The sequence below is a fragment of the Clostridium fermenticellae genome, from assembly GCF_003600355.1.
GTDB lineage: Bacteria > Bacillota > Clostridia > Clostridiales > Clostridiaceae > Clostridium_AV > Clostridium_AV fermenticellae.
Genome location: NZ_CP032416.1, coordinates 1902361 through 2363733 on the forward strand (window position 1 = coordinate 1902361; position 461373 = coordinate 2363733).

Sequence of the window (461373 nt, forward strand, 5' to 3'; positions counted from 1 at the left end):
ATATTATAGATGTTACAGTATCTACCAATAAGTACTAGACCTACTACAAATATGCATATGATGTTTCTCAATGTTTTAACTTTATTTTTTACTCGTTTCTGCTTTAACTTTTTTCTTTTTAGTATTTTTTCTTTATTATTTTCTAAATAATCTTTATTATAATCTGGTATTTCTTCTGGCTTTAAAACAGTGTTTCCATGTATGGTATCAGTATCTTTATTCACCACTATCACTCTATTCACCTCTTATAAATTTTAGAACTAGATTCTTTGAGCCACTCTAAGTTTTGCACTTTTACTTCTTGAATTACTTTCTTTTTCATCATTTGATGGTTCAATTGGTTTCTTAGTAATAATTTTAATCAAAGGCTTTTTCCCACATACACATATCGGAAAATCAGGTGGACAAGTACATGGATTTTCTAATTCTTTAAATTTAACTTTTACCTTCCTATCCTCTAAAGAATGAAATGTTATAATACTAAGTCTTCCGCCTTTATTTAGAAACTTGACACTATCACTAATTGCTTTATTTAATATATCAAGTTCTTTATTGACCTCTATTCTTATAGCTTGAAATGTCTTCTTCGCCGGATGTCCTTTTGTCTGAAATTTCTTAGGTATTGATTTTTTTATAATCTCTACCAATTCTCCCGTAGTCTTTATAGATTCTTTTTCTCTCTTCTCTATTATCCTTTGAGTTATTCTCCTTGCGAACTTTTCTTCACCATAATCTTTAATAACATCAAAGAGCCTTTTTTCACTATATGTATTTATTACATCATATGCAGAAAATTTATTATCTCTATTCATCCTCATATCTAATGGAGCATCCTTCATATAACTGAATCCCCTATCACCTTCATCAAGCTGATAAGAGGATACTCCTAAGTCCATCATAATTCCATCAATCTTTTCTATATCAAGTCTATTTAATATTTCATCTATATTGTAAAAGTTATCATGAACATATGTAATATTATTAAATTGCCTTAATCTTTCTGATGCTGCTTTTAATGCACAGGTATCTTGATCTATTCCTATAAGTTTTCCATCTTCTGAAAGCCTTTTAGCTATTTCATATGAATGACCTCCTCCTCCAATAGTACAATCAACGTATATACCATTTTTATTTATATTAAGTGATTCTATAGTTTCTTCCAACAATACTGGTACATGTTTAAATTTCATAATTTCCTCCCAAACTATATTCCAAGCTTACTCATCTGTTCTGCTAATTCATCAAAATCTATATTAGAATCATTATATTGCTTCCATTTTTCCTTGCTCCATATTTCAACCCTGCTTGATACACCTATACTTACTACTTCTTTTTTAATAACTGCATAATCAAGTAAATTTTGTGGTATTACTATTCTGCTCTGTTTATCCATTTCAAGTTCATTCGCTCCTGAAAAAAAGAATCTTACAAATGCTCTCGCATTTTTATTAGTAAGAGGAAGAGTTTTTAACTTGAGTTCTAAATTTTCCCACTCATTCAAGGTATAAGCATACAAGCATCCATCTAATCCTTTGGTTAATATAAATTTGCTTCCAAGTCCCTCTCTGAATTTAACCGGAACTATCATTCTCTTTTTACTGTCTAGTGCATGCTCATATTCTCCTATAAACATATTTAAAACTCCTATTGTTATTTTGCTCCACTTTACTCCACTTTTAACCACTAGATTTACATATTCTATTTTAACATAAAAATTCCTTCTTTATGTTAATACTTTTTAAAATTTTATTTAAGCATATTAAATTATCGTATCTTGTCGATAAAGTTTTAGTATATAATTTACAATTGTTATATATTTTTAGAATATATCGTATATTGAAATTACTAGTCGCCTAGAGTATAATTTAATAGAACTTTTAATAAATTTTGCTTTAATTTTGCAAAAGAAAGGAATGTACATATATGAAACTTGGAATAGTAGGATTACCTAATGTAGGTAAAAGTACTTTATTTAACGCTATAACCAAAGCAGGAGCCGAATCTGCAAACTATCCATTTTGCACAATAGAGCCAAATGTTGGGGTAGTAAGCGTGCCAGATAATAGATTAGATGTATTAGAAAAAATGTATAATCCGAAAAAGAAGATATATACATCAATAGAATTTTACGACATAGCTGGTTTGGTTAAAGGAGCAAGCAAAGGTGAAGGCCTTGGAAATAAGTTTTTATCACACATAAGAGAAGTTGAAGCGATAGTACATGTGGTTAGATGCTTTGAAGATCCAAACATAGTCCATGTTGATGGTTCAATAGATCCTATTCGTGACATTGAAACTATAAATCTTGAACTTATATTCTCGGATATCGAAGTAATGGACAGAAAAATTGAAAAAATAGCCAAACTCGCCCACGGTGGAATCAAGGAAGCAAAATTTGAATACGAATTAATGTTAAAAATCAAAAAACATTTAGAAGATGGTAAACCCGTAAGAACACTTGATCTTAGTGAGGACGAAGATGAACTCGTAAAAGGATATTTCTTACTCACAACCAAGCCTGTATTATATGTAGCCAATATATCAGAAGACGACTTAATATCAGGAAATACTGAAAATGATTTCGTAAAGAGAGTAAGAGAATTTGCAAAAATAGAAAATTCTGAAGTAATTGTCATCTCCGCAAAAATAGAAGAAGAACTTTCTTCGCTAGATGATGATGAAAAACAAGAAATGCTTGAAGACTATGGGCTTAAAGAAGCCGGTCTCAATAAACTTATAAATTCAAGTTATAAACTTCTAGGTCTTATGAGCTTCATCACTGTTGGATCAGATGAGGTAAGAGCTTGGACTATTAAGAAAGGTACTAAAGCGCCAAAAGCAGCTGGTAAAGTACATACTGATATAGAAAAAGGCTTTATTCGCGCAGAAATAATATCATATGATAAATTAATAGAATGTGGATCTGAAGCAGCAGCAAAAGAAAAGGGATTTTATAGGCTTGAAGGCAAAGATTATATAATGCAGGATGGAGACATTTCACACTTTAGATTTAATGTGTAATTTCTAGTTTAACCAAGAGTCAAATATATATAATATTTGACTCTGATTTATTTTCAAACCAAATTACCGCACCAAATTACAATTATGTCCTTAATTTCTAACCGTTCCCTGTTTTTTCGAATATTTCTTAAGTTCCTTCTTGCTTTCGCGAATTACAGTATCGTAATCTCTGTCCATAAGAACTTCAACTGCATCTTTTAAATTTGACATAGTATAGATATGAAATCTTCCTCTGGCTATTTCTCTTTCAACATCACTTTTCAAAACCAAATTATCTATATTTGATTCAGGAATCAAAACTCCTTTCCCATCAATACCTCGTAAAACTTTACATATATTGAAGAATCCCTCTATTTTTTGATTTACTCCTCCTATAGCTTGAATTTCACCGAGCTGATTTATAGATCCTGTAACAGCTATATTTTGGTTTATTCCAAATTTGTTCAATGCAGAAATTATAGATATTATTTCTGCAACAGAAGCACTATCTCCATCAACTTTTCCATAAACCTGTTCAAAACTAAGATGGAAATCTACAGGTATCTTTTCATATCCACCTATAAGAAAATTAAGATATCCTTTCAATATATTTATGGCCTTACTATGAATATCTCCACTTAAATTTGCATCTCTCTGGACATCAATTATATTTCCATCTCCCTTGTAACATGAACATGTTATTCTTATAGGTCTTCCAAAGGTTACATAACCTGTATCGATTATAGAAAGACCATTGATCTGACCTGCTACCTTGCCTTCAACATTTATTAATATCTTTTTCTCCTTATAGTTTTCATATACCTGTTCTTCTATTAATTCATTCTTGTATGCTACATCTATTATATCCTTTCTCTCTATTTTTTCTCTATTACTTTTAAATGATCTATTGTTTGCAAGTATGAGCAAATTCCCTATTTCACAACCACTCATATAAATCTTGTTTCTATCTTCCGCCTTTCTGGATAAATACTTAGCAAGTTCCTTTATAGCTCCATCCGTAAGTGTATTAATATTATTATCCTTACATATATTATAAGTTTTAGCTATGAAACATTTTTTGGTTTCATCATCTATATTTAAAACCTTTCTTCTCTCGGCTCTTATTTTAAATATTTTTCTAAAATCCTCATCATATGAATAAAGTAAATCATAGGTTCTATAATCACCTATTAATATTACAGTTTCATTAAAACTTATTGACTCAGGCTTTAACCCATTTAAGGACAATAATTCAAGATAACCTCTATTGTAATTTAAGTCCACCTTCCCACTTAAAAAGGTTTTTTTCAAATAATAATAGGCATTTACATTATTTAAGAGACTACTTGCTCTTATAATAAGACATCCTCCATTAGCCTTTAAGAATGACCCTGCTTTTATTAAATTCACATTTGTAATATAAGTTCCATTTTTATTTTCATATTCTATACTTCCTATCAGATTACCTATACTTGGATCATCTTCAAATATTACAGGTGGAAAGCTTGTTTGACTATTATCAACAAGTATGTTTATCACATATTTGCCTATAATCTTATTTATAATTTCCTTGTCGTCATCATAACTTATCGAATATATATTTTTTATATTTTCCTCTATATCACTGCACATGTCATTTAAATATTCTATAACATCATATTCTTCAACAAATTCATTATTATAATTTGATTTTATATCTATAGTTTTATCCTTATAATACTTATTTAATATATTCTTTATCTTATCAATTTCAGATACTTCCATTTCCTTTAATTCATTTAATATATTGTGTGCACTATCTTTTAATTTGCTTATTTTGTCAAGTATATATTCTTTTTCATCTTTCTCAAGTGCACTATATTCTTTTTCACTCATCATAGATCCATCTTCTTTTACAGGAACAAAAGTAAATCCAGTCACAGTTGATTTCATCACAAATCCATAGGCTTTAGAGATTTTTAAAAGCTCATCTATAAGATCATTTTTTCTTTTATCAAGTTTATCAAGTATATCTTCCTTTTCTTTTACCGAAGTATTATTGTAGAATTCATAAGTACTATCAAAATACAAATTCTTTATATCTTCAACTGTCTTTTCTAATACTTTTCCTTTACCGCCCGGCAGTGATAAAACTTTAGGATGTTTCTCGTCTTTACATATGACATAACATATATCTTTAGGTTTACCCTTATGCTTCAAATTGTCTTTTACAAACTTCTTAATTTTATTAAGATCACCTTCAGAGAATTCATCTATAAGATAAACATTATACCCATCCTTATCTATTTCTAACGCTGTTTTTATCTTTTTATATACATCGTAATACTCAGGAGTATCATTAATCCGTCCTCTAATATTTATATTATCAAATTTGAAATCATAAATAACTTTTCGAGGATCTAATTCTCTACTCATATATCATCCTCCTTTCACTGCTTACTATAATAATATTCGTAAAAACAATTTTTAGGAACAATTTTTTAAATATACTTGCAGTCTGGAACATAATTTTATAGAGTATCTATTAATAAATTTCGGGAAAGATATTTATTAATATTGATAAATTAATAAATGCTAAAATTTACTTAAACAATCTATATTGGTTAACATATTTTAAAAAAACTAATACTATGCTATAATATACTTAAATTTTCTTCATGGAAAATATGCTAAAATCACAGCATTTCTTATAAATATTAACGAAAAGGAGTTATACACATGAGTTTTAAAGAAAAAATTTCGCAATATTATACTAAATCCTATTTAAAAAAATACGGGGATAGACTTACTCAGGTTCAAGGTACTGTTGTATCCGTAAAAATAACCAGAAAAACTATCTTGTGGATATTCAATAAATTAAATGTAACCTTACTCGTAAGACCTGAGAGAAGCAAAACCATAGTTAAGTGTTCTTATGTACGAAAAAAGTGGTTTAAAAAACCAAACTTTATTACTATAAATCAGGGTAACCTAGTATTAGCTCAAGGTCTTAAAGGAAAAAGAGGAAAAGAGAATAGAGAACAAATTGAACTTATAAACGTAAGAAATATGACAACTAAAAAGGATCTAGTTCCTATGGAAGGAAAACAACCAAAGGTTAGAAGAATCCAACAAAGAATAAAATAATATAAAATAAAGGTTTGATATAAAAAATCAAACCTTTATTTTATATTGTGACCTCATAACTATTTAAAATAAAGATATAAGCTGTTTATAAGGGCAATTATTCCAGAGAAAAATATTACTATAACCCATTGTCCAATATTTAAAGGACTTGTATGGAATACTCCCTGCATAAATGGTATATATAGTACACACATAATCATTGTTATAGATACAAGAACAGCTCCTATTAAATATTTATTTGTAAACAAATTAATTTCAAATAATGAGTGCCTTTCAGATCTGCATTCAAATACATGAATAAGCTGTGACATTATAAGTGTACATAGTGCAAGAGTTCTACACACATCTAAATCATATCTATAAAATTTTCCACTTATAAAGGCTAAAATAGTGCATATTCCTATTAAAGAACCTCTTATTATTATTTTTTCGCTCAAACCTCTTGCAAATATTCCCTCACTTTTGGGTCTTGGCTTACTCTCCATTATATTTCCATCAGCTGGGTCGACTCCAAGTGCCATTGCTGGAAGTCCATCAGTTGCAAGATTAACTAACAATATTTGTATAGGAAGAAGAGGTGTATCCAAATACATAAGAGAAGCTAAGAACATAGTCAATACCTCTCCAAGATTACACGAAAGAAGATATCTTATAAATTTTCTTATATTATCATAGATTGTTCTTCCTTCTTCTACTGCAGAAACTATAGTGGAAAAATTGTCATCCAAAAGTATCATAGATGATGCTTCTTTAGTGACATCTGTACCAGAAATGCCCATAGCGACTCCAATGTCAGCTTCCTTTACTGCCGGTGCGTCATTAACACCATCACCAGTCATTGCAACAATCTTACCTTTTGATTTAAGTATTTTTACAATTCTAAGCTTATGTCCAGGATTTACACGTGCAAACACAGAAATATGTTCTATTTTATTTGAAAGTTGCTTATCTGTTAAATCATCAAGTTCAGACCCTGTTATGACCTGAGTTGTATCACTGCATATGTCAAGTTCTTTAGCTATTGCAAAAGCAGTATTCTTATGATCTCCTGTTATCATTATAGGCTTTATACCAGCCATTTTACATTTAAGTACAGCATCTTTTGCTTCACGCCTAGGAGGATCTATTATACCTGCGATACCCAAAAATATCAAATTTTCCTCCATACTTTTTCCTTTAACAATCCCCTTTTCCTTATATGCTCCAGCTATACACCTGAGTGCTTTAAATGACATATTTTCTAATGCCTTACTTACATTTTCCCTATACTCAGAAGTAAGCAATTTAACCTCTCCATTATCCAAAATGTATTTACATTTCATAATTACTCTTTCAGGTGCACCTTTAACATAGCAAATATCTTTATTATTCTCTCTTACTATTACTGACATCATTTTTCTATCTGAATCAAACGGATTGTCATATATCCTTCTAGATTTCTCAAGAAAACTTTTTAATAACTTATTATCCTTAAAATAAGCTTTTATAAGTGCTGTTTCAGTGGGATCTCCAAATAGTCCTTTTGAAATATCTTTCTGATTAAAATCGTAATCACAATCATTGCAATAAACAAATGCTTTTTTAAGTAGGGCATTTTCAGGAACTCTTTCTTTATCTGTATAATATATATTTCTATTAAAATACATAGCTTTCACCGTCATTTTGTTTTCAGTAAGTGTTCCTGTTTTATCACTGCATATTATAGATGTACACCCAAGAGTTTCTACCGCCGGGAGCTTTCTAACTAAAGCATTTCTCTTTAACATTCTTGATACTCCGAGTGCCAGGGCAACTGTCACTATTGCTGTAAGTCCTTCTGGAATAGCTGCAACAGCTAAACTCACTCCAAGCAGAAACATCTGATACTTGTCTTCTCCTCTCCATATTCCAGTCAAGGTTACAATAACACATATGGCTATACATATTACGACAAGTATTTTTCCAAGTGAAGCCAGCTTTTCTTTTAGAGGGGACCTTTCATTTTCTATACTATCTAACATACCAGCTATTTTTCCCATTTCAGTTTTCATACCTGTTTGCACTATTCTTCCCTTTGCTTTACCTGTAAGTGCTATAGTACCCATATAAACAAGATTATCCTTAGCTCCCGAATTTTTATTTACCCCAACAGACTCACCAGTTAAAATCGATTCATCTACCATAAAATTGCTGTCCTCTATAAGCATGCAATCTGCTGGCACTCTATCACCACTTTCAACTATAACTAAATCACCAATGACAAGCTCTTCAGTATTTATTACTTTTACAAAGCCATCTCTAATAACTTTTGCTGTTGGAGATGACATCTTTTTTAATGCCTCAAGTGATCTCTCTGTTCTGTATTCCTGTACAAATCCAAGTATAGCATTCATAATCACAATTATAAGTATAGTTATACAATCTGCTTTTTCTCCCATAAAACCAGATATAATAGTTGCAGCAATAAGTACCCAAGTTATGAAATCATTAAACTGTGAAATGAATATTTTAATTGGAGATATTTTTTTCTTTTTTTGTAGTGTATTTGATCCATATTTTTGTAATCTTCTCTCAGCTTCCTTTTGACTAAGTCCACTACGAATTTCTTTTTCGTTTATCAATTCTATCCCTCCAAAAAATCATAGATTAAAACTCACAATCTAATGTAAATATATGATTATCAAATACATTATTATGATTAAAACTATAATTCATAAATTATGCGGCTGAAGAATAAAAATTGATAATACAAGTTTATTATAGGGTTTATAAATGAAAAGTTAATCTATCCACCGGGAGATGCTGCCAAAATCCGGTACTATGAATGCAAGCTTAGATTTACTAGAAATTTTTTACGTGACGTATTTTGGAAATCCCGGCCGGAGCATAAGTTAAGCTTTCAGTTACAAACCCCATACTATTTATTTTTAATCACCTTATAGTGTTAATTTAAAATCACAATCATTAATTTCATTAACTTCTCTTACACCTGCGGATAGCTTGTATAAATAGTCTCTATTTAAAATAATAAGTGAATTTTTATTTTTCCTTATATAATTTTTGCTTATAAAGTTATTCATTATATTATATAAATTTTTCCTACTTACAGATAAAATTTTACAAAGATTATACATGCTTTTGAACTTGAATATACCGTTTTCAGAATTTTTTAAGATGTAAAAAGCAAATGTTTCTTCTTGTTTAAACATGTCCTTCATTATTAATTTCTTGTACATATAATATATTCTTCTACTAGTCTTAAATAAGAAGATTTTTAAAAACTCAGGGTCTTTTTCCAGCTTTTTAAAAGTATCTTTGCCTATTTTTAATAATGTAACATCACTTATAGCAATAATATCGCAAAATAAATTTTGTTCATACATATAACTAATTTTTCCCACGAATTCATTTTTAGAAAGTTCATCTACTAAAAAACTTTTTCCAAATTTAGTTACACATTCTACTTTAACATTTCCATCCAATATAAAAAAAATTTCTTCAAGATTTTCACTAGAATGGGTTATATATTGTCGTCTTTTATAATTCACAATAGATATTTCATTTATATAATCCTTTATATAATCATATATAAAAATGTTTTTTATTTTATCTAACTCCATATACAAATCACCTTTTAAAAATATATGTTTATATTAAAATAAATAACTAGTAATCTAAAAACGCAATTACTTAGTTATTTATTTCTTAATATAAACTCCTATTCTTAATATAACACATTTTATTCTTAATATGACATATCTTATTCTTCAATATATTCCTTTGCTTCTTCTTCACCCTTTAATACTCTAAGTATTCCTAAAGCTAAAGATTCCATTTCATTTTCACCAGGCATAATTTCAACCGGTGCAATGAATTCAACACGCTTTTTAATCCATCTGGTTATCATATCAGAATATGCTATGCCCCCTGTAATAACAATAACATCTACCTTACCTTCTACTACTGTTGAAAGTTCTCCTATTCCTTTAGCAATTTGATATGCCATAGCTTCATAAACAAGTTTTGCTCTTTCATCCCCATTTTTAATCATTTTTTCAACTTCTCTAGCATCAACAGTGTTAAGATAAGCTTTTAATCCACCATTTCCTCTTAGTTTTTTCTTCATAGTCTTTTTATCATATTTCCCTGAATAGCAAAGATCTATAAGTGCATTGCAAGGAACTCTTCCAGCCCTTTCAGGTGAAAATGGTCCTTCATCATCTGCCATTATATCTACCATTTGTCCTTTTCTATGGACATTTACTGATATTCCTCCACCTAAGTGAGCCACAATAAAGTTCATATCTGAATATTTTTTGCCATATTTTTTTGCAACCTTCATTGCCATAGCTCTAGTATTTAATGCATGACTGGTGCTTGTTCTTGGTATATCCGGCATACCCGATATACGGGCAATATCTTTTAATTCATCCACTCTGACAGAATCATATATATAAGCTGATACTCCAATAGAATTTGCTATTTCATAAGCAATTAATGCTCCCAAATTTGAAGCATGCCCTACTATTGGATTATTTTTTAGTCTATCCACCATTGTCTCATTAACTTTATAAGCTCCAGATTTTACCTTTGGTACCATTCCACCTCTTCCAACAACCGCATCTAATTCTTTAACTTCATACCCATTATTCTTTAAAAATGAAAGAACAATATCTTTTCTCATATCAAATTGATCTGCAACATTATCATATCTTTCAATTTCTTCAACTAGATGGTCCAATGTTTTGCAAAACACTTCTTTTTCATCCTTATATAATGCTATTTTTGTAGAAGTAGATCCCGGATTAATTGCTAATATCTTATAACTCATTTACTAAGCCTCCTATTTCTGAGACCTTCCAATTTCAAGTCCTTTTTCAAAGGCTTGTTTGTTTAATGGAAGTAATTTTGGTTTTCTGCTAAGTTTATGTTCAACTGTTTTCCAAACAATTTCAGGAGAAATAATCTCAGTAAATCCTACATATACACCAAGCATAATAACATTAAGAACTTTTGCATTCCCAAGTTCAAGAGCAAGCTCTGTTACAGGCGCAGAAATGATTTTAATATCTTTCCTTATAATTTCTTTCTTAACAATTGAACTGTTAATAAAAAGTCTGCCGCCTTCTTTTAATGTATCAAGAAATTTATCTAATGATGGTTCATTCATAATAATCAAATCATCCATAATGTCACCTAAAGGTGCTCCTATCATTTCGTCCGAAATAACAACGAAGCAGTTTGCTGTACCACCACGCTGCTCAGCTCCATATGATGGGAAGAAAGTAACATTTTTATCCGTAGAATCACAGGTTGCAGATGCTAAAAATTTTCCAAGTGTCATAACACCCTGTCCGCCAAATCCGGCAACACACAAGTTTGTTTCCATATCCTTTAACCTCCTTATTATTTATCTCTTATTACCCCTAATGGATATTCTGGAATCATTTTTTTATCAATAAATTCAAGTGCATCCAGTGGTTCAAGTCCCCAGTTTGTTGGGCAGCTTGTTATGATTTCAACCATTGAAAATCCTTTACCATTTAACTGATTCTCAAAAGCTTTTCTGATTGCATTTTTAGTCTTAATTACATTTCCCGGAGTATTACAGCTTGTACGTTCTAAATATGCTGGAGCTGTAAGCTGATTTAATATTTCGCACATATGCATTGGATAGCCATGTTCTTCAGCTATACGTCCTTTAGGAGCTGTACTTGCTTTCATACCCATTAATGTAGTAGGTGCCATCTGACCTCCTGTCATACCATAAATACCATTGTTTATGAAAATGACAGTAATATTTTCACCACGATTTGCCGCTGAAACTGATTCAGCAAGTCCGATAGAAGCAAAATCGCCATCTCCCTGATACGTATAAACCAATGTATCTGAATTTGCTCTTTTAATACCTGTTGCAACTGCACAAGCACGTCCATGAGGAGCAGTTATAGTGTCATATGCAATGTAATCCATATGAAGTCCACAACATCCGATACCAAGAACACAGGCAGCTTTTTGAGCAAGATTCATTTCTTCTAAAACTTCACCTATTAATTTAATAACTGTACTATGCATACATCCCGGGCAGAAACCGGAAACTTTATCTTCTTGAATTGTTTTTGTTCTTGCATAAACTTCTTCCATCTTCTATCCCCTCCTAGTTTTTATCCATTTTTTAATAGTTTTAATAACAGCTTCACGGCTCATAATGTTGCCGCCTGAACACAGACATGTATCAATTGGGCAGCGCTCTTTAACGCCTTTTTCCACATCATGTAAAAACTGAGCTGGAATAGACATTTCAACATCAATAACAACTTTACACACATCATAATTGATATTATCAAATGTCTTATATGGAAAAGGATTTACAGTAATTGGTCTTATTAATCCAACTTTGATACCCTCTCTGCGAAGAATATCAACAACTGATTTTGATACACGAGCTGAAATACCATAAGCTGCAATAACAATCTCTGCGTCTTCTACCATATATTCTTCTACTTGTACATCTTTTTCCCATGAATCATATAAAGCAGCAGCTTCTTCATTTACACTCTGCATTTTACTTGTTAACCATTGACCTGGTTGAATCCATGATCTATTCTTATAGTCTAATTTATGACCTATACAAGCCCAGTCTTTGTTAGCTTCTTTTAAAGCAGTAACCTCTTCATCCGTTTTCATTTCAGGCAGCACAACTGGTTCCATCATTGTTCCAATAACACCATCACAAAGAATTAAAACAGGGTTTTTGTCTCTTTGTGCATAATCAAATGCTTTGTACGTTAAATCAACAGCCTCCTGAACTGTAGATGGAGCAAATACTAACATTTCAAATCCACCATTACCTGAAGCTTTTGTTGCTTGAAGATAATCCTGCTGGGCTGGTTGAATGGAGCCTACACCAGGACCTCCACGTGATATATTGGCATACACCATTGGTATACGTGCTGATGCACAATATGAAATTCCTTCACTTTTTAGTGATATACCACAACTCGATGATGATGTCATCGCTCTTGTTCCTGTTGAAGCAGCACCATAAACCATGTTTACAGAAGCAACTTCGCTTTCACCTTGTACGAAATTTCCTCCCACTTCAGGAAATCTTCTTGAAAAATATTCTGGAATTTCATTCTGTGGTGTAATAGGATATCCGGCGAAAAATCTACAGCCGGCTCTAACAGCTGCTTCTGCAATAGCTTCGCAGCCTTTCATAAATACTCTAGACATTTTTCTTTTCCTCCTTTTAATTATTTATACACTTCAATTGCTGCATCCGGACACATTCTTGCACACATACAGCATCCGATACAAGCATCCATATTAACCGGTACTACATACTCATAGCCCTTTGAATTTACTTCATGTCCTACAGAAAGTACGCCCCTAGGGCAAAACTTAATACAATATTGACAACTCTTACAGCTTTCTGATCTAATTTCTACCTTTGCCATTTTTATAAAACTCTCCTTTCATAGTTAATCAATCCTTTTTAATCAAAAACTTATCACAAATTATTGGTTCCATGGATATGTCAGATATAAATGAATAGGCATCAAGGGAACATCTGTTTTAGCTTTTACGTTCTCATATAACGCATCACTAACACAGGTAAAATCTATATTCATCAGTGATCCAAGCATTTCAACCGTTTTTAAATTTCCTTCTAATACTTCTTCTGCTGTCGTGGAAATCCCATTGTTAGGATTACTTATTATGTGCACTTTATCTAGTTTAATATGAGATATTTGAAGTATTGATGAGAGTGTTTCATCAATATGGTTTAAATTATCTGACCAAGGCCTGTATACATTCAGCACATAATACACAATTGTATTATCCTGATTTACTTTAGGAGCAAATCCCCCTATAGCACGTGCACCTATGTCATTCCCACCAATATCCATAATTACATAGCAATTTTCATCCTTTAGTAAAAGGTTGACGCCGCCTACAACCGTTGGCGCATCAAAAAACTGTTCTTCATGGTGAAATATAATACCAATTTCCTCAAGCTCTGTTTTTACATCTCTGGATCTAAACAATGGTTTGGTCATATCCATGTCAAAAAAATGTACTGGTTTCTCATTAAGACGAGCAAGGGATTTTGCAAAATTTATTGCAATCTCACTTTTGCCGCTTCCAGCCTCACCAACAAAAATAAAATTTGATTTATTTATTATGAATCTTTTATAATCACCATTCATAAGCGGCCTCCTTTAATTATTTTCCTCATTCCACTTTACACAATTCATTACCTGGCAGCTGATGCAGATAGTACTAGTGATAGATATTTTTCTTCAGCTGAAGATCCTCTAGAAGTCAAAACAATAGGAACTTTAGCTCCAACTATAAGGCCAGCCATCTTCCCACCTGCAGAGCAAATTAGAGCTTTTCCAAGTATATTTCCAGCAGTAATGTTTGGAAAAATTAAAACATCTGCATCACCTACTACAGGACTACTGTATCCTTTTATTTCTGCTGACTCTTTACTCATAGTCAAGTCATAAGATATAGGCCCCTCGACAATACAATTTTTTATTTCTCCTTTTTGATTCATTTCTTTTAATAGACCTGCATCAACAGATTCAGGCATTTTAGGATTAACCTTTTCAACAGCTGCTAAAACTGCAACTTTTGGTTTTTCATATCCCATATCTATGAGCGTACTAACAGCATTTTCAATAATTTGCTTTTTCTCATCCACATTTGGATACATCATCATTCCACCATCGGTAGTTACTAGTAATTTGTGATAATTAGGTATTTCATTAATAACAAAATGGGACATAACCTTCCCCGTTCTAAGTCCGTTTTCTTTATTTACCACTGCCTTTAAAAGATCGGCAGTTTGAATTTTACCCTTCATTATAAAATCTGCTTTATTGCTATTAACAAGTTCTACTGCTTTTGCTGCCGCTGCAGCACCATTCTCTGCATCAATAATAAAACTATCATCTAAATCTTCTTTTAAATCATTTAATATTTCATTTATTTTTGTTTTATTTCCTATCAATACAGGTTCTGCTATATTATCGCCTCTAGCTTTAAATACAGCTTGCAAAGTATGTTTATCCTGTCCTGACACTACTGCTACTATTTTTTTTGATCCTGAGTTTTGAACTTTTCTAATCAATTCTTCAAAATTTTTAAATATCATTTTACCCCTCCTTATATAGCCAATAATTTATATAAGCAATTTTCATGCCAAAATAAGAAAGCAGGCCTAAAGCCTGCTTTTGTGTAAATGTTTTTATTTTATTGTTTCAGTAAATTAACTTCATGTTTCATTTTGTTTACGTTATCTATATTAAGATTTTACTTTTCTCCATAATGCCGTTCTACTTATACCTAGTTTTTTTGCAATTTCATTCTTTGACATTCCGCTATTCTCCAGCATTTGTATTACCTTCTCTTCCACAAATTTATTAATTTGTTTTAAATCCAATACATTTTCATCGCTAACTAATTCACTATTATTTTCTAAAATTTCATTTTCATCCAAATCTACTTCATGGAAAATCAAGTACCTTTGAACAATATTTCTTAACTCCCTTACATTTCCCGGCCATGAATAATTCATTATCTTTTTTTCAATTTTACTCTCAAGTTTAAAATCGCAAGCTTTTTTTGATAATGTCGTGAGATAATGCATGAATAGAGGAATTATATCTTCCTTCCTTTCTCTAAGGGGTGATATGTGCAATTCTAAAGTACTCAATCTATAAAATAAATCACTTCTAAATGTCCCATTTTTAATTTTTCCTTCTAAATTTTCATTAGCAGCTGCAATAATTCTTACATCCAGGGGAATAACATAATCTGATCCTATTCTCATAACTTCTTTTTCTTCCAAAACACGCAAAAGTTTTGCTTGAAGATTTAAAGACATGCTATTTATTTCATCTAAAAATATAGTTCCTCCATGGGCAAGTTCAAACAATCCTGGTTTTCCACCTTTTCTTGCACCTGTAAATGCTCCTTCTTCATAACCAAATAATTCACTTTCCAGAAGACTTTCAGAAATTGCCGCACAGTTAATGGCCACAAAAGGTTCCTTTTTTCTGCTGCTTATATTATGAATACTCTGGGCAAACATTTCTTTACCTGTACCGCTTTCACCATAAATCATGACAGTACTGTCATCTAACCCTATTTTAATAGCCTTTGATACTGTATTTTTCATTATTGGATCATTTGCAATGATGTTTTCAAATTTATACCTAGCAACAAGACCTTTTTTATTTAATTCATATCTTATCTTTTTTTCTAGATTTTGAAGCTTAGTGATATCCTGAAAAGAGCAAAGAACGCCATGAGTTTGTCCATCTATCTTTAACACAGATGTATTAGCTGTAATAACTATGTCAGGCAAGTTTTGTATTTTATTATATTGATTAACCCCACTATTTAAAACACCCATCATAAAAATAAGTTCAGGGCAGACTGTTTCAATACTTTTTTCCATAACATCGGTCCTAGACTTCTTTAATAATTCCCGTGCTCTTTCATTGTATAATATAATTTTTCCACTTTTGTCTATAGCAATAACTGCATCATGTACACCGTCTAAAATCGTATTTAACACTTCATTTCTATAATTTTGTTCATACAAGCTATCCACCAGCTGCTTTGCATGTTCAATCGCATCACAAATGGATTCATTACTTGCACCTATAGAAACATTATCTATCCCTAAATTTTCAGCGTAAATACAAGGAATACCACCACCAACTATTACAACCTCATCTCTTATTTCCTTATATTTATTAATTATGCACTCTATGTTATCCTTATCCTCAAATTTTTCAATTATAATATTCTCGCGAATAACATCCTTCCAATCATCATAACTAAAATACTCTAAATCAGATATAACAATAACTATATCTTTTTTATACTTGCTGGCTCTTTTTACTGCATACAAAATATCCAGCGTACTTATTTTTAAATTTATAACTGGCACATTAACCGTACCTACAGTATGCCGATATCCTCCGCTTCTTGCTATAATAGCATTTGCTCCTCTGCTTTCAAGTATTTTTCCCTGTGATTTCATATTATCAGGATCTAATATCTCTATGATTATTTCTCCTTGTTCAACTTCTTTTCTAAATAAATGTACAACAATATCCTTCAATTTTTCATCCGAAGCAATAAATCCTATTTTTTTTATCATACATATTCTCCCTAAAAATTAAAACTGAAAGTTCCTTTACACTTCTCAGCTTATTGAATTATTTTTTTATCATTATAATCAGTAAATTTTGAAACTTCAACACACCTACACCTACATACCATATCCCCATTAGCATGGATATTCCTATTTGAATGGGTAAAGTTCCCCAATTCATATTTAGCGGAGACATAAGCAATAAAGTTATTGCCCATCCAGATAACCATGCTGGCAGGAATATTATTTTTTTCAATTTAGTACTAGCAATAATTACTGCTAGTCCTCCCAAAATAAATAAAGCACAGAATAACTTAATATTTTCATTTAACTTTACCATATTAATTATTTTAAGTGCTATACACCCCCATAAATCTCCTAGTAAAAAACCTATAGATATTCTAACACCATCTTCTATTTTATTCCCATTTGCAACAAAAATTCCAGCACAAATCAATGCTACAGCACCTGTAGTAATCCCAAAATAAGGGCTTATTACTGCCCATATTGAAGGCAACAGTGCTATTCCTAAAGCTAATGTTAAAATACTTGATTTTCTTTTGTTCATAAAGTACATCTCCCCTTAAAGTCCAATAGTCTAATAGGCTGTTACACTAGTTATCGTAACAGCCTATTAGACTAAAATTTTTAAATGACACTAAACCTTTTATGTGAATTCACAGTATTTTTCAATATTTAACTTTTATCTCTCCGGAATTGTTCCTGTAATAAAGTTATTATAACTTTCCAGATGCCTTCTATACTTATCAGATTTTTTCATATCTGCAATTGTAGATATAGTTTTTCCAATATCATCTCCATGCTTGAATTTTCCAGATAAAGTGTCATGCGCATGTTCTAATTGTTTTTCTTGAAATTCAAATTTCACTTTGCCATCTACAATTTTAATGTCACCCTCTATGCCACATAATTCGCAAATAGCATGTGTAGACCCTTCATCTAAGAAAAAGTTTCTAGAATGACAATGTGGGCAAACGCCTTCTTCTCCTTGATAAGAAGCATTTGCAATATCTTTTGCTGCATTTGCAATATTGATTCCTATTTGATGAACTCTTGCAACTCTTTCATCATCTATAATAATATCAGAAGACCATGGAAATGTTTCATTATTAATAACCTTCCACATTGGAGTTAAAGCCTGCATTGCTGCTCCACACTGAAACTTTGTAGTCCAATCAGAACCACCAATTCCCATGTATGAAATAACTTTATCCTTTAATATTCTTGGATCTGGGGCTTTTCCACCTCTTTCCTTGGCAATTTTAGCTGCTATTACATTGTTTCCCCTATCCATTCTTGGTCCAAAACGATCTGTAATTGTTTGAAAAATTCCAGGCACACCTTTTTCAAAGATTGGAAGTGCCACAACTATTCCATCTGCATCTAACATTTTGTCAAGCAGCCAATCAAAATCATCTTTTAAAACACACATATTCCCTTTTCCCGACATAAGTGCTTGGACACAAGCTGTACATCCAATACAGTGTTTAATATCCAAATCCATAAGACGGATAAATCCAACTTCTGCCCCTGCCTCTTTTGCACCCATAAGGGCTTCTCTGCACATAGCATCATTATTACCGTTCTTTGTTCCTCCTGAAATACCTAAAACTTTCATTTTTAACCTCCAATATTTGATCAGTATAAAAATTTTTTATATATTCATATTTTTAATTACATACAATATAATTTTCATTGTAAGTTACTTTTAACGCATAGGAATAAATCCACGGTACTGAGTATAATTATCACTTTCAGCAATATCCGTTAAGAATAAACTTGAAATTTCAAATTTAGGTTTTAAATAAGGGAATTCATCATATTTAGCCCAGGATGGTTTTTTTATCTCCCTTGCTTTTTCTACTGCAGCTCTATGCCAGCCTGAAGGACAATTAAACCACATTTCAACTATCCTTTGATATGGACAGTCGTTAATGTTTTGTATAATCTTACTTGTTAAAATTCTTGTTACATCTGGAGAATCTTGAAACTTTGGTATAACTTCTTTATAAAACCACTTGTCCCCTTCTTCCATAGGTACACCATCTGGATATTTCATTACAAACTGCCAACGATAATTAGGTCCATCTTCCATACTTCTTCCTTCACCCTTTAAATCTTCTTCCCAAGAAATAGGTACAAAAGCCCAGATAAATGGAGGCATACCATTATCGCCACCTGTTGATCTTGCAGCATCTCCTGATTCCACTTTCTCTGTTTCCTTACCTTCAAGGATTGCCACTTCATTATCATCTGGAACATTGCCCTGCCATTTTAATACATCAACCGGGAAATATTCAGTCATAGTTTTATTTTTAAATTCAGGTGTCAATGGATTAACTAGCCAGTAATGCTCTGTTAACTGCATCCTGTGAGTTCCAAATCTTTCTCCATCTGGCGGTGTTGGCAGCGCAGGATAAAATGCATATTTAGTTACATATGGTCCAAACTGTGAAATACTATCTGGTATATGATGATAGTAAAGCCAATGCTTTAACATATGTCTGTAGTCTTCTTTTACAACATCTACATAAATAAGGCTTCTCATAGGCTTAAATTCAATTGACATTTATAGTTCCCTCTTTCAGTTATTAATTTATTTTTAATCGTTTACTTTTTATAATGTTAATTAAGGCATAACATTTATAATAATATGATATAGAAATTATCTAATCCTACTACTATAAATACCATTTCATTAACAAACTTCTATTTTAGCAAACATCAAATTAAACAGTGCATCGTAATATATATAATCCATCCATATATGTGTCTATATATATATATCCACGGTCATCAACCAAAACATCTTCTGTTATTGCAACTCTTGCTCCAGGTACTAAGTTCCCTTCTGCATTATTGAATAAGTCCTTCTTTGGATCTGGCGGAAGGAAATATGCTATTTCTTTTGGTACATAAGGGTCACTTACATCGTAAATGCGAAGTCCGGCATTAAAATGACAGCAGTAAACTCTGTCGTCACGTTTCTCATAAATATCTTGACCAAATGCATCAAATATATTGTGAGGTCCGAAAGGAACACGAACTCCTTCAACAATATTGAAGTTTGTGCCATGAGTATATCCTTCAGGCACTTCAGGATATGGGAAAATTGAAATAAGACTTGGATTACTCACATCTGTAATTTCTACTATACCGAGCATATTCATAGGTTGAGTTACAATTTTCTTAAATAATCCTTCTGTTGTTTCATTGCTGAAATATCTTGATCTTTCTCCTTCTGATGTAACCACTACATAAGGTCTATCTCCTAATGGTAAAACAGAATGAATTGGTGCTCCTGCCGATCCTCCTCCAAATGGTGGATTAAGTGGAAGGCAGTTTAACATTTTAGGATTTGTTTTATCTTTTACATCTAGCATAATAAATCCCTTATTTGCATACGCCATGTAAACAATATCATCTTTAACAACACATGCATGAAGGAATGGTGAAGATAATGCTTCTGCTGATCCATAACGCGCACTGCCTAATGATATTTTATTGTTCAGAAATTGTTCATCAGCCCACCATCTTCCAACTTCTACAGGGTTTTTAGGATCTTGAATATCTACTATTCTTAAAATAAATCCATTAAATCCTTCTGCACTTCCAGTTACGTATACATATCTTCCGCCATTGTAGAAGAATCTGTGTACTCCGGCACCACCTTTACATTCAAACTTGGATAATAAAATTGGATTTTCAGGATCCATCTTTACATCCCAGATCATTATTCCTCCCCAGAATGGTAAACCAATCTCTGTTCCATGTAATTCCTTCATTGTTCCACCATGTGCTGTAACCATGATTCCATCAGCAATTTGAATCTTCGGTGTACCCTGACCATCATGTAAATCCTCTGATAACCATGGACCTTCCAACCACTTAACATTTCTTGGATGTGCTGGATCAGTAACATCAATTATATTCCATCCATTGTGTCTAAATGAAGCTGTATAAATATAGTATTTGTTGCCAGACCTTTGCATAGCCATTTGAAATCCTGGTTTTCCATTCATATCATCATAACCTATAAATTCAATGTTCTTACATAACATTTCGTTTCTTGTATTCATAAAGTGCCTCCAATTTTATAAATTTTGCAAATCTTATAAGATATATCTTGCAAGATTTATCTTTACTAAAATAATATCAGATATAAAAGCATAAGTACAATGCCTAAAATATAAAATAATCCATATCAAAACTGATATGGATTCAGGTTTTCTTAACTGCTATTATTTCCAACTGCTTTTCATTTTCTTGATTGCCAATCCAAGTGCTGCTTTCTGGATTGCATTCGGTTTTTCCTGTACTGCTGCTTCTAAAACATTTTGGAACTCCACCATTAGATGCCATTTATGTCCTTCAATAATTTCTTTCGGAGCAGCTTCTGGTACAAACACACCCAATTTTACTTTAATTCCATCCGAACTTTGCTTGAACTGGTGCATTCCCACAATCTTGGTGTCTGTTCCGTCAGACATCAGTTTCGTAATACAACCAACGATTTTCTATTTGAAATGGAGGTCATAATGAGTAAAACAGAAGATATACGAATTCAAAAATCAAAGAATGCCATTCAGAAGGCTTTTATAAAACTGATGAAAAAAGAAGGTTTTTCAAAAATTACGGTAAAAGAACTGATTGCGGATGCAAAAGTAAACCGCAGTACCTTTTACGCACACTATCTTGATAAATATGATCTCCTTGAGCAATTAGAGCAGAAGCTATTAAACTCTATATCGGAGAATATGCATAAGGCTCCTGTAGAACAGATTCTTAACCATAAGATTGATAACACAACACTCTCCAATTATCTAAGTAATATGCTTAAGTATATGTATAAAAATGGAGAGATCTTTATGATGCTGTATGGCAACGATGGAGATACTACCTTCCATAATAAATTAAATCAGTTGGTTCTTGAGATTTACAAAGAGAAACAGCTGTCAGATAATTTTTCTATTCCAGTGGATTATGCTATGTCTGCAATTATTGGAACAATTACAAGTCTCATAGATACCTGGATAAGAAAAGGATTTGTGGAAAGTCCAGAAAATTTTACTGAAATTGTTATGAAAGTATCCTCTGCATTGCAAAGTCATCTTATAAAATAATAAACTGATTAATTCCATTTGATTTTCCTGCAACCATTTCTAATCCATATCAAAACTAATATGGATTATTTTATATTGCGTATAAACTCATTAACTAACATACGCACAACTTCGCTTTTATTATTTTTATTCCATGCCATGCTCACTTCATGATTAGAATCCAGTAGAACATATTTAAAGTATGGTGCATTTATTATATTTTTCCCCCATGTATCAAAAAATGTTACACCCAATCCATTTTCCACAGATGCAAATATGGATTCCATATTGGGCAATAACTTTAAATGCGGTACAAATCCATATGACTTACAATAATTACGAATTTCTAATTCCGCATTATGTGCCTCCTGATTATCTATAACATAGAAAGTCTCATCCTTAAAATCATATGGCGTTAAATTTTGTTTTTTAGGCAGCTTTTGAAATTTAGAATACAAAATCAATTTTTGGATCTTAACTACTTTTTGTTTATTAATATCCTTAATACCATCCAAAGAATTATCTAAAGTTAATATTACATCCAAATTATTAGTATTCAGTGCTTTTATGAGTTCATTTATTTCTAAAGATTCTACCGAAACTGAAATATCAGGAAACTCCTTTGAGAATTTTTCTAAAATATTAGGTAAAAATGATGAAATACTCCATCCTACAATGTATCCTAATCTTATAGTACCTTGCTTTTTACAATTTAAAGAATGGGCTTTTTCCATTGTATTTTCAAATTCTAACTGAAATCTGCGAAAAAAATCATAGCATACCTCTCCCGCTGCAGTTAATTTAATATGCTTATTTGTCCTATTAAACAAAGGTATTCCAAGTTCTTTTTCAAAGGCTGACATATACCTGCTTATAGCGGGTTGTGTTATGTATAAATTATTAGCTGCCTTTGTAAAACTTTCTTCATAGGCAATCTCCAAAAAACATTTAACTTGAGTATCATTCACTATATCACCCCATAAAATTACTTAAGATAATTCAGTAAAATCTCTGTTGCTTCTTTATATTCTTGTTCCATAAATGTCATGGCACTATTAACATCTTTTTTAAGTACAGAATTATATATTTTAACGTGATTTTCAATACTAGTAGAACCTTCTTTTTCTTTACGGTATGCACTTCTTAGCATACTTTGCTGTCCCTTTATTAATTTTGACATATCGATAAGTCTAGAATTTTCTGCATATTTATAAAAAACTCTTGAAAATTGTTCTATACTTTCTGCACGCTTTATTTCATTGTCAGACTCTCTGAAACATTTAATATTATATAATAATTCCTCTGCCATCTCATCAATTTTACCCTTTTCCATGGAATACCTTATAGCGGCACAATCCAGCGTTGAGGCAACTTCTTGAATTTCAATAATATCCCTTTCTCCTATACTAATTACATTAGCTCCTATATTGTTCTTATATTCAATAAGACCTTCTTTCTGTAATCTATTTAAGGCTTCTCTTATTGGTGTACTGCTCACTCCAAATTTATCCTGAAGTTCATTAACATTTAATCTCATCCCCCAGGGAATTACTTGTTCAATAATATCATCTCTAATTTGAACATATATCTGGTCCACAAGAGACCGTTTTACCAAAGCTCCCATTTTATTCTCCACCTCAGATCTATATATAATTATAGTATTATCCATATTATATCTTATAAGATATAATATAAGTAATGCTTAAAGTTAAAAGTTTGTGTCAAGTTCTAGTGGATAATTTATTTTTTAGGTTTTCTTATCTTTTCTATATAATATATACACGACAACCATTGAAATAACTATTAAAATGGATATTACTTCCATTATTTATATTCGTTTCATAGCCTGTAATTCCAAGTTTAAGTTATATGTAAGCTGACATTTCCAAAATGTAGGCACATTAAAAAATTTTTTAGTAAGTCTTGGTGAAGTATTTTTGAAAATCTTAGTAAATTTTATATGTTTGAGCCTGCGAGTTTATAAAATCTGCTTAGATTTTTATAAATACGAACTTAGACTTACTAGAAATTTTTTAAGTGACGAATTTTAAAAATGTCAGCTGGAGTATAACTTAAGCTTTCATCTATAAAATCAAAAAGGTGTATTATCACCTATATAGCAAGCTATATTATTGTTCAGGTATAACTGCTGAAGATGTTCCATCCTATCATTTGTCATATCTCCATGCTTGCTGTACTCGTATTCTTTGCCCAATTGATTCCACTTTGTCTCCCCCAATCTGTGAAACTTCAAAAGATTGATTTCATATAGAGAATTTTTATTCATAAATTCAATTAGCTTGTATGCATTCTCATCACTGTCATTATATCCTGATATAGTAGGTTGTCTTAAAACAAGCCTTCCATTCCAATTGAATTTTTTAAGTGCTTCAATATTGGAAAGTATTAAATCATTATAGACTCCAGTTCCCTGTTTATGTTTTTCTCTGTCCATATTTTTTACATCAATAAATGCAAAATCAATATATTTTAATACCTCTAAAAATACTTCCTGCTCCGCATATCCACTGGTTTCAATTGCTTTATGGATCTGGTACTTGTAACATTTTTTTAATACTTCAATCAAAAACTTATGATGCATTAAAGGGTCTCCTCCTGTAAAGGTTACTCCTCCATCAGAACCCCAATTATTAAAATCACGTCTTAAAATCATCATAAGTTCATCCACAGTATATTCCTTAACACACTGTTTCAAAGCATTATTAGGACAAATATCAACGCAGTCAAAAGTATCACACTTTCCACAAATATCTAAGGATACTCTTAACCTTCCATCTTCATTAAATTTAATTGAATCATGCGGACATACATTTATACATGCACGGCAGCCACTTTTCCACTTGCATACATTCTCTGCAACCATAATATGTTTTCTTTTAATCCAGCTTTCAGGATTGGCACACCATTTACAGTTAAGGGGACACCCTGAAAAAAATACACTGGTTCTGCAACCCGGTCCATCGTGTACAGAAAAGCTTTGTATATCAAATATTAAACCTTTTTCCTTCATATCATTACCTTTCATTACCTTATTCTGCTTTATATCCAGGACATGCAGATGCACCACAAGTAGCGTACGCCCAGTTTTCTTTTTCTAAGCCTGTACATGTTCCTAATCCGTATTTATCTGCATTGCAGAAATTTTTGCAGTTTCCACATTTTTCAGCCAGCTTAAAATTAGGGCAAGCATCGCTTCCTTCACCATCAATAGGAACCATTCCCTTTGTTAATGCACAAAGACCCTTTTCACAATCTAGATTTATATAATTTTTACAATCATAGTGACGCATTGCTATTACCTCCATTAATATTTTTAGTATGATTTATTATTTATCATATTCAGTTCTATAAATAACTTCATCTTGAATAGGCTTACCGATTTCACACCAATATTGAGTAAATCCAGCTACACGTACCATAAGTTCTCTGTATTTATCCGGTGTATGCTGGGCATCTCTCAAGGTTTTAGAATCAACAACATTAAACTGAACATGAAATCCGCCTTTTCTCATATAAGCACGTACAAGATCAAGAAGTTTTCTTGTTCCACTGATACCTTTAACTGCAGATGGATGTAATTTTAAATTCATCTGTGCATTTTGGTGCATTGAATGATCATAAACTGTCGCAGATTCAAATATAGCATATATACCATTCTTATCTGTTCCTGCCGCTGCAGATACAGAACCATCTGAATATGTTGTTCCTGCAAGTCTTCCATCCGCTGTAGCCAATGTTACAAACCCCTGAGGTCCATGTGTTGATACTGAAATCTGACACAAATATAGAGGCTTTCCATAATATGAATGAAATTTATGTATCATATCATACATATAATAATGATATGCTTTAAAAATTTCATCTGCATACTTATCAGCATTACCATACTTTGGTGCATTTACACATGCTGCAAATATTTTTTCATATTTAGTGCTTTTATCTGTGCTTTCTCTGAAATCAGGTGAGAATACTCCTGTTTCATATGCAGTCTTAAATCCAAAATTATTGAGCATTGAATCTGTCATTTCTTCAATTGTAAATTTCTTATCGTCAAAAACATTCTTTTTAATAGATGTAAGTGAATTTACAAAAGTAATAGTACCACAGGATTCAAAATTAATACATGAATTGTATCTTGCTCCCATAGTACCAATGTGTTTACCTTTTTTGAAACAATCAGGTTTTAACAGGGAATTAACCACCGGCATATTGTATTTTCTCCAAATATCCATTTGAATATTGTTACACTTATTTACAACATTCGTAGTAAGTTCCATGTACTCTTTCCATTGGTCTATTACTATTTCATAGGAATCAAGTTTCTTATTGTGTGGTGGATATACCTGTTTTCCCGTTCTCTTATCCAAACCGTTTGTTAATACAAGTTCAAGTACTTTAGGCATACCAATAAAATGAACACCTGTACCACATGTAGGAGATGCACCTCCAGGAATCATTGTTACCTTTCCATTATATTCAAGCGGCAGGAAACATCCAGGTGCAGATTCCAGACATCCTCCAAGACACCATGCCCTTGCATCATGAATATCCATTCCCTCCGGTCCATAGTTTCTCATCATAAAATTCATACCTGTCTGGTTATTCATCCATGCAGGGTATCCAAGACCAAGTTTTGTACAAGAAGCTGCTTTCATAAGAAAATCTTCTGGTGTTTTTTCATCATATAGTATACTTAATGTAGGCTGGGGAGTTTTGTTTCTCATACCTGCTTCAATAATTAAATATTCTAGTTTAGTAACTGCTGAAAGACCATCGTAATTTTGCCCGCCTAATGAAAGGTTATTAAATGTATTGCCAGAAAGAACTCCACCAGATACACCAGCTGATGCAAAACATTCGATACAAGTAATTTTAATTCTGTATAACTCAAGAAGCTCAATTACTTCTTCATCTGTCATAATACCATCCTCAATATCTTTTTCATAGAATGGCTCTAGTACTTGTCCAAGTCTTCCAATCGAAAGTCCGGATTGAGGATCTTCATTAACAACACCTAAATGGCAGCAAAGTGTCATCTGAAGTGCTTCCCAGAAATTTGCAGGCTTTTTGTGAGCAATATTTCCCATAACTTCTTCAATCTTTTCGTAGTTAGCTTTAATTTCTGAATCAGTTTCAATAGATGCTAAATATTTTGCTCTCTTTGAATAATTTTCACACCATGCACTTAAACCTTTAGTAATTTCCTTCATTGCAGCATAGTAATAACCTCTGCCCATACCAAAATCACCATCATCACCGGCTTCACCCATAACTTCAGCAATTTTTTCATCACACAATTTTATAATTCCATCGAAACCATATTGCAAAGGCATATAATAGTTAATTACTTCACGTCCCTGTGGAATTGCAAAAGAATCGAACATACAGATAACACTTTCCATGATATTTTTAAATTGACCATATCCTGGTGTCATCTTCGAATACTTATCACTTAATTCTTCTACTGAAATCCCTTTCCAGGGCTTTGATGTTTTAACTAGTGCAGGAATTTCCTCTTTCCTCATACCAAATTTTTTAGCAATAGAAATAACGTTTCCATAACTTTCAGTAACATTACCTCCGCCAGCTCCAACAACACTTACTGAATCAGCTTCATTTTCTTCTGGAGCATCAACTTCATTCATTAAAGCTTCTGCCTGGACATTAAAAAAACTTGAACAAACCCAGGGAAATGGAAATGCACCTCTAACATTCTTTGTCTTGTTCATAACAAGTTTCTCATAAGGTAAAATTGTAGGTGTCATGTGTGATAATGAAGCAGCTACAGCTTTAGCTCTTCTTACTTCAATCACTTCGCCATCATTTTCCCACCAAGTTCTGTTATACCAATATGCAGCTTCCATATCTGCAGTAACCTTTAAAGTATAATAGATATCCATAAGCTTTTGAGTACTTTTCTTTGCCTCTGGAATATCTGCTTCTGAAAGATTATTTACATTTGCCATGTCAATTCCACGGCTTTTTAAAACATCTTCAAGTTTACTTTCAGTAACATTCATCAAAACAACACTCTCCTTTATCTATCTTTCTTGAATCTATAAAGTTATTATATTATTTATTTTCGATCACCTGATAGTGTAAATTACACTATTTATAGGGTTTGTAAATGAAACCTTAAATTATACGTAAGCTGGCATTTCCAATATGTAGGCATATTAAAAAATTTTTTAGTAAGCCTTAGTGAAGTATTTTTGAAAATCTTAGTAGATTTTATATGTTTGAGCCTGCGAGTTTATAAAATCTGCTTAGATTTTTATAAATACGAACTTAGACTTATTAGAAATTTTTTAGGTGACGAATTTTGGAAATGTCAACTGGAGTATAACTTAAGCTTTCATTTACAAACCCTATAATTTAAAATCACAGTCATCAATTTTATTTGCTTCTCTCATCTATAAGTTCTCAATGAAACTAGATAAAACTATATCTACTTTAAAATATATTGATAAAGTGATATTATTGGATATAATAGAAATGTATACATATAAATTTAAATGTAAAAACTTTTAACCCAGGAGGAGACATATAAATGAAAGATGTTATATATATAACAGGACATAGAAATCCAGATACAGATTCAATTTGTTCTGCTATATCTTATTCGGAACTAAAAAACAAATTGGGAATGAATGCAATCCCTATTCGCCTCGGAGATATAAACAGAGAAACCCAATTTGCACTCGACTACTTTAAGGTTAATCCGCCAAAATTAGTCAAAACAGTAAAATCACAAGTAGCTGACCTGGATTTTGATAGTGTATCTCCTATTTGTCCGGATACATCATTAAAAACTGCATGGTCAATAATTAAAAAAAACAATGTAAAAACACTTCCGGTTGTAGATGATGAAGACAGACTAATAGGACTTGCATCTCAATCAAACATAACTTCATGCTATATGGATATTTGGGATAATAATGTTATTGAAAAAAGTGGTACTAAACTTGAAAACATTATAGATACACTTTCTGCTAAATGCATCTACGCACCAAATGATAATGTTAAATTCACCGGTAAAGTGGTAGTTGCTGCCATGAGACCTGAAAGTGCAAAGGAAGTCATAGAAGAAGGCGATATAATAATCTGCGGCGACAGAAATGATGCACAAAATGTTGCAATTAATTCAAAAGCTTCCCTTATAATAATTGCCGGCAATCATAAGGTAGATGAAGAAGTGCTTAAAAAGTGTAAAACAACTAACTCTACTGTAATTGTTACACCATATGATACCTTCACTGCTTCTAGACTTATAACTCAAAGCATACCGGTAAGTTACATAATGACCAAAAAAGACTTGTTAGTATTTAAAACAGATGATTTTACTGAAGATGTAAGACAGGCGATGCTTAAAACAAGATATAGAAGTTATCCAGTAGTAGATTCACAAAATAAAATTGTGGGAAGTATATCAAGATATCATTTAATATCCCAAAAAAAGAAAAAGGTCATACTGGTTGACCATAATGAGAAAAGTCAATCGGTTCATGGACTAGATGATGCCGAAATACTTGAAGTTATAGATCACCATAGAATAGCTGATATCCAAACTTCTTCTCCTATATTCTTCAGAAATGAAGCTGTAGGTTGTACTGCTACAATAATTGCTTCCATGTTCTTTGAAAATGGTATAAGGCCTTCTAAAAAAGTTGCTGGTTTACTGAGTGCTGCAATTATTTCAGATACATTGTTATTCAAATCTCCTACTTCAACAAATACTGATAAACACATGCTTAAGAGATTAGCAAACATAGCAGATATAGATCCTGAAACTTTTGCAAAGCAAATGTTCAAAGCTGGTTCATCTCTGGAAGGTAAAACACCTGATGAAATCTTAAATCAGGATTTTAAAGAATTTATGCTAAGTGGAACAAAGATTGGAGTTTCACAAATCTCAACTATGGATACTGAAGGATTTGAAACAATAAGGCACGATATTATGGAACTTATGGAAAACAGATGCTCTAATGAAAAATTTGATTTAATGCTCTTAATGCTCACAAACATTCTTGACGGAGGTTCAGAATTGATTGCAGCAGGCAAAAAAACAGATATAGTTGAAAAAGCATTTAATATAAATTTAAAAAATAACAGCGCATATGTTCCTGGTATACTATCTAGAAAAAAACAAGTTATACCACCACTGACAAATACTCTCGCAAAATAAAAAACTGCCTAAAGGCAGTTTTTTTAATCTTCTATATCACTCGCATCTACTGTTCTCATCTTGATATTATCCATATCACATGCATTTTTCATGCCGCACATAGGCCTGTTATTATAACAATTCATCATTTGCATTTGCATCATCATAGGACACATAGTCATAGTCTGATGCATCATAGGACATCCCATCATTTCCATATCTTCTTCATACATCATACTATTATTGTACATGCTATTTGACATCTGTTGTTGACTGCCACCCATCATAGGGCACATCATCATCCCTTTAGTTTTCATATTATGCATCATAGGACATGTTTTGGAATTATTTTTGTCCCTTCTCATAAAATATAAGCCTCCTAAAATAAAACTATAACAATATAATTATATGCCTATATTTTAAAATTATTATTTACATTTCATATTATTATCTTGATTTCATATTATTAACAAGCTGCCACATCTCATCTGCTGTTTGAACTCCCTTTGAAGCAATCTCAAAAGCTCTCTGTGCCACAATCAAATCTGTCATTTCAGTAGACATATCTACATTTGAGCCCTCTAGTGCCCCTTGCTGTATCTTCGCATTTGATGTAAGTATTTGAGCTCCATCCACTGGTTTATATAGATTGTCTCCTATTGACCTGAAGGCAGTCTGTCCTACAGGCACATATAAGTTTATTTTTCCATATAGAATTGACCTATTATCTTCATTCAAATATATACTTCCATCAGGCGAAACATTAAAATTTTCTGGTGTAAGAAAAGTACCGGAGTTTTTAAGTTCAGAACCTTCTTCTGTCATAACAATGTCAAGCTTATTACCATTTTTATCTACTATAGTCCCTGTACTATCTATATTAAAACTTCCTGCTCTTTCATAAGCTTTTGTTCCATCTGACAGGGTCACCCTAAAGTATCCATCACCTTCTATTGCCAGATCGGTACTAATACCAGTTGCTTGAATAGTACCTTCAGATGTATCTCTTATCCATTCAGTGCTTTTAACACCTGTACCATTTATTGGTTCCTTAGGATTATTCCCATTGTTTGGATATCCTGTTCTATTAAGTGTTTCATATACTAGGTCTTCAAAACCAACCGTCTCTCTTTTATATCCTGCTGTTGTAGAGTTTGCAATATTGTTAGATATAGCATCAAGCTTATCCTGCTCTGCATTCATAGCACTTTGACTATTCCATAAAATTCTAAGCATTAGAAACCCTCCAAAAAATTAAACTTTAAATTATTTTACACTTCCAACTTGATTCACAACTTTATCTAAAGTCTCGTCTATAGACTGAACTACTTTTTGATTTGTTTCAAAAGTCCTCATAGTAGTGAGCATATTTACTATTTCATTTACAGTATTAACATTAGACCTTTCAAGACTATTTTGCTTAACTGTCACATTAGCGGTATGTGCATTATTTCCTTCAAACAGATTATCTCCAATTTTCTGTAGATTATTGTAATCATCAAAATCTACTGTGGCAAACTTATCCTGTCCAACAACATTCCCATTATGATCTGAAATAGTGATATTCCCCCCGGGATCACATGAGATTTCATTATTTCCAACAAATAATCTTTGATTTTGCTCACATGAAACATAATCACCACTATCTGTAACCAAATATCCTTGTGGATTTACATGAAAATGTCCATCCCTGGTATAATAATTTTGTCCATTTCTATTTACTGTAAAGAATCCCCTTCCATCTATTGCGAAATCAGTAGATATACCCGTTGACTGTATAGTCCCTGAAGTATAATCTGTATTTACAGAATCAATTTCACTGCCGTTATTCAAGGTTCCAATTATATTTCTTATATTTTTGCCGCCAACAACCTTATCATAATTTTGTATAACCATATCATCAAAACTTCGTACGGCTAAATCATCTTTTTTAAATCCAACTGTATTAACATTAGCTAAATTATTGGTTATAATATCCTGTTTAGCCTCCTGAGTAATCATTCCAGAAACAGCCGTGTAAATACCTCTTATCATTTGCTCACTCCCTTATCATTTATAACTTTAACTTCCTGTGGGTATATCATCCCCATACCTCTAGCTTTATCTTCAATCTGAGCTCTGCTCATTTGATAACTTACCTTAGTTCCAAGCATTACAAATGTGGCTGCAACAATTCCTATTCCAATCCCTATAAGAAGCTTTCTATCACTAAAAAAATCTATAAGCAGCATTATTTTACGTATAATTCTTTTACTAATAATACTTCCCCCTTATTCATATCTAATTTTTTGCATATATCATCAATAGAAATACCTGAATCCAGAAGTTCTTTTATTTCATTTACATTTACTCCATTTGAAACTTTGTTATGAACTTTTCCTTCATATATCTTAGACAGTTTTTCTCCATTATTTTTATTTTTTCTAGAAACATTATTTATTATTTCGTAATCTTTTCCTTCATACTTTATGGGTCTTGCCTTTAAATCTTCTATTTCTTTTTGAAGTTCTAATATTGTATTAGAAAATTCTTCTCTCAGCTTTGTAATTTCTACCTCATAATCTTTGACATTGTTCTGTTTGTCACTTAAAATACCGTCAAAAGATTTCTTATCATTTTTAACAGCCCTTACATTAAAAACTATTAAAAAAACACCAAGCACTATAAGTATAATAGCATTCATGTTGACGCTCCTTTAAAATCAATTACTCTAGATATATTTTAATTTTTCCATCATTTTTCTAAGATGAAGAATAGATCTGCTGTGAAGCTGACATACCCTGGATTCTGATACACTCAAAACTTTTCCTATTTCTTTAAGAGTTAACCCTTCATAATAATAAAGTGATAACACAAGCTTATCCTTTTCACATAGCATGTCTAGAGCTTTAGTAAGATACTCTATTTTTTCCTTTTCTTCTATTATTTTTTCAGGACTTGGGCTATTATCATCTTGAATTGTTCTCATAAGAGGAATATCGTCTTTTTCTGAGAAAATCAAATCCTCCAGTGATACAATGGATATATAATTTATATAATTTTCAATTTGCACCATGTCCTTTAGAGATATATTTAATTCACTAGCTATCTCCATATCGGATGGTTCTCTTCCTAGTATTTTTTGTAATTTCTCAATCGCAGAATTGTATCTGTTTAGCTTGTCCATAGCTCCTTTAGATATAGGACTATTTCTTCTTATTTCATCTATCATTGACCCTTTTATTCTTATAGACGCATATGTAGAAAATTTCATTCCCCTACTTTCATCAAATTTATTTATTGCATCCATAAGACCTATCATTCCATAGCTTACTAGATCTTCATATTCTATATATTTAGTCTTTCCTATTATGACTCTTGAAGCAATATATTTAACTAAAGGTATATACTTTTTTACCAGTTCTCCTCTTATATCTAAATCTCCTGCTAATACCATATAAACCTATTCCTCCCTTGCCCCATTTTTCATCTGATCTCTCTTAATATTAAATAATATAGGTATTATTTCTTCTATTTCCATCAAATTCTACCCCTTATGAAAAAATATTAAACAGTTTCCTAAACAGTCCCTGCACAGTTGTACCTTTCTTATTTCCACTATGCCCCATAATCTTATTAGCTATATTTTCTAGATCAAGTGATACCTTAGCATATGGGTATTTTACTAAAAATGGCTGCTGCATCCTGACTGATTGAGAAACTTTCTTGTCATCACTCATATTTCCCAGGTAATTTAACTTAATGTTTAGGAATCTCCTAACTACACTGCTAAACTTATCATAAGTGTGCTTTCCATCCTCCTCATTTGCAGCTCTATTCACAACAAGTTCAATGTCGTCCTTGAGTTTAAAATAATTTACCGCTTTAAGCAGGCTATATGCATCCGTAAGCGATGTCGGTTCAGGTGTGGTAACAACTATAAGTTCTTCGCAGCAAGCTATGAAGGCAAGTACACTTCTATTAATTCCAGCACCTGTATCTATTATTATATAGTCTACATCCTCCAAAATTGACAGCTTATCTATAAACTTTGTTCTCTGCTCGTGCGTTACCTCTTCAAATTTAGATACATCGTTACCTGCCGGAAGTAATTTCACACCAAATTGAGTCTCAGTAACAACCTCTTCTATCTTTTTATCATTAAATATTACATCATATACATTATATTTAGGTAAAAATCCCATAATAACATCATCATTGCCCATCCCCATATCAGCATCAAATATCAGTACTTTATTGCCATTTCTCTGAAGATATATTGATAAGCTTACAACAAAATTACTTTTACCAACTCCACCTTTTCCTGACGTTACAGTTATAATTCTAGGTAACTGAGTTTTCTTTGAAATAGCTTTATTTTTTTTCTCTGTCTTTTTTTTTACAAGTTCTCTCAATCTATCAGCTTGATCCATCATAGCGTATCCTCTCTCAATATTAAACTTGCTAATTCACTTGAATTCATTAATCTTATATCATCCGGTACATTTTGGCCTGTAGTTACAAAACTTATTGGTTTTAAAGTTTTATTGCATATATTTAATATCGATCCATATGTAGATGTCTCATCTAGCTTAGTTATTATTACACTGTCATAGTTCAAACATCTGTATCCATCTGCTATTATATCAATGTCTCTGCTTTTAGTAGTACAACTTACCACAAGATGTACACTACTCACATTTACCTTTTTCATAAAAGCCCTAAGTTCGGATATCTGCATTACATTTTTGCTGCTTCTTCCTGTAGTATCTATTAAAATAACATCACAATCCTTCATACTTTCTACAGCGGTTTCCATTTCTTTTATTGTAAAAACAACCCTAAATGGTATATTCATAATATCAGCGTATGTCTTAAGTTGTTCAACTGCCCCTATCCTATATGTATCAATAGTTAACAATCCAACCCTTTTCTTCTCAACTAATGCCAGCCTTCCAGCCATTTTTGCAATTGTAGTTGTCTTTCCAACTCCTGTAGGACCTACTAATATAACAATATCCTTCAATTCTCTGTCTGTAACAGTTATATTATTTTTGATTACCTCCTTTAATTTATCTTTTTGAGTCCTATCATCCTTAATTGTCTTAACTTTATTCAATATATCCTCTGCTATATTTTCATCAATATCAGCATTTTCTAAATTTACCTGAAGTTCACTTTTTGAATCTTTAAGTGATCTATGCATCATTTCATCGAGCATTTCCTTCATTTCACGCATCTCTGATATAAGATTCTCATTATTCTTATTTATAATATCATTACTATATATACCTTTATTGACTCCAATCGGACCCGTATTAATATTATTTCTTTTAACCTGATAAGATGTATCTTTAGAAACTTCATTTTGATCAATTGTTTTATTTATAACTCTTTTTATAGCATTGATACTATTTTGAACATTAATATTATCATCCGCTTTATTTTGTAAACCGCTATTGTCATTTATTGCTACGGTGACTTCAACTCCCTTTTTTGAAAACAGTCCAAGGAATCCCCCTTTCCTCCTGACCCTTCTTTGACTTATTATAATCGCATCATTCCCAAGTTCATATTTTATTTTATTAAGAACTTCCCCCATGCTAGCAGCTACATATCTTTTTACTATCATTTATATCGCAACCACCCCTTCAGTTTTTATTTTCACATCATTTGGTATCTCATTAAGCGACAGTACATTAATTGCCGGGAAAACCATTTCTATAAGTTTTCTAAAAGCAGGTCTTATTTTAGGTGATACCATAACTATAGGTTGGTTTTCATAAAAATACGACGAATCAAGCATACTTTTTAAAGAGCTCAATATCTTAGAAGTAGTATCTGGATCTATTGCTGGAAAAGATCCCTGCATAGACTTTTGTATGTTATTTGCAACAAGATCTTCTATTTTAGGATCTAAAGTAATTACTGTTATTTTCCCATCTTCATCTATAAGCGGATTACATATACTCCTTCCAAGTGCAAACCTAACATATTCAGTTAAAGTCTCTATATCCTTTGTCATTCTTGAATTATCTGCAAGTGATTCCATTATTGTAACCATATCCTTTATAGGTACTCTCTCTCTTAATAGGTTTTGGAGTACTTTTTGGAGTTCACCTATAGTCATAAGATCCGGTATAAGTTCTTCGACAACTGTACTGTATTTTTCCTTAACCGAATCAACTAATAATTTAACTTCCTGTCTTCCAAGCAACTCATATGAATGATTCTTTATTGTTTCAGTCAAATGCGTTACCATAACCGTTGTTGGATCAACAACCGTAAGCCCTTTTATTTCAGCTTCTTCTCTTTGATCATTATTTATCCATACAGCAGGAAGTCCAAAGGATGGTTCTGCAGTTTTAATACCCTGTATTTCAAATTCGCTGCTTGTAGGATCCATGCAAAGAAGCATATTAGGCATAAGTTCTCCTTTTGCAATTACTGTCCCTCTTATCTTTATAACATATTCATTAGTCTTAAGCTGAAGATTATCTCTTATTCTAATAGGCTGTACAATTATACCCATTTCTATCGCACATTGACGTCTTACAGAAGTTATTCTTTGAAGTAAATCTCCCCCTGAAGCTTCATCTGCTAACGGAATAAGTCCATAACCAATTTCAATCTCCATAGGTTCAACTGATATTAAATTCATAACATTTTCAGGTTCCTTGCTTTCAGTCTCTGTTATTTGCTGCTGTTCAATTTCAACCTGCTGTATCTGTTGTTCTTTTGCGTCTTTATACAATAAATATGCCGCTATAGCACAGCATACAGCCAGAAAGAAAAATGACATATGTGGAAGTCCCGGTATTATAGATAAAAAAAGTAGCACCGCTGAAGTTATAGCTATAACCTTAGGAAAACCTGTAAGCTGCCTTACCGCCATATTACCAAAATTTTCGTTGCTTCCAGAACGTGTAACAAGTATACCTGATGCTGTAGATATCAAAAGTGCAGGAAGCTGACTCACAAGACCATCACCTATTGTAAGTTTTGTATAAGTTTGTGCAGCAGTTGAGATATCCATACTTTTCATTAAAACTCCAACAATGATACCTGCTATTATATTTATAGTAGTAATTATCACAGATGCTATTACATCTCCCTTTACAAACTTTGATGCACCATCCATGGCACCATAAAAGTCTGCCTCCTGCTGAAGGTTTAATCTTCTTTTCCTTGCACCTCGTTCATCAATCAAACCAGAGTTCAAATCTGCATCTATACTCATTTGTTTACCAGGCATAGCATCAAGAGTAAATCTTGCAGATACCTCTGAAACTCTTGTTGCACCGCTTGTTATTACTACAAACTGTATTATTATTATTATTAAGAATATTATTATTCCAACAACATAGTTTCCTCCAACAACAAAACTTCCAAATGCATTTATTACCTCTCCGGCATATGCATCTCTTAATACTAATCTTGTAGATGATACATTTAAAGACAGTCTAAAAAGAGTAGTAATTAATAATAACGTTGGAAATATTGAAAATTGAAGCACTTCTGTTGTAAACATGGTCAAAAGTATTATAACTACCGACATTGTAATATTAAATGCCAAAAATATGTCCAGAAGCTTTGCCGGTATTGGTATTATAATCATTAAAACTACCAGTATAACCACAAAAGCCATTATTATATCTGCATTGTCTTTTATGTTAAATTTCCTCTTACTTGCCAAAATACCACCCCTAGGTTAATCAAATAAAAATTATCTTTTTGTGCTGTAAACTAGTGCTATAATCTCAGCTACAGACTGGTACATTTCCATTGGTATCGCTCTATTCAATTCTACTTCTGAATATATAAGCCTTGCCAAAGGTTTATTTTCAACTATAGGTACATCATTTTCCTTAGCAATCTCTTTTATTTTAAGAGCAATAAGATCTGCTCCCTTTGCTACAACTACTGGTGCACTATTTTTACCTTTTTCATATTTTAAAGCTACTGAAATATGAGTAGGATTTGTTACAACAACTGTTGCTTTAGGTACTTCCTGCATCATTCTTCTTGTTGCCATCTCTCTCTGTTTTTGTTTTATCTTACCTTTTATTTGAGGATCTCCTTCATCTTGCTTAAATTCTTCTTTCACTTCCTGCTTGGACATTTTTAAATCCTTATTATATTGATATCTCTGAAACACATAATCAATTATAGATATAATAACCATACATAATGTTATTCTAAAGAATATACTTACAGTTAGTTTTCCAATTGCCTCTAATATAAACGGAGGATTAAGGTTCCCAAGTGTCAATATATATGTATAATTCTCTTTAACAAATTTAAAACCTATAATTCCAACAACTAAAACTATAGCTATGTCTTTAATTAGCTCCATAAAGGATCTCATTGAAAACATTCTTTTAAAACCATTTATAGGATTTAATTTTGAAAAGTCTGGTTTTAAAGGTTCTGTTGTAAATAAAGCTCCTGTTTGAATAAAATTTACAAGTATCCCCATAAGCATAATTGGCAACGTAATTGGCAAAAAAACTGCCGCAATTCTGATCACCATGATCAAGGTGACCTCCTTTACACTGTTATAGCTTAAACTCTGATTTAAATAATTGTTTAAAAAGGCAATCATAGTTGCTTTTAAGCTGCTTCCAGCATAAGACCCAAAGGCCAGTAATGTTATTGTACAAGCAAGAAGCGTAAATGCCAAACTAAGTTCTTTACTTTTAGCTATCTGTCCCTTTTTTCTTGATTCACTTTTCTTATGAGGAGTTGCTTCCTCTGTCTTGTCATCAGTAGCAAATATTAAAATAAGCGGTATGGTTTTGTAGAATCCTTTTATCGCATCCTGAACTTCATAAAAAGAATTCTGAATTATATGTGCAATTATTGGAAGAGCTAAACATATAGAAGCAAATCCAACTAATATCTTTATCGGAAGTCCAAGAATCATTACATTCAATTGTGGAACAGTTCTTGCTATGAGTCCCATAGTTAAATCTGTCATAAAAAGTATTAAAACAATTGGTATTGCTATCCTGAGCCCTATATTAAAAAACTCTATGAAAGCTTTTATTATAAATGTTATAGAATTTTGTGTCAGCACAAACTGCCCTAGTTTTACAACATCAAAACTGCTTATAAGTGCTTTGATAAGCATATGGTGTCCATCAACTGCAAAGAAAATAACCATACTAAACCAATAAAGTAAATGCTCTATCAGTGTAGTATTACTGTTTGATGTTGGATCATACTGTGACATCATGGCAAAACCTATCTGCATGTCCATAAGGTTTCCTGCAAACCTTGCAGCTATAAAGCAGAAATTAACTATAGTTCCTAAAGTAAATCCAATTGCCGCTTCATTTACACAATTCATAATAAATGGTATACTGCTGTTTATATTGTTTATCCCGGTATAATTTATACCTGGTATCAAAATATATGCCATTATAAGTGAAATTCCAACCTTAACTATATTAGGTACTCCATTTGGAAAAAATATTGGAACCACTATGAAAAAGCAAAATAACCTTATGCTTATCAAAACAAGTGCTGTGAAATATACTGTATCAATCAAAATGTTCACCTATTCCTTATCATATCATTGTGTTATATGTGCTATGTATCCAAAAATTCTCTCTGTAAAAGCAACAATCTGATGCAGCATCCAACTTCCTGTTATAATTCCAACAAAAGCTATCGCAATGAGTTTTGGTACAAAAGTAAGTGTCTGCTCCTGTATTTGCGTCGTTGCCTGAAATATACTTATGATAAGACCAACTAATATTGAAACTATCAGTATTGGAGCAGATACCATAAGACCTGTTTGCACTGCATCCTTTATGATACTCATTATCATGTTTTCGCTCATTTTATACCACCTCACTGAAAACTTACAATTAAAGATTTTACAAGTAAATACCATCCATCTACCATTACAAATAATAACAGTTTAAATGGCAGTGATATCATGGATGGAGGCAACATAAACATACCCATTGACATAAGAACACTCGCCACAACCAAATCTATTATCATAAAAGGTATGTATAACAAAAATCCTATCTGAAATGCCGTTTTAAGTTCACTTATCATATATGCTGGAACAACTACATACAGCGGAGCATTATCTTTAGTAACCTTATAGTTTAATTTTGCCTGATCTACAAATAATTTAAAATCCTTTTTATATGTACTTTTGAGCATAAACTCTCTTAAGGGCTTTGCCCCGGCATCTATTGCTTGTTCTTCCGTTATTTTATTATTCAAATATGGCTGTATAGCATTTGTATTAATTTTGTTATATACCGGTAGCATTATAAAAATTGTCAAAAAAAGTGCAAGCCCTATAAGCACTTGATTGGGTGGTGACTGTTGTGTTCCAATTGCATTTCTTAAAAATCCAAAAACAACTATAATTCTAACAAAACTCGTCATCATCATAATAAATGACGGCAGAAGTGTAAGAATTGTAAGTACTATAAGAAGTTTTATATTTGATACATACTGCTGTGGTGTACCAGAATTATCAATTGACATATTTACATTAGGAACAGTCAAGTTTTGTGGTGCAGCATGTACATTAGTCACAGTAATTAATGATACACACAGTACTGCTAAAATTGCTATAAAAATTTTGCTTCTTCTTCTATTCATTCTTATCTTCCTTTTTTAATATAGTAAGTTTACCTTTTAAAAAACTTTTCATCCCTGTTTTATTTAGAAAATCTTCCAAACTGCTGTACTGTGGTATAAGTTTTTCATCTTCAAGTCTTAATACTTCCTCTTCATTTAATTCTGAAACAATCTTTATTTCATTATTTGTAGAAGACATAACATATATCTTTTCTCCTAATCTAACCACAAGTAAACTATTCGTCTTTGATACATTGGTTCTCTCCAAAATCTTTATATATTTACCATTTTGCATACTTTGCAGTTTATTTCCGCCAAACTTTAACGATATATATATGAGAAGAAGTATAAATGGCAAGAAAATAATTATTTTTAAAAGCATCCACAAAAACTGCAAATCCATAGACATTCTCCATCCTTTAATTTATTGAACTAAAACATTGCTGAAATAAATATTATTTATCTGACCTTTTTGAAGCAGCGGATTTATCCTCTGTATAAGCTCAACTTTAACTGTTTCTAATCCTTTAGCTGATGATATATCAGCAGCTTTTTTTGTCCTTAAAACATTTATAACTGTATCCATTATTATAGGTTGTTTTTCCTCTAACTCTGAGTCAAGCTTTTTAGAATCATAACCAAGATAAATATTAACCTTTAAGTATCTGCTGGAATCAGTATCAGCCAAATTAACCAATATATCATCTTTACTTAATTCATAAGTTTTACTTGACACAATCTGCTGTGTTATAGTTTGTGTAGTCTGTCCAGCTTGTACAGCTTGAGTCTGCTGAAGCTGTTGTTGTTTCGCAGATACACCTTCAGACCCCAATTTATCTTTCAAAAATAGGGAATACCCGAGGTAAACTCCAACGCATACAATAATAATCAGCACTAAAACCAATATTATTAACTTTCGTTTTCCTTTTTTTTCTACCTTATTCTCCATAGTTTTTATATCTCCTTAATAAAAATCAATCTATTTTATAACCTAAAATAAATTTAAGTTTTATATTCAAAGCTTTAATCACTTAGTATACTGAATAAATATTTTCCTCTTATACTCTATAACTCTATTTACTATTTCTTCAATTGTTTCCTTTACTAAATATTTTCTACCATTTGTAAGTACTATTAAACTTTCAGGAATTTGCTCCAATTTTTCTATGTGATCTGCATTTAAAAGAAATTCTTTATTATCAAGTCCAGTAACTCTTATCATGGCAATCCTCCAATTAAAATTAGTAATTGAAAACTCAGGATAATTATTCCCAAATTTTCAATTACACATACATTATTTAACTATCTCTTTAAATTTACTAGAGTTTCAAGTATTGAGTCATCTGTTGTTATAATCTTTCCATTAGCTTCAAACGCTCTGCTTGCAACTATCATATCTGTAAACTGGGTGGCTAAATCAACATTTGATGCTTCAAGTTTATTAGATAATATGCTTCCATACTCACCGCTGTTTATATTAGCTGCATCCGCACCTTCTCTATTCCTAAGAATAGCATTTCCCGAGCTTGCAGAAATACTGTAAGTATTATTTCCCATCTTTGAAAGACCTTTTTCATTACTAAAGGACACCTCTGCAAGTTGACCTAATACTACACTTTTTGAATTACAAGTTGCCGTTATCAAACCAGTATTTCCTATTGATACCTGAGTAACAGGATATTTTTCACCATCTATACTAAGATAATCTGGTATAACCATAGGCACTAAGGCATCTCCACTTATTTCAGCTGTTCCATCATTTGTAACATCAACTGTATGCTGAGTATTAGTATCTGTAGAATAAGTTATAACAGCATTAGTATTAGGATAGCCATAAACTCTGAGTCCGGATGCCGTATGCAAATTTCCCTGTGGATCAAGTTTAAATGATCCATCTCTCGTATAAGTTACATCAACTGAATTTGGTGTTATTAAATGAGTAGCTTCATCCTCCTGTCCTATTGTTCCAGCATCTGTGCTTGAACTATCTTCGGGTAATTGACCTGTGCCAACTACAAAATAACCTTTTCCATCTATCATACAATCGAGTGGATTGTTAGTTGGCTGCATATCTCCTGTTGTAGTATCAGTGTCTATACTTGAAACCTGCACACCCATACCTATCTGCTGGGGATTTATTCCTCCAGTTGAACTGCTTGCACCACTGCCGCTGGCCACTGTCTGGCTCATAACATCTTCATATGTAACGCTCTGACTTTTAAATGCAGTAGTTGATGAATTTGCTATATTATTTCCTACGACATCCAGTTTTTTTTGATTGGCATGAAGTCCGCTAATTGCTGAATACATTGATGGTAACATTATTTATCCCTCCATATTTTAAAATTATGTTTATAAAATGTTCTGCTTCTATCGCTCCACAGAACCGGGCATCCAAAACTTAGTCCTGCCCTTATAAAATAACTGCACTATCAATATTTGTAAACACATTTTCTCCGTTATCTTTACTGTTAACGGCTGTTATTATAGTTCTATTTTTTATAGAAGTTACAAGTGCAGTATCCTTGTATAATATCAAAGCTTGTTTGCAGCCTTTTGCTTCAGCTTTATTAATTCCTTCATTAATACTTTTCATATCACTTTCATTGAAATTTATATTTCTTTCTCTAAGTCTTAAAGCTGCATGATTTGATATCACAAATCCATCTTTCTCCCTTACTTTTTTGTTTAATATTTCATCAAATGAAGTACGCTTGGATTCTTTTGTTTGAGTGTTGATTTCCTTATTATAAGGTTCGAAATTCCATGTAATATGGACCTTTCCATCAATAACTCTATATCCCATAAAGATCACTCACTCTTCCCTGGGTTCAATTTAGATTATGAATCACTTACTGATGTTATATCATCAATTGAAAATTCTTTGGTTTCGCCCGTACTCATTTGTACATTGACTTTTATACCGTCTGATTCTTTCGATATACTCTTTATTGTTCCAGTATAATTATTATTATTGTCATCAGTGTCACTTAAAGTAACCATTTTCCCGATGAGTGCAGCTGCATTCAAAAGATCCATATTGGTACCTGATGTACCAGTATCATCTTTCCTTCCAACTGCCTGTACATTATCTAATGTAAATGTTCTAACATCGTTTTGAAGGTTTCCATCACTATCTTTTATCTGACCCACAATTACATCAAGATCAATTTCATCGCCGTTTTTTATTATATCCATTACTTTACCAGCATAATAATTTCCATTCTGATCTAATTTGTTTAAAACTACTATATTTCCAATAAGAGAGTTTGCGCTTGACATCTTTAACGTAGTATTTAAATTAGCCATCTGCTGAAGTTCTGAAAATTGTGCCATCTGAGATACATATTCAGTACCATCTTTTGCATTAGTCGGGTCCTGATTTTGAAGTTCTGCAGCAAGTATTTTTAAAAATAAATTTTCATCCTTACTTGTGCTGCTTGAATTGGATGACAATTGACTTAATCTATCATTTATAGTTGTAGTATTATCCGCAGCAGTCACCGCTGTCATAATATACACCTCCTTAAAAACTTACTTATGCAAGCATATTGACATTATTTTGAGCCGGAGTAAAATTGTCAATTTCTTTTTCTTCATTTACTCCTGCCAGCTTATTTTGTGAATTTCTCCTGTTTTCACTTTGATTATTATCATTTTTTCTATTCTCTGAACCATCTTTAAAAAATGTTGTATCTTCGTATACACCAAGTGAAATATTTTGTATCTTTATATCATTATTTTGGAGTTTACTTGTTATATCTAAAATATTTGAATTTAATAAATTATAAGCATCCTTTGTATTTGCTGTTATATTTGCTTTCATCTGTCCGGCTTCCATAGTAAGTTTGATAGTAACTTCTCCTAGTTCTCTAGGATTTATCTTTACAGTTAAATTTTTGACGTCATTTGATTCCATATAATTCAAAGTTTTTATTATATCATTGTTCAGATCAGTTTTATTTATTACTATATTTTGAGAAACAGAATCAGTATTTAGATTATTAACCGTATTGTTAAACTGTGTCATAAAATCAGCAGCCTTAGATATACTGCTGCTATTTTTATCATCTTTAGATGCAAGTGAAGTTAAAAAACTATCATCTTTACTTTGGGCAGTATAGCTCAAATTTTCTTTTTTATTGTCGCTTGAATTATTTGAATTATTTGAATCAAGCATGTCAGATGTACTGTAATTAGCAGATAAAATATTATTTGAATTATGATCTTCTTTTATCATGGAAATTAAATTATTTAAAACATCTGTATTATTTACCTTCTGGTTTTTGATATCTTCTGCAGCATCATTTAATAATGAAACCAATTCCTGCTTAACCTTAGGAAGTATCGATGCAAAATCTGCCTCGTTTAATTTACCATTTAAAGAATTCAATATTTTATCTTCAACATTCTTCGTGACCAAAAGCTTAAATACAGGATCATCATTAGAAGTATTAGTCTGTATGGATTTTTCGATATTATTTTTAAGATTGTCAAGCAATTTAGCAATCTTATCATCATCCTGAGTTCCACCAGACAATTCTTTTACAATATTATTAATTTGAGTTTTTAAACTGTTAACTATATTATCTGAAATATCCTGTATGCCAGTTTGATTTTCCTGTGGCATAAATAGCGTTAAAAGCTTACCAAGTGTAGAAGTATCTGTAAGTCCCTGAGTCAATAACTTTTGAAGATTATCTGAATCTAAAAGTTTCTTTTCTATTAGATTCTTTAAGTCATCCAGTGATTTTACATTATCTATTTCTTCATCAGTTGCACCTATACTTTTAAGTTCCGTTTTAATTTTTTCTGGTAGTTCTATTTTTTTATCGTCATCTGGATTACTTGAGCTCGAATTCTTATTATTATCTACTTTATTTACAGAATGTTTATCATCATTTGAAGTGACATTTTCAGTCTTTGAAGTCTGATCACTTAACTTAGACATAAAACTATCAAAACTCTTATCAGATGTTGAACAACTGCTAGAAGCTTTTAAACTACCATGCGATGCCTTGTTAACTGCAGCATTAACTTGAGAAGTAACGTTTGAAACATATGCACTCATTATTTCACCTCCTTTCAAGATTTCTTATATATCCATAGAGTGCGAATTCATCATTCATATTCTGCTCTATTATCTTCTGTTTAAGATCAAAGGCTGCCTGTTTTTTTTCCTTTAATACTTCAACAGTCTTCCTTTCAACTTGTCTTTTTTTTAAATCTTTTCTCTTCTCATTAAGATTTTTCTCTTTTTCTGCAAGCACTTCATTCGTACTATTTATCATATATGTAATATTGTTCAAATATAGATGTTTTATTTTCATATCCACTGAGGTCTCGCTGTTATCTAATTTTCTGTATTTTTCATAACTTTCCTTAAGAGAATTTAGCCTGTTTTGAACCTCTAGCTTTTCAAGTTGAGCTTCCTTAAACGTCCTCTTACTCTGTTCTTCCATGTCGAGCCTTATATCTAAAAGCTTCTGCAATTTAAATTTGTATCCTTTCATAAGCTGCCTCCAAAAAAATGAATTCAAAATCAACTGTTAAAAATATTTATCAAGCTCTTGACACTTTCATCAAATAAAAAATGTTCATTAACATCCTGTCTTAAATACTTTATAATCTTGTCATAGTATTGAATTGCCGTATCTAATTTTTTATTGCTTCCTTTAACATAGGCACCTATATTTATCAAATCCTCTGAATTCTTATATGTCGCTAAAAGATCCCTTGCAAGCGAAGCCGCACTTTTGTGTTCACTGCTTGCGACTTCTGACATAAGTCTGCTTATACTGTTTAGTACATCTATAGCCGGATAATGATTCTTGCCAGCTAAATCCCTCGATAACACAATATGTCCATCAAGTATACCTCTAACTGCATCAGCTATAGGCTCATTAAAATCATCACCATCAACCAGCACCGTATAAAATGCTGTTATCGATCCTTTATCAGACATGCCTGACCTTTCCATTAATCGTGGAAGTTTGGCAAATACAGATGGTGTGTATCCTTTAGTCGCAGGCGGTTCGCCAATTGCAAGTCCAACTTCTCTCTGAGCCATCGCAAATCTGGTAACTGAATCCATCATAAGTATCACTTTTTTACCCTTGTCCCTAAAATATTCTGCGATAGCTGTTGCCGTAAAGGCTCCTGTAAGCCTGACAAGTGCTGGTTTATCAGATGTTGCACATACAATTACAGTTTTTTTCATTCCTTCTTTTCCTATATCTTTTTCTATAAAATCCTTAACTTCTCTTCCTCTTTCACCTATAAGTGCTATTACATTTACATCTGCTTCAGCATATTTTGCTATCATTCCAAGGGTTGTACTTTTACCAACACCACTTCCCGCAAATATTCCAATTCTTTGTCCTTCACCACATGTCAAAAATCCATCTATCGCTCTAACACCAGTTGGTATGACATTCTGTATTCTTCGCCTTTTCATTGGATTCGGCGGTTCAGCATCCATTTCATAAAGCTCGCCATATTCTATCTCTTCATCGCTATCGAATGGATTTCCAAGTCCATCCAATACCTTGCCAAAGAGTTCGTCAGAGCATCTCACACTTAATGGCTTACCTTGAGGCACTACTCTGCAGCCAGGGGATATACCAATAAGTTCACCAAGCGGCATCAATATAACCTGATTTTCTTTAAATCCAACAACCTGACATGGAATAGGATCATTTTTTTCATTATATACTGTACATACTTCACCAACAAAAGACTTTATTCCATCCACTTCAATTGTAAGACCTATTACCTGCTTTACTATTCCTTCAGAGTATAAAAAATTTATTTTACCTATTCCACTGCTTATCCTGTCAAAATCTATATTAATCATAAATAAACCTTCTAATCCTCATTTTTAAAAAGTTCCTTTATCTTTTTAAAAGCAATGTCAACCCCGAATTTCATTTTTCCATTGTCTCTTTCTATAATCACAGTTCCATCTTCCATAGAATCATCCGGTACTATAAATACATCACCCTTAAAAGGAATTTGTTCTTTTAAGAAATCAACTTTATCTTTAAATTCACTGCAATACATGCTTTTTGCCTTAATTACAAATACTTTAGTATTTTTAACTTCGGATAATGCCTCAAAAACTACATTATTTAATGAATCCTTATCTTTAACTTCTCTCTTTAAAACATTCTCTATGCAATCCATTATAAGATTTTTTATTATAGACTCCTTCTCTTTAAGATAAGTATCTTTTTGCTCAATAACAGTTTTAATCATATTGTCCGTATTATTCTTAATAATTTCAGCTTCTTTTAGAGCCTTATCCAAATTTTTTTTATATCCTTCCTCATAAGCCTTATTGTATGCATCATCATAGCCTTTTTTCTGTCCATCAGCATAGGCTTTATTATAAGCATCTTTTTTTATACTATCCAGATCATTATATGCACTTGAAAGTATTTCATCTCTCTTCTTTCTGGCGCCTTCAATAATTGTATTTGCCAGATTATCATAGCTTTCTATTATAGCCTTCGAATTACCATCTGCTAATTTATTTTGCTGTGATTTTACCTTTTCATGAAATTCAGTAATTATATTTTTGCATCCATCACTTACAACATTTGAACCATTAATAATATTATACGATGATCGCATCCTCGCCACCTCTTGATATTACTATCTCTCCAGCCTCATCAAGTCTTCTTATTATACCAACAATCTTCTGCTGGGATTTTTCAACATCCATAAGTCTAACAGGACCTAAGAATTCTATATCCTCCTTGAGTGCTGCAGTTGCTCTCTTAGATTGATTTCTATATATACAATTTGCAACTTCTTCAGAAGAACCTTTAAGTGCAAGTGAAAGTTCTTTATTATCAACTTCTCTAAGAACTCTTTGAATTGAAACATCATCAAGTGTAACAATATCTTCGAATACAAACATCGATTCTTTTACTTTCTCTGCTAATTCTGCATCTTCTTTTTCCAGTCCCTCTGTAATATTTTTTTCTGTAGTTCTATCAACTTGATTTAGTATGTCTACAATAGTTTGAACTCCACCAATAATCTTATTATCAGATTTAACAACAGATGAAAGCTTATCATCAAGCACCTTTTCAATTTCCTTTACAACATTAGGTGATGTACTACTCATTGTCGCTATCCTATATGCGACCTCAGACTGAACATCTTCTGGAAGTGCAGACAATATCTGTCCAGATTTATCTGACTGAAGATAACACAATATAAGAGCAATAGCTTGAGGATGCTCATTTGAAATTAAATTTAAGAGCTGGTGGGCATCCGCCTTTCTAGCTATAGCAAATGGTCTAAATTGCTGGGTAGCCTCAGTTACCTTATCTAATATTTCCATTGCCTTTTGACTTCCAAGCGCCTTTGATAATACATTTTTAGCATAATCCAGGCCGCCTTCTACCAAATAATCCTTTGCCCTATTCATCTGTATAAATTCTTCAAGAATTCCTTGTTTCTCTTCTGATCCAACAGAATTTATATTAGCTATTTCATATGTTATTTTTTGGATTTCAGCATCTGGAAGTTTTTTTATTATATTTGCTGCTGTTTCAGGTCCAAGAGTTATAAACAATATGGCTGCTTTTTGAACTCCTGTCATTTTCTGATTCTCTTTCAACATACAATAATCACCTCTCATCCTCTGCGAGCCATGATTTTATTACATCTACCACCTGATCAGGCTTATCTTTTGCATATTTCCTTATTTCATTTTCAAGATGAGTTTGTTCATTTTCTTCCTCAAATTCAACAGGTTTAAACTTAGGTTGTTCATTAGTATCCATATCATCATCGCCTATAATTGTATCAATTGACTGAGTAGATCCAAATTCATCATCAAAGGCCTCTTCCTCTTCTCTTCTGTTCTTTCTCATCCATAAGAATATGCCAACAGCTGCTGCTATAACAATAGCTGCTATAATTCCAATTATAGTATACAGTTTATTTTTCTTAGCCTGTTCTGTTGCTTTATTCATTTCATCTAAATCTTTTCTTGCTTTATCTTTCAATGTCGTATCAAAAGGTATACCTTCAACACTTATGGTATCTCCTCTATTATCGTCATATCCAATAGCCGAAACAGCAAGATTCTTTATTGACGTTTTGGTAGCATCATCAACATTTCCATCTAATGCCACAGATGCAGTTAGTCTTTTTACAGCACCTGGTGCCTTTATTGTCTTCTGTTCAACTTTAGAAACATCATAATTTTTAGTAGTTTCTTCACTTGTAGATAAATTATTGCCGTTACTAGAAGCTGTAGAATTAGTCATATTATTATCTACTGGACTATTCGAAGTCCCAGAATTATCGCCAGAATTAGAAGTGCTTTTTTTGTCATTTTCACTTACAATAACACTTTTAGGATCATAGGTCGTTGAATCCTGCTGTACATCATCAAAATCCAATTCAGTATTGACAGTAACCTTAACCTTATCTTTTCCATATACAGTTTCAAGCATACTTTGAAGTCTTTTCTGTAAATTCTCTTCATACTGTTTCTGTAATTGCTGCTGTTTATCTGCAGATGTAGTTGACTGCTCTCCATTATTTTTATCAGTATATAAATCGTCAGAAAGCAAATTCATGTTATCATCCATTACCTGTATATTTTTAGCCGGTACATTTTTAACTGCCCCTGAAACAAGTGCTATTACAGATTTAACTTGATCCTTAGTTAGGCTTTGTCCCGGTTTTAATTTAAGTGTTACAGATGCGCTTCCAGGATCCGTATCTTTTTCAAAAGCAGTATCATCTGGAATAACTAGATGAACTCTGGCATCCTGCACTTCTGAAAATCCCTTTATCGTCCTTTCAAGTTCTCCCTGAAGGGCTCTTTGATAAGTTATTTTCATCTGTTCATCAGTCGTTCCAAAGCTGCTTTTATCAAGCAATTCAAAGCCTTGACTTCCATTTGTAATTTGAACCTCAGATAAAACCTGCATTCTTACCTTATCAACTTGATCCTTTGGAACCAGTATGGAATTTCCCTGAACCTTAGCATCAACCTTATCCGATTGAAGCTGCTTGTATACATTAGCAGAATCCGTAGAATTCAAGTTTGAAAACAAAACCGCATATTTAGTAGTCCCTAAAGATATACCTGCAAATATTACTGCTGCTATTATCCCCGCAAATATCACTCCAAAAGCTATCTTCTTTCTCTTACTTAGCTCTTTCCATTTTGCTATTAAATTCTTAAAAAATTGTGATAGCTTACCCATTTAAACTAGTCTCTCCTTACCTAAACTATAACTGTGTTCTATTTATCTCCTGATATGCATCCAATAACTTATTCCTAACCTGGACTGCTAATTCTAAAGACATCTCTGCCTCCTCAGTATCAAGCATTACTTTATGTATATCAACATCATCCCCGTCAATAAAACTTTGAGTTGTATTATCAGCATCAAGCTGCTTACTATTTACTTCATCCAACTTTTCTTTTAAAAAGTCCCCAAATCCAACCTGATCTTTAGTACTGTCCTGCGTTTTATCTTTAGATGTTGATACAATACTATCAAAAACTTTACTATCAGGTGTAAATTCATTCACAATCATATCTTAAAACCTACCTTCCAATTTCAAGTGCCTTTGAAAACATACTTTTTTCTGAATCTATTGCAGTTACATTAGCTTCATATGTCCTGGTTGCAACCATCATATCTGCCATTTCGTTTAATACATTAACATTAGGTTTAGAAACATATCCATCTGAATCTGCATCCGGGTTCGAAGGATCATAAACCCTTTTAAGCGGAGAATTATCATCAACTATGCCAACAGCTTTTACTCCCATTAATTCATTTTTATATGTATCAGTATTTTTATCCAATTCTTGATTCAAATTTTCCTGGAATACAGCTATTTTTCTCCTGTAAGGTTTTCCATCAGCTCCCCTTGTAGTATCCACATTAGCTATATTAGATGCTATTGTATCCATACTGAGTCTCTCAGCTGAGAGTCCACTAGCACTTATCCTAAGTGTATCAAAAGATTTAAGCAACTAAAGCACACCCTTTCTTTATATTATTGTTTACTTTCCATCTATAACATATTTTTCCTGAGAAATTCTAGCATTTACTTGTGTTATAAGTGCATTGTACATAAGAGCATTTGCAGCTTGATTTACTTCTTCATTTTCTATATCCACATTATTTCCGTCTTCCTTAATACTTGTACTGCCATCTGTTTTAACTTCTATATCGCCATTACCATTATTTAATGACATATGTTTTTCATCTGTTTTTTTCAAATCAATTTTATTTTCACTTTTTTGTAAATTTTCTTCAAATGTAACATATTTCCGCTTATACCCTTTAGTATTTACATTTGCAATATTATTTGCAGATACTTCACTTCTTTCAGACGCTGCATCAAGACCTTCTTTTAGTAAATTATACACTTGTTGATCTTTTGTCAAATTACTTATATTCAATTTATCATCTCCTATAATATTGTATTAGACCATATTATCATATGTAATCATAAAATAATTTTAATATAATTTTATTTCAAATTAAACTTCATATATTACATGAATATTTTAACACAAAATTTTACTAATAGGTACTTTTTTTTTGTATTTTATAAATATATAACTAAAAACTGAAAATTTTAGTATTTTAAGTATAAAAATATACTATTAATATAATATTTTACTATGTAATAAAATAATTCCATTTATTATGATTTAATCTCCACATATTTGTCCCTATTATTGTACAATAAGTCTACATGATTTTCCATCAATTTTAGGTTAATATTTCTAAATTATTTTTCATATCAAAATTGGTATAAAAAATAAGCAGTATGATTTGACAAATGTCAAACAATACTGCTTATTTTTATATAAATTATGTTACTCTATTTACTTTTAACATTTTGCAATATAGTAAGAGCATCCTGAGGAAGTTTATCTGCCTGTGCTATTATAGCTATATTGGCCTGTACAATTACATTCTGAGTCGAATAATCTATTATTTCCTTTGCTATATCTGAATCACATAAACCACTCTGCTCTTCTTGAATCTGATCTGCAAAATCTGCGGAATTTTCATTACATACATTAAATCTATTTTCAATCGAGCCATATCCACTCCTAATTGATATGACAGAATCCAATGCTTTATTCACAACACTTAATGCATTGTCACAATTTCCACCACTAGTTAAATCAAGTGTTCCGCCATTCCTTAAATCATCAAGTGTATATCCGCTATCCTTTCCAAGTTTATTTAATGAAAGATCATACATAGGTATATCTACAGTTTCATCTGGATTAGCTCCTATACTCATTAATATGGTTTTAACATCAGGATCATCAACATCATTACCAGATTTTAATAGATTTTTTCCATTAAAATCTGTATAATCTACAATATTGTCTATACCTTCCATTAACTGTCCTATCTCTTTCTGCGAATTCTGAATATCTGTTGAATTAACAGTTCCATTATTACATTGAATGATCAGAGTTTTAACTCTTTGGAGCATATCAGTTATGCTATTAAGACCACCTTCTGCAGTCTGCAGCATGCTAATACCATCCTGTGCATTTTGTGACGCTGTTTGAAGACCTCTTATCTGTATTTTCATTCTCTCGCTGTCACACAAGCCACTTGGATCATCTGCAGCTGTATTTATAGTAACTCCACTTGATACCCTTCCAAGCGATATCTGCTGTTTTTGAAGTGCACTGGAATATGACATATATGCCCTTAAAGCGGACATATTAGGAATTAGTTGCATAATATCACCTCCATAACCTTAATTTTCATTTGTAAGTTTTACTGTTAAATCGTCATTAGAACCCGAAACATTTAAAATTCCTTTTGCAATCACTGTACTTCCATCCTGGCCGTAAAAATACACATTTGCTGTATTCCCCGGTATAACAGCTACATTAGTCTTTCCGATGTCAAGTATACCTGCACTTCCGTCAACTTTAAATTTCTTAATCTCTGGAAGATTTATACTGCTAATAGTTATCTGTTTTAATTTAGGAAGTATAGATGACGTAAGAACTTTTGCACTTGCTGTATAATTTCCACCTGATACATCTATAACTTTAAAATTCATTACAGCAGTTTTTTTATGGGTTCTTCCTTTTTGTGATTTAGCATCTTTATCTATAATTATCTGGTACTCATGTCCAACCTCATACCCCTGTGACGGAGCATTTACTTTGACTACGCTCTCATCAGAATCAAGAACAGGAATTATGCTCAAATTGGAATTATCCGTTAAGTCCTTCATATGAATACTATTTTTCACAGAACTTATATCAACCCTTGCATTAAATTTTATATTCCAGGCTTTATTCGTATTTGATATAGTTTTATCATTAAATTTATTTATATCACTTATGCCATATGCAAATACCGTACATGGCAGGACTAAGGCAGCCACTGCAGATGCTACTATACTGAACTTCATACGTGAAATCAATCTTTTCAATTTTTATTCCTCCAATAATAAAATTTACATTACCCTGAAATTAACCTTTATGTACAGGAAACCATAAAGGTTAATTTTAATATATAAATATTATTAGTTAGTTACTTTTATAGGTTGTGATACTGTCTTAACATCAATACTATTATTAGTATTTAATGTCGTATTATCTCCAGATGGAAGCCAGATTCCTATATTACAATTATTTATAATATTCCAGGAATCCCTTGATACACCACCAACATTAGATGATGAAAAACCTGATGAAAGTTTTATCGCATATCCATCATTATTTAGATAATTTGTAAATGTATTTCCTTGTATTATAACATTTCCACTGGCATTTAATGCACCTAATTCATTTGTCTGTCCACTGTTGCCTGTAAATGTATTATTTTTTATGGATCCATTATTAGCAACAATATTTTGTATTATTTTATTAGAAGGCAAAAATCTGCAATTTTTAACATCAATATTTCCTCCTGCTTGACTTATTATACTGCTGCCATTTATAGAATCAAATGATACATTATCAGCTGTAAACATACCAGATGAAACAGTTATGAAATCACCAACACTTGATGAACCATTTCCTCTAACAGTCATATTCTTAAGAGATAAATTACTAATGTTCGATCCAACACTTGCTAAATTTCCAGAAATATTAAGCACGGAACTTGTATCTTGTCCAACTATAGCCAATGTACCTGAACCTGGCAAAGAATTCAAATAATAATTTCCACCTATACCAATAAGTTTTATAACTTTAATTCCCGCATTAACAGCATTATTCAATTGAGTAGAATCATTTACAGTTATAACCTTCTGATTGGATATATTAACATTTAAATTTCCCTGCAGATAACTTCCATCAGTAGAGGTAGCAATTACAGTTACAACACCATTTTCATAACCTGTCAAAATTGCATGTGTACTATCTAACTGTTTTATTGAAGCTTTACTAGTAGACTGTCCATTTGAATCTGTAACTCTCCACGTTACAGGTATCGACGACTTAAGTTCTATAGTATTATCACTGCAGTAATTGCCTTCTGAGTCCGAATAAGGAGTTCCATTACTATCTACATTAAGATTTCCATTAGTTATAGCAACATTCGTATAATCACCACTCATATCTGTAACCATAACCTGCTCAGTTTCCAAACTTGCAAGTGTAGCCTGTGTAGCCTTAATTCTCACACGAACCGGTATGTTTTGAGGGAATGTTCCTATATACGTATTATTATCAGAACAAGTATTCCAGGTTGAGCCACCATCTATAGAATATTCTTCCCTGCTTGTAGTCCCTCTTATCATTTTATTCGTCTCATCAAACGTAACTCCATATGGTGCAGATATTCTAGGATTTACAACAAACACTGCCGGCTGACTTGCAGGATTCCCTTTTTGCCTTATAAATATCTTTAATCCATTTCCTCCAAATTTCAGATCCTTTTCTTTAACTGTAATCCATCCTATACTTTTATCTCCATTTATAGTCAAAACACCAGTACTTGAATTCCAGGTACCGTACTTAGAATCTATACTCGAAATATCGATCCAGTTTGCATCATCCTCACCTGCAGCTGATGCATCTGTTTTACTCCCCACATAAATTTGATCATTTGAACTCAATGTTAATTGTATTCCCGAAATAGTTATCAAACTTTCATCACTGGTAGAATCAGTAGAATACTCCAATTTTGTATTTGCAAGTGTAGAACCCAATATAGATGGAGCTGTTCCCCTTTCAGGTCCAAAAGGTGCATAATAAGGAGTTCCTTCTGCTTTACCCGGTTCTGTTACTGTAATTTTAACACTTCCAGAATATGTTCCAAAATCAAGTCCTCCTATAACCGTTCCTCCAGTTTGATCTATTGTAGCTGTTTTAGCAACCTTGCTTGAATCTTTTACATCATATACTTTTACTACATCCCCACTGTCAAGTGTACTATTATTTATAGTAACAGTATCATTTTTACCTACTTCATTATATGCTGTTGTATTTCCACTATTTAATTGAGATGTTGATGCTATCGCAAAATCTACCGTTACCTTATTTCCATATCCAACCAGAGTACCGCTATACGTATATATACCATTTTTTGCCTTATAGTTTGTTATATCCCAATTTACTGGTATTTGTAATATAGAACCATCGCTCATAGTAACAGAAACCTTAGCCGGAAGATATCTTAAAACATCTATTTTGTCTATAGTCTTTTTTGAATCACTGGCATCGGTATAAACTGTAGGTATCGTACTAATACTTTTTATCTTCAAATTACTTTTAGGCTTTGTTATGGCTGTTGCTTTAGGAACTGTGCTGCTGCTATTTAAATCATCTCCGGAAATCATATAAAGCTTTCCGCTCTTCGTATAGTATACATCGTCTTTAGTTCCATTATATGAATATACAAATATTCCATCAACACTGTCATTTGAAATTTTTTGTGCCACACCACCATTTGATCCTACTTTATAAAGCTTTCCGCCATCTACTAAGCTTTTATAGTACATTGTATTATTCGATATATTTATATTGGAAACTTTATCGGTCACTAGTCCACTCGAAGTTTGTATACTGATCTTTATTGGATTGTATGGATCACCGGATCTGTACACATATCCATCACTACTCGAATAATACGCAACAGAAGAATTTATAGATACATTTATATAAGAAGCAGGATTGCTCTTATCCAAATTGTCCACTTTCACATTATTTCCATATGTATCTATTTGATATAAATTTCTGCTATTCGACACATTACTGTAAAACAAATTATTATTAACCCCAAGTTCAAGATAAGAAGCCTCGTCATCACCAAGTTTAGTCGAATTTCCAGCTGAATCCAATGAATAAATTCTATTTCTATCTGAACCGTTTATATAATACAGTTTGTCACCTATAACATTTAAATAAGTTCCTTTATTATCACTTATCTTCTGTCTCTCTGTTCCATCAATTTTTACCTTATATATTTTAGCACCATCTGAATAATTGCAATAATATATCCAATCACCATACACCGTTATATATCCAGATGAATCATTATTTATAGCATAGTTCTCGGTACCATATGAATTCTTCTTATATATCTTATTTCCATCTGCTGTATTCACATAGTAGATATAATTGCTGTCACAATCGAGCATACCACCATTGCTCATATTTCCAAGTACCATCCATCTTGACATTATAGGACTTATAGGATTTATCACACTGCTAAATTTCACCGTTTTAACTGTAAACTCCGTTATTGCTGTTCCATCAGAATTGGTAAGTTCACTAGATGTAAGCATTGCCGTTGCTATTTTAGTTTTCATATCACTTGAATATATATATATTGGTATGCCTGTACCTATATTTTCCACATTAATCATATAACTTGTATTATTACTAAATTGGAGTTTATTGCTGCTGCTTCCTACACTATAGTAAGCGGCTCCTGGAACTCCAACTATCTTGTCTATTTTAAAATTATATAAATACAAATTCCCTGCTATAGCTTTAGAACTTAGTTCAAGTGTAATGAACTGAGATGTATTTATTGGCGAATTAGGGTCTGAAACCTCAGAACTCATCTTATATTCTCCATTTTGAGTAACCCAATAATCAGAAAGAGACTCATTTACACCAGAATAATAGTTTATTCTGTCGCCGCATCTATTTATTAATTCCTGTTCATTTATAGTACCTTCACCAAATACATCATTAATTTTTGGTCCGTCTCCTCCTGTACTGTCGACATAGTACATGTTCTTATAATTATTTGACACATAATTTATAAAATCACTATTTGTAAATAAAGTTTCTATATTACTTATATCATATGCCCTGTTCCCTATGACAAGTACCTGCTTTCCAGATGGAAAAGCATGCGCTGTCATAGGGATGCCTAATGCTAATACTACTGACAATACAAGTAATTTTGTCCTCTTCATTTTTTTATTTACCCCCCTCATTAAATTGTCTATATAAATTAATATTTATGGCTCTACGGTCAAGGTGAAAGTAACTGGAGTATTATACCATTTTACCGTTCCCTTAATTTTGTATGTTTGACCGGCACTTATTGTAATATATGGTTTATCCCAGTTAACCACACTTATATTTTTTGTAGTAACTCCATCCTTCATTACAGCTTTTAACGTTGAAGGCAGCGAATATGATCTATTATAGTAATCAGAGGCACTGATCGTCACATTCAATGAATCCTCAGAAATACCGGCAATCATAGGTCTGACATTTGCTTTTAATTCAAATCTATCATCCGTAGCTGCAGACGTTCCTATAAATGTAATAAGGCTTACTCTACTGGTTTCAACACTATCTGTTGAAATATTAGCTGCATCTATATTACTGGTTGTCCATGTAACCGGCACATTTTTTCCTGTTGATGGATCTGTTACATTTTTAGGAAGATTATATGAATTGTCACCTTCCATTATATCAATATCAGGTAATTCCACCAAAGTTCCACCTGCCTGACCTGGATTATCAGGTGTCGTCGGATCTCCCGGGGTTGGATCCTCTGCATTGCCAGTTATAATAATCGCTTTTATATCCTGGTCATAATCCGAAACTCTTCCAGTAAGTTCATACACTCCTGGATATCCAGGATAATCAGTTTTACTATTCATATTCCAGATTATAGGTACCTGCTTTATAGTACCATCACTCATCTTAGCTGGAACATTAGTATAATATACTGATGAATAAAAATCACTAAAATTCTGCAGTTTAAGTTTTATACCCGGTATTGACTCTATTTGAGGAGGAACCGTTACCGTAAGCGTTAATTTTACTTTTTTAGAATAATGATCAACAGTTCCCTGAAATACGTAGACACCGGGTTTATTTCCCTGCTGAACACCATATTCCCAAATAACAGGGATTCTGCTTATCGTTCCATCTGACATTTTTGCACTAACTGTCTCAGGAAGTGAATAATCGCTCTCGCTTTGCGATGTTGCTGTTATATCATCTATTTTTGTAGGAAGTGGTTTTACAATTAATGTCATAGTCACATCCTGATCCATACCATCCACTTTACCATTCAATGTGTATATTCCAGGCTTAGAAGTATTTATCTTGGATACATTCCATGTTACCGGCACCTCTTTTATACTTCCATCACTAGCCGTTACAACTATTGTCGGTCTTAAATTGTATTTATCACCCTGCCATATAGTATCAGTTATACTGTCTGTACTAGACACACTTATTGGTAAATACGCAATATTCTCCTGAGTATTATAATCTATAGAGCCAAGCCCTCCAAGTATTTTTAAATTATCTACTATACTTGATCTTAAAAAGTTTTGAACTGTCTGTGGAATGTAGTCACCTACAAACAATACTGGAGACTTAGTTTTAGGTGCTATTGCTGCCGCAACAAGTGAGTCTGGAAAGTCTTTTGCAGAAGCTACATAAAGTGTACCCGTACTTATCTCATTTTGAAAAGCATTTATCACTCCCGTATTTCTGCTATATACATCGCCATCTCCAATTCTCTTTGCACTATAGAAGCTTCCTATAATACTGCTGCTTATTTCTGAACTTCCACCTATTACATAGGTTTGATCAACTTTAGAATTGCTCTTTAAATATTTTTGAACAACACCAGGTATATAGCTTCTCTCAGTCAATACTATTGGCATTCCTTTAAGTGCTGCAATTGGCGCTATAGACATACCGTCTTGAAATTCATCTCCATTTACCACGGCAATTTCTTTTGATTTTCCAAGTGCATTTGCCACTGCTATACTTGTTTCATATCTATCTGCTCCTCCAATTCTTGTAACTTTTATTCCTCTTGCAGACAATGCATCTTGTATACTCTGTGATACAACCCCTTTTCCTCCTATTATATATACAGTTTTTACCTTAAGTCTTCCAAGTTCAGAGGAAGTATAAGGATTTAATACGTCCCTATTTGTAAGAAGAATAGGTGCATCATACTTCTTGGCCAATGGTGCAGCTGATAGAGCATCCGGAAAGTTATCACCACTTACTATAACAGCATAGTCACTTCCACTTTTCCATCCATCCTCACACACCTTAGCTGCTGTTTCATACCTATCCATACCATCGTATCTTGTTATTACAGGGGATGCATAAACTTTATTTAGGCTAATTACAGATGCTAAAACAACTCCAAGAACTATCGCCGATAATTTCTTGCTCTTCAAAACATATGTAAATTTCCTGCCTTTCATTAGGTAAAAATTCTCCTTTCATTTTTTAAGCTACTCTTATTATCGTAGAACCGTCACTATAATTTAATAACTATGGGAAAATAAAATTACGAGATACATCATAAACCCTTAAATTTAAAATATCTTTTTATCATAAGGCTCTATTTTGACATAAGTTTCGAACATTTTGAGTGCCTGCTCTTCAGTTATTTGCTTGTTCACAAGTTTTCGATGCAAAATATATAAGTTCGCATTCATATCAGGATCTGTTGATTTAGTTTCCTTCATCTTTTCTCTTATCCTGTCCTCCAATGATTTACTATTTATGCCAACTTCATATTGGAGCATTTTCAGCAGTTTTTCAGCTTCTTTTCTTATACCTTTATCTTGAGAAATAACTTTTATTGAACTCAATCCAGATATAATACTATTTATACTTCCTTTACTTATTAGTATTTTTTCATCATTATCCAATCTCTCATCCCACCTTAATATAATACTATCATAATATAGGTTTTATGGATGAAAGATTAACTTATCCTTCAGCCTACACATAAGTTAATCTTAAATTTGCAACCCTATACTATTATTTACTTTATTTTAACAATGTATTTATTTAACTGTCAATTGTATCTAAATAAATTTAAATATAATCCCACTCTATGTAAAAGTTTGTAAAAAGCTTTCCTTTAATATGTTTATTTATTAATTATAGGGACATAATTAATAAAAAATATATTAGGAGGTCAATAAATTGAATAAAGTAATGCTTATAGGGAGACTTACCAGAGATGCTGAATTACTTCAACTCAGAGACAGTAAACGAGGTGCCGTAAAATTTACACTTGCAGTAGATAGAGATTTTAAAAAAAAGGATGGTACTAAAGATGCTGATTTCATAAAAGTCGCCTATTGGAGCGACCATTCTAGTAAATTGTGTCCATATCTTACAAAGGGTAAACTTATAGGAATAAGCGGTAAAATAACGACTGGAAATTATATAAACAAAGATGGAGATAAAAAGTATTTTTCTTTAATTCAAGCTGACAATATAAAGTTTCTGGAAAGCAAAAAAGATTCAAATGCAGTATAGGTAACGGCATAAATATAGAACGTACCTGGATTTGCAAAATTCAGGTATGTTCTCTTATATTCCTCTCAAAAACTTTTCCAATTTACTAAACTCATCAAAATATACTTCTTGAATTCTAAGAACTATATCTTTAGCAATTGTTTCATCGTACATATGAGAAGTTCTATTTCTATCGAGCATCATCTCAATCCATACATCTCCATTAGATATGACATCATGCTTAAAAGCTGATTTTATAGTACTTCTTGGTGCTAAAGCTTCATCTATTATTCCCTGATCTTCTAAATACAACTTCATAACTTTCCAGCTTTGCTCAAAGGTAAACTCAAATCTTTGAATAATACCATCTATTATTATATCATCTGAAATATCTTTTTCTAATGCTTCGCCTAGTCTATTTAATGCATTTGTAAAATCATGTATTCTTTCATTTAATCTTTTCATTATATATGACAATCCCTTCTTTTAATATATTATTTATTAATCCATCTTTGCTAAGTTCATTCATCGATAATATATCAAAACTCAAACAAGTGTCCAACTCATTAACATCCATACTTATCTTTGCCAAAATCAAATTGGTTATATTTTTTCCAAATATGCATAAATCCACATCTGAATTGTATCTGTTATTTCCTCTGGCACGTGATCCAAATAATAAAACTTTTTCAATTTCCACATATTTTTTAAAAATCACTTCCAATTCACTTTTCAATTTATCATCTATCAATTTAATCACCCTCATTAAATTAGTATATTAAAATCACAAATTTCAATTATAAGATATCAAGCATATACTCTGAAAATTCCTTCAAATCGCATAAGTGTTTTTCAATTATTTCTTCAACTATACTCAAGTTTACAGTCTGATAATCATGAACAGCTATATTTCTAAATCCAACCATAGATTTTAAATTTTCAGGATCATTTTTACATTCTTCATTTATTCTCTTTATACATCTTTCTATCACAGATATTTTGTTTAGTATTACATCATTCATATATGTGACCTCTTTTCTTTATACTCTTAAGTATTACTTCTCTCTCCTCATTAAGAACTGCATACTCCTTAAAAGAGTACATTTCAAAGTAAGCTCTCCTTTTATCATCACTACAATATATACATTCACCTTTAGCTATTACCTGAACTTTGAATACAGTAGAGGAACTCTTTAAGTCAATTAAATCAACATCTCTTTTTAATATATCCGCAAGTCTCTAAGCAAGCATAAATACATCATATTCTGTATGTTTAATATCACTAACAAATGCAATATCTATATCACTATCTTCTCTAAAAATTCCATTTACACCTGAACCAAATAAGTATATTATAATTGGTTTTACATTTTCAAGGAGAAATTCAGTTATTTTATTCACTTTATTTTCATCTATATTCATAAAATACCCCCTCACATATATTATTTTACCATAACTCTTTCATATTTAAACATGAAAATAAAACATGCAGCCATAACTGCATGTTTTTATAAACATTTAAAAATATTTTATTTTGCAATTTTAAAATTAGCTATATTTTCCATATTTCTGGCTGTAACCACCTGAACTGTAGCTAAATCCTTCTTCATATCTTCAACTTTCCCTGATAAGTGATTAATATCATTACTTAGTTTATCATGTTCAGCTTTATTGGTATTAGCTTTATCTTCAAGTATTCTCAGTATAACACCATGCTCTTTTTGCTGTGTCTTAATAAGTCCAACATCTACCTTTAAAGTTTCAATATCGCTTTTTAAACCACTAACATCGCTTTTTAAACCACTAACATCGCTTTTTAAACTACTAACATCGCTTTTTAAACTACTAACATTGCTTTTTAAACTACTAACATTGCTTTTTAAACTACTAACATCGCTTTTTAAACTACTAACATCGCTTTTTATGTCGCCTAATTTTTCATCAAGCAGTTCACCTAATGCCTTCAATAATTCTCTATCCATTTTACACCGCCTATGTATTTACTATTTATTAAAATTCTATCATCCAACCAGTAAAAATTCAATATGTAAATTATTACATTTCGATCCGTAAAATGCTTATTTAGAATCATTTAAGTTTTAATACATAAATTTTACAAACTTATGCCATTGAATCAAAATTCTGACCAATATTATAATCTACAGATTGACTCATCATCTGAGTCATTTCCTGACCGACCTGCTCCTGAGCATTTATAGCCATTTTTGCAACTGAGATTCCAACACTGTTCATAAGTGAACTCTGACTCATTGCAACGGATAAAGCTGGTATATCCATAAATATCACTCCTTTCAACGTAAATTAAACTGAAATAGATATAATTTTACCACTATATTTATATTCATTGCCCGAATCATCATAATGATCCCCATACAAACTATAATATACACTGTCCACTATATCATGTGAGGCACTAATAATCTTTTCTGCCTGATATTTATCCAATTCCTTAAGTTCAAGCAATTTTTTCACTGATGACTTTACTAGCATATCCTGATATATAGCATTATTCACAAGACCAACCATCTGACCTTTTATATCATCTCCAAGTTTGTCTAATGGCTTTATAAGATCATTTTCTATTTTATAAGTACTTTTAAGTATGTCATCTATATCAAGTTTTCCCTCAATATGAAAACCGAAAACATCATCCTTTATATTTTTCTTATTAGGATCAAGACTTATATTAAAATTCTTAAGACTAATTGTAATACCCGTTTTATATCCAGTTTCAACATTTATTGTCTTTCCCTTAAAAATACTCTTATCTCCAAAAATATCATTAATTACGCTATTCATATTTTTTATTATTTCATCAGCCTGTTTTTTTATGTCTTGTTTTTCGTCAAGTTCAGTAGTTTTATCATTATATTTAGAAGATAAATCTTTAAGTTTATTTGATAAAGTTTTTAAGGAGTCAACAGCCTTTTTTTCTTCTGTAAGAAAAGACATACCCGCTTGAGTTTCACTCTCAGACTTCCTTGCACTACTTAACTGTGCCCTCATCTTATCTATCATAAGTCTATCAGACATAGAATTATCTTTATTTAAAAGACTTTTCCCCACTTTAGCTATATCTGATGTATTCTTTTTAGTAATTTTATACCCTGATAAAAAACTGCTCTTAAAATTCAATCTGGAAATGTTCATACACAATCCTCCTCTAACTTATGCCAATTTATTAATAGATTTATTTTTAACTTCATTAGATTCGGCATCTTCATTGGCGATATTATCATTTTTTGAAGCATCTTTAAGTTCATTTTTATCTTGACTGCCACTTAATGTATCATTGACACTATGAATAAGTTTTCCGACTTTAGCCTCGAGCCCTAAAGCTCTCCCTTTATATTCAGAAGCTTGCTTTCTTTCAATATCAGCCATCCTGTAATTTCTTATGCCATCATCAATCTCAGCATATGAATTTAATTCTCTTGCTCTTCCAGTTAACCCTTTTTTTATAGAATTAACTTCCCCGACCTGTTTATATACAGAAGACATACTCAAAAATAGACTGTCTTTTGAAATTTCGCTATTCTTGCCCGCATTACTACTTACTTTTGACGTATTAGCTTCACTATTTTTATCACTTGCATCACTAATTTGAATTTGTTCTATTTGACTCTCTATATTTTGGATTTGTTCCTGAAGAGGTTTTATAAGTTCCTGTTTAGTTTTAGCATCCTGTTTACTATTCTTTATGCTTTCTATTTGTTTCTGAACCTGAGACTCCTGTTGTCTTAAAAATTTTATCTGCTGCTCACTGGATTCGTCTCTTTTAAGATATTCAATTCTATTTACAGAATTAGATGAAATCGAATTTATCACAGTATTTCCCTCCAAATAACTATTTACATAATCTATTCATGTTATCGTAAATATTGGAGAAATATTTAGCTAAGTTTATTACTTATAAAGTTGAAAGAAATCATTTATCCTATAAAGATTAAAATGATTCTTCAAGCAAACTCTATTATAATTACCTTAGTAATTTAGTCCCTTTTATCCACTTTTCAGTTTCCTCAATTCCCTGCTCTAGAGTATATTGTGGTTTCCAATCAATTAAACTCTCAGCTTTAGAATAATCACATTTAAGCTTCATTATTTCACTTTGTGGATGAATATGCTTTACATGATTTATTTTAATTCTTTCTCTAGTAATAATTTTTGCTAATTCATTTATTGTAACGTCCCTTCCCGTTCCCGCATTAACTACCTGTCCATTAACCTTATCAGAATACCCAGACATTACAACAAATCTTGCACAATCTTTGACATAAAGAAGATCTCTTGTTTGCTCACCAGATCCATATATATTAATATCTCTGCCATACAATGAATTATTTATAAATATGGCAACAACTCCACCTTCCCCTCCAGTTTTCTGAAAAGGCCCATAGGTATTAAACGGCCTTATTACAACAGTTGGAAGTTTATATGCGTTGTAATATGAAAGAACCATATTCTCGGCAGCAATTTTACTTCCGCCATAGGGTGACACTGGTTTTGTAGGATGAGATTCTGAAATTCCCTTATCTCCTGATATATCATAAACCATACAAGTACTCATAAATACAACTTTACAAGGATACGTGTCTTCTTTAGGATCTAGAACCCAGCTGTTTCCATCCATTCTTCCATTTTTACCAAACATCTGTAACTTGGCTCTTTCAAGTACATTAAAAGTACCTACTGTATCATTAAAAAAAGTAGTTTTGGGATCATCTATACTGTCCTGAACATTTATTGATGCAGCTAAATGATATATTATATCAAATTTATCTTTAAATATCTCATCTAATTTACTTTCATCCCGTATGTCTCCACCTATAAATTTAAAGCCAGGACTATTTTTAAACTCCTCTATATTTTCCATTCTGCCATTAGACAAATTATCAAACACAGTAACCTTATGCCCATCATCTAATAATCTTTTTACGGTCCATCTTCCTATAAAGCCTGCTCCTCCTGTTACGAGCATATTCATAAGCAATCAGCTCCTTAACTAATATCGTGTAAATAAATATTTAATTTTTAAAATTACTATTTATAAAATCCGCTATCCTCTTAGTACCAAATCCGTCTATAAGTTTTTGGCCCACAGCAGATTCCTCTTTTCTCAATGTATAATTGTTACAAAGACAATTTAATTTATCAATAAACACATTTTTACTCAATTTATTATACCATAACAAACTTTCCGATATATTCATATTGCCAAGTTTCCTAGCTACATCAACTTGATTATCCGCTGTTATTACACTAAGTGATGGTACTCCACTGGCCAAAAGTTCATACATGCTGCTTCCTGCCGCAGATACAGCTATATCACATTTTTTCATTATTTCTGCCATATTGGCATTAAAATAGAATTCTATATTAGACTCGTGGATGCTTTCAAAATAGTTGATATTTTGAAAAGAAGGTCCTATAACTACGTGAAAGCTAAAATTCAAATTTTTTATCCATTTCAATAGTATTTTAGTAAAATTAACGATATCTGAGCCACCCATTGTTATCATTATATCTTTAGCCTGCTCATTTATACGCTTTTCTGGTAAATTTCTAAACTCTTCTCTTATCATAAGATATTTTAATCCAAGTAATTTATACTTTTGACGGTAATTAAATCCTCTTGCATTTATATTCTGATTTATAAGCAGATCTACAGGATAATCAAAAGAATTTATATCGTCTATATAAACTGTATGTTTTACTATATTCTTAGTTTGTATAAAATATCTTTCATTCACATCATAACTGTCTGTTATAAGCAATTCTGTATTTACATTAGACAATACCTCTAAAATACTTTCTTTAAATGTAAATACCTTGAATTTATTCTCCTGTATTTTAATTATTCCACCTTTATTATCTATAGTATCCTTACATAAATAATAAACCTTATTCTTTAAAGATAATTCTTTTGCCAGTACAAGGGTTCTCATAATATGACCCATTCCTACTTTACTTCCACCTTCCGCCCTAATAGCTATATTCAAAATGAACACCTTCTCCTTACATCCTGCACAACAATAATTTTACACAAGTCCTTCATTTAATAATAAATTCCTTATTTTCTTCTTCGTTATAGGCATAATATCAGACGAATTATAACTTCCTACTTCAGCCCTATTTTTTACCTGATAATATTTATTTAGTTCACCAACATAAGTGTTAGGTATAACTGCATACATATTTCCAAGATCATAGGCAATTTCTGATTCTTCATAAGTCATAAGTTCTTCAAACTTTCTCTCCCCTGCCCTTAATCCTATATTTTTTATTTTTACACTATTTATATCAATGTCAAATTTTCTGCAGGTTTCTTCTATAATGACCTCAGTTAAATCAATTAATCTTATAACAGGCATTTTTAATACAAAAGCCTCTCCACCATGAGATTTTTCAGCTGCACCCATTATAAGAGAAACAGACTGGAAAAGTGTCATCATAAATCTTGTCATATCTTTATCTGTAACAGTTACACATCTTTTTTCAAGTATTTGTTTCTTGAATAATGGAATAACCGATCCACGAGAACCCATCACATTTCCAAACCTGACAGCAACAAATCTTGTTCTGGCATTTCCTTTGCTAAAATTAGCTGCCTGTACTAATTTTTCAGCTAAAAGTTTTGTAGCCCCATAGGTATTAGTAGGATTTATAGCTTTATCAGAACTGGTAAAAAGGACACTATCTACATTATTATATACAGCTGCCTTTATGACATTTTCCATACCCTGTATATTTGTTTTAATAGCTTCTTCCGGATTATATTCACAGGAAGGTACATGTTTCATAGCAGCCAGATTAAATACTACATCAACATCATTCATAGCCCTTTCCACTCTATCGTAATCCCTTACATCTCCTATTAGATATCTAAAAGTTTTATTATCATTAATTTCTTTATCCATAATGAACTGTTTATATTCATCTCTGCTAAAAATCCTTATAACATTAGGTTTTTCATCAATTAACTTTTTTACAAGACCTCTTCCTATAGTTCCCGTTCCACCTATTATAAGAATATTTTTATCTGTATAGTATCCCATATTATGTACCCTTCCTTTGTTTCAAAACTAAATTAAGTATAATACAATATTCGTGTATTATACTTAATAGTTTAACAATAAACCTCTACTATGTTCTTTTCCCTATTACATATATCAACATTAACTTCATCTTTTCAAGTCACAGTTACCTTATTAAATCCCAATTTAAAGGAGTTCCTTTTAATATATCTCTATTAGCCTTTTTACCAATAACATCATTATAGTATCTAGTATGCATACCAAAACCTGGTCTTATAGAACGTATATTGTCTTCAGTAAACATTTCTCCCTCTTTGACATCTTTAACTATAAATAGTGAACGTGAAAACTCCCTGCTCTTTTTCATTTTTTCTGTTAATTCATAGGAGACCTGTCCTAAAGCCTTTTCTGTTTCCCTTATAGATTTAACCATAGCTTTAAATTCATCAGGTTCCAGTGAAAAAGCTGCATCAGGTCCTCCGTCTGCCCTGCATAGTGTAAAATGCTTCTCAACTATTTTTGCCCCGAGTGCTACTGCTGCTATAGGAACTGAAATACCTAAAGTATGATCTGACAAACCAGTTATTGCATCAAAATTTTCTGACAAATTAGGTATTGTTCTTAGATTTACATCTTCAAGTGGTGAAGGATAGGCACTTGTACATTTTAAAATTGCTATTTCACTGTTCCCCATTCCTTTACAAGCATTTACTGCTTCTTCTATATCACTTAAAGTAGCTATTCCTGTAGCCAAAATTACAGGTTTTCCTTTAGATGCTATGTACTCAATTAATGGAATATCTGTTATCTCAAAAGAAGCAACTTTGTATGCAGGTACATTCATATTTTCAAGAAAATCTACTGCTGTTTTATCAAATGGAGATGAAAAACAAACAAGTCCTTCTTCCTCCGCTATTTTTTTTAGTTTAGGCTGCCACTCCCATGGTGTATATGCTTCTTTATAAAGATCGTGGAGTGTTCTACCATCCCACAAAGTTCCCTGCTTTATCTGAAAATACTCATTATTACAATCTATAGTAATTGTATCTGCTGTATAAGTCTGCAGTTTAACTGCATCTGCACCAGCTTTTTTTGCTTCTTTTATAAGTTTTACTGCATTATCGAAATTTCCATTATGATTTCCTGAAATTTCTGCAACAATGAATGCAGGATTATTTTTACTAACTATTTTTTTATCGATTTTTAGCTTTACTAACACTATATCACAACCTTATTTTAAAGTAATTTATAATACTCATAAAAGTTATCATGAATTTTTGCATTATATTTTAACTTTTCAAAAACCCTTTGAGATATATAATTATCCAATTTTACGTAACCAACTAATTTATTAACATCAACTTTACTATTACCTACATTTTTTTCCAATAAATTAAGCATTTCAATTGCTAGATGTTTTCCTCTATACTTTTTATCAATGCTGTAACTAATAACAGCAGTTTTATTTTCTATTTCAATTCTTACTTGACCTAATGAAACATTTTTAGAACATAATATAAAGATAGAACACCTATCAAAATTCATCATTTTATTAAACCATTTTACATGATTCTCATATAATATTCCTTTTTGATTAAAAGAATTTTGCCTTACTATCTTATCATTTGCCCAATTAAATAATAAATCACAGTCCTCTAAAACTGCTTTTCTTAAATACAAATTCATTTTTATCACCATTTATCTATACTTCTTTTTGTGATATATCTTCGTTTATTTTTAAAAGTTTCGGATATTTTTTATATAAATTTAATATGTCATTCATATCAAATTGATTTCCTTTTTTAAAATATAACTTATCATAAATACTACTAATTAATTGAAAATCTTCTATTGTATCCAATGTCCATCTAAAACTAGAATAATCTATATCATTTTTATATTGTGCTAACCTGAAAATTCTAGAATTACCCCATATATAAGGCGTAACATGCTCTTTATCCCTTAAATTTTCCGCTTCATTAAAAGCTTTTTCTAATGCTTTAAAACTAAATACCTCTGTATCCAATCCTCTAGGATATGTCCTATCTATGGTATTACTTACATAGTCATATTTAGCATTATTATCTAAATAATATTGTATGATTTTTTCAGTAATTTCACTGTCGATAAGCGGACAGTCACTGGTAACTCTTACAACAACATCTGCATTATTTTCTTTAGCGGCATAATAATATCTGGATAGTACATTCTCTTCCGATCCCCTAAAATAAGTAATATTCAATTTTTTTGCTTCTTCAACTATAGCATTATCTTTTTCAAGTTTTGTAGTTGCAATCACTATTTTATCTATATTTTCTACCCTTTTCAATCTATCTACATCATGTTCTAAAACTATCTTACCACAAACTTTTTTAAGGACTTTCTCCGGTAATCTTGTAGATCCTGTTCTTGCCTGCATTATGCACACTACATTAAAATTATCAATAGCCATCAAAATCTTTTACTTCCCTTCCAGTTAGATAATTTGATATAGGTAGTTCCCTTTATCTCTGCTCCACTACTGCAATTCATAAATCTAACTTGTGGATTTTCTTCTATCTTTCTTTCTATAGAATATTTAAAATTTATATATTCCCATCTCGTATTTAAAAATTTCCCATCTACACCTTTGACTTTTTTGTATAATTTTGAATTATCTTCTACTACATCTTCCACATTATAAATCTCTTTGTAACTGCTTGTGTGTGTTCTATTATCTAAAAAAGCAAGATCCTGTCCTACGAGAACTATCTCTTTTGCACCACCTTTTACAGCTATATCAATTAATGACACAGAAACGGTCTTAGCCGTATTTATAATAATATCATTATATTTATTTTCTTCATTAAAAAAAATATATTTAGGTCCATTATAGTTTGCCACCACCCACCTAGAAGCCGTACATAAAAAACAAAGCGGCACATTCAAATTATTATATCCCACAAACTGTTTTTTTACTATCTCACCACAGTCAGTTATACATATCATATTCGGGGTGATTCCACTCTCAATAAGAGTTTTTAAAGCACTTCCGGCACAAAATATTTTCACATGTCCATTTAAAGACTGCAATTCTTTGAGATTCAAATCCAGCGACGGACCTGATAAAACTATAATAATGGACTCTCCTCTAAAAATATAATCACTATAAAATTTTCTCATTGAAAATGAGTCTTCCTTTAAATTATTGATATAATTTAACTTCATTATATCTTTTAATTCATGTATTTTATTTTTCGAAACAACAAAGTTTTGAAATATGATCTTAATATTTTGGTATTTATCTGGTAATACCTTCAAGCACGGTGAATACACTAAAATATCATTGACATCTTTTAATTCTGCTAGCTTTTTTATATTTTCAATTCCTACATTTAATTTTAACCGTCTGTCTTTTACTATTTCTTTATAGCATCCAAGTTTTTTACCTATATCAAATATTTCTGTGTCCACATCAAATACATATAACTTTGAATCAATCGGCATATCTAATAATATTTCTTTTATATGATATCCTAGTCCAAGTCCATATACTATAACTTCATCTTTATTATTAAAAGTTTCTATATTCTCATCCGCAAATTTTTTAGCTTCCCTCTCAGGGTAAAATTTACTATGAAGATATAAATTTGCCACCTTAATAATTGGTTTATTATCTTTGCTATACTCAATTCTTATATTTCTATTTTTCATTGCATTAAACACTTTCCTTAACAATTTCATGTATATCATCAAGAATAGGTATTACTTCATACTCAAACAGATCCCCTACTAATATATAATCCTCATTTTCTATGGCTTCCGCAACTTCTTTAAGCTTCTGATTAAATTCATCTAGTTCAATTTCTTTTTTGTAAAGATCCTTAGTAAGAACAACTGCCTGTGCCGTCCACTGCATTCCATCAATTATAAGAGGCATCAATTTAAGTGCTTCGTTTTCCTTTCCTCCCTGGAATTTATCAACGGCAGAATTTATACCACTTTTTAAATTATACATATAACTGCATAAAGTATTTAAAAGTTCTATTTTATCATTATTCAATCAACTCACCCCATTAGTTCAATTCGAAAATCACTTCATCCAGAAGTACAATAGTAACATCTATAGCCTTTACCATACTAGAATAAAGCAATTTGTATTTATTAGATATCTTAATCCCCTTTTTATTATCAGTATCATTAGAATTCAAAATAAATTCCTTCTTATACATTACATCCAATACTATTGGTGATAATAGATTATTTATTAGAACAAACTCATCAACATTTTTATGAATAAATTTATCTAGTTTATCTAGCTTATTCATAACTTTTGTAATCTTAACCTTTTTATTTTTTATATAATAAAGCGAAAAATCCTCAATAACTTTTTTGTTTTTTTCTATGTATATCTTTATATCTCCAAGACTATCCCTATTTTTTTGAATATTTTCTTTAATATCCCGAACATTAAATACATCTTTAACTGAAGCAAACATATTTCCTATTTTATTTGACTTATCAAAATTTTTATTTCTATAAAGTGAGCTAGAATCTTTTAATAACATTACTTTTGTACCAATTATATTTGCACCACCTTCAGTACTGTTTATAAAATTAATGTCTGAATTCATCTTTATAAACTGTTCAAGATTCTGTTTAAAAAGATCAAACACACTATCTGTCTTAACTTTTCCTCCAAAAACATCATCAACAAAAAAATAATCCCTTCCATCCAATTTTTTTTCTTCATCTCCAAAACTTGCAGAACTAGCATGAAATTTATCATCTGTATATGCTAAATCCTGACCGATGAATATAATATTTTTACATCCTAAATAAGCTGCAAAAGAAGTACATACATGTGCTACCGATCCTCCCTGATACAATGAGTCTACTTTTTTACAAATAGCTTTAGAAAAACTAGCTTCATGTAAAAATAGTATTTTAGGTCCTTTATAACTTTCTATTACTTTGTAACTGGAGGATTCATGAAATACAATTGGTATATTTATATCACTACAATTTTTTATAAATTCATAGTTAATATCAAGAGCATCCAAAAGACAGATAAAATCAGGTATTATATTCTTCTTTAATAGTCCCTCTAAATTTCTCAATCCACATATTATTATAAAATTCTTTTGAATTTTATATAGATAATCTATATTTTTTTCAAGAGAAGGACCAGCCGACACAATTATAGCCGATTTTCCATTAAATTTATTTTTGAAATTATTTACAGGAAGTGATTCTGCAATGCGTGGAATATTTTTAACCTGTGAATAAAAAAGGGCATTTGAAATCGCCTTAGTAGTATTAAATTCTATAATCAAATTATTTTTTATAGTCTTAACACAACCAAATATATTAGAGTATTCTTCAAAAAAGCACCTGTCATAAGATGGATATACAGCCATTACAATATTATATAATTTTTCGAAATCAATAAACCCATTTAGAATATCTTTTATGTCACTGTCAACATTAATTAAATAAATCCTTTCATTATCAATAAAATTTTTATTTTTATTTTCTAAAAATAGTTTTATTATCTCTAATCTGGGTTCTATAATTAAAAGCATATTTTCACCTCTGAGCATTTCAGATAACTTTTCCAGATATTCTCCTGAACCCAGTCCAAAAATAATTATAAAACTTTTATCATCCATAGATTTTATTTGAGACACAATATTATCTATATCTCTGCCAACATTATATTTACTTCCTAAATAAATTGGCTTTCCATCTTTAATCATTTTTATAATGATTTTATTATCTTTACTCGTCTCAAGTAAAAACTTCTCACTATTATTACAATCTGGATTGTATTCTTTTGCAAAATTTAATGTTCTGCTAGTTATATAGTTCATATATTTTCTCCTAAATACTATAAAATAAAGAGCAGACAAGCTGCTCTTTATTTTTATGAATATGATTATCTTAACAACTGAAGTACCTGCTGTGGCTGCTGATTTGCCTGAGCAAGCATAGCCTGAGCTGCCTGGGATAAAATATTTTCCTTTGAATAATCTGACATTTCTGATGCCATATCAACATCTCTAATTCTTGACTCTGCTGTAGTCAAGTTTTCTGATGCAACTCCTAAATTGTTTATTGTATGTTCAAGCCTGTTTTGATAAGCACCAAGATGAGCTCTTTCTCCTGATACTGAATTTATAGCATTATCTATAGTAGTAATCATAGCACTTATTTCTGATGCTTTCTTTCCACTTATTACAACCTTGCTTGAATCTACACTCAAAGCTTTAGCATTCATAGTTGCTACTGTAAGTGTAATAACCTGGTTTGAGTTAGCTCCAATCTGGAATACCATACCCTTTGCAGAACCAGTTAAAAGATTTTTAGTATTAAACTGGGTAGTACTTGCTATTCTGTTTATTTCGTTTTGAAGCTGTGTAACTTCCTTTTGAATTTGACCCCTATCAACTGTTACATTAGTATCATTTGCCGCCTGTACAGTAAGTTGTCTCATTCTTTGAAGGATTGCACTCGTTTCATTTAAAGCACCTTCAGCTGTTTGAATAAGTGATATTCCATCTTGTGAATTAGTAGATGCCTGATTAAGACCATTTATCTGACCTCTCATTTTTTCGGATATTGCTAGTCCTGCTGCATCATCTGATGCACTATTAATCCTAAGACCAGAAGACAATTTCTGCATTGCCTTCGATGCATTATTTGAATTGATATTCATGTTTCTTAAAGCATTGTTTGCCATTAAATTGTGGTTAATTATCATAATATTTTCCTCCTTGATTTTAAAACTGGACATCCTTGTCCAAATTTTGATGTATATTTATTAACTTTACATATATTTTATCGTAACATTATTTCAAATCTTTATACTCTTTTATATTTTTTTACTAAAAATTTTTGGTGAGTTTCCTAAGCGTGAATAGGCATTGGCAGCTGTTTTATTCCTTGATACATCGTTAAGTTTTGTTCTTATCATATGAAGCTCATCTTTTATGAGTTTATCTGCCTTATATTCAATCTTTTCTATATTTAATCTGTTATATATATTCCTGACTTCTTCTTTTTTATCTGTCATTGATATAATTTTATTAACTAAAACCTGCCTGCATTTTATCTTATCTTCTACAGAATCAATTTTTTTATTTTCTATTAATTCTATAATATCACCTGTACAAATTTTATATTGGATTAAAATATCCTCAAGCTCTTTGTCCATATTTAATTCCCCCAATAAAATACCTGTCTAACTACTGAAAAAAGAAGATAAAGCAGACTGCTGTGCATTCAACTGCTCCATAGCTGTCTCCAGTTGTGTAAACTGATTGTAATACTTAGTTTGATCATCATTCATCCTTGTCGTTAGATCATTTATAATTATCTGCTGCTGATATATTTGATCTGGAAGTGTTCCAGAACCACCTCCACCATATATACTATAATCCTCCTGCACATTGGCATACTTTGTAAGTATAGAATTATTGTAACTGCTTCCAACTATTCCAACATTATTATTAAAAGTGTCACTTATTCTTTCAAATATACCCGATTGTTTAAATTTATCCGTTGCATCTGTACTGTCAGATGTAGTTGTAAAAAGTTTCATGACTTCATCTAAATGATTGGTAATAGCATCTGTAAACTTTGTTTCATCCGTTATACTGATTTTACCACCTTGAGTATAATCTGAAGACGTACTAATTCCTATGGCATTTGATCCAATATCTCCAAAGTAGAGGGTTGATGCTTTATTTCCATCGGCATCTTCAACCGGAGTATAAAATGCATTAGTCAAATCGTTTAGAAGATTTTGTAGGTTATCATCATTTCTTAAAATACCTTGTTTGGCTTTAGTTTCCCAATTGGTTATATCCGTATCACTCATAGTGCTTTTTTGGGTATCCGTAAGTGGTTTGTAATCATAATCCTTTTTTTCATTCAACTTATCTTGTATTTCACCTATTACATTGTTATATTTATCTATAAAACTTGTAATAATATCTTTTATTTTAGAAGTATCCTGACTAATTGATACACTTACAGGAATGTCACTTGTTGTAAAGCTATCATCCGGAACAGATTTTCCAACATTATCAGAGGATATGTAGTCCATTGTAGAATTTACATCAGACAATGTATATTGAACTCCATTAGCAACAAAATTGTTTGAACTGTTTTCTCCGACTATATAACTGCTTGAATCTGGTTCTTTTATAGCAAACAGCGCATCCTGCTCACCTATTCCAGATACTCCGCTTGCAGAATCTACATTTATATTAAATTTGGAAAGAAGATCTTTTGCTGTTGTATCTGTATCTGACACATTTCCAATTTTCAAACTCGACGATGCTCCTGTGTCCGCCGTCTGAATTGAAAATGTTCCTGTGAGGTCATTTAATTTAGCCGTTACCGCCCCGTTAGTCTGAGTTTTTATTGCAGATGCCAGATCATTAATAGTAGATGAATCTGTTATATTAAGATCAATCTGAACGGGATCTTTTCCGTCATATGATAATTTTAATGAATACTTTCCAGTGCTTAACCCTAGATCAGTTAACTTTGTTGAGTTAGATGCATCTTTATTATCTGATGTTTTAACCTTTGATGTTCCTTCTATTGAAGATGCCGCAGCAAGCTGCTTTACTAGGATCTTGTAATTTCCTGCTGCTGCCGTAGAATTAGCTTTGGCATCTACAACCATAGTATCGGTACTAACTGCTGCCATATTATCATAATTATTTGAGGACAACAAACAATTGGCTGAATTAGTTATATCAAAATATGAATTCTGTAAATCCTTTATATCACTTATAATACTTTGATAAGCTTCTTGTTTCCATTGTATCAGCTGCTGCTGCTGCTTTGCCGAATCAACTTTAGTCTGATCTGATGTAAGCATCTTTTTAACCATTGCATCTATATCCAGTCCTGTATTGAGTCCCGTTATTCTGAGCATATTTCCTCCACCAGATCCAGTTCCAATTGTACTACTAGTACTGCTTGTACTACTTGACATAGTTATCTCCTCCTAACCTATTTATTTTTTTTAGAAATTTTATATGCCTCACTCCACATATCTCTTACATTTTCTATAAAAGGTATGACTTCATCCATTATTTTTTCATCCTTTTTCATATTAGCATCCATGAGCCTTCTCACTATAAAGTCATATAGACTCATAAGCTGCTTTCCCCAATTGGATGCCTTAGAAATATCTAAGGAAGCCATAAGCTCATAAAATATATTTTCGGTCTTAATTATATTTTCATGGGCCCTTTTTATATCATTATCGATTATGGCCTGTCTCCCTATTTTAGAAAATTTAACTGCACCATCCACAAGCATAAGTAAAAGCTGTTCTTTTGAAGCATAATTTACACTGTTAGATTTATAAACATTATATGCATTTTGAGAATACATAAAATCAACTCCTGTATATCATTTATTTTTTTACATCCAAGATATTTCCTCTAAAATCGGTCTTGAGTTCAGTATCCTTATCTTCTTTATAAGCTGGCACATTTAAATCATCTGTCTTAACAGCTGAAACTAAAATAATTTTTTTCTTTTTTGTGTCATCTTTATTTTGATATTTTTTCAGTTCTCCGTAAAAATCCTGTGGATTACTTTCTTTTTTGTTTTTAGCATCCTTATTTATTACAACTCCAGATTTAATATGAACTTTTCCAGTACTCGTAGTCTTTTGTATTCTTTCACGCAGTTCGCGATCAACCTTGTCAAGTCTAAAATCCATAAAAACACCTCCGGGATACTAATAAATTTTGTTTTTATATAGCCTTTCACACCTTTTTATCTACAAACATGCCTGCCATCTCACAAAACTTATCAACCATATCTATTATGCTCTTTGGCGGAAGTTCTTTAATAACGTCCTCAGTATTGTCATCAATTACTTTAACCACTATATCTTTAAATTTTCCGTAGACTTCGTATTTTAAATGAGTTGATTTATCCTCAAGCAATTTGTTAAACTTGTCCAACGCCCTTTTTATATCCGTTTCTGAAACTCTTTTATTACTTGACTTGACATTATTCTCCGCCTTTTCACAAGAAGCAATAACCTTAGCTGTAGTTTTATCACTATTAAAAATCTCTGCCTTCTGTCTTCCCTGACTTACAACATTAACTTCCATGCTAACACCTCATTTTTAATTATATATCTCTTTTATCTATCTTCTTTAATAAAGAAATATCCGATGAAACTGCACTCTTATTTTCAGATTCAATTTCCTTATAAAGTTCCTTTCTCAAGATCGTTATATCCTTTGGTGCAGATATGGAAAGTTTTACCGATCCATCGTCTATTTTCGTGACTGTAATTTCCACATCTTCACCTATCAAAATCGATTGTCCCTTTTTTCTGCTTATAACTAACACAATACTTCAGCTCCCTTCAGTGTATTAAAGGTTTAGGCTAGAATTTAAAAATTCTCTACTACCTGACAATAGGATATTTTATTAAATAATCTGGATTATCCAATATTATTTGTTCCCCCAAACACTTTTTTATATTTATGATTATAGGAGCTTTTAGATTTATTGTAATACCTTCTACTTTTGAATTTAATGTAACTGTTGTCAGTACTACAACTTCATTTTTATTCTCAATTTTTAATTCTTTCATCTTTTTGTCATCAAGTTCAAATTCATAATCCTTCACGATATAAAAAGGGGATATAACAATTAATCCTATACTTTTGTCTTCTACAGAATGGAGTACACTAAAATCTTCATTTCCCTCCACTTTAAAAAGTATAAATTTCTTTAATTTTTCAAACCCTGGAATACCTTTTTTAAAATAAATAATTTCATCTTCTTTATAATCCACTACTCCATGATATTTTGTTCTTAATTTCATAATTTTACCATTCCTTTAACTATGATAAATAATCCATAAGTGTTGGTTGAATTATCTTAGCACTTGTCTGGAGAGATGCAAGGTATACTGTCTGAGCAGTAGCATACTGCATAATTACCTTAGTCATGTCTACTTTTTGGGTTTTTGAAAGTATATCAGTCATATCTGTACTAAAATCTGAATTTTGTGTTTGTGCAGCAGTCATTCTATTTTCTGTAGAACCAACATTTGAACGTACCTTCAGAATTTGTGTTATAGCTTTATCAAGATCATTTAAATCATCTCCTGAAATTGCCTTTTGTGCAGCATCAGAATTTAATGCACCTGTGTCATCCTTTCCATCAAGATTATTCACTATCCTTTTAAACAAATCTATTATATTATCTGTAGATCCACTTCCATAATTTATGACATCAGATGCTGAAACATTGTACTGTACTAAAACTCCTTGTGATATTTCCGTTTGCCTTTTAGAATCTATCTGACTTAACTCTATATTCGGAATCTCTTTTGAAGCTGCAGATGTAAGATCGCTCGTAACCGTGGAATTCTTTAAGAAAACTGTATCATTAGTTAATGTGTCGAATCTTATCTTACCATCTGAAGTCTTCTGTGCCAGTACTTTCCCTTTCAAATCAGAATTAGCTGAAATTTTATTATTTATATCTTTTACAACATCATCTACATCTGCACCACTAGCAAATGAAGACAATGTTATCTTTGAATCTTCAGTTGCACCATTTACATTAAATACAATGCCCTTGCCTGACCAGTTGGATGCAGTAAATCCATCTGACACAACCGGTGGCAAATCCTTAATCGTTTGGTTGTCACTTGAATTATAAGAAAGGACAGTATTCTTTACAAGTGAAAAGGTATAAGTGTCATTTACCTTGGTATTCAAATTCGGACTAAACTTTAAATCCAATCCATCTATCTTAACATAGTTTGTTGAAACAAATGTTGGAGTAATACTTGTCCATGTTTTCCCTCCATCAGTAGATTTGACGCAATTTACACCTTCTATATTGCCATTTCCCTTTGCATCAATAGATGACACTCCTATTTCATACATAGTATCTGAAGCTTCCGTAGAATCCCCCGAGATAGTTACATCACTTCCGTCTGGATTAGATTTAGTCGTAATATACTCACTTTGGGCTCCTGTAGGTTTTGAAGACCCTTTAGTACCTCCAAAAATAAACTCCCCCTGTGAATTTGAATTAAGTATTCCAGATAAACTGCTTATATACTGATTTATCTCGTCCTTAATTTTTGAAAGATCATCAGATTTTAGCACTCCGTTGCCAGCTTTAACTAAGTCATCTCTTATTTTAGAATATATATCTCCTATTTGACTAAGCGCGGTATCTGTAGACTGCATCCAATTACTAGTATTAGTTATATTTTTGCCATACTGTGTATTTGCATTTATAGATGACTGCATCTGCATAGTTATAGATACATCAAAAGGTGCATCTGATGGTCTTGAAAAATTATTCTGCGTTGTTATCTGCTGCTGAATATTCTTAAGATTATTCAAATTGGCCTGCATATCATTTAAATAATTGTCAGAAATCATCTTATTTGTGATTCTCATTTAAATTCCTCCCTATTTCTTAAGTCCATTTATAACAACATTAAGAAGTTCATCAACTGTTGCTATGATCTTTCCATTTGCCTGATAACAATGTTGAAATTGCACCAAATTTGCCATTTCTTCATCTAATGAAACTCCTGATATAGAATTTCTGACTTCTAAGGCACTATTCAGTATATTTGTGTTGCTTGTTATATTGTCTTTTATGCCTAACTCATCCGAGCCTATCGTTGAAACAATTTTCCTGAAATTAGTATCAAATGTCATATCTGTTGTATTTCCTTTTATCGTATAAATAGGTGCTGATCCTATTGTCGAATCTTCTTCAAATATATTATTACTTAAAAATGCAGCTTTATCTGTTGTATTTTCTATAGAAGTTATACCTATTCTTTGATCCCGGAGCATTTCGATTGCTACAGCCCTCGTTCCATCATTTTCTGCACTAATTCTATTTCCGTCAGAATCATATTGTGCTGCCGACTTTATCAAATTAGGGTTATCTAATATTGCTTCATTTATCGTTATATTGGCAGCAGTTATTCCCTTTTCAGCATCACTGACACTCGATGCATCTGTGTAATTTGACTCCATTAGTGAATTTACAAAAAAATTATTAATGTTTGTACTTGTGTCAGCTAAAGCATCCGGGCTCTGACTTATTATGGCATTCACAGCAAATGCAAGAGCTTTTGCTTCCTGATCCAATTGACTCTGGTATTTATCTATATACTGCTGTGCCTGTACATATCCATTCATATCCCCAGACGGCGGCTGAAAAATAGCCAGATCCTCAAATTTAACCGATGCACTTCCATCTGATGCTATGGTTCCTTGAACAATACCCTGCGATTTAACCGATTTATCAACCTTTAAAGCAGTACCAGACGAATCGGCCCATATTACTCTTGCTGTATTTAATTGTTTATATTTGTCTTCTGTGCTAACATAATCATCATCACCGGGTTTACCTGTATCCTCAATGTCTACAGTTATTGTTACCTTATTGCTTTCAGAAGACTTATCTCCATTTTTATAATAAGTGACAGTATATTTTCCAGCTTCTCCTGCCTGCTGCCCATCAGCAGGCTTAATATCATTTATATAAGAAAATCTATACCCACCATCCGGATCACTTGAATCAACAAGATTTATACTTGTTCCATCAGCCGATAGCGGGGGAATACCATTATTATTAGTTACTTCACTGCTATCGCTTTCATTTGATGTAGTTAAATCTATACCTTCATTTTTTCTGCTTACTATATTTATTCCAAATTGAGAACTTAAATTATCTATCAAATTGTCCCTTTGATCCATTAAATCATTAGGCGTCTGTCCTGATGATTCAAGTTTCTCTATTTGTTGGTTTAACGAATTTATTTTATCAAGTACACTATTAACATTTGTAATCAAAGTTTCCTGTATCTTATCTTGTGCATCTTCCTTCAATTGGGCAAGTTTATTAGACATCTCATTTAAATTATCAGTAAGGGCACGTGCTGCTTTTGCAACCCCGGACTTAGAATCATATTCTCCTCCATGCGTACCTAGGGTATTCCATGCATCAAAAAACTGGCCAAGTAAATACGAAAATCCAGACTTATCATCAGTTGGTTCATTTATTATATCCTCAACCTGACTTAAAAACGTACTGGCTGCACTATATTTTTCAACTGTACTGTTGCTAGATCTTACAGAATAATCATTAAAAGAATCCCTTATTCTATTTATGTCAACTACATCAACACCCGTTCCCATTTGTCCTGGATACGCTGTAGCAGGCCTTGATGCTTGAAATTCGGCCCTCTGCCTTGTATATCCGGAAGTATTTGCATTAGCTATATTATGTGAAGTTACATTTATTGCATCCTGCTGGGCAAATAACCCGCTTTTTCCTACATCTAAAATTCCAAATAACCCTGCCATACTCTATTTACGCCTCCCATATGAATTGTAAGTTCTTGGCTTCCTATTAGGATTCAGTACATTTAACATTTGTGTAGTATAATTGAGTCCCTGTCTTATTAGTACTTCATTTGTATCTTTCTGCAAATTTAACTTATGAATTAAATTTTGTATGTTTTCAAAGTTTTCTTTTAAAACTTCATTATCAGATTCTAAAATCAAAGCAGTCATTGACTTTCCATTTACAAGCTTTCTTCTCTCAACTTCGCACTTTGCAACACTTCTCGCACAATTCTCTATCTTCTCCCTAACCGCATCTAGTGCAAAAACATTCTTTTTTGTTATATAATTAAACTGCTCACAGAGTGATTTAAAAAGTTCATCTAATGCACTGTATTCTTCAAGCATTATAGAGTTCAATTGTTCCAAATACATATTCTACCTCCACATTTAAAGTTTACGTGATTTTGCTTCCTTTATGCCCTGCATCATCTTCTGTGCAATTTTACGTGAATCTGGTCTATATGTTCCATTTTCTATCTTATCCTTAAGTTCTTTTATCTTATCTGTATTATCAACATACTTATCATCAAGTGAATAGGTGCTCAAGTTTTTTCCCAAACGTGATATTTGTATACTGTCATTTTGTTTAGCATCCTGTTTTTTGTCAACATTTCTTTTATTTACATTATACAAATTTACAATATTACTTGAACTAATTCCATTTACTTTCATACATATATACACTCCTAACCTATACTTTGAAAACTTTATATTAAGCTGTTACTATTAATATTATCGATTATACATTAGCAATATTTATACCCCTAAAATTGCTATTTTTACCTCAATGTACCCGATTTTTACTACTTTAATATATGTATAAATCTGTTTTAATTTTATAATAAAAAACAACCGAAATTGTAATTTTCGGCCGTTTATTTACCAAGAGATTTAATTCTCTCTTCTCCTGTAACAATACCTGAAATTCTAACTCCAAAATTTTCATCAACAACTACAACTTCGCCGTAGGCTACCTTTTTGCCATTAACTAAAATTTCAACAGGTTCCTCTGCCAGCTTATCAAGTTCTATCAATGACCCTGTTCCAAAGTTTAAAATATCCTTAATACTCTTTTTGGCTCTTCCAAGTACTACAGAAATTTCAAGTGGCACATCTAGTATAAGATCTATATTTTGAGGAACTGTTTCCCTATGCGAAGTATTATCTAAAGGTTGAAATGCTGCCTCACGTACTTCAACTTTTGGCTGCATCTTCTCACTACTTTGAGTTTGAGATTGTACTCCGCTTGACGCCGGCATTACAGGAGTCTCAATTGATTTTGGACTTAAATTAATATCTTGAGGTATCGAATCTTTATTTTCTGCCTTTGGCTGCTGCTCTTGCTTTACTTCAGCCTTAGCTTGAGCACTTTTATCAATGCTGCCAGCTTCAACAGGTCCCTCTTCACCCATCATTATAGATATTATTTTCTTTGCAGTACCCATTGGCAGTAACTGCATTATGTGACTATCAACTAAGTCACCTATATTAAGTGAAAACGAAACTTTTACAATTTGCTCATCATCAGATATTCCCTCTGCTAATGGTTCCGTTAAATTGTTCCATATTTTAGAGGAAGGAGGGGATATATTTACTTCTCTCATAAACATCGTAGCCATCGAAGTTGCCGCTGAACCTATCATTTGATTCATAGCTTCAGATACAGCGCTAAGTTCTATTTCTGATAATTCATCAATATCGTCAGCTACTTTTCCATCTCCACCCATCATAAGGTTAGAAATTACTGCTGCATCTCTAACATCCATTACAAGCAGATTCTCACCTACTATTCCACTTGTATATTTGACTTCAAGTGCAACATTTGGAGTATGAAATCCTCCTTTCAATTCATTTAACGTAGTAGCACTTACTACAGGAGTTGTTATATTTACCTGCTGATTTATTATTGTAGAAAGTGCAGTCGATGCAGATCCCATGGATATATTTCCAATTTCTCCCAAAAGATCCCTTTCCATATCAGTTATTTCCTCTGTACTTCCACTTTGAGTATCTTTAGACTGTTTTTCACTACTATTATCTTCTGATATATTTTTTTCATCCTTAGTTGTTTTCGCTTCTTCTGAATTATTATCCTTTTCTTTTGATACAGGCTGTGTGTCTCCTCCTCCATTCAAAAGTGCATCTATTTCTTCCTGTGAAAGAAACCCATTACTCATAATTTTCCACATCCTTATCTATAATATCTAGTATTTGAACTCCCATATTTTTTCCTAATGTTCCTGGTTTTCCATAACAATATGCCTCATTCTCAACTTTTAATTTTATAGGGCTATTAATCTTTTCATCCAGCTTTAATACATCGCCAATTCTGAGTTTCAAAAACTGGTCAACAGTAATAGCCGTTCTGCCGAGATCGGCCGTCACGTTCATATTTACTATATTAAGCCTTTCTCTCAATTTACTTCTTGATTCCTGAAGCAATGATTCATTGCTATCCTGAAACCAATATTGTACAACCAACTTATCAAGTACTTTCTCAATACTTAAATAAGGTATGCAGATATTTATAAAAGTACTGCTTTTCCCCATTTCAACTGAGAATGTAATAAGTGCAACCGGCTCAGTTGGTGCCAATGTCTGATTAAGTGCTGGATTTGTTTCTAATCCTTCTATTTCTGGTTCAACTTCAAGCACATCTTCCCATGCCAACTTTAAATTTTCTATAAGACCTGAGTTTATGACTTTTACTATGTTTTTATCTATATCAGTAAACTCTCTCATCTTATACTTTCCATTTCCTCTTCCGCCAAGCAATACATCTATCATTTCAAAAACAAACTCTGGATTCGTCTCAAATAATACAGAACCACTTAATGGCGGCATTTTAAATACTGTAAGGATAGTAGGATTGGGCACAGAATGGATGAATTCTTCATAAGTTATCTGCTGTACAGATTCTATCTTAACCTTAACATTACTCCTAACCTGGGCAGTTAAATAATTTGAAATTATCCTGGCATAGTTATCATGAATGAGTTCCAAAGTTCTTATGTGATCCTTCGAGAACTTTTGAGGACTTCTAAAATCATATGGTTTAACTTTTTGCTTTTCTTCTTCTTTAGGAATCTCATCTGGTGTAAGCTCTCCAGCAGACAAAGCAGCTAAAAGGGTATCTATCTCACTCTGTGATAATACATCTGGCATTTTTTTCCCCTCATTTCTTGAACAGCTTTCTAATTTGGAAGAAGCTTGTCTATATCTATTAGAGTAATTATTCTATCCTTAAAATTTATAACCCCTTCAATATATGCTTTGGTTGTATCAGTTATATTTTCTAATACATTTTCATCTATATCTAAAACTTCATCAACTTGGTCAACTATTATTCCTACAGATTCATCATCTATATCTAATATTATTATACTGTTCTGCTTTTGTTCGCTTTTTGGAATATCTAAAAGGAGATTTACATCCAGAAGAGATATTATACTTCCTCTAAGATTTATAAGCCCTTTTATATAATCCGGTGCCTTTGGTACCTTAGTTATTTCCATAACATCATTTATAGCATGGACCTTCGACGTTTTTACTGCAAATTGTTCATTATTTAATTTAAATATAACTACTTGCACTTAAAATACCTCCATCATAATAAATTTCCAAATAAGCAGGAATTGAAACTAAATGCTGAGCATATGATAGTTTTACAATTCCTTCAAAATAAATTTATCCTAAAACTTTTTTTATAGCTTCTAAAACTCTATCAGGTTGGAATGGTTTAACAATAAAATCTCTTGCTCCTGCTTTTATGGCATCCATAACCATAGTCTGCTGCCCCATAGCAGAACACATTACTATCTTAGCCTCTGGATCAAAAGCTTTTATAGCTTTAACTGCTTCTATACCATCCATATCCGGCATAGTTATATCCATAGTAACTATATCCGGTTTTTCCTTTTTGTATAATTCTACAGCCTTGGCTCCATTATTTGCCTCACCTATAACTTCAAATCCATTCTTTTCTAATATATCCTTTATCATCATTCTCATAAAAGCAGCATCATCAACAATTAATATCTTTGCCATTTTTTTCCCTCCAAAATTATTTACTCATAGTGTTTTATTGTAAGCCCAATGCGTTCAACATTTTTTCAAGTGATCCAGGCATTGGTATATAATAGAAATGTCCATTTATCGCAGCATTATCTTGTTCGAATATCGTTTCTATATCAAGTACATAGTCATCAAACTGACCTGATTCTATAAAGGTCGTAGACAATATTGCGCCTAACATATCATAAGTTACAGCAGGAACCGAAGGTGTTATACTTAAACCTGTAAATTTAGCTATAGCATTCATATAAGAACTTGATATTATATTTCCTATTTCGCATATAACGGAATTTCCCATTTCACTTAAGTAATCTTCCCTCTTACCTATAAGAAGTTCTACTAAATTTAAAGCAATATCTTTCTCAAATATGAAAAGTATATTTCCTGGAGTATCTCCTAAAACTCTAACTATTACACCTACAGCTATTTCGTCTCCTCCTATGCTTGAAAAAATATCATCAAAAGGTACGACATTTACAGAAGGAACTGTCATATCCACCTTTTTATTTATAAGCTGTGATAATGCAGTTGCAGCATTACCTGTGCCTATATTCCCTATTTCTCTTAATGCATCCAATTGCATTGGGGTAAGATCCTGATAGGTCATTTTATTTACCTCCTTATACCAAAGCAGCAACATCTAATATTAGAGTTACAAGTCCATCTCCAAGTATCGTTGCTCCTATATATTCCTTTAAAGCTTGAAGTGTTTTTCCAAGAGGTTTTATTACTATTTCTTTTTGACCAAATAATCCATCTACCATAAGCCCAATAGTTTTTTCTCCAACCTTTACTATTACAATATAGTTTTTGTGAGAATCTACTTTTTGTATATTAAGTTTGTTACTAAGTCGTATAAGTGGTATAACTTTCTCATTATATATTATAACTTCTTTATTATTCATTTTCTTTACTAAATCTTCAGTATAATCTATGACTCTGTCTATATAACCTAAAGATATTGCCATAGTTTCCTCTCCGACTTTTACAAGTAATGCCTGAATTATTTGAAGTGTTAACGGAAGCCTTATTATAAATGAAGATCCTTTTCCTTTTTCACTAATCACATCCAGAGTTCCACCTAGTGCAGATATTTTAGTTTTAACTACATCCATACCGACTCCTCTTCCAGATATATCTGTGACTTCCTCATTTGTACTAAAGCCTTGCATAAATATAAGGTTTTTTATATCAGCTTCTGACATTCCATCCGTATTTACACCAATACTTTCAGCCTTTGCCTTTACCTTATCAACATCTATTCCTCCACCATCATCTTCAACCTTTATGACAGCCTTTGTTCCTTCTTGATATGCAATAAGTTTTATCTTTCCAATTGGATCCTTTCCTTCAGCAATTCTTTCATCTTTACTGTTTTCTATACCATGATCTGCTGCATTTCGTATTAAATGTATCAAAGGATCTCCTATTTCATCTATTACAGTTCTATCAAGCTCTGTGTCAGCTCCCTGAATTACAAGTTCCATTTCCTTATCAAGTTCAACTGAAAGATCTCTGACCATTCTTGGGAACCTGTTAAAGACAGTATCTAAAGGCAACATTCTTATCTTCATAACCAAATCTTGAAGGTCAGAAGTAGCTCTTGCAACCTGTTCTAATGTTTCATTTAATTCATTTAGTTTATAATTTGTACTTATTTGTTCAAGTCTAGTCCTATGAATAACCAGCTCTGATACCATATTCATAAACTTGTCCAATCTTTCCAAATCAACTCTTACAGATTGATGTACCTTTTTATGTCCCTCTTTCTGAGGCTTGTTAGTTTTTTGAGCCGGCTTTGCATCCTTTTTTGGTACATTTTTTTTACTTTCTTTTATAATTGTTTTCTCTTTCAATTTTATATCATTTGAATTTTCTTCAATCTTTCTTATCTGCTCATTCTTTATATCCACATCTTCAATTTCTACACTTTTTACTTCAGATATATTTACCAGAATATTATATATATCATTTGACTCTCTTGTACTTAATAAAACTAAGTCTATTTCAAAATCAAAGTTTTCATTTTCTATTTCATCCGTTCCTGGTACAGATTTAATTATTTCTCCACATTCCTCAAGATCTTTAAATATCAAAAAGGCTCTGGCAGATTTTAAAAGTGTTCCCTCATCTAAAATTATTTTTATCTGATATGAATTAAATCCCTTATCTCGTGCCTGTTTCACAACATTTATATCATATTCATTTAATTGTATAAAGGAACTAGTCTCACTTTTCATATCAGTAGCCGCTATTTCCTCCTTTAAAGTACCGGCCTGATTTTCATTTTTGGAACTGTTATTTGCTTCAGCTCCAGATGATATTTTTTCAAGACTTTCTATTATATCATCAATAGGAACCTTTTCATCTACTCCTTCTGATATATTATCAACCATTTGCTCTAAGGTATCTAAACATTTAAATAAAACAGTGACAACATCCTGAGTAACTTTAAGTTTTCCCTCTCTGAATTCAGAAAGAACATCTTCCATTTTATGAGTGAGTTCTGCCATTTCAGTATAACCCATGGTGGCTGCCATTCCCTTTATAGTATGAGCAACTCTAAATATTTCATTTAATTTATCTATATCATCTGGCTCTTGTTCAAGCTGAAGTAATGAATCATTAAGTATTTGTAAATTATCCATAGATTCTTCCAAAAACAAGGCCATATACTGTGATGTATCCATTTATATTCCCTCCTCATATCTTCTTATATATAAACGTAGAAGCCTTTTCGAAACCATAATCCCTGTAATTATATATGCTCTCAGTAGCCCCCACAAATAGTAGTCCATCTTTTTTAAGCGACTGACTGAATTTTTTATATATCAAATCCTTTATGTCCTGATTAAAATATATTACCACATTTCTACAAACAATTAAATCGAAGTTTTTATCATAATTATCAAGTATTAAGTCATGTTTTTTAAACGTAACCATATCCTTTATTTTGTCATTCACAATATATTTATCGTCAATTATTTTAAAATACTTACTTAAATATTGTTTATTTACATTTTTTATTTCAGATTGAACATATTCACCCTTTTTTGCTTTCTCTAAAATTGTAAGATCTATATCTGTAGCTAATATTCTATGTCTTGAAGATGGTGAAAGTTCGTCTAAATACATGGCAATTGAATATGGTTCTGCTCCTATCGAACAGGCTGCGCTCCATATATTAAGTGAATTATTTGAAGATAGCAGATCACTTTTTAATTTTTCTTTTAATGTTTCAAATATTTCTGGATTTCTGAAGAATTCTGAAACATTTATAGTTATAAAATCTAAAAACTTCTGTCTCTGAAAATTGTCTTTCTTTAAAAGTACTATATACTCATCTATAGAATTTACCCCAACTCTTGACATTAAACTTCTTATTCTTCTATGTAACTGATTTGATTTATAAGCAGATAAATTTATACCAAATTCTCCTAGAACCCATTGTTCAAAATACTCCATATCCATAAAACTTCTACCTCCCAGAAACTGCCTTTGCTATTTCGCAAGCAACATCTTGTATTGGCAGTACTATGTCAACTTTTCCTGTTTCATATGCCGCTCTTGGCATACCATATATAATGCAGGTAGATCTATCCTCTGCTACAGTTATACCATCATTTTTTTTGATTTCTACAGTACCCTGGGCTCCATCTTTTCCCATGCCTGTCAATACTATACTTAATATGTTTGATCCGTAAACCTTTGAAGCTGATATGAATAATTTATCGACAGCTGGCCTTACTCCCCATATTGCCGGTTCAGTGTTTAAATGTATTCTACTATCATTTTCCACTTCCATATGAAAACCGCCTGGAGCTATATAAACTACATTTTTTTGTATATACATCCTATCTTGAGCTTCAATAACCTCTATCTTGCTATTACTATTTAACCTCTCTGCAAAAGCTTTGGTAAAACCCGCCGGCATATGCTGTACTACAAACACAGGCACACCTAAATTATCGGGCAAATCCGTTATAACTGTATACAAGGCCTTAGGCCCTCCAGTAGATGCTCCTATAACTACAGCATCAATTTTCTTTGATCTAAAATTGTTTCCTTTTTTTATATCGTTATTTTTTTTAATATCTAAAGTATGATTAAAAATATGAGATTTTTCCATGACTTTAACTTTATTTTCCTTTACTCCCTGCATCTTTATGAAAGCCGATCTTATTTTTCTCACCAATTCAATTTTAATATTATTTATATCAAGAGATATGGTTCCTGACGGTTTTTCTACAAAATCAAAAGCCCCAGCTGCCAAGCAGTCTATTGTAATATGTGCTCCATCATGTGACATACTACTTAAAACTATTACAGGTATGTTAATATTTCTTTTCTTCATCTCTTTTAAAGTAGTAACTCCATCCATCTTTGGCATCTCTACATCCATTGTTATTGCATCTGGTGTATTCTTTGACAATTTAGTCAAAAGTTCTTCTCCATTTCTAGCTGTATCTATAACTTCCATATCCGCTTCCTCATTTATCATATCCGATATAAGTTTTCTCATTAAAGCGGAATCATCTACTACAATAACTCTTAATTTATTCAAAGCATTATCACCTCAATTTATTTAATAAAATCAAAACCCTACTAAATCTCTTTAATTTCCATGCCAACTGTCTTTACATGTACATTTCCATTTTCTGTACTAAAAATCATGGTTCTGCCTTTGTTTCCTCCGATATCTTCTCCTATAATCATAATTGAATTTTTCTTTAAAGCATTCTTTACGGCTATACTGTTCCTATTTCCGACATCCATTATCATACTTTTGTCGGAAAAATTGAACATTGATGCTCCTCCAGCTATTTTAGCTTTTAGATTTCCCTTATGTGCTCCTAACTTTTCTAGTTTTTCTATTAGCATCGGTACTGCCAAATCTGCAAATTTCAAAGGATTAGTGATTTTATTAAATTGTGTACTGTCAGGAAGCATTATATGAGCAAGTCCACCCAAACTCTGCTTCCTATCATACAAAGCTATACCTATACACGAACCAAGACCAACCGTTATTATCTTATCTGGAGAAACTGCAGTATTCATATCTGCAATCCCAACCCTTATCTCTTTTACATTCATAGTATGCACCCTTCATTCATATTTAAATAAAGTTCTTCATGAACTCTTAAATGAGTTCTTTTTCTTCTTCAGTTAGTATTGTGCTCAAATTTAAAAGTATAATTATCCTATTTTCCAGCTTTATTAATCCTTTTAAATATCTCTTTGAAATTCCTGCTACTATATCTGGTGGATTCTCAATATTGTTTGCACTTACATTCTTAACCTCTGATACTAAATCCACTATTATTCCTATTTTATCTTCATTCTGCTTTACAACTATAATTTTTGCTTCCCTACTATTTAAACTATTTTGCAAGTTAAATCTTTTATCTAATGACATTACTGATATTATATTTCCCTGATAATTTATAACCCCGTCTACAAAATCAGGGGAATCAGGTAGTTTAGTTGGCTCTTCATATTCGAGTATCCTCTCAACTTCCATAATGTCTGTGGCATAATACTGATTATCTATAGAAAAAATCAATACCTTTAAATCATTATTTCCCATTTATTTATTCCTCCTTAATGCCAACACATGCAATTCCCTTTTGATATATTCTCATTATATAACAAATGTTGTAATTTTGTCATAGTTTTTTTGGTAAAATGTCATATATTATATTATATAGGCATTTTATAGCACAAACTTTTCTACCTGCATATCTCCTTTTCTATCTAAATAGACATGTACATTTTTGCTTGGTGTATCTAACATATACTCTTTTGTCCCAACTATAAACATAGTATTTTGATATGCCTCATCCGCCCATATATTGCCTTGTTTATCAACCTGCAGTTTTGTCGTAACCCCGGCCAGGCTCCCAACAATTCTACATCTTATTTCTCTTTTAGCCTTTAAAGTTCCACCTCTTGCAATACTCCTATCCTGCATAAACTCTATTGTCCCATTAGCATCAATATTAGAAATATACTCACCTCTGCCAACTATAACTATATCACCAGAGCTATTAATATTTGAATCCTGACAATATGATATACTTATATTAACTGGTATGGAAAGAGATTCACGCATCAATTTAGTTTTTTCATTTATACATTCTATAATCGTATTCAATTCATCAAAGTTCTTTATGCTTATAGGTGATATGCCAATCAACTTACTTTTTAATATTTCCATTAAATCATCTATCTCCAAACATCCTTCATTAAGTTTTAGATTTGTTATTATACTTAGACATATTCTAGGTATTTTTCTAAACTTATTTTCAATCAATATTTTTACTACCTGTCCATAATTCACATTTTTGCCAAGCAGATCATACTTATTTATTTCATTAGCCGCTGATGCAAGAGATTCTAAAAGCTCACCCAATCCTGTTAAGTCATTAATACACTTTATCCTATTTACATCCTCCCCACCTGAAAATATCCTGGAGGCTATTACATTTCCTTTTATATCTATATTACCTTTTGCATTTATATTGGCTCTATCAACATCCTTCTCTATTAAAAGAGAATTACCACAGTCAACTGACATCCCTTCCTTAACAGAACCATATATATTTATATCTCCTATAAATTTTATATTTCCTGTTTTCAAATCAACATCTGATCTCACCTCATGCAATTGGTAAACACAAAATACCTTACCAGTTACACACGGTTTGCCGTCTATTGCAGATATAACAGCATTGTCCTTTATATAACACCCTGTCTTTACAATTAATTTCGATACTTTTCTATTCTTACTCTTTATCAATTTACCAGTTATATCCTTGCCATCTTTGCCATCTTTGCCATCATGCTTTACTGCTATAATATCACCTTTTTTAACAGCTTCTACTGAACCTATACTCTTGAAATCTATATTTCCAAGCTTATCCTCCTCCAGCTTTTTATTAAAATTAGCAGTTTTAAACTTTATTTCTATATAATCATCTACAGGATCTACTTTATATATTCCCTCTGCCAGAAGACAGTTATTAGATTCACCATCAGCAAGTTTCTTTAAATTCTCATGTATTATTCCATAATTTATATTTTGTTTAGCAAGTTCTTGTTTTATTTCTGTCAAAGTGTATTTAGGAGGCTCTATTTTAGACTTTATCTCTATATCAGGATTAAGAGTATTTAAACAGTCACTATCCTTTAATCTGTATATTATTTGAGGTTTGTATATGATACTGCCATAGGCTTTCATATTATTTTTCGACATCGAAATATCCAGCTTGCGAAAGGCTTCTTTTCTCTTAATTTGTACTTTTATATCATTTTTCTCATAAACAGGTACCTTTCCTGTAACTTCAGAACCATCTACCGTTATTTTCACATTATTTGTTACTATTATATATGCCGGGGTACCACCATCTTTAGGATCATGTACAATTATCCTTCCTTCTATAACCCCTGCAGATCCATCATTGGGATTTAAATTTGGTTCTGATTTAATTTTTTTCACACTCTCAGGCTTATAAGCTATACTTCCTTCTTCTTTTGAGACGTCATCATTTACTTCAACTTCAATACACTTCTTTTTAAAAAATTTCTTATCATTATCAATTATTTTAAACTTTAGTTCATCTCTATCTTTATTTAAATCTTTGCAAGCATCTTCAATGCATTTACTTACTGTAATCCCCTTATAAATCCTTTTCATATACATATATCACCCCTTAAATTTTAATAAACAGTGAATATTAAAGCAGAGCTTAAGCCTTAGCTAAATCATTATAAACTTCTTTATCGTATAACTTCATTATCTGAAGTACTATCCTATTTTTTGAAGATCCAAATTCACTTTTTTCAACTTTAGCTATTGGCAAAACTTTAGGAGAAGTACCAGATATAAAGAGTGCATCCATAGATTCAATTTCAGTATAATTTACTTTTTTTTCTACAACATTAATATTGGCCTTTCTACACAATTCAATTATGGTTTGCCTCGTTGTGCCTGGTAATACTGATTGAACAGGTGCGGTTATAACGTTATCTTCCTTAATCATAAAAATATTTGATTTACTTCCCTCTGTTATGTCACCATTTCTATCTAAAAGTATGGCTTCAAAGGCATTCTTTGCTCTAATTTCTTTATTTACAAGTTGCCTGAAATTAATATTCAAGATTTTTGCATTCGGGGTCTCTCTTTCACCATGATAAAATATAGTATTAACTCCATATTCATAATTTTCTTTAGAGGGATAACTGTGTTCTACAAAATAAACTGCTGAAATATTTAATTTTCTGCTTATGCTGTCAAAGTTAAAAATTAATTTAACATTACTAGAATAAATTCCATTCGAATTTATAAGTTTTTCTATCATTTCTTTTATATCCTGATTGGAAAATTTAATAGTAACACCTGTAATTTTAGCTGAATTTCTAAGTCTATCCATATGTTTGTTAAAGAATAAAGGTTTACCATCTATAATTCGTATAACCTCATATAATACTTTACCTGTTCTCAAAATTTCTTTATCGAAGTTCTTGCTTTCTTTTATATCACCATTATATATATAATAATCATTTATACACTCACTCATAAATATCCTCCTTTTTCATTGTTTTATTATTCTAGGTATCACAATTTAACAATTTACGCATTATTTCCAGTTTAATATTTTAATCTTGTCATATGGTTTTCTATAATTTATAAGATAAGGGTTGCCTACTAATTTAAATAATGGCATATCTGACAAAGAATCCGAAAACATATATGAATTTTTAAAATCAACCTCAATATTTTCTTCCCTTAAAACTCTCATAAGTCTTTTAACTTTTTCTTCTCCTTTACAATTTTCGCCTACTATTTTCTTCCTGTAAATGCCATTTTCACACGTAAATTTTGTACCTATAACCTTATCGACTTCTTCTACTTTATATAATTCGTTTAGATAAAATTCAGCTGAAGCTGATATTAAATATATTTTACACCCTCTTTTTTTTAGTTTCTTCATCGTTTCAATCGCATCTTTATAAAAAATTTTACTCAGTTTCTTTTCGTAAAATTCTTCAACTAATTTTTTCATTCTCACTTCTTCTATTCCATCTATAAATGCTATGAAATTTTCCTTTGCTTTTGCAGCATTGAATACCTTAAATACATAGAAAAATACAGATACAAGGCTCTTTGGAAAATGTATTATAATTTTTGGGTTTTTTCTAAGCATAAATAAATAAAATTCCATGAGAGTCTCTCTTTTAGTTAATGTATAGTCAACATCAAATATCGCCAATCTTTCCAAAAGTAACCACCCCTAAAATATTATTAAAAGAAAAGCCGATGCCATGAAAGCAACGACTTTTTCATATATTATTTATCTGAAGTCAATTCCTCGTAATAAGCAGATGCCTCTTCAAACTCATCATCTTCAGGTATAACAAGCTCTCCTTCATCGCCTTCTCCAACTATTTTAAATAAGTAAACTGATTCATTTTCAGGGTTTTGAACTACAGCATACTCATTTTCCTTATATTGAAATCCATCTACAACTTCACATGGAACGATATTGCCGTTTTCATCCTCTAAGTCAACTACTAAAGCTTCATGATCACCGCATCCACAATCACAGCCGCATTCATCATTATGTTCATGATTATGTTCCTCACATCCGCAATCTGGATCACCACAATCACATGTAGCATTTTCATTTAAATTCTCTTTATCCATTACAAGACCTCCTTATATATGTTATGTTCTAATTTTACCCTTAATTCGCATATATTAAAAGTATTTTGTAGAAATTATTTTTATGTATTTAAATATATTGTTTAAAAAAGAGGAATGCTTTGCATTCCTCTTTCTTAAACTAATTATTCTGCTGCAAGTTTTTTGTATCCTGCAAGTCTTGCTTCAGCATCTTTTTGAGTTTTCTCAAATAATGCTTCTGCCTGATCCGGGAACTGTTTAGCAAGTGAAGAATATCTTACTTCACCCATTAAGAAATCTTTGAAGTTTCCAGTTGGTTCTTTTGAATCAAGTACAAATGGGTTCTTTCCTGATTCCTTTAATTCTGGGTTATATCTATATAATGCCCAATATCCGCAATCTACAGCTTTTTTAGTTTCTAACTGACTGCATCCCATACCTGCTTTTAATCCATGATTTATACATGGAGCATAGCCGATAATTAATGATGGTCCTTTATAAGCTTCTGCTTCTTTCAAAGCTTTTAATGTCTGATTCTTGTCAGCTCCTATTGCTATCTGTGCTACATATACATATCCATAACTCATAGCCATCATACCAAGATCTTTTTTCTTAGTACGTTTACCACTTGATGCAAATTTTGCTATAGCAGCAGCTGGAGTTGATTTTGATGACTGTCCACCAGTATTTGAATAAACTTCTGTATCAAATACAATAACATTTACATCTTCGCCTGATGCAAGAACATGATCTAATCCACCATATCCTATATCATAAGCCCAACCGTCTCCACCAAATATCCAGTGTGATCTCTTAACTAAGAAATCCTTATTAGTGTAGATATCTTCAATATTCTTATCATTAGCTTTTTCCTTCTCAAGTAAAGTTATAAGATTATTTGCCCTTTCTCTTGAGTCTTTACCTTCATCTACATTCTCTGTCCAATCAGTTAAAGCACTCTTCAATTCAGCACTTACTTTACCTGATTCAACTGCTTCTTTAGCTTCGCCAACTAATCTGTCTCTTATTTGTTTAACTCCTAAGAACATACCTAATCCGAACTCAGCATTGTCCTCAAATAATGAGTTAGCCCATGATGGTCCATGACCTTCATGATTTGTAGTATATGGCATTGATGGTGCTGAAGCTCCCCAGATTGATGAACATCCAGTAGCATTAGCTATCATCATTCTGTCACCAAATAATTGAGTAACAGTCTTAGCATATGGAGTTTCTCCACAGCCTGCACAAGCACCTGAGAACTCTAATAAAGGTTTCTCAAACTGACTTCCTTTTACGCTGTATTTATTCATTGGATTTGCTTTTGGTGATACATTCATAGCATAATCCCATGCTTCAACCTTATTCAATTGAGTATCAAGAGGTTTCATAACAAGAGCTTTTTCTTTAGCTGGACATACTTGAGCACAGTTTCCGCATCCTGTACAATCAAGAGGTGAAACAGCTATAGCAAATTTCAATCCTTTAGCTCCTGCTGCATCCTTAGCTGCAAATCCTTCTGGTGCAGCTTTAAGTTCTTCTTCAGTTAAAAGAACCGGTCTTACTGATGCATGAGGACATACAAATGAGCATTGATTACATTGGATACACTTATCCATCTGCCATTCAGGAACATTTATAGCTATTCCTCTCTTCTCATAAGCAGCTGTACCTGCAGGAAATGTACCATCTTCCATTCCAACAAAAGCACTTACAGGAAGTTTGTCTCCATCTTGTCTATTCATTGGTTCAAGAATATTCTTTACAAATTCAGTAGTCTCTTTTGAAGATTTTACTTCTGAATTTTTTGCAGTTTTCCATGAATCAGGAACATTTATTTTAACAATAGCACCAACACCTTGATCTATTGCAGCGTTGTTCATATCAACAACTTTTTGACCTTTTTTACCATAGTTAGTTACAACGGCATCTTTTAAGTATTTAACAGCATCTTCTACTGGAATAATATTTGCAATCTTAAAGAATGCAGCCTGGCAAATCATATTTACTCTTCCGCCAAGGCCTATAGCCTGAGCTATTTTAACAGCATCTAAAGTATAGAATTCAATATTGTTATTAGCAATATATTGTTTCATTGATGCCGGCAAGTTTTCTTCTATTTCTTCTGGACTCCAGACAGTGTTAAGTAAGAACTTACCACCTTTCTTTAATCCTTCTAATACATTATATTTATGGACATATGATTGATTGTGGCAAGCTATAAAATCAGCTTTGTTTATTAAATAAGGTGATTTTATTGGTTTCTTACCAAATCTTAAATGAGAAACTGTTATTCCTCCAGATTTCTTTGAATCATATGCAAAGTATCCTTGAGCATACATATCTGTATGATCTCCAATGATCTTTATAGCACTCTTGTTTGCACCAACAGTACCATCTGATCCTAATCCCCAGAACTTACAAGCTGTAGTTCCTTCTGGTGTTGTATCTATATCTTCACCAACTGGAAGTGAAGTATTTGTTACATCATCAACTATAGCAACTGTAAATCCATTCTTTGGATTATCTGATTTTAAGTTTTCAAATATCGGTAAAATATGAGCTGGAACAGTATCCTTTGATCCTAATCCATATCTTCCTCCAACTATTATTGGTTGTTTCTCTTTTCCATAGAATGCATTCTTAACATCCAAGTATAAAGGTTCACCAGCTGATCCTGGCTCTTTAGTTCTATCAAGAACAGCAATTTTCTTAACTGTCTTTGGTATATACTTAAAGAAGTGCTCTAATGAGAACGGTCTATACAAGTGAACTGTAAGTAAACCTACCTTTTCACCTTTTGCTGATAAATAATCTATTGTTTCTTCTATAACATCACATACGGAACCCATAGCTATAATTATTCTGTCAGCATCTGGTGCTCCATAGTAATTAAACAAATGATATTCTCTTCCAGTGATTTTAGTTATTTCATGCATATAATTTTCAACGATTTCTGGAAGTTCATCATAGAATTTATTACTTACTTCTCTCTCCTGGAAATATATATCAGGGTTTTGAGCTGTTCCTCTAGTTACTGGATGATCTGGATTTAAAGCTCTTCTTCTAAATGCATTTACAGCATCCATATCAACTAATTTAGCTAAATCATCGTAATCCATTACTTCTACTTTTTGAATTTCATGTGAAGTTCTGAATCCATCAAAGAAATTAATAAAAGGAACTCTTCCTTTTATTGCTGCTAAATGTGCTACTGCAGATAAGTCCATAACCTGTTGTACTGAACTTTCAGCAAGAAGAGCACATCCTGTCTGTCTTGCAGCCATTACATCTTGATGATCTCCAAATATATTAAGAGAATTAGCAGCTAAAGCTCTTGCTGATACATGGAATACTCCTGGTAAAAGTTCTCCAGCTATTTTATAAAGGTTTGGTATCATTAATAAGAAGCCCTGGGAAGCAGTATATGTAGTAGTAAGTGCTCCTGCTTGTAATGAACCATGTACTGCACCTGCGGCACCTGCTTCTGACTGCATTTCCATAACTTTTACAGTTTGTCCAAAAATATTTTTTCTTCCTTGGGATACCCATTCATCAACGTGTTCTGCCATTGGTGACGAAGGAGTTATTGGGTAAATAGCTGCAACATCAGTAAAAGCATAAGAAATATGTGCTGCTGCAGTATTTCCGTCCATAGTCTTCATTTTTCTCATAAAAATTTCCCTTCTTTCTGTATATTTAAGAAAATTTATAAATAAGATTATGCAATATTTGCATAATTCTTATAGTCATTAATGCAAATGTCTGTACTATTCTTTATAATCATCTGTACTATTTTTATATTTAACATGAAATGCAAAATAATAATACACATATATACTTAGACTCAGACATCAAAAATATACTTTTTATTTTCAATTACTAACTGTATTAATAAATTTATCTTACAGTTTTACTATACAACAAAATTCGTTAGATGTAAAACTTAATTTTGAAAGTTATATAAAATATATGTTAATTCCTCAAAATTTTATGATAAAATTGCTGTAATTTAGAAAATGCAGTGGAAAACTACATCCAACTATTACTATTATATCGTATACATCCTATACTAAATTTATAATAAAAACAATATTTTTTCAATCACCAGGCATCTTAAAATCAAATTTAAAACCTATTTGTCATTATATAAGTCTTAAATTTAAAGTTTAACGTTTTATATCTAACTTTATTAACTTTATAAATCAAGTGGAATATTTGGCTATAAGTTCTACAATTTTGTCGACCCCATTTTTAATTGAACTTGATTCCATATTTTTAACATACTTAGCCCTATTTTTTCGAAGTTCTTCTAATTTTTGTACAAGCAATTCGCCATTTAATTCTTCCTCTTGAATAACTATACTGTATCCACTTTTCTCAAAAGATTTTGCATTCAAAATTTGATCTCCTCTACTAGATTTTTTAGAAAGTGGTATTAAGAGATTGGGCTTTTTTAATGCAAGCAGTTCAAATATTACATTTGCTCCAGCTCTAGATACAACTAAATCAGCTGAATTCATTATATGTGGCAATTCATCATTTACATATTCAAATTGCACATAACCATTTTTACTATTTAAACTATTGTCAACATTATCCTTCCCACATATATGAATAATATTATACTTTTTTATTAGATTATCAATATTTTCTCTTACAGTATCATTTATAAATTTAGATCCCAGACTTCCGCCAATTACAAGAAGTACTGGCTTTTTGTCATTAAATCCACATATTCTTTTACCTATTATACTACTTCCATTTATAAGTTCTTCTCTTACAGGTGTACCTGTTAAAACAGCTTTATTATCTTTTATATACTTTTGAGATTCTGGAAAAGTAACACAAACCTTAGTACAATACGGAGCTGACAGCTTATTTGCAAGTCCTGGCGTAATATCAGATTCATGAGCAATAACCGGAATTTTATTAAAGTTTGCCCCAATCACAACAGGTACAGATACAAATCCTCCCTTAGAAAATACTATATTAGGTTTTTCTTTTTTCATGATAATTATTGATTGTACAACACCTTTTATGACTTTAAATGGATCCGTAAAATTTTTTATGTCAAAATATCTTCTGAGCTTTCCACTGGATATAATATGATATTTGATATGTTGTTTTTCAATTATCTTCCTCTCTATACCATCTTCAGTACCTATGTACTGAACTTCGTATCCCATTTTTTTTAATTTAGGGATTAACGCCAAATTTGGTGTCACATGTCCAGCTGATCCACCACCCGTCATTATTATCTTTTTCAATTACTGCACCCCTTTTAATAATTAATAGCACATAGTCTAATTTCTAATAGAACTATCGTATAAAATTTTAGTGAGCATTTATTAAATAAAATACCATTCTTCCTAAATATAATACTACTTTTTTTAAAATAAACAATACAAGATTCAATAGTAAAATAATTATAAAAAAAGAATACATGTGCTGTATTCTTCTTAATTTACATCAGAGAATTCTATATTTATTCTGTCAGAAATATCCTCTGCTACAATAACACAATTATTATTTTTACCTGTTTGTAAATCCACTTTTTTAAATTTAACTATAAATTCCGTTCCTTTTCCATATTTACTCTTAACCTTGATCTTAGCTCCCATCAATTCAGCTAACTTTTTCACCAGTGCAAGTCCTATACCTGTACCTTCCGCTCTCCTTGATAAAGAACTATTGATCTGTGCAAATCTATCGAAAATATATTTTATTTTATCATCCTGTATTCCAATTCCATAATCTTTGACACTTAAACAGAAAAAATTTTCATCCACTTTCAACGACACAAGAACTTTTTTGCCTTCAGGTGTAAATTTTATTGCATTTGACAACAAATTCAAAAGTATTTTCTCGTACTTGTCCTTGTCTATTCTTACATTACATTCTTCTTCATTCGTATCAAATATCAATTGAATATTCTTACCAGATGCATATTTATTTACAGCATCCACTATAGTTTCACTAAAATAAATAACATCAAAATTTGAATTGTTAAGAGTTAAATAACCAGCTTCCGACTTAGATATATCGAGAATATTATTAGTAAGTTTTAACAATCTACTGCAATTTTGATTTATTCTAAAAAGTGTCTTTTCCATATTTGATGTTATTTCATTTTTATACACATCATAAGCCAATTGGATTGAAGAATATATTATAGTAAGAGGTGTTCTAAGTTCGTGAGATATTACCGTAAAAAACTCATCCTTCAATTTTGTTATCTTTTCAAGTTCAATATTATGATTAACTTCTTCAGTTATGTCAGAAGCATGTATATATACATTGATGCTTTTATCTTTATTCCTATATGGTACAAATTTTATCTTGTAATATCTTTTGTTTCCATTTTTGTCCTTTACACTGTATGGGTTCACAGTATACTTTTTATAACTTCTAACCACTTCTTGAATAATTTCATATAAATTATAATTTATATGTTTAGGATTCCTACTGTCAAAAATTGAAGGATCATTCAAACCGGATTGACACCTAATTATCTGCTCATACTTTTTATTTGTCAATTTATACCTCATAACAGGATAGTCTATTACAGCTATTGGTACTTCAAGTGTATTAACTACATTTTTTACAAACTCAGCCTGTTTTTCAGAATTTATCTCATGAATTTTCTCTTCAGTAACATCTTTTATTGTAAGAATTGTATATGCTAATTCATCACTCTTAATTATAGGATTGCTGTTAAGTTCGATATATTTATCTTTTAAAGAATGTTTGTTCTTTAACTTAAAAACAGTGTTTTTCATAATTTTTTTGTTTTTAAGGCAATCTTTATATAGCTTTATAGCCTCATCCTGACTATCTTGCCCAGAATTCTCAAGACAAATATAATACTTCTCAAGCAAATTTTTTTTATTTATCAACTCTAAAACTGATAAATTTAAAATATTGGATACAGCCTTATTACATAAACTTATTTTTTGGTTAAAATCAAAAACAACTATACCTTCTGATATATTATTTATAACATCTTTAAGATACATTAAATGTTCTTTTTCCTTATCTCTTAATATCTCTATAACATTACACTTAGCATTTAATTCTGTGGACAGCTCTAAAAATTTCTTTCTTTCATCCTCTGATTTTACATTCATGAAGTAGTCTTTTGTAACATCTACTCCCATCATTAAAGCACCTTCTAATTCATCATTTTGAATAAGAGGAAAACTTGATACTGATATATAATATTCTGTATCATGTATTTTAAATTTTATAATAGAATTTTTAATTTCCTTACGACTGTTTAAGCATTTATAAAGGGGAAAATCCTTCACTGTAATTTTTCTTCCATACTGATCCATAATATTAAATTCTTCTATAAAATCGTTTCTATTTTTAATCTTCCCACAACTACTTTTATTAAGTATCTTTTTGACTCTTTCATTAACATATATTATGTTTCCAGATGGATCTGTAATACATACAAAATACGGAAGCACTTCTATCAAGTGCTTGCTCAACTCTCCCCATTCCATATTTTTATCCAAATAATCTTTCATTTATACTTTCTCCTATTCTTATTTAGTTAAAATATAAATAAACTCGTTAAACAAAACCGACAGACTTTGATATCATAATGCTGATTTCCTCAATTCCTTTATCTGTAATTGAAGGTATTCCTTTCCCATATATTCATTTATATTTACATAAAATACTATGTCGATTTTTATTGAAGATAGGTATTCATAAATTGACACATTATTCTGTTTAGTTCCAAATATTAATCTCTTTAATTCATCCAAGCCTTGAAACATAACTGCATTAAAATACAATCTTCCCTGTTTCAATGTAAATTTTAAGAACCTGCCATTCTTATCTAAGAAGGCTACTTTTATTATACTAATTCCTTTTTCCGCAAATACTGGCTTGGGGTTTCCCTTTCCAAATGGCTCAAGATTTCTTATATTTTCTGCGAATTTTAACGATATTTTTTTAAATGGTAAACTGCAGTCTATAATTATTTTAGGTATAATATCTTCATCTGTAAGACTGCAATTATCATTTAATCTTTTCATAAGAGGTTTTATATTCGGCTCAGCTAGCGACAATCCAGCCGCCATTGGATGTCCTCCAAATTTTTCTAATAAATTTTTACATTTAAGTAATTCCTCAAACATATTGTAGCCTTCTATAGATCTGCCTGACCCCTTTATACTAGTTTTCCCCCGGGTAAGTATAATTGTGGGTAAATTGTATCTTTCTCTTATCCTTCCAGCTACTATTCCGGCAATACTCTCATGAAGTTCTGGTATATAAATCACAAGTACTTTATTATCTTGAATTGAGAATTTTTCTATATAGTTCACTGCCTCTTCTACTCCATGATTTGTCATTTCCTGTCTTTTTTTATTTAAAGTATATAACTTAAGTGCTAACTTTTCCGCTTCACTCTGATCATTCGTAAAAAGTAACCTTAAAGAAATAGATGCATCTTCTAATCTTCCAGCAGCGTTAAAGCATGGCCCTATTATAAATCCTATTATATACGAATTCATAACTTTATCGCTAACTCCAGTAATCTTCTTTAATGCCTTTAATCCTAAGTTATTAGTCGTATTAAGCAAATTTAATCCATATTTTACAATAAATCTATTTTCATCGACTAAATCCACCACATCACAAATAGTAGCAATTGCGACATATTCAATAAATTTATTTGCTTCAATTTTATTTTTTGTTATGCGATCATAAAGCAATTGTACAAATTTAAAAACTATTCCAGCACCACATAAAGATTTAAAAGGATACTCACAATTTAATTGTTTTGGATTTACAACTGCATCAGCATTTGGCACAATATATTTTCTATTTTGATATTCATCCTCTATAAATGGTATATCATGGTGATCTGTTACAATCACTATCATTCCAAGTTTCTTAGCATATTTTATCTGCTCACTTGCGGCAATGCCATTATCACATGTCATTATAACATCATATCCATCTTTATATGCTCTATCAACCATACTTATATTTATACCATATCCATCAGTTATTCTATCTGGTATATAATAATTAACATTTGCTTTAAATTCTTTTAATGCACTGCACAAGACAAATGCACTCATTATTCCATCCACATCATAATCACCAATTATAAGTATTTTTAATTTTTTATTTATACTATCAATTATTATATCAACAGCTCTATCAATATCTTTCATTTTAATGGGGTCATGCAGATTTTCAAATGATGGTTTTAAAAAACACTTCATACCTTTTAAAGTATAAATTTCTCTGTTTAATAATGTTTTTACTATTATTTCATCTTCTCCTATTAAATTGCAAATTTTATCCATGTCGCATTTTTTATTTTTTATCATCCACCTACTCATAATTTCCTCTTTCAATCTATGAATAATTTACTATGGACTTTAAATTAATTCAATAATAAATTAAACAATTATTATATTAAATAGATACATTATAATCCAAAATTGATATACTTTCTACATAATAAATATTATTTTACAATAAATAATATAGGGTTTACAAGTCTACGCCTAAAACCCTATGTATTTTTCATTTAATTATTTGTATAAATGGATTATCTAAAATTTTATTTATTGTATCTATGATACCTTTAGATGATATCTTATTAAGATCCTTAACCTCATCATATACAAACTCAGCAGAGTTATACATCAACTCTGCGCATGTCAAATCCTTACAAAGTTGTATTGCCCTTTCAAGTCTTAACTGTTTTTTTATCTTTATTCTATTATTCAGATAATTTATTTTATCTACATTAAAAAATGAATAATCATTTCTCACTTGATCTATTTTTAAGTTTGTTAAATTTAAAACCTTTTCTACATTTTCTTTTGAGGTTCCCATAGTTATAGTAAAAAATTTAACACCTCTGTCATAATTAATTCTACTTGTAACATCATATGCAAGCCCATAGTTTGTCCTTATTTCATCAAATAATATACTGCTCAATCCATCTCCAAAAGCAGTATTAAATAACATTAAATTTTTAAATTCTTCTATATTAAGTTTATCTATTGAAAATATATACTGTATCTTAGCACCTTCTAGCAGTGCCATTTTTTCGACAATAATATTCGATGTATTTTTCTCACAGATATCCATATCCAATCCACTAAAATTCTTCTTCCAATTTCCCATGTATTTATCAACTATACAAAATATCTCTTCAAGTTTCAAAGAGGAGCAAACACTTATAACACAATTATGTGGACTGTAATATTCATCATAAAAGTCTTTTATTTCATCTAAGGATATTGAACTTACACTATTTTTACTCCCAATTATTGGAAATTTAATTCTCTTTTTTGAAAAAGCATTATATAAAGCTTTGTCCTCACAATATTGATAAGTATTTTCCCTCCATTCTTTTAATTCTTGCAATATAACATTCATTTCCTCATAAAATCCCTTACGTGGAAAAACGGGATTCATAAGCATATCTGAATACACTTCAAATGCATTCTCAAAATTACTTGATAGTGATGTACCGTAATATACAGCATAAGAAAAATTAGTCATTGCATTTTCAAATCCAAATATGCTGTCACACAATCTATTTATTTCTTTTTCATTCCTTTTTTTACTACCTTTTGATATCATATGTTCCACTGCATGTGCCGTTCCAAGACTAAATCTTTTATTTTCTTCTAAAGCTCCTGCATTAAATCCTATACAAAAAGAGGTCAATTCACCTGGCCTGTGCGTATATATTAAAATTATTCTATTATTCAAAACAATTTTCTCCAAAATTACACCTCTATCCTTATATCTAATATTCAATTATACACTAAAAAGAGAGGATATTCCTCCCTCTCTATTTATCTATTATATAAGGTATTGTAACTAAAGCTATATTTCTTCTTCTAATGAGCATAGTTTTAATAAATAATGCTGTTTGGTTATGAAGTATATTTCCCCACCATTTCTTAACTACAAACTGTGGTATCACCACAGTTATTGTATCATTTATTCCCGCAGAATACTCTTCTGATTCTATAAACTTTACTAGTGGTTCAAGTATACTTCTATAAGGTGATTTCTTTACAACTATAGGTACCCCAAGATTGTACTGATCCCACTTTTTTAAAAGTCTGTTAGTTACATCATCATCTACTGAAACATGAAATACTATTATATTATCAGATATGGTTCTAGCATAATTGAATGCCTTTAAAAATGATTTATTCAAAGTATCTATTGGTACAATTACATATCTCTTCTGCATGGATATGTCTATATTTTTTGGTCTTTGATCTACACTAAGCTTTAACTCACACGCTACCTCCATATAATGATGCTTTATCTTTAACATCAAAATAACTATCATAGGTATAAGTAAAAAAATCATCCATGCTCCAAGCATAAATTTTGTTACACCAAGTAATATTACTGTAAAAAAGGTTACTATTACACCAAAACCATTTATAAGCGCTTTATGCCTCCACCCAATAGTTCTTTCCCTAACCCATTTTACAAACATTCCTGACTGTGACAATGTAAATGATATAAAAACGCCAACTGCATACATGGAAAGAAGTATATGATCATCTCCTTTGGAAATCAGTACCAATAAAGATGAGAGCATAGCTAGAACTATTATACCATTTGAAAAACTAAGCCTTTTACCCCTTTTTGAAAACTGCCTTGGGACGAAGCCATCTTTTGCCATAAGAGCCAATAACAAAGGCAGTCCTGTAAAAGCAGTATTAGCTGCCATAATTAATATCACTGCAGTTGTAGTCTGAATAACATAAAACATCAGGCTCTTATGGCCAAAAACTTGTGCGGCAATTTGAGCAACAACTGTTACATCTGCATTGGGAACCGTATGATATATAGTTGCCAGATATGCTATTCCTCCAAACATTATAAATATAATAAGTGCCAGTAATTCAAGAACTACCTTAGCATTCTTTTGAGATGGCTTCCTAAAACTTGGAATTCCATTGCTTACAGCCTCTACTCCTGTTAAAGCTGTACATCCTGATGCAAATGCCCGTAAAAACAAAAATAAACCTATACTACCAGTAGCTTTTGGAACCGCATAAATTGGCTCAGGAATGTGAACACCTAAGTGTGCCTTAGTAATACCAGTTATCATCATAATAACCACAGAAATTACAAATAGATACGTTGGAACTCCGAAGATTTTGGATGATTCACTTACTCCTCTCAAATTTCCAATCGTTATAAAAACTATAAGAAATATACTTATAGCAACCTTATAAGATAAAAGCCAAGGAATTGCTGATGTTATAGCAGCTGTCCCGGCACAACTACTAACAGCAACCGTAAGTATATAGTCTATTGAAAGCGCAGAACCAGCTATAAGTCCAGATATTGTCCCTAAATTATCCCTGGCAACTACATAGGCACCTCCACCATTCGGATAACTATCTATAGTCTGTCTATAAGAAAACACCAAAAGAAATAATAATGCTACTATACACATCGATGCATAGAACATATACTTATATGCCATTACACCTAAAACTGGTATAAGTACAATCAATATTTCTTCTCCAGCGTAAGCAACCGATGATATAGCATCACTAGACATAATTGGAAGACCCCAGAACACATTAAATTTCTGATTTTTTAATTGTTCCGTCTTTAAACTTTCTCCAATAATTAATTTTTCTAATTTAATCTTCATCATTCACACCTCTAAAGATAATAATAAATTTTATCTTTAATTGTGAATGATTATATATCATTAGACTTTTTTAACATAACCCATTTAAATCTATTTGTCAGTTGTTTCTTATTTAAAAGTTTATCTTAATAATAATTATCCGCTATTATATTCCTTTTATTCAACTTTTCTAATCATAGCTTTAAAATAGATATATTCTGAATCTTTTATTTATTTTATAGTTAAAAGTTAGTCTATACCTCTGGAGATACTGCCAAATATAATCATGTAAAAATTTTTAAATAATATCTTCAACAAAATCTATTAACATATCCTTTTTCACAGAATCAGAGACACCTTTCCCTTCCAAATTTTCTAATACTTTAAGTGAAAAATATGCTGCCGTAGCAGGTCCTCTGCTAGTTATTATATTTCCATCCTGTACTACTAATTCATTTTCTATATAAGTTCGAGCATTAAGCTTTTCCTTAAAACCCGGGTACGAAGTAGCTTTCATATTACCCAATATTCCAGCTTTTTCAAACACTATTGGTCCGGCACATATTGCACCTAAAATCTTATTCTCATTATTAAATTTCTTTATGAGATTTATAACTCTGTCATTATTCTTTAAATTTTCAGCTCCAGGCATACCTCCAGGTACTATGAGTGCATCATATTCACTTTCATCTATATCACATAATGACATATCACTTTTTACAATCACATCATGTGCCCCACTTATACACTTATTATCATCTGCGGAACAAATAACTGATCTAACTCCTCCTCTCCTTAGTACATCAACTACTGTCAATGCTTCAATTTCCTCAAATCCATCTGCAAATAATACCAATGCTTTTTTCAATCTAATCACACTCCTATCACTATTTTATATATTTAATATACCACTACTCATAAATTACATATATTGCGTATTAAGCATTGATCATAGATATATGGTGCTATAAGTCCAGTTTGTCCTTATAAGTTATATACTTAAATCAATAAATGCTTGATATACTAATAAAAGTATATAAATAATTATATAACTTATGTAAACTTGATAAATATGATTTCTTCTTTAAGGGTTTATGGCGATAGCCATATTGATTTATACTATAATTGCAGTTTTAGACATCCGTTAAGATAACTAAAATTTTAGATAAAGGAAGGCTGTAAGCCTTCAAACCCGTTAGGGTGTTCTGTTTTTCTTATGAAGGGTAGGTTATTTTAATTTTAAATATATTTAATCTTTTACCGGGAAAGATTTCGTTATTTATTATAACTTCTGTAGTTTTGAAATATCCCTCCGGGATTAATGCTGTGTATACAGGGACTACGTCCGTAAAACCTTTATAAAGAGAATACAATCATGGGAATTATAATGTAAGTTGCGAATACTATACAAGAAAATGAGTGAGATTATATATGATTTAGGTTTAAATGGAGTAAAGGACTTTTAAATCAATATGGCTATCGCCATAAACCCTTAAAGGCGAAATTATATTCAGAAAGTTTATCAAATTTACATAAAGTTATAAAATCACTTATATACTTTTATTGGTATGTTAAGTATTTGATGTAAACATAAGTAGAATTCTTACGTAGTAGGATACTGTAAGGCCGAAGACACATCTAAAACTTTTCTATAAATTTTGACAAAGTGCTGTGGAAAACCTTAAAGTCCCGGATATCATTTAAAATATGATCTTATTCAGATTTTTTTAATTACTTCAATATATGTTTAAAATTGTAATTATAGTATAAATTACAAAGGCTAATCGCCCTAGAACCCTTGAAGGTGATATTTCACTTATTAAGCATATAACCTGGTTTAAATATATAGCTTATAAGGACAAACTTAACTCACACCGCAGAGGTATACCTGGAAACTGAAGGCACATCTAAAAAGTTTTTTACATCTCTTGTCGAAGTCTTTTAGAAAAATTTTAGTAGATTATATATGTTTGAGCAAAGCGAGTTTGTATAATCTGTTTAAATTTTTAAAAGACAAGCTTAGAGATGTTAAAACTTTTTTAGAGTGCCAAAGTTTGTGAGTATACCTCTGCGATGTGAGTTGAGTTTGTCCTTATAACCATATATCTATGATCAATGCTTAATACGCAATATATGCATACTATGCATATTCTTTGCCATTTTCAGTTTCTTCTTTTAGTTTAATTTGTTTAGCTCTTTTATTATTGCATACAAAAGTTATAGCTGAACTTATAATGATTAAAATAATGCCAATAATAGTATTTATAGCAATGTATTCTTTTAATATTAACAACGCCAAAATAGGAGCTAAAGCAGGTTTAATATAAAATACCAATGAGGCCGTGGCAGCAGTTGTTTTTTCCATGGCCAAAAAATAGAATGTATATCCAAGTCCAGTTACAAATACTCCGACATATATCAAGCTTGGCAAACTTTGAAGCGTAATACCTTTTAAAATTGGTATATCTGAAAACATCTTTAGTCCATGACTTGAAAGAAAATTAGAAACAAAACCTATTTTTGTTATAAGCATTATTATTAACATTTCACAACTTCCCATTATAAAACTAAATGAACTTTGAGCTATTCCACCATACTCTTTGCTTTTTTTCTTGCCAGTTACTCCATATAAAGCAAAAGTCGCAGCTGCTAAAATTGCAAATACTACACTATATATATTGTTTGTCATATTCATTGGATTCATTATACATAACATGCCTAATATGCTTATCACTAGAGACACAATGGTAGATTTATATATTTTTTCATTTATTATAAAATAAGCAAGTAAAACTACAAATACAGGATTACAGCTAAATAATATTGCAACTATTGATGCTTTTCCATACTGTACAGCGAGTTGAAAAAATACCATACTTATTACAACACAAATGAATCCTTGAAACGCAAAAAATTTTATATCTTCTTTTTTAAAACCATTTTTAGTATTTTTAAGCGCAAGTGGCAGCAATATCAGCCCTCCTATTAAAAATCTTAAGAAAGTTAGTTGTATAGGATTGAACTGATTTGAGATCAATTTCAATGCTATTTCCATAGTACTAAATAAAATTGTTGATAAAAAAATATCTATATATCCGCTTTTCATCACGAGTCCCCCATTTGACTTAAATTTTTAATTCATATATCATTATACATAAAGTAGAGTAATAATAAAAATACCTAATAAATATGATTTTATATAAAAAAAATATATTCGTTTCAGGGAGTGATAGTTTTTTGGATATAAGACAGCTTAAATATTTTCTTGCAGTAATTAAAGAAGGACAAATAACTGCTGCCGCAAAAACACTGCACATATCTCAACCACCCTTAAGTCATCAAATAAAATTGCTTGAAGATGAATTGAATGTACAATTATTCGAAAGAGGAAGTAGAAACATAAAGTTAACTCATGCTGGAAACATATTACGTATTCGTGCAGAACAGATAATTAATTTAATCGAATCCACATCAAAAGAATTAAAAGATTTAGGTGATGGACTACATGGAACTCTAAACATAGGTACAGTTGCCTCATTAGGTGCAACAATTTTACCACAGCATATTCATACTTTTAATCAAAAGTATCCAAATATCAATTTTCGAATATTCGAAGGTGATAGTTTTAAGGTAATGAAATTACTAAATGATAATATTGTAGAAATAGGTATACTAAGAACCCCTTTTAATTCTAGTATTTATGAATATATGCTTCAACCGGGTAATATTTCAAGTGACCCTATGATAGCTGTAGGTAATTCAAAATGGTCATGGGAGGATATAAAAGATTTAAACTCAATATCCCTTTTAAATATAAAAGATACTCCACTTATAATACATCAAAGATATGAAAAAAGAATATTGGATTCATGCAGACGCTTTGGATTTAAGCCAAATATATTTTGTACGAGTGACGATATAAGGTCTATGCTTACATGGGCCTGTAATGGACTCGGTGTAGCAATTGTTCCTAAATCAACAATCTGTCTTGTTAAAACAAGAGATCTAAAATTTAAAGAGATAAATGACCCATTACTTGAAACTAAAGTGGCACTTATATGGCTTAAAAGTCATTATTTATCAACCATTGCACATCACTTTATAGATAATTTTAAATCATATAATGAGTGGTATAACTACTAAATCTATAATAAAACAAAAGATTCTGAAGTAATATATACTACAGAACCTTATATTCATGTTATTACGAATTCAATTAGTTATCTCGCCCAATTCATTGAACGCTTCACTGCTTCATGCCACCCCTTAATAAGTTCTTCTCTCTTACTATTATCTATAGTAGGTTCAAAACTTTTCGACAATGCCCAGTTTTGTGATACTTCATCTCTATCCTTCCAATATCCCACTGCTATTCCAGCAAGATATGCAGCACCTAACGCAGTTGTCTCTATTACTTCTGGTCTATCAACTTGAACATTTAATATATCTGATTGGAACTGCATCAAGAAATTATTAGCACAAGCTCCTCCATCAACCTTAAGTGCCTGAAGGTCTATTCCTGAATCTTCACGCATAGCTTTAAGTACATCATAAGTCTGATAAGCAAGTGATTCTACCGTGGCCCTTATGAAATGCTCTTTTTTTGCCCCCCTTGTAAGACCTACAATTGTTCCTCTAGCATACTGATCCCAATATGGTGCCCCAATTCCAACGAAAGCAGGAACTAAATATACACCATTTGTATCTTCTACTGCCGTACAATATTTTTCTGATTCCGGAGCTGATTTTATCATTCTAAGTTCATCTCTGAGCCACTGTATAGCTGCTCCCCCTATAAATATACTTCCCTCTAATGCATATTCAACCTTGCCATCTATTCCGACTGCTATTGTAGTCAATAATCCATTCCTTGATTCTACTGCCTTTTCACCAGTATTCATAAGAAGAAAGCATCCGGTACCATAAGTATTTTTAGCAGTTCCGGGTTTGAAACACGTCTGTCCAAATAAAGCTGCTTGTTGATCGCCTGCATCACCTGCTATAGGAATTTTTGTTCCAAATAAACTCTCATCAGTTTCTCCATATATACAACTTGAAGGTTTTATGTCTGGAAGCATACTTTCTGGTATGTCAAACAAATCTAACAATTCCTTATCCCACTTCAATTCATGTATATTGAAAAGCATTGTTCTCGAAGCATTAGTATAATCAGTTACAAATACTTTTCCTTTTGTAAGATTCCATATAAGCCATGTATCTATATTACCAAAGGCAAGATTTCCTCTTTCAGCTTCCCTTCTCGCTCCAGGTACGTTGTCTAAAATCCATTTTACCTTCGTACTTGAAGAGTAAGCATCCAGTACAAGCCCCGTCTTTTTCCTTATCATGTCACCTATACCTTTTTCTTTAAGTTCATCACAGTAATCAGCAGTTCTTCTGCACTGCCATACTATTGCATTGTATATAGGAAGACCTGTTCTCTTATCCCAGACCACTGTAGTCTCCCTTTGATTAGTAATGCCAATGCCTAAAATATCCTTAGCATCTATACCTGCTTGTAACAAAGCCTCAGAAGCAACAGAAAATTGGGTAGCCCATATTTCCATAGGATTATGTTCAACCCATCCTGCTTCCGGATAAATTTGTTTAAATTCTCTTTGAGACACACTTACAGATAGTCCTCTCTCATTAAAAATTATACATCTCGAACTAGTTGTCCCCTGATCTAATGTCATAATGTATTTTGCCATGTTTACCATCTCCCCTTATAAATTAGTAACGTTTTCATTTGGATCTGAACGGAAAAGTCAATAAATTGACTTTTCACTTTACTGCATATTCCACAAAGTCCTTTCCGTAGTTGATATCGCTAGTGCACCTGCCGATAATGAGTCTATGACATCTTTTTTTGTCTTTATGAGTCCTCCTGCAATTATATAAGTACTTATTTCTTTTTCCATATTACTTATTATTTTACTTGCAACTCCAGGCATTACCTCTACCGCATTTGGACTAGTCTCATGAATGTTTTTTATTCCTGTCTTTAACGAAAGAGAATCTATTATAAATATTCTCTGAATGGTATACATGCCTAAATTATGTCCATATTTAATATTGGACGCTTTCGTGCTTATTATACCATCTGGATTAGCATTTTCCTTTACATATTTAATTCCTGCTGAATCCCCTCTTAGGCCTTCAATTAAATCAACATGGACAAACACTGTTTTATTTTTTTCCTTAAGTTTATTGCAAATATGACCTATATTCAGAATATCTCCATATAATACAAATATAACTATAGCATCACTTTTTAGAACATTTTTTAGATCATCATCATTCCTAATAGCCGCTATTATGGGGTTTTCAAGCAAAATATCCTTCAATTTTATCATTTAAAAGGACTCCTTTTCATTATTATCTTGAATTATATTACCAGAGTATGAACCTCCGAATTATGTAAAAAGCATATGATTAGTAGCCGCCTACGGTTAAATCAAAATAAAAAACCATATGCAAAAAAATCTCTTATACATAAAAGACTTTCAACGCATATGGCTTCTCCCAATCTCTGCCAAATAAATATATAATAAATATATAATAAATATATAATAAATATAATAACGTAATTATATAATACACATTAGAATTTTGCAATAATCTATTAGATGATCTGGTGGTTACTTAATTTAGAATATCATTGCAAAAAGTAATGCTCCTGCAATTCCTCCTATTATTGGTCCAAAAACCGGAATCCAAGCATAAGCCCAATCTGAATCTCCTTTTCCTGATATAGGAAATATTGCATGTGCAATCCTAGGTGATAAATCTCTTGCTGGATTCATTGCATATCCTGTAGGTCCACCAAGTGCAGCACCTAAAATAAAGATGATTGCACTTACAACCACAATTGCCCCCATACCATCAGCTACTTTGACTGTACCTACTGTAGCCAGACTGAATACAAGAACAGCTGTAGCCAAAAACTCTGTCAAAAAGTTAGCTGGATAATTTCTTATTGCCGGTATAGTACAAAATATACTGAGCTTTGCAGATTTATCTTCCGTTTCTGCCCAATGAGGAAGATAAGCGAGCCAAACAAGAGTTGCTCCAACCACACCTCCAAGCATTTGAGCTACAACATAACCAGGAACCTGGGCTGCCGGAAACTTACCAATAACAGCAAATGCTATAGTTAATGCAGGATTAAAATGATTGCTAAAATCCTGAAATAAAAATGCAGGAACTCCAACTGCAAAAGCCCAACCAATGGTTACAACTATCCATCCTGAGTTTTGACCTTTACTTTTGGCAAGAGTACAGTTAGCACAGACACCATCTCCTAAAAATACAAGCATTGCAGTACCCACAAATTCTGCCAAATAATGCGACATAATATAACCTCCCATTTCAATTATAAATGAATAAAAAATATATAATTTGTAACCGGTTACACTTAAAACAAATAAAAAAGCCATATGCTAAAATAAATCTTTTTTTCAAAAGACTTTTAAAAGCATATGGCTACTCGTAATCTCTGCCAAAATATATATTCGATATACATAAATATTATAACTAATTAACATTCTAAAAGTCAATAATAAATTTTTCAATAATTTTAAAACACATACAAGAAACAATTAATTAATTTTAACTATGTATTTACATTTTACACTATATTTATACTTATAATCTGATCCTTCGTATCAATTAAGAAGAGCTTTTTACCTTTTCCAGCTCTATTTTGAACTCTAATATCGCTAATATTTACAGTAATTTTTTGACTTTTTTTTAATTTTAATAATAATTTTCTATTTAAATCTCTCTCACTTAAAAGTGATACAAAAATAACTTCATCATCTTCATTTAAATTTATGCCAGTAACTCCTGATGCAATTTTACCCATAGGATTTACATTATTTGTTTCAAACTCTATGCACATCATTTTTTGGGTAATTAATATTACTTTTTCATTATTCCCATTTGATATATAGACTCCAATTAATTTGTCATCATCTCTTTTAAATTTATAAGCTGTACTCAAATCATAATTTCCATTAAATTCACACAGTGATGTTTTCTTTATCATTCCATATTTTGTGAAAAAGTAAATATATTCTTCATCACTAAATTTATTTATTGAAAAAATATTTAAAATATTATCTTTCTTTAGTCCATTAAATATATTTTTAATGTCTATACCATCCTCAATATTTTGCAGCATGCGTGCATTTATAGAATATACTTCTCCATCTTTTGTAAATATTAATATCCTGCTCGATGAATCAGTACAAAGTTTAATACTATTCTTTGTTAACTTTTTATCTCTTCTAGATTTTAGAATTCCATTCCTATCAATTATAATTTCAAAACTTTTATTTTCACATTCATTTACAAATTTCATAAAATTGACTTCATCATTATTAGATAGATTAAACATTTGAAATGGCATTATATTTCTATCCATTTCACATATATCAGGTATTTCAATAGTAAAATTTAATCCATTTTTAGTCTTTATATATATATATCTTTTGCTTTCTTCAAATATATGCACATTTAAAAGTTCTTCATTGTTTTTCAATTTTAGTGCCATTATTTTAGTATATGTTGTATCAAATCTTTCAAGAGATGTCTTTTTTATACCACCCTTATTTGTGAAAAAAACAAATTGAAATTGATCATGAAAGTCATTGATACTGTATACGGCTATTATTCTTTCTTGATCAAGATCTATTCCCTTTATTATATTATCTATCTTTTCACCTTTATCCTTCCATTTAAATTCAGGCACATTTACCCCTCTGACTTTATATAGATTTCCTTTATTAGTAAAAAATATTAGAGAATGTTTTGTATTAGATTTTATTAAAAATTTGCTAAAATCACCCTCTCTATATTCAATGTCGGAAACACTAGGATTAGAACGATTGTATGATCTTAATGAAACTCTTTTTATGAATCCATCATTTGAAAGTGTTACCACAATATCTTCGTCAACTATAATATCCTCCACTTCAATCTTAGCTTCACTATCATTTTCAATTATTGAAGTTCTTCTGCTATCTCCATATTTATTTTTAATTTCCAAAAGTTCTTTTTTTATAAGTTTAAATAATTCCCTATCACTACTCAATATTTTTTGCAATTTATTTATCTTCCTGCAAAGCTCATTATATTCCTTTTCAAATGTTTTTATCTCAAGACCTGTAAGTCTATAAAGCATAAGTTCTAGTATTGACTCTGACTGTATACCTGTAAATCCAAATTTATCTATAAGATTTTTCTGTGCATCTTTTTTAGATTTAGACGATCTTATTGTAATTATAACCTCATCCATTATACCAATTGCTTTTATAAACCCTTCTACTATATGGAATCTCTTTTTAGCTATATTTAATTCGGTCGTAGTTCTTCTCATTACAACATCTTTTTGATAATCTACATAATGTCTTAATATAGTTTTAAGTCCCATAGTCTGTGGTTTTCCATCCGCGAGCGCAACCATATTAAATGAGATATTGCACTGCAGATCAGTTTTTTTGAAAAGATACTTTAGGACTTTATCAGCAGTTCCCATATCTACAGACTTCTTAAACTCTATAACAGCTCTTATTCCAGTTCTATCTGACTCGTCTCTTATATCAGAAATAACCTCCAATACTTTAGAATGTTTTTTATCAGCTGTCATATCAGAAATAGTCTGAAGTAATTTTGCTTTGCTTCTCCTATATGGGAATTCAGTAATTACTATTCCAAGTCTACCATTATCAAGTCTTTGTATATTAGTTTTAGCCCTTAGTGTTACCTTTCCCTCTCCACTTTCATATGCAGACAAAAGTGAATTTTTCCCTATTAAAATTCCACCTGTAGGAAGATCCGGTCCTTTAACATAATTCATTAATCCACAAGTATCTATATCGGGTTTATCAATTATAGCAACACATGCATCTATGACTTCATTTAAATTATGTGGTGGTATATTAGTTGCAAGTCCAACTGCTATACCAAATGATCCATTTACAAGTATATTAGGATATCTCGACGGAAGTACCTCTGGTTCCTTTTCAGATCCAGAATAGTTATCAACCATATCGACTACATCTTTATCTATATCCCTTATCATTTCCATTGAAATATTTGTAAGTCTGGCTTCCGTGTAACGCATTGCAGCTGCACAATCGCCATCCTGGCTTCCCCAATTGCCGTGTCCATCTATAAGCGGCATTCTTGTTGTAAAATTCTGTGCAAGAATTACCATTGAATCGTAAACAGATGAATCTCCATGAGGATGATATTTACCCAAAATATCTCCAACTATTCTTGCAGATTTATAATAAGGTCTATCTGGAAATGCTTTAAGCATATAAGCTCCATAAATTATCCTCCTATGCACAGGTTTTAAACCATCCCTTACATCAGGGATAGCTCTTTCCTTTGCAACATCTACTGCATATGGAAGATAATTATCAGGCATAGCCTCTTCTAAAGGTATTTGAACTATATTTTTATCAACTGGTATATTTATCTTTTTTGTCACAGATTATCCTCCTTTTAAAATTCCGCATATTTATACATATAATTTTTTCTAGGGGCAACAACTTCACCCATTAAAAGCGATACCATTTTCTCAGCTTTTGCCGCATCATCTATTGTTATTTTGTCAAGTGTTCTCGTTTCAGGATTAAGTGTAGTTTCCCATAATTGATCAGGATTCATTTCACCAAGTCCTTTATATCTTTGAATCAGAACTCCCCTTCCAATTTCATTTTTGGCCTTTTTAAGTCCTTCTTCATCATACGCATATTTTACAATATTTTTACCTTTATTTTCTTTATAGACCTTGTATAAAGGCGGCTGGGCTATATATAAATGTCCATTCATTATAAGCTGTCTCATATATCTATATATGTATGTCATCCACAGGGTTCTTATATGAAATCCGTCAACATCTGCATCAGACATTATAATTATCTTATCATATTTCAAATCATCCTCATTATAATTTTCAAGTATACCCGTACCTATAGCCGTATTAAACATTTTTAATTCTTCACTTCCAAGCACGTTTTCAAGATTTTGTTTCTCTGTATTCATAATTTTTCCCTTAGATGGCATTATAGTTTGAAATCTTCTATCTCTTGCCTGTTTAGCTGATCCACCAGCTGAATCTCCTTCGACAACGATAAATTCACACACGGATGAATCTTTTATAGTACAAACCGCAATTTTACCTGCAAGCGGTGCAGTACCTCTTCCTATTTTTTTCTTTTCAGCATCATTTATTTTTTTTATTTTTTCCCTTCTCGCAGCAGCATACAGGGCATTATTTATAATCAACGTTGCCATATCCTTATTGTCTTCTATCCATTCAAAAAACTTAGTATAACTCAAATCATTCATCATAGTATAAGCTTCTGCATTCCCAAGTTTTGTCTTGGTTTGTCCTTCGAAAATCGGATCAGTTATTTTTATTCTAATTACAGCTGTCATTCCTTCTCTTAAGTCATCTCCATCGAATTCTTTAGACTTCTCCTTTAAAAGATTCAATTTTTTGGCCCATTCTTTAAATGCTCTTGTCATTCCAGTTTTAAAACCACTTTCATGTGTTCCCGATTCTGTTGTTGGAATATTATTCACATAACTTGCTATATATTCTGAAGTGGATTCTGTGAATTGCGCACATATTTCACCATACATATTTATTCCATTTACTTCTCTTTCACCATCAAATAGTATAGGATCAGAATGCAGGACAGTTTTGCTTTCATTTAGATATCTTATAAAATCCAGCAATCCATTTTCTGAATGATAATATTTTTCTACAGTTTCCTCTCCCCTGTTATCTACTAGTTTTAAACTTATTCCTTTATTTTGGAATGCAAGTTCTTGAAGTCTTTCATCTATAATATCTATCTTAAATTCAATATTTGAAAATACATTTCTGTCCGGCATAAATGTTACTTTCGTACCAGTTTCACTGGAGTCTCCTACAACTTTCAAATGATCAACTGGAGTTCCCGGCATTGTTCTCTTTAATCCTTTATCATATCTATACTCAAATCTTTGACTGTATATATGTCCATTCTGTTTTACTTCAACCTCAAGCCAACTTGACAACGCATTTACAACAGCAGCACCAACACCATGAAGTCCTCCAGAGGTTTTATACACATCATTATTAAACTTTCCTCCAGTATGTAACTCAGTAAATACCATTTCAACACCTGATTTTTTCTTTACAGGATGTATCCCCGTTGGTATTCCTCTTCCATTGTCCTTAATGCTAGCACTTCCATCTTTATTTAAAATCACCACAGCTGTATCTCCAAATCCATTAGAAATTTCATCTATGGCATTGTCTAAAATTTCCCATATACAGTGATGTAATCCCTTACTACCCGTGGAACCTATATACATGCCTGGTCTTACTCTAACAGGTTCTAATTTTTCAAGAGAAGTTAAGGCATTAACATCATAAACAGATGTTTTATTATTCCATTGTTCCATAATTTACCTCCTAGTCTGTCAAAAAAACTTGCCAATTTTTCATTTGTCATTAATATTATTGATTATAGCAAAAATAATATATGAAAACAAACGTTCTGTTAAATTTACAATTTATTAATCTTGTTGTCATCTTATTGTCACTAAATCATTATATTATCATAATGTAATGCATTTATACAGAGGTGATATTAGTGGATATTTCCAAATTAATTAATAACAAGGTATCAGATCATATTATACACGGCATAGATTTGCTATTTTTTGCAATAGTAATCTCAATAAAAGTTATAGTATATGCAACCCAAATATCCCCTGATTATCTATATATCAAGGTCTTTTATCCAATAGTTGCTTCAATTCTAATTTTGGTAAGTTTTGCAGCACTTTTTAAAGGTAAAAAGCGAATGAAATTTTTATATATTATGGATATAATTGTGAGCATAATTTTAGTAGCAGACATTATGTACTATAGATATTTTAAGGATATTTTGACTGTATCTGAGATAGGAAATGCCAGACTTTTGGGCGGCGTATCTTCAAGTGTTGGAAGTTTATTTAATATAAAGGATATCTTATATTTTGTCGACATTATAGTTCTGTCATTCTTTATAAGAAAATTTAATAAAAAAACTCCATCCTATACTCCTACACTTTTAAAAAGATTTTTAACTTTTATTTTTATATTTATAATAGGATTTTGCATTGATGTAAAATCAGTTTATGCTGTTTCTCAAGAACAGCCGACACTATTAAGTTCTATGAGTAATAGAATATATTTGACTAAACTGATTGGTAATTTAAACTTTCATGCAATAGACGCTTATAATTTTGTAAGTACAAAGGCGAAAAATTTGGAACCTTTGTCAGATGAAAGGAAAACTGAAATAACCAATTTTTTGAAAAGCAACAATCAATATACTACAACAGATTTAAAAGGCTCGATGGAAGGCAAAAATGTTATCATGATACAGGTTGAGGCTCTTCAACAATTTGTCATAAATCAAAAAATTAATGGGCAGGAAATAACCCCTAATTTAAATAGATGGTTAGGTAAATCCTTGTATTTTGATAATTATTTTTATCAGGTAGCTGGAGGTACTACAGCGGACGCAGAATTTATGTCTAATAATTCCTTATATCCTTCAATATCTGGAGCAGCTTATTATAATTACAGTGGTGATACATTATCATCTCTGGCCAAGGAATTAAAAGATAAAAATTATTATACTGCTGCTTTACACGGAAATACAGAAGGTTTTTGGAACAGAAATGTAATGTACAGAACTGAAAGTTTTGATAAATTCTACGGAAAAAGCAGTCTTAACTCCAATGAAATAGTAGGGCTTGGAATAAGTGACAGGTCATTCTTGAATCAATCAATTGAAAAGCTAAAAAGCTTTAAGCAACCATATTATTCATTCATAATAACACTTAGCAGTCACTATCCATATGATGACGTAAAACATTACGGTAATTTTAATGTTGGTGAATATGAAGGTACATTAATGGGAAATTACCTTAAAGCAATACATTATACTGATGAACAACTTGGTACCTTTTTAGATAAATTGGACAACGACGGAATAACTAAAAATTCTGTAATTGTATTGTATGGAGATCATTTTGCTATACCGAAGACTAACGCGGATCAATTATTTAAATTTGAAGGTACTACAAATACAAATGATTTAAATTGGATTAATTATCAAAAAGTACCACTTATGATCCATTTTCCAGATGATAAAAACAGTGGTGTAAATCATACTTATTCAGGTCAGATGGATTTATACCCAACACTTGCTAATTTATTGAACTTGCCAAAAAACTATATGTTGGGACAAGATATGCTTAATACTTCTGCAAATAATAAGAAAGTAATATTCAGAGATGGTTCATTTACAGATGGTAAAACATACTATTGTTCTTCTACAAATACTTATTATGATATACAAACAGGTAAAACTATACAAGAAACGCCTGAGTTAAAAAATAAAAAAGTAGAATATTCTAATGAACTCACTTATTCTGACGATATATTAAATCACAATTTATTAAAGACTTTAGAAAACAAATAACTAGCTGAAAGTTAAGGATAACTTTTATATTGATTTAAAAAGCATAAAGAGGAGTATACCACCGCAGGTGTATTTACTTTTTATGCTTTTTAATTTATCAAAAAACTCATAGAATATTAATTTTTTAATACTAATCAAAAAAATATTAAAATTATTCTCCTTAATTAAAATAAAACATTTAGAAATCTAAAAACACTACGATAAATTATGTAAATATTTATATTTCAAGGTTAATCAATGTGTATGAGGTGAATAAATATGTCATTTAAAAAAAAGTCATTGCCAATAAATGAACTGGTGCCAGGAATGATATCAGCAAGCAATATTACATTTGAAGGTCGGATACTTATCGCTAAGAATGTATGTATAACAGAACAGGTTATAGAAAAATTAAAGAAAAATTATATTGTTGATAGTGTGTACATATACATCAATAATCCTTCTATACAAGATAATAGTTATGAAACAGATATCACTGAAAAAAAGCAGTCTTACAAACAATTTAAAAGGCTAAAAGGCAAATCAACACAGGAACTTGAAAATACCTTCAATGAATTTTCTTCAAACTTAAAAGATATCTTCGATGATATTTCAAATTTGAAAGTTCCTAAAATAGATTCCATAAGAATATTTTCAAAACGAATACAGAGAGAAATAAAATCAACCGGTATAGTTATTAAAAATATAGTTTTCTTCGGAAGCAAAGGTGATCCTATATATAGACACAGCATAAATGTATCGGCAATAAGCTATATACTTGGTAAATGGTTAAATTTCAGTGAAAAAGAATTAAACTTATTAACATATTCTGCAATATTTCATGATTTCGGCAAAATACAATTAAGTAATGAACTAATCAACAAATACCCAAACCTTGTATCTTCAGAACATGAAATTTATAAATCTCATGTTGTTTTAGGATATAATTTTGTAAAGCAAATTCCATACCTCAATTTTTCTGTAAGCTATGGTGTACTTATGCATCATGAAAATATGGATGGCTCTGGATACCCTCTTGGAATAAAAGAGGATAAAATTCATAAATTTGCAAAAGTAATCGCTATTGCAGATTTATTTGACAATATCAGTTCAAATAGGTACATAAAAAAGCCCAATGGTCCATTTGAAACATTAAAATTCATTCAACAAGAAGGCCTTGGAAAATTAAATTGTGAATACTGTAATGTATTTTTAAACCATATAATAAATTACTATATGGGTGAAAATGTAATCTTAAATGATAACAAATCATTTAAAATCCTTAAGATTGATATAAATAACTTAACCAGACCACTTCTTTTTGGAGACAATGGATTCCTTGATTTAAAAAATGAAAAGAATTTATATGTTAAAAAACTAGTACTATAGGGTTTATAAATAAAAGCTTAATCTATCTCCCTTAGATTAAATTAACTTTAAAATTATAAACCCTATAGTATGGTATTTTATGATTTTATTAGTCGTGAAATTATACTTATTATAAAAGTAAACAGTGATAAGAAAATTGTGAATATCATAATACCTGTAATCAGTAAATTATATTTAATAATACTAAATTCAGGTACATATTTTGATATTCCAAATATATTAAACATCAGAAATACAATAAATATAACTGCAACTCCATTGTATGACTGTTTAATATCGGCAGAGCTCAATGATATATGTGATGATACGCAAATTGATATAAATAAAAATATATAGAAGTATATATTTCGAAAATTTTCAGGAGAAAAAATAACCTTTAAAAGTCCAAAATAAGAGGCAAGCATTAGTTCAACAGCATGTCTATTTATTACTGTTACATGTAAACTTGTTTTTAAAATATATAAAAGGTCACCATATGCTGCCGGCATCATATACTTCATTAATATAATTATAAAAATTGCACCACCAAATATCGGTGCCGTTCCTATGAAAAAATTTCCAACTTGCTGGTATATATTATTTTTATTATAGCTGTGATTTACATATCCCATAACACCATTTGCATCTGGTCTTTGAAGCAACTTAATATCCATAATTTTATGTCCAAATATCAAAGCAAAAATTGCATGACTTAATTCATGTACTGGAACTCCAATAAAACCGGTTAACATTACTGCATTGCTTCCAAAGCTCATCTGAAAATTCTTCAAAGCTGAATTTCTTAAAATTCCAAGTATTAAGCCGGCTATAATTATTACACCAACTAAATTTATAGTTTCTATAAAAGATTTTAAAAATAACTGAATTAAAAAACTCATATAATATTTCTCCTCCATATATATTTAAAATTACAACCAAAGGGAAAATGTACTAATATCTATGTTAATAAGTTTAACATTTATGAAACCTGGATTCAAAGTAAATGCATAATCATTAAATTTATTGAATTTAACAAACACTCTTTGTAAATACTAAATATGTTACAAATTATTTATAGAGGAGGAATTTTTCTATGGAAAAAAAATTAAAAACCATGGATGGAAATCACGCAGCTGCCGAAGCTTCTTATGCTTTTACAGATGTTGCAGCTATTTATCCAATAACCCCATCTACTCCAATGGCCGAACTCGTAGATGATATGTCTGCACATGGCAAAAAGAATATATTTGGTCAAAGTGTTAAACTAGTCGAAATGCAGTCCGAAGGTGGTGCAGCTGGAGCAGTTCATGGTTCATTAGCTGCCGGGGCACTAACTACTACATACACAGCTTCTCAAGGATTGCTCCTTATGATACCAAATATGTATAAAATAGCAGGTGAATTGCTTCCTGGAGTATTTCATGTAACTGCCCGTGCTATTGCAACTCATGCTCTGTCAATATTTGGTGACCATCAAGATGTTATGGCAACAAGACAAACAGGATTCGCTTTGTTAGCATCATCCAATGTACAAGAAGTAATGGATATGACAAATATTGCTCATCTTTCAGCAATCAAACTAAGCATTCCATTTTTACATTTCTTCGACGGCTTTAGGACATCACACGAATACCAAAAAATAGAACTAATTGACTATGAGGATGTTGCAAAGTTAGTTGATTATAATGCAGTACAAAAATTCAGAGATAGGGCTTTGAATCCAGAACATCCATCAATAAGAGGAACTGCACAAAATCCTGATATATATTTTCAGGAGAGAGAAGCTTCAAATAAATTCTTCTCAAAAGTACCTGATATTGTTGAAAACTATATGAGGGAAATAGAAAAAATCACCGGAAGAGTATACCATCCATTTGATTATTATGGAGATCCCAATGCAGAATATATAACTGTAGCAATGGGTTCTGTATGCGATACTATAGAAGAAACTGTGGATTACTTGAGACAGCATAGTAAAAAGGTCGGAGTTATGAAGGTACACCTGTACAGACCATTTTCCTCAGATTATTTCTTTAAATATATGCCTAAATCTGTGAAAAAAATCGCGGTTTTAGATAGAACAAAAGAACCAGGATCAACAGGTGAACCTCTTTATCTTGATGTTGTCAATTCATTTTACAATAATTCAAATAAACCTGTCATAGTCGGTGGACGATATGGGTTAGGTTCAAAGGATACAACGCCTTCCCAAATTCTAGCTGTGTTTAAAAATCTTGAAGCATTTACTCCTAAAAATGGATTTACAATTGGAATAATAGACGACGTTACAAATACATCTTTAGCTGAAGAAGAAATAATAGATACAACACCTGAAGGAACTATTAGATGTAAATTTTACGGTCTAGGTTCTGATGGTACAGTTGGTGCAAACAAAACAGCAGTCAAAATAATAGGTGATAAAACAGATTTGTACTGTCAAGCTTATTTTTCATATGACAGTAAAAAATCTGGTGGAAGTACAGTCTCTCACCTGAGATTTGGAAGCAAGCCAATAAAATCTCCTTATTTAGTATATGAATCAGATTACACTGCCTGCCATAACAAATCATTCATATATAATATAGATATTTTAAAAGGTTTAAAGAAAAATGGTACCTTTGTTTTAAATTGCCCCTGGAATGAAAATGAACTAGAGGATAATTTACCTTCAAAGATGAAAAGATATATTGCTCAAAACAATATACAGTTTTATACAGTAGATGCAGTATCTATAGCTCAAAAAGTCGGATTAGGCTCTAGAATAAATATGGTAATGCAAGCAATATTTTTCAAGCTCGCAAACATACTTCCACAAGATCAAGCAATTAATTATTTAAAGGAGTCTGTGGAACATACCTATGGCAAAAAAGGTAAAAATATAGTTGATGCAAACAAAGCAGCAATAGACGCTGGAGTGAATGCCTCACACAAGGTTGCTATACCAGATTCCTGGAAGGATGCAAAAGATGCGCCGGTTCCTGAAGAAGATATTCCTGATTTTATAAGGAGAATTGAAAGACCTATTGCAAGGCAAGAAGGTGATTCACTTCCAGTCAGTGCCTTTAATGGATTAGAGGATGGCACTTATCCACCTGGAGTAACAGCTTATGAAAAGCGTGGTATAGCAGTATTTGTACCTGAATGGCAGATTGATAAATGTATTCAATGCAATCAATGTTCATATGTGTGCCCTCATTCAGTTATAAGGCCATGTCTACTAAATAACGATGAGGTCAAAAATGCCCCTAAAAACTTTTTAACAAAAAAAGCAGTCGGAAAAGGAATGGAAAATCTGGAATATCGTATTCAAATAAGTCCTCTTGATTGTACTGGATGTGGAAACTGTGCCAATATATGTCCTGCTCCTGGTAAAGCACTTGTAATGAAACCGGCACAGAAACAGATTGAAAATCAGTCGAAAAATTTCGAATATGTATCAAAAATTTCTCCTAAACAAAACTTAATGGATATCCATACAGTTAAGGGGAGCCAATTTTCTAAGCCACTGCTCGAATTTAATGGTGCATGCCCGGGTTGCGGTGAAACACCTTATATAAAACTCTTGACTCAACTTTATGGAGATAGGATGATGATAGCCAACGCAACAGGTTGTTCATCAATTTGGGGAGCCTCAGCACCGGCAATCGCTTATACCACAAACTGCTTTGGTAAGGGTCCTTCATGGGGAAATTCATTATTTGAAGATAATGCCGAATACGGTTATGGAATGTTTCTTGCAGTAACTCAGATAAGAGAAAAACTTGCTGATTTAATTAAGCAGGCAATATCAACAAATATAAATCCTAATCTTAAAAAAGCTTTTAAAGAATGGCTTGATGGATATAATAATACTGATATTTCAAAGAAATCATCTGAAAAAATACTTGAACTCATTATAAATGAAAACTATAAGGAAAATAATACCTTACATGAAATACTTCTAAGAAAAGATTACCTGATCAAAAAATCACACTGGTTAATTGGTGGTGATGGCTGGGCATATGATATAGGCTTTGGAGGATTAGATCAAGTTTTATCATTAGGCGATGATGTTAATATATTAGTAATGGATACTGAAGTTTATTCAAATACCGGTGGACAGTCATCTAAATCAACTCCTACTGGTGCAGTTGCAAAGCTTGCTGCACGCGGTAAGAAAACACGCAAAAAAGATTTGGGTCTTATGGCCATGACTTATGGATATGTTTACGTTACTCAAATATCACTAGGTGCAAACATGAATCATGCAATTAAAGCAATTACTGAAGCTGAATCTTATAACGGTCCTTCTTTAGTAATAGCCTATGCTCCCTGCATAAGTCATGGTATTAAAACTGGTATGGGAACCAGCATTGCTGAAGAGAAAAAAGCCGTTGAATCAGGTTATTGGCATTTATATAGATTTAATCCTATTTTAAAAAAACAGGGAGAAAATCCATTTATATTGGATTCCAAAGAACCTACAAGTTCATATATGGATTTCATAAATGGCGAACTACGCTATTCATCACTTAAAAATATTTTTCCTGAAGTCGCCGAAAGTGCCCTTAAACAATCTGAAATTAACGCCCATGAAAGATACGACATATATAAGAAACTATCTTCTATCAAATATTAACAAAATAAAAAGTCTAACCTCTTTGTGGTTAGGCTTTCTATCTTTAATACTATTTTTCATTGGAATCAACGAAATCCTTGGCATTTTCAACATCAAGTTCACTAGGAATAGATACCTTTGAGTCGGGTTCCTGCTTATAAACATCACCCAAAGGAGCAGTATCATGCTTTTCTATTGGTTTCTTTTTAAAGTTATTTCTAATATTATCTTCCTTCATATATATTCCTCCCTTCGTAATTATTATTTCTAATTTTAAAAAATATATGAAAAATTATTATTGAATGTGATCACAATATATTGACATACCTATATTAAAGTGATATGTTTATATTTAAAATGACGAATATTGATAGCGCTGAATCTTTTGAACGGGAGAACCACATTTGGGGTGAGTCTTATCCAAATATGAGATAAGTAGGGTTATTTTTCTTCGACCCGAATCCGTCAGCTAATCTCGTAAGCGTTGAAGAGAAGTTTTTAAGTATACTTTTACTGATTCATTAAATTTTAAATGAATTGGACATTCAATAAACTGCAGTTACTTCTCTGCAGTTTATTATTTTTTGTAATAATTATAGAACTTATATTTTACTAATTTTAGGAGGAAAACAAATCGTGAATTCTGCTAAATGTAAATTAAATAATAATTACTATGCCAGGATAGACAAAGTAAAAATATATATTGATTATGTTAACAGCCGTGTCAAAATAATTAACTTTTATAAAATATCTGTACAGGCTCTAAAAAGAATAATACACTTTACCTCAAAACAGCATCTAAGTAAAGTTGTATGCAATTGTAACTCTCAATCTTTTCAAAATTTTTGTGATGCAGGATTTATTCCAGAAGGTAAAATAGACTCATATTTTAGAGGAGAAGATGCATTATGTATGTCATATTTTATAAGCAGCAATAGAAAAATATGTAAAAATAGTAATATTGAAAATTTGTTCTTAACTAAAAGTTTAAATATGAAAGATAAGTTTAAGTTTAACAACAACTTAAAATATCATATAAGAGATGCAAAAGAAAGCGATATAAGCGAATTAATATCATTGTTTTCTGAGGTATTTTTCGCATATCCAACTTCTATATATAATAGAGACTACTTAATACAAAATATGAGCAAAAATGTTTTATGCAAGGTTGCTGTATTCAATGATAAGATAATAAGTGCAGCTTCTGCCTACCTTGACTATGAAAATTTAAATGCAGAAATTGCCGATTGTGCTACCTACCCTCATTATAGGGACAAAGGTATTATATCAAATATAATTTATCTTTTAGAAAAAGATATTAGAGACAAAGATTTTATAAGCTTATATAGTATGTCTAAATCCACAAGTCAGGGTATGAATATTGCATTAAGTAAGCAAGGATACAATTATAGAGGTACATTAGTAAACAACTGCAATTTATGTGGTGATTTTGAAAGTATGAATATTTGGGCTAAAGATATCTAGAGGAAATGTTATAATTTAACGTATTTAAAAAATAGTGTAGGGCTCATGAAAGCCCTATATTCTATTTCCAGCGGATATCTGCCTTTTTTCTCGGCACAGTTCTTAAATATTTAACTCCAGGATATCCAATTATCATAAAAGTTACAACCTTTCTTCCTTTCTTAACTCCAAGGAATTTACCTATTCTCTCATCCATTTGAGCAGCTGCAGCAGAAAAGCCACTAAACAGCGTTCCAAGTCCCATAGCATCAATCATAAGTTCCATATTTGAAGATGCTAGAGCCCCATTTACTTCTTCTCTCGCTGTAACTACTATTACTAATGGAGCATTAAAAAATAATCTATCATTTTTAGGATTTTCCTCACACTGTTTATACATATTAATCCACATTTTAGCATATCTTTGATGAAGTACATTTTGCTCATTTGGATCTTTAAGTATTTTTTCTCCGGCTTGATTTAAACTATTGAGTATTAATCCCCTTAACTCCTGTATTTTGTCCTTTACAACTATATAAGATACATCCTGCATATTACTTCCAGTCTGAGTAAATCTTCCAGCCTCTATAATTTTTAAAATTTTTTCATCTTCTATTTTTTTATCTTCAAATTGTCTTATAGTTCTTCTAAACTTAATAAAATTCAAGAGTATATCAGGATCAACAAAAAAATCCTCTTTATTATATTCTTTCACATCCTCCATATTGTATTCATCCGTTGACACTGCATTTTTAGGACACACAGCTATGCAATGTCCACACTTTATGCAAGTTACATTATTAATTTCAGCTTTTCCATCTACAATTTCTATATCACTGACAAAACAATCCTCAGAACATTTCCCACATCCTATACACTTTTCAATATCCACATTCATCATAAAAACTACACTCCCTTTATCACTATGTTAAAATATACGTACCATTATATTTTAACATAATTAGTCTAATCAAATTACAATTAGGTGTTTTAAATCAATCCTCTATTTTAAATACTCTAAACCTATATGCATTCATAGCTACCTTGCATAATTTCTCCATAAGTTTGTAATTAGCATATGCTCCAACTATTGCGCCAAACCCCGGAATTAGTTGAAGTGTTTTAGCAATGTCTATATAATCTCTATATTCCTGTTGAAATGTTCTCCAATCAAAACTATCCTTATCTTTAGGAAGATTATTCGAGTAAGACTCCCAATTTGAAATTATATTATAGATCTCATTTCTCCTTTTTTGACTCGAAAAAGCTATCTGAAATACATATAATATATATAATCTTTCCTTATAATTTTTTGCATTAAATCCATAAATTCCAGCTGCGTCAAATAAAAAATTCATTTTCAAACTTAAAAGTACAGGAAAATCAGCCATTCCAATTAACATCCCAGCTGCACCAGTACCGGCTCCACTTGCTGATGCAAGATTTCTGTAAGTTTTCATTTTTTCTATTACAAGTTTTTCACGCTCCTGCAGGCACATATTATAAATTGGTTTTATTGAAGAACTATATTTGCACCCATCTATAACCGCTTTTATCATGTTTTCTACAGCTTTTGATACCAAAGCCTGCACTTTTTCGGGAATAAAGCTGTTCATTTTATCTTCTATATTTTTAGCAAATATATTTCCAGGGTCTGGTTTAGCCTGCATTTCTTTTTTCCACTTAATAAGTTCTCTTAATGCTTTATCTTCATATAAATTCATATAATCTACTCCTAAATATTTTCATATTTATACATTACGGTATACAAACATAAAAAGCAATATGTTTTATACTTTGATGTGCTTAATGATTTAATCACCTTTTCTACATAATGACTGTTGCTTTTGACTCAATCTATTGAAAAAATAAATAGTCATTTTACTACAAATTAATCCTAAAATAATTCCAGCTAAAACATCTGTAGGATAATGAACATATAGATACAATCTCGAAAAAGCTATTAACGCCGCCAAACCAAAAAACTCAACTGCATAATTTTTAAGATATTTTGCTAATATTCCTGCTGCTGCAAATGAAGATGCAGCGTGTCCTGATGGAAATGAATATGATAAAGGTTTTGAAATTAAAAGCTTAACTGCTGGTATATCTGCTGATGGTCTTATGCGCTGAACTACATGTTTTAATATTCCTTCTCCTAAAACCGTACTTAATATTAACGCTACTAAAACCATAAAACCTACGTTTCTATATTTTTTATTAATTATTAGTAAGATAGAAATCACAATCCATACCGCTCCTAAGTTGCCTAAAGAAGTTACTATGATCATAACTTTATCCATCATATGTCCATACATATGATTCTTTATGTATAAAAGGATAAAAATATCAAAATTTTGTATTAAGGCCATCATCTTCACTATCATCTCCATTTTTTTCTTAACACTCATTTAATCAAATTTTCATTCTAAATAAAAGATTAAAATAATAACAAAGAACATATCACAAACAGATATTATTTGAGCAATAACAAAAGTACCCATGTCATCTGTTGTAGATTTCCGCTTTTTTTCATTAAAATACATAATTAATGTCATAAATAAAACTATCAAGCTAAAAATCAAGACAAAAAATCCGGTATTTCTAATAGAAGACCAAACACCATTTTCTATTCCATATTTTATAAAATAATATATAAAGCAGGAAAACATACAAATATAATACCTAATATTAAATAAAATATAAGTTCCATAATGAAAGCAAATGTTTGGAATATTCTCACTCTTTTACTACCTTAAATTTATGATTTTTTCTTTTGTAATGACTCATAGTTAAATTGTACTACTCCTGAAATTTTGTTCATAATGTTAAATTGTTCCTTTTTCAAAACTTTTAAGGTATACAAAAAGACTGCATACGCTAAGATTTCACTTAAGATAACATGTGCAGTCCTTTTAATCAATTTTTATTCAGTTAATATGTCTAGTTTTCTACTTATTCATAGCCTCTTCAATTGCAACTGCCACTGCAACGGAAGCTCCGACCATCGGGTTGTTACCCATTCCGATAAGTCCCATCATTTCGACATGAGCCGGGACTGATGATGATCCTGCAAATTGAGCATCCGAATGCATCCTTCCCATAGTATCTGTCATACCATAAGATGCTGGACCCGCTGCCATATTATCTGGATGAAGAGTTCTTCCAGTTCCGCCACCCGATGCAACTGAAAAATATTTCTTACCCATCTGAACACATTCTTTCTTATATGTTCCTGCAACCGGGTGCTGAAATCTCGTTGGATTAGTCGAGTTACCAGTTATTGATACATCAACACCTTCATGGTGCATTATTGCAACTCCCTCTCTGACATCATCGGCACCATAGCATTTAACTTTTGATCTATCACCTTTCGAGTATGGTATTTCCTTAATTATAGTAAGTTTACCGGTATAATAATCAAATTTCGTCTGAACATAAGTGAAACCATTTATTCTCGATATTATATAAGCGGCATCCTTTCCAAGACCATTTAATATAACCTTAAGATGTGTTTTTCTTACCTTATTTGCAGCTTCAGCTATTTTTATTGCGCCTTCTGCAGCTGCAAAAGACTCATGTCCTGCTAGAAATGCAAAACATTTAGTTTCCTCCCTAAGAAGCATAGCTGCAAGGTTTCCGTGTCCAAGTCCTACCTTTCTATCATCTGCAACTGAACCAGGTATACAAAATGACTGCAGACCCTCTCCAAGTGCTTCAGCTGCATCAGCTGCCTTTATGCATCCCTTTTTTATAGCTATTGCTGCTCCGACAGTGTAAGCCCAGCAAGCATTTTCAAAACATATTGGTTGGGTCGATTTTACTATGTTATAAACATCTACTCCCTTTTCATCACAAACAGTTTTAGCTTCTTCTACAGAATTCATACCATACTCTTTAAGTACTGGTATAATCTGATCTATTCTTCTCTCATAACTTTCAAATAATGCCATTTTATTATCCTCCCTATGTACTATTCTTGTCTTGGATCTATAACTTTGCAGGCTTCGTCAAATCTACCGTACTGACCTGTGGCTTTTTCCATAGCTTCATTAGCATCCATACCTTTTTTAATCATTTCCATCATTTTGCCAAGACTTACAAACTTATATCCTATAACCTCATCATTTTCATCTAAGGCAATTTTAGTAACATAACCTTCTGTCATCTCAAGATATCTTGTTCCCTTAGCTTTTGTTCCATACATAGTACCAATCTGGCTTCTGAGTCCCTTTCCTAAATCCTCAAGTCCAGCACCTATTGGAAGTCCACCTTCTGAAAAAGCTGTTTGAGTTCTGCCATATACTATCTGTAAAAATAACTCTCTCATAGCTGTATTTATTGCATCACAAACCAGGTCTGTGTTTAATGCTTCCAATATTGTTTTCCCCGGTAATATTTCTGATGCCATAGCTGCCGAGTGAGTCATTCCCGAACATCCTATTGTTTCAACTAGAGCCTCTTGTATGATACCATCTTTAACATTTAAAGTTAATTTGCATGCACCCTGCTGTGGAGCACACCAACCTATACCATGAGTCAAACCTGAGATATCCTTTATTTCTTTAGCTTGTACCCATTTTCCTTCTTCTGGAATTGGAGCCGGTCCATGGTCTGGTCCCTTAGCTACACAACACATTCTTTCAACTTCTGCCGAATAAATCATACTTTATTCTCCCTTCTGATCATTTAATTATTAACTATAAAAATAAAGTAATTTGTAATCTTCATGGGATTATTTTAACCCGCTGGGATATTTTTAGTCCCACTATAAGAACATCCTCTTATTACTTACATTTTAACAAACATAAGTATATATAACAATACATTTTGACATATTAAAATAAAACTTTTTAAAAGGACAATTGCAGCATTAGAATATAATACTTGCTAGAATAATGAATGAAAATTGTAAGTACATATTTTCGATATTGTTAAGGCTTGCATTTTAGTATATACTTGTGTATATACATTAAAAATATGTAATTTTAATTTAGAGGTGTAATATGGATAATAACATTTTAGTAAATGAAATAAATAGGTTAAAGAAAGAAAAAAATGCTTGTATATTAGCACATAATTATCAAGTACCCGAAGTTCAGGATATAGCAGACATTGTAGGTGACTCTTTTACACTTAGCCGTGCTGCTGCAAAAATGGATAATGAAGTTATTGTATTTTGTGGTGTTAAATTTATGGCAGAAAGTGCAAAAATACTTTCTCCAAACAAAAGAGTTTTACTGCCTTCAAAATATGCAGGATGTCCTTTAGCGGAGTGTATAGATAAAGACGAGCTAATTATGGAAAAGCAAAAGTACCCTGATGCGGCCGTAGTATGTTATATAAATTCTTCAACTGAGGTTAAAGCTATAAGTGATATATGCTGTACTTCTTCCAACGCAGTTAAAGTTATAGAAAGTATAAATAAAAATAAGATACTATTTGTGCCAGACGAAAATCTCGCAAGTTTCATAGCTGAAAAAGTTACAGATAAGGAAATCATACCATGGGAAGGAGGTCACTGTATAACTCATGCCAGGATAACCATAGGAGATGTCAAAAAAGCAAAAAGCGATCATCCTAAAGCTGAAATGTTGGTGCACCCTGAAGTTTCAAAAGTAATAAGAGACAATGCTGACTTTGTAGGAAGTACATCACAGATAATTAACTATGCAAAAAATTCCCAAAATAGTGAATTTATCATAGGTACTGAAATGGGAGTGCTGCACAAAATGAAAAATGATAACCCTAAAAAGAAATTTCATTTATTAAGTTCAAAACTTGTATGTCAGAACATGAAAATGACTACACTTAAAGAAGTTCATAGTTCTCTTTTAAATACGGAACATGAAATATTTGTTCCCGAGGAAATTAGATTAAAAGCGCTTAACTCTCTTGAGAAAATGCTTGAGATTAGATAAATTAATGATGGTTGGTGGTATAAAGTGAAGAGAAGATATCTAATAAATTACAATGATTTCTGTGACACCAAAAATTTTGATGTAGTTATAATTGGAGCAGGAATAGGTGGCATCTATACAGCTTTGATGCTTCCCAAAAATTTAAAAATAGCTATTCTAAGTAAAAAGAACATATATGATTGTGACTCATATCTTGCCCAAGGAGGAATAGCAGCAAGCATAGATGATGATAACAGAAAGCTGCATGTAGATGATACTATGAATGCAGGCTGCTATGTAAATAATATCGATGCAGTAAACACACTTGTGTATGAATCTAGCGATGCTATAGACAGTCTTATAGATCTTGGAGTTAATTTTGATAAAGATGAAAATGGCAATTTTTACAGATCATTTGAAGGAAATCATTCTATCCCTAGAATCTTGCACGTACATGGTGATTCTACTGGAAAAGGCATAATGGAGATTTTGATAAAAAGAGCTAAAATTGCTCCAAATATAGTGATAATGTCAAATATATTTGCTTTAGATATTGTAGACAGCAAAAATATTTATACCGGAATAACTGCATTTTACAATGATAAACTCATCTATCTAAAATCAAAATGCTGCATTATCGCATCAGGTGGAATAGGTCAATTATTTTCAAAAACTACAAATGCAGACATACTTACAGGTGATGGAATTGCAATGGCAATAAGAGCAGATGTAAATTTAGCTGATATGGAGTACATTCAATTTCACCCTACTGCCTTATATTCTAAAGAAAATAATTTTAAAAAAATGTTTCTCATATCTGAAGCAGTAAGAGGCGAAGGTGCCATACTTAGAAATAAATCCGGCAGCAGATTTATGGAGGAGTATGACAAGAGGATGGAACTTGCACCTAGAGATATTGTAGCAAGAGCTATCAGTGATCAAATGAAAAAAAACTACTCAGATTATGTTTATTTGGATGCAACTATGTATGATAAAAATTTTTTAAAAAATCGATTCAATAAAATTTATACAGAGTGTGAAAATAATAATATAGAAATCTATAAGGACTATATACCCGTGACTCCTGCCCAGCATTATTTTATGGGTGGAATTAAAGTCGACTTGTTTGGAAGAACAAGCATGAAAAATCTATATGCTGTTGGAGAGTGTTCCTGTACTGGAGTTCATGGAGCAAACAGACTTGCAAGTAACTCCCTAATGGAAGCTGTTGTATTTGGAAAACAAATTGCCAATGATATTAAATACAGAATTAAAGATATAAAAAATATACATGAACACGTTAGTGGGAATATTAATTTTGAATTTGAAGAAGGAAATTTTAGTCTTTTAAAGTTAAAAAACGATTTAAAAGTAATTATGGAAAATAATGTTGGTATAGTCAGAACAGTTGAAAATGTTAAATTTGCATCAAGAGTTGTGAGAGAAGTTCTATCTAAACTTGAAAATATGAATTTTAGAAATGTAGAAGGAGTAGAAGTTTATAATATGTATGAGGTTTCTAAAAACATTATTGATGCTGTTTTAGAATCTGATTCTTCGCTCGGAAGCAATTACATTGAAGACTACTCTAAAAACAAATTAGTTTTGAGGTGATGTTGATTGAATTATTTGATAGTAGATAAATTAATTAAAAATGCGCTTATGGAAGATATCAATTATGGTGATATAACCACAGATACTTTATTTTCTGGTAACGAAATTTCAAAGGGGAGACTTATTGCAAAAGAATCTGGTGTAATTGCCGGAATTAATGTTGCAAAAAGTGTTTTTGAAACTTTAGATAAGAGCATAGAGTTTAAAGTACTTATAAACGATGGTCTAAATATTCAAAAAGGTAACATTATTGCAGAATTAGAGGGGCCATCCAAATCAATATTAAAAGCAGAAAGAGTTGCCTTGAACATACTTCAAAGGATGTCTGGAATTGCAACTAAAACGAGTAAAATTGTAAATTTAGTAAAGGATTATGATATTAAAATAGTGGACACTCGAAAAACTCTTCCTGGTTTTAGAATGTTAGATAAGTATTCTGTAACAGTTGGGGGAGGTTACAATCACAGATTGAATTTATCTGATTTTGTAATGATTAAGGACAACCATATACAGGCAGTTGGTTCTATAACTGAAGCTGTTAAAAGAATAAATGACAAAGTTAGCTTTACAACTAAAGTTGAAGTCGAAGTTGAAAACTTAGACCAGCTAAGAGAAGCAATGAAAACTAAAGTTGATGTAATCATGCTTGATAATATGGATATTGAAACTATGAAAGAAGCAGTAAAACTTGCTCACGGGAAATTTATTTTAGAAGCTTCAGGAAATATTACAGAAGAAAATATAAGAAACATTGCCGCAACCGGCGTTGATATAATATCACTTGGAGCTCTTACCCACTCTGTAAATGCACTTGACATAAGTTTAAAATTTTAGACACTAAAATGTGCTATGTTAATTAAAAACTTATTGATTAACATAGCATATATGTCTTTCTGTCATTCATGGAGTGACAAACTTTTAAAGATTAACCTTCTCATAAAATTAATCATAATATAATACTGTAATTAATTTTATGGAGAAATTATAAGTATATGAAACATTTATCCTATTCCAGGGAAAGAGCGGTTAATTATGCTATTAACTTCGCTGCAATTCCAAATCCCAATTTTAAATACTTTATACCATATGGTGATAATGGAGGTGATTGTACCAATTTTACATCCCAGTGTTTAAATGCTGGTGGTGCTCCAATGATATTTTCCGGTAATAATCAATGGTGGTATTACAATAAAAACTCCAAAAATAATTCACTTGACAAATGGTCCGTTTCATGGGCAGTCGCAAATTCACTTTATTGGTACCTAAAAAATAATTATGTAAAAAATTTATATGGAATTAAAGGAAAAGAAGTTTCTGATATCAAAACCCTTGAGATTGGTGATATAATATTTTTTAAAGATTCACAAGGAAATATATCTCATTCTGCTATCATAACTTCTTTTGACGATTATGGTATTCCGCTTATAGCCCAGCATACACCAAACGTTTTAAATATCCCTTATATGAAAAAGTGGGCAGTGGAAACATTTTTTATAAAAATTATTCTTTAGATACCGTATACAATATATAAGAGTTAATTAATTTTAAATTGACTTATCTCATCTTTAAGTTCCTCTGCTAAAGTTTTAAGCTGCTCCGAATGTCTTGTAAATTCCTGCATAGTTGCAGATATTTCTTCGCTGGATGCAGTAACTTCTTCGGAAGCCGAGGCTGTTTCTTCAGATATGGATGAGATATCTTCAATTTCAGCTAATGTAGATTGTTTATTATCATTCACATCAATAATGGATTTCTTTACAGAATCAACTCTACCTATCATTATTTCAATTGATTTAAGTATCTCATTAAATATCTCCTGGGTTTTATTTACTGCCTTATACTGTTCATTTACCGCTATTTCAGTTGAATTAATGGCATCTACAGCTGTTTCAGATTTTTTCTGTATAGCTGCTATAATATCCTTTATTTCCTTTGCAGAGTTTTGAGACTGCTCGGCAAGAACTCTTATTTCTTCTGCTACTACAGCAAATCCTTTTCCTGCTTCACCGGCACGTGCAGATTCTATACCCGCATTCAGAGATAATAAATTCGTTTGTTCCGTTATATCAGTTATCGTTTCTGATATAACATTTATTTGTTTAGCACTTTCGTTCATATCAAAAATTACTTTATTGACTGCATTAGTGGATTCTTTGGTTCCATTGGATTTTTCTATCAAAGTGTCTATCATAGAAAGACCTGTTGATCCAAGTTCTTTGGTATCCCTTGAAATTTTATCAATTTCGTTTGAATTATTACTTATCTCATCCAGTTTATTTGACAGTGAATTCATTTCAGCTGCACCTGTCTGGGCATTCTCCGCCTGCTTAGTTGCACCCATAGAAACTTCTTCTATAGCTTTTGATACTTCAGTTACAGATGAGGTTACTTCGCCGGACATATTTGCCAGGCTTAAAGAAGTTTGCAATACTGTTTCTGAAGATTTTGTGACATTGTTCATAAGATCAGATACATTTTTAAGCATAGTATTAAATGATTCAGACAGATCTTTAAATTCATCTTTTGTTGAAGCAGTTACTGATACTGTCAAATCTCCCTTTGAAGCTTTGGAGAATGCTTTTTTAAAGTTATTTATATTATCAGATATACCTTTACTTAATGTAAAAGATAAAGCTGCTGCAGCCAGTGCCATTATTAATATCATTAATAAAGTTATCTGCAATATGGACTTTGTATCTTTGGAAAGTTCACTATCATTTAAAGTGGCGATTACTTTCCACCCGGTTAATTTATTTGTTGTAAATGCTCCAAACTTTTTTACGCCATTATAAGTATAATTGACAAATCCGCTGTCCTCTGATTTTGCCTTACTCCAGAAAGTCAATTTTGAGGATATATTAGTATTAATAAGATTTTTTTCTGGACTGGCTATTGCTTTACCCGTAGAATCAACAAGAAAAACAGATCCTGAATTGCCAACTTTTTTTGATGAAATTTCTTGCGATAACGTTTTTAGAGAACAGTCTAGTGCCAGAACACCTACAACCTGTCCATCTTTTTCTACCGTCTGTGAAAGCGTAATTATATTATTTTTTGTTGCAGCATCTATGTATGGCGGACTTATAATAACTTTACCTTTATTTTTTAATGCGTCTTTATACCAGTCTCGTGTAGTTGCATCAAATCCATCTGGGTGTGCATAAGGATATGATCCAAATTTGTGAGAGGCAGTTCCGTAATAAACTTGAAAAGTATCTTTGTCGCTTTCTTTCATATTTTTTAATGCATAAGACAAGGCATCATTGTCATTACTAGTATCATAATTTATAATACCGGGATTTGCAGCCGATATGGAAACTAATTTTGAAAAAATATCTAAGTAATTGGACAAACCATCATCTATTTCATCAATTGTTTGGGTAGTTGTAAGTATTAATTTCTGATTAAGTATTGATTTTGACTTAGAGTATGATATAAATCCGGATATTAGTAATGGGATTACACAAATTAGTATTAAACTTATGACTAATTTAGTACGAATACTATTTAATTTAGAATTTTTAAAATCCATTTTAATTTACTCCCCCTGTTATTTCTTAATATACCATTATAATAAATCATAAATTTACACAAATCAACATATTTTAGCAATTTTATAAAAATATCTAATATTAAATAATAAAGCATATTAAATATTAGAAAATTATAAATAGATTTGATGAAGTTATTCCAGCTTCCTTGACAAAAGGTTACAAAACGCTTATTATTTATCCTAGAAGTCATATGACTGACGGATGTGGAGTACCACAAGGGAGTATGACAGAAAAAGCCGACCGTCTGGGCAACCGCCTGGATAGTTGGCTTTTTTACACTATATAACAGGAAGAAGGAATTTCGTCAGCTATCATTTGATTTCGTATCACATTACAAATAATAAAAATGGCAGAGTAGATAATTGTGGGTTATGTGCCCGAGAAACGGGGAGTTGATCTCGGGACGGAAACATTTCGTTAACATAAACCAATACGAAAGTTACCGTACAATTATCGCATCCCGCTGCTGCATATAGGAAATTCCTCCTTTATGTGGCATTGAATCTTGCCATATTCAAGGAGGTTTTTACATGTTAAAAAGCAACACTTATTCAATCTTCACGCCAAAATACTGGATTGCAGCTTGTTCCGAGTTTCGAAACCTGCGCTCACTTGTTTTCGCTGGATTGACCATAGCTCTCAGTACAATCCTGAGCTCGCTTTATATCCCGGTGGGTATAAATCTTCGCATTACCACCGTTTTTTTAGCGCTTGCTCTCGGATCTATGATTTTCGGCCCTGTTATCGGTTTATCCGCTGGATTGGCATATGATTTAATCGGCTACTTGCTTATTCCTACCACTGTTTTTTTCCCGGGGTATACTTTATCATCCATGCTTGAATTCTTTATTTACGGGATATTTCTCTACAGGTGCAAAATTTCAGTATTACGGGTATTTCTTTGCAAGTTTATCATTGATTTTGGCATTCACGTCGGATTAGGATGTATTTGGAGCAGTATGCTATTTGGAAAAGGATATTACTACTTTTTTATAAAGAGTCTGATAAAGAATACAATCATGCTCCCAATTGAAGTAATAATGCTTATTGTACTGCTGCAGATCTTCCTTCCTGTCCTTGCGCATCAAGGCATCATTCCAGAGCAAAAAAATAAATACATACCGCTGGTTTAATCTTTTCGTTTCTATATGGTTTCGAAGGAAGAACCTTTTTAAGCAAAGAAGACCTTGAAATTTTCTCTATGACTTGATGAAATTGTGGCAGCTGCTTTGAGCCTTGTTAAACTTCTAAGCTAAACCTCTGGGGTTATTAATTTCTGCTTGACTAACTTAAACTCATATGATATTATATATACGTTCCTTGCCGAAGTGGTGGAATTGGCAGACGCAACGGACTCAAAATCCGTCGTTGGTAACAACATGCGGGTTCAAGTCCCGCCTTCGGCACCAAGTTATATCAACGGTTAAAGGCTCTTTGGATGAATAATCCAAAGAGTCTTTTTCATGCATTTGCTAACATTTTGCTAACATACAAATTAGGCCTTATAAGCATTAAATAATATAAAAAATAAAATTTCTCGTGTTTCAAATTCTTAGGAGCTATTATTTTTATATCTTTTAGTTTCAAAAATTCACAGTTTCCATAAGCCTATGAGCCACGCTATATATTAGAACTAACTTGTCACTTTCTATATCGCAAAATACTTTTTTACTTCAAATCTTTTAGAGTGAGCTTTCCAATTAATTCTTATTCCAGCTTTAAATAATACATTATTAGATATTAATCAAAATGAAACCATATAGTAGCTTTAACTCTTCGCTCACTCAGAATAAAAGCTACTATATAGTCGATTAAATATATTGGGCTGCTCCACCCCAAACACAGGTAGCAAATCTCTGCGGGTCTTATAATAGGCTCTCTCTGGTCGCAAAGAAACTTTGAACAAGCTACTATTTTTCTCTCCACTCGCGCTGCAGCTCTGCAAGCCTTAAGTATTCCTTTAGGGTCCTAAGCTGCACTCCTTACGTTCAAAAAAATAGCTAGTTCAAAGTAAAAAAATAGTAAGTTTCTCATCTCTCCAAGAATTTCTCCACATAGATTATTAGGTATTTCTCTTATTACTTCACCCTTCAATACAAAACATTCATGCACTTACTTTTACTTCAATAATTTAATGTATATTTTTGAATACATATTTTGCTTATTTATTCTATTTATTTTTATCCCTAAAATATAAACATCATTATCATATACTATAATAATCATACTGATTCTATATATATCACAACTGCTTAACATCTCTATATTTTTTATGTTTATAGTTTAAAGTGCTTCTGTATTAAATCTAAAAAAAGTGCCTGTTTGCATGAAACTGCGTGGTATTCCTCTTGGGTCTTACTTCTACGCTCAAAGTTTATGTTATTAATAAATTTTCATAAACGTCCACCGCAGCCCTTTAGGGTATACAACCCCAGGGGAATCCACTTTATTCAAGCCCTTATCAGGACATGAACAAAGCTGCTGGAAATTACTATATCAACCTCAATTCAAAATTCATCACTACATAAACCGCATCCTTTTTTAAATGTCAATGCAGCAGAGCTGCGAAGAATGAACACTTTGACATTTAAAATTTTGTGGTGTATTTCTTTTACATGATGATGTGATAGATAGGAAGTAGTTAATAGGCTTTCTTAGCCCTATTGTTCATATACGGATTACTTTATAATTCACAAATATTCTGAACTGAGTATTGTTTTATATCTAATAGGTTTAACATTGGATGCTCCATGATATAATTATCTTTTCATATACTATAAAAGCAAAAATTTCTACTATAACTATTTCTTATATTTATTAACCGTTATTATATAATTTATTAAATTAAAAAAAGGCCAGCACAAGCTGACCTTATTAATATTTACTTTAATTATTCAATTTCTGTGTTCTTTTTATAGTTAAAATATTTTCTGCCCCATGCCAAAGTTATATTAACAAGGGCTATCATTACTGGCACCTCAATAAGTGGAACTATGACTGCAGTAAACGCCTCTTTTGATTCAATTCCAAATACTGCAATAGCAACAGCTATGGCAAGTTCAAAATTATTACTAGCTGCAGTGAAAGAAAGAGTTACTGTTCTGTGATAATCTATTGCTTGACTTATGGCTTATAAAGAAAGATAAAGGATTAAGATAAATTTATCTTATATCATTGTAAAAAATAAAAGCTATCCATTATCTGATGACTTTTATTTTTCCAATCTTACAAATCTACTAATTTAGTTAAATTCCTTAATTCTTATTCTAGAGGGTGATATCCATACATTTCTATTCTTTTTCAGCTTCAATTATAAAAGAAGCTACATAGTCCTCAATGTTTGTATTTGGTGCCCATGATTTAATAATTTGTCTACTGTTATCTTTAGGTATCATTCGTATATCTTTAAATCCTACCTTCTCCAACATATTTTTTAAATCATCAACGTATTCAGCTCCTCCCATACAACCAGATATCATAGCCCAATCCTGTTTTATATTTTCCGGTACTTTAGCTGTAGCAACAACATCTGATATTGATAATCTTCCACCGGATTTTAAAACCCTATAGGCCTCCCTAAATACTTGCTCCTTATCTAAAGATAAGTTAATTACACAGTTTGATATAATAATATCAATTGATGCATCATTAACAGGTAAGTGTTCAATTTCACCTAACCTAAATTCTACATTAGTATACTTACTTTTTTCAGCATTTTTTCTTGATAGTTGAACCATCTCTGGTGTCATATCTACTCCAATTACGTATCCACTTTTTCCTACCTGCCTTCTTGCCAGAAAGCAATCAAATCCTCCCCCACTTCCAAGGTCAAGAACTACTTCTCCTTCTTTAAGTTCTGCAATAGCAATAGGGTTTCCACACCCTAATCCCATATTAGCTTCCTCTGGTACATTGGCAAGATCACTTTCTGTGTAGCCAATTTTACTTGATACCTCCTCAATATACTTTGGATTATAATCTAAAGTATTTTCATTGCCTCCACAACAACCTGATCCACATCCACAACCTTTTGAACCATTTAAAGCAATCTCCCGCATACCTTTTACGTATATGACCTCTTATTTCTTCTTTTTTATTTAACATAGATATACCTCCTTAAAATTTACGAATTGTATTTTTCATATATAAAGACGAAAACAATATAGAATTGGTCGCAAAAAAATCTACAACTTTTTGTTGTAGATTTTAATATCATCTGCAATTATATGAACATATATATTCTTTGTTCTTTTTATAATCTATAATATTTCCATAAGTATCAAGCTTAAATTCACAGCATTCCATCAGTACTTCTTTTAATTTAATTCTAGCTCTTTGAATTCTTGTTTTTGATTCCGACAATGATATATTCAACTTTTCAGCTATTTCTTTATGTTTCATTCTATTAAATTCATATAGCTTTAAAGGTTCTTTATACTTATCAGGTAACTCATCTAGCATAGATTTGATACATTCAGAAATCTCTTTATTCATATTTTCAGTGTCATCTTCAATTCCGTGTACATCTTCTAGTTCATCCAGTTCTAGTGTGCTTTGCTTTCCTCTTCTGTAAAAATCAATTATAGCATTATTGGTAGTTCTATAAAGCCATGCTTTAAGCTTACTTGGATCTTCTAATTGCTCAATGCTCTTATAAACCTTTATGAAAACCTCTTGAAGTATATCTTCTGCAGCATATTCATCTTTCACTTTTGTCTTAATAAAATATAACAGTTCAATTCTGAAGTTCTTCCAAATTGATATTATGTTTTCCTCCATAAATTGCAACAACCTTTCTTACAGCATTTTATGAGCACATAAATAAATTATTTAGACAATTATCTAATTTGTGCTTTATAATTTTTATGTCCTCCTGATATATTATAAACCTTCTTAAATCCTTTATTAATTAATATATTCTTTACTGCATTTCCAGTTACTCCTTCTAAACTAGTAACATACTTTAGGTTCTATTTTTCTTGTTTTAAACCAAAATACTTTCTTCCCCATCTTAAAGCTACATTTACAAGTGCGATCATAACAGGTACTTCAATTAACGGCCCTATAACTGCAGTAAATGCCTCTTGAGACTGAATACCAAAGACTGCTACTGCAACTGCAATAGCAAGTTCAAAGTTATTGCTTGCTGCCGTAAAGGATAAACTAACTGTTCTATGATAATCTATTCCTGACTTATAGCTTATAAAGAAAGAAACAGAGAACATTATTAAAAAGTATATAACTAAAGGGATTGCAATTCTTACTACATCCATTGGAAGCTCAATTATATACTTACCTTTAAACATAAACATGATTATAATAGTGAATAGTAAAGCTATTAATGCTAATGGGCTAATCTTTGGTACGAATTTTTTGGTATACCACTCAGTTCCCATTTTAGGCTCTAGTATCAACCTTGTGAGCATGCCTCCAACAAATGGTATTCCAAGATAAACAGCTACTGACGTTGCTACCTCTCCCATAGAAACATGTACAGCCATACCTTCCAATCCTATAAGTTTTGGTAATACTGTGATAAACACATATGCAAATACTGAAAAGAATATAACCTGGAATATAGAATTAAAGGCAACAAGTGCAGCTGCATACTCGTTATCTCCATCCGCTAAACTATTCCATACAATAACCATTGCAATACACCTTGCCAGTCCAATTAATATTAGCCCTACCATGAAATGAGGGTAGTTTCTCAAGAATAACACTGCAAGGGCAAACATTAATACTGGTCCTATAATCCAATTCTGTATCAATGATAATGCTAAGACTCTAGGACTTTTAAATACTTTTCCTATCTCCTTATAATTTACCTTAGCAAGTGGTGGGTACATCATTACAATAAGACCTATAGCTATAGGAATAGATGTTGTACCTATTGACAACTTTGACAATGAATCGGATATTCCTGGCAAAGCCCATCCTAAAAATATTCCTAAACCCATTGCAATAAAAATCCATAATGTTAAATAACGATCAAGCCATGATAACCCTGATGATTTACTACTCATAAAAAACCTCCTATTTATTTTTAACCATTAATAAAAATTCACTACAAAAGGTTTTTTAGTTCAATTTTGTAGTGAATTTATTTTTTAATTAATCAAATCTAATAATCTTTCGCCTTTTACTTCTTCTGGTTTCCATTCAATAACTGCAAAATTTCCATCAGAAATCTCATTTACCTTATTTATCCAGGTTATCTCATTACTTGCTTTAGCCTTAAGAATTACATTTCTGGTATTCGTTGCTAATAAGCTAGAATTTATAGCCCACCATTTACTATTGATTCCTGCCCTATTTAAATCCTCTTCTAATCTCATAGCTTCATATACAGGTGTAGTTTCAGCTAAAGTTACAATAATAGTTTCTGTTTCATTAGAATTCCTAAGTCTAGGTAAAAGCATTTTAACTGATTCAGGTATATCACCCTGTGAACGCTGTATCTCTCTGTGATAACTTTGAGTAGAGTCAAGAAGTAAAAGTGTATGGCCTGTTGGTGCTGTGTCTATGACAACTACTTCATTTTTTGATCTCTCAACTATTTCTGCAAAAGCCCTAAACACAGCAATTTCTTGAGTACAAGGAGATCTTAAATCTTCTTCTAAATAAGCTATATCTTCCTCACCCATGTTTTCGTCAACTTTACTTAAAACTTCTTTCTTATACTTTTCTAATTCTTTCTTTTCATCAATATGGCTCAATGTAATACCATAGCTTTCGTCTAAAACAAAATTCAAGTGAGCTGCAGGATCTGTAGTAGTCAAATGTACCTTTTTACCTTTTCTAGCAAGGCCTAAAGCAATAGCTGCTGCTATAGTAGTTTTACCAACTCCACCTTTTCCCATCGTAAAGATTACTTTTTTGTCTGTATTATACAAATCATTAATAATATCTTTTAAATTTAGGAATTTCTCAGTATTTAAAGCTTCATTATTATATTTAATGTTATCTTCCTTTAAGAAAGCTCTTACATTTTCAAGCCCTGTTACATTATAGGGTCTTAGTGGAATTTCGTAAGTTTCTAATACCTTTAAATTTTCTGGGATATTCTTTAAAGCGTTATGCTGCTTAGTATAAATTGCAGCTGAAAGATTATCATCATGACTTTTTAAAACTCCATTAATAACTAATATCTGATTATTTACTCCTATATCTTGTAATTCTTTTGATGCTCTTTCTGCTTCCTTTAAAGGTGAGCTTTCCGGTCTTGATACAAGTATTAGGAGAGTTTTATCTTTATCTGATAAAGTTTTTACAGCATTTTTATAAACTTCTTTTTTACTTTCAAGTCCTGCCAATTGTCCTAAACAGGATGCTCCATGAGTACTTTCACTTATAAAATTACTCCATGCTGATGGAAGCTGCAGCATTCTTAATGTGTGTCCTGTTGGAGCCGTATCAAATATAATATGATCAAACTCCTGCTCAGCTTTTTCATCAGTTATAAAACTAGAAAATTCATTAAAAGCTGCTATTTCCACAGTACAAGAACCAGAAAGCTGTTCTTCCATATTTTTTATTACTACCTCTGGAAGTTTTCCTCTATATGGCCCAACAACACTCTCTCTATATTCTCTAGCAGCTTCTTCAGGGTCAAAATTAGCTACCACTAAATTAGGTACTTCTTTAATTGCAACTCCCTTATTATTTAATTCTGTGTTAAAAACATCCTGTAGATTTGAAGCTGGGTCTGTGCTTATAAGCATGATTTTCTTGCCTTGGTCTGCTAAATTTACTGCGGTAGCACAAGCCGTTGATGTCTTTCCTACGCCGCCTTTACCTGTAAAGAACAGATATTTAGTTAATTCTATATTATCTAGATTAAAAGTCTTTACCATAGTTATCCCTCTTTTCTTAAGTTAACAACATCCACCTTTGCATCCGCAATCTTTAGATTTAAGCTCAATCTTAATACCTGTTTTTAAATAATCTTCTGGTATTTCAAGAAACTTACAAAACTCTTCATTAGTTGGATATGACTTTGTCTTTACTACAACATCATCAACTATAGTAACTGGTAATACATCTACTCCATCTTTGTTCAATATTTCATTGATAACTTTGTTATCAACAAAAGCCTGCGGGTTGCTTGTTAAGTTATATCTTTCAACTGTAATTCCTTTTTTCTTTAGACTATTTAATACTGTAGATACTCTTAATAATTGTGGATCAACTACTGGTCCACATACACCTGTTGGGCAACACATAGCAGGATCAAAAATAATCATTTTTTTCATAGCTTATATCTCCTTTATTAAATTAATTTTTTAATTTATATTTTTATTCCTTAAAATAATTTAGGTAATTAGACTTAACTATCTAAATTAATTTCATCATTTTCAATTCTTCTTGCCAAATCTTTTACTTTTTCTTTAATAGCCTTTGCTGTTTTAATAAATTCTTCATCGCTTTTGCCTGACGGATCATCCAATCCCCAATCTTCCACGTGTTTTGCAGGTAAAAAGGGACAAACTACATTGCAACCCATTTTTATAACTATATCTACCTTTGGTATATCTTCAAGTAATTTAGACTTTTGTCTTTCATTCATATCCACTTTATATAAATCCTTAATTATTCTTACTGCATCCTGATTTATCTGTGGTCTTAACTCTGTTCCTGCTGAATAAGATTCAAAAACATCAGAAGCAAATAATTTTCCTAGTGCCTCTGCCATCTGAGACCTACAAGAATTATGAACACATATAAATGCTACTTTAGGTTTCATATGATTATCCTCCGTAATATATTTATTTTAAATTAATATCAAGACAAACTTTACCTTCTTTTATATCTTCACACCCTAGATTACTGCTTCTATATTTTTTTAACCTCTCGTAATCTATGTCGCATTGTTTTAATTTAATAGCCTCTTCCTCTATTATTTCTTTTAAGAAAGGAAATTCCTTAACTGTATCTTCATTTATTTTGTAACATACGTATTTAGCAACCTTATAGTACTCAAGGATCCTTGCACTAGTTAACTTATTTAAGTGCCTTGATGCATTTGATTGGTTGATATCAAGCAACAGCTCTATCTCACAAACACATAACCCTCCATCCTTTAGTATATTTAGGATTCTTATACGTGTTTCATCTGCTAATGCCTTCATCACTTGTATTAAATCCAAAATGTTCACCCCTTCATATTATCATATTCGATTATAATCATATGATACACTATAATATTATATTCTTCAACCTATTTCCTGTAACTTAGCATAAATTTAACATTAGGTTTTTTTAAGAACGATGTTGAATATTCATGATACAATAATTAAGACGCATTTGTAACTTATTGTTCATTAATAAATAAAAGATGAATTTAAAATAAACTGGTTTATAAAATCCGTCGTTGGTAACTCATTTAGATTATGCACAAGCTGTTGCTCCAAATTGGCAAGGCGTTTTTGTCCATTATACCGGCCGCATCTTCACGATTGAGATAATTGACGTCATCATAGATGATCACCCGGTCGCCATCCTTTATTTTTGCACCGATATGAATCATTTCCTGCAGCACATGTTTCTGCCTCTCAAATTCGATATATTTAAGTTGTCTGACGGAGTAAGGTTCGCCATCAATGAATGCCTGAATTGTAACCGTTATTCATATTTTTTTCCTTCCATAATAACCAATCAAACACCAGCTCGGTCATCTTCACGTCCAATATAGTTGTACTCGTAGATCATATTGCCAGTGCTCTCTGTAATTTCGTGGCCGATTGTGAGCTGAATACTGCCTTCGGCAAAGAACCTAATATATGTGGGTTGAATATCAGCAGCATCGTACTGTTCCTTTGTTCCGCCAACAACCTTTTCCATATCACTCAAACCTGCAGTTTTTGCACGTTTTAAAGCTTCTTTCTGGTTGGCTGGCGCACTACCATATGTGTCACGTGTTTCCAAAATTTCATTCCAGGTAACACTGAATACAGCTTTGCGATTTCCGTTGTCAAATACATACTGGCTAGTTTTTGGGAATTTTTTTCCAACAGACATAGATTCCAGTTCGCTTTTCAACTGAAGGTTTCCGTTGGTCTTGAAGAGAATTTCGCCAGTATCATTATCTGCAACAATGAAGAAGGGAATCCTTGTAAAATTGAACTGTTCAGAGCAGACAAAGTCATAGATATATACGACATATTTTTCCGTGTACATACGACCCCACAGCCAATGATGAAAAGCCGAAAAAGGAGAAATATTCATCCACTGATGATCGTGATAACCTTGGCCATGTACCTCTACAATTTTACCATCATAAGTGAGTGTTCCTGTTACTTCACATTTCGGTAAACATAAATCGGTGTAAAAGAATTCATTATTGTCTCCAAGAGCAATTTCTGATGTTCCCTGTCTAAAAGGATCGGTAAGAGCGTGGTAATGCAGGTCACAGGCCAACATCTGCGTTCCTTCAACGTGAATGTCATAGTCTTTAAAATCACCAGTACACCAATCTGATCCAAAATGAACATCACACTTTTCTCTGCTCATGGAGCTCTCTTCCCAGGAAGCGAACGCAAACTCCTGCGCTGTCTTTCCATCAGGTTTTGTGATATCCAGATTCAAATTAGGCTGAAATCCTTTCTGCGCCATGCCCTGAGCAGTTTTAGAACGGAAGGCGACAATGACTTTACTTCCATCATCAAAGTTGGCATCGAAATACCACACTTCATTGTTCCCAACATCGTCTGTATTCCGAATTCCATCCTCCCATACTTCTACACGACTTGGATTTATTCCAAGTTTCTTGAAATCTTCCACAGTATCCATTAATCTTGCTTTTGCCATATTAACGATCTCCTTTCAAATGAGTAGATATAAAATAATTGACATTCGCTACTGAATGGCTATAATTTATACTATATCGAAAATAGTGTCAAGATACAAAAATAGAATATCAGCAAAATAATTGACAGTTCCCCAAGCTTAGCTACGGAATAGGACAAAATAGTGTATAGAGAGGAGAAAACATATGAAAAAACGAAGACGAGATTTGCGAACACAAAAAACATATGAAGCTCTTATATCCGCATTTCAGGAATTGCTGCAAGAGAAAAGCTTTGAAAAGATCACCGTGCGCGAACTGTGCGATCGGGCGCGTACGAGAACAGCAACATTTTATAATCACTTTTCAGATAAATATGATTTCTTCTCATTTATGATTCGTGATATGAGACGTGAGTATTCCGAAAGGGCCAATCTCCAAAGTACGCCGGAACACCCAGAGAATTATTATATAGAACTTCTTAAAATTGGATTTGACTTCATGGATACCAACCAAAAAATAATAGAGAATTTTGAGTCAGATAATCTTCTGATGATTATGATAAACAGTACTTCTGGCAATATGGTAAAAGATATCAGAAATCATTTAGAAGAGGACATGAAAAATGGAATTCATTTTCCGATTGATCCTGATATACTGACGCAGATTTTTATAGGTGCCATGGTACAGTGTTCTCGATGGTGGTTTGAACATAGGAAAACTGTTTCAAAGGAAAAGGTGTTTGAACAGTTGAAAGAAATGATTCAAAAAATATATGCAGTTAAATGATAGAACGATGGTTTGTATTTTGAAATATCCGTTAATGATCTAACTTTCCAGTTTAATAATCTGGCCTTATATACTGCTACAGGCACCCGTAAAGCAAAAAAATTTTTTAGTATAAATGCTGGATTGTATAATATTTTTGTATATCGAAAGACGTGACCTGCCAAGTTATATCAGTGGTTAAAGTCTCTTTGAATTAATGTTCTGATAAAAGCATTTTTTACAATATCTAGAGCAAGAAAAGCAATACAAAATTCTATACTTAGCAATATAATATTATATATACTAATAATTTAGTTATTAAAATATTTTTTGCTAATATTTTAATAACTAAATTCATAATTATAGTTGTTAGGAGAATTTTTTAAAATGAATAAATTAATAGTAACTAAATTTGGGGGAAGCTCACTTTCTAATGATATACAATTTAAGAAAGTAAAAGATATAATTTTAAAAGATAAAAATAGACAATATATAGTAGTTTCTGCCCCGGGCAAAGCTTTTGAAGGAGATTATAAAGTTACTGATCTTTTATATAAATGTTATTCATGCACTAATAACAAAGACTTATTTGAAAATTATTTTAACATGATAGAAAAAAAATATATTTCCATATGTGAAAACTTAAAAATAGACATCGATATAAAAAAACTTTTAAGTGAAATAAGAAATAATTTTTTTAATGGTGCATCAAAAGATTATATATTAAGCCGCGGAGAATATTTAAATGGTTTAATATTTGCAAAATTCATAAACTTTAAATTTATAGATCCTGCAGAGATTATTAAATTCAGAGAAAATGGCACTTTGGATAAAAACATGACTAAAATTCTCATATCAAAAAAACTTTCTCATATAACAGAAGCTATAATACCAGGATTTTATGGATCAACTAAAGATGGTTCAATTAAAACATTCCCAAGAGGAGGTTCAGACATAACCGGTTCCATAATATCAAGTGTTATGAATGCTTCATTATATGAAAACTGGACCGATGTATCTGGAGTACTATTGGCAAATCCACATATCATCGACAATCCTAAGGTCATAAAATATATGACATACTCGGAAATAAAACAACTTTCTCACATGGGTGCTGAAGTTCTTAACGAAGATTCAATTGCTCCAGTAAAGAAGAAGGGAATACCAATAAGTATAAAAAATACTAATAGACCTTACGATATTGGTACTATTATTTCTGACAATTTAGATAATGAGGATAATGAGAATATCATTGCTGGAATATCTGCTAAAAGAAATTACTCAATTATAACATTGAGTAAATCATATACCAGCAAAAATGATTTAAATATCATATTTTCAATTTTTGATGATTACAATATTAATATAGAGTATTTATCCTTTGATTATGATTCCGTATCATTAATAGTACCGGATTTAATATTAAACACATGCGAAGGCTACTTCATAAATGGAATAAAGACCCGAATTGATCCTACATCTATATGTATAAAACACGATATATCTTTAGTTGGAATAGTAATAAGAGATGTTAATAAATACAACGATATCCTTTATACATCTCTTAAAAATTTATCCTATCAAAATATAGATATCGAAATAATTATACAGTCATCATCATCATATAAATCTAATATTATTCTAGGGATAAAAGATTTTAATTCATCCAGGGCAATTAAATCTCTTTATAAATCAATTAACAATATAAATTCAAATAGTAATATAAACACAAAATATAAAACAGTAAATATAAATTTTTAAAATCATATTAAGCATGAGCAGCTTAGATTTTTAATACAAAGCTGCTCATAATAATTTTTATGATATAATATAATTGAAATATAAATTGTCATAACACATAGGAGGAAATATTATTATGAAACAATTGAAGAGCAATTGTAAAGTCGCACTTATACAAGCATCACCTGTCCTATTTAATAAAAATGCAACTATCGATAAAGTAGTTAATGAAATTTTGGAGGCCGGACGTAATGACGCTGATCTAATTGTTTTTCCAGAATCATTCATTCCATGTTATCCATATGGAATGACATTTGGTTTTACTGTGGGCAGTCGAACTGAAGAAGGAAGAAAGGATTGGAAAGTTTATTATGATAATTCTGTAATTGTACCAAGTACTGATACAGAACGAATTGCTAAGGCAGCTTTACAGGCACATGCATATGTAAGTATTGGTATAACAGAAAACGATATCAATAATTGTACCCTTTATTGTACTAATCTCATCTTCTCACCAGATGGAAACCTCGTAAGTAAGCATCGTAAATTAAAGCCAACTGGCGCGGAACGTTTTATCTGGGGTGATGGTCATGAAGGTGCTTTTCCTATAATTGATACTCCATGGGGCAATATGGGAAGTCTAATATGCTGGGAAAACTATATGCCTTTAGCACGTGCAGCTCTTTACATGAAAGGAGTTACCTTATATCTTGCTCCCAACACAAATAACAATGAAGAATGGCAGACTACAATACGTCATATCGCAATAGAAGGTCATTGCTATGTAATTAATGTGAATCAATATGTAACAAAAGATATGTATCCTGACACATTTCACTGTCAAAATGAAATATCAACACTACCATATAATGTTCTTACAGGAGGAAGTTGTATTGTTGACCCATTTGGACATTATGTAAATGAACCTGTATGGAACAAAGAACAAATTATTTATACAGATATCGATATGGGACAGGTTCCCTCAAGTCGTATGGAATTTGATGGGACAGGACATTATTCACGTCCAGACATTCTAGAACTTATCATTCACGAAAACTAAGTCAATACATGAAAACTTTAGTAAATAAAGTATAATACCGTATTGTACAAAGAAAACTTAAGAAAAAGTTATAAACCCTATAGAGAACGTACCTAGATTTGTGTAAATCAAATCTATAGGGTTTGTAATTCCAAGCTTAAGTTATACGTAAGCTGACATTTCCAAAATGTAGGCACATTAAAAAATTTTTTAGTAAGCCTTAGTAAAGTATTTTTGAAAATCTTAGTGGATTTTATATGTTTGAGCCTGCGAGTTTATAAAATCTGCTTAGATTTTTATAAATACGAACTTAGACTTACTAGAAATTTTTTAGGTGACGAATTTTGGAAATATCAGCCGGGGTATAACTTAAGCTTGGAATTACAAACCCCACAGGTACGTTCTTATATTACACTACATTTTAAATTCCTGTACCAATTCATTTAATTTTTGGGCAATTTCCGCTTGATTCTGAGCAGTATCTGCTAGTTGGACTATAGCTTTTGTTGTCTCATCTACGCTGGATTTTATAGTCTCAGAGCTTTCGCTTGACTTTTGATCTGAATCCGATAAATTTTGCACAGCCAAACTAACTTGATCTACAGTAGCCGCAAGTTCTTCTGACATAGACGCTATATTTTCCGACATATTATTTACAAATTCAGAATCATCATGATAATAATTTGCCACATCCATAAATTCTTTAAATTGGGATCCAACATCTTCATTTATAAATTTAAGTATCTCATTTCCATTTTGAGATATACTTTTAAAAGCATCATGTACCTTAGCAATCGTTGATTGAATATCCTCTACTGCTTGTGATGATTGCTCAGCAAGTTTTTTTACTTCTTCTGCAACAACTGCGAATCCTTTTCCCTGGTCTCCGGCCCTTGCAGCTTCTATTGCAGCATTTAATGCAAGCAAGTTTGTCTGTTCAGATATATTAGCTATAGTATCCGCCATTATTCCTATCTTATCTACTACTTTTCCATCCTCTATGGCCTTAACCATATGTTTTTGTTTCTCTGCATATATATTTTCTGTCTTTTCCAGTGCCAACTTTGCCTTTTTTGTTACATCTGTGGCCCTTGTTTCGGATTTACTAGCATTGTTATTTCCATCTACTGCTTTTTGCGATAATTCATTTATACTGGAATTTATTTCCTCAACAGAGGCGGTTATCTCTTCAGATGCTGCACTTTTTTCCTGTATTCCAGCTGATATATCTGATACTGCACTATCTATTTCTTCAGCCTTTGACGATACTTCTTCTACCATTGCAGAAAATTCCTCACTCGACGAACTCATATTCTCAGAATTTGACATTATACCTCTGACAAGTTTTCTTAAATTTTCTTGTACCTTAAAAAGCTCCTGTGAAGTTTTTCCAAACTCATCGGCCCCTTTTATTTCTAATTCATATGATAAATCAAATTTTTCCAGATATTTAGCCTGCCCTATCATTTTATTTAATGATCGACTTATATATCTTGATAAAAGCAATCCAATTACAATAGATAATCCAACTCCAAGTATAGTTAGTATAATTACAATTATAATATTATATAAAAATAAATTATGATTTTGTAAATTTTCCTCTTTAGCAATACTAATATTTTCATCAATTAATTTATTGAGAATAGAGAACATACCGTCCTCTACGTTTCTTAATTGTAAATATTTTTTATTTACTGCATCAAAATCACCGCTGTCAACATAATTAATTATGCCTTCCCTTATACTTGTATAAGTATTACATTGAGTGACAAATGAATTCCATAACTGTTCCTCTGAATTATTCCTGGACAATTCCTTAAATTCTTTAATTATTTTTAAATTTTCATTTTCATTTATTTTTATACTGCTTTTCAATTCTTTATTGGAACTTATATTTTTAACATATACTAACTGTAATAAATCACTTTTTACTTGAGTTAAATTATTCTCTATATGCATAAGCATATAAACACTTTGAAGTCTATTGCTGTACATTTGCTCAGAATTTTCTGCTTCGGTTTTCAATGATAACATTCCTATAATTCCAGTAATAACTAATATTAATGCTATACTAATAAATGATAATAATAATTTTGTTTTTACTCTCATTTTTTTAAAAATTTCCACTAATATTCTCTCCTTATATAATATTTTATAATTAAATTTAATAATATTTATAAAATGTAGCTTTATTTGTATATTTGCAAATACTTTTGACTTATTTTTTCATCTGCTTTATAATTTGTTATACAATATAAATATTTTGTATAAAAAACCAATAGATTAATCTCTATTTAGCTATTATTTTCTAAATAAATACATATTTTTTTATTCTAATTATATATAAAAAGAATTTGATATTTTTTATATAATAGTTGGTTGTTCTAGAATATTATGTTATAATTTATTGTACAAAATATTTATATTGTACCATTATTGTAGAAAGAGGAACATATATGAAAAGAGCAAATGATAAGAAAATTAAATATCTTACCCAAAATGAAACACAACGATTATTTAATACTATTATACATATAAATAGTAAGCATTCATCTAGGGATTTGGCACTCTTTAGAGTTGCATACAGATGTGGTTTAAGAGCTTCTGAAATAGCTTTAATTAAATACGATGATTATAACATTAAAAAAGGAGAAATTTATTGTAAAAGACTCAAAGGAAGCTGCAACAATACTATACGACTTGATATAAAAACAAAAGATGCATTAAATAAATATATAAAAGAAAACAATATATCATCTGGTAGTATATTTAAAAGTCAAAAAGGCAATCCTATATCAAGACAAACACTTGACTACTTAATGAAAAAGTACTGTTTTTATGCAAAAATCAGTGATAAAAGTAAATACCATTTTCATACGATAAAACATACAACTGCAGTACATCTTGCTGAGTCTGACATGGATATAAAAGAACTTCAATGGTGGCTTGGACATAGATCTGTCACAAATACCGAAATATACTTTCAATTTACAACCAGGCAGCAGGAAAAAATGTATTCCAAACTTGAGTCTAGAAGTGAAATGGTTTAAATTTATTATAATATTATATTTTTAGTATTAAAATGCAATGTTGTGGTTATACTATGTATTAGACATATGTCACTTTCCCCAAATTTAAAATTTATAAAATCTATGGTAGAGAATTACCCCAATATTTAAAAATATTGGGGTAATTCTTTTTATTTATAGATAATTAAAAAATAAATATTATAATATAAAAAAATTTATTCAATTTATTGAAAAAAATATTATTTTTAAAAGGGAAATGTTTTTTTCAATAAAAAACAATTCTAAATCAGTTGATGAAAAAGCTATAGAATTAAATTCTTCTGCCGAGTCAGTGGAAACTTCTGCCGGTGAAATCGCTAGTGCAGTCCAGGATGTTGCTACTGGAACAGAAAATCAGTCAAACAGCTCAATAAGTATCAGTCGTACATTTGAACAATTTAGCAAATTCATTACTAAAATCACTAAAGATATAATCAAAGTTCAAGAAAAAACCAAATCAATAAATGATGTGGCAAATAAAAGTACTTCAAACATGGGTGAACTTGTGAAATCAGTAGAAACTATTGAAAATAACTCTAAAAACTTTGGTTTAAAAATAGATACACTAGGAAATAACGTAAATAAAGTAAATGAAATAATTAATTTGATAGATAGTGTTGCAGAACAAACCAATCTACTAGCATTAAATGCTGCAATAGAAGCGGCAAGAGCAGGTGAAGCCGGAAACGGATTTGCAGTTGTTGCGGATGAAATAAGAAAACTTTCTGAACAAACAAAAAATTCTTCAAATGAGATCACTCAAATTCTAAACAATATAACAAATGATACTAAAACTATTTTAGATAGCAATGAATCCATGAATTCAGAATTAAATAATCAATTAGATAAAATAAATCAAACCTTGCTCTCTTTTAAAGAAATAATAGCATCAATAGAAGATATTATTCCCGAAATAAATAACATAACTTCTTCTACTGAACAAATAAATAAATATAAGGATTCAGTATTAACTAATATAGAAACTACTTCATCAATTTCCCAGCAAACATCAACCTCATCAGAGGAAATAGCCGCTTCATCAGAGGAAATGAGTTCGACTGCCCAAGCAGTTTTTTCCACTGTTCAAATATTAAAGGAAATGTCTAATGATATGCTTGATGAGGTAAACAAATTTAAACTTAAATAATATAGAATAATCAAAAGCTGCCACTAATTTTAATCGGCAGCTTTTTACATCGTCCTAGCTTAAACCATACTTGAAAATCCTTCACCTAATACTTCATTTACTTCATTTACAGTTATAAACGCTTTATCATCTATTTTGACTATATATTCTTTTAACCTTAGAAATTGCTTTCTATCAAGTACAGTCGTTATAACTTCATTTTCATCATTTTTATAAGCCCCTTTTGCAGAATATATAGTTGCACTTCTATCTAATTCCTTCATAATATAATTTTTTATTTCTTCTCCCTTTGAACTTATTATGGCAACATGCTTATAAGTATTTAAACTTATAATAACCCTATCAATAATTGTAGAATTTAAGATTATCCCGAGTATTGCATACATACCCTTATCTACACCAAATACTATAGTTGCAAAAATTGCAACAGTAATATCAGGAATAAGTACGCATTTTCCTATGCTTATCTTTGTATACTTATTTATTATCTTAGCTATTATATCAGTTCCCCCCGTAGATGCATTTTTATTAAATACAATTCCCATTCCAGCACCACATATTAATATACCAAATATAAGCTGCATTAAAGTATCATTGCTAAATGATTTTACATTAGGATACATATTCTGCATTATCCATATAATTATAGATATTGAAAAACTACAGAATATTGTTTTTCCACCAAAAACTGGACCTATCACTATAATACCCAATGTAAAGAAAAATATCTCAAAACCCATCATAATCATTCCTATAGGTATATTATGGAAAATACTATTTATAATTATAGCCGCACCACTTATCCCTCCAGCTGCTATATTACAAGGTTTTAAGAAAAAATATGTTCCAAACGCAACTAGAAAGGATGCAACTAACAGCATAGGTATATCTTTTATGTTTTCTTTCAAATAAAATCCCTCCCTATTTTTTATTATTTATATTTTTTATTATTAAATACCCTAAAAATTCTTTCTAACAACAACTTATTCTATAAAATATCATCATATAGTTGTTTTAGAATCAGATTATATTATAATATAATTTAGCAGTATTTTAAAGAAAAGGAGATGTTATCTTTGATTGATTATGATATCAATGAAATAAATGAACTTTTAAATTATATCTATGAAAGTCCAACATCATTTCATGTAGTAAAAAATGCTATTACACTCTTAAAAAAATTTAAATTCAAAGAACTTAGAGAAAGTGATAAATGGAATTTAGAGAAATACGGTAAATATTTTATTGTAAAAAATAACTCCGCACTTATAGCATTTACTGTTGGAACCGGTTCACCTAAAAATGATGGTTTTAAAATAATAGGTGCTCACACCGATTCACCAGGATTTAAAATAAAGCCAAATTCTGATATTAAAGTTGAAAATTCATATATAAAATTAAACACAGAAGTATATGGAGGCCCTATACTAAACACATGGATGGACAGACCACTATCTATCGCAGGAAGAGTAGTATTAAAAAGTGAAAATATCCTTTCTCCTGATATAAAATTAATAAATATCAGAAGACCACTTTTAATTATTCCAAATCTGGCAATACACATGAACAGAGATGTAAATCTCGGTATCAAATTAAATAGGCAAATACACACACTTCCATTATTAGCACTTGCAGATGAAAAATTCAAAGATACAAATTACCTTACTAAAATTATAAGCGATGAACTAAGTATATCTCAAGATGATATCCTTGATTTTGATTTATTTTTATATGAATTTGAAAAAGGAACAACTTTGGGTGCAGGCAATGAATTTATATCTTCTGGAAGACTAGATGATTTAAGCATGGTATACTCCGGGATAAAGGCACTTTGTAGTAGTACTGTAAAATCAAACACAAATGTTATGGTATGTTTTGATAATGAAGAAGTTGGAAGTACAACAAAACAAGGTGCTAACTCTCCAATGCTTTTATCTACTCTAGAGAGAATAAATTTTAACCTCGGAGGAGGCATGGATGAATTTTATAGGGCTATATCAAAATCTTTTATGATATCGTGTGACTTAGGTCATGCACTTCATCCAAATTATCCGGAAAAGTCAGATCCCGTAAATAGACCTGTTATAAACAAAGGACCCATTATAAAAATGGCTGCCAGCCAAAGCTACTCAACAGATGCCGTATCAAGTGCAATATATAAAAATATATGCAGTAAAGCTAAAATACCATTTCAAATATTTGTAAACCGTTCAGATGAAAGAGGTGGCTCTACGATAGGACCCATATCCTCCAGTCATATAAATCTTAACACAGTAGATATGGGACTTGCAATACTATCAATGCATTCAATAAGAGAACTTGCTGGCGTAAAGGATTATATATATGCAATGAAATCCTTCAAAGAATTCTATAACCTATAATGACTTACCCATAGTAAGACTGAACAATAATATCGCAAGTACAAATAATGTTATCTTTACATACAGATAATCATTCTCTTTAAGAAATACAAATATTGAAACAGCAACACGGACTACAGGTGTTAAAATCAAAATATATAAACCAGTGAGCATTATTCCATAAGCTTTAAATGATATAAAGCCCTTAAATATATCGGGAATAGTAGTCGGATAATAATTTCCTGAATATCCACTATTCCCGGTCACTAAAAATTTAAAAAGCCCTACAATAATGATTGCAGCACTTAAAACCACACCTACTCTCAATGATTTTCCTATAATGAGTTCAACTTCTTCTTTCTCTTTTTCAATATTGTTTTCATCTGCTACTTCTTTTTTTATATTTTTACAGTTCATTATCTACCCACCAATCCTTTATAAATCATTTGAAGTGAAATATATATTATAACTGGTATAAATATCTTTCTTATAGTTTTACTCTTGAGTCTCTGCATCAGCCTTCCTCCTAAAGTTGAGCCAATGAGTACTCCAAGTGCCACTGGAGCTGCTATTTTAGGATCTATGTTTCCTCTGGAGAGATAGACTCCGGCACTTGCTGCAGCAGTAACTCCCATCATAAAATTGCTTGTTGCGCTTGATACCTTAAGCGGCAGTTTCATAAATACATCAAGTGCCATTACCTTAAAACTTCCGCTCCCTATTCCTAAAAGTCCGGAAGCCACACCCGCGCAATACATAACAATGAATCCACCAGGTATATTTGACACATTATATGATATAGTTTTATTCAATGATTTATCATAATATTCTCCCTCAAGAGCTAGTTTCTTAGCTAAAGGATCCGACTCAACTCCATTGGGTAATTCATCCTTGCGTTTTTTTACCATTGCAACAGCTGAATAAAAAAGTAATGCTCCAAATATTGCATAAAGATAATCAGGATTTATTATTCCGCCTAAAAATGCACCAGAAATAGCTCCTATTGTAGTTGCAATTTCAAGAAACATTCCCACTCTTACATTAGTTATTTTATCTCTTATGTATCCTACTGCCGAACCACTTGAGGTTGCTATTACAGATATTAAGCTGGCACCTATGGCATACTTAATATCAATTCCAAAAAGTAGTGTCAAAACTGGAGTAACAATCATCCCTCCACCAAGTCCAAGCACTGCTCCAAATACTCCGGCAAAGATTGCGACCAAAAAAATTTTTATTGACATTAGTACCATCTTTATTCCCCCAGGTTATTATCTTACGTTTTTCAACAAAATTCTCCTATTAATATTGTACATTTAACATTATAATATACAAACTTTCATATTAATAATACATATTACATTTTACACCAAAATCATATAGTACAACAGGGAAATCAAATATTTATTCCAGAAGTTTAGCACTTAAAGATTTTTAAGGATGATAGTCCTTTGAATTGTAAGATTTCATGAATATTCACAGTAGAATTAATAAATTCCAATTTCTACTGAAACCTATATAGAAAAAATTTACACAAAGCATTTATTTTTGCTTAGTTGACGAATACCTTTACATGATCTATAATATTCATGTAAAGGTAGAGGATGGAGAAACCTTATAATAAAAGTTTTTCCGTCCTTTTCTTTTTTTATGTAAATATATATTTAATTTTATATTGTATGGCGCCAATACAGTGTAAAAAACAAATTTCAAAATATGCATTAACTAAACTTTATATGAAAGGTGGTATTTTTATATGTTAAATTTTTTGAAACCTTCTCCACATATTGAAAGGCTTCCTGAAGAAAAAATAGATTCAACATACAAAAAATATAGGATTCAGGTATTTTTAAGTATAATTATTTAAACACGTATTAAATAATAAATATCTATGGTTCATAGCAATTGCAAATATATTTGTATACGTTGTCAGATATGGGATTCTTAACTGGTCGCCTATATATTTAAAAGAAGTTGCACATTTAAGTAATTCTGGTGCTGCAATAGGTTTTTCAATATATGAATATGCTGCAATTCCAGGAACAATATTAGTTGGATGGCTAAGTGATAAAGTGTTTCATGGAAGAAGAGCTCCTATGGGAATTATATGTATGATAGGTGATATACTAGCTATTCTTGTTTACTCACATACTACAAACATAACATTATTATTCATTTCACTTGCTGTAATGGGAGCCTTGATATACGGACCAGTTATGCTAATTGGTGTAAGTGCTTTAGATTTGGTTCCCAAAAAAGCATCGGGAACCGCAGCTGGATTTACTGGATTATTTGGATATCTAGGAGGAGAAGTTTGCGCTGAAGCTGTAATGGGTTTCGTTGTAGATAAATTTAAATGGAGTGGCGGATTCAATCTTCTTATTATATGTTCAATACTTTCTATAATATTTTTGGCATTTACATGGAATGTACATGACAGATCAAGAGATTCAGTTAAAGCTTAATAGCTTTTTATAAAAAATGGGCAGAGATATAAAATCTGCCCATTTTTATTTTATAAATTATCCTGATCAGTTAAAATTTGAGGTCCGTCTTTTGTTATAGCTATTGTATGCTCATACTGAGCTGACAGGCTCCCATCTAATGTACGTGCTGTCCATTCATTCTTATCTATAGTAACTCTATAATCACCTATATTTATCATAGGCTCTATTGTTATTACCATTCCTTCTCTAAGTTTTATGCCTCTACCTGGTTTACCATAGTGAGGTACAACTATATCATCATGCATCTTTTGTCCTATGCCATGGCCTGTATAATCTCTTACAACTGAATATCCGAGCGATTCAGCATAAGTCTGTATTTCATAACCTATGTCACCTATTCTGTTACCAACAATTGCCTTTTTTATTCCTCTATAAAGACATTCCTTTGTAACTTTCATGAGATCACTAGCTTCTTTTGATATATTTCCAACTTCATATGACCATGCAGAATCAGCAAGCCATCCATTGAGATTTACAACCATATCAATAGTTACAATATCTCCATTTTTTAAAGGTTTTTTAGTAGGAAATCCATGACACACTTCATCATTTACAGATGCACAAGTCGCATATGGGAAACCCATATAACCTTTTTCTTCTGGTGTTGCATTATGCTCTTTAAGGTATTCTTCTACGAATTTATCTATATCCATAGTAGTTATACCAGGTTTTATCATCTTTTTAATCTCTTTATGGCATGATGCTAATATTTTTCCGGCTTCTGCCATATATCCTATTTCTTTTTTAGTTTTTATATCTATCATTATTTGATCCCTCTATCTTGAATATTATCGTATATATCATTCAAAGTAATTTTAACATACATTAATTTCATATTCAATTATATATGTAGTATAGGGTTCGTAATTCCAAGGCAAATGTAGTAGGAAAAATATATAAATAATTAGTTTTCATACACTTTTGAAAATAATCCTCTTAATTCATTAGCTTCTATACTTTCCTTATTGCCTGATAAAACATTTATCATAGTAAAAATATCTTCGTCTAAATTTTCCCTTTTTCCATTTCCTTTTAAATAGTAATTGCAAACCGTAGATATAAGCCTATCTTCACAACTAATACGTCCCATATAGAAATTACTGTCATAAAATACAAAATCGTTATTTACTATCCGATAATAAGCTCTAACAGCAACATCAAACGCTATTAAAAATTCATTATAGCTGCACTTGCTGTACAACTTATCCAATAGTTTTTCACATTTTTCATACTTATTAATCCTCAAAATAAATACACCTCCCAAAAAACTTCTATTCATTTTAGATTATATTTCTTATATTATTTATAAAACTTTTTTCTCTTTTAAATATAACATATTTGTATGGGGTTTGTAATTCCAAGCTTAAGTTATACATAAGCTGACATTTCCAAAATGTAGGCACATTAAAAAATTTTTTAGTAAGTCCTGGTGAAGTATTTTTGAAAATCTTAGTAGATTTTATATGTTTGAGCCTACGAGTTTATAAGATCTGCTTAGATTTTTATAAATACGAACTTAGACTTACTAGAAATTTTTTAGGTGACGAATTTTGGAAGTGTCAGCTGGAGTATAAACTTAAGCTTTCATTTATAAACCCTATAATAAAATTTACTTTCATTTTTTAAATATTCCCTAATAGTTTATATTAATTCTATCAGTTACTATATAAATCACAATTAAACATAAAAAATAGGGCAATACATCCTATAGACTGTATGTCCTATTTTTTTACATTATTTAATTTTAATAACTAAACAATCAATTAGACAAAATGGAATATACTCTGCATAAAAATTAAAAAGAAACACGTTCCAGCTTTAAGTAAAGTAACTGCAAAAATATCCTTATAAGATTGTTTATGTGTTAATCCTGCAATACCTAATAGTGTAATAACTGCTCCATTATGAGGCAATGTGTCCATACCACCTGATGCCATAGCTGCTACACGGTGTAATAATTCAGGACTTATTCCAGATGCCTGAGCCCAAGACAAATAATGTTTGCCAAACATATCAAGTACAATACTCATACCTCCCGATGCTGAGCCAGTAGTTCCTGCCAAAACGTTTACACTAACTGCCTCAGACAAAAGTGGACTTCCATGTGGATTGATATTTATCAAGGCATGAGCTATAGACTGAAAGCCTGGAAGTGTTTTTATAACATTTCCGAAACCAACTTCTGATGAAGTATTCATAACTGCTAATAAAGACCCTATTGCACCCGCATTTATTGCCTTAGCTATATTACCCTTTATACGGATAGGATTTATTACAAATGCAAGAATGATACCAACAATAAGTGCAATAATAAGTGCCCAGTTATTCATTGTACCAACAACTCCAGCCTTATCCATTGCATAAGGTTTTTGAGTTACCCAAGAAGCTATATTCCAGTGCGGAAACACAAGTTTTTGCAAAATCAAAGTTACAACAAGTACTGAAACTAATGGAATTGCTGATAAAATAGGATTTGGCAGACTGCCTTCCTCAACAATTACAGGTTCATTAGTGTGTCCTTCACCATACCCTTCTCCTGCTGCTTGAGCTTTACGTTTACGAAACTCTAAATAAGTTATCCCCAATACTAAAATAATAATAGTACCTAAAATTCCAAAAACCGGAGCAGCATAAAGGTCCGTATTAAAAAATTTCATTGGTATTGTATTTTGAATTTGTGGTGTTCCCGGGATAGCATCCATAGTAAATGAAAAAGCTCCTAAAGCAATAGTTGCAGGAAGAAGCCTTTTTGGTATATCTGCCTCTCTAAATATAGATGCTGCAAATGGATACACAGCAAAAGCAACAACGAAAAGACTTACACCACCATAAGTAAGAATTGCTGATGACAATACAACTGATAATATTGCATTCCTCTTTCCTAACTTTCCTACAATTGCCTTAGCAATGGATTTTGCTGCACCTGATTCTTCCATTGCCTTACCAAATACAGCTCCCAATAAGAAGAAAGGGAAATATACCTTTGCATAAGAAGCTAAATTAGGTAAGAATATCTCTGTATATGTTGGTAAAAGTGCCATTCCAGAAAATAAAGCAGCTAATAGTGCGAAAACAGGGGCAAAAAATATAACTGAAAATCCCTTATAAGCCATAAACATTAATAACGCCAAGCTTAGAAAAATTCCAAAAACTGCCATAAATAAAAACCTCCATCGATTTATTCATCATTATAGTAGAAATTATCTAACTAATCTTTATACCTACAAGTTCATCTTTAAAAATATTTTCATCCATCATCTTCAATTTTTCTGATATTATAGGTTTAAAATCCATATGAGCCAATATATCTTTTTCTAAATCAACTTCTGGAGCAATTTCTTCCAGAATCAGACCATCCTTAGTAAGTCTAAACACAGCCCTCTCAGTAATATAAAGTACAGGCTGTCCTATATCTGTCGCATATTCTCCACTAAAGGTAATTTGTTCAACAGAATCCAAAAATTTATTGAATCTTCCTTCTTTCTCTATAGATAACATGCCGTCTCCAACTTTGACCTTTAATCCACCAGCGGTAAAGGTTCCACAATATACTACTTTTTTAGCATTTTGTGTGATATTAATAAATCCTCCACATCCTGCAATTCTAGGTCCAAATTTACTGACATTTACATTTCCAACTTTGTCACATTGAGCTAGACCTAAGAAAGCTACATCTAGTCCGCCTCCATCATAAAAATCGAACTGACTTGCTTGATCCAATATACTTTCAGGATTAGTTGAGGCTCCAAAGCTTAATCCTCCTGCTGGCACACCACCTATTCCTCCTGCTTCTACAGTTAAAGTCATCTCATTTCCAATTCCCTCTTCATTTGCAACTATAGCTACTCCTTCAGGCATACCAATTCCTAAATTAGTAATAGCATTAGGCACAAGTTCCATAGCGGCTCTTCTTGCTATTACCTTCCTTTCATCGAGAGGTATTGAAGCAATTGAATCTACTGGCATTTTAACTTCTCCGGAATAAGCCGGATTATATAATTCCCCAAAGGTCTGCATATGATTTTGTGGTTCTGCCACAACTATAGCATCGACATATGCGCCTGGAATTTTAACTTTTCTTGGATCCAGGGAACCTTTTGATACAATTTTCTCAACTTGTAAAATAACTATTCCTCCAGAACTCTTAGCTGCCTGAGCCATTGCAGTTCCATCAAGTGTTGCAGCTTCCTTTTCCAGGGTTGCATTTCCACTCTCATCAGCATAGGTTGCTCTTAGAATCACAATATCTATAGGAAATGCTTTATATAGCAGATAATCCTTACCTTCTATAGTCACAACCTTTACAATATCCTGTTTAGTAACCTCATTAAGTTTTCCTCCCTCAATTCTCGGGTCTACAAAAGTTTTTAATCCAACATGTGTAAGTGTACCTGGTTTTCCGGCTGCTATATCTCTATACAAATGTGATATAACTCCTTGAGGTAAATTGTACGCTTCAATTTTATTATCCAGTGCTAATTTTTGAAGCTTTGGTGTTAGTGCCCAGTGACCACCTATTACTTTACTTACCAATCCTTCATGTCCGAAGTAATTTAATCCCCTATCCTGACTATCACCTTGCCCGGCAGCATAAACCAATGTTAAATTTTTAGGAGTCTTTTTTTCTAAATATCTTTTTTCTACCTCTAAAGTAAGTTCTTCTGGATGACCACATCCTAGGAACCCTCCTACTGCTACAGTACTTCCCTCTTTTATCAAATCTACTGCTTCTTCTTTAGAAATAACCTTTGATTTCATACTTTTTATCCCCCTTCATGTGATCTTAATTTTTTATCATTATATAGAGCAATAATTATGCCAAATCGATAAATTTTAAAAAAATTCTAGTAATTCCAAAAGCCTTGTGATTTCAAGCCTTTAGCAGTATATTTTTTTTCTGTAAAAATTCCTATAAAAATAAAATATAAGTACTGTATATTTAATACACAGTACTTATATTCTATCCTTAACAATCCTGATATTACTTGATTCTTTATAGTGTCTATATAATTTACATGTCAATTCTTTTCACAGTATATTTTGAAAAGATATATCATTCTTTAATATGATTTTTATAATTTATATTAAATTGTTTTTTTCAATTTTCTAATCTATATTCCTCTAATTTCTTGTATAATCCAGCCCTACTTATTCCAAGCATCTGCGCTGTTCTATTTTTATTCCATTTAGTTTTTTCCAGACATTCTGAAATTACTTCTTTTTCAACTTCTCCAATTATATCTTTTAAATATTTTTTATCACTTGCGTATCGTTTAATTTTACATTTTGTTAATTTCTTAGGAAGGTGTTCCAGTTTTATTACCAAATCCGAATCCAGTAAGTTTACTGCTCTTTCAATAACATTTTCAAGTTCCCTGATATTTCCTGGCCAATCATAATTCATCAAACATTGCAGCACCTCTTTAGATATTCCTTCGACATATATTCCTAATCTTTTTGCAACCTTGATTCTCAAAGAATTTGCTAATATAGGAATGTCTTCTTTTCTCTCTCTTAAAGGCGGTAAAACGATTTTCATAACATTAAGTCTATAATATAAATCCTCTCTAAATTTACCCTTTTTAATTTCATCCTCAAGATTTTTATTAGTAGCAGCTATAATTCTAACATCAATTTCTTTTAAAATATTTCCTCCTACTCTTTCAACTTCCCTTTCCTGAATTGTTCTTAAAATTTTAACCTACATATTAATAGGCATATCACCTATTTCATCTAAAAATATGGTTCCCCCATTTGCCATCTCAAATTTACCTATTTTGCCGCCTCTTTTTGCTCCAGTAAAAGCTCCTTCTTCATAACCAAATAATTCTCCCTCCAATAATTCTGATGGTATAGCAGCACAATTAACTTTAATAAAAGGTCCCAGCCATCTTTTACTTGAATTGTGTATTGCGTGAGCAAATAATTCTTTTCCTGTGCCGCTTTCACCCATTATCAAAACATTTGAACTAGTTTTTGCTACCTTTTGACTTAATTTTTTTAATTCAATTATCTTATCTGATTCTCCTATGATATTTTTTATAGAGTATTTTGCTTTCCTCTCCTTTCCTAATTGGTTTTTATATAATTTTACTTCCTTTTTTAAATTATCTATTTTTTTACTCAACATATAAAAATCACTAATATCTTTAAATATAACTTTACCTACTGCACCAATAACCTTGCCATCCCTTTTTACTGGTACACGCATAGCGATCATCTTATTGCCTTTTATATCCTGTATATCTCCTATTTCTAAATTTCCAGTTTGCAGTATTTTATACATCCTTGTATTTTCTATTACATCTTCTACAAACTTTCCTTCAACTTTTTTGCATCCAAGAAATTCTTTATATGATTCACTCATCATTGTTATGATACCGTTTTCATCAACTACAACTATACATTCATTTAAAGTCTTGAGCATTGTATCCAAAATATCTATATGCACTCTATCATCAGTCAATTTTTTCTGCATTTTTTTATGATCAGTTATATCTTTAAAAATAGCTATTGCTCCTTCTATTTTATTATTTACAATTATAGGCATTTTGCTGACCATAAATTCTCTCTCATTTAATAAAAATTTTTTTGATACTTCAAAATTACCTATATCTAGAATTCTAACTAGCTTTGCCTCTGGAACAAACTTTTTCACACACTTACCAATATTTTTTCGGAAATTGATTCCAAAATAACATTCGGCCTTTCGGTTTGCAAAAACCAGGCTACCAGCCTTATTGGTTACAACTACAGCCTCATTAATATTTTCATTTAGTAATTTAAAACATTCTTGTAAAAACATAAAGCATCCTCCCTTTATTAAACTGAATTTTAAATAAAATACTTGAATTCATATATATCATATAAATCTATAGGATCAAATTCTAATACAAACTATACTATTGCTTACTTATTTCCTATAAAGGTCATAAAAAACCGCTGTATTAATATTTTTTTATACTAATACAGCAGCTTCTTACATTGTATATATTTAAAAAGGGAAATCTTTATTGGGTGCTAATTATTATTCATAGCCTTTATCTGTGCTATCATCTCAGGTATTACTTTAGTGTAATCACCAACTATAGCAAGGTCTGCAGCCTGCATTATTGCAGCTGAATCATCCTTGTTTATAGCAACTATATAATCACTGTCCTGCATTCCTGCAAGATGCTGTATTGCTCCGGATATTCCACAGGCTATATATAGATCAGGTCTTACAGTTTTTCCTGTTTGTCCTACCTGATATGCCTTATCTATCCAGCCATTATCTACTGCCGCACGTGAGGCTGATATTGTTCCGCCCAGTACGTCTGCAAGTTCTTTAAGCATGTCAAAGCCTTCAGGTCCGCCAAGTCCTCTTCCGCCCGATACAAGAACCTTTGCATCTCCTATATCTGCAATATTTTTAGCCGATTTTACTACTTCCTGTATTTTTGTTCTTATATCTTCTTCTTTAACATCTATATCTACTTTCTCTATTTTTCCTTTTCTTGATGTATCCTTATCAAGTTTTTCAAATACACCGGGTCTTACTGTTGACATCTGGGGTCTGTTGTCCGTGCAGGCTATTGTTGCCATCAGGTTTCCTCCAAATGCAGGTCTTGTCATAAGAAGGTTCTTTCCTTCTCCGTCTATATCAAGTCCCGTACAATCTGCTGTAAGTCCTGTTGAAAGTCTTGCAGATACCCTGGGTCCGAGATCCCTTCCTATAAATGTTGCACCAACTAAAAGTATCTCCGGTTTTCTTGCATTAACAAGTTCATGTATAACATTTGCATATGCGTCTGTCGTATACTGTTTCAAGTTTGGATTGTCTACACATATAACATTGTCTGCACCGTAAGATACCAATTCTTCTGCCAGATGTTCCACTCCGCTTCCAAGAAGAATGGCAGTTACTTCCTCTCCTAATTTATCTGCCAGTTCCTTTCCTTTTCCTGCTAATTCAAGGGCTACTTTCTGAAGCTTGCCGTCCCTTTGTTCAGCAAATACCCATACACCTTTATAATCTGCTATACTCATGTTTAAATCCCTCCTATAAATTTAGATGAAATGTTTTTCTTTAAGTTTTGCGACTCCATATGCAGCTGCTTCTTTGAATGGTTTATCTACAATTTCTCCCTTTCCTTTTGCTGCTTTTGGCCAGGATTTCTTAACCTTTGTAGGTGAACCTTTGAGTCCAAGAAGGGATTTATCTACATCAATATCATCTGCCGTCCATAATTTTACTTCCCTCTTGTAAGCATCAAATATCTTTGACATATACATATATCTCGGTTCATTCAATTCTTTTATTGCAGTCAAAAGAACCGGTGTCTTTACTTTTATCATCTCATATCCATCTTCAAGTGATTTCTTTACAGTAAGTTCGTTCCCGTCTACCTTTACATCCTCTACATATGTTACCTGAGGAATTCCGAGGTGCTCTGCTATTTCAGGTCCTACCTGTGCGGTATCTCCATCTATAGCCTGTCTGCCTGCAAATACTATGTCATAGTCAAGTTTTCTGAGTGCACCTGCAAGTGCATTTGATGTTGCTAAAGTATCTGCTCCTGCAAATGCCCTGTCGGAGATCAATATTGCCTCATCTGCACCCATTGCGAGAGCCTCTCTTAAAGCCCTGTCGGCCTGTGGAGGTCCCATGCTTATTACTGTTACTTTTGCCCCCTGACTTTCTTTTAACTCAATAGCACCTTCAAGTGCATTTTTATCATCGGGGTTTATTATAGATGGAACTCCTTCTCTTATAAGTGTCCCGGTCTTTGGATCTATCTTAACTTCGTTGGTATCAGGTACCTGTTTTAAGCAAACTACTATATTCATATGTTTAACCCTCCTATTTCTTTAACAAATTGCCCGAGATAACCATCTTTTGAACTTCTGATGTTCCTTCATATATTTCTGTTATCTTGGCATCTCTCATCATTCTCTCGAGCGGATAATCCTTGGTGTATCCATAGCCACCAAGAATCTGCACTGCCTTGGTTGTTACAGCCATTGCAGTTTCTGCCGCAAACAATTTTGCCTGTGCTGCATCTACTGTAAATGGAAGTCCTTCCTGCTTTCTCCATGCTGCTTTGTATACAAGATATTTTGCTGCCTCTACTTTAGTGTCCATTTCAGCTACATACCACTGCAGTCCCTGGAATGCTGCTATAGGTCTACCAAATTGCTTTCTTTCCTTCATATAGTTTATAGCATATTCAAGTGCCCCTTCTGCTATTCCAAGAGCCTGTGCGGCTATTCCTATTCTGCCGCCGTCAAGTGTTGTCATCGCAACTTTAAAACCTTTTCCTTCTTTTCCTAAAAGGTTTTCTTCCGGTACTTTTAAATCTTCAAATATAAGTTCTGTTGTTGAAGATCCCCTGATCCCCATCTTGTCTTCTACTTTTCCTATTGTGAAACCGGGCATTCCCCTTTCAATTACAAATGCTGATATTCCCCTTGTGCCCTTGCTCCTGTCTGTCATTGCAAAAGTTACAAAAGTGTCTGCATATCCTCCATTTGTTATAAATATCTTGGAGCCATTTAATATGTAACTGTCTCCTTCTTTCCTTGCCGTTGTCTGCTGTGCTGCAGAATCTGTTCCTGCATTAGGCTCAGTTAATGCAAATGCACCTATTTTCTTTCCGCTCAATAGATCCGGGAGGAATTTTTTCTTCTGCTCCTCTGTTCCGAAGTTATATATTGGCCAGCAGCATAGTGATGTATGTGCTGAAAACGCCGTTGAAGTAGTTGTGCATGCTTTTGCAAGTTCCTCTACTATCAGTATATAACTTAAATAATCGGCACCGGCTCCGCCTAATTCTTCAGGATAAGGCATACCCAGCATCTCATATTTTGCCATTTTTCTCATTGTTTCTATCGGGTATTTTTCTTCTGCGTCAACTTCTTTTGCAAGTGGCTCTACCTCATTTTTTACAAATTCAGCTGCCATCTGTTTTATTAATTCTTGCTCCTTCGTTAATGCAAATTTCATAATTAATCCTCCTTTTAATTTAAATCAATATTTAATGTACTTTTCTATTAATGACTTTACATGATTAAAATTATTATCTTAATTCTTTTTAGGCGGCATAACTAATGCTTCTCCATCAATAACAACCTTACCATCCTGATTAGTGCATACTGTTTTCAATTTGACTCTGTTTTTCTCTACATTTATCCCTATAACCTCTACTTCTGCCTTTATCGTATCTCCAATGTGAACCGGTTTTGTAAATTTCACCTGCTGTCCCATATATATAGTTCCTGGTCCTGGAAGATGCATTCCCAGACAAGTTGAAATAAGTCCTGTTACCAATATTCCATGTGCTATTCTGCCTTTGAACATTGTCTTTTCTGATACAACCTGATTTATGTGAGCTGGATTTAAATCTCCAGTAATTCCAGCAAACATATACACATCTGTTTCAGATATAGTCTTTTCAACAGAAACCTTATCACCTAATTTTATTTCATTAATACTTAACCCCTGCATAACTTATCCTCCCTGTATAATTTAATAAATATGACTTATATAAAAATTCTAATAAAGAATTAATGGTCCCCGGCTTTTTTTAAGTCCACAGCCTTGATCCTTTTATATTATTCTTTTAGCAAACGTTTACTTGGTGTAATCATAAAATCCCCTACCGGTTTTTCTTCCAAGGTATTTTGCCCTAACCATTTTTCTCAATAATGGATGAGGCCTGTATTTTGAATCTCCAAATTCTGAATACAATACTTCCATAATAGCCAGGCAAATATCATTACCTATTAAATCTGCTAAGGCCAAGGGTCCTATTGGATGATTTGCGCCTAATTGTATTGCTAAATCAATATCCTTGGCAGTAGCAACATTATCTGATAAAATTCCAACTGCTTCATTTATCATAGGTATTAGTATTCTATTAACGACAAAGCCAGGAGCTTCTTCGACTTCTACTGGATTCTTTTTTAACCTTTTAGCAATATCAATTATTGTTTTCTTTGTTTCTTCAGATGTAACAATTCCTTTTATTACCTCTACCAATTTCATCATTTGAACAGGATTAAAAAAATGCATTCCTATTACTTTATCCGGCCTATTTGTGACACTTGCTATATCTGTTATTGATAATGATGATGTATTAGTTGCAAGTATGGCTTCTTTCTTGCATATTGTATCTAATTCCTTAAATACCTTTTTCTTAATTTCCATATTCTCAATAGCAGCTTCTATAACTAAGTCTGCTTCTTTTGCCAAACTCATATCTGTTGTAATTGTTATCCTATTTATAATCTCGTCTTTTTCATTTTCTGATAATTTTCCTTTTTGAATGCTTTTTGTAAAGCTTTCAGTTATCATCTTAAGACCTCTTTGAACAAATCTTTCTTCTATATCTCTCATCGTTACTTTATATCCTGATTGAGCAAAAGTCTGAGCAATCCCTGATCCCATAGTTCCTGCGCCTAAAACAAATATTCTCATATTTTTATTCCTCCATGTAAAATTTGTTCATAGTATTACATCATCTATTAATTGAATTTTATACGGCTAATATTTTAGACTATTTATTATTAAAGTTTGCTTTTCTTTTTTCCAAAAATGCAGACATTCCTTCTCTTTGATCTTCTGTTGCAAAACATAAACCAAACAAATCTTTTTCAATTGACATTCCTGTTCCTATATCAGTTTCTGATCCTCTATTTATAGATGTTTTAGCATATTTTATTGCTAACTGAGCTTTTGAAGCAATATTTTTTGCTAAATCTAAAGCTTCCGGCATTAAATTGTCATGCTCTACAACTGTATTTACCAATCCTAATTTTTCTGCTTCGTCAGCACCAACCACATTAGTAGTAAATATCAATTCTTTAGCTTTTCCAATTCCAACTAAACGTGAAAGTCTTTGAGTTCCAGCAAAGCCAGGAGTAATTCCAAGTCCTACTTCTGGTTGTCCAAATTTTGCTTTTTCTGAAGCTATTCTTATATCGCAGCTCATAGCCAGTTCGCAGCCTCCACCAAGTGCAAATCCATTTACGGCAGCAATAACTGGTTTTTCCATAAGCTCTATTTTTCTAAATACCTTTAATCCCAATTCTGCAAATTTCCTGCCTTCTTCTGGTGTCTTATCCTTCATTTCTGATATATCTGCACCAGCTACAAAAGCCTTTCCTTTACCAGTTATTATTAGTACATAAATATCTTTGTCTTCAACAATTTCATCTAACACTTTATCAAGTTCATTTAATACATCACTATTTAAAGCATTAAGTACATGAGATCTATTAAAACTTAAGATAGCAATATGATCCTTCTTATCTAAAATAATGTTTTCATACTCCATAATTATCCCTCCTCACTTCTATCTATTAGCAATAAGCATACCAAACTCACTTTAATCCTTATAAATCCACAAGATCTTTGTTACGACAGATAAAATGTCTAAATATTTAGCGAATTTATATTGTATACTATTTTTACACTCTCTAAAAAAAGTCATGCTTTTACTTTGTATAGTATAGAAAATTAAAAATTGTCTATATATTTTACATGTATAAGTTATTAACATCTATCTCAGTTATATTTGCTCAATTGAATATTATCAATTACAGTTTATAATAGAATTATAGTTTAATAAAAAGGAGATTTTTATGAAAATAAACATTAGACAGGTAACAATAGATGATTTGGATAGAATCGCAGAAATTGAAGAAATATGTTTTCCAAAAGCAGAGGCAGCTTTAAAAGAATCTATCAGGTCCCGCATAGAAGCATTTTCCAACTGCTTTTTTGCAGCAGAAGTAAATAATGAGATTATAGGCTTTATAAATGGATGTAAAATAAATGGCACTGAAATTTATGATGAGCTCTATGAAAATTCTAAATTACATATTAAGAACGGGAAATATCAAACTATATTTGGACTTGATGTTATACCTGAATACCGTAAAAGGGGAATAGCAGCAAAACTTATGAATTATATGATAGAAAAGGCAAAAGAAGATAACTGCAGAGGACTAATTTTAACCTGCAAATATAAATTGATTCATTATTACGAAAAATTCGGATATATAAATAAAGGTATATCTAAATCAGTACACGGTGGAGCTGTATGGTACGACATGATATTAAAATTTTAATGAATAAAGGGGATAGGGAATGATTACAAGAAGCAGTGGTATTTTGATGCATATTACATCCTTACCTAATCCATATGGTATTGGAACCTTTGGCAAAGAAGCTTATGAGTTTGTGGATTTTTTAGCAAAAGCAGGACAAAGCTACTGGCAGATACTGCCGATAGGACCAACAGGATATGGAGATTCTCCTTACCAGTCCTTTTCAACCTTTGCAGGAAATCCATATTTTATAGATTTAGATTTGCTTAGAGAGCAGGAATTACTTAAAAAAGAAGATTATGAAAACGTAGATTTTGGTAATAGCCCTGAAAGAGTAGACTATAAAAAAATATTTAACAATAAATTACCTATTCTAAGAATTGCTTTTAAAAATAGTAAGAAAAAATATAAAAATGAGATAGAAGAATTCAAAGCTGAAAATAAAGCCTGGCTTGAAGATTATGCTTTATACATGGCTGTAAAATCAAATTTTGCTTTAAAGTCATGGCAGGAATGGGATGAAGATATTAAGTTAAGAAATAAAAAGGCATTAAATTATTATAAACAAGCATTGAAAGAGGAAATAGAGTATTGGATATTTTTACAATATATATTCTTTTATCAATGGACTAAATTAAAAAAGTATGCAAATGATAATGGTATAAAAATTATTGGTGATATCCCAATTTATGTAGCTGAAGACAGTGCGGATATCTGGGCGAATGCAGAGGTATTTATGCTTGATAAAGAAAAAAGACCAATTGCTGTTTCTGGATGCCCACCTGATGACTTTTCGGTTTCGGGACAATTATGGGGAAATCCTATATATAACTGGGGCTACTTAGAAAAAACAAATTATAAATGGTGGATTGAAAGGATCAAGAGGAATATTGCTTTGTATGATGTAACAAGAATAGATCATTTTAGGGGATTTAAGTCCTTCTGGCAGGTTCCTTACGGTGAATCAACAGCAGTAAATGGCAAATGGGTAAAAGGACCGGGAATAAATCTGTTTAATGCGATAAAAAAAGCTCTTGGCGAAGTAGATATAATTGCAGAAGATCTAGGATATTTAACTAAGGAAGTTATAGCTTTCAGGAATGCAGCTGGCTATCCAGGAATGAAAGTATTGGAATTTGCTTTTGATACAAGAGAAGAGAGTATATATTTACCTCACAATTATGAAAGAAATTGTATAGTTTATACAGGAACCCATGACAATGATACTGTTATGGGATGGTTTAAAAATGCTGAAAAGAACGATATTGAATTTGCAAAAAGATATTTAAAATTAGACAAAAAAGAAGGCTACAATTGGGGATTTATAAGAGGGGCATTAAGTTCAGTGGCAAAGTTATCTATAGCACAAATTCAAGATTACTTAGGGCTTGGAAGTGAAGCCAGAATGAATATACCATCTACCTTAGGAGAAAACTGGATTTGGAGAGTGAAGAAGGAATATTTAAATGAAAATTTGGCAGAAAAAATCAATAATATTACAAAATTATACGGAAGATAAAAAAGTCTATAGGGTTTACAAGTAGAAGCTTAACTTATGCGCAGACCGGGATTTCTAAAATTAAGGCACATTAAAAAATTTTGTAGTAAGTCTTAGCGAAGCGTTCTTAAAAATCTTAGTAGATTATATATGTTTGAGTGAAGCAAGTTTATATAATCTGCTTAGATTTTTTAAGCGCAAGCTTAGACTTACTAGAAATTTTTTACGTGACGTATTTTGGAAATCCCGGTCGGAGCATAAGTTAAGTTATCATTTACAAACCCTATAATCTAACTTTTTAATTTCAACACAATCATTAGAAAAATAACTTAATATCATCCTCAACAGTTCCTATGCCTGCAATTCCAAAGTTATCTACTAACACCTTTGCAATATTAGGTGAAAGAAATGCAGGAAGAGTTGGTCCAAGATGAATATTTTTTACACCCAAATATAACAATGCCAGTAATACTATGACTGCTTTTTGCTCATACCATGCTATATTATACACTATAGGCAATTTATTTATATCATCCAATCCAAATATTTCTTTAAGTTTTAATGCAATGACTGCTAAGGAATATGAATCATTACATTGTCCAGCATCAAGTACACGAGGAATACCATTTATATCTCCCAAATTTAATTTATTGTACTTGTATTTTGCACATCCTGCTGTAAGAATAACAGTATCCTTTGGAATTGCCTTTGCAAACTCTGTATAATAATTTCTTGATTTTGCCCTGCCATCACAACCTGCCATAACAACAAATTTCTTTATTGCACCGCTCTTAACTGCTTCAACAACTTTATCAGCTAAAGCAAAAACTTGATTATGAGCAAAACCTCCAACTATTTCACCTTTTTCAATTTCTTTTGGTGGAAGACATTTTTTAGCATGTTCAATAATTGTAGAAAAGTCCTTTTCCTCACCAGATTTACCATCGATATGTTTACATCCCGGAAAACCAGTTGCACCTGTTGTATATATTCTGTCTTTATAACTATCTTTTGGTGGAACAATACAATTTGAAGTCATTAAAATAGGGCCATTAAAGCTTTCAAATTCTTCTTTTTGTTTCCACCATGCATTGCCATAATTTCCTGCAAAGTGTTTATATTTCTTAAATGCTGGATAATAGTGTGCTGGCAGCATTTCAGAGTGAGTATACACATCTACACCTGTTCCCTCTGTCTGCTTAAGAAGCATTTCCATATCTCTTAAATCGTGGCCTGATATTAAAATTCCTGGATTACTGCGAACTCCTATATTAACCTTAGTTATTTCAGGATTACCATATGCAGAAGTATTTGCCTTATCGAGCAATGCCATTCCATCTACACCATATTTACCTGTTTCAAGTGTCAATTTAACAAGATCATCAATACTTAAAGAATCATCTAAAGTTTTCGCAAGTGCGCTCTGCAAAAAAGCATCTACCTCTGCATTATCTTGTCCAAGAACATTTGCGTGTTTACTGTAAGCAGAAAGTCCCTTTAAACCATAAATAATTAATTCCCTCAAACTCCTTATATCTTCATCTTTTGTCGAAAGTACACCAACCATTTTTGATTTACTCTTGAATTCTTCTATATTGCTGCCCTCCCATAGAGCTGCATCTGAAAGATTTTCCTTATTATTCAACATATCTATTAGATTACTCTTTACTTCCAATGTTTTAGAAATACGAGAAACTATACTATGTTCATCAAAATTTGCATTAGTTATTGTTGTAAACAAGTTTGTAGTTATCATATGATTTATATTTTTACTTACTTCTTTTCCTTCTTTTCTCAAACGTGTTGTAACTTCAGAAATTCCTTTGGTAACATAGATAAGTAGATCCTGCATTGCAGCAATTTCCGGTGTTTTTCCACACACGCCTCTTTGTGTACATCCAGAACATCCTGCTGTTTCCTGACATTGATAGCAAAACATTTTATTTTCCATATTGATTCCCTCCATTTTTTTCTTTATCTTTATGATATCTCAATATTAACATTTAAATGGTAGGGAATCAGTAACTTATGTTACATTTTTATTTTTTAATTACTTTGTTAAATAAAAATAATTACAATTATAAACACAATATAAAATATAAAATTAAAATACAATCTCTTATAATCCAAACAGTTTTTTCTAAGAGTTATCCATAGTGAAAAAATTGCTGTAAATGTTATAATTGCCGAAGCTATAAGATACTTATCGAGAAGCCACGGTGTAAACATAATGCCAAGTGCACTTGGAACTGTAGCCTGTATCATCATAGAACCACTAATATTTAAAAGAGCCAGCTCTTCCTTTCCCTGTCTTACCCATATAACAGCATTCAATGTTTCTGGTAATTCTGTTGCTACAGGACTTAACAATAGCGAAACCATATGTGGAGACATTCCAAGTGAATTACTTAAAATACCTAAATTATGTACAAATATTTGTGAACCTATAAAAATAAGTATAAGAGCTCCTATAGTCTGATATAAGATCAATGATTTTTTGGGTCTTACATCCTTAGGAAAAATTTTAAGAGGTTCCAGTTCTTCAGAAACTTCTATATTTTTTCCACTTATTTCTTTGTAGAAATAAATACCATAAGCTACTAAAAATAAAATTCCAAGCCAGGGCTTTATTGCAAAAGCCACAAGTCCCAGCGCAATTTTAAACACGAAAATACACATAAACCAAATTTGATCTCTAGATAATTTTTTACTATCAAATCTAATACACTGTCCTGATTTTCTTCTATTACTAAATACAAAAATGCTTATTCCGACAGTAGCATAAGCAATTGTACTCAATACAAGTGGCCCACCTAAAGCTGCCCCTATACCAATATCTTTTTGATTTGAATTTGTTCCAAAAACTACAGCCATGAAAGTTACAATGCTTTCAGGCAATGCTGTACCAAAAGCAGCTAAAACTGAACCTACTGCACTTTGAGATATACCAAAAGCCTTTCCAACCCATTCAATTCCATTTACAAAAAATTCGCAACTAAAATATATTAAAATCGCTGCCAGGATCATAATTATAATTGTTGATATTATCATTTTTCTCTCTCCTTAAACAAAAAAATAAAAAGACCTTAAGCATATTTGTGTATGCCAAAAGTCTCGTTTCACTTTATGTGGATATTGCCAGGTATGTAACCACTATGTTGACAATATCTATCAAACTACTCCCCTTTGTAACTATATAACCACATTTTTTCATTATTGACAGTATACTAAAATCATTTTTTTATGTCAATGACAAACTAATTTTTTTGATATCAATCATTTATATACCTCCATTTAATAAAATGAGAAGCTTTTTTATTAAAGTTTTATATTCGCAGTAATCTTGTCCACTAATCTTACAAATTCTTCTTGCTCTTCATTACTATCAAGAGAATCTATAATTTTCTCGAAAATCATTCTTTTATATTGTTCATGCTGATTTTGAACTTTCCTCCCCTTTTCAGTAAGTTCAACTCCATATGAACGTCTATCTCTATTCGAAATAATTCTTTTTATGTAATCTCTTTTCTCAAGCCTATCAATCATGCTAGTCATTGAACTTTTAGGGACACTCAAAAAATCGCATATTTCCCTCAATATAATATCAGGTTTGTCATATACAATAGCTATTATTCCTATTTCGCGTGGAGTTAATTCTTTAAGTTCTTCAAATTGATCTGGAAGTGTAGTGTAATTCCCTATTTTAAACATTTTGTTCCAAGATTTCGTTAATAGTCCAACATATTTATCATCTTTGTCATCCATTATATACCCTTACCCCCATGACTTATTTTATATTATAATTATTACAGGTATAATTAACTTATTTTATTATATAATTAAACTACATCGATTACAAACTAAAATTAACATGAAGTTATACTTATTGTACTAAAAATGCATATATTGCGTATTAAGCATTGATCATAGATATATGGGGCTATAAGAACAAACTAGCCTTATACGTAAGGGTGCAATAACAAAACTCAGCACGTTAAAAAGTTTTAACAGTTCTAAGCTTGTATTTTGGAAATTTAAGCAGATTATATAAACTCGTAAAACTCAGACATATATAATCTACTAAAATTTCCTAAAATACTTCGCTAAGAACTGTAAAAAAACTTTTTAAATGTGCTTTCATTTTGTTATTGCACCCCCACGTATAAGTCCAGTTTGTCCTTATAAGTTATATACTTAAATCAATAAATGCTTTATATACTAATAAAAGTATATAAATAATTATATAACTTTATGTAAACTTGATAAATATGATTTCTCCTTTAAGGATTTATGGCGATAGCCATATTGATTTATACTATAATTGCAGTTTTAGACATCTGTTAAGATAACTAAAAAAGTCTGAATAACCTGTAATTCAAATAGTATATTCAGAACTTTAAGATCTTTTTGAGCATAAAAGATATTTAACTAAAATTTTAGATAAATGAAATGATTCCAGGACGGTTAGTCCTATTGAATTATTTAAATTTAAATGTGAGTTTTACTATATACCCGGGAAGTTAATGTCCTAATAATTAAATTAGTACAGTCACTACTATAAACTTAAAGAAGGAAGGCTGTAAGCCTTCAAGCCCGTTAGGGCGTTCTGTTTTTCTTGTGAAGGGCAGGCTATTTTAATTTTAGATATATTTAATCTTCTACCGGGAAAAATTTCGTTATTTATTATAACTTCTGTAGTTTTAAAATATCCCTCCGGGATTAATACTATGTATACAAGGACTACGTCCGTAAAATCTTTATAAAGAGAATACAATCATGGAAATTATAATGTAAGTTGGCGAATACTATACAAGAAAATGAGTGAGATTATATATGATTTAGGTTTAAATGGAGTAAAGGACTTTTAAATCAATATGGCTATCGCCATAAACCCTTAAAGGCGAAATTATATTCAGAAAGTTTATCAAATTTACATAAAGTTATAAAATCACTTATATATTTTTATTGGTATGTTAAGTATTTGATGTAAACATAAGTAGAATTCTTACGTAGTAGGATACTGTAAGGCCGAAGACACATCTAAAACTTTTCTATAAATTTTGACAAAGTGCTGTGAAAAACCTTAAAGTCCCGGATATCATTTAAAATATGATCTTATTCAGGCTTTTTTAATTACTTCAATATATGTTTAAGATTGTAATTATAGTATAAATTACAAGGGCTAATCGCCCTAGAACCCTTGAAGGTGATATTTCGCTTATTAAGCATATAACCTGGTTTAAATATATAGCTTATAAGGACAAACTCAACTCACACCGCAGAGGTATACTCACAAACTCCGGCACCCTAAAAAAGTTTTAACATCTCTAAGCTTGTCTTTTAAAAATTTAAACAGATTATATAAACTCGCTTTGCTCAAACATATATAATCTACTAAAATTTTTCTAAAAGACTTCGCCAAGAGATGTAAAAAACTTTTTAGATGTGCCTTCAGTTTCCAAGTATACCTCTGCGATGTGAGTTGAGTTTGTCCTTATAACCATATATCTATGATCAATGCTTAATACGCAATATATGCAATTTGTATGTTATAATTATAATATCAACTTACTTAAAGAGATAATTGTAAAGTTAGATTGGAAGTGAAAACATATCAAACATTCACAGCAAATTATGCCATTTAAATTTAAAGAATTAATTTACAGAGGAGCAGTTATATATGAAACAAAATTACGCAAAAATAGTAGTACAGGGTTCTCCAATAACAAAATCAAACTTCAAACTTTCAAATGCAAAAGGAAGGGCTATTCTTCCATACAATTCTGGTAAATATCATGATAGATATGCAATATATGAAGAAGAAATAGCATATGAAGCAAGATCTCAAAATCCAGGTTTGACATTAAAAGAATCCTTAATTGCATTATTAAAGGTATATTACAAAAGCCAAAAGAGACATCCTGATACAACAAATATAACAAAAAGTATATTTGATGGTATAGAAAAAAGCGGTCTAATCATAAATGATGCTCAAATAAGAAGATTAATAATAGAGGAATTTTATGATAAGGAAAACCCACGATTTGAACTAGAATTATTCTGTGAAAGTGACTATGAAATGAACTTTAAAATATGCAGAAAAGAATTGAGCAGTAAACCAATTAACTACTCTCCTCCATCAAACAAAAAATTTGCGAAATACAAAGCAAACAACATAAAGAGCCAACCAGACCAAAATAAAATGTGCTGTAATATATGCGGAAAGCCTATAAATAATAATGATATAATTACTGCAAACAAAGGTTCACTTATCATATGTAAGGAATGCTTTAAAAATTTATTTTAAAAAGGATATCTCACGTAATCTGGGACATCCTTTTCTCTTACTCACAGTTTTCAAACTATTTTGCTACAATGTTTTTTGTAGCTATAATATTAACACCCGTACCAAGTATATCCTTAACTATTACATCACCTATTTTAACTGGTGCCTCAACTTTAATGTCTTTTAATGCCTTTACACAATCAAATATTTTTGCCTTTGGAATATCATGTTCAGTCTTAACTGGTACAACATCTATTGCTCCGTTTTTTACACTCACAGATGAAGTTACTATTCTAGTAGGATTTACACATTCCTTTTTACCATACTCTTCTCCTCTTTTACAGGTATTACCTGTAACTTCTATAACCTTTTTTCCATCTAATTTAACCTGAAGCTGGCATCCCATAGGACATCCTATACAAACTAAATCTCTTATATCCATAAAAATTACTCTCCTTCAACTTTAATGATTATTTTTTTACAGTCACTGTACTTATCAAAAACTGCTTTTGTAAGCTTAACATTTTCCATCTCACCTGGTGTAAGAATTCTTTTCTTTATATGCATTTCTCTCTTATCGCCAAAATAAACGCTGATAAAATTATCTCTATAAACACTTCCAACTCTAAATCTAACATCTAAAACTTTTTCTATGTTTTCTGGATTTACATATTTAGGTACCGTATATCTTACACCATCTGTGGCTATAATTTCTATTTTTTCACCATTAAATCTCTTACCATTTACATACTTAGCTGCATTTTTCCCGGCGTTATAACTTTCAAGTGTAACATTATCAACAAGATCATGTACATGAAGAACATTACCACATGCAAATATACCTTCAATATTAGTTTCAAGACTTTCATCTACCTCTGGTCCACTCGTTACATTAGATAATTTCACATTTGCCTTCCTTGAAAGTTCATTTTCAGGTAAAAGGCCTACTGAAAGAAGTATTGTATCGCATTTTATATATTCTTCTGTATCAGCTATAGGTTTTCTATCTTCACCAACTTTAGCAATTGTTACACCTTCAACCCTGCTTTTTCCCTTTATATTCGTTATTGTATGACTTAATTTAAGTGGTATATTAAAATCATCCAGACATTGAACTATATTCCTTTTTAACCCACTTGAATATGGCATAAGTTCAACTACAGCCTTAACCTTAGCACCCTCTAATGTCATTCTCCTTGCCATTATAAGCCCGATATCCCCGGACCCAAGTATTACAACTTCTTTTCCGGGCATATAACCTTCAACATTTACGAATTTTTGAGCTGTTCCGGCAGTATATATACCAGCACACCTACTGCCAGGTATATTTATTGCTCCTCTTGGTCTTTCTCTGCAGCCCATTGCTAGAATTATTGACCTTGCCTTTATCTCTATAATTCCATCTTCTTCATTAACAGCTGTAATTTCTTTTTTATCATTTATATTAAGAACCATTGTATTTAACTTATATGGGATCTTTAAATCAATCGCTTTATCTATGAATCTTTGTGCATATTCAGGACCTGTTAATTCTTCCTTGAACGTATGAAGTCCAAATCCATTATGAATACACTGATTTAAAATTCCACCTAATTGATCTTCTCTTTCCAATATCAAAATATCATCTATGCCTTCCTCTTTAGCCGAGATGGCTGCTGCGAGTCCCGCAGGGCCTCCTCCTATTACAACTATATCATATGATTGCATTTTTAACCCTCCATATAAAATCGGTTTTTAATAGTTCATAACTATAAACTAAATATCCTCTTTATTTTTACCACATAGTATATTAGAATTCTTGCCATATTTAGTTATACTTCTAGGATCGACTTTAAGTTCTCTAGACAAAATATCAACTAACCTCGTTGAACAAAAACCACACTGACATCTACCCATTCCAGCTCTAGTTCTTCTCTTTATACCATCTAAATTTCTAGCGCCTAATGGCCTCTGTATTGAATTTACAATTTCACCTTCTGTAACAGTTTCACATCTACACACTATTTTACCATATCTATGATCTTGTGCTATAAGTTTCTTTCTATCTTCATTTGTCATTTTCCTAAATTTTGGTATTCCCTTTCTTATAGGATTAAACTTATCATTTTTTTCAGGGTGTAATTTAAGGACAACAATTTCTTCAATCATTTTAGCTATTGCAGGTGAACTTGACAGTCCTGGTGATTCAATTCCTGCTGCATTTATAAAGTTTTCAGCATCTTTTGCTTCTCCAATTATAAAATCCCCGGATATTGGATGGGCTCTTAACCCCGAGAATGAAGTTATAACCTGTCTTACAGGTATTGACTTTACACTAAAGGAGGCTTTACTAAGTATCTCATTTATTCCCTCACTGGTTGTATTTAAATCATCCTTATCATCTACATCTACCGCATTCGGTCCAACCAAAAGATTTCCGTCAATAGTTGGTGTAATTAGAACGCCTTTTCCCATTTTAGTTGGAAGCTGAAATATAGTCTTTGCTACAGTATTTCCAACAGCCTTGTCAAAAAGACAGTATTCTCCCTTCCTCGGTATTATCTTTATTTTATTTTTACTTACCATATTATTTATCTCATCTGCATAAACTCCAGCAGTATTTATTACAAATTTAGTTTCTATTGTTCCTTTGTTGGTAATCACAGTATACTTTCCATCTTTCTTATCTATTGAATTAACTTTAGAATCAAATTTAAATTCAGCGCCATTAGTAAAAGCATTCTCTGCTAATGCAATTGTCATTTCATATGGACAAACTATACCTCCAGTCGGAGCAAATAGAGCTCCTACAACACTTTCAGATAGATTTGGCTCCATAGACCTTACTTTGTCACCATCCAATATCTCAAGATCAGGTACACCATTCTTCCTGCCTTGTTCTTTTAATTTACGGAGCTTACCTAAATCCTTCTCATCAAAGCACAATACGAATGATCCATTTCTTTTAAAAGGAAAATCAAGTTCTTTTGAAAGTTTATCAAACATTGCGTTTCCCTCTGCATTCAACTTACCTTTTAAAGTACCAGGTTTAGCATCAAATCCTGCATGCACTATAGCGCTATTGGCTTTGGTTGTACCACTTGCTACATCAGCTTCTTTTTCTATAACACATATTCTAAGCTTATATTTTGATAGTTCTCTAGCTATTGCAGAACCTATTACACCAGATCCTATAATTGTTACATCAAACATTTAAATACCCCCTCAAAACAAATAAAAAAAGAGCCAATTTTAAGATATAACATACCTCAAAATTGGCTCTCTTATACTCTGCCTTAAAACATATCTTTATTAAATTACTTATAGTATAGCACATAAAAAATAAGTCTTCAATATGCATATAATAAAATACTTAATATATTTATACATTGTTCTGCAGTTTACAAGCTTTTATGACATGCTTTACGAGGACAGACGTTGTTACAGATCCAACCCCTGATGGAACTGGAGTTATCATCGAAGCTTTATTGAAACACCTATCAGTATTTACATCACCGCATAATTTTCCATTACTACAAATATTTATACCAACATCTATTACAATTGCACCCTCTTTAATATAACTCTCATCAATCATATTGGCTTTTCCAACTCCAACTATAACTATATCGGCCTTCGAAGAAAACATAGAAATATCCCTGGTTTGCGAATGACATATTGTAACTGTTGCATTTTCATTTAAAAGCAGTATCGATATTGGTTTTCCAACAAGCATTGACCTGCCTATTATAACGACATTCTTTCCAGCTATATCTACATTATAATACTTTAATATTTCCATTACTGCTGACGGTGTACATGGTACAAAACCGGTATTATCATTTTCCATTAACTTTGCGACATTAATAGGACTCAGGCAATCAATATCCTTTTCCGGAGATATTATGTACTTTATATTATCTTCACTTAACTGCTTAGGAAGAGGTCTAAACACAAGTATACCATTTACTGATTTATCATCGTTTAACTTTTTTATTTCTGCTATAAACTCTTCTTCAGATATACTACCGGGAAATTTCTTTACTTCCATTTCTATTCCCACTTTAGAACATCTTTTAAATGCCCCTCTCTCATAGGATAGATCACTTTCATTTTCTCCAACCCTAACTGCCACAAGCTTTGGAATTATATTTCTTTCTTTTAATTCTTTAACCTCTAGAATTATACCTTCACTTATGGAATCTGCAACTGGCTTTCCTTTAATAATAGCCCCCATTACAAAAAATCTCCTTTACATATAGAAATTTATTTTGAAAGTATAGTGCATACTTTTTCGTAAATCATATCTGCCTTTGCTGTTCCTTCTTTAACAAGCAAATTGACTTTTCTTTTTATCTTAGAAGTATAATCACTATCCTTAATTGAATTTATATTTATAATTACACTTAAATGAGCACCCAATAATGCCGATCTTAGTGATTGAACTCCGACCCCAATATCACTTACAATCATCTTAGAACAATGATCTACAAAGTATTCATGTACTTCGAGAGCCTCCAAGCATTTTTCCATTATTTCAATTGGCGCTGTGCATGCATTTTTCAAGCATTTCTGCATGACATTTTCCCTAAATTTCTTTTCTTCCTCAGTTAATTTTGGAAGCCCAAATGCCTTTATAAAAGGTAAAAAATTTTCTGCATCCTTATCCATAAGCTCTAAAAATTGAGTTTGTATTGCTCGGGATTTATTAAGCATATATTCAATTTCATCTCTATATTCTGTGAACTTCTTGTTGCAAATTGTAAGATTTGCAACCATACCTGAAAGAGCTGTTCCGACTGACCCAAGAAGCGCTGAAGCTCCACCGCCTCCTGGTGTAGGCGATTTTGAGGATAATTTTTCTATAAACTCACAAAATGTATTTTCTGCTAATTTCAAAGTGCAGTCCCCCTCATAATATTAAAATAGCCCACTTATAACTCCATTTTCATCGACATCTATTTTTTCAGCAGCTGGTGTCTTTGAAAGTCCCGGCATTTTCATTATAGAACCAGTTATTGCTACTACAAATCCTGCTCCCGCTGAAATAGTCACTTGATTCACAGTTATAGTAAATCCAGTAGGTCTCCCTAAGATATTCTTATCATCAGTGAGAGAATACTGTGTTTTTGCTATGCATACTGGTGTATTTCCAAATCCTAACCTTTCAAGTTCATCTATCTCCTTACCGGCCTTAGTTGTAAATATTACATCATCAGCACCGTATATTTTTTGAGCTATAGTCCTTATTTTCTCTCTGATAGGAAGTTTTTCGTCATAGGCATATTCAAAATTATTTTCTTCCTCTTCTATTAGTCTTAAAATCTCTTTTGCAACCTCTATACCACCTTTTCCGCCTTCTGCCCATACATTAGAAATCCTGACATTAACTCCTAATTCATTGCATTTTTTTTGCATTAATTCAATTTCTTTATCAGTATCAGTTGGAAACTTATTTATAGCAACTACAACAGGAAGCTTAAATACTTTAGTTATATTCTCAACATGCTTTAGTAAATTTGGGAGTCCTTTTTCAAGTGCATCCAGATTCTCAACATTTAATTCATTCTTTTTAATTCCGCCATTGTATTTAAGTGCTCTAACTGTTGCTACTATGATTACTGCATCTGGTTTGAGTTTTGACATTCTGCATTTTATATCAAGAAACTTTTCCGCTCCAAGATCAGCACCAAATCCGGCTTCAGTAACTACATAATCACCAAAGTGCTTAGCCATTCTAGTTGCCATAAGCGAATTACATCCATGTGCTATATTTGCAAATGGACCACCATGAACAAATGCTGGCGTTCCTTCTAGAGTCTGAACCAAATTAGGTTTTAAAGCATCCTTTAAAATGGCCGCCATTGCACCTTCAGCCTTTAAATCATGTGCGGTTACCGGTTCACCATTTCTAGTATACCCTATTACTATTTTTGCAAGTCTTTCTTTTAAATCATTTATATCTGAGGACAGGCAAAATATAGCCATTATTTCAGATGCAACAGTTATATCAAATCCATCTTCTCTTGGCATGCCATTTGCCTTTCCGCCAAGCCCATCCGTTACAAACCTAAGCTGTCTGTCGTTCATATCAACGCATCTTCTCCAGGTTATCCTTCTTGGATCTATGTTCAGACTATTGCCTTGATAAATATGGTTATCTATCATTGCCGCAAGTAAATTATTTGCAGCACCTATTGCATGTATATCACCAGTAAAATGAAGATTTATATCTTCCATCGGAACTACTTGTGAATATCCGCCTCCTGCTGCTCCTCCTTTTATACCAAAAACAGGTCCCATAGATGGCTCTCTTAAAGCAACCACTACCGATTTACCAAGCCTTGATAATGCATCAGCCACACCTATTGATGTGGTTGTTTTTCCTTCTCCTGCTGGTGTTGGATTAATTGCAGTACACAATATCAATTTTCCATCTTTTCCTTTATTTTTCTTTAATAGATTATAATCCACTTTAGCTTTATATTTTCCATAAAGTTCAATGTCATCTTCAGATATTCCGAGTTTTGAAGCAATATCTTTTATAGGTCTCATTTCACATTCTTGAGCTATTTCTATATCTGATTTAAATTTCATATCACTACCTCCTCTATAGTTAAATAGTCATAATAAATTTTATTTACACCTATTGTTCATAGTGCCAAAATTTTTCTTTAATAAATGTATAATTCAAGAATTATTATAACATTTTAAATATAAATTTAGTAGTTCTCAACATATTTTATATATAATTAAAATATCTATTCGTCAAAAAATTATTATTTTTTCATATAATTGAAAAATTTTTTTATTTTTTAGAAGGATTTTTAAAATAAATGAAGAATAAGTGATATAATAAAATAAATCTTCAATATAATGAATATTATTTTAAAAATTTATTTCAAAAAAATGAAAGGGTGATAAAAATGTCAGAAAATATTAAAAGCAAAAAAAAATTAACACTAATACCACTATCGCTTATGGTTTTAACTTCCGTTTTTATGTTTCCAAATGTTCCACGAGCATTTTTATTAATGGGTTATGCCGCAATTCCATGGTATATACTTGCCGCAATCACTTTTCTAATTCCTTTTGCCTTCATGGTTGGAGAATATGGAGCAGCATTTAAAAAAGAAAAAGGCGGAATATATTCATGGATGAAAAAAATTGTAGGTCCAAAATATGCATTTATCACAATATTCATGTGGTATATAGGTTGGCTTGTATGGATAATACTAACATGTAATTCAATATGGATTCATTTTTCTACTATAATATTTGGTACAGATACAACATCAGGTTGGTCAATACTGGGTATGAATTCGACACATACATTAGGATTACTGTCTATAATATTCGCAATACTTTTAACCTTAATATCAACTAAAGGACTAGATAAAATAATCAAAATAACATCCGTTGGTGGAATTTCCGTTGGATTTATAAATCTAGTGGCATATATAGGTGCAATAATAATATTTATAGCAGGCAAAGGTCATATGGATCAACCTCTTAATATGAACACACTGTTACATTCACCAAATCCAGCATATGGATCTGCTGTATCAATACTATCCTTCATATCATTTGCAATACTGGCATATGCTGGTATTGAGGTTGTAGCAGGTGTAGTTGATGACACTGAAAACTCTGAAAAAACCTTCCCAAAGGGCGTTTTAATGGGTTCTATAATCATAGCTGTTGGATATATCCTTGGTATATTTGCATGTGGTATATTTACTAACTGGCAGGGTGTATTATCCGGCAAAGATATAAACATGGTAAATGTAACAATAATAATGATGAATAATATGGGATACCAACTTGCTACAGCTATTGGCTTAAGCCATACGACTGCATTAGTCTTTAGTTCATGGATAGGAAGACTCGTTGGACTGTCAATGTTTTTGACATACTTCGGAGCACTTATTTCTTATTCATATTCTCCATTGAAACAACTTATAGAAGGTACTCCTAAAGAACTTTGGCCAGGAAAATTATCCGAAATAAAAGATGGTCTTCCTAAAAATGCTATGTGGGTTCAATGTATCTTAATAGTGTTCTTTATGTTAATAGTAAGTTTAGGTGGGCAAGGCGCTAGTAAATTTTTTGATAAATTAGTTCTTATGACAAATGTTGCAACGACACTTCCTTATATATTTATGTCAAGTGTATTCTATAAATTTAAAAAGAATACCAGCATTGAAAAACCTTTTGTAATATATAAAAGTCATACAAGTTCATTAATATGGACTATATTAGTCACCTTTACAGTTGTATTTGCAAATGTAACTGTAATAATAAAACCTGCTCTAACCGGTGACATAGTATCATCTATATGGATGATTGCAGGACCACTTATATTTTCAATAATCTCAATTCTCATGTACGCAAGATATGAAAAAATTATAAGTACACAAAAACATATATAAAGTAAATTTTAAAGCCATCTAAAGTAGATTATATTTAGATGGCTTTAAATTTATTAAAAAGTTTTTACAAGTCGAGCGCTGTATATATTTACTTAAACATAAGTTAAACTGCAAACTAAGAACAATATAATTAATCAATTGGCACAAATTAATGTTTAATTTTAGCGGATTATGTAGTATTATTTTATTGTACTCATAATTAATTATAGTTAAATAACATATTTAGAGTGGTGATACTATGCAATTAGGTGGAAAAATCAGACAACTGAGAAAACAACAGAAAATTAGTATTGAACAATTAGCAAAGACATGTAATTTAAGTACAGGTCTTATAAGCCAAATGGAAAGAGGGATAAACATTCCATCTGTAATATCTTTATGGAAAGTAGCAAAAGCCCTTAATGTACCAATGAATTATTTTTTCGACGACTATAAAGATGACCTTCCAATTATACGAAAAAGTGAAAGAAAAAAAATAATAATTCCAAATTCAAATGTCACATATGAATTATTAAGTCCAAATTTAAATAAAAAAATGGAGCTATTATTAATAAAACTTGAACCCGGTAAATGCAGTTCAGATGATCTTATAAGCCATGAGGGTGAAGAATGTGGTTATATGATTCAGGGAACTATAAAAATAAAATATGGAAACAAAGAATATATACTCAATGAGGGAGATAGCATATATTATGACAGCACAGTTGCACACAGATTTGTAAATATTGGAGAAGTCGAAGCAATATCAATATGGACAATGACCCCACCAAGTTTTTAATTGAATTTATTTTATATACAATTGATTTAATTACAAAAAATATTTAAAAGGCTTGACATACAAATTTTCCTGTCATATAATAGTCATTGTCAGTAACCGGCTAAGTAGTATGTGTTAATGATATTATATAGGGGTATAGCTCAATTGGTAGAGTAGCGGTCTCCAAAACCGTTGGTTGTAGGTTCGAGACCTACTACCCCTGCCAGATATCAATGCTTTCACGATTTCGTGAAAGCATTTTTTATATGAAATAACACAACTGTAACACAACCCAGAAAAAAATATATAAACACAAATAAAAAAAGTGCCCTAAAACTATAGGGCAAATAAATGATTAATTCTATCAACTACGGTGTAATAGAATGGCCATTATATTAAAATTATACAAGTTTATAAACCTTTATATATCAACAGTCTCCAGATATAGCTTGTCCTTCTAATAAACCTAAATGCATTACTTTTCTCCCCCGGTTGTGTTAGGGTTGTGTTACAGATTTGAGTATAAATCTGTATAATTTTCTGAAATATAGTTACATAATTCATTCCACTATATGGGATTACATATAAGATAATTGGATAAGTTTTTCTGCTTCATCTCTGAAATATTTTTTTAACTTACCTATATTTTTCATAATGTGCTCACTTCTCACATCTTATAGAATCACTCCACACCCAGATAAAAAACTTGACTATATCTTCATAAATTATTTAGATTACGACATAAAAATACCATAAAATTCAATTACATGAATAATACGGTATTGGATAACTCATTTGATTATGCTTTATAACATTTTTATATAATATTTATTTTAGTTATGATAAATTTGTTTTAATCTTAATAATCATTGTAATCCTCAGCATAGCTCCTCATTTCTTGTTCTATTTCAGCTTCTATATCTCTAATATTTGCTAACATACCATCTACACAATCTAAAAATGTAAATAGCTCATCAAAACATAATCTGATATTTTTTATATCATATTTAGCTTCTTTTTTAAAATGAATTACTAAGTTTTTATCTACTGGATATCTAAACTTGTCTGAACTCATATCTATTTTATGTAACTGATTTACATAAATTTCAACATCCTCCATTGTTGTGTCATCTTTAGGGGCATTTGAATTTCTATCAATTTCATTTTTAATTGAGTTCCACACTTTTAAGATACTGTACTTTTTTCTTCGAATGATTCCAAATGCTTTATCATAGCTAAGTTTACAATCCTCGAATAAAATACGTTTTAAAGAAAGCTCAATTCCATTTCTATATAAATAACACATAGGCAAAAACAATTCATCTTTTAGAGAATCATTTTCAGATATACTCTTACCTAAATAGTCTGCAGCCTCCATATAACCTTTGATATAAGGATAAAAGTCACAACTACTAGATTTCCATCCAATCACACTCTGTTCGTAGTAATCCCCTCCTGATAAAAGCAATATTGGAGCATATCCTTGATATACAGATTTTATACTATTATTTAAAATATCATATAAGATTGAATAAGCAGTATTCATGTTCTTTTTTAATGCTCTCAAATTAACATGCGTCTGCTTGGTAAAAAAAGCTGCCATTTTATTACTAAATGGATATCTAAACATATCAGATTGACTATCGACATCCGAAATATCAGACAAATAATCATCTAACCATCTTATTTCTTCTCTACTCGTATCTAAACTATTTTCCATTGCTTGACTTGTTATAACATCAAAAATCCTCTTCAAATTATGTCCAGTAGTTTTAACAAAAGTTATTTTATCATTCTTATCAATTATATATTTAAAAGCTATAGATTTTAATAATAGTTCTAGGCTATGTCTATATAAAAAAACAATAGGGAAGAACCAACTATCATTTTTGCCATTATTTCTAGATGACATAGTATCATCTATTAATTGGTTAGCAACTAAATTAAATTTAAAGGAATATAAATAAAATTCTTGTTGTAAATCATCAGTATTCTTTAGCCTTACAATACACGTGCTAGTTTCTGTAATGGCTTCAAAATCAGCACTGCTCCTTATCCATTTTAATTCATATCTCATAATTATCCTCCTCAATGCTTAAATATTTTTTAACTACTTTGTTAATTCTAGTTTTTATTTATCTCTACTTAATATAAAAATTATATTACTTTTTTTATTTTTCATAATAGCATTAAGGGATTCTAGGCGTTCTATTGAAGCTATGTCTATTTTTTATACCGTATTGTTCAATTTTCAAAAAACATCGTTCGTATTTTCATTTTCAACAATTGAGTTGTGTCGCTTATTTTTAATATTGTTTAATCAATTTTTAGATAAGTATTACCTTCCAGAAACTGAAGCACTGGCCAAGCTTTAACTCTTCGCACACTCAGACAAAAAGCTTGACCAGTGTCTTTAACTTTTATGGGATGCTCCGCCCCAATCCCAGGAGGCAATGCTCTATGGTCTTATAATAGGCTTGGATTCCCTCGCAAGGAAGCTTTGGACAAGCACTTTCTTTTTGACTTAATTAACGTATCAATAATCACTTAAAGTAAAACATCTGTTATATACAAAACTTAACCCTGCAGCGTTCAAAACAAAGGCTAGTCCAAAGGCAAATTACATAAATTCCTTTGCACAATGCTTTAAATAAATACCGCTTCTACATGTTTATAAAATGAATTTTTATATTTTCACAAAATAAAAATACCATAAACATATATCTATAAATTTAAAATATAATGCTATAACTTTTCCCTTATCACTAATAAGAATTGTTATATATATAAAAGTTACTGTAGACACACTTCTAATTGCACTTATGTGTTCTTGAAATAATAAACCGCTGTATATTTTCTTCAAGCACCAGCACTTTTTTAGTCCTCGTCAGCCTTATGATAGTTAGATTCCTGCAAAAAAAATAAATGGAAGGCTTCCTGCGGATAAAGTGCTTCCTTAATAACTCATAAAAAGTTCCTATTTAAACTGTACTTCCGATGTATTCCTATAGGGTCTTCCCTTTACGCACAAAGTATTTATTTAAATTGAATTTTTCACACACGGTTGGCGCCTTTGACAAGCCCAGGGCTAGTCCACCTTATACATGCCCTTTGCAGGGCAGGCATAAGGACGGCTTGGGTATATAAATTAATTCATTTATCTAAAGTCTCTTTTTTAACAATTTCAAACATATAAAAATAAATATTTCCTATTTTCTTTAGATAATTTATTAACATTATCTAATATATATGAGTAGTTATAAATATGCCAAATGTATATAGCAGTTACAAAACTTATAGTATCAAAGTACAGATGTTTCTAAATTGCTTTTCAATTTTCTATGACTAACTTTAAATGCTCCATCTTTTTCATAAAAATCTGAAATCCAATTCTTACTTTTAAACTCGTCCAATAACTTTTTATTTATTTCAGTAATTTCAAATTTAGGCCTGCCTGTAGTAAATATCTTCTCATACTCTTTAGAACCGATAATTTTAATATATCTCTCACACTCTGATTTTGAAAACTTATTTATATTAGCTGTTAAAAGAATAAGTTTATCTTCAGTTGATATATCTTCCACTGAAATTAAAAATTCAAATAAATTATTTGATAACTCAACATCATTTCCAACAATAGTATCTATGTACTTCTTAGATAACTCTCTCAAAACTTCTTTTATCATGTCACTTTGATTTTCATAATTATCTATTAGAGGTAATAATTCTGATGTATCAAAATTATGCTGTAATATATATTCTTTTACATTATCTGAATAATTTTTAGATATAATCGATATAGGTTCCTCAGTATGTGAAATTAAATTAGTTTTAAAACTATTATCTATACTTAAATCTAAAATACAAAGTAATTCATCATTAGAAATAGGCTCTTTTTCGATTACATCTTTTATATACTCAGAAATGTTGTACTCTATAAAATATATAAATTGAGATTGATAAGTGGTACGCATAAATCTAACATTTTCAGCAGTCATTTTAATGGTTCCTAATTCTATTAAAATTCTTATTTTTTGCTCTTGTATTTCTTGAACATTAAAATTATCATACGTATACCCTAATTCATCAATAATATTTCTATACTTATCATCAATAAGACTGTTACAAATAATTACATCATCAAACAATGATGATGCTGATTTTTCGCCAAACTTTGAGTCAATTTCATTTAATGACAACTTAAGTTCTCTATTACTACCATTAATAAAATTAATCAGAATATCATTTAATCCCTTACTACTTTTGAAATAGTACTGTAAAATATTAATTTCAGAATACTTTATCAATCCTTTTTGTAAAAATAAATCCCAGAAGTTTATATCTTTAATATCCTGTAGTAATTCTAACTGTGTTTGCAAAAACTCTACATATTTTGCTCTCTTAGGAATTTCAATATTCTTATTATTTATAAGTTCTCGTACCGCTTTTGGAATGTCCGTTATAGTATCACCACAATTTTCAAGTATTATTGTCATGTACTGGTCAACATTTTCATTTACATATTCAAATAATTTTGATTCTGGATCTCCTACAATAAGTGAATAATTTTTATATTGAATATCATCTTTATTTTGAATATTAAAAATATGCTCCAACATCAACGAGATATTTTCAAAGGTAAATTGATACAACTTGTGCTGATAAATAGCTTCAAATAAATCCTTATCTGATTCTTCATAATCTATACATTTAAACTTAATGTTTAATCTTGAGAACTCATCTATAAGTTTTTCGACTTTAGGAGTTTTAATTTTCAAAAATTTTGGATCAGAAGCTATAGTTTTAGATAGAAAATTATCATTGTTGATATTATCTACAATTTCATTGTCACAATAATAGAGCGTTATCAAAATATATTCTTTTTTCTGCTCATAAGAAAATTCATTCCGATTTATGATTTCAGATAAAAAAGACGTCCAATATCTATTTATTGAATCCACGTATAAAATTAAACTAGGTGCATTACTAAAGTACTCTTGCATAAACATAAAATATTTTTCTTTTTTTAATTGTTCAATAAAAATAATCAAATATTTGCTATTATCATTTTGCAGATCTAATATATAAGCAAACAAAGAAAAATTTAAAGTTTCTATTTCCTGAAAATCTACTTCTCTCAATCTTGAAAGTACCAATTTAGGATTATTGATTTTATATGTCCATTCTTTTGCTTTCTTATCAGTGATACTACGTAAAAATTTTTTATCATTTGTTGTAAGGCTATTAGGATAAAAATAAGTCATATAATCTTCATAAGTTTCATCAATATAACCATTCCATATTAGATACTTTATCAAATCAAAATACTGACTCGATTTCATTTCTTTAAAATAATTTTTTTCTCCAAGAAAATTTTTATAACAAACATTAAAAACTGTATAAACATTTTCTCTTGTAATAAGTTCTCTAATTTTTTTATTATTTAATTCTGATTTTTTTTACTCTAACTCTGTAATTTGTTTTGTTAAATCATCAACCTTATTGTTTCTAATCATATCAACTATTTCTTTTCGTTTAATATATTCGGGATTACTAGTATCTAAAACGCCATAATAATTTTTTTTAGTATAAATGAGATTTAATTCATCAACATTTTTCAAATGTTCCTTTTTACATAAATCATTTTTTTCTTTAAGTGCTTGAGTTTTCGTATCAATGCTATTAATATTATCTTTAATAATTTCTTTCTGACTATTAAACAATGTAGATACAAATCCAACATTTATCTGAGTATCACTAAAATCACGAGGAAATATATTTTTATAAGCAATAATTGCAAGAAGTTTATTATAATCTTGCTCTGTTGTCCCAATTCTGTTATAATACACCATAAATTCATTATATATATTTTTTAAAATTCTCATATCATCAATATATAGCGAAACTCCTTGTAAAAAATGCTTATCAAACTTTTCAAGAACTCCACCATTTTCAAAATGGGAAATAAACTGGTCATAAGAGTTTGAACTATCTATTACAGGTACAACTGGTATAATAAAATCAAAAAATTTAGTTCGATCTTTAGATACAAAAATATCATCTCTAATCAAGTAAAAAAAACGTAATGGATTTTCATCTTCCTTTGTACGGTTTAAGTTTATGAGACCATTTATCTCTCGTAAACGCTGAAAAACTTGATTTATATTATATCTATCCATATCTTCAAATACAATAACATCAGCATTTGCATTATCAAAAAGGTATAGAACTTCGTTTAAGTATTTATCAAAGTAAGATTCATCACTTTTTTCAAATATTTCTATTTCATTTCCTTGAAATTTAAGGCGCTTAAAAATACTTTTATTTTTTTGTGTCTTTATTAAGTTATAGAGTGCATCGCATGTTATTATAAATATTATCAATCCACTAAATAGCAAGCTAATACTCTTTGTTGTTATCTCCAGAAAACTTAAAAATTTAAATTGTATTAAACTACTGACAAAATTACACCATTTATCGAAAAAACAAATATGAAGAGCAAAAATTATAAAGATTATACCTTTTAAGGTTATCCGAAAAATACTTTCTTCTGATATTTTTTGTTTAACTCTAAAGTTCGTTTGTGGTATTTTAGACACATCTATCTGATGTAATAATTGGTTAAGTATTTTTCCCTCTAATATTGATTCTTTGATGTTAGAAGTATTACTATCTTTTTTAACATCTGTTTCAGTATCATTTGAGCTACTATTATTGTTTTTATCTTCAATACTTTGCTGTTCAGTAGTTTCAAAATTTGCAAGTGAAATATGTAAAAAACTCAATTCTTTATGTTTATCTTTATATGACTCAATAACACTGCTTTTTCCAGCACTATAAGCGCCAGAGACAGCAACATTTCTAATATCATTATTTTCAAATACAAAATTCAATGCATCATTATATATTCTCAGATCTACATCTTTAACTGGAGTAAGTTTTTCAAAATGTATCTGACTCATTTCCGTCCCCCATTAATTAAAGTAACTATAACATACATTAATTTCATTATGTTAAGGTCCTATATAAAATTTAATAAATTTTTAAATATCACATATACATTAATATTGTTCTAATACTTAAAACATCGGAACAATATTTCATTGTATTGCAACAATGAATTTAATATAACACATCTGTACAATAAGATTATATATCTTAATTATACCACGTAAATCCATATTATTACCTATACTTACAAAATAAGCATTATTCTATACAAATACAAAGACAATTTATCTAGGGTGGACTTGCCTTGCTGCGAAACCTTATATGGACATGTCTTTTCAATGCTTGTACATGAAAGGTTTCTGCAGGGAGCATGTCTCACCCCTCTGCACTCTGCCGGGTACCCAAATAAAGGGCTAGTTAAAATCGTGTATTTCTTTGCTTTTAGAAGGTCCGGATAAAGGAGGAACTTATAAAAGCTTAGAAATACTAGATAGGAACCTGTCCTTTTTGGGATGGCAGTTAAAGTGCCCAAATATATAAAATGTGAATTATATGTAATACCAATTTTACTTGAGTAAGAGTTTAGCTTCTTTTATAACCCAGAACCTATATCTAGTTTAGTTGAACTTAATAAATCAGGATTTATTTTTTATCATATGATATTTTAATAATTTGTAAGATTGGTGTTATATATTATTATAAGAGCGGAATTTACTTTATTATGATGTGATTTACTGAATAGAATATTATGTTTGCCTTTGGACTAGCTATTTTTTTGAACGTAGTGAAAAATAATAGCTAGTCCAAAGCTTCCTTGCGACTGAAAGAAGCCCATTATAGGACTTCGAAGGATTACTGCCTGGGTTTTAGGGGCGGAGCATCCCATTAAATTTTCGTCTATGGCCTAGCTTTTATTCTGAGTATGCGAAGAGTTAAAGCTTGGCCATAGCTTCGTAATATAACTTAGTCTCTACGCTCCCAATCAAATTTCTACTTCTAAATAAAATATCAAAAGGGCGAATATCTAAAGATTCCTTCTTTCTATTTCGAGCAACTTTATATTATTTTCAAGTAAAATAACTTCAGTGTTAAGTAAATTTGTACTTATTATCAGCTAATAACAACTTTTTATAATAAATGGCATTAAAACTAGCATTTATCTTATATATAATAATATATTTGCTTTCAAGTAATCAGTCTCTTGTGTTAAGTAAAAGTTACTTTGTTTCAAGTAGATTGAAGATATTGTCAATAACACCCTACCTATCACTATAGACTTCATAAAGATCTATTATATCGTCTAGAAAACCAAACATTCTTTTAGCTTTGTCGCTTAGTTCATATTCTTCCGGTGCATTATTAGATACTGCAACTTCACGGTTATTGTCTGATTCTGCACGCTTATAATCTATTAATTCTTCAAGCTTTATATTAAAAGTTGCAATAATCTTATCTACATGTTTTTTGAGATTTGTATTATTATCTATTTCGCCTTTAATTAATTTATCAATAGTTGGTCTTGATATATCCGCTAATTTTGAAACTGATGATTTAGTATAGCCATTATCTCTAATAAATTGAAGGAGATTAGCACCTATTTTATATCTATTGTCATAAATATATGATATCAATTGCTTTTCAGTATATTTTTTTATTAATTTCATACTATTACCTCCCATGACTTACATGTCAGCATTGTAAAAAAGATACATATGTAAAAATAGCCTTTACATATGTATCTTTTTTATTCTTTATAACCTACAAAATTATGATACTAAGCTATATTATTATCAAAAATATTACTTGCCTGTTTCATTACAATTTTAATTGTATTTTCAAGATCTTCTGAATCCTTTATACCATTTCTCTTAAGCAGCCTTTTTACTGTTGACCTTATACTTGCCTGAACATCTTCTCTGTTTGTCCAATCAACAGCATTTTGAGTTTTCTCTCTTATTATCCTAACTAAGTTCTTTGCTATCTCTTTTGTCTTTTCATCCTGCAAAATAGCTTCATGGCCTTGTTTTACAATATCATAAAATGCTATTTCTTCATCCGTCATATCCATCTGTGCTGCTCTTTTATCTTCCTTTTGCATTTCCTTTGCCATATCCACTAAGTTTTTAATAATTTCAGCTGAAGTTAGTGCCCTATTGTGATACTGATTTATCATGTTTTCAAGCATATCCTTAAATGATTTATATTTAACTTCATTTTTCTTTTGCTTAACTTTTATTTCATCATTTAATAACTTTCTCAAAAGCTCAATTTGAAGATTTTCATTTTCCCTGCCGCTCATTTTATCCAAAAACTCTTCATTTAAAATTGATAAATCGGGATTTTTTAGGCCAGCCTCTGCAAATATATCTATAGGTTTTTCTGCTGCTCCTACACCTTCTGATACTATTTGTTTTATTGCCGTATCCAGTTCTTCCATAGTTTGACCTTTTGGTGGCGTATATTTAACCACATTATTTCTAACAGCAAGCATAAATGCTATATCACTTCTAAAAGCATTGCTTCTTTCATCATGAGCAACTAGTGCATATGCCTTTTTTAATTCTGCACTATGTTTCAAGAATCTCATTTTCACTTCTTCTGAATAGTTTATTATATCCATACCTTTTTTTAGTAAATTTAGTTTCTTATCTGGCTCCTGGTTTTCCCAGTTGGATATTAATAACTTGTGAAAAAATGCTTTACAAATATCATGCTTTTCTTTCATTAACCTAAGTGCTTTATCTATTGGAAAAGCAGCGGCCTCATTTCCACCTGTACTTTGTGTATAATGCTCTAAAGCCTTCTTTAAATCCTCAGCTATTCCTATAAAATCTACTACTAATCCTGCTGGTTTATCTTTAAATACCCTATTTACTCTAGCAATAGTCTGCATTAGGTTGTGACCTTTCATTGGCTTGTCTATATACATAGTATGGACCGGAGGAGCATCAAAGCCAGTTAACCACATATCTCTAACAATAACTAATTTTAAAGGATCATCAGGGTCTTTCATCCTTCCTTCTATTTCTTTCATCTGTGTTTTACTTAAAAGATGCGGTGCAAAATTTTCAGGATCTTTTGATACGTTGCCAGACATTATTATTTTTATAGCACCCTTATCTATATCATCAGAGTGCCACGCGGGTCTTAATTTTATTATTTTATCATATAAATCAACGCAAATCCTTCTACTCATGCAAACTATCATGCCTTTTCCATCTAGGGTTTCCAGTCTCTTTTCAAAATGATCTACAATCTCTTTTGCTATTATATCCAATCTTTCAGAAGTGCCTACTAATGCTTCCAGAGCTGCCCATTTAGATTTTAATTTATTTTTTGTGTTCTCTTCTTCATTTTCAGTTACTTCTTCAAAATTCATATCAATATCGTTGTTTTCAAGTTTTAATTTAACTACCTTGGACTCATAAAAAATTGGCACAGTAGCATTATCCAAAACTGCCTGTTTCATATCATAAACAGAAATATAATCGCCAAACACTTGAAGTGTTGATTTATCCTCAAAATCTATTGGCGTACCTGTGAAACCAATATAACTAGCACTTGGAAGTCCCTGTCTTATATTTTTAGCAAAACCGTCTAAAAAATCATAATTGCTTCTATGTGCCTCATCACACATAACAATTATATTGCTTCTATCTGACAATAGTGGATACTCGCTGCCCCTTGTTATAGCTTTCTTCATCTTCCTATTTACATCTAATCCTTCTATATTTTCTTTATCCGTTTGGAACTTCTGAATAGTTGTAAATATAATTCCACCAGCTGCAAGAGTATGTATTTTTTCTTTTAAATCTTCTACACTATCTGCCTGTACAGGATAAGGTATCAGATCATTTGCATTGCAGAAAGTTTCGTATAATTGATCGTCAAGATCATTTCTATCAGTTATAACTACTATAGTTGGATTATTTAATGCTTTTTCCCTAATAACCTTTCCTGTATAAAAGACCATAGACAAGCTTTTACCTGACCCTTGAGTATGCCAGTAAGTTCCTATCTTTCTATCTCCATTTTCACCTGCAGCTCTTAAAGTTTCTCTAATAGCATCACTTACACCATAATACTGATGGTACATAGCTATTTTCTTTACAATTATTTTTTTCTTTTCTTTCTTATCTGAAACTATTCTCTTTTTCTTCTTTTTATTTTTGACTACAGCACTTCCATTTTCAAAAGTAATAAAGTTTCTTATAATATCAAGCAATCTTTCTTTATCAAACATACCTTTTATAAGTACTTCCAGCTCTGTTTTTTCTTTTTCTATGTTTCCAGTATCAATACATTTCCATGCAGAATATCTTTCAAAATTTGCAGTTAAGGTACCTGCCTTTGCCTCTGTAGAATCAGAAACAACACATATTTCATTATAATAAAATATATCTGGTATATTTTTTTTATAAAGATTAATCTGCCTGTAAGCTCCTTCTATAGTTGCATTTTCATCCAGCGGATTTTTAAGTTCAAACAAACCTATAGGTAATCCATTAACATATACAAGGATATCTGGAATTCTAGGAGTATTAGGTCCCTTTATAGTTACTTGATTGCAGACAATAAAAGAGTTATTTTCTGGCTTGATATAGTCAAATACATTAACTATATCCCCCACTTCTTCTCCGCTTTTATCATTATAGGTAACCTTTACACCTTCTCTAATTAATTTATGGATATCCTTATTATTATTTTCTATTGTAGGATAGTTAAAAGTTTTTAAGGCTTCATAAGCTTCTTGTATACATTCACTTTTAACATTAGGATTAATTTTCTTTAAACTATCCATTAGAACTTTATTTAAAACTACTTCTGTAGTATCTTTTCTATCTTCAGCAGATATTTTGCTGCCGTGAATATAATCATAACCCAAGTCTTTAAACCACTTAATAGCTGCTTGTTCCACTAGAGATTCAAACTGAGAGTTAATAGCCATTTTTGCCACTCCTTATCACTTTATGTTTATATATTATAACTTTACCATACTTTTCTAAGGAAGTATGACTTTTATCTATTGTTTCTAATCCACTTTTCTATTTTTGAAGTATCATTACATAATTAACTATAATATTCAACAACTAATTTATTATCTTCCTGTATTCTAACTTTAATCACGTGCAAAATATACATTAATACCATCAATGCTCTTAAAATCTTTATCATCTGATGGCAACTTTATCACTCCTAAATATCTTTACTCTTCAGAATTTTTTATTACTTCCAATATTTTCTTTTCAATTTCTTTATTAGGCTTGTATTTTTCTACTGCATTCTTATATGAACTTTCATAAGTACTTTGTCCTAAAGGTGAAAGGTTAATTAATGATATTTTTTCATTGTATTTGTCTGGACCAAATGCTGAAATAATATATCCTGTACTAAAATTAAAGAATAAAGTTGTAAATTTAGTTATTCCAGAAAAATCCAATACCATCTTATCATCATTAGAAAAACATTCTTCAATTTTTTTTCTTAATATAAGTGCTTTTTCTTGAGAAAATGCATTTTTAATAAATTCATTTACAATAATAGTTTTCACTCTTATACCTCCTGATTATTCTCCTACTATGTATATATGATTCCAACTTGTTTCATAAATTTAAAAATTGGATTATTAGTTTCATTTTGAAACTTAAATTTCACATATTTATTTTTTATTTTTGCATAAACACACAATGTTCCTATAATTACTGCTACTGCTGCATTTATAAATTTTGATTCAGTAAAATTTAAAACTAATTTTTCATAATCTCCTAATAAAAAATCATTCTGTATTTTTATTAACTTTGAAATATCAATAGGATTAATATTATAATTAATTTCTACAACTAATTTTTTATCAATAGCAGGCACCTTCATTTCTTTAAAAAATTACTTTATTCACTAAATTTTAATATCTCTCCAAACAATTACTATATAAAAATTCAAATATATTATTAGCTTCTCTTGTGTTATAGAATTCAACCATTAGAATATTAAACTGCAATCTATTCTTTGCTTTTATATTAAATATTCCTTGGCCATTTGATATTAAAATCATATTAGATACCAGCCTAGAAGTCCTTTTGTTGCCATCATAATAAAATTGATTTAAAGCTCCCCATAAAAATATCTCAAAAGCTAATTCAGTTTTACTTTTACACCTTTCAATTAATTGAGGTAATTCATTTTTAAATATACTTTCCAATTCTTCAGCTTTAGGTGGAATAAAATCTGTTCCTCCTATTCTAACCTGGCCATTTCTGAATGCACCGCTAATTAAAGCTTCATCCTTAGCAACAATTTCGTTAAATTTATTAAATATTGTATAAAGTGAAGAAACATCTATATATGTATCATTTTTATAAATTAAATCAAATAAATAATTCCACGCATTCCTAATGTTAAAGATCTGCTGCTCATCACTTACTTTATGACCACCTATAGTGATTCCATCAAGTAACGTTTCTACTTCAGGGTAAGTAAATGGATTTCCTTCTAAACTGGCCATATTGAATACAACATCTGGTAATAGTTTCTTCACTAAAAATATCAATTTTTTTGTATCTAATGCAGGAACTATGTCCCCATAAGACTTGTTTCTACTAAATAACATGACATACCACTCCCCATAAATTATTTTTTTCTATTCCTATTTAATTCATATATATTCCACTAATGTTTATTTATAGCAAGTTGCACCTTTCCAGTATTGCTATTAATCATTTAATCTTATTTTTCCTGAAATTAGTTTTGGTAGTAATGTATCTCTTGTTTCATTCAATTCTTCATTTTGGTTAATATTAATTAACATCTTTCTAAATATTGAATCTACCTTATTATAAAAATCCTCTATATATTTTTCTGAAGGTACTACAATCTTTATCTTAGAAAATGCTGTTTTATTAATAATAGGAACTGCACTCCCTGATGCCATATTTTTAAAGTCATCTTTCATATTCTTTAAACATATGTACACATAAGGATAATACTTATAATTATTTAATGTTAATGTATTAATTTGCTGATTAGTAAAACCTTCATCATCATTCAGATACACTTCACCTAAATCTGATCCTATACATGAAACCCCTATACTGTATTTATAATGCATATTTTTTTTCATCTTTTCATAACCTTCATTTGATAATCCTCTTTCACTCTTGGTTATAAAAATATTTCCATTAATATCTTTTGGTGTTATGAACTTATATTCTTTTCCAAAATGCTCTGGATTGTTCTTTGACGGTGTTTTCCCAGTTACGATATTTCCTAACTTAGAAAGCTCTAGTATCTTCCACCCCTTAGGTATCATTCCCAATTCGCTTTCTTCAAAACCGACCTCTTTAAAAGGTTCAAAGTCAACAAACCAGGATTTAAAAATAGCCTGTGCCATTTCTTCTAAAGTTTTATTCATTTCATTGTTGAGTTCAATTTTGTCATCAAAGGATGAAAGTATTGACACAATTTTGTTTTGCTCAAATTTATTTGGTAAATAAATTTCAATATTTTTAACATTATATATTGGTAACTTTCCTTGTGCTGATCCAACTATTCCCTTATTTATTTCATTTTGTCCGTAAATTGAGTTAAGGTAATAAAACAAATACTTACTACTAATTTGATTATTACAAACTATCTTTACCGCATTTTCTGTTAAGTTAGAACCATCCCATCTTTTATCAACATAAAAAACCATACCTATTGTATTTCCTACTATAGCCACGCAAACATCATCTTTATTTACAATATACCTTGAAATTTTCTTATACACATTTTCTGCAATGTACATAATATTATCTTCATTTATCCTATTGCCATATATATCAACTAATCTTATGTATGGATGGATAGTTTTTTTATTTAACAGCGTAGCTCCTTTAGGTAATCTTTTACCTCCCCTCACCTCGCAAATATCACCTATCTTATATTTAATCCAACTATTCTCCATACCCAAGTTCCTCCAAGTTCTTCTTTATAACTTCATCCAACTTTAAACTTTCCTTCATCTGAGCATAAAGTTTTTCCGTTAACTCTGTCATTTTTTCTTCAAAAGGAATTCCATCATCCTCTGCTTCTTCAATACCAACATATCTTCCAGGTGCTAGTACATAGTCATTTTCAGCTATGGTGTCTCTATCTACTTCTGCACAGAAACCTTGTATATCTTCATAATCCTTACCTTTTCTCCAGTTATGATATATATCTGCTATCTTTTTAATATCCTCATCCGTTAGTTTTCTTAAAACCCTATCAAGCATTGTCCCCATTTTTCTCGCATCTATAAATAACACTTTATTTGTAGTTCTTCCTTTTCTCATAAACCAAAGGCAAGCTGGAATCTGTGTCGTAAAGAATAATTGAGGAGGCAGCGCCACCATACAATCTACTACATTTCCCTTATCTATCATACCTTTTCTTATTTCAAGATTTGCACTTTGTGATGTAGTCATGGAACCATTGGCAAGTACTATACCAGCTGCACCTTCACTGTCTAAATGATATAAAAAATTTTGCAGCCAGGTATAGTTTGCATCATTTTCCGGTGCTAGTCCATAGACCCACCTAGCGTCACCTTTTGTCCTATCTGCTCCCCACAACTTATCATTAAAAGGTGGATTTGCTAAAACATACTGTGCCCTTAAATCCTTAAATTGATCATCTATATATGTATTTCCATACCTAATATCACCGCTTAATCCTCTAATTGCAAGGTTCATTTTGCAAAGTTTAAGTGTGGTAGGATTTGATTCCTGTCCATAAATAGAAATGTTTTTTCTCTGGCCTTTATGTGCCTGAAGAAATTTCATGCTCTGAACAAACATACCACCTGAACCACAACAGCCATCGTAGACCCTACCATTTAAAGGTTCTATCATTTCTACAAGTAGTCTAACAACAGAATCAGGTGTAAAGAATTCTCCGCCGCCTTTTCCTTCCTGCTGTGCAAATTTTCCTAAGAAATATTCATACACCCTTCCTAAAATGTCCATTTCATCATTTTTATTGTACAATTCAATACTTCCTATAGTTTTAACAATTTCTCCCAAAGTATGTGAATCAAGTGGAGCTCTTGTGTATACCTTATTAAGTACACCTTTTAATTGCTTTGGATTTTCTTTTTCTATAAGTTCCATGGCATTATCTATTATTTTACCAATATCAGATTGAGTTGCATTTTTTAGTATATAACTAAATCTTGCTTCCTCTGGAACATAAAAAATATTTTGAGATGTATATTCATCTTTATCTTCTGATATTTCAATTCTTTCCTCTTCATCAGTACAATAATACTCATGATTGTTAGGATCTTTAACCATTTCCCCTAATTCTTTATGCCTATCTTCGAATGAATCAGAAATGTATTTTAAAAATATAAGTCCTAAAACAATGTGCTTATATTCTGCACTTTCCATATTATTTCTTAATCTATCGCACGTTGACCATAGTTTTGCTGCAAAGTCCAATGAACCATCATTTGTTTGTGCCACTTTAATTTCCTCCTATTTTTAAGTCAATCTCTTAAATATATTTATATTTTATCATATTTTTTACTTTTCTTACTCAGATGAATTACCTTTTTAGTCAACAAAGTTAAATAACTTCAATTATAAAATCCATGAGAGATACGACCTGTTCCTGGATAACTGAAGTCTGCCCATTTGCATCTATATATTTAAATGTTTACTTTAAATAGACAAGTATATTTAAAAACATTATAATTTATTTATGGTTGCTAAATTGAAAGGGTTAGTGTTATGTGTATTAAAAAGCTTAAAGATAATACGAATGAAGTTCAAGTTGTAGGAAACCTTGAACAAAAGTATATAAATATGGCTAATTCAAATGTACCTTCTGGAGAGGTTAGAATGAACCCAGGTGCTATTAAACATATAAAAAAGAAACATCCTGATGATTTTAAAAAATATTTTCAAAACATTCCTGAGATAATTGAAAGCCCTGATTATGTAGGACAAAATCCTAAAAAAAAAGATAGTATAGAGTTAGTTAAAGTTATAGATGGAGATGTGTTAGTAGCAGTAAAATTAGATCCATCCGGCCATCTTTATTTTTCCAGTATGTATTTGTTAGCACCTTCAAAAGTTCCTAAAAGATTGAAAAGTGGAAGATTGAAAAAAGTTAATCCATAAAATTGATATTGATAATTTATTTTTTATTGTGTATAATAAATTTGAAACAAGTTGAATATATTATTATAAAGGATTGTATGAGGATCGGAAAGGTTCCCGACACGCTGCCTTTAAAAAGGTAGTTACCAGGTATGCAGGATATGCCGCCCTGCCATCAATCCGAGAGATATAAAGAAAGCCTATAGAAAACTCTGTAGGCTTTTGTTGATTTTAATTTTAAAATAATTATGGTAAATATGACACCAACCTTCTTTATTTATCTAAACAGCTTATTCCACGTATTAATTCCAACAATACCATCAACTGCAAGTCCGCTGTCTCTCTATACCCAATATTCCATTAATTAATCATTTTTTAAAAAATTTATAACTTCATTTGCTAATTTTCTATAATCGAACCCATACAACAATTGTTCATTAAGTTCATTAGGAGCACCGTTGAGTTCATTCCATTTACCACATTTTTTGTATTCGGTAGCTAGTTGAGAAGAACGTCCCCCTACTGAACCAACTAAAAAAACAGGTATATCACTTGCTCTTGCAATTTTAATTTCACTATCAATTCCTTGTAAATTAGCATCTTTTTTTATTTTTCCACCCATACATATTAATGCTTTTACATTTTCTCTATTAATCATTTTATTTCTCATCAATGCTAAACTTTCTTCCCTATCTTCTTTACTATTTCCAGTTCCAACCTTTTCAGTTTCATAAACAGTTGCATTTCTCATTATCTCAAATAAATTATATCTTTCTTTAAAAAATTTAGAAATATACATTTTAATAGCTTTTTTATAATCTTCTGGTCTCACTTTTTGGCCAATCTCAAAAATTATATTTTGAAATGTTGGATGTGAACCAAATACCAGCGTTAATCCACTTTTCAATATTTCTTTAGAAAATAAATTTACAGCGTCTGTTAAAGACTGTTTATATATTTCTTCACACTCTGAGAAATCACCAGATATAACAATTTCCTCATCATATTTAACTTTAACTTTATTCATATATTCTCTCCACCTATAATAAAAATCCTCACAATTTTCTTCAATTATTTTATTATTATTTTGATCTTGCAATCTTTTATAATTTATATTATTTGATAAAATTATAGCCGAATCATATAAATTATAATTTTTATATTTTTTATTATCTAAAAAATTATTTAATTTAATTATATCATTACTACTATACCTTTTTCCAAAGTATTGAACATACTGTTTAATTTCTCGTTGTGGATAAAAATAACCCTTTCTAGAAGCACTTAAGCAGTATATCATTCTATCAAAACTTTCCTCAGTAAATTTAATATGTTGGTTCTGACAAAAATCTTTAAATGTATTTATTTGATCATATATATTATATGAATATTCCATAACAAGATGAAAACTTTGAGACAGAATATCATCAATAATCTTTGTAAGCTTATCTTCTTTATTAAAATCTTCACTATTACATGAAATATTGGGTTTATCTCCTGGCTTAACGGGTAACGTATCTATATTTGCATCATCTATCTGAATCCAAATTATAGGTATATTATTTAATAGAGCAAATCTCAATTCTTTTTCTATCCATTCAGATTTAGCAGACTGAGGTGTATGTAAAAAAATTAGTACGTCACTTCTTCCTAAAGCACTTTTAATAACTTCTTGTGTTTCTTCTCCAACTTCAACATCTGTAACATCTCTAAACGTTTTATCATTTTTAGCCTGAATTTTTAATTTATCACATAATCTTGCAGTTAAATCTTCCCCATCCAATCTTCTATGACTAACAAATAATAAAAAATCTTCATTACATAATGTTGGTGATATATAAGAAATAATTTTTCTAGAAAACAATAATGCTATTGACTTTATATTATCATTTCCCAAATTTCTTGCTTTCAATTCATTATACACTTTAAAGTTTCTTACCCTTAATTTATCCCATACCTCAAAGCTTTGTTTATTTTTTATTAAATCCAATGGTTCTCTGCAATCCTTATCTATAGCAATTGTCCATATTTTTGCATTATTTGCATTTGCTTTGGCTATTAACTCAGTTAACTGTGCGTCATAACTATTTTCTTTATTATTAAACATTATAATCAAAGTATTATTAGAAACTTTATTTATGGCCACAGGTATTTGCCTTATATTTTTTATAACTACATAATCAACTACATAATTATCCATTTCAGACTTACATGTTTCAAAAAATATTTTTGCATGTTCACAGTTATAGACAGTAAGTTCTGGTGAAATAAAACATATATTCATACTTTCCTCCTTAACAAAATTTTATCAAAGCCGTTTATTTTGTGGTAAATGACAACTTCGCTGGTACTACACATAATAACATTTTATAATGTATCAAAAACGTCCATGAGAACATGAACGCTTTTTTCAAAATTACATAAAGGAATAAATTAAAAATCACCTTTGTCTCTTTAAATCATATTTGTCTGTATTATCACTTTTATCATATGCATTATTAATGTATTCTTCTGGGTCATCAAGAAAACTTTTCTCTTCCACATATGTAATATAAGAACCATCCATAAAATCATATGTCTGACAATCATCACAATGCCAAATCGGTGGTTTTGAATTACAATGATTTTTGTAAATTATAGGATACAAATGTTCATTTTTATACATTAAAGTAGAGAAACCATGACAATTGGTTCCATGAATTTCTAACCAATCGTAACCACCGTCATATTTCATAATTACGCCTACAACACCGTTAGTTTGGGATGTTCTATTTTTTCGTGTAATTTGTTTAAGAGAATATTCTATTTCCCAATCAATCCATTTACTTTTTTTCATATTCGGCGATAATATTACAATAGTAACTGATGTATCATACATCATATCCTTTAGCACACGTTTAATATTATCAGTAGTTGTATCTGTTAAATCTGGTGAATCACTTGTTTCTCCTTGATAATAAGTAGCAGCATCACCCAATGCTGTAATAATATCATCTCTTAATGTAGTCGCCTCACTGTACTTGTAAGAAATAAAAGTTTTATGTTCCATTATTAATTCACTTCCTTTTATAATAAATTAATAAATAATGCGATGAACCAAAATAACAATTGATATCAGCATAGGCATACCATATAATAGAATTAAAGTTTTTGAGAGTATAAAATTAAATAAGCAATCATTTTTACTGTTTGCATCTATCCACATATCTTTATTATAAGGATCTAAATCATATAGGTTATCTTGATTGTCCTTTAATCTTTCTTTAATTACCCAAGAGTATTTCCAACGATATAGTATTTCAGTTTTGAGAAAGAAACCATCTAATCCCCAAAACACAGCAGTTATAACAAAAATGAACAAACCTATAAGTTCAATTCTACAGTGTTGTGCAAAAAATAAAGTGAGCATAACTGTTATAAGTGTTATGTACCATCCTTTCAACAAAAATGAATTATTAGCCATACGTGTAATGCAAGCTTGAATTAAATCAATTTCCTTATGAATTATCTCCGTTGATATCTTGTCCAAATATATTACACCTCCAATAAAATTACAAACTTTATTAAACTAACAATGAATATAAATTATCAAGTATATCCTTACTTTTTTTACCATTATTTATTTTTTTCCAATTGCAAAAGCCATTATAATTAATAGCATATAAATGGTCTAAGTTTACATCATATTTAATTCTTAAATTTGCTTGTTTAGCAAAATCATAGTATTTTTTTTCAAGTACACTCTCATTAATAATACGGCTTGGCTTAGTTTCTCTTATCAACCTAGTTGTAACAAGCTCTGAATATATCCATGGAGACATAGTCTCATTTTTAATAACATCTTTAGTGTATATTGAATTAGGTGTATTAAGAAAAAATATACATTCTGTTCTATCTATCATTTCTGTTAATGCTGTTGAAAGCATCATATGGACATGACTTGTAGAAAAGTTCCTACTATCATAATTATAATAAGCTCCATCATCAGTTTTACAATAAGCATTATCTATTTCCTTTAGTAAATTATTAGAATATTTCCAAACACATGAATCAATAAACGAAGTTAATCCAAACTCTTGTTTAAGCCATCCAGCCAACTTAATTGCTAAATCTTCATCATCATGAGAGTGAGATATAAAAATATCTGCATCAATATCTTTAAACCAATCATTCTTTATTTTACTACCATCAAGTATTCCATCTTTTCCAACGTATTCATCAAGTTCTTTTTCTACTATATTTTTGTTATTTTCATGGTTACCATTACCTGTATCATAGTATTCCTTCTTGTTAAATATAGCATCATCTATTACATTAAATCCTTTATACATAACTTTTCATCTCCTTTAAAGTACTAATTAAATTATATTTTTCTAAGCATCTTCCCTGTTTGTCCAATTAACTGATTTTTATTTTTTTATCTTATTATTCTAACTAAGTTCTTAAACCATATCTTTGGTCTTTTTCATCTTGTAAAATAGCCTGATATCTTTATTTACATAATACTACACAATTTAACATTTACTCTAATTGTAGATTTTTCTATCATATTGATTAACTTCAATATATAATTAATTATACCAAAATTTAATTATATATTGCAAAATATAGTATAAAAATATAAAATATTGTTAAAGTATTACATATTGTTTTGTACCTTATCATAATCTATATTTTTTAGGGGGAATATTAATGGGACATAAAATATTTATATCTTATAAATATGCAGACGATGATGTATATCCAATAGAATCAGATTCTAATGAAACAACTACAGTTAGAAATTATGTAGATGAACTTCAAAAAAAGTTAGGAGATTCTAACGAAATAAACAAGGGAGAATCTGATGGGGAAGATTTATCACAATTAAACAAAGATACGATATGGAATAAATTAAGAAATAGAATTTATGACAGTACTATTACGATGGTTTTAATTTCTAAAAATATGAAGGAAGCATTTAAATTAGAAAAATATCAGTGGATTCCAAGAGAAATTTCATATTCACTTAAAGAAACATCACGCATAGACAAAAACGGTAATCCTATTACAAGCAAAACAAACGCTATGCTTGCTATAATAATTCCAGACTATAACAATTCTTATCAATATTATACCTATACAAATGACTGTTGTGAATCTCATTGTAGGACTTTATTAAACAATACATTATTCTCAATTCTTGGAAACAACATGTTCAATATAAAACAACCAGATACAAAAGATTGTGAAAATAATTCAACTATTTATTATGGAGATAGTAGCTATATACCAAGTGTAAAATGGGATGACTTTATTGATAATATGGATGAATATATTGATAAAGCATACGAAATCCAAGATAATATTGATAATTATAATATTTATAAAGAAATTGAATAGCTTATAGTTATAGTTACAATAACTAAATTTGATGATCAAAAATTTATTTCTTCCTGTATGGCTCGGAAGAACTCTTTTCATAATAAATCTACTTGGAAGTACAGGAGATTTATATATGCCGCTGTATCTTCTTATATACGATAAGAATGCAAAAATTATAGATAAACCCTACGATTTTGATGTGATAGTATAAAAAAGGTTGGCATCATTTTTATGATACCAACCTTCTTTATACTGGTATTAATTTATCCAAACAACCTATTCCATGTATTAACTCCAACAATACCATCAACTGCAAGCCCGCAGTCCCTCTGAAAACTCTCTACAGCCTCCAGGGTGCCCCCTCCAAAGAATCCATCAGCACCGCATCTTCCAACGTTATAACCTCTGCTCATAAGCTTTTCTTGAACAGCCTTTACATTGTTATCCTCCAAATTAGAATTCATTCTTATAAGGTATCCAGGATAAATTAATTTACCACCGTTTCCTGCAGCTTCACCTCTTATCCTGTCCAGGGGAAAATTCTCTCCAGGACAATCTGTAGAATAAAGCTCTCTATGGCCATATATTTTACTTATTCCATATTTGCTTAACATGGAGCGGGTTAATTCTAATAATGCACTGTACTATGTTTGCCCCATAACCTCAATATTGAAATCACCCTCAGCACATATCCCTATAGATTTAGAATTATATCCTGGACAGTGGGCACCTACGGCCTTCTCATTCCTTCCCGTATATACAGTACCGTTCTTCCTCACAAGATAGTGATAACCGCAGCCGCACCATCCATTTTCAAGATGCCACCTGTGGATATCCTCTATACTGCACACTTTTGCACCTGCATGGTGGAGCACGACTACTTCTGGATTATTGCCCCAGCTTAAACTGCTTCTAAAGCTCAAATTAGAATTTATTATGTTCAAAATGCCACCTCCTAAATTTAAAGGTCCTGCACATCTGCAGGACCTTTATGCTCTATTTCATTTCAAATTCTTTTGAGTCTGTTGTTACAACCTTAGCATCCTTCTTGCCAACTAATGCACCGTTCTTAGTAACAAATATTTTCTTTGCAATTATAAGATCCATGAGAGATGCGACCTGTTCCTGGGTAACTGAAGGCTGTCCATTTGCATCTTCTTTTACGTTGTCTACACTCAAGGAAAAATATTTACCTTCTTCCTCGGTAGTAAACCTCATATTAAGTCTGTTTGCCATTTAAACTCCTCCTTTCCTGATTTTTGCCTACTAACTAGGCGTTAGTAATTACAGTGTTGTCCACTTTTTGAATCTCATTTACAGGATAAGTCAGTATGTCACCTATAGCTTTTACTACATCATATACATCCTGATCTGCTGCATCCATTGCAATCTTGCCAAGTGTAACTTTCTTAAGTATCTCTTTACCCTGTTTGTTAAGCCCTGTCTTTTCTACAATAGAAAGCGTACTTGAAAGCTTTGTTGACTTTGCTGCCATAGCAATTCGCCCCTTTCTTTAACTTTTACTTATATATATGCCCTTCAAAAAATTAGTGCAGAAAAAAAGAAATAGGCTTTTACCTATTTCTTCTCCTGATTTTTTATAACGGCTGATATATCTTCTCTTAAATCTTCAATAGATTTGACTAAAAGGTCAATCTTATTTTCAAATCTTATGAGCAAATATATACTAACTGCTATTGGGAACCCCACGGTGCTGATTAAACTAACCAGCTGGTCATACATAAATATCACCCTCCCTCTGCCATTATAAAAATATATATGCTATTTCAGACATTTTTTCAGTTTATTTAGGGCAGATTTTTTTATTTCTATAGCATGTCTATATTTTATGTTAAGTATCTCAGCGGTTTCCTTAAGTGTCCTGCCTTCCATGTACACGGATTTAATTATTTTTATCTCTATATCCTGTAATTTGTTAAGTGAAAGTCTTATTTTTTCTGCTTCATCATAGGCAATAACTTCATCCTCAAGGGTAAAGTCATAGGGCTGAATAGACAGTATACCGCTGTCCTGGATTTCTCTAAAATGTTTTATCTGGCCTTTCAAAAGGGCATTGAAGTTATTTACTATGGAGTTTGTGCAGTAGGTTGTAAAGGAGCCTTTTCCCATTTTGTAGAGTTTTACTGCTTTTATTATAGAAAGGTATCCGTGCTGTACTAGGTCCTCAAAGTCATAGGAAGGGATCTTGTATTTACATGCTTTTTTTATTATGAAGCAGCTGAATTTTGCAATGATAGAATCCATGGAGTCTTTGTCGCCGGATTTAGCTTTTCTAACAAGCTCTTCTATGGTAACCACCGCCTTTTTATTTGATTATACAGGTAAAAGGGTGGTGATTGACCATTTTTTGACATAATGGAAAATATTAATTTAAAGGTTTATATTCAATAATGCTATCCGGTATCTTCCCTGGTCTTGGATTTGTTTTTTCATCAGAATATCCAAGTATAACAATCCCAACCAGTTCTTGCAGCATCCAATATTTTATTAAGAATGTCTATTGGTGTTTCTTTAGATTTATACTTTCGTGTACTCCTTCTATTGTAAATTGCTTTTATGCTCATTTATTTCACCTCATTAAATTGGAAATTATCTTCATATTAATGTTGCTTATTCATATATTCTTTTTTTGTTTTATCAATTGTTTTTCCCCCAATTCCAATATTTTCATCAGGCAATTCTTTAATCGTAGTAAGGAAAAATTCACTTGGAATATGCATTATTTCTGATGAAACTTCTGTTAATTTTCTAATTAATTCTTCTTTTTGTTCTTTAGTTAATTTTCCACCTTCTAATGTTATATATGGCATTTACATCACTCCTAAGTATATTAAATTTTATTATTAAAATAACTTCATTATATCACCTAACAGATAAATTGAAATTTATAGAAGTGTTCTGTTCATATTTTTTCAAATCTAAAGAAATAATCACCTTCGCTAGCTGGCATTCCACCTACAGTCTCTGGAATATTTGGATCTCGGTGGAGTGGATTATAAAACTCAACAATGTGAAAACCACGTTTATTGACATAGAAATGAATGTTTCTTTTTTCAAAATACGGTGTACATGTTTCCCATACCTTTGTTTCAGGGTGCAAATTTTCTATTGCCTTCCAAAGTGCCTGTCCAACGCCAGTTCCTTGACAACCAACTTTAACAAAAAGAAAATCCAAATGATTATGATATGTTTCGTTATCAACAGTTATGACTGTTCCACCGGAAACCTCACCGTTAACAATTGCCTGATACGCTTCAGCACCATTGGCATTGAGTGAATCATCTATGTCCTTTTCTGGTAAAATTAATTCATCGGATGGCCCGCATTCCGTTTCGTATCCATATTGAAATGCCTCTTGCATGTCTCGCTTAAACATTGCAATGTTTTCTGCTTTAAGTGGAACCAATGTAAGTTTCATATTCATCACCTCATAAAGTACTATTTATGCTACTTAACCTTAAATTGGAATTTGTTTATTTGATTATAATAATTAAACTATAGACTAACAATAGATATTTTTACATATTATTCTAAAATAATTTGTTCTATTTGCTTAGTTAAACTTCTTAGAATTTCATAGAGTTCCGCTTTTGTAGTTAGATAGTCTTTTCCAAAGGCTTTATTTGTTAATCCTTTTAGTATATCATCTGAAATGATCTCAGTCTCTCTTATATACTGACCCAAACCATAATGAGCGAGACAGTTACGAAATTTTCTATCAAATAAACAGTCATCTATATAAAAATCAGTATTCTTTTGAGTATTCACCTCTTTAATGAAATCACAAAGATAATAATACTGTAAATATGCATATTTAAATTTTTGAGGAATCTCATCTATAAAATAATTTTCAATAAACTCTATTGCATAATTAATACTGCAAAGTATAGAGAAAAGCAGAAATCCAAAATCGTCGTTCATCTTAAGCGGTGAGTTTCTATAAAAATGGTAATCTTTGTATTTAACAATAATATTATCATTATATCTATATATGGGAAACTCCTTACAACCCAAATAAGCTGATAACTTTCCAGCAACTATACTCATATCTCTTATCCATGGCCCCACACCTTCATTGCCTAATAATTTTATAGGAGTATACATTGAACATAAAATTGTATTACCACAAAACTCACCATTACACAAATCAGTACCTACATTGTAATATCCAAAAATCTTTTCACGTAAGCTACGTATGTTATAAAAGTAATTTTCACTTTCTGTGAACCTTTTAAAAAGCAGAGTAGCATAATCTTTATAACTTTTTTCAAAAAGCTTGTGGCCCTGTCTTAATTGCGTATAAAATACTTTCTCAGTTGGATTAAAGCAAGGAGAATTTAATCCAACTTTTTTGCACCACTGTTCTGCACCTTCTGTAAAAAGTCCGATATAAGGTAGGCTCATACAAATATAATTACTACTAATATTTTGAGCATTTTTTGAAATATCAGTTAATGTATATAAAAACCTTGCGTCTGCTTGAATTAATTCATAAGCAGTTTTCTGTACTTTATTCAAATCATTTCTCCTTTCATTTCTCCTATAAACAAATTACTATTTACATTACTCAGCCTTAAATTGGAAGTTGACAATCACTTCTTCTCAAAAGTTTAATGAAAATATATGTCAGAATCAATTATTCACATGTTATCTCTGCAATTAGTATAGCATGATCTGGATTTCCTGAATCATCACCTTTATATTTATCTTCGTCTTTGCATCCTTTATACTCTTCGTTGCTTAAGAAGTCCCATAAATAGTCTATCTTGTCTATTGTCACACCTTTAGTAATAACAAAATCAATAGGTCCTTTAGTATCATCTTCAAAGACAAAACTCCACTTTGTTAGGGATGTCCAATCATTATAATTCATTTTAAATTTAGGTCCATCTATTTTATAATTTTGTGGTAGTGACCAGTTTTTATCTTTACTTGCCCACGTATACCAAACATTAAGATCACCTAACACAACAACATTTTCAGCATCAAGACTGCCTAAATATGTACTCAGTTGATTAAGTTGAGCTTTTTTATTATCAATTCTAATACGAATTCCTATAATGGTTAAAAGCATTCCTTTGTATTCAATATCAATTTGAAGGAAATTAGCAGATAGTTGTTGAATAGGTAATTCCTTAATTGCAATTATTCTTATTTCTTTTCTTATTGCAATAAGAACTTCATTTCCTTCCGGATTAGTGCTCGTGAAAATATTATATTCGAATAATTTGTATGCAAAATCATCTAACCAATTAAGAGTCTTGCTAAATTCAGTAATTATAGCAACCTCTGGCTTTAATTCATTTATCTCGTCACCAACCCACACTGGAATAGAACCTTGTGCATTCCAATTAGATCTTTGATTAATATTCCACTCAATAATTTTCATAACTGTTGTCACCTCATCAAATTCTGATTTGTACATTTCATTGTTTATAAATTTTCTTCATAATTTAATACTAATCAACTCGATAAATTACTATTTGTATGATCATTCTTATATACTAGATCAGTCTCTATCACCATAATAGCACCATTTTATACAAAAATGAATCAAAAAGTATAAATTATCCATCACCCCATCCAAGCAGCTTCCTCTCAAGCTCCTTAAAATCATACTGCCTACACTTTTCCCTATGTTCAGTATTCCTGGACTCCCATATACTCTTATACCTCTTAACATCATTGGCAGTCTTCAAACCTTTCTTTCTCCAGCTCTGCAGTATTCTATCCACGTAGTTTATATTCCTGGCATTGTACTTTAAAGCCTCCTCAACCGCAAGGATAATCACATCACAGTCTATAACACCGCTCCACATGCGTAGTTTATCCCTCTCAGCTTCCCCTGCAGAGTGTATGTTCTCCTCAAAAAATGCTAGCACAGTACTGTAGGTGTTAAAAGCTGTCTCTTCACCTGCACTCTTATTACTCCTTACTTCCTGCTTATTATTTATTATTTTTTGCTTATTACTTCCTTACTTACAAGCTCCTTGTAAACCCCTTCCAGGGGGCTTGTAAGGGGCTCTTTTAAATCCTTAACAGCTTCATTTTCAGAATCAGCAGGATCCTTTATTTCTATTCCCTCAAAAATACTTTCAATATCCAGTTCTTCATTAAGACACCGTTTATAAAATAGTGAAACAAATTCTTTGTTTTTAACATTTTTAAGTTCTCTATTGACACATTTTACAGCATTTAAATTATTGGGTTTATTGTATTTAGTCCAGTTTAGAATCATTATTTCTTTTGTTTCATCCAGGTAAAATATCTTTTTATATTCCTGAAATCTGAGAAGCAGTTTGTCCACTGTTTCTCTATTGTAACCAGTTTGGGTTTCTATAATTCGCTTAGGGAGCTCATAAATACCACACTGGGTAGTGTTTGAGTTAGTCATCAAGTATATGTAAAAGAATTTTTCCTCGGGAGTTAAATCTAAAACAAATCCGTCATTCCAGAAATCAGTATGGAGCTGCCTGTACTTAGCCATTATAATAACCTCCTAAAAATTAATAATGCCCCTTCTACCCATTAAATTTGTATTTGGCTGTATTGTTTTCAATCCAGTTAATCAATTCATCTTTAATTATTATTGTCCTCCTGGATTTAAGCATAATTATAGTAAAGTTTTCCCTGTAAATAATTTCGTTAGCAGTACTTCTTTCTATCCTAAGTACCTGTGCCATTTCTTTTACAGTTATAAGCGGTGGAAGTTCATTGAGCCTTTCTTTAATCATATAGATCCCCCCATATTATAAGATAAAAGTAACTATCACAAAAAAATGTCCTCTATCGTAGTATTAAAAAATCTAGCAAGTTTGCCGGCCTCTCCAATAGTGAAATTCCTGCTTCCTATTTCTTTACGGCTGTATGCAGATATACTCATGTGCAGCATATATGCAAGTTCCCTTTCAGTTACATTATTTTTAATTCTAAGAGACTTAAGTTTATAATTTACCCCCATACTCATCACCTAAAAATTATTAAACACTATTTTAATGTGATTATGTCGAGTGACATAATATAACATTATTTCTATATTTATGATTTCATTGTAAGATATTTCTGTATTATTTTCGATATTCTGACTAAAAACATTTCATCTGTCACATATAAACTATAAAGAAACATACCTATCAAAATCTCTCACCTAAATGTCCTAAAAACCATTCATCAACTTTATTTCTTATGATAAGTGCTTTCCTGCCGCAGAAAACCACAGGGAAATCTCTACAGTGTATTAACTCATATGCTTTGTTATGACCTATACAGTATTCCTCCATAAACTGGGATACTGTCATCACTTTTTTCTTATCATGTCTCATCATGTCGGCTGTTTTATACTCTTCCATTTCAATCCCTCCAGCCATAATAAATATTATTTAAAGAACAGTTCCTTCACATCTTCCCCTAAAAGTTCTGCAATCCTTTTCATCAGATCTCTCCTAGGTTCAACTTCGCCTTTTTCTATTTTTCCTAAATACTGAGGTGTTATACCAAGTTGTTTTGAAAGTATTACCTGCTTTATACCCTTTTCAACCCTTTTAGCCTTTAATTTGTACAACATATAATCATCCGCTCCCCCTTTTAATGATAATATCTTTTTACTAATTTATTGATTTTAAAATTTAATTCTATCACTACTTTGATGATTGACAATAATTTTATGAATAACTTATTTACAAATTTAATGATTTTATGATATACTATGTTCATAGGAGGATTATAAAATGGAATTTAAAGATAGACTTAAACAGCTCCGTGAGTCTAAAGGTTTAACTCAAAAGGAACTAGCAGATGAATTAAATAAACTCAATACAGACTTAAGTAGTAATTCTAAAATATATACACAGACTATATCTTACTGGGAGAACGGCAGGGACCCATCAATTAGAATGCTTATAAAAATAGCACAGTATTTTGACGTTCCAACAGATTATTTGCTTGGTAAAACTGACTCTGTAAGTATAGATGAAATTAACTTTGAATATTTTTCTAAATATCTTTCAAAGCAAAACATTGAAAAGCTTATAAAAAATTACCCTGACAATATGAAAAAGGCAGTGTATTTTTTGCTATCAAATTATACTTCTGATATTTTCACAAATTTTAATAATGAAAAAAAGCAGTATGAAATAAACCTGGATTTTCTGTATCTCATAACTAAAGCTGTAGATATACTGAAAAGTTTTTATGATGAAATGGAGAATAAAGTTTTATGCTATAACACAGAAAGTTCCCTTCAGAACGTTAAATACATAGATTCTATATCCATGGATACACTTAAAGATATAAATAAACTTAAAGCTCTTACAAAAATAGGTCTTGATTCAATAGTGGATAAACTTGAAGATCTCGTTTTGTTATGCAATGACCCATCTACTCTAAAACTTAAAGATGAAATTTTAGAGTATACAAGTACAAATGACCTTAATAAAAACTATTTTTCAAAACACTTAAAGAAAGCTTTTACAGATTTAGTTAATGATGTACTAAATACATCAAAATACGCAGGTGACAATCACAAATAATTCTCTATTACATGTGGTTGTAGGTTCGAGACCTACTACCCCTGCCAGATATCAATGCTTTCACGATTTCGTGAAAGCATTTTTTATTACCCATATAAAGATATTCCAACTCAGTAAATAAGTTGGAATATCTAAATATATTATTTATAAAATATACTATAATTAATTACAGCTCTCTACTGCTAAAGCAGTGAGTGTTGCATTCGTTATAGTTACTCCAGCATCAGCTGTTATTGTAGTTGGTGCTAACTCTACTGAATAGGTACAGCATTTCTGACAGCACCCAACATCACATAGTTGAAAACTAAAGGATGTGGATTCAACAACCCCAACAGCAAGTGAAAAAGTAAATGTTGATCCTATTTGCTGTGGTGTTCCTCCATCACAAGATTTAAATACATTGAAATTTAATGTAACAGCTGCTGCAACTGGAATATTAATTTGAGAAGTAAAAACCAAACGTGTCTGAGGAGTACATAAATTAGCCATATCTAAAGTAGTACTAACTACTGGTATAGGTGCTGTAAGATCACCTATAGCTATAATTGGAAGCGGACCTGCTCCACCAGTTCCACATCCTAAAATAACCTTACTAGGTTCCTTATGACAGCATTCTGGCTTTTGATAGCATCTATTATTATCTGTTATACATTTTCTAAGATCATAATCATCATGACAAGTTAATGAATTCATATTATATTGTAACCTCCTTTGTTAATGTGGCTTATACAATATAATATGATTTAATAATTTAATTGTGAGAGGTATTTCATAATAAATAATGATACTTCTGAAAATCTAAATTTCATTGTCATGAATTGAGATAGTTATATCTATAGGGTTTGTAATTCCAGGTTTAAGTTATACGTAAGCCTCGAATTACAAACCCTATAACTAAGTAATCACAAGTCTTTATTATATTTACTTTTTATCTGATTGTATACTGCTGTAAAAATTCTTAAAACTATTCAAATTATATTTAACACAATCATCATAGGAACTTTGGCCATCATAAATCATCATATTTAATGTCTTCATATTATATTTTTTTATAATATCTTCATTATCTTTTAATGCACTGCTGCTGTTATACAAAAAAACTATATTATCCGAACTTTTAATTCTAGAATCCAATTCACTTTTATCGCTTATATCCTTATTCATATCTATCGTATTGAGCCCACTATTCCTTGTAAAATAATTTAGTCCATCTTCACTTGTCAAGAAAGTATATCCACTTAAACTATCAGTTATACTATTTAATTGCTTCTTATAGTCATCAATATTTTTCAAAGTAGCTGCAAAATTTTTTTCATAAATATCCCTATTTTTAGGGTCTCTATCTTCTATGGAATTTTTTATATTCATAAGTACTACCCTGTAGTTATCCATATTCATTAAATAATATGGATTATTTCTAATTACAGTATCATTTACCTTGACTTCTTTGTCATATGAAATAATTTTGACTCCTCTTGATACATTTATAGGACTAACATTACTTTTATTTAATTTATCAACAAAACTATCAATCCATGGTTCAAAGCCGACTCCCATATAAATAAGTAAATCGTTTTTAGCAATATTATTTAAACTGTCATTCGTAAATTTAAAATTCAACTCATCAGATCTATTTTTAAATATATAACTTATGTTGTGTCTATCTTTTACTATATCTTTAACTGTATAATATAATAACTTATCAGTAGTTACTATATTAAGTTCCGTATCTTTTCTCATTTCCATTTGAGTTACATTATCTTTAGCATTCATTTTATCACTTTGAGTTCTGTATTCACATCCAGTAAATATTAATATATATATCATGAGGAATATTGAAATAGTCTTTTTCAAATTATCCACCTCTTACTATAAAAATATAAATATACAAACTATATTTTACATAATATAACTTTGTAATGCAAATATATAATTTTTATATACATTATAAAACAATAATATCATCTTATTCAGAACATATTGCAGAACAACTTCATATATATTTTACATAAATTATAATTATGCTAAAATATAATAAGAGTTTTAGAAATATCATATGAGGTGACTTTTATGGAGTTTATTACAAAATCAGTAACAGAAACTGTAGAACTTGGAATTAAATTAGGAAACTTACTTAACCAGGGTGATATTATATGTTTAAATGGTGACCTTGGCACAGGTAAAACACATTTTACAAAAGGATTAGCAAAAGGGCTTAACATAACTGACGAAATAACAAGTCCTACATTTAATATAGTAAACGAATATGAAGGAAGATTAAAATTATATCATTTTGATGTTTATAGAGTAAATGATCCCGATGAAATAGAGGCGATAGGTTTTGATGAATACATTTTTAGCGATGCAGTAAGCATAATAGAATGGTCAAGTTTTATACGAGAATTAATTCCGGACGAACACATAAGCATAGAAATAAAAAAGATACCTGAGGATAATATAAACTTCAGAAAAATAATAATAAAATATAATGGCAGTAGATATAATTATATAAAGGAGCTAAATTAAATATGAAAATTTTAAGTTTGGATTCAGCCACGGAATCAGCTACATGTGCAATAATTACCGATGATAAACTTTTAGGTGAGATAACCTTTAACTATAAAAAACAGCATTCGGTAATACTAATGCCAATAATAGATAATTTATTAAAGAATTTAAATTTAGATATAAATGAAATAGACGGTTTTGTTGTTTCAAAAGGTCCCGGTTCATTTACAGGCCTCAGAATAGGAATATCAACAATAAAAGGCTTATCTCATGGTACAGGAAAACCATTTATAAGTGTCTCTTCTTTAGATGCACTTGCTTACAATATGGCTTATACAGATGGAATCATATGTCCTATAATGGATGCATTAAGGGGAAATGTTTATACAGCTCTATTTACTTTTTCAAATGGAAATCTAGAAAAAATAAGTGATTACATGATAATTTCTGTTGAGAAATTAATGTCATTAATAAAAAAATATAATTCTCCAGTATGTTTCATAGGAGACGCAACATATAAATATAAAAAAATAATTATTCAAGAAATGGAGGATGTCCTCTTTGCTCCAAATAATCTTAATGTTGTAAAAGCATCTGCCCTTGGTGAAATAGGTTTAAAACTTTTAAAGTCAGGTTCAAGTGATGACTTATATACTTTTTCTCCACTTTACATAAGAAAGTCTCAGGCAGAAAGAGAATATGAAAAAAAGTTAGAGTCTAAAGTAAATGAATAGTAATATTGAAATACTCTCCTTTAAAAGAGAACATATTGAAAGCATACTTATAATAGACTCTTTAAGTTTTCCAACACCCTGGAGCAGGAAGTCATTTGAAAGCGAAATAGAAAACAACTCATTTTCGAGATATTTGGTTGCAAAAAAAGGTAGTGATATAATAGGCTATGCAGGAATGTGGATAATCTTAGATGAGGCCCATATAACAAATATAGCAGTACACCCAAATTACAGAGGTATTGGTGCAGGAAATATGCTTTTAAAGTCACTTATAGAACTTTGCAAGATAGAATCAGTCAACTGCATGACTTTAGAAGTCAGGAAATCTAATATCATTGCACAAAACCTTTATTATAAGTATGGTTTTATTGAGGAGGGCATAAGAAAAGGATACTACAGAGATAATAAAGAGGATGCCTTAATAATGTGGAAACGCAACATCATGGCATAAAAATAAACAGTTAATTTACACTATTATAATAGTATAAATTTAACTGCTTATTTACTACACACCATTTCATATGAGCACAACTTTTTTATTAAAACTTATACAATAAGAAAAACTGACATATGCTTTTAAAAACACATATCAGTAGATACATTTTGAATACTTACATTATATACTGCTTATATTATACAAATAGTAACCATCTTATCTTTATTTCAATAATTCCTAACTATATTTATTCGAAGAGGTAAATCAAATTCAGTATCTGTATAGTGATAACATTTTATTTATCTTGCCTTAGGGTATCAAGCAACATATTTCATTATAAATTCAGGTATTTTTTCATCTCCATTTATATTTATATAGAAATCCACTTCATTTTCTTCAGATAGTTTTTCTATTAAATAAAATAAATGTGCCGCATCCTGAAGACTACCCTGTACAATATTAAACAATCCATCAATAAAAATTGTATCAATATCGTAGTCTTCTGAAAGTATGCCGCACAAGAATCCATAAAAAGTTTCCTGATTTGTTAAATTAAATTCAGATGTGGTAATAAACCTAATCCTCCTATCAAGTTCCAAAAGTGGTCTTTTATCATCATCTATATAGACGATATTTCCCTCACTTTTAGAAATAATTTTATTGGCCATATCAATCAGTATTTTTGTCTTTCCTGAACCCCTTTTATTGCAATTTACATGAATCATTTTTAATCACCTCTTAATTATATTTAGGTTATATCTATAAATAAATTATATAATATTCAGAATACTTTTTCAATATGATTACCATATTATTTTCTAATTTTGGGAATTCATTATTAAATCTTTTAAAGACTATTTAAATTTATTCACTCCAGGGTATATAACCTTAAATTCATTTTCTTTAAAAGAATTTACAAAATATACTCTTCCCTTATTTCTAAATGCCTTTCTCATTCTTTTAAATCCATTATTTGAATTTAAGAATACATCCTTATTATCAAGAGTTATCATCTTTTCATATATCCATACATTTCGTTTTAAATAGTCAACAGAATTTAAACTTTTATTTTTTATTAACACACCGGGACTCTTTATAACAATACTTCTATAATCTACTTCCACTTCTATCACCTTATCATAAATAGTATAATCTCTATAAAGCACAGCATTTTTTATTCCTTCATTAACTGCGCTAAGCGGATATGAATGTGGAAGTATCTTGCTTAGTGCTAAATCACTTTTATAAAGTATAGATAATAAATCTCCTTGAATTATAATATCAATATCGTTATTGAATTTACTTACAATCTTAACCATATTGTATGGTATATATATATTATTTATTTTTGAAAATACAAGAAGTCCTCCAAGAGTAACCATATATCTATTATATTCCCTATCCTTATATATTATAGACGCATTTTCCATAAGATTAATTTCATTTTTATCATTTATACTGATTGTCTGAGAATTAAAATATTTATATACAAGCTTCATATCCAAACATGACATATCACTTCTCGAAATCGGGCATAATTCTGGTTCTAAATTAAAATTATCCTGTAATGCGGAAACTATTTCTTGTTTTCTCATAGTATCTGTTGTTGAACCTCTCCTTATATAAAATGCCCCATTGTCTCTCATTTGATATGGTTTTTGTGGACCATCATAAATATTTATAATAGCTACATTCTTATCATTGTACTTTATAAATTCCAAATATACTGGTATTGGTGGATCTATTCTAGAGCTTATTATCTGCTGTACTTTTTCTTCACCAAGTTCTAAATTATCAATGCCAACTATATCTTTAGTCTTATCTTCTACTCCTATTATTAAGTATCCCCTTCCCCCTCTTGAATTTGCAATTGCACAAACATCTTTGGCCAATTCTTTTCTTCCACTATCTGTTTCCATATCTATGTGCCTCTTAAAATCAAGTTTTGGTCCCTCAGATTTCTTTAATAAATTTAAAAATTTCTTTCTATCCATAAAAAACAACTCCAATTGATCTGTACTAAATTATAATTATTGTACTACCAAAAGCATATATTTAAAACAGTCTATTGATAAATTTCTACCTCGTTATATTATATGAAGTACCCTAAATTAATATTGTTTTTTTCTTTTAATGTGCTATAATATGTTTAAGAGTTAACACTCTTTTAATAATTTACCAAGGGTAATTTTTTCAAGGCACTAATCTCCTTAACCATGGGAGTTGGTTTTCAAGAATAAATTAATCCTATGATTTAAGGAGGTTTATTTAATAATGGCAGACAAGACTATAGTATGCAAAGACTGTGGAAAAGAATTCGTATTTACTGAAGGTGAGCAAGAATTCTATAAAGAAAAGGGATTTGAAAATGATCCTGTAAGATGTCCTGATTGTAGAAAGAAAAGAAAAACTGAAAAGAATAGAATGAGAAACAGATAATTATTGAGAAAATCAGAGAGGTTAATTGTTTGACCTCTCTTATTTATTTCTTATAATATTTGCTTTTTTTAATACTCTCGATAGAGGTACTGCAATTATTGTCCCTGCTACCACTTGAAGAATATCGCCAGGTATGTGCGTCATCGTTAGCACAAATGCTGTTTTTAAATTTACATTCATTGTAAAATGAGCTATATATGAACCGGATATATAATAAGCAACTACCATCCATATACCAGCCATCAAAAATCCAAATATATTATTATATATATTTTTTCCATCATATTCTTTTCTATAAGCAATAGATGATGCAATATAAGCCATTATTCCTTTTATAAAAAACGAAAATGGTGCCCATATTGCATATGGTGAAAGTAAATCAAATAATCCCATTCCGATTCCTGATGATAAAAATGCTTTTTTTCTGCCTAAAATTATAGCACTAACAAAAACCATTGAATCGCCCAAATGTACAACGCCCCTCACAAGAACACCACTTGGTATGTTTATGACAGCTGTTGCAATATAAGTTAATGCTGCCATAAGGGATACCTGTACTATATCTCTTATTTTAATACTACTGTACGTTAAATTCCTGTTCTCCATACCTTTTATAACCTCCAAACACATATTTGTAATCTATGATCCTATTATATTAAAATTTAATTTATTTGCAAATGTAGCGATACAATATTGTTTGGATTATAGATTTTTAATATTTTTCTTCAATATAGATAAAACTAAACATATTATTAATGCTTAATTCCAGGAGGCGATATTATGTCATTTTTTAAATGGCTTGCAGGTTTTATATTACTGTCACTTATAATAGGATTAATTTTTAAAGCTGGAGGAAATCTGATTAATCTGTTGTTATTAATAGCTGCATTAATTTTCATAATTGATTTTAATTTTAATAGATGGAAAACTACACGATAAACTTTAAAAGTACGGAAAAATCCGTACTTTTTTCACATAACAGATTTTATAACATATATTTTAAATATAACCTTTATTTTGACATATTAATTTTAAACATAAAATATAAAATTATTTTATATTTCCATATAATTTTTATATACTTAAACCAAGCCTATATGATATAATTTATTTTGTATAAAAAGAAGGGGGATAGATATGTTAACTCTAAGTAAAAATTCATCTATGAAAGTATCCATGACCATTCTATCTAAGATTTGGAACTTAATCGATAATTACTATTATATCCCGATAGGGTTATATTGTCTATATAAGGCTGTAAAAATAGCATTACATTCAAATGCCGGAGCTGACTACAAAGCATACATGTTTATATTGGCATTTGCAGCTTTGACAGCTTATTCTGATCTCCGAAAAGATGTGAAATGGATTCCATTTTTAGTTTTGACTGTACCCTTTATGCTCTTTGTGTCATATGCATGCGTACATGGTTATTCATTCTGGGGAAAAATATTAAGCTGGCAAATAAGTAAAAAAATAGTTGTAGATTTAAACCCTATATTTCAGCAAATACCTTTTAATGACGGCAGTATTTTTAGAATATACAAACCAGAAACCCTTACCTGGATATTAAGAATGATATACAATAATGGTTTTGTTATTCCTCTACTCATTCCATTATATAGGGCAGTTATATGTAAGGATTTTAAAAAAGCAATTAGATATGCCTTATCAGGGCATTTATTACAAATATTTTTAATATCTCCTTTTTATTTGACATTCCACTTGCAGGAGGTTTGGTATGTACTTGGTCAACCTGATGGTTTAGCAAGACATTTAGGTCCTCAAGCTGCAGCTGGTGTTACACTTAATTGTTTTCCTTCTATGCATACATCCATAGCATTTGCAATGTTTCTTGTTGTTATGCGTGAAAAAAACAAATTATTTAAGTATGTATGGGGTCTATTTTGTTTAAGCGTAATATTCTCAACCTTATATTTAGAGATCCATTGGGTATTAGACGTTATTGGAGGATTAATTCTAGCTTACGTAACAGTTAAATTGGTTGATATAATATTGGACAAAGGTAAGGCTATTATAAGCAGACCTCTTAACAATATTTATTATAAAAATAAAGTCACATCATCCACTGTAATAAAAAATTATTACCTTGATACACTTTAAAAATAGAAAAATATAATATAGGGTTTGTAATTTAAAGGTTAATTTAACCTACGGGAGATGCTGTCAAAATATAGGTACATTAAATGCTTTTATTGTACCGAATTTTGGCAGCACCTCCCGGGGGATAGATTAACTTTTCATTTATAAACCCTATATACGAGTTTAAACCTTTTTTATTTTCATGTTATCTTTTTATTAAATTATTCCGATTTCCCAATATCAGAGAGTGTAAGCCCTTTATTATGCTCAAGCGCCCAGCCTATCGCCCATTCACTCTGAAATATCAGTATATCTCTATCACTTAAATCTTTAACGAGTTTAGTATCACTAGTTGTAACTATATTATCAATACTATCATTCAAATCTTCTACCCATCTTATATACCTATAGGAAAGCCCCTCTATTTTTACATCAACATTATATTCATGCTTCATCCTGTATTCAAGGACTTCAAACTGGAGAACTCCTACAACACCTACAATTATTTCTTCTATACCTATATTAAGTTCTTTAAAAACCTGAATAGCACCTTCCTCAGAAATTTCTGTTATTCCCTTTATAAATTGTTTTCTCTTCATTGTGTCTATTGTCTTTACTCTTGCAAAGTGCTCTGGCGCAAATACCGGTATTCCTTCAAATTTAAATTTTTTAGGGCCTGTGCATAATGTGTCGCCTATTCTAAAAATTCCTGGATCAAAAACACCTATTATGTCTCCTGCATAAGCTTCCTCTACTATTTCTCTATCCTGCGCCAAAAATTGTTGTGGCTGTGCGAGTTTCACCTTGTTCTTACCCTGAACATGGAAAACCTCCATACCCTTCTTAAACTTTCCTGAGCATATTCTCATAAAAGCAATCCTGTCTCTGTGAGCAGGATTCATATTAGCCTGTATTTTAAATACAAATGCTGAAAAATTATTATCATATACTTCAATTTCACCCTGATCTGTCTGTCTTGCTAGAGGTGGTGTTGTAAGTTTTAAAAATTTTTCTAGGAATGGCTCTACTCCAAAATTAGTTAATGCACTTCCAAAAAACACAGGTGTTAAAGAAGCATTCCTGACCTTTTTTATATCAAACTCATCTCCAGCTACATCTAAAAGTTCTATATCTTCTTTCAATTTGTCATGAAGGGAATCGCCAAGTAAATCCTTAAATACATCATCCTCTACATTACCCTCTATTGATTCAACTTCAGTTTGCCCATGATTTCCTCCGTTAAACAATTCAACCAAATTTTTATTTCTATCATATACACCTTTAAATCCTGATCCTGAACCTATAGGCCAGTTCATTGGATATGATTTTATTTCCAAAGTATTCTCTATATCTTCAAGTAATTCAAACGGATCCTTACTTTCTCTATCCATCTTATTTATAAATGTAAAAATAGGTATGCCTCTTAAACTGCATACATGGAATAATTTTTTAGTCTGTTCCTCTACTCCCTTTGCAGCATCGATTACCATGACAGCACTATCAGCTGCCATTAGTGTCCTATATGTATCTTCACTAAAATCCTGATGTCCTGGTGTGTCCAATATATTTATACAAAACCCATTATAATTAAATTGCATAACAGAAGACGTAACTGAAATTCCCCTCTGTTTTTCTATCTCCATCCAATCAGATACAGCATGCTTTGATGATTTTCTTGCCTTAACAGAACCTGCGAGTCTTATAGCGCCCCCGTATAAAAGCAACTTCTCGGTCAAAGTTGTTTTACCTGCATCCGGATGAGATATTATAGCAAAAGTTCTTCTTCTATCAATTTCCTTAATTAAATCTGCCACTATTATCTCTCCTTTTTAATTTATTAACTGCTCTAAAATCTATTCATACAATTATATTAAATTAGCATTATAACATACTTATAGTGTATAAATCCAAACAAATTTGATTATATCATCATATATTTATCATTTCAATTAATATTCTATTTTATAATTCAAAATTAATGTATATTTCTTAAATTTAAATGATACAAATGATATAATACTGTTATACTTAGATTGTATTTTCATATTAGGAGGTATTTGATGTATAAACTATTAGCACTTGATATGGACGGAACTCTATTAAGAAAAGATAAAACTATATCTGAAGAAAATCTAAGAGCCATTCAAAAAGCTAAATTAAATAACGTAAAAATTGCTTTAGCTACAGGCAGACCCATGATGGGTATTAAAAAATATTTAAACGAATTAGGTTTAATCACTGAAGATGATTATGCTATAACTTTTAACGGTGCTGTAATACAAAATACAAAAACGAACGAAATTATAGACCAAAACCTAATCACTTTAAATGATGTTAAATATTTATACCCCTTAAGCAAAAAATTAAATGTAATAATGCACGTTTGGTCGCCTGATACATGTATAACTGAAGAATTGAATCCATACGTAAAACTAGAACATCGTCTAAATGGAACTGGTATAAAATTAATTAAACCAGACGAAATAAATACTTCTACACCCATAGTCAAAGTAATGTTTGTCAAAGAAGAATCTCGTTTACTCGAAGCTATGAAACACCTGCCAGAAGAAGTTTATGAAAAATACACTGTATTTAGAAGTTCTCCTTTTTTTCTGGAATTTTTAAATAAGAACGCAAATAAAGGACATGGTGTACAAGTATTATCTCAAAAATTAAATATAAAAAGAAATGAGATTATTTGTATAGGTGACGCAGGTAATGACATACATATGATAAAATATGCCGGCCTCGGAGTTGCAATGGCAAATGGTTTCGATGATACTAAAAGAGCTGCTGATTATATAACAAAATCCAATGAAGAAGATGGGGTTGCTTACATAATAAATAAATTCATATTAAATTGTGAATGATCACAATCATAAATTATTTGATAAAAGGAGCATCCTCAACGAAGCTGCTCCTTTTCAAATTATGCCTTTGGTATGAATCCTATCTTTTTCTGCATTTTTCTCAGTACTTTATTTGAAACATAATAAGCTTTTTCTGCACCCGATTTATATATATTCTCCAAATACTTTTTATCACTTAAGAAGCTTTGTACTTTTTGCTGTATAGGTTCAAGTTCACCTACTATAGCATCTGCAACATCTTCTTTAAATTGTGAATATCCTTTTCCTTTATATTTTTCAACTATTTCTTCTGGTTTAAGTCCATTTATAGCTCCTAATATAGTAATCAAATTCTTTATTCCTGGTTGTTCATCTGTGTAATTTACAACACCAATGCTATCTGTAACACATCTATTTATCTTTCTTCTGATTACTTCTGGTTGATCCATTATAAGTATATAGCTATTAGGGTTATCTGATGACTTAGACATTTTTTTAGTTGGCTCTTGTAAATCCATTATTTTTGCTCCATCTTCTGGTATATAACCTTCTGGTATAACAAATGTAGGACTATATAAATTATTAAATCTTTGTGCAATATTTCTTGCCATTTCAAGATGCTGCGTCTGATCCTTTCCAACAGGAACTAAATCAGCATTATAAAGTAATATATCTGCTGCCATTAGAATCGGATAATCTAAAAGTCCAACGCTAACAGCTTCTCCATATCTTTTAGACTTATCTTTAAACTGTGTCATTCTGGATGCCTCTCCAATATATGTGAAGCAATTTAAAAGCCATGCCGCTTCAGAATGTGTTGATACATGGGATTGAATGAATAATGTTGTTTTCTTTGGATCTATTCCTGCTGCTAAATATATTGCCAGTACCTCTAAGGTTCTTCTTCTTAAATCCTTAGGTTCCTGCCTAACAGTTATTGCGTGCAAATCAACTACACAAAAATAGCATTCATATTTATTTTCATCCTGAAGTTTTACCCAATTTTTTAGTGCTCCCAAATAATTACCTAATGTTAAATTTCCAGATGGTTGTATTCCACTGAATATTACCTTCTTTTTTTCTTCCATAACGCTACCTCCAAAGTATTTTATCTTATAAAAAAAGCCCTATGATTTTAAAATCATAGGGCGTATTACCGCTTTGCCACCTAAGTTCAAAAGTACTATAAACGCACTTCAGACTCATTAAAGATACACTAGATATCCTGCTTTTATAACGTAAAGCCAACGTCAAAAATTACTATCTAATTCATCCTGAACCTCATGAACCCATTCAACCAAATCATAACTACTACAGTTACACCATCTGCAGTTCTCTAAAAGCCTGTTTTAAGGTTTACTTGCTTTCAATCAAAGGACATCTTTTTTTATTATAGTATTACTAAATAAAAAAATTGTCAATACTTTATTTTCTCCATAAACCGTGTACATTGCAGTATTCTCTTGCACATAACACTTCTGAATCCACCTTGAATATCGCCTCAGGTTTTTCATTTGGTCTTAAATATTTTCTACAAATTTTGTTTGGTGTATGAACTTCAATCCATTCAATGTAATGGCCGTCTTCCATTGAATGTTCTTGTTCTCCTACTTTTACATATACCCCGTCTTGAATTTTCTCTATAACAGGAACATGTTTTTCATGTGATGCATCAACTGTGTTTTCATCCATAAGTTTCATTTCTCTTCCACAACATATTAAAGTACCTTTCCCTTGGTGAACGACTTCAATTACATTTCCGCATACTTCACATTTGTATATCTGCTTTATCTCTGTCAACTACAATCCCTCCTTATTTTTAAAATTAACTTCAACTACATGCTCTCCATCTTCAAAAAATGGTATTATATCACCCTTGATTAATTTTCCATCAACTATAATAGACTCTTCCTGACTTCTTTTAGCAGTTATAATATATCTACATTCCCCTCTTATGTAATCTATACTATAACTTTTCCATTCATCCGGTACACATGGATTTACAGTGAAACCATCTTTGCCTTTAAAATTAAAACCTAGTATTCCCTGTATTCCGGTTCTATACATCCAACCTGCTGCCCCAGTATACCACGTCCAGCCACCTCTTCCAACATGAGGATCAACTGCATATACATCCGCAGCCATAACATAAGGTTCAACCTTGTAAGTTTGGCAGTCTAAATACGAAATTGAATGATTTATCGGATTTATCATATTAAATATTCTCCATGCCTTGTTATTATATCCCATTTCAATTAATGCAAGCACTACCCAAACAGCTGCATGTGTATACTGTCCTCCATTCTCTCTCACTCCCGGAATATAACCTTTTATATATCCAGGATTAAGTGAAGATTTGTCAAATGCAGGGGTTAAGAGCTTTACTATTCCTTTATTGTAATCCACAAGATTTTTCTCAAGCGCATCCATTGCCTCTACTGCCCTTGATTTCTTGGCTGCCTTTGATATAACTGCCCATGACTGTGAAATTGAGTCTATTTTACATTCATCATTTTTAACAGATCCAAGAGGAGTTCCATCATCAAAATATGCCCTTCTATACCAGCTCCCATCCCACGCATTTTTTTCTAAATTCTCTTTTATAAATTGTTTTGTTTCAGTGTACCTTTTTACATGGTAGTCATCTTTTTTTGAACCACTTATCGGAATGAATCCATCAAGTATACTATATAAGAACCATGCAAGCCATACACTCTCCCCTTTTCCTTTATTGCCAACACAATTCATACCATCATTCCAATCTCCGGATCCCATAAGCGGTATATTGTGTTTCCCAAATTTAAGTGATCTGTCTATTGCTTTTATACAGTGTTCATATATGCTGCCAACTTTATCAGACACTTTTGATATATTATATCTTTCATCTTCACCATTTTTAAGTGGTTCATCTTCCAGATAGCTTGAGTTCTCGTCTAAAATACTATAATCACCAGTATTTTTTAAATAATCTATAATTACATATGGAAGCCACAGCAAATCATCTGAAAATCTCGTTCTTATACCACTCTCAACTATTGGATGCCACCAATGCTGTACATCTCCATCTACATATTGTCTTGAAGCACTGTATATTATGTGATCTCTAGTGATTTTAGAATCTGCATATTCTACTGCCATTACATCCTGAAGTTGATCCCTAAATCCATATGCTCCTCCGGATTGATAAAATGCTGTCCTTGACCAATATCTACAAACTATTACTTGATACAATAACCATCCATTTAGCATTATGTCCATAGATTTATCGGGTGTTTTAACTTTTATATTACCTAAAAGCCTCTTCCAATAATTAATTGAGTCATTTAATACCTTTGAACTTTGCACAGGATAAGAATATTTATTAATAATATCTTCTATTTTAGCAAAATCAGAGTTTTGACCAAGGATTATCAATATTTCCTTTTCTTCATCTGGCCCTAAATCAATTTTTACATTTTGGCACATGCAAGGATCCATACCTGCACCAATATGATTTGAGAAGTTTTTATACATTAATCCATTAGGTTTTTCTATACTCCCACCTCTTCCAATGAATTCTTTTCTATCACCTGTATACGAGAGCTCACTACCACTATATATCTTGGAATAACATATTAAATTTCCAAAATGTTCACTATACGGATTTCTAGCATACATATAATTTTGATCATTATTAAAACCAGTATAAATATATTGTGCTGTGCTTTCATGAGTTACTCCAAGTACAAGTTTAGCATAATATGTTACAGATAATTTTCTCTTTTCATCAGAATAATTTTTAAGCTTAACTTTAAATAATTTTACACTTTCATCCATATCTACAAATGAAGTCATACTGCCTAAAATTCCATAAGCCTTATGCCTGAAATTTGAATACCCAAAACCATGTTCAATTAAGTATTCCCCATTGTCATTTATAGGTTTGGAAGATATGCTCCAAAGCTTTCCAGTATTTTCATCTCTTATATAAACTGCTTCTGCTTCATCATCAACCACAGGATCATTCGACCATGCCGTGAGCTTATTTTCTCTGCTGTTTTTATTCCATGTATATGAAACTCCACTTTCAGAAATATGAAAACCAAACTCTTTGTTTGAGATTACATTTATCCATGGAGCTGGTGTTGTTTCTCCATTTTTAAGCAATATAATATATGAATTATTTTCTCTTTCGAATCCTCCTATACCATTAAAACAATCAAGCTCAGGAATTTTAAATTTTGAATCCGGGTATTTATATTTTTTTAAATCGTACTTAATCGGCTCTAATTCTATTTTTTCATCTATTTCTTTAAGTTTCATCTGAGAAATTACAGATTCATTACCACAATCAAGCACAATTCTCGCTATACCAAACATAAACTCAATATCATCTTCCTGCATTGTAGATCTATTATACAGAAAAATTCCTCCATCTTTATTTTTATTATTTCCTGTACAATTTGAGTTTATAACACTCACAATATAGTCTTGAAGCTCCTGAAGATATGAACTGCTTTTTAAATTCAAAATAAGTAAGTCCACCTTAAGACCCTTTACTTTCCAATATTCGTGTGCTTTCAAAATTCTTTTAAGCATATTTATATCTTTGTAATCAGTTATTATAGCAATAACTATTGGAAAATCTCCTGAGATACCATATTTCCAGAGTGAAGATTGCCCTTTTTTAATATTTTCTATATACTTTTCTCTATCAGCCATAAGTGCGCTTAGAAACAATATTCTGGAAGCTACAATTTGATATATATTAGCTTGAGCAGATTTTATTCCAAGATAATTGAGTTCAAGTTGAATTCTAGGCCATGCCAATTCAAATTCTCTATTTACATTCTTTATATCATGATATTTTTTAGCCAATTCAATTACCTGTTCCCTAGAATCGGCCATTCCAGTAGTAAATGCCAATTTAAATGTCTGACCTTTTTCTACCATAATTCTAACTCTCATACTTATTATAGGATCTATTACAGATCCAACTCCCAATTTTAACTCAAAATCACTATCCATGGAAACCGGATTAGTAAGATTTCTTCCTCTTCCTATAAAATTTGCTCTACTAGTTTCATATTGTATGTGCCCTACATATTCTCCATCCAATGCAACTGTTTGCATCATCCAGTGCTGCTGTCCATCGTTTACTCTTAATCTTCTATTTGCAATTATGCACCCAAAATCTGAATTATACTCAGTCTGTATAAACAAATTTCCAAAAGCAGGGTGGACTAAATCTGCATTATATGGTGACATTGTTATTTCACAATAACTGGTTATTTCAATTTCCCTTAAGTGTTCGCTCTGATTTGTTATTGATATGTTTCTAATTTCAGCATTATCTTCACTGGATACAATAACATCCGTATGAGTTACTATATTCCCATCCTTTCTTTCAAATTCAGCCTTGTCGAGTGAAAATCTTACCTTATAATTTTCACCCTCATATTTACATGGTTCATAGGTTGAAGACCAATATTCATTGGAATTTATATTCTTTATATATATGAACATCCCCTTATTATCATTTGTAACATCCTCTCTCCACCTATATATCATTATGTCATCTTTTTTTGCATATCCACTTCCTCTATTTGTAACCATGACAGAAAAATCTCCATTAGACATAATATGAGTTTCAGGTATTTCAGTTAATGCTGTATCAAAATTTCTAACTATATTTTGATTTTCAATTCTAACTTCAGAAGAATCATCCGCTTTCTCTTTTTTATTATATATAATTGTTTTCGGAACTTTTTCTTGTAACAATAATTCTGTGGCCTTTACCCTTGGGAGCTCATGAAATCTAATCTGAAGTATATTATCATTCAAAACATTGTCAAATGCCATCAAACTCATTCCCTGATGATGAACCATGAAACATTTCACAATAGCTTTATTTTTATCCTTTGGAATTCTACTCTTTGTATAATCTACTGATTCATAAAAACCATACCTTCCCTCCATACCTGCCTTTCTAAGTTTTTCAATGTTACTAAAAGAATCCTTTAAATCGAGTTGAAGTGCCATTGCAGAGGAATATGGTGAAATTACAATATCATCCATAAGTCCTCTCTTCAAACCCATGCCTGGAACACCGAAGGCTTTATATTGATAATTCAAATCTACATCAAAATCATAAAATGCGGCTTCAGAAATACCCCATGGTATGTTTTTTCTATAGCAGTATCTCTTCTGACCCTCTATCACAGATTTATAGGTTTCATCCATAAGTGTATCAGGATAATTTTTCATAATAAGCAGCGGCATAAAATATTCAAACATAGTACCACTCCATGATACTAAAGCTTTACTCTTTCCAACCGTAGTGAGTGATCTATTAAGCCTAAACCAATGTGCCTGATTGACATCTCCTTTTGCTATTGAAACAAAACTTGCCTGCCTTGCCTCAGATGCCATAAGATCATAATAAGATTTATCTATACTTCCAATTTCACAATTATACCCTATACTAAACAATTGTTTTTTTTCATCATATAACAATCCAAAGTCAGTTTCTTTTGAGATATTCAAAAGCTTTGATTGAATATTCTTTATACTGTATACTAAATTTTTTATTTCATTTTTACTGTTTTCTATCAATTCCTTAAATATTCCAGCATTTCTTTTTTGTATGTTAAAGTCTGGTGACTCTATTTGATATTTTAGCTTCAAATCATCTATCTTGTCACATAATTTATTTATTGGCTCTTTTAATATGATTTTATTAATTTGAACTTTAAAATCGTAAAATTCATCACACTTATTTGAAAAAATATCCATCCAAGGAAATATAATTTGTATTTGATTTATATGTTTACTTATGGCAATTTTTACTTTATTATTCCAATACAGTTTCTCACCCTGTAAATTTTTTTGAATATACAAACATTTACTCCAAATATCAAGAAGCTCACATTTCCATAAATTCAAGTCGAATTCAGAATTTTTAAGCTTATCTATACTATTTAAATAGAAATCTTTTAAATCTAATTTTTTTTCTATCTCATAATCAGCCAATACAAGAGTGTCTATTAACCCGGAGACTAAATTATCGCTTATTATAGGCATATTTAGATAATCACTTAATGCTTGATACACAAGCCATACATATCCAATTAAATTTCCGCTGTCAACTGTAGATACATATCTGGGATACAAAGGATTCTTCGTTTTAGTATCATACCAATTTAGAAAGTGGCCATCAAATCTTTCCAGACCCTCCATACTTTTTATTATCTTGTTAAGCCTTTCTTTTAATTCCACTATTCCAATATAACCCATATCATAAGCTACAACATTAGAAGTCAATCCCATTCCAATATTAGTTGGAGAGGTTCTGTGTGCCACACCATTATTTGGTACCTCTTGATAATTATCTGGTGCAAGCCAATTATTTTCGCAATTTACAAAATCCTCAAAATATGCCCATGTTTTTCTACTTAATCTTCTAAGAACTTTAACTTCATAATCCGTGAGTTCACTCGATTTTTTAACTTGATCCTTGCTTATTTTATAAGCTATCCATGGACTCAAGAGCCATAAAATTACTGAAGGCATAAGCAAAATTCCTGTATCAATTGAATCTTTAAATGCTGCTGCAGCAATTATCAAACCTATTAAACTTGCAGCTATCATATTTCTTATATAATCTGATAAGTCTTTTCCTGTACTTGCCTCTGCATCAGCAGAAGTCTGCCATTCAAGCAAATTCTTTCTACTTATCAAAAGCCTATATAATGTTCTAAATACTGCATCAAGCATTAGATAAGCTTGATAAGGTAAAAAACAAAATATCAAAAATACCTGCTCAACAGCATTTTTTGAGCTGTTTATTTTACCAGTAAGTGCTATTCCTGTATTAGGTGATACAACACTTTCAGAAACATCAAATAATATAGGACATAATACTGAAATAAATGCTATAACAAGCCACTTATCAGGATTTTTAAAAATAAATAAACTCAATACAACAAGTATTATTATTGATGGTGCTATAAGGCTTCTTCTTAAATTATCAAATATTTTCCACCTTGATAGCAAATTCAATGAACCTTTCTTGAAAAGCCATGGGATTAGCTGCCAGTCTCCCCTAACCCACCTGTGCATCCTTTTACAGCTTGAAATATAATATGCAGGATATCCATCTATAAGTTCAACATCTGTAAGCAAAGCGGCTCTAACATATGACCCTTCAAGCAAATCATGGCTTAATACAGTATTTTCAGGTATTTCATCTTTTAGAATACTAGAAAATACATCTATATCATAGATTCCCTTTCCTGTAAAAATACCCTCTGAAAATAAATCTTCGTATACATCCGATATAGCATTTGTATATAAGTCCATACCAGTTTCACCTGAAAATATTTTTGAGAATATAGTCTTGTTGGCACTTAAGTTTGAAATGCTTACTCTAGGCTGCATAAGAGCATGACCTCTTAATACTTTTTTAGTTTTCATATTAACATAAGGTCGGTTTAATATATGAGCCATTGCGCCCACTAATTTTTTTGCACTATCTCTTGGAAGTTCCGTATCAGCATCCAATGTTATTATATATTTTAACTTGTTCAGGTTATTTATATCACCACTTACAACATCATAACTTGTATTCTTGCTTCCCTTTACAAGTTCGTTAAATTCCATTACCTTGCCACGTTTTCTTTCCCAGCCAAGCCATATTCCTTCCTTTTTATTATATTGTCTATATCGGTTAAAAAAGTAAAATATATCTCTATTGTCATGTGAATACTTGTTGTTTAAATTTTTAACAAGCTCAAGTGCCAAGTTTACTATGCCTTCATCACTTTTTTGATGTTCTTCCCTGCTGTCCTTAAAATCCCCGAGGATTCCAAAATATATATTGCTTCCACCATTGGCTAGATAATAAACTTCCATCTGCTCGAATAGTTCTCTTACTTTTTTTTCATTATTTAATAATGTTGGTATTATAACCATAGTACTAAATTCTTTAGGTATACCTTCTTCAAAATTCATTTTAGGTACGAATCTCGGTTCTACCAATTTGCTTACACTCCAGTTAAATATAGATATTATCATTTCACTAACTGGAATTAACACTGCTATGAAAGCTAATATATATTTCCACAATACAGGTTTAAAATCATAATTATATATTAAAGTTACTATTGCAGAAGAAACAAATAATGTACTTAAAATCATGAATACTACATAAGTTACATGACTTACATCTATAAAGTTAGTACTTATAAATTTCAATTTATTTTTATTAAGTCCTATTTTTTTACTTAAAAGATTTATTCCATCATCTACTATAAAATATCCAACATGTTTTTGATATTCATTAATTTCAACTTTGTCCGAGTATTCTTTCGCACACTCAATAGCTTTTTTAGCAATAAAAGACTCTGGAAAGTTAACATACCTGGATATTTTCTCTATAACATGCCTATAATAATCCCTGGACTTAAAATCCATATTTTGATATATATGTGACGGATCCCCTCTTAAAATATTTTCTACATAACTTAATTCTTCAAAACTATATTTCCAATTCAATGATCCAATCTCTCTCATACTTGTTATTGAATTTCCTATAGATAATTGATAACTAAGTTGTTTTTGATGTTCCACCAGGACAATTCTATTTGTGTCAGTTTCAAGTGCATCTAGCTTTTCATCTATCCACTTATATACAAACTGACTCTCAACCTCATTATCTCTCATTGTCTTTAAAATTCTCTCAACAAGATGAGGGGTTAATTTAATATTTAAAGATGATATTTTTTGTAATTCCTCTTTTTCATTATTGCTATTAACCGCTTTAATTATATCTTCTGCTATTCTTTCAGCTTTTTCCCTTTCAGTTTGTGCAAACACAATTCTCTGAGTTATCTTACTTATATTTTGAATAAGGGCTATTTTAATCATAGTTGGAAGAGCCCAAAGTTCTCCACTTGTCAAAACACTATTTTTTTGGTATGCCTTTATAAATGTTTTTATAACATCTTCATCTATCTTCCCATCAGTATATGAGATCATTTCGACCGCTATGTAATAAATTCTTGGATATCCTTTCATAATTCCTTTACTTATAACAGGAATATCCTTATAACATTCCCTCGGCATATTCTTTTTTATATTTGCATACTCTCTCTGTATTAAATATAAATTATCCAAAATCCATTCACCACACTGAAGTACATCCTTCTTATTTCTAAATTTTTCATCTATATAATCATTACCATTAAGTATTTTTTTGTAACTTTCGTCTAGATTCTTTATTAATTTATGTTTACAACTGTTCTTTATCGCAATATCAAGGTGAGCAGATATCTCAATCGCATGCTTTTTTAACTCTTCCTTACTTGCATTCATGCTAGGCATATCTTCAATTATATCGCTTCCACTGTTATTATATTCAGACCTCCTTGATATCAAATATAGAAACAATAAAATTACACATGTGGCTAAAATATAATAAATCACAAAAACCATCCTTTCACACAAAAAAGAATTTCCGATTTATTTATTATCTCCATAAAATCCGTTAATATTATAAAAAAATACTGTGGATATTTTTTAATCCACAGTATTTTTTATACTACAAAAGAATTTCATTTTCTATCAATTGTTCAAAGCTCTGTCGCCTGCAAATAAGTTTACTTTTTCCACCCTTAACCATAACCACTGCAGGCTTAGGTATTTTATTATAGTTATTACTCATAGAATAACCATATGCTCCCGTTGTAAATACAGCAAGTATATCACCACTTTCAGGCTTTGAAATTAAAATATCATTAAGTAATATATCTCCAGATTCACAGCACTTTCCAGCAACAGCTATTTTCTCTTTATACTCACTGTCAACATTATTTGCGATTACACATTCATATTCTGCATTATATAATGATGGCCTTATATTATCGGTCATTCCTCCATCAACAGATACATACTTTCTAACATTTTCTATTTCTTTTATTGAACCAACTGTATATAAGGTAGTACCTGCATTCCCTATAATTGATCTCCCAGGTTCTATAACGAGAGTAGGCAGTTTTATGTCCAATTTTTTTGAAATACTTATCGCCTTAACGAGTATACTTTTGCAAAACTCTTCTATCTTTTTAGGTTTATCTTCTTTAGTATAATAGATTCCAAATCCTCCTCCAAGATCAAGTTCATTTATGTCATAGTTTAACTCATCTTTAATCTTTCTAATAAATGAAAGCATAATTTCAACTTCTTTTTCATACGGTTCAATTTCAAATATTTGTGATCCAATATGGCAATGAAGTCCTTCTATCTTTATATTAGGAAGTTTCAAGGCTTTTTTAACTGCCTTAATTGCATCTCCGTTTGGAAGAGTAAAACCAAATTTTGAATCAATCTGTCCTGTCTTTATATAATCATGAGTATGAGCCTCTATTCCTGGAGTTATTCTTAAAAGTATACTTTGAATTACATTATTTTCTGCTGCAATAGAATTTATATTTTCAAGTTCATAAAAATTATCAACTACAAATCTTCCCACTCTGGAATTTACTCCCATTTCTACTTCTTCTATAGTCTTATTATTTCCATGAAAATATATTTTTTTTGGAGGAAATCCGCTTTTAAGTGCAGTATATAATTCTCCTCCAGAAACAACATCCAAATTTAATCCTTCTTCATTTATTATCTGACACATAGCCGTAGTCAAAAACGCCTTCCCGGCATATGCTACTTTATTTCCACGTTCATCTACTTTAAAAGAATTATAATATTTTTTGCATTGGCTTCTTACAAGAGCCTCGTCAATTACATAAAGTGGAGTTTTAAATTCCTTTGCAAGCTCCCGGGTGCTTACCCCTCCAATGAGTAATGTATTGTCATTTACCTCCATAGTGCCAACTAACTTCATTACACTCTCCTCCTAATATTACAGATTGAATTCCTTAGCTACAATATTTATTGCTTTAATCTTATCTCCCTGTTTTATAGCGCATGTAATTCTTATCTCCGATGTAGTTATCATTTTAACTTCTATATTATTCTGACTTAAAAGCTTAAGCATTTTAGCTGCAACTCCGGATGTAGTTTTCATTCCTATACCAACTACAGAAAATTTAGTTACATCTTCATCTATAGCTATATTAGACTTGTCACTACAAAATTGATTTATAATATCAAGTCCCTCCTTCAAATCGGTTTTTGGTATAGTAAATGATAGATTAACTTTACCATCTATTGGTGCAGTTTGACTTATCATGTCTATATTTATCCTCTTTCCTGCAACCCTCTCAAATAAATCTGATATTAAATTTATATCATTTTTTATCTCCTTTATTGTTATAGCAACATCCTCATCACTTGTAGCAAGTCCTGTTATAGGTTTACTCTCCATATTCACTTTATTCAACCCCCTAATTATAGTTCCTTTTACATTACTATTACTTAAACCAACATAAATTGGTATATTATACTTCTGTCCGAGTTCTATAGATCTAGAATGCATTACCTGTGCTCCCAGACTAGAAAGTTCAAGCATTTCTTCATAATCTATTTCTCCAAGCTTTTTAGCATTTTTATATTTTCTAGGATCAACACTATATATCCCGTCAACATCAGTATATATTTCACATATACCATTCAGTTTTACAGCTATGGCAACAGCCGTAGTGTCTGATCCTCCTCTTCCAAGAGTTGTTATGTTTCCTTCTTTATTTATACCCTGAAAACCCGCTATAATTACTATTTTTCCTTCTTTTAAGCTGCTTTTTATATTCTTTCCATCTATATCCTTGATAAGAGCTTTACCATACTCACCAAATGTTTCTATCCCTATCTGATATGCTGTATAACTTACAGCATCATATCCCTTATCCTTGATTGCCATAGCAAGAAGACTCGCCGAAACCATTTCTCCTGTGGATAGAAGTGCATCCAATTCCCTTTTATCTGAATTTTGAGTAATATTACCGGCAAGCGATATCAAATTATCTGTAGTATCTCCCATTGCCGATACTACTACAACCACATCATTTCCAGCCTCCTTTTTCTTTATTACAGTTTCCGCAACATTCTTAATTTTTTCAACATTCTTAACAGAACTTCCTCCATATTTTTGAACAACAACAGCCATAGTATTTACACTCCCTTAATCAGTTTCTTACAAAGAAACATACCTTTAAATAATTTAGTTAAATATAAAAATAAATACAGCAAAGGGACACCTTTGCTGCATATAAGTATTCTCTGCAACCATACAAGTGTACCTTTGTAGCTCTCCACTAGCAAAAACATATAATGACTACAAACAAAAATGTTTTTAGTGACAGCTTTATATATATTCTATATAAAGCCAGAAGATAATTTTGCCAAATTACTTTCTTCGGCCGCAATTCCTTTTTTTATTTATCATCATCCGCCAACTAAAATAAATACTTATAATTGCAGCACCTCTACCCTAAGGTAAGTTTCTTTATACTTTTTATTAAATTGTTCTTAGTGTATCATAAATATTAATGCGTTGCAAGTTATTTTTTTATAAATATATTATTAGCATGCAATAATGTTCAATGCATTACCTCAAGAGATGTTCTCAAGATTAATTCATAGAAATAACCTCGAAATTCGATTTTATATTTTACCTGTAATTTTTAAGACAACCTGTGCAATTAAAGTTGCAAATATAAAAGTTCCTGTATAAACTGTAAGAGCTACGATCACTATTTTCCAGCTTAGTTCCTTGAAAAGTTTCAAATCCTTGCCAAGAGAAAGGCCGGCAAAAGCCAAAACTGGTGTTGTAAGCGCCAGCATATTTATTTTGTCCAAATACTGTTTGTCCAAATAGGCACCATAAGGATTAAGAGGACATGTTACTAAAACAGCCACTATGGATACCCAAAATACTATTGGAAGGTTAATTGGAATGATCTTCTTTATTATAATCCCAGCTAAAGTAATACAAACCAATATTAACATTCCAATAAATCCAACCTTTAAAGGTACTTTATCATTTATACTGTTCCCAATGAGTGCAATTATTCCAACTCCAAATAAAATAGCAGCTTCCCGAGTCAATTTCTTCATTTTAACTTTCCCCTTCCCTTTTTCTATTTTTTCCAATCCTAGGCTGCAGCCAGTCATAGAATTTATTTGCAACTGGCAGGGAAATAAATAATGTAAAATATATTCCTATTATAGTAGTAAGTAAATTGGAAGCTGCTGAAAAACTTGCTATCTCTTTAGCTTCTGATGGAAATACCGCCGCAATAGCACCTGAAGCCGCTGCCATCATACTTCCAGATCCAACTCCCGATCCCATGGCAAGAGCCAGAGGATTAAATATCTTAAGAGATCCCATATATCCTGCAAGAAGTCCGATATAAGCCGCACCAAACAATGTTCCACAAATATATATTCCCATAACTCCATGTCCTTCCGGAGAATCCATACCATATTTTTCCGAAATTATAGCTATATTGGGCTCACGATCGATTGAGAAAGTAGCTCCTACAGCTTCACGCCCAAGTCCAAGCAAAATAGCTATTGGAAGTCCCAGAATAACAGTTCCGAAAAAATGTCCAAGTTCCTGGAAACAAAGCGCCCAGCCTGATTCAATGAGAGCAACTATAGAAGGCCCCATGGTAGTACCTATTTTAGCTACAAAAAGTATTACCGCAATTCCCATAATTTCGTTAGATAGGCTCATCTCTTTGTTAGAGATCAGCTTTAATTTCGGAAGGCTTATAATAACACCCATTATTAAGGCAAATAACATTGGTAAAAATATAAGATATCCAGGTCCAAGCTTAATTTTTTTCTCTCCTATGAATTCACATATTACGACTAGTAGAAAAGCCAGTAAAAAAATTTTAAGATATTTTTTCAGCATCTTTCTCCTCCTATTACTTTATTAAATCCACTCAGAATTTTTAAATATTCCTTTTTAGACAATTGAGGTCTAAATTTTTCAATTACATATCTGGCTTTTTCTGCATTATCAGTCAGTAGATCTATTACAAGCATTGCAAATAATTTAGCGGGAAGCACACAGGCTGAATAGTAATCCTCAACATTGAAGTCTTTTTCATGAAGACTACCACTGATTCCACCTACGTAAGGGTGTATACTCGGAAGTATCTGGGATACATCTCCCATATCAGTAGAAGCAAAAAAATGTCCTCCATCGAGTATACTGCCTTTAGGTAAAATTTTACTGCAATTATGTCTATATATATCATTTAATTCCTGTGAACATTCAAGCGGAAGATATCCCGGTATTGTTCTTATAATAGTTTTAGCACCTACTGCATCTCCTCCAGCCTTAAGGGCCCTATCAACTTTTTCACTTGTATTTACCATAGCATCTATGGTCCTTGCACGAACGTAACTTTCAATTCTGACATCATCAGGAATGCTGTTTACTACATCTCCACCTTTTGTAATAATAGAATGAAATCTTACATAATCTTCATCTTTAAAGGTTTCTCTCAAGGCATTTACACCTATAAGTCCAATCATTGCAGCATTTAATGCATTTACACCCTGCTCCGGTGCTTCAGCTGCATGAGCTGCTTTTCCTATGTACTGTATAGTCTTTGCCAGGAATCCATTACTGGATTTTCCAATTAATATCGCAGGATCCGGACAATTCTTCAGGGAATGCATCATCACAGCTATATCCACATCATCAAATTCGCCTTGATATATGAGTTCCTGTTTGCCCCCAAAGAAATGAATTTTTCCCTGCTGTATAAGTTTCTGTCTGTAATCAAATTCAATACATTCTTCCGAAGGTACTGCCATAAAGGTCACATTTCCATTTAATCTGTCAGAAATTCCAGACAATTTCAGACCTATAGCTGAACCAATTAAAGCTCCGAGTTGAAGGTGATGTCCACAGGTATGAGCTGCCCCTGTTTCAGGATCTGTATTCTTATTTCCCCTGCATATGACAGCATCCATCTCCCCAAGGATAGCTATATTTATACCATTATGTCCATCCTTCAATTTTGCCTTTACTCCAGTAACAGCTAATCCATCTCTGTATTTCAAGCCTATGTCATCAAAAATATTTTTCATCTTTTCAGACGTCTTCTTTTCTTTAAATCCTAATTCCGGTTCTTTTTCCACAGATTTTGAAAAGCTTATTATCTTTTCGGAATTGTCATCAATAGCTTTACATACCTTCTGCTTCAATTTTTCAATTTCCTTAGCATCCATATAAAATACCCCCCTATTGCATCAAAAAAATATATGACTCAAGATTAGCCATAAACAATATTAAGCATATCTATTCATACTTATTTATGAATGGCATGCTCTTTATATTTACACATTAATACTATATGGGATATTTATTAAAATATTACTTTTGATGTGTTTTAAATCTTAGTGATACTACATTTAAAGATGAGATTGCGCCCATGCTGAACGCACATAAAAAAACCTATAAGGTAGACCTTACAGGTTTATAATTTACAAAAATTATACTATTTTCTAAATCCTCTGTTCTGTTGTTTTCTTGCTTTTCTACATTCAGGACATCTTTTAGGTTCATTTTCAAAACCTTTTTCTTTGTAGAATTCCTGTTCACCTTCTGTGAATACAAATTCTTTCCCACAATCTTTACAAACTAAAGTTCTATCTGCCATTTTAACATTCCTCCTTTTCAATAAATTTAAGATTTAAAAATTGACTCACATTACGCTCCTAAAAAGAAGAAATGTTACTCATACATTAAATCTTTCCATACCAACAATATAATAATCAATTATTAGTTTTAGTATACCATACTTGCAAAATACAGGCAATACTTAATTTAATTAATAACCCTTCTTTTTACTCTGAAACCTTTTCCTGTTCCTATACTTCTACCTATCGACTGTATTTTATATGTAATACATCCCTTGCAGTGTGAGGGTGTATCACCAGTACATATTTTTCCAGGATAAAGCGCATATAATTTTCTATATTCACCTTCTGTTACATTTGGCATGACTACATTTGCACCACTTTGAAGCCCGATTATTCTTCCATTTGGATTTAGTGCCTCCATGGCAGTAGTTGCCGGGATATTAGCATCTGGTATTAAAAGTCTTGTAAGGGCCATAACCTTCAAACTCATTATAAAGTTTCCCTCAACCTTGCAATCTTTTAATGGGGTATCTTTATTTGGTATAAATGGTCCAAGTCCAATCATATCCGATCCTATGTCTTTAAAGAATAAAATATCATCTGCCAGGGACTCAACCGTTTGATCCGGCAACCCAACAAGACATCCTGTCCCAAGTTCATATCCGAGTTTTTTTAAATTTTTAAGACACTCTTTTCTATTTTCATGACTCATACCAGGATCCATGTTTTCATACAATCCCTTATCAGTTGTTTCAATTCGCATTAAATATCTATCTGCTCCGGCATCTCTGTATGCTTTATATTCTTCATATGTCTTTTCTCCAATGCTCAAAGTGACAGCCACATCCATCTTTTTTATATTTGATATTATATATCTTAGTTTATCTATAGTATAATATTCATCTTCTCCTGACTGCATAACTATAGTCTTATATCCATATTCAACTGCCTTAGATGCAAACTTTATGATTCTTTCTGGTGTTAGCCTGTACCTTTTTATATTTTTATTCGATGATCTCAGACCACAATACAGACAGTTTCTCTTGCATATATTAGAAAATTCTATAATTCCCCTTAGGTGAACTTCATCTCCAACATATTTCTTTCTTACTCTGTCTGCAGCTTTAAATAATTCATCATTGCAATATTCATCTTCAAGTATCATAACTAACTCATCTTTATCAAGATCATGTTTTCTCTCCGCCTTTTTTATTAGACTTAATATAGAATCATTCATCTGCCATAAATTCCTTTCCCTTTTTAAAAGTTTTTTATCAAAAATTCAGTTTTTATAATTATATACGTGCAATTCATGAAGTGCTCTAGTAGCCATTACATACTTCAATTTTTTATCATCTTTATAGTTTGAGTAATCATTTATAAGAATAACTGAATCAAATTCAAGTCCCTTTGCAAAATATGATGGAATTATAACTTCACCACTGGAATACAGTATATCCTCACTACTAAATATAGTTATATGATATTTACTTTTTATACGATTTCCAAGCTTCATAGTCTGCTTAATGTCTTTACAAATTACAGCTATGCTTGCATAACCTTTAACCTTTAAACTCTTAATATCTGAAATTATCTCATCTACAAGCTCATCTTCACTTAATACGTCCTTTTCTAACACATTTTCTCCATTCCTAACAAAAGGTACTTCACCACTATAATCTATAAATTTGTTTGCATACTCCATTATCTGCTGTGTAGACCTGTAACTTTTTAATAAGTTAAATTGTTCCATATCAAACCCATTAAAAACGTATGTTAAATTAGACATAGGTATCTCACCTTCAACAGGCAAAATTCTCTGATTGCTATCTCCAACTATGGTAAATGACTTACAATTAGTAAGTTCTTTTATAACAGTAAATTGAAGCATGGAATAATCCTGAGCCTCATCTATAACCACATGTCTTATATTCTGTTTAAATTTTATACCTTCTAATTTTATCTTTAGATATATTATAGGTGCTAAATCATCATATATCAATTCATTAAATGAAAAGTTATCTTTATTAAATCTTTTATATATATCTACAACATCTTCGTTTTCAAGCCATGATAATTTTTGTTTTATAAGCATAACTTCTCTTATAACATCCCGTATGGCATTTTTCCTTTTGAACATGAGATTACTTAGTTCATTGTTTAGTTCCTCTTCAGACATTTTACTCTTTTTTTTCTTATATCTTGCTTCTATGGCTCTCACAAGCCTGTCTCTCTCATCTCTGATTTTAGAAAAAATAATGATTTTCACCTTTTTATTTCTTCTAAATAAAGGCATATATTTGAAGTAATTATCAAACATCTCTTTAATTTCATACTCACTAACTATAATTTTATCATAAAACTTAACATCTTCTATGTTAAAATATTCATAATCAAGCTTATCTACTAATGAATCCAATTTTTGTATATAGTTAAGTGATCCTTTAAAAATTATAGAATCACGCATTCTTTTATCATTTTCCAATACTTTTTCCATATAATCTTGAAAATTCATAGTCTTTTCTTTTAAATTTATAATATCTAATGCAAAATCCTCAAACGTAGTTTGTCTAACACCAACTTCGCCTAAACTTGGAAGTACAGTTGATATATAATCCATAAATATACTATTTGGGCCTATTATTAAAACTTTATCCTGAAGTTTATCTCTGAAATTATATAATAAATAAGCAACTCTATGGAGAGCTATTGTAGTTTTGCCAGTTCCTGCAGCTCCATTTACAACTACAACTTTATTCTTGGACTGCCTTATTATTTTGTCCTGCTCAGCCTGAATTGTCATAACTATATCTTTTAATTTGTCACCTGCATTTTGGCTTAAAACCATTTGAAGTATCTCATCTTTAACATCCATGCTTGAATCAAACATTCCAACAAGCTTTGAATTTTTAATTATAAACTGTCTTTTAGATATAATATCAGCCTTTATCATTCCCATAGGAGCATTATATGAAATCTCTCCAAGTTTACCGGCATAAAATATAGAACTTATAGGTGCCCTCCAATCAACAATTACAGGTTCCTCTTCTCCTTCTTTATTTAAGCCAAATCTACCTATATATATAGTGCTTTTTCCAAATTTATCCACAAAATTAGCTTTTCCAAAATATGGTGTTTTGTTGAGAATAGTAAGCTCTCTAAGCTTCCTATCCATTATTTTAAATGCTTCCTCTTTGGCAAAAGCCTCATGATCAAAATATTCTGTTATTTTATCTTCATCATCTTCGTATTCCTCAAGATTTTTTTTCCTCAAATCAAGTATATATTGAGCTATTTTCTTTCTTTTCTCAATAAACTCGAGCATCTGATTTTCTATCTCATGAAATACATAATTAAGTCTTTTATTCTCAATATCAAACTGAATCTTTTTATTTAGTTTACTATCATTCATAATATATACCTCATTACACATTTTGACCTAATTGAATAATATTATTCAACAATCTCATTATCTTTATTTACATTCACAAGAGCCATAAATTCTTCTCCCATAAGAGTTTCTTTATCTATCAATATTTCCGATACCTTAGTTAATAATTCTCTATTTTCATTAAGTATTTTATTTGCTCTAATATGTGCATCCCTTATTATTTTTAACGTTTCCTCATCTATAGCCGTCGATGTTTCCTGACTACAATTTTGGACAGGCCTTCCATCTAAATATTTATCCTGAACAGATTCAAGTCCCATCATATCAAATCTATCTGTCATTCCATATATTGTAACCATGCTTCTGGCAGTTTGCGTAGCCTTTTCTATATCATTTGAAGCTCCAGTAGAAATACTATTAAATTCAACCTCTTCAGCTGCTCTTCCACCAAGCATCACACATATCTGATCAAGCATTTCATCCTTACTATTAAGATATTTTTCTGTTGGAAGCTGTCTTGTATATCCTAAAGCACCCATAGTAGTTGGTACTATAGTTATCTTGTGAACAGGATCTGTATGTTTTAAAAGTGCAGCTATAAGCGCATGACCAACTTCATGAAAAGCAACTTCTCTCTTCTCTCTCTTAGAAAGTATCCTATCTTTTTTCTCTTTTCCAGCAATAATCACCTCAACTGCTTCTTCAAGATCTTCCTGTATTACTTCAGTTCTATTTTTCTTAACAGCTCTTAATGCAGCTTCATTTATAATGTTGGCAAGATCAGCCCCTACAGCTCCTGGCGTTGACTTTGCAATATCCAATAAATTTATGTCGTGGGATATTTTAACTCCCCTTGTGTGTACCTTAAGTATCTCTTCTCTTCCCTTTAAATCAGGTCTATCAACTATTACCCTTCTATCAAATCTTCCTGGTCTCAAAAGAGCCTTGTCAAGTACTTCAGGCCTATTTGTAGCAGCTAATATTACAACACCTTTTGATGAATCAAATCCATCCATTTCAGAAAGCAGCTGATTTAAAGTTTGTTCTCTCTCATCGTTAGTAGACATATTATTATCTCTGCTCTTACCAATTGCATCTATTTCATCTATAAATACTATGCAGGGAGCTTTTTGCTGCGCCTGCTCAAACAAATCTCTGACTCTGGAGGCACCCATTCCCACAAACATTTCCACAAATGCAGATCCTGTTATAGAGAAAAATGGTACCTTAGCTTCACCTGCTACAGCTTTAGCAAGCAGGGTTTTTCCCGTTCCCGGAGGTCCAACAAGTAGTGCTCCCTTTGGGAGTTTAGCACCTATATCAGTATATCTTGTTGGATTATGTAAGAAGTCAACTATTTCAACTAAAGATTCCTTTGCCTCTTCTTGACCTGCAACATCATTAAAAGTAACTCCGGTCTCACTTTCTGCATATATTTTAGCTGTATTTTTGCCAAATGACATTACTCCATTCCCTATTTTTTTATCAAGTCTTCCAAGGAGAAGCTTACCTAAAAGCAGAAAAATTGCAACCGGCAGGACCCAATTTATAAGAAAGCTCCTAATAGGACTGTTTTCCTGTGGAATTCCTCCATATTTTACTTTAGCTGAAGTCAACCTTTTCACAAGATCAGGATCATAAATTCTCTCTGTGTATAATGTCTTCTGTTTCTGACCGGAAACAGCTTTAGGTATTACAACAAGCTTATCTCTTGATATTTGAACTTCTTCTATTTTGTTCTGGTTTATATAGTTTATAAAATCACTGTACTTTATATGTTCCGTTTTCAAATTAACAACATAATCATTTAAAACAAATACTACAATAGCAACAACAACTGCATAATATATTGCATACTTTATCTTATTGCCATTAAACTTTTTATCATTAAACATTCTTAGCAGCCTCCAACATACATTTTTCTGTATTTTACTACTTCTATTCTAATATAACAATATATATTTTTCAAAACATATATATTATACAAAAAGAAATTAAAGAATAAGCCCAAAAACTTATTCTTTAATTTAAAATTTCTATTTTGCTAATTCATAGATGGCATTTGCATAAATTTTAGCATTTAAAATTAAATCTTCTAATTTAACATATTCGTTAGTTTGATGATCGAGATCTGGTTCTCCAGGTAAAATAGGTCCGAAGCCAACAATATTTGCCATTTCCTTTGCATAAGTTCCTCCACCTATTGCAAGTAATTTTGCCTCTAAACCTGTTTGCTCAGTATATACTCTTTGCAGTGATTTTATAAGTGGATGATCTTTAGGAAAATATAATGGTTTTTGATGCATCATATTTTTAATTTCTATCTGTGTTCCCTTAAGCCTATTTTCAATTTCATTCATTACTTTGTCGTAATCATATGTTACAGGATATCTAACATTTACACTTATAGTTACTCTGTCCTTATCCATCGATATTTTCCCTACATTAAATGTAAGTTTACCAGATTCCTCATCTTTAATTCCTATTCCAAATGATTCACCAGAAGTTTCAAAGCCAACATGTTTATTAAAAAATTCTATATATTCTCCTATATCTGATTTTTCAATCGGAAGTGTTCCTAAAAGTTTGAACATCTGCATTATCGAATTTTTCCCAAGTTCAGGTAAACTGCCATGTGCTGCCAAACCTCTGGACTTGATAACTATAGAATCTCCATCAACCTCATATTCTATATCATAGCTATTTTCACTTATAAACTTACCTATAGCATTCTTTAATGCCTCAAGTTCTTTTGAACTAATTCTACATTCACAATAATCCGGGACCATATTAGGTCTGTCTCCGCCATTTATATACTCTATATTGACAGCACTATTATTAACTTTAAGTTCCTTATCAAAATCAAATATAGTTATACCTTTTTCAGCATGAACAATTGGATACTCTGCATCCGGAGTAAATCCAGCTACTGGATCCTTTTCCCTTTTATTGTAATATTCCATTTCATGGCAGCCTGTTTCCTCATTAGTTCCAAAAATTATTCTAACTCTTTTTGAAAGTTTAATATCTAAATCTTTGATTGCCTTTAATCCATAAAGAGCAGCTACAATCGGTGATTTATCATCCATTGTTCCTCTTCCATACATTTTTCCATCATGTATTTCAGCTGCATATGGAGGATATTTCCACCCATTTCCTTCAGGCACTACATCAAGATGTCCAAGGACAGCAACATAGTCTTCTCCCTCACCATATTCTGCATATCCTATATAGCCATTCATATTTACAGTTTTAAAACCTAGTTTTTGTGATATGTCAAGTGCCTTTTCAAGTGCCGTATTTACTTCTTCCCCAAATGGTTTGCCATCTTTAGGTTCACCCTCAACACTTCTTATTTTGACAAGTTCTCTTGTTGATTCTATTATGTCATCCTTAAACTCATCAACCTTTTTACTTATACTGCTCATAATATCACCCTCCCTATTTATTAAAAGTATATTTAGTATGCTCTTCCCCAGTATACCATTTTATCAGCTTTCTTTCCACAACATACACATGTATCTGATATGTTTTCCTGCTCAAATGGAATACATCTTGAACTCGCTCCCGTAATTTCCTTTATTTTAGATTCACATTCAGCATCTCCACACCACATTGCTTTTACAAATCCGGTTTTATTCTCAACTGCATCCTTAAATTCATCCATATTTACCGCCGTACTAGTTTTTTCTTCCATTACCTTCTTAGCAGCATTAAACATTGACTCATGTATATTATCAAGCAATTCTGTTACTTTCGATTCAATTTCATCCATAGGTACAATAATCTTTTCTCTGGTGTCTCTTCTTACAAGAACGACCTGATTCTTTTCAATATCTTTAGGTCCAACCTCAAGGCGCACTGGAACACCCTTCATTTCATATTCACTAAATTTCCATCCAGGCATCTTATCTGAGTCATCAACTTTAACCCTAACTATCTTAGAAAGCCTTTCTTTAAGTTCGGCCGCTTTATCAAGTACACCGGCTTTATGTTGTGCAACTGGAACTATAATAACCTGTATAGGTGCTATTCTTGGAGGTACTTTTAATCCATCATTGTCACCATGTACCATTATAATGGCACCAATCAAACGTGTTGTTATTCCCCAGGACGTTTGATGTACATATTGAAGTTTTCCTTCTCTATCTAAGAATTGCATACCAAATGCTTTCGCAAAGTTCTGTCCAAGATAATGTGATGTTCCCGCTTGAAGAGCCTTACCATCATGCATTAAAGCTTCTATAGTATATGTTGCATCTCCGCCTGCAAATTTCTCACTTTCCGTTTTTCTTCCTTTTATAACCGGTATTGCAAGTAAGTTTTCAACCACATCCGTATATACATTTAGCATCCTTATAGTTTCTTCTTCTGCTTCTTTTTTAGTCTCATGTATAGTATGACCTTCATTCCATAAAAATTCTGCAGTCCTCAAAAATGGTCTTGTAGTTTTTTCCCATCTTACAACCGAGCACCATTGATTATATAATTTAGGTAAATCCTTATATGATTGAACTATCTTAGCATAATGTTCACAAAATAAAGTTTCAGAAGTAGGTCTGACACACAATTTTTCTGTTAATTCTTCATCTCCGCCTTGCGTTACCCATGCAACTTCAGGCGCAAATCCTTCAACATGATCCTTTTCTTTTTGAAGTAAACTTTCAGGTATAAACATTGGCATATATACATTATGGTGACCAGTTTCTTTAAATCTCTTATCAAGTCCTGCCTGAATATTTTCCCACATAGCATATGCATATGGACGTATTATCATGCATCCTCTTACGCTTGAATAATCTGCTAACTCTGCCTTTTTTACAATATCTGTATACCATTGTGCAAAGTCTTCATCCATTGATGTTATCTGCTCTACTAACTTCTTTTCATTTGACATGTAACCAGCTCCTTATAATTGATTTTTAAATATAAAAAAAGCCCTGAATCCCTAGCATAGGGACCAAGACTATATTTACGGCGGTACCACCCTTATTAACATACAAAAAGTATATTCTCTCATAATTTAACGATCAAAAGACCGCTGTATCCTACTATTATTCAGTACAGAACTCCAAGGTAGGTTCAAAACTGACTTTTTAGGAATTTCCACCAAACTTCCCTCTCTTTAAAAAAGAAACAATCTCTACTAATCCTCTTCTTTGAATTTAAACTTTTTAAAATATACTCTATGATAAATCATACAAAATCAGTTGTCAATAGTTTAATAGATAATTTATATATACTTATTACTATAATACATTGTATTATATAATTACATATGATATATTTTTTATTACGAGGTGAACTTAATTATGACATCAAATAACAGAATAACCCATTCTGGAATCAATAAAATAGACGATTATGTTGAAAGGTTTTCATTGAAAATGCTTATACCTGAAAATGAACGCCAAAATTTCAAATTAGAATTAAAATCTAATGTAATATTTAGTGTTGAAAAACTTCTTTCTGAAGGAGTTGATGAAGAACTCGCATTAAAAACCACATTCGACAATTTTGGTAATACTGATTATATAGAAAACAGTACAAATAATGATATCTCAAATGTCAAGCAGATGAATTCTTCTGCCAAGCTTATAGGCAAATTAATTTCGATTACATTATGCATACTGCTCATAGGTATGTTAATTCAAAAAAATAGATATATGCCAATAGTTGCTATTATAACTATAGTATTCTGCGCCCTATTTATGTATAAAGATAAAAAAATAAAATTTTAATTAAACCTTTTTACACAATATAAATATAAGATTGAAAGTAGGAATTGCACATGTTTATAAACTTTTTTAGTGGAATACTAATAGGTCTCATAACAGGGATGCCACTTGGTCCTATAGGTGCTATATGTCTTAAAAATACTATTAAATTTGGACGTAAATATGGACTTATTTCAGGTTTTGGATCAGCAGTTACAGATAGTATATATGCTGGACTTGCCGCACTTGGTTTTATTTTTATAGAAAGATTTATTCTTATACACCAATTTTATCTTAAAGTACTCGGAGGATCTATACTTATAATTTTCGGTTTTTTCACATTTTTGAGTGAAAAAAAATGTGAAGCTTCTTATACAGTAGAAGATGAGACAGACACAGAAAATATTACCTGCAGTATTTCACCATCTAAAGCTTTTTCCTCAACATTTATAATTGCAATAGCAAATCCTGCAACTATCTTTTCATTCATTGTTGTTTTCACCGGACTACATATGGCAAAAATGCAGGATACTGTAATGGATAAATTAATTATGGTTATCGGTGTATTCACCGGCAGTATGCTGTGGTGGTTAATACTTATCACAGCTGCTGGAAAATTTGCTGATAAATTAGATAAAAAAATGCAAGTATTATAAGCAGATGTTTGAGTTCACTAATAGTTTTTTCAGGAATATTTATATTTTTAGGCGCATTTAATATATTTTCAATGAGAAGATCGTCTATTTTGCATCCACAGTTGTTTGAAATATTCTTCAATATAAAAAATAAGATACCTTTTCACCTAAAATAAGATAAAATCTACATAGTTTAAATCTATCCAATTAAACCTTAGACTTTGGAATAAAATATCAACATATGAACAAAATAATTTTATAATGTAAGTTTAATGCCGCAATACTTAATGTTGAAAGTAGGAAAATTCTATGGTTAAAAATTTATTCACAGGAATACTTATAGGTTTAATAACCGGTATGCCTTTTGGGCCTATTGGTGCAGTTTGTCTTAAAAATACACTATCTTTTGGTTCCAGATATGGATTTCTTTCCGGTCTTGGATCAGCAGTTGCAGATACAATATATGCATCATTTGCAGCACTAAGTTTTATAATAATAGAAAAGTTCATAGTTTTACATCAATTTTACTTTCATATAGTGGGAGGAGTCATACTGTTTTGCTATGGTATATACAATTTACTAAATGGACAAACAAATGCCTCCAAAGATAAGAAGCTTCCTGTTTTAAATAGTAAATCTCTATTTAAAGCATTTAGTTCAACATTCCTCATAGCACTTGCAAATCCTGCAACAATTTTTTCTTTCATAGTCGTATTTACAGGTTTGCACATGACACGTATACAAAGCAATATTGATAATAAGATTGCTTTAATTATCGGAGTATTTATTGGAAGCATGATATGGTGGCTAATATTAGTTTTTACAGCTGGTAAATTCCATCATAAATTAAATCATAAGAATTCAAATGTTATATTAAAAATTCTAAGTTATGTTATCATATTTTCAGGAATAATTGTATTCCTTAGTGCATTCAATAGAATCACAATAAGAAAAGCTCCTATACTACATTCTAAGTTATTTGAGATATTCTTTAATATAAAATCAAAAATACCATTTCATAGACTAAGATAAAAGAATAAATTCTATATAGGGTTTATAATTTTAAAGTTAATTTAACTTTTGGGAGATGCTGACAAAATATCGGACTTTAGAATTACTAAAAGCATTTATAGTACCGGATTTTGGCATCATCTCCCGGGGGATGGATTAACTTCTCATTTATAAACCCTATATAGTTTCAATTCCTTCAAATTGCATATTATAATATTCAGCATATAGTCCATTTTTATTTAAAAGTTCTGAATGATTTCCTCTTTCTCTTATCCCATCATTATCAATTACTATTATTTCATCAGCATTTCTTATAGTACTTAACCTATGCGCAATAACTATTGTAGTTCTATTCTTCGATAATTTTTCAAGTGAATTCTGTATAAATCTCTCACTCTCATTATCAAGTGCAGAAGTTGCCTCATCTAATATTAATATAGGAGGATTTTTCAAAAATACCCTTGAAATAGACAATCTCTGCTTTTGTCCACCTGAAAGTCTAGTTCCACGTTCTCCTATATAAGTATCATATCCATCATCAAGTGTCATTATATAATCATGTATATTAGCCTCTTTTGCAGCTCTTATTATCTCTTCATCAGAAGCATCCGGTTTACCATATTTTATATTGTCTTTTACTGTACCAGAGAACATATAAACATCCTGTTGAACGATACCTATTAAATTTCTAAGCGAATGTACTTTTATATTTCTTATATCTTCTCCATCTATAGTTATGGAACCTTTAGTTACATCATAAAACCTAGGTAAAAGAGAACATATTGTTGTTTTTCCTGCACCTGATGGTCCAACAAGAGCAATATTTTCTCCCGCTTCTATTTTTATATTTATATCTTTTAACACATCTTGCTTTCCATCATAACTAAAAGATACATCTTTATATTCTATATCTCCAGTTATATGTTTAAGTTCCTTTGCATCTTTCCTATCAACTATTTCAGGACATGTCTCAACTACCTCCATAAATCTTCTAAATCCAGCATAACCTTTCTGAAATTGTTCTGCAAAATTAATTAATATATCTATAGGATTTATAAATATATTTATGTATAATGCATATATGGCAAGGTCCGTAACTCTTAAGGAACCATTAACTATAAATATAGCACCTGAAACTATTATAGAAACATAAAGTATTCCCTCAAAGAAAGCATTTCCGGCGATAAATTCACCCATTATTTTATAACTATTGACTCTTGAATCCAAATATTCTCTATTGCTCTTATCAAATTTCTTTTCTTCTAATCTTTCATTTGCAAATGATTTTACTGTTCTTATTCCTACAAGACTATCCTGAACTGCAGAATTTATGTTTGCCATTTTTCTTCTATTATCCAAAAATATAGCTCCCATTTTTTTATTTTTAAATATAGAAAATACAACCATGATCATAGTAATCACAAGTAATATGAATGTCATTTTGACATTTATAAAAAGAAGTATGATAAATGAGCCTATAATCTTAATCGCAGATATAAATACATTTTCAGGACCATGATGTGCAAGTTCAGATATATCAAATAGATCAGATATAATTTTTGACATCATTTGTCCAGTATTATTTTCATCATAATATGAAAAAGAAAGTTTTTGTAAATGTTCAAATAGATCGCTTCTCATCTTATTTTCCATTCTGGCACCCATTATATGACCCCAAGAAGCTATAAAATACTGGCAAAAATACTTAATAATATATAAGATAACCAAAGCTATTCCTATGTAAAATATTCCATGAATTATAACATCTCTGCTTTTCGTGAAAAAATATTTCGACAAATAACTTAGAATCAGTGGAAAAGATAGATCTATAATTGATACCATAAGTGCACAAAACATATCAGTAAAGAATAAAAATTTATATGGTTTATAATATTTTAGAAATTTTTTTAACATAGTCGTATTTAACACCACCTGTCCACAAAATAAAAATAAGAGTTTAAAATAAAACTCCCAAAAATAAATAAAATATATATTCTATTTAAATAGTGTAAGACTGATTATAACACAAGCAGTACATAAATATCAAACTGTAAAAAAATAAAGAGGTCAAGAATTATCTTAACCCTTTTATATAAATACTAATTACTAGAATTTTCATTATAGAATATTCTACCTATTAATGCGGCAACTACGAAAACAATCAGAAAAGCAACAACCTCCATTCTATGAGAAAAGCATGCTGCTATTATCATAAAAACGCATCCTGCAATAGATATTACTGGAGCTACAAATCTTTTAAATACACCTAAGTCAGTTTCCTTTTTCATCATCATAATAAATATAGGAATATACATAGCATAAATAGTAACTATGGGTAACTCGGATGAATCAAACGAGAAAAATCCAAACCACGGTTTAGTTAAATTAGCACCATAAAAATATAATAACCAAAGAGCACATAATAAAAGTCCAAATATAGATGAATTAGTCGGCATATTTGTGACCTTATCAATTTGTTTAAATATATCAGGTCTAGGTCCAAGATTCCTTGCTGCCAGTGAATAGATACCACGACTACACCCAAGCATTAATCCATTCAAAGTTCCAATACATGAAATAACAACAAATACAAATAGAATTGTACCTCCTGCCGCCGAGAATATATTCTGAAATGCTAACTTGGCTCCTGATTCTCCACCAGCCATCATGACTTTATTTGTTACTGCTCCAGCTAGTCCCACATAATACAAAATATAAATTATCATAATCATAAACGTTCCGCTAACAAGTGCTAATGGAAGATTCTTTTTAGCATCCTTTAATTCTGCATTAATACTTGTAGCAATTATCCATCCCTCATACGCAAAGGCTGTTGCAACAACAGCTGTAAATAGTGCATTTGACGTATCAACTTGCTTTACCACCGTTGTAAAATTATATCCAATCATACCATTCGAAATTCCTACTATTGTTCCGATAACGGCCATTAAGGCAAGTGGAATAAGTTTTATGATGGTTGTACTAACTTGAAATTTACCTGCTAGTATTGGCGAAAGTGAGTTTATCGCAAAACTTCCTATCAAATATACGCCTGCAATTGTCATACACTCTCCACCTGTGATTGAAAATCCAAGCAATACACAGGTATACCTGGCTGAAACCCATGCTAGTACAGAAGTCATTGTTGGATAATAAATAAGTGCCATGAACCAACCTACATAATATGCATACTTTTTACCCATAGTAGCTTGTGCATAATCTACTACACCATTTACATATTGGTATCTAGTTGCCATAACTGCGAATGTATATGCACATGAAATCATAATAATACCGCCTATAATCCATGCTAATATTCCAAGTGTAAGATTGCCTCCTGTTGCATTTAAAACCTTTTCTGCCTTAAAAAAAACGCCACTGCCTATAACAATTCCAATAACCATAGCTGTAGCAGTAATTAACCCATATTTTCTTTCTAATTTTGTTTCCATTTTACCTCTTCCCCCTCTCTGCTTTAATGAAATTATAAAATAATACCATTTTAATTGCATATCTATCAATAACATGCATGTTAATATATTAAGTTTCATTGTACCACAGAAATTAATTTTTACCAATACATCATTTTAAGATTATGTTTTCAACATTTACCATAAAAAAATGGATTCATGTAAAATTACTATTTAGCAACTTTACATGAATCTAAATTAAGTGGTATCCTCAAAACTACCTTTGCACCACCAGTTTCTTTAGAATTTGATAATTCTATAACTCCACCATGCAACTTTATAAATGAATTTGTAATAGAAAGACCCATACCATAGTGATCTTTCGAATTTCTACTCTTATCCCCTCTATAAAATTGTTCTGTTGCAGACTCAATATCTTCATCTGAAAATCCAATTCCACTGTCTTTAATTACAAATTCCAGGGATTTACCATGCCTACAAATTTTAAAAATCAGTCTACCACAGTTTGGTGAATAATCAATTGCATTTGAAATAACATTCATAATACTTCTATATAAAAGTTCCTCATCAGCATAGAATAAACCTGGTACATTCTCAACTTTATTTATCAGCCTAAGCTTTTTTTCAGCAGCCAAAGCCTCTTCCTTATCTATAATTTTTCTAAAAAATACTTCGCTTTTTATCTCATTAGGTTTAAATATAAACATACTCTCCGATTTTGTCATACCTATAAGAAGTTTCAAGTATTTCTGAATCTCATCTACATTTTTCAATATATAATCATCATATCGTATGCTATCTACTTTACTTATGCTTTCTCTACTCAATTCTGCATTTCCCTTTATTACAGTAAGTGGCGTCTTTATGTCGTGGGCCAGTGCAGAAATTTGATTTTTTTTAAATTCTTCCATGTTCCACTGCTTCTCAAGAGAATTTTTAAGTTCACATTTCATATCATTAAGAGAATTAATAACCTCCTCGATCTCACGTATATTGGAATGTTTAGATGTGAATTCAAGATTTTTGTCCCTTACTTTATTAGATATCTCCATTAAAATTTTCATTTCTTTTGAAATATATTTCGCAAATACAGCTGATAATAATAATATTTCTCCTATCAGAAGCACTATAAGCAAAATTACTGCAATTAATTCGATATTTGGAAAACAATTTTGTAAAAATGATGTACGAAACCTTGGCTTTAAAGAATATCTGACAATACAAATATCATTTTTTCTATAAAATACTTTATAGTAATTATCATAAAGTACATTATCTTGATTATTTTTTATAACATTCCAGGCTTCCTTTGACTGTTCAACTGTAAAATTCCCATATAATATTTTTCCCTTTTTACTATATACCCCATAGCCACAGCCATCAGGTATTATATTTTGATTTACCTTATCTGCATTTACAATCATGCTGCGATTTTCTTCAAGTTTTTGCTCCAAATAATTGGCAGGTAATATAACCTTACTCTGAATCATCGTCTCAAATAAAAAAGCATATACTACTACAGTTAAAATAGTCACAAAACCAAAACACAGAATATACCTGGTAAATACACCCTTTAAACTTTTACTACCTTTTAAAACCACCTGTATCCAATCCCCCAGACTGTTTCAATTGGAGAGCAATTTACTTCTGCAAATTTTGCCCTTATATTTTTTATATGCTCAACAATAACTGAACTATCACTTTCTCCATCAAATCCAAATATAGTTTCATAGATCTTTTCCTTCGAAAATACCTGTCCATGGTTTAAAGCAAGAAATTCACTAATTTCATACTCACTTTTCGTAAGAAGGACCTGCTCATCTCTTACAAATACCTGTTTTGCAGAAATTCTAAATTTCACTCCGGATACAATAAAACTATTGTGTTTTTCCCTGTGTTCACGCCTAAGATGTGCCGCTACTCTAGATCGCAATTCATTTATACCAAAAGGCTTTGTAATATAATCATCTCCACCCATACTAAGTCCCTTTACGATATCTTCTTCCATAGATTTTGCCGTCAAAAACAAAATAGGACAGTCTACAAGTTCACGAAGTCTTTTGCAAAGAGTAAAACCATCTACATCCGGCATCATCACATCAAGTAGTATTAAATCATAATCAACACATCTTTCAATTGGAAAATGTGAGAAATCACTAACAGCTGTTACTCTATACCCTTCCTTCGAAAGTGCCACTTTTATAATTTGAAGTATATCTTCTTCATCATCAACTGCAAGTATATCTGCCATATAATATCACTTCCTTCTAATTTTCACTTCTCCCCTCAAAATACTTATACCATAATAAACTAATTAAGAATAGTACTGTAGTTGCAATAACACAAATATATATTGCTGTGCTAAACTCATTCACATATAATTTCTGAAATTTACCCGATATTATATTAGTATTATTTAATATAATATAATCCTGAATAATTCTTCCTCCAAAGCTGCACGGAAGCCATCTACCAACCAAATCTCCAAGGCCAGTAACCATAAGTGCTGCAACTAAGCTCTCTGCTATTCCAAGTCCTATGGACGCCCCTGCTCCAAAACGAAAACTACACAATATATGTAATATATATAAAAATATCTGGCTAAATAATAAAATCAAAATTATCTTTCCATAAAAATAGGCACCAAATACACTTTTATGAGACAGAATACTTAATCCCAATCCAAAAATACCGACAGCAATAACAACAGAAAAAAATGCCATTAAAAGCATCATGCATATCTTGCTTAAGAAACCTAAAAGCTTGTGTTTTAACATCAAAAGTTCCTGAAAATTTCCAGCATCAACTTCCTGTTCTACAACCATGCCGCATACTATACCAATTATTAGTGGAAATCCTATTGATAAAACCTGTGTATATAAAACTAATTTAGAAACATTATTTACTGTTGCAGTTGAAGATGCATAATATGCCACAAATAATAATGAAATCAATATTGGAACAATAATGTGTATCCATGCTATTGCAGTATGACGTACTTTATAAAAATCAGATCTTATTAATCTAATGAATGTGAACATATTACCTTGCCTCCTGATTTTCATACCACTTTGCAGTAAAAAATGAAAACATGACAAATAAAACAGCTGTAATTATAATACCAGGTAATATAACACTGTACGACAATAATTCCGGTCTAAAGGTCTGACTTTCTTGAACAGCCCTAAGTCCATTTGGCAAAACTTTTATAATTGGGATCATAAGTCTTGAAGGAACTGCGTATGGTACCATCCATAGTGTATTATAGATGGCAAGCAGTACTCCTAAAATTAAATATCCGACAAGATTAATTAATACTGTGGAAAACATTCTTATCTTGCTTCCTAAAAACATACACAATGGCACCTGCCATAAAAATGTTATTATTAAAACTATACTTGCAAACACTGCATTTATTATTGAAATCGCTCCAAGTTTACCTATTCCTAAAATATTTCCTATGAATATACAACCAAATAAATGAATCATAACTGCAAATGTAGTCATGCATACACATACAAGTATTTTTGCTACCCAAACCTTTCTTAAATTTACTGGAAGGGAAAGCACCGCCATATTTTTCATCTTTTTATCTTTAGCAGCAACTGATGTACATAATATAGATATCATTCCCGGAAGAAGCATTACATACCACCAATTATAACTGTCAATTTCAAAATATTGTGATGTTAACATAAATGAAAGAAACATAGAAAAAAGTGGTGCAATAAAAACAAGTTTACCTATAAAAGTGTGCTTAACCTTCAAATATTCTGATTTAAAATAAGTTCCCAATATTATTCCTCCTCTCTTCTATATTTTTTTGCAACTTGTGTAAACAGTTTCTCAAGGTCTTCTCCTTTTTTCATGTTTCCTTGATATACCATAATACCATCTGAAATAATTCCGATTTCATCTACTATCTGTTCAACTTCACTTAATATATGACTTGACAGTATAACAGTAATTCCTTGTTTTGGAAAGGATTTAATTAGTTCACGGAGTTTTTGTATACCAAAAGGATCTAATCCATTAGTAGGTTCATCTAGTATTAAAAGCTTTGGATTATTTAAAAGAGCAATTGCAATACCAAGTCTTTGCTTCATTCCCATCGAGAACTGATATGCTCTCTTTTTACCAGTGTTTTTTAAATCAACCATTTCAAGTACTTCGTCAATCCTTTTATCAGGCAAACCCAAAACTATTGTGCGTACCTTCAAATTTTCCCTTGCAGTAAGGTTTCCATAAAGTGGTGCCTCCTCAATTAAAGCTCCAACATTTTTCAAATCATTTCTGCTCCAATTATGCCCTTCAAAGAAAATTTCTCCACTGCTCTTTAAAAGCATTCCAGTTATTATCTTTAATGTTGTAGATTTTCCAGCTCCATTAGGTCCTAACAGTCCATAAATAGAATTTTTTCTAACCTTAAGTGATATATTATTAACCACCATTTGTCCTTTAAATTTTTTACAAAGATCCTTAGTCTCTAAAATCAAACAATCCATTATAGTCACTCTCCTTATCTGACTATATAATAGTTTATAATTATAAAGTTTTTATAAGGAAAAAAGATAAAGTTTTTAGCTTCATCTTTTACAAAGTCTATATAATAAGATTTAAACCCCTAAGTACGAAAATAAAAATAATTGCACTAATTTATACTAGTACAATTATCTTATAATCTATTTTTTACTCGTAAAATACACTTTTTTATAAAATTATAAATATCCAATAGTTCGTAATATTTTTAAACCTATGAATCTGCACATTCCTTACAAATACCATAATAAACAATACTCTCACTATCAATTTTAAAATCATACTTATTTTCAATAAGCTCTCTTCCCGCATTTAGCTTTTCTAAAATTTCACTATCATAAGCTCCAATTATTCTTCCACATTTTTTACAAACCATGTGAGGATGATCTAACTTTTTATCCGGAATTGTCAATTCATATCTTGCATAAATTTCACCAGTTTCAATTTTCTTCAGTACACCAATTTTTTCAAACGCAATTATAGATCTATATACTGTAGAAATACCAATTTCATTGCAATAAGCTTTTGAAAAATTATAAACTTCTTCAACATTCATATGTTTATAATTTTTTTCAAAAAAAGCATTTAATACTGCATTTCTTTGATTTGTAAGTTTAAGACCATTCTCTTGAATTATGAATTTTATTTTTTCCTGAATTTCTTTTGGTATCATATTAAAACTTCCTTTAAAAAACTTAAACCTATGCTAAAAGTTATCCTCAATTCCATGATGGTATCCATGAAATCTATGGCACTCATGATAGCCATGATAACCATGGAATCCGAATTGTAAATCGCCAATATCATATGAATTAAAAGTGTGAGATAATTTTTCAATAATCGCAAGCATATTTTTTATTTCTTCTTCAGAAAGATTTTCAAATAAAAGATCAGCTAATTTTTGAATATCGTCTTTTGATTTTACTTCAATTTCTTTTCCTTTATCCGTAATATAAATATGCATGACTCTCTGATCTTTCTCATCTTGTTTACGCTTAATAAGTTCAAATTGTTCCATCTTTCCTACCATTGCAGTCAGTGATGAAGGTCTTACATCTAAAATTTCAGCAAGCTCACGCTGTGTAATACCATCATTTTCAGCAACCACAGTGAGCAATCTTGATTGTGCTCCTCTATAATGATTTCCTTCATGCATAGCTTTATACGCAAAACGATGCATTTGTCTAGCTAAACGCTGTAATTCAATATATAATTTCATTAATTCTTCACTTTCCATTAAAACACCCCTAATTTTATTTAGTTATCTAACTAACTTGTTTCAATAGTACTATTAAATATATCCTTTGTCAATAATAAGTTTAGTTTCCTAACTAAATATCATATATTCTTATTATATAAAATCTTTATACTAAGATAAATAAATTAATTTCTTGAAAACGTTATATTGACGTGCGTAATTCTATATTTTGACTAATTTACTATGTATTGTCCTCTTGAAATGATATTTTGAATATGTTATCATAATCTCATTAAAGGATAGTTATATTTGAAATAAATAATCATCCTTTATATAAAGTATTTAATTTCTAGAATATTCGCCAAGCTTTTATTTTGAACCTACATTTAAATTTCGGGAGTTCAATATTTAGATAAGGATATGTACCCTTTTGTGAATCCTTTTAAGGTATTTAGGGCGATAGAAGTATCTGTGAGGACACCCACCTGTCGAGAGATAGGTGTTAAAATTAAAGCACCGATATTCTGGATGCGAATAGCAAATTCAAAGCCAATGTAAACCTTAGCATTGGCTTTTTGCTATTCACGTGATGTTTCATTCATTCTGCTAATTACCAGCTTATTTATAAATTCGAGGTTTCCCTCAACAAAGCTAACTATTACAGGATCAAACATTATACATTTGCTAGAAATAATCTCCTTCATACAATCATCAAACTTCATAGCTTTTCTATATGGTCTATCAGACATCATAGCATCAATAGAATCACAGACTGCTATTATTCTTGATCCAAGTGGTATATTTGTCCCATATAGACCATCAGGATATCCATTTCCATCCCAGCTTTCATGATGATGCAATACTATTTTACTTATAGTATTAAGCTTACTTGATTTACTCAAAATATTATATCCTATTATAGAATGCATTTTAACATATTCCCATTCATGAGGTAGAAGTCTTCTCTTTTTATTCAATATAACATCTGGTACCCCTATTTTACCAATATCATGAACATGTGCTGCAACATGAATTTCATTAAGTTTTCTACCCCTGATTTCCAATCTTTTAGCTAACTCATACGTCATAAAGGCAACTCTTTTCGAATGGCCACTTGTATAGTAGTCCTTTGCTTCAAGTGCAGTCACCAAACTCTCAATTATATCATGGTAAATATATTTTTCATTAAATTTAAACACAATTTCTCTTAGCATTCATTATCTCCCTGACATTTTCCTGTATACTGCCTTCCATATGTGCCCATGAACGTTTTGAAAATGCAATTCTAACTCCACACTTTCTTGATTGCCTTTTTATCATTTCAGTTAATTCATGCTCAACAAAATCCACTAAAACGAGCACTAAATCAGTTTTATCCGGTATTTTTATTTTCCTTGCCTTAGTTTTTCTGCCACTTATATGTTCTATATCATCAAATCCATTTTCTTTTAACCTTTTCACTATATTACCAAGCCTATCTCCACCAACCAATAAAATACTCATATTTTTATCCCCCCATTTCCAATATTCATATTAAATCTTGTATAAAAATCATCTTTTATTGCATTCTCCACATACAGAAGATAAAATAAGACTACTGCTTTCAATCTGAATATTATATTTTTTATTTATCAAGGATACTAATTTTTTTAGATTATCTAAAACTTCTTCTTCGTTCACATCAATTAGTTCATTACAGAGTTTACACTCAATATGAACATGCACTCTATTATCATCTGTTTTTTCAAGTTCATAATAATTTATATTATTTATATTTATTCTTCTCAGTATACCAACTTCCTCAAATAATTTTAGATTTCTATAAACAGTGCATAGTCCTACTTTATAACATTTTAATTTTCCATATATCTCATCAATATTCATGTGCTTTTTAGAATTGTAAATAATAGAAATAATTTTATACCTCGGAGCGGTAAGTTTATATCCTTTACTATTTAATTTATTTTTAATACTTTTAATGTCATTTATATTATTCATCATATCAAACCTTTTATTTAATATTAATTTAGATACTAGTTTGTCAATTTGTACGACTAGTATCTAAATTATATTTTTTTAATATTCAGATACTCACTGCTTGCAAGCACAACTTCTTCACAATTATTTTCAAATCAGTTTCTTTTTCAAGGAGCTTTAATGTTGCACTCTTAGAACTATCATATTTTTCAAAAGTTTCTAAAGCTACTTTTCTGTCATGGTAAACCTTCCAGTATCCACAGCAAATGCATCCATTTCCATTATAATTTATAAAATCCACTACATCTTTAACAGGAATGCCTAAAAATATACCTATTTCATGAGGACAGATGCATTTAAGGTATCTTAATTTAAGTAAACCTAAACATTCATTCAATGACATTGAATTAGAGTATCCAAATCTTTGTAGAAATTTCATATTGTTCGTATCAAATACAGTTCGGGATAATAATTTGCTATTGTAAAACATCAATATCTTTAAATCAGATTCTGATTTAATTTCATAAACACTTAAATTTATTTCTCTTAAATATTTTTCACCATATTTGCTCCATAAATCATACATAGATTTATATTTATTAGAGATAGTAATTATAGTTGATGGCTTATAACCTGATATTGTAGGAGATATAGCGTAAGTAATAAGGTTAACCATATATCTTTTATCCTCTTCAGTTTTAATAAAATCTAATATATTATCTCTCATATATATCTCTTTAAGATATTAAACTATCCTAATAACTTCTTTCCAAATTCTTTGCACTCTTCTTCAGAATCACCCTCTGGAGCACCATTTACAATTAATCCGTCATTCAATACCTCTGCACCATAATCATCATGCATTTTTTCAGTCCAATCTTCCATCCATTTTCCTGATCCCCAACCATATGATCCAAATAATGCAACCTTTTTTCCTTTGAAAGTTTCTGCTGCAGAGTCAATAAATGGCTGCATTTCTGATTCCTCTACTACTTCATCTCCCATAGCTGGAGAACCTAATATCACAATATCTGCCTCTGTAATATCATTATTTGATGCTTCTGAAACATTTAACAATTTAACTTCAGCACCATCTTCTTTTGCACCTTCTGATATTAATGAAGCCATAGCCTCAGTGTTTCCTGTTCCTGACCAATAAATTATATTTACTTTTTTCAAAACAAACACCTCCAAATATTGATAATGAGTTTCATTCTCAATAATTATATTATACGTATCTAATTAATTTGTCAATACCAAAAATTATAAATTTATCCGATACTCTAATCAATTTCCTTTTCTACAGTATTAAGTATTTGTAAATTCAAAGTTTATATTCAACTTATGGTTATTGAACCAAAAGTTAATTTACTGGAATATAATTTAAATTATAAACTAGAAACTCTTATAGGATTTACAAGTAAACTTAACTTATGCGCATAAAAACCCCAGAGAAACGACAAACGTCATAATCTCTGAGGCAATACTTCATAATATAGGGTTTGTAATTCCAAGCTTACGCATAAGTTAAGCTCTCATTTATAAATCCTATATAATTTTCATGATATTTGCTACACACTTAACAATAAAAATATGTTTAGCATAGTTATAATAATTGCAATACCTACTAATATAAATTTAGAAAATGTACCATTTGAATATTTACCCATAACCCTTTTAGATGAAGTTAAATATATTTGAAGAAATACTGTAATAGGAAGCTGCATACTTAAAAACATTTGTGAATAAATTAAACCTTTAAATGGATCTGATATAAAAAATATAATCAGAAACGCAAAAATAAGTGATAATCCAACTCCTATCTTAGTATGTGAATCATTTATATCATATGGTTCATTATATATACCTGCAAATATACTTCCAGAAGCCATACCTGCAGTTATCGTAGATGATATACCAGAAAACAACAGTGCAACTGCAAATATCACTGCAGCGCCTTCACCAAGCAAGGGCCGAAGCATTTGACCCGCTTGGCTTAGATCAGTTACATCTATGTTATTATTAAAAAAAGTATTTGCCGCAATTAGAATCATGGAACTATTTATTAAAAAGCCGATTCCCATAGAAAGTAATGTATCTGTAAATTCATATTTAAGCTGTTTTTCAATTATATGTTCATCTTTAAGATTCCACTGCCTGCTTTGTATTATTTCAGAATGAAGAAATAGGTTATGTGGCATCACAACTGCACCAATTACACTCATAATTATAGGCATAGAACCTTTTGGAAAACTTGGCATAACCCAATTTTTAATAGCCATTCCCCAATCAACATTGACAAGTGCAAGTTCAATTATAAAAGATATTCCTATAATAGAAACAAATCCGATTATCCACTTTTCAAGTTTTTTATAGGAATTGGTAAAAAGCATCCACATAATCATTATAAGAATTATCAAGCTTCCAAATTTTATTGGTATTTTAAATAGCATATTCAGTGCTATTGCCGCACCAAGTATTTCCGCCATTGCTGTTGATATAGCTGCCATCATTGCAGTTATCAATACAATTTTACTAAGATACGGTTTAATATAGACAGTTGCTGCCTCAGAAAGACAATATCCAGTCACTATACCTAAATGCGCAGCATTATGCTGCAAAATAATAAGCATTATTGTGGATAATGTTATTGTAAATAAAAGTGCATATCCATAAGTTGAACCAGCTTCAAGATTAGATGCCCAATTACCTGGATCAATAAATCCAACTGTAACTATCAAACCCGGGCCTATGTATTTAATAAAATCAACTGCCATAAAACGTGGTTTGTGTTTTTCAACAGATAACAGTCTTCTTACCATTTTTATCATTTTATATCACCTTACTATTAGAACTAATATTTAACATTATATAATATTTTAATCTAAAAGAGCAATATAGATCAAATCTAAACTGACACAAACTTTTCCACGGATTTTATTTACATTGTTTTTCTTATATGCTATAATGATATTGAAAATCATTATCAACGTTATATATTATTTTCTTTAAATAGGCATTATTATAAAATACCATTGAGAATGATTTTCAATATTATTTAAATTATCTACATAATTTATAACACTACATTTTATATGTCCTTATGTAGTAATACTTACAATTAAAAATATATGTAAATTTTAAAAGGAGGAATTTATTATGCCACTTACAATGCTCAGAATTGGAGAACCAAATAACATAAAAAATATTGTAGGAAACGACAGTGCAAAATGCCATCTTGAACATCTCGGTTTTGTTACAGGTGAAACTGTTACTGTAGTCGCCGAACTTGCGGGAAATCTAATTGTTAATGTAAAAGATGCCCGTATTGCTTTAAGCAAATCAATGGCAAATAGAATTATGGTATAACATTCCACCTAAGAAAGGAGATAGATTTATATGAAAACACTTAAAAATGTCAAATGCGGTGATACAGTTACTGTAATTAAACTTCATGGCCATGGTGCCATAAAAAGAAGATTTATGGATATGGGTATCACTAAAGGTACTGATGTATACGTAAGAAAGGTAGCCCCTCTTGGAGATCCTGTTGAAATTACAGTAAGAGGTTATGAACTCAGCCTGCGTAAAGAAGATGCATTAATGATTGAAGTCAGCTAACTTCATTTAAACTAATTTATTTTAAGATTTAAGGCTTAATGCCAATAGGAGGAATATAAATGTCAATTAAAATTGCTCTTGCCGGTAATCCAAATTGCGGTAAGACGACTATGTTTAATGGCCTGACAGGCAGCTCCCAATATGTCGGGAATTGGCCTGGTGTCACTGTAGAAAAAAAAGAGGGTAAACTCAAATGGAATAAAGATATTATAATTCAGGATTTACCCGGTATTTATTCTCTTTCACCATACACATTAGAAGAAGTTGTTTCAAGAAACTATTTAATTAATCAAAAACCAGATGTAATCATTGATATCATCGATGCTACAAATATTGAAAGGAACTTGTATCTTACTACACAGCTTACTGAAATAGGTGTTCCCGTAGTAATAGCTTTAAACATGATAGATGTAATTAGAAAAAATGGCGATACTATAAACACTAAAAAGCTTGAAGAAGAACTCGGATGCGAGATTGTTGAAACTTCGGCATTAAAGGGCATTGGTTCAAAAGATGTAGTTGATGGTGCAATAAAGTTAGCAAAGGAAAAGACTTTAGCCTCACATAAGAATATTTTTTCAGAGGATATTGAAAATGCACTAGCAAAAATTCAAACTGTAATTCATGGTAAAACAGATGAAATAAATGCTAGATGGTTTTCCATAAAATTATTTGAGCGTGATGAAAAAATAGAAGACCAGATATCTCTTTTACAAAGCGATAAAGATCAGATTGATAGTATAATTTCTGTATGTGAAAAGAAATTCGATGATGATAGTGAAAGTTTGATCACAAATGAACGTTATAATTATATATCAGGACTTATAAAAAAATCTGTACGTAAAAAAAATACATCAGGACTTTCAGCATCCGATAAAATAGATAGAATTATTACTAATAAGTGGCTTGGATTGCCAATTTTCGCTTTAATAATGTTTCTAGTGTATTACTTATCAATTTCAACTATTGGAACTGCAGGTACAGATTGGATAAATGATAATTTGTTTGGCGACTTTGTACCTAACAATGTACAGTGGTTCTTAAATACAATAGGTACTGCTGACTGGTTAAATTCTTTTATAATAGATGGTCTCATAGCTGGTATAGGTGCTGTAATTGGTTTCCTTCCTCAGATGATGGTATTATTCTTATGTCTTGGAATCTTAGAGGACTGCGGATACATGGCACGTATAGCTTTTATCATGGATAGAATTTTTAGAAAGTTTGGATTATCCGGGAAATCATTTATTCCAATACTTATAGGGACTGGATGCGGTGTTCCTGGAATCATGGCAACACGTACAATAGAAAACGATCATGATAGAAAAATGACAGTTATTGTTACAACATTTATACCATGTAGTGCTAAACTCCCTATTATAGCTTTGATTGCCGGTGCTTTATTCCCTGGATCAATATGGGTTGCACCTTCAGCTTACTTCATTGGAATAGCTGCAATTATTATATCAGGTATTATTCTTAAAAAGACTAAATTATTTTCTGGAGACCCTGCTCCATTTGTAATGGAGCTTCCTGCCTATCACATTCCTGGCACAAAAGGTGTTTTACTCCATGTTTGGGAACGTTCAAAGGCATTTATCAAAAAAGCAGGAACTGTTATTTTGCTTGCAACTACTCTAGTTTGGTTCCTAAGCTCTTTCACCTGGAATCTTAGTATGGTAGATCTAGAAAAATCAATGCTTGCAGACATTGGAAATGTAATTGCACCTATATTTGCACCTCTTGGCTGGGGACACTGGAAAGATGCAGTTGCAACTGTAACTGGATTAATCGCAAAAGAAAATGTAGTTGGAACCTTCGGTATACTCTATGGAGCAGCAAGTGTTTCCGAAAATGGTGCAGAAATATGGAGTCAGCTCCATGCAGCCTTCACACCTCTTTCAGCATATACATTCTTAATATTTAATTTACTCTGTGCTCCTTGCTTTGCAGCAATAGGAGCAGCTCGTACAGAACTTGGTTCAAAAAAATGGTTGGCATTCTCTGTAGGATATCAAACAATATTTGCATATATAGTATCACTCATAGTATATCAGTTTGGTTCCGTTTTCTCGGGTGGAAGTTTTGGCATAGGGACCGTTGTTGCCATAATATTGCTTGCAGGTCTATTGTACATGTTGTTTAGAAAACCTAAAGAGAACGCAGTCGAGATTGATGAACCCATAAATCAAAGGGAGGTAATATAAACAATGTCAACTTTTATAGTTTGTGTAGTTATATTTGGTTTGATTGGATTTTCTGGATACAAAACTTATAAATCTCATAAAAATGGTGGCAGTTGCTGCGGCTGCTCTGGCTGTTCCGCTTGTAAGAAACACTAAACTTAATTTTAATATTTCTCTCCTAATAAACAAGAGGTATTCCTTTAAACTGGAATACCTCTATTATTAATTTAAATTACTAAACTTCACCTTTTGTTCTTTTCTCATACGAACTATATATTAATAATGCAATTATACTAAATAGTACAGGTCCTACAATCATCCAAATTGTATCCTTTAAATCACCACGAACTGCTGGCTCTATTATGGTGAAGAAATTAGCAAAACCTATTATAAATGTAACTATTGCAGTTACAATGACAACCCAAGAATGATTTTTATAAACCTCAAATGGTTTATTTATACTAGTCTTCTTTTTAAAATATATAAATGATATTGATAAAAACATGTATGGAAGTGTCATCGCAACGTTTGTCATATTTACGAGTATAGCAAAGAATTTGGCTGCTGCATCTCCTCCGAAAGATACTAAAGCTATAAATCCTACTACAAATGCACATTGAACCCACATAGCATTTTTAGGCATGCCATCTTTAAGTTCAGCCATTTTTCCCGGCCATAATTTCTTCGGAGTACCTTCTATCAATTGTTTTAATGGTGAATAACTCAAAGTAAAGAATGCTCCTGTCAATGCTAAAAACATAGACAAGCCTGTGTACCTTGATACCCATGCTCCTATTGTAAGTGAAGTTGCCTCACTTAATCCAAATCCTTGTCCAATCTGATATCCAAGATTCTGCATGGTTATATATCCAATATTGGCTAAGTTAACATTTTTTGCTGACAATACATCATTCCAATTGGTAAATATACCACATAAGAATATACCTACACAATATCCTACGGTGATTATTATAGCAGCTATTGTAACTCCCTTCGGAAAAGTAACCTCTGCATTTTCAGTTTGATCTACCAATCCTCCAACAGCTTCTATTCCACCATATGCAAATAAAGCATATACTAGAAATGACAATATACTTATAGAACTTTGATAATTTGGATTAGGTGATTGTACAAAAGTTGCTGCTGAAACTACAGGTTGTGCCAAATGTCCTCCATTGGCTATTAAAACAACTATTGCTCCAATAAGCAGAACAACATTAAGTAAGGCTACAGCTGTTCCTCCTACAGATGTTATTTTAGTTATTTTTTGTAATCCTTTTGATCCTACTATAGTTACTATTAAAATCCAACATATGCCAAGTATACCCAGTACCTGTGTAGAATTTAATCCTAGAAATGCCCATGTGGATGTTCTGTCACTTCCAAATATTGCATTTGATAATGGCACCCATATTGTTGATGATATATTAACCATCCAAATTACATATGAAGCATACCACATAAAGGTACCTATAAAAGCATATTTAGGTCCAACAGAATTTTCCATCCATGAATATATTCCACCTTTTTCATCTTTAAAGGCAGCTCCATACTCAGACATCATAAATGCATATGGAATAAAAAATGCTGCTGCAGATAAAATATACCAGGGTATTGCTCCATACCCCATTAAATAGAATGCTCTAGGTATATTGTTAAAACCAAATACCGATGTAAAAATCATTAATATAAGTGCTACGAGCGTCATCTTTTTTTGTTCACTTGCTCCCATGTTATTCCTCCTTACTTTATATTATATTTTTTCATATAACTCAACTATTTTTAATACTACTTCTACTGCTTTCTCCATGGAACAAACTGGTATATATTCAAATTTTCCATGAAAATTATGTCCGCCAGTAAATATATTAGGTGTAGGAAGTCCTTTAAAGGATAGGCTTGCTCCATCTGTTCCACCTCTTATAGGCTCAGTTTTAGGAACTACGCCAACCAATTCCATTGCATGATAGGCTGTATCTACTATATATTTCTTAGGTTCAACCTGTTCCTTCATATTTTTGTATTGATCTTTAACTTCAATTAAAACTGTATCATCGCCATATTTTTTGTTTAATTTATTTGAAACCTCAACGATAAAATTCTTTCTATCATTGAATTTATCTTTATCAAAATCTCTTATTATATAATCAAGATTTGTCTCTTCTACACCACCATTTATTGTAACTAAATGATAGAATCCTTCATACCCCTCAGTGGTTGCAGGTGTTTCATTTTCTGGCAGCATGCTCATAAATTCTCCTGCAATAAGCACTGAATTTATCATTACTCCCTTTGCACTTCCAGGATGAACACTTCTTCCTTTAATTGTTACTTTTGCAGATGCTGCATTGAAATTCTCATATTGCAATTCTCCTATTACGCCACCATCTAGTGTATAGGCTAAATCGGCACCAAATCTTTTAACATCAAAATAATCTGACCCTCTGCCAATTTCTTCATCAGGTGTAAAGGCTGCCTTGACATCTCCATGTTTAATTTCTGGATGCTCTATTAAAGTTTCTAATGCAGTCATAATCTCTGCTATTCCAGCTTTATCATCAGCACCCAAAAGTGTAGTTCCGTCTGCAGTTATAAGCGTTTTTCCTATATAATTTTTCAATTCAGGGAAATCCCTGGGTGAAAGTACTACTCTTTTTTCGGCATTTAAAACTATGTCCTTGCCATCATAATTTTCAACAAACTGTGGATTTACATTTGTGCCTGAAATTTCTGGACTAGTATCCATATGTGAAATAAATCCAACAGAAGGAACCTTTTTATCAGTATTTGATGATAACGATGCCATGACATAACCATTTTCATCCATGAAAGCTTCGTCCATTCCCATATTTTTTAATTCTTCTACCAGCTCTTTTCCCAAAACAAATTGACCTTTTGTTGTAGGAATCGTATTTGATTCCTCATTTGATCTTGTATCAAATTTTACATATTTAATAAACTTATCTTGAACCTTGGACATTTTTGAACCTCCTCTATGATTTTTCTGAAAATTTCTACTAATCAATTATTTATATGTTTTATATTATCATTTTAAGAGAATACTTTTAATCATCTTAAAGTACTATTTTTGAGTATGAATTTATTAAAATTTCTTTTAATACTTTAGTACTACTACATATAAAAAATACTGTATTAAAATTTTAATACAGTATTTTTATTACGTTTTATATAATACCCATATCCCTTGCCTTTGATACTGCCCGAATCCTATTTTTTACACCAAGTTTAGTAAATATATTTAATATATGACTTTTAGCAGTACTTTCCGTAATAAATAAATTCTTGGCTATTTCAGAATTTTTTGCTCCTTTTTCTATAAGAAGCAAAACCTCTTTCTCCCTTTTACTTAGTATCTTACAATCCTCATCCGTAGAATAAAGATTTAATATTGTGTTTAAATACTTTTCCATACCATAATAATCTTTATTAAACATCATTGACTGTATTGTTTTAATCAATACTTTAATTGATTTTTGATCATGAAGAAAGAAAAATCTCACAAATGAATCATTATAACCAAGAATCAATGCCATTCTAAAATCTTTTGTAGCATTCTCATATTGATTCTTTTTTGAAAATATCTCAGCTCTAAAGATATATGCCATTATACTTAAGTATTTACTATCTCTTTCTGTCATAGATGCCAGAATTACGTTTAATACCATAAGAGAATCATCTAGTTTTCCTTTATACATTAAAGCATCAGAAAAAACAATAAATTCTACTTTAATCTTAAAATCTCTATTGACAATATAATCTTCCACCCATTTAGCTTTCCCACATTCAATTAGCCTCTTAACTTTGAGTGCCTTAAAATAATCCCTCAATTTAAGAAAATAATACTTATCCAATAAACTACTATAATCATCCATTACAAAAAACTCATTCAGTTTTTTTAATATTTTGTTTGACTTATTCTTATTATCTTTTAAACTTATCCCTGAATATATATAATACCCAATAAACATCGGATATACATCCCACTCTTCTGCAATTTCCAGGCCTCTCAATACATATTGTTCTGCCTTCTCTAAACAATTTTTCTCATAATAAACAAATGCTAATACCATATAGAAAATCGATATTAATTGACTGCCTTCCATACCGTTTGCAATTGCATCATTCAAAGATAAATTGCATATATTCTCACATTCGTTTAACCTTCCCATGATAAGGTCTGTAAAAATAATTACTCTGTTAACAGTTAATTTTAAAGTAGCCTCATTGTGTTCTCTACTTAAATTAATGGAGTTTTCAAAGAATTTTTTTTCTGATTCAAAATCATTTAAATAAAAATATGTTAAGCCTAATTTTAAATTTAATACTGTATTCCAAAATTCATCATGTTCTAAGTTCTTGAGGCTTTCCTTATAGTATTCTATACTTTTTTCATAATTCGAACTGATAAAATTTTTATCTCCAATTATTATATTTAATATAGCTATACATTCATTTTTATACTTTTCATCTCTATTTTTAATGGATTTATTAACAAGATCTTTATACTTACTGTAATTAGTATCATCATAAAGGTTTATATACATATATACCATGCAGAACCTAGGATTCCCTACAATAACATCCTGCGGAATTCTTTTAAGCCAGTTCAGTACATAAAAATATTCATTGGTAAAGACCTTTTTTAAACATTCACCTTCCACTAAACTTATTGCCTGAGTGTAATTTTTCACATTAATATACTGATTAACTGCTTTATCTATAAAACCATTTTTTTCGTACCAGTAAGCTACCTTACTTCCAAGTTCATTTATCTTTTCTTTATCCTCATTATCGATTTTACTTATTAAAAATTCTTTAAAAAGCTTATCATACCTAAATATCTTTCCACTATAATCTAATTTATTTGTAAATAAATTCTCATCATACATTTTTTCTAAAAGCTTTTGACTATCTTGTTTTGTCGTAATATAATTACACAAATATTCATCTAATTCATCTAAAACACATGTTTTTAAAAGAAATTCCTTAATTTCTTCTGATTGATAATCAAAAACTTCCTCAGAAAAATAATCCTGAATATATCTATTACTGCCATCAAAATCTTTACATAACTCTACTAGTTCATTTTCTGTATTTACAGATAATGCAGCAATCTTAATTCCAGCAGCCCATCCATTCGAGGCATTATTTAATATTTGTGCACATTGTTTTGTCACAGTAAATTCTAAGTTACTTTCTAAAAACTTTTTTGTATCTTCTAGGGAAAATACAAGTTCTTCTCCAAATATTTCTGTAACTTCTCCATCCAATCTTAATTTAGACACATTTATATTTAATCTTTCCCTACTCACAGCTATTATATGAACATTATTAGGTACACTGTAAACAAATTTTTTTATTTGATCAAGTACATTCTCATCCTTTATAACTTGCAAATTATCAAACACAAATATCATGTTTTTATCTAATGACAAAATATTTTCTAATTTCAAATTTGCTAACGAATCAGATTGACCTTGAACAGCTAAAGTAACTGTTTTCCAAAAAATGTCCTGATTATTATCTCTCTCATTTAACGATATCCATATAATATTATCCTCTAAATTTCTTGAGTATATCCATGACATAACAACTGTAGTTTTTCCACTTCCGGCTTTAGCGGATATAATCGTAAATTTTTTATTCAAAGCATTATCCAACTTATTCAAAACTTTTTTTATGCCAACAACTTTGTTCTTCCTTTTAGGAATCATAAATTTATTTTTATAACTATAATCTAACATTTTATTATTCTCCTAAAATACCTTATATTTCTGCAAATAAATCAATTATCTTCAATATTACTTCCACAGACTTTTCCATACAATAGGTCGAAATATACTCATATTTGCTATGAATATTATGTGCTCCTGTAAATATATTTGGTGTTGGCAGTCCCATATATGAGAGTTTAGCTCCATCTGTTCCTCCTCTTAACGGCGTTACATCCGGAAATAAATTAACTTCCTTTATAGCTTCAACAGCAATATCAACAATATATTTTTCAGGTTCTATTTTTTCCTTCATATTTCTGTATTGTTCAGTTATATAAAGTTTTGCTGTACCCCTGCCATATTTTCCATTTACACGCTTTACCAGATCACAAATAAAATTTTTTCTCTTTTCAAAATTATAGTTGTCAAAATCCCTTATCAAATAACTAATTTCTGTCCTTTCTACCTTTCCATTTATCGACGCAGGATGATAAAATCCATCAAGTCCTTCTGTACTCTCTGGAGTTTCATTTTCCGGGAACATACTCATAATCTCCGATGCAATCCTAAGCGAGTTTACCATTTTACCTTTTGCCTCACCAGTTTGAGCATTCCTTCCTTTTATTATTATTTTAGCACTAGCTGCATTAAAGTTTTCATACTTCAAATCCCCAATCGATTCCCCATCTACTGTATAAGCCAAATCAGCATTAAATTTTTCTACATCAAAATATTCTCCGATTTTTCCTATTTCTTCATCCGTAGTAAATGCAACTCTTATTGGTCCATGTTTAATCCTGGGATTTTTTATTAAGTATTCCATTGCAGTAATAATTTCTGCTATACCAGCTTTATCATCCGCACCAAGCAAAGTAGTCCCATCGGTTGTGATTAATGTCTGCCCTATGTAATTCTTCAGCTCTGAAAATTTTTTTGGTGAAAGTATTATATTTTCTGATTCATTTAACAATATATCTTCACCATTATATGCCTCTACAAATTTCGGATTCACATTGGCACCAGAAACTTGAGGATGTGTATCTATATGAGCAATAAAACCCACAACTGGAACATCTTTAGTTATATTTGCCGGCAATGTAGCCATTATGTATCCGTTCTGATCCATACAAACATCCTCCATTCCAATATCCTTTAATTCACGGCAGATTTCTGAGGCCAGTTCAATCTGTCCTTTTGTAGTTGGAATAGTTTTTGAACTTTCATCCGATCTTGTATCATATTTTACATATCTAACAAACCTTTTTACAACATTAGACATAAATAATTTCTCCTAAATATAAAAATAGAATCAGTCTAAATTATTATCAAATATAGGCTAATTCTATTATATCACTATAATTTAGTTTATTTTATTTTAGATAATATGTTATATTGTAATTATAAGATTATGTATAAGCAGAGGTGATTCATACATGTTTGAACAATATACTGATATATTATCAAAATGTGCTATATTTAATAATATCGCAAAACCTAATATAAATATAATGCTTGATTGTATCAAACCTAAAATAAGTAATTTTAAAAAAAACGAATTTATTGCTATGAAAGGTGACAACTTTAAGAGTATCGGTATTGTAATATATGGAAATGTATCTATTGTAAAGGAAAATCTCTCTGGAGACAGGATGCTAATGACAGCACTAAGTCCAGGTGGTATATTTGGAGAGATGGCTGTATTTTCAAAGAAAGCATTGCTCCCAGCTACAGTTGAAGCACACGATAACTGTTCAATACTTTTTCTACCAGGTGACAAAATAATATCACCTTGCTCTAAAACTTGTCAATGGCACAGTCAATTAATAAGTAATATGCTTATGATTATATCGGATAAAGCTTTAAAACTTAATAAACATATTGAGTATCTTAATATAAAGAGCATACGCTCCAAAATAAGTACTTTTCTTACAGATGAATATAAAATTCATAAGAAAGATACATTTAAACTATCACTCAATAGAAATGAACTTGCTAATTTTTTTAATGTGTCTAGACCTTCACTTTCAAGAGAAATGTGCAGCATGAGGGACGAAGGACTTATTGATTTTCACAAATCATCAATTCACATTATAGATATAGAAACATTAAAGGATATGTCAGAATAGCAATATTATCATATAATTATAAATTCTACCCATGCAGCACATTGTTATAATTTAGCAAACAGGTTCATCCTACATCATTTTAATCGAGAAGAGGATACAACTCTTTTTCTTCTCTATTAATCCTGTCCATTAACAACTTAAATACCTGCTCTGTATCTACATTAAACTTTTGCAAATTATCTTTAATCTTACTAGCAGTATTATAGTTTGATTTATACTTTTCATATATAGGACTGAACTTATTCATCTCCTCATAATAATTTTTGCCAAATAAATTCAATTTTGGATTTTCACTTTCCAAAAGATGCGGATAAAGATACTTGTCCTCACTCAATAAATGTATCTTAAGCTTGCCAGAAACAGTATTTATACTTTTTACGATTTCATGGACATTTTTTTCCACAGTGGCTTTATCAACATTGTCCAATATATAATTTGATGATTTAGTAATTTCTACATGCTGTCTTTTAAGATCCTTAATATTCATATCACTCACCCCACCAAAATTTATTATCTATTTACTTTAAAAACTTAATATATTGTTTCCTGACTATTAAATTCTCTAATAGTAATATAATGCTATTAGAGATAAAAGTATGTAACATATATTACTATTCTACCATTTTTAATGTTCTTATAAGAATTCACAATATCTTGGAAGTATAAAGTATGGATAAATTAGCAGAGTATCATATTCTGCTAATTTATCCATATAAATAAGTGCGCTTTAAGGAATTATTTCGTTTGATTTAATGCACTATTTAAATCATCCTGTGCTGTACTTATGGGTTTTATATCAAAAGTTTCAACCAAATACTGAAGTACATTCGGAGATATAAATGCTGGTAATGTCGGTCCCAGATATATTCCCTTTATTCCAAGTGACAAAAGTGCCAGCAAATCAGCTACAGCCTTCTGTTCATACCAGGACAGTATAATTGTAAGAGGCAGAGAATTAACATCTGTATTAAAGGCATCTGCTAAAGCTGTGGCAATTCTGACCGCTGAATAAGCATCATTGCATTGACCAACATCCAATAGTCGTGGTAATCCTGCGACTGTACCAAAATTCATCTTATTAAATCTATATTTACCACAAGCTAGAGTGAGAATTATACAATCTTCCGGAACTAACTTGGCAAATTCTGAATAGTAGTTTCTCCCAGGTCTTGCCCCATCACAGCCTCCTATCAAGAAAAAATGTCTTATCTTTCCTTCCTTAACTGCATTTACTATATCCCCGGCATGCGACAATGCTGCATCATGTCCAAAACCTACCAGTATTTCTTTCTCCTCCTGATCCTCTTTAAAACCTCCCAATTCCAGTGCTTTATTTATTATCTCACTAAAATCCTTAATTCCATCCTCTAAGACATCAATATGTTTTACTCCATCCCAGCCAACGACATTAGTTGAAAATATTCTATCTTTATATGTTTCTCTCGGTCTCATCATACAATTTGTTGTCATTAAAATGCATCCAGGTATTCCATCAAACTCTTTTTGTTGATTCTGCCATGCAGATCCAAAATTTCCAACCAAATGCTTATACTTTTTTAATCCTGGATATCCGTGTGATGGAAGCATTTCTCCGTGAGTATAGATATTAATTCCTTTATCCTCTGTCTGCTTTAAAAGCATTTCCAAATCCTTTAAATCATGTCCAGACACTATAATAAATGGGCCTTTTTTTATATTTACATTTACCTTGTGAGGTGAGGGATTTTCATAAGTATCAGTATTGGCTTTATCCAAAGTCTGCATTACCTGCACAGCCATATCTCCTACTCTCATAGTCATACGAATCATATCTTCAAGAGTCAAATTATCATTTGTAGTAGACTCAAGTCCTAAAAAATAAATATTGTCTACCTGCTCATTATCATAACCAAGAAATCTTGCCTGATGACCATAAGCACTTATACCTTTTAATCCATACAATATAGTTGATCTCAGCGAGCGAATGTCAGCATCAATACTCTGATCATACATAATACCGGCCTTTACTGAATCCTTTAACATAGCTTCTTTGCTGTCACTTAAATTATATGTAGCTGCATCTGCATAATCCCCTTTAGGTGCCTGTTTTCTTATAACTTCTTTTATTTTCTGAGATTCTTTTAATAATTTCATATGAACCTCAGCATCAAAATTTACATTTGTCAGTGTCGTAAATAAACTATTTTCCACAAATTTCACTATCTCTTTATCGATAGTTTTCCCATTTTCAATAAGTGGTTTAGCATAGCACGATATTCCCTTTAGTTGATATATAAGTAAATCCTGTAGATTTGCAATTTCAGGTGTTTTCCCACAAACACCAATTTTTGTACATCCCTTACCACCAGCTGTCTGTTCACATTGATAACAAAACATTGAATTCTCCATATTCATCTCTCCTTATAATAGAATTTCATCTATTATAATATCTCCCAATATCTCTTAAATTATAGATTAATTATCCACCAATCTGTATCCAACTCCAACTTCGGTATAAATGTACTGCGGCTGAGCTGGGTTCTTTTCTATTTTTCTTCTGAGACTTGCCATAAAAACTCTAAGGGACTGAGTTTCATTTCCAACTGGCAATACCCATATCTTTTTAATTATGAAGTTGTGAGTCAAAACCTTTCCTGGAAATTCACAAAGGAGCGCCATTATTTTATATTCCATTGGAGTTAAATGTATTTCTTCATTGTCTATTGTCACCTTTCTCTTATTAAAATCAACAACTAAATCTTTGACTTTAAATACTCCTATATTCTTCTTGTCATTGCCATTCATCATGCTGTGCCTTAAAGACACCCTGATTCTGGCTAATAATTCACCAATTCCAAAAGGTTTTGTAAGATAATCATCTGCTCCATTATCTAAAGCTTCTATTTTTTGCCTTTCATTTTCTCTCGCAGAAACAACTATTATAGGGACTTTAGACCATTCTCTTACTTTTCTTATCACATTAATGCCATCCATATCTGGAAGCCCTAAATCAAGTATTATTAAATCAGGTTTATGTGACATCGTAAGTACAATAGCTTCTGCCCCCTTATCTGTTTCTATATAATTAAAGCCTTGAACTTTTAAAGATGCCGTTATAAAATTTCTTATAGGTTTATCATCTTCTACGACAAGTATATAAGCTTTATTGTTCATCTCTATCCTCCTTTGGAATATTAAATTTAAAAATAGCACCCCTTTTGTCTACTCGATTTTCAGCAGTAATCCTTCCACCATGTGCTTCAACTATAGATTTGCAAATTGCAAGTCCAAGTCCAACACCTCTTCTCGAGTCAGATACCTTATCTCCATTGGTAAAAAATCTGTCAAAAATATATGGTAATATATCATTTGATATACCCATACCATTATCAGTTACTTCAAAAATAATATTTTTTTTATCCTCAAGTACTTTAATCTCAATTAAAGAATTTTTTGGTGTAAATTTGATGGCATTGTCAACTAAATTTACAATAACCTGTTCAATTAAATTTCCATCCATTGGTGCCATTATTACATCCTCTGGTAGTTTTACTTTTATTTCATGATGTTTTGAACGTTTTGAAACTCTCTGAACCGCCTCATATACCACCTCTTCTATTAGTTCCGTTTCCTTTTTAATTCTTATTTTTCCACCATCGAAACGCGTCATACTGAGCAAATTTTCCACTAACCTTATAAGCCATTCGGTATCGTCGTATATCCCTTGGAGCAACTCACGTCTAGTTGAATCTGATATAAGGTCTCCAGTTTCTATAATAGTACTAACTGATCCCTTAATTCCTGCAAGGGGACTTCTTAAATCATGAGATATGGATCTTAAAAGATTGTTTCTAAGTTTCTCACTTTCAATCTCCAAGTTTGATTTCTTCTGCGTTTCTGCTAATATCTCTCTATCCAGTGCTATATAAATTTGACTTGCAATTGTTTCGAAAATAAACTTTTGTTCCGGTTTTAAGGATTCACTAATACACGAAATGCCTATGACTCCTAAAACTTTGCCATGGTTCTCTAAAGGCATATAGTACCCCTTAGCTCCATGAAATGTATTTGTACCAGCTCCTGACTCCTTGTTATTTAAAAATGTCCAATAAGCAACTGCCTCTTCATCTTTACTCAATAAAGTTCTGTCTCTATCACCATTGTCTCCAGTATAAATAAATGGAGTTGATAGTTTGTTTTCCTGTCCTAGATAACAAATAACCGTTCTTTCAAGAAGTCTTGACAAATACTTTATGCCTATACTTACAACATCTGCAGTACCTGTTGCACTTAAAAGTTTTTTACTCGTCCTATACAATATCTGTGTTCTTTTTTCTCTTCTTGAAGAATTAACAGCCTCTCTCTGAATTTTATTTGTAAGAGTTCCTATAGTAAAAGTCACAACAAACATTATAGGGAAAGTTGCAAGATAGCTTTTATCATAAAACTCCATAGAATACCTAGGTTCTGTAAAAAGATAATTAAATATAAATATACTTACAAATGAACATATAAATCCTAAAATATACCCTCTGGACTTTATATTTATAATAATAACACCCAGTATAAAAATCATAATAACATTAGTAGAGTTAAAGCCCAAATGTTGTATAAAAAGTGAAATAAGTGTTGTGATAAGCATTATCAATCCAGCTATTAAAATTTCCATTTTTGATATATTAAATTTATATTTACTTTTCTTTATAATATTTTTTCTCTCTTTTTTAAAATCCAAATTTGGTATAACATATACATCGATATACGAATTTGAATCCATTAGCCTATCAACTATGTCCTTTGCATAAAGATGAAATAAGTTTTTGGGATTTTTATTATTTTTTCCTATAATTATCTTTGTCACATTCCTGAATTTTGCATATTGGATTATTTGTTCAACTGCATCATCACCATAAACTGTTACAACTTCCCCACTGAGCTCTTTTGCCAAATTGAAATGAGAATTTAATCTGTCCCTGTCCTCTTTGTTTAAATCTTTAGATTTTGCAGTTTCAACGTAAAGTGCAATCCATTTGGAATGATGTGCTTCAGCCATTCTCGTTGCTGTTCTTATGACCCTTGCAGATGACGGCGACGGAGAGATGCACGCAAGAACTACATCAGATGTCGGCATTACAGTTATCTGGCTTCTTGACATTCTTACACTTTCAACCTCATAGTTTATCCTGTCCGCTGTTCTTCTGAGTGCAATTTCTCTAAGTGCAAACAAATTATTTTTAGTAAAAAAATTACTAAAAGCCTTTCTCGTCTGATCTTTGCCATACACCTTTCCCTCACTAAACCTATTTAAAAGTTCATCTGGCTCTATATCTATAAGTTCCACTTTATCAGCATCATCAAATACTTTATCAGGTACTGTTTCTCTGACAACAACATGGGTTATACTTTCGACTATATCATTTAAACTTTCTATATGCTGAACATTTAAAGTCGTATATACATTTATCCCTTCATCTAAAAGTTCATACACATCCTGCCATCTTTTTCTATGTCTTTTAGTAGAAGCATTAGTATGTGCAAGTTCATCAACAAGTATTATATCTGGTTTTCTGTGAAGTGCCTTATCCAAATCAAATTCTTTTAAGGTAACACCTTTATAATTAATAACCTTAACCCCTATATCTTCAATTCCATGAGCCAAAGCCATAGTCTCAGGTCTATCATGAGGCTCTACATACCCAATCACTATATCTCTGCCTAGTTTTTTTAAATCCTGAGCCTCCATGAGCATGGCATAACTCTTTCCAACTCCCGCAGCATAACCAAAGAATATTTTAAGTTTTCCCTTTGAAGTTCTAACTTCTTCTTTTTTTATTTGCTTTAAAAGATAATTGGGGTCCGGTCTATCATTTATATCTATTTAAATCACTCCCAATCTTCTTTAAATTTTATATTTCATTTAATAAGATTATATATTTAATAACATCGATATAAAAGTATATAACTCTATATCGATCTTATTATCCTTTATAGTATACCTGCCATACATATAAAAAAAAACATTTTTATAAAAATTATTTATAATCTATAAGAACTACTTTTTATTTAAAAGTGAAGCTATTTCAATATTAACCTTCAACACATTGACTCTTGGTTCCCCAAATATCCCTAATGATTTTTTTTGAGTATACTTATCAATTATTTGTTGGAGATCAGATTCACTTATTCTAGATGCTTTTGAAATTCGTGGTATTTGAATTTTAGCAGCCTGTGGACTTATATCTGGATCTAATCCTGAACCAGAACTTGTCAAAAGGTCAGTTGGAATATCCTCTTTTTTAACTTCTGGATTTGCTTTCAAGAATTCATTTATATCTTTTTCAACCCTCTCTTTCAGCAATTTATTAGAAGGTGCTAAATTTTGCGATCCTGATCTTACACCGCTATATGCTGTTTTCCCATTTTTATCTGTTTTAGTATCTTTTTCTGTATAAGTATTATAATTCACAGATGATACCCTTCCTCTCAAAAAACGCGGATCTGTAAAGTTTTGTCCTATCAATTCAGAGCCTACCTGTTTTCCATCAACTGTTATCATACTTCCATTGGCATTTTTATTAAATACAAGCTGGCTCACTCCTGTCATAAATAAAGGATATAAAAGTCCACATAATATCATAAAAACTATACTTATAAAAAACGATTTTTTAATTGTCTTCATCATAAAAAACCTCCTTACATAATTATTAAACTACCCTATATTAAGAATCTTAACTAAAGGTGTGATTATAATATCAATAGTTTTTATTCCAATAAATGGAGCAAGTATCCCTCCACCTCCAAAAATAAGCATATTTCTTAAAAGCATAGTTTCTGACTTCATGGGTTTATATTTTACGCCTCTCATAGATATAGGTATCAAAAGCGGTATTATTATTGCATTAAATATAAGTGCTGAAAGTATAGCGCTGTATGGTGTTGAAAGTTTCATTACATTCATAATCCGCATCTCAGGTATAGCAACAATAAAAATAGCAGGAATAATAGCAAAATATTTAGCAACATCATTAGCTATACTAAAAGTTGTCAAAGCACCTCTTGTTATTAAAAGCTGTTTGCCTATTTCCACAACCTCAAGAATTTTTGTCGGATCAGAATCCAAATCCACCATATTTGCAGCTTCTTTTGCAGCTGTTGTTCCACTGTTCATTGCAAGACCAACATCTGCCTGCGCAAGTGCTGGCGCATCATTAGTTCCATCTCCAGTCATAGCAACTAGTTTTCCCTGCTCCTGTTCACGTTTAATTGCAGAAATTTTATCCTCTGGCTTGCATTCTGCAATAAATTCATCCACTCCGGCCTCCTTAGCAATGGTAGCTGCAGTCAGTGGATTGTCTCCTGTACACATAACCGTTTTAATTCCAATTTCTCTGAGCCTTTGAAATCTTTCTGTGAGTCCAGGCTTTACAGTGTCTTTTAAATATATAACTCCGTATATTTTTTCATTTGCACAAACTACAAGCGGAGTTCCTCCTAATTTTGAAACACCATTTACAGCATCATCCAAATCCTTAGGAATAGTTCCTCCCATTTCAATTACTCTGTTTCTTATGGCATCAAAAGCTCCTTTTCTTAGTTTTAAACCATCTTTTAAATCTAATCCACTCATCCTTGTCTGAGCTGTAAACTCAATAAACTCTAAATTTTCATATTCGGAGTTTTTAACATCTGCTCCTAACTTTCTGCCAAGTTCAACTATTGATTTCCCTTCTGGAGTATCATCTTTTAATGAACATATCACAGAGTAATTTATAAGTTTCATTTTATTTACATTTCCAACTGGAATAAATTCAGATGCAAGTCTATTTCCAAAAGTTATAGTACCAGTCTTATCAAGAAGCATTGTATCCACGTCACCGCAAGCCTCAACTGCCTTTCCAGACATTGCAATTACATTGAATTTCGTAACTCTATCCATACCAGCTATACCTATTGCTGACAACAATCCTCCAATTGTCGTAGGTATCAAGCAAACGAGAAGCGCAATCAAAGTAGAAATATAAATTGAAACTCCAGAATACTTAGCCATTGGATAAAGTGCGACTATAACTATTAAAAATATAATTGTAAGGCTTACAAGTATTGTATTAAGTGCAATCTCATTTGGCGTTTTCTGCCTCGATGCCCCTTCAACAAGAGAAATCATTTTATCTAAGAAAGATTCACCCGGGGTTGCTGTTATTTGAATTTTTAACCAATCACTTACAACCTTTGTTCCCCCTGTAACCGATGCAAAATCTCCACCGCGTTCTTTCATAACTGGTGCTGATTCGCCTGTTATAGCCGATTCATCTACAGATGCAATTCCATCTATAACTTCACCATCATTTGGAATTATATCTCCATTTTCAACTAAAACTACATCTCCTTTTTCTAATTCATTGGCATTTATCGTTTCAATAGTTCCATCTGATTTTAAAATCTTTGCCATAGTATATTTACGCATTTTTTTCAAATTTTCAGCCTGTGCCTTACCTCTTCCCTCAGCTACTGCTTCAGCAAAATTTGCAAAAAGCACTGTTATAAAAAGTATAAGCGCTACAATCAAGTTGTATATTCGTAGATTATTGCCGCTGTCTCCAAATAAATTTGGTATAAATGTCAGCAGCAAAGTTATAATAAAACCTATTTCAACTACAAACATAACAGGATTTTTTATCATATATCTTGGATTCAATTTTTTAAAGGATTCTACTATAGATTCCTTTAATATTTCTTTTGTAATGAATTTAGATTCCTTTTTATTATCACTCATTTTATTTTCTCCCTGCCTTTTAATTTCACAAATAATCAATGCCACAAGGTTAAATGTTCCGCTACCGGTCCAAGTGCTATAGATGGTAAAAATGTCAAAGCTCCAATTATTAAAACAATAGCTATCAAGGTCACTGTAAACATTACATTATCAGTTCTAAAAGTTCCCGCAGTAACTGGTATACTTCTTTTTGCAGCTAAAGATCCTGCGACGGACAGAAGAATTATCATAGATAAATACCTTCCGTAAAACATAACTATTCCAGTTGTAATATTCCAAAATGCAGTATTATCTACCAATCCTTCAAAACCAGAACCATTATTTGCTGCAGATGATGTAAATTGATATACTATTTGAGTCAAACCGTGAAATCCTTGATTCGATATACCAGAGACTCCCTGTGGTATGACTAAAGCAAGTGATGAAAACATCAATATCAAAAATGGATGAATTATTATAGCTAAAGCTATAAGCTTAATTTCTTTACCTTCAAGTTTTTTTGATAAAAATTCAGGTGTCCTTCCAACCATAAGTCCACATAGAAAAACTGTAAGAATTGCATACATCATCATATTCATGAAGCCTACACCTTTACCACCAAATATAACATTAAGCATCATATTCATAAGTGCAACCGTACCTCCTAAAGGCGTTAAAGAATCATGCATGCTGTTTACAGATCCCGTGGTAAATGCTGTAGTAACCGTGGTAAATAGTGAGGATTGCGCTATTCCAAATCTAACTTCCTTACCCTCCATATTTCCCATAATCTGATTTAATCCTACATGTGCCAGAATTGGATTTCCTGCTTTTTCTGCATAATAACATATAGGAAGTGCTATTATAAATAAACCTGCCATTGCGGCAAATATGCTCCAGCCCTGCTTTTTATTCTTTGCCATCAACCCAAAGGTATATACAAGTGCTCCTGGAAGAATCATCATAGATAACAATTCAATCAAATTTGTTATTGGTGTGGGATTTTCAAAAGGATGTGCAGAACTTGCACTAAAAAAGCCACCACCATTTGTTCCTAAGTGCTTTATTGATTCAAGAGCTGCTACAGGGCCAATTGCTATATCCTGAAATTTTCCTTCTATTGTAGTAATTGTTTTAGTTCCTGACAAAGTCTGAGGCACTCCCTGAGATACCAAAAAAAGCCCTATTATTATTGAAAGCGGCAATAAAACTCTTGTAATTATCCTTGTCATATCAACAAAAAAGCTGCCCATTTCCTTCTTCCCAGTTATTCCTCTCATAAAAGCAAGTGCTGCTGAAAATCCGGTTGCTGCTGATGTAAACATCATAAAAATTATAACTGCCATCTGACTTAAATAAGAAATTCCAGATTCACCGCTGTAATCCTGGAGATTTGTATTTGTCATAAAACTTATAATTGTGTTAAAAGATAAACTTTGCTTCATTCCGCCTATTCTATTTGGATTTAAAAATAAGACTCCTTGAAGTCTCAGTATTATATATCCAATAAATATCATAGCTGCATTTACTGTTACAATGGATAACACATATTGTTTCCAATTCATTTGTTCATCTTTATTTATACCACACACCTTGTAAATAAAGTTATCTATTGGATTAAAAATCCTATCTGCAAATGTCTTTTCTTGACTACTCACACAGTATAAATATTTTCCAAGTGGTACTATAATTAATATAAAAAGTAATAAAGTCACTATTATCTGCAGCCATTCCATAATCTATCACTCCTAACCTGCTTAAGCCACCTAAAATTTTTCTGGATTGAATAGTGCGTAACTTAGATATATTAAAAGTAGAATTATAATTCCAATTAATATAAACATATTAATTCCCCCTATTTATTCACTTGCTTCTCACACCAGTTAGCAAAAAATATAATTGAACCAAATCCCGTAATCAGTAGTGTAAAAAATATAATGTCTAACATTATTGTCCTCCTTCAATACTTTTATTTTCTATATTGAATAATACTATTTATGATATAAAGATTGGATAAAAATATTTCTTAATCGTATAAAGATCGTATAAAGATTTCATTGTAATTATAAAAAAGGAAGAAAAGTGGAAGGTATTCCTATATTAATGACCTGTTACCCTTTAACTCATAAATAATTTAGTGTAATATGTAATTATTATACATTCTTAAAATACTTAATAAGTGAGGATTTAGAAAAATGAAATATTATATAGTTAATGCTTTTGCTGATGAAATGTTTAAAGGGAATCCTACAGGGGTATGCATTTTAGATAACATAATAAGTGACTCTCTAATGCAAAAAATTGCTGAAGAAAATAATTTATCAGAAACCGCTTTTGTTATAAAGAATGAAAATAGATATGATTTAAAATGGTTCACACCAAAATCTGAAGTAGCTCTATGTGCTCACGCTACTTTAGGGGCTTCTTATGTTATTTCTAACTATATCGATATAGGAAACAATTCCATGACATTTAATACCGCTAGTGGAGAGCTTAAAGTCAATCGTAATAAAGATTTATATGAAATTGAACTTCCATTGACGATGCCGAAAAAAATAAAATTATCACATAAAATAATTTCAGATATATTTCATATATATCCAACCGAGATTTATTTATCTAGAGATTTATTTTTAGTCTTTGACTCGCAAAAACAAATAGAGGCTTTAACTCCCGACTTTACAAAAATGGACAAACTTGAGGAGGGTCTGGGAGTTATTGCTACATCAAAAGGTGACAACACAGATTTTGTATCCCGCTGTTTTTTCCCAAAACTCGGTGTAAATGAAGATTCTGCAACTGGTTCAGCACACAGCAGCTTAGCACCCTTCTGGTCTAAAAGATTAAATAAAACTATAATGACTGCTAAACAATTATCATCACGCGGCGGAACCTTATACTGTGAAATATCTGACGGTAAAGTAAAAATATGTGGAAAAGTCATACCATATCTCAGTGGAAATATTGATATATAATTTATTATTTATTTGATTTTCTTTCTTTTACAATCATAAAAACTATGGCAGCTAAGACAAGTATTATTATAAAAAAAATATCACCTAACATATTAACCACCTTCTATAAAAATCTTTATAGTATAATTAATATTAAAGCATTATTATATTTATTATAAATGATTGCAAATTTCCAGATGAAAATATATACAGGGTTTACAAGTAAAAGCTTAACTTATGCGCAGACCGGGATTTCTAAAATTAAGGCACATTAAAAATTTTGTAGTAAGTCTTAGAGAAGTGTTCTTAAAAATCTTAGTAGATTTTATATATTTGAACAAAGTGAGTTTATAAAATCTGCTTAGATTTTTTAAGCACAAGCTTAAACTTACTAGAAATTTTTTACGTGACGTATTTTGGAAATCCCGGCAGGAGCATAAGTTAAGCTTACATTCATAAACCTTATAGATAAATTAGAAAAACGTATGTGTTTCTAATTTATCTTGTATCATTTTTTATTAAATTTTTTAATTAAATTGTGATTTAAAATATCATCTGAATATTCCAGTTCCTTTTGTGTAAGTGACTTTTCATTTAAAATTTTACTATTTTCACTGATTGCTTCTCCTGTTTTAATATCATAGTATTTATCTAACTGTGATAAATAAAAAACTTTTCCATCGGTGAATGAACCATTTCTAAAAACAACTAAATTATCTTTAGTATTAAAAATATCACTGCCGAACATGTACTTAGAAGATAAATTATACAAGTTAGAAAGAGTCGGATATAAATCCATTTCTCCTGAATATGCATGGTAAATTCCACTATTCTTATTGTCCGGGAAATGAATTATTAAAGGTACCTTTTGCAGTTCCATCCAGTTTAAATCATTTCCTTTATCTATATTTAAAAATTTATAAAGTGATTTGTCCTGATTTTTAGGTATTGCATAGTGGTCACCATAAATTACTATAATAGAATCTTTAGTTAAACCTGAGTCATCGAGTTTTTTTAAAAACATACCAATCTGTTCATCAGTATAATGTATTGATTTAATATAATTTCCCAAAAGAGTACCTTCATACTCAGAAGTATTAAAATTACCATAATTTTTTACATCGTCAAAAGGATAATGACTGCTTAACGTTACAAGGAAACTAAAAAATGGCTGCTTTTGATTACGTATAATATTAAGAGACTGATTTAAAAATGATTTATCACTAAGTCCAAGTCCAACAACATCATCAACCTTAAAGCTGCTCTCGGAATAAAATTTATCATATCCTTCTGCCTTATTCATAATATTTCTATTCCAAAAGTCCCCTCTGAATCCATGAAGTGCAATACTTGTATATCCTTTTTTTTCTAACATTTTGGGAAGTGAATCAAAATCATTTTTACAATACATATATGCAGCTGCACCTTGACTCGCAGGGTATAGTGAATTATTAGTCATCAACTCTGCATCTGAAGTATTCCCTGCTGATACCTGATAAAAATAATTATCAAAATATGCACTTTTTTTAATCCATGCATTTAAATTAGGGGTAATCTCCTTTCCATTTAATGTTTTATTAATAACAAATTGTTGGAGTGCCTCAACCTGAATCACTATGAGATTTTTGCCATTTCCATCTCCATTTAATATACCTTCAGAATTTTTATTATTATCACCAAAATAATGTTTTATTTCATTTTGCTTGCCAATTGGCAAAGGAGTACCTTTTTTAATTGTTCTATATGCAAAATTATAAACATCAAGTACATGAAAATCCAGATTACCAAGAGTCTCCGCTATATATATCCTATTATACATAGTAGTTATAAGATTAGGCTGTTCCACTGAAAGTTTATATACATACTTTGCACTATAACCAAGACCTATAGCAAGCACAACTACAGTTGATATAATTCTTACCTTTAATGTATTTTCTTTTTCTATCATCAGCTTGAATATTATACCAGGCAATAGAACTATATCTATGAAAAGCAGAAAGTACTGCCATTTTAAAAGACTTGCTACACTCGATTTAACGGGGCCAAGTAATAAACCATTTTCAAGTATAGAAATGGATATAATATCTCTAAAGTATTGAAAATAAATTAGATCTGCAAATATTAATGAGGTCAAAACAATACTTGATATATACAAAAAAGTAATTCTCTTTCTTTTTTTAAATATAAGTCCAAAACCGCATATAACTAAAATCGAAGCTAAAATTTTTGGATATAATCGTTTGTAAGAAAAATATTGGATCTGAATTTGTGAACCATACACAAGCATTTTTATTGACATAATACTTACAAACAAGATTATATCTATGTTATTTAATATAATTTTTTTCGGTGATTTAAAAAGCAAATTGTTTTTGACAGTTTTCACGTTTAAGACTCCTCTTACAACTTCGTATTCTTATATTAGAATATTATAACACATAATACTTTTTCTAACTCTAAGATTGCTTTATATGAAATAAATAATAAATTGCAGAAAATGAACTGCTTGAATTTAATTTTTATATGGTTTACAATATAAAATCAATATGAAATATATATTTTAAGGAGAATTTTTATGAATACCGAATTATTATTGGTAAGACATGGTGAAACTAACTGGAATATAAAAGGCAAATTTCAAGGCTCTCATGATATAGATCTTTCTGAAAAAGGAATTTTACAAGCTGAATTTTTAAAAAAAGAATTAAATTATAATTTTGACGTAATATATTCGAGTCCATTAGTAAGAGCATTAAAAACTGCTGAAATATTGTCTGGGAATAATACATCTCTGAAACCCATAGTAGACAATGAATTACGTGAAATTAATTTTGGGGAATGGGAAGGGCTTACTATAGAGCAGATAAAGGCAAACTACCCTGTTCAATACAATGAATGGATTACAGACAAAATTAATGGTCCACTTGTAGGTGGTGACTTAAGCTTAAGGAAAGCAAGCATACGCGCAAAAAATGCCATTATTAAAATAGTAAAAACACATAAGAATAAAAAAATAGTAATTGTATCTCATGGTGGAATTATAAAAGCAGGTTTAATCGGAATATTTGATTGGGACATGTCTATGTATCATAAATTTCGCCTCGGGAATACTTCTGTTACTAAAATAGCATTTTCAAAAAACTTACATCCTTTATTAATGTTACTAAATGGTACAAGCCATATTCCTCAGAGCTGCACTGTTAAATCCCATAGCATTAACTGAAATATCTTAATGTTTTACAGATCTTATTATAAAAAGGAGCCAATCAGTTTTTCCAATTGGCTCCAACATTCTTTCAGAATAACATCACCTGTATAATTTGTAGTTGGTGCTGCCGAAGATACATAACTGTCAAAAATACTTTCTTTATTCTGTTCTGTTATTACCGTTGGATCAATGACTATAGGATATTCTCTTTCTTCATCCTCCAACCAATTAGAATCCGGTATTAAAGTTAAAATGTAGGAGTCATTTTCCCCATCTAATATTAATTTGATTTTCTTACTTAATTTCTTGTTTTTATCATACATAGAAGGTGGATTTATTTTGAAAATAATTTTAGAAATATCTTGTTTGTCACAAAATATAATTGAATTGTCATCTTGAACATGCGGAACCAGATTTTTTGTCCCTAAATTGAATTTAAATTGAAAGTTTTTGATCTCTTCTCTTACTATAGGGTTTGTAATTCCAAGTTTAAATTATACGTAAGCTGACATTTCCAAAATATAGGCACATTAAAAAATTTTTTAGTAAGTCTTAGTGACGTATTTTGGAAATTCCAGCCTGTACATAAGTTAAGCTTTCATTTATAAACCTAATTACTGTCTAAAATTTTCTGTCTGAAATCTACCCTGATATTGATTGTATATACCCTGATATTTTCCCCACTGTCCGTACCTTTTTTGTTCCTGTATTGCTGATTCAAACGACTGCATCATAGGGCCGCCACCCCATTTTACCACATAAACATCATAAGGTGTTCTACCAATATCATGCGTAGTATTTATATCAAAATCAAAAAAAGGCCCGCCTGTATCACCAACTGTAAAAATACCGGTTGAATTTACATATTTTAATTGAGGAATATATATCTCAGTACCAGCTCTCATATTATGCGCTGCAACTATTGAACCATTTCCGTCACAATAATATCCGCTGGCACTCGTTCCCTTTTCTCCATAAGAACTTACTATAGCATTTGAAAACTTGTAAACATAATTTATCAAATCAACAGTACCAGACGACGCAGAACTGTCAGAACTTGAGCTTGTCCCGCTGGAGTGAATACCTTTAACTAAATCAGCATAAATATATCCTCTTTTTGTACTACCATCTGAGGTTTTATACTCAACTAAATAGTAATTATTCTCACCATTTAGGATAGTCACCGTCTGTGCTTTTGCAGTTTCATCTGAAGCATACTCTTTTGAAGGTCCAAAACTTATAGCTGTATCATCCTGAATTGTCCCCTGTTTTTTGTCATTATAATTTGCATTAGGAACATCCTTTATATCAACATAGTTTGCATCTATATAAACTCTTTTCTTACCATCATAAGTATTATATTCAACTAAGCACCTATTTTCCTCTTTGTTTATAACTGTAATCAACTCGTTATCTATATAACCTATAATCTCAGAGCTGTCCGATGGTCCTGCATATGTTGATATCCTCTTATTTATAAGCTCATCCATTTTTGTAGGAGCTGGATAAGACGGATAACCATACCCATCTATTATAATATCCGAAGGTTTATAATCTACTCTTGCAACTTCGTAACAATTATCTTTAAAATAATCTCCTTGTATAATTGTCAAAGTTCCATCATTTCCTACTGCTTCAACTATTCCAGCAAAGTGTAAACCATTGTTTTCAAAATATACAATTGATCCTATCTTAGGAATACTTCCAAATAAACCTTTTTCATTAAACCAATTCATCGAATCAGAATAAGACGAAGTTTTTGGGAATTCACTCCCAAGTCCTGAATTATAAGAAACCCAACTAATAAAAGTTGAAGACCATGGAATATTATTTGTTCCATACCATTCTCCATATTTAACTGTATTTCCATCATTCCCGCTTGCTAATGCTCCTATTTCCGAACGTGCTGTATCAAGAAATCTTTTTATATTTACATTTAAATCTGATGTATCATCTGGAGCTTTAACATTGGTTTGTGAATTTTTAGACGATGAACCAAGTGTAATATCTTCTAATTTAACATATCCTCTCCTCAGTCCACCAGAATTATATGTATATTCGATAAAATACCAATCACCCTGTTTAGATAAAACCTTTACTGTCTTATTATTTATTTTATCGTTATTTTCATAATCATCTCCAGGCCCAGAATATACTTTAGTCCCACTAGAGGAACATCCTACCTGTAAACTTTGACTATAATCAACTGTTGTTACTGCATCACTAGAATTTAAAGATACATAGTTTTGATCTATATATCCCCTGATTTTTCCCTTATTACTATTATACTCAATATAATAACAATTTCCTTCTTTATTTAATAATGTTACTAAACTATCCTTTACCCACTTTACAGTTTTACTTGACCCCGAAGGTGTATATAGTATATCAGCAGATCCATTAACCTTTGTCTCAATTGATTGAGCAGCTTTATTTTCGGCGTAAACTTTATTTTCTGGAATATATTTATTAAAAGGAATACTTCCGGCAGAATAAATACCTAAAATAAATACTGCTATAGATAATGTTTTTATGGTTTGTTTAATATCTTTCTTCAATACCTATCCTCCTTACTTTTAACATATTACTTAACATTTTATCATATAAGTTGTCACTCTATAAAGCCTAAAATCATAAAAGTTATAATTATGCAGTTTATGAAAGTTATACAAAGTTCTTACCAATTATTTTTACCTTTGCACCGTTTACTGCAAAATTCAGCCTTTTTACCACACATAACATTTTTAGAACCACATTTAGGACAGCTAGCTTTATCATGTTCACAATTTATTTCATAAACCTTGCCGCAGTTCACACACTTAAACTTACAGAAATTAGTTGTATAGTTTCCCCCTGCAATCTTAATAGCCTTACCTTGAGTTAATGCTATTGCAACCTTTTTTCTTGCATCATCTATAATATTTTGAAATGTTTGCCTTGATACATGCATCTTTTCTGCACACTCTTCCTGTTTTAATTCCTCTATATCTTTAAGTCTGATAGCCTCAAGCTCTTCTATCTTTAAGACAACTTCCTCAAGCTCACACTTTTTCTTTCCTAAAGGAATAAAATAATTATACTTTGGTAAAAATTCAACTCTTCTAAACTTAGTTGGTCTGGGCATTCTTACTCCTCCTTAAATATCCATTTAAATAATTTTACCACACATAAAAATAGAATGACCTAACAAAAATAAATATAAACTAAAATTCATATAAAATAAACCTATCTACATAATACAAATGAATATATAATTTCTGTAAACCGGAAATCACAAAATCACAGAAGTTTAGCACTTAAAAAATTTTTAGGACAATAGTCCTTTGAATTATAAAGCCTTATGAATATTTACAGTAGAATTAATAGATTCCGATTTTTACTGGAAATTATACGGAAAAAATTTGCATAATAAAAGCATCCTTTTTATAATGGTTTTGCTAAAAACTAAAAATAAAAGGATGCTGATAAAATGAGTAAAAGTTATTTGAAACAGCTACTCACTTATATTAACAGGGTATATGATATAGGTGAAAAAATCAATAGTTTAAAAAATAAAATAATAAAATCTCCAGCAAAAGTTTCAACAATAGCTTTCGTAGTATTATTTGGATTCATGCTTCAAATAAGAAGTTTCAATAGATTAGAACATTGGATTGAAAAGAATAAATTTAAAAAGGTATTACCTAAAAATACTAAAATGCTACGCATTGACGCCGTTAGGCGTTTCTTGAATGATTTTGATCTTGATGGCTTAAAAAATATCAACAAGCACATAATAAAAACTACTGCGAAGAATAAAGTATTTAGAAATGGTACTATAGATGGTTTAAAGGTAGCTGCCATAGATGGTGTAGAACTATTTGACAGTATTAAAAAATCTTGTAACAACTGCCTTACAAGGGTTGATAAAAATGGTATAACGCATCATTTTCACAGATCAGTAGTTTGTGCAATGGTTGGTTGTGATCCACATATTGTTTTAGATCAGGAAATGCTTGAACCCCAAAAAGATAGTTCAGGTAAAGATGAAGGAGAAATTACTGCCGGCAAACGTTTAATTAAAAAGCTGTATAAAAAATATCATCACTTTGCGGATATCATTGTAGCTGATGCTTTGTATTGTAATGCTACATGGATAAAAGAAGTACTCTCTATAGGAATGAATGCTGTAGTTAGAGTAAAAGATGAACGTCTTCACATTGTAAAAGACGCATTAGCTTTATTTAAATGCCGTGAGGCAGATAAGAACTGGATTGTAAGAAAAAATACAAATATCTACACAAAGATTAAGGCATGGGAAGATGATAATTTTGAAATGTCTGATAAGGATATAAAAGTAAGGTTCTTGAGGTTTGTGGAAGAAATTCATACTGGAGACAGAATAGAGATTAAAGAAGGATGGATCATAACAACAGATAAATTTACATCAGTAGAAAGCCTGTGGAAGATAATGCATAAAAGATGGGACATTGAAAATAATATATTTCATCAACTGAAGACGGAATGGCATTTAGATCACTGTTTTCTTCATAGCCCTACGGGCGTAGAAACAGTTTTAATGTTTATAATAATAGCATTTAATTTAATGCAGTTATACTTTTTTAGGTGTATAAGGGGTTTTAGAGAAAAGAATATGCTTCAAATGGATATTATTGAAGATATAAAAGATGAAAGATTTACTATAGAAAATAATTGGAATAACCCTATATTTGGAAAGACATAATTCAAAATTAAAACTGGAAATTGATTATATAAATTTATCGGGGTAAAGAGGTATTATAATTATTTTTTCGACCTAACGGTCTCCGGGCTTACCAGCCCTTTAAATAAATGTAATTGGATACAATTCCAGTAAAAACAAAATTTTTACTGGAATTTAGGTGCTAAATCTCTGCAAAATCATATGATATATTTGAATGTAAAAACTCATATGATATAATAAAGATAGTATACTATTTAATCTTATCAAATTTTTCTTATTCTATTATGGAGTTTAGGGCTCTACATTCTATAATCTAAAATATTCTAAAAAATTATAATTCTGTATACAATTTATAAATATTTATTTGAAAGGAAGGACTTGATTATGAAAATTAATTTAGGCATTGGATTTGTTACCGGGCGTAAAAGCTTTAAAAGTCTGGTAAAAACGTATATCGAAAGTTTAAATGAGTCTCAAATTAGTTGTGAAAAGGTTAATGTAAATTTATTTGTCAATTTTGATCTTGGGTATACAAAGACAAACATAAATGACTATATTATAACTGACAAAAATGTCCTTGATATAGTCAACTCAATATGTTATATAGACAAGTACAAAATATCAGAAGAAATTAATTACCTGACCGAACATAATATAGTAACATTAGATGAGGCTAATCTTATATTTGGCGAAGGATATGCAATGAAAAGAAATACAATTTTATACTTTGCTATAAAGTATAAGATGGACTGTTTAATTTTTATTGACGATGACGAATATCCTGTAGCTCCTATAGAAATAAATAATGAGTTAGTTTGGAAAGGACAAGATATATTATCAGCACATATAAATAGTATAAAAAACTCAAATATAACCTATGGTTATCAGTGTGGATATATTTCTCCGATCCCAGTTATAAAATTCACCAGCAGCTTTACAGAAAATGATTTTAAAATATTTATAAAATCAATTAGCAATGATATAATAAATTGGAATTCTATTAAAGAAAAGATGATCAATGGAGGAATTACATATGCTGATCCTAAAGTTATAAATAAAAATTCAACAGAAAACGTTAAAGCAATAAATGGAATGAAATTTATTTCCGGTTCAAATTTATGTTTCAATCTAAAAGAATTAGATAAGCTATATCCTTTTTATAATCCACCAGGCGCTAGAGGTGAAGATACATTTATGAGTACTTGCCTAAGTAAATGCACTGTAAAGAAAGTACCCTATTATACTTTTCATGATGGTTTTTCTAAATACCAGCATATACTAAAAGGTATACTGCCAAATAAATTGCACGCTGTCATCCCAAATACAGATAGTATTGCAACAAGATTTTTACTTGCTTCCATTGGCTGGATAAGATACAAGCCTCTTTTACTTTATATTACAAATAGGGAAAACTATCAAATTACTATAGACATAATACGAAAAAATCTTTATGAAGTTGTTCCTAAAATTTGCCATTACTTTAAGGACAAACGATTTTTAAACATACTTTCTGAACTTAATTTATATGCATCTAATGTAAAAAAGCATTATGAAGATTTTCAAAAAACAAAATCAGCATGGATAAAAGTGAAAAATTTTGCATCCAAATTTCAGTAAGATAATTTTTTTAATAAAATTGAAATATAAAAATCTTTATATAAAATAATTTATAAGTTATCTGTTATACTGAAGTGCCTCCTTGCCTTCAGTAACAGTACCTATACATATCATATTTTGTACATCATCAATAAGTATCCTGTTATTACTCATTTTTTTGTGATATCTTAAAAAAGTATAGAGGTTTAAAATTTATAGAAATTGAGTCAAGATATGGAAATCATATCACAATAATTTTATAAATAAAATCTTGAATATTTCAAATATTAATTTACATTGTCTCTACATTTACTCAAAAACCTATTTTATTCTAGATTTTTATTCAATTTTAACATATCATGATCTATCTCTGCTCCAGTTGAAAAGTAAAAATTATTATACATTTTTTCATTATATCATAATTTAAAACTATGTATTGACATTGGTTTTAAATTATGATATTTTTAGCTTGTACTTAAAATTGAATTTTAAAAAGTCGTATAACCGGCGGAAGTGGAATAACCACAGGGAGTACGATTTTTAGCAGCCGACCGCCTGGGCAATAGTAGCCCGGGCGGTCTTTTTGTTTAATATATTAAACAACATTTTGAAATATGCATATTCAAATTTTATAAATCATGTTAGTAAAAAATATCTATAGTTTTAAGGGAGGATGCTTTTATGAAAAAAGAATGGAATGATTTTAATCAAGGAATTTGGTCAGAATCTGTCAATGTCCAAAATTTTATACAGAAGAATTATACACCATATACTGGAGATGAAAATTTCCTGGTACCTGCTTCATCCAAAACTAAAGGTCTATGGCAAAAGTGTGAAAACCTAATACTAGAGGAAATAAAAAAAGGTGGAGTATTCGATGTAGATACAAAAACAGTATCAGGTATAGACAACTTTGCCCCTGGATATATAGATAAAAAAAATGAAACTATATTGGGTCTTCAAACAGATGCACCTTTAAAAAGAATGGTAAATCCATTTGGAGGCATAAGAATGGCAAAACAAGCTCTTGATGCTTATGGATACAAAATCGACAAAGAAATGGAAGAAATATTCTCAAACTATAGAAAAACTCACAATGAAGGTGTATTTGATGCTTACACAGAAGAAATGAGAATAGCAAGACATGTGGGACTATTAACAGGCCTTCCCGATGCATATGGAAGGGGCAGAATCATAGGTGACTTTAGAAGAATAGCACTATATGGAATAGACTTCTTAATTGAGGAAAAGCAAAGAGATTTAAAAACATTAAAGGGAGAAATGCTCGAAGATTTAATAAGACAAAGAGAAGAAGTTTCTGAACAAATTAAAGCTTTAAAGAAAATCAAAAGCATGGCACAAAAATATGGCATTGATATCTCAGACCCAGCATCTAATGCAAGAGAAGCTGTCCAATTTACTTATCTAGGATACCTCGCAGGCATAAAAGAAAATAATGGAGCAGCCATGTCCCTTGGAAGAGTTTCAACATTTCTAGATGTCTACATTGAGAAAGATCTAAAGCTTGGAATAATAACTGAAAGTGAGGCACAGGAGTTAATTGACCAATTCGTAATAAAATTAAGGCTTGAAAGACACCTTAGAACTCCTGAATACAATGAACTATTTGCCGGAGATCCAAACTGGGTTACTGAAGCAATAGGTGGTATGGGGATAGATGGCAGAACTTTAGTTACAAAAACCTCTTTTAGATTTCTTCACACCCTTACAAATTTAGGACCGGCTCCAGAACCAAATATGACAGTGCTTTGGGCACAAAATCTGCCTAAAACCTTTAAAAGTTATTGTTCAAAAATGTCAATAAAAACTGATGCAATTCAGTATGAAAACGACGATATAATGAGACCAATTTACGGTGACGATTATGGAATAGCCTGTTGTGTATCTGCAATGCAGATAGGCAAACAAATGCAGTTTTTCGGTGCAAGATCTAATCTCGCCAAGTCATTACTATACGCAATAAATGCCGGAATTGATGAGAAAAAATTTGAAAAAGTAGTTCCTCACATAAAGAAATTAGATGGAGAATTTTTAAACTACAGAGAAGTTAAAGATAACTACTTCAAAGTGCTGAAATATGTTGCAAATCTCTATGTAAATACTCTTAACGTAATCCATTATATGCATGACAAATATGCATATGAAGCAGGACTCATGGCTCTGCATGATACAGACGTACACAGATTTCTTGCATGCGGCGTAGCAGGGCTTTCAGTTGCAGCAGATTCACTAAGTGCAATAAAATATGCAAAAGTAAAACCTATAAGAAATGAAGATGGAATTGCAATTGACTTTGAAGTTCAGGGAGACTTTCCTAAGTATGGAAATGATGATGACAGAGTAGACGATATAGCTGTTGAAATAGTAAGCAAATTTATAGATGAACTTAGAAAGAATAAAACATACAGAAATGCAGAGCATACTCTTTCTGCCCTTACAATTACATCAAATGTAATGTATGGTAAAAAGACAGGAACAACACCTGATGGCAGAAAAGATGGAGAACCTTTTGCTCCAGGTGCTAATCCAATGCATGGAAGAGATAAAAATGGAGCCCTTGCATCATTAAATTCCGTGGCAAAAATACCATATCGATCAATATGTCAGGATGGTGTATCCAATACTTTTTCCATAGTACCAGCTGCACTTGGAAAAGATAAAGAAAACAGAATAAATAATCTTTCAGCTATCTTAGATGGATATTTTTATAAGGGTGCCCATCACCTAAATGTCAATGTAATGAATAAGGAAACATTATTAGATGCAGTAGAAAATCCAGAAAAGTATCCAACGCTTACAATAAGAGTTTCAGGTTATGCTGTTCACTTTATAAAATTAACAAAAGAGCAGCAGCTTGAAGTAATACACAGAACCTTCCACGAGAGAATTTAATTTATAATTATTTGGGAGGATTTTATATGGGAAATATTCATTCTATAGAAACAATGGGATTAGTTGATGGACCTGGAATACGCGTGGTTGTATTTTTTCAGGGCTGCAGTATTAGGTGTGCTTTCTGCCATAACCCTGAAACCTGGCAACTAAATTCAGGAACTCAAATGACCGCACATAGTCTTTTAAAAAAGATTGAAAGATTTAAAGTTTATTTTGAAAAATCTGACGGTGGAGTAACCTGCTCTGGCGGTGAACCTCTCATGCAGCCTGAATTTTTAATTGAATTTTTAAAATTGTGTAAAGCATCTAATATACACACAGCGATTGATACAGCTGGCTTTGGTATTGGAATGTATGACGAGATTTTAAAGTATACAGATCTTGTTTTACTTGACATAAAAAGTACAGATGATGATGGCTACAGGACTTTAACCGGAAGAAATAGTAATGAATTCTTAAGCTTTGCAGACGCATTAAACAACTCAAATTCCAAAATATGGTTAAGACATGTTATACTACCTGGCATAACAGACAGCTATGAATGTATGGATAAGCTATTATGCTTCATAAAAGAACACATTGATTTGTCTAAAGTTCAAAAATTTGAAATTCTGCCCTATCATACACTTGGACTTAACAAATACAAAAATTTAAACATCAGTTATAAACTTGAGGGAGTAGAAAACATGGATAAAGAAGCCTCACTTGAATTTGAAAAGTATGTAATCTCAAAACTAAATATCTAAAAAATATCATCCACCTTAAGAAACTTTAGGTGGATGTTTTACGGATTTTTGCATCTAACATATTCCATTTTTTATATCTTCAAAATTAATATTTCCAAGTCTTTCTTTGAGTTCATTATTTACTTTTTCCAAAACCAAATGAAGTTCACATGTTTTAGATCTATTAGCCGAACAATATTCTGGATCAAAGACACATCTGTTTAAACTAATGGATCCATCTATTGATTCTATGACATCTTTAACTGAAATATTTTTTGGCAATTTTTTTAATGAATAACCACCATTTTTTCCTCTATATGATATTATTATTTCTGAAGCTATAAGTTTTCTCAGAAGTTTTAATAAAAATCTTAACGGAATTTTTTCACTATCTGAAATTTTAGATGCATCTGCCCTATTCCCATATCCGAGCTTTGTCAAGTACAATACAACTCTTAATGCATAGTCTGCTTCCTGTGTTATTCTCATATATTTTCTCCTCACATATGGTTGCAAAAGTATACCTTATGAGTATACTTTTTATAATATATTACCATTCATCGTTTTTGTCAACGGAAAAATCAGGCAATCTCTTCACCTCATTGAACTTGCTATTACTTTCAATTATTTTAGAACTTTCACCTACAGCGCATATATAATTTTGTTCTAATATCTTATCTATAACATCTGCAAACTCCATTATATCTTCCTTTTTAGTGGATATTAATTCATCTCTCTGTTTTTGAAGATCTGCTTGACTTACTCCTTTTAAATATAATTCATCTGCCACAATTCCATCTCCTGCAGGTCCTATAACTGAACTTGCCGAGTTATATCTGTTGTCAATATTTGAAGCCGCACTTATTATATAATTATTCATCTGCCTGTCACTTACATTAAATTTTCTTAAGTAATTCGGTATTTTATCAAAAACATCCAGAGTTTCATTTAAATTAGGATCTCTATATGAATAAAATAATATTGTACCATTATTCATACTCGATGCAGCTCCATAAGCTCCTCCTTTAATTCTTATATTATCCCAGAGATAACTATTTATTATGTTCTGCAGTACCTCATATTTACCATTTTGCATACACTGGGATTTCTGAAGTTCACCACCCTTAAATACATATTGAACTTTTGAAGGTATAATAATTCCTTCGTTTATTGTTGAATTATTAAATTTATATTTATATGTCGGTAATTTTCTATCTGAAAATATAGATAAAATTCCATAGAATTTATGCTGTGAAAAACTTTTATAGTCATCATCATCTCCGATAAAACTTACTATCATTCCATCTTTATTAAATATCTCTTCTTTAACCTCTTTAAGATTATTAACAATTTCATCACTTTTACTCTCAAAGTTTTTATCCAGGTCACATATAAAAGGATAAATACCATAATTATTATAATTTTTATATTTACCATACTCAGACATATAGGATTGTACCTTTAGAGCCCCAACTGTGTCTCCAGAATATAACATCGATTCCTCAATACTAAGTTTTATATTTTTTATTACTTCTCTCAATCTATATTTGTCATTCAAATTAGAATTTAATACAATTTCTTTTAACAAATTAAGTGATGATGATAAATTATCTTTTGTTGTTGATACTTGTGCAGAGAATTTAGGTGAGTATGAATTATTATCTCCATTTTTAGGAATACAATTGATGTAGAATTCCATATTACCATTTATCATATTTTGCTCCTCTAATTTTTCCGCTGAATAATTATTTGTGCCTATATTCCCCAGGATATTTTTCAATAAACATATATATCCAAGTTTATCCTGAGGAACTGTAGTCGTATCAAAATACATGGTTATAATATCAACACCATTTGTATCTATTGGATGTTCTAAAATTTTAACTTCTGCATCATCTTTTTCAATAGTTTTATATTCTTTAACCTTTTTATTTATATCTGAAAGTGATAATGAAGGTATAGTTTTTAATTTATTACTAGATACCGGTGCTTCCTGCCACTTTCTCAATTTTTTTGTGTCATTTATCAGGTTCTTTAATTGACTTTCAGACATAGATTCCTTATATTTAGCTAATTTCTCTTTAAGCTCAATCTGATTTTTTTCCTCAAGTTCAGGTTCTGGTACAAGCAATACAAGTGATGAATGATTATTATCAAGCATATACTTTTTTATAAGATTTTGAACATTACTTTTTGCATATTCATAGCTGGCATTAACATTTAAATATTTTGTCGGCTCTCCTCCATATATCCAACTCATCATAATTAAGTTATTATACTGCAGTTCATAATTTCCCTGCATAACAGATCCAATATATTTTTCTCTCTTCTCAACTGCATCTAACAGATTTTTATCTATTCCATCTCTCACTATTGTTTGAAGTGTAGTTTCAACAACCTTTTTAAATTTATCCTTTTGATTTTTATTAATACCCTGGGCAGTTATACTTAAAACCGGCTGAACACTATCTGCATCAAATTTAACCGACACATTTTCACCAAATCCATTTTCTTTTAATGCTTTTGTAATTGGTGAAGATGGCAAACCACCTAAAAGTTCAGCAATATAATCAAATGAATTAATCAGTTTATCATCTGTAACCTTCCCAATTACATAATTTAAAGTTAAGTAAGTTTTATTTTTAGTATCTGTTCCACTTTGGGCAGGATATGGCACTTCCTTTTGTACCATTTCAGTGAAAGGTTTTTGAAGCTGGATTTCCGTATTTACTTGTTTTTTAGGTATTTTATTTAAATAATTATCACCTATAAATTTTAACTTATTTTCAATATCCATCTTGCCGTATAAATAAAAATAACTGTTTGATGGACAATAATTATTTCTATAGGTATTTATAAGTTCATTGTAAGTCAAATCAGGTATATTATCTGGTACACCCCCAGAATCATATTTATATGATGTATCTGGAAACAGTGATTTTTCAATTTCCTTATTCAAGATCCATTTAGGAGAGGAGTATTCACCTTTCATTTCATTATATACTATTCCATTGTACTTTAATTCATCCTGCAGGGAATTCAATTCAAGTCGTATGCCTTCCTGTTTAAATATCCTATTATCTTTTAATACATTTGGATAAAATACAGAATTCAAATACACACTAATTAAATTTTGAAAGTCTTTATCATTTTTACTGGATACAGGGTAACTTGTAACATTATCTGTTGTATATGCATTTAAATATGTGCTCATTGATTGCTTCATAAGTTGATTAATAAGACCTTTAACAGGATATTTCCTTGAGCCCTCTAAAACAGAATGTTCTATTACATGATTTACTCCGGTGTTATCCTTTGCAGGTGTACGAAAGTTTATACACATCATCTTATTTTCACTATCATTTTCCAGATATATCAGATTAGCACCACTTTTAGTATGTTTGTAAACATAAACAGTAGACTTTATATCAGGTATAAATTTTCTAGAAACTAATTTAAATCCACCAAGAGATTTATTATTTGAAGCTAAAGATGTTATTAATTCTGAATCAATTCCTAATGCTCTGGCATTGTTTAACGTCTGTGATGTAACTGCCTGCGACACAAACACTAAAAGAGTTATCAATACTGTCGTATATTTTAATTTTCTATACATTTGACTCTCCCTCTTTACTCTCTAAAAATTTAGAGCACTTCATAAATTATGAAGTGCTTTAAATAATTAATAATATTATGTGTCTATTTGGATAAATTAATTCTTAGATTTAAATATAATTTTTAATATTGAACACTTTTTAAACATAATCCCTTAGGTGGTGCTATTGGAATTGTCTGATCTCTTTGTTTTCTGTCCAATATTAATTCTACATCATAAGAAGTTATATTATGAAGTCCTGCTTCTATAAGAACTCCTGTAATTATTCTGACCATATTTAATAAAAATGCATTTCCATTTATCTCTATTAAAATCAATCCATTATCTTCGCTTATATCTATATAATTTATAGTTTTTACAGTCGACTTATTACTCGACTTAAGTCTTGTAAAGCTTTTAAAGTCATGTGTTCCAGTTAAAATTTCAGCTGCCTTTTTCATTTCTTCAACATCTAGTTTCTTATCGATATGATATACATATTTTCTCTCAAAAACGTCTCTAAACCTATTATTATTTATACTATAAATATAAGTTTTTGATTTAGCATTATACCTGGCATGAAATCTATCAGAGGTATCCTTAATTGATTTTACAACTATATCTTCAGGTAAAAACTTATATATATAATCCAGCATCTCATCTACACTTAAATTTGATTCAGTATGAAAATTGGCTGTGTAATCATATGCATGGACTCCTGAATCAGTTCTGCTGCATCCTATAAGCTGTATATCCTCTCCTGTCATTTTACTTAAAACACTTTCGAGTTTTCCCTGTATAGTTAAAACCCCTTCTTTTTGTTTCTGCCAACCCTTATATTTACTTCCATCATACTGGATTGATAATTTCAAATTTCTCATACAATACCGCCTTTAACTTTATTATTTATGAATTATTTTCATAAACACCATTCAGCATCTTTTTATTCATACCTTAAAGCCTCAATAGGATCTAATTTTGCTGCCTTACTTGCTGGATACAATCCAAAGAATATTCCAATTGCTGACGAAAATAAAAATGCTATAAGGATTACTCCAATAGATACCGGAACATGTATCTTCAATATAGCTCCAATAATCTTGCCAGCAGTTATACCAAATATAGTACCGATGGCTCCACCTATAAGACATAGTATTATAGATTCCATAAGAAATTGTACTTTTATATCACGGGTTTTTGCCCCAATTGCCTTCCTTATTCCAATCTCCCTGGTCCTTTCTGTTACAGATACAAGCATGATATTCATGACACCTATTCCACCTACTAAGAGTGATATAGCTGCAATCGCGCCAAGTATACCAGTTACAATATTTAAAACCTTATTCAGAGAGTCAAGTCCCTTAAATCCACTTTGCGCACTGTAGATTCCTTTAGCTTGATGCCTGCTTTCAAGAATCTTCACTATCTTAGAACTTATTTGATCCGCTTTACTCATATCAGACAGCATAACTGACATATAACTTATATTTGTATTTGCAAATATTCTATCCGCAGATGTCACAGGCATAAATACCTGACCAGGTGCATTCTCCGATGCCTCACCTAAGTTTGAACTAGAATCTTTACATATACCAACTATATGCAGATTAGTTTCTCCATTATCTGATTCAACTATAACATCTTCTCCAAGTGCATTATCCGTTCCACGAAATAACTTCTGAGCTGTTTTTTCATCTATGATTGCCGCACTCGATCTTATTTCTGCATCATGGTCATTCAAAAACCTTCCACTGACCATTTTCGTACCTGAAATCTCATCATATCCTTTTGCCGATGCTACAATCTCAACACGCTTGGACTTATTTGCAACTTTTAAATTTCCTACACTCGAAAGCATTGGAACAACCTGTTTAACCTCAGGTATCTTATTATTTATAAGGTTAACATCATCCATAGTAAAATAATCTTTATTTTCTATAGGTTTATCTGAATACTGATTCAGGTTGACATTAACCACATTACTGCCTATACCTTGAAACTCTCCTGCAATATATTCCTTCGCTGCAGCACCTATAGAAACTATAGTGATTACCGAAGATATTCCTATTATTATTCCAAGCATAGTCAAAAAAGATCTCAATTTATTTGACTTTATACTCTGAATTGCAGATTTAAAACCTTCCTCTATATTCATTACTTCTTCCCCCTAACTATAGTTCTGCTTACAACTAGTTTGTCAGAGATTATAGTGCCATCTTTAAAGACTACATTTCTCTTTGTGTGCATAGCTATATCAGGTTCATGTGTAACCATGACGATAGTTACCCCTTCATCATTTAGCTCTTGAAAAATTCCCATTATTTCCTCACTTGAAATACTATCTAAATTTCCAGTAGGTTCATCAGCAAGTATTATAGATGGATTATTAACTAATGCTCTTGCAATAGCAACTCTCTGTTTTTGTCCTCCAGACATTTCATTTGGTTTATGTTTAATTCTATCAGACAATCCAACTCTATCTAATGCTAATTTTGCTCTGCTCTCTCTTTCATGTTTCGGTACACCAGCATACATCATTGGAAGTTCAACATTTTCTATTGCTGTAAGCTTTGGAAGTAAATTAAAAGCTTGAAATACAAATCCGATTTTTTTATTCCTTATTTCAGCTAAACTATTGTCATCTAGTGATGATACATCGGTATCTTCTAAATAATATTTTCCACCGGTAAACTTGTCTAAACATCCAATTACATTCATTAAAGTAGATTTCCCGGACCCTGATGCCCCCATTATAGCCACATATTCTTCCTTTTCAATTTGCAAATTGACTTCCTTTAAAGCTTTAAGCTTTATAGAACCAGTATCATACACCTTAACTAAATCTTCAAGTTTAATTATCACTACTTGGTCCCTCCTGCTTGTACCTTTGAAGCATCTTTTACAGTGTCTCCTTCTTTAAGTGTATCTTGAGGATTTGTTACATACTTTTCTCCCTGTTTAAGTCCACCTATTACTTCTATGGCATCATCTGTTTCTATACCTGTCCTTATATATTTTTTAGCAACCTTATTTTCATCATTTACTACATAAACGTATTTCTTCTTTGTACCTTTGTCTTCTTTAACACTGTCTGATGAAACAGCAATTGCATTCTGCCTTTCATCAAATATAATTTCAACATCAGCGGAATAACCTGATTTTATAGTATCATCACCAGAAGCTCCATCAAGTGTTATAGTGACATTAACTTTAGGATCCTGCTGAGTTTGAGTTACATTAGTGCCAGTCTGTGTCTGTGCTATCTGTCCAACATCAGTAACAGATCCAATATATTTCATACTATCATTCCCTTTTACCTTAACAATAGCCTTCTGTCCCTTTGATACCTTCATAGCATCATATTGACTCATATCAACAGAAACTTTGTATTTAGAAGTATCATCTACTATTATTTTATCACCTTGTTGTGGAACTTGTCCCTCTTTTGCATCAACTTTTACTACTTTACCATCAGTATCAGCTTTTATATTACATGCATCTATTTTCTCATTTAAACTATCAATTTCAGATCTAATAGAATCTGTCGAATTTGATACACCTGTTTGTGCTTGTGACATTGCATTTTGAGCACTCGATAAATCAGCTTTTTCCTTGCTCAGTTCGCTTTCATATTCAGATGAATCCATTTGGACCAGAATATCACCTTTTTTTACATCCTGACCCTCAGTTACCAAAACTTTATCAACCCTTTGAGTATTACTTAGTGTTATCTCATTTCTATAATTAGGTGATATTGTTCCAGAAACAATAGTACTTTCAATTATATTTTTCTTAATGGCACTAGATATATTAACACTTTTTATGTCATTTTTTTTGGCTTTTGAGTAGGAAGCTATACCTATAATCACAATTACAAGTAGAATAAATGCAATAATTGCTAATTTTTTCTTTCCTTTTATAGATTTAAACTTAGACTCCATTTATTTTTCCTCACCTTTCTAGGTATAATATACAGATTATTTTTAAATAATATAGTACTCTTATATTATAACATTAATGTAGAAAATTTCACTTCTTTTTAAAAGAATCTTATAAATACACAACTGACATTATATAAGCTATAATGTCAGTTGTGTACAGCTAAATATAATTAGTATACTTAGTCAAATGATTTTAAACTAATATCATAATTATAACTGATAAAATGTAAATTCCAAAGTTTATAATTAAAGCCTTCTTCATGCTAATTTTAAATACAGCTGATGTTCCTATTGATGATAATATTATACTCCATATATAAAATATATCTATATGTGAAAGCAATTTATAAATAAAAGTATTTGTTGATGAATTTAAAAATACAGCAAAACTTGTCGATATATTCTTTATATTTTGAGCTTCAGTAAAAATCATAACCACAGCAGTTAAAATATTTGATATTACAATAGGAACGTATGCAATTAAATTAACACAATATAATTTTTTAAAATTTCCCTTTTCCTTTAAAATTGACGTTATCACTTTGATAAATACACTAAGTATTAATACTGTTAAAGCTGGTCCAATTAATGCAGTAATTATTCCTGAGATCACTGCACTAATTTTCACAAAAGATATTGCTGATTGTGATAAATTTACAGATTGCTGTGCATTTAAAATAGTATACCCTACAATTTTAGGCATTTCAACTAAAATAACAAGCAATTCAATAACAGTTATTACTATCCAATAGCTCCATATCCTAGGATTGCCTTCAATGTTATTCATAACTTTAACTGGTGATGTTATAACTTCCATAATGTTTTTGAAAGCTTTACCTTTACTTTCCTGTGACATTTATATTTTCCCCCTCTTAGTAATTAATTATATGGATTTGATTCTATATATATTGTATATATATCATATACAGTATAATTACTTTTTTCAATGCACAGAGGATTAAAGGTTTGTGTCAAGTTCTAGCCGGTAATTTATTTTTTAAACTTTTTTATTATTTTAGAACCTAACTTTTGTACTGCGTTCCATATTGCCATTTAAATTAATCATAATTTGAATTTTTTAACTTGACCTGTCATTTCTTTTGTACTTTTAGTAAGATTATTAGCTGAATTTAAAACCTCATCTGACAATTTACTCATTTCGTCTGAAGATGCATTTATTTCTTCTGAGGATGCAGAGACTTCCTCAGCAACTGCAGATGTAGATTCTACTTTATTTAGAATTTTCTCTTTTCTTTCATTTATCTCAGTTGTAGAATTATTTATATCTTCAATTTTAGGAATAATATTATCCACAGCCTTGATAATATTTTCATATGAATCTAATGCATTATCCACAATGATACCTTGTTTATTTAAATCATCTGAAACTTTATTAGTTGAATTTATCATTATCTTATTTTGGCTATAAATATCTGAAACTATTTTAGATATATTATTAGATGATTCTTTAGATTGTTCTGCCAACTCTCTTATTTCATCCGCAACCACAGAGAATCCCTTGCCAGCTTCACCCGCTCTAGCAGCTTCAATAGCAGCATTTAATGCCAATAAATTCGTTTGCTCTGATATAGAATTGATCAAATCAGTTATTTCATTTATCTTATTTATATTTTCACCTGACTCTTTAATTGTAGCTTCAAAATTTTTAAATGTATCCATTGTATTTGCAATAGACTCTGAGAGCTCATGTATTCGCTCACTGCTTTTACCAGCCAGGGAACTAATTCCTTTTGAATTATTATCAACATCTCTGATTTTTTTAATAATCTCCTCTAAATTTTGACTAAAACTGTTTAAAATTTCAGTTATAGTAACTAAATCTTGAGCTTGTGCTCCTGTACCATTTGTAACTTCTTCAATAGCAAGTGCAACAGATTCTGAAGATTTACTCATTTCATCTGAAATAGACGACAGCTTTTGAGAATCATTATCTATTTTATTTGAATTATTTACCACTGATTTAAGCATGTCCCTTATAGAATTTTGCATAGTGTCAACAGCCATTATCATTGTACCCAATTCATCTTCATTATTTAGTTCTTCTTTTAATACAGAACTTGTAAAATCACCAGAAGCCATTGTAACTATATAATTAGTAGCATTTTTTATCTTTTTAGAAAAGCTATCTGATATAAAATATACAATTATAAAAGCCAAAACTAAAAATATGCATGAAAAAATCACTATAAATCTAGTCAAAATATTAAGTTCTGAATTCACTTCACTTTGGGCAACAGCAACGGCAAATGACCATGTTGTGTTTAAAACCGGTGCATATGTAACAAATTTATTCTGACCATTATATTTATATATTCCATATCCTTTTTCCCTATTTATCATTTTTCTTTGTATATTTGCAAACTCTTTCAAGGCAGGATCCTTTTTAGAATTTTCTATTACATTATACATTTTAATTACTAGATTCTTATTAGTATTTGCTATTGTAACTCCTGTATTCGATATCATATAAGCAGTTCCAGTATCCCCGAATTTTATGTCATCTGTAATACTGCTTATATGATTTCCGTCCTTAGCAGCTGCTAAAACCCCAATTATATTACCATTTTCTTTGATTGGTACAGCATACACGACGACTAATTTTTTATCTGCCTTACTAACAATGGGATCAGAAACCCATGGTTTGCCTGAAAGCGCCTTTTTAAAATAATCTCTATTTGAGAGATTTGCTGTTTTTGAATCACTATATTTTGCATTTCCATTTAAATCAATAATTGCAATACTAATATAACTATTTCTTTCAATTTCATCCTTTAATCCAGCAAGCTTATCATCTACAGACTTACTACTATCTATTATCGAATCACTTGCTGCAATTTGTTTTAATATACTTAATTGTTCTGAAACTTTTGACGAAACAATTGCTGCTCCTTCTTCTGCAATTTTTGACATAGTCTTACCATTATTATTTTCAAGTGCATTAGATGACATTTTTAATGTTATAACACTTAGAGAAATTATAATTGCCAAAATTAATATTTCAATAGGTAGTAGCAATTTCATTTTTATAGTCTTCATTTTAATTTTCCTCCTAAATTATATAATATCTTGTAAGCTTGTAAACTTGTTAACATATATTAAATTATATCATATTGTATTAAATTTTGTATTAAAAATACCCATAAAAATAATATCTAATTGACCCATAATATATATTGAATAAAAATATTACAGGATATATTATTATTTTATATAACTAATCAAAAATCGAAAGGGGCATTAAAATGATAAGAATAATATCAAAAAATCAAATAAAACCAAATAAAAAAGATGAATTTATAAAACTTACAAATGAATTAATAGAAAAAAGTAGAAAAGAAGATGGTTGTATAGCATATAATTTGTTTGAGGATATAAATAACCCTTTTATACTTACCTTTGTAGAGGATTGGGAAAACCAGGAATCTATTAATAATCATAACAATAGTGAACATTTTAAAAGGATAGTCCCTCAATTTCAAAAATTTCGTTCAAGTGAAAAGGAATTTAATCTTTATAGAAAATTAGAGTAATAATAAAAATAAAATACAATAATTATTTAATGATAACAATTATTGTATTTTATTTTTATTTTGTTATAATTAACCTATATAACAATTTATTATGAGGAGGAATAAAAATGTTTGAATGGAAAAGAGAGTATGAAACTGGAATAGAAATTATAGATTCTCAGCATAAAGAACTATTCAAAATTGCTAATAGATCTTATAAACTTTTAAAAAATGATATGGTTACAGACAAATATGATAGAGTAGTTGAAATAATAAATGAACTATTAGATTATTGTGAATATCACTTTTCAACAGAAGAAAAATTTTTAATCGATATAAAATATAATAAATTTATCAGTCATAAATCACAACATGAAGAATTTATAAAAAAACTCAGAAGCTCCAATCTTAATGATATAGATGATAATCAAGATGAATACTTAATGGACATACTGAATTTCTTTATCAAATGGATATCTGGTCATATTTTATCTAAAGATATGGATTATGTAAGATTCAATAATTCCATAAAATAATTTATATACTATATCTTAAAATAGATAAAATGATACCAAATTGATATCATTTTATCTATTTCATTACATATACATTCGTTCTATTACTCCACAGGCTAATTTTCTTCCAGAATTTCCTGAAGGCTGGGTTCTATAATCATCTGGGCTTTCATGTATAATTACTGATTTTCCTATAATCTGACCTACTGTGAACTTATTTGTAAAAAATATCATTTTCGCATATCCATTATTCGAAAACAGGACCGGAAAATCACCTGCATGATTTCCATGTGGTTGATTGGTTGGATTCCAATGTTCTCCTGTATCTGGAAATGGTTCTTTTTCATCACCAACACTGCAATTTCCATTCTGATGTATATGAAAACCAAATGGACCAATTTGAGGTTTATTTTGTGATGCAGGACTATACTCAGGGAGCCCGTTAACCTCAACAAAAACCTCTGTTCCATTCCCTACATCTGTAAATATAACGGTTCCACTTATATTAGGTGCCAATACTCCACCTTTTATATTAGCTATAGCCTCTTTAACTGTCTGTAAATCATTATCATATCTCTCATTATTCCTGTAGTAATCATAATAAACCAATGGACATATATAATTTTGCATGTACATAATTCCTCCAAACCAAAATATCATAATCAATGTATTTTATGCATATACGTTATATTTGTTACTATTTCAGTAATTTCATTAAAACTATATGAACAATTTGAGAATTCATTCTAAATGATAAGTAATATATTGACTTAATACATTACAAAACATTATACTTAAAATAAATTATATTAATAAAAGGACTTAATAAAAAATGAAAATAACAGATAAAATATATAAATATATACCAAAATATTCTATCAAGCCCTTGATTTTATGTGTGATTTTTAACTTCACTATATATTCCGGAGTACGTTTATTTTATGGAAATAGGGTATTTCATGATTTAACTTCATATTATGATAATAGAATTCCCGTTATTCCAGTTTTTGTATTAATTTATTTTGGAAGTTATCTATTTTGGATTGCCAATTACATACTTATAAGCAGAATAGGAAGAGATCACTGTTATCGTTTTTTAATGGCAGATTTATTAGGAAAATTGATATGTGGTATTATATATATAACTTTTCCTACCACTAACATTAGACCGGATATAACTACATCTGGTATTTTTTCAGACATGCTTAGATTTTTATATACTATAGATCCGGCTAACAATCTTTTTCCTTCTATTCACTGTTTAGTTAGCTGGTATTGTTTTGTTGGTTTAAGAAATTGTAAGTCTGTATCTTCACGATATAGATATTTTTCTTTATTTGTTGCTATAATGATATGTATTTCTACATTGGTAACAAAACAACATGTTCTAATTGATGTTTTAGGGGGTGTTATGCTAGCTGAATTAACCTGGCAGCTATCTTTACATTTACAACTCTATAAAACACTTAAATTTATTAATCAGGAGGTATAGATGAAAGTTCTTACTGTAGTAATTCCATGTTACAATTCAGCAGATTACATGGATAGAGCAATAGAATCTCTGCTAATTGGAAGCGAAGATTTGGAAATTTTAATTATAGATGATGGTTCTGGTGATGATACCTTAAAAATCGCAAAAGATTATGAAAGAAAATATCCAGGTATTGTTTATACAATTCATAAAGAAAATGGCGGCCATGGTGATGCTGTAACAACTGGCCTTAAAAACTCAAATGGCCTTTATTTTAAAGTCTTAGATAGTGATGATTGGTTTGATAAAGATAGCTTTAAGAAAGTCCTTAGTATATTAAAGGATTTAATAAAAACTTCAAAAACTGTAGATATGCTTATTGCAAATTATGTATATGAAAATGCCATTATTCATAGATCAAAAAGCATAAACTACAAAGGGGCAATGCCAGAAGAAAAAATATTTACATGGGACGAACTAGGTCATTTAAAAAATAGCCAAAATATATTAATGCACTCTGTTATATATCGTACAGATGTCCTTAGAGAGTGTAATTTAGAGCTTCCAAAACACACATTTTATGTTGATAATATTTTTGTATATAAACCACTTCCTTATGTAAAAACTATGTACTATATAAATGTAGATCTATATAGATACTTCATTGGAAGAGAAGATCAATCCGTTAATGAAAAAGTAATGATTTCACGAATAGATCAGCAAATTAAAGTTACAAAAATACTCATAGACTCGTACAATCCTATGATTATAGGATCTAGAAAACTTCGCAAATATATGACTAAATATATAGTAATGATGATGGCGGTTAGTACCGTACTCCTGTTAAAAGAAAATACAGATGATAGTTTACATAAAAAAAATGAATTATGGAATTATTTAAATTATAAAAATAAGAGCTTGTATAGAGAAGTGAGTAAATCAACTTTAGGACTTTTAATGCAGCTTAAGGGACTTTTAGGAAGAAATATTATATTACTTGGTTATTCATTATCTAGAAGAGTAATTGGATTTAATTAAATAAATACACATTGAAAATTTAAAATCAAAGTTTTCAATGTGTATTTATTTAATTATTTGTAAATTTCATTATTTACACAATTTAATGCCTCAAATACAATATTATGCATATCAAAATATTTATACATTCCAAGACGGCCTCCGAATATAACTTTATCTTCTTTATCTGCTAATAATTTATACTTACTATATAATTTATTATTTTTATCGTCATTCATTGGATAATACGGCTCATTTCCCCGTTTCCACCTGACTGGATACTCTTTAGTAATCACAGTTTTAGGGTTTATATTTTCACTTTGACATCCAAATTCAAAATGCTTATGTTCTATTATTCTTGTATATGGGACCTCATATTCTGTGTAATTTACAACTGCATTTCCCTGATAATTTTCGCAGTCCAATACCTCTGTTTCAAAATTAAGAGAGCGATAATCAAGTTCTCCATAACAATAATTATAATACTCATCAATCATTCCAGTAAAAATAATCTTATCTGCCATATCTTTAAATTTACTACATTGATCAAAAAAATCAGTATTAAGATTCACTTCTACACCATCAAGCATCTTCTCAATTATTTTTGTATATCCCCCAATAGGTATTCCCTGATATTTATCATTAAAATAATTATTATCATATGTAAATCTAACTGGCAGCCTTTTTATAATAAAGCTAGGTAATTCGGCAGCTTTTCTTCCCCACTGTTTTTCAGTATAACCTTTAACCAATTTTTCATAAATATCTTTACCAATAAGACTTATGGCCTGTTCCTCAAGATTTTTAGGTTCGGTAATATGAGCTTCCTCAATCTGATGCTGAATCTTGTCTTTTGCCTCCACAGGTGTAGTTACACCCCACATTTTATTAAATGTATTCATATTAAAAGGCATATTATAAACTTCAGATTTATAACGGGCAATTGGAGAATTAGTATATCTATTGAATTCAGCAAACTGATTCATATAATCCCATATTTTTTTGCTGCTGGTATGAAAAATATGGGCACCATATCTGTGAACCTGAATGCCGGCTATTTCCTCTGTGTATATATTTCCACCTACATGTGAACGTTTATCTATTACAATACACTTTTTGCCTCTTTTAGATACTTCATGTGCAAATATTGATCCAAACAAACCAGATCCAACTATTAAATAATCATACATTACATTATGCTCCTCCTAACTTAACTACAAGTCTTCTTATATAAATAAAATGCATCTGTCATAATGATAAAATATATAATCATGACAAACGCAACTATTTTAATTATATCAAATTACTGATAAAGTTACCACACATTTTTATGTAAACCCATTTTATGTACATATTTATGCATATGAATGATAAATAACATTAAGGTATTATTTTTCATTAATTTATTCTATAATAATTATGATATTTATTTATAGGTTCGTAATTCCAAGCTTAGACTTGTAAAACCTATAATATAAAGTTAAAATTTAAAATCAAAGGATGTGTTAAAAATGAAGCCTCAATTTGTATATGCTCAAATCGAAGATTTACCACGGATTGTCGAAATCTATAATCAGACAATTCCAACTAGAATTGCTACTGCAGATTTAGAATTAGTTTCAGTCAAATCACGAAAACCATGGTTTGAAACCTTCGACCCAACTAGCCGTCCTTTATGGAACATAAAATTAGATGGCAATTTAGTTGGCTTTATTGGATTAGAAGAATTTTATGGACGTCCAGCTTATAAAAAAACGTCAGAAGTCTGCATTTATATTGATCAGAATTTTAGAGGACAAAAATTAGGGCAAGCTGCACTTGATTTTATTGCCGGGCAACTTAAATCATTAGATATTGATACTTTATTGGCTTTTGTTTTTGGCCATAATATCCCCAGTCAAAACCTTTTTATGAAAAATGGTTTTAAAACATGGGGACATTTGCCAGAAGTTGCATTAATGGATGGTGTTAGAAGAGATTTAGATATTTTAGGCAAGCGTTATTATTAAAAATGTTTACTAAACAAATATAATTACAATCTTAAAACTAATCAAAAAATTTTATACCATTGATTGATATTGTAAGTATGAACCCGGCCATTTCATTAGTAGGTTTTTTCATGCCTTCCTTTAACCATTTTTGAATGGTGCATATGCTGCCACTTGCTAAAAAATGAAATATATACTCCGCTTCCTCTCTTTTTAAAAGATTATTTTCCCTCGATGGTATAAAATATTGTTTTCCTATAATTTCTATAACTTCCTGTTGAAAATGTGTATCACCATTTGAATTTAGTAAGATGTCAAAAAGTTCTGAGTTTTTCTTTATATATTCTAGAATCCTTTCAATAATGATGGTAGGAATATCATTTTTACTCTTAAAATTACAGCTATTTAAATACTCTTTTATATCATCAATTGTTTCATTTTCTATACAATTTAATAAACCATATTGATTTTTATAATGAGCATAAAATGTGGCACGATTAATATCAGCATCTTCACAAATTTCTTTTATTGAAATTGCAGATATAGGCTTTTGTTTTAATAATTTAATAAAACTCTGTTTTATTACCATTTTTGTATATTTAACCCGCCTATCAGTTTTCTTTTCCTTCATAGTAATTCCTCCCAGACAAAAAAATCTTGTAGTTTATTAAACATTCTATGAAAATCTGTTTTTTAACTATCAATTTTTAAAAATATGATTGTTGTATTTATAACATAATGTTAGTATACTGTGTTAAAGAAAAATAATCAACATTTTGTTTAGTAAAAATTGGAGGAAGATTAAATGCCGTTTATAGAACTTGAAAATGTGAAAAAAGAATACACCTCTGGAGATGTCACGATTACTGCAGTAGAAAACTGTTCTTTTTCAATAGAAAAAGGTCAACTGGTGGTAATCCTTGGTCCATCTGGCGCAGGAAAGACAACTGTATTAAATCTTCTTGGTGGAATGGATAGTCCCAGCGGCGGAAGTATATTGGTTGATAGAAATAAAATTCATTCCTATACCAAAAAGGAACTTGTAAATTACAGGCGTAACGATATTGGATTTGTGTTTCAGTTTTACAACCTTGTGGGAAATCTAACTGCACTTGAAAATGTAGAACTTGCGTGTCAGATATGTTCAAATTATATTGAACCAAAAACTGTATTAGAACAAGTAGGTTTATCTGAAAGAATAAACAATTTTCCTGCACAGTTATCTGGAGGTGAACAGCAGCGTGTTGCCATAGCCAGGGCTATAGCAAAAAATCCAAAATTACTTTTATGTGATGAACCTACTGGTGCACTCGACAGTGTGACAGGTCAGAGGATCATTGAACTTCTGCAAAATACATGCAGAGAAATGAATACCACAACCATTATAATTACGCATAATGCTGCCATTTCAGATATTGCAGATAAAATTATTAGGATCAAAAACGGAACTGTAGAAAATATTTCTACAAACAAAAATCCTAAAAAGGCTAAAGAAATTGTGTGGTGATAAATATGTTATTTAAAAATACTCTTATAAAGATAAAAAAATCTTTTGGAAAATATATGTCGCTTTTTATAATCGTTATGGTAGGTTTTGGCTTCTTCTTGGGACTAAAGGAAACCTCACCGGATATTATAAATTCTGTTGACAAATACTATAAAGCTAATAACTTAATGGATTTCAAAATAGTCAGTACAATGGGATTAAGAGATGAAGATGTAAAAGCAATTAAATCATTAAAAGGTGTACAAAATGTTGTTCCAAGTTATTCTCTGGATGTTCTTGAAAAAGATAAAGTTATAAGGGTGCATGCAATTGAAAATTCAGTGAATACTTCAAAACTAATTAATGGAAGAATACCTAAAACAGATAAAGAATGTGTAGCAGACATTAAAAAATATAAAATTGGTGATAAAATTACACTAGATAATAATTCAGATAATAAACTAAAAAATACAGTATTTACTGTTGTGGGTACTATAAAATCTCCATTATATATAGATTTTGATTATGGTAATACTACAATCGGTGACGGAAAATTGTCATCCTTTATCTTTATAAATAAAGATAACTTCAATATAGATGCCTATACAGAAATTTATGTTACTGCTGCCGGTACTAAGAATATTCCTTCATATTCGCAAAAATATGATGATATATCTGAACAGATTAATAATGAATTGGTAAAATTAAAACCTGAAATGGAAAATGCAGCATATTATGATATCTACAACAGTGCAATGGACAAAATAAATGATAATCAAAATAAATTAAATACCAAAATGAATATTTCCACAATAGAAAAGCCAAAATGGTATATTTATAACAGGAACGATGCCGTCTCAGGCTACAATGATCTAAAAAATGCAACAAATACCATTACTTCTGTAGCAGCCGTTTTTCCTTTATTTATTATACTGATTGTCATACTGATGACTTCAAATACAATGTCCAGAATGATAATGGAAGAGCGTGAAGAACTTGGAACACTGACTTCACTAGGATTTAAAAATTCAAGTATTATTTCAACATATTTGTTTTATGTATTGTCTTCAACTGTACTCGGAACTATAGCAGGATTTTTTATATTTGGGAATATTATACCAAATATTGTATACTCAACCTTTAGTAAATTTATTTTGCCGCAGCTTACCATACAACATGACATAACAAGTTTATTAATGGTATTAATAGTTGTCATAGCTCTTATGACATCTGTAACTGTCTTTTCCTGCAGCAAGGCACTGAAACAGAAACCAGCTATTTTGATGCGTCCTGTTCCACCACAGAATGGACAAAGAATACTGCTTGAAAAAATAGGATTCATCTGGAAACATCTTTCTTTTAACAGTAAAACTACAATGCGTAACATATTCCGTTATAAACAGAGAGTTATTATGATTATTGTCGGAGTAGCTGGATGTACAGCTTTATTGGTTGGAGGATTTGGAATAAGAGATAGCATTAATGGTGTTGCAGAAAAGCAGTATAGTGAAATTTTCAAGTACAATACATTGATTACACTAAAAAATGATACTGCAAATGTCTCCGGGAATTTAAAAGACTTGCTTGTAAAAGAAAGGGTCAAAAATCCCCTTTTGATAAAACAAGCAGCTTTTAAAGCTAAATCGAATGATCAATCTTTAGATACCTATTTAGTAGTACCGGAGGATGAAAGTTTATTCAAAAAATATTATAATCTAAGAAGTCAATTAACAGAAAATAATATTAAAATTAATGACAATAGCGTTGTTATAACTCAGAAACTTGCCGGGGTTTTAAAAATAGGCAAAGGCGATACAATCAAAGTAAAAGATGCAGATAACAACCTGTACTCTCTGAAAGTATCAGATGTTACAAAAAACTATATGCAAAACTACATTTACATCAATAAAAACTTATATGGCAAAGTATTTAGGAAAGACATCTCCTATAATATGATCGTAACCAATTATAATCAAAATAAAAATACGCTGGCTAAACATTTACTGGATGATGATTCTGTTGTAAATGTAACTTTTAAAGATGATATCCTTAAGAAAGCCGCTGATGGAAATAAAAGCCTGAATAATGTAGTTATTCTATTGGTTGTAATTGCATCGATGCTTGTAATCATTGTCCTCTACAATTTAACATCAATCAATATGAGTGAAAGAAAACGGGAAATTGCCACACTCAAGGTACTTGGATTTCACAACAATGAGACAAATCAGTACATTTACCGTGAAACATTTTTATTAACACTAATTGGTATTGTTTCTGGTCTGCTCCTAGGGATTCCATTCCATCAATTTGTAATAAATGCTATAGAAATTAGCACAGAGGTGTTTTTCAAAAATATCCACACTATAAGTTTTGTATGGTCATTTCTGATAATCATGTTGGTTTCAATCATTATGCAGATAGTTACACACTTTAAAATCAGAAAAATTGATATGATTGAATCTTTGAAATCTGTTGAATAGTGTTTTAATTTACCTTTAATAATTTTTAGCCCGGTATTTTAGAAATACCGGGCCTTAGAATTATCATTTAATAATTTTTGGCTTCTTCTATTGTCATCCAAAAATGAATACCTGTGGTAGAATCCATCCATCGATCCTCATTAAAATCTTTTACTTCTACCCATTCGCCTGCACGATAGACAAAGTTTTCATCTACTAAAGACCATGCTTCCTTATAACTTTCTTTATAGTCAAAACTTTTAATTGTAAGAACTTTTGCCTTATTGCAGCGGCAAGAAGGCAATGTAGCTGAAGTTCGCTTTGCATCTGCAGGTATTAAAAGCTGAACCAAACGGTTATTAAAACACTTCTTATATCCGATGAAAGCCCCCTTCTCCGGGCAATGCAGGCGAAACCATTTTGTATCCTTGTCAGAAACAACACCATCTAATTTAGCATATTCAAGAAGTGCAGCATGTAAGTTTGCACCTTTAATATTGCATCCGGTCATATCTACATACCGAAGTGTCGCACCTTCTAAATCTGCATTCTTAAAATTTGTATTACGTACAGTACATTCATCAAATAATACACCAGAGACACTGCTATTCTCTAAATTTGCTCCATCAAACTTAATTCTATGGAATGTACTCAAAGAAAAGTCAATATCAGATAAATCCCAACTTGTAAAATCCATATCAAAAAGTTCTATATCTTTTAAAACAAGTCTTTTTTTTGAGTCCCTATTTTCTAATATTTCTCTAAATTCCATCTGTGATAATTTACGCATGATATTTACTCCTTTTCTATTTAATACATCACTTGTATAAATTTATTTTATCATAGAACTTATGCCTACCGCTGTCAATGTTGTACGATAGAATACAACTTTATTAAAAAAGCTATTAGTTATTCACCAATAGCTTTTTCTTGCATTTTCACAGTTACATACCTTGCCGTAATTGATATATCCAAAAATTAAATTAATTTGTATACTATTGTAACTTAGTCAACAAATATAACTGGTTTAATGAGATCTGCTGGTTTCTGATCCATCATATGAAACGCATCCTCAATTTTCTCAAAGCCGTGAAAACGGTGTGTAATGAGCTTCGTCGTGTCTACACGACCATATTTGACCATGTCAAGCATTTTATGCATTCTGCGGGCACCTCCGGGAGAAAATCCTCCACGAATAGTTTTGTTAGACATTCCTAATCCCCAGGAGTAGGCGGGCATAGAAAGATTATCCTTAATGTCGAAGAAATTGATATTAGAAATATAACCACCTGGTTTAGTCATATCAACTGCTTGATTGAAACTATTCGCATTACCACCTGCAATAATAACACAATCCGCTCCTCCATCTGTCATATCAAGCACCTGCTCAACAGTATCTCCGTTTTTATAACTGACAATGTCGGTAGCACCATACTCTTTGGCTACCTTTACGCAATTAGGACGTGTACCAATGGCAATAATACGACCTGCGCCATGGCATTTTGAGCCGGCAACAGCCATCAGACCCACAGGACCGATTCCAATAACAACAACTGTATCACCAAAAGCAACATTCGCATTTTCCACACCATGGAAACCGGTGGACATCATATCTGTCGTCATAACGGCAGCCTCAGGAGATACACCTTCTGGCAATAAAACCAAATTCGCATCCGCCTGATTAACATGAAAATATTCAGCAAAAGTACCATCCTTGGAGCCAAGGAACTTAAAACTTTCCATAAGTCCTTCATCATGCGCATTGTATTCACCTTGAACATTTTCAGTCAGCCAATTTGGCGTAGTGCACGGAACAACAACTGTGTCTCCTGGTTTAAACTTCTTGACCAGTTTACCGACCTCAACCACCGTACCAACAGCCTCATGGCCGAGAATTAAATTAGTGTGTTCCCCTGAACCACCGTGGGAAACGTGTGTATCAGATGAACAAGGTGCCAGAACAATCGGGTGAATAATTGCATCCAATTCACCACAAGCCGGTCTTTCTTTTTCAATCCATCCCACATGATCAATTGACAACATTCCAAAACCTTTCATAATAATTACCCTCCCTTGCTAATTGCAATATCGCAATTCTGCTCTAGAAGACAAAACGCTTTATCCTTTAGCAAAAAAATAAGACAGTCAACTTCTGTGAGCAACAAATTGCTAATAATATTTGTATTATAAAACACTATAATGAAATTTTCAATATTAAAAATTGCAATTTAAGCAGCAAAACTTTACACCTGCATCTTCGAAGTATCCTTTTTTAGTACAAATGTTAAAACCAGGTAATATACAGCACCTATGGTTAGCCACATAAGTCCTATAATCTTCGATATATTGGCAAGGTGCATCCATACATATACTATTATGATAAATCCTACGGAAGGCAATACGATGTGCTGAAAGAAATTATATTTTTTAGTTCTAAATACAAAGTAATTAACAACCGTTACATGAAGTATCGCAAAGGAAGTTAAAGCTCCAAAATTGACCAGACATGATAGTATATCAATCATTTCACTGAATACACTGCACACTACTACAGCAATTACAGCTACAAAAATTGTCGCAACATATGGAGTCTTAAATTTCGGATGAACTTTTGAAAAGACTTTTGGCATGAGTTCGTCTCTCGCCATACTAAATAGTACCCTTGAAACTGCAGTCTGGAATGACAATGCACATGCAAACCCTAGTGCAATAGTTATTCCGATTTCACAAGTAAGTTTAAGTGCTTTTCCCCCTACACTGAATGCAATCACATAGAATGACGTATTAGGATCTTTAAAGGCATGCCAGTCTGGATATGCCATTCCGGCTACCCAACACTGTATAACAAAGATAATTCCGGAAACCATTAATGCAATTATAGTTGCCCTACCTATAGTTTTTGCTCCATCCTGGTTTTCCTCAGCTAAGGTACTGATACCATCAAACCCAAGATAACTTAAAACACAAATTGCTACCCCCGGCATTACAGCTGAAAGTCCAAACTTTGAATTGAATAATGGCTTGACCGAAAATTCTGCACCATTTATACCATGAGCTATTCCTATACCTCCACAAATTATAAAATATGTAAGTATAATCAATTGAAGAACAAGTAATATTTTATTAAATCTTGCAGCCATCTCAATTCCTCTAATGTTAATTAAAGTATTGCATATGATAAAAATAAATGCCCATAAAAAAATAGGTATCGAAGGCATCATATCATGAAGAGCAGCTCCGCTTAACAAATATAAAAGAGCCGGTATAAATGCATAGTCAAGTAATATTGCCCATCCGGCAAAGAAACCAACTGTTGGACTCAATCCTTTACTTACATAACAATATACTGAACCAGCAATAGGGATTGCTTCCGACATTTTTGCATAGCTAAATGCTGTAAAAAGCATTGCTAGCATTCCAATAAGATATGCCAATGCAGCCATACCACTTGCTGCATCATTCACAATTCCATATATACCAAAAGGTGCAATAGGAACCATGATAATTAATCCATAAATCACCAAATCTTTTGTCTTTAATACTCTACTCAGTTCTTGCTTGTACCCAAACTCCTCAAGATCAGTCCGTTGAAAATTCTCCTGACACTCTTTTTTCATAATTAATATCCCCCACTTTTTATAATTGGTACACTTACAGGGTTTTTTAGTTAGAAAGTTAAAACCCTATATTAAATTTATTCTTATAATTTTTCCAAAAATCAAAAATATTTTTTAAAAATTCTAACAATTTATAATATTTTAAATCCTTTATATTATTGTATAAATTGCTGCTATAATTTATAATCTATAGTTATTTAGATTAATTATATTCTTCCATAATATATCAAAAAATTATATTACCTTTTATTATAACTCTATTTTAATAAATTATCAATTTTTTAATGTAAGATTGTAACAATAAGATAGGAAACTTTTAATTTTAAGCAAGTATTAACTTTAATGTAGCTAATGCATTCAGGTAATCTTCTTTTTCATCCGTCAGCATTACCTGTATTGATGTTCCTAGAAGTGTGCCTAATATCAGCTTAGATGATGAAGTTGGAGAATATGTTTTTAATTTTTCAGAATTTGCAGGGTTATTTATTATATACTTTTCAATTAATTTAGTTAGTCCATCAAAAAGTTCTTTAAGGAGCTTTTTTAGGGATTCTGACCAAAGTGCCATACTGGTTAAATCAAAAAGAATTTTAAATAATTCAGGTTTATTGTATAACACTTCTTTAAAATATTTTATAAGATATACTGAGCTTTCACTTCCAGTAGTACCTTTTTTTAAATTATCTTCAATTTCACTAAAATATTTCTCAGATAACATTTCTACCACTTTTTTGAATAATCCTTCTTTATTCTTATAATAATAATTCAACTGACTTAGAACAACACCAGCTTCATTTGCAATATCTCTCAAAGAAACATTTGCATATCCTTTTGTAGAGATACATTTAAAAGCTGCATCCAATATTCTTTCAGCCTGGTTAGTATTTTTAACCTTTTCACTCATTTGATTTCAACTCCTACATAACTTATATATACAAAATATCTGGTCAGCAAATTAAATAATTCCACAAATATATATTAGCATATTGGAATATATTTTTAAATTAAGTTAAATATTCTTTTTTAAACTTGTTAACTTTTATTGTTGTATCTGATTCTTTTTTATAATAAACTTGTTCATGAACATCTGTTGAAATATCTGATATATATTACTTATTATCCAATAAAGCCCCATTCCCGCAGGTACCTGAAACGAAATAAACCCGGTCATGATTGGCGACAACAAAAGCATATTTTTTTGAATGGAGTTCTGCATTTCATTTTCAGATGCAGGCATATCTTGAGAAGAATATTTAGTAGATATATAGGTAGTTATTACAGCTAAAATAGGTATTATCATTAAAAGTATAGAATGAGCATTTATGTTGTGAAAATTAAAAGTTGGAATATAGCCCAAATTTATGCCCCAAAAGTTCATATTCAGCAATTCATTTCTATTTAACATGGAGTCTACAAGAGGTAACTTATTCATATTATTGCCGTAATAATTTATTATGCTTAAATCATGCATATTCTTCACAGTGACCATGTTGTGAGGTATAGTATTAAATAATTTGTTAATTATAGAAGAATTCATTCCAAACATATATTTTAGAGGCTGGGATATAACGTAGTACAGAGAAAATAAAATAGGTATTTGCAGCAGCATAGGAAGACATCCTCCCGCGGGATTTATATTGTTTTCTTTATACAGTTCGACCATATGTTGACTTAATTTTTCATTATCATTTTTATACTTCTCCTGTAGCTTTTTTATCTTCGGCTGAATTTCACTCATTTTTGAAGTTGATCTGTACTGTTTTATATACAGTGGAAGCAGCAATGTTCTTATAATAACTGTCAGCAAAATAATGGCAATTCCGTAATTCTTAAATGACAATACCTCATATATGAATCTCAAAAAGCGCCCTATGGGATATGCAATAAAATCAAACATAGTAGTTTATCCTTTCTCATCATATCTCGTGCAGCATTTATGATACACGGATTGATTCTATTTGTTTTATACATTGATTATTTAATTTTTGGTTCATACTTCCACAGCTTTGTTTTCACACAATAATGAGCAGGCTTTTCTCTAACCGTAAAATTACTGATTTCTTCTATGTATTCAGATTTAGTTATGGTTCCATTGCTAATATATTGTATTAATTCAGTTTCAAATTGCCCTTCATTTATTTCTTACTTGCCTCCTCTAATAGGTTTATTTATTATTTCAGCCAAACTTTTACACATCATAACGAATACATAGATTTAGTACTTAAATCTATGTATTAATCCAAAATAAAACGATCAAAAGCAATCTTTTTTCCTGTATCTGTTTTAAAATTCTCATTTATACACTTTTTTATCTTTTTCTGTTCTTTTTCTTTATCCATAACAGTTAAATTTTCAAGCAAGTCTGCTTCCCATTGTATTTGAAAGTCAATTCCATCAATTTTAGAAGGTGTGTGATGATTACCTATTATAAAACATATCCTATCAACATTTTTGTCATAACCTACCATTTTTAATATTTCTCTGGCTACTGCCGGTCCTTCTTTTTCTTGATAGGCACTGTCAATTGAGCCATACTTTTTTTGTGCTTCAACAGCACCAATATCATGTAGTATAGCAATAATACTAATGAATTCTTTTTCTTCTCCTCCGATACTTTCACCTTTCATTATATCTTCTGCATTTTGTAATACTTTGAGAGTATGATCTACTCCAAAAGGAATTTCTTTAAATACTTCTTTCATCTCTTTAATAATTTCTTCCTTAAACATTTATTACCTCCATAAAAACCTCATAGATGTTTCAGTTCTGGCTATTATCTTTTTTATTTGCTTGATGTACCAGCATCATTTAGTGCCACATTTCATTCGCTATTCCCTGAATATCCATCAACATCAAATATTATTTATCTTCAGCAGATGCCAGATATCACGTAAAATCAAATCCACATGATTCTCGCTTGAATATGTTCAGTTGATAACTTTGCCATTGTTTTTGGCTAAATTTTCGTGCCATTTGCATCGCTCTGTAGTTGCCAGTTTCGCCCATTCTGTTTCTTCACCAATAATCCTTAAAGGTTCTTGTGAGCGATAAGAACCTTTAAGTTACCAGGGAACTTTTTGTCAGTGACATTTGGGTCTTATATAGTCCTGATAATTCTGATTTAATCTCTTGAAATCATTATTCAAGGATCCCCACCAGACTCCCACTTCTTTTTCACTTTTAGACACCATTTCAGTAAGTTTTTCAATCTGTTCCTTTATTCTTTCAAGGAGAGAGGATTCAAGGGAAGCACTTTCTACGAATAGATTTTCAAGTTTTATAGTCAATCTTTCAATTTCCACACTGTACTCTGAAAGTTCATATCTGAATTGCTTGTTTTTAAATTCCTCAACTGTAGCAACTTTCGCGGTATCCTGAACCGCCACAAAATTTTTCCATGATATAAGCACATCCAGATCCTGGCGGCAGGTTTCCATGGTATAATCTTTAAATTCATCATGAGTTTTCAGTTCCTGAAATAACTCTTCCTTATACATCCAGTATTTCATTTTCTCATACTGAAGATAGAAAAACCTCAATATAGTTCTGTACCTCCAGGCATTTTCTGCCGTAATATACCTCATTTCATCAATTTGTTTGGTAAGTTTATCCGTTATCTGCATGCATCAATCACCTTTTACAAAAACTTTTTTAATATATAAATACTTTTATTATGCTTCTGTTTCTTTGATAATTCATTTAGTACTTTATTCAACAACTTACCTTATATTATATACTATAAAGACAAATTTTAAATCGGTAAACATAAGAATCTCATACGGTTCTATAAAACTAATAAGCATGCCAAAAACATTCTTTTTAAGAGTACTTTTGACATGCTTATCATTAATCAATCTATTCTGTGCAAAGTAACTTATTTTTGCCTTAGGTGAAATAAAAATTCCATCTTCATGGTTTAAGATCATTTGGATTAAAGTTGTTTCCCCTGTTCCATTACTACCAGTTAGCGTCACTTTTGCTCCAAGTGGAATTTGAAAAGATGCATTTTGGAACAATACCTTATCTCCAAATATTTTATCAATTTCAGTACCGACAATAGGATATGGATTGTAAAGTGACAATGCTTTATTTTGCCTGAAACGAATCCTGTGAATAATTTCTGGAGCTTCTACATTTCTCAAGGCCGCAATTCTATGTTTCAAGGAGTTAGCAGCATTATGCATCTTTTTTTCCTTACTTCCCATTGATTTTTGATGAGCTAAACGCCCTCCGCCTTCAGTACTTTTTTTCTTTGAAGCATCTTTTGCTTTTTGTTCTATTTTACGGGCCTGTTTTCGCTTTTCCTTCGCAGCCCTTTTCAATCGCCACGTTCCGCAACAAATTGTTCGTATTCTGCAGCCTGGCTCTTACGTTCTTCTTCTTTCTGGCGAAGATAATCAGAATAGTTTCCCCAATACTCAGTTATTTTGCCATCTTTCAGTTCCTCCTAAATTCTTATTTGTATCAATATACATTTTAACACGACAAGTTCATATACTCAATATTAGAAATGGAGATTTAGCAGCTAAATTTATGCATTAGGCTTGTAGCACAAATAATTTATAGAAACACTATCATTAACAGTTGTTTGTATATTTCCTCTGTTCCATATAGGGCTCACAGATTTTCATACAGTAGTTCCAAAGGATTTCCTCATTCTTTTCACTGTAATATTTTTCGTTTACCTTTTCATATCCTTTCGGACCAATATACTGATTGTTCTTTTCTTTCATTTCATCTGCTGTAGCTGCAAAAATAATTGGTTTGGCACCTTTTTCTACAGATGTCATTAGCGGTTGCCATAAGAAGAAGAGAATCTTCATTGAAATCGGCCTATTTCCTGTGTTTCCAAGGTTTGTTTTAGCTGAACCCGGATGCGCACAGTTAAAGGTAATATTTTTAATACCGTTCTCCCTACAGTATTTTTCAAAATGGCGCATAAGCCAGATGACATATAACTTAGATATGCCATAAGCTTTCATATAGGAATAATGGTCTTTCAGTTCAATATCATTTAAATATGGCGCACCACCTTGTGCGTGAGAGGCAGATGAAACTGTAACAACACGTCCTTCTCCGCTTTTACTCAGAGAATAAAGCAGGAGATGTGTAAGAAGAAATGGTGCAAATGTATTTATTGTAAGTGTTCGTTCATGTCCTTCTAAAGTTACTTCTCTTGTTCCGCCGTACTGATTACCAGCATTATTAATTAGTACATCCAAGTGATTATATTTCTTCTTGAATTCATCTGCCATGCGTTTTATATCAGCAAAGGATTCTAAATCGGCGAGCAGCATATCAATTTGGCTATTGCTGGTGTCTTTTTTTAATTCACGTACAACTGACTGTGTTTTATCTTTATTCCTTCCATGAATGATAATAGTATTTCCCTGTTTTGCCAATACTCTTGCAGTTTCTTTTCCTAAGCCACTTGTCGCTCCTGTTATAAGAATTACTTTCTTTTTCATAAAGCTTCCTCCCTATATTTGTTTTACTTAAGTATTCTGTCTATTAAACAAGAAAATGCTGTTCAATGAACTTCATTATTGCTATTCTGATTATTTGCTAAAATAATCTCACTAAGCTTTACATCATAATTACGCCATCTTTCAGTACTTCGTTCTCTTTTAAAATGAATTGCATGTTGTGGGCATGCGTGAATGCAGGCTTGACAGCAGGCACAATGTTCAAGAAACTCTACATTATTAGTAATTTTGATATTTGCCGTTGGGCAAACCTTAGCGCAAGTTCCACACTTAATACAATTATCATCCACACTATAATTTTTTGCATAGTCATCTTTTTCAATATTAAATACATTTTCACAGAACCATGTTGCAGCTTTATCACTAAATCTACTCTTAGCTGTAACCTTTTTCTGTTGTTTTACATCTTTAATAATCTTAGCAATACTTTCGTCCACTTTCTTTCCCTGCAATTTTTTCTTTTCCTCTGCAATATCAAATTGTGGTTGACAGTTATCTAGCATAAGTACCTCATTTACATAATCAAATCGATATCCACTCTCTAAAGCAAGTTTCTGGGCAGTTTCCATAGTTTTTCCCTTTGTCATTCCATAGGTTCCAATAGCAAAGATATAATCTGCTTCTAGTTTCACTTTTTTCAAAAATCTTTTCACTATCTTTGGTACTGTACAACCATAAATGGGAAAAATCACTCCGATAATGTCATCCTTATAATTTAAATTTTCATCATTCATTACCTGTGGTATTGAAATCAATTCTCCACCAATTTTTTTTGCAACTGCTAGGCTATTACCAGTAGCTGTAAAATAAAATATCTTCATATTAATTTACTCCTTCTTTTCTTTTATTTAACAATAGTATCCCGGTATATTTGATTTTATAAACGAATGTACGTTTATAAAAGTTTTCAAAGAAAAACACTCATTTTTGAATTCTTATTTTTTTATGGCATCCCAGCACATTTCAAAAACTACTTCGTAGTCAATCTCGCCTAATACATCTTTTTGATGACAGCTATCTTTATATAGCTGCGTAATCGGGTAAACACAGAATCCACTTAATAAGGCAGGTGAAACATTTTTTAAGATACCCTCTCTGATTCCACGTTCAAATGGTGAGCAAGCTTTTTGAATAAGTTTCAGAAGTTCTTGATTTTTAACTGTCAAAATCACAGGTGAATCACCCGCTTGCCCAATAAAAAGAAAATAGTCTTCATGATTTTTTGCAAAATTCAAGACGTTCTCACAAAACTTCCAAACAGACTGTTTAACTGATTCAGTATCACTGATTCCCTCCATACTCGCTTTAAGCATCTGCGTCTTTACATCAATGTATATCTTCTTAAACATATCCTCCTTATTTTCGTAATAGATATAAATAGTAGAGGCAGATACTCCCGCTGCCTTTGCGATTTTAGACATGGAAACATTGGCAAATCCGATTTCATTAATCATTTTTATAGTTGCTGATAAAATAGCATCTTTTTTGTTTTCATCTTTCACTCTCATATATACTATAATAAACGAACATTCTGTTATTGTCAATATCCCTTTATCATCATTTTTTAGTGCACACATTTAAAGGAGAATTTCAGGATCAATTTTTGAAATATCCATAACACCTACAGTAATTTCATGAAGCGGTAGTATTCTAAAAGGCTATTCCATAACTGGCCTATTCTCCACTAATTTCTTTGATATACATTTTCCTGTTTTTGTTACACATAATCCGCCTTTACAAGTACATCGAAGAGAAGCAGGTAATTCTTTTCCAACCCTCAGCATAGTTTCAATGCTCTCCTCAAGAGGAATAATCGGGTTAAATCCCCAGACAACCATGTTAGCTGATAATGCAGCATTAGTTAATGCACTTACGTTACGACTTATACATGGTATTTCTGTTAATCCCCCGACGGGATCACAAATTAATCCCAGCATATTTTGCATAGCCATTGAAGCAGCTTTAAATGATTGTTCAACTGTTCCTCCAAGTAATTGAACTATTCCTGCCGCAGCCATACAACTTGCCGATCCATTTTCTGCCTGACATGCTGCCACCTCAGCTCCAAAAGTAGCTTGATTTGCTATAAATACTCCTACTAATCCAGCAGCTAATAATCCTTTAATTATTTCATCTTGTGATAATCCCATTCCCTCTCCAATAGAAATAATAGCTGCAGGTAAAACTCCACTCGAACCAGCTGTTGGTGAGGCTACAACAATATTGTGAGCACAGCTGTTTTCCATTACTGCAATAGCACACAGCACAGCATCATTTAAAAGTCCGGTTGGTACAGATTTAACGATTTTTATATTTTCTTGCATTTCTCTAGCTTTATAAGGCAAAAAACCAAAAAGAGGCGTTGTTCTTGAATCTGGTGGAAAAGTAGAATTTTTCATAACTTCAAAAGTATGTGCAGCGACTTTCCAAACATCTTCCCTTGATGATTCTCCAATTGAACACTCATATTCAATCGCCATTTCCCATATAGACTTGTTTTCCCTTTTAGAATATTCCAAAGCTTCTGATGCAGTAGAGAAAACAGGATTTGGATTTGTTTGCATTGCAATCGGCATAATTACAGGAGCTTTTCTAATCCATTTAACACCAGCAACATCCTTAAGGACAAAAATATTGCCTTCAATTGATTCCACGTATTCAGAAATTATAAACAAAGTTAATCCTTCTAAAGTCACACTTTTTATTTTTGCTTTCTTGATATCTAATTTTTTCTTAACTTCATCCGCTGCTTGATCTTTACAACAAACAAACATCTGTTCCTGGCTTCCATCAATATAAACAGGAAATCCTTCCATTTCTACAATTTCAAACATTCCACCTCCTGTGGAAAAAGTCAGTACAGAAAGTTCGATTTCGTCATTTTCATTATAAACATTAATAAGTGCTTCATTAGGATGTCTTGAGAAAAGAGATTCTTTTGAAAACCAGATTTCTTTTCCTGATCCGGTAGCAATTTCTACTGCATCTTTTACTTTAGGCTCGTCAGTTGTGTAGCCTAAAAGACCTCCTGTAAATCCAAAATTTGAACCTTGTCCGATATAAGTTTCTGGATAAGCTCCATTTTCATCAAAAATAACATTTGCTTTTTGGATCTCTCTGCCAAATAACAATCTAGTCATTAGTCCAATTCTGACACATCCAGCTGAATGCGAACTTGAAGGGCCTGACATAATCGGTCCTAAAACGTCATTGAATATACTATGATTTATCATTTTTTCATACACCTCCCGTAAATCTAAAAACGCTCGTCTGTTATATCTTTTACTTCAACTGTTTTACTTCATTCTTTGTCCATAGTGATGTCGTTTCTCCTCATAATTCCGCCTCCTTTTTCCTCTACAGGGAACATGTAGCTTAGCCCTCCCGGAGTATGGCAAGAGGAGTACCATAAACATATATTGTTTTATCACCTAATATTATAGTATCGCCATCCTGAATATAAATACTGATTTTGTAATCTTTCCACGTTTCCGGTCTATCAGGTTTTGTTGTATTATACATAATTCAGCAAGTTCATCTTTACCTTTAATCTTAAGTGTTTGACCTAAGTTCCCACCAGCAATGAGCTTTACTTCTCCAGCTATGTACTAATATATTTTATATGTCTGTTTGACATTAATAAAAAGCATAAAACAAAAACTCCAATAGACGATATTAAACCTCCTAATGACAAATAATTATAAAATGATACATTGAAATTATTGTTATTTGTCAAAAAATAAGGAACAAGTACAATCCAAGAGATAGTTAAAGTTGTCTTCTTCCAACTATTTAGATTAGCTTTTATCAAATTGATATCAATATCTAAAATACTATCAACTTCAGTATTCTGATTATAGGGTTCTGATTCTATCTCTCTATATAGCGGTAATTTTTTTAGAATGTTTTGTATATCAATAACCTTTCTAGCATCTATTCTACCTGTTCTTTCATTATTACAAATATCTTTAAAATCTATAACTGTTTTATTCACTAAGCTAGTATCATTTATAAAGACTCCATATTCAAGATTTCTATTAAACCCTGAAGGCGTTAAATTTGCAGATGTAATAATAGAATACCTGTCATCAAAAATATAAATTTTTGCATGAAGTATCTGGCAGTTAGACACTTCATCTTCTTGCTCTGTTATAGTTTTAAAAGCTTCTATATCTGAGGATCTTTTATAAAAGTTAGGCATACTAAAATTTGAAATAAAATCCACTTTAACATTTGCTTTTTTGTCACTATAAATATTGTTTACTATTTCTGATTTTACATAAGGTGCGCACAATCTTATTCTCGATTTACTATCTGCTACCAAATTATAAAATCTATCATTTATAGGTTCACTTATTATTTCAATCAAATAACCCATCCCCTTAAAAAGTATAATAATATTCTAAAATATTACCCTATATATCTTTTATTTTCAATCCAATCTCATTCTTATGACTTAATATTGTATTTTTTGTATTTATACTACAAAAGTCTATATAACCTTTATTATGAAAGTACAAAACGGAGAAATAAAGGACAAATTCTCCTAAAAAGGTGACTTTTTCTATAAAAACTTTCGACCTATGCATTAAATTTTTAAGTACAATAGACTATAACAACTAAAATATATTGGGCTTCCCCTATAAACAAAAACAAAAATACACACCAGGAAATAAATAGGGAGTAGGCCTGTACTATAATTATTAGAATAAAAAATACCTACATTAGCTCATAAGTAGAAATTTAGATTAGTTGCTTCATGATACAAATTCAAATTGTATTTGAGATCTTTCATTTAGTTCTTCAGTATCTGTTAATTCCTTTATTGTTTCATTATCCATGCCTTTTTTTATTGCTCTCTTGACTATCTCTATAGTTTTTTCTTTTTTCCCTTTATCTTTTCCTTCATTTATTAAGCTTTTACCAAGTTCAGTCATTCCCAATTCTTTCCTTACCCTTTCTAAATCTTTTCCAGTCTGATGACTCAGCATTGATTCATAGGCTCTAGACCTTCTTAAATTTGCTTTTCCTTTGTTTGTCGTCTAGAACTCAAAATGTATAAAGGAGGAACGAAAATGATAAAAATCTGGCGCAATAATTGGTACTGGTTCGGAGGAATTCTTTTTGTAGCACTTTCTTTCCTTATGGGCTTTTGAGGGGTACGTTTACTAAGTCACATTCAAGTCATAATGGTTTTCAGCTGGATGGCTATTCTCGTTCACCAAGTTAAGGAATATGGATGGCCGGGCGGCTTCCCGGCGGTAACAAACATCATAAATTTCGGAGAAACAAAAACTCAAAATATCCCTTTTCTCAGAAGGAAATGTTCGGATATGCTGAAAAAAAAGCAAGAAAGATACTTGAAGAAGCTAATCACAAGTGATAGATACTTATTCTCATGTTACTAAGAAGATGAAGGACAATACTATTAACATACTAGAGAATGAAATATTAAAAAAACTTCCGACATTATAAAATTTTAGTCGGAAGAATGTAGGAATTTTAAGTTTAAAAATCCTTATATATTTTGTAACACTGCTTATTTCCTAGATAGTTTCACAATAGTTTCCACATGATGTGTCTGCGGGAACATATCCATCAGCATTACTTTTCGAGTACAGTAACCTGCATCCATAAGAACCTTTAAATCTATTACCAGGGTCTTAGGATTGCAGGAGACATAAATTATAGATGGCACATCAAATTTTATAACATATTGAAGTGCAGTAGGATGTACCCCCGGTCTCGGAGGATCAAGTATTATAACATCTGGTTTTTCCTGTACAGTCTTTATAACTTTTGCTACATCACCCGCAATGAACTTACAATTGTTTAGACCATTTAACTTTGCATTTTCATTTGCAGCTTTAATAGCTTCTTCTACAATCTCTATTCCAAATACCTTATTTGCCTTCTCTGCAACTATTTGTCCTATAGTTCCAGTACCACAGTAAAGATCAAATACCACTTTTGAAGAAACATCGCCCAGAAATTCTTTTACAATACTATAAAGTCGCTCAGCTCCCTTGGAATTAGTCTGAAAAAATGATTCCGGTGATATCTTAAATTTAAGTCCAAGAATTTCTTCTATTATATAATCTCTGCCATATAAAATATCCACACTATCCGCTCTAACTGTATCCGAAAATCCATCGTTAATGGTATGCAATATGCCTTTTACATTACCATCATAGTCTATTTTTAAAAGCATTTCTTTAAATTCTTCTAAATCAAAATTAAACTCAGATGTGGTCACCAAATTTATAAGTATTTCAGACGTATTTTTTGCTTTTCTTATAACTAAGTTTCTTAAATAGCCTTCTCTTTTCATAACTCTATAATAAGGAAGCCCTTTTTCTCTGAAATATTCAACCACCGATGTGAGTATTTTTCTAAAATCACTATCTACAAGCTGACACTTTGAAACATTTACAATTCCAAAACTTCTGCCTTTTATATGCATGCCAAGTGTAAGCTCTCCTCCCTTTACTTCATCACCAAAGGAAAACTCCATCTTATTTCTGTATTCATATTCTTCAGGGCTTTTCTCTATACCCAAAAACCCAAAATCATGAATATCTGCATCATAAAAAAGTTTCAACACCTGTTTTTCTTTAAGCTCAAGCTGCTTTTCATAAGGTATGAACTCAGTAGTACATCCGCCGCATAAGTCAAAATGCTCACATACCGGGTCGATAGCATAATCAACATTTTGAATTACCTCAACAAGCTTAGCTTGAGCGTAATCTTTTTTCTTCTTAATTACTCTAGCTTTAGCACTTTGCCCTGTTACAGCATTTTTTATATAAGTTTTAATACCATCTAAAAAAGCTATACCAGTGCCTGGAAATTCCATATCCTCTATAAAAAAATCATAAGTCTGGCCCTTTTTCACCTTTTATTCTTCCCCTTCTTTAGTATGTAATTTACTCATCTTTTGCCCTAACGTCTTATTGCGCTTTGAATTTTGCATTAATACAGGATATAAAACAGTTACAATCACAAATGCAATTAAATAAACACCTTCATAATCAGCAACATAATATCCAGCAAAAAGTCTCAAAATTATGTTAAATAAAAGTACTAATACTAATGAAATAATACCAATAGCTATTGTATCAATTACAGTTGACATAAACACTTTTGATAAAAAGCTGCTTTCTTTATGCTCCATATTTAAAAGTGAAGCCTTTGCTTTACTTGAGACAGCCAGTGTAGATTTTTCTGCTTTAACTATTTCAGAACCCTTATTTGAACTTTCATTACTTGATGTATCGGTATTTTCCATATCTTTGTTTTCCATATCTTTGTTTTCCACATCTTTATCTTCAGCATCTTTGTCTTCAGCATCTTTACCTTCAACATCTTTATCTTCAACATCTTTATTTTCTGAATCAGCAGCATCTTGCATGGTACTTGCAATTTGAGCATCAGCTTTTTCTTTTTCCAAAGCTTCTGCTTCTTCTTTTCTCTTTTTCTCATCTTCTTTTTCTTTGAGTTTTTGATTTATAGCCTCTTGTATTTTTTTAAGTTGAATTGTCTGTTCTAAGTTTTTATTTCTAAGTTCTTCTAAAAATTCTTGCTTGGCTTCTTCTTCATTATTTATCACTATATTTTCATTAGCCTCATCTTTTTCTGACATTCTTATTCCTCCTAAATTTTTTCGCCTTTTAACATATAGAATCATAAGTATTAAAAAATATGATTATACTATTTTAACCATAGTTCATTAAAAAACGATTTTTAGTATCAAATATATTATGCTATACTATTTTAATTCTGTAAATAGTTATCCCCCATTTTAAAATTTATACACAAGCATTTTTATAAATTATTAACTTACTATACATAATTTATTAACATATTCACATTATATCATTTCCTATCAATGCATCAGATATATTACCCCAAAAATCAAAAGATTTTATCGTATATACACACTCTTTATAACCCGATCTATAGATTAGTCTTCCCATAACTTCATTATTACCACCATATTTTCTCTGAACTGATAATGAGGCTATTTCAAACCCATCACAAAATATCTTATACCCTGCCAGGTTTTTACTTACTTCCCATTGAATTAAAATTTTATTATTGCCAATACGCGTTACTTTCATCCATTTAGGTGGATAAGGTTTTTTATCACATATTCTATGCTTATATACGTATTTCTTATAGGCACTGTGAAAACCAGAATTTATATTATTCGGACTATAATAATGACTGTATGAGAAACTAATTATTCCACTTACAAAGAAACTTTCAATTCTCATCTGATCTATAAATCTCTTCATAGGGGCACTTGACCAGTTAGTATGATCAAATGTTTCAGTATTTGCCCAAAATGTAAGATTGCTATTGTATTTTACAGCTTCACCAAGAGCATAAAACCAATCATGTACTTCATCTATTTTTAATCCTCCACCGCCAACTGAGTCCTGTGGTGAGAAAATATCTCCGGTTTTAAAATTTGTTCTTTCAAAAAAGTACTTCCAATTTTCTGCATAAGTCTTTGGAGTAGAATACTTAGAATTCATGAAAGGAGATAACATTAACGGAAGCCTCATACCATTTGTATCCATATAATTTAAGTTTGTATTTAAAGCATTTGACAATATTTCAAAATCTTTATGGTTTTTAAAATTAAGATTGTCTACTTCATACACAAAATACCATCCATAAAAGCTGTCTTTATATTTTTCATGATATCGTTCGTACAATTCTTTTATTGCAAGATTCCCGTTATTCATTCTGTCATATAACCACCCGGGATTCCTCGGCCCATAATGCCACCATTTTTCATCATAATCAATTCCAAGAAATACTTTAAATCCATATTTTTTAGAATTCTTTAAGCACCTTTCAATGACATCATTTTCTCCTGCTCTGCCCTGACCTTCTATAGATGTCTTATATACTCTTCTTACCTTTCCATTGCTTGCAATAAATGTATTCATTATTAGATACTTCATTTTAACTTCTTTTAAATATTTTAATTCTTTTTGCCACTTTGAATCACTCCAATTAATCACCATATCAGGTTGAATAAAAGTTCCTATTGCTATTGGATTATTATTGTCTGAAAATCTATACTTCAAAATATACACTCCTTAATAAATCATCTAAAGATAAATATGAACAATAAAATTCTTATAGAACTTATCACAGGTATAAATTGATAATTAACATACTAATATGATAGAATTAAAATCAAGTTTATCTGACAGAAGGTGTTTATATGTCTATATCTCTATTATTTTTATGCTTTGCCGGATTTGTCGCAGCTTTTGTTGACTCAATAGTAGGCGGCGGCGGGATTATAAGCGTACCTGCCTTTTTATTTGCTGGAGTCCCTGCTCACATTGCTTTGGGTACTAATAAATTCTCATCTACATTCGCATCATTTTCAAGTTCAATCAAATTTATATCATCTGGAAAAGTCGATTTTAAAATAGTAAAATTTCTGTTTCCATTTACTCTAATTGGTGCCATTCTAGGTGTTAATACTGTTCTTATGATAGATGCTAAATATCTAAACACAATAGTACTAATTTTAATATTATTTGTTGGTGTATACAGTTTCTTCTCAAAAACAGTCGGGCTTGAAGATAGATTTGAATCTTTAAATAAAAAGAATTTATTCTTAGGCATTTTCCTTGCATTTAGTTTGGGATTTTATGATGGTTTTTTCGGACCAGGTACAGGTTCATTTTTAATTTTCGGACTAATAGGTATATATAAATTTGATTTTCTGCGGGCAGCCGGGAATGCGAAGTTTCTAAATTTTACAAGTAATATAACCTCACTCGTACTTTTTATAATTAAAGGTCAGGTGTATTTTAAAATTGGTATACCTGTCGCAATATGCATGATAATTGGTGCAAAATTTGGAACAGGCTTTGCACTTAAAAAAGGTTCAAAAGTAATAAAACCTATTTTTGTAATAATGTCACTTGCCGTTGCCGTAAAAGTTTTATATGGTATGAGATAATCTATGAACTTATTGCTCTAAAATAAATCTTTCACTGGAATCTAAGTGCTAAATATCTGTGAACTAGAAATTTTATGTATGGTTTTACTTAAAAAGTTAGTTTACGCGCAGAGATATGTTACCAAAATGAAAGTACATTAAATACTTTTACTATAATTCCTGGCGAAGTATTTTAGAAAATCTATAAACATTGATACTGTCTGAGCATAGCGAGTTTATCAATGTTTATTAGATTTTCAAAATACCGGACCTTAAAATTATTAAAAGTATTTTAAGTACTGAAGTTTGGTAACATATCCCGGAGTGTAAACTAACTTTTTAGACAATATATTACATAGAATTTCTAGCTTACATATTGGCTTATATGTAGGCAAATATAAGCTAAGTGCAAACTAGAAATTCTATATTTGAGTTAATAAATTTGCCATTTCTATGGCTGCCATTGCACCATCATAGCCTTTATTCCCGGATTTAGTTCCTGCCCTTTCTATAGCTTGTTCTATATTATCTGTTGTTAATACGCTGAATATTACAGGTATTTCTGAATTAAGACTAACCTGTGCAACTCCTTTTGATACTTCATTCGAAACATAATCAAAATGAGGTGTTGCCCCTCTTATAACCGCTCCCAAGCATATTACTGCATCATACTTCTTAGCTACAGCCATCTTTTTCGCTGTTAGTGGAATTTCAAAAGCACCGGGTACCCAGCTGACTTCTATGTTATCATCTAAAGTGCCATGTCTCCTAAGGCAATCTAAAGCTCCATCTAGAAGTTTGGAACTTATAAATTCATTAAATCTTGCAATAACTATTCCAATCCTTAAATTTTCTGCTGTTAATTTTCCTTCATAAACTTTCATAAATAAATACCTCCATGTAAATATGATCTTATTTGGGATATCATATGCTCAATATGTGCCCCATCTTTTCTTTTTTAGTCTTCATATAATTGATGCTTTGCTTTGAATATTCAACCTGTACAGGTACTCTTTCTGTAACATCAATTCCATATCTTGAAAGTCCAATTATTTTTTTAGGGTTATTAGTCATAAGTCTTACCTTAGTAACCCCAAGATCTTTAAGGATTTGATACGCTATGCTGTAATCTCTAAGATCAGCCTTAAATCCAAGCGCTATATTTGCCTCAACAGTATCCATACCCTGTTCCTGTAGTACATAAGCTTTAAGCTTGTTTATAAGACCTATCCCTCTTCCTTCTTGATCTAAATAAAGTAATACTCCTTTTCCCTCTTGATCTATTTGCTTTAATGAGGCTATAAGCTGATCACCACAATCACATCTAAGTGAATGCAATACATCACCTGTAAAACATTCTGAATGTATTCTTACAAGTGTATCTTCTTCAGAAAATTTATCACCCTTTACAAGAGCTATATGCTGCTCATGTGTTATAGTACTTTCATAAGCTATTATTTTAAAGTCTCCAAACTTGGTTGGAAGCTTCGCTTCAACTACTTTTTTAACAAGCTTTTCAGTTCTAATTCTATACTTAGCAAGATCTGCCACAGTAATTATCTTCAAACCATGTTCACACACAAATTCCATTAATTCTGGAACCCTTGCCATAGTACCATCTGATTTCATTATTTCACAAATCACACCAGCAGGTGATAATCCAGCTAAACGTGAAAGATCAACTGCCGCTTCTGTATGTCCAGTTCTTACAAGCACTCCACCTTCTTTAGCCTTAAGTGGAAACATATGTCCAGGTTTTCTAAAATCCTGAGGCTTACTATCTGCAGAAATCAATTTTTGTACTGTAAGTGCCCTATCAAATGCTGATATTCCTGTTGTAGTACTATCTGCATCAACAGATACAGTAAATGCCGTACAAAAATTATCCGTATTTTTCTCTACCATATGTTCTATTCCTAAATGTTCAAGTCTCTTTCCATCCATAGGTACACATATAAGACCTCTTGCATATTTAGACATAAAATTTATACTTTCATGTGTCACCTTATCTGCTGCTATTATAAGATCTCCTTCATTTTCACGATTCTCATCATCAACTACAACCACCATTTTACCTTCCCTTATATCCACTATAGCTTCCTCTATACTATTAAATTTATAACTCATTTTAAATTCCTCCATCTTTAAATAAAATTTTAAATAAAACCTGTTCTTATTAGAGTCTCTTCTGTTATGCTTAAATTATTTTCAGTTGATTTTTCATCAAACTTTATCAGTTTTTCAATATATTTTGCTATAACATCACATTCTATATTAAGCTCATCCCCTATATTTTTTGTAATAAGGGTCGTTTGTTCTTTGGTATGTGGGATAATAGATACCTTAAACAAATTTTTATCTACATACGCTGCAGTAAGACTAACACCATCTAATGTAATGGATCCTTTAAGGACAATATACTTAAGCAAATCTAAACTTGCACCTATACTAATCCATATTGCTGTATCCTCTTTCTCAATTCTTAATACCTTTCCGGTTCCATCTATATGTCCACTTACAATATGTCCGCCAAATCTACCACATGCAGCCATCGCTCTTTCAAGATTTACCTTACTTCCGATTTTTAATTTTCCAAGGCTGCTTTTTCTCAAAGTCTCAGGCATTACATCTGCAGAAAATTTATTAAGAGAAAAATCTGTAACTGTAAGGCAGACTCCATTCACAGCAATACTGTCACCAACTTTAATGTCATGTAAGATTTTATTTGCATTTATAACTATCCGTGCCGATTTTGTCCCATTAAAAACACCGCTTACTTCTCCAATTTCCTCTATAAGACCTGTAAACAAGTCACTCACCGCCTCTTCTCTACACAAGAACTATAAATATCCTGTTATCATTATATCTTCAGAAATTTTTTCAATCTTCAATCTTTTCAGTTTTTTAGATTCTATAATTTTACTAAACCCACTTCCACCTACTGGAGTTTTGGCCTTATCCCCTCCAAAAATTTTAGGTGATATAAAACAAATAACCTCATCTACAGCTCCGGAGTTTATCGCAGAAAAACTAACCTCGCTTCCTCCTTCTATTAAAATACTATCGATTCCATAATCGCCAAGTTTTTTAATCAGACAGCTTAAATCAACTCTACCGAAATCATCTTCAGGAATTATTATAAGACTAACCCCCATTTTCTCTAATTCTAATTTTTTCTTATAATCAATATTTTGAGTGCAAGCTATTATTACTTCTCTTTCATTAATTGTTCTTAAGATTTTAGAATCTAATGATATTTTAAGTTTAGAATCAAGTATGATAGCCTTAGGACTTATACCTTCTTTATCTAGTCTTGTTGTCAAAAGTGGATTATCTTTTTTAACAGTATTTATTCCAACCATTATTCCCATAACTTTATTTCTAATTTGGTGTACATAATACCTTGTTTCTGTGGAGGTTATCCACTTAGATTCCCCTTTAACTGTAGCTATTTTGCCGTCTAAAGTCATTGCCCATTTTAGTATTACAAAAGGGGATTTTGTCGTTATATATTTTAGAAATACCTTATTCATATCCCTGGCTTCATCTTCAAGCAATCCAACTTCAACTTCTATACCGTCATTCTGCAAAATTTCAATTCCTCCCCCTGAAACCAGAGGATTGGGATCAGACATTGCTATAACTGCCTTCTTTATTCCAGCTCTCAAGAGAGCTTCTGCACAAGGTGGAGTTTTACCATAGTGTGAACATGGCTCAAGCGTTACATATATTACAGCACCCTTTGCATTGTCTCCAGCTTCTTTTAATGCATATACCTCCGCATGAGGACCGCCATAAAATTTATGATATCCTTGTCCAATTATCTTACCGCCTTTGACAATAACAGCACCAACAACTGGATTTGGTGACACCTTTCCATATCCTTTCTTTGCTAGTTCAAGAGCTTTTCTCATATAATACACATCTAATTTATTTTTTTCTACATCCAATATACATACCTTCTCATAAATATATTTTAAATCAGCGCCGATTCAATAAAATAAGCCCTTGAAGAAAAAACTTCAAGGGCTTTTATAAACTACAAAAATAGTAAAATAAGGCTAAGATACCTTAACTACTAACCTACTTTCTTCCATCCAGACTTTACTGTCGGTACCGGAATTTAACCAGTTCATGCTTTAAACAAGCTTGCGGACTTTACCGCCGATCGGGAATTTCACCCTGCCCTGAAAGTTACAATATTAAATTTTATTATTGACTTCAACTTTACTATAAATCACTTATTAGATCTTGTCAACTGATTTTTGTCAGATTCCATTTATCAAGCACCTTGATTGCTAAATTAGAGAAATAATTTGCTGCTACAGTCAACGCTTCTTCCTTCAAGTTATACGAAGGTTGATGCCATTCTTCACTTCCTTGAACACCTACCCAGACAAAAAATCCTGGTATTTTTTCCTGATAAAATGCAAAGTCCTCTCCACCAAGATTGCGCTCTGCATAAACTGTTTTATACCCAAGTTCTTCTGCTGATTCACGGGCAATGCCTTCAAATTGAGGGTCATTATCTACAACAGGCAAATAAGAAAACCATCTGAATTTTATCTTTGCACCATATGCCTTTGCTATTCCCTCTGCTGTACGTTTCATTAGGTCTTTTATCTTCTCACGCATATCATTTTGAAATGTCCTGACTGTACCTTCTAATTCAGCTTTATCAGGAATTACATTCCATGTATTCCCTGATTGGAGTCGTGTTACACTTATGACCGCATTGTCAAATGGATTTAAATTTCTGCTTACAATTGCCTGCATTGCTGAAACTATCTGACTTGATACAACTATTGGATCAATGCAATCATGCGGCATTCCAGCATGTCCGCCAAGACCAATAACATCAATTTCAAATCTGTCCACACTTGCCATTAATGGTCCATCCTTTACTCCTATAGTTCCAACTTCGAGATCCGGTCTATTATGCATTCCAAATATAGCATCCACACCATCCAATACTCCATGTTCATATACAAATTTTGCCCCCTGTGCGATTTCTTCAGCCGGTTGAAAAATTATGCGAACTGTACCATGTAATTCAGATTTCTTCTCATTTAAAATAATAGCAGCTCCAAGTATGGATGCCATATGGAAATCATGTCCACAAGCATGCATAACACCAGAATTTACAGATGAAAAATCAAATCCAGTTTCCTCGTTAATAGGAAGTGCATCAATATCTGCTCTCAACGCTATCGTTTTCCCTTCATACTTACCTTTTATTTGAGCCACCACACCAACTTTTAATGGTAAATCTATTATTTCTATATTATTTTCTTTGAGCCACTTTTTAATACGTTTTGTAGTTTCAAATTCCTTCATTGACAATTCCGGATACTTATGAAGTTCTCTTCTATATTGAATTAACTTATTAAGAAATTCGCTCTCATCCTTTTCTACAATCATAGTTTTATCCCTTCTTCCTTCAATCTTTGTCCAATTTACTTAAAAATTGTTTAGCTCGTTCATTTTTCGGGGATCCAAATACTTCTTTTGAAGTTCCCTCTTCTATTATATTTCCATTTACCATGAAAACTACTTTATCTGCAACCTCTTGTGCAAATTTCATTTCATGCGTTACTATAATCATTGTTGTATTTTTTTCTGCAATTGATTTAATTACTTCTAGAACCTCGGATACTAACTCTGGATCCAAGGCTGATGTAGGTTCATCAAGTAAAATGGCATATGGACTAACAGCAAGAGCCCTTGCGATACTCACTCTTTGCTGCTGTCCTCCAGATAATGTTACCGGATATTTATCTGCTTTATCTAAAATATTAACCATTTTAAGAAATTTTCTTGCAAACTCCTTTGCATCTTTAGATTTCATTTTCTTATTTAAAATAAGAGCTTCTGTCACATTTTCCAAAACAGTCTTATTCTTGAAAAGATTATAATGCTGAAAAACCATTGCCGTTTTGTCTCTTAAAAGCTTAACATCCTTTTTAGTATGATTTTTTACATCAAATCTTACATCTCCTATCTCAATAATTCCATCATCAGGCTGTTCAAGTAAATTTAAGCATCGCAGTAATGTAGATTTCCCTGACCCAGAAGGCCCTATTACTGCCACTACCTCACCATCATTTACTTCTAAGCTAACACTATTTAGAGCAGTAAACTCTCCAAAATTCTTATGAAGATTTGTCACTTTTATCATTTTTAAACACTCCTTAAACCATCATATACGGGCGGCTCAGTCTTCTCTCTATAAACCTTAGAAAAATAGAAGCTATTCCAACTAGCAAACAGTATATTATTGCTACAACCAGATAAGTCTGAAAAAAATTCATAGAAGCTGCTGCAAGTATTTTACCTTGTGCAAATAACTCTGTAACTCCTAGTGTAAATACAAGAGATGTCTCCTTTATCAAGCTGATAAAAGTATTTCCTGTAGCTGGCAGGGCATTTAATGCAGCCTGCGGAATTATTATTCTTCTATAAGCCTGAAATTTACTTATGCCAACACCCAAACAAGCTTCAAGCTGTCCTTTGTCAACTGAATTTAATGCCGCCCTAAATATTTCTCCAAGATATGCAGATTCTTTTAAACTAAGTCCTATAATTGATGCTGTAAATGCATTCATACTTGAGAAACTCTTAAACAATTGTGGTAACCCATAATAAATTAAAAACAATTCTACAAGCGTTGGCACTGCTCTAAAAAATAATACATAAAAAGACGCAAGCTGTGATAAAACTGGTATTTTATTATTTCTTATAAGTGCAATTAAAAGTCCAATCACAACGGCAAATGCCATTGAAAGAATTGCTATTGATACATCAAGAGGTGTATACTTTATTATAGATTTAAACAAATCCGCTATATATTTTACATTGTCATTCATATTATTACTCCCATATATACAAGTTATTTCTTTTCTACACTTATATCTTCATTAAAATATTTTTCTGAAATCTTCTTTAACGTGCCGTCTGCACGCATCTTTTTAATTTCCTCATTAAACTTTTTAACAAATTCATTTCCCTTATCATTTTTAGGAAACGGATAAGCTATTGTATCATAATAAATTGGATCTCCTACAAATTTCAATGGCAGATTCTTTTTCTTTATTGCTGCAAGTAATGATGGTTTCAAATTTACATAACCTGAAATACGATTCTGAGCTACATCATTTTCAACTCCCTCGCGTGCTTCGTACGTTTTAATTTCAATTCCTGCATTTTTGCTGCTGTTATACTTTTCAAGTGATTTTATATTGTTAGAGCCAAGCACTCCCCCTACAGTTTTTCCCTTAAGATCCTCTAAGCTATTTATGCCACTATTTTTATTAGTAACAATTTGTGTTCCGGCATAAGAATATGCATCTGTAAAATTATATTTTTGCTTACGTTGATCCGTAACAGCCACAACATTAGCAACTGTATCTATCTTTCCAGCTTCAAGCTGACCCATTATTCCAGTAAAATCAGATACCGACCATTCTACTTTATAACCTAATCTCTTAGCAATTTCATTTGTAACTTCAACATCAAAGCCTGTTAGCTTATCACCATCCTTATAAGAATTAGGAAAACTTTGACCGGTTGTTCCTACTTTAATGATCTTTGAATCCGATGAATTATTACTGCTGGTGCTGCTTCCACATCCAACCAATCCAATCAATAAAATTCCTATAATAATCAAATATAATTTTTTCATGATAATTCCTCCAATTAATCTATATTATTTAACCTTTAATTTTTCAAATAAATCCGGCATTAATATCTTTCTTAAATACACTGTTATATGTCCTTTTCCAAGATCTGCTCTTCCTATTTTTTGATATCCTTTTTTCTCATACATATCAACAAGCCACGGATGGTTTTCTGCGGTTCCAAGGGTCACAGCTGGTGATTTTAATTTACCCACAATAATCTTTTGCTCAACAAAGTCAAGTAATGTGGATCCAACATTTTTTCTCACTATATCAGGATTTACAGCAAACCATCCTATATGCGGAAAGCCAGCTGGTCCTGGATTTTTACCCCATGGCATTCTCAAGGCTATCGTTGCTTTAAAATTACCCTCATCTTCCATTATATAAACCATATTATTTTTTATATGATCCCTTGCCAAATTAATATCAGCAGTAGCTGCTGCAAAATTTATTCCAAGTTTTCGAATAGGTAAGTATGCTCTTAGAACCATATCAAGCAATTTTTCTGCATCTTCCAATTCAGCCATTCTAATTCTTACTGTCATTATAAGTACCTCCGTCAAAATCAAACTAATCCAGATTTTTTTATTTCATCTAAAACTTTGTCCACTTTTTGAACTGCAAGGCCAAGATAAGTTTTTGAATCAAGTAATTCATCAATTTTTTCCTCTGACAATATACTCGTAACCTGTACATTATTCATTAAAACTTCCTTAAATGGCTTCTTATTCTCAAATGAATCCATTGCCATTTCATAAACAAGATGATGCGCAGTTTGTTTTCCAAGCTTTTTTCCCAGTTCAAATAGTATTCTCTCAGACATTATGAGACCACCCTGCATATTCAAATTCTTAAGCATATTTTCTGGTTTTACAACAAGTCCCTTTAATACAGCCTTAGCTGAAGCAAGTTGCGATGATATATATATACATATTTCTGGTAATGCAATCCATTCGGCACGCCATGATACTGCATCTCTCTCATGTTCAACGATTAAGGATTCATGAATAAGCGATGTACTGTGAAATATAGGTCTTGTCAGACTCGAAAGTCCTTCGAATGCAGCAGGATTACGCTTCTGAGGCATAGTCGACGAACCTATTTTCCCTTTTGAAAATGGTTCTTCTATTTCATTTATCTCTGTACGCATCAAATTATAAAATTCATTTCCGAGTTTTCCGAGTGTTCCACTTATAAGTTCTATTATGTCTGCATACTCAGAAATTCTATCACGCGATGAATGCCAGCAAATTTGCGGTACATTAAGCCCAAGTTTTCCAAGTGTTAATTTTTCAACATCCATTCCCCTTTCTCCAAAAGATGCATAGGTACCAACTGCACCTGCTATAACACCAGTAAAGACTCTTTCCTCAGACTGCTTAAGTCTTTCCAAATGCCTTGAGAGTTCACTCAACACAACAGTCATTTTAAATCCAAAAGTCGTTGGAAGAGCTTGCATTCCATGTGTTCTACCTGCAATCGGTACAGTTTTATATTTTTCTGCAAGTTTAATAAGCTCCTTGCAGACATCTTTTAATTCTCTTACAATTATTTTATTTGCTTCTTTTAGCTGAAGCATTGCCCCAGTATCTACTACATCTTGAGTAGTCACTCCATAATGTACATACTCTCCATATTCCCCACATAGCTTCTGCATTGCATTGATTGTCGGTGTAAGCGAATGTTTAAGTCTTAGTACCTCCTTAGCTATTTCTTCAATATTAAACATAGAAACATCACTATGGAGTGAAATTACCTCTGCTGCTTTTTCTGGTATTACTCCAAGTTCCCCCTCAGCTTCTGCTAAGGCAGCTTCTACATCTAAATGCTTCTGAAGTCTATTTTTATCGGACCATACTTCTCTCATCTCCTCCGTTCCAAAATTATTTTTTAACATAATCATATCAATTACATGTGATGCCATCCCTATTTCCCTCCATACAAATATATTTTCAATATTCCCAAAATTACAAATATATTTTGGGCCATACTAACTCATTATAATACTTTCAATTCTAAGTTTTGGCATAAAAAAACTCCGTCTCAATCTGCAATATAACTGCAGTATAGAGACGAAGTTACAAACTCCGCGGTTCCACTCTCCTTAGATTATAAAAAACCTCACTTTTCAAGTACTAATTTATACCCTATCACTATAACGGGTGAACCCGATAAAGCCTACTTAATTCGACTCATTACTCCAAAGGGCACTTCACTCAACCTTCCTATAAAAATCTCTCACCTATGATTTTCTCTCTTGCAAATTTCAGTTAAGTTACTTTCCTTTTTCAATGTATTTCAGAGTGTTTTACTATGAATTGTTATTATATAATTATTATATAGTATTCTTTTGTTTTGTCAATATGTTTTTATAATATTTTTAATTATTAAGGTCAAAATTACAACAAGCCTGAAAAGATACTATAGGGTTTGTAATTCCAGGCATATCATAATTAATTCTTTTTACTTTTACGTGATTTCTTTATCATCCTATTCCTATATACCATGTCTATAGTTATAGCTGCAAGTAAATATGCAGGTAAAAATATATATAATTTGTTTCCAAGCTGATGATTAAAATAATCTATTAACTGAATTACTAACAGGAGAGCCCCGGTAACTATTAAAAAATTTATTTTAAAATTCATATACTTCTGGTTTACTTTTTCTGAGTCAATTTTAAACTTTTTTCTAACAGATTTACTGTATTTCATTCCAAGTCCCTGAATAATACCACCTATACCTAATAGCAGTATTAGATTGTTCATTGTAGCATCCATATTTTACCTCCAATAATGTTATCATAGATAATTTAAACAAAATCCATTCAAATATAATTAAAGCATACTATTATTAAAAATTATATCATTTAAGAAGGTAAAATTCAAAATAAAGCCTTCTATAATCAGATTTGTTTTTCTTTTTCCCTTATAAACAAAATTTCTTTCACATTCTTTTGGGGTGAATTATAATATGATTTTGTCCTATAAGCAACTCCCCTCATTACATGTCCGGAAATAGTTTTGATATCAACTATATCCCCAAGTTCACAATTACTTAAACTTTCTCCTATAGCATATATCCTGGAGTGCATAACAACACTTTTTCCGATTGAACTTTCGACTTCAATTAAAGTACCCTTACTTATCAAACCAGTTTCCCCCTTATCTTCTCTTTGTATTATTAGATATTAATATTATGTACTTTTATTAAAATATATTTGAATTAGGCGGAAAATATGAATTTCATATAAATTTGTTTTCAAATTTATAACTAAAAAACCATAGCTTATGATATAATGTCGATATCAATTACTTCTTTATTTTCATTAAGGAGAATAAATATATGGATATAACAAGGATAATAAATGATGCCGCATTCGCAGGTAAAATAATTCTTGAAAATGGAGCCGAAATATATAGAGTTGAAGATACTATAGTTAGGATTTGTAATGCTTATGGTATAAAAAAAGTTGATACCTTTGTAACAACAAATATCATAATAGTATGTGCTTCCGACGAATATGACAGAACGATTACAATAGTGAGAAGAATAAAACAAAGAACTATAAATTTAGAGAAAATATCACAAGTAAACGACGTATCAAGACATATAAAAGATAAAGGACATACCTTAGAGTATGTTGAAAATAAATTAGATAGAATAAATAATATTAGACCATACAGTAATAAAATAACTTTATTCTTTTCAGGACTTGTTGCTGGTTTTTTTACATTAGTGTTCGGTGGAAATTTAAGGGATTTTCTTGTTTCGTTTATAATAGGAATCCTGATAAGATTAACTTATTTAACTCTAAACCTCGTTCAAACTAATGAATTCCTTATAAATACTTTATCAGGTGCACTAACGGCACTAATTGCACTATCTAGTGTATATTTTCATATAGGAGTACATTCAGATAAAATAATTGTTGGTTCTATAATGCTTCTAGTACCTGGTATTGCAATAACTAATGCAATACGTGATACAATTGCTGGAGATATTATATCTGGAAGTTCGCGGGCAATTGAAGCAATTTTAATAGCTTCTGCCATTGCTTTGGGAACAGGAATAATATTAAAATTGTGGTTTATCATTTTAGGAGGTGTCTAAAATCTCAATAATTATAAACTCATTTTATACTCTAATTGCAACATTGAGTTTTGGAATCTTATCAAACATTCGTGGAAAGAATTTATTCTTTGCTTCCATTGGTGGGGCTCTGACATGGTTTTTTTATCTTCTTACACACTCGTATTTTCATATTTCAAATATGTTTTCATTTTTTATTGCTTCAGCAATGGGTGCAGTTTACTCTGAAATTATGGCACGGGTTAAAAAAACTCCAGTAACTACATTTGTAATATGTTCAATAATACCACTAGTTCCTGGTGGTGGCATGTATAATACAATGTTTGAAGTGGTACAGGGCAATATAAATAATGCACTAATTCTAGGTCTTAAAACCTTATCTATTGCTGGTATAATAGCCGTAGGGGTATTCTTTGTATCCTCAATCTCAAAAACAATTTCCTTATTCAGGAAAAAGATATTTTCAAATATTACAAAAAAATAGTAGTATTACTTTAAAAACATCGTTAAAGTTGACATAAGTTCTTTTACTTTATCATCATCTGAATTAGAATCAGAATGGGAAAAACAATTTTTTGCATAGTTTTCAAATATCAATCCACCAACCTTATTTACAGCTGCCCTGACAGCTGTAATTTGTATTAGAATATCCTTACAGCATGCCTCATTTTCAATCATTTTCTCTATTCCCTTTATCTGACCTTCTATTTTTCTCAGTCTGGTTTGAATATTCTTTTTATTTTCTTCCATTTAGCATATCACTCCTGATTTATATTAACTTTATATAAAGAAACAAAAGTTTAATTTTCATCTAATATAAATTTTTCTATAATTTCACCTACTCCTCCATTGTTATTATCATTTTTCGTAATATAATCAGCACTATTTTTGATTTTCTCTCTTGTATTTTTCATATACACTCCCAGTCCAGCTTCCATAATCATGCTTATATCATTTTCATCATTTCCAACTGCTATACACTGCTCCATCGGTATTTTATAAAAATTCGCCAGAATTTTTAAAGCATTTCCTTTAGATGTGCCTTTGGACAATAATTCTATATTATTAAATTCAGATTTTGTAACTTCTAAGCCTTGTACTTCATCTAATTTACTTCTAATATTATTTAAAAAACCTATATCATCATCCATAACTACTATCTTATTAAGATTATAGTTTCCAAGTTCTATGTACTCTTTAGCATCCCTTAAAAGGTGAATTTCAATTCCATATTTTTTATCAACACTTCTATTAAAATTATAAAAACTCTCTGCACTATATTTAAATTGTTCGCTGCATAATATACCATCATGATAGATATGGAAATACACATCTTTATTTTCTTTTCTAATCAAATTTATTGCCTCAATTGCTGACTGTTTAGGTACAAAATTCGATTGTATAATGTTTTTATTATCATCTAAAATTATGGCACCATTGCAGCAAATCATAGGTTGATTTTTAGATACACTTTCTTCATATACTCTAAGAGCAGCCGGTACTCTGCCAGATGCGACTACAAATTTGACTCCAAGCTTAGTTGCCCTATCTATCATTTTCATATTATAATCTGATATATGCTTTTTATCATTTAATAAAGTACCATCCATATCAACAGCTATCATTTTATATTTCATAATTTCCTCCCTTTACTTATAGCATAAATAATAATCCTCAAACATATTTTACTATATAGAGGTGATATATGTGAAAAATTTAATTTATTTTTTATTTACTGCATTAATTATATCTATTTTGACCACCGGATGCAATTATGATATTGAACGCAATCCATATATACATAAAAAGCCAAATAACTTTTACTACACAAACATATTATCTCAAAATATTCTATCTAATTCCTCATATAAATGCAGTATACTTAATGTTAATTTCTATAAAAGAAAAGATTTAGACAGTAAAAATACTGCTGTAATAGCAGCTTCTATTAAGACATTGAATAAAAATAACTTTATATCAAAACCCCAAAATTTTAATTTAAAACCTCTATATAAAATATTTTTTACATTCAATAACAGTAAAATGGTAATCAATGTATATAATCAGCAGTATATATCCATATACCCGTGGGATGGCAATTATTCAATGGATTATATTGATATGAAGGGCTTGCCAATTGCCCTTAATATATATAATTTATGTGAATACATATTTAACAATTACTCTTCTAATTAATTTTTAAAATACGCTTGAAAATACACATGTATGATGTTATACTGTGGATGTGATAATATAATATTGTTAAAGGATGACTATATAGTGAGATAGTTTATATACTGACCGAAGAAGCAATACCGAAATTCCACGATTTCAGTAGAAACTTTCAGGTAAATGTAACTATATATGACTTGACTCTGAAAATACTGTTTTATACAGAACCAAAGGTGTAAAATACTTTGATATTAAACTCTCAGGTAAAAAGACAGAGAATATGTGGTAAGATTAGTCTTATTTCATATTCTTTTTTTATTTCTTGTATTTATACTTAATATAATTTTAGTATTATTTAGATGGTACAAAACTATATTATCTGATATAATACAGATAATTTAACAAATCTGAGAAGGAATGATTTAAATGGCATTAGAAAAAATTAAAGGAAATACTTATTATATAAGCGCCTCAACCAATTCTGGTGTTTATGCTTTTAAAAATAAAAATTGTTTAATTATAGACACTGGTATAAATAATACAGATGCCAAAAAAATAGAAGATGCAATTTTAAAGAACAATCTTCATCCTAAATTCATAGTAAATACACACAACCATCTTGATCATTGTGGGGGCAATATTTATTTTCAAAAAAATTACCCTGGTTGTCTGGTATATACTTCATTAAAAGAAAAAATATTTATGGAGAATCCTGAATTTCAGGCATCTATATTATCATCTTCTACACCTATTAAAGGAATTGATAAATCAAATAAATCAATTAAAGTAGATTTTGTACTTGAATATGGAACAAATAAAATAGGGGATGAAAAGTTTGAAATAATCCCTTTAAGTGGACACTCTATAGAACAAATAGGTATTATAACTCCAGAAAAAGTTTGTTTTTTAGGTGACTCTATATTCAGCAGCGAAATTTTAAATAAATATTCTTTTCCATATCTGTATGATATAGAAAATAGTTTAAATTCACTAAATAGAATAAAAGAAATAGATGCAGATTATTTTATTATAAGTCATGCGGACAATATACTTGACAAACAACAGATTACAACCTTGGTGGATAAAAATATACAAAATATACAGAATTATATTGAACAGATACTAGAATTGCTAGATCAACCACTTACACGTGAAGATATATTGCAAAATATATCAATACTGAATGATTTATCCTTTAATTTTTATCAATACCATTTAAACTTTGGAGGAATATCCGCATTTTTACAGTACATGTATTCAGAATCTATGATTGATTATTCTATAGAAGATGGTAAACTATACTACTTTAAAAAACATTAGTAAAAGCTATAAATTTGGAGAAAAGACTTTATTATAAAAAAATTCTATGTACAAACTCCCAATTTGTACATAGAAATATAATTACAAAATATCACATGAATTTATTCAAATGCCTTTTCTCCTTAATTCATTTCATTACTTACTTCATTATTCATTTCACTATGTTTTCTACCATATCCAAAGTAAATTACAAAACCTATTGCAAGCCATATTATAAAAACTTCTTTAGTAAAAACAGGAAGTTGATAAACTAGAAATGCACAGAATGCAACTGATATTAATGGTGTAACAGGAACACCTGGACACTTAAATGGCCTTTCCATATCAGGATTCTTCTTTCTTAAAATTATAACTGATAAAGAAACTATGATAAATGCTGTCAGTGTACCTATATTAGCCATCTCTGCAAGTCTGCTTACTGGAAGTAAACCAGCTAATATCATTGTTATAATACCAATTAGTATAGTACTCTTTACCGGAGTTTTAAATTTAGGATGTACATCGGAAAATATTTCTGGAAGCAATCCATCTCTTGATAGTGAAAACAATATACGAGTAGCTCCAAATGTCATAACAAGTAAAACTGATGTTATACCACACAATGCTCCAACTGACACAAGAGCTGATCCCCAGCTTATACCTACCTGCTGTAATGCATATGAAACTGGTGCTGATGTATGTTTATAAGCAGAATAAGGTAAGATTCCTGTCAATACTGCTGTTACTATTATATAAAGCAGTGTACAAATTATAAGAGAAGCTACTATTCCTATAGGCAAATCTCTTTGTGGATTTTTAACTTCTTCAGCAGCTGTTGCAACAGCATCAAATCCTATGTATGCGAAGAATACAATTGCTGCTCCTTTAAATACTCCTCCTACACCATAAGGGAAGAATGGATGCCAATTAGCCACTTTAATGTGTCCAGCACCTATAACGATAAATAATATTACAACGGCTAATTTTACTAGAACAAGTATATTATTTAATTTAGAACTTTCGCTCATACCTTTTATTAGAAATAGTATAACGATTCCAAGAATAACTATGCATGGAAGATTTACTATTCCACCGTCTTGTCCAAATGGATTTGTTAAAGCCGGTGGTAGATTAATTCCAACTGCACTAAGCAAAGTAACAACATATCCAGACCATCCAACAGCAACGGTAGCAATTGTAACTGTATACTCTAGTATCAAATCCCAACCTATAATCCATGCCCATATTTCTCCTAAGCCTACATAACCATAAGTATAGGCACTTCCTGCTATTGGAATCATAGCTGCAAGTTCAGCATAGCATAATGCTGCAAATGTACATGTTATGCCAGATACTACAAAAGAAAGAATAAGTGCAGGTCCCGCATAATTTGCTGCAGCAACTCCAGTCAGAACAAATATTCCAGTACCTATAATTGCGCCAATGCCTAACATTGTAAGTTCAAATGGGCCAAGTACTTTTGCCAATGATTTTTTTGATGCCTCAGCTAATAAACTCTCAATAGGTTTAGTTCTAAAAATCGAGTTTGTTTTTGACATTAAATGCCACTCCTTTCAAAATTCATCGCTAATGTGATGTTAATATATTAAATTTTTAGAAAATAATAAAAAATTAAATAATTTTATGTACTTTTATAATAATAGCATACTTTTCTTTCATATCTTTAAAAGTTATATAATTATTTATTTTCAAAATTTTAAGTCAAATCATATATAATTATGAATAATATTAATCATGCATAATTATAATGTAACTTTTGATAATTAATTATCAAAAATTTATACTTTTATCAATGCATTCAAAGTAAATACATAAAAACTTTTTTGTATATTGATACAATATATATACATATTATCTAATATTAAAATAATAAATATTTTCTGAAATATCTTTTTTCAACTCAAAATAAAAAAAGGAAACGATTTTAATATAAAAACCATTTCCTTTTTAGTATTAATAGAATTTTATTTATTATTCATTACACTATTACGTCTGCCATATCCAAAATAAATTGCAAATCCAATTATAAGCCAAATTACAAAAACTTCTTTAGTGAAGGTAGGAAGTTGTGTGATTAAATATGCACAGAATGCTGTTGCTATAAGAGGAGTCACTGGTGAACCAGGGCATCTAAATGGTCTTTCCTGATCTGGTTCTCTCTTTCTAAGAACTATAACCGAAATTGATACTATACAAAATGCCGCAAGTGTACCTATATTAGTCATTTCAGCAAGTCTTGATATCTGTAAAAATCCAGAAAGAACTATAGTAACTATTCCAACTAGCAAAGTACTCTTAATAGGAGTTTGGAATTTAGGATGTACATCAGAAAATAATTGTGGAAGTAACCCATCTCTAGACAATGCAAATAATATACGTGTTCCTCCAAATGACATAACTACTAGTACCGACGTAATTCCACAAATAGCACCAACAGATACCAATGCAGATCCCCAATTTATTCCGACCCTTGCAAGCGCATATGCAACTGGAGCTGCATTATTATGGAATTGTTGATATGGAACCATTCCTGTCAATATTGCCGAAACTACAATATACAATATAGTACATACAATTAAAGATGCCACTATTCCTATAGGCAGATCCTTCTGAGGATTCTTAACTTCCTCTGCTGCAGTTGAAACCGCATCAAATCCTATATATGAGAAAAATACAATTGCTGCTCCCTTAAATACTCCTCCTACACCATAAGGGAAGAATGGATTCCAATTAGCTACTTTAACATGGCCTATACCTAAAACGATAAATAATATTACGACCGTCAACTTTATAATAACAAGAACATCATTCAGCTTGGCACTTTGGCTTACACCTCTAATAAGTATACACATTATAATAAACAAGATTATAACACTAGGTAAATTAACTATTCCTCCATTTTGTCCCGGTGGATTGCATAAAGCTACCGGTATAGTTATCCCAAATCCTTTAAATAATTGTACCATGTAGCCGGACCATCCAACAGCAACTGCAGCAACTGCAACTGTATACTCAAGTATCAAATCCCAACCTATAATCCATGCCCAAATTTCACCAAGGCCTACATATCCAAAAGTATATGCACTACCTGCGACAGGTATCATTGCAGCAAGTTCAGCATAACATAATGCCGCAAATGTACATGCCATACCTGCAAATACAAATGACAATATAAGTGCTGGTCCCGCATAATCTGCCGCAGCAACACCAGTTAAAACAAATATACCTGTACCTATAATTGCGCCAATGCCTAACATTGTAAGCTCAAATGCTCCAAGAGTTTTCTTTAATTCTTTACCTCCACTCTTAGTCTCTGCTATTGTTTCAGCTATAGACTTTGTCCTAAAAACAGAATTTTTTCCGCTCATTTACATTTCCCCCTTTATTAAAAGCAGTCTTTAATGAATTTTTCGACTATTATAATTATAGCATGATTTTTACATTATATTTTAATATTCAGTAAATTCCAAAAATTCTATAAATAGAATTTTATAGAATTTTAGTGATTTTTTTCTATCTTTTATATATTTATTGAAAATTCATATATATCATATACATTGAATCAATCCCTTGTATTATGTCACTAATTAAGACTATACATTTCAAAATTATTAATTTACATATTTATTTAAATCTTTTTATTGAATATTGCTTATATTCAATAAATTCTGTATATAAAAATACAATATTTTTTTCAATCATATTACAGAATATAATCCCTTGTAATTCCTACAAGGGATCATTCTGAATTCAAAATTTTAAATTTTAAATGTATTTTTTGATTTTATATCAATTTACCAATAATTTTATTGCCATCTCTATATATAATTCCCTCATCATATGCCTTTATCAAATTACCAGTATATGTTAATTGTTTTCCACTAACAAGTTCAGTAACAGTATTCTTAGAGGGATCATTAATATACACCTTGCCAGAGGCTGTTATATATATATTACTTTTTTGGACTGGCTGACTTAACGTATATATTTTCCACTGTTGCCTTGTTTTTTTCAAATTTGCAACAAATATTTTACTTATAATATTATTCTCTCCATTGCCAATATAAATATTATCCTCATTATCAACATTTAATAAATAATGTATTGCATTTTCACCAGTAGCTATAGGATTTCTAAGTCCATATACTCTTATCCTATTGCTGCTTGAATCTTGATATATCAATCTATCTTCTTTATTTTCAGCAGCAATACTTGAAATATTACATATTGGATATCTTACTCTTTCTGCTTGTGCCATTACATTTATACGATATATTTTACTGTTATAACCTTCCTTATCAACTTTTACATAGGTAACATTAGTTAAAGACGATAATGCTATTTGTGTGACATTATATCCATCATCATTTAAAAGTATCTTTAATTCTTTTCTGTTATCATCACTTAAGACACTTTTCTCATTATCTTTAGGATTATATGATTCAAATCTTAAATATGTTGAGCCATCATCATATATTATTTTTTCAGCTATAAAAAGTATATCTCTATCAGCAAGCCATTTGTATGCCGACATCTCAATGCCATCGTCAAAAGTAATCTTTTCTTTTTTATTATTTGAGGTATTTATAATTTTAATTCCATCATCATCACAATAAGAAATGTAGTTTCCTGTGTATGAAATTCCGAAATTATTAGCATCATCGGGTACTTTTACATTAATTTTATCAGCTTGCGTTTTTGCACTCACATCAACCTTTGTCGTACTAAATGTTGTTTCATCATTTAGATAAATTTTATCGACAAGCAGTAGTCCAGTGAGTTCTATAATTACAGGAATCAGTGTCCAAATTAATAGTCTCTTTAATCCCCTCATATCACACTCTCCTCTATTGTTTTACATATATAGCTGTTGCAACCGTTCTTTCTCCATTCCAATCACATGGATCATTTATAACCTCTCCATTAAAATACATGGTGGCTGATGAGCCGCCATCAAGACTACTCGCATTTACAGCTCCCTGCTGAATTAATATATTTTGCACCTCTCTAATAGATGCACCAGGTTTCAATCCTTTTCTTCCATCTATGACAAGCATTATGATAGTACCATCCTGTTTCTGTCCTATTGCGGTTCTAGGATTTAATCCTTCATCCTGAACGGAAACAGCCTTTCCATTTATAACTAAACTGTTTCTAAAGGATACAGCCTCAACAACCCCTTGATTTAATAGATTTCTTAAAGTATGATCTCCAACTATGAGCTCACCATCTTTAGTAAAGGCAGTTACATTAACACTTTGATTTTGCCCTACATCACTATAAACAATTTCCCCATTAGATATAACTATACCTTCTGGATAGGCTCCTGTTCCAGTCCATAATTTTCCATTTGCGGATTTATCAGTAAATCCTCCTCCATTTATAGCTGCAATAGCTCCATTGTCTTGAGCTATCTGACTTGTTCTCTCACCTACTTCACCCAATCTTTTAGAATATCCTATTTTAATTCTAGTTGGATCTTTTATTTCCAGTATGTAACCTGTAAATTTGCTGTCAGATATATCATATCTTTCTATACCTTTATCTTTAGTATGACTTATATTCACGGTTCCTAAATCCTGGGATTCACTGCTCGAAACTCCTACTGTTTTTCCACCATTTAATATTTCATTAATTTTATCTTTAGATAAAAAAGTAGTTGCAATATATTGATGTGTAAAAGTCGCCATTGCGGTTCCGACTACAGTTCTTTTTACATTTTGAAAGGGTCCATAAAATACTAATAATGGCGTTATTATAACAAATACTAAAAATTCGTAGATTATAAAAGTAGATATAATTCTAAATGAACTTTTCTTTTTTCTCCTACGTTTCCCCTTTACCCTACTTCCTTTCCTCATATAAAGCCAACCTTTCTAATATAATTATATAAAATCTTTACCTGTTTATTATAAACTATTTTTATGTATAAAGTGTAAATAATAATAAGATTTTATCTCATATCTTTAATAATTAACTTATTTTTGAAAAATAAGCATAATAAAGGAATAAATCTTATAAAAATTTATCCCTTTATTATGCTTTCAAACAAAATTACTATCCTGGACTGTATACTACTTGTACCTTCCTATATCTTTTCTAAAGTACATTCCAGAAAAATTGACTAACTCTAAATCATGATATGCTCTGTCAATCGCTTCATCAAGAGTTTTTCCAAGAGCTTGTGTGCATAAAACTCTTCCGCCATTTGTTTTTAATTTTCCATTTTGGTATATTACTCCTGCTGTAAATACTCTGTTTGGTTTTTTTAAGCCTTCTATATCAAAACCAATTTCGTATTTGCTAGGATATCCTTTGGATGCGCCAACTACACAGCACGAAAAGCCACTATACCATTTCAAATCAAATGAATCTAATCTTTTATCAATTGCAGCATTGATAAGATCAACAAGATCATTATCCATAATTGGAAGGACTGCTTGTGTCTCTGGATCTCCAAATCTTACATTATATTCAAGAAGGTACGGTCCTTTTTTTGTAATCATAATCCCAAAGAATATTATACCCGTATAATCAAATCCCTCTTCCCTTATTCCATTCAAAGTTGGATTCATTATATCCTTATAAAATGCATCTAATACCTCTGGAGTACAATATGGATTTGGTGACACAGCACCCATACCACCTGTATTCGGACCTTTCCCTCCGTCAAATATCTGTTTGTGATCCTTAGCCGACATAAATGGTAATATAACATTCCCATCAGTAATTGAAAGTATAGATGCCTCCGGGCCTTCAAGAAATTCTTCTATAACTACCTTTTTACCAGATCCCTTAAATACATCATTTACCATAAAATCATCTATTGTCAATCTGGCCTTGTTATATTCTTCACATATTACAACACCTTTACCAGCAGCCAAGCCGTCTGCTTTTATAACTATAGGGTATTCCGACTTTTCAAGATACTTTAGAGCTTTATCTCTATTATCAAATACTTCATATGCAGCCGTTTTAACACCGTATTTTTTCATAAAAGCTTTTGAATATGCCTTACTTCCTTCAAGTTTTGAAGCTTCTTTAGAAGGCCCAAAAATTCTAAGTCCTCTCTTCTTAAATTCATCTACTATACCTTCTGTAAGATAACCCTCCGGACCAACTATAGTAAGTTCTATTTTGTTTCTTTCTGCAAAATCGGCTAATTCTTGCTTATCCTCTAAAACTATATTTTCGCACTTATTTTCCAGAACCATGCCACCATTTCCTGGAGCACAGTAGATCTTTTCTACATTTTTATTTTGAGCTACCTTCCATGCAATTGCATGTTCACGACCACCTGATCCCACTATTAATACCCTCAATTTTTAAGCCCCCTATTATTAATGTTTAAAATGCCTTATACCTGTGAATACCATAGCTATTCCATCTCTATTACATTCTTCAATAGAATCATTATCTCTTATAGATCCACCTGGCTGTATTATAGCCTTAATTCCATACTTAGCACATTCCTTTACAACATCATCAAACGGGAAAAATGCATCAGATGCAAGAATAACTCCATCACCTGCCCTATCAAGTGCCTGACATGTAGGCCATATCCTATTGACTTGTCCACCACCTATTCCCTTTGCCATTCCATCTTTAACTACCACAATCGCATTAGATTTAACATATTTACATACTTTCATTCCAAATATTAAATCCTTCATTTCAGTTTCTGTAGGAGCTTTTTCTGTTACAACCTTTACTTCATCTACTAATTTGTCATCCCGAGACTGAACAAGTATTCCACCATCTACCTTTGCAAACTCCATTTTTGAAGATGGCTTCAAATCACACTTTATAACCCTCAAATTCTTTTTCTTCTTGAGTACCTCAAGTGCATCTAAATCAAAATCCGGTGCTATAACTATTTCTAAGAATATCTTTACCATTTCTTCTGCTGTTTTCTTATCCAATTTTCTATTTACAGCTACTATACCACCAAAAATAGAAGTTTCATCACATTCAAAAGCCTTTATATATGCATCATGTAAATTTTCTGCTACAGCAGCTCCACATGGTGAATTATGCTTTAATCCACAACATGCAATTTCATCGAATTCATTTACTACCTTCCACGCTACATCCATATCCCTTAAATTATTATACGATAATTGTTTTCCATTTAGTTGCTCAAAATCCTTCATAGATCCATTTTCAACTGTATCAACATAATAAGCTGCACTTTGATGAGGATTTTCACCATATCTTAAACCCATAGACTTTTTATAAGAAAGTGTCAAATACTCAGGATATTCTTCATCAAGTAAGAAATTACTTATAGCAGCGTCATAGGCAGACATAAGATTAAAAACTTTTCCAGCTAATCTCTTTCTTGTCTCAAAACTAACTTCTCCATTTTCATCTATTTGATTCATTACACCAGAATAATCATTTACATCAGTCAAGACTATGACATCTTTAAAATTCTTAGCTGCAGCTCTTATCATAGTAGGTCCACCTATATCTATAAATTCTATTTTTTCATCAAACATTAAATCTTCCTTTACTTTTTCGAAAAAAGGATATAGATTTACAACTACCATATCAATTGGTTTTATATTTTTTTGTTGTATTGTTTCCATATGTTTTTTATTATCCCTTACTGCAAGTATTCCACCGTGAATAATAGGATGAAGTGTCTTTACTCTTCCATCTAATATTTCTTCAAATCCGGTAACTTCTGAAACCTCAGTTACAGGTATACCATTTTCCTTAAGATGTTTATACGTACCGCCAGTTGATATTATCTCAACATCTTTTTCAATTAGAAATTTAGCCAAATCCAATACACCACTTTTATTAAAAACACTAATTAAAGCACGCTTTAACATACTATTACCTCCATTTTTACAGTATAATTACTTTTCTATTTTCAACCTTAACTCTTCCGCGAGAAATCAATCCCACTGCTTCCGGAAGAGCTTTATGTTCTTCTTCAAGTATTCTACTTTGAAGATCTTCCGCGCTATAACCTGAAAGAACAGGCACAGTTTTCTGAATTATAATAGGGCCACTATCCGTTCCATTATCTACGAAATGGACAGTACATCCTGATACTTTTACTCCATACTCAATTGCAGCTTGATGCACTTTTATACCATACATTCCATTTCCGCAAAAAGATGGAATCAGGGATGGATGTATATTTATTATTCTATTTTGAAATTCATCTATTAGTTGACCTTTTAAAATAGAAAGCCATCCGGCACACACTATTAAATCAACTTTTCCCGAAACTATATCCAGTATCTTGTCAGACAACTTGTCCTTATATACTTTTCTCTCAATAACACAAGTATTTATATTATTTTGCTTAGCTCTCTCAAGTGCATAAGCTTGAGCCTTATCACTTATTACGAATTCAATACTGCAATTTGATAAATATCCATTCTTTATACTATCTATAATAGATTGCAGATCAGTTCCACCGCCAGATACTAATACAGCTATTTTAAACATACCTTTTTATCTCCCTTTTCAACATATCCAATTTCATATGCGGTTTCTCCCATGCTGGCTAGTTCTTCTATAATCAAATCTGATGATTCTCTTTGAACACATAATACAAACCCTATACCCATATTATATGTATTGAACATATGGCTTTCTTCAACACCCAAACTCATAATGTACTTGAATATTTCTGGAATTTTAAAACTCTTTTTATCTATTACAGCTGTAAAGTTGTCTTTAAACATCCTTGGTACATTTTCGTAAAATCCACCACCTGTTATATGTGCCATTCCATTAATAGTATATTTCTCTAAAAGCTTAAGAATAGGTTTTACATATATCTTAGTCGGTGTAAGTAAAACTTCACCTATCCTTTTACCGTCAAATTCTTCATCATAATTTTTTATAAGCTTTCTTATAAGAGAATATCCATTGCTATGAGGCCCACTTGAAGCTATACCAATTAAAACATTTCCTTCTTTTATATTACTTCCATCAATTATATTATCTTTTTCAACAACTCCTACTGAAAAACCTGCTATATCATACTCACCTTCTGGATAAAAACCGGGCATCTCTGCTGTTTCGCCGCCTATAAGCGCACATCCAGCTTGGATACATCCGTCAGAAACTCCTTTAACAAGGTCTGCCGCTACATTAGCATTTAGTTTTCCACATGCTAAATAATCTAAAAAGAATATTGGTTTTGCTCCATGACATAATATATCATTTACACACATAGCTACACAGTCAATACCAACTGTATCATATTTTTTGGATTTAAACGCTATATCTAATTTTGTTCCAACACCATCTGTTCCCGAAACTAGTACAGGATTTTTAAAATTGCCCAGTTCAAACATCCCTGCAAAACTTCCCAGATTATTCATGACACCAGGTATAAATGTTTTCGAAGCATGATTCTTTATAATATCTACTGATTTATACCCCTCTTCTATATTAACTCCAGAATCTTTATATGTTATCACAAAAGCACCGTCCTTTTTACATAAATTTAAAATATAAATTAACTATTCCAAATGATCCTTCGGTGTTTCCATTGGTGCAGAAACTGGATAAATTCCATTAAAGCATCCAATGCAAAATCCTTTATCCGGATTTAATGTTTCTAAAAGCCCATCTATACTTATATATCCCAGGCTGTCAGCTCCTATTTTCTCATTTATCTCATCAACCGTAGAATCAGCACCTATAAGCCCATTCCTATACGGCGTATCTATTCCAAAATAGCATGGATATTTTACTATAGGCGATGATATTCTAAGATGTACCTCTTTTGCACCACCATCTCTTAAAATTTTAACCAATTTTCTACTAGTTGTTCCTCTTACTATGGAGTCATCAATTATTACAACTCTTTTACCCTCAATATTAACCTTTAAAGGATTAAGCTTTACCGAAACGGCTTTTTCTCTCATTTCCTGTGTCGGAGCTATAAAAGTTCTTCCAACATATTTATTCTTTATAAGTCCAATACCATATGGAATACCTGATGCCTCTGCATAACCAACCGCCGCAGGTATTCCCGAATCTGGAACACCAATAACTATATCTGCATCAACAGGACATTCTTCAAATAATTTCTTTCCTGCTCTAACTCTTGATTGATACACATTTATTTCATCTATTGTACTATCCGGTCTCGCAAAATATATATATTCAAATGAACATGTCTCACACTTCGTTTTCTCAGCAAAATTTATTGATTTTATTCCATTTTTATCTATAATTACAACTTCACCTGGTTCAACATCCCGTACAAATTCTGCACCAACTGAATCAAGTGCACAACTTTCTGATGAAAGTATATAGCTATTATTTATTTTACCTATACACAAAGGCCTTATACCTTTAGGATCCCTAACTCCTATAAGTTTATCCTGAGTTAAAAGCACAATTGCGTATGATCCCTTTACTGCCTGTATGGCATCTACTGTTGCTCTCTCTATACTTTTTTTAGTTCCCCTTGATATAAGATTCAATATTACTTCTGAATCTATTGATGTTTGGAAAACACATCCAGCCTCTTGAAGCAATTCCCTTACCACATCAGCATTTACTAAGTTACCATTATGGGCAATTGCAATTGAGCCAAGTTTATATCGTACTAATAACGGCTGTGCATTATTTGCACTGCTGGCACCTGTTGTAGAATATCTTACATGTCCAATCGCTGATATACCCTTTAGGTTATCTATAATTTGCTCATTGAACACATCGGATACAAGCCCCATATCTTTGTAAACATTTAACTCATTGCCATCTGATGTAACAATTCCTGCACTTTCCTGTCCCCTATGCTGAAGTGCATAAAGTCCATAATAAACTGTTGACGCTACATCAATATTTTCTTCTGTAGAAAAAATTCCAAATACACCACATTCATCTTTGAATTTATCTTCTTCCAATTCTTCTACACCTAAAGGTAAATTAACATTTTCATTGAAATTGCACATTAGAACTTCTCCTCTTTTTAATTAAGGGCGGAAAAATTTAACTTATAATCCCCACCCTAAAATTTACTTTCCACTTATTCTATTTAAAATCTCAACATAAGCTTCTTTAACATTTCCAAGATCTCTTCTAAATCTATCTTTATCAAGCTTTTCATTAGTTTTTGCATCCCAAAGTCTGCAAGTATCTGGTGATATTTCATCTGCTAAAATTATTTTACCATTAAATTTTCCGTATTCAAGCTTAAAATCTATTAACTTTATTCCCTGCCTTAAGAAAAATTCCTTCAATATTTCATTAATTTTTGCTGTCATATCGTAAATAGTTTTTAGTTCATCGAAGGAAGCTAATCCCATTGCCACAGCATGATAATCATTTAAGAGTGGGTCCCCTAACTCATCATTCTTATAACTTATTTCAAAAACAGTCGTTTTAAGTTCTGTACCCTCCTTTAATCCATATCTCTTAGCCATACTTCCAGCTGCAACATTTCTAACAATAACCTCAAGTGGAACTATATCAACCTTCTTGCAAAGCTGTTCCCTTTCACTTAACTTTTCCTCAAAATGTGTTTCAATTCCATTCTTCTTTAAAAGATCAAATAACATGGATGTTATAGAATTATTTAAAATACCCTTATCTGATATTTGTCCTTTTTTTTCTCCGTTAAACGCAGTGGCATCATCTTTATAATATATTATTACCTTGTCTTTGTCATCTGTTGCATAAACTTTTTTGGCTTTTCCTTCATATAATAATTCTCTTTTTTCCATTTTATAATTCCACTCCTTCATTATTATCTTTTATAAATTTTTCTTTCATGTCTTTTCTAAATTGAATAAGTTTTTCTTTTATTTCAGGATATTTTAATGATAAGATCTCTACGGCAAGCATACCTGCGTTATAACTGTTGTTTATCCCAACAGTAGCAACCGGAATTGATTTAGGCATCTGAACTATCGAAAGCAATGCATCCATACCGCCTACTGCAGCATTTATAGGAACTCCTATAACTGGCAGTACTGTTTGAGACGCAATTACACCAGGAAGATGTGCTGCTAATCCTGCTCCTGCTATTATGCAGTCACAGTCCAAATTTATCTTGTTTATAACCTCCGTAAGCTTTTCTGGAACTCTGTGCGCAGAAAGTATATAAGCTTTATATTCTATACCAAATTCCTTTAATGCATTAGCAGCTCCCTTCATTTTTTCAGTATCGGACTTACTTCCGAAAATAATAGCTACTTTCATTTATTAATCCTCCTCATAACATAATAAGAAATTATATTAAATAAAAAATCCACTATTGCCCTGATTATGCGATTAGTGGAATAAATTCATATATTAATTCAACACAATCCATAGACAAGCAATTTACGGTTAACCTGTAGAAACTCCCAAACCATATTATTGGGATTATATGGATGACTTATTTAATTATCTTACATGGATATATTAACACAGTGATATGAAGAAATCAATATATTTAGATAAATATAATTGAAAATATTCGTGTATATAAATATTAAAGAATATAATAGTATGATAATGTTCGTACTGTATAGAACATTATTCTTAGAGTATAATTTTAGTAGGCAAAGGTAGTAATAATTACTGGTTAAAATAATAAAGGAGATACAAAAAGTATCTCCCATGTACATAAAAATCCATTATAATATAAGTTGATAAGACTATATAGAAATGGGTGAGATTATGTACAATTTAAACGATACTTTAAGTTTAAATGATAATGAAATAACTTTCAATAGTTTAGAGAAAAAAATATATAAATATGCGTGTGATACAGCATGTGAAATTCTAAGAGAGGTGCTTTCGCACCTGGACCGGAGGTTAATGGATGAAAGAGATGCCGAAATATATAGAAATAAAGGATTAAGGCATACGTGTATAAAAACTATTATGGGAGATGTAGAATTTGACAGACGTATATATGAATACAAAACTGATCAAGGGAAAAAGGCATATAAATTCTTACTGGATGAATACTTAAAAATGGATACAATAGGCCATATTTCAAGCACTTTAGTAGAAAAAATAGTAGACAATGTAACCAATGTGTCTTATAGGAACACTTCAAATAATATTAAAGAACTGGCAAACCAGGAAATCAGCCATACGGCAGTATGGAATGTAGTACAAAAATTAGGTTCTAAAATAGAAGAAAAGGAAGAGAGGAAGATACTGCTGAATAAAATGGGAAAATTAAAGGGCTCAAGGGAAGTTAAGGCCTTATTTCAGGAGATGGACGGCATCTGGTTAAGCATTCAGGGGAAAGATAAACCTAAAGGAAGGAAGTCTAAAAAGAAAGAACTTAAGCTGGGAGTAACTTATGAGGGCTGGAAAAAGAGAGGTGGCAGAAAAGACGGCTATGTAGTTCATAATAAAACAGCATGCGCCAGCTTTGGAACAAGTAAAAAATTCAAGGAACTTAGTGATGCCGCCATTGCAGAAGTATATAACACAGATGAAATAGAAGTAAGAATTTTGAATGGGGATGGTGCCCCATGGATAAAACAGAGCATGGGTGGAGAAGGCGTATATTTTCAGTTAGATCCATTCCATAAAAGTCAGGCAGTACTGAGAAATATGGAGGATAAAAAGGAAGCATATAAACTCATGAAAATGCTGCATGACGGAAAAATAGATAAGAGTTTTGAATACTTAACAGGTCTTATGGTTAAGTATACTAATAACGAAAAAAAGTTTAAGAAATTAGAAAAACTGTATACATATCTCTTTGAAAATAAGGCAGGATTAGTGCCATATCACTTAAGAGAAGAGATAAAGATGCCGGAGGCACCTGAAGGACTGGAATATAGGAATTTAGGCACAATGGAGCATAATATTTGTGACATACTGGCCCAGAGGATGAAAGGGAGAAAAATGAGCTGGTCTATAAAGGGTGCAAATAATCTGGCAAAAATACTGGCAGAAAAAGCTGGTAAAAGAATATACCAAACAATCGATGAGATATGTTCAGGTTCTATTTCAGATGATAAACTGGAGAAAATAAAAGAGGTTATAACATTAACGGCAGCTGATGTTAACAAGAAACCTAAGAAGAGCAGGTATTACCATATACATAAAGCAGGGATACCATTTACAGGCTGCGCCGTAACCAATGGCAGAAAAGCGATACAGAGCTTTTTTCAGGAAAGAAATCTCAGTGAACTGGTTTATAGATAATTTAAAAACTCGGGATAAAAAGTTAACAGGATAAGTGCGCCCTTCCGGGCTGTGGACGGGGCCATACGGGAAGAAAAATATCAACTGAATTTACAATGGAAATTTTAAAAAATAAAATTGCCCACTTTAACTTGACACAAACAACATTATTTTTATATTAGAATACTGAGTAATTGTGATTTATAATATAATTATACATATCTAATTTGAAGTAGTTATTATTTTAAGAGAGGATGTTATATCGTGAAAATTGTATGTATAGGTGACAGTTTAACTTTCGGATATGGTGTATCCAAAAAAGATTCATGGGTTGAAATATTGAAATCAGAATTAAATTTAGATATTATAAATAAAGGAGTAAATGGAGATACAACTGCAGGAATGCTTGCAAGATCATACAATGATGTAATAGAGAACACACCAGATTACGTTATAATAATGGGAGGATTAAACGATTTTATGAGTAACAGAAATCTAAATTTAGTAACATCAAACTTAGATGAACTGATAAGTGAATCATTAAAATATAATATAACTCCAATAATCGGTATAGAACCACTTTTACTTCCTCCAATTGCAAAGGAAAAATGGAGCGAAGATTTGGATTACAAAGCTATAAACTCCACTCAATTATCATATAGAAATTGGATAATGATTTTTTGTGCTTTAAAAAATATAAACTATATTGATTTTCAAAAATGTTTTGAGAAAAATCTAAAAAACAAGCTTCCTTCTGAACTATATATAGATGGACTGCATCCAACACCCCTCGGGCATAAATTAATGGCAGGATGTATTAAGGAAGTTTTTAAAGTCATGAACATATAAGGTTTGTCATTTGCAATTATTAATCACTTTCTCCTAAATATCTAATAATATATCACTAATATATTATTAATCATATATTATTAAATAAATATAATATACTATTGATTTGTTTGATAGAAAATGTTATACTTTTATAGTAGTTTTAAGCTACATTTTTAATCAAACTACATAATATATTACTATAATTTATATTGGACAATGAATAAGTGATATTGAGGAGGATATATTATGACTGGTATTTATGATTCAAAAGTTTCTGAAGAGTTAAAAAAAGAGGTAGATAGTTTTATATCCAAATCTAATGCATCTGCCGATGATTTTATAAAACTGCTAGCTGAATCATATAATGTTAATTTGACACCATTAGATTTATCTTATGGTGATTACTGGAATAGCTTTACCGATTAATTTCAACTTTAAATAAATTTTGACCTCATAACACAAGTTATGAGGTCGCTTTTTTGTATAGGATTTGTAATTCCAAGCTTAAATTATACGTAAGCTGACATTTCCAAAATGTAGGCACATTAAAAAATTTTTTAGTAAGTCTTAGTGAAGTATTTTTGAAAATCTTAGTAGATTTTATATGTTTGAGCAAAGCGAGTTTATAAAATCTGCTTAGATTTTTATAAATACGAACTTAGACTTACTAGAAATTTTTTAGGTGACGAATTTTGGAAATGTCAGCTGGAATATAACTTAAGCTTTCATTTATAAACCCTATAAGAAATTATAGTAGTGATTATATTATTTTTACCATATAATACTTTACTAAAGCAGGAAGCTCTCTTATATATCCCCATATTTCATGAGATTTACGTGATGATACAAAAACTCCGGAATAACTGGCATTCAATCCTTCATCTTCTGCCATAAGAGATGCTCTTTTTAAGTGATATTTATTTGAAACTATTATTGAAGTTCTTAAATTGTTTTTTTTCATTATATTTTTAGAATTTATAATATTTGCCATTGTAGAATTGGATCTATCATCTATTAGTATTTGAGAGGAATTAACACCTCTAGACATTAGATATCTTTTCATGGCCTCAGCCTCAGATATATTCTCTCCATTACCTTTTCCAACTGACACTATAATATATTTTCCATATCCATTTTTATAAAGTTCATATCCTCTTTCTATCCTCGATAGTAGAAATTTACTTGGTGTACTGCCATAAACCTTACACCCCAAGACAATTATACAATCTGATTTTTGAGGTTTCTGAGTGTTTCCAAAATAGATTATATCAAAAGTTGTTAAAATTATAGCAATAGCTAATATAAAAAAAGCAATTATTGATATCTTCTTAATTTTCATCCTAAACTCACCTTCATTCAATCATGGTAATATAATATTAATTTATTTATTATATGGATTCAATCCTAAACAAGTACTTTTAATAAATAATTTATACATTAATATAAAAAGGTCTTTAAAAATCCCTAGAAAGAATCTTTAAAGACCTTTTTGTATTTAATTTACGGCATTAATACAAATCTTAAAATAAACAATATCGCAAGTACATATATTATCGGATGAACTTCTTTATATTTTCCTGTAGTTATTTTTACTATAGGATAGAATATCATTCCTGCTGCTATACCATTTGCAATACTATAACTAAATGACATAAGTGCTATAGTAAGAAATGCTGGTAATGCTTCAGTAAAATCATCAAAATTTATATTTTTTACGGCCCCTATCATGAGAACTCCTACTATTACAAGCGCAGGTGCTGTAGCTTCTGCTGGAACTATTCCAACTATACCACTAAAGAAAATAGCTAAAATAAACATAATACCTGTAGTTAATGAAGTGAGTCCGGTTCTTCCTCCTTGTGATACACCAGAGGTTGACTCAACATATGTTACAACAGTACTGGTTCCAAGAAAAGAACCTACAGTTGTTGCAACAGCATCTGACAACAAAGCTTTGTGCATATTTTTAACCTTTCCATCTGCATCTAACATCTTAGCTTTTTGGGCCGTTCCAACCAAAGTTCCTATAGTATCAAATAAGTCAACTAAACTAAAAGTTATTATTACCATTATTATACTTGTAAAAGCACCAAATATACCTGCTTTACCAAGACCTAAAAGCCCTTTAAAGTCAAATGCAAAAAACGTAGGTGCAAGTGAAGGTGGTGCACTTATTAGCTTTATGCCTTCTAAATGAGTTATTCCAAAAGGGATACCCACTATAGTTGTAAGTATAATACCAATCAATATAGACCCCTTAACCTGTCTTGCCATTAATATTGCTGTGATTGCTATTCCGATTATAGTCACAAGTGCATGTGGGCTCGTGAAACTTCCAAAACTAACCAGAGTTGATGGATTCGCTACTACAACTCCTCCACCCTTTAATCCTATAAGTGCTATGTAGAGCCCTATACCACCTGATATTGCAAATTTCAGATTTTGTGGTATGGCATCCACTATTTTTTCTCTTATCGAGGTTACTGTAATTATAATAAATAAGATTCCTGATACCAATACTGCTGCTAATGCTTGTTGCCAGGTATAACCAAGTGTCAAACAAACAGTATAAGTGAAAAATGCATTAAGACCCATTCCAGGTGCCTGAGCAAATGGAAGGTTTGCATAAAGTGCCATGACAAGTGTACCAACTGCAGCTGCTATACATGTTGCAGTAAATACTGAAGCAACAATCGGATCATTTATGGCTGATATGCCTGCCTTTACAGCTGCATCCCCCATCAAACCTTTCATATTCATACCAGCTTGCATTAAAATATTAGGATTAATAAAAATTATATAAGCCATGGTTATAAAGGTCGTTATTCCTGCTAGGACTTCCGTTTTGACATTAGTGCCATTTTCTGATAAATGAAAAAATGAGTCCAAAAAAGTTTTTTGTGTTTTGTTAGGTTTAGTTTTTTCTACATACATTGTTTAATCCTCCCTAAATATAAAAAAGCCTCTATATTCAGGATTAAGAGCAAATCCGGAATTAGAAACTAATTTGTGAATTATAAAATCCAACGGACCCACCCATAGTCAGAGATTTACGGTGCTCTGGTAGAAACTCTTGAACCATATTATCAAGATTATACGGACTAATATTGAACTATCTTACGATGTATATATTAACACTTATAATGCGTAAAATCAATACATTTTTTATTTTTTTAATTGCAACGTTTATACATATTAAATTATAACAGAGATTTAATATATTAATGTTCGTTTTTTTTTGATTTTACAGTAAACTTAAATGATGAATTTATTATATCAACATATTCCTTCTGTATACCATACATTTTAAATATAACTTTATCTAGAATTTCCTTCAACTCAGGTCTTGAATCCTTTTCGGAAATTAATTTATCTACAATTTCCTCTACTAAACTTTGATCTGCTTTATCACAACATTTTATTGGTATCAAGTTTAAATCATATTTTTTTATTTGTGGCATAGATCTTTCATTTGTAATTAGAAAATTTAAATAATACCATTGGATTAGTTTCGAATTTAAAATACCAAGTACATATTTATAAGAAAATTTATCACTTAAATTTATTAGACCATATAGCGATTGTTCAATAATAGTACCTTCTGTATCTAGAGCAGCAACTATAGTATGTCCTGTTTTTCTAATAATTATTTTATTCTTACATTTTAATTTTCTAATATCCTTAGTTCCGCCTTTTATATTATCATCATTAAACTCATAGTAATTTATGTTCAATACTTTAAAATTTGATATATTCTCACCTTTTAATATTCTGACCTGAGAATCATTTATCCTGTACTTTGTTATCTTCGATTTAATTCCTATAAAGCCTGTAAATGTAAGACATATCTCTCCCAAAGAAACACTGTTATATTCTATAAACGACTTTATCAAACTATTTAGATTATTAGACTCATAAGAAAATTCATAATTTCTATTACTCAAATATAAATTTTGATATATATAATATTTACGTTTACCATATATATCTAAACACACTTTATTATTGGGATCATAATTTTTTTTAAGTATCATAACCATGATATCAGTATTTATATTTGGGAATTCCATTTCAAATGCCAAATTCATAAGATTATATTTATTTAATATTATTTTTCTAAACTCAACATACTGAAGATTTCTTGCAAATGTACACGGCAACACAAATGCCATAATACCATTAAACTCTAAAACCTGCAGAGACCTTTTTATAAAGCATTCATATAAATTCGGAAGGTATAAATTTCCCTGGTATTCTTTAATATAATATTTTATTAAAGCCCTGTCTATATTTCTAGCATACTTTCTTTTCATTGAAACCCATGGAGGATTTCCAACAATAAAATCATAAGAATTTCTCCAAAAATTGCGTAGAATTTTATTGCCATTCATATTTTCCCATTTAATTAAACTATTACAGCAAACCACATTAGAGCTTAAATTAAGCTCTATTTTAGCTGCTCTCATAAGATTTAATTTTGTGAATTCAACCGCACTATTATCTATATCAGATCCATATATACAATTTTTTAATATATGATATGGCAAATTTTTAAGCGTCCAGTATGAATCAGATGATATTTTATCATTATAAACTGTATAAATTTCACGTGAGTACTTTGCTTTTATTTTATTTATCGAATCAGAAAATTTTTTAAATAATATATTATATACTTCAATTAAGAAATATCCACTTCCACATGAGGGATCCAATACTTTCAAAAAAGGATTATTCACAACATCAACATTTTTCAAAGCATTTTCCATCATGTAACCTATTATAAAATCTGGAGTATAAAATGCTCCATTATCTTTTCTTTTTGATTTATCCATTAAGTTTTCATATTGTAACCCAAGTATAGAATTTTCATCAAACATATAATCACTTCTCAAACATAATTTATACATACATTAACTATATCATTTTGCACAATCCAATGACATTTTACGATTTTCTTCTTTAAAATCACCATCATCTTTACGATTAAGTTTTTTAACCTCAAAGAATAAAAATATAGCCGTTATTATAGATGCGGTAAAATCAGATACAGGACCTGCCATCCATACTCCATTTAACTTAAACATATGCGGTAATATGATTAGCATCGGTATCAAAATTATTACCTGTCTTGAAAGTCCAAGAAACATTGATATTTTTGCTTTTCCTATGGCCTGGAAATAATTTGAACTAACTATCTGGAATCCTACAATGGCAAACATAGACATATACATTTTTAATCCATGAACAGTTATATTAGTCAAATTTTCATCATTTTTATTAAACAGTTGAACTAATGCTGTTGGAGCAATATTAACAACTAAAAAACCAAGTACTGAAATCAAGCTTCCAACTATACATGCGAGAAAAAGTGCTTTTTTTACACGTTTGTATTTGTTTGCTCCATAGTTAAATCCTATTATAGGCTGCGAACCCTGGTTAATTCCGAATATAGGCATCAAAAATAAAGTTGCTATACCATTTATTATTCCCATAGCTCCTATGGCTAAATCTCCTCCATACATTGCCAGGCTTTTATTTAGTACTATATTTACTGCACTTGCTGCAACCTGCATTGCAAAAGGAGACATACCTATAGAAACTATACTTAGAACAATGTTTTTCTCAAGTTTAAAGTTCTCTTTCTTTAATTTTAAGAGACTATGATTTCCCAAAAAATAAGAAAGAACCCATATACATGTAATAGTCTGAGATATTACCGTTGCAACTGCTGCCCCTCTTATTTTAAATCCTAAAACACATATAAATAAATAGTCCAATAGTATATTTACTGGTGCTCCTATAAGTGCTGTCATCATTGCCTTTTTGGGTGCTCCCTCTGCTCTTATAATATTATTAAGACCAAAACCAACACTTTGAATTACAGAACCATATACTATTATACTTATAAATTGTCTTGCATACTCTATTGTATTTTCACTCGCCCCAAAAGACGTCAATATAGGATTGATAAATATAGATGCTAAAATTGTGACACATATAGATATAACTATGAGAAGAATAAATGAATTTCCCAATATTTTTTCTGCTTCATCTTTTCTGTTTTGCCCGAGTCTTATAGATATACATGCAGAACCACCTACACCAATCAACATTGCAAATCCCATTATTATAATACCTATAGGAAAAGTAAGGCTTACTCCAGATATAGCCAGTGCGCCAACCACTCTGCCTATAAAGATTCTATCTATAATGATGTATAGAGAATTCACAAGCATTCCTATGACTGCCGGAATAGAAAATTGAATTAGTAAATTTCCAATTGATTCTTTTCCTAATCTTTCTGATCTATCCATATACATAACCTCCCATTATATAAAATTATCCTTGTTTACAGCAATAAAAAAACTCTATTCTTACGAATAGATATTAAAATTTTTAGACCGATCTAAATCATACTATTATTCAACTTTAGTATTTTAATATTTGATATAAACTTCAATATTTTAAGTGCTAATAAAATATTATATACTATAAAATATATGTTGTCAAATCAAATATTTTTTTATTTTTAAGACTTTTTATACATAATTGTTATATTCATTTAACACTTTTGTCATAGAAATGTCACAATATTAAACTAATATAATTATATAAAATTTGTTTATATAATCGTCATATATTTCAATATAATTAATATATTTATATCATTCTAGGAGGTAAATTTGTATGGATAACTTAAGTAATAGTAAAAATTCACCTAACTTAAAGATGAGTAAAAGATTAAAAAGAAAGTTTAATAAAACTATTTCTTACGTATTAGTTGGATTAATATGCAGTATTCTAGGTGGTGGTATTTCTACTTTAGCTTGTTTATATATAATTCCTAAATCAAATGCTTTCACAAATACTCCACTGTATCAAAATATAATAAAAAATGCTAACGTAAATACATCATCTGTATCTGCATCTACAGTTTCAACTAAAGGTACTGGTTTAACTGTTGCAGAAATAGCTAAAAAAGTAGGGCCCGCGGTAGTTGGTATATCAGTCAAGTCCGTAAGCAGTAATAATACTGGTTTATTTGATGATGGAAGCAGTGGTACTACAGAAGAAGAAGGAATGGGATCAGGTATCATCATAAGTAGTGATGGATACATACTTACTAATTACCATGTAATAAGTAATGCCGAACAAGTAACTGTAATTTTCAATAATAAATCGGAAGTTTCTGCAAAAATTATAAATTATGATTCATCTTTAGACTTAGCAGTAATAAAAGTAACTAAAAGTGAAAAAATGCCAGCAGTTGCTGAATTAGGTTCATCAAAAAATATGCAAGTTGGAGACTCAGTAGTTGCAATAGGCAATCCTCTCGGCAAAGAATTGTTAGGTTCCGTAACTTCGGGAATAATAAGCTCAACTAGCAGACAGATACAAGTTGGAGATTCTACACAAACATTACTTCAAACAGATGCAGCTATAAATCCAGGAAATAGTGGTGGTGCCCTAGTAAATTCTCTGGGTCAAGTAATAGGAATTAATTCTGCTAAAGTGAGTGGAAATGGTGTTGAAGGTTTAGGTTTTGCAATACCTATAGATACAGTAAAACCTAAGATAAATAGTCTGCTAAAACCAATTTTAAAAATAGGTTTTGCTGGAAGAGATATAACTTCTGATATAGCAAAAGCTTACAATAAACCTGAAGGTGTATATGTCGTACAAGTGGAAGAATTCAGTTCAGCTGAAAAATGTGGGCTTGAAGCTGGAGATATAATAACAAAATTTGATGGTAAAACTGTAAAATCTGTAGAAGACATAAATGAAATGAAATCTAAACACAATGCAGGTGATACTGTCAAAATTAAAATTTTAAGAGATAATTCTGCTAAAACTCTGACCTTAAAATTAAGTGAATAATATAAAAAGAGAATTGAACTAAATTCAGTTTAATTCTCTTTTTATTATCACACTTTAAATTTTTCGACTAAACTGTTAAGTTTTTCCGCAAATCTAGCTTGTTCTTTAAAGGTTTCAGAAACCCGTTCTATTGCCCTGGTATTTTTATCAATACTAAGCTTTATAATTTCCGAGTGCTCCGATGATTTTTCAAACGCACTTGATACACTTTGTGTTGCATTACTAATCTGATCTATCGCATTAGAAAGTTCCTCTGACATAGATGCTATTTCTTCTGACATATTGCCTACAAAATTCGAGTCCTCAAGGTAACCTTCTCCAGCTTTTTCAAAAAACATAAGTTCAGGAATTATACTTGAATTCATAAACTCTAATATTTCACTGCTTGTGGACGAAAGATTCTCAAATGAATTCTGAACCATTAAAATAGTATTTTGAATTTCTGAAACTGCCTGTCCAGATTGTTCTGCAAGTTTTCTAACTTCTTCTGCAACTACTGCAAATCCTTTTCCTTGCTCACCAGCTCTTGCAGCTTCTATATTTGCGTTAAGTGCAAGCAAATTAGTTTTTTCTGCTATACCTGCGATTGTATCAGCCATAACTTTTATGTTTTCAACTACTTTACTGTCTTCTATTGCACTTAACATTTTCTGTTTCTTATTATCATACAATTTTTCAATCTTAGAAATTATTTCTGCTCCCTTGGTTTTTACAACAGTTACCCTTTCTTTTGATTTAATAGAATTATTATTTCCTTCTTCAGCTTTTGTGGACAATTCATTGATATTTGAATCAAATTCTTCTATTGAAGCTGTTATCTCTTGCGATGCAGCATTAGTTTCCTGTATACCAGAAGCTATACTTGTTATCCTACTATCTATTTCCTCAGATTTCTCAGATAATTCTTCAATTGTAGCTGAAAGTTCTTGACTTGAAGCATTCATATTCTCTGAATTCTCAATAATCACTTTTATAAGTTCTTTTATGCTGCTTTGAGCTTGTTGAATTTTTTTCTGAATATTAGCAAATTCGTCATTCCCAGATACCTCATATTTTTTTGTAAAATCAAATTTAGTCATACTCTCTACCATTTTAGTTATCTTTGATAATGAATTAGTTATATTTCTCGATATTGCTACCTCAATTAATAATGCTATTATTACTTGAATTACTGCTAAAAATAAAATTGTTGTAATTGTACCAGACTCACTACTAATTTTTCTAAGAGAAAATATCACTACAGTGTCTATAATAATATTTGATAATATTATTATAGAAAATGCTATAATAATTTTGAGCCTAACAGTTAGTTTGCTAAATAAATCCATCATTGTTACTCCTCTCATTCTATAATAACTAAATAATACAGCCTTAAAAAACTGCATAATAAAAACAGATAAATGCAGATTACAAATTTAACCTTATAATAAAGAGCATTAGGCTTATAACCTAATGCTCTTCACGATATATATGCGACTAAATCTATAAGCCGAGTTCTGTTTAAACAATCATCTATCTAGATTTACTGTTACCAGTAAATTCAAGCGATACTACCCAGAGGAAGGACGGGCCGCCCCCTCTTACTGACCAAAAGCCGTAAGACACCTCTCTATTCGATCTTGCTCCAGATGGGGTTTACATAGCCGCAAAGTCGCCATTGCGCTGGTGAGCTCTTACCTCACCTTTCCACCCTTGCCAGTATATTTATAAAATACCTTAGGCGGTATATCTCTGTTGCACTTTCCTTCAAGTTACCTTGACTGGGTATTACCCAGCACCCTGCCCTATGGAGCTCGGACTTTCCTCTCCCACAGAAGGTGGCAGCGATTGTTCAATTTACTCGCATTTATTATAATATCATATGTTTAATATAATTACAAATAATTTTACTTAAGAACTGTTTATAATAAATCAATCATTTTTCATCATTATAATAAATTATTCTTCCACAATTATCACAATAAACTATTTTTTCACCCTTTTTTATAGAGTCTAACGTAAGTGATGAAATCTTCATCCTACAGGCTGAACAAATTTGTTTATCCAATTCACCTGCACCACTTCCAGTTAAACTGAATATCTTATTAAATTCCTCTAATAACCCTTTAGGCAGAGCATTCTCCATTTGACCTATAGACTTCGTATTTTTTAAAATAGTATCCTTGGCATGTGCTATTCTTTTATTTGCTTCATTTTTATAATTATAAAAATTATTTTTTATCTCATATAACTTATTTTTATACTTTTCAAGGCTTGAATCCAACTCTTCTTCTATTTCAAGTAATCTAAAAAGTTTATCATCTAAAGCTTTTAAATTATCTTCCTTAGATGAAATTTCCTTTTGAGTGGCATTTATAGATTTTAAATCACATCCAGTATAATTATACAATTTATTTTTAAGATCATCTAATTCCTTCTTTATAATTGATGATTTCTCACTTGCCTCATTATAATCTGCCTTTACTTTTTCTATTTCATGAATTTTTTCCTTAAAATTTTCCTTACTTTTTTCAAATTCTAATTTTAACTCTTTTAACTTTCCTATATAAGAAGTATCCTTTACTATATTATTATAATTTTTTATTTCTTTTCTACCTTTTTGAATCTCTAAAAGAAGCTTCAACGAATCCATATACTTTTCCTCCTAAGCTAAAATTTTATATCTGCAAAACTACAAATAATTTAAACAGAAAATATATAAAAAAATAGAAATGAGAATTTATACATACTCATTCCTATTTATATTTATAAGGATCTTTATTTGTTTCTGACAATAAAACAGAATTTTTAAATCCTTTAAATTCTATTGCATTTTTAAGCCATCTAGAAAATACTTCTATACCTGCCCACTCAGTTCCAAAATGTCCTGCATCTATCACAGCTATACCTTCCTCTGAAAAATCGCTTACATAATGATATGAAGTATCACCAGTTATTATACAGTCAGCACCCATATTTTTAGCACTTTCAAAATAGCTCTGCCCACTTCCATTTATAACTGCCAATTTTTTTATAAGTTTAGCTTCATTTCCACAAAACCTTAAGTATGGCACATTCAAACACATTTTAACTTTATCACATAGTTCAATTAACGTGAGAGGCTCACTTACATATCCTATTCTTCCTATTCCAGATATTTTATCATTATCTTCTCTAACTTTAGATGGTTCAATAGTTTCACAATTCATTAAATCCAAAAGACCAGCTACAATATCATTAATTCCACCTTTTGCAGAGTCAAGATTCGTATGGCTTGAATATACATTTATTTCATTTTGTATCAAACGTATTATTTTTTTCCCTAAAAGAGTATCTGTTGTTATATTCGATGGTCTTTTAAATAATAAAGGATGATGTGTTAGTATAAGATTACAATTTTTCCGTATGGCTTCATCGATAACAGATAAAGTACAATCTAAAGCTACAAGTATTGAAGAAACCTCACAATTATTATCACCAAGCATCAAACCAACATTATCATAGCTCTCCTTGAATTTTGAAGGTACATGCTCTTCCATTATATTACCTACATCTATCACCTTTAAAGACATATTAATATTTCCTCCAATTTCTGAATTTTATTCTTTAATTCAAACTTTCTTTCTAAAGCTAAATCAGTAGTTTCTTTTATATTTTCAAGTATTTCCCTATACTTATTAAGTTTTGCCAAAATAAACTTTTTTATATCAGGGTGATTAGTATCAATTAGTTTTTCACTGATCTCATAAAATATTTCATCAACCTTTCTAGGATTATTATCATACTTTACTTTTATTATCTCATAAAATTTGTTTTCGTCAATACATAAGTTTTCATTTATTATATTATAACCTTTTTTATAAATATATTCTCTTAAAACATCTGTATTTTGCATAGGTTGAAATATAGCAAAATCAACTTTTTTAAAAACATCTATTCCATCTTCTAAAATATCTCTTATAAGGTTTCCACCCATACCAGCAATTATAATTCCTTGAACCTCGCCTATTTTAAGTTTTTTCAAACCATTACTTAACCTACATTCTATCTTATTATCTAAATTATGTGAATTTATATTAGCAAGTGCCTTTTTAAGCGGTTTCTTATTTATATCACAAGCTATTACATTATCACATAATTTGTTATTTACAAGATATATAGGTATATATCCATGATCAGTTCCTATATCTGCGACACAATGGCATTTATCTACCATCATTGCTACAGATTTCAGCCTAGTACTTAAATTCATAATTAATTATTCTCCATTTCAATCAATTTATATTATCCAAATATCAATAATATTCTAATTTGAATTACAAGAAAGGTTATAGCTAGTACAAAAGGAATATATATATATTTATACACAGACTTTTTATCATACCTTGCATATAGGTACGCAGCATGATACATACAAAATAATACAGCCATATTTAATAATCCATAAAACATCTGCTTAAACGCAAATTGTTTTCCGGTTCCAAACTTTACTGCTACAAACTTTGAATTAAAGCATAATGGCATTATATTTTTTAAAGAACCATTCAAATACATGATTATTGGCATAAAAGTTATTACAACTATAACTACAGCTATTATTAAAAATGGTATAAATATCTTTTTGTCTTTATATATATTAATGTTACTGTTAATATTATACTCCCAATCAGTTTCATATATATTTTTTTCATTCAACTTAGATTTAAAATCATAGAAATTTTCAGGTGACAGCCCATAAATTGTATCATTAGTTTTAATATAGATAATATTCCTGGTAGATGTGACAAACATATATGTAAATCCTATTTTTTTTACTAAAGCTCTTCCTATAGCAAAATAATTTTTTCCATATCCAGATATCTTACTTCCGTTAATATGCCCAAGTTGTTCTTTATATCCTTTTACATCCTTAAGAGGTATAATCAACTTTTTAAGCCTCAGAGCACTTTTAATATAAATATTACTATCATCAATAGAATATACAAGAGAAGTATAAATAACTATATAATATAACTGATATAAATTAAAAGCCGCTATTATCAATTTTAATAAAACAGATACTTCATACGAATTTACTATAAAAAGCAGTATTATAAATAGTAAATTATATACTATAGCAGTTCCAAGCATAAATAATATTCCAGGACTTTTTACTGATTTATAATTTTTCACAACACCGCCCCCTTTTTAATTATACCATACTTATATTTGTGAAAATAATATTATGCTACTCACAAATTATGAATATAAAAAAGAGAAACATTTAGGTTGTTTCTCTTTGATTAATCTAAGTAATCCTTTAATTTTTTACTTCTGCTTGGATGTCTAAGCTTTCTAAGGGCTTTTGCTTCTATTTGTCTTATCCTCTCTCTAGTTACATTAAATTCTTTTCCAACTTCTTCAAGAGTTCTTGCTCTTCCATCATCTAATCCAAATCTAAGTCTTAACACTTTTTCTTCTCTTGGTGTAAGTGTATCAAGAACATTTATAAGTTGTTCTTTAAGCATCGTAAATGCTGCTGCTTCTGCTGGTGCTGGTGCTTCATCATCCGGTATAAAATCTCCAAGATGACTGTCTTCCTCTTCTCCTATAGGAGTTTCTAATGAAACAGGCTCTTGAGCTATCTTCATTATTTCTCTTACCTTATCCACCGGCATTTCCATAATTTTAGCAATTTCCTCTGGTTGAGGTTCTCTTCCGAGTTCTTGAAGAAGCTGTCTTGAAACTCTAACTAATTTATTTATAGTTTCAACCATATGAACAGGTATTCTTATAGTTCTAGCCTGATCTGCTATTGCTCTAGTTATTGCCTGCCTTATCCACCATGTAGCATAAGTACTAAACTTATATCCTTTTCTGTAATCAAACTTTTCAACAGCCTTTATGAGTCCCAAATTTCCTTCCTGAATTAAGTCTAAAAATAACATTCCTCTTCCTACATATCTCTTTGCTATACTTACAACAAGTCTTAAATTTGCCTCAGCCAATTTTTTCTTTGCAACCAAGTCTCCATTTTCAATTTTTTGTGCCAATTCAACTTCTTGCTCAGGATAAAGTAGTGGTACCTTACCTATCTCTTTCAAGTACATTCTAACTGGATCATCTATCGCAATGCCCTCAGGTACAGATAAATCTAAATCCTTCTCGTTAACTTCAGCTTCATGTATATCACCAATGACTTCTATATTCATAGATTCCAACACTTCATATATCTTTTCAATTTGTTCAGGATTTAAATCTACTTCTTCTAATTCATCTATTATTTCTTTATAAGTCAAAGTGCCATTCTTTTTGCCTTTTTCTATGAGTTTTTTAACTATTTGCATTTTTGCACTTTTATCTTTCATTTTTTTTCCTCCTTCAGCCACTACTGTATACCACCAATCTTTTTTTGTATTTCTATAAGTTTTTGTGCCAATTTAATAGATTCTTGAGTTCTTCCATCACTTTCACATTTTTTTATTTCATTCATAATATCCTGTTTTTGTGCTTGCAGCTTAAACCTTTTAATAACATTTATATAATCCTCTATAATATCCTTATACTCATTCTTATCATATTCTATTTTCAAATCTGATATATTTATCCACTCTTTTTCTGTATCAACTTCTTTACATTCAGATTCTACACGTTGTTTTCTGTTTCCTTCTTCATAATTTGTATTTTGAATGATATAATTATATATTTTTTTATGACTTTCGATTATAAACTCATTATCATTGAAGTTTTTAACTATATATTTTAATAATTCATCATCTTCGAGCATAAATCTTAAAATCCATCTCTCAGCTTTTACGTAAGCGGGCTCTAAATATAATTTTTGTCCAAAATTATTGTCAATATTCATCTTTTCTTGTTTTTTTACATTTTTTTGAAGCTTACTGTTCAAAATATCATATAGCGCCTGTTCGCGTATATTCGTTTGTTCTGATAATTGTTTAATATATACACCCTTTTCTATAGGATCCAATCCTTTAAGAACTTCCAAAACCTTCTCAGAATACAACACGATATCTTGAGACTTTTTAAAATCAAATTCACCTTTTATTTTACTTATCTTATAATCTATTAAAGGAAACGATGTATCTACAAGTTTTAAAAAACTTTCCTTACCATTATTCCTTACAAATTCATCTGGATCCTTGCCCTGTGGAATAGTTAAAACTCTTACATCGAGTCCAATTTCTTTAAGAATTTCAATGCCTCTCATAGTAGCCATCTGCCCTGCCGTATCTGCGTCATATGAGATTATAACCTTATCCGCATACTTCTTTATAAGTCTAGCCTGATCTTGCGTAAGTGCTGTACCTAAAGATGCAACTGCATTATTAATTCCATATTGATGCAATGATATACAATCCATATATCCTTCCACAATTATAAGTTCTCTGCTTATTTTACCTTTTATAGCAAAATTTAATCCGTAAAGATTTATACCTTTCTTGAATAAAGTAGTCTCAGGAGAATTTAAATACTTCGGCTTTGAGTCATCCATAACTCTTCCGCCAAATCCTATAACTCTTCCTCTATAATCAAAAACAGGAAACATAACTCTATTTCTAAATCTATCATAATAGGATCCTTTTTGGCTTTTAATTATAATTCCAGCTTTAAGCATATCCAATTCAGTAAACCCTTTATTGCTTAAATATTTAATTATATTATTCCAACCTGGAGGCGAATAACCAAGTCCAAACTTTCTAATTGTAGTTTCAGTTATTCCTCGATCAATAAAATATTTCTTAGCAATTTTATTTTTTTGGAGACAATTAAAAAAATATCGAGCAGTTTCTACATTTATTTTATATAACTTTTGAAATGACTCTTTTAATGAAGTATTGCCCTTATTTTCAAATTGTATATCTATATTGGCTCTATCCGCTAGAAATTCTACTGCTTCTGGAAATGTTAAATTTCTAGTTTTCATAATAAAAGTTATAACATTCCCTGCCTCTCCACAGCCAAAACATTTATATATTTGCCTATCTACAGACACACTAAAGGACGGTGTCTTCTCATTATGAAATGGACACAATCCAGTATAATTTCTTCCAGATCTTTTTAATTTTACAGTTTCAGATATAACATCAACTATATCATTTGAGTACTTTACTTTTTCAATGACATCTTCCGATATCAATAAACATTCCCACCTATCATAATTTATTGTACGAGATTTAATATATTCGACATAAGTTACTATATTCCTTCTAAATAAATATATTTTTTTAAAATATACCTATTTATTTAAATACAATTGTTATTTTTCCCATTTATCAATAAAAAATATTCTAATATTTAGATATTAATTATAATAACTTAATGAATAGATCCATCTATATTTTATGTAATTCTATACTAACAATAAAAATTCCTTTTTTAATATCAATGTATATTGTAAAAAGTTTTTTAATATTATTATAATAAAATAGCTTTTAAGGAGTGTTAATTAATGCCCTATTCAGTTAAGAAACACAACAATCATGATCTATTATCCGAAGAAAATGTAAAGAACTATGTACTCCCCCACTATAATCTTGAATATGCTGATATAAAAAGGGTTAAATTTAAAGATACAGATAAACAAAGAGCTGTTTATAAGATAAGTGATACAAATCAAAATTATTGTTTAAAAAAAGTTTATTTTTCAAAAGAAGATTTACTCTTTGTATATTCTGCTGTGGAATGGATATTTAGATATGACATAAACGTTCCAAGAATATTATCTACAAACACAAGCAGCAGATTTGTAAACTATAACAATATGTTATTTATATTAACACCATGGATAGATGGTGAAAAATGCGACTACGATAATAAAGAACAAATTCTATCCTCTATGTACAACCTGTCTCTTATCCACAGCAAATGTAAAAATTTTATTCCGATTAGTGGAAGTTATACGCGCAAAAATTTTAATGATATATACTCATCAATAAAAAAACATTTTGAACAAATTCTAAATTGTTCAAATTTGGCATTTAAATATAAGGATAGATTCTCAAAAGAATTTTTAGAACATTTTGATACAAATTTAAGTTTAGCTAAAGTATCACTTTTAACTGCAGCTTCTATCCATAACCAGAATCTAAGCACTTCTTTGTGTCATTTGGATTACGTAAATAAAAATATTATTTTCGACAAAAACAACAATATTTGGACAATTGACTTTGACAAATGCTCAATCGACTACTGTACTCATGATATATCATATGCTTTAAGACGATGCCTCAAAAGAGACAACACTGGTTGGGACATAAATCTAGCTATAGATTCACTTGAATCATATGAACATATTCAAAAATTAAATCTAGATGAATTTAAGTATATCTTATGTTATTTATCTTTTCCACAAAAATTTTGGAAATTATCGAGGGATTATTATAATAATATGAAAAAATGTAATCACAACTCTTTTCTTTACTTACTAAAGAATGCTGTTGAAAATGACACTAAACAATTAGAATTCTCATTAAAATTTACTAAATATATTGAGGGCAGATTTAATACAAAAATAATTTAAATGATATATTACTTTAATAAACAAAAGGTATCATATTTAAAATAATTTTCTTATTTTAAATATGATACCTTTTTATTTCTATAAAACTTATATAGGGTTTGTAATTCTAAGCTTAACTTATGCGCAGGTCGGAATTTCTAAAATTTAGGCACATAAAAAAATTTTGTAGTAAGTTTTAGCGAGGCGTTCTTGAAAATCTTAGTGGATTATATATGTCTGAGCAAAGCGAGTTTATATAATCCGCTTAGATTTTTATGAATGCAAGCTTAGACTTACTAGAAACTTTTTACGTGACGTATTTTGGAAATCCCGGCCGGAGCATAAGTTAAACTTTCATTTACAAACCCTATATTCTAGAATACTTAATATATAAAACTTTTTTAATTGTGCTTATGCCATTTATAGACTATCTTGGATTTTTCACCTGTGCCTGAGCAGCTGCAAGTCTTGCAACTGGAACTCTAAATGGTGAACAAGATACATATTTAAGACCAATATTGTGGCAAAATTCAACAGACGAAGGATCTCCGCCATGTTCCCCACAAATCCCAAGATCAATATCAGGTCTGGTTTTCCTACCCAATTCAACAGCCATTCTTACCAATTTTCCAACTCCAACTTGATCAATTCTCTGGAATGGATCAAATTCATATATTTTTTTATCATAATAGTCCTTTAAAAACTTACCAGCATCATCTCTTGAAAACCCAAATGTCATTTGCGTCAAATCATTTGTCCCAAATGAGAAGAATTCTGCTTCTTCTGCTATACTATCTGCTATAAGAGCTGCCCTAGGTACTTCTATCATAGTACCTACTTCATATTCCAGGCCTATATCTGATTCTTTTATTATTTTATCTGCAACCCTTACAACTATATCCTTTACAAACTTTAATTCTTTTACTTCTCCAACTAATGGAATCATAATTTCAGGTTTTATATCATAACCTTTTCTCTTCTTAACATCTATTGCGGCTTCTATTATAGCTCTTGTCTGCATTTCTGCTATTTCAGGATATGATACTGTAAGTCTACAACCTCTATGCCCCATCATTGGATTAAATTCATGAAGAGATGCCACCGTTGACTTTAACTCCTCAAAGGTTATTCCCATTTCTTTTGCAAGATTCTTTACATCTTCATCATCTGAAGGTAAAAATTCATGTAATGGTGGATCCAAAAACCTTATAGTTACTGGTTTTTCCTCCATTGCCTCATAAATTCCTATGAAATCTTCCCTTTGCATTGGAAGTATTTTTAAAAGGGCTTTTCTTCGCTGCTTTTCTGTCTTCGATACTATCATTTCCCTAACTGCCGGTATTCTGTCCTCATCAAAAAACATATGCTCTGTTCGGCAAAGACCTATTCCCTGTGCCCCGAATTTAACGGCCTGAGATGCATCTTTGGGAGTATCTGCATTTGTTCTTACATCTAAAACTTTTATTTCGTCAGCCCACTTCATAAATATACCAAAATATCCGCTGGTTTTAGGTTCTACAGTTTTTATAGCTTTCCCATAAATATTTCCCGTACTTCCATCAAGCGATATATAATCCCCCTCTTTGTACTTGTCTCCTGCTACTTCAAAAGTTTTCAATTCTTCATTTATATTTATATCGCCACAACCTGCTACGCAGCAAGTTCCCATACCTCTTGCAACAACTGCTGCATGAGAAGTCATTCCACCTCTTACAGTCAGTATACCTTCTGATGCCACCATTCCTTCTATGTCTTCAGGTGAAGTTTCCAATCTTACAAGTATTACTTTTTCACCTTTATCATGATGAAGTTTTGCTGACTCCGCAGTAAAATAAATTTTACCATATGCAGCACCGGGAGAAGCTGGAAGCCCTTTTGCTATTATTTTAGCTTTTCTAAGTTCTTCTTCATCAAAATTTGGGTGAAGAAGTGCATCCAATTGTTTAGGATCAACCTTAAGTATTGCTTCCTCTCTTGTTATAAGTCCTTCATTTACCATATCAACAGCTACCTTTAACGCAGCCTGAGCCGTCCTTTTACCATTTCTAGTCTGAAGAAAATATAATTTTCCCTGTTCTATAGTAAACTCCATATCCTGCATATCTTTATAATGTGTCTCCAACTTTTTAGCTATACTGACAAATTGTTCATAACATTCTGGCAAATCTTGTTTCAATTTAGTTATCACTTGAGGAGTTCTAATACCGGCTACGACATCTTCTCCCTGAGCATTTATCAAGTATTCTCCAAATATAGCATTTTCACCGTTAGCAGGATTTCTTGTAAAAGCAACTCCTGTACCAGATGTGTCTCCCATATTTCCAAATACCATTGATTGGACATTAACAGCAGTTCCCCAGTCTCCAGGTATATCATTCAATCTTCTATACACTATTGCCCTTGGATTATCCCATGACCTAAATACAGCTGTAACAGCCTCAATTAATTGCTTTTTAGGATCCTGTGGAAAATCTTTATGAATTTCATTTTTATAAAGTGTTTTAAATTTTTTTACAACATCCTTCAAATCCGATGCATTAAGTTCTGTATCAAACTTAACCCCTTTTACCTTTTTAAAACCATCAAGTATATCTTCAAATTTTCTCTTTTCAATTCCCATAACGACATCTGCAAACATCTGTATGAATCTTCTATAAGAATCATATGCGAATCTTTCATTATTAGTTAATTTTGCTAAAGTTTGAACTGTATCATCATTTAGTCCCAAATTTAATATTGTATCCATCATTCCAGGCATTGAAACTCTTGCTCCAGATCTTACTGAAACCAATAACGGATTTTCCATACTTCCAAACTTTTTATTAGTTAAATCTTCTAATTCATCCATTGCATTATAAATTTGTAAAAGTATATCTTCCCCTAATTTTTCTCCATCTTCGTAATATCTAGTACAAACTTCAGTCGTTACAGTAAATCCCTGTGGAACTGTTATCCCCAAATTAGTCATTTCTGCAAGGTTGGCACCTTTACCCCCAAGTAAGTTCCGCATACTTGCATTTCCCTCACGAAAAAGATAAACATATTTGTTGCCATTCATAAGAAAACATCCCCTTTGATTATTTTTTTATAAGTTAAAGTAAGGTAAAAGATATTATATCATTTACCTTACTTATTACTTCCCATTTTTACAAATAATCTCGTTACATTAGTTTTGGAAATCTTCCCAACAATCTTTAAAAATTCTTTACCATTATCTGATACTCTTTCAATTACTGGCAAACTATCAACTTCATGCTCTATTATTTTCTGTGCTGCGGAATATGCTACATCATCCTTTTCAACAAAGACTATATTGGGCATTCTCGTCATAATTATTCCCACAGGCACCTTATGCATATCGGTACCACCCATAGCCATCTTTAAGAAATCTTTTCTAGAAACAGCACCAGTAAGTGAGCCATCATTCTCAACAAACAGTGTACCTACATCGTTTAAAAATAAATGTACTATTGCATCATATACTGTGGTATTTTCGTCTACAATTACAGGCTTTGACATTATATCATTAACCTTTATGTTCCTTATATAATCATATACCAAACTATAAGAGGGTTTACGCGAATATATATATCCAACCTTAGGTTTTGCATCCAGAATACCCGTCATAGTCAGTATAGCCAGATCAGGTCTCAAGGCTGCTCTTGTAACGCTCAACTTAGATGCTAGTTTTTCACTTGTTATAGGCTCATGGTCTTTTACTAATTCTATTATCTGTTCCTGCCTAGATGTTAATTTAATAGTATTCACCCTCTTTCCTAAGTAAATTAACAGCATTTATTAATTCTGAATACATAATTTTTATGTCACTTAAAGTTATTATATCACTATATAGTAATAAATAGTATAAGGCTTTCCATTTTTAATATAATTTTAAAAAATGCATATAATCTTACTTAATACATTATTAAGACTAATTAATAAATGCTTCTAAATGGAGAAAAAACAAAAGTCAGTATAAAAACTATTCTACTGACTTTTATTTCAAAATATATTGTTAATCTTCCTTTTTTTCGTTATCTTTTTCGTCTATATCATCGAATTTAACTGTATATTTATAAGTATTTCCATCTCCAGTATGATTTTCGTCATCATGGTGAAATTTATCCTTTACATTTTCTTTAACGGAATTAGCTGCATCCATGACTTTATCTTTTACATCCTTGACATTTGAACTTATAGTTTTGTTTATAACTTCAACAGATCCATCGCTTTTAGTAATTTCTATAGTTATCCTTGTAACAACTGCAGTTAATATACCAATAGCAATAAGTGGAGGCCAAACTAGTGCTGTTAAACTAGCAGCTATTCCAGCATTAACAGGTATATCAACAACAACTTTGTCATCTTTCTTTATTCTTATCCTATTTACATTTCCTTTATCAACTATATCTTTTATCCAGCTTAAGAACTCATCCTTAGTCGTATATATATTATCCATTGTAGATTTCTCATTTTCTTCTATATAGATCAATGCATCTACAACATTACCATCGCAGGTTTCTAAAGCTTTTTTTGCTTCTGCATAACTTACATTTGTTCTCTCTCTTATAATATCAATTTTTTCTAATGTGATTTCGCTCATTTACTTCACTCCTTATTTACGAATTTTTAATATTTTTTATTTGTTATTAATCTATTATTTTAAGAAATTCGTCAAACTATTCAATGTATCCAAACTTCTAGGCTTTCTAAAATAACTCTGTTCAATAAAAATTTTTAAAACCTTATAAACTTCATTTTTTATGTTTCTCGATAAATTTAATTTGTATATGTTTTCTAATTGTACTCTATACAAATACTTAATAGTATTATATGTTGCAAAGTCAACATAAGCGCCATTATATTTGCTACAATCTTTGCACACTCCTCCAAAATACTGGAAATTTATATAATTTGACGAATTAATTTTTTTCCTGCAAATACAACAATTTTCCAGATTAAGAGCATATCCCGTATGCTTTAGAATCTTTATCTCGAAAGTCCTTGCCAGAATTTCTACATCAACTGCTTTATTTCTGAGTAAATAAAATGCTGTAACAAGATATCTAAATAATTGGTAGTTACTTTCCTCATCACTCATTGATATATCTATGAGTTCACAAAAATAAGATGCATATGTAATCAAATCCAGATCTTGTAACAAATCTTGAAATGAGTCTATAATAAAACTATCATTTATTACATAAAAATTTCTACCCTTGTGAACTATATAATCTCCATAACAAAATTGTAATGTAGTTGAAAAAAGTTTACTTTTAGACTTTTTTGACCCTTTTGCTATTGTAGAAATTTTCCCTAGCTTTTCACTAAATAACCACACAAGTTTATCCTTCTCTTTTATATCCTGGGTTTTAATTACCAATGCTCTCGTTTTTATTACAGACAGAAAAACACCCCACTTTTTGATAAATATTCATGCTATTGTTTGTAGCCTAGTTCCTTTAAAATACTAGGATTATCTCTCCATTCTTTCTTTACCTTTACCCATAGTTTAAGATAAACTTTTTCATTTAAAAATTTTTCTATATCATATTTAGAATATGATGTTATCTTCTTTAGCATAGACGCACCTTTACCTATTATTATTCCCTTATGTGAATCCTTTTCACACATTAAAGTTGCTTCTATATTATACACACCCTGCTTATCTTTTTTCATAGATATTATATCAACCGCTATACCATGAGGAACTTCCTGTGAAAGAAGCCTCAATGCTTTTTCCCTTATAATCTCTGATACTATAAACCTTTCCTGTTTATCTGTTATCATATCCTCTGGATAATATTTAGGACCTTCCGGCAAATACTTCACAATAAGCTTTTTTAGTTCATCCACATTTTTCCCCTTAATAGCTGATATGGGTATATATTCAGTAAAATTAAATTGATTGGCATAATTCGACAAAGATTTTGCAACATTTTCTCTAGTATTTTCATCTATTTTATTTATAACTAAAAAAACAGGTACTTTACAATTTTTGAGTTGTTCTAGAATGAACATATCTCCCTTTCCTATCTCTCTGTCAGGTGTAGTCAGAAATAGTACAATGTCAACTTCTTTTATCGAATCTTCAGCAACCTTTATCATATATTCTCCAAGTTTATGTTTTGGTTTATGGATACCAGGAGTATCAACAAACACTATTTGATAATCATTCTCTGTCAAAATAGTCTGTATGTTGTTTCTAGTTGTTTGAGGTCTACAAGAAACTATAGATAATTTTTCACCTAATATAGCATTCATCAATGTCGATTTTCCGACATTAGGTCTTCCTATTATTGTTATAAATCCAGATTTAAACATGCAATTTCTCCTTATATTCGCAAATCTATTTAAGAAATATATCATTATCTTAAGATGATAAAACTTATATTCCTGCTTATTGTAAGTAAATTATAGCATTAATTTAATATATTGCAACAATTATATTTTTGCACCTATTTGATATAAAATACTATAAATAAAAAAACAGTAATCAAAATTCCAAACACAGCTCCAACAAAAACTTCAAATATCGAGTGAACTTTTGAATCGACCCTACTTTGTGCAACTATAAATGCTAAAATATAACTTAGTGTGACAATTGCAGGATCTCCTGTAATAAGAGATATCATTGTAGCTATTGAAAAAGCTATTGTACTGTGTCCGCTTGGCATACCACCCTTTAGTGGAGTTCCTTCACCAAATATAGCTTTTATAACTATAGTCGCAATACAAACAATTACCAGCATTATAAAAATTGCATATGGATTTGTATTTTTAACCTTTTTTATCATTAAAAAATTTATATATTTTAATTTATCCCAAAATATAACGTAACCTACCAGTACTGAATTTATAGCAGTAATAAGTACTCCCCCAGCTGCAACATTTTTAGCAAGTTTAACAAGTGGATGATAAAAATTTGCCGTAGCATCAGCCACAAATTCAATAGCTGTATTCATAAGCTCTGCCATTATTACCATGCTTATTGAAATTGTTATAATTAATAGTTCCATTTTACTCAAATCATAAAAAAAACAAAGAGTTAAAACAACAAGTGCCGCAATCATATGTATCTTCATATTTCTCTGCGTTCTAACTGAATATATTATGCCTTCAATGGCATAATTAAAACTATCCCATAATTTTTTAACCTTCATATTATTCTCCAATTTGAAAATATAGAAATTCAATTATCTGATTATTTTAAATTCTTCAAGTATCTCTTCTTCTCTTTTTCTCATAATAATCTTTTCATTTTTCTCCATATGATCGTATCCAAGTAGATGAAGTACTGAATGTACCGTTAAATATAGTACTTCTCTTTCAAAAGTGTGATCAAACTCTATACTTTGCTCTTTTGCTTTTTCAAGTGATATTACTATATCTCCAAGTATAAGATTCCCATCATCCAGATCTGAAGCCTCAAATTGATTATCATTATACACATCTTTGAATATATTACTGGTACCATAATCAAGCATTGGAAATGAAAGTACATCTGTAGCTGAATCTATATCTCTATTCTCCTTATTTATTTCACGTATACTCTCGTTGTCAACAAACAAAACACTTACTTCACATGGCACTTTAACACCTTCAGCTTTAAGTGCATATTCTATAATGTCTTTCATATATCCTTTCAGTTTATCTGCAACCTCTATCTTATTTTGTCTATTATCTATAAAAATCATAAGTATTCTCCTCAATAATTTTTAATTTTATCATAGGGCTCAATTTTTTTATTTTTGGCCTTTTTCCACTTATCTACTGGATACTCAATTCTATGGTGATATATGCCATCAAGAACTCTTAAAAATGCTTTTCTTATTTTAGCAATATCCTTAAGAGTTAAATCACATTCATCAAGTTCTCCTTCATTTAAAGTATTCTTTATAATGTTGTTTACCATTTCTTCTATCTTGCACTTTGTAGGTTCATTAATTGACCTTACTGCCGCCTCAACTTCGTCAGCAAGCATTATTATACCGGCTTCCTTAGTTTGAGGTATAGGCCCTTCATACCTGAAATTTTCTTCATTTACGCAATCAGGTCGTTCACTTGAATTCTTTGCAGTTATATAAAAATATTTAACAAGCGATGTACCATGATGTTGTCTTATAATATCACGTATAATTCCAGGGACATTATACTCTTTAGCCAGTTCATCACCATCTTTTACATGTGATATAATTATAAGTGCACTTAAGTTAGGTGTTATCTTATTATGTGGATTTTCCTTTCCATGTTGATTTTCTTTAAAGAAATATGGTCTCTTTACCTTTCCCACATCATGATAGTAGGCTGAAACTCTAGCAAGTACAGGATTCCCTCCTATCTCTTCCGCTGCAATCTCTGCAAGATTTCCAACCAAAATACTGTGATGATACGTACCAGGTGCTTCCATAAGCAGTCTCTTAAGCAGTGGATTATTAGGATTAGATAATTCTAACAGCTTTATCGTAGTTACAACATCGAATATATTTTCAAAAAACGGCAAAAGACCTATCGTAAGTATTCCTGATAATATACTGGCCACTGCCGCAAACAGCGTCTTTTGAAATATATCTGAGCTATTATTACTCAAAAGAAATCCCGTTGAAAAAGTAAATACACTATTTATTATTGCTATATACATTGAAGAATATAATATATCATTTCTCTGCTGCATTTTTTTTAATACTACAGAACCAACTATTGCATTTAACACTGCCAGCAGTGTTATTTCAACATTAAAATCAACAACACAACTTATTAACATTGAATTTAATATATTTATAATAAGAGAAACTCTGTCATTTACTAAAAGAGAAAACACCATCGGTATGCATGCAAGCGGTATTAAAAACGGTGATACGACAGATACACTTCTAGCTAATAATATTGATATACAACTCAATACACTCATCATTATGAGTGTATTTGTATTATTATAAATTTTATTATAATATTTATAAATATACATCCATTCAATAAACATAATTAATGCAGTGAAAATACACAAAAAGATGTATATATTTAATTCGGAATGTGAATTATCATTTAGCAGGCCCAAATTCTGTAAAGTCTCTATCTGGTATTTTGTAATAGGTTCTCCTTCCTTTACAATTATCTGATCCTTTTTTATCATAACCGGCTGAACCTTATGTGCTGCATCCCTTTTTAAATTCTCAGTTTTATCCTTATCATAAAAAAAGTTAGGTGTTATAAGTGAATATCCCAGATTTAATGATACATTTTTCAAATTTTTAGGTAATTTTGACTCATTTACTTTTAATAGTATAGATTCCTGAACCTTCTTTATGTCTTCCTGATTGTCTTTTTGACTACTATCACTTATATTATTATTATCATAAATATCAGCCATAACCTCACTCAAAAAATCCTGAACCGTTTTTAAATCATCTTTATTGCTCTTTATAAGTGTAGAATAATCCTCATCAGACAAACTTATATCTGCATTACTCTTTAACTTTTTAACCTTATCATTATCATTTCCCTGATCACTTTGCAGTTGATTTATCTCTGAAAAAAATACTGAAATTTTATCCAGGACTTCATTTTTAACTTCAATTTTTTTATTATACTGCAGTGGAACAGAATTAAGAGCTTGCTGTATCTTACTTTCAGTTGAAAATTCATCCTTAACTTCTCTAGGTGCCTTTATATCTAATTTTGCAATATCTCCTTCTTTCAAGTTATATTTTTTAATAACAATAGACGTTGCAAGCACAGAATAAATAAATAAAAAAGTGATAAAGAAAATTAAAATTCTATTTATCTTCTGTTTACCAAAGATTTTCTTAAGTGATAAATTAATCATTTCAACCACCTTTTAATGTACAAACATTAAAATCCTATTCTACTTCAATTAGCTGCATCCGAAATTGCTATATTTTCTTCTGCTATAACCAATACACTTACTTTATATGTAGTATCTTGTGCTTTATAATTGACCACTTTATTTTTAACCTGAATTGTTTTATCAAAATTTAAACATATCTTATTATAAAGCTCATCAGCTGTAGTATCTACTAATTTTTTAATATCATTATGAACAATAGTCTCTTTCACTTCATAATAGGTTTCAAAGTGTACAAATAATTTATTACATTCTATTCTATCATATTTCGCAAATTTGTTCTTAGATTTTTTTATATATATCTTCTTTTTACCTAGATAGAAATATACATCTTCATCTTTATTACCAGTTCTCTTTCTATCTACACTGTCAATCTTTACGCTTTTACTGTCCTCATAAAATGTTTTGCATATTACATCACCAGCAGAATGTACTTGATAAGTAGAATTTTCAGCACCTTGTTCGCCCTTTACAAGCAACTGCCCTTTTTTTACGATATCACCTTCTTTGACTACTGGAGTACCGGACTTTGTATATACACGCAAAACCTCTCCATCCTTTTTAGCGACCAAATTGCATGGTGTATCATCGTTTATAACTTTAGGAGGTGATTGTCTCTCCATTGCTGATACCTTTAAATTAGACCCTTCTATTCTAACTCTGGCCCACATTATATTATCATTGTCTTTTATAAGCTTATTTTCTATATCATATACATTTATATTTATTTTTCTTATTCCAGGTTTTATACCATAACTTACAAGCTCCTGCCTTATTTCATACGGTGTCAAATTTTTATCAACATTTATCTGTATTCCCCATATAAATGTTGATAAATAATAAATTATACATACAAATGATATTATTCCAACTATTAGAGCAATTCTTCTCTTCATTCTTATAATCAAAAAAGCAAATCCTTTTCTTCCAATTATTTTCATTTTACTATTGCTTCTATCACATATAGATTTTATCTTATAATAATCCTTTAAGTTAACAGTTATAACAATCGTAGTTAGATTTTTTCTAGTAATATTTCTAACGCAAACATTATTTTTCCACATAGCATTTATAAACTTTTCAGGTTTTAAAGATTGAATTTCTATAATTATAGTTCCATTTTTAAATTCCATAGAATTATATTTATCTCCCGGACTCATAAATTACGGATTTAAATTTTCCACCAATGACTATGGTGGTACCTCCCATAAATATTATTTCAAAATTGTTTCCATATATAGATACCAATCCAATACCTGAATTTACTTTAACCTGATTTTCTGAAAAAATAACAATACCCTTATGATTTTCAATTGTTATTTCACTATTTCCTGTAATTATTATTTTAGGAATATCCATGATAACATCTCTTGGCAAATCTAATTTACTTGAGATAATTTCCTTTGCCATATTCAAACTACTCTTCATTCCACAATCCCCCCAAAAACACTTTCATATTAATTTATGAAGAATAAATTTAATAAATGACAAATTAAAAAAGACTGAGATATCTCAGTCTTTTATTTATTCAAATATTGTTTTACAATTTGACTTACAAGTTTGCCATCTGCTCTACCCTTTGTCTTTGGTACAACAACTGCCATAACTTTTCCCATTGATTTTATGTCATTAGCACCCACTTCATCAACTGCTTGACGAACAATTCCGGAAATTTCCTCTTCACTTAACTGCTGAGGAAGGTAATCTAACAAGATTTCTATTTCAGCCTTTGCTGTATCAACTAAATCCTGTCTATTTCCTTTTTCAAACTCCAATATAGACTCACGTCTTTGTTTTACTTCTTTAGATAATATTTCAATAACTTTTTCATCATCTAAAGTTCCTTCGCCACTTTTTTCAGCTATTAATATAGCTGACCTTGCCATACTTATCGTATTAGCTTTAAATTTGTTCTTTGCTTTTAAAGCTTGCTTCCAATCTTCCTGCAGTCTTTCTTTAAGAGACATTATCTAGTACCTTCTTTCACAAGAACTCTATTTAAACTTTCTCTTTCTTGCAGCTTCAGATTTCTTTTTTCTCTTTACACTTGGTTTTTCATAGTGTTCTCTTTTTCTAACTTCTGAAAGAACACCAGCTCTAGCACATTTTCTTTTAAATCTTCTTAATGCACTTTCTATTGTTTCATTTTCTCCAACTCTTATTTCTGACATACTTATCCCTCCCTCCGCTAGCCAATTTAATTTTTCAAAAATTAAATGCAGCCAATGTGGGTCATATAACACACTAGATATTATACAACATATTTTTGTATAATGTCAATAAGTTGATCTCCTTAAATATTAGCCTGGTGGCCATTTAAGTAATCTTCCGCCAAGTAAATGAAAATGGACATGAGGAACTGACTGTCCTCCATTTTCTCCGCAATTACTAACTACTCTGTATCCATCCTTATCTATTCCAAGTTCTTTGGCTATTTTTTTAGCTATAATAAAGACATGAGCTATTATCTTTGAATCTTCTTCAGTAACAGCATTTAAACTCGATATATGTTTTTTAGGTATTATCAAAACATGTGCTGGAGCTGCAGGCTCTATGTCTTTAAAGCTTAATACCATATCATCCTCATATATTTTTTCTGATGGTATTTCACCATTGACTATCTTACAAAAAATACAATCTTGCATCATTTCACCTCCCTTAGATGTATAATATTCAATATAATAATCCAATTTCCTTCTAGTATCCTTAAATTTCACTAATTTCATACAATTCCATTAGCATGATCACTGTTTGATCTCAATATTTCGGTAGATATTATCCTTCCCTGCAGATTTATGCTGCTCTTAGATATAACCTTTATATAATTTGAAGTATATCCCTCATATTCATCTTCCGTATTGTTCAATTTCTGTTCATATAGTACATCTAAAGACTTTCCTTTAAATCGTGATATAAATTCCTCTTCATTAATATCATTTAATTTTATGAGTCTCTTGCTTCTTATATCTTTAATTTTTCCGTCAATCTGATTATCCATATTAGCAGCTTTAGTTCCTTCTCTTTGACTATATTTAAATATATGCATTTTGGATAACTTAATACGTTTAAGAAAATTATACGTCTTATTAAATTCCTCTTCTGTTTCTCCTGGAAATCCAACTATAACATCAGTAGTTATTGAGACATCTCTCATATGTTTTCTTAAATCATTCACTATACTAGAATATTCCAAAGTAGTGTATTTTCTATTCATTCTTCTTAAAGTTTCATCACATCCACTTTGAAGAGATAAATGAAAATGATGGCACAATTTCTTTAGTGATGAAATTCTATGAACCACACCATTTGAAAAGAATTGTGGATCTATTGAACCAATTCTAATTCTCTCTATTCCTTCGACGGTATCTAAAATTTCAAGCATTTTAAGCAAATCCCAATTTCCATCCAAATCTACTCCATAAGATGCTATATGTATTCCAGATAACACTATTTCCTTAAATCCATTATTCGCAAGTCTTTTTACTTCGTCTATTACATTTTGTGGACTTCTGCTGCAAACACCGCCCCTTGCAAATGGTATAAGGCAATATGAACAAAATCTATTACACCCATCTTGGATTTTTAAAAAAGCTCTTATTCTGTCTTGATATTCTTCTATTTTTAAATCTTCAAATACCTTGTTCTTTAAAACTCCTTTAACCTCTACAACTTTATTATTATAAGTAAGTACTTTATTTACTGAACTAATTATATCTCCCTTATTTCTCGTTCCTAATACAATATCCACACCATCTATCTTAGAAATTTCTTCGGGCTTTATTTGAGAATAACATCCAACAACCGCTATTATAGCATTTGGATTTCGCCTTTTTGCTCTATGTATCATTTGTCGTGATTTTTTATCTCCCATATTGGTAACTGTACATGTATTTATTACATATACATCTGCAAAATCCTCAAATTTAACTATATTATAATTCTGCTTTATAAATTTTTCCGCCATAGCTTCCGTTTCATACTGATTCACTCTGCACCCTAATGTGGCAAATCCAACTTTCATTAAAATACTCCTCCTAAATCCGCAAGTTCATACATAAGTAATGAGATACAAACAAATCCTGCAGTTTCTGTTCTAAGTATTCTAGGCCCTAGTGTTACTATATGTGCTCCAATACTACTCAATCTATCAATTTCTTTTATTTCAAATCCACCTTCAGGTCCTATAACTATTCCAACTTTATGTATAGTTGATTTATCTATTGCATTAATCATTCTTTTTATACCATAATCCTCTTTATTTTCGTATGGTACAACTATTAAGTCCATATCTCTTAAGCGAGCAAGCATTTCATCAAATTTTATAGAAGTATTAATTTTAGTTATGAGACTCCTTTTGCTTTGTTTAGATGCCTCAAGTGCAATTCTATTCCACCTGTCAACTTTTTTTATTTCACTAAAATCATTTTTAAAATCAACTCTCTCTGTGATAACTGGTGTGATTTCTCTTGTGCCAAGTTCGGTTGACTTTTGTACAATCAAATCCATCTTTGTTGACTTCGGCATTCCCTGAAACAAACTAATCTCTATATTACTTTCATTATTTATTTCAAGCTGTTTAATTATACTTACAATCACTGCCTGCTTATTTATTTCCTCTATTTTCCCTAAAAATTCTTCGCCATTACAATTATTTATATTAACAGTATCTCCAACCTTGAGCCTTAAAACTTTATATATATGCTTTACATCATCATCCTTAATATATGCTTTATCTCCTATAATATTATCTTTATGTACAAAAAACTTGTGCATAGTAAAACTCCTTTATATATTACAATTAATGTTCTAAAAACTATTTAACTCTGGCTACTATACATACCCATTCACCATCTATATTAACTTCCTCTATTTTAAAATTATTCTTTTCAAGTTCATTTATAACATCATCTTTTCTATCTTTAATTATTCCTGAAGATATGAAAAGACCATGCTTAACAATAAAATCCGCTACTCCATCTGCTAGTGATATTATAACATCCGCAATTATATTGGCAACTACTATATCAGCCTTACCTTCTACGACCTTCATAAGGTCACCTTCAAGTATGTTAACATTATTTATATTATTAAATCTGACATTTTCGGATGCAGATTTAACAGCAACAGGATCCAAATCAACTCCAATGACTTTCTTTGCTCCAAGCTTTGCCGCAGATATAGATAAAATTCCAGAGCCAGTTCCTATATCGAATATAGTTGAATCATTTTCAACATATTTCTCCAGGGCTTTTATACACATTCGTGTTGTTTCATGCGTTCCTGTACCAAACGCCATGCCAGGGTCAAGTTCTACTGTGAGTTCATTATTCTTAGGTTTGTACTCTTCCCATATCGGTTTAACCACTATTTTTTCTCCAACCTTAGTTGGCTTATAATATTTTTTCCAGTTATTCTCCCAATCTTCCTCATTCACATTAGCTACAGTAATTAAACCCTTTCCTTTATCTATTCCAAACTTCTCCAAATCATTCACAGCATTTTTGATGTAACTCAGGTACTCATCTAACTTACTATCTCTTTTATAGTACCCTTTTATTAAAGCACCATCCCTTACATCTAATAATGACTCATCAAAATAATCCCAATCTCCCGGATGCTTTTTTTTAAATTCTATATCCTGTGAATCTTCTATAGATACTCCCTTAACACCTGTATTATATAATATTCCAGAAACCGCCTCTACTGCTTCACTGGATGTAAATATGCTAACCTCTATCCAATCTTTATCCATAAGTCATACCTCCAAATTTATTTATGTTCAATACCATTTACACCATAATTCTACACCAATTTTATCAACATATACATATAATAAATATTTAAGCCTTCAAATAACACAGGGTTTATAACTGAAAGCTTAACTTATGCTCCGACCGGGATTTCCAAAATACGTCACGTAAAAAATTTCTAGTAAGTCTAAGCTTGCGTTCATAAACCCTATATAAGGATTACAACTTAGATTATAGATCTATAAATGTTCCAGTTTTAGTTTCAAGTGCTTTTTCATAAATTTTATATGCTGTAACTACATCCATTACGGCAATTCCAACTGTTTTATACAAAGTTATTTCATCGCCAAAAGTTCTTCCTTCAATTTTTTTAGAAATAACTTCTCCAAGTTCTCCATTTATTCTGCTATCATCGATAAGTCCCTTTTCAATAGGAATTATAAAATCACCACTTTCTGAAAGTACAGCATCTTTAGAATCCATATAAATTTTATCAGCATTTTGTATTGTATATTCATCAAGTTCCTGCATAACAGGAGTATATGATCCAACTGCATTTATGTGCGCACCCTTTTTAATAAGCTTTCCATTAAAAACAGGATTTTTAGAAGTGGTTGCAGTTGTGATAATGTCAGCATCTTTAACTGCATCATCTGCACTTTCAGCTGCTATAATTTTTGTAGAAAAACGCTTTAATTCATTATTCATTTTTTCTACAAAGCCCTGAGTCTTTTCCCTATTAGTAGCAAATACCTTTACCACATCAAGATTTCTAACTGTAAGCATTGCCTCAAGCTGCGACGGTGCCTGACCTCCTGTTCCAAACAAAGCACCTTGCCTAGAATCCTTATTTGCAAGTATATCAGTAGCTGCACCTGATGTTGCACCTGTCCTTAATTGAGTTAGAAAGGTACCATCCATAATACAGATTACATCACCCGTTTTACCATCAAGTAGTATCATTTTAGCCGGTACTGAAGGTATACCTTTTTTAGCATTTTCAGGGAAAACCGAGACAATTTTAATACCCACGCTATTTAACCCTTCAACATATGCAGGCATAAATAGACTTTGTCCTTCATATTTTGGTATGTCTATATTAGTTCTCAAGGGAACAACACTTTTCCCCCGTGAAAATATCAATAGTGCTTCTTTTGCAGCATCTATAGCATCCTTCATATTAAAAACTTTTTTTATATCATTTTTATTAAGTATTAACATATAAAATCATATCCCCTTTCCTATTTTAAACTTTTCAATAAATGTTGTTATCCCTAAACGTAATATAATTATTGTACCACAATATCAAATGACTTAAACTATATATAAATTACAAAAATAAAACTTTGTTTCTCGGACAAGAGAAACAAAGTTTTATTACTTAAAGTTATCTTTAATTTTATCCATAAAAGACTTTTTATTACCCTCTGAATCTGGTAATTCACCACTAGCAACCATAAATGCGTATAAAGCATCTTTCTGCTTTTTATTTAAATTCTTGGGAATATCAACAATTATATTTACATATTGATCTCCCCTTCCATGACTATTTACCCTAGGAACTCCTTTTCCCTTTAATCTAAATACAGTTCCAGATTGTGTTCCTGAAGGTATTTGATATTTGACATCACCATCAATGGTTGCTACTTTAAGTTCAGTACCTAATACTGCACTGCCAAAGCTTATATGCTCATCTATATATATATCAAACTGTTTTCTCTTAAATTTAGGATGATTGCCAACCCTTATATTTATATATAAATCTCCAGCAGGGCCCCCATTTACTCCATGTTCACCTTGTCCTCTAATTGGGATTACATTTCCTGTATCTACACCGGCTGGTATGTTTACCTTTATCCTTCTCTGTTTTCTTACACTTCCTCTCCCTTTGCACTCCGGGCAAGGATCTTTTATTATAGTACCTTTACCACCACATTTATCACATGTACTCATACTTACAAAACTTCCAAGCGGAGTATTTCTTTGAATTCTAACCTGACCAGTTCCACCACATTTGTCACAAGTATGAGGCTTAGTTCCATGTTTTGCACCAGTACCATTACATTTTTCACATTTTTCACTTCTAGTTATACTTATCTGTTTTTCAGCACCAAAAACCGCCTCTTCAAAGGTTAAACTTATGCTATATTCAAGATCATTTCCTTTTTGTGGGGCATTCTTTCTTTTTCTGCTGCTGCCACCAAAGCCGCCTCCAAAAAATGAGTCAAATATATCACCAAATCCACCAAGATCCGAAAAATCAAATCCTTGCGCACCACTAAATCCCTGAGATCCGCCAAAATCAGTCGTTCCAAACTGATCATACTGGGATTTTTTCTGAGGATCCGAAAGTACTTGGTAAGCCTCATTGATCTCTTTAAATCTTTCTTCAGCCTCTTTATTTCCTTGATTTCTATCTGGATGGTACTTTAGAGCTAGTTTTCTAAATGCTTTCTTTATCTCATCATCACTTGCACCTTTTTGCAACCCAAGAACTTCATAATAATCTTTATTTGCCATCCTATCGATCACCACCTAATAATAATTTACACATTAGGAATATATATAATCACTAAATTAAGGGAAGAGGTCTACTCATCCCTTAATCTTATATATTATACGTTATCTCTAACTAATTAGTGAATATCACTAAAATATTTATTTATCATCATCAACTTTGTAATCTGCATCTACTACATTATCACCATCATTTGAAGTATTTGCATTCGCTCCATTTTTTCCACCTTGAGCATTCCCTGCAGCACCACTTGGATCAAAACCGGCTCCGCCTTGAGCTCCACCCTGTGGATTGGCTGCTTGATAAATCTTAGATGAAATTGCATAGAATGTTTGAGTTAAATCTTCTGTAGCTTTTTTAATTGCTTCCAGGTCATCACCATCTTTAACAGCTTTGACAGCACTAACTTTATCTTCTATTGATTTCTTGTCATCTGCTGACACTTTATCTCCAAGATCTTTTAATGTCTTCTCTGTCTGATATATTGTTTGATCAGCATTATTTTTTACTTCAATTGATTCTTTTCTATTTTTATCTTCTTCTGCGTGTTGTTCTGCTTCCTTAACTGCTTTATCAATTTCTTCATCAGTTAAGTTAGTTGAAGCTGTGATTGTAATATTTGCTTCTTTTCCAGTTCCTTTATCTTTTGCAGATACATTAACTATTCCATTAGCATCTATATCAAATGTAACTTCAATTTGAGGAACTCCTCTTGGAGCTGGAGCTATTCCTGAAAGTGTAAATCTTCCAAGTGTCTTATTATCCGCAGCCATCTGTCTTTCACCCTGAACTACATGAATTTCAACTGAAGTCTGACCATCTGCTGCAGTTGAAAATACTTGACTCTTCTTAGTTGGTATAGTAGTATTTTTTTCGATTAATGGAGTTGCCACTCCTCCTAAAGTTTCTATACCTAACGTAAGTGGTGTAACATCAAGAAGCAATACATCTTTGACATCACCAGTTAAAACACCTGCTTGAATTGCAGCACCTACAGCAACACATTCATCAGGATTTACTCCCTTTGAAGGATCTTTGCCGGTAAACTTTTTAACTGCTTCTTGAACTGCTGGTATCCTTGTTGAACCACCTACAAGTATTATTTTGTCAACTTCATTCATTGAAAGTCCTGCATCATCTAATGATTTTCTCATTGGCTCTATAGTCCTATCAACAAGATCTTGAGTTAATTCATTGAACTTAGATCTCGTCAAATTCATATCTATATGTTTTGGGCCTGATGCATCTGCTGTTATAAATGGAAGATTTATATTAGTCTGCATTGATGAAGATAATTCTATCTTAGCTTTTTCTGCAGCCTCTTTTAATCTTTGTAATGCCATTTTATCATTTCTTAAATCTATACCATTTTCTGATTTAAATGTTTCAGCAATATAATCCATAACTTTTTGGTCGAAATCATCTCCACCAAGATGTGTATCTCCATTTGTAGATTTAACTTCAAATACACCATCACCCAATTCAAGTAATGATACATCAAAAGTACCTCCACCAAGATCATATACTAATATTTTTTGACTTTTATCCATTTTGTCAAGTCCATAAGCAAGTGATGCTGCTGTTGGCTCATTTATTATTCTTAATACTTCAAGTCCTGCAATTTTACCGGCATCCTTTGTTGCCTGTCTCTGACTATCATTAAAGTAAGCTGGAACGGTTATAACTGCCTGAGTAACTTTTTCTCCAAGATATGCTTCAGCATCAGCCTTTATTTTCTGTAATACAATTGCAGAAATCTCTTGTGGTGTATAATCTTTTCCATCTATATTAACTTTATAACTTGTTCCCATATGTCTTTTAATTGACATTATTGTTTTATCAGGATTTGTAATTGATTGTCTTTTTGCAACCTGACCTACAAGCCTCTCACCATTAGCTTGAAATGATACTACTGACGGAGTAGTCCTTGCTCCTTCTGAACTTGCTATAACTACTGGTTCTCCACCCTCCATTACCGCAACGCAGGAGTTTGTTGTTCCTAAATCAATACCAATAACTTTTGACATATTATTTACCTCCTAAATTTATAACTATAATCAAATCATTTTAGTTTATATCAAAATTTAAAATCTAAAAATCACCAATTATGAACTAAATTAATTTGCAACCTTAACCATACTGTATCTCAGTACTTTTTCTCCTCTTTTATATCCTTTTTGGAATACCTCTACAACTTGATTTTTATCATAACTATCATCATCAATATGCATAACAGCATTATGAAAATTAGGATCAAATCCATCATCTGTATTAATTTCTTCTACATTTAACTTTTCGAGGGCACTGCTAAATTGCTTCATAGTCATTTCAACACCCTTTTTTAAATCTTCAACATTTCCCTCTACACTTATTGCTCTTTCAAGATTGTCTAATACAGGGAGAATATTTTTTAATATATCCTCACATGCATCTGTATATATACCCTCTTTTTCTTTTGCCGTTCTCTTTCTATAGTTGTCATATTCTGCCATATTTCTAGTCAATCTGTCTTTTAGTGCTTCACTCTCGTTTTTAAGTTTTAAGTTTTCATCTTTTAAATCATCAATCGTTTTTTCATACGATTTGATTAGTTCTTCAGCTTCATCTTTAGGTTCTCCAGAAATTTGATTTTCATCAGTCTCATTTTCAAGAACTTTGTCTTTACAATCATCTTTCTCATTAATGCCGTCAGAATCACATTTCTGATCTGTACTATTAATATCTTCTTTAGTTACATCTTCCATATCATTCTTCTTTTCTTTCATTTAAAATATTTCCTCCCCTTGTTGAATTTTAATAATGTTTTAAAGGCAATATCTTTATCCATCTTCGGGATATATAATATTTAAGATTGAATTCAATTCCTTAACAACATTCGCCATGACAGATATTATCTTGGAATAGTGCATCCTTGTAGGCCCTATTACACCTATTTCTCCTACTGGTTTTCCATTTATACTATAAATAGTAGAAACCACACTGCAATCCTCGGCACCTTCTATATAATTTTCATTTCCTATTTTAACTGAAATACCCGAACCACTATCCAGTAAATTGCTTACCTTTTCTTTGTTATCAAGCAGAGATAAAAACTCACGTGCCCTCTGTATGTCATTGTATTCAGGATAACTAAATATATTTGTAGTACCTTCCATATATATCTCAGATTTATCTGTTGAACTCAAGCTATCATATAAAACTGGAATAATTGCATTAAAGATGTCATCATATCCTTTTAAATCACTTTTTAAATTATTTATAACTTCCAAGTTTATCTGATCACAATTTAAATTCTTAAGTCTTGTATTTAAAATATTACTTAATTTTATCAAAACATCCTGATTAACATTTTTATTTATTCTTATAACATTATTTTTAATTATACCATTGTCAGTTATTATAACAAGAAGAATACTATTTTTGTCAATACTTACCAATTGTACATACTTTATACTACTTTTCTGTACAGATGGTGATTTAACGATACAGGTTAATTTAGTTAAATCAGATAGAACTCCTGTAACCTGTTTTAATATCGTGTTAATTTCCTGCAAAGTAATACTTAATATTTTATTTCTTATAAACAACTCTTCTTCTTGTGTTAATCCAGAAAGCTGCATTAACTTATCGACGTAAAGTCTATAACCTTTATTTGAAGGCTTTCTCCCTGATGAACTATGAGGTTGTTCAAGATATCCCATATCTTCAAGATCTGCCATTTCATTTCTTATTGTAGCAGAACTTATACCCAAATTATATTTTTTTGCTATTGTTCTTGATCCTATTGGTTCAGCTGTATCTACATAATAATCTATAATAGCCTGGAGTATCTTTACTTTTCTTTCGTCGATGCCCATATTACCACCTCTTTATTAGCACTCATTTAAGTCGAGTGCTAATTGCTATGATTAAAAAATATCACTCATATTTTTTTTTGTCAACCTTGCATATACTTTTAAATTAATTCAAATCATTATATCTTTAATGTAACTATAACTTTCCTCGCATTTTCTCAATATTTCTCAGTATATCTATATGCAATTAATATTTAAAAATTTGATACTATCAATCCATTATAAAATCACACATTATACTATTAGATACCTCCATGCCTCTTTTACTTAAAAATAGTCTTTCATTTTTTATTATTAATAAATTTTGTTTTCTATATTTATTTATTATATTATTATATACAGAATATATATCAATACCAAATCTATTATAAAAATCTTCCATGGAAACTCCCTCAACTTTTCTAAGTCCCATAAACATGAACTCTTCAATATCATCCTTCAATGAATTATTATGAAGCTCTTCTTTTATAAGATTACCTGTATTAGCTTGTTCAATATATTTCTCTACATTTTTAGTTCTGTGATATCTCATTTTATCTATATAAGAATGTGCTGCTGCACCACATCCAATATACTCCTTATCATCCCAATATACTAAGTTGTGCTTACATTCTAACCCAGGCTTTGCAAAATTAGATATTTCATATTGAAAATAACCATTTTCCCTTAAAAAATTTAATGTATAGTTATACATTTTTCTCTCAACATCTTCATCTGGAATCTTCAATTTGTTGTTATTATACATTTGATAAAAACATGTACCTTCTTCAATTATAAGACTATAACACGATATATGCTCAGGTTTAAGTTTTATAACATTATTTAACGTTTCAATCCAGTCATTAAGAGTCTGCTCCGGAAGAGCAAACATCAAATCCACATTTATATTATTAAATTCAAAATTTCTTGATAATTTAAATGAATTTTTAAAATCCTCTAAAGTATGTATTCTTCCAATCTTTTTGAGCAGATTATCCTGCCATGACTGAAGTCCTATGCTCAGTCTATTAACACCAATATTCTTAAAAAGTTCAAGCTTTTCATGAGTAATTGTTCCAGGATTACATTCAACTGTAAACTCCAAATCATCAGACTTATCTAATTTTGATATAGCCTTTGATATAATCTTCCATGCTTCCAAAGATAAATAGGTGGGAGTTCCCCCACCTATAAATATAGTATTCACTCTTCTTTTGACCAAAGACTCTTCTATATCCTGTGCCAGAGCTTCGGCATAATCAGTCATAATATTTTCTTTACCACTATAAGATGGAAAATCACAGTATAAACATTTCTGTTTGCAAAATGGAATATGAATATATAGCGACACACATGTCATTGTAAATCCACCACCAATAAAATATTATTCTTCAGTTTTAAGCACAGCCATAAATGCCTCTTGAGGAACTTCTACTGTTCCAATCTGTCTCATCTTCTTTTTACCCTCTTTTTGCTTTTCGAGAAGCTTTCTCTTTCTGCTTATATCTCCTCCATAACACTTCGCAAGTACATCTTTTCTCATAGCTTTAACAGTTTCTCTCGCTATTACCTTACCACCGACAGCTGCTTGAATTGGTATCTCAAATAACTGCCTTGGTATTATTTCTTTTAACTTCTCAGCTATTGCCCTTCCTTTAGGATAAGCCTTTTGTTCCGGTACTATCATAGAGAGAGCATCTACCATATCACCATTTAAAAGTATATCAAGTTTCACCAGCTTTGACTCTTTATACCCAGATAAGTCATAATCCAAAGAAGCATATCCTCTAGTTCTTGATTTTAAAACATCAAAAAAATCATATACTATTTCATTTAGTGGGATTTCGTAATTCAAGGATACTCTTGTTGTTTCTATATACTGCATATCCTTAAATACTCCTCTCCTGTTTTGAGATAACTCCATAACAGCACCAACATACTCAGACGGAGTTATTATCGATGCCTTAACCATAGGTTCCTCCATATACTTTATTTCAGATGGATCGGGTAAATTAGTAGGATTTGTAAGTTCTATAACTGTATCATCACTTTTGCATACTTTATATATAACTGAAGGTGCTGTAGTTATAATATCGAGATTAAATTCCCTCTCAATCCTCTCCTGAATTATATCCATATGAAGCAATCCTAAAAATCCACACCTAAATCCAAAACCAAGAGCAACTGATGTCTCCGGTTCAAAAGATAATGCCGCATCATTTACCTGAAGCTTTTCAAGGGCATCTTTTAGTTCCCCATACTTTGCTCCATCTACAGGATATATACCACTGAAGACCATAGGTACAGCCGGTCTGTAACCTTCCAGTGGTTCTTCTGTTTCCCTATCACTTTCTGTAACTGTATCTCCAACTCTTGCGTCTCTTACATTTTTTATTGAAGCTGTAAAATACCCAACATCTCCAGCTTTTAGTGAATCAACCGGCATATAATTAGGTACAAAAACTCCCGTCTCAACTACCTCGTAGACCTTATTTGTGTTCATAAGTTTTATTTGCATTCCATGCTTTATAGTTCCTTCTTTAACTCTTATATGACAAACAACCCCTCTATAACTGTCATAATATGAATCAAATATAAGTGCTTTAAGAGGCGCCCCTTCATTGCCATATGGAGCTGGAATCTTATCTACTATAGCTTCAAGTACATCATCAATATTAAGTCCTGTTTTAGCTGATACAAGTGGTGCATCTGATGATTCAATTCCTATTACATCTTCTATTTCATTCTTAACTTCCTCTGGTCTCGCACTCGCTAAATCTATCTTATTTATAACAGGAACTATTTCCAGATCATTATCTAATGCCAAATAGCAGTTAGCTAACGTCTGTGCCTGTATGCCCTGTGTTGCATCTACTACAAGTATTGCCCCTTCGCACGCTTTTAAGCTTCTTGACACCTCATAATTAAAATCCACATGTCCTGGAGTATCTATAAGGTTTAATATATATTCTTCATTATTATTTCTTTTATATATAAGTCTTACAGCCTGAGATTTTATTGTTATCCCTCTTTCTTTTTCAAGTTCCATATTATCCAGTACTTGTTGATCCATTTCTCGCTTTGTAAGCGTACCAGTTCTTTCTATTAATCTGTCGGCAAGTGTAGATTTACCATGATCTATATGAGCAACAATTGAAAAATTTCTTATATATTTTTGTCTCTGGCTCTGCATTTTTCTTTATCCTCCATTAACTGTATAAACAATCAAAGTAAATTATATCACACTAAAACTCAATATAAAAGAAGTTAATATCTGAATCTATTTGATACCAAGCTTATTAAATACTTCCTTAGTTTTTTCAGATGCTTTTTCAGTTATACTATCTGCACCTTCATGTATACCCTTCATAACTTTTTCTGACCCATATTTTAAATTAGTAATAATCTTTCTATTTATATAGAAAGAATATTCACCAACACTTACAGTAAAATTAAAAGGTCTAAAATTATAGTTGATCTGTACATATGATCTGTCCTTTATAAATTTAGGTAGTCGTCCATTTACTACTATAAAACCATATATTATTATAAAAATACATACAAATATTATAAGTGCTACCCCTTTAATTTTTCTTTTCAATAAAAATACACCCCTAAATTATAGATTTAAAAATTTTTTAACATACACAATAATCTATTATTTAAGGATGTACATATTTTATAATTTTATTCACTTTTTAATTATTATCTATTTAAACATTCTGCAATTATTTTGGCTAAATATTTAGCTGATGCCTTAGCCTCAGTAGTTGTATTTATATCTGCTCCAATTTCAATTAATATTGCATTATTGCTTTTATCCTGATTAAAATACCTTGTGCCATAATTATAATAACAAATTCCTTTGCAAAACCCTGGAAATGATTTGTTTGAATTTTGGATTATCTTATTTGCAAGTTCCATATTTTTATCAAAATGCGGATTTTTTCTTGCCATAACTATCATGAATTTGGCAACATTTTCTCCATTTATTTTCATAGTCATTGAATTTTTATCTTCAACAGAATCCCTATGCAGATCTATTATAAGCTTGAAATCACCATATTGCTTTAAATATTTATCCACTGTGACAGCTGAACGTTCGTAACTTTTAGTATAAGCTTCAGCATCATGTACCGTTCTATCGTTTATTCCTGATATTCCATAATTAGTTTCAAGCTGTGATATCAATTCATCTCCAACTGCACACACATTTTGTGAATTGTCAAAATTATTAGCATTGCCTGGCTTGTAACTTTCTGTTGTATGAGTGTGATATATTAATACCTCTGGTTTTTGAGTGTTTAATTGCTTTTTAAGTGTAGGATCATATAGAGCAGCATTTTTATTTTTTGAACTTGAATCATCAGATCCCTTCTTTGCAATATCCTTATCATCTAATTTAAACTGACTTGAATTAGACATATCTTTAGCAAGACTAATAAATGATGCTTCCCTCTCAATAATTGATATTGGATCATTAATTTTAAATCCGAGCATTGACAATATAGTGGAAGATATTGAAAATTTATTTTCAGCCATATCTTCTTCATTAAATGATGTAACCTTGATAATTGGCATAGTATAATTTAATATTTCAACATAAGATAAATTTCTATTTACGCTATTACTATATGTATTGGCTCTTGCAACACAAGGTAAAATTATTACTAATAGTACACTCATCATCAAGACGAATATCCTTAATCTAGAATTATTATTATTTACTCTTCTGTAATTCAATAATAACATCTCCCCCTCTTATGTGATTATTTTAAATAAATTCATAATAATCTATATGAAGGAGATCAAGGTTATATGACCAGATGAAACACTAATTTAAAAATTTATTTATATCTTCAAGATCAAGTCTCGGCTGAAGTGCTATATTTATTCCACATGCTACTATTTTTGATATTGAATCCATTACCATATCGACCTCTTTCGGTGTTACCATAAGATTAGCACCATATGGTTCCAATATTTCTCTAATCATCTCAAATTTTTCATTTCTATCAACAGATTTAAGCATGTTGTAAAATTGTCCTCCCGTTTTTGACTGTTTTATCATAGATGAAAGAACCATATCTATAGTATCGCTTGCCATTGTAGCTGCATCCACTACTGTTGGTACCCCAAGTGCTATCACAGGCACATTAAGAGTTTTTTGACTAATCTCCATTCTCCTATTTCCTATCCCGGATCCAGGCGATATCCCAGTATCACCTATTTGAATTGTAGAATTGACTCTATCAAGTTTCCTTGATGCCAATGCATCTATGCAAATTATCAAATTAGGTTTTACTTTATTTACAACACCTTTTATTATTTCACTGGTCTCAATTCCAGTAATTCCAAGAACTCCAGGTGCTATTGCACATACTGGTCTTATTCTCTCATCAATTTTATCTGGAACAAGTTGTTTTAAATGCCTTGTTATCATAAGTTTTGAAATAACCTTGGGGCCAAGTGAATCTGGTGTTATATTCCAATTTCCAAGACCAACAACAAGTGCTGTCATACTATCATCAAATTTTATCATTTTCATCAAGGTTTTACCAAGCACCGCACTTAATCTATCCATAGCTTCTCCATCATAATAAGTTAATTTAGGAACATCTATTGTTACATATGTTCCAACCGGTTTACTCATAATTCTTTCTCCAACATCATTTAATATTTTCACACTTGTTATTTTTATATCCCCATCATTGGTTTCTTTAACTTCAACTCCTGAGAGTTTACCTTTATTCTTCTCTTCATAAAATTCTTTTGCTTCTACTGCAAGATCAGTTCTAACACTAAACATATCTATCACTCCAATTTTAGTAATCATTTAATATTATTTTCCCTTTTTTTATTTTTACTATCCATAAATAATATAATTTTTATATAATATTTCACAATAAATACATATAGGGTTTTTATCAGAAGTTTAGCACTTAAAAAATTTTTAGGACGATAGTCCTTTGAATTATAAAGTCTTATGAATATTTACAGTAGAATTAATAGATTCCGATTTTCACTGGAAATTATACGGAAAAAATTTGCATAATAAAAGCATCCTTTTTATAATGGTTTTGCTAAAAACTAAAAATAAAAGGATGCTGATAAAATGAGTAAAAGTTATTTGAAACAGCTACTCACTTATATTAACAGGGTATATGATATAGGTGAAAAAATCAATAGTTTAAAAAATAAAATAATAAAATCTCCAGCAAAAGTTTCAACAATAGCTTTCGTAGTATTATTTGGATTCATGCTTCAAATAAGAAGTTTCAATAGATTAGAACATTGGATTGAAAAGAATAAATTTAAAAAGGTATTACCTAAAAATACTAAAATGCTACGCATTGACGCCGTTAGGCGTTTCTTGAATGATTTTGATCTTGATGGCTTAAAAAATATCAACAAGCACATAATAAAAACTACTGCGAAGAATAAAGTATTTAGAAATGGTACTATAGATGGTTTAAAGGTAGCTGCCATAGATGGTGTAGAACTATTTGACAGTATTAAAAAATCTTGTAACAACTGCCTTACAAGGGTTGATAAAAATGGTATAACGCATCATTTTCACAGATCAGTAGTTTGTGCAATGGTTGGTTGTGATCCACATATTGTTTTAGATCAGGAAATGCTTGAATCCCAAAAAGATAGTTCAGGTAAAGATGAAGGAGAAATTACTGCCGGCAAACGTTTAATTAAAAAACTATATAAAAAATATCATCACTTTGCGGATATCATTGTAGCTGATGCTTTGTATTGTAATGCTACATGGATAAAAGAAGTACTCTCTATAGGAATGAATGCTGTAGTTAGAGTAAAAGATGAACGTCTTCACATTGTAAAAGACGCATTAGCTTTATTTAAATGCCGTGAGGCAGATAAGAACTGGATTGTAAGAAAAAACACAAATATCTACACAAAGATTAAGGCATGGGAAGATGATAATTTTGAAATGTCTGATAAGGATATAAAAGTAAGGTTCTTGAGGTTTGTGGAAGAAATTCATACTGGAGACAGAATAGAGATTAAAGAAGGATGGATCATAACAACAGATAAATTTACATCAGTAGAAAGCCTGTGGAAGATAATGCATAAAAGATGGGACATTGAAAATAATATATTTCATCAACTGAAGACGGAATGGCATTTAGATCACTGTTTTCTTCATAGCCCTACGGGCGTAGAAACAGTTTTAATGTTTATAATAATAGCATTTAATTTAATGCAGTTATACTTTTTTAGGTGTATAAGGGGTTTTAGAGAAAAGAATATGCTTCAAATGGATATTATTGAAGATATAAAAGATGAAAGATTTACTATAGAAGATAATTGGAATAACCCTATATTTGGAAAGACATAATTCAAAATTAAAACTGGAAATTGATTATATAAATTTATCGGGGTAAAGAGGTATTATAATTATTTTTTCGACCTAACGGTCTCCGGGCTTACCAGCCCTTTAAATAAATGTAATTGGATACAATTCCAGTAAAAATAAAATTTTTACTGGAATTTAGGTGCTAAATCTCTGGGTTTTTATATAAATACTTGAAGTAATAAAATTTTAATGTTATAATATCATTTGTTAAATAGACGAAACTCACTAGCATTTCCCCAAGGCTGTTGAGACCTTATTAAAATATAAGGGGGTGAAATTATGGCAAATATAAAATCAGCTAAAAAGAGAATTAAAGTTATAAACAAAAAAACTCTTCAAAACAAAATAATAAAATCAGCACTAAAAACTGCTATAAAGAAGTTCTTAGTTGCAGTTGACGCTAAAAATGTTGAAGAAGCTAAGACTACTTTTGTAACTGCTGCTAAATCTTTAGATATGGCTGCATCAAAAGGAGTAATACATAAAAATAAGGCTGCAAGAAACAAATCAAGATTAGCATCAAAATTAAACAGCTTAGGTGCTTAATAAATAAACCGGTTTTTGACCGGTTATTTATTTTTCATAGACGATAGAATTTATTATGAGCAATTCCATTTCAGTTTTAGGATCTATTGTTGAACTTTTTATTCTCTCCTCTGCAGTAAGGCATAAATTTATAGCATTTTTCAATTGTTTGAATGTGAATTTTTTACTTTGTGCAACATTAATTTCATAAGCATAATCAGATCTCATATTAAGTTCTCGCATTATATTTTGCTTTTTCTCTTTATAATGAAGCATAATTTTAAGTTCAAGTAACTTATAAAACTGTTTTTCTATCATATTCAAAATATATGGTATCTTCTCTCCCTTATATATAAGTTCATTTAAAACCTGTATTGATTCTTTTATCTTTTTATTTGCTATAGGGTTTGTCAAATCAAATATATCATCATAATTATTTTTGAAAAAAAGAACCTTTATATCATCTTTTGTTATTGGCTCATCTAAAACATAGCAGCATAACTTCTCAACTTCATTTTCTAAAATATTCAAATCATTTTCTTTAAGAAGACTGCAAAATATACGAAGTTCGACTCTTCCGATCTGCTTTCCTCTTAATTCAAACATCTCTTTTACTCTAGACTCCAGCTGATATCCCTTTATCTTATCTGCCCTAACCACACATATTTTTTTATCCAATTTATAAATTCTCTTACCAGGTTTGTCTCTTTTGCTTTTAAAAATATCATAAAATATAAGTATACAGTGATCTGGAACATCACTAAGATAATTATAAATGCATTTAAATGCATTTTCTCCATGAAGCTTTGGATTCCCTGACTTATCATCATTTAAGAAAGATGCCCTATAGACAAGCACAACTTTTTTACTCGACATAAGTGGCATCGTTTCACATGCATTTATAACAGGCTCAAAACTATCAATAAATGTTCCATCAAACTCCTCATAATTTAAGTCTCTAAAGTTTTTATCAACGTTCATATCAACTATGTAATTTACAGTATCTTTTATAAGCTTTTCATCACTTCCGCATAAGAGATAACAATTTTCAGCTTTACCATTTTTTAAATTTTCATTTAATGTAAATATATCTATCAAAATTTACACTCCTTATTGGCTTAATCAAAAGCAAATATTCTATCGAATATTATAACATATAAATTATAATCTTCCTCATAATCATACCCCATATATTCATCTTGGTTTTTAATTTTTCTTTTCTTTAAATCTTTAAAATAACATTTAGATCCATCCTTATTTATTTCAAGACTTATATTATCCGGTGAATTTGAAACAACTTTCAAATAAAATTTTTTATCTATTTTTATTCTATCCAGGGGTTTAATATTTGTTACCACCCTATCTACTTTTATATGGTCCTTAACATTTATAAAATTTCTTACTTTTCCATACGTATCACCACACAGCATTACATCTTTATTTTTATACTTTATAATTACACTCTGACCTTCTTCAAATCTAAAACTGTATATTTGCGGGAAAAGGCTGTAATTTTGAATTAACATAGCAACAATCATAAAGAAAGGAATATATTTAAAAGCTATATGTCCGTGTTTAAAAAGCATATAACTTACAAACATAACAGTTAGTGCTATTCCATCTACATATGTCAAATAACTCATATCCGGACAATAATTTAGAAGTATATGATTGGCTCCATATAATGCAGTCATTACTACATTTATACATAAACATAATATCTTAAAAACAATATCCACTCTATACACAAATATTGCTGCATTTCCGAGTACAACTATAACTGAATATATTGGAAGTAAAAATATGTTTCCCAGTATAAAACCGCTGCTGAAGTTTTTAATTGTAAATGCAATATACGGAATTGAAAAAATCTGTGAACTTAGAGTCACACTTAAAGATTCGTTTAATTTCTCCGGTAACTTTATAAATATCTTTAAAAAATCCTTATAAAATAAAAGTATACCGAGTGTAGCCGTAACTGACAACATAAAACCTATATCAGATACATAATAAGGTTTTAATATGAGAATAATCAGTGCAGATAAACTTAATGACGATACATTGTCATAGTTCTTGAACACTACCTTTGAAAATTTAAATATAAATATCATTATAAAAGCTCTTAAAGTTGCTGCTTGAGCTCCTGTAAACAATACATACAGTGCAGAAAAAAATACTGCTAATTTAAGTCCAATTATATTCTCTAAAAGCTTATATATAATAGCCATATGAAATCCAGATACACTTATTGCATGAAATACACCGAGTTTTTTAAAATCAGATTTCTGTGCTTTTGACAGGTACGTGGTATCTCCATAACAAAGTGACATTAAAAGAGCGGATTTTTCCTCTCCAATACTTTTAGTAAGTTTATAATAAAGCTTCCGTTTTAAATCATACATATTATATACAAAATCATGTTCTAGAACCTTGTAGTTCTTTACATTATAAATTCCAACTATACCCTTAGTATAAGCACCTTTGCTTTCAAAGTCACCACTTGCAAAAACTTTATCTCCTATTTGAATTTTATTTATACCTTTTAAGATAATCTTTCTTTCCCTATAATTTCCAATATAATAATATCCTTTTTTATCGATCACGCGCATAACTGCATTTTGAGGTACCCTTAAATTAAAATATATAATAAAGCTAATACTTCCAATAAGCATAAATGCACTGCATATAATAAAAAATTCTTTATCAATTGTAAAAAATAATATTGTAAAAAAAGATGCAGCCAAAACTGCACCTAAGAATATATTTTCAAATGATAATAATACTGACAGACATCCTGTAAAAACAGAGATTGCATAATAGACTAAAGGTCTTTTCATAATCAAAACCTCCCCTTAGAATATTATCCAATTCTATTGAAATTAGTCATATTCATAATCACCATTTTTTTCAAATTTATAAAACAACATCACCACAAACCATATAAGTGACAATATTATGACATTTCTTATATTAGTTTTATCATTCACAATAAAGATTCCAACTGGAATCATAATAATTATCTGAAGTAGTATATTTATTAAAAGTAATAAATTTGAAAATTTATTGCTAAAAAATGCTCTATTTGAAAAGCTCATTGAAAACAGCACAGAATATATATTTAGTATGAAAAATGATAACATTTGAGCTACTTCATTTCCATGACTATATGAGACTCTAAATATAATTAAAGCTGACACGCATGTTAAAATTGAGTTTAAGATAATAAAACTCATTCTATTAGAAAGAATATCTCTATTAATAATTGAATATGATAATAAATTGTTTTCACTTTGATAATTAAGTATAATAGAAACAGCTGATATCATCATTATTATATTATTGAACCAAATACCTTCTTCAACTATAAATGGCATATTATAACCATATATTCCAGTTATAGTACTGAAAAGCAACATGCTTAAACTACAACTCATTATATAAACAATTATTTTACTTACTGAATTTACTACTTTTCTTGAATCCTCAAGTATATCAAGCAAGTTTTTATAATTTATATTAGTTGCAAACACATCTGAAAGCTTTTTAATAACACCAATATTAGAATTTGTTATTCCTAAATTTGCAGCTTTTAAACACGGCAAATCTATAATTTTAGAGCCTGTAACTGCCACTGTATATCCATAGTGCTTTAAATTTTTAACTATACTAATTTTATGTTTTGCACTTATTTTTGAAAATATCCCCATCTTGTTAACTATGCGTTCAAACTCATCCTTTTTCATATTATCTATTTCAATTCCAGACAATATCTGCTGTATTCTAGATATCACACCAAGCTTTTTGCCAAAAGCATATGCCGTAAGTTTACCATCTTCTGTTACAATTATAGGCTTTACATTTAAAAAGTTACCCTGTTCAACTGCATAGTAGGCATCACTTTTTATAACACTTTCAAATCCTATCAACCCAACAAACACCATATTACTCTCAATATTTTCTTCTAAACTAGGTTCATAATTGAAATTTCTATACGCAAGTCCCATAACACTTAGAGTATCATTAGACATTTTCATATCTGCATTTCTTATTGAATTAATATCATCTTCTGTTATTTCAACCTCTACTCCATTTTTTAATATACGTGTACACCTGTTCAAAATTGAATCAACTGAACCCTTCATATGAGCTCTAAAATTTTTATCAACCTTATTTATGCTTGTCATTATACTCCTATCCGTATCAAATGGTATAACATCTGATCTAACCTTCTCATCTTCTAATTTTATAGTGTCTATACCAAGCTTAATTCCAAGGTCATAAAGTGAAATTTCCATCAGATCATCTCTAGGATTAACAAACTCGCCATTTGATGATACTATAGTATCATTACAGAGTAGTGCTATATCCAAAATCCTTTTTAAGGATCTATCCTCATCTTCGTACTTTATTTTCATCAGGCGTTCATCATATCTATCTATTATAGTATTATCAACATACACTTTACTGACATACATTTTCTCATCAGAAAAAGCACCAACCTTATCAGTGCAAAAAGCATTGACAGATGAAAACTTCTCTATAGTAAATAAACTTTTGAAAATCATACCTTTTTTTCTCATTTGATTTAGAATCACAAAAGATAAGATAGTTAAAACAATCATCATACTCTGTGGTAGTGAATTTAAAAAAATTATTGCTATTGAATTTATACTATCATTTAAGTTTCGCTTATTAAATATACCTATTATTATATTAATTAATACACCACCTAAAACAAATATACCAAAAAAATTTAAGATTTCATTGATTCTTTGCTCAAATGACTTTTCTTCAGTTGTTTCATCTAAAAAAAGTTTTATAACCTTTCCAATTTGAGTATTATTCCCCGTAAATATTACAATACCTGTGCCATTTCCTGTTATAATCTTTGAACCCTTAAACATAATATTTTTCATATCTGATAATTTTAGATACTTATCTTCTATTTTAGTTTCATATTTTTCACATATAAATTTTTCACCTGTAACATACACTTCATTTGTCCTTAAATTGTTACTCTCTACAATTCTTAAATCGGCAGGTACAACTTGTCCTTTTTCAAATACAACTATATCGCCTACTACTAATTCATCTATTGGAATATTAAAAAAAGAACCATTTCGCATAACTTTTGCATAACCAGTATTAAATTTTTTTAGTTCTTTCAAATTCTTATCACTATTATGCTCTTCTATAACCACACATAATGTATTTATTATAATTACACAAAGTGCTATAATACCGTTTGCATATTGTCCAATATAAAAAAACATAATATCAGAAATAAGCATGAGTAACATCCAAAGCTGTCTTATCTGTTTTATAAATAAGATAATTACCCCTCTAATATCCGGTATAATTATCTTATTATCACCATATTTATCTCTACAATATTTCACCTGTATATCGTTTAAGCCAAAGTTTATATTACTACCAAGTTTTTTTACAATATCATTCCACGGTTTGCCATACCACTCAAACATACATTAAGTCTCACCTTTCCACAAAATCTTCATTAGTTAATAATAATTTCTGTCATATTTTATAATATCATAATCATTCATTACTTTTTAATTCTCGTATTTCATTAAAAAGACTTTAATAACTACAACCCTTTTTTCTCTGGCAGATTACTACTATTCTTCTCTTGAAAATTTTAAAAGTAGCCTACCAGTTTTAAGTAATAAAAAAGGATCCTTACAGTAAGTACAAAAACCATAAAAATCCTTTTAAATATATAGTTAAACCAACGTTTTAAATTCTACTTTGGCGGGAATATGTGGGAATCGAACCCACCCGTCATGGTCTTAGCACGGCAGCTCGGTTTTGAAGACCGGCAGGCACACCAGCACCTATCTATCCCCATATAAATAATACTATAACATTATATCACATTAATTTACTAATTTAAATAATTATCGATAGAATTATTTAAAACTCTCTTATCTCCGACTCTCTTAGTCAGTTTTATACTATCAAATTTTTCAAGAAGGGCAACAGCATATTTTCTACTTGTTTTTAATTCATCTCTAAATTCAGACAATGTAATAGATCCCTTCGACTTTATTAATTCATAGGCTATTTTCATTGCTTTATCGTAATATTCCTTCAGAAAAAAGCAATTATTCCCGGTCTTAATTATTATTTCATTGTCTATTAATGAATCGAAAACCATTTCTACATCTATTTCATTTCCAAGTTTTTCTTTAACTTCATTAAAATTCGAAATTAAAGCTCCATGCTCTCCAAATTCATCCAGTATACTCTGTTTTATTATATCCTGTTTTTCAGTATAAAATACTTTAAAATCTATTCGTGATATAAAATTTTGACTGATCTTCACATAACCTTTACTTATAAATAAGGATACCATCTCATCATATATCTTTTGATTTATATTATTTCCAAATAGCCTGCTTTTTACTTCTTCTTTAGATATACCAAATTTAAGCGGGTTTTCATTATGAAAACTATCAACCAGTCTATTTAATTCCTCACTCTTTTTGTTTAAAAAATCTGAAGAAATATATGCTGCTCTATTTCCGTCTCCTAACTTTATAACCTTCTTCTCATCTATTAAAGTGAAAAGGGATTTCTTAACATTCTGTTCATTCTTCCCAATAGATTTTAATATATCAGTAAAGGACGGATATTTAGGACTTAATTTTTTTATAGTATCTTCTAATATATTTTGAGTTTTTCCACTCTCCTTTATTTTAAGTCCTTCCAAATAGTCATCGTGAAATCTCTTTGCCTTAGAGGCCTTCGGTTCAATTATATATCCTCCTCCTATGGTATACATTGGAGAATAGGTTCTAATTACATATCTATCATTTCTTTGAGCTGTAAGTGGCTTTTCAAGCCTCAACTGTATATATGCAGTGTCTCCTGGATAAAGTTCCTCCTTATCCAGTATAATTATTCTACAAATTATCTCATCCGTTCCATGATATAATTTAACCCTCTGCCTATTTCTTAGCACCTTATCTGCATTTTTCAAATAATAAAATTTACAGTCTACTATCATAGATGGTTCCATTAGATTTTCTAATGAAACAACATCTCCTCTTTTTATATCCTTTACTCTTACTTTAGATAAATTTAAAGCGCATCTCTGCCCTGCTTCAACCTCTTTTACCTTTTCATCATGTACTTGAATTTCTCTCACTTTTGATACAATTTTAGAAGGATATATTTCTACATTATCCCCTTCCTTTATACTTCCACTTATAACAGTTCCAGTTACCACGGTTCCAAATCCAGTTACAGAAAATACTCTATCTATGGGAAGGCGAAAATGTCCTTCTGTATCTTTCTCTCTTAATTCATCTGTAATTTCATCTATATCCGTAACAAGTTCCTTTATTCCTTTTTTACTCTTGGATGAAACAGCATGTATTGGAGCATTCTCCAAAAAAGTCCCTTTAAATTCCTCTCTTATATCCTCGCAAAGCATAGAAAGCCATTCATCATCAACCAAATCCGTTTTTGTAATAACTATTATTCCATTTTTAACATTTAAAAGCTGAAGTATATATAAATGTTCCTGCGTCTGAGGCATTATTCCTTCATCTGCTGCTATTACAAACAGTACTGCATCTATACCGCATACACCGGCAAGCATGTTTTTTATAAACTTTTCATGTCCTGGAACATCTATTATCCCGGCTCTTTTTCCAGACGGAAGGTCAAAAAAAGTAAACCCAAGATTAATCGATATTCCTCTATCTTTTTCTTCTTTTAATGTATCTGTATCTCTACCCGTTAGCATTTTTATAAGTGTGGTCTTTCCATGATCTATATGGCCAGCCGTTCCTATTATAACATGCTTCAATTAGAATGCACCTCCAACTTTATAAATCATATTTTTAATAAATCCCCAATAGTCTTAAAGGATTTTGCTATTATATCAAAATCCTTATCAAAAATTGTTCTTAAATCCATTGTAATCTCATCATTCGATATCCTTACTATTATAGGTACTTCACTTTTTCTTAACTTAGTTTCTAAAGTCTCAGGTTCTATTTGATTATTTTTAACTCTTACAACATATGTAGGTATTTTTTCAGTTGGCATTGATCCTCCACCAACTAAAGAATAATCATTGTCTATTCTGCACTCAAACTTACATGTGCTGTCTTTTATCTTTTTCATTAACACCTGAGCTCTTTTTTTCTGTTTCTCACTACTGCTCAATATCATATTTAGCGTTGGTATATTGTCTATAGCCTTACTCTCATTCATGTAATACATTAAAGTACCTTCCAATGCTGAGAGTGTCATTTTATCAACTCTAAGTGCCCTTGTCAATTGATTCTGCTTCATTTTATCTACATATTTGCTCTTTCCAACTATTATGCCTGCTTGGGGTCCTCCTAACATTTTATCTCCACTAAATGTAACTACATCTACACCGCTCTCTATGCTCCTTTGAACTGTCGGTTCATATGTAAATCCATATTTTGAAAAATCAACTAAGGTTCCACTTCCTATATCCTCCATGATCGGAATTAAATTTTTTCTACTCAATTTAACTAATTCATCCAAAGCTACATCTTCTGTAAAACCTAAAATTTTAAAATTGGACGTATGCACTTTTAATAAAACTCCTGTATTTTCATTTATAGCTCTTTCATAGTCGTATAAGTGAGTTCTATTCGTTGTACCTACCTCAACTAAAGAAGCTCCGCTAAAAGTCATAACATCCGGTATTCTAAACGATCCACCTATTTCAACAAGTTGCCCCCGCGATACTACTGCTTCTTTATCCTTACAAATTGTATTTAAAGCAAGCATAACCGCAGCTGCGTTATTATTAACAACTAAAGCTGACTGTGCACCGGTTAATTTTTTTATTAATTCTTCTACATGACTGTATCTTAAGCCTCTTTTACCAGTTTCTAAATCATATTCTAAATTAGTATAGTTTTGAGCTACATTCATTATATTATCTATTGCCTTCTTTGGTAAAACCGATCTTCCTAAATTTGTGTGTATTACCACTCCAGAGGCATTTATCACCTTTTTTAGTCCTCTAATTTTAAAACCTTCTATAATATATATAACTTCACGCAGTATATCATTATATTTAACCTCAAACACTTTGCCATCTATTATAAGATTTCTATAATTATCAATCGCTCTTCTTACAGCAGTCATAACCATCTTTCTTGGTAAATTTTTTAATTCATCCTTCACAACAGATTCATCTAATATCTGATCAACTTTTGGCAATTTCCTAAACAAATCATTTTTTAGCATGAACAATATCCTCCTCAAGAAACAATACCTTAATCTATAATCAAAAACTTGTCATGTTGCTTTGGTAAAACCTCTCCTATAATACCCGATTTCAATTCCAAGCTTGACAATTCATTCATAATTTCAGCACTATCTTTTTCCGGGCAAGTAAAAATCAATCCTCCAGATGTCTGTGGATCAAACATTATATCCTGCATCCACTCCTGAACATTTTTAAATTCAAATTTTCCATCTAAGTATTGTCTGTTATTATAGCACCCTTCAGGGACAAGTCCAATCTTTACATATTCCTCTGCCTCTTTTATATATGGTACATTTTTTGAATGAATTCTGAGTGTTACATTAGATGCAGATGCCATTTCATATAAATGTCCAAGAAGTCCGAAACCTGTTACATCTGTACATGCTGTTATATTATGTTTAACTATTATTTCAGCAGCATACTTATTTAAGGTCGTCATAACTCTAACAGCTTTTTTATATGCGCTTTCAGAAATAACTTTACCCTTTATCGCAGTACCCATTATACCTATTCCAATCGGTTTTGTAATTATTACAATATCTCCAGCTCTTGATCCATAATTCCTCATTATACTATTAGGATTTACCATTCCCATAACGGACAAACCATATTTGGGTTCATCATCAGATACCGTATGTCCACCTATAATTACTGCTCCAGTTTCTGATACTTTATCTGCACCGCCTCTTAAAATTTCTCCCAGAACATCTACAGGCAAACATGATGGAAAACAAACAATATTTAACGCTGTCTTTGGAACTCCACCCATGGCATACACATCGCTTAATGCGTTAACAGCTGCTATTTGACCAAAAGTATATGGATCATCAACAATTGGTGTAAAAAAATCCAGCGTTTGTATTATAGCAATATCATTATTTAACCTATAAACAGCTGCATCATCAGATGTTTCTATACCAACCATCAGGTTTTCATCATCCATTTTTGGTATTTTGCTCAGTATATTTGAAAGAACACCCGGTCCTATTTTTGCTGCTCACCCAGATGTCTTTGTATATTCCGTAAGTTTTACATTTTCGACCATCATACTCACCTCTCATTTAAAGTCTACAGCACCATTATAAACAATTTCCTATATATTTTCAATTTTAGCACTTAAGTATCAGAGATTTAGCACCTAAATTCCAGTAAAAATTTTATTTTTACTGGAATTGTATCCAATTACATTTATTTAAAGAGCTGGTAAGCACGGAGACCGTTAGGTCAAAAAAATAATTATAATACCTCTTTACCCCGATAAATTTATATAATCAATTTCCAGTTTTAATTTTGAATTATGTCTTTCCAAATATAGGGTTATTCCAATTATCTTCTATAGTAAATCTTTCATCTTTTATATCTTCAATAATATCCATTTGAAGCATATTCTTTTCTCTAAAACCCCTTATACACCTAAAAAAGTATAACTGCATTAAATTAAATGCTATTATTATAAACATTAAAACTGTTTCTACGCCCGTAGGGCTATGAAGAAAACAGTGATCTAAATGCCATTCCGTCTTCAGTTGATGAAATATATTATTTTCAATGTCCCATCTTTTATGCATTATCTTCCACAGGCTTTCTACTGATGTAAATTTATCTGTTGTTATGATCCATCCTTCTTTAATCTCTATTCTGTCTCCAGTATGAATTTCTTCCACAAACCTCAAGAACCTTACTTTTATATCCTTATCAGACATTTCAAAATTATCATCTTCCCATGCCTTAATCTTTGTGTAGATATTTGTATTTTTTCTTACAATCCAGTTCTTATCTGCCTCACGGCATTTAAATAAAGCTAATGCGTCTTTTACAATGTGAAGACGTTCATCTTTTACTCTAACTACAGCATTCATTCCTATAGAGAGTACTTCTTTTATCCATGTAGCATTACAATACAAAGCATCAGCTACAATGATATCCGCAAAGTGATGATATTTTTTATACAGCTTTTTAATTAAACGTTTGCCGGCAGTAATTTCTCCTTCATCTTTACCTGAACTATCTTTTTGGGGTTCAAGCATTTCCTGATCTAAAACAATATGTGGATCACAACCAACCATTGCACAAACTACTGATCTGTGAAAATGATGCGTTATACCATTTTTATCAACCCTTGTAAGGCAGTTGTTACAAGATTTTTTAATACTGTCAAATAGTTCTACACCATCTATGGCAGCTACCTTTAAACCATCTATAGTACCATTTCTAAATACTTTATTCTTCGCAGTAGTTTTTATTATGTGCTTGTTGATATTTTTTAAGCCATCAAGATCAAAATCATTCAAGAAACGCCTAACGGCGTCAATGCGTAGCATTTTAGTATTTTTAGGTAATACCTTTTTAAATTTATTCTTTTCAATCCAATGTTCTAATCTATTGAAACTTCTTATTTGAAGCATGAATCCAAATAATACTACGAAAGCTATTGTTGAAACTTTTGCTGGAGATTTTATTATTTTATTTTTTAAACTATTGATTTTTTCACCTATATCATATACCCTGTTAATATAAGTGAGTAGCTGTTTCAAATAACTTTTACTCATTTTATCAGCATCCTTTTATTTTTAGTTTTTAGCAAAACCATTATAAAAAGGATGCTTTTATTATGCAAATTTTTTCCGTATAATTTCCAGTAAAAATCGGAATCTGTTAATTCTACTGTAAATATTCATAAGACTTTATAATTCAAAGGACTACCATCCTAAAAATTTTTTAAGTGCTAAACTTCTGCTTAAGTATTAAAATATTTAATTGACATCTATTTTATCCTTCATTTTTTCAATTGTCTTATCCCCTATCCTTCCAATTTTTTTCAAATCCTGAATAGTCTTAAATTCTCCGTTCTTTTCTCTATAGTCAATTATTTTCTGGGCAGTGGTATCTCCTATTCCTGGAACTTTTTTTAATTCTTCTTTTGATGCAGTATTTATATTTACTTTTTCACTATCCATACTACTTTCTGAAGATTGATTTGGAATATCCGTTTGCCCATTTGTTTTCTTTTCGACATATATATAATCCTCATCTTTTAATTTTTTAGCCAGATTTAATTTTAATACATTAGCACCATCAGTTATACCTCCAGCTTTCTTTATTAAATCTTGAATTCTGCTGTTCTGTTTCATTTTATAAACTCCTGGATTTTTAATCTCACCATTTATATAAGCAGTTATGATCTTACTTTCTGAATTATTATTATTCTCAGTACTACTTTGAGTTTCATTAAAAACTTCCTTATCGTTATAATCTTTTGGTGGTCTTGATATATAATAACCTGCACCTAAAAAAATCAAAAATATACATAAAATAAGTATTGAGCCTATTATTTTTTTTCTTCTATCTATGATAATCCCTCCATAAATAAATTAATTATTTATATCTTTATTATTTATATTATTGACAATTCTTTGAAATTCTGTCGCATAAAATTAAGTTTTTTGATATAATTATGAATAGCAACATTTTAGGAGGCGAAAATGAAAAAATTTTTAACTTTTTTGACATGCTTTTTTATAGTACTTACATTATTTCCTTTAACAGTTCAAGCAAGTAATGATCCACCATCTGTATCAGCAGACAGCTGTGTTGTTATGGATGCAACAACAGGAACACTTTTATATGGTAAAAACGAAAATGCTGCTTATCCTCCTGCCTCTACTACAAAATTAATGACAGCATTATTAACACTTGAAAGCTGTAATTTAGATGACATCGTTACAATTGGTAAAAATCCACCAAATGCTGACGGAAGTAAAATTTATCTATATGAAGGCGAAGAAATAAAGGTAAGAGATCTTCTATACGGTCTTATACTTGTTTCAGGTAATGACTGTGCTCAAGCTCTTGCAGAATATATAAGCGGCTCATGTAATAAATTTGCACAGGCAATGAATAAGAGAGCTCTTGAACTAGGGTGCAAAAATACAAACTTTGTTAATCCAAGTGGTTTATATAACATAAATCACAAAACTTCAGCTAAAGATTTATCTCTTATAATGAGAGCACTTTCGAAAAATCCGGAATACATTAAAATTGCAACCACTAGTTTTTATTCAATTCCTTCAACAAATAAATCTACCCATGCTAGACCTCTTTGGAATGAAAATAAATTAATACAAAAATCGTCAAGTTTTTATTATCCTGGGTGTATCGGAGGTAAAACCGGGTACACTATTCAATCTTTTCATTCTTATGTAGCATGTGCAACGCAAAATGGCAGAACTCTTATAGTTGCTTTATTACATGATAAGAAAAAAACATTTTTCCCGGATTCTATAGCATTGTTTAACTATGCTTTTAATAACTTCGATTGGACAAAAATATATTCGAAGGGTGATCTTGTAACAACTTATAATAAAAATGGGCTAAAGATTCCACTTTTAGCTTCCTCTGACTTTTATTATATAAGACCAAAAACAGATATTAGAAAACCAACTTTTAGACTTGAAAATAAAAACCTTAATCTGAAACTTTTTAAAAAAGGTGACACAATTGCAACAGCTGATATTTTTGTGAACAATAAAATGATAGGAAAACTTGAACTAAAAAGTGGAACAGACCATAAATTCGAGCAAGCATTCAAGTTAACCTTCAACTCTAGACTAACTCCTTATATAATTTTTCCAGCAGTTTTAGTAATATTAGGTTCGTCTATATTTATTTTTAAGAAATTAAAGCCTGCTCAAAAATAACCAGTAGAACACAAAAAATAAAATTTTGATAATTAATTTATCAAAATTTTATTTTTTGTATCAAATTCTTTATATCCATAGGAAGATCTATTTCAAAATTTAATTTTTTTCCTGTTCGGGGGTGTGGAAATCTTAATTTATATGCATGAAGTGCCTGTCTTTTTATACATTTTGTATCATCCATATCACAATACAAGTCATCACCATAAATTGGATATCCTATATGAGACATATGTACTCTTATTTGATGTGTTCTCCCGGTTTTTAATGATAGTTTTACTAAATCACCATGATTAAAACTTTCAATTACTTCATAACAAGTTACACTTCTCTGTCCCCTTTCATCTACAATCCTTTTTATATTTCCCTCTCCCTGTCTATAAATAGGCAAATCAATTATTCCGCTTTTTTCTGTAAGATTTCCATGTACTACTGCAAGATAGCTTTTTTCAAAATTATCACCATGCATATCTCTTGACAATGCCATATGTGAAAACTGATTTTTAGCAACTATTATAAGACCGGATGTATTCATATCCAATCTATTAACAAGCCTAACTATACACTGTTCTCCATTTTCTCTAAAATAGTACAAGATACCATTTGCGAGCGTCCCGCTTTGGTAACTTTTAGTTGGATGAACAACCATATTAGGTTTTTTATTCACAACTAATATATCCATATCCTCATATACAACATCTATATCCATTTTTTCAGGAACTATATCTTGATCTTCATTTTCTGGCAGATCTACAGTTATTCTATCATTTTTCTCTATTATATAGTTTAACTTTTCAACTTTATTGTTGATTTTTATCCTCTTATTTAAAGCTGCACTTTTTATGAGTCTGCTTGATAGCTTACATATAGTTTTTAAATATTGTCTTAATTTCATACCATCATTAATACCATCAACTTCAAATATAAGACTATTTTCCTTCATAAAAAACTCCTTTTATAAATATAATCATGAGCATAGAAAGACTGATATATGCTTTAAAAAAGTTCCTACTTCTTTATTCATATATCAGTCGTCCAAAATAAAACCTATCAGAATTATTAAATTACACCTATGTACTTAAATTTAATCTATAAGTGCAATTACTTCGACTTCAACCAATGCATCCTTTGGAAGTTTTACTTCTACACAAGATCTTGCTGGCATATCTTTATTAAAATATTTTGCATAAACTTCATTTACATCACCAAAATCACTCATGTTTTTTACATAAACAGTTGTTTTTACAACCTTATCAAAAGATGTTCCTGCTTCTTCTAATAAAGCTTTTATATTTTCTAAAGATCTCTCTGTAGCTTTCTTTATATCATCAGATACCAATGAACCAGTTGATGGATCTAGTGGTATTTGACCTGATGTAAATAATAAATTTCCTACCTTGACAGCTTGTGAATATGGGCCAACAGCTCCTGGTGCTTTAGTTGTGCTTATTATTACTTTTTCCATAATTAAAAACCTCCTAAAAAATTATATTATATTAATAAGTTTAGCAAGTTACATGCCAATAAATATAATCTATATACTATTTATATTAAGACATGCAAATACTAACTTTATTAAACACTAATTATATAGTACTTTCTCAAAACTAATAATAAAATTTTCACCTTTGATAAATTATTGGGCAAAACGCAGTATATAATTTCTTCCTTTTATAGTATCAACATGTAAAAGCTGTCCTTTATCAATAACACATTTAATGGTATTGTTAAAAGCCATAAGTATCGATTTATTTAAATCACGTGTAACCTCTTCCCTCAATTCCTGAACACCAGGGAAGTCTCTAAGTGGTTCTACATAATCTGCTATGTATATAACCTTTTGGAGAAGACTCATATCCTTTTTTCCAGTTGTATGATATGCAATCGAACTTAAAATTTCATCATCCTCTATACCAAATTTTTCTTTTGCAACTATCGCACCTATAATTCCATGCAATAATTTAGGATTTTCCATACATACATTATCTACTTTTATATTATGAGAAAGTGCCATATCAAGTAAATCATTATCACTCATATTTTTAGCGCAATCATGCGCTAAGCCAGCAATCCTTGCCTTATAGATATCTGCCCCATAAATTTGAGCAAGCTTTACAGCAGTATCTCTGACACTTAAGCTATGTTCATATCTTTCAGGTTTAAGATGGTTCTTTAAATAATCTATTATATCATTTTCATTCCACATACCATAAATCACTCCAAAATAATAACATTTATTTATTTTTCATACAATTTCAATCTTTTTATCATGTTATAGACATCATACGGCAATAAATAGCTTACATTTCTACCCATTTTTATCGATTTTCTTATATTAGTCGACGATATATCCAAAAGAGGTATATCCAATAATATTATATTACTATTATACTTATTTTCCAACTTGTTTTTCTTAGATTCTATATCTTTTATTGAATAACCCGGTCTATTAAAAACCACAAAATTACATAACTTAAGAATCTGTTCATAATTCTTCCAACTTTCTATATCCATAAGACAATCAACACCTGTTATAAAGTACCATTCAGTATGCTTTTCCAAACTATTAAAATATTTAAGAGTTTTATATGTATAGCTTAAATTATGATTTTTTATTTCATAATCACTTAAGCAAAAACTGTTCTCCTGTTTTATAGCTTTTTTAACCATTGTATATCTCAAGTTTGCATCAGTTATATTTTCATTTAATTTATGAGGCGGATTGCCGGATGGAACAAATATAACCTTTTCTAAATTGAATTTATATAGGGCTTCGTAAGCTATATGCAAATGTCCATTATGAATAGGATCAAAGGTCCCACCAAAAATAGCCTTTTTTATCATATAATATCTCTCCCATGCAGACAACTTAAATAAAAATCTTATTACAGCATATATTCAAATTGGAAATCATTCAAAACCACAGTGTCTCCGTCTTTTATTCCCATACTCTTAAGTTCATCAAGTACTCCCTTATTTTTAAGTACTTTATGAAAATACCTCAGTTCATCTGGATCATTTACATTTACACTTGCAAGCAGCCTATCAACAAAGCTGCCCTCTACTATGTAAGTATCCTCTTCTTTTCTTATTTTATATGTAAATTTCTTTTCTTCTGGTACAAACTTTTCATCATCTGATATATGACTGTCTACAATAGGAATCGTACTTAGCATTCTAGCGGCTTCTTTCATAAGTTCATCAATTCCCTGCTTTGTTGCAGCAGATATTTTAAATACCTTATCATATCCGAGTTTTGATACCTTTTGTTTAAAGTCTTCAAAAACTTGTTCATCATACAACATATCAGCTTTATTTGCAGCAATTATTTGAGGTCTATCCCATAGTTTCACATCATACTTTTTCAGCTCTTCATTTATTTTTATAAAATCATCAAAAGGATCTCTTCCTTCAATACCAGAAATATCTACTACATGTATTAATAATCTGGTTCTTTCAATATGTCTTAAAAATTGAATGCCCAATCCGACACCTTCTGATGCTCCTTCAATTATTCCCGGAATATCAGCTATTACAAAACTTGTTATTTTAGGTATGTCAACCACACCTAAATTAGGATTCAATGTTGTGAAATGATAATTTGCTATTTTGGGTCTAGCCTTAGTTACTACAGATAAAATCGTTGACTTACCTACATTTGGAAATCCAACTAATCCAACATCAGCAAGCACCTTTAATTCAAGTGATATGTATCTTTCTTCTCCTGGCATTCCTGGTTCAGCAAAATCAGGCGCCTGCCTTGTGGATGTAGCAAATCTAACATTTCCTCTTCCACCTTTGCCACCTTTGGCTACTATACATTTATCTCCCTCATGTGACAAATCAGCCATTATCCTATCACTATTTATATCTCTTATAACTGTTCCAACTGGAACAGTTATACATAAAGTATTTCCATCCCTTCCAAAGCATTTTGATCCGGAACCATTTCCTCCGTTCTCAGCTTTGTACTTTTTTTTATAAGCAAAGTCCAGAAGTGTTGTTATATTAGAATTAGCTATTAATATGACATCACCACCTCTGCCGCCATCTCCTCCATCAGGACCTCCAAATGGAACATATTTCTCTCTTCTAAAAGAAACAGATCCATCACCACCATCTCCGGATTTTACAAATATTCTTGCTGTATCAACAAACACTATTTCCAACTCCTCTTTTTATAATAGAAATGTAACTCTATATCCCAAATCATCTCCATAGCTATATTTGTGTAATTTAAATCCTTCAATATCTAAATCCATAGAGTCCCAATTTTCCATCCAATTCAATTCGTCACCAAGATTTTCATTATTTGATATAAGAAAGCTTTGACCTATCTTATCTTCAAAAATGTATATATAAATATTTTTACAATTATTATTTTCAAACCTATTAAATATATTTTTTACTAAATTACTTTTTTTAATATAATCTTTTTCAAAAAACCTTATATAAAATTTGTCTATTTCCACATTGGCTTCAATAAAATAGCCTTTTCGTGAAATAGCTGTTATATTTTCCTCAAGACATAGTCCAAAATAATTATCTTCTAACGCATATATAGAACTTATAATTGCATTTCGTTTACCTAACTTTTCCAAATAATTGGTTGCCTTATCAACGTCGCTCATCTGCAGATAGCCATATACAATTTGAATATCGTTCATAAAATCATGACGCTGCTTTCTCATAAGATTAATATATTCTTCAATATTATTCATATAACATCACCACCAATAATTAAAAAATTAAGCTAATAAGGTTTCAAAAAAAGCACCCTACGTCAGGGTGCCTTATCATAAGCTATTCTGCCATTTCTGCTGCTACCTTTTCAATATCTACAGGATAAACACTAGCTTTCTTTTTACTCTTTCCTACTCTTTCGTATTTAACTACTCCATCTATTTTTGCGAACAAAGTATCGTCTCCACCTTTTCCAACATTATCTCCTGGATGAATCTTTGTTCCTCTTTGTCTAACTAATATATTTCCAGCTAAAACAAATTGTCCATCAGCACATTTAGTACCAAGTCTTTTTGATTCACTATCTCTGCCATTTCTTGTGCTACCCATTCCTTTTTTATGAGCAAATAACTGAAGGTTTATTAGTAACATATCTACCACACCTCCTTTACACCAATTTTTATATAATCTCCGTAACTTATTTCAAGATTTTTCAAACCTAACAACATTGTCTTTATAAGTACCTGGCATTCCTCTATATTCTCGTCTGATAACCTTTCAATAGAAAAATCCAAAAAACCATTATCTATAGTATATTCAGCATTAACCTTCAAAACCTCTAACATGCCAATTAGAATAGTCTGTGATATAACCGAAACAGCACTACATACCATATCAAATTCTTGATTAGTTGACTCAGCATGACCTTTTAGTCTTGCCGAAACAAAATTGCCAGATTTTTTAACAAACTCTACATTAACCATAATTATGCATCTATTTTTTCTATTTGTAATTTAGTGTACGGCTGTCTGTGACCTTGTTTTTTTCTGTAGTCTTTCTTTCTCTTGTACTTGAATACAACAATTTTTTTGCTTTTTCCCTGAGCAACTACTTTAGCTGTAACTTTTGCTCCTTCAACTGCAGGGGTTCCTACTACGAACTCTCCATTGTCTTTTGAAACTGCAAGAACGTTATCTATTTCAACTGTACTATCTACTTCAGCTTCTAATTTTTCAACGTATATAACGTCTCCTTCTGAAACCTGGTACTGTTTTCCTCCAGTAACTAAAACTGCATACATATAAAACACCTCCTCTATCCAGTCTCGCCATTAAGGTACATATGTATATGTTTAAAAACCTAATCTGTGCGGCCTACATCAGTCATTTTAACATATGGTATATTATTTGTAAAGCATTTTTATGCTGTATTCCTCACAATTATCTATATTATATACTATGATTGGATGTATAGACATTAAAGTCACTTAATGCATTTATTTGGCTTGAAAATATAAGTGGCTCAACCTTATAATAAAGCTTTGAGTCATATGTTAAATATATATTTAAGCATAATGCATTAATATTTCTTATAAACTGTAACATATTACTCTCAACACTTCGCTCATATATAGTATTTAATGTTATATGTATATTCTTTATATTATTTCCACATACTCTTTCTTCTATTTTATTTCTTATTAACATACATAAATAAGAAAATTTTAACCTTTTTCCTTTTCCACTGCACACATCACAATTTTCATATATATATTCATACAATGATCTATTTACCCTTTTGCGAGCTATCTGCACCAGATTAAGTTCCGTAAAAGGATAAACTGCAGTCTTGTTTTTATCATCACAGAAACCATTTTTAAGTTTATCTATTACTTTACATTTGTTTAATTCATCTTTCATATCTATAAAATCCACAACTATTATACCACTCAAATTTCTAAGTCTTATTTGCCTTGCTATTTCCTCTGCAGCCTCATAATTGGTATTATAAGCTGTTCTTTCCTTGGTATAGTTCTTAATATTTTTACCTGAATTAACATCTATGACATACATAGCCTCAGTTTTATTAATAACTATATATCCCCCACATTTAAGATAAATTCGATCATTTAAAAGCTTTAGAAGTTCATTTTCTATACCGTAATGTTCAAATAAATTAGGCTTTCCTATAAAAATTTTAGATTCCATTTCGTTATACAATGAATCTTCCAAAAAGTTTTTTATAGAAATATAATCCTTTTCGTCATTCAAATATACACTAAGATTATAAAAGCTAACTCTATCCCTAAGTATTTTCCCTATAATGCCGCCATTATTAAATAAAATTCCTGACTTAGTATTATAATTAGCTTTCATAATGACATCATTATATAAAATATACAGTTTTTTCATTTCATTATTTATATCTTCTATTTTTGCATTCCCAGCAGCAGTTCTGAGCATTACTCCTGTATCTTTTGGTTTTTTTATATTATGTATAATATATTCTTTAAAATCTCTGTCAGTTATTTTTTTAGAAAAATTAACCATGGTGTTTGATGTAATTAAGGCTGAATAGACTCCAGGTATACTTATATCACCCGTAACTCTTGGTCCTTTATCATAAGAACCTTCTTTAACTATTTGAACTATTATACTGTCTCCCTTTTTTAAATTACCATTATTAAATTTTTCATCAACATAAATATATGCATTTTTCTCATATCCTATATCTATAAAAGCGCATCCAATAGAAGGCACAACATTCTTCACAATTCCTAAATATATTTCTCCATAACATGGTACACAAGAATCCTCTTCCATAAAATATTCCTCAATTACTCCATCATTCCTTATAACTATTCTCAAAAGATCCTCATGCCTTTCTACAAACATTTCCTTCAATCAGATCACCTTCTCTTATAATATTATTGATTACAATTTTCTGCTGCTTCATAAAGAGGAACTAAACCTTTTTCTGAATTTGCATACATTTCTTCTCTCTTTATATCAATAAAAGCATCCAAATTTGCCCCATACGTATTATCCTGTATAAATTTTGCAATGAGTACCGGAGAAAGATTTTGTCTGCTGCCACATAGAACCAAAACTTCTACAATCAAAACATTTTCTTCTATCTTGTAGTTAAATCTTTTTATCATTGGTTTTATATCAACCCTCGCTTCTTTAGTTTTACTCTTTTTTAAAGTTTCCCATTTCTCCATTTTTAATAAGTTCTCAATACTAGTTTTTATTGAAATTTTGTCTAAATACTTAATATTTATTAAATATTTTGCAGCATCCACCGCTGCCATGGCTTTAAATACTTTTATATTTTTAGCTTTATTTACCTTAACTGCTTTAAATATTTTTATTCCTGGCGGAGCAACCTCATTCAATTTATCCAATATAATTTGCGGATCTACATCTTCTCTGAGTTCTAGATCCATATAATCTCCAGATGAATAAACTCCAACAGCTAAAGGTTGTGCAAGTGATATATTAACATGTGGATTAAAACCTTTAGAAAATTCCAAAGGGAGACCTGACCTTCTGAGCATTCTCTGAATAGTCCTCATAAGATCAAGATGTCCAACAAATTTTATAATATCCTCTTTACTAAACTTCACTAAATAGCGCACCTTCAAAACACTTCCCATCCAAATTATTATTCACTCCGCATCCCTTGCAACCTTTTCTGCAATCAGGAGTCACTTCAGCCTTTTTAGCTTTTTCATTTTCACGTATCAAAAAATTCTTATCAACTCCCACATCTACAAAATCCCAGGGCAATATTTCATCATATTCCCTTTGTCTATATGCATAAAAGTCACCATCTATATTACATTCTCTAAATGCTTTCATCCACGCATCAAAATTAAAATACTCTGCCCAGCCATCAAATTTGACTCCATTTTCAAAAGCTTTAACAAGAACATCACAAAGTTTTCTATCTCCCCTTGCAAATATTGCTTCAAGATAACTTAAAGGTGTATCATGCCAGTTATAAACCACATTCCTGTTCTTTATGAGTCCTCTCAGATTACTTATTTTTTCTTTTATGTCACCCATTCTCGCTTGAGGTGACCATTGAAAAGGTGTAAATGGTTTAGGCACAAATGTAGACGTACTCACTGTAACCTTAAGTCCCTTTCTTCTTACTTGTTTAGGAACTTCATAATATTCCTTAGTGACCTTATAGGCAAGTTCCGCTATTCCACTAACATCATCCATGGTTTCATATGGAAGTCCTATCATAAAATAAAGTTTTATAGTAGACCATCCCGATTCAAATGCACTTCTTACAGAATTCATTAAATCCTGCTCTGTTACTCCTTTATTTATCACATCTCTCATCCTCTGAGTACCTGCCTCAGGGGCAAATGTCAGTCCTGTCTTTCTGATCTTCTGAATTTCATTTATGAGATCAACAAAAAACGAATCAATTCTGAGTGATGGAAGAGACACTCCGACCTTATCTTTTTCATGTTTTCTAACCAAACTATGTATCAAATTCTGTATATCCGAATAATCACATATACTCAATGATGTCAAAGATATCTCCGGATATCCAGTACTATGTATTAATTTTTCCGCCAACTCTAAAAGCCTATCTGTCTTCTTTTCTCTAACAGGTCTATATATCATTCCTGCCTGACAAAATCTACATCCTCTAGTACATCCTCTAAAAGTTTCAAGAACTATTCTATCATGTACTATATCAATATACGGTACAACAAGTTTATCAGGATATGAAACATCATTAAAATTATTTATTATTCTCTTTTTTATCCTTTTAGGGACATCATCGTATATCGGCTTAAATTCTTTTATTGTACCATCTTTATTATAATCGACTGTATAAAGTGATGGTACATAAATACCATCTATATGAGATAGTTCTCTTAAAAATTGTTTTTTGCTCTTCCTGTTTTTATACTCTCTATAGAGATCCATTATCTCGCTCATCTGTTCTTCCCCCTCACCCATAGCAAAAAAATCAGCTATATCATAAAGTGGCTCGGGATTATACGCACATGGCCCTCCACACATTATTATAGGATCGTCTTCTGATCTTTCTGATGCCCTTACAGGTATTCCCGATAAATCAAGCATATTTAATATGTTTGAGTAACTCATCTCATACTGAAGTGTAAACCCTAAAAAGTCAAACTTTTTTAATGGATCCTTACTCTCAAGTGCATAAAGCGGTATATTATTTTTCCTCATGAGGTCTTCCATATCGGGCCATGGTGCAAAAACTCTTTCACAAAACGTGTCTTTTCTTTCATTTAGAATGTAATAAAGTATTTTCATACCTAGATGTGACATTCCAACTTCATAGACATCAGGAAAACAAAAAGCATATCTGATATCCATCTTTTCTATATCTTTATTATAGGAATTAAATTCTCCTCCTATATAACGTGCTGGTTTTTCAACTTTAAACAATATATCATCCGAAATTTTATTCATTTATTATCCTCCGTAAGTATTTCTTATATCTCTATATTTTATCACAACAATAATAACTTTATATATATGGTTTGTAATTCCAAGCTTAAGTTATACGTAAGCTTGGAATTACAAACCATATATTATAAGTTTCCATCTGACTTATTTAAGAATTCTTCAATTGTAATATTACCATAGATTTTAAGCCCTTCTACTATATCATTTTCATATACTATATCAAGCACTTTCATCTGGTCATCCAGTATGATAAAAACATTATATTTATTTTTATCAAAAATACTCATCAAACTTAAAAGATCCTTTTTATAATATACTGAAACAAGCTTGTTTTCAATATATCCTTTTTTCATAAATTTATATCTTTTTTTAATTATATCTCCCATGATTATATATGGTATCCTTTCATTTTCTTTTAATGATGTTATTATTATAAAAATTCCGACTATACCAATACTAAAATTATTAAAACCTTTAAAAAATAAAAGTACATAAAAAAACATAAGTAAAATTCCAATTATAATACTTATATTTATCATTATTTTATTGGATTTTCTATAATTATATCTGCAGCAGAGCAGATCTCTTAAAATCCTCCCGCCGTCTAAAGGAAATCCTGGTATCAAATTAAATATTCCTATCGCTAAATTTCCTAAAAAAAGTATATTCAATTGATCAAAGTGATATCTTTTACTAAAAAAATAAAAAATCAAAGCCATTATAAGATTAAATACAGGCCCTGACAAAGATATTATCAAATCCTGTTTTGGCTCAGCATCATCAAGTGCTTTAAAATTTAATGAAGTACCAACAGGTTTGAATTCTATTCCCAATCCATAAAATCCATAAATTCTGGCAAATATATAATGTACAATCTCATGTGACATTACAATTAATACAGCATATATTATATGTCCTTTATAACCTATGATAAATAAAAAAATAATGTATGGAATAAAATATCTATTAAATTTAATCACAATGGTTTAACTCCTATTCATTATTTTTTGACTATCTTGAAGTATTTATTTGGATTCTCTTTTTGCCCATTGCATAAAATTTCAAAGTGAAGGTGCGGACCTGTAGATTTACCAGTATCTCCACTCTCAGCTATAATTTGTCCTTTTTTTACTGCTCCATTTTTTTTCACAAGTATTTTTTTCAAATGAGCATATTTACTTTCTATACCACTTCCATGGTCAATTAATATATAATTTCCATATCCACTGCTATTATTTCCACAATCTTTTACCTTACCATAATAAACTGACTTTACACCTGAATTTTCACTAACTGCTATATCTATGCCATCATGAAAACTTCTTTCATTTGTTATGGGATCTGTTCTATATCCAAATGTTGATGTTTGAATTCCATTTACAGGTGATATGAAATTTTCTTTTATCTTGTAGTCTACATTATTCATTCCCGAAACTTTGGATTTTAAATTTTCAATAAAATTTTGAAACCAATTTTGAAGATCATTGAACTTTATATTTTCAATCTGAGCAACAATAGTTTTATAATCATATGTTTTATTTATTAACTGTTTAGAATAACTATAAACTGCTTGTGTTTTTGGATTAACCATAACCTTACAACTTATAATTATCAAGAAAAGTATTAAAACACCTGAAAGATCTCTTATTATTCTTTTCATAAAATAGTTACTTTGGGAATTCCTATTTTTTGAATTGTTATTAAATCCATTACTATTATACTTAACTGGATGTCTTATATTGTTTTTTTTTCTAAGTAAGCTATAGTAATCTTCATATTGTGAATTATACCTTCCCATATATCAATCGTCCTCCTAATTTTACACATTTGCATCTACGTTTTTTGCACCTTAACTTTATATATATATATTTTTTTATTATAATTTTATGACTCAGTCCGCGGAGTTATATGATTTTAGAATTAAATAAAAGGCCAAAAAATATAAGACTCAGTATACACAACTGAGCCTTATATAATAAAATATTCAAATTTACATAATCAATTAAAAATATTACCAGTTTTGGGATTGCAACTCAAAATATGCTTTAGGGTGTGAACATACAGGACACTTTTCAGGTGCACTTTCCCCAATATACACAAACCCACAATTTCTACATACCCATGTCTTTTTTTCATTCTTGATAAAAACCTTATTCTCTTTTATATTTTTCAGAAGCTCATTATATCTCTCTTCATGGTGTTTTTCAATTCCTGCTACCATAGTAAATAATCTGGCTATATCATCAAAACCCTCTTGTTCAGCTTCTTTTGCAAAGTTTTTATACATTTCAGTCCACTCATAATGTTCACCACCGGCTGCAGATTTTAAATTTTCCGGTGTCTCACCTATACCACTTAAAAGTTTAAACCATATCTTTGCATGTTCTTTTTCATTATCTGCTGTCAATTTAAATATCTCAGAAATTTGCTCATAGCCTTCCTTTTTTGCAGTCGAGGCAAAATAAGTATACTTATTTCTCGCCTGAGATTCACCTGAAAATGCTTCTAATAAATTTTTTTCTGTCTTGCTTCCTTTTAATTCCATTTTATTACCTCCAAATACAAAACTTATTCTGCTTTCCATAAACCATGTAAATTACAATATGCTCTTGCACATACAGTATCTTCATTGATTTTGAAAATTGCTTCTGGTTTTTCACCTGGTTTCAAATATCTTCTATATATATTTTTAGGAGTTTGAAGCTCAATCCACTGTATATAATGATTTTCCAACATAGGGTGTTCTACACTTCCAACTTTGACTACTACTTCATTACCTGATTTTTCTATTACAGGAATATGTTTTTCTTGTGCGGCATCAACTGTGTTTTCAGTTTGTAAAGTCATAGGCTGACCACAGCATACTAGTTGTCCACCTTTCGGATCAACTACCTCAACAATATTTCCACATAATTCACATTTATAAATTTGATGTAATTTAGTCATTTTAATCCCCTCCAATAAAAATATTTTAATACAATTATAACATTAATTCATCAAAAAATATATAAAATTTTCTAATAGTAATATATGTTGTTAATAAATATTATTTATCGACACAATATATGCTACATCATATAGGATTTACAAATGAAAGTTTAAGTTAGTCTGAAAAAAGTTATAAAAATAGCCTCTTATTATTGTGGCGGATTGCAAACACTGCAAGGTTCATATCCTTGTGCCTTGGCATCACTTAAACTAATTGATATTTGACTCTTTCTCAAATACTTACAACCTGCGGAATGATATTTTTTACCTGTATTAGTTACATAAACAGTAGCAGTTTGATTATTACTTTGTGATACTTGTTGTGTTTGATTTTGCTGAACCGTAGCATTGTCATTGTTAGAAGATGAAGATCTACTACTTGAAGAATTACTGCTTGATGTTGATGGTGCTTCTATACCATCACCTTTGGTTGTCCCATTATGGTTTATTGCCCAAAGGCCTTTATTATTCTCTCTAGCATATGCAGCAAACTCTTTAAAGTAATCAGCATATTTTACATCTGGTGGGTAGGTTGATTGTTCCGCATAGCCGTTTATCGCTAAAATAGCATTAAACATCTTAGTTTTAATCTGGTCTTCATTTATTTCTGTTGGTTGCTCTAGCCATACATATCTTAATAATCTTCCATACTTATCAGTATCGCTTGTGTCTTTCTCAAGATATACAGTTTTGCCAAGCAACTGTGATTTTGTATAATTAGAAGCCTCTTCTCCATACTCTTCATGTTTTGTTGTACTTTCTGGAGTGTTTACACCTATCAATCTAATTTTTGTTTCAGTGCCATTTTCCAATTTTACATAGACAGTATCTCCATCCACATGCCTGGTTACCATTGCCTTTTCTGTTTTTATAGGCGATTTAACCGCAGTCTCTTTAGTTTGCTTTTGTGATTGTGCTGTTAATGTGGTATTCTTTTGAACAGCAGAATTATTTGAACTGCTTGTATCAGAACAACCTACACCAACAAATAAGAAAATAGCTGTAATAAGTCCTAATAGGTACTTATTTACATTATTTTTAAAGTCCATAATTTCGTCCCCCCTTTGACATTATATTACAGCCAAATTATATAATATTTTAACTCTATTTTCAATTTTCTACAATAATTTAGCTTTTTAACATCCAAACATGTGTTTGTTATAGGGTTTATAATAGAAAAATTTTAAGAAGACAATTTTATGATAGAAACAAATCAAATGTTGAAGAAAAGAAAAATGAATATTTAAATGGTATAAAGAACGGCCTTAATATAAACTTTCAAATTTAGTTAAATTTATATACCTATCTAAAACTAATGTGTTAAAATACAAAAAACAAGTGAACTTTCTATTGAAAACTCACTTGTTTCAACGTATGGTAGCCACTAGGGGAATCGAACCCCTGATTCCACCTTGAGAGGGTGGCGTCTTAACCGCTTGACCAAGAGGCCATATAATTAACTTACTTGGTAATTGTACTATACTATATTAAATAAGTCAATAATATTTTTTTAAAATCGACAAAATAGTATATCTAATTCTCTATTCCTTTTCTTGCCATAACACCTTTT

416 protein-coding genes, 4 tRNA genes, 2 other RNA genes, 8 pseudogenes, 9 riboswitches and 2 other annotated features (2 of these 441 cut by a window edge) are annotated in these 461373 nt (G+C 30.9%); of the genes and pseudogenes, 74 read left to right on the forward strand and 356 right to left on the reverse strand.

Translation table 11 applies throughout. From position 1 onward, the window contains the following. The 3 genes in view from D4Z93_RS08880 to mraZ are tightly spaced (at most 27 nt apart) and all read right to left on the reverse strand, a layout consistent with a single transcriptional unit that may run on beyond the window. On the reverse strand, positions 1 to 233 hold the beginning of the coding sequence (locus tag D4Z93_RS08880) for a hypothetical protein (RefSeq protein WP_119972701.1). 265 nt of this gene lie to the left of the window's left edge; 233 of the gene's 498 nt are visible here — the first part of the coding sequence; its start codon is at positions 231 to 233; the stop codon falls past the left edge of the window. Positions 234 to 260: 27 nt separating this feature from the next. Further along, positions 261 to 1190, reverse strand: coding sequence for a 16S rRNA (cytosine(1402)-N(4))-methyltransferase RsmH (rsmH, locus tag D4Z93_RS08885; protein WP_119972704.1), 930 nt, complete (start codon positions 1188 to 1190; stop codon positions 261 to 263). A 14-nt stretch (positions 1191 to 1204) separates the two neighbouring features. After that, complete coding sequence (gene mraZ / locus D4Z93_RS08890; RefSeq protein ID WP_119974284.1) at positions 1205 to 1633, reverse strand: division/cell wall cluster transcriptional repressor MraZ; 429 nt, start codon at positions 1631 to 1633, stop codon at positions 1205 to 1207. Positions 1634 to 1923: 290 nt separating this feature from the next. Here mraZ and ychF point away from each other — a divergent pair, with 290 nt between their 5' ends. Further along, on the forward strand, positions 1924 to 3021 hold the full coding sequence (gene ychF / locus D4Z93_RS08895) for a redox-regulated ATPase YchF (protein ID WP_119972707.1): 1098 nt from the start codon (positions 1924 to 1926) through the stop codon (positions 3019 to 3021). Between the two features lie 90 nt (positions 3022 to 3111). Here the strand turns inward: ychF and D4Z93_RS08900 are convergent, their stop codons facing one another. Then, positions 3112 to 5415 (reverse strand): AAA family ATPase, encoded by a 2304-nt coding sequence (locus D4Z93_RS08900; RefSeq protein ID WP_119972709.1) that lies wholly within the window; start codon positions 5413 to 5415, stop codon positions 3112 to 3114. A 303-nt stretch (positions 5416 to 5718) separates the two neighbouring features. Between D4Z93_RS08900 and D4Z93_RS08905 the strand changes: the two genes are divergently transcribed. Beyond that, complete coding sequence (locus D4Z93_RS08905; RefSeq protein WP_119972711.1) at positions 5719 to 6126, forward strand: hypothetical protein; 408 nt, start codon at positions 5719 to 5721, stop codon at positions 6124 to 6126. A gap of 59 nt (positions 6127 to 6185) precedes the next feature. Here D4Z93_RS08905 and D4Z93_RS08910 read toward each other — a convergent pair whose 3' ends face one another. The 15 genes from D4Z93_RS08910 to D4Z93_RS08980 all read right to left on the reverse strand — a co-directional run bounded on the left by D4Z93_RS08910 (position 6186) and on the right by D4Z93_RS08980 (position 21762). Then, positions 6186 to 8723, reverse strand: coding sequence for a calcium-translocating P-type ATPase, PMCA-type (locus tag D4Z93_RS08910; RefSeq protein WP_199798433.1), 2538 nt, complete (start codon positions 8721 to 8723; stop codon positions 6186 to 6188). A gap of 318 nt (positions 8724 to 9041) precedes the next feature. Beyond that, complete coding sequence (locus D4Z93_RS08915; protein WP_119972717.1) at positions 9042 to 9725, reverse strand: Crp/Fnr family transcriptional regulator; 684 nt, start codon at positions 9723 to 9725, stop codon at positions 9042 to 9044. Between the two features lie 140 nt (positions 9726 to 9865). Next, on the reverse strand, positions 9866 to 10936 hold the full coding sequence (gene buk, locus D4Z93_RS08920) for a butyrate kinase (protein WP_119972720.1): 1071 nt from the start codon (positions 10934 to 10936) through the stop codon (positions 9866 to 9868). 12 nt (positions 10937 to 10948) lie between these two features. Beyond that, complete coding sequence (locus D4Z93_RS08925) at positions 10949 to 11494, reverse strand: 2-oxoacid:acceptor oxidoreductase family protein (RefSeq protein ID WP_119972721.1); 546 nt, start codon at positions 11492 to 11494, stop codon at positions 10949 to 10951. A gap of 17 nt (positions 11495 to 11511) precedes the next feature. Beyond that, positions 11512 to 12249 (reverse strand): thiamine pyrophosphate-dependent enzyme, encoded by a 738-nt coding sequence (locus tag D4Z93_RS08930; protein WP_119972724.1) that lies wholly within the window; start codon positions 12247 to 12249, stop codon positions 11512 to 11514. A 3-nt stretch (positions 12250 to 12252) separates the two neighbouring features. After that, positions 12253 to 13341: a 3-methyl-2-oxobutanoate dehydrogenase subunit VorB gene (gene vorB, locus D4Z93_RS08935; RefSeq protein WP_119972726.1), complete on the reverse strand. Its 1089-nt coding sequence runs from the start codon at positions 13339 to 13341 to the stop codon at positions 12253 to 12255. A 20-nt stretch (positions 13342 to 13361) separates the two neighbouring features. Continuing rightward, positions 13362 to 13565, reverse strand: coding sequence for a 4Fe-4S binding protein (locus tag D4Z93_RS08940; RefSeq protein ID WP_199798387.1), 204 nt, complete (start codon positions 13563 to 13565; stop codon positions 13362 to 13364). 60 nt (positions 13566 to 13625) lie between these two features. Next, on the reverse strand, positions 13626 to 14318 hold the full coding sequence (locus D4Z93_RS08945; RefSeq protein ID WP_119972732.1) for a nucleotide-binding protein: 693 nt from the start codon (positions 14316 to 14318) through the stop codon (positions 13626 to 13628). A 47-nt stretch (positions 14319 to 14365) separates the two neighbouring features. Then, positions 14366 to 15271, reverse strand: a complete 906-nt coding sequence (locus tag D4Z93_RS08950) for a bifunctional enoyl-CoA hydratase/phosphate acetyltransferase (protein ID WP_119972735.1) — start codon at positions 15269 to 15271, stop codon at positions 14366 to 14368. A 150-nt stretch (positions 15272 to 15421) separates the two neighbouring features. Next, positions 15422 to 17290, reverse strand: coding sequence for a sigma 54-interacting transcriptional regulator (locus D4Z93_RS08955; RefSeq protein ID WP_119972737.1), 1869 nt, complete (start codon positions 17288 to 17290; stop codon positions 15422 to 15424). 58 nt (positions 17291 to 17348) lie between these two features. Then, positions 17349 to 17852: a DUF1097 domain-containing protein gene (locus tag D4Z93_RS08960; RefSeq protein ID WP_119972740.1), complete on the reverse strand. Its 504-nt coding sequence runs from the start codon at positions 17850 to 17852 to the stop codon at positions 17349 to 17351. 135 nt (positions 17853 to 17987) lie between these two features. After that, a complete protein-coding gene (locus tag D4Z93_RS08965) occupies positions 17988 to 18923 on the reverse strand; it encodes an NAD(P)H-dependent oxidoreductase (RefSeq protein ID WP_119972742.1) in 936 nt (311 codons plus the stop codon). Between the two features lie 90 nt (positions 18924 to 19013). After that, entirely contained in the window at positions 19014 to 19874 is an 861-nt protein-coding gene (locus D4Z93_RS08970) for an acetyl-CoA hydrolase (protein WP_119972745.1), read from the reverse strand. A 160-nt stretch (positions 19875 to 20034) separates the two neighbouring features. Continuing rightward, complete coding sequence (locus tag D4Z93_RS08975) at positions 20035 to 21384, reverse strand: LVIVD repeat-containing protein (protein ID WP_119972747.1); 1350 nt, start codon at positions 21382 to 21384, stop codon at positions 20035 to 20037. A gap of 162 nt (positions 21385 to 21546) precedes the next feature. Continuing rightward, positions 21547 to 21762, reverse strand: a complete 216-nt coding sequence (locus tag D4Z93_RS08980; RefSeq protein WP_162920283.1) for a hypothetical protein — start codon at positions 21760 to 21762, stop codon at positions 21547 to 21549. Positions 21763 to 21843: 81 nt separating this feature from the next. On the opposite strand from D4Z93_RS08980, the gene D4Z93_RS08985 reads away from it, so the two are divergent. Beyond that, the gene (locus tag D4Z93_RS08985) at positions 21844 to 22428 is read left to right on the forward strand and encodes a TetR/AcrR family transcriptional regulator C-terminal domain-containing protein (protein WP_162920284.1); all 585 of its coding nucleotides are present in this window, start codon (positions 21844 to 21846) and stop codon (positions 22426 to 22428) included. A gap of 65 nt (positions 22429 to 22493) precedes the next feature. Here the strand turns inward: D4Z93_RS08985 and D4Z93_RS08990 are convergent, their stop codons facing one another. From D4Z93_RS08990 to hpdB, 5 genes are all read right to left on the reverse strand, one after another. Continuing rightward, positions 22494 to 23375, reverse strand: coding sequence for a LysR family transcriptional regulator (locus D4Z93_RS08990; protein WP_119972754.1), 882 nt, complete (start codon positions 23373 to 23375; stop codon positions 22494 to 22496). Positions 23376 to 23392: 17 nt separating this feature from the next. Then, on the reverse strand, positions 23393 to 24031 hold the full coding sequence (locus D4Z93_RS08995) for a GntR family transcriptional regulator (protein WP_162920285.1): 639 nt from the start codon (positions 24029 to 24031) through the stop codon (positions 23393 to 23395). Between the two features lie 468 nt (positions 24032 to 24499). After that, positions 24500 to 25453, reverse strand: coding sequence for a 4-hydroxyphenylacetate decarboxylase activase (hpdA, locus tag D4Z93_RS09000; protein WP_341466766.1), 954 nt, complete (start codon positions 25451 to 25453; stop codon positions 24500 to 24502). Positions 25454 to 25457: 4 nt separating this feature from the next. After that, positions 25458 to 25718, reverse strand: coding sequence for a 4-hydroxyphenylacetate decarboxylase small subunit (hpdC, locus tag D4Z93_RS09005; protein WP_119972759.1), 261 nt, complete (start codon positions 25716 to 25718; stop codon positions 25458 to 25460). Positions 25719 to 25754: 36 nt separating this feature from the next. Continuing rightward, positions 25755 to 28448 carry a 4-hydroxyphenylacetate decarboxylase large subunit gene (hpdB, locus tag D4Z93_RS09010; RefSeq protein WP_119972762.1) on the reverse strand — a complete coding sequence of 898 codons (2694 nt, stop codon included), beginning with the start codon at positions 28446 to 28448 and terminating at the stop codon, positions 25755 to 25757. 530 nt (positions 28449 to 28978) lie between these two features. Between hpdB and D4Z93_RS09015 the strand changes: the two genes are divergently transcribed. Beyond that, positions 28979 to 30613 carry a putative manganese-dependent inorganic diphosphatase gene (locus D4Z93_RS09015; protein WP_119972765.1) on the forward strand — a complete coding sequence of 545 codons (1635 nt, stop codon included), beginning with the start codon at positions 28979 to 28981 and terminating at the stop codon, positions 30611 to 30613. Positions 30614 to 30636: 23 nt separating this feature from the next. On the opposite strand, the gene D4Z93_RS09020 is transcribed toward D4Z93_RS09015, so the two are convergent. The 32 genes from D4Z93_RS09020 to D4Z93_RS09175 all read right to left on the reverse strand — a co-directional run bounded on the left by D4Z93_RS09020 (position 30637) and on the right by D4Z93_RS09175 (position 61330). After that, positions 30637 to 30957 carry a hypothetical protein gene (locus D4Z93_RS09020; RefSeq protein WP_119972767.1) on the reverse strand — a complete coding sequence of 107 codons (321 nt, stop codon included), beginning with the start codon at positions 30955 to 30957 and terminating at the stop codon, positions 30637 to 30639. An 82-nt stretch (positions 30958 to 31039) separates the two neighbouring features. Further along, complete coding sequence (locus tag D4Z93_RS09025) at positions 31040 to 31828, reverse strand: flagellar hook-basal body complex protein (protein WP_119972770.1); 789 nt, start codon at positions 31826 to 31828, stop codon at positions 31040 to 31042. Positions 31829 to 31858: 30 nt separating this feature from the next. Continuing rightward, on the reverse strand, positions 31859 to 32626 hold the full coding sequence (locus D4Z93_RS09030) for a flagellar hook-basal body complex protein (RefSeq protein ID WP_119972773.1): 768 nt from the start codon (positions 32624 to 32626) through the stop codon (positions 31859 to 31861). Further along, positions 32623 to 32823, reverse strand: a complete 201-nt coding sequence (locus D4Z93_RS09035; protein ID WP_119972775.1) for a hypothetical protein — start codon at positions 32821 to 32823, stop codon at positions 32623 to 32625. The genes D4Z93_RS09030 and D4Z93_RS09035 overlap by 4 nt, the downstream gene beginning before the upstream one ends. Next, entirely contained in the window at positions 32823 to 33275 is a 453-nt protein-coding gene (locus D4Z93_RS09040) for a DUF6115 domain-containing protein (protein WP_119972778.1), read from the reverse strand. Before D4Z93_RS09040 ends, D4Z93_RS09035 begins: the two co-directional genes overlap by 1 nt. 27 nt (positions 33276 to 33302) lie before the next feature. After that, positions 33303 to 34028 carry a FliA/WhiG family RNA polymerase sigma factor gene (locus D4Z93_RS09045; RefSeq protein ID WP_119972780.1) on the reverse strand — a complete coding sequence of 242 codons (726 nt, stop codon included), beginning with the start codon at positions 34026 to 34028 and terminating at the stop codon, positions 33303 to 33305. A 97-nt stretch (positions 34029 to 34125) separates the two neighbouring features. Beyond that, positions 34126 to 35007, reverse strand: a complete 882-nt coding sequence (locus D4Z93_RS09050; RefSeq protein WP_119972783.1) for a MinD/ParA family protein — start codon at positions 35005 to 35007, stop codon at positions 34126 to 34128. Continuing rightward, positions 35004 to 36203: a flagellar biosynthesis GTPase FlhF gene (flhF, locus tag D4Z93_RS09055; RefSeq protein WP_119972786.1), complete on the reverse strand. Its 1200-nt coding sequence runs from the start codon at positions 36201 to 36203 to the stop codon at positions 35004 to 35006. Before flhF ends, D4Z93_RS09050 begins: the two co-directional genes overlap by 4 nt. After that, positions 36204 to 38219: a flagellar biosynthesis protein FlhA gene (flhA, locus tag D4Z93_RS09060; RefSeq protein WP_243106002.1), complete on the reverse strand. Its 2016-nt coding sequence runs from the start codon at positions 38217 to 38219 to the stop codon at positions 36204 to 36206. It lies immediately after the preceding gene. Between the two features lie 78 nt (positions 38220 to 38297). After that, positions 38298 to 40124: a fused FliR family export protein/FlhB family type III secretion system protein gene (locus tag D4Z93_RS09065; protein ID WP_119972791.1), complete on the reverse strand. Its 1827-nt coding sequence runs from the start codon at positions 40122 to 40124 to the stop codon at positions 38298 to 38300. A gap of 24 nt (positions 40125 to 40148) precedes the next feature. Beyond that, the gene (fliQ, locus tag D4Z93_RS09070) at positions 40149 to 40418 is read right to left on the reverse strand and encodes a flagellar biosynthesis protein FliQ (protein ID WP_119972794.1); all 270 of its coding nucleotides are present in this window, start codon (positions 40416 to 40418) and stop codon (positions 40149 to 40151) included. Between the two features lie 11 nt (positions 40419 to 40429). Further along, positions 40430 to 41203, reverse strand: coding sequence for a flagellar type III secretion system pore protein FliP (fliP, locus tag D4Z93_RS09075; protein WP_119972797.1), 774 nt, complete (start codon positions 41201 to 41203; stop codon positions 40430 to 40432). After that, positions 41196 to 41585, reverse strand: a complete 390-nt coding sequence (fliO, locus tag D4Z93_RS09080; protein ID WP_119972799.1) for a flagellar biosynthetic protein FliO — start codon at positions 41583 to 41585, stop codon at positions 41196 to 41198. Before fliO ends, fliP begins: the two co-directional genes overlap by 8 nt. A 21-nt stretch (positions 41586 to 41606) precedes the next feature. Then, positions 41607 to 42131, reverse strand: a complete 525-nt coding sequence (locus D4Z93_RS09085; RefSeq protein WP_119972802.1) for a flagellar basal body-associated FliL family protein — start codon at positions 42129 to 42131, stop codon at positions 41607 to 41609. Positions 42132 to 42209: 78 nt separating this feature from the next. After that, positions 42210 to 42404, reverse strand: a complete 195-nt coding sequence (locus tag D4Z93_RS09090) for a flagellar FlbD family protein (protein ID WP_119972805.1) — start codon at positions 42402 to 42404, stop codon at positions 42210 to 42212. Positions 42405 to 42484: 80 nt separating this feature from the next. After that, positions 42485 to 43504, reverse strand: coding sequence for a flagellar hook-basal body protein (locus tag D4Z93_RS09095; protein ID WP_119972807.1), 1020 nt, complete (start codon positions 43502 to 43504; stop codon positions 42485 to 42487). A 91-nt stretch (positions 43505 to 43595) separates the two neighbouring features. Further along, a complete protein-coding gene (locus D4Z93_RS09100; RefSeq protein ID WP_119972809.1) occupies positions 43596 to 43988 on the reverse strand; it encodes a TIGR02530 family flagellar biosynthesis protein in 393 nt (130 codons plus the stop codon). A 35-nt stretch (positions 43989 to 44023) separates the two neighbouring features. Further along, positions 44024 to 44695 carry a flagellar hook assembly protein FlgD gene (locus D4Z93_RS09105; protein ID WP_119972812.1) on the reverse strand — a complete coding sequence of 224 codons (672 nt, stop codon included), beginning with the start codon at positions 44693 to 44695 and terminating at the stop codon, positions 44024 to 44026. A gap of 25 nt (positions 44696 to 44720) precedes the next feature. Continuing rightward, positions 44721 to 46253 carry a flagellar hook-length control protein FliK gene (locus D4Z93_RS09110; RefSeq protein ID WP_119972813.1) on the reverse strand — a complete coding sequence of 511 codons (1533 nt, stop codon included), beginning with the start codon at positions 46251 to 46253 and terminating at the stop codon, positions 44721 to 44723. Between the two features lie 4 nt (positions 46254 to 46257). Continuing rightward, entirely contained in the window at positions 46258 to 46695 is a 438-nt protein-coding gene (gene fliJ / locus D4Z93_RS09115) for a flagellar export protein FliJ (protein ID WP_119972816.1), read from the reverse strand. 29 nt (positions 46696 to 46724) lie between these two features. Beyond that, positions 46725 to 48038 carry a flagellar protein export ATPase FliI gene (gene fliI, locus D4Z93_RS09120; protein ID WP_119972819.1) on the reverse strand — a complete coding sequence of 438 codons (1314 nt, stop codon included), beginning with the start codon at positions 48036 to 48038 and terminating at the stop codon, positions 46725 to 46727. An 11-nt stretch (positions 48039 to 48049) separates the two neighbouring features. Beyond that, positions 48050 to 48817: a FliH/SctL family protein gene (locus tag D4Z93_RS09125; protein WP_119972822.1), complete on the reverse strand. Its 768-nt coding sequence runs from the start codon at positions 48815 to 48817 to the stop codon at positions 48050 to 48052. Then, positions 48801 to 49817, reverse strand: a complete 1017-nt coding sequence (fliG, locus tag D4Z93_RS09130; protein ID WP_162920286.1) for a flagellar motor switch protein FliG — start codon at positions 49815 to 49817, stop codon at positions 48801 to 48803. The genes D4Z93_RS09125 and fliG overlap by 17 nt, the downstream gene beginning before the upstream one ends. Positions 49818 to 49824: 7 nt before the next feature. Continuing rightward, the gene (fliF, locus tag D4Z93_RS09135) at positions 49825 to 51420 is read right to left on the reverse strand and encodes a flagellar basal-body MS-ring/collar protein FliF (protein ID WP_119972824.1); all 1596 of its coding nucleotides are present in this window, start codon (positions 51418 to 51420) and stop codon (positions 49825 to 49827) included. A 25-nt stretch (positions 51421 to 51445) separates the two neighbouring features. After that, positions 51446 to 51757, reverse strand: a complete 312-nt coding sequence (gene fliE, locus D4Z93_RS09140) for a flagellar hook-basal body complex protein FliE (RefSeq protein ID WP_119972827.1) — start codon at positions 51755 to 51757, stop codon at positions 51446 to 51448. 10 nt (positions 51758 to 51767) lie between these two features. After that, complete coding sequence (gene flgC / locus D4Z93_RS09145) at positions 51768 to 52202, reverse strand: flagellar basal body rod protein FlgC (RefSeq protein ID WP_119972830.1); 435 nt, start codon at positions 52200 to 52202, stop codon at positions 51768 to 51770. A 30-nt stretch (positions 52203 to 52232) separates the two neighbouring features. Continuing rightward, complete coding sequence (gene flgB / locus D4Z93_RS09150; protein WP_119972833.1) at positions 52233 to 52634, reverse strand: flagellar basal body rod protein FlgB; 402 nt, start codon at positions 52632 to 52634, stop codon at positions 52233 to 52235. Positions 52635 to 53062: 428 nt separating this feature from the next. After that, a complete protein-coding gene (locus D4Z93_RS09155) occupies positions 53063 to 53947 on the reverse strand; it encodes a flagellin N-terminal helical domain-containing protein (protein WP_119972836.1) in 885 nt (294 codons plus the stop codon). 18 nt (positions 53948 to 53965) lie between these two features. Further along, positions 53966 to 54655: a hypothetical protein gene (locus D4Z93_RS09160; RefSeq protein WP_119972838.1), complete on the reverse strand. Its 690-nt coding sequence runs from the start codon at positions 54653 to 54655 to the stop codon at positions 53966 to 53968. 93 nt (positions 54656 to 54748) lie between these two features. Then, a complete protein-coding gene (locus D4Z93_RS09165; protein WP_162920287.1) occupies positions 54749 to 58600 on the reverse strand; it encodes a DUF5050 domain-containing protein in 3852 nt (1283 codons plus the stop codon). Positions 58601 to 58645: 45 nt separating this feature from the next. Continuing rightward, on the reverse strand, positions 58646 to 60877 hold the full coding sequence (locus D4Z93_RS09170; protein WP_119972844.1) for a cell wall-binding repeat-containing protein: 2232 nt from the start codon (positions 60875 to 60877) through the stop codon (positions 58646 to 58648). Between the two features lie 114 nt (positions 60878 to 60991). Then, positions 60992 to 61330, reverse strand: a complete 339-nt coding sequence (locus D4Z93_RS09175) for a hypothetical protein (RefSeq protein WP_119972846.1) — start codon at positions 61328 to 61330, stop codon at positions 60992 to 60994. A 280-nt stretch (positions 61331 to 61610) separates the two neighbouring features. Between D4Z93_RS09175 and D4Z93_RS09180 the strand changes: the two genes are divergently transcribed. Beyond that, entirely contained in the window at positions 61611 to 61949 is a 339-nt protein-coding gene (locus D4Z93_RS09180) for a single-stranded DNA-binding protein (protein ID WP_119972849.1), read from the forward strand. 54 nt (positions 61950 to 62003) lie between these two features. Here D4Z93_RS09180 and D4Z93_RS09185 read toward each other — a convergent pair whose 3' ends face one another. From D4Z93_RS09185 to D4Z93_RS09435, 51 genes and pseudogenes are all read right to left on the reverse strand, one after another. Beyond that, a complete protein-coding gene (locus D4Z93_RS09185; protein WP_119972852.1) occupies positions 62004 to 62393 on the reverse strand; it encodes a nucleotidyltransferase substrate binding protein in 390 nt (129 codons plus the stop codon). Continuing rightward, positions 62377 to 62688 carry a nucleotidyltransferase family protein gene (locus tag D4Z93_RS09190; protein WP_243105918.1) on the reverse strand — a complete coding sequence of 104 codons (312 nt, stop codon included), beginning with the start codon at positions 62686 to 62688 and terminating at the stop codon, positions 62377 to 62379. Before D4Z93_RS09190 ends, D4Z93_RS09185 begins: the two co-directional genes overlap by 17 nt. A gap of 37 nt (positions 62689 to 62725) precedes the next feature. After that, positions 62726 to 62950 (reverse strand): HepT-like ribonuclease domain-containing protein, encoded by a 225-nt coding sequence (locus tag D4Z93_RS09195; RefSeq protein WP_119972858.1) that lies wholly within the window; start codon positions 62948 to 62950, stop codon positions 62726 to 62728. Next, positions 62943 to 63350: pseudogene (mntA, locus tag D4Z93_RS09200) on the reverse strand (type VII toxin-antitoxin system MntA family adenylyltransferase antitoxin). The gene D4Z93_RS09195 and the pseudogene mntA overlap by 8 nt, the downstream one beginning before the upstream one ends. 107 nt (positions 63351 to 63457) lie before the next feature. Further along, positions 63458 to 63910, reverse strand: coding sequence for a hypothetical protein (locus tag D4Z93_RS09205; RefSeq protein ID WP_119972860.1), 453 nt, complete (start codon positions 63908 to 63910; stop codon positions 63458 to 63460). Between the two features lie 139 nt (positions 63911 to 64049). Then, a complete protein-coding gene (locus tag D4Z93_RS09210; protein WP_119972862.1) occupies positions 64050 to 64226 on the reverse strand; it encodes a YjfB family protein in 177 nt (58 codons plus the stop codon). Positions 64227 to 64250: 24 nt separating this feature from the next. Continuing rightward, a complete protein-coding gene (locus D4Z93_RS09215; protein ID WP_119972865.1) occupies positions 64251 to 65099 on the reverse strand; it encodes a hypothetical protein in 849 nt (282 codons plus the stop codon). A gap of 18 nt (positions 65100 to 65117) precedes the next feature. Then, on the reverse strand, positions 65118 to 65777 hold the full coding sequence (locus D4Z93_RS09220; protein ID WP_162920288.1) for a FlxA-like family protein: 660 nt from the start codon (positions 65775 to 65777) through the stop codon (positions 65118 to 65120). A gap of 151 nt (positions 65778 to 65928) precedes the next feature. After that, positions 65929 to 66936, reverse strand: a complete 1008-nt coding sequence (locus D4Z93_RS09225; protein WP_119972870.1) for a dTDP-glucose 4,6-dehydratase — start codon at positions 66934 to 66936, stop codon at positions 65929 to 65931. A gap of 40 nt (positions 66937 to 66976) precedes the next feature. Continuing rightward, complete coding sequence (gene pseG / locus D4Z93_RS09230; protein ID WP_119972874.1) at positions 66977 to 67951, reverse strand: UDP-2,4-diacetamido-2,4,6-trideoxy-beta-L-altropyranose hydrolase; 975 nt, start codon at positions 67949 to 67951, stop codon at positions 66977 to 66979. A gap of 39 nt (positions 67952 to 67990) precedes the next feature. Further along, the gene (locus D4Z93_RS09235) at positions 67991 to 69007 is read right to left on the reverse strand and encodes an SDR family NAD(P)-dependent oxidoreductase (RefSeq protein ID WP_119972878.1); all 1017 of its coding nucleotides are present in this window, start codon (positions 69005 to 69007) and stop codon (positions 67991 to 67993) included. 145 nt (positions 69008 to 69152) lie between these two features. Next, positions 69153 to 70205: a pseudaminic acid synthase gene (pseI, locus tag D4Z93_RS09240; protein ID WP_119972881.1), complete on the reverse strand. Its 1053-nt coding sequence runs from the start codon at positions 70203 to 70205 to the stop codon at positions 69153 to 69155. Positions 70206 to 70222: 17 nt separating this feature from the next. Next, complete coding sequence (locus tag D4Z93_RS09245) at positions 70223 to 70672, reverse strand: GNAT family N-acetyltransferase (protein WP_162920289.1); 450 nt, start codon at positions 70670 to 70672, stop codon at positions 70223 to 70225. 16 nt (positions 70673 to 70688) lie between these two features. Further along, positions 70689 to 71438, reverse strand: coding sequence for a cytidylyltransferase domain-containing protein (locus D4Z93_RS09250; protein ID WP_119972886.1), 750 nt, complete (start codon positions 71436 to 71438; stop codon positions 70689 to 70691). After that, on the reverse strand, positions 71438 to 72679 hold the full coding sequence (locus tag D4Z93_RS09255) for a motility associated factor glycosyltransferase family protein (protein WP_119974289.1): 1242 nt from the start codon (positions 72677 to 72679) through the stop codon (positions 71438 to 71440). The genes D4Z93_RS09250 and D4Z93_RS09255 overlap by 1 nt, the downstream gene beginning before the upstream one ends. 4 nt (positions 72680 to 72683) lie before the next feature. After that, positions 72684 to 73028, reverse strand: a complete 345-nt coding sequence (locus tag D4Z93_RS09260; protein ID WP_243105919.1) for a DUF8042 domain-containing protein — start codon at positions 73026 to 73028, stop codon at positions 72684 to 72686. 13 nt (positions 73029 to 73041) lie between these two features. Further along, complete coding sequence (locus tag D4Z93_RS09265) at positions 73042 to 74838, reverse strand: motility associated factor glycosyltransferase family protein (RefSeq protein WP_119972889.1); 1797 nt, start codon at positions 74836 to 74838, stop codon at positions 73042 to 73044. A 65-nt stretch (positions 74839 to 74903) separates the two neighbouring features. Further along, on the reverse strand, positions 74904 to 75728 hold the full coding sequence (locus D4Z93_RS09270; RefSeq protein WP_119972892.1) for a flagellin N-terminal helical domain-containing protein: 825 nt from the start codon (positions 75726 to 75728) through the stop codon (positions 74904 to 74906). A gap of 111 nt (positions 75729 to 75839) precedes the next feature. Then, a complete protein-coding gene (locus D4Z93_RS09275; RefSeq protein WP_119972895.1) occupies positions 75840 to 76181 on the reverse strand; it encodes a hypothetical protein in 342 nt (113 codons plus the stop codon). 27 nt (positions 76182 to 76208) lie between these two features. Further along, complete coding sequence (gene fliD / locus D4Z93_RS09280) at positions 76209 to 77978, reverse strand: flagellar filament capping protein FliD (RefSeq protein WP_119972897.1); 1770 nt, start codon at positions 77976 to 77978, stop codon at positions 76209 to 76211. A 17-nt stretch (positions 77979 to 77995) separates the two neighbouring features. After that, positions 77996 to 78382: a flagellar export chaperone FliS gene (gene fliS / locus D4Z93_RS09285; RefSeq protein WP_119972900.1), complete on the reverse strand. Its 387-nt coding sequence runs from the start codon at positions 78380 to 78382 to the stop codon at positions 77996 to 77998. A gap of 22 nt (positions 78383 to 78404) precedes the next feature. Further along, positions 78405 to 78716 (reverse strand): hypothetical protein, encoded by a 312-nt coding sequence (locus D4Z93_RS09290; protein ID WP_119972903.1) that lies wholly within the window; start codon positions 78714 to 78716, stop codon positions 78405 to 78407. Between the two features lie 46 nt (positions 78717 to 78762). Next, complete coding sequence (locus D4Z93_RS09295) at positions 78763 to 79116, reverse strand: flagellar protein FlaG (protein WP_119972905.1); 354 nt, start codon at positions 79114 to 79116, stop codon at positions 78763 to 78765. Positions 79117 to 79135: 19 nt separating this feature from the next. Continuing rightward, positions 79136 to 79360 carry a carbon storage regulator CsrA gene (gene csrA / locus D4Z93_RS09300; RefSeq protein WP_119972909.1) on the reverse strand — a complete coding sequence of 75 codons (225 nt, stop codon included), beginning with the start codon at positions 79358 to 79360 and terminating at the stop codon, positions 79136 to 79138. 58 nt (positions 79361 to 79418) lie between these two features. Next, positions 79419 to 79841, reverse strand: coding sequence for a flagellar assembly protein FliW (gene fliW / locus D4Z93_RS09305; protein ID WP_119972912.1), 423 nt, complete (start codon positions 79839 to 79841; stop codon positions 79419 to 79421). Positions 79842 to 79860: 19 nt separating this feature from the next. Further along, a complete protein-coding gene (locus tag D4Z93_RS09310) occupies positions 79861 to 81441 on the reverse strand; it encodes a flagellin N-terminal helical domain-containing protein (RefSeq protein ID WP_119972915.1) in 1581 nt (526 codons plus the stop codon). A gap of 12 nt (positions 81442 to 81453) precedes the next feature. Then, positions 81454 to 83370, reverse strand: a complete 1917-nt coding sequence (gene flgK / locus D4Z93_RS09315) for a flagellar hook-associated protein FlgK (protein ID WP_119972918.1) — start codon at positions 83368 to 83370, stop codon at positions 81454 to 81456. 3 nt (positions 83371 to 83373) lie between these two features. Beyond that, complete coding sequence (locus tag D4Z93_RS09320; protein ID WP_119972921.1) at positions 83374 to 83784, reverse strand: flagellar protein FlgN; 411 nt, start codon at positions 83782 to 83784, stop codon at positions 83374 to 83376. Between the two features lie 15 nt (positions 83785 to 83799). Continuing rightward, the gene (flgM, locus tag D4Z93_RS09325) at positions 83800 to 84084 is read right to left on the reverse strand and encodes a flagellar biosynthesis anti-sigma factor FlgM (RefSeq protein ID WP_119972923.1); all 285 of its coding nucleotides are present in this window, start codon (positions 84082 to 84084) and stop codon (positions 83800 to 83802) included. Positions 84085 to 84287: 203 nt separating this feature from the next. Further along, on the reverse strand, positions 84288 to 85589 hold the full coding sequence (fliY, locus tag D4Z93_RS09330) for a flagellar motor switch phosphatase FliY (protein ID WP_119972926.1): 1302 nt from the start codon (positions 85587 to 85589) through the stop codon (positions 84288 to 84290). Next, complete coding sequence (fliM, locus tag D4Z93_RS09335) at positions 85582 to 86577, reverse strand: flagellar motor switch protein FliM (protein WP_119972929.1); 996 nt, start codon at positions 86575 to 86577, stop codon at positions 85582 to 85584. Before fliM ends, fliY begins: the two co-directional genes overlap by 8 nt. Before the next feature lie 29 nt (positions 86578 to 86606). After that, positions 86607 to 87005: a chemotaxis protein CheW gene (locus D4Z93_RS09340; protein ID WP_119972932.1), complete on the reverse strand. Its 399-nt coding sequence runs from the start codon at positions 87003 to 87005 to the stop codon at positions 86607 to 86609. Positions 87006 to 87099: 94 nt separating this feature from the next. Next, entirely contained in the window at positions 87100 to 87459 is a 360-nt protein-coding gene (locus D4Z93_RS09345) for a response regulator (protein ID WP_119972934.1), read from the reverse strand. Positions 87460 to 87493: 34 nt separating this feature from the next. Continuing rightward, positions 87494 to 88093 (reverse strand): chemotaxis protein CheC, encoded by a 600-nt coding sequence (locus D4Z93_RS09350; RefSeq protein ID WP_119972937.1) that lies wholly within the window; start codon positions 88091 to 88093, stop codon positions 87494 to 87496. 13 nt (positions 88094 to 88106) lie between these two features. Beyond that, positions 88107 to 90176, reverse strand: coding sequence for a chemotaxis protein CheA (locus D4Z93_RS09355; RefSeq protein WP_119972940.1), 2070 nt, complete (start codon positions 90174 to 90176; stop codon positions 88107 to 88109). Between the two features lie 13 nt (positions 90177 to 90189). Further along, the gene (locus tag D4Z93_RS09360) at positions 90190 to 90957 is read right to left on the reverse strand and encodes a CheR family methyltransferase (RefSeq protein WP_119972943.1); all 768 of its coding nucleotides are present in this window, start codon (positions 90955 to 90957) and stop codon (positions 90190 to 90192) included. Positions 90958 to 90964: 7 nt separating this feature from the next. Beyond that, positions 90965 to 92050 (reverse strand): protein-glutamate methylesterase/protein-glutamine glutaminase, encoded by a 1086-nt coding sequence (locus tag D4Z93_RS09365; protein WP_119972946.1) that lies wholly within the window; start codon positions 92048 to 92050, stop codon positions 90965 to 90967. A gap of 41 nt (positions 92051 to 92091) precedes the next feature. Next, positions 92092 to 92580, reverse strand: coding sequence for a chemotaxis protein CheD (locus D4Z93_RS09370; protein ID WP_119972948.1), 489 nt, complete (start codon positions 92578 to 92580; stop codon positions 92092 to 92094). A gap of 46 nt (positions 92581 to 92626) precedes the next feature. Next, positions 92627 to 93073, reverse strand: coding sequence for a chemotaxis protein CheW (locus D4Z93_RS09375; RefSeq protein ID WP_119972951.1), 447 nt, complete (start codon positions 93071 to 93073; stop codon positions 92627 to 92629). A 126-nt stretch (positions 93074 to 93199) separates the two neighbouring features. Further along, entirely contained in the window at positions 93200 to 95182 is a 1983-nt protein-coding gene (locus D4Z93_RS09380) for a flagellar assembly protein A (protein WP_162920290.1), read from the reverse strand. A 52-nt stretch (positions 95183 to 95234) separates the two neighbouring features. Continuing rightward, positions 95235 to 96065 carry an aminotransferase class IV gene (locus D4Z93_RS09385; protein ID WP_119972956.1) on the reverse strand — a complete coding sequence of 277 codons (831 nt, stop codon included), beginning with the start codon at positions 96063 to 96065 and terminating at the stop codon, positions 95235 to 95237. A gap of 60 nt (positions 96066 to 96125) precedes the next feature. Beyond that, a complete protein-coding gene (locus tag D4Z93_RS09390) occupies positions 96126 to 96767 on the reverse strand; it encodes an HAD-IB family hydrolase (protein ID WP_119972959.1) in 642 nt (213 codons plus the stop codon). A 68-nt stretch (positions 96768 to 96835) separates the two neighbouring features. After that, positions 96836 to 97192 (reverse strand): DUF1292 domain-containing protein, encoded by a 357-nt coding sequence (locus tag D4Z93_RS09395; protein ID WP_119972962.1) that lies wholly within the window; start codon positions 97190 to 97192, stop codon positions 96836 to 96838. A gap of 143 nt (positions 97193 to 97335) precedes the next feature. Then, a complete protein-coding gene (gene nifJ / locus D4Z93_RS09400; RefSeq protein ID WP_119972965.1) occupies positions 97336 to 100845 on the reverse strand; it encodes a pyruvate:ferredoxin (flavodoxin) oxidoreductase in 3510 nt (1169 codons plus the stop codon). A gap of 531 nt (positions 100846 to 101376) precedes the next feature. Continuing rightward, positions 101377 to 102441 carry an undecaprenyldiphospho-muramoylpentapeptide beta-N-acetylglucosaminyltransferase gene (locus tag D4Z93_RS09405; RefSeq protein WP_119972968.1) on the reverse strand — a complete coding sequence of 355 codons (1065 nt, stop codon included), beginning with the start codon at positions 102439 to 102441 and terminating at the stop codon, positions 101377 to 101379. Between the two features lie 192 nt (positions 102442 to 102633). Further along, on the reverse strand, positions 102634 to 104706 hold the full coding sequence (locus tag D4Z93_RS09410; protein ID WP_243105921.1) for a PAS domain-containing sensor histidine kinase: 2073 nt from the start codon (positions 104704 to 104706) through the stop codon (positions 102634 to 102636). Positions 104707 to 104778: 72 nt separating this feature from the next. Then, positions 104779 to 106542 (reverse strand): single-stranded-DNA-specific exonuclease RecJ, encoded by a 1764-nt coding sequence (gene recJ / locus D4Z93_RS09415; protein ID WP_119972971.1) that lies wholly within the window; start codon positions 106540 to 106542, stop codon positions 104779 to 104781. A 187-nt stretch (positions 106543 to 106729) separates the two neighbouring features. Continuing rightward, positions 106730 to 107947, reverse strand: a complete 1218-nt coding sequence (locus D4Z93_RS09420) for a M16 family metallopeptidase (RefSeq protein ID WP_119974295.1) — start codon at positions 107945 to 107947, stop codon at positions 106730 to 106732. A gap of 67 nt (positions 107948 to 108014) precedes the next feature. Continuing rightward, positions 108015 to 109856, reverse strand: a complete 1842-nt coding sequence (locus D4Z93_RS09425) for an APC family permease (protein WP_119972974.1) — start codon at positions 109854 to 109856, stop codon at positions 108015 to 108017. Positions 109857 to 110133: 277 nt separating this feature from the next. Continuing rightward, positions 110134 to 110703 (reverse strand): DJ-1 family glyoxalase III, encoded by a 570-nt coding sequence (locus D4Z93_RS09430; RefSeq protein ID WP_119972977.1) that lies wholly within the window; start codon positions 110701 to 110703, stop codon positions 110134 to 110136. 1272 nt (positions 110704 to 111975) lie between these two features. Then, positions 111976 to 112941 carry a DMT family transporter gene (locus tag D4Z93_RS09435; RefSeq protein WP_119972979.1) on the reverse strand — a complete coding sequence of 322 codons (966 nt, stop codon included), beginning with the start codon at positions 112939 to 112941 and terminating at the stop codon, positions 111976 to 111978. Positions 112942 to 113072: 131 nt separating this feature from the next. On the opposite strand from D4Z93_RS09435, the gene D4Z93_RS09440 reads away from it, so the two are divergent. Beyond that, positions 113073 to 113978: a LysR family transcriptional regulator gene (locus D4Z93_RS09440; RefSeq protein ID WP_119972982.1), complete on the forward strand. Its 906-nt coding sequence runs from the start codon at positions 113073 to 113075 to the stop codon at positions 113976 to 113978. A gap of 77 nt (positions 113979 to 114055) precedes the next feature. Here the strand turns inward: D4Z93_RS09440 and glpK are convergent, their stop codons facing one another. The 5 genes from glpK to D4Z93_RS09465 form a co-directional block, all read right to left on the reverse strand. Then, a complete protein-coding gene (glpK, locus tag D4Z93_RS09445; RefSeq protein ID WP_119972984.1) occupies positions 114056 to 115546 on the reverse strand; it encodes a glycerol kinase GlpK in 1491 nt (496 codons plus the stop codon). Between the two features lie 78 nt (positions 115547 to 115624). Continuing rightward, entirely contained in the window at positions 115625 to 116188 is a 564-nt protein-coding gene (locus D4Z93_RS09450; protein ID WP_119974297.1) for a glycerol-3-phosphate responsive antiterminator, read from the reverse strand. Between the two features lie 297 nt (positions 116189 to 116485). Further along, positions 116486 to 117190 (reverse strand): MIP/aquaporin family protein, encoded by a 705-nt coding sequence (locus tag D4Z93_RS09455; RefSeq protein ID WP_119972987.1) that lies wholly within the window; start codon positions 117188 to 117190, stop codon positions 116486 to 116488. Positions 117191 to 117465: 275 nt separating this feature from the next. Further along, positions 117466 to 120336 carry a DNA topoisomerase IV subunit A gene (locus tag D4Z93_RS09460; RefSeq protein WP_119972990.1) on the reverse strand — a complete coding sequence of 957 codons (2871 nt, stop codon included), beginning with the start codon at positions 120334 to 120336 and terminating at the stop codon, positions 117466 to 117468. A 14-nt stretch (positions 120337 to 120350) separates the two neighbouring features. After that, positions 120351 to 122306 (reverse strand): DNA gyrase/topoisomerase IV subunit B, encoded by a 1956-nt coding sequence (locus D4Z93_RS09465; protein WP_119972993.1) that lies wholly within the window; start codon positions 122304 to 122306, stop codon positions 120351 to 120353. A 191-nt stretch (positions 122307 to 122497) separates the two neighbouring features. Between D4Z93_RS09465 and D4Z93_RS09470 the strand changes: the two genes are divergently transcribed. Beyond that, entirely contained in the window at positions 122498 to 124381 is a 1884-nt protein-coding gene (locus D4Z93_RS09470; protein WP_119972997.1) for an LTA synthase family protein, read from the forward strand. Positions 124382 to 124639: 258 nt separating this feature from the next. Further along, the gene (locus tag D4Z93_RS09475; RefSeq protein ID WP_119972999.1) at positions 124640 to 125749 is read left to right on the forward strand and encodes an HD-GYP domain-containing protein; all 1110 of its coding nucleotides are present in this window, start codon (positions 124640 to 124642) and stop codon (positions 125747 to 125749) included. 77 nt (positions 125750 to 125826) lie between these two features. Here the strand turns inward: D4Z93_RS09475 and D4Z93_RS09480 are convergent, their stop codons facing one another. Continuing rightward, on the reverse strand, positions 125827 to 126627 hold the full coding sequence (locus D4Z93_RS09480; protein ID WP_119973002.1) for a M50 family metallopeptidase: 801 nt from the start codon (positions 126625 to 126627) through the stop codon (positions 125827 to 125829). A gap of 194 nt (positions 126628 to 126821) precedes the next feature. Here D4Z93_RS09480 and nifJ (D4Z93_RS09485) point away from each other — a divergent pair, with 194 nt between their 5' ends. Continuing rightward, complete coding sequence (nifJ, locus tag D4Z93_RS09485; protein ID WP_119973005.1) at positions 126822 to 130346, forward strand: pyruvate:ferredoxin (flavodoxin) oxidoreductase; 3525 nt, start codon at positions 126822 to 126824, stop codon at positions 130344 to 130346. Positions 130347 to 130395: 49 nt separating this feature from the next. Here the strand turns inward: nifJ (D4Z93_RS09485) and D4Z93_RS09490 are convergent, their stop codons facing one another. Next, positions 130396 to 130563 (reverse strand): CDIF630_02480 family spore surface protein, encoded by a 168-nt coding sequence (locus D4Z93_RS09490; RefSeq protein WP_119973007.1) that lies wholly within the window; start codon positions 130561 to 130563, stop codon positions 130396 to 130398. A gap of 126 nt (positions 130564 to 130689) precedes the next feature. Continuing rightward, positions 130690 to 130824: riboswitch (cyclic di-AMP (ydaO/yuaA leader) on the forward strand. Between the two features lie 137 nt (positions 130825 to 130961). Between D4Z93_RS09490 and ablB the strand changes: the two genes are divergently transcribed. Beyond that, positions 130962 to 131810 carry a putative beta-lysine N-acetyltransferase gene (gene ablB / locus D4Z93_RS09495; protein WP_119973010.1) on the forward strand — a complete coding sequence of 283 codons (849 nt, stop codon included), beginning with the start codon at positions 130962 to 130964 and terminating at the stop codon, positions 131808 to 131810. A gap of 61 nt (positions 131811 to 131871) precedes the next feature. Here the strand turns inward: ablB and D4Z93_RS09500 are convergent, their stop codons facing one another. From D4Z93_RS09500 to D4Z93_RS09525, 5 genes are all read right to left on the reverse strand, one after another. Further along, on the reverse strand, positions 131872 to 132690 hold the full coding sequence (locus tag D4Z93_RS09500) for a nitroreductase family protein (RefSeq protein WP_119973013.1): 819 nt from the start codon (positions 132688 to 132690) through the stop codon (positions 131872 to 131874). A gap of 94 nt (positions 132691 to 132784) precedes the next feature. After that, positions 132785 to 133513 (reverse strand): EcsC family protein, encoded by a 729-nt coding sequence (locus D4Z93_RS09505; RefSeq protein ID WP_119973016.1) that lies wholly within the window; start codon positions 133511 to 133513, stop codon positions 132785 to 132787. Between the two features lie 90 nt (positions 133514 to 133603). Continuing rightward, positions 133604 to 134200, reverse strand: a complete 597-nt coding sequence (locus D4Z93_RS09510) for a phosphatase PAP2 family protein (RefSeq protein ID WP_423243031.1) — start codon at positions 134198 to 134200, stop codon at positions 133604 to 133606. A gap of 540 nt (positions 134201 to 134740) precedes the next feature. Continuing rightward, the gene (locus tag D4Z93_RS09520) at positions 134741 to 135742 is read right to left on the reverse strand and encodes a GGGtGRT protein (RefSeq protein ID WP_119973023.1); all 1002 of its coding nucleotides are present in this window, start codon (positions 135740 to 135742) and stop codon (positions 134741 to 134743) included. A gap of 20 nt (positions 135743 to 135762) precedes the next feature. Next, positions 135763 to 136455 (reverse strand): iron-sulfur cluster assembly scaffold protein, encoded by a 693-nt coding sequence (locus D4Z93_RS09525; protein WP_119973026.1) that lies wholly within the window; start codon positions 136453 to 136455, stop codon positions 135763 to 135765. Between the two features lie 340 nt (positions 136456 to 136795). Here D4Z93_RS09525 and nadA point away from each other — a divergent pair, with 340 nt between their 5' ends. From nadA to D4Z93_RS09545, 4 genes are all read left to right on the forward strand, one after another. Then, positions 136796 to 137710: a quinolinate synthase NadA gene (gene nadA / locus D4Z93_RS09530; RefSeq protein ID WP_119973029.1), complete on the forward strand. Its 915-nt coding sequence runs from the start codon at positions 136796 to 136798 to the stop codon at positions 137708 to 137710. Between the two features lie 24 nt (positions 137711 to 137734). Further along, complete coding sequence (locus tag D4Z93_RS09535) at positions 137735 to 139303, forward strand: L-aspartate oxidase (protein WP_119973032.1); 1569 nt, start codon at positions 137735 to 137737, stop codon at positions 139301 to 139303. Positions 139304 to 139309: 6 nt separating this feature from the next. Then, a complete protein-coding gene (nadC, locus tag D4Z93_RS09540; RefSeq protein ID WP_119973035.1) occupies positions 139310 to 140137 on the forward strand; it encodes a carboxylating nicotinate-nucleotide diphosphorylase in 828 nt (275 codons plus the stop codon). A 158-nt stretch (positions 140138 to 140295) separates the two neighbouring features. After that, positions 140296 to 140814: an amidase domain-containing protein gene (locus D4Z93_RS09545; RefSeq protein WP_119973038.1), complete on the forward strand. Its 519-nt coding sequence runs from the start codon at positions 140296 to 140298 to the stop codon at positions 140812 to 140814. Between the two features lie 23 nt (positions 140815 to 140837). On the opposite strand, the gene D4Z93_RS09550 is transcribed toward D4Z93_RS09545, so the two are convergent. Further along, the gene (locus tag D4Z93_RS09550) at positions 140838 to 142835 is read right to left on the reverse strand and encodes a methyl-accepting chemotaxis protein (RefSeq protein WP_119973041.1); all 1998 of its coding nucleotides are present in this window, start codon (positions 142833 to 142835) and stop codon (positions 140838 to 140840) included. Between the two features lie 202 nt (positions 142836 to 143037). Then, positions 143038 to 143114, forward strand: a riboswitch (ZMP/ZTP riboswitch). Positions 143115 to 143205: 91 nt separating this feature from the next. Continuing rightward, positions 143206 to 143325, forward strand: a riboswitch (THF riboswitch). Between the two features lie 62 nt (positions 143326 to 143387). Between D4Z93_RS09550 and D4Z93_RS09555 the strand changes: the two genes are divergently transcribed. Together D4Z93_RS09555 and D4Z93_RS09560 are read left to right on the forward strand one after the other, a co-directional pair. After that, positions 143388 to 143990 carry a folate family ECF transporter S component gene (locus D4Z93_RS09555; RefSeq protein WP_119973044.1) on the forward strand — a complete coding sequence of 201 codons (603 nt, stop codon included), beginning with the start codon at positions 143388 to 143390 and terminating at the stop codon, positions 143988 to 143990. A gap of 189 nt (positions 143991 to 144179) precedes the next feature. Next, positions 144180 to 144266: transfer RNA gene (locus D4Z93_RS09560), tRNA-Leu, on the forward strand. A gap of 1481 nt (positions 144267 to 145747) precedes the next feature. Here the strand turns inward: D4Z93_RS09560 and D4Z93_RS13495 are convergent. The 9 genes and pseudogenes from D4Z93_RS13495 to D4Z93_RS09605 all read right to left on the reverse strand — a co-directional run. Then, positions 145748 to 146003 (reverse strand): annotated as a pseudogene (locus D4Z93_RS13495) (arsenic resistance protein); the annotation flags it as partial. Between the two features lie 144 nt (positions 146004 to 146147). Beyond that, positions 146148 to 146915 (reverse strand): arsenite methyltransferase, encoded by a 768-nt coding sequence (locus D4Z93_RS09570; protein WP_243105924.1) that lies wholly within the window; start codon positions 146913 to 146915, stop codon positions 146148 to 146150. Positions 146916 to 147069: 154 nt separating this feature from the next. Further along, complete coding sequence (gene sigZ / locus D4Z93_RS09575) at positions 147070 to 147636, reverse strand: RNA polymerase sigma factor SigZ (RefSeq protein ID WP_119973047.1); 567 nt, start codon at positions 147634 to 147636, stop codon at positions 147070 to 147072. A 191-nt stretch (positions 147637 to 147827) separates the two neighbouring features. Next, on the reverse strand, positions 147828 to 148883 hold the full coding sequence (gene arsB, locus D4Z93_RS09580) for an ACR3 family arsenite efflux transporter (RefSeq protein ID WP_119973050.1): 1056 nt from the start codon (positions 148881 to 148883) through the stop codon (positions 147828 to 147830). 84 nt (positions 148884 to 148967) lie between these two features. Then, on the reverse strand, positions 148968 to 150713 hold the full coding sequence (gene arsA, locus D4Z93_RS09585; RefSeq protein WP_119973052.1) for an arsenical pump-driving ATPase: 1746 nt from the start codon (positions 150711 to 150713) through the stop codon (positions 148968 to 148970). Positions 150714 to 150734: 21 nt separating this feature from the next. Beyond that, complete coding sequence (gene arsD, locus D4Z93_RS09590) at positions 150735 to 151112, reverse strand: arsenite efflux transporter metallochaperone ArsD (RefSeq protein ID WP_119973055.1); 378 nt, start codon at positions 151110 to 151112, stop codon at positions 150735 to 150737. 74 nt (positions 151113 to 151186) lie between these two features. Further along, positions 151187 to 151603 (reverse strand): arsenate reductase ArsC, encoded by a 417-nt coding sequence (locus D4Z93_RS09595; RefSeq protein WP_119973058.1) that lies wholly within the window; start codon positions 151601 to 151603, stop codon positions 151187 to 151189. A gap of 22 nt (positions 151604 to 151625) precedes the next feature. Next, positions 151626 to 152015, reverse strand: a complete 390-nt coding sequence (locus D4Z93_RS09600; RefSeq protein ID WP_341466767.1) for an ArsR/SmtB family transcription factor — start codon at positions 152013 to 152015, stop codon at positions 151626 to 151628. A 499-nt stretch (positions 152016 to 152514) separates the two neighbouring features. Then, the gene (locus D4Z93_RS09605; RefSeq protein WP_119973064.1) at positions 152515 to 153666 is read right to left on the reverse strand and encodes a lipocalin-like domain-containing protein; all 1152 of its coding nucleotides are present in this window, start codon (positions 153664 to 153666) and stop codon (positions 152515 to 152517) included. A 205-nt stretch (positions 153667 to 153871) separates the two neighbouring features. Here D4Z93_RS09605 and D4Z93_RS09610 point away from each other — a divergent pair, with 205 nt between their 5' ends. The 3 genes from D4Z93_RS09610 (at position 153872) to D4Z93_RS09620 (ending at position 157211) form a co-directional block, all read left to right on the forward strand. Continuing rightward, a complete protein-coding gene (locus D4Z93_RS09610) occupies positions 153872 to 154432 on the forward strand; it encodes a TetR/AcrR family transcriptional regulator (RefSeq protein ID WP_162920291.1) in 561 nt (186 codons plus the stop codon). A 366-nt stretch (positions 154433 to 154798) separates the two neighbouring features. Further along, positions 154799 to 156172 (forward strand): amino acid kinase family protein, encoded by a 1374-nt coding sequence (locus D4Z93_RS09615; RefSeq protein WP_119973070.1) that lies wholly within the window; start codon positions 154799 to 154801, stop codon positions 156170 to 156172. Positions 156173 to 156287: 115 nt separating this feature from the next. Further along, positions 156288 to 157211 (forward strand): carbon-nitrogen hydrolase family protein, encoded by a 924-nt coding sequence (locus D4Z93_RS09620; protein WP_119973072.1) that lies wholly within the window; start codon positions 156288 to 156290, stop codon positions 157209 to 157211. 393 nt (positions 157212 to 157604) lie between these two features. On the opposite strand, the gene D4Z93_RS09625 is transcribed toward D4Z93_RS09620, so the two are convergent. After that, positions 157605 to 159317 carry a methyl-accepting chemotaxis protein gene (locus D4Z93_RS09625; RefSeq protein ID WP_199798388.1) on the reverse strand — a complete coding sequence of 571 codons (1713 nt, stop codon included), beginning with the start codon at positions 159315 to 159317 and terminating at the stop codon, positions 157605 to 157607. A 329-nt stretch (positions 159318 to 159646) separates the two neighbouring features. On the opposite strand from D4Z93_RS09625, the gene D4Z93_RS09630 reads away from it, so the two are divergent. Both D4Z93_RS09630 and D4Z93_RS09635 read left to right on the forward strand, forming a co-directional pair. After that, complete coding sequence (locus D4Z93_RS09630) at positions 159647 to 160240, forward strand: tyrosine-type recombinase/integrase (RefSeq protein ID WP_119973074.1); 594 nt, start codon at positions 159647 to 159649, stop codon at positions 160238 to 160240. A 235-nt stretch (positions 160241 to 160475) separates the two neighbouring features. Then, on the forward strand, positions 160476 to 161405 hold the full coding sequence (locus D4Z93_RS09635; RefSeq protein WP_119973077.1) for a methyl-accepting chemotaxis protein: 930 nt from the start codon (positions 160476 to 160478) through the stop codon (positions 161403 to 161405). Between the two features lie 59 nt (positions 161406 to 161464). Here D4Z93_RS09635 and D4Z93_RS09640 read toward each other — a convergent pair whose 3' ends face one another. After that, positions 161465 to 162313 (reverse strand): YitT family protein, encoded by an 849-nt coding sequence (locus D4Z93_RS09640; protein ID WP_199798389.1) that lies wholly within the window; start codon positions 162311 to 162313, stop codon positions 161465 to 161467. Between the two features lie 171 nt (positions 162314 to 162484). Between D4Z93_RS09640 and D4Z93_RS09645 the strand changes: the two genes are divergently transcribed. After that, complete coding sequence (locus D4Z93_RS09645) at positions 162485 to 163786, forward strand: M18 family aminopeptidase (RefSeq protein ID WP_423243048.1); 1302 nt, start codon at positions 162485 to 162487, stop codon at positions 163784 to 163786. Here D4Z93_RS09645 and D4Z93_RS09650 read toward each other — a convergent pair. Both D4Z93_RS09650 and D4Z93_RS09655 read right to left on the reverse strand, forming a co-directional pair. Continuing rightward, complete coding sequence (locus D4Z93_RS09650) at positions 163781 to 164182, reverse strand: DUF1634 domain-containing protein (protein WP_119973081.1); 402 nt, start codon at positions 164180 to 164182, stop codon at positions 163781 to 163783. The two genes, D4Z93_RS09645 and D4Z93_RS09650, sit on opposite strands and share 6 nt — an antisense overlap. Then, complete coding sequence (locus D4Z93_RS09655) at positions 164182 to 165018, reverse strand: sulfite exporter TauE/SafE family protein (protein ID WP_119973083.1); 837 nt, start codon at positions 165016 to 165018, stop codon at positions 164182 to 164184. Before D4Z93_RS09655 ends, D4Z93_RS09650 begins: the two co-directional genes overlap by 1 nt. A gap of 606 nt (positions 165019 to 165624) precedes the next feature. Here D4Z93_RS09655 and D4Z93_RS09660 point away from each other — a divergent pair. Then, positions 165625 to 166230: pseudogene (locus tag D4Z93_RS09660) on the forward strand (MFS transporter); the annotation flags it as partial. A gap of 50 nt (positions 166231 to 166280) precedes the next feature. Here the strand turns inward: D4Z93_RS09660 and map are convergent. The 11 genes and pseudogenes from map to D4Z93_RS09715 form a co-directional block, all read right to left on the reverse strand. Further along, entirely contained in the window at positions 166281 to 167036 is a 756-nt protein-coding gene (gene map / locus D4Z93_RS09665) for a type I methionyl aminopeptidase (protein WP_119973086.1), read from the reverse strand. A 140-nt stretch (positions 167037 to 167176) separates the two neighbouring features. Continuing rightward, positions 167177 to 167518 carry a hypothetical protein gene (locus tag D4Z93_RS09670; protein WP_243105926.1) on the reverse strand — a complete coding sequence of 114 codons (342 nt, stop codon included), beginning with the start codon at positions 167516 to 167518 and terminating at the stop codon, positions 167177 to 167179. A 517-nt stretch (positions 167519 to 168035) separates the two neighbouring features. Next, positions 168036 to 169430 carry a GntP family permease gene (locus D4Z93_RS09675; RefSeq protein ID WP_119973088.1) on the reverse strand — a complete coding sequence of 465 codons (1395 nt, stop codon included), beginning with the start codon at positions 169428 to 169430 and terminating at the stop codon, positions 168036 to 168038. 46 nt (positions 169431 to 169476) lie between these two features. After that, a complete protein-coding gene (locus D4Z93_RS09680) occupies positions 169477 to 171030 on the reverse strand; it encodes an acyl CoA:acetate/3-ketoacid CoA transferase (protein WP_119973090.1) in 1554 nt (517 codons plus the stop codon). A gap of 340 nt (positions 171031 to 171370) precedes the next feature. After that, positions 171371 to 173077 (reverse strand): annotated as a pseudogene (locus D4Z93_RS09685) (sigma 54-interacting transcriptional regulator). Positions 173078 to 173292: 215 nt separating this feature from the next. Then, positions 173293 to 174300 (reverse strand): electron transfer flavoprotein subunit alpha/FixB family protein, encoded by a 1008-nt coding sequence (locus D4Z93_RS09690; protein WP_119973092.1) that lies wholly within the window; start codon positions 174298 to 174300, stop codon positions 173293 to 173295. A 21-nt stretch (positions 174301 to 174321) separates the two neighbouring features. Further along, positions 174322 to 175101, reverse strand: a complete 780-nt coding sequence (locus tag D4Z93_RS09695) for an electron transfer flavoprotein subunit beta/FixA family protein (RefSeq protein WP_119970188.1) — start codon at positions 175099 to 175101, stop codon at positions 174322 to 174324. A gap of 13 nt (positions 175102 to 175114) precedes the next feature. Beyond that, positions 175115 to 176257, reverse strand: a complete 1143-nt coding sequence (locus tag D4Z93_RS09700) for an acyl-CoA dehydrogenase (protein WP_119973094.1) — start codon at positions 176255 to 176257, stop codon at positions 175115 to 175117. 78 nt (positions 176258 to 176335) lie between these two features. Then, the gene (locus D4Z93_RS09705; RefSeq protein WP_119973096.1) at positions 176336 to 176758 is read right to left on the reverse strand and encodes a MaoC family dehydratase; all 423 of its coding nucleotides are present in this window, start codon (positions 176756 to 176758) and stop codon (positions 176336 to 176338) included. 126 nt (positions 176759 to 176884) lie between these two features. Then, complete coding sequence (locus D4Z93_RS09710) at positions 176885 to 177730, reverse strand: 3-hydroxybutyryl-CoA dehydrogenase (RefSeq protein WP_119973098.1); 846 nt, start codon at positions 177728 to 177730, stop codon at positions 176885 to 176887. A gap of 79 nt (positions 177731 to 177809) precedes the next feature. Continuing rightward, a complete protein-coding gene (locus D4Z93_RS09715; RefSeq protein WP_119973100.1) occupies positions 177810 to 178589 on the reverse strand; it encodes a short-chain-enoyl-CoA hydratase in 780 nt (259 codons plus the stop codon). Between the two features lie 307 nt (positions 178590 to 178896). Between D4Z93_RS09715 and D4Z93_RS09720 the strand changes: the two genes are divergently transcribed. Next, complete coding sequence (locus D4Z93_RS09720) at positions 178897 to 179385, forward strand: GNAT family N-acetyltransferase (RefSeq protein ID WP_119973102.1); 489 nt, start codon at positions 178897 to 178899, stop codon at positions 179383 to 179385. A 19-nt stretch (positions 179386 to 179404) separates the two neighbouring features. After that, positions 179405 to 180883: a 4-alpha-glucanotransferase gene (malQ, locus tag D4Z93_RS09725; protein ID WP_119973104.1), complete on the forward strand. Its 1479-nt coding sequence runs from the start codon at positions 179405 to 179407 to the stop codon at positions 180881 to 180883. A gap of 295 nt (positions 180884 to 181178) precedes the next feature. Here the strand turns inward: malQ and hcp (D4Z93_RS09730) are convergent, their stop codons facing one another. The 3 genes from hcp (D4Z93_RS09730) to D4Z93_RS09740 form a co-directional block, all read right to left on the reverse strand. Continuing rightward, positions 181179 to 182813 (reverse strand): hydroxylamine reductase, encoded by a 1635-nt coding sequence (hcp, locus tag D4Z93_RS09730; protein WP_119973106.1) that lies wholly within the window; start codon positions 182811 to 182813, stop codon positions 181179 to 181181. 107 nt (positions 182814 to 182920) lie between these two features. Continuing rightward, entirely contained in the window at positions 182921 to 183913 is a 993-nt protein-coding gene (locus D4Z93_RS09735) for a sodium:calcium antiporter (protein WP_243105927.1), read from the reverse strand. Positions 183914 to 184180: 267 nt separating this feature from the next. Further along, positions 184181 to 184627, reverse strand: a complete 447-nt coding sequence (locus tag D4Z93_RS09740; protein ID WP_119973107.1) for a MarR family winged helix-turn-helix transcriptional regulator — start codon at positions 184625 to 184627, stop codon at positions 184181 to 184183. 1915 nt (positions 184628 to 186542) lie between these two features. Between D4Z93_RS09740 and D4Z93_RS09745 the strand changes: the two genes are divergently transcribed. Further along, a complete protein-coding gene (locus D4Z93_RS09745; RefSeq protein WP_119973109.1) occupies positions 186543 to 187169 on the forward strand; it encodes a RusA family crossover junction endodeoxyribonuclease in 627 nt (208 codons plus the stop codon). A 55-nt stretch (positions 187170 to 187224) separates the two neighbouring features. On the opposite strand, the gene D4Z93_RS09750 is transcribed toward D4Z93_RS09745, so the two are convergent. The 6 genes from D4Z93_RS09750 to D4Z93_RS09775 form a co-directional block, all read right to left on the reverse strand. Further along, a complete protein-coding gene (locus D4Z93_RS09750; protein ID WP_119973111.1) occupies positions 187225 to 187590 on the reverse strand; it encodes a DUF1667 domain-containing protein in 366 nt (121 codons plus the stop codon). 5 nt (positions 187591 to 187595) lie between these two features. After that, positions 187596 to 188855 (reverse strand): NAD(P)/FAD-dependent oxidoreductase, encoded by a 1260-nt coding sequence (locus D4Z93_RS09755; RefSeq protein ID WP_119973113.1) that lies wholly within the window; start codon positions 188853 to 188855, stop codon positions 187596 to 187598. Positions 188856 to 188903: 48 nt separating this feature from the next. After that, positions 188904 to 190340 carry an NAD(P)/FAD-dependent oxidoreductase gene (locus tag D4Z93_RS09760; RefSeq protein WP_119973115.1) on the reverse strand — a complete coding sequence of 479 codons (1437 nt, stop codon included), beginning with the start codon at positions 190338 to 190340 and terminating at the stop codon, positions 188904 to 188906. A gap of 169 nt (positions 190341 to 190509) precedes the next feature. Further along, positions 190510 to 191364, reverse strand: a complete 855-nt coding sequence (locus D4Z93_RS09765) for a bifunctional 5,10-methylenetetrahydrofolate dehydrogenase/5,10-methenyltetrahydrofolate cyclohydrolase (RefSeq protein WP_119973117.1) — start codon at positions 191362 to 191364, stop codon at positions 190510 to 190512. A 29-nt stretch (positions 191365 to 191393) separates the two neighbouring features. Further along, the gene (locus D4Z93_RS09770) at positions 191394 to 192026 is read right to left on the reverse strand and encodes a cyclodeaminase/cyclohydrolase family protein (RefSeq protein ID WP_119973119.1); all 633 of its coding nucleotides are present in this window, start codon (positions 192024 to 192026) and stop codon (positions 191394 to 191396) included. Positions 192027 to 192047: 21 nt separating this feature from the next. Next, positions 192048 to 193724 (reverse strand): formate--tetrahydrofolate ligase, encoded by a 1677-nt coding sequence (locus D4Z93_RS09775; RefSeq protein WP_119973120.1) that lies wholly within the window; start codon positions 193722 to 193724, stop codon positions 192048 to 192050. Between the two features lie 329 nt (positions 193725 to 194053). On the opposite strand from D4Z93_RS09775, the gene yjeM (D4Z93_RS09780) reads away from it, so the two are divergent. The 3 genes from yjeM (D4Z93_RS09780) to D4Z93_RS09790 all read left to right on the forward strand — a co-directional run bounded on the left by yjeM (D4Z93_RS09780) (position 194054) and on the right by D4Z93_RS09790 (position 196542). Beyond that, on the forward strand, positions 194054 to 195559 hold the full coding sequence (gene yjeM, locus D4Z93_RS09780) for a glutamate/gamma-aminobutyrate family transporter YjeM (RefSeq protein ID WP_119973122.1): 1506 nt from the start codon (positions 194054 to 194056) through the stop codon (positions 195557 to 195559). Positions 195560 to 195797: 238 nt separating this feature from the next. Further along, the gene (locus D4Z93_RS09785; RefSeq protein WP_119973124.1) at positions 195798 to 196337 is read left to right on the forward strand and encodes a helix-turn-helix domain-containing protein; all 540 of its coding nucleotides are present in this window, start codon (positions 195798 to 195800) and stop codon (positions 196335 to 196337) included. Between the two features lie 129 nt (positions 196338 to 196466). Continuing rightward, positions 196467 to 196542 (forward strand) — tRNA-Trp (locus tag D4Z93_RS09790). A 633-nt stretch (positions 196543 to 197175) separates the two neighbouring features. Here D4Z93_RS09790 and D4Z93_RS09795 read toward each other — a convergent pair. The 10 genes from D4Z93_RS09795 to D4Z93_RS09840 all read right to left on the reverse strand — a co-directional run bounded on the left by D4Z93_RS09795 (position 197176) and on the right by D4Z93_RS09840 (position 212749). Then, positions 197176 to 198393 carry a hypothetical protein gene (locus tag D4Z93_RS09795; protein ID WP_119973126.1) on the reverse strand — a complete coding sequence of 406 codons (1218 nt, stop codon included), beginning with the start codon at positions 198391 to 198393 and terminating at the stop codon, positions 197176 to 197178. A 1225-nt stretch (positions 198394 to 199618) separates the two neighbouring features. Further along, entirely contained in the window at positions 199619 to 201658 is a 2040-nt protein-coding gene (locus D4Z93_RS09800) for a hypothetical protein (protein WP_119973127.1), read from the reverse strand. A 117-nt stretch (positions 201659 to 201775) separates the two neighbouring features. Next, positions 201776 to 203278: a YobI family P-loop NTPase gene (locus tag D4Z93_RS09805; RefSeq protein ID WP_119973129.1), complete on the reverse strand. Its 1503-nt coding sequence runs from the start codon at positions 203276 to 203278 to the stop codon at positions 201776 to 201778. A 1248-nt stretch (positions 203279 to 204526) separates the two neighbouring features. Beyond that, complete coding sequence (locus tag D4Z93_RS09810; RefSeq protein WP_119973131.1) at positions 204527 to 204931, reverse strand: helix-turn-helix domain-containing protein; 405 nt, start codon at positions 204929 to 204931, stop codon at positions 204527 to 204529. 110 nt (positions 204932 to 205041) lie between these two features. Further along, positions 205042 to 208215: a type I restriction endonuclease subunit R gene (locus D4Z93_RS09815; RefSeq protein ID WP_119973133.1), complete on the reverse strand. Its 3174-nt coding sequence runs from the start codon at positions 208213 to 208215 to the stop codon at positions 205042 to 205044. A 258-nt stretch (positions 208216 to 208473) separates the two neighbouring features. Beyond that, positions 208474 to 208818, reverse strand: a complete 345-nt coding sequence (locus tag D4Z93_RS09820; RefSeq protein ID WP_119973135.1) for an STAS-like domain-containing protein — start codon at positions 208816 to 208818, stop codon at positions 208474 to 208476. A gap of 26 nt (positions 208819 to 208844) precedes the next feature. Beyond that, positions 208845 to 209132: a hypothetical protein gene (locus D4Z93_RS09825; protein ID WP_119973137.1), complete on the reverse strand. Its 288-nt coding sequence runs from the start codon at positions 209130 to 209132 to the stop codon at positions 208845 to 208847. A gap of 37 nt (positions 209133 to 209169) precedes the next feature. Then, on the reverse strand, positions 209170 to 209874 hold the full coding sequence (locus D4Z93_RS09830) for a Fic family protein (RefSeq protein ID WP_119973139.1): 705 nt from the start codon (positions 209872 to 209874) through the stop codon (positions 209170 to 209172). A 102-nt stretch (positions 209875 to 209976) separates the two neighbouring features. Beyond that, the gene (locus D4Z93_RS09835; RefSeq protein ID WP_119973141.1) at positions 209977 to 211209 is read right to left on the reverse strand and encodes a restriction endonuclease subunit S; all 1233 of its coding nucleotides are present in this window, start codon (positions 211207 to 211209) and stop codon (positions 209977 to 209979) included. Continuing rightward, positions 211199 to 212749: a type I restriction-modification system subunit M gene (locus D4Z93_RS09840; protein ID WP_119973143.1), complete on the reverse strand. Its 1551-nt coding sequence runs from the start codon at positions 212747 to 212749 to the stop codon at positions 211199 to 211201. The genes D4Z93_RS09835 and D4Z93_RS09840 overlap by 11 nt, the downstream gene beginning before the upstream one ends. A gap of 267 nt (positions 212750 to 213016) precedes the next feature. Between D4Z93_RS09840 and D4Z93_RS09845 the strand changes: the two genes are divergently transcribed. After that, positions 213017 to 213409, forward strand: coding sequence for a PBECR3 domain-containing polyvalent protein (locus D4Z93_RS09845; protein ID WP_119973145.1), 393 nt, complete (start codon positions 213017 to 213019; stop codon positions 213407 to 213409). A 343-nt stretch (positions 213410 to 213752) separates the two neighbouring features. On the opposite strand, the gene D4Z93_RS09850 is transcribed toward D4Z93_RS09845, so the two are convergent. The 4 genes from D4Z93_RS09850 to D4Z93_RS09865 form a co-directional block, all read right to left on the reverse strand. Continuing rightward, positions 213753 to 215672 (reverse strand): SLOG domain-containing protein, encoded by a 1920-nt coding sequence (locus D4Z93_RS09850; protein WP_119973147.1) that lies wholly within the window; start codon positions 215670 to 215672, stop codon positions 213753 to 213755. 156 nt (positions 215673 to 215828) lie between these two features. Continuing rightward, the gene (locus D4Z93_RS09855) at positions 215829 to 216437 is read right to left on the reverse strand and encodes a TIR domain-containing protein (RefSeq protein WP_119973149.1); all 609 of its coding nucleotides are present in this window, start codon (positions 216435 to 216437) and stop codon (positions 215829 to 215831) included. A 27-nt stretch (positions 216438 to 216464) separates the two neighbouring features. After that, the gene (locus D4Z93_RS09860) at positions 216465 to 216917 is read right to left on the reverse strand and encodes a hypothetical protein (protein ID WP_119973151.1); all 453 of its coding nucleotides are present in this window, start codon (positions 216915 to 216917) and stop codon (positions 216465 to 216467) included. A 34-nt stretch (positions 216918 to 216951) separates the two neighbouring features. Next, the gene (locus D4Z93_RS09865) at positions 216952 to 217719 is read right to left on the reverse strand and encodes a toll/interleukin-1 receptor domain-containing protein (protein WP_199798390.1); all 768 of its coding nucleotides are present in this window, start codon (positions 217717 to 217719) and stop codon (positions 216952 to 216954) included. Between the two features lie 361 nt (positions 217720 to 218080). Between D4Z93_RS09865 and D4Z93_RS09870 the strand changes: the two genes are divergently transcribed. Next, positions 218081 to 218770 (forward strand): TIR domain-containing protein, encoded by a 690-nt coding sequence (locus D4Z93_RS09870; RefSeq protein WP_119973152.1) that lies wholly within the window; start codon positions 218081 to 218083, stop codon positions 218768 to 218770. A 245-nt stretch (positions 218771 to 219015) separates the two neighbouring features. On the opposite strand, the gene D4Z93_RS13650 is transcribed toward D4Z93_RS09870, so the two are convergent. The 17 genes from D4Z93_RS13650 to D4Z93_RS09945 all read right to left on the reverse strand — a co-directional run bounded on the left by D4Z93_RS13650 (position 219016) and on the right by D4Z93_RS09945 (position 226337). Continuing rightward, positions 219016 to 219366 carry a peptidoglycan-binding domain-containing protein gene (locus D4Z93_RS13650; protein WP_341466768.1) on the reverse strand — a complete coding sequence of 117 codons (351 nt, stop codon included), beginning with the start codon at positions 219364 to 219366 and terminating at the stop codon, positions 219016 to 219018. Positions 219367 to 219396: 30 nt separating this feature from the next. Beyond that, entirely contained in the window at positions 219397 to 219696 is a 300-nt protein-coding gene (locus D4Z93_RS13655) for an N-acetylmuramoyl-L-alanine amidase (RefSeq protein ID WP_341466769.1), read from the reverse strand. Positions 219697 to 219748: 52 nt separating this feature from the next. Beyond that, on the reverse strand, positions 219749 to 219988 hold the full coding sequence (locus D4Z93_RS09880; RefSeq protein WP_065079093.1) for a DUF2922 domain-containing protein: 240 nt from the start codon (positions 219986 to 219988) through the stop codon (positions 219749 to 219751). Between the two features lie 34 nt (positions 219989 to 220022). Continuing rightward, positions 220023 to 220247 (reverse strand): DUF1659 domain-containing protein, encoded by a 225-nt coding sequence (locus D4Z93_RS09885; protein ID WP_119973154.1) that lies wholly within the window; start codon positions 220245 to 220247, stop codon positions 220023 to 220025. Between the two features lie 83 nt (positions 220248 to 220330). After that, positions 220331 to 220495 (reverse strand): YvrJ family protein, encoded by a 165-nt coding sequence (locus tag D4Z93_RS09890; RefSeq protein WP_023162382.1) that lies wholly within the window; start codon positions 220493 to 220495, stop codon positions 220331 to 220333. 39 nt (positions 220496 to 220534) lie between these two features. Then, positions 220535 to 221071 carry an RNA polymerase sigma factor gene (locus D4Z93_RS09895; protein ID WP_119973156.1) on the reverse strand — a complete coding sequence of 179 codons (537 nt, stop codon included), beginning with the start codon at positions 221069 to 221071 and terminating at the stop codon, positions 220535 to 220537. A gap of 134 nt (positions 221072 to 221205) precedes the next feature. Beyond that, entirely contained in the window at positions 221206 to 221337 is a 132-nt protein-coding gene (locus D4Z93_RS13615) for a hypothetical protein (protein WP_279220923.1), read from the reverse strand. Positions 221338 to 221373: 36 nt separating this feature from the next. Then, positions 221374 to 221583, reverse strand: a complete 210-nt coding sequence (gene dmpI / locus D4Z93_RS09905; protein WP_119973157.1) for a 4-oxalocrotonate tautomerase DmpI — start codon at positions 221581 to 221583, stop codon at positions 221374 to 221376. A gap of 92 nt (positions 221584 to 221675) precedes the next feature. Next, the gene (locus D4Z93_RS09910; RefSeq protein WP_119973159.1) at positions 221676 to 222191 is read right to left on the reverse strand and encodes a GNAT family N-acetyltransferase; all 516 of its coding nucleotides are present in this window, start codon (positions 222189 to 222191) and stop codon (positions 221676 to 221678) included. Between the two features lie 107 nt (positions 222192 to 222298). Next, positions 222299 to 223291, reverse strand: coding sequence for a hypothetical protein (locus D4Z93_RS09915; protein ID WP_119973161.1), 993 nt, complete (start codon positions 223289 to 223291; stop codon positions 222299 to 222301). A 118-nt stretch (positions 223292 to 223409) separates the two neighbouring features. After that, entirely contained in the window at positions 223410 to 224162 is a 753-nt protein-coding gene (locus tag D4Z93_RS09920; protein WP_119973162.1) for an endonuclease/exonuclease/phosphatase family protein, read from the reverse strand. 178 nt (positions 224163 to 224340) lie between these two features. Continuing rightward, entirely contained in the window at positions 224341 to 224592 is a 252-nt protein-coding gene (locus D4Z93_RS13500) for a DnaD domain-containing protein (protein WP_243105928.1), read from the reverse strand. A 134-nt stretch (positions 224593 to 224726) separates the two neighbouring features. Continuing rightward, the gene (locus tag D4Z93_RS13505; protein WP_243105929.1) at positions 224727 to 225260 is read right to left on the reverse strand and encodes a hypothetical protein; all 534 of its coding nucleotides are present in this window, start codon (positions 225258 to 225260) and stop codon (positions 224727 to 224729) included. Between the two features lie 34 nt (positions 225261 to 225294). Then, a complete protein-coding gene (locus tag D4Z93_RS09930) occupies positions 225295 to 225507 on the reverse strand; it encodes a helix-turn-helix domain-containing protein (protein ID WP_119973164.1) in 213 nt (70 codons plus the stop codon). 35 nt (positions 225508 to 225542) lie between these two features. Continuing rightward, entirely contained in the window at positions 225543 to 225734 is a 192-nt protein-coding gene (locus tag D4Z93_RS09935; protein WP_162920293.1) for a helix-turn-helix transcriptional regulator, read from the reverse strand. A 172-nt stretch (positions 225735 to 225906) separates the two neighbouring features. Then, positions 225907 to 226122: a DNA-binding protein gene (locus D4Z93_RS09940; RefSeq protein WP_119973167.1), complete on the reverse strand. Its 216-nt coding sequence runs from the start codon at positions 226120 to 226122 to the stop codon at positions 225907 to 225909. A 26-nt stretch (positions 226123 to 226148) separates the two neighbouring features. Further along, positions 226149 to 226337, reverse strand: a complete 189-nt coding sequence (locus D4Z93_RS09945) for a helix-turn-helix transcriptional regulator (protein ID WP_119973169.1) — start codon at positions 226335 to 226337, stop codon at positions 226149 to 226151. Between the two features lie 163 nt (positions 226338 to 226500). Here D4Z93_RS09945 and D4Z93_RS09950 point away from each other — a divergent pair, with 163 nt between their 5' ends. Beyond that, positions 226501 to 227301 (forward strand): helix-turn-helix domain-containing protein, encoded by an 801-nt coding sequence (locus D4Z93_RS09950; protein WP_119973170.1) that lies wholly within the window; start codon positions 226501 to 226503, stop codon positions 227299 to 227301. Between the two features lie 162 nt (positions 227302 to 227463). On the opposite strand, the gene D4Z93_RS09955 is transcribed toward D4Z93_RS09950, so the two are convergent. Beyond that, positions 227464 to 227994: a DUF4489 domain-containing protein gene (locus D4Z93_RS09955; protein WP_119973172.1), complete on the reverse strand. Its 531-nt coding sequence runs from the start codon at positions 227992 to 227994 to the stop codon at positions 227464 to 227466. A 228-nt stretch (positions 227995 to 228222) separates the two neighbouring features. Next, positions 228223 to 229155 carry a metal ABC transporter substrate-binding protein gene (locus tag D4Z93_RS09960; RefSeq protein WP_119973174.1) on the reverse strand — a complete coding sequence of 311 codons (933 nt, stop codon included), beginning with the start codon at positions 229153 to 229155 and terminating at the stop codon, positions 228223 to 228225. A 216-nt stretch (positions 229156 to 229371) separates the two neighbouring features. Between D4Z93_RS09960 and tsaE the strand changes: the two genes are divergently transcribed. The 3 genes from tsaE to rimI are packed head-to-tail and all read left to right on the forward strand — an operon-like array spanning position 229372 to position 230994. Then, positions 229372 to 229827, forward strand: a complete 456-nt coding sequence (gene tsaE, locus D4Z93_RS09965; RefSeq protein ID WP_119973175.1) for a tRNA (adenosine(37)-N6)-threonylcarbamoyltransferase complex ATPase subunit type 1 TsaE — start codon at positions 229372 to 229374, stop codon at positions 229825 to 229827. Between the two features lie 2 nt (positions 229828 to 229829). Continuing rightward, positions 229830 to 230543: a tRNA (adenosine(37)-N6)-threonylcarbamoyltransferase complex dimerization subunit type 1 TsaB gene (gene tsaB, locus D4Z93_RS09970; RefSeq protein WP_119973177.1), complete on the forward strand. Its 714-nt coding sequence runs from the start codon at positions 229830 to 229832 to the stop codon at positions 230541 to 230543. Beyond that, positions 230536 to 230994, forward strand: coding sequence for a ribosomal protein S18-alanine N-acetyltransferase (gene rimI / locus D4Z93_RS09975; RefSeq protein ID WP_119973179.1), 459 nt, complete (start codon positions 230536 to 230538; stop codon positions 230992 to 230994). The genes tsaB and rimI overlap by 8 nt, the downstream gene beginning before the upstream one ends. Before the next feature lie 302 nt (positions 230995 to 231296). Here the strand turns inward: rimI and D4Z93_RS09980 are convergent, their stop codons facing one another. After that, positions 231297 to 231704, reverse strand: a complete 408-nt coding sequence (locus D4Z93_RS09980; protein ID WP_119973181.1) for a hypothetical protein — start codon at positions 231702 to 231704, stop codon at positions 231297 to 231299. A gap of 129 nt (positions 231705 to 231833) precedes the next feature. After that, entirely contained in the window at positions 231834 to 232973 is a 1140-nt protein-coding gene (locus D4Z93_RS09985; protein WP_119973183.1) for an AlbA family DNA-binding domain-containing protein, read from the reverse strand. A gap of 280 nt (positions 232974 to 233253) precedes the next feature. Between D4Z93_RS09985 and D4Z93_RS09990 the strand changes: the two genes are divergently transcribed. Next, positions 233254 to 233418, forward strand: a complete 165-nt coding sequence (locus D4Z93_RS09990) for a zinc-ribbon domain-containing protein (RefSeq protein WP_119973184.1) — start codon at positions 233254 to 233256, stop codon at positions 233416 to 233418. Positions 233419 to 233457: 39 nt separating this feature from the next. On the opposite strand, the gene D4Z93_RS09995 is transcribed toward D4Z93_RS09990, so the two are convergent. Beyond that, positions 233458 to 234024, reverse strand: coding sequence for an ECF transporter S component (locus D4Z93_RS09995; protein WP_119973186.1), 567 nt, complete (start codon positions 234022 to 234024; stop codon positions 233458 to 233460). Between the two features lie 174 nt (positions 234025 to 234198). Here D4Z93_RS09995 and D4Z93_RS13230 point away from each other — a divergent pair, with 174 nt between their 5' ends. Beyond that, positions 234199 to 234357 (forward strand): hypothetical protein, encoded by a 159-nt coding sequence (locus D4Z93_RS13230; RefSeq protein WP_162920294.1) that lies wholly within the window; start codon positions 234199 to 234201, stop codon positions 234355 to 234357. A 198-nt stretch (positions 234358 to 234555) separates the two neighbouring features. Beyond that, the gene (locus D4Z93_RS10000) at positions 234556 to 235542 is read left to right on the forward strand and encodes a phosphatase PAP2 family protein (protein WP_243105930.1); all 987 of its coding nucleotides are present in this window, start codon (positions 234556 to 234558) and stop codon (positions 235540 to 235542) included. Positions 235543 to 235742: 200 nt separating this feature from the next. Here the strand turns inward: D4Z93_RS10000 and D4Z93_RS10005 are convergent, their stop codons facing one another. After that, on the reverse strand, positions 235743 to 237335 hold the full coding sequence (locus D4Z93_RS10005; protein WP_119973188.1) for a peptide chain release factor 3: 1593 nt from the start codon (positions 237333 to 237335) through the stop codon (positions 235743 to 235745). 246 nt (positions 237336 to 237581) lie between these two features. Between D4Z93_RS10005 and D4Z93_RS10010 the strand changes: the two genes are divergently transcribed. Then, complete coding sequence (locus tag D4Z93_RS10010) at positions 237582 to 238391, forward strand: Cof-type HAD-IIB family hydrolase (RefSeq protein WP_119973190.1); 810 nt, start codon at positions 237582 to 237584, stop codon at positions 238389 to 238391. Positions 238392 to 238450: 59 nt separating this feature from the next. On the opposite strand, the gene trpS is transcribed toward D4Z93_RS10010, so the two are convergent. The 14 genes from trpS to proS all read right to left on the reverse strand — a co-directional run bounded on the left by trpS (position 238451) and on the right by proS (position 263257). Next, positions 238451 to 239458 (reverse strand): tryptophan--tRNA ligase, encoded by a 1008-nt coding sequence (gene trpS, locus D4Z93_RS10015; protein ID WP_119973192.1) that lies wholly within the window; start codon positions 239456 to 239458, stop codon positions 238451 to 238453. Between the two features lie 337 nt (positions 239459 to 239795). Then, positions 239796 to 240170, reverse strand: coding sequence for a desulfoferrodoxin (locus tag D4Z93_RS10020; RefSeq protein ID WP_119973194.1), 375 nt, complete (start codon positions 240168 to 240170; stop codon positions 239796 to 239798). After that, entirely contained in the window at positions 240171 to 248843 is an 8673-nt protein-coding gene (locus tag D4Z93_RS10025; RefSeq protein WP_119974309.1) for a glycoside hydrolase family 94 protein, read from the reverse strand. A gap of 106 nt (positions 248844 to 248949) precedes the next feature. Further along, the gene (gene lysA / locus D4Z93_RS10030) at positions 248950 to 250248 is read right to left on the reverse strand and encodes a diaminopimelate decarboxylase (RefSeq protein ID WP_119973196.1); all 1299 of its coding nucleotides are present in this window, start codon (positions 250246 to 250248) and stop codon (positions 248950 to 248952) included. A gap of 18 nt (positions 250249 to 250266) precedes the next feature. Beyond that, positions 250267 to 251469: an aspartate kinase gene (locus D4Z93_RS10035; RefSeq protein ID WP_119973198.1), complete on the reverse strand. Its 1203-nt coding sequence runs from the start codon at positions 251467 to 251469 to the stop codon at positions 250267 to 250269. 130 nt (positions 251470 to 251599) lie between these two features. After that, a riboswitch (Lysine riboswitch) is annotated at positions 251600 to 251799 on the reverse strand. 167 nt (positions 251800 to 251966) lie between these two features. After that, positions 251967 to 252419, reverse strand: a complete 453-nt coding sequence (locus D4Z93_RS10040) for a hypothetical protein (protein WP_119973200.1) — start codon at positions 252417 to 252419, stop codon at positions 251967 to 251969. A 1-nt stretch (position 252420) separates the two neighbouring features. Then, on the reverse strand, positions 252421 to 253224 hold the full coding sequence (locus tag D4Z93_RS10045) for a DUF3100 domain-containing protein (RefSeq protein ID WP_119973202.1): 804 nt from the start codon (positions 253222 to 253224) through the stop codon (positions 252421 to 252423). Then, positions 253218 to 254555, reverse strand: a complete 1338-nt coding sequence (locus tag D4Z93_RS10050; protein WP_119973204.1) for an amidohydrolase — start codon at positions 254553 to 254555, stop codon at positions 253218 to 253220. The genes D4Z93_RS10045 and D4Z93_RS10050 overlap by 7 nt, the downstream gene beginning before the upstream one ends. Positions 254556 to 254824: 269 nt before the next feature. Continuing rightward, on the reverse strand, positions 254825 to 254986 hold the full coding sequence (locus D4Z93_RS10055; protein WP_119973206.1) for a zinc-ribbon domain-containing protein: 162 nt from the start codon (positions 254984 to 254986) through the stop codon (positions 254825 to 254827). Positions 254987 to 255153: 167 nt separating this feature from the next. Further along, positions 255154 to 256206 (reverse strand): [FeFe] hydrogenase H-cluster radical SAM maturase HydE, encoded by a 1053-nt coding sequence (gene hydE / locus D4Z93_RS10060; RefSeq protein ID WP_119973208.1) that lies wholly within the window; start codon positions 256204 to 256206, stop codon positions 255154 to 255156. Between the two features lie 45 nt (positions 256207 to 256251). Continuing rightward, entirely contained in the window at positions 256252 to 258381 is a 2130-nt protein-coding gene (locus D4Z93_RS10065; RefSeq protein WP_119973210.1) for a HelD family protein, read from the reverse strand. Between the two features lie 41 nt (positions 258382 to 258422). After that, the gene (ftsH, locus tag D4Z93_RS10070; protein ID WP_119973211.1) at positions 258423 to 260255 is read right to left on the reverse strand and encodes an ATP-dependent zinc metalloprotease FtsH; all 1833 of its coding nucleotides are present in this window, start codon (positions 260253 to 260255) and stop codon (positions 258423 to 258425) included. A gap of 141 nt (positions 260256 to 260396) precedes the next feature. Next, complete coding sequence (pepV, locus tag D4Z93_RS10075) at positions 260397 to 261788, reverse strand: dipeptidase PepV (protein ID WP_119973213.1); 1392 nt, start codon at positions 261786 to 261788, stop codon at positions 260397 to 260399. A 32-nt stretch (positions 261789 to 261820) separates the two neighbouring features. Further along, complete coding sequence (proS, locus tag D4Z93_RS10080) at positions 261821 to 263257, reverse strand: proline--tRNA ligase (RefSeq protein WP_119973215.1); 1437 nt, start codon at positions 263255 to 263257, stop codon at positions 261821 to 261823. 55 nt (positions 263258 to 263312) lie between these two features. Beyond that, positions 263313 to 263529, reverse strand: a binding site (T-box leader). Between the two features lie 143 nt (positions 263530 to 263672). Here proS and D4Z93_RS10085 point away from each other — a divergent pair. The 3 genes from D4Z93_RS10085 (at position 263673) to D4Z93_RS10095 (ending at position 265744) form a co-directional block, all read left to right on the forward strand. Continuing rightward, entirely contained in the window at positions 263673 to 264101 is a 429-nt protein-coding gene (locus D4Z93_RS10085; protein ID WP_119973217.1) for a hypothetical protein, read from the forward strand. 50 nt (positions 264102 to 264151) lie between these two features. After that, on the forward strand, positions 264152 to 264733 hold the full coding sequence (locus D4Z93_RS10090; RefSeq protein WP_243105932.1) for a LysE family translocator: 582 nt from the start codon (positions 264152 to 264154) through the stop codon (positions 264731 to 264733). Between the two features lie 288 nt (positions 264734 to 265021). Continuing rightward, positions 265022 to 265744, forward strand: a complete 723-nt coding sequence (locus D4Z93_RS10095) for a LysE family translocator (protein WP_119973218.1) — start codon at positions 265022 to 265024, stop codon at positions 265742 to 265744. Positions 265745 to 265900: 156 nt separating this feature from the next. On the opposite strand, the gene D4Z93_RS10100 is transcribed toward D4Z93_RS10095, so the two are convergent. The 9 genes from D4Z93_RS10100 to D4Z93_RS10140 form a co-directional block, all read right to left on the reverse strand. Then, the gene (locus D4Z93_RS10100; protein ID WP_119973220.1) at positions 265901 to 267637 is read right to left on the reverse strand and encodes an ABC transporter ATP-binding protein; all 1737 of its coding nucleotides are present in this window, start codon (positions 267635 to 267637) and stop codon (positions 265901 to 265903) included. Between the two features lie 185 nt (positions 267638 to 267822). Further along, positions 267823 to 269175 carry an APC family permease gene (locus D4Z93_RS10105; RefSeq protein WP_119973222.1) on the reverse strand — a complete coding sequence of 451 codons (1353 nt, stop codon included), beginning with the start codon at positions 269173 to 269175 and terminating at the stop codon, positions 267823 to 267825. A gap of 188 nt (positions 269176 to 269363) precedes the next feature. Continuing rightward, positions 269364 to 270755 carry a sensor histidine kinase gene (locus tag D4Z93_RS10110; RefSeq protein WP_119973224.1) on the reverse strand — a complete coding sequence of 464 codons (1392 nt, stop codon included), beginning with the start codon at positions 270753 to 270755 and terminating at the stop codon, positions 269364 to 269366. Continuing rightward, on the reverse strand, positions 270746 to 271405 hold the full coding sequence (locus D4Z93_RS10115; protein ID WP_119973226.1) for a response regulator transcription factor: 660 nt from the start codon (positions 271403 to 271405) through the stop codon (positions 270746 to 270748). Before D4Z93_RS10115 ends, D4Z93_RS10110 begins: the two co-directional genes overlap by 10 nt. Positions 271406 to 271421: 16 nt before the next feature. Continuing rightward, the gene (locus tag D4Z93_RS10120) at positions 271422 to 272195 is read right to left on the reverse strand and encodes a lantibiotic immunity ABC transporter MutG family permease subunit (protein WP_119973227.1); all 774 of its coding nucleotides are present in this window, start codon (positions 272193 to 272195) and stop codon (positions 271422 to 271424) included. 1 nt (position 272196) lies between these two features. After that, a complete protein-coding gene (locus tag D4Z93_RS10125) occupies positions 272197 to 272949 on the reverse strand; it encodes a lantibiotic immunity ABC transporter MutE/EpiE family permease subunit (protein WP_119973229.1) in 753 nt (250 codons plus the stop codon). Between the two features lie 2 nt (positions 272950 to 272951). Continuing rightward, positions 272952 to 273659 carry a lantibiotic protection ABC transporter ATP-binding protein gene (locus D4Z93_RS10130; RefSeq protein WP_119973231.1) on the reverse strand — a complete coding sequence of 236 codons (708 nt, stop codon included), beginning with the start codon at positions 273657 to 273659 and terminating at the stop codon, positions 272952 to 272954. 248 nt (positions 273660 to 273907) lie between these two features. Next, positions 273908 to 274366, reverse strand: coding sequence for a Fur family transcriptional regulator (locus D4Z93_RS10135; protein WP_119973232.1), 459 nt, complete (start codon positions 274364 to 274366; stop codon positions 273908 to 273910). 33 nt (positions 274367 to 274399) lie between these two features. Next, positions 274400 to 274930 carry a MarR family winged helix-turn-helix transcriptional regulator gene (locus tag D4Z93_RS10140; RefSeq protein ID WP_119973234.1) on the reverse strand — a complete coding sequence of 177 codons (531 nt, stop codon included), beginning with the start codon at positions 274928 to 274930 and terminating at the stop codon, positions 274400 to 274402. 304 nt (positions 274931 to 275234) lie between these two features. On the opposite strand from D4Z93_RS10140, the gene ssrS reads away from it, so the two are divergent. Next, a non-coding RNA gene (gene ssrS / locus D4Z93_RS13690) (6S RNA) lies at positions 275235 to 275426 on the forward strand. A 43-nt stretch (positions 275427 to 275469) separates the two neighbouring features. On the opposite strand, the gene D4Z93_RS10145 is transcribed toward ssrS, so the two are convergent. The 6 genes from D4Z93_RS10145 to D4Z93_RS10170 form a co-directional block, all read right to left on the reverse strand. Then, the gene (locus D4Z93_RS10145) at positions 275470 to 276105 is read right to left on the reverse strand and encodes an HD-GYP domain-containing protein (RefSeq protein ID WP_199798391.1); all 636 of its coding nucleotides are present in this window, start codon (positions 276103 to 276105) and stop codon (positions 275470 to 275472) included. Beyond that, a complete protein-coding gene (locus D4Z93_RS10150; protein WP_119973236.1) occupies positions 276083 to 276394 on the reverse strand; it encodes a DUF2325 domain-containing protein in 312 nt (103 codons plus the stop codon). The genes D4Z93_RS10145 and D4Z93_RS10150 overlap by 23 nt, the downstream gene beginning before the upstream one ends. A 48-nt stretch (positions 276395 to 276442) precedes the next feature. Next, a complete protein-coding gene (locus D4Z93_RS10155) occupies positions 276443 to 276892 on the reverse strand; it encodes a Fur family transcriptional regulator (protein ID WP_119973237.1) in 450 nt (149 codons plus the stop codon). 82 nt (positions 276893 to 276974) lie between these two features. Next, positions 276975 to 277595, reverse strand: coding sequence for a DUF3793 family protein (locus D4Z93_RS10160; protein ID WP_119973239.1), 621 nt, complete (start codon positions 277593 to 277595; stop codon positions 276975 to 276977). Positions 277596 to 277618: 23 nt separating this feature from the next. Then, complete coding sequence (locus D4Z93_RS10165) at positions 277619 to 278047, reverse strand: flavodoxin (protein ID WP_119973241.1); 429 nt, start codon at positions 278045 to 278047, stop codon at positions 277619 to 277621. Between the two features lie 392 nt (positions 278048 to 278439). Next, entirely contained in the window at positions 278440 to 279690 is a 1251-nt protein-coding gene (locus tag D4Z93_RS10170; protein WP_162920324.1) for an Nramp family divalent metal transporter, read from the reverse strand. 337 nt (positions 279691 to 280027) lie between these two features. On the opposite strand from D4Z93_RS10170, the gene D4Z93_RS10175 reads away from it, so the two are divergent. Genes D4Z93_RS10175 through D4Z93_RS10190 form a run of 4 tightly spaced genes read left to right on the forward strand, consistent with a single transcriptional unit; the run spans position 280028 to position 282831 of the window. Continuing rightward, entirely contained in the window at positions 280028 to 280237 is a 210-nt protein-coding gene (locus tag D4Z93_RS10175) for a FeoA family protein (RefSeq protein ID WP_119973244.1), read from the forward strand. 30 nt (positions 280238 to 280267) lie between these two features. Beyond that, positions 280268 to 280489 (forward strand): FeoA family protein, encoded by a 222-nt coding sequence (locus D4Z93_RS10180; protein ID WP_119973246.1) that lies wholly within the window; start codon positions 280268 to 280270, stop codon positions 280487 to 280489. Between the two features lie 59 nt (positions 280490 to 280548). Then, positions 280549 to 282696, forward strand: coding sequence for a ferrous iron transport protein B (gene feoB / locus D4Z93_RS10185; RefSeq protein WP_119973248.1), 2148 nt, complete (start codon positions 280549 to 280551; stop codon positions 282694 to 282696). A gap of 3 nt (positions 282697 to 282699) precedes the next feature. Continuing rightward, positions 282700 to 282831, forward strand: coding sequence for a FeoB-associated Cys-rich membrane protein (locus tag D4Z93_RS10190; RefSeq protein WP_119973250.1), 132 nt, complete (start codon positions 282700 to 282702; stop codon positions 282829 to 282831). Positions 282832 to 282910: 79 nt separating this feature from the next. Here D4Z93_RS10190 and yjeM (D4Z93_RS10195) read toward each other — a convergent pair whose 3' ends face one another. From yjeM (D4Z93_RS10195) to pepT (D4Z93_RS10210), 4 genes are all read right to left on the reverse strand, one after another. Beyond that, a complete protein-coding gene (gene yjeM, locus D4Z93_RS10195) occupies positions 282911 to 284407 on the reverse strand; it encodes a glutamate/gamma-aminobutyrate family transporter YjeM (protein ID WP_119973252.1) in 1497 nt (498 codons plus the stop codon). 21 nt (positions 284408 to 284428) lie between these two features. Further along, entirely contained in the window at positions 284429 to 285655 is a 1227-nt protein-coding gene (gene pepT, locus D4Z93_RS10200; RefSeq protein WP_119973254.1) for a peptidase T, read from the reverse strand. Between the two features lie 205 nt (positions 285656 to 285860). Continuing rightward, positions 285861 to 288440, reverse strand: coding sequence for a winged helix-turn-helix domain-containing protein (locus D4Z93_RS10205; protein ID WP_119973255.1), 2580 nt, complete (start codon positions 288438 to 288440; stop codon positions 285861 to 285863). Between the two features lie 22 nt (positions 288441 to 288462). Next, positions 288463 to 289689, reverse strand: coding sequence for a peptidase T (gene pepT, locus D4Z93_RS10210; protein ID WP_119973257.1), 1227 nt, complete (start codon positions 289687 to 289689; stop codon positions 288463 to 288465). A 154-nt stretch (positions 289690 to 289843) separates the two neighbouring features. Here pepT (D4Z93_RS10210) and D4Z93_RS10215 point away from each other — a divergent pair, with 154 nt between their 5' ends. Then, complete coding sequence (locus tag D4Z93_RS10215) at positions 289844 to 290536, forward strand: Crp/Fnr family transcriptional regulator (protein WP_119973259.1); 693 nt, start codon at positions 289844 to 289846, stop codon at positions 290534 to 290536. Positions 290537 to 290615: 79 nt separating this feature from the next. Here the strand turns inward: D4Z93_RS10215 and D4Z93_RS10220 are convergent, their stop codons facing one another. The 8 genes from D4Z93_RS10220 to kdpF form a co-directional block, all read right to left on the reverse strand. Next, a complete protein-coding gene (locus tag D4Z93_RS10220) occupies positions 290616 to 291023 on the reverse strand; it encodes a hemerythrin domain-containing protein (protein WP_119973261.1) in 408 nt (135 codons plus the stop codon). 248 nt (positions 291024 to 291271) lie between these two features. Then, positions 291272 to 292924, reverse strand: coding sequence for a hydroxylamine reductase (gene hcp, locus D4Z93_RS10225; RefSeq protein ID WP_119973263.1), 1653 nt, complete (start codon positions 292922 to 292924; stop codon positions 291272 to 291274). 66 nt (positions 292925 to 292990) lie between these two features. Continuing rightward, positions 292991 to 293689 (reverse strand): response regulator, encoded by a 699-nt coding sequence (locus D4Z93_RS10230; RefSeq protein ID WP_119973265.1) that lies wholly within the window; start codon positions 293687 to 293689, stop codon positions 292991 to 292993. Next, positions 293679 to 296393 carry a sensor histidine kinase gene (locus tag D4Z93_RS10235; RefSeq protein WP_119973266.1) on the reverse strand — a complete coding sequence of 905 codons (2715 nt, stop codon included), beginning with the start codon at positions 296391 to 296393 and terminating at the stop codon, positions 293679 to 293681. Before D4Z93_RS10235 ends, D4Z93_RS10230 begins: the two co-directional genes overlap by 11 nt. A gap of 174 nt (positions 296394 to 296567) precedes the next feature. Next, positions 296568 to 297194 (reverse strand): K(+)-transporting ATPase subunit C, encoded by a 627-nt coding sequence (locus D4Z93_RS10240; protein WP_119973269.1) that lies wholly within the window; start codon positions 297192 to 297194, stop codon positions 296568 to 296570. A 30-nt stretch (positions 297195 to 297224) separates the two neighbouring features. Next, complete coding sequence (gene kdpB, locus D4Z93_RS10245; protein ID WP_119973271.1) at positions 297225 to 299288, reverse strand: potassium-transporting ATPase subunit KdpB; 2064 nt, start codon at positions 299286 to 299288, stop codon at positions 297225 to 297227. A gap of 35 nt (positions 299289 to 299323) precedes the next feature. Then, positions 299324 to 301003, reverse strand: a complete 1680-nt coding sequence (kdpA, locus tag D4Z93_RS10250; protein ID WP_119973273.1) for a potassium-transporting ATPase subunit KdpA — start codon at positions 301001 to 301003, stop codon at positions 299324 to 299326. 30 nt (positions 301004 to 301033) lie between these two features. Further along, positions 301034 to 301111, reverse strand: a complete 78-nt coding sequence (gene kdpF / locus D4Z93_RS13695) for a K(+)-transporting ATPase subunit F (protein ID WP_119974313.1) — start codon at positions 301109 to 301111, stop codon at positions 301034 to 301036. Positions 301112 to 301462: 351 nt separating this feature from the next. On the opposite strand from kdpF, the gene D4Z93_RS10260 reads away from it, so the two are divergent. Next, complete coding sequence (locus D4Z93_RS10260; RefSeq protein ID WP_119973275.1) at positions 301463 to 302242, forward strand: PhzF family phenazine biosynthesis protein; 780 nt, start codon at positions 301463 to 301465, stop codon at positions 302240 to 302242. 487 nt (positions 302243 to 302729) lie between these two features. On the opposite strand, the gene D4Z93_RS10265 is transcribed toward D4Z93_RS10260, so the two are convergent. After that, positions 302730 to 304520: an LTA synthase family protein gene (locus D4Z93_RS10265; protein ID WP_119974315.1), complete on the reverse strand. Its 1791-nt coding sequence runs from the start codon at positions 304518 to 304520 to the stop codon at positions 302730 to 302732. A gap of 276 nt (positions 304521 to 304796) precedes the next feature. On the opposite strand from D4Z93_RS10265, the gene D4Z93_RS10270 reads away from it, so the two are divergent. Then, a complete protein-coding gene (locus D4Z93_RS10270; RefSeq protein ID WP_119973277.1) occupies positions 304797 to 305444 on the forward strand; it encodes a histidine phosphatase family protein in 648 nt (215 codons plus the stop codon). Positions 305445 to 305470: 26 nt separating this feature from the next. Here D4Z93_RS10270 and D4Z93_RS13235 read toward each other — a convergent pair whose 3' ends face one another. From D4Z93_RS13235 to D4Z93_RS10285, 3 genes are all read right to left on the reverse strand, one after another. Continuing rightward, positions 305471 to 305653, reverse strand: a complete 183-nt coding sequence (locus D4Z93_RS13235) for a hypothetical protein (protein ID WP_162920295.1) — start codon at positions 305651 to 305653, stop codon at positions 305471 to 305473. A 390-nt stretch (positions 305654 to 306043) separates the two neighbouring features. Then, positions 306044 to 307987, reverse strand: a complete 1944-nt coding sequence (locus tag D4Z93_RS10280) for an SH3 domain-containing protein (RefSeq protein WP_119973281.1) — start codon at positions 307985 to 307987, stop codon at positions 306044 to 306046. 119 nt (positions 307988 to 308106) lie between these two features. Further along, entirely contained in the window at positions 308107 to 308553 is a 447-nt protein-coding gene (locus D4Z93_RS10285) for a DUF134 domain-containing protein (RefSeq protein ID WP_119973283.1), read from the reverse strand. Between the two features lie 345 nt (positions 308554 to 308898). Here D4Z93_RS10285 and D4Z93_RS13510 point away from each other — a divergent pair, with 345 nt between their 5' ends. The 4 genes from D4Z93_RS13510 (at position 308899) to pflA (ending at position 315389) form a co-directional block, all read left to right on the forward strand. Beyond that, positions 308899 to 310152 (forward strand): transposase, encoded by a 1254-nt coding sequence (locus D4Z93_RS13510; protein WP_119973285.1) that lies wholly within the window; start codon positions 308899 to 308901, stop codon positions 310150 to 310152. A gap of 363 nt (positions 310153 to 310515) precedes the next feature. Continuing rightward, complete coding sequence (locus D4Z93_RS10295; protein WP_119973286.1) at positions 310516 to 311748, forward strand: hypothetical protein; 1233 nt, start codon at positions 310516 to 310518, stop codon at positions 311746 to 311748. Positions 311749 to 312217: 469 nt separating this feature from the next. Beyond that, a riboswitch (ZMP/ZTP riboswitch) is annotated at positions 312218 to 312295 on the forward strand. A 113-nt stretch (positions 312296 to 312408) separates the two neighbouring features. Continuing rightward, positions 312409 to 314640, forward strand: a complete 2232-nt coding sequence (gene pflB / locus D4Z93_RS10300) for a formate C-acetyltransferase (protein ID WP_119973288.1) — start codon at positions 312409 to 312411, stop codon at positions 314638 to 314640. Between the two features lie 26 nt (positions 314641 to 314666). Continuing rightward, positions 314667 to 315389, forward strand: coding sequence for a pyruvate formate-lyase-activating protein (gene pflA, locus D4Z93_RS10305; protein WP_119973290.1), 723 nt, complete (start codon positions 314667 to 314669; stop codon positions 315387 to 315389). 54 nt (positions 315390 to 315443) lie between these two features. Here the strand turns inward: pflA and D4Z93_RS10310 are convergent, their stop codons facing one another. The 8 genes from D4Z93_RS10310 to D4Z93_RS10345 form a co-directional block, all read right to left on the reverse strand. Beyond that, on the reverse strand, positions 315444 to 315857 hold the full coding sequence (locus D4Z93_RS10310; protein WP_119973292.1) for an RrF2 family transcriptional regulator: 414 nt from the start codon (positions 315855 to 315857) through the stop codon (positions 315444 to 315446). A gap of 61 nt (positions 315858 to 315918) precedes the next feature. Beyond that, a complete protein-coding gene (locus D4Z93_RS10315; protein WP_119973294.1) occupies positions 315919 to 318984 on the reverse strand; it encodes an insulinase family protein in 3066 nt (1021 codons plus the stop codon). A 122-nt stretch (positions 318985 to 319106) separates the two neighbouring features. Then, positions 319107 to 319844 carry a tRNA pseudouridine(38-40) synthase TruA gene (truA, locus tag D4Z93_RS10320; protein WP_119973296.1) on the reverse strand — a complete coding sequence of 246 codons (738 nt, stop codon included), beginning with the start codon at positions 319842 to 319844 and terminating at the stop codon, positions 319107 to 319109. A gap of 62 nt (positions 319845 to 319906) precedes the next feature. After that, entirely contained in the window at positions 319907 to 321118 is a 1212-nt protein-coding gene (locus tag D4Z93_RS10325) for an ABC transporter permease (RefSeq protein WP_119973298.1), read from the reverse strand. Continuing rightward, positions 321118 to 321825, reverse strand: a complete 708-nt coding sequence (locus D4Z93_RS10330) for an ABC transporter ATP-binding protein (protein WP_119973300.1) — start codon at positions 321823 to 321825, stop codon at positions 321118 to 321120. Before D4Z93_RS10330 ends, D4Z93_RS10325 begins: the two co-directional genes overlap by 1 nt. After that, entirely contained in the window at positions 321825 to 322904 is a 1080-nt protein-coding gene (locus D4Z93_RS10335; protein WP_119973301.1) for an efflux RND transporter periplasmic adaptor subunit, read from the reverse strand. The genes D4Z93_RS10330 and D4Z93_RS10335 overlap by 1 nt, the downstream gene beginning before the upstream one ends. A 193-nt stretch (positions 322905 to 323097) precedes the next feature. Continuing rightward, the gene (locus D4Z93_RS10340; RefSeq protein ID WP_119973303.1) at positions 323098 to 323760 is read right to left on the reverse strand and encodes a YIP1 family protein; all 663 of its coding nucleotides are present in this window, start codon (positions 323758 to 323760) and stop codon (positions 323098 to 323100) included. A 206-nt stretch (positions 323761 to 323966) separates the two neighbouring features. Beyond that, positions 323967 to 325961 (reverse strand): methyl-accepting chemotaxis protein, encoded by a 1995-nt coding sequence (locus D4Z93_RS10345; protein ID WP_119973305.1) that lies wholly within the window; start codon positions 325959 to 325961, stop codon positions 323967 to 323969. Between the two features lie 206 nt (positions 325962 to 326167). On the opposite strand from D4Z93_RS10345, the gene D4Z93_RS10350 reads away from it, so the two are divergent. After that, positions 326168 to 326455 carry a putative quinol monooxygenase gene (locus D4Z93_RS10350; protein ID WP_119973307.1) on the forward strand — a complete coding sequence of 96 codons (288 nt, stop codon included), beginning with the start codon at positions 326168 to 326170 and terminating at the stop codon, positions 326453 to 326455. Positions 326456 to 326562: 107 nt separating this feature from the next. Further along, the gene (locus D4Z93_RS10355; RefSeq protein WP_119973309.1) at positions 326563 to 326970 is read left to right on the forward strand and encodes a bacteriohemerythrin; all 408 of its coding nucleotides are present in this window, start codon (positions 326563 to 326565) and stop codon (positions 326968 to 326970) included. Between the two features lie 63 nt (positions 326971 to 327033). Here D4Z93_RS10355 and D4Z93_RS10360 read toward each other — a convergent pair whose 3' ends face one another. Beyond that, entirely contained in the window at positions 327034 to 327585 is a 552-nt protein-coding gene (locus D4Z93_RS10360; RefSeq protein ID WP_119973311.1) for a superoxide dismutase family protein, read from the reverse strand. Positions 327586 to 327781: 196 nt separating this feature from the next. On the opposite strand from D4Z93_RS10360, the gene D4Z93_RS10365 reads away from it, so the two are divergent. Together D4Z93_RS10365 and D4Z93_RS10370 are read left to right on the forward strand one after the other, a co-directional pair. Next, entirely contained in the window at positions 327782 to 328441 is a 660-nt protein-coding gene (locus D4Z93_RS10365) for a phosphatase PAP2 family protein (protein WP_119973313.1), read from the forward strand. Continuing rightward, positions 328442 to 329458 carry a glycosyltransferase family 2 protein gene (locus D4Z93_RS10370; RefSeq protein ID WP_119973315.1) on the forward strand — a complete coding sequence of 339 codons (1017 nt, stop codon included), beginning with the start codon at positions 328442 to 328444 and terminating at the stop codon, positions 329456 to 329458. It begins immediately after the preceding gene. Between the two features lie 53 nt (positions 329459 to 329511). On the opposite strand, the gene glf is transcribed toward D4Z93_RS10370, so the two are convergent. Beyond that, positions 329512 to 330627, reverse strand: a complete 1116-nt coding sequence (glf, locus tag D4Z93_RS10375; protein WP_119973317.1) for a UDP-galactopyranose mutase — start codon at positions 330625 to 330627, stop codon at positions 329512 to 329514. A gap of 321 nt (positions 330628 to 330948) precedes the next feature. On the opposite strand from glf, the gene D4Z93_RS10380 reads away from it, so the two are divergent. After that, positions 330949 to 331446, forward strand: a complete 498-nt coding sequence (locus D4Z93_RS10380; protein WP_119973319.1) for a GNAT family N-acetyltransferase — start codon at positions 330949 to 330951, stop codon at positions 331444 to 331446. Between the two features lie 37 nt (positions 331447 to 331483). On the opposite strand, the gene D4Z93_RS10385 is transcribed toward D4Z93_RS10380, so the two are convergent. Next, positions 331484 to 332056: a TetR/AcrR family transcriptional regulator gene (locus tag D4Z93_RS10385; RefSeq protein WP_119973321.1), complete on the reverse strand. Its 573-nt coding sequence runs from the start codon at positions 332054 to 332056 to the stop codon at positions 331484 to 331486. Between the two features lie 174 nt (positions 332057 to 332230). On the opposite strand from D4Z93_RS10385, the gene D4Z93_RS10390 reads away from it, so the two are divergent. Together D4Z93_RS10390 and D4Z93_RS10395 are read left to right on the forward strand one after the other, a co-directional pair. Further along, positions 332231 to 332932 carry an ABC transporter ATP-binding protein gene (locus tag D4Z93_RS10390; RefSeq protein ID WP_119973323.1) on the forward strand — a complete coding sequence of 234 codons (702 nt, stop codon included), beginning with the start codon at positions 332231 to 332233 and terminating at the stop codon, positions 332930 to 332932. Between the two features lie 5 nt (positions 332933 to 332937). Further along, complete coding sequence (locus tag D4Z93_RS10395; protein WP_119973325.1) at positions 332938 to 335391, forward strand: ABC transporter permease; 2454 nt, start codon at positions 332938 to 332940, stop codon at positions 335389 to 335391. A gap of 67 nt (positions 335392 to 335458) precedes the next feature. Here the strand turns inward: D4Z93_RS10395 and D4Z93_RS10400 are convergent, their stop codons facing one another. The 19 genes and pseudogenes from D4Z93_RS10400 to D4Z93_RS10495 form a co-directional block, all read right to left on the reverse strand. Next, complete coding sequence (locus tag D4Z93_RS10400; RefSeq protein ID WP_119973327.1) at positions 335459 to 336160, reverse strand: pentapeptide repeat-containing protein; 702 nt, start codon at positions 336158 to 336160, stop codon at positions 335459 to 335461. A gap of 215 nt (positions 336161 to 336375) precedes the next feature. Then, positions 336376 to 337428, reverse strand: a complete 1053-nt coding sequence (locus tag D4Z93_RS10405) for an NAD(P)-dependent alcohol dehydrogenase (protein ID WP_119973329.1) — start codon at positions 337426 to 337428, stop codon at positions 336376 to 336378. Positions 337429 to 337613: 185 nt separating this feature from the next. Continuing rightward, positions 337614 to 338987 (reverse strand): APC family permease, encoded by a 1374-nt coding sequence (locus D4Z93_RS10410; protein ID WP_119973331.1) that lies wholly within the window; start codon positions 338985 to 338987, stop codon positions 337614 to 337616. Between the two features lie 322 nt (positions 338988 to 339309). Beyond that, entirely contained in the window at positions 339310 to 339891 is a 582-nt protein-coding gene (locus tag D4Z93_RS10415) for a TetR/AcrR family transcriptional regulator (protein WP_119973333.1), read from the reverse strand. A 135-nt stretch (positions 339892 to 340026) separates the two neighbouring features. Further along, positions 340027 to 340884 carry a YidC/Oxa1 family membrane protein insertase gene (locus D4Z93_RS10420; RefSeq protein ID WP_119973335.1) on the reverse strand — a complete coding sequence of 286 codons (858 nt, stop codon included), beginning with the start codon at positions 340882 to 340884 and terminating at the stop codon, positions 340027 to 340029. A 337-nt stretch (positions 340885 to 341221) separates the two neighbouring features. Continuing rightward, positions 341222 to 341716 carry an HD domain-containing protein gene (locus tag D4Z93_RS10425; protein ID WP_119973337.1) on the reverse strand — a complete coding sequence of 165 codons (495 nt, stop codon included), beginning with the start codon at positions 341714 to 341716 and terminating at the stop codon, positions 341222 to 341224. Between the two features lie 273 nt (positions 341717 to 341989). Next, positions 341990 to 342084, reverse strand: a pseudogene (locus tag D4Z93_RS13700) (NAD(+)--rifampin ADP-ribosyltransferase); the annotation flags it as partial. After that, positions 342068 to 342610 carry a DUF2397 domain-containing protein gene (locus D4Z93_RS10435; protein ID WP_119973338.1) on the reverse strand — a complete coding sequence of 181 codons (543 nt, stop codon included), beginning with the start codon at positions 342608 to 342610 and terminating at the stop codon, positions 342068 to 342070. The gene D4Z93_RS10435 and the pseudogene D4Z93_RS13700, both read right to left, overlap by 17 nt. A gap of 240 nt (positions 342611 to 342850) precedes the next feature. Continuing rightward, positions 342851 to 343431: pseudogene (locus tag D4Z93_RS13340) on the reverse strand (Msr family ABC-F type ribosomal protection protein); the annotation flags it as partial. 133 nt (positions 343432 to 343564) lie between these two features. Continuing rightward, a complete protein-coding gene (locus D4Z93_RS10450) occupies positions 343565 to 344455 on the reverse strand; it encodes an SDR family NAD(P)-dependent oxidoreductase (RefSeq protein ID WP_119973340.1) in 891 nt (296 codons plus the stop codon). Between the two features lie 62 nt (positions 344456 to 344517). Further along, positions 344518 to 345294 carry an EFR1 family ferrodoxin gene (locus tag D4Z93_RS10455; RefSeq protein ID WP_119973342.1) on the reverse strand — a complete coding sequence of 259 codons (777 nt, stop codon included), beginning with the start codon at positions 345292 to 345294 and terminating at the stop codon, positions 344518 to 344520. Between the two features lie 114 nt (positions 345295 to 345408). After that, positions 345409 to 346050, reverse strand: a complete 642-nt coding sequence (locus tag D4Z93_RS10460; protein ID WP_119973344.1) for a TetR/AcrR family transcriptional regulator — start codon at positions 346048 to 346050, stop codon at positions 345409 to 345411. Positions 346051 to 346131: 81 nt separating this feature from the next. Then, positions 346132 to 347706: an L-serine ammonia-lyase, iron-sulfur-dependent, subunit alpha gene (locus tag D4Z93_RS10465; protein WP_119973346.1), complete on the reverse strand. Its 1575-nt coding sequence runs from the start codon at positions 347704 to 347706 to the stop codon at positions 346132 to 346134. Between the two features lie 58 nt (positions 347707 to 347764). Beyond that, a pseudogene (locus D4Z93_RS13515) lies at positions 347765 to 347983 on the reverse strand (MBL fold metallo-hydrolase); the annotation flags it as partial. A 91-nt stretch (positions 347984 to 348074) separates the two neighbouring features. Further along, entirely contained in the window at positions 348075 to 348842 is a 768-nt protein-coding gene (locus D4Z93_RS10475; protein WP_119973348.1) for a phospholipase D family protein, read from the reverse strand. A 388-nt stretch (positions 348843 to 349230) separates the two neighbouring features. Continuing rightward, positions 349231 to 349449: pseudogene (locus D4Z93_RS10480) on the reverse strand (hypothetical protein); the annotation flags it as partial. 563 nt (positions 349450 to 350012) lie between these two features. Further along, positions 350013 to 351368, reverse strand: a complete 1356-nt coding sequence (gene rlmD / locus D4Z93_RS10485) for a 23S rRNA (uracil(1939)-C(5))-methyltransferase RlmD (RefSeq protein WP_119973350.1) — start codon at positions 351366 to 351368, stop codon at positions 350013 to 350015. Between the two features lie 3 nt (positions 351369 to 351371). After that, entirely contained in the window at positions 351372 to 352115 is a 744-nt protein-coding gene (locus tag D4Z93_RS10490) for an RDD family protein (protein ID WP_119973352.1), read from the reverse strand. 223 nt (positions 352116 to 352338) lie between these two features. Continuing rightward, positions 352339 to 353574 carry a DUF4434 domain-containing protein gene (locus D4Z93_RS10495; RefSeq protein WP_243105934.1) on the reverse strand — a complete coding sequence of 412 codons (1236 nt, stop codon included), beginning with the start codon at positions 353572 to 353574 and terminating at the stop codon, positions 352339 to 352341. Between the two features lie 140 nt (positions 353575 to 353714). Between D4Z93_RS10495 and D4Z93_RS10500 the strand changes: the two genes are divergently transcribed. After that, positions 353715 to 354467, forward strand: a complete 753-nt coding sequence (locus tag D4Z93_RS10500) for a TSUP family transporter (protein ID WP_119973354.1) — start codon at positions 353715 to 353717, stop codon at positions 354465 to 354467. Between the two features lie 401 nt (positions 354468 to 354868). On the opposite strand, the gene ribH is transcribed toward D4Z93_RS10500, so the two are convergent. The 12 genes from ribH to D4Z93_RS10560 form a co-directional block, all read right to left on the reverse strand. Continuing rightward, positions 354869 to 355330: a 6,7-dimethyl-8-ribityllumazine synthase gene (ribH, locus tag D4Z93_RS10505; RefSeq protein ID WP_119973355.1), complete on the reverse strand. Its 462-nt coding sequence runs from the start codon at positions 355328 to 355330 to the stop codon at positions 354869 to 354871. Positions 355331 to 355370: 40 nt separating this feature from the next. Then, positions 355371 to 356573 (reverse strand): bifunctional 3,4-dihydroxy-2-butanone-4-phosphate synthase/GTP cyclohydrolase II, encoded by a 1203-nt coding sequence (locus D4Z93_RS10510; protein WP_119973357.1) that lies wholly within the window; start codon positions 356571 to 356573, stop codon positions 355371 to 355373. A 29-nt stretch (positions 356574 to 356602) separates the two neighbouring features. Continuing rightward, a complete protein-coding gene (gene ribE, locus D4Z93_RS10515) occupies positions 356603 to 357256 on the reverse strand; it encodes a riboflavin synthase (protein WP_119973359.1) in 654 nt (217 codons plus the stop codon). A 30-nt stretch (positions 357257 to 357286) separates the two neighbouring features. After that, the gene (gene ribD, locus D4Z93_RS10520; RefSeq protein WP_119974319.1) at positions 357287 to 358360 is read right to left on the reverse strand and encodes a bifunctional diaminohydroxyphosphoribosylaminopyrimidine deaminase/5-amino-6-(5-phosphoribosylamino)uracil reductase RibD; all 1074 of its coding nucleotides are present in this window, start codon (positions 358358 to 358360) and stop codon (positions 357287 to 357289) included. Between the two features lie 167 nt (positions 358361 to 358527). Continuing rightward, a riboswitch (FMN riboswitch) is annotated at positions 358528 to 358645 on the reverse strand. Between the two features lie 55 nt (positions 358646 to 358700). Beyond that, the gene (locus tag D4Z93_RS10525; protein WP_119973361.1) at positions 358701 to 359867 is read right to left on the reverse strand and encodes a M20 peptidase aminoacylase family protein; all 1167 of its coding nucleotides are present in this window, start codon (positions 359865 to 359867) and stop codon (positions 358701 to 358703) included. Positions 359868 to 359886: 19 nt separating this feature from the next. Next, entirely contained in the window at positions 359887 to 360624 is a 738-nt protein-coding gene (locus D4Z93_RS10530) for an amino acid ABC transporter ATP-binding protein (RefSeq protein ID WP_119973362.1), read from the reverse strand. A gap of 13 nt (positions 360625 to 360637) precedes the next feature. Beyond that, entirely contained in the window at positions 360638 to 361312 is a 675-nt protein-coding gene (locus tag D4Z93_RS10535) for an amino acid ABC transporter permease (protein ID WP_119973364.1), read from the reverse strand. A 23-nt stretch (positions 361313 to 361335) separates the two neighbouring features. Beyond that, complete coding sequence (locus D4Z93_RS10540; RefSeq protein ID WP_119973366.1) at positions 361336 to 362127, reverse strand: amino acid ABC transporter substrate-binding protein; 792 nt, start codon at positions 362125 to 362127, stop codon at positions 361336 to 361338. Positions 362128 to 362151: 24 nt separating this feature from the next. Beyond that, entirely contained in the window at positions 362152 to 362670 is a 519-nt protein-coding gene (locus D4Z93_RS10545; RefSeq protein ID WP_119973368.1) for a GNAT family N-acetyltransferase, read from the reverse strand. 20 nt (positions 362671 to 362690) lie between these two features. Continuing rightward, complete coding sequence (purB, locus tag D4Z93_RS10550; protein WP_119973369.1) at positions 362691 to 364049, reverse strand: adenylosuccinate lyase; 1359 nt, start codon at positions 364047 to 364049, stop codon at positions 362691 to 362693. 141 nt (positions 364050 to 364190) lie between these two features. Further along, positions 364191 to 364426, reverse strand: a binding site (T-box leader). Between the two features lie 152 nt (positions 364427 to 364578). Next, positions 364579 to 364905 carry a hypothetical protein gene (locus D4Z93_RS10555; RefSeq protein WP_119973371.1) on the reverse strand — a complete coding sequence of 109 codons (327 nt, stop codon included), beginning with the start codon at positions 364903 to 364905 and terminating at the stop codon, positions 364579 to 364581. Between the two features lie 125 nt (positions 364906 to 365030). Further along, the gene (locus D4Z93_RS10560) at positions 365031 to 365276 is read right to left on the reverse strand and encodes a hypothetical protein (RefSeq protein ID WP_119973373.1); all 246 of its coding nucleotides are present in this window, start codon (positions 365274 to 365276) and stop codon (positions 365031 to 365033) included. Positions 365277 to 365470: 194 nt separating this feature from the next. Here D4Z93_RS10560 and D4Z93_RS10565 point away from each other — a divergent pair, with 194 nt between their 5' ends. Then, a complete protein-coding gene (locus D4Z93_RS10565; protein ID WP_119973374.1) occupies positions 365471 to 366238 on the forward strand; it encodes a threonine/serine exporter family protein in 768 nt (255 codons plus the stop codon). Positions 366239 to 366245: 7 nt separating this feature from the next. Continuing rightward, on the forward strand, positions 366246 to 366701 hold the full coding sequence (locus D4Z93_RS10570; RefSeq protein ID WP_119974321.1) for a threonine/serine exporter family protein: 456 nt from the start codon (positions 366246 to 366248) through the stop codon (positions 366699 to 366701). 5 nt (positions 366702 to 366706) lie between these two features. On the opposite strand, the gene D4Z93_RS10575 is transcribed toward D4Z93_RS10570, so the two are convergent. Together D4Z93_RS10575 and D4Z93_RS10580 are read right to left on the reverse strand one after the other, a co-directional pair. Further along, complete coding sequence (locus tag D4Z93_RS10575) at positions 366707 to 366967, reverse strand: metal-sensitive transcriptional regulator (RefSeq protein WP_119973376.1); 261 nt, start codon at positions 366965 to 366967, stop codon at positions 366707 to 366709. A gap of 50 nt (positions 366968 to 367017) precedes the next feature. Continuing rightward, positions 367018 to 367854 (reverse strand): Cof-type HAD-IIB family hydrolase, encoded by an 837-nt coding sequence (locus tag D4Z93_RS10580; protein WP_119973378.1) that lies wholly within the window; start codon positions 367852 to 367854, stop codon positions 367018 to 367020. A 70-nt stretch (positions 367855 to 367924) separates the two neighbouring features. Here D4Z93_RS10580 and D4Z93_RS10585 point away from each other — a divergent pair, with 70 nt between their 5' ends. Then, positions 367925 to 368413, forward strand: a complete 489-nt coding sequence (locus D4Z93_RS10585; protein ID WP_119973379.1) for a DUF4883 family protein — start codon at positions 367925 to 367927, stop codon at positions 368411 to 368413. A gap of 73 nt (positions 368414 to 368486) precedes the next feature. After that, positions 368487 to 368587, forward strand: a riboswitch (glycine riboswitch). Between the two features lie 228 nt (positions 368588 to 368815). After that, on the forward strand, positions 368816 to 369709 hold the full coding sequence (locus D4Z93_RS10590; RefSeq protein WP_119973381.1) for an MBL fold metallo-hydrolase: 894 nt from the start codon (positions 368816 to 368818) through the stop codon (positions 369707 to 369709). A 122-nt stretch (positions 369710 to 369831) separates the two neighbouring features. On the opposite strand, the gene bcaP (D4Z93_RS10595) is transcribed toward D4Z93_RS10590, so the two are convergent. The 11 genes from bcaP (D4Z93_RS10595) to purE form a co-directional block, all read right to left on the reverse strand. Continuing rightward, the gene (gene bcaP, locus D4Z93_RS10595; RefSeq protein WP_119973382.1) at positions 369832 to 371247 is read right to left on the reverse strand and encodes a branched-chain amino acid transporter BcaP; all 1416 of its coding nucleotides are present in this window, start codon (positions 371245 to 371247) and stop codon (positions 369832 to 369834) included. Between the two features lie 426 nt (positions 371248 to 371673). After that, complete coding sequence (gene bcaP, locus D4Z93_RS10600) at positions 371674 to 373077, reverse strand: branched-chain amino acid transporter BcaP (RefSeq protein ID WP_119973384.1); 1404 nt, start codon at positions 373075 to 373077, stop codon at positions 371674 to 371676. A 416-nt stretch (positions 373078 to 373493) separates the two neighbouring features. Beyond that, the gene (locus tag D4Z93_RS10605; RefSeq protein WP_119973386.1) at positions 373494 to 374543 is read right to left on the reverse strand and encodes an NHL repeat-containing protein; all 1050 of its coding nucleotides are present in this window, start codon (positions 374541 to 374543) and stop codon (positions 373494 to 373496) included. A gap of 13 nt (positions 374544 to 374556) precedes the next feature. Beyond that, positions 374557 to 375570, reverse strand: a complete 1014-nt coding sequence (locus tag D4Z93_RS10610; protein WP_119973388.1) for a phosphodiester glycosidase family protein — start codon at positions 375568 to 375570, stop codon at positions 374557 to 374559. Positions 375571 to 375783: 213 nt separating this feature from the next. Next, positions 375784 to 377031, reverse strand: a complete 1248-nt coding sequence (purD, locus tag D4Z93_RS10615) for a phosphoribosylamine--glycine ligase (RefSeq protein WP_119973390.1) — start codon at positions 377029 to 377031, stop codon at positions 375784 to 375786. 18 nt (positions 377032 to 377049) lie between these two features. Continuing rightward, complete coding sequence (purH, locus tag D4Z93_RS10620; protein ID WP_119973392.1) at positions 377050 to 378549, reverse strand: bifunctional phosphoribosylaminoimidazolecarboxamide formyltransferase/IMP cyclohydrolase; 1500 nt, start codon at positions 378547 to 378549, stop codon at positions 377050 to 377052. 16 nt (positions 378550 to 378565) lie between these two features. Then, positions 378566 to 379177: a phosphoribosylglycinamide formyltransferase gene (gene purN, locus D4Z93_RS10625; RefSeq protein WP_119973394.1), complete on the reverse strand. Its 612-nt coding sequence runs from the start codon at positions 379175 to 379177 to the stop codon at positions 378566 to 378568. Further along, a complete protein-coding gene (gene purM / locus D4Z93_RS10630) occupies positions 379165 to 380160 on the reverse strand; it encodes a phosphoribosylformylglycinamidine cyclo-ligase (RefSeq protein ID WP_119973395.1) in 996 nt (331 codons plus the stop codon). Before purM ends, purN begins: the two co-directional genes overlap by 13 nt. Positions 380161 to 380202: 42 nt before the next feature. After that, on the reverse strand, positions 380203 to 381648 hold the full coding sequence (purF, locus tag D4Z93_RS10635; protein WP_119973397.1) for an amidophosphoribosyltransferase: 1446 nt from the start codon (positions 381646 to 381648) through the stop codon (positions 380203 to 380205). A 63-nt stretch (positions 381649 to 381711) separates the two neighbouring features. After that, positions 381712 to 382419, reverse strand: coding sequence for a phosphoribosylaminoimidazolesuccinocarboxamide synthase (purC, locus tag D4Z93_RS10640; RefSeq protein ID WP_119973398.1), 708 nt, complete (start codon positions 382417 to 382419; stop codon positions 381712 to 381714). A gap of 1 nt (position 382420) precedes the next feature. After that, positions 382421 to 382897, reverse strand: coding sequence for a 5-(carboxyamino)imidazole ribonucleotide mutase (gene purE / locus D4Z93_RS10645; protein WP_119973400.1), 477 nt, complete (start codon positions 382895 to 382897; stop codon positions 382421 to 382423). Between the two features lie 91 nt (positions 382898 to 382988). Beyond that, positions 382989 to 383090, reverse strand: a riboswitch (purine riboswitch). 269 nt (positions 383091 to 383359) lie between these two features. Between purE and D4Z93_RS10650 the strand changes: the two genes are divergently transcribed. From D4Z93_RS10650 to D4Z93_RS10660, 3 genes are all read left to right on the forward strand, one after another. Beyond that, a complete protein-coding gene (locus tag D4Z93_RS10650) occupies positions 383360 to 384853 on the forward strand; it encodes an ISLre2 family transposase (RefSeq protein ID WP_119970197.1) in 1494 nt (497 codons plus the stop codon). A 243-nt stretch (positions 384854 to 385096) separates the two neighbouring features. Further along, a complete protein-coding gene (locus D4Z93_RS10655; protein WP_119973402.1) occupies positions 385097 to 385681 on the forward strand; it encodes a GDSL-type esterase/lipase family protein in 585 nt (194 codons plus the stop codon). A gap of 228 nt (positions 385682 to 385909) precedes the next feature. Continuing rightward, on the forward strand, positions 385910 to 386089 hold the full coding sequence (locus D4Z93_RS10660; RefSeq protein ID WP_119973404.1) for a hydrolase: 180 nt from the start codon (positions 385910 to 385912) through the stop codon (positions 386087 to 386089). Between the two features lie 334 nt (positions 386090 to 386423). On the opposite strand, the gene D4Z93_RS10665 is transcribed toward D4Z93_RS10660, so the two are convergent. The 4 genes from D4Z93_RS10665 to D4Z93_RS10680 form a co-directional block, all read right to left on the reverse strand. Next, positions 386424 to 387002: a YdcF family protein gene (locus tag D4Z93_RS10665; RefSeq protein ID WP_119973406.1), complete on the reverse strand. Its 579-nt coding sequence runs from the start codon at positions 387000 to 387002 to the stop codon at positions 386424 to 386426. A 161-nt stretch (positions 387003 to 387163) separates the two neighbouring features. Then, positions 387164 to 388597 carry an NCS2 family permease gene (locus D4Z93_RS10670; RefSeq protein ID WP_119973408.1) on the reverse strand — a complete coding sequence of 478 codons (1434 nt, stop codon included), beginning with the start codon at positions 388595 to 388597 and terminating at the stop codon, positions 387164 to 387166. Positions 388598 to 388682: 85 nt separating this feature from the next. Beyond that, positions 388683 to 388783, reverse strand: a riboswitch (purine riboswitch). Positions 388784 to 388884: 101 nt separating this feature from the next. Next, positions 388885 to 390540 carry a TaqI-like C-terminal specificity domain-containing protein gene (locus D4Z93_RS10675; RefSeq protein WP_119973410.1) on the reverse strand — a complete coding sequence of 552 codons (1656 nt, stop codon included), beginning with the start codon at positions 390538 to 390540 and terminating at the stop codon, positions 388885 to 388887. A gap of 42 nt (positions 390541 to 390582) precedes the next feature. After that, positions 390583 to 391977 (reverse strand): MATE family efflux transporter, encoded by a 1395-nt coding sequence (locus tag D4Z93_RS10680; protein ID WP_119973412.1) that lies wholly within the window; start codon positions 391975 to 391977, stop codon positions 390583 to 390585. A 373-nt stretch (positions 391978 to 392350) separates the two neighbouring features. On the opposite strand from D4Z93_RS10680, the gene D4Z93_RS10685 reads away from it, so the two are divergent. Further along, complete coding sequence (locus D4Z93_RS10685) at positions 392351 to 393541, forward strand: S1C family serine protease (RefSeq protein ID WP_119973414.1); 1191 nt, start codon at positions 392351 to 392353, stop codon at positions 393539 to 393541. 47 nt (positions 393542 to 393588) lie between these two features. Here the strand turns inward: D4Z93_RS10685 and D4Z93_RS10690 are convergent, their stop codons facing one another. The 8 genes from D4Z93_RS10690 to dnaG form a co-directional block, all read right to left on the reverse strand. Next, on the reverse strand, positions 393589 to 394872 hold the full coding sequence (locus D4Z93_RS10690; RefSeq protein ID WP_162920296.1) for a methyl-accepting chemotaxis protein: 1284 nt from the start codon (positions 394870 to 394872) through the stop codon (positions 393589 to 393591). Positions 394873 to 395010: 138 nt separating this feature from the next. Further along, positions 395011 to 395384, reverse strand: an RNA gene (gene rnpB, locus D4Z93_RS10695) — RNase P RNA component class A. Positions 395385 to 395456: 72 nt separating this feature from the next. Further along, entirely contained in the window at positions 395457 to 396173 is a 717-nt protein-coding gene (locus tag D4Z93_RS10700) for a zinc ribbon domain-containing protein (protein ID WP_119973417.1), read from the reverse strand. A gap of 103 nt (positions 396174 to 396276) precedes the next feature. Further along, positions 396277 to 397092 carry a Nif3-like dinuclear metal center hexameric protein gene (locus D4Z93_RS10705; RefSeq protein ID WP_119973419.1) on the reverse strand — a complete coding sequence of 272 codons (816 nt, stop codon included), beginning with the start codon at positions 397090 to 397092 and terminating at the stop codon, positions 396277 to 396279. After that, positions 397083 to 397772, reverse strand: coding sequence for a tRNA (adenine(22)-N(1))-methyltransferase (locus D4Z93_RS10710; RefSeq protein ID WP_119973421.1), 690 nt, complete (start codon positions 397770 to 397772; stop codon positions 397083 to 397085). The genes D4Z93_RS10705 and D4Z93_RS10710 overlap by 10 nt, the downstream gene beginning before the upstream one ends. A 32-nt stretch (positions 397773 to 397804) precedes the next feature. Next, positions 397805 to 398692, reverse strand: coding sequence for a PH domain-containing protein (locus D4Z93_RS10715; protein ID WP_119973423.1), 888 nt, complete (start codon positions 398690 to 398692; stop codon positions 397805 to 397807). A gap of 110 nt (positions 398693 to 398802) precedes the next feature. Further along, positions 398803 to 399867: an RNA polymerase sigma factor RpoD gene (rpoD, locus tag D4Z93_RS10720; protein WP_119974323.1), complete on the reverse strand. Its 1065-nt coding sequence runs from the start codon at positions 399865 to 399867 to the stop codon at positions 398803 to 398805. Between the two features lie 20 nt (positions 399868 to 399887). Then, on the reverse strand, positions 399888 to 401660 hold the full coding sequence (gene dnaG / locus D4Z93_RS10725) for a DNA primase (RefSeq protein ID WP_119973425.1): 1773 nt from the start codon (positions 401658 to 401660) through the stop codon (positions 399888 to 399890). Positions 401661 to 401972: 312 nt separating this feature from the next. On the opposite strand from dnaG, the gene D4Z93_RS10730 reads away from it, so the two are divergent. Then, positions 401973 to 403043, forward strand: coding sequence for a CotS family spore coat protein (locus tag D4Z93_RS10730; RefSeq protein WP_119973426.1), 1071 nt, complete (start codon positions 401973 to 401975; stop codon positions 403041 to 403043). 406 nt (positions 403044 to 403449) lie between these two features. Here D4Z93_RS10730 and ppdK read toward each other — a convergent pair whose 3' ends face one another. From ppdK to gpr, 26 genes are all read right to left on the reverse strand, one after another. Then, a complete protein-coding gene (gene ppdK, locus D4Z93_RS10735) occupies positions 403450 to 406080 on the reverse strand; it encodes a pyruvate, phosphate dikinase (RefSeq protein WP_119973428.1) in 2631 nt (876 codons plus the stop codon). Positions 406081 to 406148: 68 nt separating this feature from the next. After that, positions 406149 to 406790 carry a transcriptional regulator CcpN gene (ccpN, locus tag D4Z93_RS10740; RefSeq protein ID WP_119973430.1) on the reverse strand — a complete coding sequence of 214 codons (642 nt, stop codon included), beginning with the start codon at positions 406788 to 406790 and terminating at the stop codon, positions 406149 to 406151. Between the two features lie 247 nt (positions 406791 to 407037). Next, a complete protein-coding gene (locus D4Z93_RS10745; RefSeq protein ID WP_119973431.1) occupies positions 407038 to 407625 on the reverse strand; it encodes a DUF4342 domain-containing protein in 588 nt (195 codons plus the stop codon). Between the two features lie 54 nt (positions 407626 to 407679). Further along, a complete protein-coding gene (gene recO, locus D4Z93_RS10750; protein ID WP_243106005.1) occupies positions 407680 to 408450 on the reverse strand; it encodes a DNA repair protein RecO in 771 nt (256 codons plus the stop codon). A gap of 11 nt (positions 408451 to 408461) precedes the next feature. Further along, positions 408462 to 409346: a GTPase Era gene (gene era, locus D4Z93_RS10755; protein WP_119973435.1), complete on the reverse strand. Its 885-nt coding sequence runs from the start codon at positions 409344 to 409346 to the stop codon at positions 408462 to 408464. A 134-nt stretch (positions 409347 to 409480) separates the two neighbouring features. Further along, positions 409481 to 410185: a diacylglycerol kinase gene (locus D4Z93_RS10760; protein ID WP_119973437.1), complete on the reverse strand. Its 705-nt coding sequence runs from the start codon at positions 410183 to 410185 to the stop codon at positions 409481 to 409483. A gap of 33 nt (positions 410186 to 410218) precedes the next feature. Then, the gene (gene ybeY / locus D4Z93_RS10765; protein WP_119973438.1) at positions 410219 to 410719 is read right to left on the reverse strand and encodes an rRNA maturation RNase YbeY; all 501 of its coding nucleotides are present in this window, start codon (positions 410717 to 410719) and stop codon (positions 410219 to 410221) included. Positions 410720 to 410730: 11 nt separating this feature from the next. Continuing rightward, positions 410731 to 412848: an HD family phosphohydrolase gene (locus D4Z93_RS10770; protein WP_119973440.1), complete on the reverse strand. Its 2118-nt coding sequence runs from the start codon at positions 412846 to 412848 to the stop codon at positions 410731 to 410733. Positions 412849 to 412892: 44 nt separating this feature from the next. Further along, entirely contained in the window at positions 412893 to 414020 is a 1128-nt protein-coding gene (yqfD, locus tag D4Z93_RS10775) for a sporulation protein YqfD (RefSeq protein ID WP_119973442.1), read from the reverse strand. 10 nt (positions 414021 to 414030) lie between these two features. Continuing rightward, on the reverse strand, positions 414031 to 414315 hold the full coding sequence (yqfC, locus tag D4Z93_RS10780; protein WP_119973444.1) for a sporulation protein YqfC: 285 nt from the start codon (positions 414313 to 414315) through the stop codon (positions 414031 to 414033). Between the two features lie 92 nt (positions 414316 to 414407). After that, positions 414408 to 414854: a GatB/YqeY domain-containing protein gene (locus tag D4Z93_RS10785; protein ID WP_119973446.1), complete on the reverse strand. Its 447-nt coding sequence runs from the start codon at positions 414852 to 414854 to the stop codon at positions 414408 to 414410. A 27-nt stretch (positions 414855 to 414881) separates the two neighbouring features. Further along, positions 414882 to 415058, reverse strand: coding sequence for a 30S ribosomal protein S21 (gene rpsU, locus D4Z93_RS10790; protein WP_066618478.1), 177 nt, complete (start codon positions 415056 to 415058; stop codon positions 414882 to 414884). Between the two features lie 129 nt (positions 415059 to 415187). Continuing rightward, entirely contained in the window at positions 415188 to 415532 is a 345-nt protein-coding gene (locus D4Z93_RS10795; RefSeq protein WP_119973448.1) for a histidine triad nucleotide-binding protein, read from the reverse strand. A 77-nt stretch (positions 415533 to 415609) separates the two neighbouring features. Continuing rightward, on the reverse strand, positions 415610 to 416908 hold the full coding sequence (gene mtaB / locus D4Z93_RS10800; protein ID WP_119973449.1) for a tRNA (N(6)-L-threonylcarbamoyladenosine(37)-C(2))-methylthiotransferase MtaB: 1299 nt from the start codon (positions 416906 to 416908) through the stop codon (positions 415610 to 415612). Next, the gene (locus D4Z93_RS10805; protein ID WP_119973451.1) at positions 416908 to 417660 is read right to left on the reverse strand and encodes a 16S rRNA (uracil(1498)-N(3))-methyltransferase; all 753 of its coding nucleotides are present in this window, start codon (positions 417658 to 417660) and stop codon (positions 416908 to 416910) included. The genes mtaB and D4Z93_RS10805 overlap by 1 nt, the downstream gene beginning before the upstream one ends. 40 nt (positions 417661 to 417700) lie before the next feature. Continuing rightward, positions 417701 to 418639 (reverse strand): 50S ribosomal protein L11 methyltransferase, encoded by a 939-nt coding sequence (gene prmA / locus D4Z93_RS10810; RefSeq protein WP_119973452.1) that lies wholly within the window; start codon positions 418637 to 418639, stop codon positions 417701 to 417703. A gap of 229 nt (positions 418640 to 418868) precedes the next feature. After that, positions 418869 to 419858 carry an ornithine cyclodeaminase family protein gene (locus tag D4Z93_RS10815; RefSeq protein ID WP_119973454.1) on the reverse strand — a complete coding sequence of 330 codons (990 nt, stop codon included), beginning with the start codon at positions 419856 to 419858 and terminating at the stop codon, positions 418869 to 418871. Positions 419859 to 420014: 156 nt separating this feature from the next. Next, positions 420015 to 421157: a molecular chaperone DnaJ gene (dnaJ, locus tag D4Z93_RS10820; RefSeq protein ID WP_119973456.1), complete on the reverse strand. Its 1143-nt coding sequence runs from the start codon at positions 421155 to 421157 to the stop codon at positions 420015 to 420017. Positions 421158 to 421295: 138 nt separating this feature from the next. After that, on the reverse strand, positions 421296 to 423182 hold the full coding sequence (dnaK, locus tag D4Z93_RS10825; RefSeq protein ID WP_119973458.1) for a molecular chaperone DnaK: 1887 nt from the start codon (positions 423180 to 423182) through the stop codon (positions 421296 to 421298). A gap of 90 nt (positions 423183 to 423272) precedes the next feature. Continuing rightward, positions 423273 to 423920 carry a nucleotide exchange factor GrpE gene (grpE, locus tag D4Z93_RS10830; protein WP_119973460.1) on the reverse strand — a complete coding sequence of 216 codons (648 nt, stop codon included), beginning with the start codon at positions 423918 to 423920 and terminating at the stop codon, positions 423273 to 423275. Positions 423921 to 423974: 54 nt separating this feature from the next. Beyond that, positions 423975 to 425012 carry a heat-inducible transcriptional repressor HrcA gene (hrcA, locus tag D4Z93_RS10835; RefSeq protein ID WP_119973461.1) on the reverse strand — a complete coding sequence of 346 codons (1038 nt, stop codon included), beginning with the start codon at positions 425010 to 425012 and terminating at the stop codon, positions 423975 to 423977. Positions 425013 to 425220: 208 nt separating this feature from the next. Next, positions 425221 to 426348, reverse strand: coding sequence for a radical SAM family heme chaperone HemW (gene hemW / locus D4Z93_RS10840; protein WP_119973463.1), 1128 nt, complete (start codon positions 426346 to 426348; stop codon positions 425221 to 425223). 24 nt (positions 426349 to 426372) lie between these two features. After that, entirely contained in the window at positions 426373 to 428181 is a 1809-nt protein-coding gene (gene lepA / locus D4Z93_RS10845) for a translation elongation factor 4 (protein ID WP_119973465.1), read from the reverse strand. Between the two features lie 87 nt (positions 428182 to 428268). Further along, entirely contained in the window at positions 428269 to 428589 is a 321-nt protein-coding gene (locus D4Z93_RS10850; protein WP_119973466.1) for a hypothetical protein, read from the reverse strand. A 104-nt stretch (positions 428590 to 428693) separates the two neighbouring features. Continuing rightward, the gene (locus tag D4Z93_RS10855) at positions 428694 to 429731 is read right to left on the reverse strand and encodes a stage II sporulation protein P (protein WP_162920297.1); all 1038 of its coding nucleotides are present in this window, start codon (positions 429729 to 429731) and stop codon (positions 428694 to 428696) included. 91 nt (positions 429732 to 429822) lie between these two features. Then, positions 429823 to 430797, reverse strand: coding sequence for a GPR endopeptidase (gpr, locus tag D4Z93_RS10860; RefSeq protein WP_119973470.1), 975 nt, complete (start codon positions 430795 to 430797; stop codon positions 429823 to 429825). A 306-nt stretch (positions 430798 to 431103) separates the two neighbouring features. Here gpr and D4Z93_RS13520 point away from each other — a divergent pair, with 306 nt between their 5' ends. Next, a complete protein-coding gene (locus D4Z93_RS13520; RefSeq protein ID WP_119973472.1) occupies positions 431104 to 432357 on the forward strand; it encodes a transposase in 1254 nt (417 codons plus the stop codon). A gap of 297 nt (positions 432358 to 432654) precedes the next feature. Beyond that, entirely contained in the window at positions 432655 to 432921 is a 267-nt protein-coding gene (rpsT, locus tag D4Z93_RS10870; protein ID WP_119973473.1) for a 30S ribosomal protein S20, read from the forward strand. 27 nt (positions 432922 to 432948) lie between these two features. On the opposite strand, the gene holA is transcribed toward rpsT, so the two are convergent. From holA to D4Z93_RS10910, 9 genes are all read right to left on the reverse strand, one after another. After that, positions 432949 to 433998 (reverse strand): DNA polymerase III subunit delta, encoded by a 1050-nt coding sequence (gene holA, locus D4Z93_RS10875; RefSeq protein WP_119973475.1) that lies wholly within the window; start codon positions 433996 to 433998, stop codon positions 432949 to 432951. Between the two features lie 20 nt (positions 433999 to 434018). After that, positions 434019 to 435737 carry a ComEC/Rec2 family competence protein gene (locus D4Z93_RS10880; protein ID WP_119973477.1) on the reverse strand — a complete coding sequence of 573 codons (1719 nt, stop codon included), beginning with the start codon at positions 435735 to 435737 and terminating at the stop codon, positions 434019 to 434021. Between the two features lie 42 nt (positions 435738 to 435779). Then, positions 435780 to 438383: a P-type ATPase actuator domain-containing protein gene (locus D4Z93_RS10885; RefSeq protein WP_119973478.1), complete on the reverse strand. Its 2604-nt coding sequence runs from the start codon at positions 438381 to 438383 to the stop codon at positions 435780 to 435782. Between the two features lie 284 nt (positions 438384 to 438667). Continuing rightward, positions 438668 to 438764, reverse strand: a tRNA-Sec gene (locus D4Z93_RS13240). Positions 438765 to 438802: 38 nt separating this feature from the next. After that, positions 438803 to 440734: a selenocysteine-specific translation elongation factor gene (selB, locus tag D4Z93_RS10890; protein WP_119973480.1), complete on the reverse strand. Its 1932-nt coding sequence runs from the start codon at positions 440732 to 440734 to the stop codon at positions 438803 to 438805. Between the two features lie 26 nt (positions 440735 to 440760). Then, complete coding sequence (gene selA, locus D4Z93_RS10895) at positions 440761 to 442161, reverse strand: L-seryl-tRNA(Sec) selenium transferase (protein WP_119973482.1); 1401 nt, start codon at positions 442159 to 442161, stop codon at positions 440761 to 440763. 29 nt (positions 442162 to 442190) lie between these two features. Next, on the reverse strand, positions 442191 to 443228 hold the full coding sequence (selD, locus tag D4Z93_RS10900; protein WP_119973484.1) for a selenide, water dikinase SelD: 1038 nt from the start codon (positions 443226 to 443228) through the stop codon (positions 442191 to 442193). A gap of 250 nt (positions 443229 to 443478) precedes the next feature. Continuing rightward, the gene (locus D4Z93_RS13525) at positions 443479 to 444732 is read right to left on the reverse strand and encodes a transposase (protein ID WP_119973485.1); all 1254 of its coding nucleotides are present in this window, start codon (positions 444730 to 444732) and stop codon (positions 443479 to 443481) included. Positions 444733 to 444936: 204 nt separating this feature from the next. Continuing rightward, complete coding sequence (locus D4Z93_RS10910) at positions 444937 to 445533, reverse strand: helix-hairpin-helix domain-containing protein (RefSeq protein WP_119973487.1); 597 nt, start codon at positions 445531 to 445533, stop codon at positions 444937 to 444939. Positions 445534 to 445665: 132 nt separating this feature from the next. Here D4Z93_RS10910 and D4Z93_RS10915 point away from each other — a divergent pair, with 132 nt between their 5' ends. Further along, positions 445666 to 446880 (forward strand): D-alanyl-D-alanine carboxypeptidase family protein, encoded by a 1215-nt coding sequence (locus D4Z93_RS10915; protein ID WP_119973489.1) that lies wholly within the window; start codon positions 445666 to 445668, stop codon positions 446878 to 446880. A gap of 40 nt (positions 446881 to 446920) precedes the next feature. Here D4Z93_RS10915 and D4Z93_RS10920 read toward each other — a convergent pair whose 3' ends face one another. The 19 genes from D4Z93_RS10920 to cobO all read right to left on the reverse strand — a co-directional run. Then, the gene (locus tag D4Z93_RS10920; protein WP_119973490.1) at positions 446921 to 447823 is read right to left on the reverse strand and encodes an RluA family pseudouridine synthase; all 903 of its coding nucleotides are present in this window, start codon (positions 447821 to 447823) and stop codon (positions 446921 to 446923) included. 141 nt (positions 447824 to 447964) lie between these two features. Beyond that, a complete protein-coding gene (locus D4Z93_RS10925; protein ID WP_119973493.1) occupies positions 447965 to 448345 on the reverse strand; it encodes a RidA family protein in 381 nt (126 codons plus the stop codon). 171 nt (positions 448346 to 448516) lie between these two features. Continuing rightward, complete coding sequence (yqeK, locus tag D4Z93_RS10930) at positions 448517 to 449086, reverse strand: bis(5'-nucleosyl)-tetraphosphatase (symmetrical) YqeK (RefSeq protein WP_119973494.1); 570 nt, start codon at positions 449084 to 449086, stop codon at positions 448517 to 448519. Positions 449087 to 449118: 32 nt separating this feature from the next. After that, positions 449119 to 449724: a nicotinate-nucleotide adenylyltransferase gene (nadD, locus tag D4Z93_RS10935; protein WP_119973496.1), complete on the reverse strand. Its 606-nt coding sequence runs from the start codon at positions 449722 to 449724 to the stop codon at positions 449119 to 449121. Between the two features lie 41 nt (positions 449725 to 449765). Continuing rightward, entirely contained in the window at positions 449766 to 451040 is a 1275-nt protein-coding gene (gene obgE / locus D4Z93_RS10940; RefSeq protein ID WP_119973498.1) for a GTPase ObgE, read from the reverse strand. An 18-nt stretch (positions 451041 to 451058) separates the two neighbouring features. Beyond that, entirely contained in the window at positions 451059 to 451601 is a 543-nt protein-coding gene (locus D4Z93_RS10945) for a Spo0B domain-containing protein (RefSeq protein WP_119973499.1), read from the reverse strand. An 82-nt stretch (positions 451602 to 451683) separates the two neighbouring features. Then, complete coding sequence (rpmA, locus tag D4Z93_RS10950) at positions 451684 to 451995, reverse strand: 50S ribosomal protein L27 (RefSeq protein ID WP_119973501.1); 312 nt, start codon at positions 451993 to 451995, stop codon at positions 451684 to 451686. A 2-nt stretch (positions 451996 to 451997) separates the two neighbouring features. Beyond that, positions 451998 to 452327, reverse strand: coding sequence for a ribosomal-processing cysteine protease Prp (locus D4Z93_RS10955; RefSeq protein ID WP_119973503.1), 330 nt, complete (start codon positions 452325 to 452327; stop codon positions 451998 to 452000). 2 nt (positions 452328 to 452329) lie between these two features. Next, positions 452330 to 452644 carry a 50S ribosomal protein L21 gene (gene rplU, locus D4Z93_RS10960; RefSeq protein ID WP_119973505.1) on the reverse strand — a complete coding sequence of 105 codons (315 nt, stop codon included), beginning with the start codon at positions 452642 to 452644 and terminating at the stop codon, positions 452330 to 452332. A gap of 148 nt (positions 452645 to 452792) precedes the next feature. Then, positions 452793 to 454247, reverse strand: coding sequence for a ribonuclease E/G (locus D4Z93_RS10965; RefSeq protein WP_119973506.1), 1455 nt, complete (start codon positions 454245 to 454247; stop codon positions 452793 to 452795). A gap of 23 nt (positions 454248 to 454270) precedes the next feature. Next, positions 454271 to 454990: a TIGR03936 family radical SAM-associated protein gene (locus tag D4Z93_RS10970; RefSeq protein WP_119973508.1), complete on the reverse strand. Its 720-nt coding sequence runs from the start codon at positions 454988 to 454990 to the stop codon at positions 454271 to 454273. Next, positions 454962 to 456818 (reverse strand): TIGR03960 family B12-binding radical SAM protein, encoded by a 1857-nt coding sequence (locus tag D4Z93_RS10975; RefSeq protein WP_119973510.1) that lies wholly within the window; start codon positions 456816 to 456818, stop codon positions 454962 to 454964. Before D4Z93_RS10975 ends, D4Z93_RS10970 begins: the two co-directional genes overlap by 29 nt. Before the next feature lie 122 nt (positions 456819 to 456940). Next, entirely contained in the window at positions 456941 to 457795 is an 855-nt protein-coding gene (locus tag D4Z93_RS10980) for a site-2 protease family protein (RefSeq protein ID WP_119973512.1), read from the reverse strand. Between the two features lie 20 nt (positions 457796 to 457815). Then, the gene (locus tag D4Z93_RS10985; protein WP_119973514.1) at positions 457816 to 458613 is read right to left on the reverse strand and encodes a M23 family metallopeptidase; all 798 of its coding nucleotides are present in this window, start codon (positions 458611 to 458613) and stop codon (positions 457816 to 457818) included. Positions 458614 to 458826: 213 nt separating this feature from the next. Continuing rightward, complete coding sequence (rbr, locus tag D4Z93_RS10990) at positions 458827 to 459360, reverse strand: rubrerythrin (protein WP_119973515.1); 534 nt, start codon at positions 459358 to 459360, stop codon at positions 458827 to 458829. A gap of 23 nt (positions 459361 to 459383) precedes the next feature. Continuing rightward, positions 459384 to 459761, reverse strand: coding sequence for a desulfoferrodoxin (locus D4Z93_RS10995; protein ID WP_119973517.1), 378 nt, complete (start codon positions 459759 to 459761; stop codon positions 459384 to 459386). Between the two features lie 191 nt (positions 459762 to 459952). Then, on the reverse strand, positions 459953 to 460852 hold the full coding sequence (locus tag D4Z93_RS11000; RefSeq protein WP_119973519.1) for a thermonuclease family protein: 900 nt from the start codon (positions 460850 to 460852) through the stop codon (positions 459953 to 459955). Between the two features lie 326 nt (positions 460853 to 461178). Next, positions 461179 to 461253, reverse strand: a tRNA-Glu gene (locus D4Z93_RS11005). Positions 461254 to 461336: 83 nt separating this feature from the next. Then, a protein-coding gene (gene cobO / locus D4Z93_RS11010) for a cob(I)yrinic acid a,c-diamide adenosyltransferase (protein ID WP_119973520.1) crosses the window boundary here: on the reverse strand, positions 461337 to 461373 show its end. The gene runs 479 nt beyond the window's last position; only the last 37 of its 516 coding nucleotides appear in the window; the start codon falls outside the window, past its right edge; its stop codon occupies positions 461337 to 461339.

Bases quoted from the DNA above. Each gene is read 5' to 3' on its own strand.
- D4Z93_RS09235 (WP_119972878.1), bottom strand. From the start codon at position 69,007: ATGGGATACTATACAGATAAAAATATTCTTATAATAGGTGGAACGGGA.
- fliW (WP_119972912.1), bottom strand. From the start codon at position 79,841: ATGAAATTAAGAACAAAATATCATGGAGTAGTGGATTATAAAGAAGAT.
- D4Z93_RS09890 (WP_023162382.1), bottom strand. From the start codon at position 220,495: ATGTATGACCAGCTGGTTAGTTTAATCAGCACCGTGGGGTTCCCAATA.
- D4Z93_RS10390 (WP_119973323.1), top strand. From the start codon at position 332,231: ATGCCGTTTATAGAACTTGAAAATGTGAAAAAAGAATACACCTCTGGA.
- D4Z93_RS09950 (WP_119973170.1), top strand. From the start codon at position 226,501: ATGGAATTTAAAGATAGACTTAAACAGCTCCGTGAGTCTAAAGGTTTA.
- D4Z93_RS09105 (WP_119972812.1), bottom strand. From the start codon at position 44,695: ATGACAGCGGTGACTGCTGCGGATAATACTACAACTATAAATGATAGA.
- D4Z93_RS09050 (WP_119972783.1), bottom strand. From the start codon at position 35,007: ATGATGGATCAAGCTGATAGATTGAGAGAACTTGTAAAAAAAAAGACA.
- fliP (WP_119972797.1), bottom strand. From the start codon at position 41,203: ATGAATAGAAGAAGAAGCAAAATTTTTATAGCAATTTTAGCAGTACTG.
- D4Z93_RS10095 (WP_119973218.1), top strand. From the start codon at position 265,022: ATGGTTAAAAATTTATTCACAGGAATACTTATAGGTTTAATAACCGGT.
- flhF (WP_119972786.1), bottom strand. From the start codon at position 36,203: ATGATAGTAAAAAGATATGTAGCTGCTAGCATGGGGGAAGTTCTTAAT.
- D4Z93_RS10785 (WP_119973446.1), bottom strand. From the start codon at position 414,854: ATGTCTCTTAAAGAAAGACTGCAGGAAGATTGGAAGCAAGCTTTAAAA.
- D4Z93_RS10665 (WP_119973406.1), bottom strand. From the start codon at position 387,002: ATGAAAATTAAGAAGATATCAATAATTGCTTTTTTTATATTAGCTATT.
- D4Z93_RS09290 (WP_119972903.1), bottom strand. From the start codon at position 78,716: ATGGATTTTAGACTTGACAAGGTTGATCGCGAACTGCGTGAAAGAATA.
- D4Z93_RS09720 (WP_119973102.1), top strand. From the start codon at position 178,897: ATGAAAATAAACATTAGACAGGTAACAATAGATGATTTGGATAGAATC.
- D4Z93_RS09100 (WP_119972809.1), bottom strand. From the start codon at position 43,988: ATGGGATATAGAGTTATTGATGGAAAGGTCCATATTACATGGAATTTC.
- D4Z93_RS09605 (WP_119973064.1), bottom strand. From the start codon at position 153,666: ATGGCAAAAGCAAGATTAATGGATACTGTGGAAGATTTCAAGAAACTT.
- D4Z93_RS09520 (WP_119973023.1), bottom strand. From the start codon at position 135,742: ATGGCATTATTTGAAAGTTATGAGAGAAGAATAGATCAGATTATACCA.
- D4Z93_RS10660 (WP_119973404.1), top strand. From the start codon at position 385,910: ATGACTGGTATTTATGATTCAAAAGTTTCTGAAGAGTTAAAAAAAGAG.
- D4Z93_RS09195 (WP_119972858.1), bottom strand. From the start codon at position 62,950: ATGAATGATGTAATACTAAACAAAATATCTGTGATAGAAAGATGTATA.
- ychF (WP_119972707.1), top strand. From the start codon at position 1,924: ATGAAACTTGGAATAGTAGGATTACCTAATGTAGGTAAAAGTACTTTA.
- pflA (WP_119973290.1), top strand. From the start codon at position 314,667: ATGGGAAATATTCATTCTATAGAAACAATGGGATTAGTTGATGGACCT.
- D4Z93_RS09700 (WP_119973094.1), bottom strand. From the start codon at position 176,257: ATGAAATTTGCATTAACGAAGGAGCAAGAATTAATAAAACAGATGGCA.
- D4Z93_RS10040 (WP_119973200.1), bottom strand. From the start codon at position 252,419: ATGAAGAAATTGACTCGGGAAGCTGCTATTTTATTTGGAGTTGGAATA.
- D4Z93_RS08965 (WP_119972742.1), bottom strand. From the start codon at position 18,923: ATGAAAGTTTTAGGTATTTCAGGAGGAACAAAGAACGGTAATAATGAT.
- D4Z93_RS09355 (WP_119972940.1), bottom strand. From the start codon at position 90,176: ATGGATACATCACAGTATATGGCCTTGTTTTTGGAAGAATCTATGGAT.
- D4Z93_RS09435 (WP_119972979.1), bottom strand. From the start codon at position 112,941: ATGAAAAGCGGATATATAGATATTTTTTTATCAACAATTTTATTTAGT.
- D4Z93_RS10340 (WP_119973303.1), bottom strand. From the start codon at position 323,760: ATGTCACAGGAAAGTAAAGGTAAAGCTTTCAAAAACATTATGGAAGTT.
- D4Z93_RS09555 (WP_119973044.1), top strand. From the start codon at position 143,388: ATGTTAAAAAGCAACACTTATTCAATCTTCACGCCAAAATACTGGATT.
- ribH (WP_119973355.1), bottom strand. From the start codon at position 355,330: ATGAAAGTTTATGAAGGAAAATTAACAGCAGAAAATTTAAGGATTGGA.
- D4Z93_RS09255 (WP_119974289.1), bottom strand. From the start codon at position 72,679: ATGAAAAATAGAAATATAAGAATTGAGTATAGCAAAGATAATAAACCA.
- nifJ (WP_119973005.1), top strand. From the start codon at position 126,822: ATGGAAAAAAAATTAAAAACCATGGATGGAAATCACGCAGCTGCCGAA.
- tsaB (WP_119973177.1), top strand. From the start codon at position 229,830: ATGAAAATTTTAAGTTTGGATTCAGCCACGGAATCAGCTACATGTGCA.
- sigZ (WP_119973047.1), bottom strand. From the start codon at position 147,636: ATGGAGGAAAACATAATATCAATTTGGAAGAACTTCAGAATTGAACTG.
- D4Z93_RS10045 (WP_119973202.1), bottom strand. From the start codon at position 253,224: ATGCTGAAAAAATATCTTAAAATTTTTTTACTGGCTTTTCTACTAGTC.
- fliD (WP_119972897.1), bottom strand. From the start codon at position 77,978: ATGTCAAGTAGTACAAGCAGTACTAGTAGTACAATTGGAACTGGATCT.
- D4Z93_RS10395 (WP_119973325.1), top strand. From the start codon at position 332,938: ATGTTATTTAAAAATACTCTTATAAAGATAAAAAAATCTTTTGGAAAA.
- D4Z93_RS09465 (WP_119972993.1), bottom strand. From the start codon at position 122,306: ATGGAACAATGGAATAATAAAACATCTGTTTATGATGTTAATGCCTTA.
- D4Z93_RS09550 (WP_119973041.1), bottom strand. From the start codon at position 142,835: ATGGATTTTAAAAATTCTAAATTAAATAGTATTCGTACTAAATTAGTC.
- bcaP (WP_119973382.1), bottom strand. From the start codon at position 371,247: ATGTCAAAAACAAACTCGATTTTTAGAACTAAACCTATTGAGAGTTTA.
- D4Z93_RS10815 (WP_119973454.1), bottom strand. From the start codon at position 419,858: ATGTTAATACTTAATAAAAATGATATAAAAAAAGTTTTTAATATGAAG.
- D4Z93_RS09680 (WP_119973090.1), bottom strand. From the start codon at position 171,030: ATGAAATCAAAGGTTATTTCTAAAGAAGAAGCAGTAGATTTGATAAAA.
- D4Z93_RS09795 (WP_119973126.1), bottom strand. From the start codon at position 198,393: ATGAGATATGAATTAAAATGGATAAGGAGCAGTGCTGATTTTGAAGCC.
- D4Z93_RS13650 (WP_341466768.1), bottom strand. From the start codon at position 219,366: ATGTTAAGCAAATATGGAATAAGTAAAATATATGGCCATAGAGAGCTT.
- dnaJ (WP_119973456.1), bottom strand. From the start codon at position 421,157: ATGGCAAATAAAGATTATTATGAAGTTCTTGGGTTGCAAAAAGGTGCA.
- D4Z93_RS09350 (WP_119972937.1), bottom strand. From the start codon at position 88,093: ATGACCTATCAGGATCTTACCCCAATGCAATTGGATGCATTAAGAGAA.
- D4Z93_RS09615 (WP_119973070.1), top strand. From the start codon at position 154,799: ATGAATAAATTAATAGTAACTAAATTTGGGGGAAGCTCACTTTCTAAT.
- D4Z93_RS09855 (WP_119973149.1), bottom strand. From the start codon at position 216,437: ATGGAACATAAAACTTTTATTTCTTACAAGTACAGTGAGGCGACTACA.
- arsB (WP_119973050.1), bottom strand. From the start codon at position 148,883: ATGAGTAGTAAATCATCAGGGTTATCATGGCTTGATCGTTATTTAACA.
- D4Z93_RS08975 (WP_119972747.1), bottom strand. From the start codon at position 21,384: ATGAATACAAGAAACGAAATGTTATGTAAGAACATTGAATTTATAGGT.
- proS (WP_119973215.1), bottom strand. From the start codon at position 263,257: ATGTCAAATGAAAAGAAGTTAGTAGAGCAGATAACATCAATGGATGAA.
- ribD (WP_119974319.1), bottom strand. From the start codon at position 358,360: ATGAGAAAAGCTCTTGAACTAGCAAAGAAAGGATATGGAAAGGTGTCA.
- D4Z93_RS10025 (WP_119974309.1), bottom strand. From the start codon at position 248,843: ATGGTTTTTGTGATTTATTATATTTTAGCCACATGTGTAATTTTATTG.
- D4Z93_RS09035 (WP_119972775.1), bottom strand. From the start codon at position 32,823: ATGCTGCTTATAGATTTTTTTAGTGATAGAAAGCTTCTTATAGGGATT.
- D4Z93_RS10285 (WP_119973283.1), bottom strand. From the start codon at position 308,553: ATGCCCAGACCAACTAAGTTTAGAAGAGTTGAATTTTTACCAAAGTAT.
- D4Z93_RS10925 (WP_119973493.1), bottom strand. From the start codon at position 448,345: ATGGAAAAAGTAATAATAAGCACAACTAAAGCACCAGGAGCTGTTGGC.
- hpdB (WP_119972762.1), bottom strand. From the start codon at position 28,448: ATGAATGTTACTGAAAGTAAACTTGAAGATGTTTTAAAAAGCCGTGGA.
- fliI (WP_119972819.1), bottom strand. From the start codon at position 48,038: ATGATTAATATAGATTTTGACAGGATAAGCAGTGGAATAGGTAAAATA.
- selA (WP_119973482.1), bottom strand. From the start codon at position 442,161: ATGCTAAAAAATGATTTGTTTAGGAAATTGCCAAAAGTTGATCAGATA.
- D4Z93_RS10100 (WP_119973220.1), bottom strand. From the start codon at position 267,637: ATGTTAAAAAAATTTCTAAAATATTATAAACCATATAAATTTTTATTC.
- D4Z93_RS10130 (WP_119973231.1), bottom strand. From the start codon at position 273,659: ATGGATTGTTTGATTTTAGAGACTAAGGATCTTTGTAAAAAATTTAAA.
- D4Z93_RS10205 (WP_119973255.1), bottom strand. From the start codon at position 288,440: ATGTTAGATTATAGTTATAAAAATAAATTTATGATTCCTAAAAGGAAG.
- D4Z93_RS09045 (WP_119972780.1), bottom strand. From the start codon at position 34,028: ATGGTATTAGCAGGAGATTTAGATATAAGAGGAGAACTGGTAAAAAAG.
- D4Z93_RS13500 (WP_243105928.1), bottom strand. From the start codon at position 224,592: ATGTGGAGCGGTGTTATAGACTGTGATGTGATTATCCTTGCGGTTGAG.
- D4Z93_RS10435 (WP_119973338.1), bottom strand. From the start codon at position 342,610: ATGCAGATAACGGATAAACTTACCAAACAAATTGATGAAATGAGGTAT.
- mraZ (WP_119974284.1), bottom strand. From the start codon at position 1,633: ATGTTTATAGGAGAATATGAGCATGCACTAGACAGTAAAAAGAGAATG.
- D4Z93_RS10955 (WP_119973503.1), bottom strand. From the start codon at position 452,327: ATGGTTAATGTAGAGTTTGTTAAAAAATCTGGCAATTTTGTTTCGGCA.
- malQ (WP_119973104.1), top strand. From the start codon at position 179,405: ATGATTACAAGAAGCAGTGGTATTTTGATGCATATTACATCCTTACCT.
- D4Z93_RS10220 (WP_119973261.1), bottom strand. From the start codon at position 291,023: ATGAATATTAAGGATCTTAAAAGACAGCATGTAGAAATTACTAAATCA.
- D4Z93_RS09955 (WP_119973172.1), bottom strand. From the start codon at position 227,994: ATGAATTCATTAACTTGTCATGATGATTATGATCTTAGAAAATGTATA.
- D4Z93_RS10010 (WP_119973190.1), top strand. From the start codon at position 237,582: ATGTATAAACTATTAGCACTTGATATGGACGGAACTCTATTAAGAAAA.
- D4Z93_RS10880 (WP_119973477.1), bottom strand. From the start codon at position 435,737: ATGAAAAGACCTTTAGTCTATTATGCAATCTCTGTTTTTACAGGATGT.
- D4Z93_RS09710 (WP_119973098.1), bottom strand. From the start codon at position 177,730: ATGAGAATATTTGTTTTAGGCGCAGGAACTATGGGATCAGGGATTGCT.
- arsD (WP_119973055.1), bottom strand. From the start codon at position 151,112: ATGAAAAAAATGATTATTTTTGATCCTGCTATGTGTTGCCCAACAGGT.
- D4Z93_RS10270 (WP_119973277.1), top strand. From the start codon at position 304,797: ATGAATACCGAATTATTATTGGTAAGACATGGTGAAACTAACTGGAAT.
- D4Z93_RS10405 (WP_119973329.1), bottom strand. From the start codon at position 337,428: ATGAAAGGTTTTGGAATGTTGTCAATTGATCATGTGGGATGGATTGAA.
- D4Z93_RS09880 (WP_065079093.1), bottom strand. From the start codon at position 219,988: ATGGCAAACAGACTTAATATGAGGTTTACTACCGAGGAAGAAGGTAAA.
- D4Z93_RS10155 (WP_119973237.1), bottom strand. From the start codon at position 276,892: ATGATGAATAATATAAATGACATTAAAAGTATTAAAAATAAATTAAAT.
- purB (WP_119973369.1), bottom strand. From the start codon at position 364,049: ATGGCATCACATGTAATTGATATGATTATGTTAAAAAATAATTTTGGA.
- D4Z93_RS10450 (WP_119973340.1), bottom strand. From the start codon at position 344,455: ATGAAAAAGAAAGTAATTCTTATAACAGGAGCGACAAGTGGCTTAGGA.
- D4Z93_RS10105 (WP_119973222.1), bottom strand. From the start codon at position 269,175: ATGGAAACAAAATTAGAAAGAAAATATGGGTTAATTACTGCTACAGCT.
- D4Z93_RS10140 (WP_119973234.1), bottom strand. From the start codon at position 274,930: ATGGAAAGTGAAGAATTAATGAAATTATATATTGAATTACAGCGTTTA.
- D4Z93_RS09025 (WP_119972770.1), bottom strand. From the start codon at position 31,828: ATGCTTAGAATTTTATGGAATAGTCAAAGTGCTATGAATGCAGAGCAG.
- D4Z93_RS10945 (WP_119973499.1), bottom strand. From the start codon at position 451,601: ATGAATAATATTGAAGAATATATTAATCTTATGAGAAAGCAGCGTCAT.
- D4Z93_RS10350 (WP_119973307.1), top strand. From the start codon at position 326,168: ATGATAAGAATAATATCAAAAAATCAAATAAAACCAAATAAAAAAGAT.
- yjeM (WP_119973252.1), bottom strand. From the start codon at position 284,407: ATGGGAGCAAGTGAACAAAAAAAGATGACGCTCGTAGCACTTATATTA.
- D4Z93_RS10215 (WP_119973259.1), top strand. From the start codon at position 289,844: ATGTTTGAACAATATACTGATATATTATCAAAATGTGCTATATTTAAT.
- D4Z93_RS13230 (WP_162920294.1), top strand. From the start codon at position 234,199: ATGTCATTTTTTAAATGGCTTGCAGGTTTTATATTACTGTCACTTATA.
- D4Z93_RS10525 (WP_119973361.1), bottom strand. From the start codon at position 359,867: ATGATTGTAGAAAAGGATGAGAGCGAATTTCTTAATAAGTTAATTCAA.
- D4Z93_RS09380 (WP_162920290.1), bottom strand. From the start codon at position 95,182: ATGAAAAGGATTTATAAGGGGATTACAGTAAGTAAATGCATTGAAGAT.
- D4Z93_RS10315 (WP_119973294.1), bottom strand. From the start codon at position 318,984: ATGTATAGAAAATTAAAATATACGACAGTATTGATAACTCTTTTAGTG.
- D4Z93_RS10400 (WP_119973327.1), bottom strand. From the start codon at position 336,160: ATGCGTAAATTATCACAGATGGAATTTAGAGAAATATTAGAAAATAGG.
- D4Z93_RS13615 (WP_279220923.1), bottom strand. From the start codon at position 221,337: ATGAGCATAAAAGCAATTTACAATAGAAGGAGTACACGAAAGTATAAA.
- D4Z93_RS10050 (WP_119973204.1), bottom strand. From the start codon at position 254,555: ATGGATGCTAAGGAAATTGAAAAATTGAAGCAGAAGGTATGTAAAGCT.
- D4Z93_RS09085 (WP_119972802.1), bottom strand. From the start codon at position 42,131: ATGGAGAATAAGGTAGAAAAAAAAGGAAAACGAAAGTTAATAATATTG.
- D4Z93_RS08945 (WP_119972732.1), bottom strand. From the start codon at position 14,318: ATGAATGGTGATTATAAAAGATTCATAATAAATAAATCAAATTTTATT.
- D4Z93_RS09170 (WP_119972844.1), bottom strand. From the start codon at position 60,877: ATGAAAGGCAGGAAATTTACATATGTTTTGAAGAGCAAGAAATTATCG.
- purH (WP_119973392.1), bottom strand. From the start codon at position 378,549: ATGTTAAAGCGTGCTTTAATTAGTGTTTTTAATAAAAGTGGTGTATTG.
- D4Z93_RS10415 (WP_119973333.1), bottom strand. From the start codon at position 339,891: ATGAGTGAAAAGGTTAAAAATACTAACCAGGCTGAAAGAATATTGGAT.
- D4Z93_RS10650 (WP_119970197.1), top strand. From the start codon at position 383,360: ATGTACAATTTAAACGATACTTTAAGTTTAAATGATAATGAAATAACT.
- feoB (WP_119973248.1), top strand. From the start codon at position 280,549: ATGTCAATTAAAATTGCTCTTGCCGGTAATCCAAATTGCGGTAAGACG.
- D4Z93_RS09675 (WP_119973088.1), bottom strand. From the start codon at position 169,430: ATGGCAGTTTTTGGAATTTTTCTAAGCTTGGCGTTATTAATGTTTATG.
- D4Z93_RS13525 (WP_119973485.1), bottom strand. From the start codon at position 444,732: ATGAGTAAAAGTTATTTGAAACAGCTACTCACTTATATTAACAGGGTA.
- yqfD (WP_119973442.1), bottom strand. From the start codon at position 414,020: ATGGAATTTAAAAATGGAACTATAATTATAGAAATTCAATCTTTAAAA.
- kdpF (WP_119974313.1), bottom strand. From the start codon at position 301,111: ATGTTTATATTAATTGGAATTATAATTCTACTTTTAATATATCTAAGT.
- D4Z93_RS09545 (WP_119973038.1), top strand. From the start codon at position 140,296: ATGAAACATTTATCCTATTCCAGGGAAAGAGCGGTTAATTATGCTATT.
- flgK (WP_119972918.1), bottom strand. From the start codon at position 83,370: ATGGCAGGGTTATTTGGAATTTTAGATGTAGGAAAAAGCGGGTTATTT.
- D4Z93_RS09090 (WP_119972805.1), bottom strand. From the start codon at position 42,404: ATGATAAGAGTTACTGGACTTGATAATAAAGAATTTCTTTTAAATGCA.
- D4Z93_RS09500 (WP_119973013.1), bottom strand. From the start codon at position 132,690: ATGATGAATGTGGATATTGAAAAGTGTATAGGATGTGGGAAATGTTCT.
- pepV (WP_119973213.1), bottom strand. From the start codon at position 261,788: ATGAGCAGTATAAGTAAAAAGGTTGATGAGTTTAAGGATGACATAATA.
- D4Z93_RS08970 (WP_119972745.1), bottom strand. From the start codon at position 19,874: ATGTCAATTGAATTTAAGCCTATGAGAAGCCTTATTTATGTAGATGTT.
- D4Z93_RS09215 (WP_119972865.1), bottom strand. From the start codon at position 65,099: ATGAACATTTCCAGATTGAATTTTAAGAGCAGTTTTTTATCAGGGTAT.
- D4Z93_RS08925 (WP_119972721.1), bottom strand. From the start codon at position 11,494: ATGGAAACAAACTTGTGTGTTGCCGGATTTGGCGGACAGGGTGTTATG.
- fliJ (WP_119972816.1), bottom strand. From the start codon at position 46,695: ATGAAAGGATACAAATTTAAATTGCAGAAGCTTTTAGATATAAGGCTC.
- D4Z93_RS09095 (WP_119972807.1), bottom strand. From the start codon at position 43,504: ATGTTACCATCAATGTATTCAGCAATTAGCGGACTTCATGCCAATCAA.
- D4Z93_RS09980 (WP_119973181.1), bottom strand. From the start codon at position 231,704: ATGATTCATGTAAATTGCAATAAAAGGGGTTCAGGAAAGACAAAAATA.
- D4Z93_RS09805 (WP_119973129.1), bottom strand. From the start codon at position 203,278: ATGAGTCAGATACATTTTGAAAAACTTACTCCAGTTAAAGATGTAGAT.
- dmpI (WP_119973157.1), bottom strand. From the start codon at position 221,583: ATGCCATATATAACATTAGAAGGTGGAAAATTAACTAAAGAACAAAAA.
- D4Z93_RS10190 (WP_119973250.1), top strand. From the start codon at position 282,700: ATGTCAACTTTTATAGTTTGTGTAGTTATATTTGGTTTGATTGGATTT.
- D4Z93_RS09030 (WP_119972773.1), bottom strand. From the start codon at position 32,626: ATGATAAGAGGTATTTACACGGCTGTTTCTGGAATGATTACTCAGGAG.
- D4Z93_RS10565 (WP_119973374.1), top strand. From the start codon at position 365,471: ATGGATATAACAAGGATAATAAATGATGCCGCATTCGCAGGTAAAATA.
- D4Z93_RS10150 (WP_119973236.1), bottom strand. From the start codon at position 276,394: ATGAGTATTTTATTGGTTGGTGGAGATAGGCTTGGTAATATAGTGAAA.
- D4Z93_RS09320 (WP_119972921.1), bottom strand. From the start codon at position 83,784: ATGTATTTGGAACAATTGAACTCTATAATGCTTGAAGAATACAGTGCA.
- D4Z93_RS10995 (WP_119973517.1), bottom strand. From the start codon at position 459,761: ATGACTAAATTACATCAAATTTATAAATGTGAATTATGTGGAAATATT.
- D4Z93_RS08905 (WP_119972711.1), top strand. From the start codon at position 5,719: ATGAGTTTTAAAGAAAAAATTTCGCAATATTATACTAAATCCTATTTA.
- D4Z93_RS09920 (WP_119973162.1), bottom strand. From the start codon at position 224,162: ATGAAAATTATTGAGTGGAATATTAATCAAAGATCTAATTGGAATGCA.
- D4Z93_RS10380 (WP_119973319.1), top strand. From the start codon at position 330,949: ATGAAGCCTCAATTTGTATATGCTCAAATCGAAGATTTACCACGGATT.
- D4Z93_RS10545 (WP_119973368.1), bottom strand. From the start codon at position 362,670: ATGACAGTAAGAATTAGAATGGCTGAATTGGAAGATGCAGAAAAATTG.
- D4Z93_RS10700 (WP_119973417.1), bottom strand. From the start codon at position 396,173: ATGGATTCGTTGAAGCTTCTTTTAGAGATTCAAAAAGGTAGAAAAGAA.
- D4Z93_RS09225 (WP_119972870.1), bottom strand. From the start codon at position 66,936: ATGAATATGCTCGTAACAGGAGGAGCAGGCTTTATAGGAAGATGGACC.
- D4Z93_RS10535 (WP_119973364.1), bottom strand. From the start codon at position 361,312: ATGAATGACAATGTAAAATATATAGCGGATTTGTTTAAATCTATAATA.
- map (WP_119973086.1), bottom strand. From the start codon at position 167,036: ATGATAGATATAAAAACTAAAAAAGAAATAGGATATATGGCAGAAGCC.
- D4Z93_RS10675 (WP_119973410.1), bottom strand. From the start codon at position 390,540: ATGTTTGATGAAAATTCTATACTTGGGTTACAATATGAAAACTTAATG.
- hemW (WP_119973463.1), bottom strand. From the start codon at position 426,348: ATGACATGTGTGTCGCTATATATTCATATTCCATTTTGCAAACAGAAA.
- yqfC (WP_119973444.1), bottom strand. From the start codon at position 414,315: ATGAAGAGTAGTTTGAATATGGCAAAGGAAATTATCTCAAGTAAATTA.
- D4Z93_RS10605 (WP_119973386.1), bottom strand. From the start codon at position 374,543: ATGAGGGGATTAAAGAGACTATTAATTTGGACACTGATTCCTGTAATT.
- D4Z93_RS10985 (WP_119973514.1), bottom strand. From the start codon at position 458,613: ATGGGAAGGTATAATTCACAATATGAAGATTACTATAGCTTACTTAGA.
- D4Z93_RS09815 (WP_119973133.1), bottom strand. From the start codon at position 208,215: ATGGCTATTAACTCTCAGTTTGAATCTCTAGTGGAACAAGCAGCTATT.
- D4Z93_RS09125 (WP_119972822.1), bottom strand. From the start codon at position 48,817: ATGCGATCATCGTATAATATTATTAATGGTTCAAATGTTGTAAGTGAT.
- D4Z93_RS08995 (WP_162920285.1), bottom strand. From the start codon at position 24,031: ATGGGAGCTTTGGTAAAACGGTCTCTTGTGGACCAGATATATGTTCAA.
- D4Z93_RS10555 (WP_119973371.1), bottom strand. From the start codon at position 364,905: ATGGATGCTACAATGAACAATCTAATACTGCTATTAGGTATAGGTGGT.
- D4Z93_RS08950 (WP_119972735.1), bottom strand. From the start codon at position 15,271: ATGATATTTAAAAATTTTGAAGAATTGATTAGAAAAGTTCAAAACTCA.
- D4Z93_RS10670 (WP_119973408.1), bottom strand. From the start codon at position 388,597: ATGTATGTAGAAAAAACTAAACCTAACAAAACACAAAAAACTTTTTTG.
- D4Z93_RS10420 (WP_119973335.1), bottom strand. From the start codon at position 340,884: ATGTTTGATTTTATTGCATATCCCATAGGGCGCTTTTTGAGATTCATA.
- D4Z93_RS09995 (WP_119973186.1), bottom strand. From the start codon at position 234,024: ATGGAGAACAGGAATTTAACGTACAGTAGTATTAAAATAAGAGATATA.
- rpoD (WP_119974323.1), bottom strand. From the start codon at position 399,867: ATGAAAGATAAAAGTGCAAAAATGCAAATAGTTAAAAAACTCATAGAA.
- D4Z93_RS09740 (WP_119973107.1), bottom strand. From the start codon at position 184,627: ATGGATGACAAAGATGATAAATATGTTGGACTATTAACGAAATCTTGG.
- D4Z93_RS11000 (WP_119973519.1), bottom strand. From the start codon at position 460,852: ATGGACTTTAAAAATAATGTAAATAAGTACCTATTAGGACTTATTACA.
- dnaK (WP_119973458.1), bottom strand. From the start codon at position 423,182: ATGTCAAAAGTTATTGGTATTGATTTAGGAACAACAAACTCCTGCGTT.
- pflB (WP_119973288.1), top strand. From the start codon at position 312,409: ATGAAAAAAGAATGGAATGATTTTAATCAAGGAATTTGGTCAGAATCT.
- D4Z93_RS10580 (WP_119973378.1), bottom strand. From the start codon at position 367,854: ATGAAATATAAAATGATAGCTGTTGATATGGATGGTACTTTATTAAAT.
- purN (WP_119973394.1), bottom strand. From the start codon at position 379,177: ATGTTTAAAATAGCTGTATTAGTATCTGGCGGTGGAACTGATCTGCAA.
- D4Z93_RS08915 (WP_119972717.1), bottom strand. From the start codon at position 9,725: ATGGAGTTAGATAAAATAAAAAACATTTTTATATATGATTATATAAAG.
- D4Z93_RS09370 (WP_119972948.1), bottom strand. From the start codon at position 92,580: ATGAATGTAAAAGAGATAAGGGTTGGGATTGCAGATATGAATACTGCA.
- D4Z93_RS09015 (WP_119972765.1), top strand. From the start codon at position 28,979: ATGAAAGATGTTATATATATAACAGGACATAGAAATCCAGATACAGAT.
- era (WP_119973435.1), bottom strand. From the start codon at position 409,346: ATGTTTAAATCTGGATTTATAACAATAATAGGAAGACCTAATGTCGGA.
- D4Z93_RS09265 (WP_119972889.1), bottom strand. From the start codon at position 74,838: ATGAACTATATAACTAGCAGAACATTAAATTTTGCAAAAGAATACAAT.
- D4Z93_RS09945 (WP_119973169.1), bottom strand. From the start codon at position 226,337: ATGTTGTACAAATTAAAGGCTAAAAGGGTTGAAAAGGGTATAAAGCAG.
- hcp (WP_119973106.1), bottom strand. From the start codon at position 182,813: ATGGAAAATAAAATGTTTTGCTATCAATGTCAGGAAACAGCAGGATGT.
- D4Z93_RS09410 (WP_243105921.1), bottom strand. From the start codon at position 104,706: ATGAAAGATTATTTGGATAAAAATATGGAATGGGGAGAGTTGAGCAAG.
- D4Z93_RS09745 (WP_119973109.1), top strand. From the start codon at position 186,543: ATGAAACAAAATTACGCAAAAATAGTAGTACAGGGTTCTCCAATAACA.
- hydE (WP_119973208.1), bottom strand. From the start codon at position 256,206: ATGAATGATTCTATATTAAGTCTAATAAAAAAGGCGGAGAGAAAACAT.
- D4Z93_RS08900 (WP_119972709.1), bottom strand. From the start codon at position 5,415: ATGAGTAGAGAATTAGATCCTCGAAAAGTTATTTATGATTTCAAATTT.
- D4Z93_RS10730 (WP_119973426.1), top strand. From the start codon at position 401,973: ATGCCCTATTCAGTTAAGAAACACAACAATCATGATCTATTATCCGAA.
- D4Z93_RS10000 (WP_243105930.1), top strand. From the start codon at position 234,556: ATGTTAACTCTAAGTAAAAATTCATCTATGAAAGTATCCATGACCATT.
- D4Z93_RS09185 (WP_119972852.1), bottom strand. From the start codon at position 62,393: ATGAAAAGATTAAATGAAAGAATACATGATTTTACAAATGCATTAAAT.
- D4Z93_RS13520 (WP_119973472.1), top strand. From the start codon at position 431,104: ATGAGTAAAAGTTATTTGAAACAGCTACTCACTTATATTAACAGGGTA.
- trpS (WP_119973192.1), bottom strand. From the start codon at position 239,458: ATGGAAGAAAAAAAGAAGGTAATATTCAGTGGAATACAACCATCTGGA.
- fliS (WP_119972900.1), bottom strand. From the start codon at position 78,382: ATGTATTCTCAAAATGCATATAATGTTTATAAATCTAACAGTGTAAAT.
- D4Z93_RS10425 (WP_119973337.1), bottom strand. From the start codon at position 341,716: ATGTTTAAGGAAGAAATTATTAAAGAGATGAAAGAAGTATTTAAAGAA.
- D4Z93_RS09690 (WP_119973092.1), bottom strand. From the start codon at position 174,300: ATGAGTATAGCAGATTATAAAGGTGTATGGGTATTTGCTGAACAAAGG.
- fliQ (WP_119972794.1), bottom strand. From the start codon at position 40,418: ATGAGCGAAAACATGATAATGAGTATCATAAAGGATGCAGTGCAAACA.
- D4Z93_RS09270 (WP_119972892.1), bottom strand. From the start codon at position 75,728: ATGATAATTAACCACAATTTAATGGCAAACAATGCTTTAAGAAACATG.
- D4Z93_RS09570 (WP_243105924.1), bottom strand. From the start codon at position 146,915: ATGCGGGAGATTGCTTTAAATGGTTCAAAAGGTTGTGGATGTGGATCA.
- purE (WP_119973400.1), bottom strand. From the start codon at position 382,897: ATGAAAGTAGCTATTATTTTCGGAAGTAAGTCCGATACTGAAAAAATG.
- flgM (WP_119972923.1), bottom strand. From the start codon at position 84,084: ATGAAAGTAAATGGAATTAGTTCAAGTAATATTGTAAATTTGTATAAT.
- D4Z93_RS09650 (WP_119973081.1), bottom strand. From the start codon at position 164,182: ATGAACTGTAAAAATATAAAAAAAGAAGTAGCAGATGAAAACAATATT.
- D4Z93_RS09480 (WP_119973002.1), bottom strand. From the start codon at position 126,627: ATGAGTTTTTTAATTCAGTTATTTTTAAAATCTTTTATAGAAACTATA.
- D4Z93_RS09930 (WP_119973164.1), bottom strand. From the start codon at position 225,507: ATGATTAAAGAAAGGCTCAATGAACTTCCACCGCTTATAACTGTAAAA.
- D4Z93_RS08930 (WP_119972724.1), bottom strand. From the start codon at position 12,249: ATGGAAGAAGTTTATGCAAGAACAAAAACAATTCAAGAAGATAAAGTT.
- rbr (WP_119973515.1), bottom strand. From the start codon at position 459,360: ATGGAATTAAAAGGAAGCAAGACAGAAAAAAATTTATTAGAAGCATTT.
- flhA (WP_243106002.1), bottom strand. From the start codon at position 38,219: ATGGCTTTTGTGGTTATACTGGTAGTTTTAATGATTATAATACCAATA.
- vorB (WP_119972726.1), bottom strand. From the start codon at position 13,341: ATGTCTAGAGTATTTATGAAAGGCTGCGAAGCTATTGCAGAAGCAGCT.
- D4Z93_RS10410 (WP_119973331.1), bottom strand. From the start codon at position 338,987: ATGAAAAAAGAGTGTCAGGAGAATTTTCAACGGACTGATCTTGAGGAG.
- D4Z93_RS10360 (WP_119973311.1), bottom strand. From the start codon at position 327,585: ATGTACATGCAAAATTATATATGTCCATTGGTTTATTATGATTACTAC.
- hpdA (WP_341466766.1), bottom strand. From the start codon at position 25,453: ATGAAAGGTAATGATATGAAGGAAAAAGGTTTAATATTTGATATACAA.
- mtaB (WP_119973449.1), bottom strand. From the start codon at position 416,908: ATGAAAGTTGGATTTGCCACATTAGGGTGCAGAGTGAATCAGTATGAA.
- D4Z93_RS09985 (WP_119973183.1), bottom strand. From the start codon at position 232,973: ATGGATAGAAAGAAATTTTTAAATTTATTAAAGAAATCTGAGGGACCA.
- purC (WP_119973398.1), bottom strand. From the start codon at position 382,419: ATGGAAAAAAGAGAATTATTATATGAAGGAAAAGCCAAAAAAGTTTAT.
- arsA (WP_119973052.1), bottom strand. From the start codon at position 150,713: ATGGTAAAGACTTTTAATCTAGATAATATAGAATTAACTAAATATCTG.
- D4Z93_RS10160 (WP_119973239.1), bottom strand. From the start codon at position 277,595: ATGAGAGATAATATATTAGATTTTATTAAAACTGAAGAGGATAAAAGA.
- D4Z93_RS10500 (WP_119973354.1), top strand. From the start codon at position 353,715: ATGTCTATATCTCTATTATTTTTATGCTTTGCCGGATTTGTCGCAGCT.
- D4Z93_RS10530 (WP_119973362.1), bottom strand. From the start codon at position 360,624: ATGATAAAAGTGACAAATCTTCATAAGAATTTTGGAGAGTTTACTGCT.
- D4Z93_RS10170 (WP_162920324.1), bottom strand. From the start codon at position 279,690: ATGGTAAGAAGACTGTTATCTGTTGAAAAACACAAACCACGTTTTATG.
- D4Z93_RS09245 (WP_162920289.1), bottom strand. From the start codon at position 70,672: ATGAATTTGTATTTAAGAAAAGCAGTTTTAGAGGACTGTGATTTATTA.
- rpsT (WP_119973473.1), top strand. From the start codon at position 432,655: ATGGCAAATATAAAATCAGCTAAAAAGAGAATTAAAGTTATAAACAAA.
- D4Z93_RS10540 (WP_119973366.1), bottom strand. From the start codon at position 362,127: ATGAAAAAATTATATTTGATTATTATAGGAATTTTATTGATTGGATTG.
- D4Z93_RS10455 (WP_119973342.1), bottom strand. From the start codon at position 345,294: ATGAAGATATTTTATTTTACAGCTACTGGTAATAGCCTAGCAGTTGCA.
- D4Z93_RS10465 (WP_119973346.1), bottom strand. From the start codon at position 347,706: ATGATAAATCATAGTATATTCAATGACGTTTTAGGACCGATTATGTCA.
- D4Z93_RS09110 (WP_119972813.1), bottom strand. From the start codon at position 46,253: ATGAGTGCATATGTTTCAAACGTTACTTCTCAAGTTAATGCTGCAGTT.
- fliM (WP_119972929.1), bottom strand. From the start codon at position 86,577: ATGCCAGATGTATTATCACAGAGTGAGATAGATACCCTTTTAGCTGCT.
- D4Z93_RS10760 (WP_119973437.1), bottom strand. From the start codon at position 410,185: ATGAAGGTTAAAAAATTATGGGATAGTTTTAATTATGCCATTGAAGGC.
- tsaE (WP_119973175.1), top strand. From the start codon at position 229,372: ATGGAGTTTATTACAAAATCAGTAACAGAAACTGTAGAACTTGGAATT.
- D4Z93_RS10180 (WP_119973246.1), top strand. From the start codon at position 280,268: ATGAAAACACTTAAAAATGTCAAATGCGGTGATACAGTTACTGTAATT.
- D4Z93_RS10805 (WP_119973451.1), bottom strand. From the start codon at position 417,660: ATGCACAAGTTTTTTGTACATAAAGATAATATTATAGGAGATAAAGCA.
- D4Z93_RS09210 (WP_119972862.1), bottom strand. From the start codon at position 64,226: ATGGATATACCAGCTTTATCCGTTGCAATGAGTCAGAGTTCACTTATG.
- D4Z93_RS09385 (WP_119972956.1), bottom strand. From the start codon at position 96,065: ATGAGTGAGTGTATAAATGATTATTATATATATAATGGTGATATAAAA.
- D4Z93_RS09735 (WP_243105927.1), bottom strand. From the start codon at position 183,913: ATGATAATATCAACAATTATAATTATGATCCTGGCAGCGATTTTAATA.
- fliE (WP_119972827.1), bottom strand. From the start codon at position 51,757: ATGATTGTGAATGAATTTACACCTGATAGTAAAGTTTTTGATAGTATT.
- recJ (WP_119972971.1), bottom strand. From the start codon at position 106,542: ATGAGTAGGTGGATGATAAAAAATAAAAAATGCGACATGGATAAAATT.
- D4Z93_RS09205 (WP_119972860.1), bottom strand. From the start codon at position 63,910: ATGGATAGAGAATTATTGAAGGCATTAGGTGAACTGCTTGATGAAAAA.
- D4Z93_RS13510 (WP_119973285.1), top strand. From the start codon at position 308,899: ATGAGTAAAAGTTATTTGAAACAGCTACTCACTTATATTAACAGGGTA.
- D4Z93_RS09475 (WP_119972999.1), top strand. From the start codon at position 124,640: ATGTCATTTAAAAAAAAGTCATTGCCAATAAATGAACTGGTGCCAGGA.
- ybeY (WP_119973438.1), bottom strand. From the start codon at position 410,719: ATGATTTTTATAGATAATAGACAAAATAAGATAGAGGTTGCAGATAAA.
- D4Z93_RS10370 (WP_119973315.1), top strand. From the start codon at position 328,442: ATGAAAGTTCTTACTGTAGTAATTCCATGTTACAATTCAGCAGATTAC.
- ppdK (WP_119973428.1), bottom strand. From the start codon at position 406,080: ATGAATGGCAACAAATATGTTTATCTTTTTCGTGAGGGAAATGCAAGT.
- gpr (WP_119973470.1), bottom strand. From the start codon at position 430,797: ATGTTTAGTGTTAGAACTGATCTTGCAGTAGAAGCAAAAGAATTTTAT.
- glpK (WP_119972984.1), bottom strand. From the start codon at position 115,546: ATGGCAAAATACATTATGACATTAGATCAGGGGACAACTAGTTCGAGA.
- D4Z93_RS10920 (WP_119973490.1), bottom strand. From the start codon at position 447,823: ATGAAGGAAAATAGTCTTATATTTGAAGTTGATGGTATTAATGATGGT.
- prmA (WP_119973452.1), bottom strand. From the start codon at position 418,639: ATGGATAAAGATTGGATAGAGGTTAGCATATTTACATCCAGTGAAGCA.
- D4Z93_RS09990 (WP_119973184.1), top strand. From the start codon at position 233,254: ATGGCAGACAAGACTATAGTATGCAAAGACTGTGGAAAAGAATTCGTA.
- D4Z93_RS09375 (WP_119972951.1), bottom strand. From the start codon at position 93,073: ATGGGAAATAATGATTTAAAGGTATTGATTTTTTCTATAGATAATCAG.
- D4Z93_RS10575 (WP_119973376.1), bottom strand. From the start codon at position 366,967: ATGGAAGAAAATAAAAAGAATATTCAAACCAGACTGAGAAAAATAGAA.
- D4Z93_RS09760 (WP_119973115.1), bottom strand. From the start codon at position 190,340: ATGTTTGATGTAACAATTATAGGATCTGGTGTAATAGGTTCTGCAATA.
- D4Z93_RS10310 (WP_119973292.1), bottom strand. From the start codon at position 315,857: ATGAGAATAACACAGGAAGCAGACTATGCATTAAGAGTTGTATTGTAC.
- D4Z93_RS09870 (WP_119973152.1), top strand. From the start codon at position 218,081: ATGGGACATAAAATATTTATATCTTATAAATATGCAGACGATGATGTA.
- D4Z93_RS09705 (WP_119973096.1), bottom strand. From the start codon at position 176,758: ATGCAGGGGTTAAGTATTAATGAAATAAAATTAGGTGATAAGGTTTCT.
- D4Z93_RS10335 (WP_119973301.1), bottom strand. From the start codon at position 322,904: ATGGAGTCTAAGTTTAAATCTATAAAAGGAAAGAAAAAATTAGCAATT.
- D4Z93_RS10085 (WP_119973217.1), top strand. From the start codon at position 263,673: ATGACATCAAATAACAGAATAACCCATTCTGGAATCAATAAAATAGAC.
- D4Z93_RS10265 (WP_119974315.1), bottom strand. From the start codon at position 304,520: ATGTCAATAAAAATGCTTGTGTATGGTTCACAAATTCAGATCCAATAT.
- D4Z93_RS10680 (WP_119973412.1), bottom strand. From the start codon at position 391,977: ATGGATAGATCAGAAAGATTAGGAAAAGAATCAATTGGAAATTTACTA.
- D4Z93_RS10795 (WP_119973448.1), bottom strand. From the start codon at position 415,532: ATGCAAGATTGTATTTTTTGTAAGATAGTCAATGGTGAAATACCATCA.
- D4Z93_RS09635 (WP_119973077.1), top strand. From the start codon at position 160,476: ATGTTTTTTTCAATAAAAAACAATTCTAAATCAGTTGATGAAAAAGCT.
- yqeK (WP_119973494.1), bottom strand. From the start codon at position 449,086: ATGTGGAATGAAAATGATATAATAGATTATTTAAAGAACCATCTTAAA.
- D4Z93_RS10135 (WP_119973232.1), bottom strand. From the start codon at position 274,366: ATGATACCAAAAGAAATTCAGGAAAAAATAAAATTCATAATTCAAGAG.
- D4Z93_RS10365 (WP_119973313.1), top strand. From the start codon at position 327,782: ATGAAAATAACAGATAAAATATATAAATATATACCAAAATATTCTATC.
- pepT (WP_119973254.1), bottom strand. From the start codon at position 285,655: ATGTCCAAGGTTCAAGATAAGTTTATTAAATATGTAAAATTTGATACA.
- D4Z93_RS09620 (WP_119973072.1), top strand. From the start codon at position 156,288: ATGAAACAATTGAAGAGCAATTGTAAAGTCGCACTTATACAAGCATCA.
- D4Z93_RS09775 (WP_119973120.1), bottom strand. From the start codon at position 193,724: ATGAAATTTAAATCAGATATAGAAATAGCTCAAGAATGTGAAATGAGA.
- rpmA (WP_119973501.1), bottom strand. From the start codon at position 451,995: ATGTTACTAATAAACCTTCAGTTATTTGCTCATAAAAAAGGAATGGGT.
- D4Z93_RS10035 (WP_119973198.1), bottom strand. From the start codon at position 251,469: ATGGCTGTTGTTGTTCAAAAATATGGAGGAAGTTCTGTTAAGAATGTT.
- D4Z93_RS10295 (WP_119973286.1), top strand. From the start codon at position 310,516: ATGAAAATTAATTTAGGCATTGGATTTGTTACCGGGCGTAAAAGCTTT.
- D4Z93_RS09345 (WP_119972934.1), bottom strand. From the start codon at position 87,459: ATGGCAAAGATATTAATTGTTGATGATGCTGCTTTTATGAGAATGATG.
- D4Z93_RS10090 (WP_243105932.1), top strand. From the start codon at position 264,152: ATGTTTATAAACTTTTTTAGTGGAATACTAATAGGTCTCATAACAGGG.
- D4Z93_RS08985 (WP_162920284.1), top strand. From the start codon at position 21,844: ATGAGTAAAACAGAAGATATACGAATTCAAAAATCAAAGAATGCCATT.
- D4Z93_RS09505 (WP_119973016.1), bottom strand. From the start codon at position 133,513: ATGAATTTATATGAAGATAAAGCATTAAGAGAACTTATTAAGTGGAAA.
- nadD (WP_119973496.1), bottom strand. From the start codon at position 449,724: ATGATAAAAAAGGCTATTTTTGGTGGGACCTTTGATCCTATTCATAAT.
- D4Z93_RS09835 (WP_119973141.1), bottom strand. From the start codon at position 211,209: ATGGAGAATAGTTGGATTAAATATAAGATAGGTGATATTTGCGAGGTG.
- D4Z93_RS10065 (WP_119973210.1), bottom strand. From the start codon at position 258,381: ATGAATGATAGTAAACTAAATAAAAAGATTCAGTTTGATATTGAGAAT.
- D4Z93_RS10770 (WP_119973440.1), bottom strand. From the start codon at position 412,848: ATGATTAATTTATCACTTAAGAAAATCTTTGGTAAACAGAAGATAAAT.
- D4Z93_RS10055 (WP_119973206.1), bottom strand. From the start codon at position 254,986: ATGGCAGATAGAACTTTAGTTTGTAAAGATTGTGGGAAAGAATTTGTA.
- rimI (WP_119973179.1), top strand. From the start codon at position 230,536: ATGAATAGTAATATTGAAATACTCTCCTTTAAAAGAGAACATATTGAA.
- D4Z93_RS08960 (WP_119972740.1), bottom strand. From the start codon at position 17,852: ATGAACAAAAGAAAATCAAGTATTTTAACATTAGCTTTAGGAATAGCA.
- D4Z93_RS10385 (WP_119973321.1), bottom strand. From the start codon at position 332,056: ATGAAGGAAAAGAAAACTGATAGGCGGGTTAAATATACAAAAATGGTA.
- D4Z93_RS09310 (WP_119972915.1), bottom strand. From the start codon at position 81,441: ATGAGAATCACAAATAAGATGATTTCTGACAATTATTTAAATGATATG.
- D4Z93_RS09935 (WP_162920293.1), bottom strand. From the start codon at position 225,734: ATGGGGGTAAATTATAAACTTAAGTCTCTTAGAATTAAAAATAATGTA.
- D4Z93_RS08955 (WP_119972737.1), bottom strand. From the start codon at position 17,290: ATGATAAAAAAAATAGGATTTATTGCTTCGGATGAAAAATTGAAGGAT.
- D4Z93_RS09655 (WP_119973083.1), bottom strand. From the start codon at position 165,018: ATGGTACTAATGTCAATAAAAATTTTTTTGGTCGCAATCTTTGCCGGA.
- truA (WP_119973296.1), bottom strand. From the start codon at position 319,844: ATGAGAAATTTGAAATTATCAATCCAGTATGATGGAAGTAAATATAAG.
- nifJ (WP_119972965.1), bottom strand. From the start codon at position 100,845: ATGAGAAAAATGAAGACTATGGACGGAAATACTGCAGCAGCACATATT.
- buk (WP_119972720.1), bottom strand. From the start codon at position 10,936: ATGAGTTATAAGATATTAGCAATTAATCCGGGATCTACTTCTACAAAA.
- D4Z93_RS09865 (WP_199798390.1), bottom strand. From the start codon at position 217,719: ATGTATAAAGGATTTAATGTAATAGATGATGCTATATTTAACAAGAAG.
- D4Z93_RS09395 (WP_119972962.1), bottom strand. From the start codon at position 97,192: ATGGATAAAGAGAATTTAAATGAAAATGCTACATGTGATTGTGGTGAT.
- purF (WP_119973397.1), bottom strand. From the start codon at position 381,648: ATGTGCAATTTCAATGAAAATGTTAATTTACCTTTAGGTGTAGAAGAA.
- D4Z93_RS10355 (WP_119973309.1), top strand. From the start codon at position 326,563: ATGTTTGAATGGAAAAGAGAGTATGAAACTGGAATAGAAATTATAGAT.
- fliY (WP_119972926.1), bottom strand. From the start codon at position 85,589: ATGAGTAATGGGTTTCTTTCACAGGAAGAAATAGATGCACTTTTGAAT.
- D4Z93_RS09845 (WP_119973145.1), top strand. From the start codon at position 213,017: ATGTGTATTAAAAAGCTTAAAGATAATACGAATGAAGTTCAAGTTGTA.
- D4Z93_RS09750 (WP_119973111.1), bottom strand. From the start codon at position 187,590: ATGGATATAAGAGATTTAGTTTGTATAGGATGTCCTATGGGATGCCAG.
- glf (WP_119973317.1), bottom strand. From the start codon at position 330,627: ATGTATGATTATTTAATAGTTGGATCTGGTTTGTTTGGATCAATATTT.
- D4Z93_RS10685 (WP_119973414.1), top strand. From the start codon at position 392,351: ATGGATAACTTAAGTAATAGTAAAAATTCACCTAACTTAAAGATGAGT.
- D4Z93_RS10490 (WP_119973352.1), bottom strand. From the start codon at position 352,115: ATGTCAGAAAAAGATGAGGCTAATGAAAATATAGTGATAAATAATGAA.
- D4Z93_RS09490 (WP_119973007.1), bottom strand. From the start codon at position 130,563: ATGAAGGAAGATAATATTAGAAATAACTTTAAAAAGAAACCAATAGAA.
- D4Z93_RS09525 (WP_119973026.1), bottom strand. From the start codon at position 136,455: ATGATTTATTCGGCAGAAGTTGAAAGAATGTGTTGTGTAGCTAAGGGA.
- D4Z93_RS09020 (WP_119972767.1), bottom strand. From the start codon at position 30,957: ATGAGAAGGGACAAAAATAATTCCAAAACATGTCCTATGATGCATAAT.
- D4Z93_RS08980 (WP_162920283.1), bottom strand. From the start codon at position 21,762: ATGCACCAGTTCAAGCAAAGTTCGGATGGAATTAAAGTAAAATTGGGT.
- yjeM (WP_119973122.1), top strand. From the start codon at position 194,054: ATGTCAGAAAATATTAAAAGCAAAAAAAAATTAACACTAATACCACTA.
- ftsH (WP_119973211.1), bottom strand. From the start codon at position 260,255: ATGTTTAATGATAAAAAGTTTAATGGCAATAAGATAAAGTATGCAATA.
- D4Z93_RS10145 (WP_199798391.1), bottom strand. From the start codon at position 276,105: ATGCTAAGAGAAATTGTGTTTAAATTTAATGAAAAATATATTTACCAT.
- D4Z93_RS09425 (WP_119972974.1), bottom strand. From the start codon at position 109,856: ATGAAGATTAAATTAGAAAAATTAATTATTGGAGAAAGTTTAAAGACG.
- D4Z93_RS09595 (WP_119973058.1), bottom strand. From the start codon at position 151,603: ATGAAACCTAAAGTAGCATTTATATGTGTTCATAATTCTTGTAGGTCT.
- rsmH (WP_119972704.1), bottom strand. From the start codon at position 1,190: ATGAAATTTAAACATGTACCAGTATTGTTGGAAGAAACTATAGAATCA.
- grpE (WP_119973460.1), bottom strand. From the start codon at position 423,920: ATGAAAGAAAAGAAGAATGATATGGAAGATGTAACTAAAGAAGATATT.
- D4Z93_RS09810 (WP_119973131.1), bottom strand. From the start codon at position 204,931: ATGAAATTAATAAAAAAATATACTGAAAAGCAATTGATATCATATATT.
- fliG (WP_162920286.1), bottom strand. From the start codon at position 49,817: ATGTTGAAAGAGAATCAGAAAATGACAGGAGTTCAAAAAGCAGCCATA.
- D4Z93_RS09275 (WP_119972895.1), bottom strand. From the start codon at position 76,181: ATGGACAAAGAGCTTGAGGATATTTTAATCCAATATAAAATTTGTACA.
- D4Z93_RS10510 (WP_119973357.1), bottom strand. From the start codon at position 356,573: ATGAGTTATAAATTTAATAGTATAGAGGAAGCTATAGTGGATATAAGG.
- D4Z93_RS10915 (WP_119973489.1), top strand. From the start codon at position 445,666: ATGAAAAAATTTTTAACTTTTTTGACATGCTTTTTTATAGTACTTACA.
- D4Z93_RS09765 (WP_119973117.1), bottom strand. From the start codon at position 191,364: ATGGGGGCTATTATTAAAGGAAAGCCAGTTGCAGATTCCATAAGTGAA.
- D4Z93_RS10690 (WP_162920296.1), bottom strand. From the start codon at position 394,872: ATGATGGATTTATTTAGCAAACTAACTGTTAGGCTCAAAATTATTATA.
- D4Z93_RS09630 (WP_119973074.1), top strand. From the start codon at position 159,647: ATGAAAAGAGCAAATGATAAGAAAATTAAATATCTTACCCAAAATGAA.
- D4Z93_RS09155 (WP_119972836.1), bottom strand. From the start codon at position 53,947: ATGCAACTAATTCCTAATATGTCCGCTTTAAGGGCATATATGTCATAT.
- D4Z93_RS10745 (WP_119973431.1), bottom strand. From the start codon at position 407,625: ATGAGCGAAATCACATTAGAAAAAATTGATATTATAAGAGAGAGAACA.
- D4Z93_RS09800 (WP_119973127.1), bottom strand. From the start codon at position 201,658: ATGAAATCGAGTCAGTATTTTGATTTGATAAAGTATCTAATATGGAAT.
- D4Z93_RS09785 (WP_119973124.1), top strand. From the start codon at position 195,798: ATGCAATTAGGTGGAAAAATCAGACAACTGAGAAAACAACAGAAAATT.
- D4Z93_RS09940 (WP_119973167.1), bottom strand. From the start codon at position 226,122: ATGGAAGAGTATAAAACAGCCGACATGATGAGACATGATAAGAAAAAA.
- D4Z93_RS10240 (WP_119973269.1), bottom strand. From the start codon at position 297,194: ATGAAGACAATTAAAAAATCGTTTTTTATAAGTATAGTTTTTATGATA.
- kdpB (WP_119973271.1), bottom strand. From the start codon at position 299,288: ATGAGTGATAATAAAAAGGAATCTAAATTCATTACAAAAGAAATATTA.
- D4Z93_RS09715 (WP_119973100.1), bottom strand. From the start codon at position 178,589: ATGGAGTATGAAAACATTATTTTAGATAAGAAGGATCATATTGCTATC.
- D4Z93_RS10610 (WP_119973388.1), bottom strand. From the start codon at position 375,570: ATGAGGAAAGGAAGTAGGGTAAAGGGGAAACGTAGGAGAAAAAAGAAA.
- D4Z93_RS09850 (WP_119973147.1), bottom strand. From the start codon at position 215,672: ATGAATATATGTTTTATTTCACCAGAACTTACTGTCTATAACTGTGAA.
- D4Z93_RS09910 (WP_119973159.1), bottom strand. From the start codon at position 222,191: ATGAAACTTACATTGGTTCCACTTAAAGCAGAAAACATTGCAATGTTT.
- D4Z93_RS10260 (WP_119973275.1), top strand. From the start codon at position 301,463: ATGAAATATTATATAGTTAATGCTTTTGCTGATGAAATGTTTAAAGGG.
- hrcA (WP_119973461.1), bottom strand. From the start codon at position 425,012: ATGGGCATCGACGAAAGAAAAGTAAAGATACTCCAGGCTATTATAGAT.
- D4Z93_RS08940 (WP_199798387.1), bottom strand. From the start codon at position 13,565: ATGGCAAAGGTAGAAATTAGATCAGAAAGCTGTAAGAGTTGTCAATAT.
- D4Z93_RS09040 (WP_119972778.1), bottom strand. From the start codon at position 33,275: ATGAATGCTATTATACTTATAGTGCTTGGTGTTTTTTTAATAGTTTTT.
- nadA (WP_119973029.1), top strand. From the start codon at position 136,796: ATGGATAATAACATTTTAGTAAATGAAATAAATAGGTTAAAGAAAGAA.
- lepA (WP_119973465.1), bottom strand. From the start codon at position 428,181: ATGCAGAGCCAGAGACAAAAATATATAAGAAATTTTTCAATTGTTGCT.
- D4Z93_RS09360 (WP_119972943.1), bottom strand. From the start codon at position 90,957: ATGGATATGGAGTATTTTGAACAATGGGTTCTAGGAGAATTTGGTATA.
- fliF (WP_119972824.1), bottom strand. From the start codon at position 51,420: ATGGGTAAGCTATCACAATTTTTTAAGAATTTAATAGCAAAATGGAAA.
- hcp (WP_119973263.1), bottom strand. From the start codon at position 292,924: ATGGAGAATTCAATGTTTTGTTATCAATGTGAACAGACAGCTGGTGGT.
- D4Z93_RS09510 (WP_423243031.1), bottom strand. From the start codon at position 134,200: ATGAGTGTTAAGAAAAAAATGGAGATGATAGTGAAGATGATGGCCTTA.
- pepT (WP_119973257.1), bottom strand. From the start codon at position 289,689: ATGTCTAATGTTGTAAAAAGGTTTGTTAGATATGTAAAATATGATACA.
- D4Z93_RS10345 (WP_119973305.1), bottom strand. From the start codon at position 325,961: ATGAAGACTATAAAAATGAAATTGCTACTACCTATTGAAATATTAATT.
- hpdC (WP_119972759.1), bottom strand. From the start codon at position 25,718: ATGCGTCACTATGATTGTAAAAATTATATAAATCTAGATTGTGAAAAG.
- rplU (WP_119973505.1), bottom strand. From the start codon at position 452,644: ATGTATGCAGTTTTAGTTACTGGAGGAAAACAGTACCAGGTTTCAGAA.
- D4Z93_RS10325 (WP_119973298.1), bottom strand. From the start codon at position 321,118: ATGAATATAGAGGAAGGTTTTAAATCTGCAATTCAGAGTATAAAGTCA.
- D4Z93_RS10975 (WP_119973510.1), bottom strand. From the start codon at position 456,818: ATGAATAAAATTTCGGATGATATATTGTTTAAAGTTGAAAAACCAGCA.
- fliO (WP_119972799.1), bottom strand. From the start codon at position 41,585: ATGGATTTGCAGTTTTTGTGGATGCTTTTAAAAATAATTATTTTCTTG.
- D4Z93_RS10230 (WP_119973265.1), bottom strand. From the start codon at position 293,689: ATGAACAATAAAGCTTATATACTTGTCGTAGAAGATGATAAACCTATA.
- D4Z93_RS09165 (WP_162920287.1), bottom strand. From the start codon at position 58,600: ATGAAGAGGACAAAATTACTTGTATTGTCAGTAGTATTAGCATTAGGC.
- D4Z93_RS10115 (WP_119973226.1), bottom strand. From the start codon at position 271,405: ATGGCAGATATACTTGCAGTTGATGATGAAGAAGATATACTTCAAATT.
- bcaP (WP_119973384.1), bottom strand. From the start codon at position 373,077: ATGAGCGGAAAAAATTCTGTTTTTAGGACAAAGTCTATAGCTGAAACA.
- D4Z93_RS10175 (WP_119973244.1), top strand. From the start codon at position 280,028: ATGCCACTTACAATGCTCAGAATTGGAGAACCAAATAACATAAAAAAT.
- D4Z93_RS10885 (WP_119973478.1), bottom strand. From the start codon at position 438,383: ATGTTTGAGTGGTATGGCAAACCGTGGAATGATATTGTAAAAAAACTT.
- D4Z93_RS09455 (WP_119972987.1), bottom strand. From the start codon at position 117,190: ATGTCGCATTATTTGGCAGAATTTGTGGGTACTGCAATGCTTGTATTT.
- D4Z93_RS09695 (WP_119970188.1), bottom strand. From the start codon at position 175,101: ATGAATATAGTAGTTTGCTTAAAACAGGTACCTGATACCAACGAAGTT.
- D4Z93_RS10590 (WP_119973381.1), top strand. From the start codon at position 368,816: ATGGCATTAGAAAAAATTAAAGGAAATACTTATTATATAAGCGCCTCA.
- D4Z93_RS10460 (WP_119973344.1), bottom strand. From the start codon at position 346,050: ATGTGTGCACTAAAAAATGATGATAAAGGGATATTGACAATAACAGAA.
- D4Z93_RS09250 (WP_119972886.1), bottom strand. From the start codon at position 71,438: ATGGCTATTGATAATTTTAATGTAGTGTGCATAATGCAGGCAAGAACA.
- kdpA (WP_119973273.1), bottom strand. From the start codon at position 301,003: ATGGAATGGCTGCAGATAATAGTGACTTTATTACTTTTTATATTAATT.
- D4Z93_RS10705 (WP_119973419.1), bottom strand. From the start codon at position 397,092: ATGTCTTTAAAGGTGATAGATGTAGGTAATATAATGGAAGAGCATGTA.
- D4Z93_RS10120 (WP_119973227.1), bottom strand. From the start codon at position 272,195: ATGTTCACATTCATTAGATTAATAAGATCTGATTTTTATAAAGTACGT.
- D4Z93_RS09885 (WP_119973154.1), bottom strand. From the start codon at position 220,247: ATGGCAGCAAAGTCAACAAAGCTTTCAAGTACGCTTTCTATTGTAGAA.
- D4Z93_RS09830 (WP_119973139.1), bottom strand. From the start codon at position 209,874: ATGTTATTTAGTAGAAACAAGTCTTATGGGGACATAGTTCCTGCATTA.
- D4Z93_RS09755 (WP_119973113.1), bottom strand. From the start codon at position 188,855: ATGCAATCATATGATATAGTTGTAATAGGAGGAGGCCCTGCGGGACTC.
- rpsU (WP_066618478.1), bottom strand. From the start codon at position 415,058: ATGTCAGAAATAAGAGTTGGAGAAAATGAAACAATAGAAAGTGCATTA.
- D4Z93_RS09295 (WP_119972905.1), bottom strand. From the start codon at position 79,116: ATGGAAGTTAATGTTGTAAGTCAGGGAAGACAGAAGGCAGAGATTTTT.
- D4Z93_RS13505 (WP_243105929.1), bottom strand. From the start codon at position 225,260: ATGGCTAAGTACAGGCAGCTCCATACTGATTTCTGGAATGACGGATTT.
- lysA (WP_119973196.1), bottom strand. From the start codon at position 250,248: ATGAAGTTAGTTGGCACTATGGAGGTAAATGACAATACATTACTCATT.
- D4Z93_RS10710 (WP_119973421.1), bottom strand. From the start codon at position 397,772: ATGAATTTAAGTACTAGGCTGAAATCTGTAGCAATGATGGTAGATAAA.